General features: G+C 67.0%; 413 protein-coding genes, 14 tRNA genes, 1 pseudogene and 1 riboswitch (2 of these 429 cut by a window edge). Of the genes and pseudogenes, 177 read left to right on the top strand and 251 right to left on the bottom strand.

All coding sequences use genetic code 11. The annotated features are described in order from the left end of the window. The 13 genes from BMZ17_RS06450 to BMZ17_RS06390 form a co-directional block, all read left to right on the top strand. Positions 1-92, top strand: the final stretch of a protein-coding gene (locus BMZ17_RS06450) for a hypothetical protein (protein ID WP_093137322.1). Its footprint begins 217 nt before the window's first position; only the last 92 of its 309 coding nucleotides appear in the window; its start codon lies beyond the left edge, outside the window; its stop codon occupies positions 90-92. A gap of 7 nt (positions 93-99) precedes the next feature. Beyond that, complete coding sequence (locus BMZ17_RS06445; RefSeq protein ID WP_093137320.1) at positions 100-726, top strand: FMN-binding negative transcriptional regulator; 627 nt, start codon at positions 100-102, stop codon at positions 724-726. A gap of 73 nt (positions 727-799) precedes the next feature. Further along, on the top strand, positions 800-1,588 hold the full coding sequence (locus BMZ17_RS06440) for an SDR family oxidoreductase (protein WP_093137318.1): 789 nt from the start codon (positions 800-802) through the stop codon (positions 1,586-1,588). A gap of 45 nt (positions 1,589-1,633) precedes the next feature. Then, positions 1,634-2,446 carry an endonuclease VIII gene (gene nei / locus BMZ17_RS06435; RefSeq protein WP_093137316.1) on the top strand — a complete coding sequence of 271 codons (813 nt, stop codon included), beginning with the start codon at positions 1,634-1,636 and terminating at the stop codon, positions 2,444-2,446. Positions 2,447-2,606: 160 nt separating this feature from the next. Beyond that, positions 2,607-3,272, top strand: a complete 666-nt coding sequence (gene can / locus BMZ17_RS06430) for a carbonate dehydratase (RefSeq protein WP_093137313.1) — start codon at positions 2,607-2,609, stop codon at positions 3,270-3,272. 43 nt (positions 3,273-3,315) lie between these two features. Continuing rightward, positions 3,316-3,846 (top strand): 3-hydroxyanthranilate 3,4-dioxygenase, encoded by a 531-nt coding sequence (locus BMZ17_RS06425; RefSeq protein ID WP_093137311.1) that lies wholly within the window; start codon positions 3,316-3,318, stop codon positions 3,844-3,846. Positions 3,847-3,859: 13 nt separating this feature from the next. Further along, a complete protein-coding gene (locus BMZ17_RS06420) occupies positions 3,860-5,977 on the top strand; it encodes an FUSC family protein (protein WP_254775192.1) in 2,118 nt (705 codons plus the stop codon). 126 nt (positions 5,978-6,103) lie between these two features. Continuing rightward, positions 6,104-7,378 carry a kynureninase gene (gene kynU / locus BMZ17_RS06415; RefSeq protein ID WP_093137307.1) on the top strand — a complete coding sequence of 425 codons (1,275 nt, stop codon included), beginning with the start codon at positions 6,104-6,106 and terminating at the stop codon, positions 7,376-7,378. A gap of 36 nt (positions 7,379-7,414) precedes the next feature. Then, on the top strand, positions 7,415-7,741 hold the full coding sequence (locus tag BMZ17_RS06410) for a hypothetical protein (RefSeq protein ID WP_093137305.1): 327 nt from the start codon (positions 7,415-7,417) through the stop codon (positions 7,739-7,741). A gap of 28 nt (positions 7,742-7,769) precedes the next feature. Beyond that, positions 7,770-9,134 carry an FAD-dependent oxidoreductase gene (locus tag BMZ17_RS06405; protein WP_093137302.1) on the top strand — a complete coding sequence of 455 codons (1,365 nt, stop codon included), beginning with the start codon at positions 7,770-7,772 and terminating at the stop codon, positions 9,132-9,134. Positions 9,135-9,227: 93 nt separating this feature from the next. After that, complete coding sequence (sbcB, locus tag BMZ17_RS06400) at positions 9,228-10,670, top strand: exodeoxyribonuclease I (protein WP_093138079.1); 1,443 nt, start codon at positions 9,228-9,230, stop codon at positions 10,668-10,670. A gap of 67 nt (positions 10,671-10,737) precedes the next feature. Beyond that, positions 10,738-11,424, top strand: coding sequence for a DUF2461 domain-containing protein (locus tag BMZ17_RS06395; protein WP_093137299.1), 687 nt, complete (start codon positions 10,738-10,740; stop codon positions 11,422-11,424). Between the two features lie 13 nt (positions 11,425-11,437). Beyond that, positions 11,438-11,977, top strand: coding sequence for a DUF2939 domain-containing protein (locus BMZ17_RS06390; RefSeq protein WP_093137297.1), 540 nt, complete (start codon positions 11,438-11,440; stop codon positions 11,975-11,977). A 36-nt stretch (positions 11,978-12,013) separates the two neighbouring features. On the opposite strand, the gene BMZ17_RS06385 is transcribed toward BMZ17_RS06390, so the two are convergent. The 4 genes from BMZ17_RS06385 to BMZ17_RS06370 all read right to left on the bottom strand — a co-directional run bounded on the left by BMZ17_RS06385 (position 12,014) and on the right by BMZ17_RS06370 (position 19,521). Further along, entirely contained in the window at positions 12,014-12,520 is a 507-nt protein-coding gene (locus BMZ17_RS06385; protein ID WP_093137294.1) for an O-acetyl-ADP-ribose deacetylase, read from the bottom strand. Positions 12,521-12,600: 80 nt separating this feature from the next. Further along, complete coding sequence (locus BMZ17_RS06380; protein WP_093137292.1) at positions 12,601-13,551, bottom strand: 5'-nucleotidase; 951 nt, start codon at positions 13,549-13,551, stop codon at positions 12,601-12,603. A 4-nt stretch (positions 13,552-13,555) separates the two neighbouring features. Further along, positions 13,556-14,323, bottom strand: a complete 768-nt coding sequence (locus BMZ17_RS06375; protein WP_093137289.1) for an NAD kinase — start codon at positions 14,321-14,323, stop codon at positions 13,556-13,558. Positions 14,324-14,436: 113 nt separating this feature from the next. Then, positions 14,437-19,521: an NAD-glutamate dehydrogenase gene (locus BMZ17_RS06370; RefSeq protein ID WP_093137286.1), complete on the bottom strand. Its 5,085-nt coding sequence runs from the start codon at positions 19,519-19,521 to the stop codon at positions 14,437-14,439. A 294-nt stretch (positions 19,522-19,815) separates the two neighbouring features. On the opposite strand from BMZ17_RS06370, the gene BMZ17_RS06365 reads away from it, so the two are divergent. From BMZ17_RS06365 to BMZ17_RS06355, 3 genes are all read left to right on the top strand, one after another. Beyond that, a complete protein-coding gene (locus tag BMZ17_RS06365) occupies positions 19,816-20,439 on the top strand; it encodes a TetR/AcrR family transcriptional regulator (protein WP_093137284.1) in 624 nt (207 codons plus the stop codon). 71 nt (positions 20,440-20,510) lie between these two features. After that, on the top strand, positions 20,511-21,776 hold the full coding sequence (locus BMZ17_RS06360) for an efflux RND transporter periplasmic adaptor subunit (RefSeq protein WP_093137281.1): 1,266 nt from the start codon (positions 20,511-20,513) through the stop codon (positions 21,774-21,776). Between the two features lie 12 nt (positions 21,777-21,788). Beyond that, positions 21,789-24,983, top strand: a complete 3,195-nt coding sequence (locus BMZ17_RS06355) for a multidrug efflux RND transporter permease subunit (protein WP_093137278.1) — start codon at positions 21,789-21,791, stop codon at positions 24,981-24,983. Positions 24,984-25,058: 75 nt separating this feature from the next. Here the strand turns inward: BMZ17_RS06355 and BMZ17_RS06350 are convergent, their stop codons facing one another. After that, positions 25,059-26,825 (bottom strand): endonuclease, encoded by a 1,767-nt coding sequence (locus BMZ17_RS06350; protein ID WP_093137275.1) that lies wholly within the window; start codon positions 26,823-26,825, stop codon positions 25,059-25,061. 144 nt (positions 26,826-26,969) lie between these two features. Next, positions 26,970-28,151 (bottom strand): acyl-CoA dehydrogenase family protein, encoded by a 1,182-nt coding sequence (locus BMZ17_RS06345; protein WP_175485485.1) that lies wholly within the window; start codon positions 28,149-28,151, stop codon positions 26,970-26,972. 90 nt (positions 28,152-28,241) lie between these two features. Here BMZ17_RS06345 and BMZ17_RS06340 point away from each other — a divergent pair, with 90 nt between their 5' ends. Genes BMZ17_RS06340 through metH form a run of 3 tightly spaced genes read left to right on the top strand, consistent with a single transcriptional unit; the run spans position 28,242 to position 33,024 of the window. Beyond that, positions 28,242-29,171 carry an ArsR/SmtB family transcription factor gene (locus tag BMZ17_RS06340; RefSeq protein ID WP_093137273.1) on the top strand — a complete coding sequence of 310 codons (930 nt, stop codon included), beginning with the start codon at positions 28,242-28,244 and terminating at the stop codon, positions 29,169-29,171. 10 nt (positions 29,172-29,181) lie between these two features. Beyond that, entirely contained in the window at positions 29,182-30,294 is a 1,113-nt protein-coding gene (locus BMZ17_RS06335; RefSeq protein WP_093137271.1) for a homocysteine S-methyltransferase family protein, read from the top strand. A 42-nt stretch (positions 30,295-30,336) separates the two neighbouring features. Continuing rightward, positions 30,337-33,024, top strand: coding sequence for a methionine synthase (metH, locus tag BMZ17_RS06330; RefSeq protein WP_093137268.1), 2,688 nt, complete (start codon positions 30,337-30,339; stop codon positions 33,022-33,024). A 183-nt stretch (positions 33,025-33,207) separates the two neighbouring features. Here metH and dksA read toward each other — a convergent pair whose 3' ends face one another. After that, positions 33,208-34,221: an RNA polymerase-binding protein DksA gene (gene dksA / locus BMZ17_RS06325; protein ID WP_254775241.1), complete on the bottom strand. Its 1,014-nt coding sequence runs from the start codon at positions 34,219-34,221 to the stop codon at positions 33,208-33,210. 80 nt (positions 34,222-34,301) lie between these two features. Between dksA and yidD the strand changes: the two genes are divergently transcribed. The 6 genes from yidD to eutC all read left to right on the top strand — a co-directional run bounded on the left by yidD (position 34,302) and on the right by eutC (position 40,714). Further along, the gene (gene yidD, locus BMZ17_RS06320; protein ID WP_093138077.1) at positions 34,302-34,583 is read left to right on the top strand and encodes a membrane protein insertion efficiency factor YidD; all 282 of its coding nucleotides are present in this window, start codon (positions 34,302-34,304) and stop codon (positions 34,581-34,583) included. After that, positions 34,568-35,917: a dihydroorotase gene (locus tag BMZ17_RS06315; RefSeq protein ID WP_093137263.1), complete on the top strand. Its 1,350-nt coding sequence runs from the start codon at positions 34,568-34,570 to the stop codon at positions 35,915-35,917. The genes yidD and BMZ17_RS06315 overlap by 16 nt, the downstream gene beginning before the upstream one ends. Before the next feature lie 65 nt (positions 35,918-35,982). Beyond that, positions 35,983-36,762 carry a M23 family metallopeptidase gene (locus tag BMZ17_RS06310; RefSeq protein ID WP_254775240.1) on the top strand — a complete coding sequence of 260 codons (780 nt, stop codon included), beginning with the start codon at positions 35,983-35,985 and terminating at the stop codon, positions 36,760-36,762. A gap of 352 nt (positions 36,763-37,114) precedes the next feature. Next, a complete protein-coding gene (eat, locus tag BMZ17_RS06305; RefSeq protein WP_093137258.1) occupies positions 37,115-38,488 on the top strand; it encodes an ethanolamine permease in 1,374 nt (457 codons plus the stop codon). A 13-nt stretch (positions 38,489-38,501) separates the two neighbouring features. After that, a complete protein-coding gene (locus BMZ17_RS06300; RefSeq protein ID WP_093137255.1) occupies positions 38,502-39,896 on the top strand; it encodes an ethanolamine ammonia-lyase subunit EutB in 1,395 nt (464 codons plus the stop codon). Then, positions 39,893-40,714 (top strand): ethanolamine ammonia-lyase subunit EutC, encoded by an 822-nt coding sequence (gene eutC, locus BMZ17_RS06295; protein ID WP_093137252.1) that lies wholly within the window; start codon positions 39,893-39,895, stop codon positions 40,712-40,714. The genes BMZ17_RS06300 and eutC overlap by 4 nt, the downstream gene beginning before the upstream one ends. Before the next feature lie 149 nt (positions 40,715-40,863). Here the strand turns inward: eutC and BMZ17_RS06290 are convergent, their stop codons facing one another. The 5 genes from BMZ17_RS06290 to efp all read right to left on the bottom strand — a co-directional run bounded on the left by BMZ17_RS06290 (position 40,864) and on the right by efp (position 45,222). Continuing rightward, positions 40,864-41,547: a phytoene/squalene synthase family protein gene (locus BMZ17_RS06290; RefSeq protein WP_093138076.1), complete on the bottom strand. Its 684-nt coding sequence runs from the start codon at positions 41,545-41,547 to the stop codon at positions 40,864-40,866. Then, positions 41,547-42,230: a phosphoglycolate phosphatase gene (locus BMZ17_RS06285; protein WP_093137249.1), complete on the bottom strand. Its 684-nt coding sequence runs from the start codon at positions 42,228-42,230 to the stop codon at positions 41,547-41,549. The genes BMZ17_RS06290 and BMZ17_RS06285 overlap by 1 nt, the downstream gene beginning before the upstream one ends. 41 nt (positions 42,231-42,271) lie before the next feature. Further along, positions 42,272-42,994 carry a bifunctional 2-polyprenyl-6-hydroxyphenol methylase/3-demethylubiquinol 3-O-methyltransferase UbiG gene (gene ubiG / locus BMZ17_RS06280; protein WP_093137246.1) on the bottom strand — a complete coding sequence of 241 codons (723 nt, stop codon included), beginning with the start codon at positions 42,992-42,994 and terminating at the stop codon, positions 42,272-42,274. Positions 42,995-43,070: 76 nt separating this feature from the next. Continuing rightward, positions 43,071-44,417: a TRZ/ATZ family hydrolase gene (locus BMZ17_RS06275; protein WP_093137244.1), complete on the bottom strand. Its 1,347-nt coding sequence runs from the start codon at positions 44,415-44,417 to the stop codon at positions 43,071-43,073. Positions 44,418-44,655: 238 nt separating this feature from the next. Continuing rightward, positions 44,656-45,222 (bottom strand): elongation factor P, encoded by a 567-nt coding sequence (gene efp / locus BMZ17_RS06270; RefSeq protein ID WP_093137242.1) that lies wholly within the window; start codon positions 45,220-45,222, stop codon positions 44,656-44,658. Between the two features lie 104 nt (positions 45,223-45,326). Between efp and epmB the strand changes: the two genes are divergently transcribed. Both epmB and BMZ17_RS06260 read left to right on the top strand, forming a co-directional pair. Further along, positions 45,327-46,385 carry an EF-P beta-lysylation protein EpmB gene (gene epmB / locus BMZ17_RS06265; protein WP_093137240.1) on the top strand — a complete coding sequence of 353 codons (1,059 nt, stop codon included), beginning with the start codon at positions 45,327-45,329 and terminating at the stop codon, positions 46,383-46,385. A gap of 106 nt (positions 46,386-46,491) precedes the next feature. After that, a complete protein-coding gene (locus BMZ17_RS06260) occupies positions 46,492-48,573 on the top strand; it encodes an EAL domain-containing response regulator (protein ID WP_093137238.1) in 2,082 nt (693 codons plus the stop codon). Positions 48,574-48,651: 78 nt separating this feature from the next. On the opposite strand, the gene htpX is transcribed toward BMZ17_RS06260, so the two are convergent. After that, positions 48,652-49,542, bottom strand: coding sequence for a protease HtpX (gene htpX / locus BMZ17_RS06255; RefSeq protein WP_093137236.1), 891 nt, complete (start codon positions 49,540-49,542; stop codon positions 48,652-48,654). A 127-nt stretch (positions 49,543-49,669) separates the two neighbouring features. Between htpX and gluQRS the strand changes: the two genes are divergently transcribed. The 4 genes from gluQRS to phbB (BMZ17_RS06235) all read left to right on the top strand — a co-directional run bounded on the left by gluQRS (position 49,670) and on the right by phbB (BMZ17_RS06235) (position 52,920). After that, entirely contained in the window at positions 49,670-50,575 is a 906-nt protein-coding gene (gene gluQRS, locus BMZ17_RS06250; protein WP_093137234.1) for a tRNA glutamyl-Q(34) synthetase GluQRS, read from the top strand. A 40-nt stretch (positions 50,576-50,615) separates the two neighbouring features. Further along, entirely contained in the window at positions 50,616-51,356 is a 741-nt protein-coding gene (phbB, locus tag BMZ17_RS06245; protein ID WP_093137232.1) for an acetoacetyl-CoA reductase, read from the top strand. 143 nt (positions 51,357-51,499) lie between these two features. Beyond that, on the top strand, positions 51,500-52,027 hold the full coding sequence (phaR, locus tag BMZ17_RS06240) for a polyhydroxyalkanoate synthesis repressor PhaR (protein WP_093137230.1): 528 nt from the start codon (positions 51,500-51,502) through the stop codon (positions 52,025-52,027). 155 nt (positions 52,028-52,182) lie between these two features. Continuing rightward, complete coding sequence (gene phbB, locus BMZ17_RS06235) at positions 52,183-52,920, top strand: acetoacetyl-CoA reductase (RefSeq protein ID WP_093137228.1); 738 nt, start codon at positions 52,183-52,185, stop codon at positions 52,918-52,920. Between the two features lie 19 nt (positions 52,921-52,939). Here the strand turns inward: phbB (BMZ17_RS06235) and BMZ17_RS06230 are convergent, their stop codons facing one another. After that, complete coding sequence (locus BMZ17_RS06230) at positions 52,940-53,842, bottom strand: M48 family metallopeptidase (protein ID WP_093137226.1); 903 nt, start codon at positions 53,840-53,842, stop codon at positions 52,940-52,942. 10 nt (positions 53,843-53,852) lie between these two features. Continuing rightward, positions 53,853-55,685 (bottom strand): formylglycine-generating enzyme family protein, encoded by a 1,833-nt coding sequence (locus BMZ17_RS06225; RefSeq protein WP_093137224.1) that lies wholly within the window; start codon positions 55,683-55,685, stop codon positions 53,853-53,855. Positions 55,686-55,825: 140 nt separating this feature from the next. Between BMZ17_RS06225 and rnd the strand changes: the two genes are divergently transcribed. The 4 genes from rnd to BMZ17_RS06205 all read left to right on the top strand — a co-directional run bounded on the left by rnd (position 55,826) and on the right by BMZ17_RS06205 (position 60,945). Next, positions 55,826-56,908: a ribonuclease D gene (gene rnd, locus BMZ17_RS06220; protein ID WP_093137222.1), complete on the top strand. Its 1,083-nt coding sequence runs from the start codon at positions 55,826-55,828 to the stop codon at positions 56,906-56,908. Positions 56,909-57,082: 174 nt separating this feature from the next. After that, positions 57,083-59,041, top strand: a complete 1,959-nt coding sequence (locus BMZ17_RS06215) for a CocE/NonD family hydrolase (RefSeq protein WP_093137220.1) — start codon at positions 57,083-57,085, stop codon at positions 59,039-59,041. A 116-nt stretch (positions 59,042-59,157) separates the two neighbouring features. Beyond that, positions 59,158-59,697, top strand: a complete 540-nt coding sequence (locus BMZ17_RS06210) for an Lrp/AsnC family transcriptional regulator (RefSeq protein ID WP_093137218.1) — start codon at positions 59,158-59,160, stop codon at positions 59,695-59,697. A gap of 318 nt (positions 59,698-60,015) precedes the next feature. Next, positions 60,016-60,945, top strand: a complete 930-nt coding sequence (locus tag BMZ17_RS06205) for a helix-turn-helix transcriptional regulator (protein ID WP_093137216.1) — start codon at positions 60,016-60,018, stop codon at positions 60,943-60,945. Between the two features lie 100 nt (positions 60,946-61,045). On the opposite strand, the gene BMZ17_RS06200 is transcribed toward BMZ17_RS06205, so the two are convergent. The 12 genes from BMZ17_RS06200 to BMZ17_RS06145 all read right to left on the bottom strand — a co-directional run bounded on the left by BMZ17_RS06200 (position 61,046) and on the right by BMZ17_RS06145 (position 69,347). After that, positions 61,046-61,912, bottom strand: coding sequence for a GAF domain-containing protein (locus BMZ17_RS06200; protein ID WP_254775191.1), 867 nt, complete (start codon positions 61,910-61,912; stop codon positions 61,046-61,048). Positions 61,913-62,086: 174 nt separating this feature from the next. After that, positions 62,087-62,614, bottom strand: a complete 528-nt coding sequence (locus tag BMZ17_RS06195; RefSeq protein ID WP_093137214.1) for a GAF domain-containing protein — start codon at positions 62,612-62,614, stop codon at positions 62,087-62,089. A gap of 189 nt (positions 62,615-62,803) precedes the next feature. After that, positions 62,804-62,879 (bottom strand) — tRNA-Ala (locus tag BMZ17_RS06190). Positions 62,880-62,932: 53 nt separating this feature from the next. After that, the gene (gene lolD / locus BMZ17_RS06185; RefSeq protein WP_175485483.1) at positions 62,933-63,640 is read right to left on the bottom strand and encodes a lipoprotein-releasing ABC transporter ATP-binding protein LolD; all 708 of its coding nucleotides are present in this window, start codon (positions 63,638-63,640) and stop codon (positions 62,933-62,935) included. Continuing rightward, complete coding sequence (locus BMZ17_RS06180) at positions 63,633-64,895, bottom strand: lipoprotein-releasing ABC transporter permease subunit (protein WP_093137210.1); 1,263 nt, start codon at positions 64,893-64,895, stop codon at positions 63,633-63,635. The genes lolD and BMZ17_RS06180 overlap by 8 nt, the downstream gene beginning before the upstream one ends. A gap of 48 nt (positions 64,896-64,943) precedes the next feature. Beyond that, a complete protein-coding gene (locus BMZ17_RS06175; protein ID WP_254775190.1) occupies positions 64,944-65,318 on the bottom strand; it encodes a hypothetical protein in 375 nt (124 codons plus the stop codon). A gap of 28 nt (positions 65,319-65,346) precedes the next feature. Continuing rightward, positions 65,347-65,613: an FAD assembly factor SdhE gene (locus BMZ17_RS06170; RefSeq protein WP_093137205.1), complete on the bottom strand. Its 267-nt coding sequence runs from the start codon at positions 65,611-65,613 to the stop codon at positions 65,347-65,349. A 73-nt stretch (positions 65,614-65,686) separates the two neighbouring features. Next, positions 65,687-66,466 (bottom strand): succinate dehydrogenase iron-sulfur subunit, encoded by a 780-nt coding sequence (locus BMZ17_RS06165; RefSeq protein ID WP_093137201.1) that lies wholly within the window; start codon positions 66,464-66,466, stop codon positions 65,687-65,689. A 71-nt stretch (positions 66,467-66,537) separates the two neighbouring features. Continuing rightward, positions 66,538-68,331: a succinate dehydrogenase flavoprotein subunit gene (gene sdhA, locus BMZ17_RS06160; RefSeq protein ID WP_093137198.1), complete on the bottom strand. Its 1,794-nt coding sequence runs from the start codon at positions 68,329-68,331 to the stop codon at positions 66,538-66,540. A 6-nt stretch (positions 68,332-68,337) separates the two neighbouring features. Continuing rightward, positions 68,338-68,721, bottom strand: coding sequence for a succinate dehydrogenase, hydrophobic membrane anchor protein (gene sdhD, locus BMZ17_RS06155; RefSeq protein WP_093138074.1), 384 nt, complete (start codon positions 68,719-68,721; stop codon positions 68,338-68,340). A 5-nt stretch (positions 68,722-68,726) separates the two neighbouring features. Then, entirely contained in the window at positions 68,727-69,122 is a 396-nt protein-coding gene (sdhC, locus tag BMZ17_RS06150) for a succinate dehydrogenase, cytochrome b556 subunit (RefSeq protein WP_093137194.1), read from the bottom strand. Positions 69,123-69,194: 72 nt separating this feature from the next. Then, positions 69,195-69,347, bottom strand: a complete 153-nt coding sequence (locus BMZ17_RS06145; RefSeq protein ID WP_093137191.1) for a DUF1674 domain-containing protein — start codon at positions 69,345-69,347, stop codon at positions 69,195-69,197. Between the two features lie 39 nt (positions 69,348-69,386). Between BMZ17_RS06145 and BMZ17_RS06140 the strand changes: the two genes are divergently transcribed. Further along, complete coding sequence (locus BMZ17_RS06140) at positions 69,387-70,250, top strand: CAF17-like 4Fe-4S cluster assembly/insertion protein YgfZ (protein WP_093137189.1); 864 nt, start codon at positions 69,387-69,389, stop codon at positions 70,248-70,250. Between the two features lie 33 nt (positions 70,251-70,283). Here the strand turns inward: BMZ17_RS06140 and BMZ17_RS06135 are convergent, their stop codons facing one another. From BMZ17_RS06135 to BMZ17_RS06120, 4 genes are all read right to left on the bottom strand, one after another. Beyond that, entirely contained in the window at positions 70,284-70,910 is a 627-nt protein-coding gene (locus BMZ17_RS06135; RefSeq protein ID WP_217645731.1) for a glutathione S-transferase family protein, read from the bottom strand. After that, entirely contained in the window at positions 70,907-71,455 is a 549-nt protein-coding gene (locus BMZ17_RS06130; protein ID WP_093137184.1) for a GNAT family N-acetyltransferase, read from the bottom strand. Before BMZ17_RS06130 ends, BMZ17_RS06135 begins: the two co-directional genes overlap by 4 nt. Then, positions 71,452-74,103 carry a DUF3857 domain-containing protein gene (locus BMZ17_RS06125; RefSeq protein ID WP_175485482.1) on the bottom strand — a complete coding sequence of 884 codons (2,652 nt, stop codon included), beginning with the start codon at positions 74,101-74,103 and terminating at the stop codon, positions 71,452-71,454. The genes BMZ17_RS06130 and BMZ17_RS06125 overlap by 4 nt, the downstream gene beginning before the upstream one ends. 206 nt (positions 74,104-74,309) lie before the next feature. Continuing rightward, a complete protein-coding gene (locus tag BMZ17_RS06120) occupies positions 74,310-75,131 on the bottom strand; it encodes a glycine zipper 2TM domain-containing protein (RefSeq protein ID WP_093137178.1) in 822 nt (273 codons plus the stop codon). A 166-nt stretch (positions 75,132-75,297) separates the two neighbouring features. Between BMZ17_RS06120 and BMZ17_RS06115 the strand changes: the two genes are divergently transcribed. Continuing rightward, positions 75,298-75,522, top strand: coding sequence for a DUF6116 family protein (locus tag BMZ17_RS06115; protein ID WP_093137176.1), 225 nt, complete (start codon positions 75,298-75,300; stop codon positions 75,520-75,522). Positions 75,523-75,524: 2 nt separating this feature from the next. Then, entirely contained in the window at positions 75,525-76,292 is a 768-nt protein-coding gene (locus BMZ17_RS06110; protein WP_093137173.1) for a TatD family hydrolase, read from the top strand. Here BMZ17_RS06110 and BMZ17_RS06105 read toward each other — a convergent pair. Further along, positions 76,281-77,132 (bottom strand): tRNA threonylcarbamoyladenosine dehydratase, encoded by an 852-nt coding sequence (locus BMZ17_RS06105; RefSeq protein WP_093137170.1) that lies wholly within the window; start codon positions 77,130-77,132, stop codon positions 76,281-76,283. The genes BMZ17_RS06110 and BMZ17_RS06105 overlap by 12 nt on opposite strands. A gap of 73 nt (positions 77,133-77,205) precedes the next feature. Between BMZ17_RS06105 and BMZ17_RS06100 the strand changes: the two genes are divergently transcribed. Together BMZ17_RS06100 and BMZ17_RS06095 are read left to right on the top strand one after the other, a co-directional pair. Further along, positions 77,206-77,622 (top strand): hypothetical protein, encoded by a 417-nt coding sequence (locus BMZ17_RS06100; RefSeq protein ID WP_093137167.1) that lies wholly within the window; start codon positions 77,206-77,208, stop codon positions 77,620-77,622. A 153-nt stretch (positions 77,623-77,775) separates the two neighbouring features. Continuing rightward, positions 77,776-78,255, top strand: coding sequence for a glycine zipper 2TM domain-containing protein (locus BMZ17_RS06095; RefSeq protein WP_093137164.1), 480 nt, complete (start codon positions 77,776-77,778; stop codon positions 78,253-78,255). 113 nt (positions 78,256-78,368) lie between these two features. On the opposite strand, the gene BMZ17_RS06090 is transcribed toward BMZ17_RS06095, so the two are convergent. Further along, positions 78,369-78,578 carry a cold-shock protein gene (locus BMZ17_RS06090; protein ID WP_093137161.1) on the bottom strand — a complete coding sequence of 70 codons (210 nt, stop codon included), beginning with the start codon at positions 78,576-78,578 and terminating at the stop codon, positions 78,369-78,371. A 271-nt stretch (positions 78,579-78,849) separates the two neighbouring features. Between BMZ17_RS06090 and BMZ17_RS06085 the strand changes: the two genes are divergently transcribed. From BMZ17_RS06085 to arsC, 3 genes are all read left to right on the top strand, one after another. After that, the gene (locus BMZ17_RS06085) at positions 78,850-79,296 is read left to right on the top strand and encodes a DUF456 domain-containing protein (RefSeq protein ID WP_093137158.1); all 447 of its coding nucleotides are present in this window, start codon (positions 78,850-78,852) and stop codon (positions 79,294-79,296) included. Between the two features lie 223 nt (positions 79,297-79,519). After that, the gene (locus BMZ17_RS06080; RefSeq protein WP_254775238.1) at positions 79,520-80,647 is read left to right on the top strand and encodes a phospholipase A; all 1,128 of its coding nucleotides are present in this window, start codon (positions 79,520-79,522) and stop codon (positions 80,645-80,647) included. After that, positions 80,647-81,003 (top strand): arsenate reductase (glutaredoxin), encoded by a 357-nt coding sequence (gene arsC / locus BMZ17_RS06075; RefSeq protein ID WP_093137153.1) that lies wholly within the window; start codon positions 80,647-80,649, stop codon positions 81,001-81,003. Before BMZ17_RS06080 ends, arsC begins: the two co-directional genes overlap by 1 nt. Positions 81,004-81,007: 4 nt before the next feature. Here arsC and BMZ17_RS06070 read toward each other — a convergent pair whose 3' ends face one another. From BMZ17_RS06070 to BMZ17_RS06050, 5 genes are all read right to left on the bottom strand, one after another. Further along, on the bottom strand, positions 81,008-81,346 hold the full coding sequence (locus BMZ17_RS06070) for a hypothetical protein (protein ID WP_093137151.1): 339 nt from the start codon (positions 81,344-81,346) through the stop codon (positions 81,008-81,010). Between the two features lie 63 nt (positions 81,347-81,409). Further along, the gene (locus tag BMZ17_RS06065) at positions 81,410-82,045 is read right to left on the bottom strand and encodes a glutathione S-transferase family protein (RefSeq protein WP_093137148.1); all 636 of its coding nucleotides are present in this window, start codon (positions 82,043-82,045) and stop codon (positions 81,410-81,412) included. A 39-nt stretch (positions 82,046-82,084) separates the two neighbouring features. Then, positions 82,085-82,366: a hypothetical protein gene (locus BMZ17_RS06060; RefSeq protein ID WP_093137146.1), complete on the bottom strand. Its 282-nt coding sequence runs from the start codon at positions 82,364-82,366 to the stop codon at positions 82,085-82,087. Between the two features lie 79 nt (positions 82,367-82,445). Next, positions 82,446-84,011, bottom strand: coding sequence for a fumarate hydratase (locus BMZ17_RS06055; protein ID WP_175485481.1), 1,566 nt, complete (start codon positions 84,009-84,011; stop codon positions 82,446-82,448). Positions 84,012-84,097: 86 nt separating this feature from the next. Next, positions 84,098-84,373 carry a hypothetical protein gene (locus BMZ17_RS06050; protein WP_139202801.1) on the bottom strand — a complete coding sequence of 92 codons (276 nt, stop codon included), beginning with the start codon at positions 84,371-84,373 and terminating at the stop codon, positions 84,098-84,100. 180 nt (positions 84,374-84,553) lie between these two features. Here BMZ17_RS06050 and BMZ17_RS06045 point away from each other — a divergent pair, with 180 nt between their 5' ends. Beyond that, positions 84,554-85,078 carry a DUF1993 domain-containing protein gene (locus BMZ17_RS06045; protein ID WP_093137137.1) on the top strand — a complete coding sequence of 175 codons (525 nt, stop codon included), beginning with the start codon at positions 84,554-84,556 and terminating at the stop codon, positions 85,076-85,078. 214 nt (positions 85,079-85,292) lie between these two features. Then, positions 85,293-85,865 (top strand): mechanosensitive ion channel domain-containing protein, encoded by a 573-nt coding sequence (locus BMZ17_RS06040; protein ID WP_093137134.1) that lies wholly within the window; start codon positions 85,293-85,295, stop codon positions 85,863-85,865. Between the two features lie 10 nt (positions 85,866-85,875). Here the strand turns inward: BMZ17_RS06040 and BMZ17_RS06035 are convergent, their stop codons facing one another. After that, positions 85,876-86,145, bottom strand: coding sequence for a DksA/TraR family C4-type zinc finger protein (locus BMZ17_RS06035; RefSeq protein WP_093137131.1), 270 nt, complete (start codon positions 86,143-86,145; stop codon positions 85,876-85,878). A 145-nt stretch (positions 86,146-86,290) separates the two neighbouring features. On the opposite strand from BMZ17_RS06035, the gene BMZ17_RS06030 reads away from it, so the two are divergent. The 5 genes from BMZ17_RS06030 (at position 86,291) to BMZ17_RS06010 (ending at position 89,313) form a co-directional block, all read left to right on the top strand. Next, positions 86,291-87,298 carry a cupin-like domain-containing protein gene (locus BMZ17_RS06030; RefSeq protein WP_093137129.1) on the top strand — a complete coding sequence of 336 codons (1,008 nt, stop codon included), beginning with the start codon at positions 86,291-86,293 and terminating at the stop codon, positions 87,296-87,298. Positions 87,299-87,358: 60 nt separating this feature from the next. Then, positions 87,359-87,598 (top strand): DUF2789 domain-containing protein, encoded by a 240-nt coding sequence (locus tag BMZ17_RS06025; RefSeq protein ID WP_093137126.1) that lies wholly within the window; start codon positions 87,359-87,361, stop codon positions 87,596-87,598. Between the two features lie 130 nt (positions 87,599-87,728). Continuing rightward, positions 87,729-88,079, top strand: a complete 351-nt coding sequence (locus BMZ17_RS06020; protein WP_093137123.1) for a DUF6152 family protein — start codon at positions 87,729-87,731, stop codon at positions 88,077-88,079. Between the two features lie 21 nt (positions 88,080-88,100). Then, complete coding sequence (locus BMZ17_RS06015; protein WP_217645730.1) at positions 88,101-88,577, top strand: DUF6644 family protein; 477 nt, start codon at positions 88,101-88,103, stop codon at positions 88,575-88,577. A gap of 76 nt (positions 88,578-88,653) precedes the next feature. Next, positions 88,654-89,313, top strand: a complete 660-nt coding sequence (locus BMZ17_RS06010) for a glutathione S-transferase family protein (RefSeq protein WP_093137119.1) — start codon at positions 88,654-88,656, stop codon at positions 89,311-89,313. Between the two features lie 18 nt (positions 89,314-89,331). On the opposite strand, the gene BMZ17_RS06005 is transcribed toward BMZ17_RS06010, so the two are convergent. After that, the gene (locus BMZ17_RS06005) at positions 89,332-90,021 is read right to left on the bottom strand and encodes an SGNH/GDSL hydrolase family protein (RefSeq protein WP_093138072.1); all 690 of its coding nucleotides are present in this window, start codon (positions 90,019-90,021) and stop codon (positions 89,332-89,334) included. Between the two features lie 128 nt (positions 90,022-90,149). Further along, entirely contained in the window at positions 90,150-91,889 is a 1,740-nt protein-coding gene (locus BMZ17_RS06000; RefSeq protein WP_093137116.1) for a M1 family metallopeptidase, read from the bottom strand. A gap of 131 nt (positions 91,890-92,020) precedes the next feature. Here BMZ17_RS06000 and BMZ17_RS05995 point away from each other — a divergent pair, with 131 nt between their 5' ends. Beyond that, positions 92,021-93,385: a M28 family metallopeptidase gene (locus BMZ17_RS05995; protein WP_093137113.1), complete on the top strand. Its 1,365-nt coding sequence runs from the start codon at positions 92,021-92,023 to the stop codon at positions 93,383-93,385. Positions 93,386-93,403: 18 nt separating this feature from the next. On the opposite strand, the gene BMZ17_RS05990 is transcribed toward BMZ17_RS05995, so the two are convergent. Beyond that, entirely contained in the window at positions 93,404-94,261 is an 858-nt protein-coding gene (locus BMZ17_RS05990) for a PA4780 family RIO1-like protein kinase (protein WP_093138071.1), read from the bottom strand. A gap of 369 nt (positions 94,262-94,630) precedes the next feature. Here BMZ17_RS05990 and BMZ17_RS05985 point away from each other — a divergent pair, with 369 nt between their 5' ends. After that, positions 94,631-95,848 (top strand): cation:proton antiporter, encoded by a 1,218-nt coding sequence (locus BMZ17_RS05985; RefSeq protein WP_093137111.1) that lies wholly within the window; start codon positions 94,631-94,633, stop codon positions 95,846-95,848. Between the two features lie 39 nt (positions 95,849-95,887). Here the strand turns inward: BMZ17_RS05985 and BMZ17_RS05980 are convergent, their stop codons facing one another. Then, positions 95,888-96,835 (bottom strand): LysR family transcriptional regulator, encoded by a 948-nt coding sequence (locus BMZ17_RS05980; RefSeq protein WP_093137108.1) that lies wholly within the window; start codon positions 96,833-96,835, stop codon positions 95,888-95,890. 98 nt (positions 96,836-96,933) lie between these two features. Between BMZ17_RS05980 and BMZ17_RS05975 the strand changes: the two genes are divergently transcribed. The 8 genes from BMZ17_RS05975 (at position 96,934) to BMZ17_RS05940 (ending at position 103,561) form a co-directional block, all read left to right on the top strand. Next, positions 96,934-98,151, top strand: coding sequence for an MFS transporter (locus BMZ17_RS05975; protein ID WP_093137105.1), 1,218 nt, complete (start codon positions 96,934-96,936; stop codon positions 98,149-98,151). Positions 98,152-98,353: 202 nt separating this feature from the next. Then, on the top strand, positions 98,354-98,578 hold the full coding sequence (locus BMZ17_RS05970; protein WP_093137103.1) for a hypothetical protein: 225 nt from the start codon (positions 98,354-98,356) through the stop codon (positions 98,576-98,578). A gap of 271 nt (positions 98,579-98,849) precedes the next feature. Continuing rightward, a complete protein-coding gene (locus BMZ17_RS05965; RefSeq protein ID WP_093137100.1) occupies positions 98,850-99,950 on the top strand; it encodes a Glu/Leu/Phe/Val dehydrogenase dimerization domain-containing protein in 1,101 nt (366 codons plus the stop codon). 236 nt (positions 99,951-100,186) lie between these two features. Beyond that, entirely contained in the window at positions 100,187-101,362 is a 1,176-nt protein-coding gene (locus tag BMZ17_RS05960) for a thiolase family protein (RefSeq protein ID WP_093137097.1), read from the top strand. 138 nt (positions 101,363-101,500) lie between these two features. Beyond that, entirely contained in the window at positions 101,501-101,851 is a 351-nt protein-coding gene (locus BMZ17_RS05955; protein WP_093137094.1) for a hypothetical protein, read from the top strand. A gap of 208 nt (positions 101,852-102,059) precedes the next feature. Then, positions 102,060-102,401: a hypothetical protein gene (locus BMZ17_RS05950; protein ID WP_093137092.1), complete on the top strand. Its 342-nt coding sequence runs from the start codon at positions 102,060-102,062 to the stop codon at positions 102,399-102,401. 261 nt (positions 102,402-102,662) lie between these two features. Further along, positions 102,663-103,184, top strand: a complete 522-nt coding sequence (locus tag BMZ17_RS05945; RefSeq protein WP_093137090.1) for a bactofilin family protein — start codon at positions 102,663-102,665, stop codon at positions 103,182-103,184. Beyond that, positions 103,181-103,561, top strand: coding sequence for a hypothetical protein (locus BMZ17_RS05940; protein WP_093137088.1), 381 nt, complete (start codon positions 103,181-103,183; stop codon positions 103,559-103,561). Before BMZ17_RS05945 ends, BMZ17_RS05940 begins: the two co-directional genes overlap by 4 nt. Positions 103,562-103,638: 77 nt before the next feature. Here the strand turns inward: BMZ17_RS05940 and BMZ17_RS05935 are convergent, their stop codons facing one another. Genes BMZ17_RS05935 through BMZ17_RS05925 form a run of 3 tightly spaced genes read right to left on the bottom strand, consistent with a single transcriptional unit; the run spans position 103,639 to position 106,003 of the window. Beyond that, positions 103,639-103,902, bottom strand: a complete 264-nt coding sequence (locus BMZ17_RS05935; protein ID WP_093137085.1) for a DUF6587 family protein — start codon at positions 103,900-103,902, stop codon at positions 103,639-103,641. Next, on the bottom strand, positions 103,902-105,761 hold the full coding sequence (locus tag BMZ17_RS05930) for a ferrous iron transporter B (protein ID WP_093137083.1): 1,860 nt from the start codon (positions 105,759-105,761) through the stop codon (positions 103,902-103,904). Before BMZ17_RS05930 ends, BMZ17_RS05935 begins: the two co-directional genes overlap by 1 nt. Further along, the gene (locus BMZ17_RS05925) at positions 105,758-106,003 is read right to left on the bottom strand and encodes a FeoA family protein (protein ID WP_093137081.1); all 246 of its coding nucleotides are present in this window, start codon (positions 106,001-106,003) and stop codon (positions 105,758-105,760) included. The genes BMZ17_RS05930 and BMZ17_RS05925 overlap by 4 nt, the downstream gene beginning before the upstream one ends. A gap of 140 nt (positions 106,004-106,143) precedes the next feature. On the opposite strand from BMZ17_RS05925, the gene BMZ17_RS05920 reads away from it, so the two are divergent. The 4 genes from BMZ17_RS05920 (at position 106,144) to BMZ17_RS05905 (ending at position 108,461) form a co-directional block, all read left to right on the top strand. After that, a complete protein-coding gene (locus tag BMZ17_RS05920) occupies positions 106,144-106,632 on the top strand; it encodes a GNAT family N-acetyltransferase (RefSeq protein WP_093137079.1) in 489 nt (162 codons plus the stop codon). A 93-nt stretch (positions 106,633-106,725) separates the two neighbouring features. Beyond that, positions 106,726-107,496 (top strand): SDR family NAD(P)-dependent oxidoreductase, encoded by a 771-nt coding sequence (locus BMZ17_RS05915; RefSeq protein WP_093137076.1) that lies wholly within the window; start codon positions 106,726-106,728, stop codon positions 107,494-107,496. 50 nt (positions 107,497-107,546) lie between these two features. Further along, the gene (gene yeiP / locus BMZ17_RS05910; RefSeq protein WP_093137073.1) at positions 107,547-108,113 is read left to right on the top strand and encodes an elongation factor P-like protein YeiP; all 567 of its coding nucleotides are present in this window, start codon (positions 107,547-107,549) and stop codon (positions 108,111-108,113) included. Positions 108,114-108,128: 15 nt separating this feature from the next. Beyond that, a complete protein-coding gene (locus BMZ17_RS05905) occupies positions 108,129-108,461 on the top strand; it encodes a hypothetical protein (protein ID WP_139202800.1) in 333 nt (110 codons plus the stop codon). Here BMZ17_RS05905 and BMZ17_RS05900 read toward each other — a convergent pair. The 3 genes from BMZ17_RS05900 to BMZ17_RS05890 form a co-directional block, all read right to left on the bottom strand. Next, entirely contained in the window at positions 108,425-110,314 is a 1,890-nt protein-coding gene (locus BMZ17_RS05900) for a DUF7844 domain-containing protein (protein ID WP_093137066.1), read from the bottom strand. The genes BMZ17_RS05905 and BMZ17_RS05900 overlap by 37 nt on opposite strands. Then, complete coding sequence (locus BMZ17_RS05895) at positions 110,314-110,625, bottom strand: DUF2388 domain-containing protein (RefSeq protein ID WP_093137063.1); 312 nt, start codon at positions 110,623-110,625, stop codon at positions 110,314-110,316. Before BMZ17_RS05895 ends, BMZ17_RS05900 begins: the two co-directional genes overlap by 1 nt. Before the next feature lie 84 nt (positions 110,626-110,709). Next, entirely contained in the window at positions 110,710-112,098 is a 1,389-nt protein-coding gene (locus tag BMZ17_RS05890) for an FAD-binding oxidoreductase (protein ID WP_093137060.1), read from the bottom strand. Between the two features lie 139 nt (positions 112,099-112,237). Here BMZ17_RS05890 and serA point away from each other — a divergent pair, with 139 nt between their 5' ends. After that, positions 112,238-113,479 carry a phosphoglycerate dehydrogenase gene (serA, locus tag BMZ17_RS05885; protein WP_093137057.1) on the top strand — a complete coding sequence of 414 codons (1,242 nt, stop codon included), beginning with the start codon at positions 112,238-112,240 and terminating at the stop codon, positions 113,477-113,479. 153 nt (positions 113,480-113,632) lie between these two features. Here the strand turns inward: serA and BMZ17_RS05880 are convergent, their stop codons facing one another. Further along, complete coding sequence (locus tag BMZ17_RS05880) at positions 113,633-114,121, bottom strand: NUDIX hydrolase (RefSeq protein ID WP_254775237.1); 489 nt, start codon at positions 114,119-114,121, stop codon at positions 113,633-113,635. A gap of 233 nt (positions 114,122-114,354) precedes the next feature. Here BMZ17_RS05880 and BMZ17_RS05875 point away from each other — a divergent pair, with 233 nt between their 5' ends. The 4 genes from BMZ17_RS05875 to mtnC all read left to right on the top strand — a co-directional run bounded on the left by BMZ17_RS05875 (position 114,355) and on the right by mtnC (position 117,998). Further along, positions 114,355-115,902 carry an amino acid permease gene (locus BMZ17_RS05875; RefSeq protein WP_093137051.1) on the top strand — a complete coding sequence of 516 codons (1,548 nt, stop codon included), beginning with the start codon at positions 114,355-114,357 and terminating at the stop codon, positions 115,900-115,902. 75 nt (positions 115,903-115,977) lie between these two features. Beyond that, positions 115,978-116,619, top strand: a complete 642-nt coding sequence (locus tag BMZ17_RS05870; protein WP_093137048.1) for a methylthioribulose 1-phosphate dehydratase — start codon at positions 115,978-115,980, stop codon at positions 116,617-116,619. Positions 116,620-116,736: 117 nt separating this feature from the next. Beyond that, positions 116,737-117,294 (top strand): 1,2-dihydroxy-3-keto-5-methylthiopentene dioxygenase, encoded by a 558-nt coding sequence (locus tag BMZ17_RS05865; RefSeq protein ID WP_093137045.1) that lies wholly within the window; start codon positions 116,737-116,739, stop codon positions 117,292-117,294. Beyond that, complete coding sequence (gene mtnC, locus BMZ17_RS05860) at positions 117,294-117,998, top strand: acireductone synthase (RefSeq protein WP_093137042.1); 705 nt, start codon at positions 117,294-117,296, stop codon at positions 117,996-117,998. The genes BMZ17_RS05865 and mtnC overlap by 1 nt, the downstream gene beginning before the upstream one ends. A 209-nt stretch (positions 117,999-118,207) precedes the next feature. On the opposite strand, the gene BMZ17_RS05855 is transcribed toward mtnC, so the two are convergent. From BMZ17_RS05855 to BMZ17_RS05810, 10 genes are all read right to left on the bottom strand, one after another. Continuing rightward, positions 118,208-118,666 (bottom strand): hypothetical protein, encoded by a 459-nt coding sequence (locus BMZ17_RS05855; protein WP_139202799.1) that lies wholly within the window; start codon positions 118,664-118,666, stop codon positions 118,208-118,210. Positions 118,667-118,789: 123 nt separating this feature from the next. Beyond that, the gene (uraH, locus tag BMZ17_RS05850) at positions 118,790-119,125 is read right to left on the bottom strand and encodes a hydroxyisourate hydrolase (RefSeq protein WP_093137036.1); all 336 of its coding nucleotides are present in this window, start codon (positions 119,123-119,125) and stop codon (positions 118,790-118,792) included. Then, positions 119,122-120,543, bottom strand: coding sequence for an FAD/NAD(P)-binding protein (locus tag BMZ17_RS05845; protein WP_093137033.1), 1,422 nt, complete (start codon positions 120,541-120,543; stop codon positions 119,122-119,124). Before BMZ17_RS05845 ends, uraH begins: the two co-directional genes overlap by 4 nt. Continuing rightward, positions 120,540-120,938 (bottom strand): oxalurate catabolism protein HpxZ, encoded by a 399-nt coding sequence (gene hpxZ / locus BMZ17_RS05840; protein ID WP_093137030.1) that lies wholly within the window; start codon positions 120,936-120,938, stop codon positions 120,540-120,542. Before hpxZ ends, BMZ17_RS05845 begins: the two co-directional genes overlap by 4 nt. After that, the gene (locus BMZ17_RS05835) at positions 120,935-122,128 is read right to left on the bottom strand and encodes a pyridoxal-phosphate-dependent aminotransferase family protein (RefSeq protein WP_254775236.1); all 1,194 of its coding nucleotides are present in this window, start codon (positions 122,126-122,128) and stop codon (positions 120,935-120,937) included. Before BMZ17_RS05835 ends, hpxZ begins: the two co-directional genes overlap by 4 nt. A 37-nt stretch (positions 122,129-122,165) precedes the next feature. After that, positions 122,166-123,389, bottom strand: a complete 1,224-nt coding sequence (locus BMZ17_RS05830) for an allantoate amidohydrolase (RefSeq protein WP_254775235.1) — start codon at positions 123,387-123,389, stop codon at positions 122,166-122,168. A gap of 32 nt (positions 123,390-123,421) precedes the next feature. Next, complete coding sequence (locus BMZ17_RS05825; RefSeq protein WP_093137023.1) at positions 123,422-125,002, bottom strand: gamma-glutamyltransferase family protein; 1,581 nt, start codon at positions 125,000-125,002, stop codon at positions 123,422-123,424. Further along, positions 125,002-126,390 carry an AtzE family amidohydrolase gene (locus BMZ17_RS05820; protein WP_093137020.1) on the bottom strand — a complete coding sequence of 463 codons (1,389 nt, stop codon included), beginning with the start codon at positions 126,388-126,390 and terminating at the stop codon, positions 125,002-125,004. Before BMZ17_RS05820 ends, BMZ17_RS05825 begins: the two co-directional genes overlap by 1 nt. A gap of 2 nt (positions 126,391-126,392) precedes the next feature. Beyond that, positions 126,393-127,358 (bottom strand): PDR/VanB family oxidoreductase, encoded by a 966-nt coding sequence (locus tag BMZ17_RS05815; protein WP_093137018.1) that lies wholly within the window; start codon positions 127,356-127,358, stop codon positions 126,393-126,395. A gap of 4 nt (positions 127,359-127,362) precedes the next feature. Further along, entirely contained in the window at positions 127,363-128,424 is a 1,062-nt protein-coding gene (locus BMZ17_RS05810) for an aromatic ring-hydroxylating oxygenase subunit alpha (RefSeq protein ID WP_093137015.1), read from the bottom strand. A gap of 123 nt (positions 128,425-128,547) precedes the next feature. Between BMZ17_RS05810 and BMZ17_RS05805 the strand changes: the two genes are divergently transcribed. The 5 genes from BMZ17_RS05805 (at position 128,548) to uraD (ending at position 137,346) form a co-directional block, all read left to right on the top strand. Continuing rightward, positions 128,548-129,507, top strand: a complete 960-nt coding sequence (locus BMZ17_RS05805; RefSeq protein ID WP_093137012.1) for a LysR family transcriptional regulator — start codon at positions 128,548-128,550, stop codon at positions 129,505-129,507. A 1,352-nt stretch (positions 129,508-130,859) separates the two neighbouring features. After that, positions 130,860-132,221 (top strand): nucleobase:cation symporter-2 family protein, encoded by a 1,362-nt coding sequence (locus BMZ17_RS05795; protein ID WP_093137008.1) that lies wholly within the window; start codon positions 130,860-130,862, stop codon positions 132,219-132,221. Positions 132,222-132,739: 518 nt separating this feature from the next. Next, a complete protein-coding gene (locus BMZ17_RS05790; RefSeq protein WP_093137006.1) occupies positions 132,740-135,739 on the top strand; it encodes a TonB-dependent receptor in 3,000 nt (999 codons plus the stop codon). Between the two features lie 159 nt (positions 135,740-135,898). Next, a complete protein-coding gene (puuE, locus tag BMZ17_RS05785; RefSeq protein ID WP_093137004.1) occupies positions 135,899-136,840 on the top strand; it encodes an allantoinase PuuE in 942 nt (313 codons plus the stop codon). After that, positions 136,837-137,346, top strand: a complete 510-nt coding sequence (uraD, locus tag BMZ17_RS05780) for a 2-oxo-4-hydroxy-4-carboxy-5-ureidoimidazoline decarboxylase (RefSeq protein WP_093137001.1) — start codon at positions 136,837-136,839, stop codon at positions 137,344-137,346. The genes puuE and uraD overlap by 4 nt, the downstream gene beginning before the upstream one ends. A gap of 106 nt (positions 137,347-137,452) precedes the next feature. Here the strand turns inward: uraD and BMZ17_RS05775 are convergent, their stop codons facing one another. The 11 genes from BMZ17_RS05775 to hisS all read right to left on the bottom strand — a co-directional run bounded on the left by BMZ17_RS05775 (position 137,453) and on the right by hisS (position 148,529). After that, on the bottom strand, positions 137,453-138,787 hold the full coding sequence (locus BMZ17_RS05775) for a carbohydrate-binding protein (protein ID WP_093136998.1): 1,335 nt from the start codon (positions 138,785-138,787) through the stop codon (positions 137,453-137,455). 616 nt (positions 138,788-139,403) lie between these two features. Beyond that, positions 139,404-140,048, bottom strand: a complete 645-nt coding sequence (gene hisIE, locus BMZ17_RS05770; RefSeq protein WP_093136995.1) for a bifunctional phosphoribosyl-AMP cyclohydrolase/phosphoribosyl-ATP diphosphatase HisIE — start codon at positions 140,046-140,048, stop codon at positions 139,404-139,406. 21 nt (positions 140,049-140,069) lie between these two features. Beyond that, complete coding sequence (gene hisF / locus BMZ17_RS05765; protein WP_093136992.1) at positions 140,070-140,846, bottom strand: imidazole glycerol phosphate synthase subunit HisF; 777 nt, start codon at positions 140,844-140,846, stop codon at positions 140,070-140,072. Then, on the bottom strand, positions 140,840-141,601 hold the full coding sequence (hisA, locus tag BMZ17_RS05760) for a 1-(5-phosphoribosyl)-5-[(5-phosphoribosylamino)methylideneamino]imidazole-4-carboxamide isomerase (RefSeq protein ID WP_093136989.1): 762 nt from the start codon (positions 141,599-141,601) through the stop codon (positions 140,840-140,842). Before hisA ends, hisF begins: the two co-directional genes overlap by 7 nt. Positions 141,602-141,623: 22 nt before the next feature. Beyond that, on the bottom strand, positions 141,624-142,226 hold the full coding sequence (gene hisH / locus BMZ17_RS05755) for an imidazole glycerol phosphate synthase subunit HisH (protein ID WP_093136986.1): 603 nt from the start codon (positions 142,224-142,226) through the stop codon (positions 141,624-141,626). Continuing rightward, a complete protein-coding gene (hisB, locus tag BMZ17_RS05750; protein ID WP_093136983.1) occupies positions 142,223-143,299 on the bottom strand; it encodes a bifunctional histidinol-phosphatase/imidazoleglycerol-phosphate dehydratase HisB in 1,077 nt (358 codons plus the stop codon). The genes hisH and hisB overlap by 4 nt, the downstream gene beginning before the upstream one ends. Further along, the gene (hisC, locus tag BMZ17_RS05745) at positions 143,296-144,399 is read right to left on the bottom strand and encodes a histidinol-phosphate transaminase (protein ID WP_093136980.1); all 1,104 of its coding nucleotides are present in this window, start codon (positions 144,397-144,399) and stop codon (positions 143,296-143,298) included. The genes hisB and hisC overlap by 4 nt, the downstream gene beginning before the upstream one ends. Further along, complete coding sequence (hisD, locus tag BMZ17_RS05740) at positions 144,396-145,727, bottom strand: histidinol dehydrogenase (RefSeq protein ID WP_093136977.1); 1,332 nt, start codon at positions 145,725-145,727, stop codon at positions 144,396-144,398. Before hisD ends, hisC begins: the two co-directional genes overlap by 4 nt. Next, positions 145,724-146,638 (bottom strand): ATP phosphoribosyltransferase, encoded by a 915-nt coding sequence (gene hisG / locus BMZ17_RS05735; protein WP_093136974.1) that lies wholly within the window; start codon positions 146,636-146,638, stop codon positions 145,724-145,726. The genes hisD and hisG overlap by 4 nt, the downstream gene beginning before the upstream one ends. Positions 146,639-146,648: 10 nt before the next feature. Further along, a complete protein-coding gene (locus BMZ17_RS05730; RefSeq protein WP_093136971.1) occupies positions 146,649-146,972 on the bottom strand; it encodes a YerC/YecD family TrpR-related protein in 324 nt (107 codons plus the stop codon). Positions 146,973-147,146: 174 nt separating this feature from the next. Beyond that, entirely contained in the window at positions 147,147-148,529 is a 1,383-nt protein-coding gene (hisS, locus tag BMZ17_RS05725) for a histidine--tRNA ligase (RefSeq protein WP_093136968.1), read from the bottom strand. 149 nt (positions 148,530-148,678) lie between these two features. Here hisS and BMZ17_RS05720 point away from each other — a divergent pair. Continuing rightward, a tRNA-Pro gene (locus BMZ17_RS05720) sits at positions 148,679-148,755 on the top strand. A gap of 100 nt (positions 148,756-148,855) precedes the next feature. Here the strand turns inward: BMZ17_RS05720 and BMZ17_RS05715 are convergent. The 4 genes from BMZ17_RS05715 to serC all read right to left on the bottom strand — a co-directional run bounded on the left by BMZ17_RS05715 (position 148,856) and on the right by serC (position 153,461). After that, complete coding sequence (locus tag BMZ17_RS05715) at positions 148,856-149,482, bottom strand: hypothetical protein (protein WP_217645729.1); 627 nt, start codon at positions 149,480-149,482, stop codon at positions 148,856-148,858. 170 nt (positions 149,483-149,652) lie between these two features. Further along, positions 149,653-150,966: a 3-phosphoshikimate 1-carboxyvinyltransferase gene (gene aroA, locus BMZ17_RS05710; RefSeq protein WP_093138070.1), complete on the bottom strand. Its 1,314-nt coding sequence runs from the start codon at positions 150,964-150,966 to the stop codon at positions 149,653-149,655. 106 nt (positions 150,967-151,072) lie between these two features. Beyond that, the gene (gene pheA / locus BMZ17_RS05705) at positions 151,073-152,248 is read right to left on the bottom strand and encodes a prephenate dehydratase (RefSeq protein WP_093136962.1); all 1,176 of its coding nucleotides are present in this window, start codon (positions 152,246-152,248) and stop codon (positions 151,073-151,075) included. Positions 152,249-152,375: 127 nt separating this feature from the next. Beyond that, positions 152,376-153,461, bottom strand: coding sequence for a 3-phosphoserine/phosphohydroxythreonine transaminase (gene serC, locus BMZ17_RS05700; RefSeq protein WP_093138069.1), 1,086 nt, complete (start codon positions 153,459-153,461; stop codon positions 152,376-152,378). 200 nt (positions 153,462-153,661) lie between these two features. On the opposite strand from serC, the gene msrP reads away from it, so the two are divergent. Next, positions 153,662-154,630 (top strand): protein-methionine-sulfoxide reductase catalytic subunit MsrP, encoded by a 969-nt coding sequence (gene msrP / locus BMZ17_RS05695; RefSeq protein WP_093138067.1) that lies wholly within the window; start codon positions 153,662-153,664, stop codon positions 154,628-154,630. Positions 154,631-154,692: 62 nt separating this feature from the next. After that, positions 154,693-155,331 (top strand): protein-methionine-sulfoxide reductase heme-binding subunit MsrQ, encoded by a 639-nt coding sequence (gene msrQ / locus BMZ17_RS05690; RefSeq protein ID WP_093138065.1) that lies wholly within the window; start codon positions 154,693-154,695, stop codon positions 155,329-155,331. Here the strand turns inward: msrQ and BMZ17_RS05685 are convergent. Beyond that, complete coding sequence (locus BMZ17_RS05685) at positions 155,270-156,067, bottom strand: FHA domain-containing protein (RefSeq protein WP_093138068.1); 798 nt, start codon at positions 156,065-156,067, stop codon at positions 155,270-155,272. The two genes, msrQ and BMZ17_RS05685, sit on opposite strands and share 62 nt — an antisense overlap. 92 nt (positions 156,068-156,159) lie before the next feature. Between BMZ17_RS05685 and BMZ17_RS05680 the strand changes: the two genes are divergently transcribed. Further along, positions 156,160-156,435 carry a polyhydroxyalkanoic acid system family protein gene (locus BMZ17_RS05680; RefSeq protein ID WP_093138066.1) on the top strand — a complete coding sequence of 92 codons (276 nt, stop codon included), beginning with the start codon at positions 156,160-156,162 and terminating at the stop codon, positions 156,433-156,435. Here BMZ17_RS05680 and BMZ17_RS05675 read toward each other — a convergent pair. Further along, a complete protein-coding gene (locus BMZ17_RS05675) occupies positions 156,416-157,210 on the bottom strand; it encodes a DUF8198 family protein (protein ID WP_093136959.1) in 795 nt (264 codons plus the stop codon). The two genes, BMZ17_RS05680 and BMZ17_RS05675, sit on opposite strands and share 20 nt — an antisense overlap. Positions 157,211-157,352: 142 nt before the next feature. On the opposite strand from BMZ17_RS05675, the gene BMZ17_RS05670 reads away from it, so the two are divergent. Together BMZ17_RS05670 and BMZ17_RS05665 are read left to right on the top strand one after the other, a co-directional pair. Continuing rightward, a complete protein-coding gene (locus BMZ17_RS05670; protein WP_093136957.1) occupies positions 157,353-157,961 on the top strand; it encodes a phasin family protein in 609 nt (202 codons plus the stop codon). A 241-nt stretch (positions 157,962-158,202) separates the two neighbouring features. Further along, a complete protein-coding gene (locus BMZ17_RS05665) occupies positions 158,203-159,186 on the top strand; it encodes a restriction endonuclease (protein WP_093136954.1) in 984 nt (327 codons plus the stop codon). 33 nt (positions 159,187-159,219) lie between these two features. On the opposite strand, the gene hutC is transcribed toward BMZ17_RS05665, so the two are convergent. Continuing rightward, the gene (gene hutC, locus BMZ17_RS05660) at positions 159,220-159,948 is read right to left on the bottom strand and encodes a histidine utilization repressor (protein ID WP_093136951.1); all 729 of its coding nucleotides are present in this window, start codon (positions 159,946-159,948) and stop codon (positions 159,220-159,222) included. An 82-nt stretch (positions 159,949-160,030) separates the two neighbouring features. Then, on the bottom strand, positions 160,031-161,392 hold the full coding sequence (locus tag BMZ17_RS05655) for a formimidoylglutamate deiminase (RefSeq protein ID WP_093136949.1): 1,362 nt from the start codon (positions 161,390-161,392) through the stop codon (positions 160,031-160,033). 82 nt (positions 161,393-161,474) lie between these two features. Between BMZ17_RS05655 and hutI the strand changes: the two genes are divergently transcribed. From hutI to BMZ17_RS05625, 6 genes are all read left to right on the top strand, one after another. Then, complete coding sequence (hutI, locus tag BMZ17_RS05650; protein ID WP_093136946.1) at positions 161,475-162,677, top strand: imidazolonepropionase; 1,203 nt, start codon at positions 161,475-161,477, stop codon at positions 162,675-162,677. 21 nt (positions 162,678-162,698) lie between these two features. After that, positions 162,699-164,234: a histidine ammonia-lyase gene (gene hutH / locus BMZ17_RS05645; protein WP_093136943.1), complete on the top strand. Its 1,536-nt coding sequence runs from the start codon at positions 162,699-162,701 to the stop codon at positions 164,232-164,234. A 2-nt stretch (positions 164,235-164,236) separates the two neighbouring features. Then, complete coding sequence (gene hutG, locus BMZ17_RS05640) at positions 164,237-165,067, top strand: N-formylglutamate deformylase (RefSeq protein WP_093136940.1); 831 nt, start codon at positions 164,237-164,239, stop codon at positions 165,065-165,067. 42 nt (positions 165,068-165,109) lie between these two features. Further along, on the top strand, positions 165,110-166,777 hold the full coding sequence (gene hutU, locus BMZ17_RS05635; protein WP_093136937.1) for a urocanate hydratase: 1,668 nt from the start codon (positions 165,110-165,112) through the stop codon (positions 166,775-166,777). Between the two features lie 218 nt (positions 166,778-166,995). Continuing rightward, the gene (locus BMZ17_RS05630) at positions 166,996-168,477 is read left to right on the top strand and encodes a family 20 glycosylhydrolase (protein WP_175485479.1); all 1,482 of its coding nucleotides are present in this window, start codon (positions 166,996-166,998) and stop codon (positions 168,475-168,477) included. Positions 168,478-168,715: 238 nt separating this feature from the next. After that, positions 168,716-169,825, top strand: a complete 1,110-nt coding sequence (locus tag BMZ17_RS05625) for an acyltransferase family protein (RefSeq protein ID WP_093136932.1) — start codon at positions 168,716-168,718, stop codon at positions 169,823-169,825. A gap of 93 nt (positions 169,826-169,918) precedes the next feature. Here the strand turns inward: BMZ17_RS05625 and BMZ17_RS05620 are convergent, their stop codons facing one another. Next, the gene (locus BMZ17_RS05620; RefSeq protein WP_093136930.1) at positions 169,919-170,788 is read right to left on the bottom strand and encodes a GGDEF domain-containing protein; all 870 of its coding nucleotides are present in this window, start codon (positions 170,786-170,788) and stop codon (positions 169,919-169,921) included. Positions 170,789-171,092: 304 nt separating this feature from the next. On the opposite strand from BMZ17_RS05620, the gene BMZ17_RS05615 reads away from it, so the two are divergent. After that, entirely contained in the window at positions 171,093-173,219 is a 2,127-nt protein-coding gene (locus tag BMZ17_RS05615; protein ID WP_093136927.1) for a TonB-dependent receptor family protein, read from the top strand. 50 nt (positions 173,220-173,269) lie between these two features. Here BMZ17_RS05615 and BMZ17_RS05610 read toward each other — a convergent pair whose 3' ends face one another. From BMZ17_RS05610 to BMZ17_RS20845, 8 genes are all read right to left on the bottom strand, one after another. Continuing rightward, a complete protein-coding gene (locus BMZ17_RS05610; protein WP_093136924.1) occupies positions 173,270-173,914 on the bottom strand; it encodes a DUF4198 domain-containing protein in 645 nt (214 codons plus the stop codon). 135 nt (positions 173,915-174,049) lie between these two features. Beyond that, on the bottom strand, positions 174,050-175,216 hold the full coding sequence (locus tag BMZ17_RS05605; RefSeq protein WP_093136921.1) for an SGNH/GDSL hydrolase family protein: 1,167 nt from the start codon (positions 175,214-175,216) through the stop codon (positions 174,050-174,052). A 175-nt stretch (positions 175,217-175,391) separates the two neighbouring features. Further along, entirely contained in the window at positions 175,392-176,813 is a 1,422-nt protein-coding gene (locus tag BMZ17_RS05600) for an MFS transporter (protein WP_093138064.1), read from the bottom strand. 306 nt (positions 176,814-177,119) lie between these two features. Then, a complete protein-coding gene (locus tag BMZ17_RS05595) occupies positions 177,120-177,674 on the bottom strand; it encodes a hypothetical protein (protein WP_093136919.1) in 555 nt (184 codons plus the stop codon). Positions 177,675-177,768: 94 nt separating this feature from the next. Continuing rightward, entirely contained in the window at positions 177,769-180,252 is a 2,484-nt protein-coding gene (locus BMZ17_RS05590; protein ID WP_093136916.1) for a S9 family peptidase, read from the bottom strand. Positions 180,253-180,447: 195 nt separating this feature from the next. Next, positions 180,448-183,078 (bottom strand): M14 family metallopeptidase, encoded by a 2,631-nt coding sequence (locus BMZ17_RS05585; protein ID WP_217645728.1) that lies wholly within the window; start codon positions 183,076-183,078, stop codon positions 180,448-180,450. 57 nt (positions 183,079-183,135) lie between these two features. Beyond that, a complete protein-coding gene (locus BMZ17_RS05580) occupies positions 183,136-185,460 on the bottom strand; it encodes a TonB-dependent receptor (protein WP_217645727.1) in 2,325 nt (774 codons plus the stop codon). A 221-nt stretch (positions 185,461-185,681) separates the two neighbouring features. Then, entirely contained in the window at positions 185,682-185,885 is a 204-nt protein-coding gene (locus tag BMZ17_RS20845) for a hypothetical protein (protein WP_139202797.1), read from the bottom strand. Between the two features lie 17 nt (positions 185,886-185,902). On the opposite strand from BMZ17_RS20845, the gene BMZ17_RS05575 reads away from it, so the two are divergent. Further along, positions 185,903-186,160, top strand: coding sequence for an acyl-CoA-binding protein (locus BMZ17_RS05575; protein ID WP_093136911.1), 258 nt, complete (start codon positions 185,903-185,905; stop codon positions 186,158-186,160). A gap of 61 nt (positions 186,161-186,221) precedes the next feature. Here the strand turns inward: BMZ17_RS05575 and BMZ17_RS05570 are convergent, their stop codons facing one another. From BMZ17_RS05570 to BMZ17_RS20840, 8 genes are all read right to left on the bottom strand, one after another. Next, the gene (locus tag BMZ17_RS05570) at positions 186,222-186,926 is read right to left on the bottom strand and encodes a pirin family protein (protein WP_093136909.1); all 705 of its coding nucleotides are present in this window, start codon (positions 186,924-186,926) and stop codon (positions 186,222-186,224) included. Between the two features lie 86 nt (positions 186,927-187,012). Next, entirely contained in the window at positions 187,013-187,189 is a 177-nt protein-coding gene (locus tag BMZ17_RS21120; protein WP_175485478.1) for a hypothetical protein, read from the bottom strand. 31 nt (positions 187,190-187,220) lie between these two features. Beyond that, complete coding sequence (locus tag BMZ17_RS05565) at positions 187,221-188,714, bottom strand: efflux transporter outer membrane subunit (protein ID WP_093136906.1); 1,494 nt, start codon at positions 188,712-188,714, stop codon at positions 187,221-187,223. Beyond that, positions 188,708-189,457 (bottom strand): SDR family oxidoreductase, encoded by a 750-nt coding sequence (locus BMZ17_RS05560; RefSeq protein ID WP_093136905.1) that lies wholly within the window; start codon positions 189,455-189,457, stop codon positions 188,708-188,710. The genes BMZ17_RS05565 and BMZ17_RS05560 overlap by 7 nt, the downstream gene beginning before the upstream one ends. A 57-nt stretch (positions 189,458-189,514) precedes the next feature. Continuing rightward, positions 189,515-192,694: an efflux RND transporter permease subunit gene (locus tag BMZ17_RS05555; RefSeq protein ID WP_093136902.1), complete on the bottom strand. Its 3,180-nt coding sequence runs from the start codon at positions 192,692-192,694 to the stop codon at positions 189,515-189,517. A gap of 178 nt (positions 192,695-192,872) precedes the next feature. Further along, positions 192,873-194,075, bottom strand: coding sequence for an efflux RND transporter periplasmic adaptor subunit (locus BMZ17_RS05550; protein ID WP_093136899.1), 1,203 nt, complete (start codon positions 194,073-194,075; stop codon positions 192,873-192,875). Between the two features lie 66 nt (positions 194,076-194,141). Then, positions 194,142-194,927 carry an SDR family oxidoreductase gene (locus BMZ17_RS05545; RefSeq protein ID WP_139202796.1) on the bottom strand — a complete coding sequence of 262 codons (786 nt, stop codon included), beginning with the start codon at positions 194,925-194,927 and terminating at the stop codon, positions 194,142-194,144. Further along, positions 194,924-195,151 (bottom strand): hypothetical protein, encoded by a 228-nt coding sequence (locus BMZ17_RS20840; RefSeq protein ID WP_139202795.1) that lies wholly within the window; start codon positions 195,149-195,151, stop codon positions 194,924-194,926. Before BMZ17_RS20840 ends, BMZ17_RS05545 begins: the two co-directional genes overlap by 4 nt. A 124-nt stretch (positions 195,152-195,275) precedes the next feature. Between BMZ17_RS20840 and BMZ17_RS05540 the strand changes: the two genes are divergently transcribed. Beyond that, on the top strand, positions 195,276-196,280 hold the full coding sequence (locus BMZ17_RS05540) for a LysR family transcriptional regulator (protein WP_093136892.1): 1,005 nt from the start codon (positions 195,276-195,278) through the stop codon (positions 196,278-196,280). A gap of 229 nt (positions 196,281-196,509) precedes the next feature. On the opposite strand, the gene BMZ17_RS05535 is transcribed toward BMZ17_RS05540, so the two are convergent. The 15 genes from BMZ17_RS05535 to BMZ17_RS05465 form a co-directional block, all read right to left on the bottom strand. Then, positions 196,510-196,584 (bottom strand) — tRNA-Val (locus BMZ17_RS05535). Between the two features lie 142 nt (positions 196,585-196,726). Continuing rightward, positions 196,727-197,065 (bottom strand): hypothetical protein, encoded by a 339-nt coding sequence (locus BMZ17_RS05530; protein ID WP_139202794.1) that lies wholly within the window; start codon positions 197,063-197,065, stop codon positions 196,727-196,729. Positions 197,066-197,385: 320 nt separating this feature from the next. Then, positions 197,386-197,469, bottom strand: a tRNA-Leu gene (locus BMZ17_RS05525). Positions 197,470-197,642: 173 nt separating this feature from the next. Then, a tRNA-Gly gene (locus BMZ17_RS05520) sits at positions 197,643-197,718 on the bottom strand. Positions 197,719-197,762: 44 nt separating this feature from the next. After that, positions 197,763-197,836: transfer RNA gene (locus tag BMZ17_RS05515), tRNA-Cys, on the bottom strand. A gap of 105 nt (positions 197,837-197,941) precedes the next feature. Continuing rightward, positions 197,942-198,017, bottom strand: a tRNA-Gly gene (locus BMZ17_RS05510). Next, positions 198,008-198,652 carry a CDP-diacylglycerol--glycerol-3-phosphate 3-phosphatidyltransferase gene (gene pgsA / locus BMZ17_RS05505; protein WP_093136886.1) on the bottom strand — a complete coding sequence of 215 codons (645 nt, stop codon included), beginning with the start codon at positions 198,650-198,652 and terminating at the stop codon, positions 198,008-198,010. Before pgsA ends, BMZ17_RS05510 begins: the two co-directional genes overlap by 10 nt. Then, complete coding sequence (gene uvrC, locus BMZ17_RS05500; RefSeq protein WP_093136884.1) at positions 198,649-200,526, bottom strand: excinuclease ABC subunit UvrC; 1,878 nt, start codon at positions 200,524-200,526, stop codon at positions 198,649-198,651. Before uvrC ends, pgsA begins: the two co-directional genes overlap by 4 nt. After that, positions 200,523-201,941, bottom strand: a complete 1,419-nt coding sequence (locus BMZ17_RS05495; RefSeq protein ID WP_093136881.1) for a hypothetical protein — start codon at positions 201,939-201,941, stop codon at positions 200,523-200,525. Before BMZ17_RS05495 ends, uvrC begins: the two co-directional genes overlap by 4 nt. A gap of 108 nt (positions 201,942-202,049) precedes the next feature. Beyond that, positions 202,050-202,829 carry a 3-deoxy-manno-octulosonate cytidylyltransferase gene (kdsB, locus tag BMZ17_RS05490; protein WP_093136878.1) on the bottom strand — a complete coding sequence of 260 codons (780 nt, stop codon included), beginning with the start codon at positions 202,827-202,829 and terminating at the stop codon, positions 202,050-202,052. A gap of 171 nt (positions 202,830-203,000) precedes the next feature. Continuing rightward, a complete protein-coding gene (gene lpxK, locus BMZ17_RS05485; RefSeq protein ID WP_093136875.1) occupies positions 203,001-204,023 on the bottom strand; it encodes a tetraacyldisaccharide 4'-kinase in 1,023 nt (340 codons plus the stop codon). Continuing rightward, the gene (gene msbA / locus BMZ17_RS05480) at positions 204,020-205,777 is read right to left on the bottom strand and encodes a lipid A export permease/ATP-binding protein MsbA (protein ID WP_093136872.1); all 1,758 of its coding nucleotides are present in this window, start codon (positions 205,775-205,777) and stop codon (positions 204,020-204,022) included. Before msbA ends, lpxK begins: the two co-directional genes overlap by 4 nt. Continuing rightward, a complete protein-coding gene (locus tag BMZ17_RS05475; RefSeq protein WP_093136869.1) occupies positions 205,774-206,196 on the bottom strand; it encodes an ExbD/TolR family protein in 423 nt (140 codons plus the stop codon). Before BMZ17_RS05475 ends, msbA begins: the two co-directional genes overlap by 4 nt. Positions 206,197-206,206: 10 nt before the next feature. Next, positions 206,207-206,836, bottom strand: a complete 630-nt coding sequence (locus BMZ17_RS05470) for a MotA/TolQ/ExbB proton channel family protein (protein WP_093136867.1) — start codon at positions 206,834-206,836, stop codon at positions 206,207-206,209. A gap of 2 nt (positions 206,837-206,838) precedes the next feature. After that, positions 206,839-209,172, bottom strand: a complete 2,334-nt coding sequence (locus BMZ17_RS05465; RefSeq protein WP_093138062.1) for a DNA internalization-related competence protein ComEC/Rec2 — start codon at positions 209,170-209,172, stop codon at positions 206,839-206,841. Positions 209,173-209,475: 303 nt separating this feature from the next. Here BMZ17_RS05465 and BMZ17_RS05460 point away from each other — a divergent pair, with 303 nt between their 5' ends. Further along, on the top strand, positions 209,476-210,732 hold the full coding sequence (locus BMZ17_RS05460; protein ID WP_093136865.1) for a TCR/Tet family MFS transporter: 1,257 nt from the start codon (positions 209,476-209,478) through the stop codon (positions 210,730-210,732). Here the strand turns inward: BMZ17_RS05460 and BMZ17_RS05455 are convergent. Genes BMZ17_RS05455 through BMZ17_RS05445 form a run of 3 tightly spaced genes read right to left on the bottom strand, consistent with a single transcriptional unit; the run spans position 210,699 to position 211,789 of the window. Then, positions 210,699-211,256: a 2'-5' RNA ligase family protein gene (locus tag BMZ17_RS05455; RefSeq protein WP_093136863.1), complete on the bottom strand. Its 558-nt coding sequence runs from the start codon at positions 211,254-211,256 to the stop codon at positions 210,699-210,701. The genes BMZ17_RS05460 and BMZ17_RS05455 overlap by 34 nt on opposite strands. A 5-nt stretch (positions 211,257-211,261) precedes the next feature. Then, positions 211,262-211,432 (bottom strand): DUF2256 domain-containing protein, encoded by a 171-nt coding sequence (locus tag BMZ17_RS05450; RefSeq protein ID WP_093136861.1) that lies wholly within the window; start codon positions 211,430-211,432, stop codon positions 211,262-211,264. Positions 211,433-211,447: 15 nt separating this feature from the next. Continuing rightward, entirely contained in the window at positions 211,448-211,789 is a 342-nt protein-coding gene (locus tag BMZ17_RS05445; RefSeq protein WP_093136858.1) for a RidA family protein, read from the bottom strand. A 184-nt stretch (positions 211,790-211,973) separates the two neighbouring features. Between BMZ17_RS05445 and BMZ17_RS05440 the strand changes: the two genes are divergently transcribed. The 4 genes from BMZ17_RS05440 (at position 211,974) to BMZ17_RS05425 (ending at position 214,488) form a co-directional block, all read left to right on the top strand. Beyond that, positions 211,974-213,086 carry an alkene reductase gene (locus BMZ17_RS05440; protein WP_254775189.1) on the top strand — a complete coding sequence of 371 codons (1,113 nt, stop codon included), beginning with the start codon at positions 211,974-211,976 and terminating at the stop codon, positions 213,084-213,086. 210 nt (positions 213,087-213,296) lie between these two features. Then, on the top strand, positions 213,297-213,959 hold the full coding sequence (locus BMZ17_RS05435) for a class I SAM-dependent methyltransferase (RefSeq protein ID WP_093136855.1): 663 nt from the start codon (positions 213,297-213,299) through the stop codon (positions 213,957-213,959). Beyond that, the gene (locus BMZ17_RS05430; protein ID WP_093136852.1) at positions 213,959-214,288 is read left to right on the top strand and encodes a YkgJ family cysteine cluster protein; all 330 of its coding nucleotides are present in this window, start codon (positions 213,959-213,961) and stop codon (positions 214,286-214,288) included. The genes BMZ17_RS05435 and BMZ17_RS05430 overlap by 1 nt, the downstream gene beginning before the upstream one ends. Before the next feature lie 14 nt (positions 214,289-214,302). Continuing rightward, the gene (locus BMZ17_RS05425; protein ID WP_093136850.1) at positions 214,303-214,488 is read left to right on the top strand and encodes a hypothetical protein; all 186 of its coding nucleotides are present in this window, start codon (positions 214,303-214,305) and stop codon (positions 214,486-214,488) included. A 76-nt stretch (positions 214,489-214,564) separates the two neighbouring features. Here the strand turns inward: BMZ17_RS05425 and BMZ17_RS05420 are convergent, their stop codons facing one another. Both BMZ17_RS05420 and BMZ17_RS05415 read right to left on the bottom strand, forming a co-directional pair. After that, positions 214,565-215,590, bottom strand: a complete 1,026-nt coding sequence (locus BMZ17_RS05420) for a LacI family DNA-binding transcriptional regulator (RefSeq protein ID WP_093136848.1) — start codon at positions 215,588-215,590, stop codon at positions 214,565-214,567. Positions 215,591-215,710: 120 nt separating this feature from the next. Beyond that, a complete protein-coding gene (locus BMZ17_RS05415; protein ID WP_093136846.1) occupies positions 215,711-216,472 on the bottom strand; it encodes an SDR family NAD(P)-dependent oxidoreductase in 762 nt (253 codons plus the stop codon). Positions 216,473-216,588: 116 nt separating this feature from the next. On the opposite strand from BMZ17_RS05415, the gene BMZ17_RS05410 reads away from it, so the two are divergent. Then, positions 216,589-217,503 carry a LysR family transcriptional regulator gene (locus BMZ17_RS05410; protein WP_093136843.1) on the top strand — a complete coding sequence of 305 codons (915 nt, stop codon included), beginning with the start codon at positions 216,589-216,591 and terminating at the stop codon, positions 217,501-217,503. Positions 217,504-217,509: 6 nt separating this feature from the next. Here the strand turns inward: BMZ17_RS05410 and BMZ17_RS05405 are convergent, their stop codons facing one another. Further along, the gene (locus tag BMZ17_RS05405; RefSeq protein WP_093136840.1) at positions 217,510-217,845 is read right to left on the bottom strand and encodes a zinc ribbon domain-containing protein YjdM; all 336 of its coding nucleotides are present in this window, start codon (positions 217,843-217,845) and stop codon (positions 217,510-217,512) included. Between the two features lie 145 nt (positions 217,846-217,990). Between BMZ17_RS05405 and BMZ17_RS05400 the strand changes: the two genes are divergently transcribed. From BMZ17_RS05400 to BMZ17_RS21265, 5 genes are all read left to right on the top strand, one after another. Beyond that, on the top strand, positions 217,991-218,947 hold the full coding sequence (locus BMZ17_RS05400; protein ID WP_093136837.1) for a cation diffusion facilitator family transporter: 957 nt from the start codon (positions 217,991-217,993) through the stop codon (positions 218,945-218,947). Positions 218,948-219,007: 60 nt separating this feature from the next. Then, positions 219,008-219,757, top strand: a complete 750-nt coding sequence (locus BMZ17_RS05395) for a DUF6491 family protein (protein WP_093136835.1) — start codon at positions 219,008-219,010, stop codon at positions 219,755-219,757. A 128-nt stretch (positions 219,758-219,885) separates the two neighbouring features. Beyond that, a complete protein-coding gene (locus tag BMZ17_RS05390; protein ID WP_093136832.1) occupies positions 219,886-220,368 on the top strand; it encodes an FKBP-type peptidyl-prolyl cis-trans isomerase in 483 nt (160 codons plus the stop codon). A 159-nt stretch (positions 220,369-220,527) separates the two neighbouring features. After that, entirely contained in the window at positions 220,528-222,396 is a 1,869-nt protein-coding gene (locus tag BMZ17_RS05385; RefSeq protein WP_093138060.1) for an ABC transporter ATP-binding protein, read from the top strand. A gap of 26 nt (positions 222,397-222,422) precedes the next feature. After that, positions 222,423-222,839, top strand: a complete 417-nt coding sequence (locus BMZ17_RS21265; protein WP_254775188.1) for a hypothetical protein — start codon at positions 222,423-222,425, stop codon at positions 222,837-222,839. 178 nt (positions 222,840-223,017) lie between these two features. On the opposite strand, the gene BMZ17_RS05375 is transcribed toward BMZ17_RS21265, so the two are convergent. After that, positions 223,018-223,815, bottom strand: a complete 798-nt coding sequence (locus tag BMZ17_RS05375; RefSeq protein WP_093136829.1) for an amidohydrolase — start codon at positions 223,813-223,815, stop codon at positions 223,018-223,020. Between the two features lie 11 nt (positions 223,816-223,826). Next, complete coding sequence (locus BMZ17_RS05370) at positions 223,827-224,975, bottom strand: pyridoxal phosphate-dependent aminotransferase (RefSeq protein WP_093136826.1); 1,149 nt, start codon at positions 224,973-224,975, stop codon at positions 223,827-223,829. A gap of 204 nt (positions 224,976-225,179) precedes the next feature. On the opposite strand from BMZ17_RS05370, the gene BMZ17_RS05365 reads away from it, so the two are divergent. The 12 genes from BMZ17_RS05365 to BMZ17_RS05305 all read left to right on the top strand — a co-directional run bounded on the left by BMZ17_RS05365 (position 225,180) and on the right by BMZ17_RS05305 (position 235,236). Beyond that, the gene (locus BMZ17_RS05365) at positions 225,180-225,659 is read left to right on the top strand and encodes a DUF3293 domain-containing protein (protein WP_093138058.1); all 480 of its coding nucleotides are present in this window, start codon (positions 225,180-225,182) and stop codon (positions 225,657-225,659) included. Positions 225,660-225,707: 48 nt separating this feature from the next. Next, positions 225,708-226,379: a heme ABC exporter ATP-binding protein CcmA gene (ccmA, locus tag BMZ17_RS05360; protein WP_093136823.1), complete on the top strand. Its 672-nt coding sequence runs from the start codon at positions 225,708-225,710 to the stop codon at positions 226,377-226,379. Further along, positions 226,376-227,059: a heme exporter protein CcmB gene (gene ccmB, locus BMZ17_RS05355; RefSeq protein ID WP_093136820.1), complete on the top strand. Its 684-nt coding sequence runs from the start codon at positions 226,376-226,378 to the stop codon at positions 227,057-227,059. The genes ccmA and ccmB overlap by 4 nt, the downstream gene beginning before the upstream one ends. 220 nt (positions 227,060-227,279) lie before the next feature. Beyond that, positions 227,280-227,726, top strand: coding sequence for an azurin (azu, locus tag BMZ17_RS05350; RefSeq protein WP_093136818.1), 447 nt, complete (start codon positions 227,280-227,282; stop codon positions 227,724-227,726). A 180-nt stretch (positions 227,727-227,906) separates the two neighbouring features. Further along, the gene (ccmC, locus tag BMZ17_RS05345) at positions 227,907-228,665 is read left to right on the top strand and encodes a heme ABC transporter permease CcmC (protein ID WP_093136815.1); all 759 of its coding nucleotides are present in this window, start codon (positions 227,907-227,909) and stop codon (positions 228,663-228,665) included. Between the two features lie 172 nt (positions 228,666-228,837). Continuing rightward, entirely contained in the window at positions 228,838-229,305 is a 468-nt protein-coding gene (gene ccmE, locus BMZ17_RS05335; protein ID WP_093136810.1) for a cytochrome c maturation protein CcmE, read from the top strand. A gap of 60 nt (positions 229,306-229,365) precedes the next feature. Beyond that, positions 229,366-231,285 carry a heme lyase CcmF/NrfE family subunit gene (locus tag BMZ17_RS05330; RefSeq protein ID WP_093138057.1) on the top strand — a complete coding sequence of 640 codons (1,920 nt, stop codon included), beginning with the start codon at positions 229,366-229,368 and terminating at the stop codon, positions 231,283-231,285. Beyond that, positions 231,282-231,857 carry a DsbE family thiol:disulfide interchange protein gene (locus BMZ17_RS05325; protein ID WP_175485477.1) on the top strand — a complete coding sequence of 192 codons (576 nt, stop codon included), beginning with the start codon at positions 231,282-231,284 and terminating at the stop codon, positions 231,855-231,857. Before BMZ17_RS05330 ends, BMZ17_RS05325 begins: the two co-directional genes overlap by 4 nt. A 5-nt stretch (positions 231,858-231,862) precedes the next feature. Next, positions 231,863-232,297, top strand: coding sequence for a cytochrome c-type biogenesis protein (locus BMZ17_RS05320; protein ID WP_175485526.1), 435 nt, complete (start codon positions 231,863-231,865; stop codon positions 232,295-232,297). Further along, positions 232,297-233,310 (top strand): tetratricopeptide repeat protein, encoded by a 1,014-nt coding sequence (locus tag BMZ17_RS05315; RefSeq protein WP_093138055.1) that lies wholly within the window; start codon positions 232,297-232,299, stop codon positions 233,308-233,310. Before BMZ17_RS05320 ends, BMZ17_RS05315 begins: the two co-directional genes overlap by 1 nt. 87 nt (positions 233,311-233,397) lie before the next feature. Next, positions 233,398-234,510, top strand: coding sequence for a homoserine O-acetyltransferase MetX (locus BMZ17_RS05310; RefSeq protein WP_093136806.1), 1,113 nt, complete (start codon positions 233,398-233,400; stop codon positions 234,508-234,510). A 126-nt stretch (positions 234,511-234,636) separates the two neighbouring features. Further along, positions 234,637-235,236, top strand: coding sequence for a cysteine dioxygenase family protein (locus BMZ17_RS05305; protein ID WP_093136804.1), 600 nt, complete (start codon positions 234,637-234,639; stop codon positions 235,234-235,236). A 116-nt stretch (positions 235,237-235,352) separates the two neighbouring features. On the opposite strand, the gene BMZ17_RS05300 is transcribed toward BMZ17_RS05305, so the two are convergent. Then, positions 235,353-237,920, bottom strand: a complete 2,568-nt coding sequence (locus tag BMZ17_RS05300; protein ID WP_093136802.1) for a glycoside hydrolase family 3 protein — start codon at positions 237,918-237,920, stop codon at positions 235,353-235,355. 110 nt (positions 237,921-238,030) lie between these two features. On the opposite strand from BMZ17_RS05300, the gene BMZ17_RS05295 reads away from it, so the two are divergent. The 4 genes from BMZ17_RS05295 to BMZ17_RS05280 all read left to right on the top strand — a co-directional run bounded on the left by BMZ17_RS05295 (position 238,031) and on the right by BMZ17_RS05280 (position 241,585). Continuing rightward, positions 238,031-239,044 carry a LacI family DNA-binding transcriptional regulator gene (locus BMZ17_RS05295; protein WP_093138054.1) on the top strand — a complete coding sequence of 338 codons (1,014 nt, stop codon included), beginning with the start codon at positions 238,031-238,033 and terminating at the stop codon, positions 239,042-239,044. A gap of 337 nt (positions 239,045-239,381) precedes the next feature. Continuing rightward, positions 239,382-239,467: transfer RNA gene (locus tag BMZ17_RS05290), tRNA-Leu, on the top strand. A gap of 160 nt (positions 239,468-239,627) precedes the next feature. Next, positions 239,628-240,296 (top strand): TetR/AcrR family transcriptional regulator, encoded by a 669-nt coding sequence (locus BMZ17_RS05285; protein WP_093136801.1) that lies wholly within the window; start codon positions 239,628-239,630, stop codon positions 240,294-240,296. A gap of 71 nt (positions 240,297-240,367) precedes the next feature. After that, a complete protein-coding gene (locus BMZ17_RS05280; protein ID WP_093138053.1) occupies positions 240,368-241,585 on the top strand; it encodes an NAD(P)/FAD-dependent oxidoreductase in 1,218 nt (405 codons plus the stop codon). Positions 241,586-241,595: 10 nt separating this feature from the next. On the opposite strand, the gene BMZ17_RS05275 is transcribed toward BMZ17_RS05280, so the two are convergent. The 6 genes from BMZ17_RS05275 to BMZ17_RS05250 form a co-directional block, all read right to left on the bottom strand. Then, positions 241,596-242,045 carry a hypothetical protein gene (locus tag BMZ17_RS05275; RefSeq protein ID WP_175485476.1) on the bottom strand — a complete coding sequence of 150 codons (450 nt, stop codon included), beginning with the start codon at positions 242,043-242,045 and terminating at the stop codon, positions 241,596-241,598. An 8-nt stretch (positions 242,046-242,053) separates the two neighbouring features. Beyond that, on the bottom strand, positions 242,054-242,260 hold the full coding sequence (locus BMZ17_RS05270) for a PspC domain-containing protein (RefSeq protein ID WP_093136798.1): 207 nt from the start codon (positions 242,258-242,260) through the stop codon (positions 242,054-242,056). Positions 242,261-242,362: 102 nt separating this feature from the next. Beyond that, the gene (locus BMZ17_RS05265; protein WP_093136796.1) at positions 242,363-243,427 is read right to left on the bottom strand and encodes a class III poly(R)-hydroxyalkanoic acid synthase subunit PhaC; all 1,065 of its coding nucleotides are present in this window, start codon (positions 243,425-243,427) and stop codon (positions 242,363-242,365) included. Beyond that, positions 243,424-244,638, bottom strand: a complete 1,215-nt coding sequence (locus tag BMZ17_RS05260) for a poly(R)-hydroxyalkanoic acid synthase subunit PhaE (RefSeq protein ID WP_093136793.1) — start codon at positions 244,636-244,638, stop codon at positions 243,424-243,426. Before BMZ17_RS05260 ends, BMZ17_RS05265 begins: the two co-directional genes overlap by 4 nt. A 223-nt stretch (positions 244,639-244,861) precedes the next feature. Further along, positions 244,862-245,482, bottom strand: a complete 621-nt coding sequence (gene pssA, locus BMZ17_RS05255) for a CDP-diacylglycerol--serine O-phosphatidyltransferase (protein WP_093136790.1) — start codon at positions 245,480-245,482, stop codon at positions 244,862-244,864. Positions 245,483-245,931: 449 nt separating this feature from the next. Beyond that, the gene (locus BMZ17_RS05250; RefSeq protein WP_093136788.1) at positions 245,932-246,420 is read right to left on the bottom strand and encodes an NUDIX hydrolase; all 489 of its coding nucleotides are present in this window, start codon (positions 246,418-246,420) and stop codon (positions 245,932-245,934) included. Positions 246,421-246,590: 170 nt separating this feature from the next. Between BMZ17_RS05250 and BMZ17_RS05245 the strand changes: the two genes are divergently transcribed. Together BMZ17_RS05245 and BMZ17_RS05240 are read left to right on the top strand one after the other, a co-directional pair. Then, the gene (locus BMZ17_RS05245; protein ID WP_217645726.1) at positions 246,591-248,510 is read left to right on the top strand and encodes a DUF1800 domain-containing protein; all 1,920 of its coding nucleotides are present in this window, start codon (positions 246,591-246,593) and stop codon (positions 248,508-248,510) included. 10 nt (positions 248,511-248,520) lie between these two features. Next, positions 248,521-250,011, top strand: a complete 1,491-nt coding sequence (locus tag BMZ17_RS05240) for a DUF1501 domain-containing protein (protein WP_093136784.1) — start codon at positions 248,521-248,523, stop codon at positions 250,009-250,011. 106 nt (positions 250,012-250,117) lie between these two features. On the opposite strand, the gene pnp is transcribed toward BMZ17_RS05240, so the two are convergent. From pnp to BMZ17_RS05200, 8 genes are all read right to left on the bottom strand, one after another. Continuing rightward, positions 250,118-252,226, bottom strand: a complete 2,109-nt coding sequence (gene pnp / locus BMZ17_RS05235) for a polyribonucleotide nucleotidyltransferase (protein WP_093136782.1) — start codon at positions 252,224-252,226, stop codon at positions 250,118-250,120. A gap of 156 nt (positions 252,227-252,382) precedes the next feature. Then, complete coding sequence (rpsO, locus tag BMZ17_RS05230) at positions 252,383-252,643, bottom strand: 30S ribosomal protein S15 (RefSeq protein ID WP_093136780.1); 261 nt, start codon at positions 252,641-252,643, stop codon at positions 252,383-252,385. Between the two features lie 157 nt (positions 252,644-252,800). Further along, positions 252,801-253,841, bottom strand: coding sequence for a tRNA pseudouridine(55) synthase TruB (truB, locus tag BMZ17_RS05225; protein WP_093136778.1), 1,041 nt, complete (start codon positions 253,839-253,841; stop codon positions 252,801-252,803). Continuing rightward, complete coding sequence (gene rbfA / locus BMZ17_RS05220; protein WP_093138051.1) at positions 253,841-254,215, bottom strand: 30S ribosome-binding factor RbfA; 375 nt, start codon at positions 254,213-254,215, stop codon at positions 253,841-253,843. Before rbfA ends, truB begins: the two co-directional genes overlap by 1 nt. Before the next feature lie 78 nt (positions 254,216-254,293). Then, entirely contained in the window at positions 254,294-256,999 is a 2,706-nt protein-coding gene (gene infB / locus BMZ17_RS05215) for a translation initiation factor IF-2 (protein ID WP_175485474.1), read from the bottom strand. 95 nt (positions 257,000-257,094) lie between these two features. Next, positions 257,095-258,606: a transcription termination factor NusA gene (gene nusA / locus BMZ17_RS05210; protein ID WP_093136772.1), complete on the bottom strand. Its 1,512-nt coding sequence runs from the start codon at positions 258,604-258,606 to the stop codon at positions 257,095-257,097. 49 nt (positions 258,607-258,655) lie between these two features. After that, positions 258,656-259,216, bottom strand: a complete 561-nt coding sequence (gene rimP / locus BMZ17_RS05205; protein ID WP_093136770.1) for a ribosome maturation factor RimP — start codon at positions 259,214-259,216, stop codon at positions 258,656-258,658. A 442-nt stretch (positions 259,217-259,658) separates the two neighbouring features. After that, positions 259,659-260,381, bottom strand: coding sequence for a pirin family protein (locus BMZ17_RS05200; RefSeq protein WP_093136768.1), 723 nt, complete (start codon positions 260,379-260,381; stop codon positions 259,659-259,661). 136 nt (positions 260,382-260,517) lie between these two features. On the opposite strand from BMZ17_RS05200, the gene BMZ17_RS05195 reads away from it, so the two are divergent. Further along, positions 260,518-261,426 (top strand): LysR family transcriptional regulator, encoded by a 909-nt coding sequence (locus BMZ17_RS05195; protein ID WP_093136766.1) that lies wholly within the window; start codon positions 260,518-260,520, stop codon positions 261,424-261,426. 98 nt (positions 261,427-261,524) lie between these two features. Here the strand turns inward: BMZ17_RS05195 and BMZ17_RS05190 are convergent. The 23 genes from BMZ17_RS05190 to BMZ17_RS05080 all read right to left on the bottom strand — a co-directional run bounded on the left by BMZ17_RS05190 (position 261,525) and on the right by BMZ17_RS05080 (position 282,756). Then, positions 261,525-261,601 (bottom strand) — tRNA-Met (locus tag BMZ17_RS05190). Between the two features lie 44 nt (positions 261,602-261,645). After that, a tRNA-Met gene (locus BMZ17_RS05185) sits at positions 261,646-261,722 on the bottom strand. Between the two features lie 69 nt (positions 261,723-261,791). After that, a complete protein-coding gene (gene nuoN, locus BMZ17_RS05180; protein WP_093136763.1) occupies positions 261,792-263,246 on the bottom strand; it encodes an NADH-quinone oxidoreductase subunit NuoN in 1,455 nt (484 codons plus the stop codon). A 14-nt stretch (positions 263,247-263,260) separates the two neighbouring features. Then, positions 263,261-264,781 (bottom strand): NADH-quinone oxidoreductase subunit M, encoded by a 1,521-nt coding sequence (locus BMZ17_RS05175; RefSeq protein WP_093136760.1) that lies wholly within the window; start codon positions 264,779-264,781, stop codon positions 263,261-263,263. 19 nt (positions 264,782-264,800) lie between these two features. Continuing rightward, on the bottom strand, positions 264,801-266,969 hold the full coding sequence (gene nuoL, locus BMZ17_RS05170) for an NADH-quinone oxidoreductase subunit L (protein ID WP_093136757.1): 2,169 nt from the start codon (positions 266,967-266,969) through the stop codon (positions 264,801-264,803). 7 nt (positions 266,970-266,976) lie between these two features. Continuing rightward, positions 266,977-267,282 (bottom strand): NADH-quinone oxidoreductase subunit NuoK, encoded by a 306-nt coding sequence (nuoK, locus tag BMZ17_RS05165; protein WP_093136755.1) that lies wholly within the window; start codon positions 267,280-267,282, stop codon positions 266,977-266,979. Then, on the bottom strand, positions 267,279-267,935 hold the full coding sequence (locus BMZ17_RS05160; RefSeq protein WP_093136752.1) for an NADH-quinone oxidoreductase subunit J: 657 nt from the start codon (positions 267,933-267,935) through the stop codon (positions 267,279-267,281). The genes nuoK and BMZ17_RS05160 overlap by 4 nt, the downstream gene beginning before the upstream one ends. A gap of 7 nt (positions 267,936-267,942) precedes the next feature. After that, the gene (nuoI, locus tag BMZ17_RS05155) at positions 267,943-268,431 is read right to left on the bottom strand and encodes an NADH-quinone oxidoreductase subunit NuoI (protein ID WP_093136750.1); all 489 of its coding nucleotides are present in this window, start codon (positions 268,429-268,431) and stop codon (positions 267,943-267,945) included. 5 nt (positions 268,432-268,436) lie between these two features. Next, positions 268,437-269,531, bottom strand: coding sequence for an NADH-quinone oxidoreductase subunit NuoH (gene nuoH / locus BMZ17_RS05150; RefSeq protein ID WP_093136747.1), 1,095 nt, complete (start codon positions 269,529-269,531; stop codon positions 268,437-268,439). After that, positions 269,528-271,774, bottom strand: a complete 2,247-nt coding sequence (gene nuoG / locus BMZ17_RS05145; protein ID WP_093136745.1) for an NADH-quinone oxidoreductase subunit NuoG — start codon at positions 271,772-271,774, stop codon at positions 269,528-269,530. The genes nuoH and nuoG overlap by 4 nt, the downstream gene beginning before the upstream one ends. Beyond that, positions 271,771-273,105, bottom strand: coding sequence for an NADH-quinone oxidoreductase subunit NuoF (gene nuoF / locus BMZ17_RS05140; protein ID WP_093136743.1), 1,335 nt, complete (start codon positions 273,103-273,105; stop codon positions 271,771-271,773). Before nuoF ends, nuoG begins: the two co-directional genes overlap by 4 nt. Before the next feature lie 4 nt (positions 273,106-273,109). Further along, a complete protein-coding gene (nuoE, locus tag BMZ17_RS05135) occupies positions 273,110-273,637 on the bottom strand; it encodes an NADH-quinone oxidoreductase subunit NuoE (protein ID WP_093136741.1) in 528 nt (175 codons plus the stop codon). After that, positions 273,634-274,944, bottom strand: coding sequence for an NADH-quinone oxidoreductase subunit D (locus tag BMZ17_RS05130; protein ID WP_093136739.1), 1,311 nt, complete (start codon positions 274,942-274,944; stop codon positions 273,634-273,636). Before BMZ17_RS05130 ends, nuoE begins: the two co-directional genes overlap by 4 nt. Then, entirely contained in the window at positions 274,944-275,687 is a 744-nt protein-coding gene (locus tag BMZ17_RS05125; protein WP_093136737.1) for an NADH-quinone oxidoreductase subunit C, read from the bottom strand. Before BMZ17_RS05125 ends, BMZ17_RS05130 begins: the two co-directional genes overlap by 1 nt. A gap of 30 nt (positions 275,688-275,717) precedes the next feature. Beyond that, positions 275,718-276,272 (bottom strand): NuoB/complex I 20 kDa subunit family protein, encoded by a 555-nt coding sequence (locus tag BMZ17_RS05120; protein WP_093136735.1) that lies wholly within the window; start codon positions 276,270-276,272, stop codon positions 275,718-275,720. Then, positions 276,263-276,619, bottom strand: a complete 357-nt coding sequence (locus BMZ17_RS05115) for an NADH-quinone oxidoreductase subunit A (RefSeq protein WP_093136733.1) — start codon at positions 276,617-276,619, stop codon at positions 276,263-276,265. Before BMZ17_RS05115 ends, BMZ17_RS05120 begins: the two co-directional genes overlap by 10 nt. A gap of 404 nt (positions 276,620-277,023) precedes the next feature. Next, positions 277,024-277,108, bottom strand: a tRNA-Leu gene (locus BMZ17_RS05110). 46 nt (positions 277,109-277,154) lie between these two features. Beyond that, the gene (gene secG, locus BMZ17_RS05105) at positions 277,155-277,592 is read right to left on the bottom strand and encodes a preprotein translocase subunit SecG (RefSeq protein WP_093138050.1); all 438 of its coding nucleotides are present in this window, start codon (positions 277,590-277,592) and stop codon (positions 277,155-277,157) included. A 68-nt stretch (positions 277,593-277,660) separates the two neighbouring features. Beyond that, positions 277,661-278,413 (bottom strand): triose-phosphate isomerase, encoded by a 753-nt coding sequence (gene tpiA, locus BMZ17_RS05100; RefSeq protein ID WP_093136731.1) that lies wholly within the window; start codon positions 278,411-278,413, stop codon positions 277,661-277,663. 48 nt (positions 278,414-278,461) lie between these two features. Next, positions 278,462-278,896, bottom strand: coding sequence for a group I truncated hemoglobin (locus BMZ17_RS05095; protein ID WP_093136729.1), 435 nt, complete (start codon positions 278,894-278,896; stop codon positions 278,462-278,464). Positions 278,897-278,900: 4 nt separating this feature from the next. After that, entirely contained in the window at positions 278,901-279,764 is an 864-nt protein-coding gene (locus tag BMZ17_RS05090) for a DUF3034 family protein (RefSeq protein ID WP_093136727.1), read from the bottom strand. Beyond that, entirely contained in the window at positions 279,761-282,136 is a 2,376-nt protein-coding gene (locus tag BMZ17_RS05085; protein WP_093136725.1) for a putative bifunctional diguanylate cyclase/phosphodiesterase, read from the bottom strand. Before BMZ17_RS05085 ends, BMZ17_RS05090 begins: the two co-directional genes overlap by 4 nt. Continuing rightward, complete coding sequence (locus BMZ17_RS05080) at positions 282,133-282,756, bottom strand: methylamine utilization protein (protein WP_254775233.1); 624 nt, start codon at positions 282,754-282,756, stop codon at positions 282,133-282,135. The genes BMZ17_RS05085 and BMZ17_RS05080 overlap by 4 nt, the downstream gene beginning before the upstream one ends. 154 nt (positions 282,757-282,910) lie before the next feature. Between BMZ17_RS05080 and BMZ17_RS05075 the strand changes: the two genes are divergently transcribed. Continuing rightward, positions 282,911-283,717 carry an SDR family NAD(P)-dependent oxidoreductase gene (locus BMZ17_RS05075; protein WP_093136722.1) on the top strand — a complete coding sequence of 269 codons (807 nt, stop codon included), beginning with the start codon at positions 282,911-282,913 and terminating at the stop codon, positions 283,715-283,717. Between the two features lie 22 nt (positions 283,718-283,739). Here the strand turns inward: BMZ17_RS05075 and BMZ17_RS05070 are convergent, their stop codons facing one another. From BMZ17_RS05070 to trpB, 6 genes are all read right to left on the bottom strand, one after another. After that, on the bottom strand, positions 283,740-284,690 hold the full coding sequence (locus BMZ17_RS05070; protein WP_093136719.1) for an isopenicillin N synthase family dioxygenase: 951 nt from the start codon (positions 284,688-284,690) through the stop codon (positions 283,740-283,742). Between the two features lie 131 nt (positions 284,691-284,821). Further along, the gene (glmM, locus tag BMZ17_RS05065; protein WP_093136716.1) at positions 284,822-286,189 is read right to left on the bottom strand and encodes a phosphoglucosamine mutase; all 1,368 of its coding nucleotides are present in this window, start codon (positions 286,187-286,189) and stop codon (positions 284,822-284,824) included. Beyond that, positions 286,189-287,079, bottom strand: coding sequence for an acetyl-CoA carboxylase, carboxyltransferase subunit beta (accD, locus tag BMZ17_RS05060; protein ID WP_093136713.1), 891 nt, complete (start codon positions 287,077-287,079; stop codon positions 286,189-286,191). The genes glmM and accD overlap by 1 nt, the downstream gene beginning before the upstream one ends. A gap of 57 nt (positions 287,080-287,136) precedes the next feature. Further along, positions 287,137-287,949 (bottom strand): tryptophan synthase subunit alpha, encoded by an 813-nt coding sequence (gene trpA, locus BMZ17_RS05055; protein WP_093136711.1) that lies wholly within the window; start codon positions 287,947-287,949, stop codon positions 287,137-287,139. After that, on the bottom strand, positions 287,946-288,341 hold the full coding sequence (locus tag BMZ17_RS05050; protein ID WP_093136709.1) for a DUF3144 domain-containing protein: 396 nt from the start codon (positions 288,339-288,341) through the stop codon (positions 287,946-287,948). Before BMZ17_RS05050 ends, trpA begins: the two co-directional genes overlap by 4 nt. A gap of 77 nt (positions 288,342-288,418) precedes the next feature. Continuing rightward, positions 288,419-289,636 (bottom strand): tryptophan synthase subunit beta, encoded by a 1,218-nt coding sequence (gene trpB, locus BMZ17_RS05045; RefSeq protein ID WP_093136707.1) that lies wholly within the window; start codon positions 289,634-289,636, stop codon positions 288,419-288,421. A 96-nt stretch (positions 289,637-289,732) separates the two neighbouring features. Between trpB and BMZ17_RS05040 the strand changes: the two genes are divergently transcribed. Next, positions 289,733-290,626, top strand: coding sequence for a LysR family transcriptional regulator (locus tag BMZ17_RS05040; RefSeq protein ID WP_093136705.1), 894 nt, complete (start codon positions 289,733-289,735; stop codon positions 290,624-290,626). Between the two features lie 13 nt (positions 290,627-290,639). Here BMZ17_RS05040 and BMZ17_RS05035 read toward each other — a convergent pair whose 3' ends face one another. The 14 genes from BMZ17_RS05035 to prmB form a co-directional block, all read right to left on the bottom strand. Further along, positions 290,640-291,740 carry a toxic anion resistance protein gene (locus BMZ17_RS05035; RefSeq protein ID WP_093136703.1) on the bottom strand — a complete coding sequence of 367 codons (1,101 nt, stop codon included), beginning with the start codon at positions 291,738-291,740 and terminating at the stop codon, positions 290,640-290,642. Positions 291,741-291,792: 52 nt separating this feature from the next. Then, complete coding sequence (locus BMZ17_RS05030) at positions 291,793-292,500, bottom strand: hypothetical protein (RefSeq protein ID WP_139202793.1); 708 nt, start codon at positions 292,498-292,500, stop codon at positions 291,793-291,795. 8 nt (positions 292,501-292,508) lie between these two features. Continuing rightward, positions 292,509-297,845: a DNA repair ATPase gene (locus BMZ17_RS05025; protein ID WP_093136699.1), complete on the bottom strand. Its 5,337-nt coding sequence runs from the start codon at positions 297,843-297,845 to the stop codon at positions 292,509-292,511. Between the two features lie 102 nt (positions 297,846-297,947). Continuing rightward, positions 297,948-299,957: a flotillin family protein gene (locus BMZ17_RS05020; RefSeq protein ID WP_093136697.1), complete on the bottom strand. Its 2,010-nt coding sequence runs from the start codon at positions 299,955-299,957 to the stop codon at positions 297,948-297,950. Between the two features lie 13 nt (positions 299,958-299,970). Next, a complete protein-coding gene (locus BMZ17_RS05015) occupies positions 299,971-300,645 on the bottom strand; it encodes a hypothetical protein (protein ID WP_093136695.1) in 675 nt (224 codons plus the stop codon). A 227-nt stretch (positions 300,646-300,872) separates the two neighbouring features. Continuing rightward, complete coding sequence (locus BMZ17_RS05010) at positions 300,873-302,624, bottom strand: glucan ABC transporter ATP-binding protein/ permease (protein ID WP_093136693.1); 1,752 nt, start codon at positions 302,622-302,624, stop codon at positions 300,873-300,875. A gap of 52 nt (positions 302,625-302,676) precedes the next feature. Further along, on the bottom strand, positions 302,677-303,714 hold the full coding sequence (locus BMZ17_RS05005; protein WP_093136691.1) for an isopenicillin N synthase family dioxygenase: 1,038 nt from the start codon (positions 303,712-303,714) through the stop codon (positions 302,677-302,679). Beyond that, entirely contained in the window at positions 303,707-304,345 is a 639-nt protein-coding gene (locus tag BMZ17_RS05000) for a phosphoribosylanthranilate isomerase (protein ID WP_093136689.1), read from the bottom strand. Before BMZ17_RS05000 ends, BMZ17_RS05005 begins: the two co-directional genes overlap by 8 nt. 70 nt (positions 304,346-304,415) lie before the next feature. Next, on the bottom strand, positions 304,416-305,207 hold the full coding sequence (gene truA / locus BMZ17_RS04995; RefSeq protein WP_093136687.1) for a tRNA pseudouridine(38-40) synthase TruA: 792 nt from the start codon (positions 305,205-305,207) through the stop codon (positions 304,416-304,418). 24 nt (positions 305,208-305,231) lie between these two features. After that, positions 305,232-307,148, bottom strand: a complete 1,917-nt coding sequence (locus tag BMZ17_RS04990) for a motility hub landmark protein FimV (RefSeq protein WP_093136685.1) — start codon at positions 307,146-307,148, stop codon at positions 305,232-305,234. A 31-nt stretch (positions 307,149-307,179) separates the two neighbouring features. Beyond that, a complete protein-coding gene (locus tag BMZ17_RS04985; protein ID WP_093136683.1) occupies positions 307,180-308,208 on the bottom strand; it encodes an aspartate-semialdehyde dehydrogenase in 1,029 nt (342 codons plus the stop codon). Positions 308,209-308,308: 100 nt separating this feature from the next. Next, on the bottom strand, positions 308,309-309,376 hold the full coding sequence (locus BMZ17_RS04980; protein WP_093136682.1) for a 2-hydroxyacid dehydrogenase: 1,068 nt from the start codon (positions 309,374-309,376) through the stop codon (positions 308,309-308,311). Next, positions 309,369-310,472 carry a chorismate synthase gene (gene aroC, locus BMZ17_RS04975; protein ID WP_093136680.1) on the bottom strand — a complete coding sequence of 368 codons (1,104 nt, stop codon included), beginning with the start codon at positions 310,470-310,472 and terminating at the stop codon, positions 309,369-309,371. Before aroC ends, BMZ17_RS04980 begins: the two co-directional genes overlap by 8 nt. Then, on the bottom strand, positions 310,469-311,398 hold the full coding sequence (gene prmB, locus BMZ17_RS04970; protein WP_093136678.1) for a 50S ribosomal protein L3 N(5)-glutamine methyltransferase: 930 nt from the start codon (positions 311,396-311,398) through the stop codon (positions 310,469-310,471). The genes aroC and prmB overlap by 4 nt, the downstream gene beginning before the upstream one ends. Before the next feature lie 82 nt (positions 311,399-311,480). On the opposite strand from prmB, the gene BMZ17_RS04965 reads away from it, so the two are divergent. The 3 genes from BMZ17_RS04965 (at position 311,481) to BMZ17_RS04955 (ending at position 314,457) form a co-directional block, all read left to right on the top strand. Further along, positions 311,481-312,134 carry an SCO family protein gene (locus BMZ17_RS04965; RefSeq protein WP_093136676.1) on the top strand — a complete coding sequence of 218 codons (654 nt, stop codon included), beginning with the start codon at positions 311,481-311,483 and terminating at the stop codon, positions 312,132-312,134. Then, on the top strand, positions 312,131-312,973 hold the full coding sequence (gene asd / locus BMZ17_RS04960) for an archaetidylserine decarboxylase (RefSeq protein WP_093136674.1): 843 nt from the start codon (positions 312,131-312,133) through the stop codon (positions 312,971-312,973). Before BMZ17_RS04965 ends, asd begins: the two co-directional genes overlap by 4 nt. 116 nt (positions 312,974-313,089) lie before the next feature. Further along, complete coding sequence (locus BMZ17_RS04955) at positions 313,090-314,457, top strand: amidohydrolase family protein (RefSeq protein ID WP_093136672.1); 1,368 nt, start codon at positions 313,090-313,092, stop codon at positions 314,455-314,457. An 82-nt stretch (positions 314,458-314,539) separates the two neighbouring features. Here BMZ17_RS04955 and BMZ17_RS04950 read toward each other — a convergent pair whose 3' ends face one another. From BMZ17_RS04950 to BMZ17_RS04930, 5 genes are all read right to left on the bottom strand, one after another. Continuing rightward, the gene (locus tag BMZ17_RS04950; RefSeq protein ID WP_093136670.1) at positions 314,540-314,884 is read right to left on the bottom strand and encodes a hypothetical protein; all 345 of its coding nucleotides are present in this window, start codon (positions 314,882-314,884) and stop codon (positions 314,540-314,542) included. A 187-nt stretch (positions 314,885-315,071) separates the two neighbouring features. Then, positions 315,072-318,215, bottom strand: coding sequence for an efflux RND transporter permease subunit (locus tag BMZ17_RS04945; protein ID WP_093138048.1), 3,144 nt, complete (start codon positions 318,213-318,215; stop codon positions 315,072-315,074). Between the two features lie 37 nt (positions 318,216-318,252). Then, on the bottom strand, positions 318,253-321,489 hold the full coding sequence (locus tag BMZ17_RS04940) for an efflux RND transporter permease subunit (RefSeq protein ID WP_093136668.1): 3,237 nt from the start codon (positions 321,487-321,489) through the stop codon (positions 318,253-318,255). Positions 321,490-321,572: 83 nt separating this feature from the next. Next, positions 321,573-322,781, bottom strand: a complete 1,209-nt coding sequence (locus BMZ17_RS04935) for an efflux RND transporter periplasmic adaptor subunit (RefSeq protein ID WP_093136666.1) — start codon at positions 322,779-322,781, stop codon at positions 321,573-321,575. Between the two features lie 248 nt (positions 322,782-323,029). Further along, complete coding sequence (locus BMZ17_RS04930; protein WP_093136664.1) at positions 323,030-324,613, bottom strand: transglycosylase SLT domain-containing protein; 1,584 nt, start codon at positions 324,611-324,613, stop codon at positions 323,030-323,032. Positions 324,614-324,778: 165 nt separating this feature from the next. On the opposite strand from BMZ17_RS04930, the gene BMZ17_RS04925 reads away from it, so the two are divergent. Further along, on the top strand, positions 324,779-326,299 hold the full coding sequence (locus BMZ17_RS04925) for a helicase HerA-like domain-containing protein (protein ID WP_093136662.1): 1,521 nt from the start codon (positions 324,779-324,781) through the stop codon (positions 326,297-326,299). Positions 326,300-326,345: 46 nt separating this feature from the next. Continuing rightward, positions 326,346-326,792 (top strand): hypothetical protein, encoded by a 447-nt coding sequence (locus tag BMZ17_RS04920; protein WP_093136660.1) that lies wholly within the window; start codon positions 326,346-326,348, stop codon positions 326,790-326,792. Positions 326,793-326,840: 48 nt separating this feature from the next. On the opposite strand, the gene BMZ17_RS04915 is transcribed toward BMZ17_RS04920, so the two are convergent. Beyond that, positions 326,841-328,760 (bottom strand): GxGYxYP domain-containing protein, encoded by a 1,920-nt coding sequence (locus BMZ17_RS04915; protein WP_217645725.1) that lies wholly within the window; start codon positions 328,758-328,760, stop codon positions 326,841-326,843. 597 nt (positions 328,761-329,357) lie between these two features. Between BMZ17_RS04915 and greB the strand changes: the two genes are divergently transcribed. The 3 genes from greB (at position 329,358) to BMZ17_RS04900 (ending at position 331,069) form a co-directional block, all read left to right on the top strand. Then, positions 329,358-329,867: a transcription elongation factor GreB gene (gene greB / locus BMZ17_RS04910; protein WP_093136658.1), complete on the top strand. Its 510-nt coding sequence runs from the start codon at positions 329,358-329,360 to the stop codon at positions 329,865-329,867. A 109-nt stretch (positions 329,868-329,976) separates the two neighbouring features. After that, entirely contained in the window at positions 329,977-330,648 is a 672-nt protein-coding gene (locus BMZ17_RS04905) for a dienelactone hydrolase family protein (protein ID WP_093136655.1), read from the top strand. Between the two features lie 10 nt (positions 330,649-330,658). Continuing rightward, positions 330,659-331,069 (top strand): HIT family protein, encoded by a 411-nt coding sequence (locus BMZ17_RS04900; RefSeq protein ID WP_093136653.1) that lies wholly within the window; start codon positions 330,659-330,661, stop codon positions 331,067-331,069. 216 nt (positions 331,070-331,285) lie between these two features. Here BMZ17_RS04900 and BMZ17_RS20835 read toward each other — a convergent pair whose 3' ends face one another. After that, the gene (locus tag BMZ17_RS20835; protein ID WP_139202792.1) at positions 331,286-331,621 is read right to left on the bottom strand and encodes a hypothetical protein; all 336 of its coding nucleotides are present in this window, start codon (positions 331,619-331,621) and stop codon (positions 331,286-331,288) included. Here BMZ17_RS20835 and BMZ17_RS04895 point away from each other — a divergent pair. Together BMZ17_RS04895 and BMZ17_RS04890 are read left to right on the top strand one after the other, a co-directional pair. Further along, complete coding sequence (locus tag BMZ17_RS04895; RefSeq protein ID WP_254775187.1) at positions 331,620-334,424, top strand: TonB-dependent receptor; 2,805 nt, start codon at positions 331,620-331,622, stop codon at positions 334,422-334,424. The genes BMZ17_RS20835 and BMZ17_RS04895 overlap by 2 nt on opposite strands. A gap of 195 nt (positions 334,425-334,619) precedes the next feature. Beyond that, on the top strand, positions 334,620-334,811 hold the full coding sequence (locus tag BMZ17_RS04890) for a LiaI-LiaF-like domain-containing protein (protein WP_093136649.1): 192 nt from the start codon (positions 334,620-334,622) through the stop codon (positions 334,809-334,811). 88 nt (positions 334,812-334,899) lie between these two features. On the opposite strand, the gene dcd is transcribed toward BMZ17_RS04890, so the two are convergent. Together dcd and apbC are read right to left on the bottom strand one after the other, a co-directional pair. Next, positions 334,900-335,469, bottom strand: a complete 570-nt coding sequence (dcd, locus tag BMZ17_RS04885; RefSeq protein WP_093136647.1) for a dCTP deaminase — start codon at positions 335,467-335,469, stop codon at positions 334,900-334,902. An 80-nt stretch (positions 335,470-335,549) separates the two neighbouring features. Further along, on the bottom strand, positions 335,550-336,389 hold the full coding sequence (gene apbC / locus BMZ17_RS04880; protein WP_093136645.1) for an iron-sulfur cluster carrier protein ApbC: 840 nt from the start codon (positions 336,387-336,389) through the stop codon (positions 335,550-335,552). Between the two features lie 304 nt (positions 336,390-336,693). Between apbC and BMZ17_RS04875 the strand changes: the two genes are divergently transcribed. The 5 genes from BMZ17_RS04875 (at position 336,694) to rnfB (ending at position 343,408) form a co-directional block, all read left to right on the top strand. Further along, complete coding sequence (locus tag BMZ17_RS04875) at positions 336,694-339,444, top strand: TonB-dependent receptor plug domain-containing protein (protein WP_093138046.1); 2,751 nt, start codon at positions 336,694-336,696, stop codon at positions 339,442-339,444. Positions 339,445-339,650: 206 nt separating this feature from the next. Continuing rightward, on the top strand, positions 339,651-340,091 hold the full coding sequence (locus BMZ17_RS04870; RefSeq protein ID WP_093136642.1) for a DUF2147 domain-containing protein: 441 nt from the start codon (positions 339,651-339,653) through the stop codon (positions 340,089-340,091). A gap of 114 nt (positions 340,092-340,205) precedes the next feature. Beyond that, positions 340,206-342,269 (top strand): methionine--tRNA ligase, encoded by a 2,064-nt coding sequence (gene metG / locus BMZ17_RS04865; RefSeq protein ID WP_093136640.1) that lies wholly within the window; start codon positions 340,206-340,208, stop codon positions 342,267-342,269. 82 nt (positions 342,270-342,351) lie between these two features. Continuing rightward, complete coding sequence (locus BMZ17_RS04860) at positions 342,352-342,942, top strand: HAD-IB family hydrolase (RefSeq protein WP_093136638.1); 591 nt, start codon at positions 342,352-342,354, stop codon at positions 342,940-342,942. Between the two features lie 40 nt (positions 342,943-342,982). After that, a complete protein-coding gene (gene rnfB / locus BMZ17_RS04855; protein ID WP_093136636.1) occupies positions 342,983-343,408 on the top strand; it encodes an Rnf electron transport complex subunit RnfB in 426 nt (141 codons plus the stop codon). A gap of 10 nt (positions 343,409-343,418) precedes the next feature. Here rnfB and BMZ17_RS04850 read toward each other — a convergent pair whose 3' ends face one another. The 7 genes from BMZ17_RS04850 to BMZ17_RS04820 all read right to left on the bottom strand — a co-directional run bounded on the left by BMZ17_RS04850 (position 343,419) and on the right by BMZ17_RS04820 (position 352,374). Further along, a complete protein-coding gene (locus BMZ17_RS04850) occupies positions 343,419-345,014 on the bottom strand; it encodes a tetratricopeptide repeat-containing sulfotransferase family protein (protein ID WP_093136634.1) in 1,596 nt (531 codons plus the stop codon). Beyond that, positions 345,014-345,937 (bottom strand): TraB/GumN family protein, encoded by a 924-nt coding sequence (locus BMZ17_RS04845; RefSeq protein ID WP_093136632.1) that lies wholly within the window; start codon positions 345,935-345,937, stop codon positions 345,014-345,016. The genes BMZ17_RS04850 and BMZ17_RS04845 overlap by 1 nt, the downstream gene beginning before the upstream one ends. Positions 345,938-345,959: 22 nt before the next feature. Continuing rightward, complete coding sequence (locus BMZ17_RS04840; RefSeq protein ID WP_093136630.1) at positions 345,960-346,901, bottom strand: DUF1684 domain-containing protein; 942 nt, start codon at positions 346,899-346,901, stop codon at positions 345,960-345,962. Further along, positions 346,901-348,730, bottom strand: a complete 1,830-nt coding sequence (mutL, locus tag BMZ17_RS04835) for a DNA mismatch repair endonuclease MutL (RefSeq protein WP_093136628.1) — start codon at positions 348,728-348,730, stop codon at positions 346,901-346,903. The genes BMZ17_RS04840 and mutL overlap by 1 nt, the downstream gene beginning before the upstream one ends. 69 nt (positions 348,731-348,799) lie before the next feature. Next, positions 348,800-350,329, bottom strand: a complete 1,530-nt coding sequence (locus BMZ17_RS04830) for an N-acetylmuramoyl-L-alanine amidase (protein WP_093136626.1) — start codon at positions 350,327-350,329, stop codon at positions 348,800-348,802. Between the two features lie 108 nt (positions 350,330-350,437). Further along, positions 350,438-350,896: a tRNA (adenosine(37)-N6)-threonylcarbamoyltransferase complex ATPase subunit type 1 TsaE gene (gene tsaE / locus BMZ17_RS04825; protein ID WP_093138045.1), complete on the bottom strand. Its 459-nt coding sequence runs from the start codon at positions 350,894-350,896 to the stop codon at positions 350,438-350,440. After that, positions 350,893-352,374, bottom strand: coding sequence for an NAD(P)H-hydrate dehydratase (locus BMZ17_RS04820; RefSeq protein WP_093136624.1), 1,482 nt, complete (start codon positions 352,372-352,374; stop codon positions 350,893-350,895). The genes tsaE and BMZ17_RS04820 overlap by 4 nt, the downstream gene beginning before the upstream one ends. Before the next feature lie 25 nt (positions 352,375-352,399). Between BMZ17_RS04820 and queG the strand changes: the two genes are divergently transcribed. Continuing rightward, positions 352,400-353,473, top strand: a complete 1,074-nt coding sequence (gene queG, locus BMZ17_RS04815) for a tRNA epoxyqueuosine(34) reductase QueG (RefSeq protein WP_093136622.1) — start codon at positions 352,400-352,402, stop codon at positions 353,471-353,473. Positions 353,474-353,523: 50 nt separating this feature from the next. Here queG and pgi read toward each other — a convergent pair whose 3' ends face one another. The 6 genes and pseudogenes from pgi to pcnB all read right to left on the bottom strand — a co-directional run. Further along, positions 353,524-355,026: a glucose-6-phosphate isomerase gene (gene pgi, locus BMZ17_RS04810; RefSeq protein WP_093136620.1), complete on the bottom strand. Its 1,503-nt coding sequence runs from the start codon at positions 355,024-355,026 to the stop codon at positions 353,524-353,526. Then, positions 355,026-355,406, bottom strand: a complete 381-nt coding sequence (gene panD, locus BMZ17_RS04805; protein WP_093136618.1) for an aspartate 1-decarboxylase — start codon at positions 355,404-355,406, stop codon at positions 355,026-355,028. The genes pgi and panD overlap by 1 nt, the downstream gene beginning before the upstream one ends. A 75-nt stretch (positions 355,407-355,481) precedes the next feature. Then, positions 355,482-356,324, bottom strand: a complete 843-nt coding sequence (gene panC / locus BMZ17_RS04800) for a pantoate--beta-alanine ligase (RefSeq protein ID WP_093136616.1) — start codon at positions 356,322-356,324, stop codon at positions 355,482-355,484. A gap of 42 nt (positions 356,325-356,366) precedes the next feature. Continuing rightward, positions 356,367-357,179 carry a 3-methyl-2-oxobutanoate hydroxymethyltransferase gene (panB, locus tag BMZ17_RS04795; protein WP_093136614.1) on the bottom strand — a complete coding sequence of 271 codons (813 nt, stop codon included), beginning with the start codon at positions 357,177-357,179 and terminating at the stop codon, positions 356,367-356,369. Positions 357,180-357,196: 17 nt separating this feature from the next. Continuing rightward, entirely contained in the window at positions 357,197-357,679 is a 483-nt protein-coding gene (folK, locus tag BMZ17_RS04790; protein WP_093138044.1) for a 2-amino-4-hydroxy-6-hydroxymethyldihydropteridine diphosphokinase, read from the bottom strand. Positions 357,680-357,684: 5 nt separating this feature from the next. Further along, positions 357,685-358,998: pseudogene (gene pcnB, locus BMZ17_RS04785) on the bottom strand (polynucleotide adenylyltransferase PcnB); the annotation flags it as partial. Positions 358,999-359,116: 118 nt separating this feature from the next. Between pcnB and BMZ17_RS04780 the strand changes: the two are divergent. Both BMZ17_RS04780 and fdxA read left to right on the top strand, forming a co-directional pair. After that, positions 359,117-359,191 (top strand) — tRNA-Glu (locus tag BMZ17_RS04780). A 150-nt stretch (positions 359,192-359,341) separates the two neighbouring features. Next, positions 359,342-359,665, top strand: a complete 324-nt coding sequence (gene fdxA, locus BMZ17_RS04775; RefSeq protein WP_093136612.1) for a ferredoxin FdxA — start codon at positions 359,342-359,344, stop codon at positions 359,663-359,665. A gap of 103 nt (positions 359,666-359,768) precedes the next feature. Here the strand turns inward: fdxA and BMZ17_RS04770 are convergent, their stop codons facing one another. Together BMZ17_RS04770 and dapA are read right to left on the bottom strand one after the other, a co-directional pair. Next, a complete protein-coding gene (locus BMZ17_RS04770; protein ID WP_175485525.1) occupies positions 359,769-360,233 on the bottom strand; it encodes a hypothetical protein in 465 nt (154 codons plus the stop codon). A gap of 83 nt (positions 360,234-360,316) precedes the next feature. After that, positions 360,317-361,225 (bottom strand): 4-hydroxy-tetrahydrodipicolinate synthase, encoded by a 909-nt coding sequence (dapA, locus tag BMZ17_RS04765; RefSeq protein ID WP_093136608.1) that lies wholly within the window; start codon positions 361,223-361,225, stop codon positions 360,317-360,319. Between the two features lie 134 nt (positions 361,226-361,359). Here dapA and BMZ17_RS04760 point away from each other — a divergent pair, with 134 nt between their 5' ends. From BMZ17_RS04760 to BMZ17_RS04730, 7 genes are all read left to right on the top strand, one after another. Then, positions 361,360-361,935 carry a glycine cleavage system transcriptional repressor gene (locus tag BMZ17_RS04760; RefSeq protein WP_093136606.1) on the top strand — a complete coding sequence of 192 codons (576 nt, stop codon included), beginning with the start codon at positions 361,360-361,362 and terminating at the stop codon, positions 361,933-361,935. A gap of 2 nt (positions 361,936-361,937) precedes the next feature. Beyond that, complete coding sequence (locus BMZ17_RS04755; RefSeq protein ID WP_093136604.1) at positions 361,938-362,420, top strand: peroxiredoxin; 483 nt, start codon at positions 361,938-361,940, stop codon at positions 362,418-362,420. A gap of 97 nt (positions 362,421-362,517) precedes the next feature. After that, entirely contained in the window at positions 362,518-363,921 is a 1,404-nt protein-coding gene (locus BMZ17_RS04750; RefSeq protein WP_093136602.1) for a PhoH family protein, read from the top strand. A 449-nt stretch (positions 363,922-364,370) separates the two neighbouring features. Beyond that, positions 364,371-365,219, top strand: coding sequence for an alpha/beta hydrolase family protein (locus BMZ17_RS04745; RefSeq protein WP_093136600.1), 849 nt, complete (start codon positions 364,371-364,373; stop codon positions 365,217-365,219). 105 nt (positions 365,220-365,324) lie between these two features. Beyond that, positions 365,325-366,608: a nucleotide sugar dehydrogenase gene (locus BMZ17_RS04740; protein WP_093136598.1), complete on the top strand. Its 1,284-nt coding sequence runs from the start codon at positions 365,325-365,327 to the stop codon at positions 366,606-366,608. Between the two features lie 37 nt (positions 366,609-366,645). Then, entirely contained in the window at positions 366,646-367,653 is a 1,008-nt protein-coding gene (locus BMZ17_RS04735; protein ID WP_093136596.1) for an NAD-dependent epimerase, read from the top strand. Between the two features lie 163 nt (positions 367,654-367,816). Further along, a tRNA-Arg gene (locus tag BMZ17_RS04730) sits at positions 367,817-367,893 on the top strand. Positions 367,894-368,161: 268 nt separating this feature from the next. Here the strand turns inward: BMZ17_RS04730 and BMZ17_RS04725 are convergent. The 7 genes from BMZ17_RS04725 to BMZ17_RS04695 form a co-directional block, all read right to left on the bottom strand. Then, positions 368,162-368,254: transfer RNA gene (locus BMZ17_RS04725), tRNA-Ser, on the bottom strand. A gap of 76 nt (positions 368,255-368,330) precedes the next feature. Continuing rightward, the gene (gene csrA, locus BMZ17_RS04720) at positions 368,331-368,543 is read right to left on the bottom strand and encodes a carbon storage regulator CsrA (RefSeq protein ID WP_093136594.1); all 213 of its coding nucleotides are present in this window, start codon (positions 368,541-368,543) and stop codon (positions 368,331-368,333) included. A 143-nt stretch (positions 368,544-368,686) separates the two neighbouring features. Next, a complete protein-coding gene (alaS, locus tag BMZ17_RS04715) occupies positions 368,687-371,338 on the bottom strand; it encodes an alanine--tRNA ligase (RefSeq protein WP_093136592.1) in 2,652 nt (883 codons plus the stop codon). 115 nt (positions 371,339-371,453) lie between these two features. Continuing rightward, a complete protein-coding gene (gene recX, locus BMZ17_RS04710) occupies positions 371,454-371,972 on the bottom strand; it encodes a recombination regulator RecX (protein WP_093136589.1) in 519 nt (172 codons plus the stop codon). A gap of 150 nt (positions 371,973-372,122) precedes the next feature. Continuing rightward, positions 372,123-373,157, bottom strand: a complete 1,035-nt coding sequence (gene recA, locus BMZ17_RS04705; RefSeq protein WP_093136587.1) for a recombinase RecA — start codon at positions 373,155-373,157, stop codon at positions 372,123-372,125. Between the two features lie 182 nt (positions 373,158-373,339). Further along, the gene (gene lexA, locus BMZ17_RS04700; RefSeq protein ID WP_093136585.1) at positions 373,340-373,984 is read right to left on the bottom strand and encodes a transcriptional repressor LexA; all 645 of its coding nucleotides are present in this window, start codon (positions 373,982-373,984) and stop codon (positions 373,340-373,342) included. 60 nt (positions 373,985-374,044) lie between these two features. After that, positions 374,045-374,533 carry a CinA family protein gene (locus tag BMZ17_RS04695; RefSeq protein WP_093136583.1) on the bottom strand — a complete coding sequence of 163 codons (489 nt, stop codon included), beginning with the start codon at positions 374,531-374,533 and terminating at the stop codon, positions 374,045-374,047. A gap of 171 nt (positions 374,534-374,704) precedes the next feature. Here BMZ17_RS04695 and bglX point away from each other — a divergent pair, with 171 nt between their 5' ends. The 3 genes from bglX to BMZ17_RS04680 all read left to right on the top strand — a co-directional run bounded on the left by bglX (position 374,705) and on the right by BMZ17_RS04680 (position 380,192). Then, entirely contained in the window at positions 374,705-376,996 is a 2,292-nt protein-coding gene (gene bglX / locus BMZ17_RS04690) for a beta-glucosidase BglX (RefSeq protein ID WP_093136581.1), read from the top strand. 118 nt (positions 376,997-377,114) lie between these two features. Beyond that, a complete protein-coding gene (mutS, locus tag BMZ17_RS04685) occupies positions 377,115-379,721 on the top strand; it encodes a DNA mismatch repair protein MutS (protein ID WP_093136579.1) in 2,607 nt (868 codons plus the stop codon). Between the two features lie 18 nt (positions 379,722-379,739). Beyond that, positions 379,740-380,192 (top strand): hypothetical protein, encoded by a 453-nt coding sequence (locus BMZ17_RS04680; RefSeq protein ID WP_139202791.1) that lies wholly within the window; start codon positions 379,740-379,742, stop codon positions 380,190-380,192. A gap of 49 nt (positions 380,193-380,241) precedes the next feature. Here BMZ17_RS04680 and BMZ17_RS04675 read toward each other — a convergent pair whose 3' ends face one another. Further along, positions 380,242-380,889 carry a glutathione S-transferase family protein gene (locus tag BMZ17_RS04675; RefSeq protein ID WP_093136575.1) on the bottom strand — a complete coding sequence of 216 codons (648 nt, stop codon included), beginning with the start codon at positions 380,887-380,889 and terminating at the stop codon, positions 380,242-380,244. Between the two features lie 58 nt (positions 380,890-380,947). Beyond that, positions 380,948-381,643: a helix-turn-helix transcriptional regulator gene (locus BMZ17_RS04670; RefSeq protein WP_093136572.1), complete on the bottom strand. Its 696-nt coding sequence runs from the start codon at positions 381,641-381,643 to the stop codon at positions 380,948-380,950. A gap of 140 nt (positions 381,644-381,783) precedes the next feature. Here BMZ17_RS04670 and BMZ17_RS04665 point away from each other — a divergent pair, with 140 nt between their 5' ends. The 6 genes from BMZ17_RS04665 (at position 381,784) to BMZ17_RS04640 (ending at position 390,749) form a co-directional block, all read left to right on the top strand. Further along, a complete protein-coding gene (locus tag BMZ17_RS04665; protein WP_093136570.1) occupies positions 381,784-382,428 on the top strand; it encodes a DUF937 domain-containing protein in 645 nt (214 codons plus the stop codon). A gap of 306 nt (positions 382,429-382,734) precedes the next feature. Further along, entirely contained in the window at positions 382,735-384,966 is a 2,232-nt protein-coding gene (gene katG, locus BMZ17_RS04660; RefSeq protein ID WP_093136568.1) for a catalase/peroxidase HPI, read from the top strand. A gap of 112 nt (positions 384,967-385,078) precedes the next feature. After that, positions 385,079-386,218 (top strand): phosphotransferase enzyme family protein, encoded by a 1,140-nt coding sequence (locus tag BMZ17_RS04655; RefSeq protein WP_093136566.1) that lies wholly within the window; start codon positions 385,079-385,081, stop codon positions 386,216-386,218. A gap of 44 nt (positions 386,219-386,262) precedes the next feature. Next, positions 386,263-386,358, top strand: a riboswitch (TPP riboswitch). A 75-nt stretch (positions 386,359-386,433) separates the two neighbouring features. After that, entirely contained in the window at positions 386,434-388,620 is a 2,187-nt protein-coding gene (locus BMZ17_RS04650; RefSeq protein ID WP_093136564.1) for a TonB-dependent siderophore receptor, read from the top strand. Then, positions 388,617-389,198 (top strand): nicotinamide riboside transporter PnuC, encoded by a 582-nt coding sequence (gene pnuC / locus BMZ17_RS04645; RefSeq protein ID WP_093136561.1) that lies wholly within the window; start codon positions 388,617-388,619, stop codon positions 389,196-389,198. The genes BMZ17_RS04650 and pnuC overlap by 4 nt, the downstream gene beginning before the upstream one ends. 69 nt (positions 389,199-389,267) lie before the next feature. After that, positions 389,268-390,749 (top strand): MATE family efflux transporter, encoded by a 1,482-nt coding sequence (locus BMZ17_RS04640; RefSeq protein ID WP_093136559.1) that lies wholly within the window; start codon positions 389,268-389,270, stop codon positions 390,747-390,749. Between the two features lie 14 nt (positions 390,750-390,763). On the opposite strand, the gene BMZ17_RS04635 is transcribed toward BMZ17_RS04640, so the two are convergent. From BMZ17_RS04635 to ffh, 10 genes are all read right to left on the bottom strand, one after another. Next, on the bottom strand, positions 390,764-391,171 hold the full coding sequence (locus BMZ17_RS04635) for an RNA-binding S4 domain-containing protein (protein ID WP_093136557.1): 408 nt from the start codon (positions 391,169-391,171) through the stop codon (positions 390,764-390,766). Then, positions 391,164-391,418, bottom strand: a complete 255-nt coding sequence (locus BMZ17_RS20830) for a hypothetical protein (protein ID WP_139202790.1) — start codon at positions 391,416-391,418, stop codon at positions 391,164-391,166. The genes BMZ17_RS04635 and BMZ17_RS20830 overlap by 8 nt, the downstream gene beginning before the upstream one ends. Positions 391,419-391,470: 52 nt before the next feature. Further along, positions 391,471-391,737: a hypothetical protein gene (locus BMZ17_RS04630; RefSeq protein ID WP_093136555.1), complete on the bottom strand. Its 267-nt coding sequence runs from the start codon at positions 391,735-391,737 to the stop codon at positions 391,471-391,473. A gap of 148 nt (positions 391,738-391,885) precedes the next feature. Then, entirely contained in the window at positions 391,886-392,302 is a 417-nt protein-coding gene (rplS, locus tag BMZ17_RS04625; RefSeq protein WP_093136553.1) for a 50S ribosomal protein L19, read from the bottom strand. Between the two features lie 160 nt (positions 392,303-392,462). Further along, positions 392,463-393,230, bottom strand: coding sequence for a tRNA (guanosine(37)-N1)-methyltransferase TrmD (gene trmD / locus BMZ17_RS04620; RefSeq protein WP_093136551.1), 768 nt, complete (start codon positions 393,228-393,230; stop codon positions 392,463-392,465). Positions 393,231-393,291: 61 nt separating this feature from the next. Beyond that, complete coding sequence (gene rimM / locus BMZ17_RS04615) at positions 393,292-393,807, bottom strand: ribosome maturation factor RimM (protein WP_093136549.1); 516 nt, start codon at positions 393,805-393,807, stop codon at positions 393,292-393,294. A 38-nt stretch (positions 393,808-393,845) separates the two neighbouring features. Continuing rightward, positions 393,846-394,112 carry a 30S ribosomal protein S16 gene (gene rpsP, locus BMZ17_RS04610; protein ID WP_093136547.1) on the bottom strand — a complete coding sequence of 89 codons (267 nt, stop codon included), beginning with the start codon at positions 394,110-394,112 and terminating at the stop codon, positions 393,846-393,848. Positions 394,113-394,232: 120 nt separating this feature from the next. Then, positions 394,233-395,039, bottom strand: a complete 807-nt coding sequence (locus BMZ17_RS04605) for an aminotransferase class IV (RefSeq protein WP_254775186.1) — start codon at positions 395,037-395,039, stop codon at positions 394,233-394,235. Then, positions 395,036-396,106 (bottom strand): NAD(P)H-dependent flavin oxidoreductase, encoded by a 1,071-nt coding sequence (locus BMZ17_RS04600; protein ID WP_093136544.1) that lies wholly within the window; start codon positions 396,104-396,106, stop codon positions 395,036-395,038. The genes BMZ17_RS04605 and BMZ17_RS04600 overlap by 4 nt, the downstream gene beginning before the upstream one ends. Before the next feature lie 7 nt (positions 396,107-396,113). Then, a complete protein-coding gene (ffh, locus tag BMZ17_RS04595) occupies positions 396,114-397,496 on the bottom strand; it encodes a signal recognition particle protein (RefSeq protein ID WP_093136542.1) in 1,383 nt (460 codons plus the stop codon). Positions 397,497-397,609: 113 nt separating this feature from the next. Between ffh and ccsA the strand changes: the two genes are divergently transcribed. The 5 genes from ccsA (at position 397,610) to BMZ17_RS04570 (ending at position 403,236) form a co-directional block, all read left to right on the top strand. Further along, a complete protein-coding gene (ccsA, locus tag BMZ17_RS04590) occupies positions 397,610-398,404 on the top strand; it encodes a cytochrome C assembly family protein (RefSeq protein ID WP_093136539.1) in 795 nt (264 codons plus the stop codon). Positions 398,405-398,503: 99 nt separating this feature from the next. Next, positions 398,504-398,965: a MarR family winged helix-turn-helix transcriptional regulator gene (locus BMZ17_RS04585; RefSeq protein WP_093136537.1), complete on the top strand. Its 462-nt coding sequence runs from the start codon at positions 398,504-398,506 to the stop codon at positions 398,963-398,965. Positions 398,966-398,967: 2 nt separating this feature from the next. After that, positions 398,968-400,443, top strand: coding sequence for an efflux transporter outer membrane subunit (locus tag BMZ17_RS04580; protein ID WP_093136535.1), 1,476 nt, complete (start codon positions 398,968-398,970; stop codon positions 400,441-400,443). After that, positions 400,440-401,642 (top strand): HlyD/EmrA/EmrK family protein, encoded by a 1,203-nt coding sequence (locus BMZ17_RS04575; RefSeq protein ID WP_093136533.1) that lies wholly within the window; start codon positions 400,440-400,442, stop codon positions 401,640-401,642. The genes BMZ17_RS04580 and BMZ17_RS04575 overlap by 4 nt, the downstream gene beginning before the upstream one ends. A 10-nt stretch (positions 401,643-401,652) precedes the next feature. Continuing rightward, entirely contained in the window at positions 401,653-403,236 is a 1,584-nt protein-coding gene (locus BMZ17_RS04570) for a DHA2 family efflux MFS transporter permease subunit (RefSeq protein ID WP_093136531.1), read from the top strand. 77 nt (positions 403,237-403,313) lie between these two features. On the opposite strand, the gene gorA is transcribed toward BMZ17_RS04570, so the two are convergent. The 3 genes from gorA to BMZ17_RS04555 all read right to left on the bottom strand — a co-directional run bounded on the left by gorA (position 403,314) and on the right by BMZ17_RS04555 (position 406,652). Then, entirely contained in the window at positions 403,314-404,678 is a 1,365-nt protein-coding gene (gene gorA / locus BMZ17_RS04565) for a glutathione-disulfide reductase (protein WP_093138041.1), read from the bottom strand. Positions 404,679-404,857: 179 nt separating this feature from the next. Next, positions 404,858-406,096: a DUF418 domain-containing protein gene (locus BMZ17_RS04560; RefSeq protein WP_093138040.1), complete on the bottom strand. Its 1,239-nt coding sequence runs from the start codon at positions 406,094-406,096 to the stop codon at positions 404,858-404,860. A 76-nt stretch (positions 406,097-406,172) separates the two neighbouring features. Then, complete coding sequence (locus BMZ17_RS04555; protein WP_093136529.1) at positions 406,173-406,652, bottom strand: FKBP-type peptidyl-prolyl cis-trans isomerase; 480 nt, start codon at positions 406,650-406,652, stop codon at positions 406,173-406,175. Between the two features lie 82 nt (positions 406,653-406,734). Here BMZ17_RS04555 and BMZ17_RS04550 point away from each other — a divergent pair, with 82 nt between their 5' ends. Continuing rightward, complete coding sequence (locus BMZ17_RS04550; RefSeq protein WP_093136527.1) at positions 406,735-407,292, top strand: C40 family peptidase; 558 nt, start codon at positions 406,735-406,737, stop codon at positions 407,290-407,292. A gap of 215 nt (positions 407,293-407,507) precedes the next feature. Continuing rightward, positions 407,508-408,350 (top strand): C40 family peptidase, encoded by an 843-nt coding sequence (locus tag BMZ17_RS04545; protein ID WP_093138039.1) that lies wholly within the window; start codon positions 407,508-407,510, stop codon positions 408,348-408,350. A gap of 72 nt (positions 408,351-408,422) precedes the next feature. Here BMZ17_RS04545 and BMZ17_RS04540 read toward each other — a convergent pair whose 3' ends face one another. After that, complete coding sequence (locus tag BMZ17_RS04540; RefSeq protein ID WP_093136525.1) at positions 408,423-408,923, bottom strand: acyl-CoA thioesterase; 501 nt, start codon at positions 408,921-408,923, stop codon at positions 408,423-408,425. 245 nt (positions 408,924-409,168) lie between these two features. Between BMZ17_RS04540 and BMZ17_RS04530 the strand changes: the two genes are divergently transcribed. Then, positions 409,169-410,494, top strand: coding sequence for a sigma-54 interaction domain-containing protein (locus tag BMZ17_RS04530; protein WP_093136520.1), 1,326 nt, complete (start codon positions 409,169-409,171; stop codon positions 410,492-410,494). 94 nt (positions 410,495-410,588) lie between these two features. On the opposite strand, the gene BMZ17_RS04525 is transcribed toward BMZ17_RS04530, so the two are convergent. The 6 genes from BMZ17_RS04525 to BMZ17_RS04500 form a co-directional block, all read right to left on the bottom strand. Further along, positions 410,589-411,977, bottom strand: a complete 1,389-nt coding sequence (locus tag BMZ17_RS04525; protein WP_254775185.1) for a transporter — start codon at positions 411,975-411,977, stop codon at positions 410,589-410,591. Between the two features lie 41 nt (positions 411,978-412,018). Further along, positions 412,019-412,843, bottom strand: coding sequence for a hypothetical protein (locus BMZ17_RS04520; protein WP_254775184.1), 825 nt, complete (start codon positions 412,841-412,843; stop codon positions 412,019-412,021). Between the two features lie 12 nt (positions 412,844-412,855). After that, positions 412,856-413,557, bottom strand: coding sequence for a C39 family peptidase (locus tag BMZ17_RS04515; RefSeq protein ID WP_093136517.1), 702 nt, complete (start codon positions 413,555-413,557; stop codon positions 412,856-412,858). Between the two features lie 120 nt (positions 413,558-413,677). Next, a complete protein-coding gene (locus BMZ17_RS04510) occupies positions 413,678-414,910 on the bottom strand; it encodes an adhesin (protein WP_093136515.1) in 1,233 nt (410 codons plus the stop codon). A gap of 41 nt (positions 414,911-414,951) precedes the next feature. Next, complete coding sequence (locus tag BMZ17_RS04505; protein ID WP_093138036.1) at positions 414,952-415,542, bottom strand: hypothetical protein; 591 nt, start codon at positions 415,540-415,542, stop codon at positions 414,952-414,954. Between the two features lie 55 nt (positions 415,543-415,597). After that, positions 415,598-416,140, bottom strand: coding sequence for a hypothetical protein (locus BMZ17_RS04500; RefSeq protein ID WP_093136512.1), 543 nt, complete (start codon positions 416,138-416,140; stop codon positions 415,598-415,600). A 604-nt stretch (positions 416,141-416,744) separates the two neighbouring features. On the opposite strand from BMZ17_RS04500, the gene BMZ17_RS04495 reads away from it, so the two are divergent. Both BMZ17_RS04495 and bla read left to right on the top strand, forming a co-directional pair. Next, the gene (locus BMZ17_RS04495) at positions 416,745-417,149 is read left to right on the top strand and encodes a hypothetical protein (protein ID WP_093136510.1); all 405 of its coding nucleotides are present in this window, start codon (positions 416,745-416,747) and stop codon (positions 417,147-417,149) included. Then, positions 417,149-418,015: a subclass B3 metallo-beta-lactamase gene (bla, locus tag BMZ17_RS04490; RefSeq protein WP_093136508.1), complete on the top strand. Its 867-nt coding sequence runs from the start codon at positions 417,149-417,151 to the stop codon at positions 418,013-418,015. The genes BMZ17_RS04495 and bla overlap by 1 nt, the downstream gene beginning before the upstream one ends. Before the next feature lie 78 nt (positions 418,016-418,093). On the opposite strand, the gene BMZ17_RS04485 is transcribed toward bla, so the two are convergent. Next, a complete protein-coding gene (locus BMZ17_RS04485; RefSeq protein ID WP_093136505.1) occupies positions 418,094-419,416 on the bottom strand; it encodes a dicarboxylate/amino acid:cation symporter in 1,323 nt (440 codons plus the stop codon). A gap of 205 nt (positions 419,417-419,621) precedes the next feature. On the opposite strand from BMZ17_RS04485, the gene BMZ17_RS04480 reads away from it, so the two are divergent. After that, entirely contained in the window at positions 419,622-421,304 is a 1,683-nt protein-coding gene (locus BMZ17_RS04480; RefSeq protein WP_093136502.1) for an alkaline phosphatase, read from the top strand. A gap of 317 nt (positions 421,305-421,621) precedes the next feature. Beyond that, entirely contained in the window at positions 421,622-421,831 is a 210-nt protein-coding gene (locus tag BMZ17_RS20825; RefSeq protein WP_139202789.1) for a hypothetical protein, read from the top strand. 36 nt (positions 421,832-421,867) lie between these two features. Here the strand turns inward: BMZ17_RS20825 and BMZ17_RS04475 are convergent, their stop codons facing one another. Then, entirely contained in the window at positions 421,868-422,320 is a 453-nt protein-coding gene (locus tag BMZ17_RS04475) for a CopD family protein (RefSeq protein WP_093136499.1), read from the bottom strand. Between the two features lie 71 nt (positions 422,321-422,391). On the opposite strand from BMZ17_RS04475, the gene BMZ17_RS04470 reads away from it, so the two are divergent. Beyond that, on the top strand, positions 422,392-422,985 hold the full coding sequence (locus tag BMZ17_RS04470) for a class I SAM-dependent DNA methyltransferase (protein WP_093136497.1): 594 nt from the start codon (positions 422,392-422,394) through the stop codon (positions 422,983-422,985). A 104-nt stretch (positions 422,986-423,089) separates the two neighbouring features. Continuing rightward, positions 423,090-424,334 carry a polyhydroxyalkanoate depolymerase gene (gene phaZ, locus BMZ17_RS04465; RefSeq protein WP_093138035.1) on the top strand — a complete coding sequence of 415 codons (1,245 nt, stop codon included), beginning with the start codon at positions 423,090-423,092 and terminating at the stop codon, positions 424,332-424,334. A gap of 137 nt (positions 424,335-424,471) precedes the next feature. Here phaZ and BMZ17_RS04460 read toward each other — a convergent pair whose 3' ends face one another. Both BMZ17_RS04460 and BMZ17_RS04455 read right to left on the bottom strand, forming a co-directional pair. After that, positions 424,472-425,374, bottom strand: a complete 903-nt coding sequence (locus tag BMZ17_RS04460) for a sensor domain-containing protein (RefSeq protein ID WP_093136494.1) — start codon at positions 425,372-425,374, stop codon at positions 424,472-424,474. Next, positions 425,371-425,736, bottom strand: a complete 366-nt coding sequence (locus BMZ17_RS04455) for a PadR family transcriptional regulator (RefSeq protein WP_093136491.1) — start codon at positions 425,734-425,736, stop codon at positions 425,371-425,373. Before BMZ17_RS04455 ends, BMZ17_RS04460 begins: the two co-directional genes overlap by 4 nt. Positions 425,737-425,873: 137 nt before the next feature. On the opposite strand from BMZ17_RS04455, the gene BMZ17_RS04450 reads away from it, so the two are divergent. The 5 genes from BMZ17_RS04450 to BMZ17_RS04430 all read left to right on the top strand — a co-directional run bounded on the left by BMZ17_RS04450 (position 425,874) and on the right by BMZ17_RS04430 (position 431,455). Continuing rightward, positions 425,874-426,914 carry a magnesium and cobalt transport protein CorA gene (locus BMZ17_RS04450; protein ID WP_093136488.1) on the top strand — a complete coding sequence of 347 codons (1,041 nt, stop codon included), beginning with the start codon at positions 425,874-425,876 and terminating at the stop codon, positions 426,912-426,914. A 458-nt stretch (positions 426,915-427,372) separates the two neighbouring features. Beyond that, entirely contained in the window at positions 427,373-427,555 is a 183-nt protein-coding gene (locus BMZ17_RS04445; protein WP_093136486.1) for a DUF3311 domain-containing protein, read from the top strand. Continuing rightward, positions 427,555-429,066, top strand: coding sequence for a monocarboxylate uptake permease MctP (locus tag BMZ17_RS04440; protein WP_093136484.1), 1,512 nt, complete (start codon positions 427,555-427,557; stop codon positions 429,064-429,066). The genes BMZ17_RS04445 and BMZ17_RS04440 overlap by 1 nt, the downstream gene beginning before the upstream one ends. A gap of 409 nt (positions 429,067-429,475) precedes the next feature. Next, positions 429,476-430,222, top strand: coding sequence for an ankyrin repeat domain-containing protein (locus tag BMZ17_RS04435; protein WP_093136482.1), 747 nt, complete (start codon positions 429,476-429,478; stop codon positions 430,220-430,222). Positions 430,223-430,252: 30 nt separating this feature from the next. Further along, on the top strand, positions 430,253-431,455 hold the full coding sequence (locus BMZ17_RS04430; protein ID WP_175485524.1) for a Tle-like phospholipase domain-containing protein: 1,203 nt from the start codon (positions 430,253-430,255) through the stop codon (positions 431,453-431,455). A 41-nt stretch (positions 431,456-431,496) separates the two neighbouring features. Here the strand turns inward: BMZ17_RS04430 and BMZ17_RS04425 are convergent, their stop codons facing one another. The 6 genes from BMZ17_RS04425 to BMZ17_RS04400 form a co-directional block, all read right to left on the bottom strand. Then, positions 431,497-432,009, bottom strand: a complete 513-nt coding sequence (locus tag BMZ17_RS04425; protein ID WP_093138034.1) for an ATP/GTP-binding protein — start codon at positions 432,007-432,009, stop codon at positions 431,497-431,499. A gap of 31 nt (positions 432,010-432,040) precedes the next feature. Further along, positions 432,041-433,021 carry a hypothetical protein gene (locus BMZ17_RS04420; RefSeq protein ID WP_093136478.1) on the bottom strand — a complete coding sequence of 327 codons (981 nt, stop codon included), beginning with the start codon at positions 433,019-433,021 and terminating at the stop codon, positions 432,041-432,043. 95 nt (positions 433,022-433,116) lie between these two features. Continuing rightward, positions 433,117-433,479 carry a roadblock/LC7 domain-containing protein gene (locus tag BMZ17_RS04415; RefSeq protein WP_093136476.1) on the bottom strand — a complete coding sequence of 121 codons (363 nt, stop codon included), beginning with the start codon at positions 433,477-433,479 and terminating at the stop codon, positions 433,117-433,119. Positions 433,480-433,567: 88 nt separating this feature from the next. Next, on the bottom strand, positions 433,568-434,005 hold the full coding sequence (locus BMZ17_RS04410) for a roadblock/LC7 domain-containing protein (RefSeq protein ID WP_254775182.1): 438 nt from the start codon (positions 434,003-434,005) through the stop codon (positions 433,568-433,570). Positions 434,006-434,300: 295 nt separating this feature from the next. Continuing rightward, positions 434,301-436,367, bottom strand: a complete 2,067-nt coding sequence (locus BMZ17_RS04405; RefSeq protein ID WP_093136474.1) for an alpha/beta hydrolase family protein — start codon at positions 436,365-436,367, stop codon at positions 434,301-434,303. 184 nt (positions 436,368-436,551) lie between these two features. Next, positions 436,552-438,522 carry an OPT family oligopeptide transporter gene (locus tag BMZ17_RS04400; RefSeq protein ID WP_093136472.1) on the bottom strand — a complete coding sequence of 657 codons (1,971 nt, stop codon included), beginning with the start codon at positions 438,520-438,522 and terminating at the stop codon, positions 436,552-436,554. 298 nt (positions 438,523-438,820) lie between these two features. Between BMZ17_RS04400 and BMZ17_RS04390 the strand changes: the two genes are divergently transcribed. Beyond that, positions 438,821-440,587: a peptide MFS transporter gene (locus BMZ17_RS04390; protein ID WP_093136468.1), complete on the top strand. Its 1,767-nt coding sequence runs from the start codon at positions 438,821-438,823 to the stop codon at positions 440,585-440,587. 80 nt (positions 440,588-440,667) lie between these two features. Here BMZ17_RS04390 and BMZ17_RS04385 read toward each other — a convergent pair whose 3' ends face one another. Beyond that, entirely contained in the window at positions 440,668-441,225 is a 558-nt protein-coding gene (locus tag BMZ17_RS04385) for a single-stranded DNA-binding protein (protein WP_093136466.1), read from the bottom strand. Positions 441,226-441,414: 189 nt separating this feature from the next. Between BMZ17_RS04385 and BMZ17_RS04380 the strand changes: the two genes are divergently transcribed. Further along, positions 441,415-442,416, top strand: coding sequence for a polyprenyl synthetase family protein (locus BMZ17_RS04380; protein WP_093136464.1), 1,002 nt, complete (start codon positions 441,415-441,417; stop codon positions 442,414-442,416). A gap of 192 nt (positions 442,417-442,608) precedes the next feature. Here BMZ17_RS04380 and BMZ17_RS04375 read toward each other — a convergent pair whose 3' ends face one another. From BMZ17_RS04375 to BMZ17_RS04345, 7 genes are all read right to left on the bottom strand, one after another. After that, positions 442,609-443,409, bottom strand: a complete 801-nt coding sequence (locus BMZ17_RS04375) for a dienelactone hydrolase family protein (RefSeq protein ID WP_093136462.1) — start codon at positions 443,407-443,409, stop codon at positions 442,609-442,611. A 134-nt stretch (positions 443,410-443,543) separates the two neighbouring features. After that, positions 443,544-444,512, bottom strand: a complete 969-nt coding sequence (gene secF / locus BMZ17_RS04370; RefSeq protein WP_093136460.1) for a protein translocase subunit SecF — start codon at positions 444,510-444,512, stop codon at positions 443,544-443,546. A 21-nt stretch (positions 444,513-444,533) separates the two neighbouring features. Then, positions 444,534-446,420, bottom strand: coding sequence for a protein translocase subunit SecD (gene secD / locus BMZ17_RS04365; RefSeq protein ID WP_093136458.1), 1,887 nt, complete (start codon positions 446,418-446,420; stop codon positions 444,534-444,536). Between the two features lie 140 nt (positions 446,421-446,560). Then, positions 446,561-446,908, bottom strand: a complete 348-nt coding sequence (gene yajC / locus BMZ17_RS04360; protein ID WP_093136456.1) for a preprotein translocase subunit YajC — start codon at positions 446,906-446,908, stop codon at positions 446,561-446,563. A 169-nt stretch (positions 446,909-447,077) separates the two neighbouring features. Then, positions 447,078-448,220 (bottom strand): tRNA guanosine(34) transglycosylase Tgt, encoded by a 1,143-nt coding sequence (gene tgt / locus BMZ17_RS04355; protein WP_093136454.1) that lies wholly within the window; start codon positions 448,218-448,220, stop codon positions 447,078-447,080. Further along, on the bottom strand, positions 448,217-449,263 hold the full coding sequence (gene queA / locus BMZ17_RS04350) for a tRNA preQ1(34) S-adenosylmethionine ribosyltransferase-isomerase QueA (protein WP_175485473.1): 1,047 nt from the start codon (positions 449,261-449,263) through the stop codon (positions 448,217-448,219). Before queA ends, tgt begins: the two co-directional genes overlap by 4 nt. 168 nt (positions 449,264-449,431) lie before the next feature. Then, positions 449,432-449,863, bottom strand: coding sequence for an Lrp/AsnC family transcriptional regulator (locus tag BMZ17_RS04345; RefSeq protein WP_093136448.1), 432 nt, complete (start codon positions 449,861-449,863; stop codon positions 449,432-449,434). A 170-nt stretch (positions 449,864-450,033) separates the two neighbouring features. Between BMZ17_RS04345 and BMZ17_RS04340 the strand changes: the two genes are divergently transcribed. Beyond that, a complete protein-coding gene (locus BMZ17_RS04340; RefSeq protein WP_093136443.1) occupies positions 450,034-451,530 on the top strand; it encodes an aminotransferase class III-fold pyridoxal phosphate-dependent enzyme in 1,497 nt (498 codons plus the stop codon). A gap of 70 nt (positions 451,531-451,600) precedes the next feature. Here the strand turns inward: BMZ17_RS04340 and BMZ17_RS04335 are convergent, their stop codons facing one another. The 3 genes from BMZ17_RS04335 to BMZ17_RS04325 all read right to left on the bottom strand — a co-directional run. Continuing rightward, positions 451,601-452,308, bottom strand: a complete 708-nt coding sequence (locus BMZ17_RS04335) for a glycosyltransferase family 32 protein (RefSeq protein ID WP_093138032.1) — start codon at positions 452,306-452,308, stop codon at positions 451,601-451,603. Positions 452,309-452,392: 84 nt separating this feature from the next. Further along, positions 452,393-453,007: an inorganic diphosphatase gene (locus BMZ17_RS04330; RefSeq protein WP_093136441.1), complete on the bottom strand. Its 615-nt coding sequence runs from the start codon at positions 453,005-453,007 to the stop codon at positions 452,393-452,395. A gap of 197 nt (positions 453,008-453,204) precedes the next feature. Beyond that, positions 453,205-453,828, bottom strand: partial view of a purple acid phosphatase family protein gene (locus BMZ17_RS04325; RefSeq protein WP_093136438.1) — the final stretch only. Its footprint extends 732 nt past the window's final position; 624 of the gene's 1,356 nt are visible here — the last part of the coding sequence; its start codon lies off the right edge, out of view; it ends in the stop codon at positions 453,205-453,207.

The following is a 453,828-nucleotide window of genomic DNA, read 5'->3' as shown; positions in this document are numbered from 1 at the left end:
GCTTCTCGCTGCATGAAGTGGTGCCGCCTTACGCCGAAGACGATGCCGCGCTGCGCCCGCTGATGGTGCAGTCGCTGGGCCAGCGCGCCTGAGCCCACGGTGTACCTGCCGCGCGCCTTCGCTGAAGACGACCTGGCCCGGCTCGATGCGCTGATCGCGCGCGATCCGTTCATCACCCTGGTCACGGTTGCGGCTGATGGCAGCCCGCAGGTCAACCACCTGCCGGTGCTCTACACGCGCGACGGCGAGGGCATCCTGCTCGAAGGCCACTGGGCCAAGCCCAATCCGCAGGCGCGCCATGTTGGCGAGGCGTTGGCCGTGGTCCACGGGCCGCACGCCTACGTGTCGCCATCGGCCTATCCGGACAAGGAAGCCGCCGCGCGCGTGCCGACCTGGAACTACGCCGTCGCGCATTTGCACGGCACGCTGGAGGCCTTCGACGACACCGCCGCGCTGGCCGACCTGGTCCAGCGCCTGAGCGTGCACTTCGAAACCTCGGTCGGCCGCGACTGGCGTTTCGAACCCGAGCGCGACGATCACCTGCGCCAGCTGCGTGGCATCGTGGGCTTTCGCCTTCGGGTCACGCGCACGATCCTCAAGTTCAAGCTCAGCCAGAACCATCCGGCTGCCAACATCACGGCGGTGGCTGAGGATCTTGAAACCCGCAACGAGCCAGAGGCCAGCGCGGTTGCCGCGCTGATGCGCGCCCCCTCGCAACCATCCTGACCGCCGCGCGCATTGCGCACCCGCGCCTGCTGCGTTATCCAGACGGTCCTGTTTCGCAACACGGACTGTCTTCATGGATCTCGATCTCTCCGGCAAGCACGCCTTGGTGTGCGGCGCCTCCGACGGCATCGGCAAGGCCGCGGCCATCGAACTGGCACTGCTCGGCGCCGATGTCACCGTGCTCGCAAGGCGCGAAGCCGCGCTGCAACAGGTGGTGGCCGAGTTACCGGTGGTGCGCGAAGGCCAGGTGCACGGCTGGCGCGTCGGCGACGACGGCCAGACGCAGGCGCTGTCCGACACCGTTACCGCGCTGGCGGCCGAGCGCCCGATCCACATCCTGGTCAACAACGGCGGCGGCCCGCCCGGCGGCACCGCGGCCGAGGCCGAACTGGACGCCTATCTCACCGCTTTTCGCCATCACCTCCTGGCCAACCAGACGCGCGTGCAGGCGGTGCTGCCCGGGATGCGCGCCGCCGGTTGGGGCCGCATCGTCAATGTCGTCTCGACCTCGGTGTACGAGCCGATCCCCAACCTGGGCGTGTCCAACACCACGCGCGGCGCCGTGGCCGGCTGGGCCAAGACGCTCTCGCGCGAACTCGGCCCCAGCAACATCACCATCAACAACGTGCTGCCCGGCTTCACCCGCACCGCACGCATGGACCACATCATCGCCGACCGCATCCAGGCCAACGGCGGCACCGCCGAGACCGCAGTCGAAGCCATCGCCGCCAACATCCCGCTGCGCCGCGTCGCCGAAGCGGCCGAAGTCGCCGCCGCCATCGCCTTCCTCGCCAGCCCCGCCGCCGGCTACATCACCGGCATCAGCCTGGCCGTGGACGGCGGGCGGATGCAGTCAATCTGATCGCCCTCGACGCGGCAGCCACATCACGCGTGATCGAATACGCCCATGCCTGAAGGTCCCGAAATCCGCCGTGCCGCCGATCGCCTGTTTGAGGCGGTCGGCAATCAGCCGCTGGAGCAGGTCTGGTTCTATCCGCCGGCCCTGAAAGGTAAGGCCAAGGGATTGCTCGGCCGGCGGATCATCGCTATCGACACACATGGCAAGGCGATGCTGACGCGGTTCGACAATGGCACCACGCTGTACACGCACAACCAGCTCTACGGCGTGTGGATGATTGCCAAGTCCGGCGAACGGCCGGAGACTACGCGCAGCCTGCGGGTGGCGCTGGAGACCGAAACCGCCGCGATCCTGCTGTATTCGGCCTCGGATATCGCGCTGTGGAAGAACGAGGACCTGGCCACGCATCCGTTCCTGTCCAAACTCGGGCCGGATGTACTGGACAAGCAGTTGACTGCTGCGGCGGTCGCCAAGCGCCTGCAGGAGCCGCGTTTTGCCCGGATGTCGCTGGCCGCGCTGCTGCTGGACCAGAGCTTCCTGGCCGGGATGGGCAATTACCTGCGCTCGGAAGTGCTGTTCGAGGCCGGCATCGCGCCGACCCGCGATGCGGCCGGGCTCAACCCGGACGAACGCAAGCTGCTCGCCAAGGCCCTGCTGGACGTGCCGCGTCGCAGCTATCGCAGTCGCGGCATCCGCAAGGCCGGCGGCATGCGCGCCGAATACATCACCGACACGGCCGAGGGCTTTGCGTTCAAGGTGTTCGACTTGGCCGGCGAGCCCTGCCCCGACTGCGGCACCACGATCCGCCGCCGCGAACTGGCCGGCCGGCGGCTCTACGATTGCCCGCATTGCCAGCGCTGAGAGCGCTGTAAGCCACTGTGGGAGCCGTTTCAGCGGCGATGACCCACGACCGGGACAGCCTCATCGCCGCTGAAGCGGCTCCCACAAACAGCGGCGTCTGCGCCGGGTTCAGCACACGCAATCCCGCCCCGGCCTTGACGCTTCTGCGATAATCGACGGCATGAGCGAACTCGACGATCTGCTGCGCAATAACCGGGACTGGGCGGACAAGGTCTGCCAGGACGACCCGAGCTTCTTCGAACGGCTGTCCAAGCAGCAATCCCCACGCTATCTGTGGATTGGCTGTTCGGACTCGCGCGTGCCGGCCAACCAGATCCTGGGCCTGGACCCGGGTGAGGTGTTCGTGCACCGCAACGTGGCCAACGTGGTGGTGCACAGCGACCTCAACTGCCTCTCTGCCGTGCAGTTCTCGGTGGACGTGCTGAAGGTCGAGCACATCCTGATCGTCGGTCACTACGGCTGCGGCGGCGTGCACGCCAGCATGACCGGCATGCGTCTGGGGCTGGTCGACAACTGGCTGCGCCATGTCGGCGATGTCTGCGGCAAGCACGCCGATCGCCTGGCCAAGGTCGAGAACGACGCCCTGCGCCATGCGCGCCTGTGCGAACTCAACGTGATCGAGCAGGTCGCCAACCTGTGCCACACCACGGTGATGCAGGATGCCTGGGCACGCGGCCAGAAGGTCGCCGTGCACGGCTGGTGCTACAGCCTGTCCGATGGCCGCGTGCGCGAGTTGGGCATGGATGTCGCCGGCCCGGAACAGCTGCAGCCGGCCTACGAGCGCGCCCTGGCCTCGATGCCGGTGGCCGGCAAGCGCGACGAATAACACGCGCATTCCAGGCGTCGCCCACGTTCCCGGGAGGAACCCCATGCTGCCCGCTCCGCTCAACCTGCAGGCCTGGATCGAGGAACACCGGCACCTGCTCAAGCCGCCGGTGGGCAACAAGGTGATCTACGCCGGCGACTTCATCGTGATGGTCGTCGGCGGTCCGAACATCCGCACCGACTACCACTGGGATGAGGGCCCGGAGTGGTTCTACCAGCTGGAAGGCCAGATGGTGCTGAAGATCCAGGAGGACGGCGCCGCGCGCGACATCCCGATCAGCGCCGGCGAGATCTTCCTGCTGCCGCCGCGCGTGCCGCATTCGCCGCAGCGCATGGAAGGCTCGGTCGGACTGGTGGTCGAACGCCGCCGCCTGCCGCACGAGGACGACGGCCTGATGTGGTTCTGCGAAGCCTGCAACCACAAGCTCTACGAAGAGTTCTTCCACCTGCGCAACATCGAGACCGATTTCCCGCCGGTGTTCGACCGCTTCTACGCCTCGCTGGAGCATCGCACCTGCACGGCCTGCGGCCACGTCAATCCGGCGCCCGACCGCTACGTGATGCCGGATACCTGAGCACGGACCAGACGTGCTGCGCGCCCTGCTCCGCCTGAAACCCCGCGACATCCCGGTGCGGGTGGCGCTGCGCAATTCCTTCGCGGTATTCGCACCACTCGCCGTCGGCGTGTGGATGGATGCGCCGACGATTGGCTTGGGCATGGCCATCGGCGCGCTGCAGACCATGTTCGCCGACCAGCCCGGCGCCTACGCGCTGCGGATGCGGCGGATGCTGCTGACTGCGTTGATCGCGGGCCTGTCGGCCGGCATCGGCATCCTGGTCGGCCAGCACACGGCGGTGCTGGTGGTGGCGGTGTTCGTGTTCGGCTTCGCCGGCGGATTGGTGGTGTCGCTGGGGCCGCTGGCCGCGCGCAATGGCCTGGCCAGCATGATCCTGCTGATGGTCTGCGCCAACATGGGCGTCGCCCCCGCGCAGGCGCCGGGCGTGGCCGCGCTGATCTTCGCCGGCGGCCTGCTGCAGATGCTGATGGCGGTGGCCGCCTGGCCGCTGCAGCGCTACCGGCCCGAGCGCTTCGCCCTGGCCACGATCCTGCAGCAGCTGGCGATCACCGCGCGCACGCGCCCCGATGCCAGCCAGCCGTCGCCGACGATGCAGGCCGCGCAGGACACGCTGCTGCTGTTGCACGGCCAGCACCACACCCGCGGCGTGGCGCTGCAGTCGTTCCGGATCATGGCCGAGGTCTGCGAGCGTGTGCGCATCGACCTGCTGGCTCTGGCCGACGTGCATGCCCGCCTCGAAGACGCCAAGGCGCGCGAGCTGATCGAGACCCTGCTCAAGCAGGCCGCGTTGGTGCTGGATCACCTCTCGGGCGCGATGCGCGAAGCCACCGCACCGACCCGCGCCGAAGACGACGTGGCCAAACTGCAGGCGCTGGGACCCGCGTTCGAAGCCGCGCGTGTTAATGCGGAAAGAACCCGCGACCAGCGTTTATTGCGCCTGGCCACCGGCCGCGCGGCCGGGCTCGCCGGCCAGCTGCGTGCGCTGGTGCGCAACGGTTACTGGGCCAGCAGCGCCGGCCAGATCAAGGCGCAGCAGGCCGAGTCGCGCCTGCCGCCGGCGCTGCGCCCCAATTCGCCGTGGATCACGCTCAAGTCCAACCTCAAGCTGTCTTCAGTGGCGTTTCGTCATGCCCTGCGCTGTGGCACCAGCCTGGTAATCGCGCTGCTGCTGGAGCGCACCCTGCAGCTACCGCACGGCACCTGGATCCCGATGACCACCGCGATCGTGCTCAAGCCCGATTTCGGCGGCACCTTGAGCTTCGGCGCCGGGCGCGTGGCCGGCACGCTGGCGGGGCTGCTGGTCGGCACCGCGCTGATCCATTACGCGATGGACGGCACCGTGGTGCGGCTGTTGCTGCTGTGGCTGTTCTGCTTCGGCTTCCGCCTGACCGCGCAGATGAACTACGGTCTGGGCGTGGCCCTGCTGACCGGCATGCTGGTGATGCTGCTGTCCTTCGAGGGCTACGCGCCGGGCGAGGCGCTCAGCGCCCGCGTGGTCGCCACGTTGATCGGCAGCGCGCTGGCGATGCTGGCCTACGCCGCCTGGCCGACGTGGGAAGGCAAGCGCACCCGCAGCGCCTTCGCCACACTGCTGGAAGCCGATCAGCGCCACCTCACCGCGCTGTTGGCCGGCCGCGTGGATGTGCTGGACGAAACCCGCAGCGCCGCCCGCGCCGCGCGCACCAACGTGCAGGCCTCGATCGACCGGCTCAAGGCCGAGCCGCGCCGCAAGGGCAACCGCGCCGAGGCCGAACTGACCGAATCGCTGCTGGCCAACGCCACCCGCCTGATGCGCGCGCCGCTCACGCTTGAAGCGCAGCTGCGCGAAGGCGCGAGCCTGCCCGACCTGCCGGCCCTGGCCGACTTCAGCGCGGCGGTCGATGCGGCCTTGGGCGCGCAGGTGCGCCTGCTGCGCGGCACCGGCAAGTTCTCCGAAATCCCGGCGCTGCGCCCGCACGAGCGCAAGCTCGCTGAAAGCGTCCCGCACGAGCACGACGTGGCCTTCGCCCTGCTCGATGCCAGCGACCGCATCGCCGACAGCCTCGACACGCTGACCCATCTCCTGCGCCGCGGCGGCGCGCAGGGAAACAAGACCGCCACCACGGTGGCCACTCCCGTGCCCGGGTAGACTGCGGCGCGGCGCCAATGACATCTGGCACGCTCCGTGCGTGCCGTTCATCGCACACCCTTGGCGCTGCGCCCCACCGGGCCTGCGTTTCCCCGCCTTCGACACCGCACCAAGACGCCCGCACCAATGAACGACGCGCTTTCCCGCACCTACGCCATCGCCCTGGATGCCGCCGACCCGCTGCGCAGCTTCCGTAACGAATTCCTGCTACCCAAGCACAAGAACGTCGACCAGGCGTACTTCTGCGGCAATTCGCTGGGCCTGCAGCCGCGCGGCGCGCGCAAGGCCGTCGAGCAGGTGCTGGACAAGTGGGCGCACGAGGCAGTGGAAGGCCACTTCCGCGGCCAGGCGCAGTGGATGACCTACCACGAACAGGTGCGCGAGCCGCTGGCGCGGATCGTCGGCGCGCTGCCGGGCGAAGTGGTGGCGATGAACACGCTGACCGCCAACCTGCATTTCATGATGGTCAGCTTCTACCGCCCCACGTCACAGCGACCCGCGATCCTGATGGAAGCAGGCGCGTTCCCGTCCGACCGCCACGCGGTGGAATCGCAGATCCGCTTCCACGGCTTCAACCCCGACACCGACCTGATCGAAGTCGAGCCCGACGAGGCCGAAGGCACGATCTCGATGGCCGCCATCGAACGCGCCATCGCCCAGCACGGTCACCGCGTCGCACTGGTGCTGTGGCCCGGCCTCCAGTACCGCACCGGCCAGGCCTTCGACCTGGCTGAAATCGCACGCCTGGCGCATGCGGCCGGGGCGATGGTGGGCTTCGACCTGGCCCACGCCGTGGGCAACCTGCCGCTGGCCCTGCACGACGCCGATGCGGATTTTGCCGTGTGGTGCCATTACAAGTACCTCAACGCCGGCCCCGGCGCGGTTGCCGGTGCCTTTGTGCATCAGCGCCACGCGCAGGCCGACCTGCCGCGCTTTGCCGGCTGGTGGGGCCACGAGAAGGAAACCCGCTTCCTGATGGCGCCCGAGTTCAAGCCCACGCCCGGCGCCGAAGGCTGGCAGCTGAGCAACCCGCCGGTGCTCGCGCTCGCGCCGCTGCTGGCGTCGCTGGAACTGGTCGACAAGGCCGGCGGCATGGCCGCGCTGCGCACCAAGTCGGAAAAGCTCACCAGCTTCCTGGAAGAGCTGATCGAAGCGCGCCTGCTGGACACGCTGGAGATCATCACCCCGGCCGAGCCCGAGCGCCGCGGCTGCCAGCTCTCGCTGCGCGTGGCCGGCGGCCGCGAGCAGGGCCGCGAGCTGTTCGATTACCTGGTGTCGGTGGGTGTGCTCGGCGACTGGCGCGAGCCCGACGTGATCCGCATCTCGCCGGTGCCGCTCTACAACAGCTTCAAGGACATCTACCGCTTCGTGGAAGAAGTGGAGATGTGGCGCGGCGTCTGAGCCCTTCTCGCGATCGCGCTAAACCGGGCGACATGGATGTCCGACGCACTGATCTGCCTCTTCGCACTGTTCTGCGGCTATCTATTCTTCTGGATCGTCGCGCTTCACTGGCGGACCCTGAGCCGTCGGCTGAATCCGCTCAGCACCAAATACATCGGAATGAAAAGCTACGAAGAGCTCCGGAACTGGGTGATGGCGGCCAACATGATCTGGGGCCCGATTATCCTGGTCGCAACAGGAAGCCTCCTCATCACGCATGGCTGGGGCGCACTGTGGATGGTGTTTTTTCTTGCCGGGTATGCAACCGCCTTCCTTAGATTCGTCAGGAATTCAAAAAAGGACTGGGACGATCGTTGGCGATAATCCTTAGTTTCCGAGGGAAAGCTGCACATTGAACGCATCCTCGCGCTCCATCACGATCATCGGCGCCGGCCTGGCCGGCGGCCTGCTGGCCATCCTGCTCTCGCGCAAGGGCTGGAACGTCACCGTCTACGAGCGTCGCGGCGATCCGCGCGTCAAAGGCTACGAATCGGGCCGTTCGATCAACCTGGCCCTGGCCGAGCGCGGCCGCCATGCGCTGCGCCAGGCCGATGCCGAAGACGCGGTGATGGCGCGCGCGGTGATGATGCGCGGGCGCATGGTGCATTTCCTCGAAGGCGGCGAGCAGTTGCAGCGCTACGGCCGCGACGACAGCGAGGTGATCTGGTCGATCCACCGCGCCGACCTCAACGTCACACTGCTCAACCTGGCGGAAGGCGCCGGGGCGAAGATCCATTTCTACCGGCGCCTGCATACGGTGGATTTCCCTGCCGGCTATGCGCGCTTCATCGACGACCGCGATGATTCGCCGCATGACATCCGCTTCGACACGCTGATCGGCGCCGATGGCGCGGGCAGCGCGCTGCGGGCGGCGATGAGCCGCGCGACCTGGCTGGGCGAACGCGGCGAATTCCTGGGTCATTCGTACAAGGAGCTGGAGATCCCGCCGGCGCCGGACGGCAGCTTCCGCATCGAGCCCAATGCGCTGCACATCTGGCCGCGCGGCGACTATATGTGCATCGCCTTGCCCAACGACGCAGGCACCTTCACCGTCACCCTGTTCCTGCCCAACACCGGGCCGACCAGCTTCGCCACGGTGCGCAGCGGCGACGAGGCGCGGGCGCTGTTCGAGCGCGATTTCGCCGACGCACTCCCACTGATCCCCAACCTGGAGCGCGACTGGGAACACCATCCGCCCGGCCTGCTCGGCACGCTGTACCTGGATCGCTGGCACCTGGGCGGCCGCGCGGTGCTGCTGGGCGATGCGGCGCACGCGATGGTGCCCTTCCACGGCCAGGGCATGAACTGCGCGTTCGAGGATTGCGTGGCGCTGGCCGCACAGCTGGAAGCACAGGACGACCTGACCAGCGCTTATGCCGCGTTCGAGGCCGAGCGCAAACCCAACGCCGCCGCGATCCAGGCGATGGCGCTGGAGAACTACACCGAGATGCGCGACCGCGTGGATGATGCGGATTTCCTGCTGCAGCGCCAGCTGGAACAGCAGCTGCAGCAGCGCCATCCGGGCCGCTTCGTGCCGCACTACACGATGGTCACCTTCATGCGCATTCCCTACGCGGTGGCGCTGGAACGCAGCGAGGTACAGCGCAAGCTGCTGCGCGAGGCCACCCAGGGCCACACCACGCTGGCGTCGATCGACTGGATCACGCTGGACCAGCGCGTGCACGACGCACTGCCGCTGCTCGAAGACGCGGCCTGACGCCACGCCACCGTCCCGTCACGCAGACGGGACCGCAAAGCCCCAGTGCAGCGCGCGCCCTACAATGGGCGCACCTTCGTCGACGGCGCCGACATGCCCGCGAGCTATCTGTTCTACGACCTTGAGACCTTCGGCCAGGACCCGCGCCGGACGCGCATCGCGCAGTTCGCCGCCCAGCGCACCGATGCCGCGCTGAACCCGGTCGAGGATCCGGTCACCTTCTACGTCAAGCCGGCCGACGACCTGCTGCCTTCGCCGGTGGCGACGCTGATCACCGGCATCACGCCGCAGCATGCCTTGGCCGAAGGCGTGCCCGAATGCGATGCCATTGCCCGCATCTATGAGGAGATGGCGCGCCCGGACACCTGCACGCTGGGCTGGAACACGCTGCGCTTCGACGATGAGTTCGTGCGTCACGGGCTGTTCCGCAACTTCTTCGATCCCTATGAGCGCGAGTGGCGCGGCGGCAACAGCCGCTGGGATCTGCTCGATGTCGCGCGGCTGTTCCACGCGCTGCGCCCGGAGGGCGTGCACTGGCCCACGCGCGAGGACGGCGCGACCAGCTTCAAGCTCGAGCACCTGGCCATCGCCAACGACGTGCGTACCGGTGATGCGCATGAAGCCATGTCCGACGTGCGCGCCACCGTCGGCATCGCGCGCGCCATGCGCAGCGCACAGCCGCGGCTGTGGGATTACGCGCTGCAGCTGCGCAACAAGCGCTATGCCGCCAGCCTACTGGACACCACCGCGATGACGCCGGTGCTGCATGTCTCGATGCGCTATCCGGCCAGCCGGTTGTGCGCCGCGCCGGTGCTGCCGGTGGCGCGCCATCCGCGTATCGACAGCCGCATCATCGTGCTGGACCTGGACGACGATGCCGCCGAGGCCCTGCTCGACCTCGATCCGCAGGACATCGCCGACCGCCTCTACACGCCGCGCGCCGATCTGCCCGAAGACGTGCGACGCGTGCCGCTCAAGGAAGTCCATCTCAACCGCTGCCCGGCATTGGTGCCGTGGAATTACCTGCGCGAGGCCGACTTCGAACGCCTGCGTATCGATCCTGCCACGATCGAAACCCGCGCCGCGCTGCTGCGCCAGTACGCCCCACAGGTCGCCGAGAAAGTACGGCAGGTCTTCGCCAGCGAGCGTGCGCACGAACCGTCAGACCCCGATGCCTCGATTTACGACGGCTTCCTGGCCGAGGGCGACAAGCGCAAGCTCACCGAGGTACGCACCACGCCGCCCGAGGCGCTGCGCGAGCGCGCGTTCGGCTTCAAGGATCCGCGCCTGGACGAACTGCTGTTCCGCTATCGCGCGCGCAACTGGGCGGGCACGCTGGAGGCCGACGAACAGGCGCGCTGGGACGACTACCGCCGCCAGCGCCTGGCGCCGGGCACGCAGGTCTCCGAATACGGCTTCGACAGTTTCTTCGGCGAGATCGCCGCGCTGCGCGCGCAACACGCCGACGACGGCAGCAAGCTGGTGCTGCTGGACCAGCTCGAAGCCCACGGCCGCACCCTGCAGTCCACGCTCTGAGCGCATCCACGCGCGCTTGCCGCGCCTGCGTGCATCCTGCCCCCAACCGACCAAGACCGACCGCTGCATGGCCACCTACTTTTCCGACGCCAGCTTCAAGTTCCTCAAGGCGCTGGCGCGTCACAACGACAAGACCTGGTTCAACGCCAACAAGGCCAAGTATGAAGACCACGTGCGCCAGCCGTTCCTACAGCTGTTGACCGATCTGCAGCCGGACCTGCTGGCGGTGAGCGATAAGTTCCGTTCGGACCCCAAGACAGTGGGCGGCTCGCTGTTCCGCATCTATCGCGATGCGCGTTTCTCCAACGACAAGTCGCCGTACAAGCTGTGGCAGGGCGCGCGCCTGTACCACGAGCGGCGCAAGCAGGTGCCTGCGCCGTCTTTCTACATTCACCTGCAGCCGGGCGAGAGCTTCGTCGGCGCAGGTTTATGGCATCCGGAAGCCGACACGCTGCGCAAGCTGCGCCAGTTCATCTTCGACAATCCGATGACGTGGAAAGCGGCCGCGCACGCACCGGCATTCCGCAAGAAATTCGATTTCGAAGAGGCCGAGATGCTAAGCCGGCCGCCACGCGGCTTCCCCGCCGATTTCGAATTCATCGACGACCTCAAGCACAAGAACTTCGTCTGCTGGCGGGCGCTGGACGATGCCACGATGGCCGGCCCGAAGCTGCGCCAGACCCTGGCGGCCGATTTCGCCGCACTTGGGCCCTTTGTCGATTACCTGTGCGCGGCGCTGGACCTGGAATTCTGAGTGGGAGACCGCGATGAAGAAGTGGCTCGCCCTGGTGATCGTCCTGCTGCTGGCCCTCGGCGGTTTCGTCGCGGCCGGGCCGTACATCGCCATCCACGGCATCCAGCGCGCCCTGGCCGAACAGGACACCGGCAAGCTGGAACGCTACGTCGACTTTGCCACGCTGCGCGTCAACCTACGCGCGCAGCTGCAGGATCGGATCGTGCGCGCGGCCGGCATGGAGGCGCAGTCGAGCTTCCTGGGCTCGATTGCGTTGTCGCTGGCCGGAGGCGCCGCCGGCATCGGCGTGGACGCGATGGTCACGCCCACCGGCATCGCCGCGATCCTGCAGGGCCGCTCGGTGTGGAAGCGCGCGACCGGCGACACCGCCAACGGCGATACCTACGGCGCCCCGCGCCCGGCCGAACCGCTCAAGCAGGCCGAAGGCCGCTACACCTCGCTATCGCGCTTCACCGCGACCAGCACCGTCAGCGACGGCGGCGAACCGATGACGTTCGTGCTCGAGCGTCAGGGTATCGTGTGGAAGCTGACGGATATTCAGTTGCCGCGCTGAAGCGCGACAAAGCCTGCCCGCGAAGCCGCATCTGATTCAACGACCGCACTCCGCCAGCATCGCCTGATAAAGCGCGAGATCCTCCGCGCTGAAACAACAGAAGACGACGCGCTCGACGGTCACCGCTGGATGCGCCACGACCGTCTCGATGGCGATGCGGGCTGCCTGCGGTTTGGGAAACCCATAGATGCCGGTGCTGATGCCCGGGAAAGCCACGCTGCGCGCACCGAGCGTCTCTGCAATCAGGAGCGCATTGGCATAACACGCCGCCAGCAGCGCGGGCTCGTCCGCGTCACCGCCGCGCCAGACCGGCCCAACGGTATGAATAATGTGCCTGGCGAGCAGCCGATATCCCTTGGTGGCCTTGGCCTGACCGGTGTTGCAGCCACCAAGCAATCTGCATTCGTGGACAAGCTCAGGACCGGCCGCGCGATGGATGGCGCCATCCACGCCGCCACCGCCCAGCAACGAGCTATTCGCTGCATTGACGATGGCATCGACGGCCAGCGTGGTGATATCGGCTTTGGCCGCTGAAAGATCCATGCCCGGTTCCCCTGGGGTTCAAACCATCGCCGGCCTGGCACACCTTGCGATGCAGTCCGCACGATGCGGAGATTGCCCAGCTACTCGTTCGCCACCCCATGCGGCACATGCCCGGCGGCGGTATGCGTGCGCGCGCTGTCGATGTTGTGCTGGGAGTCGTCGAAGAAGATGTCCGCGCCGAACGCGGCCAGGAACGGCCCCTTGTGGCGGCCACCGAGGAACAGCGCTTCGTCCAGTCGCACGCCCCACTCACGCAGCGTGCGGATCACGCGCTCATGCGCCGGTGCCGAACGCGCGGTGACCAGCGCGGTGCGGATCGGCGCGCTTTCGCCCGGCGGAAACACAGCCTGCAGCTGATGCAGCGCGGACAGGAAATTGCGGAACGGTCCGCCCGAGAGCAGCTCTCGTGCTTTCTCGCGCTCGTGCAGGCCAAAGGCTTCCACGCCCTGCTCGCGCGAGATGCGCTCGCTCTCGTCGCCGAAGATCACCGCGTCACCGTCGAAGGCGATCCGCAGCTGCGTGGACAGGCGACCGGCCGGCAGTTCGCCGGCGGCGGCGGCCGCTTCCTCGGCGCGCTCGCCCGGCGTCTTGGGCAGGATCGTAGCCGCGGCGATGCCGTGGCCCAGCGCGCTGCGCACCGAGTCCGGATTGGCCGACAGGAACAAATCCGTGCCGAACGGCTTGACGTACGGCCAGGTCGCCTCGCCCGAGGTGAAGGTGGCGCGGACGATGTCCAGCCCGTAGTGCTGGATCGAATTGAAGATGCGCAGGCCGGTGTCGGCCGAGTTACGCGACAGCAGGATCACTTCCACGCGCGGCTGGTCTTCCGGCGCGCCGACGTTGAGGGCCAGCAGCTTGCGCACGACGGTGAAGGCCACGCCCGGCGCAAGCACGTCGTCCTCGTGGGCGCGCTGGTAGGCGGCATAGGCTTCCAGCCCCTGCGCTTCCCACAGCGCGTGGCTTTCTTCCAGGTCGAACAGGGCGCGCGAGGTGACCGCGACGGTGAGTAGGCGGGGCGTGTTGTCGGCCATGGCGTCAGACCACGAACTGTTCGCTGAAGATGCGTTCTTCCAGGTTGTGCTCCGGGTCGAACAGCAAGGTCACGGTGCGGTCGCGCGATTCGCGGATGGTCACCTCGGTCACGTCGCGGAACTCGTGCGAATCAGCCGTGGCGCTGACCGGCCGCTTGTGCGGGTCCAGCACGCGGAAGGTGACCTCGGTGCTCGCCTTGAGGATCGCGCCGCGCCAGCGACGCGGGCGGTACGGGGCAATCGGCGTCAAGGCAATCGTGTTGCTGCCCAGCGGCAGGATCGGCCCGTGCGCGGAGTAGTTGTAGGCAGTGCTGCCGGCCGGCGTGGCCACCAGCACGCCATCGCCGATCATTTCCTCGACGCGGGTCTGGCCGTTGAGGTCGATGCTCATCTGCGCGGCCTGGCGGGTCTGGCGCAGCAGCGAGACCTCGTTGTAGGCCAGCGATTGCACCTCGATGCCCGACTCGGTCTGCGCGGTCATTTCCAGTGGACGCAACGTCGCCGGCTCGGCCGCGGCGATGCGCTCCAGCAGTCCGTCCTCGCGATGGTGGTTCATCAGGAAGCCCACCGTGCCCAGCTTCATCCCGAACACCGGCTTACCCAGCTGCCCGTGGCGATGCAGGGTCTGCAGCATGAAGCCGTCGCCGCCAAGCGCCACCACGATGTCGGCATCGGCCGGCGCGTGATGGCCGTAACGGGCGGCGAGTTTGGCGAGGGCCTGCTGCGCCGATTCGGCGGAACTGGCCAGGAAGGCAAGGCGGGGAGACGTCATGCGGCGAAGGATAGCGCGGCGTGTGCGGCAAACGTGACCGTGGCCCATGAAAAAACGGGGCAAGGCGCTGTCGCCCTGCCCGGTCCTTCAAACCGCTGCGCGAACTGACGTGCTTACGTCAGCTGCGACAGGCGCTGCACCGCGACCGAGGCCGTCGGGTAATCCAGGGTCTTCTGCGCGGCGACCTCGTCCAGCATCGACAGGGTGAAACGCAACGCCGCATCGTCGCGCTGCAGCCAGCGGGCGACCTTGGCTTCGGCGTTATCGCCCGGCAGGGCCAGCGCCTGCAGGGTCAGCGCCCGCAGGTGGGCCTGCAGCTCGTCGCGCAGCACGCCACGGGCCACGGCGTGCCAGCGGCCATCGACCTGCAACGCATCGATCTGGGTCAGCAGCCACGGCAGGTGCAGCGCATCGCCCAGGCGGTAATAGACCTTGGACACCGCCACCGGCGAGAGCTTGCGTTCGCGCGCCAACTCGATGATGTCCGCCGACGGCTCCAGGTACGGCAGCGCGGCCAGCTGGCCGGCCAACGCGTCGGGCACGCCCTTGGCGATCCAGTCGGCCAGCTTGGCCTCGTAGGCCGGGCGCAGCGAATCGGGCAGCACGCCATCGGCCGCGCGGATGTCGTTGAAGCCGTCGTGATAGCGCTCCACCGCGGTGGCGATCGCCGGGATCGCACCCGGACGGGTCAGCAGCCAACGGGTGAAGCCGCGCTGCAGGTTCCAGATCACCTGCAGGGCGTCGATCTGCACCGACTCGGCGACCTGGCCATCCAGCGCGTCGATCTGGGTCCACAGCGCACGTGCGTCCAGCGTTTCGCGGGTGATGGTGTAAGCCTTGGCGACCTCACCGATGCCGCGGCCGGTGTCTTCCTGCATGCGCATCAGGAAGGTCGCGCCCATGCGGTTGATGGTGGAATTGGTCACCGCCGTGGCGATGATTTCGCGCTTCAGGCGATGCTTCTCCATCTGCCCGGCGTACTTGGCCTGCAGCGGCTGCGGGAAGTAGCGCTGCAGCTCCTTGGACAGGTACGGATCTTCAGGGATATCGGTTTCCAGCAGCTCGGCGAACGCCACCAGCTTGGAATACGACAGCAGCACCGACAGCTCCGGACGGGTCAGGCCCAGGCCACGCGCCTTGCGCTCGGCGAACTCGGCATCGGAAGGCAGGTATTCGATCTGCCGGTCCAGCAGGCCGCGCGATTCCAGCACCTGCACGAAGTGCTGCTTGGAGCCCAGGCGCGGCACGCTCATGCGTTCCATCAGGCTCAGCGCCTGGTTCTGGCGGTAGTTGTCGTTGAGCACCAGCTGGCCGACTTCATCGGTCATGCTGGCCAGCAGGGTGTTGCGGGCCTTTTCGGCCAGCTTCTTCTGCTGCACCACGCCGTCGAGCAGGATCTTGATGTTGACCTCGTGGTCCGAGGTGTCCACGCCGGCCGAGTTGTCGATGAAGTCGGTGTTGAGCAGCACGCCGCTGCTCAGCGCCGCCTCGATGCGGCCCAGCTGGGTCAGGCCCAGGTTGCCGCCCTCGCCCACCACCTTGCAGCGCAGGTCGCGGCCGTTGACGCGCAGCGCGTTGTTGGCGCGATCGCCGACATCGGCATGCGATTCGGCCGAGGATTTGACGTAGGTGCCGATGCCGCCGTTCCACAACAGGTCCACCGGCGCCTTGAGGATGGCGGTCAGCAGTTCGGTCGGCGACAGCGTGGCCACCTTCTCATCCAGGCCCAGCACCGCGCGCACCTGCGGGGTGATCGTAATCGTCTTGAGGGTGCGCGGGTAGATGCCGCCGCCGGCCGAGATCAGCTTGGCGTCGTAATCAGCCCAGCTCGATCGCGGCAACTTGAACATCCGCGCGCGCTCGGCGAACGACCTGGCTGCATCCGGCGACGGATCAAGGAAGATGTGGCGATGGTCGAACGCGGCCACCAGCTGGATGTGCTCGGACAGCAGCATGCCGTTGCCGAACACGTCGCCGGACATGTCGCCCACGCCGACCACGGTGAAATTCTCGGTCTGCGTATCGCGGCCCAGCGCACGGAAGTGGCGCTTGACCGACTCCCACGCGCCCTTGGCGGTGATGCCCATGCCCTTGTGGTCGTAACCGACCGAACCACCGGAGGCGAACGCATCGCCCAGCCAGAAGCCATGATCGATGGCCAGGCCGTTGGCGATATCGGAGAACGTCGCGGTGCCCTTGTCGGCGGCCACTACCAGATACGGATCGTCCAGGTCATGGCGCACCACATCCGCCGGCGCGACGATCTTGCCGCCAATGATGTTGTCGGTGATGTCCAGCAGGCCCTGGATGAACATCTTGTAGCAGGCGATGCCTTCGGCCAGGACTGCATCACGCTCGCCGCTGGCCGGCGACTGCTTCACGAAGAAGCCGCCCTTGGCACCGACCGGCACGATCACCGTGTTTTTCACCATCTGCGCCTTGACCAGGCCCAGCACCTCGGTGCGGAAGTCCTCGCGGCGATCGGACCAGCGCAGGCCACCACGGGCGACCGCGCCGAAGCGCAGGTGCACGCCTTCCACGCGCGGGCCGCAGACGAAGATCTCGCGGTACGGACGCGGCTTGGGCAGGTCCGGCACCTTGGCCGAATCGAACTTGAAGCTGATCGTGTGCGCCAGCGCGCCGTTGGCGCCCAGCTGGTAGTAGCTGGTGCGCAGCGTGGCTTCGATGCAACCCATGATGCTGCGCAGGATGCGATCGTCGTCCAGGCTGGAAACGCCATCGAGCAGCTTCACCAGCGTGGCGTGCACCGCATCGCACTGCGCCTGGCGCGGCTGCGCGGCGGCATCGACCAGGCGCTGGAGCGCCTTGACGGTGTCCTCATCGGCTTCACCGGCCAGGGCCTGCAGCTGGGAGACCAGTGCTTCGGCGCGCTTGCTGTTGCGGGCCTTGGCCGGCAGATCCAGTGACGGATCGAAGCGTGCCTCGAACATGCGCACCAGCAGCGCGGCCAGCAGCGGATAACGGGCGAGCGTGTCTTCCACCGAACCCTGCGAGAACGGCACGCCGGTCTGCAGCAGGTACTTGGTGTAGCCGCGCAGCACCGCGACCTGGCGCCAGTCCAGGCCACCGCGCAGCACCAGGCGGTTGAAGCGGTCGTTCTCCGCATCGCCGCGCCAGACGCGGGCGAAGGCCTCGTCGAAGTCTTCCGCACGTGCGGCGACATCGATCGCGCCGATCGCCGGCTCAACTTCGAACTCCTGGATGTAGGAGACCGTGCCATCCACGTCCATGCGGAACGGATGCTCGGAGATCACGCGCAGGCCCATGTTCTCCATCAGCGGCAGCGCGTCGGAGAGCGGGATGTCCTGGCCCTGGCGATACAGGTTGAGGCGCAGCGCGCCTTCGCCGGCGCGGTGCTGGGTGGAGCGATACAGGCTCAGGCGCAGGTCGGCCGGGCCGTCCAGTGCCGCCAGGCGCTCGACGTCATCGGCAGCGAGCTGCACCGAGACGTTCTCGATGTAGTTCTGCGGCAGGGCGCGGCCATAGCTCGCAGCCAGGCTCAGGCCACGCGCTTCGCCATGGCGCTGGATCAGCACTTCGCGCAGGTCATCCTGCCAGTTGCGCAGCAGGTGGGTCAGGCGTGTTTCCAGCTCGGCGGCATCGACGCTGATTTCCTCACCCGGACGCGGGCGCACGGTCATGTGCAGCTGGGCCAGCGGCGATTCGCCCAGCTGGACGGTGGTGTCCACCGCTTCGCCGTGCAGGGCTTCCTTCATCAACGCTTCGATGCGCAGGCGCAGCTCGGTGTTGAAGCGATCGCGCGGGATGTAGACCAGCGCCGACCAGAAACGGCCGTAGCGGTCGCGACGCAGGAACAGCTTGCTGCGCACGCGCTCCTGCAGGCCCAGGATGCCCATCGCGGTGCGGGCCAGTTCGTCCTGGCTGGACTGGAACAGCTCTTCGCGTGGCAGGGTTTCCAGGATGTGGCGCAGTGCCTTGCCGCTGTGGCTGTTGGGCGACAGGCCGGACTGGCGCATCACGTGTTCGTGGCGCTCGCGCACCAGCGGGATTTCCCACGGCCGACGGTTGTAGGCACTGGAAGTAAACAAGCCCAGGAAGCGCTGCTCGCCGGTGATGCGGCCATTGGCATCGAAGGACAGCACGCCGATGTAATCCATGTAGCCCTTGCGGTGCACCGTGGCGCGCGCATTGGTCTTGGTCAGGATCATGGCCTCGGCTTCGCCGGCCTCGTTGAGCAGGTTGGCGGCCAGCAGGCGCACCGGGCGCGGCTTGCCCGAGGCGTGGTTGCGCAGCATGCCCAGGCTGGTGTCTTCCAGCGGCACCAGCACGTCTTCGCCGCCCTGCTTCTGCACGCGATATTCGCGATAGCCGAAGAAGGTGAAGTGGTCGGCGGCGGACCAGCGCAAAAATTCCTGCGTCTCGCTGCGCGAGGCATCGCTGACCGGCATGCGGCGCGTGGCGAGGTCTTCGGAGACCTCCAGCATCTTCTCGCGCATGGAACCCCAGTCGCGCACGATCTGGCGGACTTCATCCAGCACCTGCTCCACCGCCTTGGCGATGCGCGGCATGGCCTCGGCCGGCTGGCGGTCGATCTCCAGCATCATCAGCGACTCGGCCTTGCCTTCGCCCACGGCCGTGAGCTTGCCGGCCTTGTCGCGCTCGAAGCGCACCACCGGATGGCCCAGCACATGCACACCGACGCCCATCGTGGCCAGGGCCATGCTCACCGAATCGACCAGGAACGGCATGTCGTCGTTGACGATCTGCAGCACCGAATGCGGCGACTCCCAGCCATTGGCCTTCAGCGTGGCATTGAACACGCGCACGTTGGCCTTGCCCGGCTTGCGGGTGCGGGCGAACTCCAGCATGTCGGTGGCCATCGCCGCCCAGCCTTCGGGGCTGTGGTGCGGATATTCGTCCTGCTCCATGCGGCGGTAGAAGGCCTCGGCGAAAATGCGGGCCTGCTCGCGCTTGGCGGCGGGAAGACGCGCCTTGAGCGCGTCATGGATCGGCTGCAGCGAGAACGCTGCCAATGCGGCACTGGTCTTCGGTGTCGCCTTCGAAGCGAGTTTGGTGAGTGGCTTGGTCGCGCGTGGCGCGGCCGCGGGCGTGCCGCCCTTGCCGTTCTTTTTCTCTGACCCCGTCGTGGCGGCCTTCTTGGCCTTGGATGTGGAAACGGATTTGCCGCCAAGCCTGCTGTTGCCAGTGGTGCTCATACAGTCGCAATCACACGTTGAAGGTAATTCGTCATTGTATGCCCGCACCTCGTGACACCCGTGCTGCGCGGCATCACGAATCGGCCGCGCGTTTCATGCGCAGTTCAATCCCACGCCCGTCACCGTGCCGATGAGCGGCATCCACCGCTCGCCGAAAAAACAGCTTGAAACCCCGATCCGCTGACCAAGTCGTCAGGCCTTCATCACACAGGCTTTACACATCGGCGGAAAGCCTGTGCACACGGCATTTCCGGGGTATTCAAATTCTAAACTGGACGGTATAGTCCAGCCCCGATGGCCTACCCAGACTCCCCCACCACCACCGCTGAACGTCGTCAGCGGGTTCTGGACGCAGTGCGCGCGCTGATGGCCGAGCAAGGCTTTCGCGTGAGCATGGAAGCGGTGGCGCAGCGGGCCGGCTGTTCCAAGCAGACGCTCTATGCACAGTTCGGCAGCAAGAATGCGCTGCTGCAAGACCTGATGCACGAACACCTGGAAATCACCACCGCGCGCCTGGATGCCTTCGATGGCCAGGTGCGCGCGCCGTTGCTGGCCTTCGCCATTGAACACCTTGAGCGCATCTCTGCGCCGGACGTGGTGGCCAGTTGCAGGCTCTTCAGTGCCGAATCACCGCAGTTCCCGGAAGAGGCGCGCTCGATCTGGCGCGATGGCGGCGAAACCCTGCTGTCGCGCCTGGCCTCGTGGTTGTCGCTGGCCATGGAGGCCGGCTGCCTCAGGCATGACCAACCGCACGTGGCAGCGGAGATGCTGCTGAGCATGATGGTCGGCCTGGATCTGGAGCGGCAGCGTTTCGCCGTTCCGCAACGCACGTCAGATCAGCGGCGCGCCTGGGCCGAACTGGCCGTCGATACGTTCCTGCGTGCCTATGCGCCGACCGCGCGCGCTGCCCACTGCTGAAGCTGCGCTTTCCCCATTCGTTTTCCCGATCTTTCCCTTCACTACCCACGTTTTTTCGGAGCACCCTCCTCATGACCGCCCCAACCCGCTCGCTCCTGCTCGGCTCCGCCATCGTGCTGGCCCTGGCCGCCTGCAAGAAGGAAGAACAGCAGGCTCCGCCGCCGCCGGAAGTCGGCGTGGTCAAGGTGGCGCCGCAGAGCGTGCCGCTGGTGCGCGACCTGTCCGGTCGCCTGGCGCCGGTGCGCAGCGCTGACGTGCGCGCCCGCGTGCCCGGCGTGCTGCTCAAGCGCGTCTACGACGAAGGCACCGACGTCAAGGAAGGCCAGGTGCTGTTCAAGATCGACCCGGCGCCGCTGCAGGCCGACCTTTCCTCGGCACAGGGCCAGCTGGCTTCGGCCCAGGCCACCTACACCAATGCCCATGTCGCCGCCGAGCGCGCGCGCCAGCTGGCCCCGCAGAAGTACGTCTCGCAGTCTGACCTCGACGATGCCCAGGCCACCGAGCGCAGCGCGCAGGCCTCGCTGCAGCAGGCCAAGGCCGCCGTCACCAACGCCCAGATCAGCCTGGGCTATGCCAACGTCACCGCGCCGATCTCCGGCCGCGCCGGCAAGCAGCAGGTGACCGAAGGCGCGCTGGTCGGCTCGGGCGACGTGACCCTGCTGACCACGGTCGACCAGATCGATCCGCTGTACATCAACTTCACCATGAGCTCGACCGAGCTGTCGGCCCTGCGCCAGGCCCAGGGCCAGGGCGATGTCAGCCTCAACGACACCAAGGACACCAGCGTCAAGGTGATGTTGAACAACGGCCAGGCCTACGACCAGACCGGCACGCTGGACTTCTCCGACGTCGTCGTGGACCAGGCCACCGGCGCGGTCTCGCTGCGTGCCACCGTGCCCAACCCGCAGAAGGCGCTGCTGCCCGGCAGCTTCGTCACCGTCGAGGTCAACCTGGGCCAGCGCAGCAACGTGTTCCTGGTGCCGCAGGCCGGCATCCAGCGCGACACCAACGGCGCCTACGCGATGGTGGTGGACCAGCAGGGCAAGGTCTCGCGCAAGGATGTGAAGATCGAGAACCGCGCCATCGACAACAAGTGGATCGTCACCGGTGGCCTGACCACCGGCGACCAGGTGATCGCCGTCGGCCTGCAGAAGGCCAAGGAAGGCGGCCAGGTAAAGGTGGTCCCCTACGAGCAGGCCGTGGCCCAGGCCCAGCAGGCCGGTGGCCCGCAGCAGGCCGGTGCCGCGCCGCAGGGCGCCGCGCCCAAGGCCGACGCCGCTGCCCCCGACGCGAAGGGCGATGACGCCCAGCAGCCGGCCGAAGGCCAGGCCAAGTAAGGAATCGCCCCCATGCCCAAGTTTTTCATCAACCACCCGGTCTTCGCCTGGGTTGTAGCGGTCCTGATCTCGCTTGCGGGCGTGATCGCGATCCTCAACCTCGGCGTCGAGTCCTATCCCAACGTCGCCCCACCACAGATCACCGTGACGGCGACCTACCCCGGCGCCAGCGCCGACACGGCCGAGCGTTCGGTGACCCAGGTCATCGAGCAACAGCTGACCGGTATCGACAACCTGCTGTACTTCAGCTCCACGTCCAGTTCGTCCGGGCGCGCGACCATCACCCTGACCTTCCAGACCGGCACCAACCCGGACATCGCCCAGGTCCAGGTGCAGAACAAGATCTCGCTGGCGCAGCCGCGCCTGCCGAGTGAAGTGGTCGACCAGGGCGTGGTGGTGGCCAAGGCCAACGCCGGCTTCCTGATGGTGGTCGGCCTGACCTCGGACAATCCGAGCATCGACCGCAACCACCTCAACGACATCGTCGCCTCGCGCGTGCTGGACCAGATCTCGCGCGTGCCCGGCGTCGGCAGCACCCAGCACTTCGGTTCCGAGTACGCCATGAACATCTGGCTGGATCCGGGCAAGCTGCAGGGCTACAACATGTCCGCCAGCCAGGTGCTGTCGGCGATCCAGGCGCAGAACGTGCAGTTCGCTGCCGGTGCGATGGGCTCGGACCCGGCGCCCGCCGGCCAGGCCTTCCAGGTCACCGTGTCGGCCGAGGGCCGCTTCACCCAGCCCGAGCAGTTCGAACAGATCATCCTGCGCTCTGACACCGACGGCGGCACCGTGCGCCTGAAGGACGTCGCCCGCGTCGACTTCGGCCCGCAGAACTGGGGCTTCGATACCAAGTTCAGCGGCAAGCCGGTCGGCGTGTTCGCGATCCAGCTGCTGCCGGGCGCCAATGCCCTGGCCGTGGACGAAGCCGTGCGCGCCAAGATGGACGACCTGGCGGCGAGCTTCCCGCAGGGCGTGAGCTGGTTCACCCCGTACGAGACCAGCACCTTCGTGCGCATCTCGATCGAGGAAGTGGTGCACACGCTGGTGGAGGCCATCATCCTGGTCTTCCTGGTGATGCTGATCTTCCTGCAGAACTTCCGCGCCACCATCATCCCGACACTGGTCATCCCGGTGGCGCTGCTGGGTACGTTCCTGGGCCTGTTCATCATCGGCTTCACCGTCAACCAGCTGACCATGTTCGCGCTGGTGCTGGCGATCGGCATCGTGGTCGATGACGCGATCGTGGTGATCGAGAACGTCGAACGCATCATGGCCGAGGAGAAACTCCCGCCACGCGAAGCCACCATCAAAGCGATGGAACAGATCACCGGCGCGGTGATCGCGATTACCGTGGTGCTGGCCGCGGTGTTCATCCCGTCGGCACTGCAGGGCGGCGCCTCGGGCGAGATCTACAAGCAGTTCGCACTGACCATCGCCATCTCGATGGGCTTCTCGGCCTTCCTGGCACTGGGCTTCACCCCGTCGCTGTGCGCCAGCTTCCTCAAGCAGCACGCCCACGACAGCCACGAGCAGAAGAAGAACATCATCTTCCGCACGTTCGAGAAGTACTACGGCAAGCTGGAGCGCACCTACGTGGGCACCATCGGCCGCCAGGTCCGTCATGCGCCGCGCTGGATGGTGGTGTTCGCGGTGCTGGTGGTGTTGACCGGCTTCCTGTTCACCCGCATGCCGACCAGCTTCATCCCGGAAGAAGACCAGGGCTACGCGCTGGCCATCGTCCAGGCGCCCCCGGGCACGCCGCTGGCCAAGACCAACGAGACCTTCGACCAGATCCGTGGCGCCATCAGCAAGATCGACGGCTACGACGGCGTGCTGCAGATTGCCGGCTTCAGCTTCCTGGGCCAGGGCGAAAACGTCGGCATGGCCTTCATCAAGCTCAAGCCGTGGAGCGATCGCAAGGGTGACATCACCCAGTTCATCGGCCAGGCCAACGGCGCGTTGCAGGGCATCAAGGGCGCGCAGATCTTCGTGGTCAACCTGCCCACGATCCAGGGCCTGGGCCAGTTCGGCGGCTTCGACATGTGGCTTCAGGACCGCACCGGCGCCGGCGCCGATGCGCTGATGGCCGCGCGCAACCAGCTGCTGGGCATCGCCTCGCAGGACAAGACCCTGATGCAGGTCCGTCCCAACACGCTGGAAAACGCCCCGCAGCTGCAGCTCAAGGTCGACCGCGTGCAGGCCGAGTCCATGGGCCTGTCGGTCACCGACGTCTACACCTCGATCCAGCTGATGCTGGCCCCGGTGTACGTCAACGACTTCTTCTACGGTGGCCGCATCAAGCGCGTGAACATGCGTGCCGATGCCCCGTTCCGCACCGGCCCGGAATCGCTGAGCCAGTTCTACACGCCCAGCAGCACCGAGACCGATGCCAACGGCAACGCCGCGATGATCCCGCTGAGCTCGGTGGTGTCCTCCAGCTGGAACTCGCTGCCGCCGTCGCTGGCCCGCTACAACGGCTACTCGGCGGTGAACATCAACGGTGCGCCGGTTCCGGGCAGTTCGTCGGGCCAGGCCATGGCCACGATGGAAGCGATCGTCAACGACAAGCTGCCGCAGGGCTTCGGCTACGACTGGTCGGGCATGAGCTACCAGGAAATCCTGGCCGGCAACAGCGCCACGCTGCTGCTGGTGCTGTCGCTGGTGGTGGTGTTCCTCTGCCTGGCCGCGCTGTATGAAAGCTGGTCGATCCCGGTGTCGGTGCTGCTGGTGGTGCCGCTGGGCATCCTGGGCGCACTGGTGTTCTCGATGCTGCGTGGCCTGTCCAACGACATCTTCTTCAAGATCGGCCTGATCACGGTGATCGGCCTGGCGGCGAAGAACGCGATTCTGATCGTGGAATTCGCGGTGATGGAACGCGCGCAGGGCAAGACGCTGCACGATGCCATCGTCAACGCTGCGCACCTGCGCATGCGTCCGATCCTGATGACCTCCTTCGCCTTCATCATGGGCGTGGTGCCGATGGCCATCTCCAGCGGTGCCGGTGCCAATGCCCGCCACGCCATCTCCACCGGCGTGATCGGCGGCATGGTGTTCGCCACGATCTTCGGCCTGCTGCTGATCCCGATCTTCTTCATCGTGGTCCGCCGCCTGCTGGGCGACAAGATGGACGAGCCGTCGAAGGAATACCTCGCGTCCCACAAGGACCAGGACGGCGAAGGCACGCCGCAAGGACACGGCGGCCACTAAGCCACCCGTTTCCCGCACAGGAAAAAGCCCCGGCAATGCCGGGGCTTTTTTGTGGCCGTGCTGAGACCCCTTCGATCAGTTGGCCAGCTGGCAGGTCGCCGGCTTGGCCGAATTGAACAGCGCAGCTGTGGCCCACTCAGGATGATCGACGAAGGGATTGCGGTTGCCCTGGAAGCTGTAGATCACCTCGTTGCGCGCGCGTTCCACATCGTCCGGCGGATCGGCCGCGCTCCAGGCCAGCAGCGTGGACAGCAGGCCCATGTAGGCCGGCGAGGACGAGGTGATGACGATCTTGCTGCGGTCGTCGGTCAGCTCCAGGTCCGGCTCGGACTGCCCGGTGCTGGGATCGTCGCCGCCTTCGTAGCGAATGGCCATGTACATCACCGCACGCGCCACGTCGCCCTTGTGTGCGCCCCAGACCTCGAACGACCCCTGATTGCCATCCGGCGACTTCACCCAGTTGGAATTGCCCGGATACGCGCCGCTGCCGCCGCCCTCGCCATTGTTGGCTTCGGTCGCGCGCTCGCCGCAGCCCGACGTGCAATCGGCATACGGCTTGTTGCCGCGATCGGCGTTGTAGGCGGTGTCGGTGAGGAACAGCATGTGCGTGTCGGTGTAGGGCGCATACGGCAGGCCCATGTCGCCCGTCGCGCTGCCGAAGCCCAGCGAGTTAGGCCAGGTGTGCTCGCGGTTGTAGGTGGTGCCAGAGCCAGTGCCGGCACGATCGCTGACCTTGGTGTAGCTGTGGTTCTTGTAGACGTCCAGGACCTTGCTGCTGTCGGCGGGATTTTCGTCGGCGATCTCCAGGATCGACCAGGTGCTGGTTCCGCTGCCGCTGTAGGGATATGCGGTGTGGCCCTTGATCGTTTCGTGCAGCGAGCAGCGCAGCTGGCTCGGGCTGCTGGTGTTGACCTTGCTGTAGTAATCGCCCGGATCGCCGCCACCGCCGCCGGCATCGGCCACGTTGAACGCCACCACGGTGTTGGCCGCCGGATGCGCGCCCTGCGCATCGCTGACTGCCGAGGCGGTGACGGTGAAGCTGCAGCTTTCGCCCGCCACCAGGGCCGTGTCGGTCGACGCACTGAAGCCGGTGCCGCTGCTGGCATACGTCAACGGCACTTCACCGCTGCTGGCGCAGGTCAGCGACAGCGCGCCACTGGCCAACGTCACCGGCTCGCTGAAGGTCACTTCCAGATCGCCCGCGGCGGGAAAGCCCGTGGACCCGCTGGTCGGCGTGGTCGAGACCACGCTCGGCGGCGTGTTGGTCTCGCCCCCGCCTCCGCTGCCGGTGAACGTCTGGCCCGCGTTGCAGGCCCCAAAGGTCTGCGTGGCCGAGCCATTCCAGCTGAAGTCGCCCGCCGTCGCCCCGCTCCCGCCCAGCTGCAGCGAGGTGCCGACCGGCGTGCTGCTGGTTTCGCTCACCGGCAGGTTGGTGCTGGTGGCGCCGGCAGCCGGACCGTTGCTCGCCGTGATCTGGCCTTCGTAGCTGAGGAACTGCACCAGCTGGCCGCTGGCGCTGACCAGGGCGATGCCGTCGGCCGGGCCGTTCTGTAGGCCATCGCGCGGATAGCTGACCGTGGCGATGGCGGCGCTGCCGCCGCACGTCACCGGCGTGCCCGCGCCCAGCGTGCTGGTGCCGTAGGTGCTGCTGCCGTTGTAGAGCACCAGCTGGTAGCCGGCCAGGCTCTCGCCTGAGGTGGCGACCACTTCGATCGCCTCGCCGCTGTCGGCGCCGGTGTTGTCGTAATGCAGCTCGTTGATGAAGACCGCGCCGTGGGCCTGGGTACTCAGCGCCAGGCAGATCGCGATGGAACAGGAAGACAGCCTTGTACGTGACGCCATGACAACTCCTTTTGCTCTCGGGGGACCGGCGATTCTGCTGTGTCATCGCCGACACAAACCCTCGAATGCACCACGGAATCGACGCCCCGAAAACACCGATGGCGCCTTACGGAGCCATCGGCAGACGGACATGACACGCACGTTTCAGCGCAAACCCGTTTCCCCGCGTGCGATCACCAGGCGCTGGATCTCCGAGGTGCCTTCGTAGATCTCGGTGATCTTGGCGTCCCTGAAGTACCGCTCCAGCGGCATCTCCTTCGAGTAGCCCATGCCACCGTGGATCTGTACGGCCTGGTGCGTGATCCACATCGCCGCTTCGGAAGCGGTGAGCTTGGCGACCGCCGCTTCGCTGCTGAACTTCTTGCCCTGCCCCTTCAGCCAGGCCGCGCGCAGCGTCAGCAACAGCGATGCATCGAGCTTGCACTTCATGTCGGCGATCTTGGCCTGGGTCATCTGGAAGGTGCCGATCGGCGCGCCGAAAGCCTTGCGTTCCTTCACGTAGTCCAGCGTCGCCTCGTACGCGGCGCGCGCAATGCCAATGGCCTGCGAGGCGATGCCGATGCGGCCGGCGTCCAGCACGCCCATCGCGATCTTGAAGCCTTCGCCTTCCACGCCCAGCACCTCGGCCGGCTGGGCGACGTAGTCGTTGAACTCGATTTCGCAGGTGGCCGAGGCGCGGATGCCCAACTTCGGCTCGGTCTTGCCGCGGCCGAAGCCCGGCTTGTCGGTGTCGATGAGGAAGGCGGTGATGCCCTTGGCGCCCTTGTCCGGCGCGGTCATCGCGAACAACACGATGTACTTGGCCACCGGACCCGAGGTGATCCAGCTCTTCTTGCCGTTGATCACGAACGTGCCGTCGTCCTGCTTGACCGCGCGGCAGCGCATGGCCGTGGCATCGGACCCGGACTGCGGCTCGGTCAGGGCGAAGGCGCCGATCTGGCTGCCCTCGGCGACCGCGCGCACGTAGTGCTGCTTCTGCTCCTCGTTGCCGAACTTGAGGATCCCCGAGCAGTACAGCGAGTTGTTGACCGACATGATGGTCGAGTGCGCGGCATCGCCGGCGGCCACCTCGATCATCGCCAGCACGTAGCTGATCGGGTCCATGCCGGCGCCGCCGTATTCCTCGGGCACCTCGATGCCCATCAGGCCGTTCTCGCCCAGCAGCTGGATGTTCTCCAGCGGGAATTCGCCAACCTTGTCGAAGTGCTCGGCGCTGGGGGCGATCTTTTCCTGCGCGATCCGGCGGGCCACGTCCTGGATCATCAGCTGCTCGTCGGTGTATCCGAAATCCACGGTCTTCCCCTCCAAAAGATGCGATGGCCGCATTGTAGCCACACACCATGCGGCTGCGTATGGAATTGACCGCAACCCGCATCGCCGTCAAAATATCTCCGTATCGCGATATAGAGATGGATCATGGATCTGGAAGCCTGGTCGGCGCGCCTGAAGGTCTTTGCCGACGCCACCCGCGTCCGCCTGCTCGCCCTGTTGGCCGGCGAGGAACTGACCGTGGCCGAGCTGTCGGCGATCACCCGCCTGGCCCAGCCGCGCGTGTCCACGCACCTGGCCAAGCTCAAGGACGCCGGCCTGGTCCGTGACCGCCGCGCAGGCGTGTCGGCTTACTACCGCTTCGACGAAGACAACCTGGACGCCGCCCAGCGCGACCTGTGGCGCAGCTTGCGGGCAGGCAGCGACGACCCGCTGCTGCGCCAGGACGCCGAGCGCGTGGCCGAGGTCCTGGCCGCCCGCGCCGCCACCCAGAACTGGGCCGACACCGTCGCCGGCGACATGGAGCGCCACTACTCCCCAGGACGCACCTGGGAAGCGCTGGCGCGCACCGCCCTGCCCTTGCTGGAAACCCGCGACGTGCTGGACATCGCCTCCGGCGATGGCGTGCTGGCCGAGCTGCTCTCGCCGCATTCCAGCCGCTACGTGTGCGTGGACACCAGCGCCCGCGTGGTTGCCGCCGCGGGCGAACGCCTGCGCCGTTTTCCGAATGTCGAAGTGCGCGAGGGCGACATGCACGCGCTGCCCTTCGACGATGCCAGCTTCGATCTGGTCGTGCTGATGCATGCGCTGACCTACTCCAGCGATCCGGCCCGCGCCGTGGCCGAAGCCGCGCGCGTGCTGCGCCCCGGCGGCAAGGTGCTGATCAGCTCGCTGGCCCGGCACGAACACCAACCGGTCGTGCAGGCCTACGGCCACGTCAACCTGGGTTTCACCGACGTCGAGCTGACCGCGTTTACCGAAGCCGCCGGCCTGACTGCGACCAACCTGCACACCGTCACCCGCGAACGCCGTCCGCCGCACTTCGAAGTGCTGTCGCTGACCGGCATCAAGCCGTGAGGACTTCCGCATGAGCATGACCACCCAAGCCCTGCCCTGGCTCAATCCCGCCCGCACCCAGCGGCTGCTGGAAGCGCTGGCCAGCCGCATCCTGATCATCGATGGCGCGATGGGCACCATGATCCAGCGCCACAAGCTGGAAGAAGCCGACTACCGCGGCGAACGCTTCGCCGGCGGCTTCGACAGCACACACGTCGAAGAAGGCCACGTGCACGGCCCGGGCTGCGACCACGGCCACGACCTCAAGGGCAACAACGACCTGCTGCTGCTCAGCAATCCGCAGGTGATCGCCGGCGTGCACACCGCCTATCTGGAAGCGGGTGCTGATTTGCTGGAGACCAACACCTTCAACGCGACCTCGGTCAGCCAGGCCGACTATTACCTGGAACACCTGGTCTACGAATTGAACAAGGAAGGCGCGCGCATCGCCCGTGCCTGTTGCGACGCCATCGAAGCCAAGACGCCAGACAAGCCGCGCTTCGTCATCGGCGTGCTCGGGCCGACCAGCCGCACCGCGTCCATCAGCCCGGACGTCAACGACCCGGGCTTTCGCAATACCAGCTTCGATGCGCTGCGCGAGACCTATCGCGAAGCCATCGAAGGCCTGATCGACGGCGGCGCCGACACGATCATGGTCGAGACCATCTTCGACACGCTCAACGCCAAGGCCGCGCTGTTCGCCATCGAGGAAGTCTTCGACACGCGCGGCGCGCGCCTGCCGGTGATGATCTCCGGCACGATCACCGATGCCTCCGGCCGCACCCTGTCCGGGCAGACGGCCGAAGCGTTCTACACCTCGCTGATGCACGCGCGGCCACTGTCGATCGGGCTCAACTGCGCGCTGGGCGCGCGCGACCTGCGGCCGCACATCGAGACGCTCTCGAATGTGGCCGACTGCTACATCAGCGCGCACCCCAACGCCGGCCTGCCCAACGCCTTCGGCGAGTATGACGAGACGCCGGAAGAGATGGCCGAGACGCTGCACGAGTTCGCCAGCGCCGGCCTGCTCAACATGGTGGGCGGCTGCTGCGGCAGTTCGCCCGACCACATCCGCGCGATCGCCAATGCCGTTGCCGGCCTGCCGCCGCGTGCGCTGCCGCAGCGTCTTGCCGACGCCGCCTGATTCTCCACTGCACTTGCACCGCCACCCGATTCTGGTCGCCGTATGACGTCTACGCCCCGCTACACCCGCCTGTCCGGCCTTGAGCCGCTGGTCATCACCCCGCAGCTGCTGTTCGTCAACGTGGGCGAACGCACCAACGTGACCGGCAGCGCGCAGTTCCGCAAGATGATCAAGGAGGAACGCTATGAGGAAGCCGTCGACGTCGCCCGCCAGCAGGTGGAAAACGGCGCGCAGATCCTCGACGTCAACATGGACGAGGGCCTGATCGATTCCGAAAAGGCGATGGTGCGCTACCTCAACCTGATCGCCTCCGAGCCGGATATCGCCCGCATCCCGGTGATGGTGGACAGCTCCAAGTGGAGCGTGATCGAAGCCGGCCTGCAGTGCCTGCAGGGCAAGGGCGTGGTCAACTCGATCTCGCTGAAAGAGGGCGAAGCGGCCTTCATCGAACATGCCTTGAAAGTACGCCGCTACGGCGCCGCCGCCGTGGTCATGGCCTTCGACGAAACCGGCCAGGCCGATACCTGCGCGCGCAAGGTCGAGATCTGCACGCGCGCCTACCGGCTGCTGGTGGACCAGCTCGACTTCCCGCCGGAAGACATCATCTTCGACCCCAACATCTTCGCCGTGGCCACCGGCATCGAGGAGCACGACAATTACGCCGTGGACTTCATCGAGGCCACGCGGATCATCAAGCAGACCCTGCCGCACTGCCATGTGTCCGGCGGCGTGTCGAACGTGTCGTTCTCCTTCCGCGGCAACGAGACCGTGCGCGCGGCGATCCACTCGGTGTTCCTGTACCACGCCATCGCGGCCGGCATGGACATGGGCATCGTCAACGCCGGCGCGCTGCCGATCTACGACCAGCTCGATGCCGAACTGCGCGAGCGCGTGGAGGACGTGATCCTCAACCGTCGCAAGGACGGCACCGAGCGCCTCCTGGAGATCGCCGAGCGCTACAAGGGCAAGAAGGGCGAGAAGAAAGTCGAGGACCTGGAATGGCGCGGCCGCAGCGTGCGCGAGCGCCTGACCCACGCCTTGGTGCACGGCATCGATGCCTTCGTCGAAACCGACACCGAGGAGGCCCGGGCCGAGGCCAAGCGCCCGCTGGATGTGATCGAAGGCCCGCTGATGGACGGCATGAACGTGGTCGGCGATCTGTTCGGCGCCGGCAAGATGTTCCTGCCGCAGGTGGTCAAGTCCGCGCGCGTGATGAAGAAAGCCGTGGCCTACCTGCTGCCCTTCATCGAAGAAGAGAAACTGCGCACCGGCGATGTCGCCAAATCCAACGGCAAGATCATCATGGCCACGGTCAAGGGCGACGTGCACGACATCGGCAAGAACATCGTCGGCGTGGTCCTGGCCTGCAACAACTTCGACGTGGTCGACCTGGGCGTGATGGTGCCCACGCAAACCATCCTGGACCGCGCCAAGGCCGAGAACGCCGACATCATCGGCCTGTCCGGCCTGATCACGCCCTCGCTGGAAGAGATGACCCACGTGGCGCGCGAGATGCAGCGCCAGGGCTTCGAGATGCCGCTGATGATCGGCGGCGCGACCACCTCGCGCGCGCACACCGCGCTGAAGATCGACCCGCATTACACCGCGCCGACGGTGTGGGTGAAGGACGCCTCGCGCGCGGTCGGCGTGGCCCAGTCGCTGATCTCGCGCGACATGCGCAGCGCCTTCGTCGCCGCCAACGACGCCGATTACGCCGAGATCCGCCAGCGCCACAAGAACCGCGGCGACGCCAAGCGCCTGGTCACCCTGAGCAAAGCGCGCGCGCAGAAGTTCAACGGCGGCTGGGACAACTACACGCCACCGGCGCCGAACACGCCTGGCATCACCGTGCTCGACGACTATCCGCTGGCCGAGCTGGTGGAGCTGATCGACTGGACGCCGTTCTTCAATGCGTGGGAGCTGTTCGGCAAGTACCCGGCGATCCTCACCGATGCCGTCGTCGGCCCGCAGGCCAGCGAGCTGTTCAACGACGCGCAAGCGATGCTCAAGCAGATCGTCGAAGAGAAGTGGCTGATTGCGCGCGGCGTGTTCGGCTTGTGGCCGGCCAACAGCGTCGGCGACGACGTGGTGCTGCAGCACGACGGCGGCGAAGCGACGCTGCGCTTTCTGCGCCAGCAGGTCGACAAGCCGGTCGAGCGCCCGGACTTCTGCCTGGCCGATTTCATCGCGCCCAAGGACAGCGGCAAGCAGGACTGGATCGGCGCGTTCGCGGTGACCGCCGGCATCGGCATCGATCCGCATGTGGCCCGCTTCGAGGCGGCCCACGACGACTACAACGCGATCCTGCTCAAGGCCCTGGCCGACCGCCTGGCCGAAGCCATGGCAGAGCGTCTGCACCAGCGCGTGCGCACCGAGTTCTGGGGCTACGACGCGGCCGAGACGCTGGACAACGAGTCGCTGATCGCCGAGAAGTACCGCGGCATCCGCCCGGCGCCGGGCTATCCGGCCTGCCCGGAACACAGCGAGAAAGGCTTGCTGTTCGACCTGCTCGACGCGCCCGGCAATGCCGGCATGACCCTGACAGAGAGCTTTGCGATGCTGCCCACCGCGGCGGTGTCAGGCTATTACTTCAGCCATCCGCAGTCGCAGTACTTCGTGGTCGGCCGCGTGTCCAAGGAGCAGGCGCTGGACTATGCCAAGCGCAAGGGCGTGGAGCTGGCGCAGGTCGAGCGCTGGCTGGCGTCGAACCTGGATTACGACCCGGAGTGATGTGGTCGCAGGAGCCGCTACTGTGGGAGCTGGTCAACGTGGCCTCGGGCCATCAGCAGCGACGTGGCCTTGCCTGTAAAGCCACATCGCCGATGAATCGGCTCCCACAAGTCCCAAAACATCGCCCACAAAAAAACCCCGCAATCGCGGGGCTTTTTGTTTGATGACAATCGCGCCAGGCGATCAGTCGCCCTGCTGCTTCTGCAGGTGTTCCCAGCGTTCCTGCGCGTCCAGGGTGCGCTCGGCGGTCAGGCGCGCCTCCAGGCGCTCCAGGCCGATTTCTTCGCCGGTGTCGACGCAATAGCCGTAGTCGCCGGCTTCCAGGCGCTTGAGCGTGGAATCGATCTTGCCGATCAGCTTGCGGTAGCGGTCGCGGGTGCGCAGTTCCAGCGAGTTCTCGGTTTCGCGGGTGGCACGTTCGGCTTCATCGCCGACGTCGCGCACTTCGTCCTTGAGGTTTTCGATGGTCTGCTTGGATTCTTCCACCAGGTCGGCGCGCCAGCTCATCAGGCGCTGGCGGAAGTACTCCAGCTGCAGCGGGCTCATGTATTCCTCGTCACCCTTGGGCTTGTAGCCGGCGGGCAGCTGCGGACGGCCGGTGGCCTCGTCGACGCTGTAGTCGACCTTGCGCACCTTGCTCTTCAGCACGGGCTCGGGCGCGCGCGCGGCGACCGCCACGGCGATCTTGCCGGTCACGCGGGCAGCGGCGGGCTTGGCGGGGACGACGGGCTTGGCCGGCGTTGCGGTCTTGGTGGTTTTCGAGGGGGTCTTGGAAGCGGGCACAGGAGTCTTTGCAGGAGCAGCCTTGGGCGAAGCGGCAGGCGCAGGCGTGGCGGCGGTCTTCACCGGCGCGGCCTCGCTGCGGCCGACGGCCTTGGCGGGAGCGGATTTGGCCGGAGCGGTCTTGGCGACCGGCTTCGGTGCGGGCTTGGGCGCGGGCTTCCCTGCCGCGGCCTTCTTGGCCGGCGCGGGCGCCGGCTTCTTCACGGCCGCGGGTTTGGCGGTCGTTGCAGTGTTCGTGGGCTTTTTCGCAGGTGCGGTCTTGGTCACCGCCGGTTTCTTGGCGACCGCGGGCGCGGCCTTCTTCGCCGGTGCCTGTTTGGCCGGAGCCTTGGCAACGGGCGTTTTCTTCGCAACGGCGGGCGACTTGACGGCCTTTGCGGCCGGTTTTGCAAGTTTCTTGGCTGCCACGAACAGCGTCCTTGATGATTCCCGGGCCGGGAAAAGCGGGCCTTTATAGCTCACCCACGCAGGGGGGGCAACCACGTGGCGGGACCATCGCTTATCATCGGGCCATGCTCCAGCGCGCACTCATTGCTCTATTGCGCGGCTACAAGCGCTTCATCAGCCCCCTGCTGGGACCGCGCTGCCGCTTCGAGCCCAGTTGCTCGGTCTATGCGATGGACGCCATCGCCCGCTTCGGCGTGCTGCGCGGCAGCTGGATGGCCGCCGCCCGCGTGGGCCGCTGCCACCCGTTTCATCCCGGTGGGTATGACCCGGTGCCCGACGCGCCCCATTCATCTTCGCACTCAGGATCCTGCAAATGCCCGCGACCGTGATCGTCAACGCCCGCCTGGTGAACGAGGGCCAGGTGACCGAAGGCGATTTGCGGTTCGAACAAGGGCGCATCACCAGGATCGCCAGCAAGATCACGCCCGGCGCCGGAGACAACGTGATCGAGGCCGGTGGGCGCTGGCTGATGCCCGGCATGATCGACAGCCAGGTGCATTTCCGCGAGCCCGGCCTGACCCACAAGGGCGACATCGCCACCGAATCGGCTGCGGCCGTCGCCGGCGGGCTGACCAGCTTCATGGACATGCCCAACACCAACCCGCCAACGCTGAATGCGCAGGCGCTGGAAGCCAAGTACGCCAGCGCGCAGGGGCGCGCCTGGGCCAACCACGGCTTCTACATGGGCGCCAGCAACGACAACCTGGCCGACATCCAGGCCACCGACCCCAGGGCCACGCCCGGGGTGAAGGTGTTCATGGGCGCCTCGACCGGCAACATGCTGGTGGACAACCTCGACACGCTGGATGCGATCTTCCGCGACACGCCGGTGCCGATCATCACGCACTGCGAAGACACGCCGATGATCGCCGCCAACCTGGAGAAATACCGGGCGCAGTACGGCAACGACATTCCGGTCGAGTTCCATCCGGACATCCGCTCGCGCGAGGCCTGCATCGCCTCCACCCGCCTGGCGCTGTCGCTGGCGAACCGGCACAACACCCGCCTGCATGTGCTGCACATCTCCACCTCGCAGGAACTGGCGCTGTTCAAGCCCGGCCCGCTGGTGGACAAGGACGGCACGCGCAAACGGATCACCGCCGAAACCTGCGTCCACTTCCTGCACTTCGATCGCCGCGATTACGCGCGCCTGGGCAACCTCATCAAGTGCAATCCGGCGATCAAGGACCCGGCCGACCGTATTGCGTTGATCAAGGCCGTGGCCGAGAACGTCATCGACGTGCTGGCCACCGACCATGCGCCGCACACGCTGATGGAGAAGTCGCAGGACGACTACACCAAGGCGCCCGGCGGCCTGCCGCTGGTGCAGTACGCGCTGCTGGCCGCGCTGGAGCGGGTGCATGAGAAGAAACTCTCGGTCACCCAGATCGTGCAGAAGTTCGCCCACGCCCCGGCGCAATTGTTCGACGTCAAGGAACGCGGCTTCCTGCGCGAAGGCTATTGGGCCGACCTGGTACTGGTCGACGAGGAAGACCTGACCGTCAACCGCGAGGACGTGCTGTCCAAGTGCGAGTGGTCGCCGTTCGAAGGCACCACCTTCCATCACCGGGTCGCCGGCACCTGGGTCAACGGTCGCATGGTGTGGAATGGCGAGCAGCTGGTCGGCACGCCCAAGGGTCTGCGCCTGGAATTCGACCGATGAGGGCGGTGTGGCTGGGCCTGCTGCTGGCCATGGCCGGCGGCGCCGGCGTGATCGCGGCCACGCCAATGGCGTTGGCGCAGGACACGACGCAGGCGGTGTTTCCCACCTCGGTCTCGCAGGGCGCGCTGGTGTTCGGCAAGGTCGCGCCCGGCAGCCAGGTGCGCTATGCCGGCAAGACGTTGCGTGTCAGCAACTACGGCACGGTGGTGTTCGGCGTCGGCCGTAACGAAGCCGGCCCGCTGCAGGTGCAGGTCACTGCACCGGGCGCTGCCGCGCAGGCCGTGTCGATTGCGGTCACCGCGCGCGACTGGCCGACCGAGCGCGTCAATGGCGTGCCGCCGAAAAGCGTGAACCCGCCGCCGGAGATCGCCGCACGCATCCAGCGCGAACAGGCCCAGGTCACGGCCGCGCGCGATCGCGACGACGACCGCACCGACTTCGTCGCGCCCTTCGTGTGGCCGGTGCAGGGCCGGATCAGCGGCCGCTTCGGCAATGCGCGCGTCTACAACGGCCAGCCCTCGCCCGCCGGGCATTCGGGCATGGATATCGCGGTGCCGACCGGCACCCCGGTCAAGGCACCGGCGGCAGGCATCGTCACCTTCGCCGCGCCGGATCTTTACCTCACCGGCGGCACGATCCTGCTGGACCACGGCTACGGCGTCAGCTCCAACTTCCTGCACCTGTCGCGCATCGACGTGAAGGTCGGCGACCGCATCAGCCAGGGCCAGGTGATCGGCGCGGTGGGCGCCACCGGACGCGCGACCGGGCCGCATCTGCATTGGGGCATGAGCTGGTTCGATGTGCGCATCGATCCGCTCTTGGTGCTGGAGCGCGGCAAGCCTTAACGCCCGCGGTTTCGTCATCGATTCGCGCTGCGGCGCGTCCAACGCACCCGAAAGATGCCCGGAAACGCCATGTGCATCGCGACAGCGGGCGCATGCGATTCACCGGCGAAACCTACCCGTTTCCCGCGCGTCGCCTACCCAACGCCCGCCTGTGCCGCGGGCGTTTTGTTGTGTATAACCGAGACGGGCGTCCGATCGCTGACCGCCTTGTCATCCCTGCAGTCCGGCAGGACGCCGACCACCCGCACGATCCGCCAGGCCGCCGCGCGCGCCGGGCATGCAGTCGAAATCCAGTAGCGTCCAGGAGCCGGCCTCCGCGCCGCGCTCCATCTCCTCCCCCCTTGCTTCGGAGATGCGCCTGATGTCGAACGAACAACTCAAACCCACCCTGGGCACCCTGCATCTGTGGGGCATCGCCGTGGGCCTGGTGATCTCCGGCGAATACTTCGGCTGGAGTTACGGCTGGGGCGTGGCCGGCACGTTGGGCTTCCTGGTCACCACGCTGGTGGTGGCCGCGATGTACACCTGCTTCATCTTCAGCTTCACCGAACTGACCACCGCCATCCCGCACGCGGGCGGCCCGTTCGCCTATAGCTGGCGTGCGTTCGGTGCGACCGGCGGGATGGTGGCCGGCATCGCGACGCTGATCGAGTTCGTGTTCGCCCCGCCGTCGATCTCGATGGCCATCGGCGCCTACCTCAACGTGCAGTTCCCGGGGCTAGACCCCAAGACCGCGGCCGTCGGCGCGTACATCGTGTTCATGACCTTGAACATCCTCGGCGTAAGCATCGCCGCCACTTTCGAACTGGTGGTCACGGTGCTGGCGGTGATCGAGCTGCTGGTGTTCATGGGCGTGGTCGCGCCGGGCTTCAGCTTCGCCAACTTCGCTGCCGGCGGCTGGGCGGGCTCGGATGCCTTCAGCGGAGCGGCCATCGCCGGCATCTTCGCGGCCATCCCGTTCGCGATCTGGTTCTTCCTGGCGATCGAGGGCGCGGCCATGGCCGCCGAGGAAGCCAAGGACCCCAAGCGCACGATCCCCAAGGCCTACATCGCCGGCATCCTGACCCTGGTGGCGCTGGCCTTCGGCACGATGATCATGGCTGGCGGCGTCGGCGACTGGAAGGCGCTCAGCAACATCAACGATCCGCTGCCGCAGGCGATGAAGACCGTGGTCGGCAACAGCTCCACCTGGCTGCACATGCTGGTGTGGATCGGTTTGTTTGGCCTGGTGGCCAGCTTCCACGGCATCATCCTGGGCTACTCGCGGCAGTTCTTCGCACTGGCGCGCGCGGGCTTCCTGCCGCACGGGCTGGCCAAGCTGTCGCGCTTCCAGACCCCGCACCGCGCGATCATCGCCGGCGGCATCATCGGCATCGCCGCGATCTACAGCGACGGCCTTGTCAGCCTGCAGGGCATGAGCCTGACCGCGGCGATGATCACCATGTCGGTCCTCGGCGCGGTGGTGATGTACATCATGAGCATGCTGAGCCTGTTCAAGCTGCGTCGTAGCGAGCCGAACCTGGAACGTAGCTTCAGGGCGCCGGGTTATCCGGTGGTGCCGGCGATCGCGCTGGTGCTGGCGGTGGTGTGCCTGGTGGCGATGGTGTGGTTCAACCCGCAGGTGGCCGGCGTGTTCGTTGTGCTGATGGCGCTTGGCATGGGCGTGTGCTGGCTGAGCCTGCGCGGCGGCGGGCCAGAACCCGATGCGGCGGTCGACCACGCATGAGCCGACTCGCGCGATGAGCGGCTTCAGCCAGAGCGCGGGCGGCCAGCGCTGGCAGTTCGCTGATCTGAAGACCCTGCTGGCCAAGGCGACGCCGGCGCGTTCCGGGGATCGCCTGGCCGGCATCGCCGCCGAGAACGATCGCGAACGCGTGGCCGCGCAAATGGCGCTGGCCGAATTGCCGCTGCGCCATTTCCTCGATGAAGCGGTCATCCCGTACGAGGACGACGAAGTCACGCGTTTGATCATGGACAGCCACGACGCGCAGGCCTTCGCGCCGGTCGCGCATCTGACCGTAGGCGATTTCCGCAACTGGCTGCTGGGCGAGGCGGCAACGGAAACCTCCCTCGCCACGCTGGCGCCCGGCCTCACGCCAGAGATGGTCGCGGCGGTGTCCAAGCTGATGCGCGTGCAGGACCTGGTGCTGGTGGCGCAGAAGACCCGCGTGACCACCGCTTTTCGCAACACGCTCGGCCTGCGCGGACGGCTGTCCACGCGCCTGCAACCCAACCATCCCACCGACGATGCAGCCGGGATCGCTGCGGTGGTCGTCGATGGCCTGCTCTACGGCAACGGCGATGCGGTGATCGGCATCAACCCGGCCAGCGACAGCACGCGCGACATCATCGAACTGCTGAAGATGCTCGACGGCGTGATCCGCGGCTACGAGATCCCGACCCAATCCTGCGTGCTGGCCCACGTGACCACCACGATCGAGGCGATCAACCGCGGCGCGCCGGTGGACCTGGTATTCCAGTCGATTGCCGGGACGGAAGCGGCCAACAGCAGCTTCGGCGTCAACCTCGCATTGCTGCAGGAGGGCCATGACGCCGGGCTCTCACTGAGCCGCGGCAGCGTCGGCGACAACGTGATGTATTTCGAGACCGGGCAAGGCAGCGCGCTGTCGGCCGACGCGCACTTCGGCGTGGACCAGCAGACCTGCGAAGTGCGCGCTTACGCGGTCGCGCGCAAGTTCAAGCCGCTGCTGGTCAACACCGTGGTGGGTTTCATCGGCCCGGAATATCTATACGACGGCAAGCAGATCATCCGCGCTGGGCTGGAGGATCATTTCTGCGGCAAGCTGCTCGGCGTGCCGATGGGCTGCGACATCTGCTACACCAACCATGCCGAAGCCGACCAGGACGACATGGACGTGCTGCTGACCCTGTTGGGCACGGCGGGCATCAATTTCATCATGGGCATCCCGGGCAGCGACGACGTGATGCTCAACTACCAGACGACCTCCTTCCACGATGCGCTATACGCGCGCCAGGTGCTGGGCCTCCGGCCGGCGCCGGAGTTCGAAGCGTGGCTGGAACGCATGGACATCCTCAAGCAGCGCGACGGCCGTTTCCTGCTGGGCGAGGACGTGCCGGCGCCGTTCAAGAAAGCGCTGGCACAGCTGGCATGAACGAACCAAGCGATCCGCGCCCTGCCCGGCTCGATCCGTGGACACAACTGCGGCGGCTGACGCCGGCACGCATCGCCCTGGGGCGCGCCGGCACCAGTTTGCCGACGGCGGCGCAGCTGGATTTCCAGTTCGCCCATGCGCAGGCCCGCGATGCGGTGCATCTGGCCTTCGACGTGGACGGCTTGAAGGAACAGGCGCAGACCCTGGGCCTGGACACCTTGATCCTGCACAGCGCCGCCGAAGATCGACACGTCTACCTGCAACGCCCGGATCTCGGCCGGCGCCTGGATGAGGCTTCTGCTACCGAATTGCGCGGCCGCACCGCCGTGCATGGCGGCCAGCATGATCTGTGCATCGTGGTGGCCGATGGGTTGTCCGCACTGGCCGTGCACGAGCACGCCGGCGCGATGCTGCAACACCTGCAGGCCTACGCCAGCGCGCAATCCTGGTCGCTGGCGCCGGTGTGTTTCGTCGCCCAGGGTCGCGTGGCGGTGGGCGATGAAATCGCCGAGCTGCTAGGCGCACGCCTGTGCGTGGTCCTGATCGGCGAACGCCCCGGCCTGAGTTCACCCGACAGCCTCGGCGCTTACCTCACCTGGGCCCCGCGCGTGGGCCTGACCGACGCCGCCCGCAACTGCATCTCCAACATCCGCGCCGCCGGCCTGTCCTACGACACGGCCATGCACAAACTCGCCTACCTGATGGGCGAAGCGCAGCGACGCCAGCTTTCAGGCGTGAAATTGAAGGATGAGGCGCAGGTCGCGTTGACTTCGGATGCGCCGAGGCCGGGCAACTTTCTGGTCATCGATCCGGATTGAACCGGAGGCACAACATCAATCGCGCATCATCCTCGCGGAAGCGGAAGATCCAGTGCCGTTGCCTTTCCTCACTTAAGGCGCTGGGTTCCCGCCTTCGCGGGAATGACGCTTCACAGTCGTGACCGACGCAGAACGCGCGTCGCAGCGCCTTAGTTCCCGCCTGCCGCTGCACGCCACCCCGTCCACACCAGCGCCAGCGGCTTGGTCGGCGTACTGCCCTGGCCATCGGCGTGCAGGCGCTCCACGCGCTTGCGCAGGACGGCATTGAGGATACGGCGTGGGCGTGGGCCGCCGCTGCGCGCGGGCCAGCGCGCCAGCAGCGCATCGCGCCAACGCGCGGTGTCGGCATGCGGCGGGACTTCCATCCAGCGCGAGAACAGCAGTTGTGCGGCCAGCGCCTCGACGGCCTCGGGCTGGCGCGCGCCGGGAAAGAGGCTGGCTTCGACCTGGGCGATGGCCCGTGCCAACGGCAGGATCAGCGGCAGCGCGGCTTCGGCCGAATCCGGCAGGGCCCGCATCAGCGGCAGCGCAGGCAACGCATCGGCCAGCGTGGCCCAAGGCGCCTGCACCGGCTCCAGCACCCGGCCCAGCGGATGGCGCGAACGGCGCCGCGACCAGTCGCGCAGTTCCTCGCCCCACCAGGCCAGCTTGGCGTCGGCCGGCAGCGGATCGCCGGCGATGTTCATCGCGTCGGCCAGCTCCTGCAGCAGCGCGAACCACGCCACCGCGATCTCGCGCTGCGGCGCTGGCACGAAGTTCTGCACCAGCTGCCATTCCGGCAGGCGGGTGCGCCACTTCTCCAGGAAGCTGTCGAGCGCGGCGGAATTGGACATCAGCGTGCCGCCTGCTGCGGCCAATGGGCCGGATCAAGCAGGTCCGTGGACCGCTCCAGGATCACATCGGCCTGCCAGGCCAGCGGATCGTCGTGGTCCAGGCGATAGCCCCACAGCGCGGCGATGGAAGCCATGCCGGCGCTGCGCGCGGACTGGATATCGCGTTCGTCATCGCCTACGTATACGCAGTCGTCGATCGCCACGTCGAGGCGGCGCGCGGCTTCCTGCAGCGGCAGCGGATGCGGCTTGCGCTCACTCAGGGTGTCGCCGCCGATCAGCACCGCGCAGCGCGTGTCCCAGCCCAGCAGCGGCATCAACGCGCGTGCCAAATATTCGGGCTTGTTGGTGACGATGCCCCAGCGGCTACCAGCGGCTTCCAGCGCGTCCAGCATCGCGGCGATACCGTCGAACAGCACCCCGTGCTTGCCCAGTTCTTCCGCGTAAACACGCAGGAACTCGGGCACCAGCGCGTCGCGCGCTTCCATCGACAGCTCGGGGAATGCCGCGCCGGACATCGCGCGCGCGCCCTTGGACACGTGTGGACGCACGGCATCCAGCGCCAACGGCGCGCGGCCGCGCTCGGCCAGCATGCGGTTGACGGTGGCGACCATGTCCGGCGCGCTGTCCAGCAGCGTGCCGTCCAGATCGAACAGCGCGACGGCGGGAAAGATCGGATCGGACATGCGGGCGGGCTTGCGGCTGGCGTGGAGTGGAACGCGAAGGCTTACGGCTTGATCGCGCAGGCCAGGTAGTTGACCTCGGTACGACGGCTCAGGCGCGCGGCACCGCGCCACGGCTCATAGACCAGGCCGCTGACGTCGGTCATCTGCAGGCCGCACTGGCGCGTCCATGCGGCCAGCTCGGACGGCTTGATGAAATCGGCGTACTTGTGCGTGCCCTTGGGCAGCAGCTTGGCGATGTACTCGGCGCCGATCACGGCCAGCGCGAACGCGGCCGGGGTGCGGTTGAGCGTGGACAGGAACAGCTGGCCGCCTGGCTTGAGCAGGCGCGCGCAGGCTTCGATGATCGCGCCCGGGTCCGGCACGTGCTCCAGCATTTCCATGCAGGTGATGGCGTCGAAACTCTCCGGCGCCTCGTCGGCCAGCACTTCCACCGCCACTTCGCGGTAGTCCACCTCCACGCCGGATTCGAGCTTGTGCAGGCGGGCCACTTTGAGCAGCTCGGGCGACAGGTCGATGGCGGTGACCTGGGCGCCAGCCGCGGCCAGCGCCTCGCTCAGCAGGCCGCCGCCGCAGCCGACATCCAGCACGCGCTTGCCGGCCAGCGGCAGGCGCGTGGACACATATTGCAGGCGCACCGGGTTGAGCGCGTGCAGCGCCTTCTGCGGGCCGTCCGGGTCCCACCAGCGGGTGGCGAGCGCGCCGAACTTGTCCAGCTCGGCCTGATCGAAGTTGCGCGCCGCGGGGCGCTGCGTTGCGGTGGACATGGAAGACTCCGTCACTGATATCGCATGGGGCGCAGGCAGCATGATGCGCCGCGCGCGTGTCTGGCGTGAGGCGGGCTCAGCGCGGGTGCAGGCCGACGATGCGCTGGCGCCACTGGCGCGCGTTGGCGACCACACCGGCCATGTCGATCCCGACCGGCTGGCGATCCACCAGGCGTTCGCGGCCGGCGATCCACACATCGGTCACCTGGTGGCGGCCGGTGGCGTAGACCAACTGCGACACGACATGGTGCAGCGGCTGGGTTTCCAGCGCCGACAGGTCCACGCAGGCGATGTCGGCCTGCTTGCCCACTTCCAGCGAGCCGACCTGGGCGTCGAAACCGATCGCCTTGGCGCCGCCCAGCGTGGCCGCACGCAGCGCCGCGAAGGCGTCCAGCGCGACTGCATCGTTCGCCACGGCCTTGGACAGGATCGCCGCGGTGCGGGTTTCGCTGAACATGTCCAGGTCGTTGTTGGAGGCACAGCCGTCGGTGCCGATGGCCAGGTTTACGCCTGCCCTGGCCAGCGCGCAGGCCGGGCAGAAGCCCGAAGCCAGCTTGAGGTTGGATTCCGGGCAATGGACCACGCTGACGCCGCGCTCGGCGCACAGGTGGATCTCGGCCTCGGTCAGCTGGGTCATGTGCACGGCGATCAGGCGATCGTTGATCAGGCCCATGCGGTCCAGGCGCGCGATCGGGCGCTGGCCGTACTGGTCCAGCGACTGCTGCACTTCCTGCGCGGTCTCGTGCAGGTGCAGGTGCACCGGCACATCCAGCTGATCGGACAGCATCCGCACGCGCTCGAAGTTGGCGTCGTTGACCGTGTACGGCGCATGCGGCGCGAAGGCGGTGGCGATCAGCGGATCGTCGCGCCACTGGTCGTGAACTTCACCGGCACGGTCGAAATATTCGTCGTCGCTGCTGGCCCAGGCGGTCGGGAAATCGATCACCGGCAGGCCGATGCGTGCGCGGAAGCCGTGGTGCTTGTAGGTGGCGGCCTGCACGTCGGGGAAGAAGTAGTTTTCGTTGACGCAGGTGGTGCCGCCGCGCAGCATCTCGGCGATCGCCAGGGTGATGCCGTCGGCGATGAACTCCGGCCCCATCACCGCGCCTTCCACCGGCCAGATGTGCTCCTGCAGCCAGACCTTGAGCGGCAGGTCATCGGCGATGCCGCGCAGCAGCGTCATCGGGTTGTGGGTGTGGGCGTTGACCAAGCCGGGAATCAGCGCGGCCTCGGGCCGCTGCACGGTCTGCTTGGGCGCGAACCGGGTGCGTGCGTCGGCGATCGGCAAGATCGCGACGATCACGCCGTCGCGCACCGCCACGGCGTGCTGCTCCAGCACCACCGCATGCGGCTCCACGGGGACCACGAAACCGGCCTCGATCAACAGGTCACAGGATTCGGGGGCGCCGTTGGATTCGCTCATGCTGTCTCGCTTGGTTGCGCTTGCCGCAGCAGATGCAGCTGGCAAGCAGAAGACCTTCAGGCCGTCATCTTGTTTGGATCGTCATCCCCGCGGAGGCGGGGATCCAGGGACGTTGGCTTTTGGTTGTTTGCCGTGTGCTTTGGTAAACAAGCAACAGCAACAGCAACGTCCCTGGATCCCCGCTTTCGCGGGGATGACGCAGCGGCAAAGGCGTGCGCTATGCGCACGCGCCGCTGCGTCACTTGACGCGGGCGGAGTATTCGCCGGAACGGGTGTCGACGCGGATGATTTCATCCTGGTTGACGAACAGCGGCACGCGCACGACTGCGCCGGTTTCCAGCGTGGCCGGCTTGCCGCCGCCACCGGAGGTGTCACCACGCACGCCCGGGTCGGTCTCGGTGATCTTCAGCTCGACGAAGTTCGGCGGCTGGACCCAGATCGCCGCGCCGTTCCACAGGGTCACGATGCAGGCTTCCTCGCCCTTGAGCCACTTCTCGGCGCCGCCCAGGCCAGCCTTGTCGGCCTGGATCTGCTCGAAGGTTTCCGGATCCATGAAGTGCCAGTACTCGCCATCGCTGTACATGTAGTTCATGTCGGTATCGACCACGTCGGCGGCCTCGACCGAGTCGGTCGCCTTCATGGTCAGTTCGACCACGCGGCCCGAGCGGATGAAGCGGTACTTCATGCGGGTGAAGGCCTGGCCCTTGCCCGGCTTCACGTACTCGGTGTCGGTGATGACAGCCGGTTCGTTGTTGATCAGGATCTTCATCCCGTTCTTGACGTCGTTCATGCCGTAACTGGCCATGGGCAAAACTCCTCGGGTAAGGCAAACCCGCCGCGTGTGGCGACCGGCCGGATACAATAGGGAAGCCCGCCGTAACCGCCGGGCGCTTGTCTTCTGAAGCCACCATGATACCTGCAGCACACGCCTCCAGACAGCCGGCCCCGGCATCGTCCGCCCCGTCCCCTGCCCTTGCCGCCACCGCGCTCCAGCCCAGCGGCTGGCAGCAGGCGCTGCGCGAGGCCGTGCGCGACCCGGCCGAACTGCTGCAGCTGGTGGGCCTGGAGCAGGCCGCGCTGGCGGTCTCGCCGCAGGCGGCGGCGCAATTCCCGCTGCTGGTGCCGCGCGGCTTCGTCGCCCGAATGCGCCACGGCGACCCGCGCGACCCGCTGCTGCGCCAGGTGCTGCCGCTGGACGATGAGATGCGGGTGCTGCCGGGCTTTGGCGTCGATGCGGTTGGCGATGCGGCGGCACGTTCAGCCACCGGCGTCATCCAGAAATACGACGGCCGCGCCCTGCTGGTGTCCACCGGAAGCTGCGCGATCCACTGCCGCTACTGCTTCCGCCGGCATTTCCCCTATGGCGAGGAAACCGCCGCGCGTGGCCACTGGGCCGAGGCGGTGGCCCGCATCCGCGCCGATGCCTCGATCGATGAAGTGATCCTGTCCGGCGGTGACCCGCTGTCGCTGTCCACCGCCAAGCTGGCCGAACTCACCGACGCCCTGGCCGAGATTCCGCACCTCAAGCGCCTGCGCATCCACAGCCGCCTTCCGGTGGTCCTGCCCGAGCGCGTGGACGCGCCACTGCTGCAATGGCTGGCCAGCCTGCCCTGGCCGGTGGCCTTCGTGCTGCACGCCAACCATGCCAACGAGTTCGATGTCCAGGTCGACGCGGCCCTGGCCGCGCTGCGCGGCACGGGCGCGACCCTGCTCAACCAGGCGGTGCTGCTGGCCGGGGTCAACGACAGCGTCGAGGCGCTGGCGGCGCTGTCCGAGCGCGGCTTCGCCGCCGGCGTGCTGCCGTATTACCTGCACCAGCTGGACCGGGTCGAAGGCGTCGCCCACTTCGAGATCAGCGACACCCTGGCCCTGTCGCTGCACGCGCAGCTGGCCGCGCGCCTGTCCGGCTACCTGATCCCACGCCTGGTCCGCGAGATCCCCGGCGATACCGGCAAGCGCGCGCTCTGAGCGCGCCGGCGTGAAACTGCCAAGGCCGTCGATGGCGGCGGCCCGCAGGATGGACGCTCGGTCGGGGTTCCTGTATTAAACGGCCTCCCCCGCCAGAACCCGCGCAATGCAGATCGGCAAAGACACCACCGTCCGACTGATGATCGTCGATGACAGCGGCGAGGCGGCGGAAGCCGTGGTCAGTACGTTCCGCAATGGCGGCATCGCGGTGCGCGCCCTGCGCCCGCTGGACCCGGAAGAATTGACCCAGCAACTGGCCAGCCAGCAGATCGACCTGATCCTGGCCGCCAAGAGCGCACGCGCCATCCCGATGGACACGGTGCTGTCCACGGTGGCGGCCAGCGGCAAGGACATCCCGATCATCGTGATGATCGACGCGCCCGGCGATGCCTCGGTGGTGGACGACCTGGTCCACGGCGCCCGCGCCGTCGCCCTGCGCCCGCGCCAGGACCATCTGCTCAGCGTGCTGCGCACCGAATGGGAAGACCTGGAGGCACGCCGCAGCCTGCGCCGGCTCGAAGCGCAATTGCGCGAAACAGAACGCCGCTGCGATGCGCTGATCGCCTCCTCGCGCGACCCGATCGCCTACGTGCATGAAGGCATGCACATCCGCGCCAACGACGCGTATCTGGAGATGTTCGGCTTCGAGTCCTTCGATGATGTCGAGGGCCTGTCGCTGCTGGATCTGATCGCACCCAAGGACGTCGAAGACTTCAAACAGCTGCTCAAGCGCCTGGGCAAGGGCGAGGCGCCGCCGCCGCGCTACGAGTGCGAGGCCCGCACCCAGGAAGGCGAAGGCTTCCCGGCGGTGATGGAATTCGCCACGGCCACCTATGAAGGCGAGGCCTGCGTGCAGGTGGTGTTCCGGCGACGCGAGCTGGATACCGAACTGGCCCGCGAAGTCGAGGACCTGCGCCAGCGCGACGTGGTCACCGGCCTGCTCAACCGCCCGACGTTCCTGCATGCGCTGGAAGACGCCGTGGCCGAAGTTGGCCAGGGCGAAGACGTGCAGTACGGCCTGCTGCTGGTCGAACCGGATCATTACGCGCGCCTGCTGCCGGACATCGGCCTGGACGCAGCCGATGCGCTGATCGCGGCGATGGCCGCCAGATTCGTCGAGGCGCTCGACCCGGACATGGTCTCGGCGCGCTTCACTGAACACGGCTTCGCCGTGCTGTGCCGCTGCAGTCACCTGCGCACGGCCGAGCTGGCCGAGGCGCTGCGTGCGGCCTTCGCCTCGCACGTCTTCGAGATCGGCAGCCGCTCGGTCACCGCCACGCTCAGCGTCGGCGGCGTCCAGATCGGCGAGAAGATCGCCAGCGTCAACCAGGTCCTGGCGCGCGCCAGCGAAAACCTGCAGTCGGCCGCCAACCTGGGCGGCAACAGCGTGCAGATCTTCGATCCGGGCGCGGTCGACCGCGCCGAGGAAGAACGCGTCGCGCGGATCCTGGGCTTCGTCCGCCACGCGCTGTCCGATGAAGGCTTCCTGCTGCACTACCAGCCGATCATTCCGCTGATGGGCGAGCCGGGCGATTTCTACGAGGCCTTCCTGCGCCTGGAAACCGTGGGCGGCGAGAAGATCAAGCCGGTCACCTTCCTGGCCATTGCCGAGGAAGCCGGCCTGCTGGACGACATCGACCGTTGGGTGGTCAGCCGCGCCATCGCCGCGCTCGGCGAGCGCGAACGCGCCGGCCGCCCGACCCGGCTGATGGTCAAGGTCAGCCAGGCCTCATTCGGCGATGCGCGCTTGATCGAGGTGATCGCCCGCGAGCTGGCCTTCCACGGCGTGCCCGGCGAGCGCCTGTGGCTGGAAACCACCGAGGCCAAGGTCTTCACCCATCTGCGTAGCGCCCAGGAGTTCCTCGAAGCGGCCAGCAAGCTCGGCTGCAAGGTCGGGCTGGAGCAGTTCGGCACGGGGCTGGATTCGTTCCAGCTGTTGGCGCACTTCACCCCGGCCTTCCTCAAGCTTGACCGCAGTTACAGCCAGGACCAGGCCCGCGCCACCGAAAGCCAGGACAAGATCCGCGAGATCACCGCCCGCGCCCAGCGCGACGGCATGACCACGATTGCCGAGCACATCCAGGACCCGGCCACGATGTCGCTGCTGTTCGGCGCCGGCCTGGATTACGTTGAAGGCCACTTCATCGGCCAAGCCACGCCGGAGATGACGTTCGACTTCAACGCCTGAGCGCAGCCGGCGCCCGTGCAAGAAAAAGCCCGCCTGGTAGGCGGGCTTTTCGTTTGCGTCGATGCGTTGGCGCGCCGATTACATCACCGTGCCGGTGGTCTGCTGCGCGGCACGCAGCGCGGCGATACGCTCGGGCAGCGGCGGATGGCTCAGGAACAGCTTCTTCAGGCCCTGGCCCATGCCACCGGCGATACCGAACGCCTCGACCTGCGCCGGCAGCGTGCTGGTGCTGTGATTGGCCTGCAGGCGCTCCAGCGCGGCGATCATCTTCTGGCGACCGGCCAGGGTGGCGCCACCGTGGTCGGCGCGGAACTCGCGGCGACGCGAGTACCACATGGCGATCATGGTCGCGAACAGGCCCAGCACCATCTCCAGCAAGAACACGATGATGTAGTAGGCAAAACCGCGGCTGTTGTTCTCGCGATTGCCCGACAGGTAGCTGTCGATCACCCCGCCCAGCACACGCGCCAGCACGATCACGAAGGTGTTCAGCACGCCCTGCAGCAGCGCCATGGTCACCATGTCGCCGTTGGCCACGTGGCTGACTTCATGGGCCAGCACGGCCTCGGCTTCGTCGCGGCTCATCTGCTGCAGCAGGCCGGTGGACACGGCCACCAGGGAATTGTTGCGGCTGGCGCCGGTGGCGAAGGCGTTGATCTCCGGCGCTTCATACACGGCGACCTCGGGCATGCCGATGCCGGCCGCTTCGGCCTGGCGGCGCACGGTCTGCACCAGCCACTGCTCGGCCTCGTTGCGCGGGGTCTCGATCACCATCGCGCCGGTGGCGCGCTTGGCCATCCACTTGGACATCAGCAGCGAGATGAGCGAGCCACCGAAACCGAAGATCGCGCCCATCACCAGCAGGCCGGCCATGCTGGCCGAATTGACGCCAAGCAGCGACATCACGACGCTGGCCAGCGCAAGCACGGCCAGGTTGGTCAGCATGAAAAGAGCGATGCGGGTAAACACGGTGGACTCCGGAAAAGAATTGGGGGGTGAACCTGTGGCAAATCTTGTGGACGCGACCGATCGACTTCAAGCTGCAAGCTGACCGCGCGTTCAGCCGTCCATGCCGATTTTCCACCACGTCCCTGCCATGCCTGCCTCGCCTTACCGCGGTCGTTTTGCCCCTTCGCCCACCGGCTTGTTGCATGCCGGATCGCTGCTGGCTGCGTTCGGCAGCTGGCTGCTGGCACGCCATGCGCAGGGCCAATGGCTGGTGCGCGTGGAAGACCTCGACCCCCCGCGCGAAGTTGCAGGCGCAGCGCGCGCGCAGCTGGAAATGCTGGGAAATCTTGGCCTGCACGGCGATGCGCCCGTGCTGTGGCAGCACAACCGGCACGACGCGTACGAAGCGGCATTGAAACAGCTGCTGGACGCCGGACTGGCGTTCGAATGCCACTGCAGTCGCAGCGATCTGGCTGCCACCGGCGGCATCCACCAGCGCTGCGTGGCGCGCGTCAGACGCGCCGATCCTGCCGTCCGTCTGCGCGTTGGCGGTGACAGCATTGTCACCTTCCAGGACGGGCTCCAAGGCGCGCAACGACAGGATGTGCAGGCCGAGGTTGGCGATTTCGTCCTGCGCCGCGCTGACGGCTGCTGGGCCTACCAGTTGGCAGTTGTGGTGGACGACGCTTACCAGGGCATCACCGATGTCGTGCGCGGCGCGGACCTGCTCGATTCCACCCCGCGCCAGATCCTGTTGCAGCGCGCGCTCGGCCTGCCGACGCCGCGCTACCTGCACCTGCCGCTGCTGCTGGATGCGCAGGGGCACAAGCTGTCCAAGTCCGACGCGGCCACGCCGCTGGATGCCGACCACGCGCTGCCGCAGTTGCGCGCCACGTGGGCGCTGCTGGGACAAGCGCCGGCCGCGCTGGACGCTGCCGATTCGCTCAGCCGGACGCTTCAGCTTGCGCTGCAGCACTTCGATCCGGCCGCGCTGCCGGCGCAACGGCAGATTTACGCTGCGCCGCACAACAGGGTTGCGACCGGCGCTGACTAGAATTCACCCGACATTGACGCCTTCCACTGCGACTCCCCACATGACATCCCGCGTTGCACTCGTCACCGGTGGCACCGGTGGCATCGGCACGGCCATCTGCCGCAAGCTGGCCACTCTCGGACACCGCGTCGCCACCAACTACCGCGACCACGACCGCGCCCTCGACTGGCAGCAGAAGATGCGCGCCGAAGGCCTGGAAATCCTGCTGGTGCCTGGCGACGTGTGCTTCGCCGACCAGGCCCAGGCGATGGTCGATGAAGTCACCGCGCAACTTGGCCCGGTCGAGATACTGGTCAACAACGCCGGCATCACCCGCGACACCACCTTCCACAAGATGGAAGCGCAGCAGTGGAACGAGGTGATCGACACCAACCTCAACTCGGTGTTCAACATGACCCGCCCGGTGATCGGCGGCATGCGCGACCGTCGCTGGGGCCGGATCATCCAGATCAGCTCGATCAACGGGCAGAAGGGCCAGTACGGCCAGGCCAACTACGCCGCGGCCAAGGCCGGCATGCACGGCTTCACGATCTCGCTCGCGCAGGAAAACGCCAAGTTCGGCATCACCGTCAACACCGTCTCGCCCGGCTACATCGGCACCGACATGGTGATGGCCGTGCCCGAGGATGTGCGCAACAAGATCGTCGCCCAGATCCCCACCGGCCGCCTGGGCACGCCGGAGGACATCGCCTACTCGGTGGCGTTCTTCACCGCCGAAGAAGCGGCCTGGATCACCGGCGCCAACCTATCGGCCAACGGCGGGCAATACATGGGCTGGTGACCACCCGTGATGCCCAGGTGAAAGAACGTGTCGGGGCGCACATCAGGCACGGACCGTCCGAACCTGGAACGCTCCAAAAGTATGGTTGCGCTGCAAAAAACGCAGGCGCATGCTCCGCGCACATGGATTGAGGTGACCGCAACATGGCTGCGACCCGAATCATCAAGAAGTATCCCAACCGTCGTCTCTACGACACCGAAATCTCCAGCTACATCACCATCGAGGACGTGCGCCAGCTGATCGTCGATGGCGAGGAATTCGAGGTCCGCGATGCCAAGAGTGGCGAGGACCTGACACGCCTGGTGCTGCTGCAGATCATCAGCGAGCAGGAGCAGGACGGCGAGCCGGTGCTCTCCACCCAGCTGCTCAGCCAGATCATCCGGTTCTATGGCGATTCGCTGCAGGGCTTCATGGGCAACTACCTGGAGCGCAGCATGCAGATCTTCATGGATCAGCAGTCGCAGTTCCGCCAGCAGATGGGCAACCTGCTGGGCCAGACGCCGTGGACCATGATGAACCAGCTGACCGAGCGCAACCTGGAAATCTGGCAGGAATTCCAGCGCAACATGACCGCCGGCATGGGCCGTCCGACCGCGCGGCCGACGCCGTCTTCGTCGTCGACCTCCAAGGAACCGCCGCAGCGCGAGCCGAACAAGTCGCGACGCTCCTGAAGCGCGTTGCGACTTGAGCAACTCCGGCCCGCCTCACAGCGGGTTTTTTGTGGCCGGCGCGTTGGCGCCACCACGTGTCGTGTGAGGGCAACACGGCGATCAGCACTCCGCGGAACGCCAAGCGCCGTCCGTTCTTCTTCAAGGTTCAAGACTGCATGACCCCACGCATCGCACTGGTCACCGGCGGCATCGGTGGCCTGGGCACGGCCATCTGCCGCGCCCTAACTGACGCCGGCCACACCGTCGTGGCCACCGACCTGCCCGCCAGCGCCGAGCGCCTGCAGGCGTTCACCGAGGCCACGGCAGGCAAGGTGCACTTCGAACCGGCCGACGTGGGCGACGACGCGCAATGCGCCGACCTGGTCGCACGCGTGCAAGCGCGGTTCGGCGCGTTGGACGTGCTGGTCAACAACGCCGGCATCACCCGTGATGCGACGCTGCGCAAGATGGACATGGCGCAGTGGAACGCGGTGCTGCAGGTCAACCTCACCAGCGCGTTCCAGCTGTGCCATCACGCTATCGACGGCATGATCGCGCGCGGCTTCGGGCGCATCGTCAACATTAGTTCGGTCAGCGGCCAGACCGGCAATTTCGGCCAGGCCAACTACGCCGCGGCCAAGGCCGGCTTGCACGGCCTGACCATGTCGCTGGCACGCGAAGTCGCGTCGAAGGGTGTCACCGTCAACAGCGTCTCGCCTGGCTACGTGCGCACGCCGATGACCGCCGCCATGCCCGACGCGGTGCTGCAGAAAACCCAGTCCGCGGTGCCGGTCGGCCGCCTGGGTGAACCGGCAGACATCGCCCGCGCGGTGCGATTCTTCTGCGAGGAAGACGCCGGCTACATCACCGGTGCCAACCTGCCGGTCAACGGCGGCTTGTACATGGGCTTCTAAGCCCGATCCCGCTTCGAGACTAGAGCGGCTGGTCCTGTGCCGCGCCGCTGCTGCAGTAGCGATCGTGGAATTCCTGCGCCTGCGGCATCAGCGATTGCAGGCGCGCGATGCGATTGGCTGGATCGGGGTGGGTCGAGGCGAACTCCGGCGGACGCTGGCCGCCGCCCAGCTGCGACATCCGCTCCCACAGCGGGATCGCCTGTTGTGGGTCGTAACAGGCGGCTGCGGCCAGCATCAGGCCGACTTCATCGGCCTGCGATTCATGCCCGCGCCCGTACGGCAACACCACGCCGTACTGCACGCCAGCACCCAGCGCAGCCATCGTCTGCTGGTCAATGCCCGACACGCCGGCGGCCATCTGACCCAACTGCACCAGCTTCTGCTGCGCCATGCGCTGCGAACCGTGGCGCAGCAGCGCGTGGGCGATTTCGTGGCCCATTACCACCGCCAGCGCATCGCGCGTCTGCGCGATCGGGATCAACCCGGTGTAGACGGCGATCTTGCCGCCGGGCAGGCAGAACGCATTGGCCTCGTCGGACTTCAGCACGCTCACCTGCCAGTCGTAGGCCGACAGGTCCGGCGCAGGCTGGTCGTGCAGCTTGGCCAAGTCGGCCGCCACCTGCGGCACGACCTTCACCAGGCGTTGTGCGATCGCGGTGACTTCCTGGCTGGTGGGATCGCTCTGCGGCAGCAGCGCGCCCTGTTGCTGCGCTTCGCCCAGCACCTGCTGGTAGGCCTGCACGCCCAGCTCGGATTCTTCCGACGGCGTGGCGCCGTAATGCGCCGCTTCGCCAGTGTAGGGATCGGTCTTGCGCCCGCCGAACCAAGTGAACGCCGCATAGCCGGCGAAGGCCAGCAGGATCCACCAGCGGATGCCACCGCCGCGACGCCGCTGCATGCTGCTGCCGTAAGCCTGGTTCATGCCCTGTCCTTTAGATGCCGCGCACCACGCGGAAGCCCACGCGCGCGCTGGTCACGTCCGAATCCTGCGAGGAGCGCCACGCCGCCCGGGCCTGCTGCGGCGAACTGGCCCAACCGCCTCCCCGGACCACGCGGGCCCGGCACCCGGGATTGAACCACGCCGCGCCATCGCCCGGGGCGCGCCGGAAGCTGGCATGCCAGCAATCGGCCACCCATTCGCTGACGTTGCCGCCCAGGTCGTACAGCCCCCAGGGGTTGGGCTTGAAGGTGCCCACCGGCGCCGGCCCCCACCAGCCATCGCCATAGCCGACGAAGGCATTGGCCCAATGCCGCCCACTGGGCGAGACATCATTGCCACCAGTCAGGTTGGCCACGCCCTTGGGCGGTGGGCTCTCGTTGCCCCAGGGATAGCGGCCCTGGGTGCCGCCGCGTAGGATGTATTCGAACTCGGCCTCGCTGGCCAGCCGGTAGCCGTGGCCTGTCTGCACGGCCAGCCAGTCGGCATAGGCCTCGGCGTCGCGCACGCTGACGTGCAGCACCGGCATGTCGTCGATGGCCTTGGCGCCCGTGTAGCCCGATTGCCAGTCCACGCCGCTGCGGCGCACGAAGTTGCCGCTGCGCTCGTCGTACACGATCGAATGCCCGCGCCGCGTGGCGCGGGCGCGGTAGTTGGTCGCCTGCACGAAGCGCCGGAATTCGCCGACCGTCACCGGATTGCGCGACACCGCAAAGCCGCGATCGAAGCGCACGTAATGCGCAGGCTGCTCGGCTTCGGCCGCGCCCGGCTCGTCCTCGGCCGCGCCCATGCGGAACGCGCCATGCGGCACCACCACCATCGTCGGCGCGCGACCACCATCCTTGAGCCCGTCGGTAAAGGCCTGGCCGGGGCGGAACAAGCCGTAATGCGTGGCCAGGTCGATGCGCTGGCGCAGGTCGGCGGCCACCGCGTCGCCAGGCAGCGCGATGCGTAGCGCCGCGGCCAGCTTCTCGCGCGCGTCCTTGAGGCCGAGCGGTGTGACCAGCTCGGCCACGGCGGCGTCGCGTAGCGCGGCGATCTGGCGCGCGCGTTCGTGCTCGATGCGCGTATAGGCATCGTCCACCGTCGGCGCGTCCTCGCGCACCCCATTGGCAAAGCCCATCCAGCGCGCGGCACCGTCGAAGTCGCCGGCCTGCGCGGCGTCTTCGGCGTGGCGGATGAAGGCGCTCTCGGTCGCGGCCAGGCCCTGCGTGGCGCGCGACTGGCCCGGCGCCAGTTCCAGCACGGCGTGGAAGGTCTCCAGCGCGCCGGAGGCCTCGCCTTCGCCCAGCAGGCCCTGGCGCAGCTGGCTTTCGCCGGTGGCGTTGAGGCGGGCCAGCTGTTCGGCCAGATCGACCTTGCTCAGGTAAGGATCGGTACGCGCGTCGGCGGGGATCACGGTGCGCAGCACCGCGGCGATCCGCACCGCGCGGGCCAGCGCCTGCGGATCGTCCTCGGCCAGGCCCACTGCCCGGTTGCCCTGGGCCAGCAGCGCGGTGGCGGCGCGTGCCAGGCCACGCGTGGCGATCGTGTCTTTCGGGTCCAGGCGCAACAGGGCCAGGTACAGCGGAATAGCATCACGCGGCTGTTCGAACAGATCGCCCTCGCGCAGGGCGGCGGCCGCATCGCGGCGCGCGGCGCGCACGCCATCGGCGCTGAGCTGCACCTGCGGCGCGTCCCAGTTGAGGCCGGCATCGGCCGAGGTATCGCCGCTGACCGTGACGCTGGGCGTGCGCGCGGCGGGCGCGGGCACGGCCGGCGCCGCGTCGGGCTTCACCGACGGCGCGGGCGCGGGCGGTGGTTCACCGCAGCCCGCCAGGAGCAGCATCAGCAGGGCTGGAACGATGCGCCGCAAACTTCCTCCAATCTCAGGTCGCCGGGCAGCCGGCGGGCAAAGGACGTTAGGCTATTGTCGCCCGCGCCGGCAAACCGCGCTGGCGATTCCCCGCTTTCATCGAAGAGACCTGCGTGCCCATCTGGATCGACTCCCCCGACGCGCTGCGTGCGCACCTGCAGCAGCTGCCCGCCTGGGTGGGCATGGACACCGAATTCATCCGCGAGAAGACCTTCTGGCCGCAGCTGGCGCTGGTCCAGATCGCCATTGGCGACACCACCTTGCTGGTCGATCCGCTGGTGCCGGGTATGAACGAAGCCCTGGCGCCGCTGCTATCCAACCCCGACGTGGTCAAGGTGATGCACAGCGCCAGCGAAGACCTGGTCGCGCTGGGCTGGGCCTGCGGCGTGCAGCCTTCGCCGTTGTTCGATACCCAGATCGCCGCGGCGCTGGCCGGCGTCGGTGGTGGCATGGGCTACCAGAAGCTGGTCGCCGAGATCACCGGCATCACCCTGGCCAAGGGCGAGACCCGCTCGGACTGGCTGCGCCGGCCGCTGTCGGCCTCGCAGCTCGAATACGCCGCCGATGACGTCACCCATCTCGGCGCGATCTACGACGCCCTCACCGCCAAACTGGACGCGCTGGGCCGCAGTGCCTGGCTGGCCAACGACTGCGCACGCATGGTGGCCCAGGCCGGCGATGCCGGTGGCGAACGCTGGCCGCACCTGTCGATGCGCAGCGCGCAGTTCCTTGATGCGCACGCCCAGCACCTGCTGCTACGCCTGCTGCGCTGGCGCGAGGTGCAGGCACGCAACAGCGACCGGCCCAAAAGCTGGATCCTGGACAACGAGCTGGCCGCCACCCTCGCCCGCAACCCGCCGGCCACGCGCGAAGCGCTGGGCCGCTGGCTCGAGCAGCAGCCCAAGGCGCCCAAGAAGCTGGCCGACGCGATCTGGGACGCCCTGTCCACGCCGCTGGAAGACGAAGCCAACGCGCCGCTGGCCAAGGCCACCGACCAGGACAAGCAGCGCCTGAAGAAGCTGCAGGACGCGGTCTCGGCCAAGTCCGCCGAGCTGGGCCTGCCCGACGGCATCCTGGCTTCGCGCCGTTGGCTGGAAGCGCTGATGGATCGCGGCGAATGGCCGGCCGCGCTGTCCGGCTGGCGCCGCGAGCAGCTCGAACCGGTGCTCTCGCCGCTGCTGGCACCAGCCCGCTGAGCCCTGCGGGAAGCGGTCACGCCGCTTCCCGTCAAAATTGTCATGTAACCGCTTTCACCGAACCCGGCGACAGGCTACGCTGCGACGTCGCACGACTTTCGGCCCGGCGCGCAGCGGCTCATCCGCTGCCGGCCATTGGGAGGCGCGACAGCCCTGTCGCCCTCGGAGAGTCGGATGCAGCACCTGTCGCGCACTGCCCTTGCCACCTGCCTGGCCGCCCTGATCGGGCTGACGACGGCGCCCATCGGATCCGCCCAGACCACGGGCACCGCGGCCAGCGATCGCGCCGCGGACTACGTGGTCAACGATCCGCAGGCCGATTTTGAACGGCGCATCGTCGATATCCCGATGCGCGACGGGGTCAAGCTGCACACCATCATCCTGATCCCCAAAGGCGCGCACCACGCGCCGATGCTGCTCACCCGCACGCCCTACGACGCCGAGGGCATGACCAACCAGGCCAAGAGCAACCAGCTCAGCGCGGTGCTGCAGGGCTACGACAACTTCCCCGAGCTGTTCAACAAGGATGGCTACATCCGCGTGGTCCAGGACATCCGCGGCAAGTACGGCTCGGAAGGCGACTACGTGATGAACCGGCCGCAGGTCGGCCCGCTCAACGACAGCACCGTCGACCATTCCACCGATACCTGGGACACCATCGACTGGCTGGTCAAGCACGTGCCGGAGAGCAACGCCAAGGTCGGCATCCTGGGCATTTCCTACGATGGCTTCACCAGCCTGATGGCGCTGTTCCATCCGCACCCGGCGCTGAAGGTGGCCATCCCGATGAACCCGATGGTCGATGGCTGGATGGGCGACGACTGGTTCCATCACGGCGCCTTCCGCCAGATCGGCCTGCCCTACATCTACGACCAGGTGAACTCGCGCGGCAACACCCTCAACTGGGTGAACACCATGACCGACGAGTACGACTTCTACCTCAAGGCTGGCGCCGCCGGCGTGCTGGGCAAGTCACGCGGGATGGACCAGAACGGCTTCTTCCGTAAGCTGCTGGCGTACCCGGCCTACGACGCGTTCTGGCAGGAACAGGCGGTCGACAAACTGCTCGCAAAAGAGCCGCTCAAGGTGCCGGTGATGCTGGTCCACGGCCTGTGGGACCAGGAGGACATCTACGGCGCGATGGCCGTCTACAACGCGATCGAACCCAAGGACACCGGCAACGACAAGGTGTTCCTGGTGATGGGCCCGTGGAACCACGGTGGCCAGCGCGAGGACGGCAGCAAGCTGGGCGATATCCAGTTCGGCAGCGATACCGCGGCCAGCTTCCGCAAGGATGTGCTGCGGCCGTTCCTGGACCATTACCTGATGGATGACGCGCCGCCGATGCAGGTCGCGCCGGTCACCGTGTTCCGCACCGGCGAGAACCACTGGGAACATCTCAAGGCCTGGCCGCTGGGCTGCGCCAAGGGCTGTAGCATCAAGCCTGCGTCGCTTTACCTGGAAGACGGCGGCAGCGCGAGTTTCACCGCGCAGGCCACGCCGGGCAGCGCCGAATACCTGTCCGATCCGGCCAAGCCGGTGCCGTTCCTGCCACGCCCGATCGCCGACCAGGGGTACGACAACAATCCCTGGCCGCACTGGCTGGTCACCGACCAGCGCGAAGCGTCCTCGCGCCCGGACGTGCTGACCTTCGTCACCGACGTCCTGACCCAGCCGCTGCGCATCAGCGGCGTGCCCAAGGTCAACCTGACCCTGTCCACGACCGGCACCGATGGCGACTTCGTGGTGAAGCTGATCGACGTCTATCCCGACGTCACCCCGGCCGATCCGAAGATGGGCGGCTACCAGCTGATGGTCTCGGCCGACATTCTGCGCGGCCGCTATCGCGACAGCTTCGCGCATCCCAGCGCGATCCCGGCCAACACGCCGGTCGGCATCGGCTTCAACCTGCCCAATGCCAACCACACCTTCCTGCCCGGGCATCGGGTGATGGTGCAGGTGCAGTCGACCTGGTTCCCGCTGTACGACCGCAATCCGCAGACCTATGTGGACAACATCTTCCTGGCCCAGCCGCAGGACTACCGCAAGGCCACCATCACGGTGAAGCTGGGCGGCAGCGATGGCAGCGCCGTGGTGTTGCCCGTCGTCAGCGGTGCTGGCGCGAGCGAATGAGCGCAGCGAGACTCGCATTCCAGCCGATCTCTAGCCCGGTGCATCGGCGCGTGCCGGATCACCTTTCCCTATCCTGACGCGCCTGTCGTCCGCCCCATCCCTGCAGCGCCCTGCTTATGCATTCCGACGTTTCCTCCAGCGATGACCTACGCCTGCTGCGCGGCAATGACGGGCTCCGCCTGGACCGCTATGACCTGAAGATCCTGCGCATCCTCTCCACCGATGCGCGGATCACCAAGTCCAGCCTGGCCGAGCAGATCAACCTGTCGATCACCCCGGCCTGGGAGCGCGTGCGCAAGCTGGAAGCGGCCGGCCTGATCCGCGGCTATCGCGCGATCATCGACTGGCAGCGCATGTTCCGCAGCAGCCAGGTGCTGGTGCAGATCGTACTGGGCCACCACACCGCGCACTCCATGCGCAGCTTCGCCCAGCGCATGTGCGATGCGCCAGAAGTGGCCTTCTGCTACGCCACCGGCGGCGGCATCGACTTCATCGCGATGATCCAGTGCCGCGACATCGAGCACTACCAGACCTTCATGGAAGGCCTGCTGCAGGAAGACCTGGGCATCGAGCGCTACTACACCTACGTCGTGACCAAGGCCGTCAAGGCGCCGACCGATGGCGCGGCGTTCGATCCGGCAGCGCTGCCTTCCTGAGTCTTCGCACTGAGCGTCTACACGCCGGTGCTTTGTGACGCTTCTGTGAGCGATCTCCCACAGTGACCTGAGCCGTCCAAACCAGTCCCACCGCGGAAGGCCAACATGCAACCGAGCAATCGATCGCAGTTATTTTCATGAAAGACATGTTGCCCAAACATTAAGAGAACCAGCGCACACCCATGCGGTAAAGCGCTTCCAAATAAGCAAAGCAAGGCCTCGTAACGACCGCGTTGAAAGGGTTTCAGGATTTGGCACGAATCCTGTTTAAAGCCCAGTGACCCCAATCCCGGCGGAGGTAGATCCGCCAAGGCGCCCATGCGCGAGTCGACTGAAGTCTTCGCACGCCACAACCTGTTCGACCTGTGCCAGCAACTCCAGGTCTGCGACCTGCAACTGATCGTGCTGGACGGTCCCGGCCCGCACCTGGACCTGCACCAGTGCCGCGTGGGCGAGCTGTCGGCCGTCACCTGCACCATGGGCTTTCGCTCGCGCGCCAGCTTTGCCCTGCCCGATGGCTGGTGCATGTTGATGTACGTGCATGCGGTTGGCAGCGACACCAGCTGGTACCAGGGCACCACCTTGAGCGAAGGGCAGCTGCTCACCCTGCTGCCGGGCATGCCCAACGAAATGGTGCTGGAACCAGGCACGATCGTGACCCATCTGTTGATCCGCACCGAGCTGCTCGCGCCTTATTGCGGCGGCCTCTCGCGCCAGCACCTGCCGGCGATCATCGCCACCACGCCCGAGCATCCGATCCACGCGCGCTATCGCAGCCTGGACCGCAGCCTGCGCCAGGCCGCTGACGCCGTCACCACGCAGGAACTGAAAGCCATCGCGCGCGCCCATGCCGAAGCCGTAGCGGCCGCCAGCCCGCTGGACAAGATCATCGCCAGCCACGCGCGCCGGGTGCGCTACATCTCCTTCCGCCAGGCCGAGGACTTTGCGCGCGGCCACATGCGCGAGGAGATCTACATCAAGGACCTGTGCAGCGCCGCCGGCATCAGTCCGCGCACGCTGCAGAACGTGTTCTTCGAGTTCGCCGGCATCTCGCCCAATCGCTACCTATCGGCACTGCGCCTGTCGGCGGCCTGCTGCAGCCTGTCCGCGCCCGACGGTGGACGGCGCTCGATCAGTTCGGTGGCGATGAACTGCGGCATCTGGGACATGTCGCGCTTCTCGGCCGGCTATCGCCGCGCCTTCGGCGAGCTGCCGCGCGATACGCAGAACCATCGTCGCGCCGCCTGAGGGCGGCGTTTCGTGCGGTGGCATTGCGCCATCGCGCAACGCAAAGGCCCGCCATCCGGCGGGCTTTTGTTTTGATCTGGGGCAACCACGCGCGCACCGATCAGGACTGCGCGGTGGCCTGCTCTGCCTGTAGCACCGCACTGAGCGAGCGCGCCAACTCCCTGGCCAGCGCCGTCACGTCGGCGATGGCCGCCGCATCGAGCGCGGCCGGCGCGATGTCCAGCGCGAACAGCGTGCCGAAGAATTCGCCGTCCTCCAGGATCAACGGCACCGAGATATAGCTTTCGAAGCCATACAGCGCCGGCGTTGGATGCGTGGCGAAGCGCTTGTCGGTACTGGCCTGATTGAAGGTCACGACCTGGCCGTGGCCGCGGATCTCGTTGCAGATGGTCGACTCCAACAGCAGGTCCTGCCCTGGATGCAGGCCGAAGTTGAGCAGGTCGTGGACGGCCAGCGCAGTCCAGCGCTTGTCGGCAATGCGGGCGATGGCGACGAACCGCATCCCGGTGATTGCTGCGACTCGCTCCAGGGTGTGCTGCATGCCCGGCGTCTGCGCCACGTGCCGGACTTCCTCCTGCCTGAAATCCGTTGCATCCGCGTCGCCGGTCGGCACGGGCGCGCCGGCCGGCAACGCACTGCCGGCCGCCAGCAGGCGCTGGCAACGGACATTCACCAGGAAGACCACGTCCTGCAACAGCGCAGGCAGCAAGCGAAGTTCCACGCTGCCGGCCACCGACGCGATCGTGGCACCGACCAGGCGCAGGTCCGCCACCTGGCGCTGGGAAACGCGTCGCGCGGCCTCCTGCAGGAAGCACTGGCGCCATTCCACCGCAGGAATCCCGTCGAGCATGGCCACCAGCACATCGCCCTGCTGCCCTCGCCCCTGCGCCATCGGCGACGGCAGGTCGAAGCCCACGATCTGCGGGTGCGTCAGTCCTAAGGTGAGGCGGGCTTGATCGAAGGACACGTCAGGTTCCCAGGTACGGCGGCCGATCGGTTCCGCATCATGCGCCGCGCCATGACGGCGTGCCAGCACGCCGGTCCCGCGCTGCGTCGAGGGTAATGGCGCTTTCCAGCAGGCGAACTTGGGCAATGCCGGCGCGCACATCTGGCAAAGGATCCGGGTGTCCGCGCCATCGGCTTATGCGGCGCTACGACCATCGACGTCCACAGCCGCCAGATCCTGGCTGAGCGTGCCGCCGATCAGGCCGGCCAGTTCGACGATCTCGCCGACCAGCGCGTCGGTCACCATTCGCGGCTCCGGGTCCAGAGCGCACAGTGTGCCGAACATCTCGCCGCTCTCCAGATAGATCGGCACCGAGACGTGGCTTTCGAATCCGTAGAGCGCCGGCAATGGATGCGAGGCAAAACGCGGATCGGCGCTGGCATGGCTGAAGGCCACGACCTGGCGGTGCTTGCGCACTTCGTTGCAGATCGTCTTCTCAATCACCAGGTCATCGCCCGGCTTCAGGCCGAACTGCCAGCGATCCAGCACCGCCAGCGCGGTCCAGCGGCTTTCGGTCACCCGCGCCACCGCGGCGAAGCGCATGCCGGTCATGTGCAGCACCTGCTCCAGCACGTCGTTGAGGCCCGGCACCAACAACGCAACCTGTTCAACCTCGCGCGCCCGGTCCTGCGCCCCGGACTGCCCCTGTTCCTGCTCGCTCATTTCGATGCCTTGTTCGCGGCTTGCGCGCCATGGTCGCGCAACTGGCGGCGGCGCGTCACGGCGAAAAACCTGCGTCACAGATCGGGCCTGCGCCGGGTTTCGGGCATGCAATGGGAGCCGCATCCCGGCGCGACATGACCTGCGGAAAGCGGCAACAAAAAAAGCCGCCCGAAGGCGGCTTCTTGAAAGTGGTGGAGCCAAGGAGGATCGAACTCCTGACCTCGTCGATGCGAACGACGCGCTCTCCCAGCTGAGCTATGGCCCCGTGCCTGCGATTCTACCGGCCGTTGCCGGCGCTTGCCAACTTTCCTGGCCTGCTTAGAGCACGATCGGGCGCAGCTTGCCCTGGTGCAGCTCCAGCGTGCGGTCCAGGCGCGCGGCCAGACGGCGGTCGTGGGTGACCAGCACCAGGCTGGTCTTCTGCGCGCGGTTGAGCTCCAGCATCAGGTCGAACACCGTCGCGGCAGTCTTCTCGTCCAGGTTGCCGGTGGGCTCGTCGCCGAGCACGCAGGCAGGCCGATTGACCAGGGCACGGGCCACGGCCGCGCGCTGGCGCTCACCGCCGGAGAGCTCGCCCGGCTTGTGCTCCAGGCGATGCCCCAGGCCGACCTGCTCCAGCAGCGCCGCGGCGCGCTGTTTGGCAGTGGCCATGTCCTGGCCGCCCAGGGCGACGGGCATCATCACGTTTTCCAGCGCGGTGAACTCGGGCAGCAGGTGGTGGAACTGGTAGACGAAGCCCAGCGCCCGGTTGCGCAGCTGGCCACGCGCCGAGTTGGACAGCTTGGACATCTGCTGCCCGGCCACGAACACCTCGCCCGAGGTCGGCGTATCCAGTCCACCCAGCAGGTGCAACAGCGTGCTCTTGCCGGCGCCGGAAGCACCGACGATGGCGACGGTCTCGCCGGCCTCGACCGCCAGCTCCAGCCCGTCGAACACCGGCGTCTTCATCTTGCCTTCGGCGTAGGTCTTGGCCAGCGCTTCAGCGCGGATCACGGTGCCGTCGGCGTGTGGGGTCATGTCATTCATAGCGCAGGGCCTCGGCCGGATCGGTACGCGCCGCGCGCCACGCCGGGTACAGCGTGGCCAGGAAACTCATGCCCAGCGCGATGAAAGCAATCAGCACGATCTCGTGCGGGTTGAGGTCGTACGGCAGGCCGGTGATGTAGTACACGTCCGACGGCAGCAGCGTCACCTTGAACACATGCTCGATCAGCTCGAGGATGCGCTCCAGGTTCATGGTCAGGGTGAGACCGCCGATCACGCCGGCCACCGTGCCGATCACACCAATCAGCGTGCCCTGCACCATGAACACCTGCATCACCCCGCGCGGGGTCAGGCCCAGCGTGCGCAGGATGGCGATGTCGGCCTGCTTGTCGGTCACCAGCATCACCTGCGAGGAGACCAGGTTGAAGGCACCCATCGCGATGATCAGCGACAGCAGGATGCCCATCACCGTCTTCTCCATCTTCAGCGACTGGTAGAGGTTGGCATTCTCACTGGTCCAGTCGCTGATGCGATACGGATAAGGCCCGAGCTGCTGCAGGCGTCCGGCCAGGTCGCGCGCGACCTGCCAGGACTGGTTCATGTCGTGCAGCATCAGGCGCACGCCGCTGACCCCGCTGCCCATGCGCTTGAGCGCCTGCATGTCCTGCATATGGACGAAGGCCATGCCCTTGTCCACGTCGTTGTAGCCCACGGTAAAGATGCCGGTAACGGTAAAGCGCTTGGCGCGTGGGATCGCGCCCATCGGCGTGCTAGTCATCTCGGTGGTCGCCACGTTGACCGTGTCGCCCACGCGCACCCCCAGCCACACCGCCAGCTCGCTGCCCAGCAGGATGTTGAACTTGCCAGGCTGCAGCGTGTCGATCGAGCCGGCGTCCATCTTCTGGGCCAGTACCGAGACGTGCTCTTCCTGGTCCGGCACGATGCCGCGCACCAACGCGCCCTGTCCCTGCTCGGCCGCGCCGGTCATCAGCGCCTCGCTGTCCACGTACGGCGCGGCGCCCGCCACGCGCGGATCTTCCAGCGCCATCTTCACCGCGAGCGGCCAGTCCTGCATCGGCTGGCCGGCCGCGCTGACGGTGGCGTGCGCGGTCATCTGCAGCAGGCGATCACGGATCTCGCGCTGGAAACCGCTCATCACCGACAGCGTGGTGATCAGCACGGTCACGCCCAGGGCGATGCCGAGGATCGAGGCCAGCGAGATGAAGGAGATGAAGCCGTTGCGCCGCTTGGCGCGCAGGTAACGCAGGCCGATGGCGACAGGAATGGGTTTGAACATTGCGCCCTGCAATGAAAGAGTCAGGCCCGGAAGCGACCTGTTGGCCCGCTATGGTGCCATCGCCGCCATCGTGGCGCACAGCGCGGCATCGCCTGCGGCCAGACGCAGTTCACGTCGCTGGCGTGCATCAAGCGTATCGGGCCACCAGGCCAAGTGGCCGCGCCGGCCCTGCACGTCTTGCCAGGCCAGGAAGGCCAGCGGCCCGCGCCATTGCAGCGCGCAACGCACCAGCGCGATGCCATCCAGCATCGGCGACGCATCTCCGCCCGGGATCACCAGGATGCGCGCGGGTTGCCGGCCATACCGACGCAGTGCATGGCCAGCGAACCCCAACACCGGCACCGCCAGCACACCTGCCATCCAGGCCGGAAGCGCGCTGCCGAACAGCGACACTACCGACAGCACACCCAGCAAGATCAGCATGCCGCGCACCCAGCGCGACGGACGCCACTCAAGCCGGCAGCTGGCGGATCCTTTCCATGAGCTGTGCGAGCGCGGCATCGGGGCATTCCTCGTAGCCCATGAACCAGCGCCAGAGCTTATCGTCCTCGCATTCGAGCAGCTGTAGGAAAACCGCCCGCTGCGCTTCGGAATCGGTCGCCCAGGCGCGGTCCAGATAGCGCTCGAACAGCTGGTCCAGCTCGCGCATGCCGCGGCGGCAGCGCCAGCGCAGGCGCTTGATGACCGGATCGAAGATGGGTTCGGCAGCGTCGCTCATGCGGAAAGTCCCAGAAGGTGGAAAGCAAAACGCCCTCCAGCGGAGGGCGCGTTGCGTGCAGCATCAGGCGTGATCAGGCCGCGCGGGCCAGCATCAGCTTCTTGATCTCGGCGATCGCCTTGGCCGGGTTCAGGCCCTTCGGACAGGTGCGCGCGCAGTTCATGATGGTGTGGCAGCGGTAGAGCTTGAACGGATCTTCCAGATCGTCCAGGCGCGCACCGGTGTCCTCGTCGCGCGAGTCGATGATCCAGCGATAGGCCTGCAGCAGGATCGCCGGGCCCAGGTAACGCTCGCCGTTCCACCAGTAACTCGGGCAGCTGGTGGAGCAGCACGCGCACAGGATGCACTCGTACAGGCCGTCGATCTTCTTGCGGTCTTCCGGCGACTGCAGGCGCTCACGATCCGGCGCCGGGGTCTGCGTGCGCAGCCAGGGCTTGATCGAGGCGTACTGCGCGTAGAAGTGGGTCAGGTCCGGCACCAGGTCCTTGATGACGTCCATGTGCGGCAGCGGATAGATCGGGACCTCGCCCTTGCCGCACTCCTCGATGGCCTTGGTGCAGGCCAGCGTGTTGGTGCCGCTGATGTTCATCGCGCACGAACCGCAGATGCCCTCGCGGCACGAACGGCGGAAGGTCAGGGTTGGATCGATCTCGTTCTTGATCTTGATCAGCGCGTCCAAGACCATCGGACCGCACTTATCCAGGTCGATCTCGTAGGAATCGGTGCGCGGATTCTTGTCCTCGTCCGGGTTCCAGCGGTAGATCTTGAAGGTGCGCGTGTTCTTCGCGCCCTGGGCAGGGTAATGCTTGCCCTTGCCGATCTTGGAATTCTTGGGGAGTGCAAACTCAGCCATGGCCTAGGTCCGGGTAGAGGATTGGGGAGTCGGCGCGCCAGGCGTTACGGCGCGCCGATTCACGGCATTGATCAGTAAACGCGCGGCTTCGGCGGGACCACGTCCACGTCCTTGCTGAGCGTGTACATGTGCACCGGACGGTAGTCGAAGCTGCACTGGCCCTTGTCGTCGACGTTGACCAGCGTGTGCTTGTGCCAGTTGACGTCGTCGCGGTCCGGGAAGTCCTCGTGCGCATGCGCGCCGCGGCTCTCGTGGCGCTGTTCGGCCGAGTTGATCGTGGCCACGGCGTTGAGCAGCAGGTTGCTCAGCTCGTAGGTTTCGATCAGGTCCGAGTTCCAGACCAGCGAACGGTCGGAGACCTTCACGTCCTGGAAGCTGTCGAACACCTTGGCCATCTTCTCGCAGCCTTCCTTCAACGTCTTACTGGTGCGGAAGACGGCTGCGTCAGCCTGCATGGTGCGCTGCATGTTGTCGCGGATGACCGAGGTCGGCGTGTCGCCATTGGCATGGCGCAGCTTGTCCAGCAGGCCCAGCGCCTTGTCGCAGCTGTCCGACGCAAGCGTCTTGTGCGGCGCGCCCGACTTGATGGTTTCGGCGCAGCGGTTGGCCACCGCACGACCGAACACCACCAGGTCCAGCAGCGAGTTGGAGCCCAGGCGGTTCGCGCCATGCACCGACACGCAGGCCGCTTCGCCGATGGCGTACAGGCCCGGCACGACCGCATCGGGGTTGTCGCCGACCTTGCGCACGACTTCGCCGTGGTAGTTGGTCGGGATGCCGCCCATGTTGTAGTGCACGGTCGGCAGCACGGGGATCGGCTGGGTGGCCACGTCGACGCCGGCGAAGATGCGGGCGCTTTCAGCGATGCCGGGCAGCTTTTCGTTGATCACTTCCGGGCCCAGGTGGGTCAGGTCGAGCAGGATGTGGTCCTTGTGCTCGCCGACGCCGCGGCCTTCGCGGATTTCGATGGTCATGGAACGGGCGACCACGTCGCGCGATGCCAGGTCCTTGTAGTGCGGTGCGTAGCGCTCCATGAAGCGCTCGCCGTTGGAGTTGCGCAGGATGCCGCCTTCGCCGCGCACACCTTCGGTGATCAGGCAGCCCGCGCCGTAGATGCCGGTCGGGTGGAACTGCACGAACTCCATGTCCTGCATCGGCAGGCCGGCGCGCATCGCCAGGCCGCCGCCGTCACCGGTACAGGTGTGGGCCGAGGTGGCGCTGAAGTAGGCGCGGCCGTAGCCGCCGGTCGCCAGCACCACGCCGTGCGAACGGAACAGGTGCAGCGTGCCTTCGGCCATGTCCAGTGCGAGCACGCCGCGGCAGACGCCTTCTTCGTCGAAGATCAGGTCGAGCGCGAAGTACTCGATCATGAAGCGCGCGTTGTGCGCCAGCGACTGCTGGTACAGCGTGTGCAGCATGGCGTGGCCGGTGCGGTCGGCGGCAGCGCAGGTGCGCTGGGCAGCCGGGCCTTCGCCGTACTTGGTGGTCATGCCACCGAACGGGCGCTGGTAGATCTTGCCTTCTTCGGTGCGCGAGAACGGGACGCCCTGGTGCTCAAGCTCCAGGATGGCCGGGATGGCCTCGCGGCACATGTATTCGATCGCGTCCTGGTCGCCCAGCCAGTCCGACCCCTTGATGGTGTCGAAGAAGTGGTAGCGCCAGTCGTCCTCGCCCATGTTGCCCAGCGCGGCGGAGATACCGCCCTGCGCGGCCACGGTGTGCGAACGGGTCGGGAAGACCTTGGTGATGCAGACGGTCTGCAGGCCCTTTGCGGCCAGGCCGAAGGTGGCACGCAGGCCCGCGCCGCCGGCGCCGACCACGACCATGTCGTACTTGTGTTCGGTGATCTTGTATGCGGAAGACATGCTGGCTCAGTTCCCGAAAGCGATGCGGACCACGGCATACACGCTGGCGAGCGCACCGAGGATGCAGATGAAACGGACCACGGTCTGCGCGGCGATCGCCAGCAGCGGCGTGTGAACATAGTCCTCAAGGACCACCTGCACGCCCAGCTGCGCGTGCCAGAACATGGCCAGCAGGAAGGCCACCAGCGCGATGGCGTTCCACGGCTTGGCGATGGCGTCGGTCGCGGCCAGGTAGTCGGCGTGGACCAGGCTGATGACGAAATACAGGAACCAGCAAGCCAGGAAGATCAGGGCCACGGCGGTGTAGCGCTGGATCAGCCAGTGGTGCAGGCCTTCCTTCGCCGAACCCAGGCCGCGGGCGGTCTTCAACGGGGTGCGGTAACGCTTGATGCCGCTCATGCCAGGCCTCCCTTGGCGAAGACGCCGACCCAGATCAGCACCGCCAGCACCAGGCTGCCGCCGCTGACCAGCCAGCCGTTACGGGTAAAGGCCGAGATCGCGTACCCCAGGCCACCGTCCTGCGCCAGGTGGCGGATGCCATTGAGCAGGTGATAGGTGAACGCCCAGGTCCACAGGAACAGGAAGACCAGGCCATACCACGCGCCGGCATGGGTGCCGATGCAGGTCCAGGCGCCGGGGCCGGTGGACAGGGCGACCAGTGCGGCGGTGATCAACAGCGCGCCGAGGGCGAGGATGATGCCGGTGGCACGATGCAGGATGGACGTGGCCATCTGGATCTGCCAGCGATACACCTGGAGGTGCGGGGAAAGCGGACGTTGACGTGTCGCCATTGCGTGGCTCTTTGTCTCGGCTGGGCGGTCAGCTAAGGCCGCGTTGGCTGGAAGGCGCTGTGAGGGTCGACATCAGAAGTCGACACAGCGCCCGTTCTTTTCCCAATCCCCGTAACGCGTCGGCTCGGGGCCGTCGCGCCCACCGATCTCCTTCTGCGCTGGCGCCGGTTCGGGCTGCAGCGTTTCAGGATCGGGTTCGGGGGTGGGAGGTGTTTGGCCTATCATGTGATTCTCGCAACGCACAAAATTTTAAGCCTCACGATCTTGACTGACAACCGTCAAATTCCCAGTGACCGGGCCTTTGCCCTGGCCGACCACGGCGTGGTAGCGCTGCAGGGTCCGGACGCGGTGGCCTTCGCCCAGGCGCAGTTCGCCAACGACCTCAACGCGCTGGAAGACGGCCGCTGGCAGTGGAACGCCTGGCTGACGCCCAAGGGCCGGGTCATCGCCATCTTCGCGGTGCTGCGCGTGGCCAACGACCGCCTGCTGCTGGTGCTGCCCGATACGCCGGCCATTGAGCTGGCCCCGGCGCTCAAACGTTTCGTCTTCCGAAAAAAGGTGGCGGTCGAGGTGCCCGCGGGCCTGCAGGTCCAGGGCGTGCTGGCTGCGCCGGCGCTGGCACAGGGCGCACTGCTGCAGATCGACGGCGATGTGATCGAGCTGGATGTCGGCAGCGCGCATCAGCCGCGCACGCTGCGGCTGTCGTCCCACCCAGTGGAAACCGATGCCGCCGCCCTCGCCCACTGGCGCGATATCGACCTGCGCCACGGCCTGCCGCGTCTGGATGCCTCGCAGCGCGAGCAATGGACGCCGCAGCAGCTCTCGCTGGAACGCCTGCGCGCCTTCAGTGTTAAGAAGGGCTGCTACCCCGGTCAGGAAATCGTGGCCCGCACCCATTTCCTCGGCAAGGCCAAGCGCGGCCTGGCGTTGCTGGACAGCGATGCCCTGCTCGTTCCCGGCGCATCGGTGGAAGAAGGCGACAAGGCACTCGGCCAGATCGTCAGCGCCAGCACGCGTGTGCCCGGCCCCGCCCTTGCCGTCTTGCCGCTGGACCACCCGCCGGGCGAGCTGCGCAGCGCGGGCCTGGCCCTGCGGCTGCTACCGCTACTGGACGGCCTGGCGCGCTGATCGCGCCCGGCCGCTTCCGGCCTCGCGGAAAGGTCAGGCTGCCGGCAACAGGCCCGGTGGCGATGGCATCGCCATCACCTGCGGCAAGGCCAGCATCCGTGCCACCCAGGCCTGCACGGCCGGGAATGGCGCCAGCGACACCCCGCCATCGTCGGCGCAGTGCGTGTAGGCGAACAGCGCGATATCGGCAATCGAGACCGCCTGCCCGCCGAACCAGTCCTGCGCCTGCAGGTGTCGCTCCATCACGGCCAGCGCCTCGGTTGCGCGTTCGCGCAGGCGCGGCAGGTCTGCACGACGCGGCGAATCGGCCGGCGTCCAGCCGCAGATGAAGCGCGCCACGGCCACGAACGGCTCGTGGCTGTACTGCTCGAAGAACAGCCACGCCATCACCTGCGCGCGCGCCCAGGCATTGGCCGGCACCAGCGACGTGCCTTCGGCCAGCCAGCACAGGATCGCGTTGGATTCGGCCAGGACGCTGCCATCCTCGCGCTCGATGATCGGCACCCGGCCGTTGGGATTCTTGGCCAGGAACGCCGGCGTGCGGGTCTGGCCAGCGGCGCTGTCGGTCTCGATCCACTCGTACGGCTGCTCCAGCAACTCCAGCGCCAGCTTCACCTTGTGGCAGTTGCCCGAGGAGGACATGCCATACACCTTGATCATGCGCGGGCTCCTTTTGCCTGCCACTCGGCGCGCGACTGACCCCAGATTTCGACGGACTGGCCATCGTACGGCGCGGGCATCACGCCCATGCGCAGCAGACGGCTGCCCAGCTTGGCCGCAACCTGCTTGGAAGCCTGGTTGTCCGGCGCGATGGTGTGGATCACCTCATCCCAGGCGTGCTGGCCGAGCACCCAGTCGATGGCGGCGGACGCCGCTTCGGGCGCATAGCCCAGGCCCCAGCGATCGCGCTTGATGCCCCAGCCGACCTCGGTTCCGGGCCAGCCTTCTGGCTGCCACGGACCGACCCGGCCGACCCAGTCGCCGGTGGCTTTCTCGAACACGAAGAAGAACCCGAACTGCTGCATCTGCCAGGCACCGACCACCGTGGCCAGGCTGCGCCAGGCGACCGAACGCGGCATCGTGCCGCCGAGATGGCGCATTGCCTCCTCGTCGGTCGCAAATGCCGCCCAGGCATCGAGATCCTCGGCGCGCGGCGGGCGCAGGACCAGGCGCTCGGTTTCCAGTTGCAGGTCGAAGACACTCATGAGGCGGCTCCACGTGCGGCGATGGCCGCGTAGCCCAGCAGTTTAGAGGCGCCGAACAGCGCTCCCACCAACACCAGCATGAAACCCATGCAGATCGCGACCGCGGCCAGCGCGCGACGGCGCGAGCTTCCAGCAACGGCCGCGACGGCGCAGACCGAAGACACGCAAGCCCAGATCCCGCCGATCGCCAGCAGCACACCAGCGGTGAGTACCCCAGGCGCCTCGATGCCCTTGGCCTCGAACGCATCGTGCAGCCAGCCCAGGTGGCCCTGCACCGCCAGCAGCACGCCCAGGGTAAAGACCAGCAGCGGGAAGCCCGCCGCCGCCACCGCGGTGAACAGCACGCCAAAGTCGACCGGTCGCTTCAACCAGCGCAGGGCCAGCTTGAGGATCGACACGCCAATGGCCAGACGCACCCAGGCAAAAAAGGTGGCCACCATCGCGATGCCCCACTGCGCCCACAGCGCGCGACCCTGCAGGCCAGGCTCGAGGCCATCGGCCAGTGCGAAGACGAAAGTCACCAGCAAGAACGTTGCCCAGCCCGAGACCCGCAGCCAGCGCCGCTGTGGCAGCGCGGCGGTGGTCGCGCGCGGGCGGAACAGCATCCCGATCAAACTCCGGCGACGGCGCAGCAGGAAACTCGCCAGCACCAGCAGCGCTGTGACGCACACCGCGACGACCGGCCAGCGCCAATCCTTCCACGTGCTCGCAGCCAGTCCGGTCTGTGGATCCAGATCCAGCGTAAACACCAGCAGGTCGCGGGCCTTGTCCATGTCGCGCGCGGCCCGGGCGATGCCGCTGGCCGGCACCTGGGTGGCCAGGCGCGCCCATTCGCCGGTGATGATCATGGTCTGGCCTTCGACATGCTCGGTCCGCACGAAACGGAACCATGGATTGCTGACCTCCTGGCGCAGGTCCGGCACGTTGATCCGCGTATCGATGTGCAGCGTGATCCGCTGCCGCGCCAGTCGCGGACCCTGCAGCGCGAGCGGCGTGGTGCGCGGCTCGTCAGGGATCTCCTTCATCCAGTCGTTGAGCTGGAACAGCCACAAGTCCAGCGCACTGCCGTCGGCCTTGTCCCAGTTCAGTGCGTAAGTCTCGTGGATGCTGGGCGTCGGGCCGTCGGCCTCGTCCAGGCGCGGATCGCCCTTGGCCTGGAGGCCGTCGTAGAAATCGCGCATATAGCGCAGGTAGCGGCGGCCCTGTTCCTGCGCGCCGTCATTGGCGAAGGCCTCGACGATGTTGTCGCCCTGCCCTTGCCGATAGGTCGTGGCCACCTTGAAGGTCGTGGCATAGCCATCGCCGCGCTCGGTCAGGTCCACGCGCTCGTCCACGTCCACCTGCGGCCGCGACGGCACAGGATACGGCACCTCCACCAAGGCGGTCGCGCCCGACACCAGCGGCAGGCCGCTGCGGAACGGCAGCGCGCGGCGCTCGGCCAGCGGGCCATCCTCGCGATCCCGGGTGCCATCGACCCACACCTCGCCCGACGGCAAGTGCGCGCGGACGACGACGTGGTCGAACACATTGGCGCCCGGCAGCGCCACGCCCAGGTCGTAGCCCGGCCGCGTGTTGACCAGCACCGGCTCGGCGCGGACGTCAGCCAGCGCAAGCAGGGCAATCAGCAGCGTCGCCTTGTCCTTGCAGTCGCCGTAGCGGTTGCGCAGCGTTTCTTCCGGCGCGTGCGGCTTGTGCGAGTTGTCGCCCATGTCCAGACCGGTGTAGCGGATCTGGCCCTGGACGAAGGCCGCCGCACGCAGCAACGAGCTTTCAGGCTGGGCCGGATCGAGCTTGAGCTGGCGCGCGATGTTGTCCGCCACGTCGCGATCTGAAAACGCCCGCGGATACAGCGGCACGGCCCAGTCCACGACCGACTCCCAGTCCTGCACGGTGGACACGCTGATCCGGCCGAAGCTGTCGTGGCCTTCCGGCGTCTCGTCCGGCTCACGCACCGCTGGCAGGTCGTGCGCGGTGATGTCCAGGGTCGCAACGTTGCCGGCCAAGCTGCGCGCCATGTCGAACCCGGGCGCGGTGACCTGCGAACGCAGTGGATGCGTGGCCGGGTAGCGCACCAGCACCCGGCGGAACGCCAGCGGCACGCCGTAACGCGCGGCGTAGGTTTCGTAGTACGCGTTGCCGAAAATCGGGTTATCGCCGACCACGCTGAAGCTGTAATCCAACCGGTCGCCGACGCGCAGGTCCGGCACGGTGATACTCAGGGTCAGCTCGCCGTCCAGCAGGCCGTTGTCCAGATCCTGTTCGCGGCGCAGGCGCGCGTAATGGGCGCGCTCGCGCAGGTCGATGCGCTGGCCATCGCGCACGACCTCCAGCTGGTTCAACACCAGCGACTGGTAATCGGGCTGATAACCGATGCTGATGCTGCCGGCGTCGGACAGGCCGCGCTCGCGCGCCACCAGATAGCGGATATGGCGATGCCAGACCGGCTTGGCGCCGGTCAGGTCGATCTGGTCGGAGACCACTTCGTAGCGCAGGTCATCGCGCTCGGCCGGCTTGCCTTCGGACGGCGCGTCCGCTTCGTTGACGACCCAGGCCGGCGATGCCGCCATCGCCGGACGATCCAGCGCCTTACCCGGCGCCGCGGCACACAGCCACAGCAACACGCCAGCCACACCAGACTTCCACAACATCCTTTCCCCAAGGCCGGCGTCGATGCCGGCGGTGCTGTCACGACGTGTTCGACCGCCACCGAGGTCGCGCCCGGCGCGCATGCGCTGGGCGACGCCCGGTCTCCCTGGCGGTCTTGCCACGATTGTATCCGCGCCCTGCCCCGTCACGTGCGGGCAAGAAAAAAGCCGACTTGCGCCGGCTTCTTTCATTCAATCAGGCGGATCGATCAGCCCTTGCCGTCGGTGTCCAGCGAAGCGGTCTGGGTGACCACGCGGCCGTCGATGACCGGCAGGCGGTCCGAGTCCGGCTTGCTGTCCAGGCGCACGGTCTTTTCCTGACCTTCGTAGCGATAGGTCACGTTGTAGCCGGTGATGTTGCTGGCGCTGCCCATGGCGATACGGCTGCCCGGCTTGTCGTCCATGCGCATCGTGCCCGTGGTGCCATCCGGGTTGCGATAGGTCACGTTGTAGCCGGTGACGGTGGAAGACTCGGAAGTGGCGTTCTCGGTGTGGCACTGGCGCTCGGTGCGCTGAACCACGCGGCCACCGACGTGGTTACGGTCGACGCGGTTGCCGACGAAGCCACCGGCCACGGCACCCGCGGCCGTCGCGGCATCGCGGCCATGACCGCCGCCGATCTGGTTGCCGAGCAGACCGCCGATCACCGCGCCCGCCACCGTGCCGCCGACGTTGCCGTCGCGCTCGGGCAGGCGCTCGTTGACGACCACGTCCTTGCAGACTTCCTGCGGCGTGGTGGTCGTGGTGGTTTCGCGGACCGGATCGGTGCCGATCACGGTGGCGTACAGCGTGCCCTTCTTGGTGACCGGGCTGACGCTGACCACATCGGCGTACTGCAGGGTCGCGCCGGTCGGCACGTCGCTGGCCGGCAGCGCTTCAGTGGTATCCAGCGCGGAGGTGGCCGGCGCTTCGCCTTCCACGGTGGAGAAGGTCTGCGCGGATTCGCGGTGGTTCATGTAGGCCGCCGTGGCGACGCCGCCGAACAACAGGGCGCCGGCGCCGACAAGAATCATGGTGGTGGTGTTCTTCATGGAAGCCTCCGGGCGGGTGGACCCGAGTGATGACTGGGCTGGATTGTTGCCCTCCCAAGCTGAACAAGGCATCGAATGACACACGCCAAACCGCCTGTTGCCTTAATACGGTCTTTTCAGGGACGCGTGCTAGCGTTTGTGCACCGAGACATCCCGAGTTGCCGCCATGCCAAGCCCGATGACCATTCCCCTGATGCGCTGGGCGCGCAAGCTGCGCTACCCGACGCTGTTCAAGATCACCGCGGTGCTGTTCGTGCTGGATCTGCTGATCCCCGACGTGGTGCCGTTCGCCGACGAAATCCTGCTGGGCCTGGGCACCCTGCTGCTGGCCAGCTGGAAGGACCGCAAGGCGGTGCCGCTGGACGTGCCGCCGCAGCGCCCCAGCCGCTGAGCGTGGTGCTCACCGACAGCCACTGCCACCTCGACGTCAGCGAATTCGACACCGACCGCGACGCGGTCATCGCGCGCGCGCGCCAGGCCGGCGTCACCCGCCAGGTCGTACCCGCCATCGCGGCGGCGGGATGGGCGCAGCTCAAGCAGGTGTGTGTGCCGGGCTCAGGCTTGTTCGCCGCCTACGGCCTGCATCCGATGTTCCTGTCCGAACATCGGCCGGAACATCTCGACCAGCTACGCACCTGGATCGAACGCGAGCGACCGGTCGCCATCGGCGAATGCGGCCTGGATTTCTTCGTCGAGGGGCTGGACCACGTCCTGCAGCAGCAGTACTTCGAAGATCAGCTGGCGCTGGCGCGCGAGTTCGACCTGCCGGTGATCGTCCATGCGCGACGTGCGACCGAGGCGGTGATCGTGGCGATCCGCAGGTTCGGCCCGCTGCGCGGCGTGGTCCACAGCTACGCCGGCAGCGAGGAACAGGCGCGGCAGCTCTGGGAGCACGGCTTCCTGCTCGGCCTGGGCGGCCCGGTCACCTACGAGCGTGCGCAGCGCCTGCGACGCCTGGTTGCTTCGATGCCGCTGGAACAGCTGCTACTGGAAACCGATGCCCCGGACCAGCCCGATGCCGGTCATCGCGGCCAGCGCAACGAGCCCGCACGCCTGCCGGTGGTCTGCGAGACCATCGCCCAACTGCGCGGCGTGGCGCCCGAAGTAATCGCCCAGGCGACCTCGAACAACGCGACGCGGTTGTTCCGCTTACCCGGCTGAGGCGGCGTCCGCGGCTTCAGCGCGCTTGGGTTTGAGCAGCAACTCCAGCGCGCGCCCGACCGCGGCGAAGGCAAATGTCCCGGTGATATGCGTGGCGGCGCCTAGGCCGGCGCCGCAATCCAGCTTGAGCGCCGCATCGGCGCCGAGCACCGGGCGCAGGCCGCACACGGTGCCGTCCGGCTGCGGGTACTGCACGTTCTCCAGCGAGTAGATCGCCGAGATGCCGAAGTAGCGCTTGGCTCCCTTGGGGAAATTGAACTCGCCGCGCAGCTTCTTGCGCACCAGCGCCAGCATGGCGTCGTGCTCGGTGCGCGACAGGTCGCGCACGCGCACCTGGGTCGCGTCGGTGCGCCCGCCGGCCGAGCCCACGGTAATCATCGGCAGCTTGCGCCGGCGGCACCAGACGATGCTCTCGACCTTGGTGCGGAAGCTGTCGCAGGCGTCGATGACCAGATCCGGCTGTCCGCCGAGCAGGGCCTCCATGTTGGACGCCACCAGGAAGGACTCCACGACCTCGACCTGGATCTCCGGATTGATCGCGCGGCAGCGCTCGGCCATCACCACGACCTTGTTGCGGCCGTACTGGCCGTCCAGCGCAGGCAACTGGCGATTGGTGTTGGACAGGCAGATATCGTCGGCATCGATCAGGGTCAACTTGCCCACGCCCGAGCGTGCCAGCGCTTCGGCTACCCATGACCCCACGCCACCCAGGCCGATGATGACGACCGAGGACTGCGAAAAGCGCTCGACCGCACCGACGCCATACAGGCGATCGACGCCGGCGAAGCGTTCCTTCCAGACCGTGGAGACGAGAGGGGCAGCGGGAGCAGTGGGATTCATGCGCACAGTTTAAAGGTCGCGGCCTTGACGTCGCGCGTCGTACCATCGGGCCGACCCCAGCACGGAGCCCTCCATGGCCAGCCAGGCATCACGTTTCCTGTTTCTGTTTCTCCTCGGCCTGTTGGTCGGCGCCATCGCCACGGTGATGGCCATGCGCGCACTGCAGGCCCGCAAGGACCCGTTCCCGCACAGCGTGATGCACGTGATGGCCAAGCAGACCGACGTGCTCAAGCAGAACATCGCGCAGAACCGCTGCACCACCAGCGATGCACTGCCGCGCCTGCAGACCCTGCGTGCGGTCGGCAACGATCTGGAAGCCGCCTTCCCCGACCTTGCCGAAGACCAGCGCTTCGTCACCCATGCCAGCCAGTTGCGCGCCACCCTCGACGGCGCCCTCTCGGCCCCGCCGGTCGGCTGCCCGGACACCCAGGCCACGCTGGCCAAGGTCAACGACAGCTGCAAGGCCTGCCACGATGACTTCGCGCACTGAGCAGCGTTGCCTGTTGCATGAACTGCGGCTGAGATCGCCGTTCATGCGAGGCGAAATTGATGTTGCATTCATGACACGCGCAACACGATGCGCCACACACGGTGCAGCCGCACCGCCTGGTCATCGATTCGCCCCAGCGCGAAGGAGTCTGTCATGCACGTTCGAGCCCTTGCCCTCCTGACCGCCGGCGCCCTGACGCTCGGCGGCTGCGCCACCAGCTCGCCGAATTACGGCTACGGCGGCAGCCGTGGCGGCGGCTATTCTTCCGCGCCGCAGTCGCGCTACTGTGCCGACTGCGGGATCGTGACCCGCATCGATGCCGTTGCCTCCAACCGCGCTGCCCCGACCGGCACCGGCGCGGTACTCGGTGGCATCGTGGGCGCAGTGGCCGGCCGCCAGATTTCCAAGGACACCGGCGGCAGCAAGGGCAACAAGAACGTGGCCGCCGTCGGCGGTGCCGTGGCGGGCGCGGTGGCCGGCAACGCGATCCAGAACCGCGTCACCGGCGACACCTACGACGTCACCGTGCGCATGGACGATGGCCGCAGCGTGATCATCAACCAGCGCGACCTGGCGGGCGTGCGCGAGAACACCTACGTGCGCGTGGTCAACGGCAGGGTCGTCATCCGCTAACGCCGGTGCGGGAATGACACCGCAGCTTCGGAAATGAAAAAACCCGGCTGATGCCGGGTTTTTTCGTGGCGCGGCAGCGGGGGAACGACCGCGCCCGTGTTGCATACAGTGGATCAGTCAGGGGTGACCGCATCGGCCTGCAGACCCTTCTGGCCCTGCACGACGGTGAAGCTCACCTTCTGGCCTTCCTTAAGGCTCTTGAAGCCCTGGGTCTGGATGGCACGGAAGTGCACGAACACGTCCTCGCCATTCTCACGGCTGATGAAGCCGAAACCCTTCGCATCGTTGAACCACTTCACGGTGCCAGTTTCACGATCTGCCATTGTCGATTCTCCTTGGAACAGGGGGGTGTGTACGCCTGGGTTGGCGGCTGGTTGCAAGGAGGAAGCGAGGTACGACGATGTAGCGGATCACTGGATCTACCGCATCAGGCCACGATTCACGGTGACCCTGGCAAGCGCAGCGATTCGACAGTAGCGCGCCAAATTTCAAAATGCAACGCTCTTCAACACGCATTCATGTTCGGCTAACCCACTGTTCTGACAGGATAAATAAGTGACATTACAGGCCGTTCTTTACGTTCTGGCAGCCCTGATGATGGTGATCGGGGTGCTTGGGGTGGTGCTTCCAGTACTTCCGGGCCTTCCGCTGACCTTCGCCGGCATGCTGCTGGCGGCCTGGGTGGGCGATTTCCAGCAGGTGGGGTGGGTGACGCTGACGGTACTTGCGCTGCTGACCGCGCTCTCGGTGATCGTGGATGTGCTCTCCACCGCGATGGGCGCACAGCGGGTCGGTGCGAGTCGCAAGGCGATCATCGGCTCGATCATCGGCACCTTCGCCGGGCTGTTGTTCCTGCCGATCGGGATCTTCGTCGGGCCGTTCGCCGGGGCGCTGGTCGGCGAACTGTTGCACGGGCGCGAGCTGCGCCAGGCGACCAAGGTCGGGCTGGCGACCTGGATCGGGCTGGTGATCGGCATGGTGCTCAAGGTGGGACTGGCCTTTGCGATGCTGGCGCTGTTCTTCGTGATGTGGTTCTACTGAAGGCCTGCCAGCAGGCGTCTTCACGCGTCCCGCTTCACCGGACCGCCAAAATTCCTGCGCTTGCCGGCCCGATGCATCCGGGGAACGCCGACGAGCAACGCACCACGCAGGCTTCGCGCGCTGACAGAGCCTGTCGACGCACGGCACACTGCGGGACATCCATCGCCTTACCTAGGTCAACGCCATGCGCCGATCACGCCCCCTGCCCTGCCTGCTGTCGCTGATGTGCGCGGCGGCCCTGCCCGGCGTCGCTGCCGCCCAGGACGGCAAGCCCAACATCAATCCGGCCACGGTCGAAGCCTGTGCGCTGATCGAAATCGATGCGCAGCGCCTGGCCTGCTACGACACCGCGATCCAGCGCAGCACGCCCAGCACCCGTCAGGCCGATGCCGCCGCCGCCCAGGCTAAAGCGCTGGCCAAGCAACAGCGCGAGCTGGATGCCCCGCCCGCCGATGCCCCGATGGGCGAGCGCTTCAAGCACAGCGCCGGCGCGATGTTCGCCGACGACGATTACGACGCAGTCCGCGCCAACGCCGGCAAGGGCTCACTGCTGGATTCGCGCTGGGAGCTGGCGGCCGACTCCAAGCTCGGTGTGTTCCAGATGCGCGCCTACAAGCCGGTCTACCTGCTGCCGGCGTTCTGGACCTCCAAGAAGAACGAGACGCCCTCCTCGCCCAACCCGGACAACACCGTGACCGTGGCGCAGGACCTGCAGAGCCTGGAAGCCAAGTTCCAGCTGAGCTTCAAGACCAAGTTCGTGGAGAACGTGTTCGGCGACAACGGCGACATCTGGGGCGCCTACACCCAGAGCTCGCGCTGGCAGGTCTACAACGGCGACGCCTCGCGCCCGTTCCGCGAGACCAACTACGAGCCCGAGATCATGATGGTGTTCCGCACCAACTACGAGATCGGCGGCTGGCATGGACGCCTGGCCGGGCTGAGCCTCAACCACCAGTCCAATGGCCGTGGCGATCCGCTCTCGCGCAGCTGGAATCGCGTGATCGGCCAGGTGGGTTTCGACCGGGAAAACTGGGCGTTCGTCGTGCGTCCGTGGTATCGCATCCCCGACGGCAACGACGATGACAATCCGGACATCGAGAACTACATGGGCCGCGGCGACGCGACCCTGACCTACAGCCACGATGGCCATGAGTTCTCGCTGATGGGCCGGCACTCGCTGCGCGGCGGCGATGAATCACATGGCGCGCTGCAGGCCTCGTGGGGCTTCCCGATCGACCGCAACCTGCGCGGCCACATCGAGATTTTCCACGGCTACGGCGAAAGCCTGATCGACTACAACCACAAGGCGACCTACGTCGGCCTGGGTATCTCGCTGTTGGAGTGGTACTGATGCAGGTGGTGACGATCTGGCACAACGCGCGCTGCAGCAACTCCCGCGGCGCGCTGGAACTGATCCGCGAAGCCGGCTTCGAACCCACCGTGATCGACTACCTCAACGATCCACCGGATCGCGCCACGCTGGTGGCAACGCTAGCTGCGACCGGCCTGCCGGTGCGCGACCTGATGCGCCACAAGGAACCGGCTTACGCCGAACTGGGCCTGGACGATCCGGGCATCGACGATGCCGCGCTGATCGAGGCGATGCTGCGCAAGCCGGTGCTGATCAACCGGCCGATCGTCATCACCGAGCGCGGCACGCGCCTGTGCAGACCGCCGGAGAAGGTGCTGGAGATCCTGCCAGCCTGAGCGGCTACTCGAACCAGCCGCCGCAGGACACGATGCAGCTGCGCCAGGTCGTGGTGCAGCTGCCGTAATCCGGACTGGGATCGACGCAGCTTGGGCCGCCCGGATTGTTGACCAACTGGCAGCGCTGCTTGTCCGAGTCCTTGACCCAGGGCGAACAGCGCTCTTCCACATGCTCCCGCTGCGATTGGCAGCTGCCTCGCGAACCACTAACCAAATTTTCTGCGGAGCTGTTGCAGCTGTAGCGCTGCTGGTCGCATTGCTCGGCGCAGATGGCGCCGGCCGCACTGGTCGGCCGATGCACCTTGTCTGCCCAGCAGCCGCATAACGCCAGGGTCGACAGCAACGCTGCAGCTCGAATCAACATCCTGTTTCGCATGACCACACTCCCTGTGTGTTTCGACGGGCCTTATTGCCAGTCGATGATGCCTTCGCGACGGTAGGTTTCCTGGAAGGCCGGGCGCGCCTTCATGCCGTCTGCGTAGGCCTTGAGCACCGGCCAGGTGTCGGTGGGCTTGGGCATGTTGCGCGACCAGCGCATCAGCATGGTCAGCACGAAGTCCACCGCGGTCAGCTGCGCGCCGACCAGGTAAGGTCCTTCGGCCTGCAGGTGGTTGGCGACCTGCTGCCAGGCGTGTTCAAGCGTCAGCCGCGAGGATGCCATGACCGCTTCAACTTGCGCCTCGCCAGCCGGCTCATCGGGATAGAACCAGCCGCGATAGGCCGGCATCAGCGTATAGGCGCAGAACAGCATCCAGCGGTAGTAGGCCGCGCGCTCAGGCGTGCCGAGGGTCGGCGCCAGGTTCGCCTGGGGATATAGATCGGCCAGGTGCATGGCGATGGCGGCAGACTCGGTCAGCACCTGCCCGTCCAGCACCAGCGTGGGCACGCGGCCCTGCGGATTGATCGCCAGGTATTCAGCGGTTCTCTGTTCGCCCTTGTCGAAGTCCAGCGCGTGCAGCACGTGCGGCACGCCGAGTTCGATCAGCAGCCAGTGGACGACCAGGGACGCAGTGCTCGGCGAGTAGTACAGGGTATTGGCCATGGGATCTTTGTCGTTGAAGCAGGGGAAGGAAGATTCGGATCAGTCGCCGACCATGCGTCCACCGCAGTCGAGCACGCAGTCCTGATAGGACGTGTTGCACGACGCGCCGCTCGGCTTGGGATCGGGCCCGCCGCCCAGCGTCGCCGGCGCCGGCCTGACCGCGCCGCCACCGCAGGCGGCCTGCAAGGTGTCGCACTGGCGTGCGCAGGCCTGGCCTTCGGGCGTGGCCGGGCGCAGCAAGGTGCCGGGCATCGGCTTGTCATCGGCGCTGGCGCAGGCTGACAGCAGCAACAGGCACGCCGGCAGGATCCATCCTTTCATCGCCACGACTCCGTTCAAAAACAAACAGGGCCGGAGTATGCACGCCGGCCCTGTCGTCTTGCACGAATGACGCGGCGCGTTACGCCGGTTCGACCACCACCGGAATCTTGCCGATCTTGGCCTGCCACAGCTTCGGGCCGGTCTTGTGCACGGACTCGCCGGCCGAATCCACCGCAACGGTCACCGGCATGTCCTTGACCTCGAATTCGTAGATCGCTTCCATGCCCAGATCTTCGAACGCCAGCACCTTGGCGGCCTTGATCGCCTTGGAGACGAGGTAAGCCGAACCACCGACGGCCATCAGGTACACCGACTTGTGCGCCTTGATTGCCTCGATCGCGGCCGGGCCGCGCTCGGCCTTGCCGACCATGCCCAGCAGGCCGGTCTGTTCGAGGATCTGGTTGGTGAACTTGTCCATGCGCGTGGCCGTGGTCGGGCCGGCCGGGCCGACGACTTCATCGCGCACCGGATCAACCGGGCCGACGTAGTAGATGAAGCGGCCCTTCAGATCCACCGGCAGCGTTTCGCCACGGTTGAGCATCTCGACCATGCGCTTGTGCGCGGCGTCGCGGCCGGTCAGCAGCTTGCCGTTGAGCAGCAGCACTTCGCCGGGCTTGAAGGTGACAACCTCTTCCGGGGTGATCGTGTCCAGGTCCACGCGACGCGCGCCCTGCGGGTTGTAGGTCAGCTTGGGCCAGTCTTCCAGCGACGGCGGATCGAGCATCACCGGGCCGCTGCCGTCCAGTGTGAAGTGTGCGTGGCGCGTGGCCGCGCAGTTGGGGATCAGCGCGACCGGCAGGTTGGCCGCGTGGGTCGGGTAATCCTTGACCTTGATGTCCAGCACCGTGGTCAGGCCGCCCAGGCCCTGCGCGCCGATGCCCAGCGCGTTGACCTTCTCGTACAGCTCCAGGCGCAGTTCTTCGGCCCGGTTGGAAGCGCCGCGAGCCTGCAGGTCGACGATGTCGATCGGCTCCATCAGCGATTCCTTGGCCAGCAGCATCGCCTTCTCGGCGGTGCCGCCGATGCCGATGCCGAGCATGCCCGGCGGGCACCAGCCAGCGCCCATGGTCGGCACAGTTTTCAGCACCCAGTCGACGATGGAATCGGACGGGTTGAGCATGGCGAACTTGGACTTGGCTTCCGATCCACCACCCTTGGCAGCCACGATCACATCGACCGTATTGCCCGGCACGACCTTGACGTTCACCACGCCCGGCGTGTTGTCCTTGGTGTTGGTGCGCTTGCCGGCCGGATCGGCCAGCACCGAAGCGCGCAGCTTGTTGTCCGGATGGTTGTAGGCGCGGCGCACGCCCTCGTGGACCATGTCTTCCACGCCCATCGTGGCGTCGTCCCAGCGCACGCTCATGCCGATTTCCAGGAACACGGTGACGATGCCGGTGTCCTGGCAGATCGGGCGATGGCCCTCGGCGCACATGCGCGAGTTGATCAGGATCTGGGCGATGGCGTCCTTGGCGGCCGGCGACTCCTCGCGCTCGTACGCCGCGGAGAGGTTCTTGATGTAGTCGACCGGGTGGTAGTAGCTGATGTACTGCAAGCCATCGGCGATGGACTGGATCAGGTCTTCCTGCTTGATGGAGACAGGCGCGGTGGACGCGGGAACGGCAGCGTGGTTGTGGAGGTTCATGGCTGGCTCGACGCTAGCGGGGAGAAGGAATCCCGTCATTTTAGTCCAAAGCCGCCGCCGGGCTCTGAATCCGCGCTGCGATCTCGTCAGGTCACGCGGGCGCCCAGCGCACCGGTTTCAACCGCAAGGATCGCCAGCAGCACCGCCAGCAGCGACACCGCCTGCAGCACGAAGGCGATCCGCGCCGGCCAGCCGTTGGCCGCGTACCCGCACACCGTGAGCAGCGCGATCGGCGCGGCGCCGAACACCAGCAGCACCCACCATCCCGGCGTACCGCTGTGCGGCACCAACGGACCGGTCAGCCCGATGCCGAACAGCATCAGCGCCAGCGCATTGAAGAACAGCGGGATCAGCAGTTTCATCGCGGTCCATTGTGCATGGCGCCGCGCGGCATCGCACAGGCCAAACGCCATGCACGCCAACGCCCGCAATGGCCTGCGCGACACAAGGCCGCGCCGGTGCAACGCCGCGTCTTTTCCGCGTACACCGCACAGGCCATTGGGGGCGCTAGGCTGCGGCCTTTCCCTTCCAGGCCGACCCGCATGTCGCTGACCTTGTCCCAACTCGCCGTCCCCACCCTGCTCAATGGCCTGCGCCGCCTCTCGCACGTGCTGGAAGTCGGCGCGCGCCACGCCAGCGAACACGGCATCGACCCGGCCACGCTGATCCAGGCGCGCCTGGCGCCGGACATGCTGCCGCTGTCGGCCCAGATCCAGCGCGTCAGCGACACCGCCAAGGGCACCGGCGAGCGCCTGTCCGGCGTGCCCTCGCCCAAGCTGGCCGACACCGAAACCACCTTCGACGAACTGCAGGCGCGCCTGGCCGCGACGATCGCCTACCTGGAATCGCTCACGCCCGAACAGGTCGACAGCGGCGCCGAGCGCGAGATCACGTTGAAGTTCGGCAAGCTGGGCACGCGCTTCAACGGCGTCGACTACCTGCTGCAGTTCGGTCTGCCCAACTTCCATTTCCACGTGGTCACCGCCTACGACATCCTGCGCAACCAAGGCGTGCCGGTGGGCAAGCTGGATTATCTGGGGCCGATCGGCACGCCGATTACCGAGTAAGCCGTCTGCCGGCATTGACGCTTGCGGATGCGGCATCACGGTGGTGGTGCCGTATTTTTTTGTGATCTCTGTCGTGTCCTGCGAGGCGCACGTTTCATCGCAATCGGCTGAACCACGACGCCTGCACCTGACGCAATCACACCGCCGGACTTTTGCCCGGCCTGGCGTCGCGCGTCATCATGTGCGGCTTCGTTGTTGATTCGAATGCCGCCTCATGAAAGAACGCCTCCCCGTCTGGATCCACGACTGGCTGGATGTCCTGGTCCCCGCCGCGCAGGTCCTGCTGATCCTGCTGGCCACCCGCCTGGTGCAACTGCTGGCGCGCCGGCTGATCCGCCGCGCGGTGGAGCGTTACGACCTGCCGCCCGAGCTGGCGATGGGCATGCGCCGCGCCCTGAATTTCCTCCTACTGGTGGCCGCCACCCTGCTGGTGCTGGAACGCCTGGGCGTGTCGGCGACCGTGCTGTGGACGGCCTTCACCGGTTTCGCGACGGTGGCGGCGGTGGCGTTCTTCGCCGCGTGGAGCGTGCTGTCCAACATCTTCTGCACGTTCCTGATCTTCATCACCCGTCCGTTCCGCCTGTACGAAATGATCGAGCTGCTGGAAAACGGCGAAAAACCCGGCCTCAAGGGCAAGGTGGTGGACATCAACCTGCTCTACACCACGCTGCAGGACGCCGACCACATTGACGGCGGTGGCGCGACTTCGATTCAGGTGCCCAACAGCTGGTTCTTCCAGCGTGGCATCCGCCGCTGGCGCGGCACGCACCACGCCATCGGCCCATAAGCACGCTGCTTCAGCGCAACTGGCTGTCCTTGCTGCCGCGGCGATTGATGCCGCCAGCGCCCGCGGCCTGTTCCTCATCATGCGCAGCCTGGCAGGTGACGCAAAGACGCACGCCGGGCACGGCCTTGCGCCGCGCTTCGGGAATTTCGGCATCGCATTCTTCGCAATGCAGCAGGCTCGGCCCGGTCGGCAACTGGCGCCGGGCACGCTGGATCGCGTCCTTCACCGTCGCGTCGATCTGGTCCTGTACCGCGCCATCGTTGGCCCATCCGGTCGCCATGGCAGCCTCCACTGCGTCTGGGAACGTCCGCGCACCTTAGTCCCGCCGACGTGAATCGTCCGCAAGCGGCGCCGCACGATCGTCAAAGACGCCGGGCGTGTGCTTTCGCTAGCATGCGCGCTTCCCGCCTGATCGCCGTCCGCGCATGCCCGCCGCCATCGACGAATGCCAAGCCACCGGTCCGCTGGACCTTGCTGACCTCGTTACGCGTGGCACGCCGCTGGTCCTGCGCGGATTGTGCGCGCATTGGCCGCTGGTACAGGCTGCGGGCACCTCGGACACCGCCTTCGCCCAGGCCCTGGCCGCGCAGGACAACGGCACCCCGGTCGATACGCTGCTCATGCCGCCCGAGGCGCAAGGCGTGGTCGGCTACAACGCCGCGCTGGACGGTTTCAACTACCAGCACTTCAAGGTCTCGGTGACCGACGTGCTCAAACGCCTGGCGCAATACAGCCGGGTCGAACACGCGCCGGTGCATGGCGTGGCGCTGCAGAGCGCGCCGATCGCCGCCTGCCTGCCAGGCCTGCTCGAAACGCACGGCATCGCTGGCCTGCCCGCGCAGATCCAGCCGCGGCTATGGCTGGGCAACCAGGTGACCACGCCCGCCCACTTCGATGCCTTCCACAACATCGCGGTGGTGGCGTGCGGACGCCGCCGGTTCACCGTGTTCCCGCCGGAACAGGTGTCCAACCTCTACATCGGCCCGCTGGATTTCGCGCCGACCGGCGCGGCGATCAGCCTGGCGCGGCTGGATGACGTGGACGATCCACGCTTTCCTCGCCTGAAGGACGCGATGGCGCACGCTTTCATCGCCGACCTCGCACCCGGCGATGCACTGTATCTGCCGCCGCTGTGGTGGCACCACGTCACCTCGCTGGCCAAGCTCAATGCGCTGGTGAACTACTGGTGGCAGCCGCCGATGGCCGATGGCCAGGCGCCCTCGCCCGGCATCGTCGCGCTGCTGCATGCGCGCCTGGCCTTCGCCGGACTGGCACCTGCCGAGCGCGCGGCGTGGCGGGCGCTGCTGGAGCATTACGTGTTCGCCGAAGAAGACCCCGGCGCGCATATCCCCGACGCACGACGCGGCGTACTCGGCGCGCTGGACGCCGAAGCGCTGGCCGCGCTCAAGCAGCGCATCGCGCGCTCGCTCTGATGCGATCTTGACGTCCGCGCCTGCACCCTGACCGACATCCTCTCCACCGGAGCCTTCGCCATGGACCAGACCGTCCACCCGTTTTCCGAACTCTTCGCCCAGCTCGGCCTGGCCTCCGACGAAGCCAGCATCCGCGCGTTCATCGGCCAGCACGCGCCGCTGCCCGACGCCATGCGCCTGGAAGAAGCCCCGTTCTGGTCCGAAGCGCAATCCCAACTGCTGCGCGAAGAGCGCATCGACGACGCCGACTGGGCCACCGTGGTGGATCAGCTCAACCTGGCGCTGCACGCCACGCCCTGAAGACGTCCAAGCCGTCGCAGCGCGCGGCGATGACGGCTTTGTCACCCTGCAGGCGCGGCATTTAGCAGGCCCGCAACCGCCTGCGTGCTATAGCCGTGAAGCTCCAGAGCCCGTCGATTGGAGCGCCGCCATGCACCGTGCCGTCCTGCCGATTCTTGCCGCCGCGCTGGCGGTGTCCTTGCCCGCGCTGGCCCATCATGGGTGGAGCAGCTATGACGCCAGCAAGGCGTTGAAGATCTCCGCGCCGCTGACCGCGGTGCAGTACCGGAACCCGCATGCCGAGGTCAGCGTCGACTACCAGGGAAAGGCCTGGAACGCGGTGCTGGCACCGATCGCACGCATGAACTCCCGTGGCCTGCCGGACGGCGCGCTCACCGTCGGCAAGACCATCACCATCGAAGGCTATCCGCGCCTGGATGGCACGGCCGAGCTGCGCGCCGAGCGCATCACCGTGGATGGCAAGACCATCGAACTGCGCTGACCGTTCGATCGACGTCGCGCCATGGACCTGATGCCGTGGATGCAGGCGCTCGAAGACTCGGCGCTGGGCCAATGGATGCGCGCGGGATGGGGTTATCCGGCCGCCAACGTGCTGCATCTGGTCGGGCTGGTGCTGTTGGTCGGCCCGATCTGCCTGCTCGACCTGCGCCTGTTGGGCCTGGGGCGCAGCCTGAATGCGCTGCAGGTTTCGCGACTGCTCACGCCGTGGGCAATCAGCGGCCTGCTGCTGACGTTGGCCACCGGTGTCATGCTGTTTGCGGCCGATGCCAGCGCGTTGCTCGGCAATCGCATGATGCAGTTCAAGCTGCTGGCCGTGACGCTGGCAGTGCTCAACGCGCTGCTGTTCCGCGCGCGCCATGCGCATCATCTGCCGCACTGGGACCGTCATCCGCCCCCCATCGGGAAGCTCTCGGCTGCGCTCTCGCTGTGCCTGTGGCCGGCGGTGCTGGTGGCGGGGCGAATGATCGCGTACACGTGACGCTTGCTGATGCGCGCGCTGTCGATTTCGCATACGCCCATGCGTCGTCTGGATGCACCCATCGCAGGAAACGCCCATGTCGCTGCAGCTGTTCGCCCACCCGTTTTCGTCGTACTGCCAGAAAGTCCTGATCGCGCTGTACGAGAACGACACGCCATTCGCGTTGCGGCTGCTGGATGCCGAGGCGCCGGACAACTTCAAGGAACTGGTCAGCCGCTGGCCGATCGCACGCTTCCCGTTGCTGGTGGACGGTGCGCGCCAGTGGATGGAGGCCAGCATCATCATCGAATACCTGCAGCTGGCCCATCCCGGCCCGCTCTCGTTGATCCCGTCAGATCCGATGGCGGCGCTGGAGGTGCGATTGCTGGATCGCTTCTTCGACAACTACATCTCCACCCCGCAGCAGACCATCGTGTTCGACAGCCTGCGCGAGCCGGGCACACGGGACGCGCACGGCGTGGCCAAGGCCAGGACCCAGCTGGAAACGGCGTACGCGTGGCTGGAGGACTATCTGGCAGGACGCACCTGGGCGGTCGCCGACCGGTTCAGCCTGGCTGACTGCGGCGCGGCGCCGTTCCTGTTCTATGCCGACTGGACCCACGCCATCGATCCGCGCTTCACCCGCGTCCACGCCTATCGTGCGCGCCTGCTCGCGCGCCCTTCGGTGAAGCGCGCCGTGGACGAGGCGCGGCCATACCGGCATTACTTCCCGCTGGGCGCGCCGGATCGCGATTGAGCGCGCAGCGCGAACCGGTCAGCGCGCCAGCGCGGCCTTGACGGCCTTTTCGGCCAGCGGCTGCATCACCGCGTAGCCGGCCGCATTGGGATGCACGCCGTCTTCGGAGACCTGTTTCGACAGTCCGCCCTGGCCGTTGTCCAACGCCGTGTAGTAATCCAGATACGTCGCCCCGGTGCGCTGCGCGTACTGCTGGATCCAGGCGTTGAGCGTACGGATCTTCGGCGCCGGTTCCAGGCCCGGCTTCCACGGGTAGTCGCTCGCCGGCAGGATCGAGGCCAGCACCACCTTGATGCCATTGGCCTTGGCCAGCTGCGCCAGCGAGGTCAGGTTGTCCTGGATCATCTCCGGCGTGGTCGGCCCGGTATTGCCGGCGATGTCATTGGTGCCGGCCAGAATCACAACTACCGCGGGTTTGAGCGCGATGACATCCTGGCGGAAGCGCACCACCATCTGCGCCGTGGTCTGGCCGGAGATGCCGCGATTCACATAGGGCTTGCCGGGAAAGAACGTCGCGCTGCCGGTCTTGCCCCAGCCTTCGGTGATCGAGTCGCCGAAGAACACCACGCGCCGCTCACCCTTGGCCGTAGGCGGCAACGCCGCGTTCTCGTCGCGATAGCGCGCCAGCTGCGGCCAGTCCGCAAGCTGCTTCTGCATGCCCTGCACCTGTTCGGCGCTGGGCGTCTGTGCGTGCGCTGGAGCGTTCATCGCGCCGATCAGCAACAGTGCCAGCAACGGCACGGCGTGACGGCGAAACCTTGTGAGCTGCATGTCGTCCCTCCCAGTCGGATCATGCGCCGCAGTCTAGCCAACTCGTGGAAACCTGCTGTGCAGGGTTACTTCTTGGCGTCTTTTTCCGCCTTCTCGGCCGCCGCCTTGCGTTCGGCGGCGTCCTTGACGGCTGCGGCGAAACGCGGCTCCTCGCGCAGCAGTTTGGACTGCGGATCGAGCGTGTAGAGCGCGTTCTCCTGCAGGTCGACATGACCTTGGCCATTCGCCATCGGCACCGTGACGGTTTCACCGCTGTTCGAACCGATGCGCACGTCCACCGGTACCGGGAACGGCAGGTTGTCCGGGGTCTTCCACTGCAGCGACAGGCCGGTGGCATCGCGCTGGGCCACCAGCTCCGGCAGCGCGGCGCGATACAGGTACACGTCGAAGAACCAGCCGTAATCCTTGCCGGTCACCTTGTTGACGATGTCGATGTAGTCCTTGGTTGACACATAACGCGGCTTGAAGTGGCCCGGCCACGGATGCGCGCTGCCGTACACCGCCAGGCGGATCGAAGTGAAGAACGCCTCGTCGCCGATCAGGCTGCGCAGCGTGTGCAGCATCAGCGAGCCCTTGTAGTAGATGTCCAGGCCCGGGCCATGCTCGCGGTTGTAGACCGACTCCTCGGTCTGCGGCTTGCCGCTGACGATCGGATACTTGTTCGACAGCGCGGCGCGCTGGTCCAACAGCGCCGCGTGGTACTCCATGTCGCCGCGCAGGTACTGCAGGTACAGCGGCTGCATATAGCTGCCGAAGCCCTCGTGCAGCCACATGTCGTCCCAGTCCGCATTGGTGAGCTGGTTGCCGAACCACTCGTGCGAGAACTCGTGCTGCATCAGCCAGTCGTAACCGTACTTGTCCTTCTTATAGTCGTTGCCATACGCATTGATGGTCTGGTGCTCCATGCCCAGGTGCGGGGTCTGGACCACGCCCACCTTTTCATCGCCGAACGGATACGGGCCGATCTGGCTCTCGAAGAAGTCCAGCATCCTGGGCAGCTCGGCGAACAGGTCCTTGGCCTGTGCGTCCTTGTCGCCCTTCAGATACCAGTACGCCAGCGGGATGGTGTTGCCGAAGCGGCTCTTGTAGCTGCCGCTGAGCTGCTCGTATGGGCCGACATCGATGGCGATGGCATAGGTGTCCGGGTTCTTGGCGCGCCAGTGATAGGTGCGCCAGCCGTTCCTTTCCTTCATGCCGACGAACACGCCGTTGCCCGGCGCGACCAGCGGCGCCGGCACGGTGACGTGCTCGTCGACCAGCAGCGGCTCGCCCTGCGGATGATCGATGCATGGCCACAGCAGGTCACAGCCTTCGCCCTGGATCGCCGAGGCCACCCACGGCTCGCCGGTCGGCGCGGTCGCCCAGACGAAACCACCGTCCCACGGCGCGCGCTTGGCCACGTGTGGCTGGCCGGCGTAGATCACGCGCAGCACCACGCTGCCGCCGGCCTGGAGCGGCTTGGGCAGGGTCACGCGCATACGGCCTTCCGGGTTCTGCCAGGCATCGGCGCCAATGGCCTTGCCATCCACCTCGACGCGGCTGACGGCGTATTCCGGATCCAGGTCCACCACCAGCGCCGACAGCGGCGCGGTCGCCTTGAAGGTCAACTTGGCATCGCCCTCGATGCGGCGCTGCTCGGGGATGACCTTGAAACCCAGGTCCGCGTGCTCGAACACCACCGCCAGCTGCTCCGGCGTGCGCGGCAGGCCGGTCTCCTTGGTCAGCGGGCTCAGGTCGGCAGCCTGCGCCGAAGCAGCGGCCAGCGCGAGCGCCAGGGTGGAAACGAGGACACGGGAACGGGACATGGCGGACCTGGCGGCGAAAGACGAAAACCGGCGCACAGGGTGCCAGCGTTCGGGCGCGCCTGCATCGGTCCGAAGTCATGGAACGACGCACCATGCGAACATCGACCGCTCCCTCGCCCCGGACCTGCCTGATGCGCCGACGCCTGATCGCCTGCCTGCTGTGCCTGCCGCTCACTGCCCTCGCGGAAGCCACGCCGCCCGGCACCGACCCGCGCCTGGACGCGATCGGCAGCGCGCCGTCGGCCGCCCGTATCGAGGCCGACGTACGCACGCTGGTCGGGTTCGGCACACGCCACACTTTGTCCGATACCAAGTCAGACACGCGCGGCATCGGTGCGGCCCGGCGCTGGGTCTACGCACAGTTCCAGCAGATCTCGCGCGACTGCGGCGGCTGCCTCGAGGTGCGCTACGTCAGCGACACCATCGCCGGCGAAAAGCGCATCCCCAACCCGACCGAGGTGGTCAGCGTGGTCGCGATCCAGCGCGGCAGCAGCGATCCCAACCGCATCGTGATGATGAGTGGCGACATCGACTCACGCGTCTCCGATGTGATGAACGCCACCGCCGATGCGCCCGGCGCCAACGATGACGCCTCGGGCTTGGCCGGCACGCTGGAAGCGGCGCGCGTCCTGACGCAATACAAGTTCCCCGGCTCGATCGCCTATGTCGGCCTGTCCGGCGAGGAGCAGGGCCTGTTCGGGGGCAAGATCGTCGCCGCCAAGGCCAGGCAGGAACGCTGGCGCATCGAGGCGATGCTCAACAACGACATGATCGGCAATATCGCCGGCCTCAACGGCGTCACCGACAACCACACCGCGCGCGTGTTCTCCGAAGGCACCCGCGCGGTGGAAACCGAAGCCGAAGCGCGCGCACGGCGCTTCACCGGCGGCGAGCTGGATTCGCCCTCGCGCAACCTGGGCCGCTACGTCGCCCGCATGGCGCAGCACGTGCCGAACCTGGACGTGATGATGGTCTATCGCCTGGATCGCTTCGGCCGCGGCGGCCACCACAGCCCGTTCAACGATGCCGGCTTCCCCGCCGTGCGCATCATGGAAACCAACGAGAACTACGACCGCCAGCACCAGGACCTGCGCACCGAGAACGGCCGCGTCTATGGCGACACGCTCGACGGCGTGGACTTCGGCTACGCGGCCAAATTGACCGCGCTCAATGCGGTCACCCTGGCCGGGCTGGCCTGGGCGCCGCCGGCCCCGGCGCAGGTCAAGATCGACGGTGCGGTGACCGCCGACACCACGCTCTCGTGGTCGCGTCCCACCGCAAAACAGGCGCCGCAGTTGGCCGGCTATAAGCTCTATTGGCGCCTGACCACCGATCCGCAGTGGACGCACAGCCTGTACGTGGGCGATGTCACCACGCATACGCTGAAGAACGTAGTGATCGACAATTACTACTTCGGCATGGCGGCCGTGGCGAAAGACGGCAGCGAGAGCCCGGTGGTGTTCCCGGGCGCAGCGGGCAGCTTCGGCAGCTATTGAGCCGGCGAAGCCGAAGGCTCAGTCTTCCTCGGCCGCGGCCTCGCGGCCCTGCTGGCGGATCAGCGCCTCGAAGCGCGCCTCGTTGATCGCATCGCGCACGCTGTCCAGGTCGGCGCTGGATTCGTCGGGCGTGAACTGGCCGGTGAGTTCGCTGTCGGGCAGCAGCTCGCCGGCCTCGAACAGCGCCCACATCTCCTCGCCATACCAGGTGTCCAGCAATTCCGGCGCCCAGCGGCCCAGGCTGGCGGTGAGGTTGTTGACGTCGCGTAGCAGCATCCGCCGCGCGGCGTTGTTGCCGCCGGCGCTGACCACCTGCGGGAAGTCGATCACCACCGGGCCATCGGGACCGACCAGCACGTTGTATTCGGACAGGTCGCCATGGATCAGGCCGCAACACAGCATCCGCACGACCTGGCGCACCAGCACCGTGTGGAATTCACGCGCCTGCGCGGCTTCCAGCTCGACCTCGCCCAGGCGCGGCGCGCTGAAGCCTTCGGCATCGGTGACCAGTTCCATCACCAGCACGCCGTGGTAATAGCCGAACGGCTCGGGCACGCGCACGCCGGCATCGCGCAGCTGGTAGAGCGCGTCCACCTCGGTGTTCTTCCAGGCCACTTCGGCCTGCTTGCGGCCGTACTTGGTGGCCTTGCCCATCGCGCGCGCCTCGCGACTGCCGCGCACCTTGCGCCCTTCCTGGTACTGCACGCGCTGCTGGAAGCTGCGCTGGGCCATGTCCTTGTAGACCTTGGCGCAACGCACTTCATCGCCGCTGCGCACCACGTACACGGCCGCTTCCTTGCCGCTCTTGAGCGGTCGCAGCACTTCATCGATGACGCCGTCGTCGATCAGCGCCTGCAGTCCGTTGGGGGTCTTCATCAGTTCGGTTTCGAGCGCCGCATGCGTGCGGCCGCGCCGTGCACGGCGGGCCAGTGTCGCATCGCAGGCGTTGCGGATGTTGAAAAACGACAACCGCCGCTGGCGGGTGCGCGGCCAGCAACACACGCATGACGCTGCGATGGCGCGCGGAATCGGTCGTCACGGAATTCGGCACCCATCGACCCACCACAGGCCCATGCCCGGCTGCGCGCCCGCCGATCGAATCGTCCCAAGCTCTTGGCCAGCGCGGCAGGTCGTCCGCCTCCAGCGAAACCCGCATTTCGCAGCGCAGCGCTGCCCAATGCCGGGCGCTTGCGGCAAGATGTCGCCCGCCGCGCTGGGCGGCACGACGAACAAGGCCGGGCCTGGATGCACGCTGTCAGCACCATGGAAGTGTTCTTGATCGCCATGGCGATCATCTTCTGCGTGCCGTTCCTGATCTGGCGCCTGGGCCGGACCGAATACTTCGCCCCGCTGGTGGTCGTGCAAATCATCACTGGCATCCTGCTGGGCCCGGGCATCCTTGGCGCGGCGTATCCGGGCTATTACAGCTTCGTGTTCACCCCGCAGGTCGTGCAGATCCTCAACGGCCTGGGCGGCTGGGCGGTGATGCTGTTCGTGCTGATCGCCGGGATCGAGCTGGACCTCAGCAAGGCCTGGGCGAACAAGCGCGAGAGCGGCATCACCGCCGGCCTGGCATTGGGCGTGCCGCTGGTGTTCGGCGGATTGGCGGCGATCGGCATGCTGCGCTTCCCCGGCTGGATCGGCCTGAGCGGGCAGCCGTGGCAGTTCGTGGTCGGCGTGGGCATGGCCTGCGCGGTCACCGCGCTGCCAATCCTGATCCTGCTGATGGAAAAGCTCGACATCCTGCGCCAGCCGATCGGCCAGCGGATCCTGCGCTACGCCAGCCTGGACGACATCGCGATCTGGGGCGTGCTGGCCCTGGTGCTGGTGGACTGGGAGCGGATCGGCCGCCAGGCGGGTTTCCTGCTGGCCTTCGCCGTGGCCTGCGTGCTGTTCCGCAAGCTGATGCGCGCCATTCCCGAGCGCGATCGCTGGTACGTGATGCTGATCTGGCTGGCGGTGTGCGCGTTTGGCGCGGACTGGTCGGGCCTGCACTACATGGTCGGCGCGTTCCTGGCCGGCGTGGTGATCGACGCGGACTGGTTCGACCAGGCCGACATGGATCGCCTGCGCCACAACGTGCTGCTGGTGATCATGCCGGTGTTCTTCCTGAGCACCGGCCTGCGCACGGCCTGGAGCGTGGGCGGGGCGACGGTGTTCATCGCCGCGCTGGTGCTGCTGGTGGCCGCGGTGGCCGGCAAGCTGGCTGGCGTGCATCTGGCCGGCCGCCTGTTGAAGTGGAAGCCGGGCGAAGCCTCGCTGATCGGCTGGCTGCTGCAGACCAAGGCGCTGATCATGATCATTTTCGCCAACATCCTGCTGGACAAGGCGATCATTACCAACGCGACCTTCACCGCGCTGCTGCTGATGGCAGTGATGAGCACGATGCTGTCGATCCCGATGGCCACCCCGCGCCTGCGCCGGCTGGCGGCGGCCAACGCGGACATGACACCCCGCGATTGATCGACGCCCTGCCCGGCCGCGTGCCGGGCAAGACCGCATCTACACCTGCAGCGAACGCAGCGGCTCCACGCCGGCCATCGTCGAACCCGCATCGCGCATCGCCTCGATGAAGCGCTGTAGTTTGGCCGGCGGATGCCGCGCCGGCGGATAGACCAGATAGACCGGCAGCGGCGTGGCGCGCCAGTCCGGCGCCAGGTGCAGCAGCCGGCCTTCGGCCACGTCCTGCGCCACCACCCACGATGAAGTGATACACGCGCCCAGCCCCAGCAGCGCCGCGTTGCGCAGCGCGTAAAGGCTGTCGGTGCTCAGGCGTGGCTGGATCGGGAACTGCAGCATGCGGCCGTCGTCGCGATGGCGCAGGCTGACTTCGTCGCGATAGAAGGTCTGGATGGCCAGCCACGGCAGCGCCGCCAGCGCGTCCGCGTCCTGCGGCACGCCGGACGACCCCATCAGCGCGGGCGCGGCCACCACGATCCGCGGGACTTCGGCGATCTGCACCGCCACCACCGATGGCAGGTCGACCGCGCCCACCTGGATCGCGCAATCGATGCCTTCGGCGACGAAGTCAGGCCGGCGGTCGTGCAGCAGCCATTCCACCGAGACCTGCGGATAGCGCTGCAGGTAGGCGACGACCGGCGCCACCAGCTGGGTCTGGCCGAACGCATGCGGCACCACCACGCGCAACAGGCCTTGCGGCGCCTCGCGGGTGCCGCGCAGTTCGGCCTCCATCGCGTGCCAGTCCTCCAGCAACTCACGGGCGCGGGCGTAGCAACGCTCGCCGTCCTCGGTGAGCTTCATCGCGTGGGTGGAACGGCGCAGCAGCTTTACCCCCAGGAATCGCTCCAGCGCCTGCAGCCGTCGGCTCACCGTGGGCTGGCTGGCGCCCAGTTGGGTCGCGGCCGCGGACAGGCTGCCGGCCTCGACGATCCGGACAAAGGTCTGCATCAGCTCGATGCGGTCGACGGCGGAAGCGGCGGCTTCTTGCATGCACTTTACGCATAACCGTTCTGAGGCCCAGCAGGCTACCACGGGAATTGAGGCGGCCGGACAATACGCGCCACACATATCTCCGCCCGGAATCCCCCATGTCCTCCGTCCCGCATTCCCATCAGGTCGCCGCCACGGTCGGCGCCGAAACCGCCCTGCCGCGCAGCCTGGTGCTGCTGCTGGCGATTGGCGCCGGCATGAGCGTGGCCTCGCTGTACTACAGCCAGCCGATGCTCGGTGTCCTGGCCGGCGACCTGCACACCAGCAGCCAGCTGGCCGGCTGGGTGCCGACCCTCAACCAGCTGGGCTACGCGCTCGGCATCCTGCTGTGTGCCCCACTCGGCGATCGCTACGATCGCCGCACCGTCATCCTGGTCAAGTGCGCGCTGCTGACGCTTGCGCTACTCGCCGGCGCGCTTTCGCCTGGCCTGCCTGCCCTGCTGGGCGCCAGCCTGGCGATCGGCGTGATCGCCACCGTCGCGCAGGACTTCGTCCCCGCCGCCGCAACCCTGGCCCCGGTCGAACAGCGCGGCCGCATCGTCGGCACGGTGATGACCGGCTTGCTTCTGGGCATCCTGCTCTCGCGCGTGGGGGCGGGCCTGATCTCCGGCCTGTGGGGCTGGCGCGCGGTGTATTTCGTCGCGGCGCTGGGCATGGCCGCGGTCGGCATCGCCTCGTGGCGCCGGCTGCCGCGCTTCCAGCCCACCACGACGCTGCACTACGGCGCACTGCTCGGTTCGCTGGCACAGCTGTGGAAGCAGCATCCCGCGCTGCGTCGCGCCACCCTGGCGCAAGGCGTGCTGGCGATCGGCTTCAGCGCGTTCTGGTCGACCCTGGCGATCCGGCTGCACGACGCGCCGTTCCACCTGGGCAGCACTGCGGCCGGCGCGTTCGGACTCGCAGGCGCTGCCGGTGCCATCGCCGCACCGCTGGCCGGCCGGATCGCCGACCGTCGCGGCCCGGAGCTGGTGACACGCCTGGGCGCGGCGCTGGCCGCCGTCTCTTTCATCGCGATGGCGCTCGGTGCAAGCCTGCCCGTGAACGCGCAGCTGGTCGTGCTGGTGCTGGGCACGATCGGCTTCGACCTCGGCGTGCAGGCCACACTGGTGTCGCACCAGACCATCGTCTACGGCATCGACCCCGGCGCCCGCAGCCGGCTCAACGCGTTGCTGTTCACCGGCATGTTCCTCGGGATGTCCGCCGGCGCTGCCCTCGGCAGTCTCGCCCTGAGCCACCTCGGCTGGGTGGGCGTGCTGGGACTGGCGACGGTGACCTCGCTGGCGGCGCTGGCCGTGCGTTTGCTGCCCCGCCGCTGAGCCAGCGTCACACTCGGGAGTTGCGTGAGGCAGCCGTCGTTTCGGGCGCGGCTCCAACTACAACGCAGTCAACACGCCGCAGTGGTGATGCTGCGTCGCGTCGTGACCGGCCTGTCAGCGGGGCGGATAGTCGGCCGCAGCGGTCAGTTTTGCCTGCGACCGCCCCGCCTGCCGAACCTGCCAGCCACCCCGGAGAGTCCGCATGAAGGCTGTGATTGCCCTGGTCATTGCGCTTGCCCTGCTCGTGATCGGAATTCCGCTGTCGCGCGCCATCAGCGATGGCGACAAGCACACCATCACCCGAACGGTCGAACCGGTCACGCCGGCCCAGGAGCGCGACGCCGCATCCGCCAAGCGCGATTCGGCCAGCAACAAGCCTGCGTCGGCAAAACCTGACGCCACGGTCGCCTCGACACCTTCCCGCTGACGCCCGCAGATCGCCCGACGCACCATGCGCCGGGTGATCTGTATCGATATCCCGGAAGTCGCCGACCAGCGGTGCATGCCTGGGCGTGGTGACTGGTCGCCGCACTGACTGCATCGACGCCATGCCCGGCGCGTATCGTTAGACTGTCGCCAAGCAACGTCGCCGCCCATCCAGAGGCGGCGTCGTTTTTTGTTTTTCGTTTCAGTCACTTAGGAAATGTTCCAAACGAATGGCCGCAACTGCGGCGTCGCGCGGATGGAGCTCACCCCACATGATTTTCGAAACACTCGACACCTCCGGCCATGAACAAGTGGTGTTCTGCCACAACCCCGATGCGGGGCTGAAGGCGATTATCGCCATCCACAGCACCGTGCTGGGGCCGTCGCTCGGCGGCGTGCGCATGCGCCCCTACGCCAGCACCGAAGCCGCGCTCAACGACGCCCTGCGCCTGAGCCGCACGATGACCTACAAGAACGCGCTGGCCGGCCTGAACGTCGGTGGCGGCAAGGCCGTGATCATCGGTGACCCGAGCCAAGACAAGACCGAAGCGCTCTTCCGAATGTTCGGCCGCTACGTCGATTCCCTGGGCGGCCGTTACATCACTGCCGAAGACGTGGGTACCGACGTCAACGACATGGAACATGTCTATCGCGAGACCGAATACGTGGTCGGCGTGCATCAGGTCCATCGCGGCTCGGGCGATCCGGCGCCGTTCACCGCATACGGCGCACTGCACGGCTTGATGGCCACCTTGAACCGCAAGTTCGGCAACGAGGAAATCGGCAAGTACACCTACGCCGTGCAGGGCCTGGGCCACATCGGCATGGAGTTCGTAAAGCTACTCAAGGAACGCGGCGCCAAGCTGTTCGTCACCGACCTCAACCCCGCGCTGGTCGATCGCGCGGTCGAGGAATACGGCGCTGAAGCCGTGGCCCCGGACGAGATCTACGGCATCCCGGCCGACGTGTTCTGCCCGTGCGCCCTGGAAGGCTCGATCAACCAGGAAACGCTGCCCCTGATCCGCGCCAAGATCATCTGCGGCACCGCCAACAACCAGATGTCGCATGTGGTTGGCGAAGAAGCGATGCGTCGCGGCATCCTCTACGCCCCGGACTACGCGGTAAATGCCGGCGGCGTCATGAACGTCTCGCTGGAAATCGACGGCTATAACCGCGAGCGCGCCATGCGCCTGATGCGCAACATCTACCACAACGTCGGCCGCATCTTCGACCTGGCGGAGAAGGAAAAGATCGCGCCCCAGTACGCCGCCGACCGCATCGCCGAAGCCCGCATTGCTTCGATCGGCAAGCTCAAGCTGCCGCTCGGCCGCACCGCGCCACGCTACATGGGACACCTGCGCGGCGATCATTGATCCGCTTCGAAGGCCTCACCCAGAAAAATGCCGGCCCACGCCGGCATTTTTCTTTTAAGACGATGTCATGCCTTTAACTCAAAAGCCGGCCCGATAGCTGGCCAAGACAGTGCACCCCGCCAGCTCTGCCCCGCCAATGCAAGCTGCACGCCCACGGAAAGGCGCCAAAGGTCGTGTTGCCGCCCCTGAAAGCGCGGCCAGATAATGGCGGACCATTCGAATCGACGGGATTTCCCATGAGCGACATCGTCATCGCGGCGGCCAAGCGCACAGCCATTGGCGCCTTCCTGGGCCAGTTCACCGGCGTGCCCGCCACCGAGTTGGGTGCGGCGGCCATTGGCGCGGCACTAGCCGAATCGGGCATTCCTGCCGCCGATGTCAGCGAGGTGATCATGGGCTGCGTGCTGTCGGCCAACCTGGGCCAGGCGCCTGCGCGGCAGGCGGCGCTGGCCGCTGGCCTGCCGACCTCCACCGGCTGCACCACGATCAACAAGGTCTGTGGTTCGGGGATGAAGGCCATCATGCTGGGGCACGACCTGATCAAGGCCGGCTCGGCGCAGATCGTGGTCGCCGGCGGCATGGAATCCATGACCAACGCGCCGCACCTGATCCCCAACTCGCGCACCGGCAACCGCTTTGGCGATTTCAAGGCGGTCGACCACATGGCGTGGGATGGCCTGGTCAATCCGTACGACGGCCAGGCGATGGGCGTGTTTGGCGAGGCCACCGTCGAGAAGTACGGCTTCACCCGCCAGGATCAGGACGCCTACGCGATCAGTTCGGTCGAGCGCGCGCAGGCCGCGCAGGCCAGCGGCGTGTTCGACGGCGAGATCACACCGTTCACCGTGACCACGCGCAAGGGCGAGGTGACGATCAGCACCGACGAGCAGCCCGGCAAGTCGGACATCAGCAAGATCCCTTCGCTCAAGCCGGCCTTCAAGAAGGACGGCACCGTGACTGCCGCCAGCTCGTCGAGCATTTCCGATGGCGCCGCGGCCACGCTGCTGCTGAGTGCCGACGAAGCCGCCAAGCGCGGGCTGACGCCGCTGGCCCGCATCGTGGCCCATGCGACCTTCTCGCAGGAACCGCAGTGGTTCACCACCGCGCCGGTCGGTGCGATCCAGCAGGTGCTTGACAGGGCCGGCTGGTCCATTGATGAAGTCGACCTGTTCGAGATCAACGAAGCCTTCGCCGTGGTCGCCATGGTGCCGATCAAGGAGCTGGGCATCCCGCGTGAGAAGGTCAACGTCCACGGCGGCGCCTGCGCGTTGGGTCATCCCATTGGCGCATCAGGCGCGCGGCTGGTCGTCACGCTCCTTCACGCCCTGCGCGTGCAGGGTAAGAAGCGCGGCATCGCATCCCTTTGTATTGGCGGCGGTGAAGCCACGGCCATCGCGGTCGAGCTGCTTTGAAGACGTTTCCACCTTTAACGCAAAGTTGACGAATCTGAGCCGTACGCCAGCGAATGCTTGACAGTGGAAACCGGATAGTCATGATGTCGCCCGGCGCGCAACTGCGCGTTGCCAAATTAATCGACGAGGATTTACCAAATGAGCATCAACAAGACGCTGATCGCGCTGGCAATGGGCCTGGCCCTGGCCGCTTGCTCGAAGCCGGAACAGGCTGCCGACGCATCGACCGACGCCCAGCAGGCTGCCACCGAGGCGCAGGCTGCAGCTGACACCGCTGCCACCACCCCGACCGCTGACTCGGCCCAGGCTGCTGCTGACACCGCCGCGACCGCTGCTGACACCGCCGCCGCTGCTGCCAGCGACGCTTCGGCTGCCACCACCGACAAGGCTGCCGACGCTGCTGCGACGACCGCTGAAACCGCCAAGGACACCGCCCAGGACGCCGCTGATACGGCTGACAAGGCTGCCTCGGACGCCGACAAGAAGTAATCCGCTTCGGCACGCGCGTTTCGCGCCTGCCACCTGGATACAAGGACCGCCGGGCAACCGGCGGTCTTTTTTTGTCTGGCGCTTATCCAGCTACTTTTCATTGACCGACGCGCCTGTAGAATCCGCGCGCTGCAGCAATCGATACCCCATTCGGGCGAACGGCTTGCATGCACGACACCGCCATTCCATACCGTTGAAGGGGAACGCCATGAACAACAAGCTCAATATCGCGCTGATCGCCGCCGTGCTGGCCCTGGGCGCCTGCTCGCAGAAGACCCAGGACGCCGCCTCGGCCACCGCCGACAGCGCCGCAGCTGATGCCGCCGCCGCTGCCGACAAGGCCGCTGCCGCCACCGACGAAGCCGCTGCCAAGGCCTCCGTTGCCGCGGACAACGCCGCTGCCGCCGCCAGCAACGCTGCCGACAAGACCGAGAACGCTGCACAGGCCGCCACCGCCGACGCCGCGGCCGCCGTGTCCGAAGGCGCCGACGCGACCGCCGACAAGGCCGCCGAGGTTTCCAAGGAAGCCGACGACGCTGCCAAGAAGTAATCGCCTGCCAGGGCTTCCTGGTTGCGCTGAAAGAGCCCGCTTGATGCGGGCTCTTTCTTTTTCAGGCCTCTGCCAAAAGCCGTTCGCAGCGCGAATCAATGCGCAGCCCGGCAAGCACCCGCCATGCGGCCGACGCTTAACGGCGCTAGGATCGGGCAACCGCCGAGGTCTCGCGCACCGGCCATTTGGTGAGACCAGTCACAGCACATCTGTGGCGCAGCCGCGATAGTCCTGTTTCCCCCGACTTGGAGAACCTGCGACATGTCCATGTGGAAAGACCAGTTGTCCAGCAAGAAGGACGCACCGCCGCCCGCCGCCGACCCCACCCCGCTCCGTGACGCTGCCCCGGTACCCGCCATGCCCGAACCCATCGCCGTTGCTCCCGCCCCGACGCCCGTTGCCGCGCCCCGCCCTGCTACCCGCGAGGTCAAGGAATCGCTGATCGCCTCGGACCTGACCATCGAGGGCAAGATCGAAGGCAGCGGCCACGTCCGCATCGCCGGCAAGTTCAAGGGCGACGTCAACGTCCAGGGTGACCTGACCATCGAACAGGGCGCCAAGCTCAGCGGCGGCGTCAAGGCCAACAAGGTCGTGATCGCGGGCGAACTGGAAGGCAATATCGAGGCCGCCAAGCAGGTCGAACTGCTCGCCTCCGGCGTGCTCACCGGCGACGTCAAGTGCGGGACGATGACCGTGGCCACCGGCGCGCGCATGCGCGGCCAGGCCGACTTCGGCTGGGATGGCAGCGAGAAGAAGAAAGACAAGGACAGCGACGCGGCGTGAGCAATGTCCGTCCCGGCACGGCAGGCGCCACCCGCGCCTGTCCACACTGCAAGGCCGTGATCCTGGAAACCGCGGCCGTCTGCCCGTCGTGCAAGCACCACCTGCGCTTTGATGACTCGGTCACCGTCAGCAAGCGCGAGGCACAGCGGCAGGTGCCGCTGAAGGTGGAAGGCACGGTCCTGCATCCACACGATGCCGAGGCCTACGAATACACCGCTGTGGTCGTCATCCGCGACGAGCGCGGCCAGGAAGTGGATCGCCACGTGGTCGGCGTCGGTGCCCTGCGTGCAGGCGAGCAGCGCACGTTCTCGCTGGCGGTGGAAATGTTCCCGCACACCGGTGGAATGGCGCCGCGCGGCAAACGGCGGTTGTCGTGACGATCGCCTGATCGCAAACGCACGAACGAAACACGAGAAACGAAAAGGGCCGCATTGCGGCCCTTCGTTTGATCAGCTCAAGGCTTGCGGCTGGCCGGTGTTGACGGCCCACAGCTGCTGCAGCCGCCGCACGCCCCTGCGCCTGACTGCGCGGCCGGCGGGGCGATCTTCCTGCCCAGGCTGCGCAGCCATGCCGGCCGTCCTTCGCGCAGCATGGGCAGCGCCAGCGCGACGCGCGCTTTGCGAGTCGCATTGGGGAACTGCTTCTTGGCCACGACCCAGGCACTGACCAGCGCCGCCAGGGCGATCACCACGTACTGCAGCACCAGGGAGACGTCCATCAGCCGGCTCCAAGGGCCACGGCGACCTGGTAGGTCACCAGCGACGCCAGGTAGGCCAGCGCGAACAGGTAGCCGGCCGAGAACGCCATGCGCTTCCACGAGTTGGTCTCGCGCTTGATCGTGGCCAGCGTGGACAGGCACATCGGCGCGTAGATGTACCAGACCAGCAGCGACAGCGCGGTGGCCAGCGACCAGCCGTCGTGGATCAACGGCGACAGCGCCTGCGCGGCGGCATCGTCCTCGGCGCCGGACAGCGCGTACACCGTGGCCAGCGAGGACACCGCCACCTCACGCGCGGCCAGGCCCGGGATCAGCGCGATGCAGATCTGCCAGTTGAAACCCAGCGGCGCGAACACGGTGGTCATCGCATGGCCGATGCGGCCGGCAAAGCTGTAGTCGATCGCCGGCAGCGTGGCGTCGGCCGGCGCGCCGGGGAAGGACAGCAGCACCCACAACAGCACGGTCAGGGCCAGGATGATGCCGCCGACGCGCTTGAGGAAGATCATCGCGCGCTCGGACAGGCCGATGGCCAGGTCGCGCAGGTGCGGAATGCGGTAGGACGGCAGCTCCAGCAGCAGCGCGTGCTCGCTCTTGTCGCGGCGCCAGCGCTTCATCACCCACGACACGATCAGCGCACTGACGATGGCGGCGAAGTACAGGCCGAACAGCACCAGCCCCTGCAGGTTGAAGATGCCCCACACCTGCTGCTGCGGGATGAAGGCGCCGATCAGCAGTGCATACACCGGCAGGCGCGCCGAACACGTCATCAGCGGTGCCACCAGGATCGTGGCCAGGCGGTCGCGCGGATCCTGGATCGAGCGTGTGGCCATGATCCCGGGGATCGCGCAGGCGAAGCTCGACAGCAACGGGATGAAGGAGCGTCCGGACAGGCCCGCCGAAGACATCATCCGGTCCAGCAAAAAGGCCGCACGTGGCAAGTAGCCCGATTCTTCGAGCGCCAGGATGAAGGCGAACAGGATCAGGATCTGCGGCAGGAACACGATCACCCCGCCAAGCCCGGCGATGATGCCGTCGGTGAGCAGGCTGTTGAGCGGTCCTTCCGGCAGCGCGCCGCCAACCCAGGCGCCAAGCCACGCGGTGCCGGCGTCGATGCCGTCCATCAGCGGCGTGGCCCAGGCGTACACCGCCTGGAAGATCAGGAACATCACCACGGCCAACGCGACCAGGCCGAACACCGGATGCAGCAGCCAGCGGTCCAGCGTGTCGTCCACGCGCGCGGTGCGGGTCGGCATGGTCACCGCCAGCGACAGCAGGCGGCGGGTTTCGGCGTGCAGGTCGGCATCGTCGGCCAGCACCTGGCGCGGCGGCTGCGGATTGGCGACCACGCGGTCGATCTGCTCCAGCAGCGCCTTGGCGCCGTTGGACTTCACCGCGACGGTCTCCACCACCGGGATGCCCAGCTCGCGCTGCAGCACGTCGGTGTCGATCTGGATGCCGCGGCGCCGCGCCGCGTCGGCCATGTTGATCGCCAGGATCACCGGCAGGCCCAACCGCAGCACTTCCAGCACGAATCGCAGGTTCAGGCGCAGGTTGGTGGCATCGACCACGCACACCAGCGCGTCGGGCGTCGGTTCGCCCGGCAGGAAGCCGCGGCACAGATCCCGCGTGATCGCCTCATCCAGGCTGGCGGCGTTGAGGCTGTAGGCGCCCGGCAGGTCCAGAAGCGCATAGGTCTGGCCGCTGGCGCCTTCGAACCGGCCTTCCTTGCGCTCGACGGTGACGCCGGCGTAGTTGGCCACTTTCTGGCGGCTGCCGGTCAGCAGGTTGAACAACGCGGTCTTGCCGCAGTTGGGATTGCCGATCAGCGCCAGGCGCTGCGGGGCGGCAACCGCGTTCACGCCGCGTCTCCCTGGCGCAGGCGCACGCGCGCGGCCTCGGTGCGACGCAGGGCGAAGCGGGTAAAGCCGACCTGCACCAGGATCGGATCGGCGCCGATCGGGCCGCGGGCAACCACTTCGACCTGTTCACCCGCAACGAAGCCCAGTTCGCGCAGGCGACGGGCGATGGAATCGTTGGGGCCGTGGTCTTCGACCGTATCGACGATGGCCTGGATACGCCTGGGCAGTTCGGACAGCATCACGCGAGCGGGCTCAAATGAAAACAGTTCTCAATAATAGCACTGCGTCACGGGTTCGGGTCTGTCGGTCAGGTCATCGCACGGGACGCTGCGGCCCATCGCTGGCGTACGATGCGCGCCCGCCTACGCTTGCTGTCGCACCGATGCCAGACCCGTTCCAGATCCGTCCGATCCGCCCTGAAGACGATGCCGCGATGGCGGCGATCATCCGCACCGTGATGCCCGAGTTCGGCGCCGGCGGCGCGGGCTTTGCGATCAACGACCCGGAAGTGGACTGGCTCAGCCGCGCCTACGCGCAACCGCGCAGCGCTTACTTCGTGGTCGAAGTCGAAGGCCGCGTGCTGGGCGGTGGTGGCGTGGCGCCGCTGGAAGGTGGCGATGCGACGATCTGCGAGCTGCGCAAGATGTATTTCCTGCCGGCCGCCCGCGGCCTGGGTGCCGGTGCGGCGATGATGCGCGCCTGCCTGGACGCCGCGCGCGGATTCGGCTTCGGCCAGTGCTACATCGAGACGCTCAACGGCATGGACGCGGCCATGCGCCTGTACGAGAAGACTGGCTTCGACCGGCTCGACGCGCCACTGGGGGCGACCGGCCACGGCGGCTGCGACCGCTGGTACCTGCTGGCGCTCTGATCCGCCCCGCATCGCCGGCCATGCCGCAGCGCGCCAGGCGCCGCGCCAGCTTCCCGTAAAATGCCCGCTTTCCTTCCGCCCGCAGGAGTTGCCATGCAGTTGTCCGACACCCGTGCCGTGATCACCGGCGGCGTCTCCGGGCTGGGCCTGGCGACCGCGCAACGGATCGTGGCTGGCGGCGGCAAGGTCGTCCTGCTGGACGTCAACGACGACAAGGGCGCGGCCGCCGTGACCGAGCTGGGCAGCGGCCATGCGCGCTACATCCGCACCGATGTCACCGACGAAACCCTGGTCGCCGCGGCACTGGCGGCCGCGCGCGAATTCCTTGGATCGGTCAATGCCGCGATCAACTGCGCTGGCATCCTCGGCGCCGGCCGCGTGCTGGGCAAAGAGGCGCCGATGCCGCTGGACACCTTCCGCACCACGGTGATGGTCAATCTTGTCGGCAGCTTCAACGTGGCCAAGGCCGCGGCCAACCTGATGCAGCACAACGACGCCGGCGACGATGGCGAGCGTGGCGTGATCATCAACACCGCCAGCGTGGCCGCCTATGAAGGCCAGATCGGCCAGGCCGCGTATGCCGCTTCCAAGGGCGGCGTGGTCGGCATGACCTTGCCGATGGCGCGCGAGCTGGCGCGCTTCGGCATCCGGGTGATGACCATCGCGCCGGGCATCTTCTGGACGCCGATGGTCGATGGCATGCCCGAAGCCGTGCAGCAGTCGCTCTCCGCTTCGATCCCCTTCCCGTCGCGCCTGGGCCAGCCGGACGAATACGCCAACACGGTGGCTTTCATCCTGCAGTCGCGCTATCTCAACGGCGAGACCATCCGCCTGGATGGCGCGGTGCGCCTGGCGCCGAAGTAATCCCGCGCAATACCTCTTTCCTTCCAATCCACACGTAACGGTCCACCACCATGAAGGCTGGCGAAATCAAGAAAGGCAACGTCGTCGAGTACAACAACGGCGTCTACCAGATCCGCGACATCGAACGCTCGTCCCCGCAGGGCCGCGGCGGCAACGTGCGCTTCCGTTTCATCATGTACAGCGTGCCGGGCGGCAACAAGCTCGATGCCAGCTTCGACGCCGACGACAACCTGCCGGAAGTCGAACTGCTGCGCCGCCAGGCGACGTTCTCGTACATGGATGGCGAGGCGTTCGTGTTCCTCGACGACGAGGACTACACGCCTTACACCCTGGACGCGGACGTGATCGGCGATGACGCCGGCTACATCACCGAAGGCCTGACCGGCAGCTACGTACAGGTGATCGACGACCAGCCGGTCGCCCTGCAGCTGCCGCAGCACGTCACCCTGGAAGTAGTCGAGACGCCGCCGGAACTCAAGGGTGGCACCGCCACCAAGCGTCCCAAGCCGGCCAAGCTCAACACCGGCATCGAGATCATGGTGCCCGAGTACATCGTCAACGGTGAGCGCATCCTCATCAACACCACCACCGGCGAGTTCGGCGGTCGCGCGGACTGATCGATGCTGGCGTTGATGCTGACCTGGGCGTTGGCCAGCGGCGCAGCGGCGGACACCCCGCCCTGCGCCGTGTCGGTAGATGTCCTGCCCGAACACCTGCCCGGCCTCTGCGCGCAGCCGCCGGACGTGCGCGCCTTCGTTGAACGCCACGACCGTTGCGTGCACTTCGCCGGTGAAGATCCGTACGACGAGGCGCGGCGTGCCGAACTTGCGCGCGAGATGCAGGCCGCCTGCAGCGGCGCCGGGTCACAATTCAAAAGTTTGCTCGAACGCTATCGCGATCAGCCCGACCAGCTTGACTGGCTGCAGCGCTACGGCCGCGACGTGGGGCTCTCGCCCGAAGGCTGACCGTCCCCGAGTTTCAGCTGCAGTCCGCCCGCCTCGCGATTGAGCCTGCGCAGGCGTTCGCCGAGCGCCGTCAGATTGCCCTCGGTGCCTTCGATGTCCGCCCGCAATCCATCGGGCAACCACTGCTTCGCATCGTCCTGCAAGGCGCGACGCGACGCGCGCTGCTCGATCGCGCGCGGACCCGCCTCCGATGCCAAGAAGGCGCGTTCAGCCTGCTGCGGCAGGCCGTAACCGGGCTGGCCGGCCAGCAGCCGCGCGGGCTGGGCGAAGAAGCCTTCCTCATCCAGCAAGGCCTGCAGGCGCACGCCGCCTTCGCGGACGGCCACATCGTGGGTATCGGAAAGAAAGCGCTGCTTGAGCGCGTCGCGCGCGGCCTGTTCCTGCTGGCGACGCGCGGCTTGTTCCAGGACCAGCAGCGCCGCGCTGCTGCGCAGGTCCGCCCGCTCGATCCACGCTGCGCGCTGGGCCGGCGGCAGTTTCAACCAGGCCTGCACCGAGGCTTCCGGGAGTGGAAGCGCCTGGCGCAGCACGTCGAACATGGCCTGGTAATGCACGCTGGCCGCCGGAAAGAAATAGCCCACGCGCTCGGCCTGCGACAGATCATCCAGCACGGCCGCATCGGCGATACCGGCGCGCTCCAGGCGCCGCAACAAGCCCTTCGGTGTGATCCCCGACAGCTGCGCATCGGCCAGCCGCGGCACGCCATCGTGCAGCAGCTTGTAGGTCTCCACCGCGCAGTTGTTGGCGATGAAGCGATAGCCGCCGTCGTAGCTCCAGTGCACCTGCGCGGCCCGCTGCAGCAGCGAGGCGATCTCGTCCTGCTTGAGCGCCAGCGGGATCGAGCGCAGCCCGCGTAGCTGCACCTGGGTGTATTCGTCGAGCACCTGCGCCAGCGGCAACAGATACAGGCGCGCCGGATAGCGGCCGGTCAGCCCGCCCCAGCTGGACAGCTGCACATCATCGATGAAGGCGCGGAACGAGAGCACGCGGTGTTGCTGCAGATCCAGCCGGCAATCCGGGCCGCGCGGCCGGCCCGGCGCGCAGATCACCAGCCGCAGCATGCTGTGGCCCCAGCGGCTCATCGCCTCGCGGTTGCCATCGGCCAGCAGGTAATCGACGGCATAGACGCGCGCCGGATCGATCGCCAGCAGCGGCGGCTGCGCACCGTCCTCGAAGAACGACAGCGCCGGCGCGCAGGCCGCGACGTCCAGCTTGGTGTTCAAACGGGCGGCGAAATACGCGGCCAGCGCGGGCCGGCGGCAGGCGTAGTCCGCATCCAGGAGGAAGTGCTCCAGGTTCACCGCCACGTATTCGCGCGGCGACTGCAGTTCGTAAGGGTCAGGCGAGCGATCGGTGAACGGATTGCGCTGCTGGCGCAGCCACAGCCGCGGCCAGGTGCCGACCTGCCAGCCGGCCAGGTCCAGCAGGCGCGGATCGCGCGAAAACCCACCGGCCGTGCTGCGATCCAGCAGGTGCGCAAGTTCGTGGATCAGGGCCGCGCTTGCGGCCGCCGCTCCAGGCGCGTCGGGCGCCATGCCGCCAGGCACATCGCCCATGCCACCGACCAACAACTGCCGCGGCAACAGAATCCGGCCGCTGCCGGTGGCGCGTCCGTGCACCCGCTCGGGCAGGTCGTCGCGCCAGGCCACCGGCACCTCGCCCAGTGCATCGCGCCAAGCTGGCGGCAGGCGCGCGGCCACATCGTCCAGCAACGCCTGACTTGCAGCGCGCTGCGATTCGTTCAATCCGGTGGAATCAGGCTGCCAACGCAGCGAGGCCTGCGCCGAGGGCAACAGGCCGAAACACACCAAGGCCACCAGCCACCGCCAGCGCGGCGGCCGGCGCACGCGCATCACAGTGCCAGGATGGCCTGTGCCAGTTGCAAGTCCGAGGCATCGCGGGCGGCGACATCACGCTCGCGCAGGTTGCGCAGCGCCGCTTCAAGCCGCGCGCCGCGGATCTGGCCGTTGCTGGCCACGAAACTCGCCGCGTCCACGCGCGCTTCCAGCACCAGCTTGTCATCACCAGAGGAACTGTCAGAGGAAGCCGAAGATCCGGCTGATCCTGCCGAAGATCCGGCGGCGGAGGTCCCACCCGCACTCGAAGAAGCCCAGGCCGGTGCGCTGCACGCGAGCAGCAGGACGGTGGCGATGCGTAGACGCATGTACGTGACTCCATTCAACTCGGGGGATCGATGCCGCAAAGGCTACTGCATCCGATCACCCGCCTGCACCCACGCCTGGCGGGTTCAGGCGTCGAACAGCTTGCCAGGGTTCAGCAGGCCGGCTGGATCCATCGCCTGGCGGATGCCACGCATCAGCGCGATCTCGGCCGGGCCACGGGTGCTGTCCAGGTAGTTTTTCTTGACCAAACCAATACCGTGTTCGGCCGAGATGCTGCCTTCGTGCGCCTTGAGCGCCTGCGCCAGCAGCTTGGTGACCTGCTCGCAATCGCGGACGAAATCTGCCTGCGCCATGTCGGCAGGCTTGAGCACGTTGATGTGCAGGTTGCCGTCGCCGATGTGGCCGAACCACACCACCTCGAACTGCGGATAGGCCTCGCCCAGCAGCTTCTGCGTTTCTTCCAGGAAGGCCGGCATGCGCGAGATCCGCACCGACACATCGTTCTTGTAAGGCACGTGCGGCGCCAGCGATTCGGTGATGCCCTCGCGCAGGCGCCACAGCTGCTGGGCCTGGGCATCGGACTGGCTGATCACGCCGTCGGCGACCCAGCCGGCCTCCATGCAGGCCTCGAACGCGGCCATCGCCGCGGCCTCTTTCGCTTCGTCGCCGGTGGCGAATTCGGTGACCACGTAATACGGATGCACTTCATCGAACGGCTTGACCGCGCCATGTGCCAGCACGTGCTTGAGCGCGATGTCGGTGAAGAATTCGAACGCCTCCAGCTGCAGGCGCTCGCGGAACGCGGCGAACACCTCCATCAGCGCTTCGAAGCTGGTCAGCGCCAGCAGCATCACGTTGGTCGGCGGCGGCGGATCGGTCAGGCGCAGCGTGGCTTCGACCACGATGCCCAGCGTGCCTTCCGAGCCGATCATCAGCTGGCGGATGTCGTAGCCGCTCGAGTTCTTGACCAGGGCGCGATTGAGATCGAGCAGTTCGCCATCGGCGGTGACCACCTTCAATCCGGCGATCCATTCGCGCGTATTGCCATAGCGGATCACGCGGATGCCGCCAGCATTGGTGGCGATGTTGCCGCCGATCGAGCACGAGCCGCGCGCGGCGAAATCCACCGGATATTCCAGGCCTTCCTCGCGCGCCGCGTTGTGCACGGCTTCCAGCGGCATGCCGGCCTGCACGGTCAGCGTGCGATCCACGCGATCGAAGGACAGCGGTTTGTTCAGGCGCTCCAGGCTCAGCACCAGCTCGCCATTGGCCGCCACCGCACCGCCGGACAGTCCGGTACGGCCGCCCGAAGGCACGACCTTGACCGCATGTTCGCTGGCCCAGCGCATCACCGCCTGCACTTCCTCGACGCTGCCCGGAAGCGCGATGGCCAGCGGGTTGGGCGTCCAGCGACGGGTCCAGTCGCGACCGTAGTGTTCCAGGTCGCCGGCGTCGGTTTTCAGGCGCAGTTCCGGCACGGCCGAATGAAGGGAATCCAGCAAAGAATCGGTCATGACAGTTGCGCGTGAAACCGCTAGAAATCCAAGGTGCGCCAGCGTGCCAGCAGCGCAACGCCACGTCCAGCCGGCGCACCGCGCAGCTTAAGAAAGCCCGTGGCATAGTGGCGCCCCGCTTGGCCCGCCCCCACCTGAAATCATGTCGAAGAAGACCTCGTTCCCGAAGGAAGACATCCGCGTCCTGCTGCTGGAAGGCGTCAGCCAGTCCGCCGTCGATGTGTTCCAGGCCGCCGGCTACAGCCAGATCGAGTTCCACACCAAGTCGCTGCCGGAAGACGAGCTCAAGGCGCGCATCGCCGAAGCCCACATCATCGGCATCCGCTCGCGCACCCAGCTGACCGAAGAGGTGCTGTCGCACGCGCGCCGCCTGATCGCGGTCGGCTGCTTCTGCATCGGTACCAACCAGGTCGACACCGAAGCGGCCGAACTGGCCGGCATCCCGGTGTTCAACGCGCCCTATTCCAACACCCGCAGCGTCGCCGAACTGGTGATCGCCCAGTCGATCATGCTGATGCGCGGCATCCCGCAGAAGAGCGCCGAATGCCATCGCGGCGGCTGGTCCAAGTCAGCGCTGGGCAGCCACGAAGTGCGTGGCAAGACCCTGGGCATCATCGGCTATGGCCACATCGGCACCCAGGTCGGCGTGCTGGCCGAGGCGATGGGCATGAAGGTGATCTTCCACGACATCGAAACCAAGCTCTCGCTGGGCAACGCCAGCCCGGCACTGAGCCTTGAGGACCTGCTGGAGCGCTCGGACGTGGTCACCCTGCATGTGCCGGAAACGCCGTCCACCAAGGACATGTTCGGCGCGGCGCAGATCGCCGGCATGAAGAAGGGCGCGCACCTGATCAACGCCTCGCGCGGCACCGTGGTCGATATCGACGCACTGGCCGAGGCGCTCAAGTCCGGCCAGGTTGGTGGCGCGGCGGTGGACGTGTTCCCGGTCGAACCCAAGGGCAATGGCGATGCGTTCGTCTCGCCGCTGGCCGGCCTGGACCAGGTGATCCTGACCCCGCACGTCGGCGGCAGCACCCTGGAAGCGCAGGACAACATCGGCATCGAGGTCGCGGCCAAGCTGGTGCGCTACAGCGACAACGGCAGCACCCTGTCGGCGGTGAACTTCCCCGAAGTCACTTTGCCCGGCCACGAAGGCAGCCGCCGCATCCTGCACATCCACCGCAACGTGCCAGGCGTGCTGTCGCAGATCAACGATGTGTTCCGCGGCCAGGGCATCAACATCGACGGCCAGTTCCTGCGCACCGATCCGCAGGTCGGCTACGTGGTGATCGACGTGACCGCCTCCGAAGAACAGACCACGGAGCTGAAAGACGCGCTGGCCGCCATCGACGGCACGCTGCGGGTGCGCGTCCTCTACTGAGGCCCGCGGCGGCTTCGGTCGGCGCGACTGCGCTTGTTGAATTGTTGTGTGGGAGCCGCTTCAGCGGCGATGAGGCTTTAGTGAGAACGCCTCATCGCCGCTGAAACGGCTCCCACATTCATTTCTGCGTCGCCCAGCATCGGGCAACGACGATCAGTCAGACGCCGCCTGCCGCGCCAGCCACTTGCCGGCCATGCGGCTCAATGATTCGTCCGGATCAGCTGCCACCTCGGCCACCGGGCGCCACGCCAGTCCCAGCGACTCATGGTTGCCGACGAAGGTCTCGCCGCCGCCGGCACGCACCACGTAGCGCACATCGAAGTGCCAGTGCCCTGGCACGTCCTTGCGCTCCGGGATCCAGTGGCAATCCAGATCGAAGACCGCCGGATCGTCCAGCACCAGGCCGGTGAGGCCGGTTTCTTCCTCGGCTTCCTTCAAGGCCACGCGCGACAGGTCAACGTCGCCATCGGCGTGACCGCCGGGCTGCAGCCAGCGCAATAGCTTGGCGTGATGCATCAGCAGCACGCGCGTGCCGTCGGCACTGACCAGCCAGGCCGAAGCGGTGAAGTGGCCTTCCAGGCGCGCGCGGACAAAAGGATCCGGCTCGGCCAGCAGCGCCGAAAACCCACGATCGGCGGCCATCTCCTTGGGCCAGCGCTGAAAATAGTCATCAAACTGGGAGGTCAGGCGGGCGCGCAGCAGGTCGGGCATGGGGGAACTCGGACAAGGATCGACCCCGTTATTGTCACCGGAGCGACAAGGGCACAAGGTAACTTGTGCAACCGACAGCATGCCGGGTAAGGTTCGGCGGTCGTATCCGCGCGCCAAGGGGGCAAGCGGGTCCTTTCCGCTTTACCGACCCTGGGGATCACCGAATGCTGTTCTGGCGCGTCAAGCCGCTTGAAAAAATTCTTGAGACCGCCGAGAAAAAGGCGCTCACCCGCCAGCTCGGTGCCTTCCAGCTCACCATGCTTGGTATCGGCGCAGTCATCGGCACCGGTATCTTCGTCCTGACCGCCGAAGCGGGCCAGAAAGCCGGCCCCGGCCTGATGGTGGCCTTCGTCATCGCCGCCATCGTCTGCGCGCTGGCCGCCCTGGCCTACGCCGAACTGGCCGCGATGGTCCCCGTCGCCGGCTCTGCCTACACCTATACCTACGGCGTGCTGGGCGAATTGCTGGCCTGGATCGTCGGCTGGGCCTTGGTCCTGGAATACGCGGTGGCCGCAGGCGCGGTCGCGGTCGGCTGGTCCGGCTACATGAACGGCTTGCTCGACAGTGCCGGCTATGGCCTGCCCATGGCGTTGAAGGCCGGCCCGCAGGCCGGTGGCGTGTTCAACCTGCTGGCCTGCGTGATCTCGCTGGTGATTACCGGCTTGCTGGTGCTGGGCACCAGCAAGAGCGCCTGGGTCAACGCGGTCCTGGTGACGATGAAGATCGTCGCGCTGATCGTGTTCATCTCCATCGCCGTGCCGGCTTCGCAGGACACCAACTTCCAGCCTTTCTTCCCGACCGGCTGGGGCAGCCCGATGGGCGGCGTGGGCGTACTGGGTGCGGCGGCGTCGATCTTCTTCGCCTACGTCGGCTTCGATGCGGTCTCCACCGCGGCCGAGGAAACCAAGAACCCCAACCGCAACATCCCGATCGGCCTGATCGGCTCGCTGGTGATCTGCACCATCTTCTACATGCTGGTCGGCTACGGCGCGGTCGGCTCGATGGGCGCCCAGCCGCTGTTCGACGCCGCCGGTGCCGCCATCGCCCCGGGCAGCAAGGAGTTCGCCGCCGCCTGCGCACTGCCGGCCAACGCCGAAGCCCTGGTCTGCAGCCACGAGCCGCTGGCCCACGTGCTGCGCGTGCTGGGCTGGGACTGGGTGGGTAACGCGATCGGCATCGTCGCTGCGCTGGCCCTGCCGACCGTCATCCTGATGATGATCTACGGCCAGACCCGCATCTTCTTCACCATGTCGCGCGATGGCCTGCTGCCGGCCCGCCTGTCCAAGGTCCACCCGAAGTTCCATACCCCGCACATCATCACGATGATCACCGGCGTGTTCGTAGCCCTGTTCGGAGCGCTGTTCCCGGTCGGCATGCTGGCCGACATCTCCAACTCGGGCACGCTGTTCGCCTTCATCATGGTGGCGGTGGGCGTGTTGATCCTGCGCAAGAAGCAACCCAACCGCCCGCGCCCGTTCAAGACGCCGTTCGTGTGGGTCACCTGCATCCTGGCCATTGCCGGCTGCATCCTTTTGTTCGTCAACCTCTCCGGCTACACCATCGGCCTGTTCTTCGGTTGGGCGGCGATCGGCCTGGTGGTGTACTTCCTGTACGGCTACAAGCGCAGCCACATGATCCCGGGCAACGAGCCCCAGGACGATGGCGACAGCATGCCGCCGGAACCCAAGTTCCACGAGGGTCCGCAGGCGTAACGCCTGCCACCTCGCAGCACAACGGAAACGGCGCGGTCACCCGCGCCGTTTTTGTATCCGGGTAAAATTCCCCGCATGAACACCCTGCCCTACGACGCCGCACGCCTGGCCGCCCTGGCCGACGAGATCACCGCCAACGTGGCCGAACTGGCCGCGCTCGGCTGGACGCCCGCCACCAGCAGCAACTTCTCCGAACGGCTGGACGATCGCCATGCCGCGATCACCGTCTCCGGCGCGGACAAGGGCCGCATGGGCCGCGAGCACATCATGGTCGTGGACTTCGAAGGCGCGCCGGTGGCGACCGACAAGCGCCCTTCGGCCGAAACCCTGCTGCACACCCAGCTGTACAAACGCTTCCCGGACGTGGGCTGCGTGCTGCACACCCATTCGCCGGTGCAGACCATCGCCTCGCGCCTGTACGCCAGCGCCGGCCACATCCGCCTGGAAGGCTACGAGCTGCTCAAGGCCTTCCACGGCAACAGCACCCACGAGATGGCCGTCGACGTGCCCGTCTTCGCCAACACCCAGGACATGAACATCCTGGCCGCCCAGGTCGATGCCCTGCTCGACGAGCGCCCGCTGTGGGGCTACCTGATCGACGGCCACGGCCTGTATGCGTGGGGCCGGACGATGGCCGAGGCGCGCCGCCACCTGGAAGCTTTTGAGTTCCTGTTTCACTGCGAGCTGGAACTGCGCAAGCTCGGCGCCCGCGGCTGACCCGCCGGCGCCACCCGTTTTGAAGCCGCCCGCAGCGTTGCGCCTTGGCAACGCTGCCCGCCGTCCGCACTTGTTACCCTTTCCCGCCCGGCCTTCGCCCCCGCCAGGAGCCCTGCCATGAGCCGCCTTCGCATCTTCGACCACGCCGACCCGGCCACGCCGCTGTTTGCCAGCTACGACCCGGATTTCATCGCCACCGAGCTGCACAAGATCGGCGTGCTGTTCGAACGCTGGAAAGCCTCCAAGGCGATCGCCCCGGGCGCCGCACCGGAAGACGTCATGGACGCCTATCGCGCCGACATCGATCGCCTGGTGAGTGAGCGAGGCTTCAAATCCGTGGACGTGGTGAGCATCGCGCCGGACCATCCTGCGCGCGCCGAAATGCGCACCAAGTTCCTGGACGAGCATTTCCACAAGGAAGACGAAGTGCGCTTCTTCGTCGCCGGCTCCGGCCTGTTCACCCTGCACGTGGAGGACAAGGTCTATGAGATCGAGTGCGTGCAGGACGACCTGATCGCCGTGCCCGATGGCACCAAACACTGGTTCGACATGGGCGAGGAACCGAGCTTCGTCGCGATCCGCTTCTTCACCGAGCCGGATGGCTGGGTCGGCCATTTCACCGGCGAGACCATCGCCGCGACCTTCCCGCGTTACACGCCCGAGAAAGCTCACTGATGGCGACCGTCCAGGCAATCCTCACCGACATCGAGGGCACCACCAGCAGTATTTCCTTCGTCAAAGACGTGCTGTTTCCGTATGCGCGCCGTGCGCTGCCGGAATTCATCGCCGCCAACGCCGACAACCCGGACGTGCGCCCGTGGCTGGATGCGGTGACCGTCGATGCGCCGCAGGCGCAGGACGATGCCGCGCGCGTGGCGGTGCTGCAGGACTGGATCGACGCCGACCGCAAGCACACCGCGCTCAAGGCGCTGCAGGGCATGGTCTGGGATGCGGGTTTCCGCGAGGCCGACTTCACCGCGCACATGTATCCGGACGCGGCCGAAGCGTTGCAGCGCTGGTATGCCGAAGGCCTGGTGCTGTACGTGTACTCGTCCGGTTCGGTGCCGGCGCAGAAGCTGTTCTTCGGCCATAGCGATGCGGGCGACCTGACGCCGCTGATGTCCGGTTGGTTCGACACCGAGATCGGCGGCAAGCGCGAGGCCGACAGCTACGCGCGCATCGTCGAACGCATCGGCATGGCGCCGGGCGAGATCCTGTTCCTCTCCGACGTGGTCGCCGAACTGGACGCCGCGCGCGAGGCCGGCCTGCAGACCGTGCTGCTGGATCGCCTGGACGACTACCCGACCCCGCGCAACACGTCCGACTGCAACGGCCATCCGCGCGTGACCGGCTTCGACGCGATCACGCCGGCAGGCTGAGTCCGCGGCGGACGCGCATAAGCAGGAACGATTCGCATTTCGTCATCGAATTTCCGGGCTGGCTAGACTGCGCGCACGCCGTCAGCCCGCTTTCGCCAGCGACGACGTGCACCGGTCACCGCCAGCCAGCCTTCGCAAGCCAGCAGACCGCCAAGAACGCCCCGCAAGGGGCGTTTCGTGTTTTCGGGGTTTGGAATTTCGTGGCGCGTTCAGTGGGCGCGCGTGGCGTACCAGCGCGCAATCGTGGCGCGCTCCTCGGCGCTCATCTTGGTGGTGTTGCCCATCGGCATGGCCTGCAGCTCGACCACCTGCCGGTAGATCACCCCGGCGTTGCCCTCGACATCGTCCATGCTGTCCAGACTCAGCCCGAACGCGGCCCACGGCATCACCGTCGCATGGTCCGAATGACAGGCCTGGCAGCGCTGCACGACGATTGACCACACTGCCTGCGATTGCGGCGGGAGCGGCCTGGCCATCGCCTGCTGCTTGCGTTGCGCCTCAGTCGCCACGCGCGTGGCCAGCGCCAGGCCCACGAGCGAAAACAACACCAGCATTCCGGCGATCACCGGCAGCCCCCAAGTGCGTCGGCCGCGCCGCCAGCGCAGGCCGAACCACAGCACCAGCGCCGCCGCCAGTATCCACACCGCCAGCACGCTCCATCTGGCCAAGGGGGACACGTCATGCAGGCTGATCATCCGAGATTCTCTGAAGCAGACAGGCCGCGCTGCGTATCGATGCCGGCCGCAATCGCACAGTTTATCCGCGCACCTGTCCGAGCGCCTGGCGCGCCTTCAGCTTCCGCGATAGGTCGAATAGCCGAACGGCGACACCAGCAGCGGCACGTGGTAATGCCCGGTACCGGTGATGCCGAAGTCCAGCGGGATCGCATCGAGGAACGGCGGCTCGGGCAACGTGGCGCCCGCCGCGCGAAAATACGCGGCCACCGCGAACACCAGCCGATAGCGCCCTGCTTCCAGCACCTGTTCCCGCAACGCCGGACAGCGCCCGTCCGCGTCGGTGGCGCCCTCCCACAGCAACGCACCGCTCGCATCGAAGAGCTGCACCGCCACGCCAGCGGCCGGGCCACCGCGGCTGGTATCGAGCACGTGGGTCGAAAGCGAGGTCATGCGGCGGATTCCTGCGGCAGTGGCCACTGGCCGGTGAATTCTTCTTCGTCGAAGGCAAGGAAATCGCGTACGACCGCGGCGCGGTCGTCGACGAACAACTGGTTGGCCACCGCCTGCGCCAGGCGCGGCAGCGCGTACTTCAGGCCCGACAACGCCGCGGCGGATAGGCCCAGGTTGATCAGCGCCGAGTAGTTGAACGCGAACAGGCCGTGCAGCGCAGCGGCATCGTCCGCGCTACGCGGCTGCAGTTCGAAGCCCGCGCCCAGATACGGATGCGCGTCGAGCAGCGGATGGGCGATTTCCACCGGCGCCGTGTAGCGATCGCGCCAGCGGGCAATGCCGGGCGCCAGCGACGCCAGTTCGGGGCGCAGATCGGGATCGGTCACCAAGCCGGTCGCAATCGCGAGGAAATCGAACACGTGCTCGCCCTGCGGCGTGGTGACGATGGCTTTGCCGTCGCGCTCGGCCACCGCCAGCCACGGCGCACCCAGATGCAGATGGAAACCGGGCATCGCCACGGCACGGGCGAAGGTGTCGTTGGTCGGCGGCTGGTTGCGGGCGAAGAAGCTCGCCATCAGCGCGTACTTGTCTGCATCGGGCAGCGCCGGGAAGCGCGCAATGATGCCGGCCTGTTCCATGTGCCGGATCGGATTGACCCGCGGCAACTCCGCGCGCCGCACGAACACATGTGCCTCGCTGACGCCGCGCTGCAACGCGTACTGCGCATTGTCGAACGAGGACGCGCCACCGCCAAGAATGCCGATGCGCTTGCCGGCGAACGCGTCGTAATCCAGTGGTCCTGACGTGTGCGCGTACAGCGTCGACGGCAGGTTGTCCGACACGATTTTCGGCACGACCCACTGGCCGCCGCCCTGGATGCCGGTAGCCAGGATGACCTTGCGCGCCAGCAGCACGCTGCCATCGTGCAGGTGCAGGCGATGCAGGCCGGCCTCGGGCAGCGGTTCAACCTGGAGCAGGCGCGTGTTGTTGCGCACCGGGATGTCCAGCACGCGCCGATACCAGCGCAGGTACGCCATCCAGTCCTCGCGCGGAATCTTGTCCAGCGCCTCCCAGCCGGCCGCGCCGTGCTGCGCTTCCCACCAGCTGCGGAACGTCAGCGACGGCAAGCCAAGATCGATCGAGGTGATGTGCTTGGGCGTGCGCAGCGTGACCATGCGCGCGTAGCTGAGCCACGGGCCTTCGCGGCCTTGCGCGCATTCGTCGACCACCAGCAGGTTGGACACGCGCTCTCGCATCAGCGCGAACGCTGCGCCCAGCCCGCTCTGCCCGCCACCGACGATGACCACGTCGAACACGTGACCCTCGTCGTGCGTGCGCGGCCGCGCCCAGTCCGGCTTGCCGTGGTCCAGGCAGGCCAGGTCGTGCGCGAGGCGCGCTTGGAGATCGGCCAGGCTCACGCGTGCGTGCCCTCCAGCGAGACATGCGCGGAAACGACTTTCCAGCCATCGGCGAAGCGCACCCAGCTCTGGCTCTGGCGGCCGCGTCGCGTGGCGCCGTCGCGGAAGAACTCCGCGTTGGCGGTGGCGAAATCAGCGCCGAAGGTCGCGATCTCCACGCGGCCCAGCCGACGTTGCGGCGAGCCGCCACGTCCGACGCGGAACGCGCGGATCTCGTCGATGCCATACAGCACCTCGCCCACGCCATAGCGCACCGTGGTCGGCGCGGCATGGAACAGGCGATCCATCGTGGCGATGTCGTCGGCCATCAACGCCTGCTCGTAGGCGTCGAAGGCCGCGCGCACCTCGGCCACGGTCGCCGGATCGTTGATCGTCGGGCCCTGCCCTGCGCTCATGCGGACAGTTCCGCGTTCCAGGCCGCCAATGCCGCCTCGATGCCTGCGCCGGCCGGGCAGCTGAAGCCCTCGCTGCGCAGCACCGTTTCCAGTGCGCCCAGCGTGATCAACACCTTGTGCTTGGCCGCGTTGTAGCCCATCGCGCCGATGCGCCAGACCTTGCCCTGCAGCGGACCGAACGCGGTGCCGATCTCGATCTCGAAATCCTCGCGCATGCGCCTGCGCACCGCTTCGCCATCGACGCTGGCGGGAATCACCAGGCCGGTGACATTGCTCATGCGATATCGATCATCGCCGAACACCTCCAGCCCCAGCGCACGCGCACCGGCCGTCACGGCGCGACCCGCGGCGCGATGGCGCGCATAGCGGCGCTCGAGCCCTTCCTGCAGCACGATGCGCGCGCATTCGCGTGCGCCGTACAGCATCGTGGTGGCCTCGGTGTGGTGATTGAGGCGCTTGTCCGACCAGTAGTCCATGACCATGGCCAGATCGAAATAGTTAGAGAGGATGCGCGGGCCGTCGCCGTCGTCGATGTCCTCACGCAGGATGCCGCGCTCGACATGGCGACGCGCGACGATGCGCTCGGCCGCGGCCTCGGACAGCGTAATCGGCGCCGAACCGGACGGCCCGCCCAGGCACTTCTGCAGCCCGCCGGTGACCACGTCCACGTCCCAGCGATCGGCGGCGATCTCCATGCCGCCGATGGTCGCCGTGGCATCGACATACGACAGCGCGCCGTATTGTCGGCACAGCGCACCGAAGCCGTCCAGCGGCTGCGCCATCGTGGTGGAGGTGTCGCCGTGGATGGTCGCTACCACGGCAGGACGCACGCGCTTGAGCGCGTCTTCCACGGCATCCAGCGAAACCACCTCGCCCCACGGTGCATCGACGGTTTCGATCTTCGCCCCGATGCGGCCGAGGATCTCGGTCAGCAACAGGCCGAAGCGGCCGAAGTTCACCACCAGCACCGTGTCGCCCGGTGCGACCAGCGACACCAGCGCCGCCTCGATGCCGGCACGCGCGGTGCCGTCGATCAGGAAGGTGTGCTGGTTCTGCGTGCCGAAGATCGGGCGGTACAGCGCCATGACCTCGTTCATGTAGGCGGTCATTTCCGGATCGAACTGGCCCAGCAGATCGGCCGACATCGCGCGCAGCACGCGCGGGTGGGCGTTGACCGGGCCCGGCCCCATCAACAGGCGCTGCGGGGGATCGATCTCGCCAAAGACTTCAGTTGCCACGTGCTACTCCCAATCGTTCGATGAAATCCAGCATGGCCGCCACGGCCACGCCGGCGTCGGCCGCGCTTGCGCGCTCGGCCGGGTTGTGTGAGATGCCGCCGTCGCAGCGGATGAACAGCATCGCGGTCGGGCACAGGGCGCGCATCACCATCGCGTCGTGCCCGGCCCCGGAAACCAGGCGACGCGGCGCGATGTCCTGCGCTTCCACCGCCTGCGCCAGCAGTTCGATCAGGTGCGTATCGCACGGGCTGGCGGCCAGGTCTTGCACCTTGGTGGCTTCGACACGCACACCGCGTGCGGCAGCGACGGCATCGAAGCGGCGCAGGATCTCGGCCGCGCCCACATCGCGTGTGGCGTTCTCGCCGGCACGCACGTCCAGCGAAAACGTGACGCGCCCCGGCACCACATTCGTCGCGCCCGGCTCGACCTGCATGCGGCCGACGGTGGCGACCAGGTCACTGCCGGCTTCGCGCGCGACCGCCTCGACCGCCAGCACGCATTCGGCTGCGGCGGTGAGCGCGTCGAAGCGCAGCGGCATCGGCGACGTCCCCGCATGACCGGCCCGCCCGCGCACGCTGACCTCGAAACGCAGCTGCGCGGCGATGCCGGTGACCACGCCAAGAGCCAAGCCTTCGGCTTCCAGCACGGGGCCTTGTTCGATATGCGCTTCCAGATAGGCGATGACCTCTTCAGGTGCGCGTGCAGCCTGGTGGATCGTCGAAGCCGCCAGGCCCCAGTCCTGCAGCGCTTCGGCCACACTGATGCCGTTGGCATCGGCGACACCCTCAAGCGCATCCTCGATCAACGTGCCGGCGACGGCGCGACTGGTGAACATCGAGGCCGGGAAGCGCGAACCTTCCTCGTCGCCGAACGCGATCACTTCGATCGCGAACGGCAGACGCCGGCCCGCGGCATGCAACGCCGCGACGCACTCAATGCCGAGCATGATCCCGAGCGGGCCGTCATAGCGGCCGGCGTCGCGCACGCTGTCGAGGTGGCTGCCGATCAGCAGGGCCGGAAGGCCGGTGGAGGTGCCCTCATAGCGACCGATCAGGTTGCTGGCCGCGTCCACGCGCGTGTCCATGCCGGCGTGGCGCATCCAGTCGGCGAGCTGCTCCTGCGCGGCGGCATGCGCAGGGCTCAGCCACGCCCGATACAGCCCGGTTTCGGAATCGGAATACGGCGCGACGCCCAAGGCATCGCATCGGGCGATGGCGCGCGCACCAGCGGCATCGGTTTGCGCGCTCACCATCCGGCCACCGCGCCGTCGCTGCGTGGATCGCTGGCACCGCTCAGCGTGCCATCGGCTTCGCGCACCAGTGCGCCGGCATGGCCCATCACCGAGGTGTAAGCCGGCATCAATTCGACCGCATGGCCTGCGGCGCGCAGCGCTTCGATGACCGCCGGATCGAAGCGATCCTCCAGCTTCAGCGAGGTGCTGTTCTCGCCCCAGGTGCGGCCCAGCAGCCAGCGCGGCGCGCTCACGGCCTGCTGCAGCGGCATGCCGAAGCGCGCGTAGCGGCTGAAGATCGCCGCCTGCGTTTGCGGCTGGCCTTCGCCGCCCATCGTGCCGTAGCTCATTACGCGGCCATCGTCGAACACGGCCAGCGCGGGATTGAGCGTGTGGAACGGCTTGCGTCCGGGCTTCAAGGCATTCCAGCCGTCTTGCGCAAGGCGGAAGCTGCAGCCGCGGTTCTGCCAGGTGACGCCACTGTTTGGCAGCACCAGTCCGGAGCCGAATTCGAAATAGGTCGACTGGATGCAGCTCACCGCCTGTCCACGCGCGTCGATCGCACCGAACCAGCAGGTATCGCCAAGCTGCGAAGGCTGCGGCCACGGCAGCGCCCGCGCCGGATCAATGCGCGCAGCCAGCGCATCGAGCGCGGCCGGATCGTCGAGCAACGCCTGCGCATCCAGCGTCATCCACGCCGGATCGCCGACGTGTTGATCGCGAATGAGGAAGGCCTGCTTGGTCGCTTCGATCAAGCCGTGCAGATGCGCGAAGCCTTCGCCTCGCGCCACGTCCAGGCGCTCGAACAGCGCCAGGATCAGCAGCGAGGCAAGCCCCTGCGTCGGCGGCGCGTGGTTGTAGAGCGTGGCCTCGTGCAGGCGTACGCGCAGCGGCACGCTGGCTTGCGCGCGATGCGCGTTGAGGTCATCCAGCGCGATCGGACTGCCCAGCGCCTGCAGGTCGGCGGCGAGGTTCTCAGCCAGTGCGCCGCGGTAGAAATCATCGAGTCCGGTGCTTGCCAGTTGCTGCAGCGTCGCAGCCAGCGCGGGCTGGCGTAGCACATCGCCTTCCTGCAGCGGCGCGCCGTTCGGCTCGAACGTCGATGCCCAGGCGCCGGGCTGCACGCGAAGTTCCGCGCCCTTCGTTGCGGCGATCTGCGCACCGCCCGCGGTGACCGGCACGCCGGCCTTCGCGTGGTGGATCGCGTCTTCCAGCAGGCGCGCCAGCGGCAGGGCATTGCCCTCGCCTGCCAAGGCCTGCGCCCAGCCTGAGACCGTGCCAGCAACAGTGTTGGCCGCGCCCGGCCCGCGCCACGGAATCGTGTCTTGCCCGGCATAGAAATCCAGATTCGCCGCCTGCGCGCTGCGGCCGCAGGAATCGATGGCATGCACGCGGCCGTCGGCCTCGCGGATCAGCCAGAAGCCGTCGCCGCCTAGCCCAGTCATGTGCGGATACACCACCGCCAGCGTCGCGGCGATGGCGACGCACGCCTCGACCGCGCTGCCGCCATCACGGAGCACATCGCGGCCGGCTTGCGCGGCCAGATGATGCGGCGCGACGGCCATGCCGCGGCGGGCACGCAAGGTGTGCAGCATCAGGCGGTCACTCCGGGCGGTGCGTGCGCGCCGGTCAGGCCACGCTCTTCCAGCGCACGCGCAACGGCAAACAAACGGTCCTCGCGACCCGGCGCAGCGATGAGCTGCACGCCCAGCGGCAACTGGCCCGGCCGCCACAGCGGCGCGGCCAGCACCGGGCAACCGGCCAGGCCGAGCGGCTGGGTGAAGATGCCCAGGTTCGCGCGCGCTGACACCGGCTGACCGTCGATCTCGATGGTCGCCTGATCGATCCGCGGCGCTACGCATGGCACTGCCGGTGCGATCAGCACGTCGACCTGCTCCCACAATTTCGCCATGGCCTCGCGGAACCACGCGGCGAAGCGCTGCACCTCCAGCAGCACCTGTGCGGGCTGCAGCATCCCGGCCAGCAGGCGGTCGCGCACGGCTGGATCGAAGGCATCGGGTTGCGTGCGCAGCGCGTCGCGATGCAGGTAGGCGCCTTCGATGGCAGTCATCACGAAGGCGGCCATGCGCGAGTGCTTCGCTTGCGGCAACTCAAGCGTCGGGCCAGCGTCCAAGGCGGCTCCGATGGCGTCGAGTCCGGCGCGCAGGTCGGGATCGAGATTCGCATCGAACCAGCCGCCCAGTCGCGCGATGCGCAGGCCGCCGACATCAACCTGTCCCAGCGTGGCGTCGGCCATCACTTCATGCACGGCCTGCAGCACGTCCAGCGAACGCGCGAACGGCCCGGCCACGTCCAGCGCGTCCACGAACGGGAACACGCCGTCCAGCGGCACCTGCCCGTGCGTGCTGCGCAGCCCGTAGATGCCGCACAGCGCCGCCGGCACGCGGATCGAGCCATTGGTGTCCGAGCCCAGCGCGAACGGCACCAGCCCCGCCGCCACCGCGGCCGCCGAACCACCGGATGAACCACCCGCCAGCCGCTGCACATCGTGCGGATTGCGCGTGGTGCCGAAGTGCGCGTTGACTGTGGCGAAGCCGTAGGCGAATTCGTCCATGTTGGTCGTGCCGACCAGCACCGCGCCGGCCTGCTTGAGCCGCTGCACGACCACGGCATCGCGCGTGGCGACGGGCGCGTCCACACGCATCGCGGCGCCAGCGGTCGTGGTCAGCCCACGCACGTCGAACAGGTCCTTGACCGCGAACGGCACGCCGGCCAGCGGCGCGGCTGCGTCCGTATTCGTGGTGATGCCTGCCTCGAAGATGCGGGTAAAGGCAATCAGTTCGGGATTTCGCGCCTGCAGCTGTGCGATCAGCTCAGGCAAAGCGACGGTTTGCTCGGAAGATCCGGATGCTTCCACTGCACCGGCAGCCGCCGAAGGATCAAACGCCGACAAGGCATCAACATAGCCGGCCAGCAGTTCGAGGTTCTGGGACACGCCCGGGCGCGTCGTGGGATCGATCATGTTCACAACGCCAATGTAAGCCGCGGGCTGCAGCTGCGCGAGCAGCACACTGTCACTTGTTTGTTGCTGGCCTTTTCCACATCGCTCTGCACGGTGTCGCGATGGTCGGGGATGCCATCGACCACGTCGGTCAGGCAGGCGCCGCAGATGCCCATCTCGCACGAAAGGCTCAGCGCGATGCCCGCCTCGCCCAGCACCGCGGCGATGGTGCGGTCCGGCGCGATCGTGAAGACCTGGCCGGTCGAGGCGACTTCCACTTCGAACGTCGCCTCGTCGCCCGCGTCGGCCGAAGCCAGCGGCTTGACCGGCGCGAACGCTTCGTCGTGGATGCGTGCCGCGTCCCAGCCACGTGCCATTGCAGCCTCGGTGATGTGCGCCATGAACGCCGCCGGCCCGCACAGGTAGAGCTGATGCTCGTCCGCGCCGCCTTCCAGCGCCTCGGGCAAGACCTGCCGCGCATCGCGGCCTTCTTCGGCGCTGTGCAGGTGCACGCGGTCGCCGAACTCGCCGTGCAGCTGGCGCAGGAAGGCGATCTCGCTGCGGCTGCGCACGTAGTAATGCAGCTCAAACGACGCGCCCTGCGCCTGCAGCTGGTGCGCCATCGCCAGCAGCGGCGTGATGCCGATGCCGCCGGCGACCAGCACATGGTGACTGCCCGGCTGCAGCGCAAACAGGTTGCGCGGCGCGGAAATCGTCAACGCCTGGCCCACGCGTAGGCGCTCGTGCACGCTGGACGAACCGCCGCGCGAGGCCGCCTCGCGCCGCACGCACAGCACATAGCGCGCCGTGTCGGCGGGCGTGCTGGCAATCGAATACTGGCGGATCAAGCCGCCCGGCAGGTGCACGTCCACGTGCGCGCCGGCCTCGAACGCCGGCAGCGCCGCGCCATCGGCGCGCACCAGTTCCATCGCCAGATTGCCGGCGCCCTGCCGGCTCATGGCGTCGATCACCACCTCGATCGTCTGCATGGGATCAGGCCAGAAAGAACTCGCCGAAGCCCATCTTCTTCAGGCCGCGGCGGTAGGCGATCGAGCTGCGATCGGCCGGGATGTGCGCTTCCAGCGCCATGTCCAGCGGCAGGCGCTCGGGCTTCTGCAGCTCGACCATCGCGCGGTCTTCCTCGAACACGCGCAGGTTGAAGGCATGCACTTCCTCCACCGGCTGCTCCAGGTTGAAGTTGCGCGCGATCGGCACGAACAGCCGCGTCCTGCGCGCCGACACCGGCGAGGCCACGTTGAGGATCACCAGCCGCTGTTCACCCGGGAAATGGATGGTCAGCGAGGCCGTGAAGGGCAGGTGCGTCTCGAAGCGCCGCAGCCAGGCGAAATCGGCCGGCGCCAGGTGGCGGAAGCCCTCGCCGTAGTTGCTCACGCTGCTGATGTAGTCGGCGCGGAAGCCGTGCTCGGTCTCCACCGTGGTGTAGTCCGGCACCAGCTGGTTGTCCGGATCGGCGAAGGTGTCGGTGTGGATCCAGGCGAAATGCGCCACGTCCAAAAAGCCTTCCAGCTGCCGCCCGGCAAAGCCGTTCATGTCGAACGCCGGGCAGTTGATCTGCTGGAAACCGGCCTCGTCCCAGTGCGGCATGGTCGGCAGCGGCGCCGGGTTGTCCGCATCCGGCGCCAGGCACACCCAGACCAGGCCGAAACGCTCCACCACCGGATACGTGGCCAGGTTCAACTTGGCCGGGATCGCCTGGTTGGGGCTGGACGGAATGCGGTTGCAGCGCCCGCCCGCGCCGAAGCGCAGGCCGTGGTACGGGCACACCACGCCTTCGCCATCGTGCGTGCCCATGCTCAGCGGCACGCCGCGATGCGGACACACGTCGCGCGCCACCACCACCTCGCCCTTGACCCGATACACCACCAGCGCCTCGTCCAGCAGCGTGGCCTTGTGCGGCGCGCCGGTGATCTCGCTAGCGTTGGCCACCGGATGCCACTGGCGGGCCAGCAGGTGCCAGTCGCTTTCGGTGAAGGTGCAGCCCGGTGGCAACGCGCTGTGCGGATTGGCGGGATGGGCGACGGCAGTGGCGGACATGGCGGGCAACCTGGCGAAAGCAGCTGGTGCGGGAGGACGCCCTCACCTTGCGGCCGCCCACCTGTTGCAGTCCATCCAAGATTTTTCAATCATGCGTTGCAAAAAACAGAACAGGCCAACCCCGTGCTGCCCTTCTCCCGCTTCGCCAGCTACTTCATCGAGGTCGCCCGCCAGGGCAACCTGCGCAAGGCCGCCGAGGTGCTGCATGTCTCGGCATCGGCCATCCATCGCCAGATCCAAGGCGCCGAACAGCAGCTGGAAGTCGAACTGTTCGAGCGCCTGCCCACCGGCATGAAGCTCACCGCCGCCGGCGAGCTGCTGCTGGGCGACCTCAACCGCTGGCGCAAGGAGCACACCCGCACCCTGGAGCGCGTCGGCGACCTGCGCGGCCTGCGCCGCGGCCACGTCAGCATCGCCCTGATCGATGCCCTGAGCGAAGGCTTCGTGCCGCAGCTGCTGGCCGAACTGACCCGCGAATACCCCGGCTTCTCCTTTGACCTGCGCGTGGTCAAGAACCGCCTGGCCAGCGAGCTGGTAGCCGCGGCCGAGGTCGACTTCGGCCTGCTGCTGGACCCGGTCGAACACGGCAATCTGGAAGTGCGCGCCGCCATCGACGTGCCGGTCGGCGCCGTGCTGCCGCCAGATCACGCACTCGCGCGCGAAAAGACCCTCGCCATGAGCCGCCTGCTGGACGAACGCCTGCTGGTGCCCGCCGCGCCGCTGGTGATCGAGGAGCGCACCCGCAGCCTGTACGTGCGCCACGGCGTGGACCCGCGCCGTGTCACCACCTGCAACGACACCCGCCTGATCCGCTCCCTGATCCGCGATGGCGGTGGCGTCGGCGTACTGAGCCTGGTCGATGTCGCCCACGACGTGGAGCAAGGCCACCTCGCCTTCGTCCCCCTGCACGGCTGGCAGGCGCGACCGTTGCAGCTCTCCGTGTGCACCGCCCCGCGCCGTCAGCCGAGCCGCGCGGCGCAGCTGGTGTTGGCGAGGATGGTGGCGGCGTTGCAGGGGTTGCCGGAGCGGTTGGTGGGGAAGCCGGCGAAGAAGGTCGGTACCAGAAAGCCTCGAAGTAGCTGAAGGCGCTAGTTCCCTCTACGTTCGTCATTCCCGCGAACGCGGGAATCCATAGACTTCAACTAGCCTCAGAGATAGCTGAGGAAAAGTGCACTCCCCCTGTTTCCCGCTTAAGTCTTAATGCGTTAGATGGCTCAATTTTCTCAACTTGGCCTCAGAGGCCTCTGATATTCAACGCAAGGTCCACGAATTTTCCCACACGATTGGAGTGGCAGACAGGCGATCTAGGCTTCTGATCAGATGCTGAATTTCCTGCGCTTTCCAGACCATGCCCAAGTCGGACCCCTCATGAATTCGGCCGCTGTATATACCAAGGAGCTGAGTCAGTTCTTGAGTCATCAACGCCGCCGAACCGTCGTCACGGGCGCAGAATTCTCCGCCCTGACGATGCGTGACAACTGCAGATCCTGATTGCCCCGGACGCGTTCTACAGTCCACTAGGAAGACTGGCTTCCCGTCATAGTCCAGTTCTGGCTCTGAGGCGACGAAGCCAGAGGCCCAAGCCGCGAAATAGCCTCCCGCAGTCAACCCAAGGGGAAACCCGATCACTGATACGGTTCCTGCGCATCGCACGGCGAGCCTTTGTGCGGGATCTTCTGGCCGCCACATATATGGGTAGAGCGTCACGCCGTCGGTAACGGTCAAAGGCAAAGCTACGAAATCAGCCTCGCTTCCGAATCGAGGGTGTTCATGCCACAAGGGACTCAAGTCGGCCGCGAGCAGGGGCTCTATAACGCGGCGCCAAGTACCAACAGGCCCCTCGAACCCGGATTGTCCATGAGGTGCGTGCGGATTAGCCGGCATCGCTGAGTTATGCATGATCGCGACCTGATTCGGTATAGCGCCCATTCTGGAGAGCGGCTCACCATTGTCTTGCCGCCTTCCCGTGACATTGTGCCGGTTCGTAATGAGGCACGGGCCAATCGCTGAGGTAACTACAAAACCGGTCCCGGTCGATAGGCTCTGTCCGTCGAAAAGCATTTCCAAATGCAGTGACTGGACAGATGGTTTGCTGATAAGCGTCATTTGAGCGTCGGCGATAGATGGGTTTTGCCTTATGAACCCCAGGCACCTTGTGATTGTAGCGGCGGGTCATGTTTTGGCCCCTGCAACCAAGCCCCCGCGGAGTCAATGGACTCATGGCAGAGTCGCCCACAGAGAAGGGGCTTATTGCGAGAAAATGGAACTTGACGGCGCAGGCAACTAGTTCATCAAACCGATGGTCAGAATGCACTTCCCCGCAGCGGGCGTGCAGCTTCGTGCATAACAGCGGTTCGCGATCGACGCCTTTATTGCTGATTGTGCGCCGCACCAACCCCGGCTAAGTTCAAGGCTCGTCCCCGCCGAGCCTGCCGATGTCCCGCGCCCTGCCCTCGCCTTCGCCCATCGATTCGGTGCCGCCGGTTGGACCGTGGTTCCTGCTGGCGATCCAGCATGTGCTGGTGATGTATGCGGGCGCAGTGGCGGTGCCGCTGATCGTCGCGGGCGCATTGCATCTTTCGCGGGCCGATACGGCGTTTCTGGTCAGTGCGGATCTGTTCTGCTGCGGGCTGGCGACGCTGGTGCAGTCGTTGGGATTGGGCGGCTTCGGCATTCGCTTGCCGGTGGTGATGGCGGCGACCTTCGCCTGCGTGGGGCCGATGATCGCCATCGGTGGCAATCCTGCGTTGGGCCTTCCGTATGTCTTCGGCGCGAACATCGTTGCCGGCGTGCTGGGCATCCTGGCCGCGCCGCTGATCGGGCGGCTGTTGAAGCTGTTCCCCGCCGTGGTCACCGGCACGGTCATCACCGCGATCGGGTTGACCCTGCTCGGCGTGGCGGTGAACTGGGCGGCCGGCGGCGTCGGCACGGCCGACTACGGATCGCCCGCGAATCTTGCGATCGCCGCGGCCGTGTTGCTGGGCGTGCTGGCGGTGCTGCGCCACGGCCGCGGCTTCATCGCCAACATCGGCGTGCTGCTGGGCCTGGCCGCCGGCACGGTGCTGGCGGCATTGCTGGGCCGCATGGATTTCAGCGGGCTGGGCGATGCGGCCTGGCTGGCGCCGGTGATGCCGTTCCACTTCGGCCTGCCGAAGTTCGAGCCGTGGTCCATCGTCACGATGTGCGTGGTGGTGTTCATCGTGTTCGTCGAATCGACCGGGATGTTCCTGGCGCTGGGCGACATCGTCGAACGCCCGGTCGACCGCCCGACCCTGGTGCGCGGCTTGCGCGTGGACGGGCTGGCGACGCTGTTCGGCGGGGTGTTCAACGCCTTCCCCGACACTTCGTATTCGCAAAACATCGGCCTGGTCAGCATCACCGGCGTGCGCAGCCGCTGGGTGTGCGTGCTGGCCGGCGTGCTGCTGATCGCGCTGGGCCTGGTGCCCAAGCTGGCGGTGCTGGTGGCGGCGATCCCGCCAGCGGTGCTGGGCGGTGCGGGGCTGGTGATGTTCGGCATGGTCACGGCCAACGGCATCCGCGTGCTGGGCCACGTCGACTTCCACACCCGTCGCCACAACCTGCTGATCGTGGCGGTCGGCATCGGCCTGGCGATGACGCCGGTGGTGGCGCCGACCATCTTCGACCAGTTGCCCAAGGCGCTGGCACCGCTGCTGCACAATGGGATCCTGCTGGCGACGCTGGGCTGCGTGGGCTTGAACCTGTGGTTCAACGGGTTGGGAAGCCGTGCGCTTCCATCGACGCCCGAACCGCTGGTGCCGGAGCGCGACGCGCCCTGAGTCGCGGCCCAAGCGTTCGGACACACTTGCTGCGCGCCAACAGCGACATAGCCCATCGCAGCATGCCGCCCAGGCTGATCACTGCCATGTTGTGATGACAGGCGTTCGCGATCCATCGCAGAAAATCTCGTTTGTTAAGACAAACCGGATCGAAATCGCGACCTTCATGAAGCATGCCTGTCTGGCAGATCGCCCGAGATGTCGCTTTCTGAACGCCGTGTGCCGCCATGTGTCAGCGCCCGCGACGTACGACGCGGCGTGCGAAGTCCCGTCGCTGCGATCTTTGCGCTCCGATGGGGTGCTGGGCGCCCCGAACTCACCTTTCAGTTTTGTCAGAAAACGGAAATTTTTGAGCGCACCCGGAAAATTTCCGCTGTAACCGTATCGTTAAATCCGCGGCAAGCCTTCGTTGCCCGCCGCCTTGCGCACGGGTGCCCCGGTGACTTCAGACCCTTTAAACGCAGCGCGTTTTCGCGCTGTGCGGGCCGGTTTTTTTCAGTGATTTGTAAAGGCAGTCAATGAGCCCCCTTCTCTCCCGGAAACCCACCGTCAAGCGCACCGCCCTGGCCGTCATGCTGGGCCTGTGCCTGTCGCAGGCACCGAATGCGTTCGCCCAGGCCACCGCTGGCGACATCGCCGGCACCGCCACCTACGCCAGCGGCGCCCAGATCCAGATCACCAACAGCGCCTCGGGCATCAACCGCGTCGTGACGCTGGGCACCGATGGTCGCTTCCGCATCCCGGCCCTGCCCACCGGTGAGTACGACGTGCGCCTGGTCGAAGGCGGCAGCACCGTCGCCTCCAGCACCACCACCGTGCTGGCCGGCCAGACCGTGCAGGTCAACCTGTCGCAGGACGACAGCGCCAAGAGCCTGGCCACGGTCAAGGTGAAGCGCCCGATGGTCATCAACGACATCGACACCAGCAGCGTCGAATCGCGCACCACCTTCACCGCCAGCCAGCTCAACGACCTGCCGGTGCCGCGCGACGTGAGCAGCGTGGCCCAGCTGACCCCGGGCACCTCGACCGGCAGCGGCTACTTCGGCAACCTCAACTCGTTCGGCGGTGCGTCGGTGGCGGAGAACAGCTACTACGTCAACGGCATGAACATCACCGACTCCTACGACAACCTCTCCTTCAGCGAGGTGCCGTGGCAGGCGATCGACCAGCTGGACGTGCAGACCGGCGGCTACGGCGCGCAGTACGGTTTCTCCACCGGCGGCGTCACCAGCGTCAACGTCAAGCGCGGCACCAACGAATGGCACGGCGGCATCAGCTGGGATTCGGCGCCGGATTCCCTGGCTGCGCACACGAACGACCAATACTTCAACGACGGCAGCCTGTATCGCTCGCTCAGCAAGAACCGCTCCAACAGCAACACCTGGTCGGTGTGGGAAGGCGGCCCGCTGATCAAGGACCGCCTGTTCGTGTTCGCGATCGCCCAGTACAACAAGACCACCGGCAGCACCTGGGGCGGCCGCTCCTCGCCCTCGGGCACCACTGCCAGCGAGAACGACTACAACGAGAGCAAGCCGTACGAGCTGGTCAAGTTCGACTGGTTCCTCAACGACAGTAACCATCTTGAGTTCACCGGCTTCGACAACAGCAGCCGTACCACGTACGACTACAACAACATCGGCTTCGAAGGAAACAAGGCCTACAAGAACGGCTACAACGGCCTGATCATCTCCAAGAGCGGTGGTCCGACCGGCATCCTGAAGTGGACCAGCAACCTCACCGACGACCTCACCATGTCGCTGCAGTACGGCAAGATGAAGACGGTGAACGAGCAGGTCGCAGTCTCGCCCGACGGCACCCGTTCCACCTACGGCGGCAACATCAATTCACCGGCGACCGGCTGCCCGTACGTGTCCTATGAGTCGGACTACGTCGGCGCGCAGAACAGCTGCTACATGAGCTCGACCCTGGGCGTGAGCAACGGCTACAGCCAGCGCCAGGACTATCGACTGGACTTCGACTGGACCCTGGGCGACCACGACCTGTCGTTCGGCTATGACTACAACGATTTCAACGCCAAGCAGGGTGAGTCGTACTCGGGCGGCCACGCCTACGACTACACCACCGACAGCGATGGCAACCAGATCGTCTATGACGACATCTATGCCACCGGCGGCAGCGTCGAGGTCAAGCAGAACTCCTGGTACGTACAGGATCATTGGCACGTGACCGACAACTTCCTGCTGTCGCTGGGCGTCCGCAACGACTCGTTCAAGAACTACAACACCGGCGGCGGCGTCTTCGTCAAACAGGACAACATCTGGCAGCCGCGCATCGGCTTCTCGTGGGATATGTTCGGCGACGGCACCAGCCGCCTGTACGGCAACCTGGGTCGCTACGCGCTGCCGATCGCGGCCAACGTCGCCCTGCGCGCGGCCAGCGCTTCGATCTACTCCGAGACCGCCTACAGCTACAGCGGCGTGGCCGCCGATGGCTCGCCGATCAATCCGGTTGCGCTGGGCGACACGGTGTATTTCAACGGTGAGAACGGCACCACGCCGTCGGCCTCGTCTGCAGCCAGCAAGGGCCTGAAGCCGTACACGCAGGATGAAGCGATCCTGGGCTTCGAGCATCGCCTGGACAGCAGCTTCGCGTTCCTGGATGGCTGGGTGCTGGGCGCCAAGGCGACCTACCGCAAAATCCACAACGCCATCGACGACAGCTGCTCGTCGCAGGCGCTGTACGACGCGGCCACGGCCGATGGCTACGACACCTCGGGCTTCGACGAGTGGACCGCGCCGGAAGGCAGCTCGGGCTGCTGGCTGTACAACCCGGGCAGCTCCTCGACAATCAACGTGGACGTCGATGGCGATGGTTCGCCGGACACGATCACCATGTCCGCCTCCAGCCTGGGTCCGGAAGCCAAGCGCACCTACAAGGCGGTGACGCTGAGCGCGCAGAAGGCCAGCGACCGCTGGTACGGCAACATCAGCTACACCTGGTCGCAGAGCAAGGGCAACTACGAGGGCCTGGTGAAGTCCAACAACGGCCAGTCCGATACCGGCACCACGGCTGACTTCGACTTCGCCCAGATCATGGAAGGCGCCTACGGCTTCCTGCCCAACGACCATATGCACAGCTTCAAGGCCTATGGCGCGTTCAAGATCAGCGACGAGTGGCAGGTGGGCGCGGCGCTGGAAGTGCAGTCGGGCGCGCCGATCAGCTGCTTCGGCGGTGGCTACGGCACGCTGGGCACCGAATATGGCTATACCAGCCAGTTCCACTACTGCAATGGCCAGATCAGCACCGAAGGCACCCAGGGTCGCAACCCGTGGACCTTCGAGATCAGCCCGAACCTGGTCTACAAGCCGGCGGCGATCAAGGGCCTGACCGCGCAGCTGTCGCTGCTCAACCTGCTCAACAACGACAAGCCGCTGCAGGTCTACCAGAGCTACGAGGCGGTGCAGCAGAACGGCACGACGAACTACGCCACCTACGGCCTGGGCCAGTACTACCAGGAGCCGCGCTACGCACGTCTGCAGCTGATGTACGAGTGGTAAGCCATACCTGCCAAGGCCCTGCGGCCTGAAGCAACCACGACGCCTGGCGGTAACCCCGCCAGGCGTTTTTATTGGCGCATGCCAAGGAAAGTCTTCCAATACTTCTCATCGCGGCCGCTTGTTTCTAGAGTGGGGCCATCCCCACGCTGGCTGCACCCGATGTCCGACGCCTCGACGCCCTACCCCCGCGACCTGATCGGCCACGGCCGTCACCCGCCCCATGCCGATTGGCCTGGCGGCGCGCGGATCGCGGTGCAGTTCGTGCTCAATTACGAGGAAGGCGGCGAGAACAACGTGCTGCATGGCGATGCGGGCTCGGAGCAGTTCCTGTCCGAGATCGTCGGCGCCGCGTCGTATCCGGCGCGGCACATGAGCATGGAGTCGATCTACGAATACGGTTCGCGCGCGGGCGTGTGGCGGATCCTGCGCGAGTTCGAGCAACGCAAGCTGCCATTGACCGTCTTCGGCGTGGCGATGGCGCTGGAGCGGCATCGCGAGGCCACTGCGGCTTTCGTGGAACTGGGCCACGAGATCGCCAGCCACGGCTGGCGCTGGATCCATTACCAGGACATGGCGCCCGAGCTGGAACGCGCGCACCTGGAACGCGCGGTCGCACTGCATACGCGCCTGACCGGCAGCGCGCCGCTGGGCTGGTACACCGGCCGCGACAGTCCGAACACGCGGCGGCTGGTGGTCGAGCACGGTGGCTTCGCCTACGACGCCGATTACTACGGTGACGACCTGCCGTTCTGGACCCAGGTTGAAGCTTCGACTGGCGAACGAAAGCCGCATCTGGTCGTGCCGTACACGCTGGATGCCAACGACATGCGCTTTGCCACGCCGCAGGGGTTCAACACGGCCACGCAGTTCTATGAGTACCTGCGCGACAGCTTCGATGCCCTGTACGCCGAGGGCGAGGACGCGCCGAAGATGCTCTCGATCGGCATGCACTGCCGCCTGCTCGGCCGCCCGGGGCGGATCGTGGCGCTGCAGAAGTTCCTCGACCATATCGCCAGGCACGATCGCGTGTGGGTGTGTCGCCGCATCGACATCGCCAACCACTGGCGGCAGCGCCATCCGTTCGTGGAGGCTGGCGCATGATCACCTTGGCCGACCTCAACGCACTGCCGCGCGATGCCTTCATCAGCGCACTGGAAGGCATCTTCGAACACTCACCTTGGGTGCCCGCGGGCGTGGCGGCCACGCGGCCCTATCCCTCACGCGCGGCTTTGCACGAGGCGATGTGCGCGGTGGTGCGCGATGCCGGCCTGGACGCGCAGCTGGGCCTGATCCGCGTGCACCCTGAGCTGGCCGGCAAGGCCGCCATCGCCGGTGAACTCACTGACTCTTCGGCCAGCGAACAACGCGGCGCCGGCCTGGACCAGTGCAGCCCGGACGAATACGCCGAGCTGGTGGAACTCAATCGCGCGTATCACGCGCAGCACGGCTTTCCCTTCATCCTCGCCGTGCGTGGCCACACCCGCGCCAGCATCATCGCCGCGCTGCGCGAACGCGTGGCCAATGACACTGATGCGGAAATCATGACGTGCCTGGCGCAGATCGAGAAGATCGCTGCGCTGCGGCTGGCGGACCTGGTGTCTGAGTGACCACGAACTCTTGTGGGAGCCGCTCGAGCGGCTCCCACACATAAAAAAAGCCGGTGCGCCCCACGCGCACCGGCTCCGGGAAAATCCCTGATCTCAGTTCAACCGATCAATAGCCCAAGTCGTTGAGGAAGCGCTCGGTGTAATCCAGTGCACCCGGACCGCTGTATGAATTGCAGATCGGCGAGGCCGAATCGGTCGGCGAAGCGCACGGCGTATCGCGATCCAGCGACCAGTGGTGCACGCCGGCCAGGCCGTTCTGTGCCGCATACAGGGCGACCGTATCGACGTTGTCCAGGGTGAAGATCTCGTCGGCCGTATCGTTGCGGCCCAGCATCGGCGTCACTTCGATGTGCTCCGGCGCGATGCCGTAGGTGTGACGCAGGTTCTCCACCGCCTGGATCGTCGAGGCCCCCATGTCGCACAGACCGTCGCTCTTGAGCACGCAGTTGGACGCCTGCGCGCGGCCGAAATCCATCACCATCAGGTTGATGGTGTAGTGCTGGATGCCGGCGGCCATCACCGCTTCGATCACCTGGTTGCCCAGCGCGTTGACGCCGCCGTAGCTGCCGTCGGACGCGGCCAGCGTGGCCACGGTGAAGGAGAAGCGCAGTGTCGGGAACTGGCTCTGCACCGCGGCCACCGCCGCCACCAGCGAATCGGTCTGCGCCTGGGTCTGGCCGCCTTCGATGTCGAAGTCCACGCCCACCATGTGCGAGGAGTAGTAGCGGTTGATGAAGTTGGTCAGGCCCTGCGCGCTGGAACAGGTGAACGTGCCCGACGCGCCGCCGGTGGAGATGATGTAGCCCACGCCCGCGCTATCCAGCGTGGCGATGTTGGCACTCTTGAAGGCATCGGCCGAAACGCCGCCCCAGGTTTCGCTGCCACATTCACCGGTGGCGAAGGCCAGCGTCAGCGTGTCCAGGTTGGTGAGGCTGGTCGACAACAGGCTGCCCGCGCCGGCCACCGGGATCGCCGATCCGGTCACCTTGGTCTGCATGACGTTGTTGTTCCAGTTGAGGTTGATCGTGATGTCCTTGTACGGACTGAACACGAAGCTGCTGAAGGTCGGCGGCGTCGGCGTGCCGCCGTTGCCACCATCACCACCGCCGTCATCGCCACCGCCGTCGTCCCCGCCTCCGCCGGTGCCGCTGCACGCGCCCTGCGAGGTCCACGGCTGGCCCGATCCTGTTGCCCCACTGTGCGTGGCAGGATCGTCGCCCTGGGTCCACCAGTTGGCGACGTAGTTGGTGCCGTTCTCGCTGGCGGTGTTGCCGCCGTTGTAGACCGTGCCGGCGCTCCAGGCCGCCGCGCATGCAGCCTGCGCCTGGGCTGGTGCGACCGGGGCGACCGTGATGGCCGCGGCGGCGGCCAATGTGCCGAGGATGCTGGTGGTCGTGCCTGCGGTGATCATCGACCACAGCGTCGAGTTCCTGATGGACATCGCGTCTCTCCAGTTCTGATGGCCTGGCATCGGTGCCGGCCTTGGCTTGAATCGCCTGGCCCGCCCCCTGTCGGCCAGACCCGTTCACTGCTGGACTGCTTGACCGCCGATGTCACGTTTGTCACATGGCGAAGCGACGGTGCGATTCGGAAGACAACGTTGTCAATTGCAGAATTGCTGAACTGACGACTCAATCCCAATGACGTTTCGCGCGACTTGAAGATGGGGTATTTCGGACATGCGCTGTCTTGCAGCGCGCAAGCCGCAGACAGAAGGTTTCTTCGGACGGAATTGATACGACGCGATCACGTGCGCCTGGCGACCTTGATGACAACGACAAGGCGAAGCGCGACGACACGCGGCTGGACAACCGGCGTCAAAGTCCACGTTTCATCGGAATTTTCGTGAAATCAATGCACCCATGCAGTGCGGTCGACCCACGCACGCCTACGCAGACATGCAACACGCCGTGTTCGCCCGCACGAGACAAGGCTTCCAAGCCGCATGGCGTTAGCGGATCGAGAAAGGCAGTCAACGACAGGACATCGCCGCGCACGACGGCGCGACGATCTAACAATCAACGCGCGCACTGAAAGCGGTTACGCCCTGCACCGCATCAACGCGGGCGATGGCGTTCCTGCAACACGTTCACCGCGTCGGCCAGCGAAAGCCCACGCGCTCGCAGCAACACGGTGAGGTGATACAGCAGGTCGGCGCTTTCGCCGAGCAGGTCCGCATCTTCCTGCGCCACGGCGGCCAGCGCGGTTTCCACGCCCTCCTCGCCCACCTTCTGCGCGATGCGGCGGATGCCGCCGTCGAACAGCTTGGTCGTGTAGCTGCCCTCAGGACGATCGGCATGACGCGTGGCGATCAACGTATCGAGTTCGCCCAAAAACGCGATGGCGGCCACGCCCGGTGCCTGCGCCGCATCAGCCTGCACGCCAGGGGCTGTGGGAAAACAGCTCACCCGGTCCAGGTGGCAGGTGTTGCCGTGCGGACGGGCCAGCACCAGCACCGTGTCGGCATCGCAGTCGATCTGCACGTCGACCAGGTCCAGGAAATGCCCGGAGGTCTCGCCCTTGGTCCACAGGCGCTCTTTGCTGCGGCTGAAAAAGGTCACGTGGCCACTCTCGCGCGTGACCTGCAACGCCTCGGCATTCATGTACCCCAGCATCAGCACACGCAGCGTGTCGGCGTCCTGCACCACGGCCGGCAGCAGCCCGTCGCCCTTGGCCCAGTCCAGTGTTTCGTTCTGACTCATGTCGATTCCTGTTGCGGCCGCTCAAGCGGCCAAGCGCACGGCGATGCCATCGGCGGCCAGCGTGCGCTTGAGATCGGGGATGGCGATGGCGCCACTGTGGAAGACGCTGGCGGCCAGCGCCGCGTCCACGTCGGCGTCCTTGAACGCCGCGGTGAAATGTTCGGGCAAGCCCGCGCCGCCGGAAGCGACCAGCGGCACATGGCACAACGCACGCGCCGCCTTGAGCTGTTCGATATCGTAGCCGCGGCGCACGCCGTCGCTGTCCATGCAGTTCAGCACGATCTCGCCAGCGCCCAGGTCCTGCGCCTGCACGATCCAGTCCAGGGTGCGCAGCGCTTCGGCGCGGGTCTTGGACGGATCGCCGGTATAGCTGCGCACGCGCCATTCGCCATCGGCTTCACGCACCGAATCGATGCCGACCACCACGCACTGCACGCCGAAAGCCGTGGCCAGTTCGCCGATCAGCGCAGGTCGCTCCAGCGCCGGGGTATTGATCGACACCTTGTCCGCGCCGGCGTTGAGCACGGCACGCGCGGTCTCCACGCTGCGGATGCCGCCGGCGACGCAGAACGGGATATCGAGCAGGCGCGAGACTTTCTCCACCCAGCCGTAATCGACCGAGCGGCCTTCCGGACTCGCGCCGATGTCGTAGAACACCAGTTCGTCGGCGCCGGCATCGCGGTAGCGCAAGGCGAGTTCGGCAATGTCGCCCATGTCGATGTGGTCGCGGAACTTGACGCCCTTGACCACGCGGCCGCCGCGCACATCCAGGCACGGCACGATGCGCCGACTCAGCATGACGCAGCTTCCGCGAAGGCCTGTTCCAGCGTGAAGCGACCTTCCAGCAAGGCACGGCCCAGCACGATGCCCCCGCAGCCAGCCGCTTTGGCCTGGCTGACATCGCTCACCGCGTGCACGCCGCCGGAGGCCTGCACCTGCACCTGCGGCAACAGCGCGACCAGGTGGCGATAGAGCGCGAAGTTCGGCCCGGTCAGCATGCCGTCGCGGGCGATATCGGTGCACAGCAACTGCTGGAGGCCGGCATCGGCGTAGCGCGTGGCCAGTTCGTCCAGCGCCACGCCGGAGCCTTCGGTCCAGCCGTGGATCGGCAACTGCCATACGCCAGCGTCGTCCTGGCGCGCGTCCAGTGCGACGGTGATGCGCTCGGGGCCGAATTCCTGCAGCCACGCCAGCACTTCCAGCGGCGCACGCACCGACAGCGAACCGATCACCACGCGCGACGCGCCTGCTTCCAGCAACGCCAGCACATCGCGATGGCCGCGCACGCCGCCGCCGGTCTGCACCTGCAAGCCGGTAGTCGCGCGGATCTGCTGCAGCAGCGGCGCCAACGTGTAGCCGCCGGCGCGTGCGGCATCCAGGTCGACCAGATGCAGCCAGCGCGCCCCTTGCGCGGCGTAGGCCTGGGCGGCGGCGAGCGGATCGTCGCCGTAGTTGGTTTCGCGGTCGTAATCGCCCTGCGCCAGGCGCACGACGCGGCCGCCGCGCACGTCGATGGCCGGATACAGCTCGAAGGAAGGTGTGGCAAGCGTCATGACAGATCCTGCAGGCGTGGCGTCAGGCCAGGCCGTGTTCGATGAAGTTCTGCAGCAGGCGCGCGCCCACCGCGGCCGAGCGCTCGGGATGGAACTGCGCACCGGCGACGCGGCCGCGCTGCACCACGGCGGCAAATTCCTGCCCATGCGTGGCACTGCTCAGACAGTCGTCGCTGACCGGCGCTGCGTAGCTGTGGACGAAATAGGCCTGGTCCTGCGCGCCGATATCGCGTGTGAGCGAGGCTTCGCGCCGGGCGGCCAGCGTGTTCCAGCCCATGTGCGGCACGCGGATGCCGGCGCTGACCGGCAGCTTGGCAACCTTGCCGGACAGCAGGCCCAGGCAGGCGGTGTCGTCTTCTTCGGAATGTTCGAACAGCACCTGCATGCCGACGCACACGCCCAGCAGCGGCGCATCCAAGGTCTTGATGACCTCGACCAGCTGCAGCTCGCGCAAGCGGCCCATCACCTGCGCCGCAGCGCCAACGCCCGGCAGGATTACGCGATCGGCACTGAGGATCACCTCGGCATCGGTGGTCAATTCGGCCTCGACGCCCAGCCGGCTCAGCGCATAGCGCACCGAGCCGATGTTGGCGCCACCGGCGTCGATCAAGGCCAGCCGCGTCACAGCGCGCCCTTGGTCGAGGGCAGTTCGGAGCCTTCGCGCTTGATCGCCTGGCGCAACGCACGCGCCAGCGCCTTGAAGCTGCCTTCGATCTTGTGGTGATCGTTGTCACCGCGTACCTGCACGTTGATGTTGACGCCGGCCGAATCGCACAGCGAACGGAAGAAATGCTCGACCAGCTCGGTCGGCATATCGCCAACGCGCTCACGCTGGAACGTTCCATCAAACACCAGGTACGGACGCCCCGAGAAATCCAGCGCGACCTGCGCCAGCGTCTCGTCCATCGGCAGCGTGAAGCCGTAGCGGCCGATGCCGTGCTTGTTGCCCAGCGCCTGCTTCAAGGCTTCGCCCAAGGCCAGCGCGGTGTCCTCGATGGTGTGGTGCTCGTCGATGTGCAGGTCGCCGGTGGTCTCGATCTCCAGCGCGAAGCCGCCGTGCTTGCCGATCTGCTCCAGCATGTGGTCGTAGAACGGCAGGCCGGTGTGGATCTTCGGCTCGGCGACCTTGTCCAGGTCGACCTCGACGCGGATGTCGGTTTCCTTCGTTCTGCGCCGCACGCTGGCCGTGCGCGGCGCATCGGCCAGCGCATGCGCGATGCCGGCCCAGTCCCACTCGCCGCCGAATTGCGCGGTCTTGAGCTGGAAGCCGCGGATGCCCAGGTTCTCGGCAAAGCGGATGTCGGTTTCGCGGTCGCCGACCATCGCCGAACCATCCAGGTCGATGCCGCGATCGCGCAGGTAATGCATCACCAGGCCAAGCTCTGGCTTGCGCGTGGGCGCCTTGTCGGCCGGCCAGCTGCAGTCCACCAGCACCTCGCGAAAGGTGATGCCCTGGCTTTCGAAAATCTGCAGCATCAGGTCGTTGGGGCCATCGAAACTCTCGCGCGGATAGCCCTCGGAGCCCAGCCCGTCCTGGTTGGTGACGATGACGAACTGGAAGCCGGCATCGCGCAGCTTCAGCATCGCCGGGATCACGCCTTTGACGAAGCGCAGCTTCTCGTAGGCGTCGATCTGGAAATCGGCCGGCTCTTCGATGAGCGTGCCGTCGCGATCGACGAAAAGAATCTTCTGGCTCATGCGGCCACCGTCTGTGCGTTCAATGCGGCAAGGACGCGGGCATTCTGCTCCGGCGTGCCGATGGTGATTCGCAGCGCATCATCGAGTTGTGGCGCAGAGCGCTGGTCGCGCACCACCACACCAGCGGCGAGCAGCGCACGGAACGCTGCTTCCGCATCGGCGAAACGCAGCAGCAGGAAATTCGCATCGGACGCGTAGACGCGCCGCACGCCGGGCAGCACCGACAGCGCGGATGCCAGGCGCGCGCGCTCCTCGATCACGGTGGCGATGCGCGCCCTGGTCGCCGCCAGCGCGCTCGGCGAAAGCCCAGCGACCGCCAGCTCGGCGCACGGCGTCGGCACCGGATACGGCGCCTGGCAGGCGCGCAGGACCGCAATCAAGCGCGGATCGGCGATCACCACACCCACGCGCGCCGCAGCCAGCGCGTGTGCCTTGGACAGCGTGCGCAGCACGGCCACTTCCGGATAGCGCACGCGCAGCGTGGTGGCCGACGGCACATCCGAAAATTCGCCATAGGCTTCATCCACCACCACCAGCGCCCTGCCCTGCAACGTCTGCAGCAGCGCTTCAATCTGCGCCAGCGGAATCGCCGCGCCGGTCGGATTGGCTGGCGAGCACAGGAACACGAGCTTCGCGCCCTGCTCCAGCACCGCGTTGGCAATCGCGTCGAGATCCGGCGCGAAGCCTTCCGGCCCATCAATCAGCGGCACGGCGATCAGCTTCGCGTCCTGCAGGCGCGCACTGACGGCGTACATGCCGAACACCGGCGGCGTCGCGACCACCGCGTCCTGCCCGGCCACGCACAGCGTGCGCACCAGCAGATCGATGGCTTCGTCGCTGCCGCGGCCGATCAGCAGCTCGTCCGGCGCGCAGCCATACAGGCTGGACAGCGCAGCCTTCAACGCGACCGGCTGCGGATCGGGATAGCGACGCGAGGTCGCATTGGCATCGGCCGGATTGCTCCACGCGCTTTCGTTGGCGTTGAGCCAGACGTCACCGCGCAGGTCTTCGGTGCGCGCCGACTTGTAGCCGCCGAAACCGCGCAGGTCGGGACGCACCAGCTCAAGCAAATCGCGTTGTTTCACATCAGGCTGGCTCATCGGGCGGCCTCCTGGATGCGCAGGCGCACCGCGTTGGCGTGCGCCTCCAGGCTTTCGGCTTCGGCCAGCGTCACCGCCGACGGCCCGATGGCCAGGATGCCGGCCGCATTGGCCGACTGCACGCTGACGAAATTCTGGAAGCTGGACACCGACACGCCGCTGTAGGCACGCGCCGCGCCACTGGTGGGCAGTACGTGGTTGGTGCCGCTGCAGTAATCGCCCAGTGCCTCGGGCGTGTAGTCACCCAGAAAGACCGAGCCTGCGGCCTCGACCTTGTCCAGCCACGCGCGCGGCTCGCGCAACGCCAGGATCAGGTGTTCCGGCGCATAGGTGTTGCTGATGGCGAAGGCTTCATCCAGCGACGCGACCTGCACCAGGCGCGAGGCGGACAACGCCTTGCGCGCGATGTCGGCGCGCGGCAGCACGGCGAGCTGCGCCGCAAGCGCGATTTCGACGCGATCCAGCAAGCCCGCATCGTCGGACAGCAGCAGCACCTGCGAATCCGGGCCGTGTTCGGCCTGCGATAGCAGGTCGGCGGCCACAAAGTCCGGGTTGGCGCCGGCATCGGCGATCACCAGCACTTCCGACGGCCCGGCCGGCATGTCAATGGCAGCCGCGCCGCTCTGCGCGACCTGCTGCTTGGCTTCGGTCACATACGCATTGCCCGGGCCGAACAGTTTGTCGCAGGCAGGCACCGGGCCGGCGCCGTAGGCCATCGCGGCAATCGCCTGCGCGCCGCCGAGCACGAACACGCGGTTCACGCCAGTCAGGCGCGCGGCGACCAGCACCGCAGGATCAGCCGTGCCGTCCTTGCGCGGCGGCGTGCACAGCACGACCTCGCGGCAACCGGCCAGGCCAGCCGGCACACCCAGCATCAGCGCGGTCGAGGGCAGCGGCGCGCTGCCGGCCGGCACGTACAGGCCGACACGACCGATGGGGCGGATGATGCGTTCGCAGACCACGCCCGGCGCGGTTTCCACTGCATACGGCTGGGCCATGCCGGCTTTGTGAAAGGCGGTGATGCGTGCAGCGGCGTCGATCATGGCCTGCTTCAGCGCCGGATCGATCGAGCCTTCCGCGGCGGCGAATTCTGCCTCGCCCACTTCGAAGGATTCCGGCGCGGCGCCATCGAAGCGCGCGGTGATCGCACGCAACGCGTCCAGCCCACCGCTGCGGACTTCATCAATCAGCGCAGCAACAGTGCGACGCGTCTCGGCAGCGACAGTCTGCGCGGGCCGTTCCAACGTCTGCGCCTGCGCGTTGGCATCCAGCGCGCTCCACACGATGCGCTGCGCGGCCACGGAGGTGTTCTTGAGCGAGGCGTTCATGCCAGCGAGCGCTCCACCGACAGCACCATCAGCCCCCGCGCGCCTGCGCGCTCCAGTTCCTCCAACTGCTGCCAGCTGATCGCGGTGTGGCACATGGTCTGCAGCGAGATGCCTTCGGCGTGTTCGCCGGGCAGCTGCACCAGCGGCTCGGCATCGGCCAGCAGGCGGGTCAGCGCGGGCACCGTGTCCGGCGCGGCGCGGAACATCAGCAGCTTGCTGTCCTTGAGCTTGAGCACGCCGTCCATGCGTCGCAGCAGCATGGCCGACAGGTCGGCGCGCGCGTCGTTGAAGCCGCGCACCGGCCCGGCCAACACGGCTTCGCTTTCGAGCAGCGTTTCGACAGGCTTGAGCTGATTGGCCCTTAGCGTGGCACCGCTGGAGACCAGGTCGCAGATCAGGTCGGCGGTATCGAGCTTGGGCGCGATCTCGACCGAACCGGACAGCTCGACCACGGACGCATCCACGCCACGCGCGGACAGCCACTGGCGCAGGATCGCCGGATAGCTGGTGGCGATGCGCAGGCCCTGCAGCTGCTGTGCACCTTCCCATTCCCAGGTTTCTGGAATGGCCAGCATCAGCCGGCAGCCACCGAAGCCCAGCGGGCGCACTTCGCGATAGGCCGGCGCCAGGCCGATTTCCAGGCGCGCATTGGCCTGCTCGTCTAGCTCGTTACGGCCGACGATGCCGTAATCGCAAACACCATCGGCGATCAGGCCGGGAATGTCGTCGTCACGGACCAGCAACAGGTCGACGGGCAACGACTCGCCGTAGCAGAACAGCTTGTCGCGGCTCTCGCGCCAGCTGAGCCCGCACGCGGCCAGCAGGCTGCGTGCGGGCTCGGCCAGGCGGCCGGATTTCTGGATGGCGATGCGCAGACGGTCGCGCGTCGCATTGGCGACGATGGGAGGCATGAGGACTTCTTCAGTTGGAGGCGCTGGCGCGCGACTGCTGGCGGCGCAATGCGGCGGCATAGCCGCCGGTGCCGGTTTCCAGCGTGCGCGCCACGCGCCCGATGGTGGTGACACTGACCTCGGTCAGTTCGTGGATTTCGCGATAGGGCACGCCCTTGAGGATCAGCGGCACCACGCGCCAGCGGTCGGCCATGGCCTCCAGCTCGGCGGGCGTGCACAGATCCTGCAGAAACGCGCGGACTTCCTCCGGCTTGGACAGCCCACCCAAGGCCCGGGCCAGCGATTGCAGGGCAAGGCTGGCGGTCTTCTCGTCGATGTCGGTGCGGCGCTTCATGGACGTCTCAATGTATTAACGCGCTATCACATTAGCACAACCAGACAAGCTCGAACAACCCGCGCCCCTGCCGCCGGCTGAATCTGGTGATCGCGCCGAATCAAGGTCCCAGCGCGCCAGGCACAAAAAAGGGCGCCATTGGCGCCCTTCTTGTTCCACAACTTAAGGTCCGGCTCAACGCCCTGCCAGCGCGCTCGCCTGGGCCAGCTCCACGCGTAGCGCGGTGGCCAGTTCGTCGCGCGGGACTTCGAACTGTAGTTCGCGGACCAGATCCTTGACCGTGACCACGCCGCGGGCGAGCTCGTCTTCGCCCGCCAGGGCGACGAAGCGGATGCCGGCACGCGAGGCGTACTGGAACTGCTTGCCAAGCTTCTTGGGCTCCATCTGCACTTCGGTGTTGATGCCACCGGCGCGCAGGCGGCTGGCGATATCCAGCGACTGGTCCAGCTGCGACTCCTCCATCAGCGCGACCATGGCCTGCACGCAGCTGACGTCGGCCTCGACGATCAGGCCGGCTTCGCGCAGCTGCCAGAACAGGCGCGTCAGGCCGATCGAAATGCCTACGCCCGGCAGCTTGGACTTGCTGTAGTGGCTGGCGAGATTTTCGTAACGACCGCCCGAACAGATCGAGCCGATCTGCGGATACGCATCCAGCTGGGTCTCGTAGACCGTGCCGGTGTAGTAATCCAGGCCACGGGCGATGGAGAAGTTGAGGCAATACGCACTGTCCGGTACGCCCAGTGCGTGGACCAGGGTCAGCACCTCGCGCAGCTCGGCGATGCCTTCGTTGAAGACCTCGCTGCCCTGCCCCAACGCGTCCAGCTTGGCGAGCGCATCGGCGTGCCCGGTCGAACGCATCGCGACGAAGGCCAGGATCCTGTCCACGACCTCGGCGGACAGGCCGAAGCCTTCGCCGGTGAGCGTCTCGCGCACGTAGTCCGGGCCGCGCTTGTCGAGCTTGTCGACCTCGCGCAGCACCAGCATCTGCTGCTCGCCATCTGCCACGCCCAGATTCTCGAAGAACCCGCGCATCAGCTTGCGGTTGTTGAGCTGCACGGTGAACGCGCCGATCTGCAGTTCGGAGAACACCGCGTGGATCACCGCCAGGATCTCGGCATCGAAGCGGATGCTCAGCGCATCCTTGCCGATCACGTCGATATCGCACTGGTAGAACTCGCGGAAGCGGCCGCGCTGGGCGCGCTCGCCGCGATACACGCGCTGCATCTGGTAGCGACGGAACGGGAACGCCAGCTCGTGCTCGTGCTCGGCCACGTAGCGCGCCAGCGGCACGGTCAGGTCGAAACGCAGCGCCAACTCGGGCAGGCCTTCGTTTTCCTGCTGCAGCGCGCCGGTGGACTGGGCGAAATACACCTGGCGCTCGGTTTCGCCGCCGGATTTGGTCAGCAGCACGTCCGACAGCTCGAACACCGGCGTCTCCACCGGCAGGAAGCCGAACCGCTCGTAGTTGCGGCGGATCGTGTCCAGCATGCGCTGGAAGGCGATCTGGTCACGGGGCAGCAGCTCCATGACGCCTGGCGGCGTGCGCGGCTTGATCAAGCGGGTAACTCCGGGTGCGTGGGCCGCCTATTCTAACTGTGAGCGGGCCCGCGACACCGCCTGGAACGCTTGCAGGACAAGGCATCGTCATCGAAGTGAAAAAAGTTGTTGCCGGACCCGCATTCCTTCCTTAGAATGCGCGGCTCCTTCGGGGTGTAGCTCAGTCTGGTAGAGCGCTACGTTCGGGACGTAGAGGTCGCAGGTTCGAATCCTGTCTCCCCGACCAGCTTTTGTAAGTGGTCAACAAAAAAACCGCCTCACGGCGGTTTTTTTGTGCCTGATGATGGATGGCCCGGCGCGTCGGATCGACGCGCCGGATGCCGCGCTCAGTTCAGCGACGAAGCACTACTGGGACGCGGGCTGCTGTGTTCGTTGGCGATGATGGCCTGGCGCAGGTCGAGCGCGCCCAGCGGGCAGACGTCGAACAGGTTGTCCAGGCGCAGCTCGGCCTCTTCGGCCAGGCGCATGGCCAGCGCGAACTGCTCACCCACGAACGGGAATGCATCGTCCAGGTCGTGCACGCGCCCGGCGACCTGGCGATCGAAGCTGCGCTGCATCGCCTCGATGCCCTGCAGCACCAGAATCAGGTCTTGCAGCAGCGAGCCGCTTTCGCCCAGCAGCGGCAGCTGTGGGATCAACACGCGCAACGACTCAGGCACGTGCGCGGCACGCCGTGCGGCATCGCCGAAGAAGATCGTGCTGGTGCCCGCCACCTGCAGCTCCAGCACCTCGCTGATGTCGGCCATGATCTGGTTGCACGACGCGCTGGCCATCAGCGCCACGCTGCGGGCTTTCAACAATTCGGCGGCCTGATCGGCCTTGCGCTGCCGATGGCGGCCAATCCACGACACCGTCAGCGCAACGGCAATCGCCAGCACCGACAGGATCGCCTGCGCCCAGGCGGCCCAGACCTGCGCCCCCCAGCTCTCACATCCAAACCCCAAACACCCCATTGCGTACATCCCCCTGTTTCAGGGGGACAAGCATGCGGTGCATGGGGGTCCTCGGCAATCCTGCGACGCAGCACTTCCGCCAGCGTGACTGACGTGCTAGCGCGAACCGCGCATCCAGCCCAACCAGACGCTAGCGATGCGTCTTGGGCCGAACGTGACCGCCGTCTGGATCAGGCGTTTTCCAGCCCGAAACCCGCGCCACGCGCCAGCATGTCGAAGCCCGGGAACGAGGTTGCGACGTTGGCGATATCGCCGACACGGATCTGGCCGTTGCAGCGCTGCGCGGCGATGGCAAAGGCCATCGCGATGCGATGGTCGCCGTGGCTGTCGATGCTGCCGGACTGCACCGGGCCTGGATGGATCGTCGCGCCGTCTTCGGTCTCGTCGATCTGCAGGCCCAGCGCACGCAGGCCATTCGACATTGCAGCCAGGCGATCGGACTCCTTGACCCGCAGCTCGGCCGCGCCGCGCACGACGGTCGGGCCTTGCGCACAGGCCGCGGCGATGAACAGCGCGGGGAACTCGTCGATCATGTCCGGCACCACGTCCAGCGGTACTTCGATGCCCTTGAGCGGCGCGTAGCGCACGACCAGGTCGGCCACTGATTCACCGCCGTGCTCGCCTGCGTTTTCCTCGGTGATGTCGGCGCCCATCAGGCGTAGTGCGGTGAGCAGGCCGGTGCGGCGCGGATTCAGGCCGACCTGGCGCAGGCGCAGCTCGCTGCCCGGGATGATGCTGGCGGCGACCAAGAAGAACGCGGCCGAGGAGAAATCCGCCGGTACGGTGATGTCACCGGCCTTCAGGCGCTGGCCGCCGCGCAGGCGCGCGAAGCCCGGTGAGAATTCGATGTCCACGCCCAGCGCGGCGAGCATGCGCTCGGTGTAGTCGCGGGTCGGGTGCGGCTCGCGCACGATGGTCTCGCCCTGTGCGAACAGCCCGGCCAGCAGCACGCAGGACTTGATCTGCGCGCTGGCCACCGGCGGGGTGAAGTCGATGCCGCTCAGCGCGGTGGTGCCGCGGATGTGCAGCGGCGGCACGCCACCTTCCTGCGTGTCGATCCGGGCGCCCATCAGCGCCAGCGGATCGGTGATGCGGCGCATCGGGCGCTTGGACAGCGAGGCATCGCCGACCAGCGTGCTGTCGAACGGCTGCGCGGCGAGCACGCCGGCGATCAAGCGCATGCCGGTGCCGGCGTTGCCGCAGTCCAGCGGGCCATCGGCGGCCTTGAGGCCATCGATGCCGACGCCATGCACGATGCGGCGTGAGGCCGAGGGCGTTTCGATCCGCACGCCCAGCCTGGCGAAGATCGCAGCGGTGGCGCGGGTGTCTTCGCCTTCCAGGAACCCGTCGATCTGGCTGGTGCCATCGGCGAGCGCCGACAGCATGATGGCGCGGTGCGAGACCGACTTGTCGCCGGGAATCTCCAGCGTGCCGCGCAGCGGCGTGCCGGGCGAAGCGATCCAGTCTTGGGGCGTGTTGTTCATGGCGATGCGGTCTTGGTCATGCGCCGGCACGTGGTCGGCGGCTTGAAACGGAATGGAGGGAGAGCAGCGACATCAGGGCGCGTGGTGCGTCCCTCGGCGCACAGGCTTACGGCACGGCGACCGGATAGCTGCCCAGCACCTTGATCTGTGCCGAATGCGCCTTCAGCTCGGCCAGGGCCAGCTTCATCGCTTCGTCCTCGATGTGGCCGGCCAGGTCGATGAAAAAGCCGTATTCCCACTTGGCGTGGTGCGACGGGCGCGACTCGATGCGGTTCATGCTGATGCCATGGCGGGCAAACGGGCTGAGCACGTCGAACAGCGCGCCCGGCTTGTCGTGGATGAACACCAGCACCGAGGTGCGGTCGTGGCCCGACGGCGGGAAGATCTGGCGACCGACCACCAGAAAGCGCGTGGTGTTGTCCTTGTCGTCCTGGATCGGGCTCATCACGACCTTCTTCAGGCCGTAGGCGTGCACCGCACTCTCGCCGCCGATGGCCGCGGCGTCATCGCTGCCACGGGCGCGGCGTGCGCCCTCGGCATTGCTGGACACCGGCACCTTCTCGGCCTTGGCCAGGTTGGCACGCAGCCAGCCGGAGGTCTGCATGAAGGACTGCGGATGCGCGTAGACGCGTTCGATGTCCTCGATGCGGCCGCTGCGCGACATCAGGTACTGCTGCACGCGCAGTTCGACTTCGCCGCAGATCTTGAGGTTGGAGGTAAGGAACATGTCCAGCGTGATCTGGATCGTGCCCTGCCCGGAATTCTCCACCGGCACCACGCCGAAATCGGCGTTGCCGCTTTCCACTTCCTGGAAGACTTCCTCGATGGTCGCCATCGGCACGCCCAGCGCCGAGCGGCCGAAGTGCTTGAGCACGGCCTGCTGGCTGAAGGTGCCTTCCGGGCCGAGGTAGCCGATCTTCAGCGGCTCCTGCTGGGCCAGGCAGGCGGACATGATTTCGCGGAACACATGCACCAGCAGCTCATCCGACAACGGCCCCTGGTTGCGGTCCACCACCATGCGCAGCACCTGCGCCTCGCGCTCGGGGCGGTAATAGTCCACCGCCGCCGCCAGCTTGCCCTTGGCCTTGCCGACCTGATGGGCGAACTCGGCGCGCTCGGCGATCAGCGCCTGGATCTGGCGGTCGATGCCATCGATCTTGGCGCGCACGTCCGACAGCACCGGTGCAGCCACCGCAGGCACCTTGGCGACGTTCTCGGGTTTGGCGGCCTTGGCCACGGACGTGGACTTGGCGGCGGCAGGCTTGGAGGTTTTCTTGGTCATTCGCGGTGATCCGTGAAGCAAAGTTTTTTGAAGGCAGGCGATGCGATGTCTTGTGGGAGCCGCTTCAGCGGCGATGAGGCTTCATGCGAACGCCTCGCTGCTGAAGCAGCTCCCACATCAACGCGCGTCAGCCGTTGCGCTGCTGGAAGTCGTGCATGAAATCCACCAGCGCCTGCGCACCGGACACTGGCAGCGCGTTGTACAGCGACGCGCGCAGGCCACCGACGGCCTTGTGGCCCTTCAGCGCCAGCAGCCCGGCGGCCTTGGATTCGGTGAGGAAACGCGCGGTCAGCGTGTCGTCCGGCAGGAAGAACGGGATGTTCATCCGCGAGCGAGCGCCCGGCACGACTTCGTTGCGATAGAACCCGCCCGAGCCGTCGATCGCGCCATAGACCAGCCCAGACTTCTGCGCGCTGCGCTTGGCGAATTCGGTGACGCCGCCTTCGTCTAGCATCCAGCGGAACATCAGCCCGGCCAGATACCAGTTCCAGGTCGGCGGGGTGTTGAGCATCGAGTCGCGCGCACTGTGCGAGCGGTAGTCGAAGATGTCCGCGCGCGGCTGGCCGCTGCGCTCCAGCAGGTCGCGGCGGATGATGACTACCGCCACGCCGACGGGGCCGAGGTTCTTCTGTGCGCCGGCGTAGATCACGCCATATTTCGAAACATCCACCGGCTCGGAGGCGATCGACGAAGAGAAATCGGCGAACAGCGGCACGCTGCCCACGTCCGGCGTGTCGCGGAACTCGACGCCGTGGATGGTCTCGTTGGCGGTGATGTGCACGTAGGCCGCATCGGCCGACAGCTGCCAGGTGTCGCGCGCCGGGATGTCGGTGAAATGGCTGGCTTCGCTGGTCGCGGCTACGTTCACGTTGACGTAGTCCTTGACCTGCTTGATCGCGGTCTTGCCCCAGTGGCCGCTGACCACGTAGTCCACGGTCTGGCCGGGATTGGCGAAGTTCAGTGCCAGCAGCGCCTGCGCGGTGGTGGCGCCGCCGGCCTGGAACAGCACCGCATAGTCGTCGGGAATGGACAGCAGCGTGCGCAGGTCGGCTTCGGCCCGGGCCGCCACTTCGATGAATTCCGCGCTGCGGTGGCTGATCTCGACGATGGAGGCGCCGATGCCATTCCACTCCAGCATCTCGGACTGCGCCTGGCGCAGGACGGCTTCGGGCAGTGCCGCAGGGCCGGCGCTGAAGTTGTGGACGCGTGCCATGGCAGCCTCTTTCAGGGGGCGCATAGTATGCCGCAGCCTGAATCGGCAAGTGCCCATCGCTGCATCCCGGATGACGCAATCTGCGTAACGGGCATGAAACGTGGCGCATCGGGCATGGACAGGATCGACCGATTCGGGAATTTTCGTCCCTGCCAAGCGTCCAATTAGTTGCCCATGTGACTTTCAAGCAGGAGATGCCCGTGTCTTTGCGTGATGCCCTCAATCTCAAGGACCACCAGGTCACCGACGAAGTGATCTATCGCGGTCGTCGCGATCTGTTCAAGCTGGCCGCCGCGATGCCGGCGCTGGCCCTGGCCGGTTGCGCCGATGCCGATCCGCCCGAGGCGCCCAAGGCGGTGATCACGCCGGAACAGGCCAAGTCGGGCTTCCGCACCAGCGAAGAACTGACCAAGGTCGAGGACGTCACCAGCTACAACAACTTCTACGAGTTCGGGACCGACAAGGCAGACCCCGGTCGCGCGCCCAAGACCCTCAAGACCTCGCCCTGGACGGTCAATGTCAGCGGCGAGTGCGACAAGCCCGGCCGGGTCAACCTGGAGGACATCCTCAAGGCCGCGCCGGCCGAGGAGCGCATCTATCGCCTGCGCTGCGTGGAAGGCTGGTCGATGGTGATCCCGTGGACCGGGATCCCGCTGGCGGCGGTGCTCAAGCAGTTCGCGCCGACCTCCAAGGCCAAGTACGTGGCCTTCACCACGCTGGCCGATCCGAAGCAGATGCCGGAGATCCGCTACCGCTCGATCAACTGGCCCTACCGCGAAGGCCTGCGCATGGACGAGGCGATGCATCCCCTCGCCTTCCTGGCCACCGGCCTGTACGGCAAGGCCCTGCCGCAGCAGAACGGCGCGCCGTTGCGCCTGGTGGTGCCGTGGAAGTACGGCTTCAAGAGCATCAAGTCGATCGTGGAGATCAAGTTCGTCGAAAAGATGCCCGAAACCGCCTGGCACGACCTGCAGCCCAGCGAATATGGCTTTTTCTCCAACGTCAATCCGCAGGTCGACCATCCGCGCTGGAGCCAGAAGACCGAGCGACGCATCGCCGGCAACGCCAGCAAGCTGTTCGCCGAGCGCATCGAGACGCGGATGTTCAACGGCTACGCCGACCAGGTGGCGTCGATGTACACCGGCATGGATCTGCGCCGGTGGTTCTGAGCGCCGACCGTCCCGTCGCCCGCCCGCGCCCGGCCCGGCCCAAGCCCAAGACACCGGGCTGGCTGGTGGCCACCAAGGTCGTGGCGCACCTGCTGTGCCTGACGCCGCTGGCGCTGCTGGGCTGGCGCTTCTGGGATGTCTTCAAGACCGGCAGCGATGCGCTGGGCGCCGATCCGATCGCCACGGTCGAGCATTTCACCGGGCTGTGGGCACTGCGCTTCCTACTGCTGTGCCTGGCGCTGACGCCGCTGCGCCAGCTCACCGGCCGGGCCGAATTCATCCGCTTCCGGCGGATGCTGGGCCTGTATGCCTTCGCCTACGCCAGCCTGCACCTGGCCGCTTACCTGGGCCTGGACCTGCGCGGCTACTGGACCCAGATCTTCGCCGAGATCGTCAAACGGCCATACATCACTGTGGGATTCACCGCCTGGCTGCTGCTGGTGCCACTGGCCATCACCTCCACCACCGGCTGGATCCGCCGGCTGGGACGCAACTGGGGCCGGCTGCACAAGGCCATCTACGCCATCGGCGTCCTGGCGGTGCTGCACTTCTGGTGGCTGGTGAAATCCGACATCCGCGAACCGCTGCTGTACGCCTCGATCCTGGCCGTGCTGCTGGCGTGGCGCGGGTGGAAGGCGCTCAGCCGGCGCCGAACAGCAGCAGCAGCGACAGCAGCCCGGCCAGCCCCGCGGCCGCAATAAGCAGCCAGGGCCAGCGCTTCATCGAGGCGCCGCTGGGCTTATTGACCTGCGGCGCGGGCTCGAGGTCGGCGTCGTCGGCCGCCAGCGATTTGTCCGCATCCATCTGCGCCCAGGGGATTTCGATCACGAAGCGCGACTGCGGATCGAAGGCGATCTGGTCGCCCGCGCCCAGCATCGCCTCATGCACCGGGATGCCATTGACCACGCTGATTACCGCGCCGTCGTGATGCCGCAGCACCACGCCACCGCCATGCAGGTTCAGGCGCGCGTGCTGTTGGCCGATGTGCGGCGCTTCGACGCGGATATCCGCCTCGCGCGCCGCACCGACCACGCAGCCGGATTCGATCGGGAAGGCCTTGCCGTGATGGCGACCGCCGATGCCGCGCAACACGATGCGCGGATCGGATTCGCCACTGCGCGGCGCGGCATACGGCGTGGTGGTCGAGGCCTGGCCGCGAACCAGCACTTCGACGCCATCGGCGTAAATCGCATCACCGGGCCGCAGCATCGCCATGCGTCGCACCGGCCGGCCGTTGACGTGGATGCCGCGCATGCCCGAGGGCACCTGCAGCCACAGGCCACGACGATCCAGGCAGACCTGGACCAACAGCGCACCGGGGACGGCATCGCCCACGCCGATGTTGCCGCTGGCCTCGCGCACGATGCGGTGGACACCCGTGCCCAGGGCACGGTCGGCGGTACGTCCTTGCGGGAAATGGAGACTGAGGTTTTGCACGCGGCGCGAGCCTAGCATGCAGCACGCACGCTTGGCGCCCTGCGCCTGCGTTGCGCACAATGCACGACCTTCTTGATCGCATCGCCAACGCCATGTCCCGTATCGAAATCCAGCACCCCAACAGCAAGACCCCCGAGCAGACCCGCGAGGCGCTGGAGGAAGTGGCCGGCAAACTGTCCAGCCGTTTCGGCGTCAGCCATCACTGGGACGGCGACACACTGGCTTTCAACGGCGCCGGTGTCGAGGGCCGCATCGCCATGCAGCCCGACGCGCTGCACGTCACCGCCGAGCTGGGCTTTTTGATGTCGGCGATGAAGGGTCCGATCGAATCGGAAATCCGCCGCGTGCTCAGCGAGCGGTTTTCCTGACCGAAGCCCGCTTGGCGGGCGCGCGCTTGGCCGCGGCCTGGGCCGGCGCGCGCTCAGCTTCCAGCCCGAACGGATCGGGCTTGCCGGCGAACAGGCGCTTGGCGCTGTCCTGCTCGCTGGTGGCGATCTCCTGCAGGAACGCACGTGCATCACCCAGCAGGGCGAACGCGGCAAAGCCCCGTTCCAGGAAGCCCTGAAGATCAGCCAGCCCGGTCGCCCTGGCCGGGCCGCGCGAAAGTTTCAGCAGCATCGACACCCCCGGCAGGCGCACGGCCTGCGCCAGGCCGGCGCCGACGCGCACGATCAGGTCGATCTGGTGCAGGCGCAGGCGTCGATGCCCGACCTGTCGATACGCCTGCGTGTACAACGCCTGGTCGAGGGTCTTGCGGCGCGGCGCCAACACTTCCAGCGCTTGCGCCATGCGCAGGTCCAGGGCGTGGGTCAGCGCATCCAGCTCGATCGCATCGGCGAGCGTGGCCAGCACCGAAGCCGGCAACAGTTTCTGCATCATCGGCACGATCCGGGCCACGCTGGCATCGCGCCGGCTGAAATCGTGGTCGCCATAGACCTCGGACAGGAAGAACATCGCCGCGTCGTGGCGCTGCGGATCTTCGAGGAAATGACCGAAGCTGCGCTCCACCCGCGTGGCCTGCCATTGGCGCAGCGGCGGCAACCAGCGCGAGGCATTGCGCGGCTCACGCGTCACATCGTGCAGGGCCTGGTGCCAGGACAGCCGACGGCCCAGACGTGCCGGAATGGAAGTGCCTCGCGCCATGCCCGCATGATCGACCCGCCGCGCTGGCGGCCGCAAGCGCATCGCGATGACGGTGTTGCCACGGTGACGTCGCGCTCACCCTGCGCCATGGACACTGCCTGCAACGCCCGTCCGCGGGCAGTCCATCGATCGGAGGCACCCCATGGCCACGAAGAAGACCACGCGCACCACCACACGCAAGCGCAGTTCCGCAGCCGAACCCTCGCTGCAGCAGCAGGCCGAAGTGCTGCAGCAGAAGCTGGGCGAATCGGCCCAGCAGATCTGGCTGGCCGGCGTGGGCGCCTTCGGCCGCGCGCAGACCGAAGGCACACGCATGTTCGACACGCTGGTCAAGGAAGGCGCCCGGGTCGAACGCAGCGCCGGCACCCGCGCAGGCAAGGCGCGCGCCTCGCTGGATGAAAAGATCCATAGCGCGCGCGCCAAGGCGGGCGAGACCTTCGGCAAGGTCGACCAGGCCTTCCGCAGCAAGGTCCAGGGTGCGCTGAAATCACTGGAAGTGCCGACCCGCCGCGAGCTGGGGGCGCTGATCGAACGCATCGAGGCGCTCAACGGCCAACTGCGCAAGCACAACGATGCGCCGGTCGCCAAATCGGCAGCGAAGAAGACCGCCGCGCGCAAGACGCCGGCCGCGACCGCTCGCACCGCGGCCAAGAAAACTGCCGCGAAGAAAGCCGCGCCACGCAAGGCCGTGAAGAAAACCGCCGCCAAAACCACGCGCCGCCCGGCCGCGCGCAAGCCGGCCACATCCTGATCCGGCCGCCCCCAGGTCGACCCGTCGCACGGCCGGCCACGCGCCTGGCCGTGTTGCAAAGCAGCACTTGGCGCGGGCAGAATCGTGACGGACCCGCCAGTCCGGCCGTCCGTATGCTCCCCTCCCCTTACGACTTTCGGACTGGCGGGTCCCTCGTGCCCGGCCACGTTCCCCCGTGTGCGCTGACGTCCGAAGGCGTTCTCTTTAAACTCCTTCCCTTGCATTACTGGACGACTTCACCATGCCTTCTTGGCTGATCGGGGCCCTCATCGCCCTGGCGCTTGGTCTCTCTGCGACCTTCTACCTCTGGGTGCTGCGGCGCCGTGTCGATGAAACCTCCGCTGGCCTGCTGGCCCTGGCGGCGCTGCGCTGGCGCGATTTCTCGCGCCTGGTGCTGTCCTCGCTGCAGCTGCGCGGACTGGACCGGCTGTCCTTCGAGCCTGAAGACATCCGCAACCAGCACCCGAGCTTTCTGCTGGGCGACAAGGAAGGCAAGCACTGGCTGCTGAGCTGCAAGCACGGCACCGCCTACCGGATCGGCTCGGTGGCCATCGATGAGCTGGCCTCCGAGGCCCGCCTGCGCGGCGCCCAGCGCGCCATCCTGGCGACCGAAGGCATGGTCGATGCCGGTGGCCGCGAAAAGGCCGAGCGCTCCAGCGTCGAAGTGCTCGACGGCAGCAAGCTGTGGCATGAGGTCAAGCCGATGCTGGACAGCGCCATCGTCCAGCGCATCGTCAGCCACGCCAACGGCCGCGCGCGTCGCCACATCGGCCTGAGCTGGATCGCCGCACTGCTGATCGGCGTGCTGGCGGCCAGCTTTTTCTCGGTCGAAGACATCGCACCGTCCACGGCCGCGACCGATGCGCCCGCACCGGCCGCTGCGCCTGTCGCACCGCCAGCCAGCACCGCGCCGGCGACGCCTGCGGCGCCGACCGCGCCAGCCACCGACCAGGAACTGGCCCAGCAGCGCAGCGCCGTGACCAAGGCACTGGCCAAGGCGGGCGGGCTACGTCAGCCGGCGTGGATCTCGAGCTCGACGCTGTCGGTGGACATGCTGGCCAACGAGGCCATGGTCATGACCACCGTCTGCGCCGAACTGGCCAAGCATCCCGAGCTGACGCTCTCGCGCATCCAGCTCAACCCGGCGCCGGGCAGTAACGAGCGCGTGCGCTGGCGCCAGTGCGAAGCCGCGCCTGCGCCTGCACCAGTCAAGAAAACCCATTGATGACATCGGACGCGGCCGATCGGCCGCGTCGACTCAGCGCGATCCCGGCGAAAAGCGCGCCACCAGATCGTAGGACTCGCCCAGGAACACCTGGGTGACATAGGTCACCGGCTGTTCGCCGCGCCAGGTCTGGCGCTGGATGACCAGGCACGGCGTGTTGACCTCGACCTGCAGCAACTGCGCCTGCGCCGCGTCGGCGCCGATCGCACTGATGCGATGTTCGGCGCGCGTCCAGCTGACGTGCTGCAGCAGCCAGCTGCCCGGCGCGGTGCTGGAGAAATCCATCTCCAGCGCCTGCGGCGCGACCACCGGGTTGATCAGGCGTTCTTCCAGCGCGAACGGCCGGCCATCGGCCATGTGCAGGCTTTGCAGCGCCAGCACCGTGCCGCCTTCGGCCACTTCGATTTCCTGCGCACTGCCGCGCTTGGGTTTGCGCTGGCGCTTGCGCAGCAGCTGGAACTGGTAACGGTGCCCGCGCGCGGCGACCTCGATCGGGATGTCCGGGATATCCAGCGCCACCTGTTCGATATGCGGATGCGGCCGGGTCACGAACGAACCCGCGCGGCGGCGGCGCTCGATCATGCCGGCGTCGGCCAGCATGGTCAGCACCTTGTTGACGGTCATGCGCGAACAGCCGTACTCCACCATCAGCTCGTGCTCGAAGGGAATGCGATACCCCGGCGGCCACGCGCCGCTGCGGATATTGCCTTCGATATCGCGCCGGATGCGCTGGTTGAGCGACATGGCTCCGTTGCTGCTCATGCGTGTTTCATTCCTGGAAAAAGCGAGCCGGCGCCAGCATGGCCCATGCAGGCCACGACTGTCGCATGACGATGGCGACTGCTCACGCGCCCAGCACCTTGGCCAGCGTAGCGGCGTAGCGCGCGGCGATCGCATCGCGCTGGTGATGGCGGCCTTCGCTCACCACCTGGCGGCCTGCGCGCCACACGGCCTTGACCGCACCGCGGCGCGCGGCGAACAGCCAGCTATCCAGCCAGGCATCGTCGCCTCGCGCGGCCATCGCCTCATGCGCGTGGTCGAGTTCGACCACGTCGGCCGATGCGCCGACCGCCAATCCGGCCTGCACGCGCAACGCCTGCGCGGCGCCGTGCAACGCGCCGTCGAACAACCAGCGGCCGCTGGACACGCCTTCGCCACGGGCCAGCACGTTGCGGCCACGCGCCACCAGGCGCTGGCCGTATTCGAGCAGGCGCAGCTCTTCGGCTGCATCGATCAGCACGTTGGAATCCGAGCCCACGCCGAAGCGACCGCCGGCCTGCGCAAACGCCTGCATCGGGAAGAGGCCGTCGCCCAGGTTGGCCTCGGTGATCGGGCACAGGCCGACCACGGCCTGGCTGGCGACCATCGCCGCGACTTCGCCAGCATCGACGTGCGTGGCGTGGACCAGGCACCAGCGCGCATCGACCTCGGCGTGGGCGTACAGCCACTGCACCGGGCGCTGGCCGGACCAGGCCAGACAGGCATCGACTTCGCGCGTCTGCTCGGCAATATGGATGTGGATCGGGCCGCGGGTCAGCGGCACCAGCGCGGTGAGTTCGTCCGGCGTCACCGCGCGCAGGCTATGCGGCGCGATGCCCAGCACCGCATCGCCCAGCGGCGCCAGCGCGCGACCCGCGTCGTCCAGCAGGCGCGCGAAGCCGTCCACGTCGTGGATCAAGCGGCGCTGCGCGGGATTGGGCGGCGCACCGCCGAAATCGGCATGCGCATAGAACACCGGCAGCAAGGTCAGGCCCAGGCCAGTCGCCTGCGCGGCGGCGGCCACGCGCGCAGACATTTCCGCCGGCTGGTCGTAGGCGACGCCGTTGGGCTGGTGATGCAGGTAATGGAACTCGCCGACGCGGGTGAAGCCGGCTTCCAGCATTTCCATGTAGGCCTGTTCGGCAATGGCCTGGAAGCTGTCCGGATCCAGCCGGTGCAGGAAGGTGTACATCAGCTCGCGCCAGCTCCAGAAACTGTCGCCGCTGGCCCCGCCGATTTCCGCGAGCCCGGCCATGCCGCGCTGGAACGCATGGCTGTGCAGGTTGCCCAGGCCCGGCACACCGATCTTCAGATGGACGTCACCCTCCGAGCGGGCCGCATCTGCTGTGATCGCGGCGATGCGCCCGGCGCAGACCTGCAGCCGCACGTTGCGCGCCCACCCTTGGGGGAGCAAGGCATGTTCGATCCAGAACTGCACGTCGGTCATTTTTTCTTCCACGCTACTGGACACCCTCCAGTCCGCACTCGTATTGTATAGACAAATATCCATTTGCCTATACCTGACGCCCATGCGCTGCGACACGCTCTGGCACAACGCACAGCTGATCACACTCGACACCGCCGATGGCGGCCTAGGCGAAGTGCGCGATGGCGCGATCGCGGCATGCGACGGCAGGATCGTCCATGCCGGACCGCTTTCATCGCTGCCCGCCGGGCTTGAGGTCGCGAACCGCATCGACTGCGGCGGCCGCTGGATTTCGCCCGGCCTGATCGATTGCCACACCCACCTGGTCTACGCCGGCAACCGCGCCAACGAATTCGAACAGCGCCTGCAGGGCGTCAGCTACGCCGACATCGCCAAGGCCGGCGGCGGCATCGTGTCCACGGTGCGTGCTACGCGCGCGGCCGACGATGACGCGCTGATCGCCGCCACCCTGCCGCGCCTGGACGCGATGCTGGCCGAAGGCGTGACCACGATCGAGATCAAGTCCGGCTACGGCCTGACCCTGGACGACGAACTCAAGCAGCTGCGCGTCGCACGACACCTGGGCGAATTGCGCGCTGTCGAAGTGGCGCCGACCTTCCTGGGCGCGCACGCAGTGCCGCCGGGCGCCGAAGCGCAGGCCTACATCGACCAGGTCTGCACACAGATGATCCCGGCCGTGGCCGCGCAGGGCCTGGCCGAAGCAGTCGACGTGTTCTGCGAGCACATCGCGTTCTCGCTGGCCCAGGCCGAGCAGGTCTTCACCGCCGCCAAGGCGTACGGCCTGCAGGTCAAGATCCACGCCGAGCAGCTCTCCAACCAGCATGGCGCGGCGCTGGCTGCGCGCTTCGGCGCGCTCTCGGCCGATCACATCGAACACCTGGACGATGACGGCATCGCGGCGATGGCCGCCGCCGGTACGGTCGCCGTGTTGCTGCCGGGCGCGTTCTACTTCACCCGCGACACGCTGGTGCCGCCGATCGCCGCGCTGCGGGCCGCCGGCGTGCCGTTGGCTCTGGCTACCGACAGCAACCCCGGCACCTCGCCGCTGACCAGCCCGCTGCTGGCCATGAACATGGCCGCCACGCTGTTCCGCATGACCGTCACCGAATGCATCGCCGGCTTCACCCGCGAAGCGGCGCGAGCACTGGGACGTTTCGACCGCGTCGGCCGCCTGCGCGCCGGCCTGGACTGCAACCTGGCGATCTGGGACATCGACGCCCCGGCCGACCTGGTCTACCGCATTGGCTTCAACCCGCTGCACGCGCGCGTCTGGCGTGGGCAATGAACCTCTATTTGGAGAACCTGCATGACTGATTCGATCCTGCTGCGCCCCGGCGCGGTCAGCCTGGCGCAATGGCGCGCCGTCTATCGCGGCGCGCGCGTGCAGCTGGACCCGGCCTGCGCCGAGGCGGTGCTGCGCAGTTCGCAGACCGTCGATGCGATCGTGGCCAAGGGTGAGCCGGTCTACGGCATCAACACCGGCTTCGGCAAGCTGGCCAGCGTGCGCATCGAGCGCGAGGACCTGGAAACCCTGCAGCGGAACATCGTGCTCTCGCACGCCGCCGGCGTCGGTGAGCCGATGCCGGTGCCGGTCGTGCGCCTGATGCTGGCCCTCAAGCTGGTCAGCCTGGCCCAGGGGGCCTCGGGCGTGAAGCCGGACACCCTCGCCCTGCTGGCCGCGCTGCTGCAGCACGACGTGATGCCGGTGGTGCCCTGCCAGGGCTCGGTCGGCGCCTCGGGCGACCTGGCGCCGCTGTCGCACATGGCCACGGTGATGATCGGCGTGGGCGAAGCCTTCATCGGTGACGAGCGCCTGCCCGCCGTCGAAGCCTTGGCCCGCGTCGGCCTGTCACCGCTCACCCTGGGCGCGAAGGAAGGCCTGGCCCTGCTCAACGGCACCCAGTATTCGACCGCCTACGCACTGGCAGGATTGTTCGAGATCGAAGCGGTGTTCCAGGCCGCGCTGGTCGCCGGCGCGCTGTCGGTGGAAGCGGCCAAGGGTTCGGACACGCCGTTCGATCCGCGCATCCACGCGCTGCGCGGCCAGCCCGGCCAGATCGTCACCGCCGACGCGCTGCGTGCGTTGATGGCCGACTCAGCCATCCGCGATTCGCACCGCGAAGGCGACGTGCGCGTGCAGGATCCGTACTGCCTGCGCTGCCAGCCGCAGGTTATGGGCGCGGCGCTGGACGTGATGCGCCAGGCCGCCGGCACGCTGGAAACCGAAGCCAACGGCGTCTCCGACAATCCGCTGGTGTTCACCGACACCGGTGAAGCGCTGAGCGGCGGCAACTTCCACGCCGAGCCGGTCGCCTTCGCCGCCGACATGCTGGCGATGGCGGTGTGCGAGATCGGCTCGATCAGCGAGCGACGCACCGCGATGCTGGTCGATCCGGCGCTGTCGGGCCTGCCGGCGTTCCTGACGCCCAAGCCTGGCCTGAACTCGGGCTTCATGATTCCGCAGGTCACCGCCGCGGCGCTGGTCTCGGAGAACAAGCAGCGCGCGTATCCGGCCAGCGTCGATTCCATCCCGACCTCGGCCAACCAGGAAGACCACGTCTCGATGGCCGCCCACGGCGCGCGCCGCCTGATGGCGATGGCCGAGAACGCGGCCAACGTGGTCGGCATCGAGCTGCTGGCCGCCGGCCAGGGCTGCGATTTCCACGCGCCGCTGCGCTCCAGCGCCTCGCTGGAAGCCGCCCGCGCCCTGCTGCGCGCGCAGGTACCGACGCTGCAGGACGACCGCTATTTCCACCCGGACATGGTCGCCGCCACCACTCTGGTGCGCTCGGGCGCCCTGGCCGCCAGCGTCAGCGTCGCCCTGCCCGGCGCGGAGCGCTGAAGATGGCCGCCGACTGGCTGCAGGTCCATCGCGGCGAGGCGCCGCTGATCGTCAGCTTTCCGCATACCGGCACCGAGCTGCCGGCGGAACTGGAGGATCAGTTCGTTTCGCCGTGGCTGGCGCGGCGCGATGCGGACTGGTACGTGCACCAGCTCTACGACTTCGTGCGTGCATTGGGTGCCACCACGGTGCGCACGGCGATCTCGCGCTCGGTGATCGACGTCAACCGCGATCCGTCCGGCGTCTCGCTGTATCCGGGGCAGAACACCACCGGCCTGTGCCCGGTCACCACCTTCGACGACCAGCCGCTGTATCGCGATGGCCTGGAACCGGATGAAGCCGAGATCGCGCGCCGTCGCGAGACCTGGTTCCTGCCGTATCACGCCGCGCTGGATGCGGAGATCGCGCGACTGCGCGCCGCGCATCCGGTCGTGGTGGTATACGACGCGCATTCGATCCGCTCACACATTCCGCATCTGTTCGATGGCGAGCTTCCGCAGTTCAACATCGGCACGAACACCGGCGCGAGCTGCAGTCCCACGCTGGAAACTGCAGTCGAAGCACGCTGCGCCGCCAGCGGTTTCAGCCACGTGCTTAACGGCCGCTTCAAGGGCGGCTGGATCACCCGCAAGCACGCGGACCCGAGCGGCGGCGTGCACAGCCTCCAGATGGAACTGGCCTGCCGCGGCTACATCGACGAGCCAGCCATCACCGCGCCCGAGACCTGGCCCACGCCGTACACCGATGCGCGCGCGAGTGCGCTGCAGGCAGTGCTGCGCCAAGTGATGGACGACTGCCTGCACTTCGCCACCACGACACCCTCGCGCGCATAACCGCACGCCGAATTTTCGAACCGATTCTCCAAGGACTTCCCAATGACCCGTCGCGACGACACCCGCGTGATCAAGGCGCCCACCGGCACCACCCTCACCGCCAAGAGCTGGCTGACCGAAGCGCCGCTGCGCATGCTGATGAACAACCTGCACCCGGACGTGGCCGAGCGCCCGCAGGAGCTGGTGGTGTACGGCGGCATCGGCCGCGCCGCGCGCGACTGGGAAAGCTTCGATGCCATCGTCGACACGCTCACCCGCCTGGAGGACGACCAGACCCTGCTGGTGCAGTCGGGCAAGCCGGTCGGCGTGTTCCGCACCCACGCCGATGCGCCGCGCGTGCTGATCGCCAACTCCAACCTGGTGCCGCGCTGGGCCAACTGGGATCACTTCAACGAACTCGATAAGAAGGGCCTGGCGATGTACGGCCAGATGACCGCCGGCAGCTGGATCTACATCGGCGCGCAGGGCATCGTCCAGGGCACCTACGAAACCTTCGTGGAGATGGGCCGGCAGCACTTCGATGGTGACCTCTCCGGCAAGTGGCTGTTCACTGGCGGTCTGGGCGGCATGGGCGGCGCGCAGCCGCTGGCCGCGGTGATGGCCGGCGCTTCGTGCCTGGCGGTGGAATGCCGCAAGTCCAGCATCGACATGCGCCTGCGCACCGGTTACCTAGACACCTGGACCGACAACCTCGACGAAGCGCTGCGCCTGATCGATGAATCCTGCAAGGCGAAGAAACCGCTTTCCGTCGGCCTGCTCGGCAACGTCGCCGACGTGCTGACCGAACTGCTGGCCCGCGGCATCAAGCCCGACCTGCTGACCGACCAGACCTCCGCGCACGACCCGGTCAACGGCTACCTGCCGCAGGGCTGGACCGTCGCGCAGTGGGACGAGAAGCGTGTTTCCGCACCGAAGGAAGTCGAAGCGGCCGCGCGCAAGTCGATGGCCGTGCACATCCAGGCCATGCTCGGCTTCCACGCGCTCGGCGTGCCAACCGTGGACTACGGCAACAACCTGCGCCAGATGGCGCTGGAAGAAGGCGTGGCCAATGCGTTCGATTTCCCAGGCTTCGTCCCGGCCTACATCCGCCCGCTGTTCTGCCGCGGCATCGGCCCGTTCCGCTGGGCCGCGCTGTCGGGCGATCCGGAAGACATCGCCAAGACCGATGCCAAGGTGAAGGAACTCATCCCGGACAACCCCGCCCTGCACCGCTGGCTGGACATGGCCGCCGAGAAGATCAAGTTCCAGGGCCTGCCGGCGCGCATCTGCTGGGTCGGCCTGGGCGACCGTGATCGATTGGGCCTGGCGTTCAACGAGATGGTCGCCAATGGCGAGCTGAAGGCGCCGGTGGTGATCGGCCGCGACCACCTGGACAGCGGCAGTGTCGCCTCGCCCAACCGCGAAACCGAAGCCATGCAGGACGGCTCCGATGCGGTGTCGGACTGGCCGCTGCTCAATGCGCTGCTCAACACGGCCAGCGGTGCGACCTGGGTGTCGCTGCACCACGGCGGCGGCGTCGGCATGGGCTTCTCGCAGCACGCGGGCATGGTCATTGTCTGCGACGGCACCGAAGCTGCGGCCAAGCGCATTGGCCGGGTGCTGTGGAACGACCCGGCCACCGGTGTCATGCGCCATGCCGATGCCGGCTACGAGATCGCCATCGACTGCGCCAAGGACAAGGGCCTGGACCTGCCCGGCATCCTGGGCTGATCCATCCGCAGCATCGCGCGCATGGGGACGGCTTCGGCCGTCCCTTTTTTTGGGCGCATCCGCTGCTGATTTCGGCCCGTAAAAGCCGCGCGCAGACGCGGATCGATATGCAATAGTCCAAGGCACCCCCACCCGGACGCTTCCCCATGTTCAACGCATTCGCAGCGGGGTCCCAACGCGGGGCCGTTGGCGCTGCACTGGCCTGCCTGTTGTGCGCGTTGTCGTCGCTCGCTGTCGCGAATCCGCGCGTGGTGCCGGGCCTGCAGCAATGGCAGGACACGCCAGGTCAATGGCAACTGGAAGCCGGCCAGCGGATCGTGATCGCCACCGATGCGGATGCAACGCAGCGCCAGCTCGCCAAGCGCTTCGCCGATGAACTGGCCGGCGTCAGCGGCCTGCCCGCGCCCGCCGTCGTCGCCACCGCGCAGCGCAAGCCCGGCGACATCGCTTTGCGCAGCCGCGATTGCGTGCTGCCCGTGCCAGCGCCGTGGCAACGCGCGGAGTCCTACACCCTGCAGATCGACACCGGCGTGCAGGTCTGCGCCGCAACCACGCAGGGCCTGTTCTACGGCAGCCGCACGGTGCTGCAGCTGTTGCTGGTCGAGGGCGGCAGCACGCACCGCCGCCTGCCGCGCGGCCATGCGCTGGATTACCCGCGCTATCGCGAGCGCGCGGTGATGTTCGATGTGGGGCGCAAGTTCGCCGACGTCGATTTCCTCAAGCGCTACCTCCGCTTCATGGGCTGGTACAAGCTCAACACCCTGCACGTGCATCTCAACGACCACGTGCTGGACGATGCCGAAACCAAATGGATGGACCGCTCGTTCCGGCTCAAGAGCGATAACCCTGCCTTTGCCGGCTTGATCCCGCAGGACGGCCAGTTCTACACCCGCGCCGACTGGGACGCGCTGGAAGAGGTCGCCGCAGAAAACGGCGTGCGCCTGGTGCCGGAAATCGACGTCCCCGGCCATGCCGGCGCGCTGGTGATCGCACGTCCCGACCTGGTCTATACCGGCGACCGTCCGGTCGGCGGCACGCTCGATCCGCGCAAGCCCGGCACCCTGCCCTACGTGGAATCGGTGTTCGCCGAATTCCTGCCGTGGTTCCGCAACGACACCGTCCACGTCGGCGGCGACGAGGTGAACCTCAACCACGGCGACCTGAGTACGCAGGTGCAGGTGGATTTCCTCAACCAGTTGGGCCGTTTCCTGATCGCCAAGGGCAAGCAGGTGGAGATGTGGGCCAGCGCCGACTTCGCCGGACAGCTGGACACGCGTTTCATCCAGCAGCGCTGGATCGAGAAAGGCGAGGAAGCCAGCTTTGACTGGTCCGCGCATGGCTATCGCTGGATCGAGTCGTCGGGCAACTGGTACGTGACGCCGTTCCATCCGCGCGCCTTCAATCCGCAGGGCTATAGCGGCCAGGCGCTCTACGACGGCTGGCAGACGCGCAGCGTCGGCGAGCCGCTCGGCGGCCAGATCGCGCAGTGGAATGATTACGCGTGGAAGGACTACGCCTACGAGCCCTACGTGCACGATCGCCTCAAGGCCGCGATTCCCGCCGCCGGCCAGATCTTCTGGCGCGGCAAGGAACACCAGGACGACGGCTTGCCGCTGCCCTATGCCAGCCTGCTGCCCAGCATCGCGCGCCTGCAGTACGGGCCGGGCGGCAAGGTGCTGTTCGGCGACGCGGGGTTGTAACCGCACGGCATTCCACTTGCGCCGTGCGTTCAGTCACGGCGCGCAGAACTGTGAAACCGTCCGCATCCGCCGCAACCGGATTGACTACACTCCGGCCACAGCGGACGCGGTCCGGCGCCAGCCGGGCTGACTTTCCCCCGAGCATCGTCCGCTGCAACCCATCCAGACAGAACACGCAACACCTCGCCGGTTCCGGCGGGGCTGGTGGAGGGTGGCTCGCCTCATGGGATCCGGTCTTATGGGCACCGAACAACGCATCGATTCACTGACCGGCATCCGCGGCCTGGCTGCGCTGCTGGTGGTCTATTCCCACCTGGCCGAATACAAGTTCTTCCCGCTCAGCCCGCTGCTGCCGGGCGAGGTGGGAGTCATGGTGTTCTTCACCCTCAGCGGCTTCCTGATGTCCTTCCTCTATGGCGAGAAGGACTTCAATTACGGCTCGGTGGTCCACTACGGCATCTCACGCTTCTCGCGCATCGCCCCGGCGTATCTGTTCATCGTGGTCGCCTCGTACCTGATCTACAACCTGGTCGATGGGCAGTTCGTCTACGCCATCACCCACCAGAACCTGCTGCGCCACCTGATGTTCTCCGGCAACGTGTCGGCGCTGTGGAGCATCCCGCCGGAGGTGCAGTTCTACGGCGTGTTCGTCGGGGTCTGGTTTGCCTTGTGGGCGTTCCGCACGCAGGGCAACGCGGCGTTCCTGGTGATGATTCTGGTGGGCGTGTTCGCGTTGATGTCCTATCGCAGCACCCTGCCCGGCACCTTCGTCGGCTCCAAGATCCATTACTTCTTCACCGGCGTGATCTTCGGCCTGGTCCGCGGCCGCACCACGCCCGGCGTGGGCATGGCGCCGCTGGCAGTGCTGCAGGTCGCGGTGCTGGTTGCCATCGGCCTGGTGCTGGCAGGCGTGCTGCACATCGACTTCGGCAGCAAGAAGCACTTCTACAGCAGCCTGGAAACCGCGCTGTTCGCCGGCATCGTGATCTTCGTGTTCTCGTTCGACACCGGCCTGAGCAAGCGCCTGCTGGGCAATCGCCTGATCGCGATGTGCGGCGAATGCAGCTTCTCGATGTACCTGCTCAACATCCCGGTGATCTACGTCGCGCTGAAGCTCCTGGGCCAGCAGCCGCATACGCCGGGCGTTGCCGCCGCGACCACGCTGGCGATCCTGGCGCTGGCCTGGCTGATGTATCGGACGATCGAGCTGCCCGGCAGCCGTTTGCTGCGCAACCTGGGCACGCGCCTGCTGCTCAAGCCACAGCCCGTGGTCATCGCGCCGGTGGTGGAAGCGCCGACCAGCGTGATCGCGCTCGAGGCCTCACCGATGGGAGAACCGAGCAAGTAAGCCAGATCACAGCGACGCCAGGCGCAACACGCGCGCGCCGGGCGCGCCTCGAGAGGTTGATGGCCCGTTGTCCTGCGCGATGCAGGACGCAGCTCAGCCGGCCGTCATCGCGTCGGTCGAGGCTTCCTGCGCACGGCGCGCGGTCTTCTGCGCATACATCTCCGCATCCGCATGGCGCAGCAGCGCATCGGCGGTTTCGCCGTCGCCGGGATAGCCGGCCATGCCGATGCTCACATCCAGCGGCAGCGGCGATGGCACCGCAATGACCGCCGCACGCAGCGCCTGCGCCGCAGTCCGCCACGCCTCGTGTTGCAGGCCGTGCGGCAGCAGCACCACGAATTCGTCGCCGCCCACGCGGGCCACCACATCATGGGGCGCGATCGCCTCGCGCAGGCGTTGGGCGACGTCCTGCAGCACCAGATCGCCTGCGGCATGACCGTGGCGGTCATTGATGCGCTTGAAGCCATCCAGGTCCAGGTACAGCACCGCCAGTCCTTCGCCTTCGGTCACACGAGCCATCGCGGTTTCCAAGGCGCTCCACAGCTGGGCGCGATTGGCCAGGCCGGTCAGGGGATCGTGGCTGGCCAGGTGCTCCAAGGCGCGCTCGGCGCCGCGCAGGGCCGTGACCTCATGGCCCACGGCCAGGCGCAGGCCGAACTCCGGCAGCCACCGCGCCGACCACTGGATGTCCAGCAGGTGCCCGTCGCGGTGAATGTAGCGATTGCGGAAATGCGGCTGCGGCTCGCCCTGCATGATCCGCTCGGCCACTTGCAGGGTGAGCGCGCGGTCATCGGGATGCACCAGGTCCAGCATCTGCCGGCCCAGCGCCTCCTGCGGCCGGTAGCCGAAGATCCGCTCGAACGCGGCGTTGACGTACAGGAAGTGCCCCTGCGGATCGACCATGCACACCGCGTCGGGGAGCAGGTCGAGGACGATGTTTGCCGGTGGAAGCTTGACCGCCATGACCCGTCCATTGCCGCGTCGAAAGCGGCGATGGACGGAAGTATGCGCGCCGCGACCGGCTGGCGACCAGACGCACCTGCCGCATGGAAAGCATGTTGAAGCCGCCTGGCCAGGTGACGCCCGCCATCGGCTCTGTTAACCTTGTACGAACCACACAGGTTTACAGAACATCGTATCGCCGCCCTGCCTGGGCTTAACGCCAGCTCCTGACGCGCGCCTCGATCCCGCCACTTTGCCGACGCCGATTTCGGTCCGCGCCAACGTGGCCGCGTGCCCGCCCGTCGCCACCAACACACCAAGACCGATGACCCGCACCACACAAATCCTGCGCGCCGCGCCGCTTTCCCTCGCCATCCTGGGCTGCCTGGCCAGCCCGTCGCTGGCCGCCGCCACGCCCGATCAGGCCGTCACGCTGGACGCCATCAAGGTCGCCGCCACGCGCGCCGATGACGTCGAGGCCGCCCGCAAGACACTCAAGCAGACGCCCGGCGCCGGCAACGTGATCGACCTCACACGGGCCGGCCAGGGCCGCGTTGGCGGCACCGCCGATGCGCTGGCCTATCAGCCGGGCATCAATGCGCAGTCGCCGGGCAATGAAGGGGTCAAGGTCTCGATCCGCGGCTCAGGCATCAACCGCGCGCCGGGCGCCCACGCCTCGGGCGTTTCGGTCTCGCTCGATGGCCTGCCGCTGACCTTCTCCGGCGGCACCCCCTACGAACTGCTGGAACCGCTATGGGCCAGCCGCGTCGAAGTGTTGCGTGGCGCCAACGGCTTCGACCGCGGCGCGCTGACCCTGGGCGGGGCCATCAATTATGTGAGCCGAAGCGGCCTGGATTCGCCCGGCCTGGACCTGCGCCTGGAGGCCGGCAGCCGCGGCTACCAGAAGCGCAGCCTGGGCTACGGCGGCGTGCACGGCGATGTCGATTACTACTTCGCCTATACCGATACCGAGTACGACGGTTACCAGCAGCACGCGTCCGGCAGCGGCAAGGGCGTGATGGCCAACGTCGGCTGGCAACTCAATCCGGACCTGAAAACGCAGTTTTATTTCCGCTATCGCGAGACCGAACACGACACCCCCGGGCGCCTGACCCGCGCGCAACTCCGCGACAACCCGCGCCAGGGCAATCCGTCCTACCTGGCGATCGACGCGCGCCGGCCGCAGCCGGGCAGCACTTGGATCGGCAACACCACCACGCTGCAGCTGGATGCGGATTCCACGCTGGAAGCGGGCCTGGTCTACCACCACTTCCCGATGGATTTGAACGAGAGCCTGTACCGGCAGCAGCTGGATTACGCCGACCTCAACGGCACGCTGGACTACACGCACCGGCACACGCTGTTCGGCCGGCAGAGCGTCACCACGGTCGGGCTGCGCGTGACCCACGACCTCAAGGCCGACGTGCGCGAAAGCCTGCGCTTTGCCAGCAATGGCTACGTGGCCGGCACGCTGACGCGAAAATTCGAGCACCACGGCACCGACAGCACGCTGCACGTCGGCAACAACCTGGCGCTGACTGAAGAGCTGCACCTGGTCACCGGCCTGGCCTTGATCAACACCCAGCGCGAGGTCGCCGTGACCTGGCCCAGCAGCGGCGGGCGTCTGTCCGAGCACGGTTGGGACTACGCCCCGCGCGTGGGCTTCACCTGGCAGGCGACACCGCAGACGCAGCTGTTCGGCAATCTCAGCCGCTCGGTCGAGCCGGCGCATCCGTGGTCGATGATCTGGGGCTCCAGCACGTATTTCGCTGCCGGCAATGGCGCCTCCACCGGGCGCCAGAGCACGCCAGTGCACCGGGACAACCAGACCGCCGACACGCTGGAATTCGGCGCACGTGGCGACGCCGCACTCGGCCACTGGGAACTGACCGCCTACTACGCGCACGTGCGCCACGAGCTGTTCAACGTCGAAGTGCAGTCGGTGCCGAACCTGATCGTGGCCGAATCCAACGCCAGCCCCACCGTACATCGCGGGATCGAGGCCGGGCTGGACAGCACCTTGTGGCAGTCAACGGCAGGTCGCCTGTCACTGCGCCAGGCCTACACCTTCAGCGACTTCCGCTATCGCGATGACGCGCGCTTCGGCGACAACGTGCTGCCGGGCCTGCCCCGCCACTATTACCAAGGCGAGCTGCGCTACGACCATCCGTCAGGTGCGTACGCCGCGCTCAATACCGAATACGCCTCGAAGATGGCCGTGGACTACGCCAACAGCTTCTGGGCCGACAGCCACCTGATCTTCGGCACGCGCGTGGGCTTCGATGCGCCCAGCGGCCGCTGGCAGGCGTGGGTGGAGGCGCGCAACCTCACCGACAAGCGTTACGCGGCGACGGTGACGCCCGGCTACAACGACAACGGCGCCGATGCCGCCCGCTCGACGCCGGGCGAAGGCTTCGGCGTCTACGCGGGCGTGCAGCTGCGCTTCGAATAAGCCGTGCCATCCGCCCGGCGTGTCCGGGCACGGACGGCACGTCCCGGGGTCTAGTCGGCCTTGAAGGTCAGCGTGGTGATGTGGTGCATCACCGCAACCTGCTGCGCGCCGATCCTGGTATCGACCGCTTCCTTGTGGCTGGCCACCACGATGTAGCGGCCGGCCGCCAGCGTCGGCAGCGTGACCAGGCCATCGGCGCCGGACTTCAGCGTCCTGGTCCACTTGTCGGCGTTGATCAGCGTGACTTCCGCATCGGCCAACGGCTTGTCGCGGAACTGCAGGGTGAAGGCATTGCCCTGCGACGCGCGCGGGATCAGTTCGAACGCCAGGCGGCTTTCGGCCTGGCTGCGGCCGGCACGTGCGTAATAGCTCACCGCCTCGAAGCGGCCGTCCTCGCCCTTCCACGGTTCGAACACGCTGGCATCGGACAGCCAGGCATCGCCTGCGCCTTGCAGTGGCGCGGTCAGGTGATCGCCCTCGCGGGCCAGCGCGCCCGCTTTGCCCTTGGCACCAAACAGCGTGGGTTTGACGATGCGCTTGATCTCATCCTGACCGTGGTCGAGTTCGGCCTGCGCCGGTTCGCCGAAATACACGCGCACCGGGCCGGCGCCATCGCGCTCGATCCAGATTTCGTGGGCCTGGGCCGACCCCAGCATGCCGGCCAGCAGCGCGGCGACCAACAACGGACGTTTCATCTGACACCTCATGGGATATCCCGACCTGGCATGAGGCTTGGCCGAAGTGGCGCGATGTTACGCAGCCGCCCCCGCCGGCCATACCGACAAAACGGTCAGGTTGATGTCAGTCACGACCCGCGGCGCGGCGCTGGCTCAGCGACCGAACACACCTTCGGCAAACGCATGCGCGGCGAAGCGCTCGCCGATCAACCGGTGCGTGGCCGTGTCCGGGTGCAGGCCATCGGGCAGCGGCAGCGCCTGCGCATCGGCCTCGCCGTAGAGCGCCAGTCCATCGAGATAGTGCAGGTTCGGATCGTGCGCACGACGCTGCGCGACGATCTCAGCCAGCGTGCTGCGGATCACCTGCAGGGTCAGCTTGCCGCGCGGCACGTCGGTCGGATCACCGGCCGCCTGCAGGCGCCATTCGCCCCTGGCCAGCGCGGCGGTGTCAGGCAGTGTCGGGCCGGGTGTGGCCTCGTGCATCGGGCACAGGATCGGCGAAACCAGCAGCAGCGGCGTGGTCGGGTGCCCGTCGCGGATGGTGTCGAGGAAACCGTGCACCGCCGGGCCCAGCGCACGCAGCCGCATCAGGTCCAGATTCACCAGATTGATGCCGAGCTTGAGGCTGATCAGGTCCGCCGGCAGGTCGCGGATCGTGCGGGCGACAAACGGGTCCAGCAGCGCGCTGCCGCCGAAGCCGAGGTTGGTCAGCGCGACATCGCCTTGCGCCGCGGCCACGACCGGCCAGATCGCATGCGGCGCAGTGGCATTGCTGCCGTGACTGATCGAGCTGCCGTGATGCACCCAGCGCCGTTGCGCGCCCGCCTCGACCGGCACCAGCGGCGCATCGCTGTGCAGCGCGATCAGCTCGACAGCCTCGTCATGCGGCAGCCATAGCGTCAGCGTCTTGTCGCCTTCAGGCAGATTGGCGAAGCGCGCGTGGCCCGGCGCGCCCTCCACGCGCGTCGCGCTGCCCGCGGCCATGTCGACCGTCAGCACATGGCCGCCGGGCATCGTCGTTTGCCCGAGCACGTGGTTGCCCTGCGCCAGTACATAGACGCCGTCGGGGCGCGCCGGGAGGCCGGCATAGACGCGGCGCGTGCGCAGCGCCTGCAGCTCAACCACGGTGGCACGGGTCTGGAAGACCAGTCGCACGCCCGACGGCTGCGCCTCGACCATCGCCAGCTGCGGATCGCCGCTCTGCGCGCGCGCCCACGCCGGCAGCCGATGCGGTATGACGCCGTGCGCGGTGTGTTCGAGTTCCACCGCGCCGTGCAGCAAGGCGGCGGTGATCGGTTTGGTGATCAGATCGCGGGACATCGGGACGGCATTCCTTCGTGCGCGGACAAACAGCGCGCTTCGCGGCCATGATCGCAAACCTGCGTGGAACGCCTGATCACTCGCGACGTAGTGAGCGCATTGCGATACGCGCTGGATGCCTGCAGCCGGCCGCGATGCCTGGCAACACCGCGGCCTTGATCGCGTGTTCCCGTAATCAGGACGACGTGACCAGCGCGCCCTGTGCGCGGCGACGCGCAGGCAGGATCAGCAGCACCGCCACGAGCAAGGCCAGCAGCATGAGGCCGGTCGCGCCCTGCAGCGCGGCCGATGCTCCATGCGCGATCGCGACTGCATCGACGCGACCTGCTTCGGCTGCGGTCGCCACCGCGCTCATCACGCCCAGGCCGGTCGACGCGCCGAGCTGGTGCGCCACATTCACCACGCCCGAGGCGGCGCCGGCATCTTCCACGCGCGTGCCCGCGACGCCCGACGCCGTCAGCGGACCGAAGCACAGCCCCTGCCCTGCGCCGATCAGCACCATCGGCAGCGCGATGGCCAGAGCATACGACGCACCGGGGCCGGCCCGGCTCAGCAGCCCCAAGCCAACCAGCGCTAGCCCGAGGCCCAGCACAAGCTGCGCGCCCGGATGCAGGCCCTTGAGCAGGCGCGGCCCCTGCAGCGCCACCACGAAGTTCACCAGCGTCATCGGCAGGAAGCCCAGCCCGGCCCGCAGTGCCGAATACCCCAGCACCTGCTGCATGAACTGCGTGGAGAAAAAGAAGAACGTCACCATCGCCCCCAGGAACAGAAAGCGCGCCACGTACGCGCCCAGCCGCTCACGATGGGCGAACAGGCGCAGCGGCATGATCGGCTGCGCGGCGCGCGCCTCGTGCAGGACGAACAGCACGATCGCCACCAGGCCGCCGCCGATCGCCGCCAGTGCGGGCGTGTCATGCCAACCCAGCTCGCTGGCTTCGACGATCCCCCAGATCAGCGCGCCGAAACCAGCCGTGGACAGCAGCGCACCCGGCAGGTCGAACTGGCCCGCGCGACGCGGCGATTCTTGGATGTAGCGCTGTGCGGCGAACGCGAGCAGCACGCCCACCGGCAGGTTGACGAAGAAGCCCACCCGCCACGACCACTGATCCGCCAGCAGCCCGCCCAGCACCAGGCCGACGCTGGCGCCGATCCCGGCGACCGCGCCGTACAGCGAGGTCGCGCGACGGCGCTCGGGGCCTTCCGGAAAGTGGAGGGTCAGCAGCGCCAGCGAGGTCGGCGCCAGGATCGCCGCGCCCAGGCCCTGCACACCACGCGCCAGCACCATCCAGGCCGCGCCCTGCGCCATGGCCACCGCCAGCGAGGCCACGGTAAAGATCGCCAGACCAACCTGGTACATGCGGCGCCGGCCGAGGATGTCGCCGGCGCGCGCACCCAGCAGCAGGAAACCGCCGAAAGTCAGCGTGTAGATGCTCTGCACCCAGGCCAGTCGGGCCGCGGAGAACGCCAGGTCCTCCTGGATGTGCGGCAGCCCCGTAATGACGATCGAGACGTCCAGGATGATCATCAGGTAGCTGACCAGGATGATGGCCAGCACGGCGCCCTGATGCGCGGTGCGCGAAGCGGTGTCGTGGGTCATGGCGAAAGCGTCCGAAGGCGGCACGGCGTCGCCCGGCGCCGCTGCAATGACAGGGGCCGGATGCGGAACGCCGCATGGGGAGTGGCCGCCACTATCGGCGCGTCGGCGCCTCGCCACTAGCCAGGCAAAACCGCACTTGGCTATGAACCACGCTCATGGATGCCGCAGCGCGCGACACTATTGGCGGCGCGCAACTCGCCGCCCGCGTTGCGCCTGCACGTAGACGAGGCGAACTGCGCCGCGTGCTGGGCCTTAGACCACCGGGGAGAACGGTCGCGCGCCTCGGTCTCCCTCGCCACCTCAGGCTTAGTCAGCAAACGGGCGCATGCGATTGCGCAAGCCGCCACGCAGTCGCCGCCGTTCCCGCAGCAGCCAGACGAGGCAACCCGGAAACACCATCGCTATGACGGCGAGGATCCCGAGATGCAATGCAAACTCCACGGGTGACTCCGACCAGGTATAGCGCTGCGTCGGATGCGATCGACTGTGCCATTCCAGCTCTCCCGTCGCCAGCGCCAGCCAGATCTGGACGCCGAGAAAAGCCTCCAGCACACCGAAGAACACCACACCCAACAGCGCGCCAAGCACGGTCACGATCTTTTGTTCGCGCTTACCCGGTGTGCGCTGCGCCTGCCAGCCAGCGAGCGCATGGCTCAGCGCACCAAGCCCGGACACGCCGATGCCGAAGACCAGTACCAGCACCAAAGGGATCACAAGCGACGCCGGCGGCGAAGCGAGCAGACCGACAGGCAGTAGCACGATGGCAGCCACCATGAAGCCCACCCACCACTGGAGGCAGTAGCGCGCGTAGGAAAATCGATAATCGGCTTCGCTTGCGAAGCGGTATCTGACAGGCCCCATGGCATCCCTTCCCTAGGTTGCGCACCGCGTATTCCCTGCGATGCGTGTTGACCGATGATGCCGCCGCTGCATGACACGGCGGCATCGCACGACATTAGTGCTTCGCCGCCTTGGCCTGCGCCTTGGGCGGCTTCACGTAGGTGTCGAACCAGTTGAGCATTTCGTAGACCTCCTGCGCGTTGGATTCCAGGGCGGTGTACCAGTGCGGTTCGTGCGGCAGCATCACCAGGCGCGTCGTGCCACCGTTGCCGCGGATGGCCTGGAACAGCTTGCGCGACTGGATCGGCTCGGTGCCCGGATTGGCGTCGTCCTCGCCATGCATCAGCAGCAGCGGCAGCTTGATCTTGTCGGCGAAGAAGAACGGCGACGCCTTCAGGTACACGTCCTGTGCTTCCCACACCGAGCGGCGCTCGTTCTGGAAGCCGAACGGCGTCAGCGTCTTGTTGTACGAACCGCTGGTGGCCACGCCGGCTCGGAACAGATCGGTGTGCGCGATCAGGTTGGCGGTCATCAGCGCGCCATGGCTGTGGCCGGTGACGCCGATGCGGTCGCGGTCGACCACGCCCAGCTCGACGGCCTTGTCCACGGCGGCCTTGGCGTCGGCTTCCAGCTGCTCAAGGTAGGTGTCGTAGGCGGTCTTGGGATCGCCGACGATCGGGAACGAGGCGTTGTCGATGATCGCGTAGCCGGCCAGCAGCATCAGCCGGTAGTACGGCAAGCGGGTGAAGGTCTGCTGTGAACCGGACACCTGCCCCGCCTGCGCGCTGCTGGCGAAGTCGGCCGGGTATGCGTACAGGATCGCCGGCAGGCGCGTGCCTTCCTTGTAGCCAGGCGGCGTGTACAGGGTGAACGACAGATCCACGCCGTCCGCCCGCTTGTAGGTCACCAGGCGCTTCTTGATCTGGCGCACTTCCGGTGTCGGATCGGGCACATGGGTCAGGGTGGTGGTGGTCGAGGCGAACTGCGCCTCGCCCTTGGCCGCCGCGGCGTCGCGCGCGCCCAGGGTGCGCAGGTAGGCATTGGGCGGATCCATGACCGACTGGTGCCAAGTGAGGAACTTGCCGTCGGTCGCGGTGAAGCCCAGGAACTGCTCGTACGCATCGGCACTGCTACGGAACAGGCGCTCGGACGTGCCGGTCTTGACATCCAGCTTGTCCAGGAACGGACGATCACCCTGCGGCGACGAACCCAGCCCGCGCAGGAACACCGCATCGCCATCCTGGCGCACGACATAAGCGCCGTTGGGCAGTACGCGATAGACGAAGTTGCCCGGGTCTTCATACAGCTCGTCGCTGGACAGGTCCCACAGCACCTTCGGCGCCTGCTTGGGATTGTCGACGTTGACGATGCTGGTGGTGCGCCAGTGGCGATTTTCGTCTTCCTCGTTGAGGAAGGCCTGGTCCGGCTGCGCGGTCCAGGCGATGCCATCAAATCGCGACTTGATCTTCGCGATTTCCACCGGCTTGCCGGTGAACGGCGCCTTGAGCATCAGCACCTTGTCGCGCAGCGGTGCATCCACCTTCCAGTCGCCCTTGTCCAGCGCCTCGGCCCACACCACGGTGGCCGGATCGGTCGCGCGCCAGTCGTGGTCGCGCGGGCCTTCGGGCACGCCGTGGACCGGCACGCGATCGGCCAGCGGCAGCTTGGCCAGCAGCTTGGAGGTGTTGCGCGACAGGTCCAGCACGGCCACGTCGTTGGCGAAGCGCTGGTAGGTCACCGCGTGCGAGAACGGCTTCTGGATGGCTTCGGTGAGCACATGCACGCCATCGGGCGCGGCGTTGACGCCGTTGTAGATCGCAGGCGCCCCAACCGGCTTGATGCCGCCGCTGGCCACGTCCACCACCGCCAGCTGCGAGGCGCCGTAATAGGCGAACAGCGCTTCGTCATGCACGTCGGTCAGCGTGTCGCGCGATTCGTAGGTGCTGCTCTCGCCCTGCCCGCCCAGCGACTGCTGGATGTCCGGGCCAGCCGCGCCGTCATCGGCCGGCGGCGGGCCCTGCTCGGGCACCAGCTTGACCAGCAGCGAGGCGCTGCCATCGAGCCACTGCACGGTGCTGCCGAAGATCGGGTTCAACTTGGCGCCAGCGATCTGGTGGATTTCGCCAGTGGCCGCATCGCCGACCCATAGTTGCACCGCATCGGCGGCCACGTTCTGGAAGGCGAAGCGCTTGCCGTCCGGTGACCACTGCGCCATGCCCGGGCAGGCCCCGGCCGGCAGCGCGACCTTGGTGTCCTTGCCACTGGCGATGTCCACCAGGGTGAAATCGCCCACGCAGGCCGGGATGCCGTAACCGCCAGCGGTGTCGTGGCGGCTGCGGTTCTTCGGCTCCAGGCGCACGCCGGCCAGCTTGAGGTACGGCTGGGCGACGCGGGTGATCGAGGGATAGGTCTGGCTGGTGGTCAGCAGCAGGTGCTTGCCGGTGGGATCGACGTTGGGCGTCGGCGGCGGCGGTGCCTTGAGCACCTTGAGCAGGTGTTCCGGCGGCTGGTCGTAACCGGCAAAAGCCGGTGCAGCGCCCAGCAGCGAGGTGGCGGCCACGGCCAGCGCCGCGGACCAGACATTCCGTCGTAATTGCATCGTCGATCCCTTTGGACAGGAAGAAGCGCGCCCGTTGCCCCCGGCAGCGACGCATCGCCCGGACTCTAGCACCGCGTTTGCCGCACGCCGTAGGCCATTGGTCAGGGCCGGAGCATCGTCATCGCCTGCGACGACGCGCAGCAAAAAGGGCGGCATCTCGCGATGCCGCCCTCGTGTCACGCAACGCGTGCCCGCTTACTGCTGCGGCACGTACAGCGTGTTGAACAGGAACCTGTAGGTGCCCTGCGATTGGCCACGCCACTGCGGGCGGAAGCCGTACAGATAGACCTTGCCCTTGCCCACTTCGACCTCGACCGCTGCCGCCTTGCCCTGAATGGCCTCCGGGTGCAGCAGCATGCCCGACAGCAGCGGGTTCTCGGACTTGGGATAGCTGGCGATCACCTGGCCCTTGAAGCCGGCCTTGGGCGAGAACGCCGGGCCGCTTTCGAACATGCCCGTCGGCGTCGCCGGCAAGCCGGCGGTGGCCGCGCCTTCACCCAGCTCCAGCTTCAGCAGCGCGCCGGAACAGAAGAACTGCTCGGGCTTGAGCCCGGCCAGCACGTTGGTCACCGGCAAGTCCAACAGCTTGATCGCCGCGTCCGAGGTCTTGCTGAAGACCACCAGCGTGCCGCCATCGTTGACGAACTGCTTGATCGCCTTGGCCCCTTTGTCGCCGATGCCACCGGCGTAGGCGGCCGGCTGCTCGTCGGCGGAGAAGCCATTCATCAGCGAGTCTTCGGCGCTACGACCACGGCCCCCCATGTCCGGCAGGATCAGCACGTCGTACTTGGACCTCAGGCCGCCGGCCTGCATGTCCTTGTTGTAGACGCTCTTGGGCGCGTAGTGGTACTGCTCCAGCAGCCAGCGGGTCCAGCCTTCGTCGATGTTGGAGCCCCACTGGCGATACAGGCCGACCTTGGCCAGGCGCGTCGCCCCGGCTGCCGGTGCGGCCTGGGCCACCACGTCCACGCCCAGGTCGGTGGCGATCTTGGCCATCGCCTCGCGGGTGATGCCGGTCAGCACGAACGCACCATCCTCATCGCCGTTGACGGTCTTCACCGGCGCGGTGGCGATCGACAGCTTCGCCCCCTGCGCCACCGCCAGGTTCACCGCCGCGAAGCTCGCATTGACCTGCCGGCTCAGCGCGAAGGCCGCACCTTCGCCGCTCACGCCGCCAACGTTGGCCGCCTTGGCCACCGGATGCAGCGAGGCCGACAGATCCGCAGGCAGCGCCGCGGTGATGGGATCGGCCGCCACGCCGAACTGCAACGGCAGGGTCCAGCCGGTGGTGTCGTACGGCAGCTCGGCGGCGTTGCCGCCCTTGCCGGTCAGCACCGCGTCCGGATACTTCTGGCGCTCGAACAGCTCCTGCACCAGGCCGGCAAAGGGCTGGTTCATCGGAATCACCCACGAGCCGGCCGGATAGGTCTTGCCGCCCAGCGCCACCGGCGCGGTGGCCTGCGAGACCTCGATGCCCTGCAGCACCATCTTCTGCGCCAGCAGCGCCGCGGCCGGCGCATCGCTTTGCCCACCCGGGATCACCCAGGCATAGGGCCCGGTGCCGTTGCTGAATTCCTCAACGGTCTCGCGCCCGGCCATGTAGCGGTTGAACAGAATCTGGTCGCGGTACTTCACCGCCGTTTCCAGCGTGGACAGCGAGGCGGTCAGCATGTAGCCGACCGAATCCTTCAGCGTCCACAGCCCGCCCTTCCACGGATCGGGATACATCACCAGCGCCTTCATGTCCTTGAAGCCTTCCGGGAACTCGTCGGTCGAGTAGATCCGCGGCGTGGCCGAGTCGTGCGAGGTCTCGGTGAAGTAGGAAATGGTGTGGCGGAACACCTGGGTGTAATCCATGAAGCCCGGATACCAGTTGTCGAAGCGTGCTTCGGCAATGGCGCCCGGCTTACCTTCCAAAGCGAAGCGCGAGATCATGTTGATGCCGATCTGCGTGGTGCCCTGGCGGATGCGCGGGTTGATATTGGAGCTGATCGGATCGGCGAACGGCGGCATCCAGATGCGCGCCGGGAACGGCGCCGACTGGTGCTGCGAATACCAGATCGCCGGGCTGATCTCCTGCTCGGCCGCGCTGACCGACTGGCTCTCGATCATGTTGAGCAGGTAGCCGTCGCGGTTGTTGTCGTGGCCCACGTATTCCTGGTACAGCCACGGCATGGCCGGATCGCGCCCGCCGGGCGTCTTCCACTTGCCGTTGACCTGCACCGCCTTGACCGGGCCGGCCTTGGGATCGGCATGGTCGCGGTACCACTTGACGATCATGTCCTGGCCATCGGGATTGAGCGTGGGCCACAGCACCAGCACCACATTCTTCATGATCGCCTGCACTTCCGGATCGTCCGGGTGCGACAGCAGGTGATAGGCCAGCGCCAGCGGCAGCTGGTGGTCGGACACTTCGCTGGCGTGCATGCCGCCATCGATGTGGACGATGATCTTGGAGTCCGCGGCCAGGGCCTTGGCCTGTTCCAGCGTCAAGCCGCGCGAATCGGCCAGCTGCTTGGAGGTGGCCTTGATCTTGTCGAAGTTGGCGATGTTCTCCGGCGAGGAGATCACCGCGTATTCCATCGTGCGGCCCTGCGTGGTCTTGCCGGCCTTGAACATCTTCAGGTGGTCGGTGGAGGCTTCCAGCGCGTGGAAGTACTTCAGCGAATCCTCGTAGTTGGCCAGGTAGTAGTCATCGCCCGGATCGTGGCCGAGCACGGCCTTGGGCGACGGAACGGCGGCGAAGGCGCTGCCGGCGGACAGCGCCAGGGCCAGCGACATCGCCAGGCGGAGGCGCGAGGCCGGACGTGCGGTTTGCATGTGCATGGATTGCCTTTGTGATGGGGCCCGCTGGTGCGCGTGGCACCGGCGGGCGATGGGGCATCAGAAACTGTAGTTGACCGTCACGCCGACCGTGCGCGGACGCAGGCTGGTGGCCGAGGTGTACGGCGGCGTGGACGAACGCGTGTACTGGTTCAGCGCCACTTCGTTGGTCAGGTTCTGTACGTACAGGTAGGCGCCCCACTTGCCGTCGGTGCTCTCCACGCCGGTCTTGAAGTTGACCGTGTTGTAGGAGTCCTTGTAGGTGTTGTAGGTGCCGCGGAACAGCGAGTAGCTGCCGCCCACGTAGGTGTCGTCCAGGCGCACCATGCCGTCCAGCGCGCTGCTCAGGCCGAAGCGATACGCAGCGGCGACCATGCCGCTGGTGCGCGGGATGTTGGGCACCACGTCGCCCTCGCGGCCGGCGCCATTGATCACGTCGCTGACCTGGTCCTCGGTGAGCTTGGCATCGACATAGTTGAAGTTGCTGGTGATCTCCAGGCCCGACAGCGGACGCCAGGTGACTTCCAGCTCGCTGCCGCGCAGGCGCGCCGCACCGGCGTTGGACAGGAACGAGAACGCACCGTTGAGCGTGCGGCCGCTCACCTGCATGTCATCCCAGTCGATCTGATACAGCGCCAGGTTGACGAACAGCGCGCGGTCGAACCAGCTGGTCTTGGCGCCGATCTCGTAGTTCCACAGGCTGTCGGCCTTGTAGGCGGTGAGGTTGTCGGCCAGGCCGATCACCTGGTTGGCGCCGCCCGGACGGAACCCGTCGGCCACGGTGGCGTAGACCATCGCGTCTTCGGTCAGGTTGTAGTCGGCGGTGAACTTCTTCAGCCACCCCTTCTGGCTCGCGTTGACGCTCGACAGCGGCTTGTAGGTCGCACCGATCATGTCCCACGGGATGTCGGTGGTGCCGGTTACGGTCTTGTCGTAGTCGTACCAGCGCAGGCCGGCGGTCAGGTTCAAGCGGTCGGTGGCGTGCCAGGTGGCCTCGCCGAACACGGCCTTCTGCTTGAGCTTGTCCCAGATCTGGCGACGGTAGAACAGGTCCCACGGCGTGATGATGATGCCGGTGGTGGGATCGGCCAGGGTGTCTTCGCTGGCGATGTAGTTGTCGCGATTCTCGTTGAAGATGCCCACGGTCCAGTCGATCAGCTGGGTGCCGTTGGAGGTCAGGCGGACTTCGTTGGTGCGGTCGCGGGTAACGCCGTCATGGATCAGCGCGGCCGGGGTCTGGCTGTCGACGTAGTCGTACCAGCTGGCCAGCTGGGTGCTGTCGCAGCTGGCCACGCCGGTCTGCGAGGCGCACTGGCCGGCGGTGCGATAGGTCTGCACGTAATAGCTGTCGTCGCTGACGTAGGTGGACGAACGCTTTTGGTAGGAGCTGTTGGCGGTCAGCGTGGCAAAGCCCAGGTCCCAGTTGAGCGTGGCCGAATCGATCTGGGTGTCGTCCTGGTACGGCAGCTTGACCTGCGAGCGCTGCACGTAATCGCCGAACGACGGGTTCCAGGTGGACGAGTACGCATCGGTGGTGCCGCGCGAATGGCTCAGGTCCAGGGTGACGTCTTCGGTCGGGGTGAAGCGCAGCTGCAGCTTGCCGCCGCGCGACTTGCCCGAGTTGATGTTCTTGATGCCCAGGAAGGTGTTGTCGACATAGCCGCCGATGTCGCGGTTGTAGCCGGTGATGCGCGCGGACAGCAGGTCCTTGACGATCGGCACGTTGAGCATCAGCTGCTGGCTGTTGGACGGATCGCCGCCATCGGTGCCTTCGTAGCCCAGCTGCACCTGGCCTTCCAGTTCGTTGGTGGGCTTGTTGTAGAGGATGCGGATCGCACCGCCCATCGAGCTGGCGCCGTACAGCGTGCCCTGCGGGCCACGCAGCACTTCGATGCGGTCCACGTCGAACAGTTCCATGTCCGGCGAACGGCCACCGGCATCGCTGCTGACGCCGACCGAACCGGCCACCGGGGTTTCGTCGTAATACACGCCGACGGTGGCCTCGCCTGACGAGTTCACGCCACGCAGGCTGATGCGACTGGCACCCGGACCGCTGTACTGGATGCGCAGACCCGGCACCTGTGCCGCATAATCCTTGATGTCGACAGCGCCAAGATCCTTGAGCTGCTCGGCGGTGACGGCACTGATCGCCATCGGAGTTTTTTCGATCAGGGTGGCGCGCTTGGATGCGGTCACGGTCACGCTGTCCAGCGTCTGCGGCGACTTGACGCTGGTGGTCCCGGAAGACGCGGCATCGGAAGCTTCCTGCGCATACAGGGCGGGCGTCGCTGCGCTGGCAAAGCCGGCAAGCAGCATGGACGCATACAGCGTGTTGCGTGGGTGGCGAGAGGTCGTGCGGCGTACAGGCATGGCGGTGGCGGTCATGGGGTCCCCGGGTGGTGTGGTGTGCGTTGAGGTGACGATGGCCTCCCCACCAATCGTCATCGCGTCCTGCGCTGCGTCGGACCCGCACGTGGCCCTGCATCACTATGCATATACAAGACGGAATATGTATTTACAAGTCACGCGATCGCAACAAAATTGCGCGCGATCGTGGTGCATCCAAAGCGTGCGCGACGGCTTCGCCGACACGCGATGCCGACGCCTCATTTCAACGGGTTTTCGCGGCATGAAATACCTGATTTGGCCGCGCCAACAGCACGATCCACCACAAAGGGGAAATGCACGCACCATTGCGGCGCATCGAAGAATTTCCCAAGTGCGCAGCTTTCCTGCACCGCTTCAGTGACCCGACCGTCACGCCCGCGGCGTTGACCATCACCGACCTGCGTGCTGTCATTCGGGCGCATCCTGGGAGGGATCCACAATGACGCAGACCACCCCGGCCTTCGACCAGGCCACGCAGGACATCCAGACGCTTGCGGAGCGCCCGGACAACGACACGCTGCTGCAGCTCTACGCGCTCTACAAGCAAGGTTCGGAAGGCGACGTGCAGGGCAACAAGCCCGGTTTCTTCGATTTCGTCGGCACCGCCAAGTACGAATCCTGGGAGCGCCTGCGCGGCATGGCGCCGGAAGCGGCGCAGAAGAAGTACGTCAGCCTGGTCAAGCAGTTGCTGCAGTAACCAACACGCATGAAAAAGCCGGGCATCGCCCGGCTTTTCTTTTTCCTGTCGAAACGTCGCGTCAGTGCGGCGGCAGGTCAAACACCAGCACTTCGGCCTGGCGCCCGTGGTCGAGCACCACTTCGGTTTCGTCTTCCAGCAGCAGCGCATCGCCGGCGCGCAGGTCGTGGCCATTGGCCGTCACCGCGCCACGCGCCACGTGCACGTAACCCAGTCGCCCCGACGCCAGCGGCAACGCGGCCTGCTCGTCGCCTTCCAACAAGCCGGCGTACAGGCGCGCGTCCTGGCGGATGCGCACCGAACCGCTCGCACCATCGCCGCTGACCACCAGCCGCAGCGTGCCGCGCTTTTCCACATCGGGGAAATGCTTTTGCGAATACGACGGCGCCCCGCCCGCCTCATTGGGCGCGATCCAGATCTGCAGCACGTGCGCCGGATCGTGCAGATCGGGATTGGCTTCGGCGTGGCGCAGGCCGGTGCCGGCGCTCATGCGCTGCACGTCGCCGGGCTCGACGCTGGACGCCGTGCCAAGCGCATCGCGATGGCCAAGCGCGCCTTCCAGCACGTAGCTGATGATTTCCATGTCCTGCTGCTCGTGCTCGCCCAGCGCACGGCCCGGCGCGATGCGGTCCTCGTTGATCACGCGCAGCGGTCCCCAGTGCGTATGTACCGGATCCTGGTAACTGCCGAAGGAAAAACTGTGCCGTGACTCAAGCCCACGGGCCTCGTCATAGCCGCGTTCGCGGGCCGGGCGCATCGTGATCATCGCAAGGACTCCATCGAGAGATTGCAGGGCGCTGCCGACGACACCGCCGACCGCACGAAAATTCCAACGCCACGCAGGCGTCGGCGTTACAGGCGCACGCCCAGCAGCAGCATGCTTTCGCCCAGGTTCGAACCGCCACCGATGCGTCCGTTGGAGAGATGCCGCAGCTGCAGGCGCAACCGCTGCCCCTGCCAGCCCAGGCTGCTGACGAACTGCAGGTGGCTACCCAGCCCCCCGCACGGGCCGGCGGCAGGGTCCGTCAAGACGCCCTGCCCGCCGAGCCCATGACGCGGATCAGTCCGCTGCTTCCATGGCCACCGCCCGGCCGGCCGGTGCCTGCAGCGGCGGAGGCGGCAGGCTTTCGGCGGCGATGTAGTTGGGCCAGCCGCCAGCCAGTGCGGCGTACAGCTGCACCGTGGCCACGGCGCTGCGCACACGCGCCTGGATCGCCGCATCCTGGCTGTCCAGGCGGGCGCGCTCGGCGTCCAGCAGATCCAGCGTGTCGATGGCGCCATTGTCCAGGCGCAGGCGTGCGACCTGCGCGGCGCGATCGCCGGCCTGTGCGGCCTGCTCCAGGTGCTGGGCTTCCTTGCGGCTGCGGTCCACGCGCACCAGCGCGTTCTCGGTGTCTTCCAGCGCCTCGAGCACGGTCTGCTGGTAGCTGGCCAGGTCCTCGGCGGTCTGCGCGTTGGCCTGGGCGATGCGCGCACGCACCCGGCCGACGTTGAGGAACGAGCCATCCATGCCCAGCGACAGCACGCGGGTTTCCGCATCGCGCGCGAACAGCGCGCTGCTGGCGATGGCCTGGGTGCCGAACAGCGCGCCCAGGGTGAAGCGCGGGAACAGGTCCGCCGTCGCCACGCCGACACGCGCGGTGGCCGCAGCGACGCGACGCTCGGCCGCGGCGACATCGGGACGACGACGAAGCAGGTCCGAGGGCGTGCCCGGCGCCGGCGCGGCCGGCAGGGTCGGCATCGGCCCTGCGCTCATCAGCTCGGCCGCCATCGACTCGGGCGTGGCGCCGACCAGCACCGCGATGCGGTTGGCGGCCACGGCTTCGGCCGCTTCCAGCGAGGGAATGCGCGACTGCGTGGTTTCCAATTGGGTGCGGCCGCGATCCACATCGAAGGAATCGCCGAAGCCGGCCTGCGCGCGCGTATCCAGCAGCTTGAGCGTGCGCTCCTGGGTGCTGGCGTTCTCGCGGGCGATCTCCAGCTGCGACTGGATGCCGCGCAGCTGGAACCAGCCCTCGGCCACACTCGAAGCAATCGCCACCTGCATCGCCGCCAGGTCCGCCGCGGCGGCCTGTGCATCGGCATGGCCGGCTTCGCTGGCCCGGCGCAGGCGCCCGACGAAGTCCAGTTCCCACACCGCGCCGATGCCGCCGTCGTAGCCGTGGTTATCGCGCTCGCTGCGGCTGTAACCCGGCAGCTGGTCAGCACTGCTGCGCACATGCTGGGCATCGGCCGTGGCGCTGAAGGTCGGCAGGCGCGCGTACTGGGCGTCACGCAGCAGCGCGTTGGACTGGTCGTAGCGGGCCAGCGCGATGCGCACGTCGTGGTTTTCCAGCAACGCGCGCTCGACCAGCGCGGTCAGCTTGGGATCGTCGAAGCTGCGCCAGAACTCGGCATCCCCCTTGTAGGCCGGCGCCGCATCGACCTGCGCCACCTGCGGGGCCTGCACGAAGGCCTCGGCCTGCGGGGCGTTGGGCCGCACGTAATCGGGGCCGACCGTGCACGCGGCCAAAAGCGCCGAGGCCACGCCGATGCCCAGGATATTCCTCACCATGGCAGCACCTGTCCCAGGTAGGAGAAGCTTCCGTTCGGACCATCGGCGTCGATCAGCGCCATCTGCACGCTGCTCTTGGCGCCTTCGTCCACTTCGATCTCGCCGCGCTGTTCGCCGTCGCTGTTGTTCATGTCGGTTTTGACGTAGCCGGGATGGATCGTATTGACCTTGATCGCGGTGTCGCGCAGCTCGTAGGCCAGCTGCACGGTCCAGGCGTTCACCGCGCTCTTGGACACGTTGTAGGCCGGGATCTTGAAGTCGTAGATGAAGGACGACGGATCGGCATGCAGGCTGATCGAGCCCAGCGCGCTGGACACATTCACGATGCGCCCGGCCGGCGAGGCCTTGAGCAGCGGCAGGAACGCCTGGGTCGTGGCGACCACCGCGAACACATTGGTGTCGAAGGTCGTGCGCCAAGTGGCCAGCGACTGCTCGGACGGCTTCTTGGTGAGGTCGTCGATGGCGATGCCGGCGTTGTTGACCAGGATGTCCAGGCGGCCGTGGCGCTCGCGCACGGTGCCCACGGCGGCGGCGATGCTGACGTCATCGGTGACGTCCAGCTGGATCGCTTCCACTGGCAGTCCATCGGCCTGCAGCTTCAGCGCGGCGGCCACCGCGGTCTCGCGGTTGCGGCCGGCCAACAGCGTGTGCACGCCGGACTGGGCCAGCTGGCGCACGGTTTCCAGGCCGATGCCGCGGGTGGCGCCGGTGACCAGCGCGATTTTCTGGGTGTTGGTGTTCATTGCATATCTCCGTTGGGAAGATCGCCGGGCGCGATGCCCGGCGCATGAAGCGATGACTCAGTGCGCGGTGCCGTGGGTCTGGCCCAGGGCCGGCGCGGCGTCGTGGTGGACCAGCTGGCGGCCGGACAGCTTGCGCAGCGCCACGTAGAACACCGGGGTCAGAAACAGGCCGAACAAGGTGACGCCCAACATGCCGGCGAACACGGTGATGCCGGTGACGGCGCGCACTTCGGCGCCGGCGCCATGGCCCAGCACCAGCGGCACGGTGCCGGCGATGAAGGCGATGGAGGTCATCACGATCGGACGCAGGCGCAGGCGGCAGGCTTCCAGCGCGGCGTCCACGATCCCCTTGCCGCCCAGCTCCAGCTCACGGGCGAACTCGACGATCAGGATCGCGTTCTTGCACGCCAGGCCCATCAGCACCACCAGGCCCACCTGCACGAACACGTTGTTGTCGCCGCCGGTCAGCCACACGCCCACCAGGGCGGACAGGATGGTCATCGGCACGATCAGGATCACGGCCATCGGCAGGGTCCAGCTTTCGTACAGCGCGGCCAGCACCAGGAAGGCCAGCAGCACCGACATCGGGAACACGATCATCGCCGCATTGCCCTGCGTGGACTGCTGATAGCTCAGGTCGGTCCACTCGATGCTCATACCGTTGGGCAGCACCTTGCTGGCGATCCCGGCCACGGCCTGCATCGACTGGGTCGAGGACATCACGCGCGGGTCGGCTTCACCGATCAGGTCGGCGGCCGGATAGCCGTTGTAGCGGATCACCGGGTCCGGGCCATAGGTGGTGGCCATGTGCACCATCGAACCGATCGGCACCATCTGGCCGGCGGCGTTGCGGGTCTTGAGGTTGGCGATGTCCTCGACGCTGTCGCGGAACGGCGCGTCAGCCTGGGCGATCACCTGCCAGGTACGGCCGAAGCGATTGAAGTCGTTGACGTAGGACGAGCCCAGGTAGGTCTGCATCGTGTCGAACAGGTTGGTCAGCGGCACGCCCTGGGCCTTGGCCTTGTCGCGGTCTACCTGCGCATCCAGCTGCGGCACGTTGGCCTGATAAGTGCCGATCGGGAACTGCATGCCCGGCGTCTGCGAGACCGTGCCGGCCACCGCATTCACCGCCTGCTGCAGCGCGCCGTAGCCCAGCCCCGCACGGTCCTGGATGTAGAGCGAATAGCCCGAACCCTGGCCCAGACCGAGGATCGGCGGCGGCATGATCGCGAAGCCGAAACCTTCCTGCAGCTGGGAGATCTTGCCGTTGAGTTCGGCGTTGATTTCCGCGGCGCTGCGATGGCGTTGGCTGGCCGGCTTGAGGGTGATGAACACGGTGCCGGTGTTGGGCGTGTTGGTGAACTGCAGCGCGTTGAGGCCCGGGAAGGCGATGGCGTGGTCCACGCCCTCGGTCTTCAGCGCGATGTCACTGACCTTACGCAGCATGGCGTCGGTGCGCTCCAGCGAGGCGCCTTCGGGCATCTTCACGCCACCGATCAGGTACAGCTTGTCCTGGGTCGGGATGAAGCCACCCGGCACCACCTTGAACATCACGCCCGCACCGACCAGCAGCAGCACGTACACCGCGAACACCGCACCGCGCTTGCCCAGCGCACGGGACACGGCGCCCTGGTACTTGTTGGAGCTGGTGTTGAAGAAACGGTTGAACGGACGGAACAGCCAGCCGAACAGGCGGTCGATCAGGCGCGACGGGCCATCCTTCGGCGCGTCATGCGGCTTGAGCAGCATCGCGGCCAGGGCCGGCGACAGAGTCAGCGAGTTGACCGCCGAGATCACGGTGGAGATGGCGATAGTGACGGCGAACTGCTTGTAGAACTGACCGGTCACGCCGGACAGGAACGCCATCGGCACGAACACCGCGCACAGCACCAGCGCGATCGCGATGATCGGGCCGGACACCTCGCGCATCGCCTGATGCGCGGCCGCCAGTGGCGACAGGCCTTCCTCGATGTTGCGCTCGACGTTTTCCACCACCACGATCGCGTCGTCGACCACGATGCCGATCGCCAGCACCAGGCCGAACAGGCTCAGCGTGTTGATCGAGAAGCCCAGCAGATACAGCGCGGCAAACGTGCCGACCACCGACACCGGCACGGCCAGCAGCGGAATGATCGAGGCGCGCCAGGTCTGCAGGAACAGGATCACCACCAGCACCACCAGGATCACCGCTTCGATCAGGGTGTGGACCACGGCGCTGATGGAATCACGCACGAACACGGTCGGGTCGTACGGCGCGGCCCAGGTCATGCCTTCGGGGAAGCGCGTGGCCAGTTCGGCCATCTTGGCGCGCACCGCATCGGACAGCTGCAGCGAGTTGGCACCGGGCGACTGGAACACGCCCATGCCGACCGCGTCCTTGTTGTCCAGCTGCGAGCGCAGCGCGTAGCTGCCGGCGCCCATCTCGATGCGGGCCACGTCACGCAGGCGCACGATCTCGCCGTTGTCGCCGCTCTTGACGATGATGTTGCCGAACTCGGCTTCGCTCTGCAGGCGGCCCTGGGTGTTGATCGACAGCAGGAAATCGCTCTTGGTCGGCATCGGCTCGGCGCCGAGCTGGCCGGCGGAGACCTGCACGTTCTGCTCGCGGATCGCGGCGGTCACATCCGAGGCGGTCAGGCCGCGCGAAGCGATCTTGTCCGGGTCCAGCCACACGCGCATGGCGTAGTCGCCGGCACCGAAGATGTTGATCTGGCCTACGCCCGGCAGGCGCGCCAGTTCATCCTTGATGTTCAGCACCGCGTAGTTGCGCAGGTACATCGAGTCGTACTTGCCGCTGGGCGACTGCAGGTGCACGACCATGGTCAGCGTCGGCGACTGCTTCTGCGTGGTCACGCCCTGGCGGCGCACGTCCTCGGGCAAGCGCGCTTCGGCCTGGGCCACGCGGTTCTGCACCTGCACCTGCGCCTGGTCCGGATCGGTGCCAGGGCGGAAGGTCACGGTGGTGACCAGCACGCCGTCGGAGCCTGCGACGGACTTCATGTACATCATGTTTTCGACGCCGTTGATCGCTTCTTCCAGCGGCGTGGCGACGGTCTCGGCGATCACCTTCGGGTTGGCGCCCGGATAGGTGGCGCGCACCTGCACGCTGGGCGGCACGACCTCGGGGTATTCGCTGATCGGCAGCAGCGGCAGCGCAATCAGGCCGGCGGCGAAGATCACGATGGACAACACCGCGGCGAAGATCGGCCGGTCGATGAAGAACTTGGAAATGTTCATGGGTGGCTCGCTCTCATGAGAGATGCTCTGGTGGCCGCACGAATGCGGGCCAAAGGGCGCCCATTGAACCGCCTCACAGCGGTCCGGGGCATTGCATGGGACGCGTCGCGTTCGCTCGTCGAACGCAGCGCTATTGCATCAGGCCGGGCGCGTGGTCAACGCGCCGGCCGCGTTGCGGTCAGTCGACCATGGCCGTGGCCTTGGCAACCGGCGGCGGCGCCATCGCCACGGCCTTGGCCTGCACCGGCATGCCGGGCATGAAGACCTTCTGCACGCCGTCGACGATCACCTTGTCGCCGGCCTTCAGGCCGCCGTTGACGATGCGCAGGCCATCGGCCAGGCGGCCGAGCTGCACGTCGCGACGCTGCGCCTTGCCCTGGCCATCAACCACGTAGACGTACTTGCGGTCCTGGTCGGTCAGCACGGCCTTGTCGTCGACCAGCATCGCCTCGAACTCGCCGCTGCCCGGCAGCAGCACGCGGGCGAACAGGCCCGGCACCAGGCTGTGATCGTCGTTGTCCATCAGCGCACGCACGCGGATGGTGCCGGTGCTGGCGCTGAGCTGGTTGTCGACGAAATCGACCTGGCCTTCGTGGCGATACCCGTCTTCGCCGACCAGCGCGACCTTGACCGGCAGGCCACCGTCACGACCGCTCGGGCGCGCGCCTTCGCGGGCCAGCTGCGAGTAGCGCAGGAAGGTCGCCTCATCCGCGTCGAAGTGCACCTGCACCTGGTCCGAGACCACCGTGGTCAGCACGCTGGCGGCATCGCCGGCGCCGACCAGGTTGCCGGCGGTGACCAGCGCACGGCCGGCGCGGCCGGCGATCGGCGCACGCACCTTGGTCCATTCCAGGTCGAGCTGGGCGGCATCGACCGCGGCCTGCGCGGCCTGGACTTCGGCTCCGGCCTCGGCGGCGGCCGAGCGACGCTGTTCGTACAGCTCGGTCGACATGGCGCTGAGGTCGGTGAGCTTCTTGGCGCGTTCGGCCTCGCCCTTGGTCTGGCCGGCGGCGCTGCGGGCGCGCGCCAGCTGGGCCTGGGCCTGGGCCAGCGCGGCGCGGTAGCTGCGTGCGTCGATGGTGAACAGCACGTCGCCGGCCTTCACCTCATCGCCTTCGCGATAGTTGACCTGGTCGATGTAGCCGGACACGCGCGGACGCAGCTGCACGGTCTGCACGGCCTCGACGCGGCCGCTGAATTCGTCCCACTGCTTGATCGGCTTGATCAGCACGGGTGCGGCGCTGACGGCCGGCGGCGGCGGTGCGGCGGTTTCGGCGGCCTTGCTGTTGCAGCCGGCGATGACGGCCACCGACAGCGCCAGCAGCGCGAACGGGGCCAGGCGCTGGCTGCGCGAGAAATAACGGGACGTGATCTGGTTCATGACGGATTCTCTGGTGGGGGAGAAAGTGGAAAGGCGGGAAGGCTGGGACCTCAACCTCGCTTGAGGTCAAGCATCGGGAAGGACGGGAACCTGCGGCAGCGGGTCAAACAGCGTGCGCAACGGCGGCGGCGTCCAGGCCGCATCGAAGCGGACGATCGCGCGCACCGGGCCGGGCTTGGACGGGCGTAGCAGTTCGACCGCCTTGCGGCCCACGCTCATCGCGTCGGGCCAGCCGGCGCAGGCATGCATGCGGTTCTTCGGGGTGGACAGCGGATGCTCGACCGCCAGCAGCTGCACGCGCACGCCCAGCTGGGCTGCTTCTTCGTGCAGCACCTTGGCCAGCATGTGCAGCGCGGCCGAGCCGATCGAGGCGTGGCCGTGCCCGGCCCAGCCGCACTCGGTGGCCGGGCCGCCGATCATCACGTAATGGGTGGTGGCGTGTTCGTCCTGCAGCAGCGGCAGCAGGTGGCGCGCGGCGGCCAGGTGCGAGAGCACGTCGCTGCCGAAGCGCTCGCCCAGCTTCTCGCTGGACTTCTCCAGCAGCCGGCCACTGAAGGACGGCGCGAACAGATGCGCGAACACCGCATGCAGGGTCAGCCCACGGGCGCGAACCTCACTGGCGATCTCGCGGGCACCGGCCTCATCGATCAGCGACTCGCGGGTCAGCAGCGTCAGATGGTCGTCCTCGCCGTAGCAGGAGACCAGCGCGTCCATGTACTCGCCTGGCTCGCCGATCGCCAGCACTGGGCTGCCGGCCTCGATCAAGGCGCCGACCACGCCGGCACCGGCCGCGCTGTGCGCACCCAGCACCAGGGCGGTGGGGATGCGGCCCGGTTCAATCATCCCACTCATGGGAGTTTTACTCCCATCATCGGGATAATCCCAAAATCCCGACCCAGCCGGCGCGGGCCGGACATGCTCACCCGCGCCGCACCCAACTGGTTGCGACGCGGGGCGGAGAAGTCACGCAAACCCTTGGACTGATTGGCAATCACCCGCTCAAACGCTTGTGAAATGGCGCTTTCATTCTGAACTTTCGGGTTCATTATTTTGCGGAAGACGGCGAGCGGCGACATGGCGGCAGACGGAGTGATCAGGACAGGGCGCTAACTTAGTCGCGCATCCAGGACTTGATTAGTCCAGATTTCGGGGAATAATCATCCCGCACCCGGTCCAATCCCTCCCCAACGAGGAAGTCCCATGTCCCATGACCTCAACGACACCCTGATCTTCGTCAAGGTGGTCGAGCAAGGCAGCTTCGTCGGCGCCGCCGCCGCCCTGCGCCTGCCCAAGACCACCGTGAGCCGCAAGGTGCAGGAGCTGGAAACGCGCCTGGGCGCGCAGCTGCTGCACCGGACCACGCGCAAGCTGGGCCTCACCGAAGCCGGCAACGTCTATTACGAGCACTGCCAGCGCATCGCCCGCGAACTGGCCGAGGCCGAGAGCGCCGTCGGCCAGCTGCATGCCGGCCCGCGCGGCTGGCTGCGCGTGACTGCGCCCTACTCCATCGGCATCGACAAGATCGCCCCGCTGCTTGGCGAGTTCCACGCGCGCCATCCCGAGGTGCGCATCGAGATGTTGCTCAGTAATGAGCCGATTGACCTGATCGCGGGCGAAGTCGACCTGGCCCTGCGCATCGGCAACCTGCCCGACTCCAATCTGGTCGCCCGCAAGCTGGGCGTGCTCAACACGCAGGTGTTCGCGGCCAAGAGCTACATCGCCCGCCACGGCGAACCGCTGCATCCGGACGACCTGCAGTACCACCGCACCTTCGCCATGCCCAAGCATCGCCACGGCAACAGCTATACGTGGTCGCTGGACGACGGTAACGGCGCGCGTGACTTCACCGTCAATCCGATCCTGGTCGCCAACGATCCAGCCGCACTGAAGGGCGCGCTGCTGTGCGGCGAAGGCCTGGTGATCGCGGCCGACGTGATGGTCAAGCCGTTCGTCGAAGCCGGCCTGTTGCAGCGCGTGCTGGCCGGCTGGACCGGCGGCGAATACGTGCTCAACGCGGTGTTCCCGCGTGGCCATGTGCAGTCGCCCAAGGTCCGCGCGTTCGTCGACTTCCTGCTGGAGCGCCTGAACCTGGAGATCGACTACATGAGCGCGCACTGCCCGCTCATGCAGGCCCGCCAGGATTCTGAAGCCTCGGCCGAAACCAGCGATGACATCAAGCGCATCATGGAAGAAGCCATCGCCTGATCCACGCAAGATGCTGGAACAGAAAAAGCCGGCGACTGCGCCGGCTTTTTCTTTGCCTGCCCTGTTGATGCAATGCGTTCAACCAAGCGAAACGCATCTCTTTCGCACGAGGCGACGAGCGCCGTGCATCAGTGCACGAAGCGCGTAAATCGCTTGAACTGAAAAACAAAAAACCCGGCGCTGGGCCGGGCTCTTCGTGACTCGCACAACACCTGCGAATCAAGGTGTCTGGTGGGCGGTGCAGGGATCGAACCTGCGACCCTTGCCGTGTGAAGGCAATGCTCTACCGCTGAGCTAACCGCCCGCGATGCAGACCCTCAGGCCCGATCGGGGCGCAAATCATAATGGCCCCTGCGCATCCGGTCAAACCGTTTCTGCAATCTTTTCCATTTCCGCAGCATCGACCGTGTCCCGCGCGCTTTTCGCACACAGCCGACGCGCACAAATCAGGCATCACCGCCCGCGCCTGGCAGCCAGTCGGGCAGCGCACGCCCACCGGCACGCTTGAGGATGCGGCTCCAGACCCGCGCGAACAGCGTGGCCATCTGCTCATGGTCCATGCCCCGCTCCAGGCCCTTCGTCGCTGCCTCGTACAGATGCAGCGCTTCCTGCAGCGTCGCGCGCGGATGGCGCACGTACAGCAGGTAGACGCATTCGATCAGCGGCCAGCAATCTTCCAGCGTGTCGCCCTGTCGCGCGCAAGGCAGCGCCTGCAGGTGCGCGCGCCAATAGTCGGCCTCGTCTTGCAGCTGTAGCCAATCAGGCATCGGCGGAGCGGATTGCATGGGCATCGTGGCGTGCGTCCTTTCCCGCGGGTGGGGAACAGGCGCTATCAGCGCCCTTCCGCTTCCCACAGGAACGTGCGCAGCGGCGGCCGGCGGCCTTGCAACGCGCGGCCGATGCCAGCGCCGCGATCCGCGTGTCGCATCGCTCACTCACTTTCGAGATCGCGCAGGCATATGCGTTGCGCGCCCAACGCGCTCAAATCAGTAGCGCGAAGCCACGCCTCGGCAACGCAACTTGATGTGCATGGGCGAGAGAAAGAAAGTCGTGTCGCGTGATGACGCAGGCGACAGATCGCGTCGAACCCTGTTTGAAGATGGTGTGCCCGGAGCCGGAATCGAACCGGCAAGGGGTTGCCCCCGGCGGATTTTAAGTCCGATGCGTCTACCAATTTCGCCATCCGGGCAGGAAGGCCGTGCGCAGGCTAACAGGAAGCAGCCGATGCGCCCATCGCTGCGATGACCTCGTGCACGCATGGGTGCGGCGTTGCAGGCATCGTGGCGATGGTGGATCTACAGAAACGAAAAAGGCCCTGTCACCAGGGCCTTGATCGTGAAGCCGGCAATGCCGGTTTCGGATTGGAGCGGGATAAGAGACTCGAACTCTCGACTTCGACCTTGGCAAGGTCGCGCTCTACCAACTGAGCTAATCCCGCGTGTTGCTGGAAAATTCGGCGAACCGGACTTTCGTTCTAAGTTTTGGAGGCCTGGGTCGGAATCGAACCGGCGTACGCGGATTTGCAGTCCGCTACATGACCACTCTGCCACCAGGCCGGTGACGCGCGGTTGGCCTTGCGACCTTCCGACAAAACAAAACCCCTTTTGAGGAGTTTCATCCACGTGCTTGAAGCAGCCTGCCTTCGAACACGTTTTGAAACTTGGAGCGGGATAAGAGACTCGAACTCTCGACCTCAACCTTGGCAAGGTTGCGCTCTACCAACTGAGCTAATCCCGCGAGAGAGGCGAAATTGTAGTGTCTTTCTTGCCGGTGTCAACGGCTGCTTGCTCATCTTCTCGAAGACTCGGCCAGGCAGCCCGCAGATACAGGTATCCGGAGTACAAAGTGAGCAGCGCGGCCACCGCCAGCAGCCAGTCGCCGATGTGGAAAACCGGCACGCTCATCCAGATATTGCTCAGGCCGTGGCTGGCCGGACGCACCGAATACAGCAGGCAACCCAGCGCCACCATCTGCACGGTGGTCTTGAACTTGCCGACCCAGGCGACCTTGACCTTGCCGCGCTGGCCTATTTCGGCCATCCACTCGCGTAGCGCCGAGACCGCGATTTCGCGACCGACGATCACCGCCGCCCAGAACGCCATCCACGGGGTCGGATGCCCCTGCACGATCAGGAACAGCGACACGGCCACCATCAGCTTGTCGGCAACCGGGTCCAGGAAGGCGCCGAAGGCCGAGTACTGGTGCCAGCGGCGGGCGATCCAGCCATCGAGCCAGTCGGTGACCGCGGCGATGGTGAAGACGGTCACCGAGGCGATGCTGGTCCACCAGAACGGCAGGTAGAAGACCACCACGAGCACCGGGATCAGCACGATCCGGAGCAGGGTGAGCCAGGTGGGGATGGTCAACTTCATGTTCGATCAGGGCCGGGCGCGGTGGGATTCGCCGGTGCAGGCAGCCCGTGCAGGTTAGCGTAGATGCGCTGCGCAAGGGCGTCATTGATGCCTTCCACGCGCGCGATTTCTTCCACGCCCGCGGCCTTGAGGCCCGACAGTCCGCCGAAATGCTTGAGCAGGCTGGCGCGGCGCCGCGGGCCGATGCCGTCGATGTCTTCCAGCTTGGAGGTGGTGCGCGCCTTCTGCCGCTTGCCGCGATGGCCGGTGATGGCGAAGCGATGTGCCTCGTCGCGCACCTGCTGGACCAGCTGCAGTGCCGGCGAGGCCGCACCGGGGTTCACTTCGCGGCCATCGTCCAGGATCAGGGTTTCGTGGCCGGCGCGGCGCTCCACGCCCTTGGCCACGCCAACCAGGGTCACGCCGTCCACGCCCAAATCGGCCAGGGCTGCGCGCGCCTGGTTGAGCTGACCGGTGCCGCCATCGATCAGCAGCACGTCGGGCAGCACCGTGCCCTCCTCCATCGCGCGGCGGAAGCGGCGCTCGATCGCTTGGCGCATTGCGGCGTAATCGTCGCCCGGCTCGATCCCGGTGATGTTGAAGCGGCGGTACTGGGAACGCACCGCACCCTTGTCGTCGAACACCACGCACGAGGCCACCGTCGCCTCGCCCATCGTGTGGCTGATGTCGAAGCACTCGATTCGTTGGGCCGGTTCGGACAGCCCCAGCAGCTCCTGCAGCGCAACGCTGCGCGCGGCCTGCGCATTGCGGCTGGTCATCTCGGTGGCCAGGGTGATCTCAGCATTGCGCCGCGCCAGATCGAGGTAACCGGCGCGCTCGCCGCGCACGTTCCACTTCAGCTGCACCTTGCGATTGGCGGCGGAGGTGAGCGCCGCCTCGATCAGCTCGGCCTCGGGGATCTCGCGGTCCAGCAGAATCTCGCGCGGGGCAACCTGCTCGGCGTAGTACTGCGACACGAACGCCGCCAGCACTTCGTCAGCACTTTCCTCGCCGTTGGTGCGCGGGTAGAAGGCGCGCGTGCCCAGGTTGCGACCGTCGCGGAAGGCCAGCAGCAGCACGCAGGCCGTGCTGCCCTGCATCGCGCAGGCCAGCGCGTCCAGGTCGGCCGCATGGCCATCCACGTACTGGCGCGACTGCATGCCGCGCAGACGCTTGAGCAGGTCGCGCAGGCGCGCGGCTTCTTCGAATTCCAGCTTCTCGGCGGCGCGCTCCATCTCGCCGGTGAGTTCATCGCTGAGCTCGTCGCTGCGCCCGCCCAGGAACAGCGAGGCGCGATGCACCGACTGGTCGTAATCCTGCTGGCTCACCAGGTCCACGCACGGCGCGGTGCAGCGGCCGATCTGGAACTGCAGGCACGGCCGCGTGCGATTACGAAAGACGCTGTCCTCGCAGTTGCGCAGCTTGAACAGCTTCTGCATCAGGTTGAGCGTGTCGCGCACCGCGCCGGCGCTGGCGTAGGGGCCGAAGTAACGCCCCTGAATCGCGCGCGGCCCGCGATGCAACGCGATCCGCGGGAAATCCTCTCGTGTCAGCAGCACGTACGGATAGCTTTTGTCGTCGCGCAGCGAGACGTTGTAGCGCGGCGTCAGCGACTTGATCAGCTGGTTTTCCAGCAGCAGCGCTTCGGCCTCGGTGCGGGTGACGGTGACGTCCATCCGCGCGATCTGCGCGATCATCGCCGTCGTGCGCGGATTGCGCGGCGCGTTGTTGAAATAGCTGCCGACGCGGTTGCGCAGCGCACGCGCCTTGCCCACGTACAGCAGCGTGTCGTCGGCCGCGTACATGCGGTACACGCCGGGCGCGGTGCTCAGCGCGGCGGCAAAGGCCTTGCCGTCGAAGGCGTCTTCGGGTTTTGGGACTGCGCGACGGCTCATGCGTCGATCGGCACCTGCGTCAGCGTGTTGCTGGCCAGGTCCAGGCACAGCACCGCATGCGCGTCGGTTTCGGAGATCCACAGCTTGCCACCGAAGGCGGCGACACCCGCCGGCCCCGCCAGCTTGCGGAGGTCAAGCTTGCTCACCACGCCGCCGCCCAGGCGCAGGCTGCGAATGCAGCCATTGCCGGTATCGGCGATCCAGAGCAGCGGCGAATCCGGGTCCAGCGCCAGCGCCTCGGGCGCCTGCAGCTGCGCCTGCTGGCGCTGGCCGTCGGCATCGCCGAACTCCCACAGGCCCTGCCCGACCAGGGTCTGGGTCAGGTCGCCACGCAGCTGCACACCGCGGATCGACGAGGCCAGCGTGTCGGCCACGTACAGCGCTTGCTGGACCTGCGCCAGACCGGAAGGCTGGGCGAAGCTGGCCAGGATGCCGGCGCCATCGCGCTGGCCCATCTGGCCGGAACCGGCACGGCATTCGAGCATGCCCAGGCCCTCGGCCTGGTTCCAGGTCCAGATGCGGTTGTCGCCGGCCAGCGTCACGTGCACATGGCTGTTGCCCGCCACCAGGGCGACCGGCGATGGCAGCGAGACGTCACGCAGCGCGCGGATCGGGCCTTCGGAGGGCATCGCCGCGCGGCGATTGCCCAGCATCGTCTGCACCTCGCCGCTGCGCAGGTTGATCCGGCGCAGCAGGTGGTTGCCGGTATCGGCCACGAACAGCGACTCGCGCAGCAATGACAGCCCGTTGGGCCGGCAGAAGCTGGCCAGTTCGGCCTCGCCATCCAGCGCATCGGCGGTGCCGTTGCCGAAGCGGCGCAGCACGCGACCGGCGTGGGTGCATTCCAGGATCTGGTGATGGCCACTGTCGGCCACGTACAGGCGGTCGGCGGTGGCGACCAGCCCGGTGGGAAAACGCAGCGGCAGGCGCGGCTCGGGATGGGTTTCGGCGCGGCGCGTGTCTTCCAGCGGCTCAGGCAGCGGATCGCACAGCGTGGCGATCGCCGCTTCCAGTGCGCCGATGCCCGGCGTGCCGACGATGCGGTCCACCATCCGGCCCTTGGCATCGATCAGCACGATGGTCGGCCAGGATTCGATCTCGAAACGCTGCCAGACGTGCCAGTCCACGTCATGCACGACCGGGAAGCTCACCCCGTGCCGGCGCAGGCGCTTGAGAACGGCGACCGGATCGCGGTGTACGTCGAAGCGCGGTACCGCCAGCACCAGCACCTGCAGGCGGCCGGGATAACGCCGCTGCAGCACCGCCAGGTCGGCCAGGCGCTGCATGCACCAGGCCGACGCCGGATCCACGAAGGCCAGCGCCACCGCGCTGCCTTCCAGCGAACGCAGTGCGATCGGCGCGGCGTTGAGCCAGTGCAGGCCGTGAGGAAAATCGGGAGCGTGGGTTGCGGTCATCTGCCCTGGATTATGCCGGAGGCGTGTTCACGCAACGGGACGACAGCCAACCGCCTGCGCCTGCGAATCGACCCCTCGCCGGATGCCGCCACGAACCGCTGTATGCGATCACGCCAATCCGTCCAAATGGCGCTGGGCGCGTTCCAGGTCTTCCGGCGTGTCCACGCCCGGCGGGAATTCGGCCGGGGTCAGCGCCACGGCGATCTTGAATCCCGCCTCCAGCGCACGCAGCTGCTCCAGCGATTCGGTGCGCTCCAGGTTGCCCGGCGGCAGCGCGGTGAACTGGCGCAGGAAGCCGGCGCGATACGCGTAGATGCCGATGTGGCGCAGGAACGGCGCGGCCGATTCCGGCAAGGTCTCGCGGCTGCGGGCGAAGCCATCGCGGTGCCACGGCAGCGGCGCGCGGCTGAAATACAGCGCATCGCCGTTGGCCGCCATCACCAGCTTGACCGCATTGGGGTCGAAGACCTGCTCGACCTCAAGGATCGGCGTGGCCAGGGTCGCCATCGGATGGCCGCTGGCCGACAGCGCCGCAGCGACGGCGCGGATGCCTTCGGGCGGTGCGAAGGGCTCGTCGCCCTGCAGGTTCACCACCAGCGTGTCGTCGTCCCAGCCGGCGATGCCGGCGCATTCGGCCAGGCGATCGCTGCCCGAGGCGTGGCTGGCGGCAGTCATCGCGACCTGCACGCCGCTGCCTTCCAGCACGCGGGCCACGCGCTCGTCATCGGTGGCGACCCAGACCTCGCGCGCGCCTGCATCCAGCGCGCGCTCGGCCACGTGCAGCACCAGCGGCCGGCCGCCCAGCAGTCGCAAGGGCTTGCCCGGCAGGCGCGAGGCGTCGTGGCGCGCAGGAATCGCGACGACGAAGGATTCGTTCAGTTCAGCCATCAGCACGGTCTCGCATGTCCGATCAGGTGGTGGCGATGCAGCAGGCCATCAAGGCGGCGCGCCATCGGCGCATTCGCGGTGCGTGGATGGTACGGCGACCACGTTCGCGCGCCGTCGTCGGCATGTCGCGGGCGAGGACAACGCAGTTGCTGCACAGGGAAGCGCCTGCGCTCAGGCCTTTCCACGCTTGGATGTACGGCGCGCAGCCTGCGCGCGCAGCGGCAGCAGGCGCGCCTCCAGGGCCACCCAGAAGGCTTCCGGCAGGGCGGCCTCGATCGGTACGCTGTAGGCCCAGTCGCCGACAAGACCCGCGCACTTCACCGCGTCCTTCTCTGTCATCAGCAGCGGCAGGTCGCTGCCGAACTGCAGGTCCTGCGCGGTGTAGGCCTGGTGGTCGTCGAAGGCATGCGGCACCACGCCGATGCCGTAGTCGCGCAGCATGTCGAAGAACCGCGCCGGATTGCCGATGCCGGCCACCGCATGCACGCGATGGCCGCTGAACGCCGCCAGCGGCAGCGGTTTGCCCGCCGTCATGGGCACCGCGCATTCGGACTGCAGCGTCATCGGCCATTCGCCGAAACCCGCCGCGCCGCCGTTGACGACACGGAAGTCGCAGCGCAGGCCGCGTGCCGCGGGCTCGCGCAGCGGCCCTGCGGGCAGCAGGCGGCCGTTGCCGTACCGGCGGCGGCCGTCGATGACTTCGATCTCCAGGTCGCGGCGCAGGCGATAGTGCTGCAGGCCGTCGTCACAGACCACGATGTCGCAGCCTTCTGCCGCCAGCGCACGTGCCGCGGCGACACGATCGCGGTCCACGCGCACGCGCACGCCGGTGCGACGGGCGATCAGCACCGGCTCATCGCCGCCGTCGGCCGGCGTGGTCTGCAGGTCCACCCAACGCGGCGAGGCTTCGTCGTTACGGCCGTAGCCGCGACTGGCCACGCCGGGCGTCCATCCGGCGTCACGCAGGCGCTGGACCAGCGCGATGGTCAGCGGCGTCTTGCCGGTGCCGCCGACGGTGACATTGCCGACCACGATGACCGGCACCGGCGCGCGCTTGCGGGCCAGCAGGTGCAGGCGGAACAGCGCGCCGCGCAGCTTCAGCGCGCTGGCGTAGATCGGCTCCAGCAGGCCCGCCAGCGGCGGCACCGGCGCACCGTCGAACCAGTGGCGCGGCGTCTTAGGCGCCTTGCTCATTCGGCTTCGCGGAACTGCGCACCGTGCAGCTGCGCGTACAGGCCGCCGCGGGCCAGCAGTTCGTGGTGCGTGCCCTGCTCGACCAGGCGGCCGTGGTCGAGCACCAGCACCTGGTCAGCGTGCTCGATGGTGGACAGGCGATGGGCGATGACCAGCGTGGTGCGATCGGGCATCAGCTGGGTCAGCGCGTCCTGGACCAGGCGCTCGGATTCGTTGTCCAGTGCGGCGGTCGCTTCGTCCAGGATCAGGATCGGCGCGTCCTTAAGCATCGCACGGGCGATCGCCAGGCGCTGGCGCTGGCCACCAGAGAGCTTGCCGCCCTTGACCCCGATCGCGGTGTCCTTGCCTTCGGGTAGCTGCTCGACGAATTCCATCGCATGCGCGCCACGCAGTGCCTTATCCAGCGCCTGCGGATCGGCCGACTGCATCTCGCCGTAGGCGACATTGGCCGCGATGCTGCCGTCGAACAGCATCACCTGCTGGCCGACCAGCGCGATCTGCCGGCGCAGGTCGGCCAGTGCGTAGTCCTGCAGCGGCTCGCCATCGACCAGGATCTGCCCGTCTTCCGCATCGTAAAAGCGCGGGATCAGCTTGATCAGGCTGGACTTGCCACTGCCCGAGCGGCCGACGATCGCGGTGACCGTGCCGGGCCGCGCGGTGAAGCTAATGTGCTCCAGCGCCGGCTTGCTCTGGCCCGGATAGCGCGCGGTGACGTCGCGAAACTCGATCGTGCCTTTGGCCCGGGTCAGCGGGCGCGTGCCGGCATCGGCTTCGTCCGGCGCATCCAGCACCGAGAACAGGCGCTCGGCCGAGGCCACGCCACGCTGCAGGACGTTCTGGACACTGGTGAGGTTTTTCAGCGCGGGGATGATGCCGGCCATCGACAGCAGCAGGGTGAAGAACCCGCCCGCGCTGAGGCGACCGGCCGCGGCTTCGTGCCCGGCAATCAACAACAGCGCGGCCAGGCCGATCGCCCCCATCATCTGCACCGTCGCGGTGGACAGGCCGCGGGTGGATTCGACCTTCATCGCCAGGCTGAGGTTGCGATCGGCCAGTGCGTGGTAACGCTGCAGCTCGGAGGCCTGCGCACCGTAGACCTTCACTTCCTGCTGGTTCGAGAGCGTCTGGTCGGCGGCCTGGAGCAGCTGCGCGCCGCTTTCCTGGATGCGATGGCTGACACGGCGGTAACGCTTGGCGACCTTGCTCATCACGAACGCCAGCGGCGGAACGAGCAGCACGATCGCGATCGTGACCTGCCAGCTGGTAATCAACATCGTGATCAGCAGTGCGATCGCCTGCAGCGCCTGCTGGATCATGGTTTTCAACGCGTCCACGGCGGCCTGGGCCACCTGGTCCGAGTCCGATCCCAGCCGCACCAGCATCGAGGGCACCGGCTCGGCATCGAAACGCGAACCCGGCAGGCGCAGGTACTTGCTCAACACCTTGACCCGCAGGTCACGGGCGATGCTGCGCGCCGCGCGTCCCATCGACATGTCGGTGATGTAGCCGGCGACGCCACGCACCAGGAACAGGCCCACGATCATCGCTGGCATCAGCCACTGCGACTCTTGCGGATCCTGGTTGAGGAAGGTGCGGTTGGTGATCGGCTCCATCAAATGCGCGAAGGCACCGGTCCCGGCCGCCTCCACCAAGGCCGCGATAAAGGCCAGCAGCAGCAGCCATCGGTAGGGTCCAGCGAAGGCCAGCAGCCGGCGATAGGTCTTCCACCCGGAATCGGGCGCGGCTGCACTCACTTGGCCGGCTCCGGCGCCGTGGCGATCGAGACGCGCTTGAAGTTCAACTGGGCCAGCGCGTCCAGCGCGGTGACCACGGCCTGGTGCGGGGTGCGACCGTCGGCGCGTAGCAGGACGGACTGGCCGCGGTCCTTGCCTGCGGCCTGGACCAGCGCGCGCTTGAGCGCATCGACATCGGTATGCAGCACTTCACTGTCGCCGACGAAATAACGCCCCTCGGCATTGATCAGCACGCTCAACGCCTTGGGCGGCGTGCCCGTCTGCTGCTGTGAGGCCGAAGGCAGCTGCAGCTGCAGGGTCGAGCGCGCATCGAAAGTGGTGGTGATCACGAAGAAGATGATCAGCACCAGGATCACGTCGATCAGCGGGACCAGGTTGATCTCCGGCTCGTCGTGGGCACGGTCGTCGCGGATACGCATGCGGCGCGGCTCAGTCGTACTGCCGCGGCGCGGCGGCGTTGCGCACTTCCAGCGCGTCGGACAGGGCCATCGCCTGCTGCTCCATCTCGACCACGTAGCCAGTGATCTTGCCGCGGAAATAGCGATGGAAGATCAGCGCCGGGATCGCTACCAGCATGCCGGTGGCCGTGCACACCAGCGCCTTGCCGATGCCGCCGGCAAGCTGGTTCACATCGCCCAGGCCGTGATCGAGGATGCCCAGGAACATCTGGATCATGCCGACCACCGTGCCCAGCAGGCCCAGCAGCGGGCCGGCCGCGGCAATCGTGCCCAGGGTGTTGAGGAAGCGCTCCATGCGATGGACCAGGTGGCGGCCGGTGTCCTCGATGCGCTCACGGACCACGTCGCGCGAGCGATGGCGCACGTCCAGCGCGGCGGCCAGCAGCGCGCCCAGCGGCGAGGTCTGGCGCAGGGATTCGATGTGCGTGTCTTCCAGATTGGCCGAGGCGGCCCAACGGCGGACTTCCTCACCCAGGCCGGGCGGCAGGATCTCCTTGCGACGCAGGCTCCAGAAGCGCTCCACCACGATGGCCAGGGCCAAGACGGCAAGCAGCAAGAGCGGGATCATGGGCCAACCGCCCGCCTTGACCAGTTCCAGCACGTTCAATCCTCCGGCGCTTGGGGCCGTGTAGTCACAGACCGATAGGATAGCGCAGCGCTTGATCGCACCCCGACCGCGTCCCACAGGCGCCGCTGCCAGGCGCGGCGTTCACGCACGGCCAGCCCGTCCGCGCCTAGCCAGACCGTGAGTGCGCCGCTGTCGGCGGTGTTCAGCACCTCGCTACCGGCCTGCTGCCAGCGCCGCACGATCTGCGCGCGCGGATGGCCGAAGCGGTTGCCATACCCGGCCGACACCAGCGCCAACCGCGCGCCCGTGGCCTGGACGAAGCCGGGATCGGACGATTCATCGCTGCCATGATGCGGCGCCAGCACGACCTCGGCGCGCAGCCTAGTGGGCTGCTCACGCAGCAGCTTGCGCTCGATGACCTGGCCGATATCGCCGGTCAGCAGCGCGGCGCCCTGCCGCGCCTGCACGCGCAGCACGCAGCTGGCCTCGTTGCCCAAATAGGGAAAGCCGCGCGCCGGATGCAGCACTTCGAAGCTCACGCCATCCCATTCCCAAGCCTGGCCGCGGCGGCAGGCGGTCTGCAGCGGCACCGGCGAACCCGAAGGCGCCAGCACCTCGCGCACCGGCATGCCCAGCAGCACCGCGCCCAGGCCGCCGGCATGATCCGCATCGCCGTGGCTGACCATCACCCGGTCCAGCGCATCGATGCCCAATGCATGCAGCGCCGGCACGACGACGCGCTCGCCGGCATCGAAGCCATCGGCCACCGCAGGCCCGGTATCGAACAGCAGCGCGTGGTCGTGGGTGCGGACCAGCACCGACAGCCCCTGCCCCACATCCAGCACCGTCAGTGCGACTTCGCCCGGGGCCGGACGGCCGGTGTCCGGCCACATCAGCGGCAGCCACAGCAGCAGCGCCAATGGCTTGCCCGGCACGCCGCGCGGCAGCAGCAACCAGAACGCGCCCAGCAGCGCCAACGGCAGCGTGTACCACGCGCCTTCAGCCAGCCACCACAAGGAAAAGCGGCTGCGCGCCATCCACGCGAACAACGCCCAGCTCGGCTCGAACGCATGCCCGGCCAGCCACCACGCCGGCGTACCCCAGCCGGCGTGCAGCGCTTCCAGCCCGGTGCCCAGCAGCGACAACGGCACAATCACCAGGCTCCACCAAGGGATCGCCACCAAATTGGCCAGCGGCCCGGCCAGCGAAGCCTGGCCGAACAGCACCACCGTCAGCGGCAGCAGCCCGAGGCTGGCCACGCCCTGCGCGGACAGGAACTGCCGCAGCAGCGGCGCATCGCTGCGCGGCAGGCACCACAGCAGCCAGCCCACGCCGGCGAAGCTCAGCCAGAAACCGGCGACCAGCGGCGACAGCGGATCGACCAGCAGCACCGCCAGCGTGGCCAGCGCCAGTGACTGCACGCCCGACGCAGGCCGTCGTCCGCAGCGGGCCAGCGCCACCACCGCAATCATCAGCACCGTGCGCGTGGTCGGCAGCGAGAACCCGGACAGCACCGCATAGCCCGTGGCGAACCCCATCGCCGCCACGCCGGCCGCCATCGACCGCGGCCACCAGCGCCCCAGCTGCGGGAACAGCCGCCACAGCCCGGCCACCAGCAGCGCGCCCAGGCCGGCGACCAGTCCGACGTGGAAGCCGGAGATCGCGATCAGATGGGTCAGGCCAGCCGCACGCAGTGTGTTCCAGTCGGCATCGTCCAGGCTGCCGGTATCGCCCAGCGCCAGCGCGCGCACGAAACGCTGCGACGCGGGGGGCGCCTGGCTCGCGATCCGCGCCGACATGCGCTCGCGCCAGGCATCCACGCCGGTCGGCGGCGACAACGCACGCGCCCGCTCGACCTGGCGCACGTAGCCGGTCGCGGCCACGCGCCGGGCCAGCGCATAACGCTCGCTGTCGAAGCCACCAGGATTGGCCAGTCCGCGCGGCGCGCGCAGGCGCACCACCAGTTTCCAGCGCGCGCCGGCGTGCAGCTGGGTGCGCGGGCCCGGCGCGGTGGCACCGAAGTCGTCGTACCAGGACAGCTGCAGCCTGCGTCCGCAACCACGCGCCTGTTCGCCCGGACAGGCATCGGCCAGAAAATCGAACCGCGTGCGCCGCGCCTCGGCCTGCGGCAGGCCGACGATCCGACCTTCGAGCACCAGGTCCTGCTTTTCGAAGCGCGGCGGCAGTTGCGCCGACAACACGTGCCCGGCCTGCAATCCTGTCCACGCAAGCCCGACCAGCAGCGCCGCCAGCAGCCGCAACCCGCCCGGCCGCCACCACAGGCCGATGCCCAGGCACAGCAGCACCACCAGCACCCAGCGCGCGGGCAAGGCCGGCAACAGCAGGCCACCACGGCTGCCCGCCAGCATCACCAGCGCGACCGCCACGCCAAAGGGCGCCATCTTGAAAGCGAAAACCGCGGGCAGCGTCCTGTTGCCCTGCCCGGTCCATGGGCGCGTCCACTGCATCGGCGGCCTCCTGCCTGCGCTGCACACCCAGCTTCGCAAGCGACGATCGCGCTGCCCATCGGCGCACGACGCGCCGGCCTGTCAGGCAAATCCGAACCACCATCGCCCTGCGCTACCATCGCCCTCGCGTCAGGCCAGCCCGGTCCTCCCTGCGTCAGCCGCTGCCGCCCTTCCCGCCGCCCAGCGGCCCTGCGCGAATCCTGTATGTCACTTCCCGCGTTCCGTGCCGGCAAAGCCGCCGTCGCCTTCATCCTGGTCACCGCGATGCTGGACATCGTCGCGATGGGCATCATCATCCCGGTGCTGCCGCACCTGATCGAACAGTTCTCCGGTTCGACCTCGCGCGCCGGCCTGATCAATGGCGTGTTCGTCGCGCTGTGGGCGCTGATGCAGTTCCTGGTCTCGCCGATCGTCGGCTCGCTCTCGGACCGCTACGGACGCCGGCCGGTGATCCTGCTGTCCACGGCCGGGCTGGCGGTGGATTACCTGCTGATGGCCGTCGCACCGAATCTTTGGTGGCTGGCCGCCGGGCGCATCGTCTCGGGCATCACCACCGCCAGCTTCACCACGGTCTATGCCTACATGGCCGACATCACCACGCCGGAAAACCGCGCCCGCGGCTACGGCCTGATCGGTGCGGCCTTCAGCGCCGGCTTCGTCGCCGGACCGCTGCTTGGCGGTGTGCTGGGCGAATGGTCGCCGCGTGCGCCGTTCTGGGCGGCGGCGGCGATGAGCGCGCTGGCGTTCTGCTATGGCCTGTTCGTGCTGCCCGAGTCACTGAGCCAGGAGCGGCGCATGGCCTTCTCCTGGCATCGCGCCAATCCGTTGGGCGCGCTGCGCCTGCTGCGCTCGCACCAGGAGCTGACCGGCCTGGCGGTGGTGAACTTCCTGCTGTACTTCGCCCACCACGTGTTCTCGGCGGTGTTCGTGCTGTATGCCGGCGCGCGCTACGGCTGGGGCGCGTGGCAGGTGGGCATGCTGCTCGCCCTGGTCGGCGCGCTGGACATGGTGGTCCAAGGCACGCTGACCGCGCCGATGGTCAAGCGCTTCGGCGACCGTCGCACGATGATCATCGGGCTGTGCTTCGGCACGATCGGCATCGCCTGCATGGGCCTGGCGCCGACCGGCTGGCTGTTCGTCGCGGCGATGCTGCCCAACGCGCTGTGGGGCGTGGCGATGCCGACCATCCAGTCGCTGATGACCCAGCGCGTGTCCGAGTCCGAACAAGGCCAGCTGCAGGGCGCCAACAACAGCGTCGGCGCGATTGCCGGCGTGCTCTCGCCGGTGTTTTTCGGCTGGGTGTACTCAGCTTCGGTCGGGCCGAATGCGGGCATTCCCTATATCGGCACGGCGTTCCTGATCGCCGCGTGCGTGCTCGCCGCGGCGGCGTTCATGGGCGTGCTGGGCGGACGCGCGGTCACGCCCACTCAGTCCAGCGACCAGCGCCCCAGCACCTCGTAAGGCGCGCCGGTCACGCCGCGCAGCAGGACGACTTCGCCGAACGCCAAACGCACCGGCGGACTGTCTTCCGGCGGCGCGCGGCGATCGTCGTTGTGGCCCAGCGTGAGATGCGGATGGAACGCCGGCGACTTGGCCAGCAGCAGGCGGTTGAGCATGGCCGCCTGGCGCACGCGTACTTCCAGCTCGGCCAGCGCGCGCGGCGTTTGCGATGCGGCCAATACCACCGAATTGCGTCCGAACACGGCGACCTGATCCAGCGTCAGCACGAACGGGTCGCCCTGCACGCTGGCCATCGCCCGCTGCGCACCTGCCACCACCGATGGGATCTGCTCGTCCATCGGCTGGCCCAGGTACAGCAGGGTCACGTGGCGCTTGGCTGCCAGCACCGGCTTTATTTGGCCGAAGCGCGTGCCATGCAGGCGCGCGGCTTCGTCCAGCACCGCCTGGTCGCCGTCGGCCGGCATCAGGGCGAAGAACAGGCTTGGCGGCGGCGCGCTGGGTCGGGCGAAGAAATCGTCCTGCATGGTCTCTATCTCTTGGCCGGCTCGGCAGGCCCGCGTGGCGTGCCTTTACGGCAGGCGTCGGAGCAGTAAACGACCTGATCCCAGTCGCGCGCCCATTTCTTGCGCCAGGTGAAGTCCCGCCCGCACACCGGGCAGCGCTTGCGTGGCAAATCAGCTTTGGCCACGCCGCGCGGCATGCAGGCGGTGCGCGATCAGACCGCGGCGGTGATGACGATCTCGACCTTCCATTCCGGCTTGGCCAGCTGGGCCTGCACGGTGGCGCGGGCCGGGGTGTGGCCGGGGACGACCCAGGTTTCCCACTCGGCATTCATGCCGGCGAACTCGGACAGGTCGGCCATGAAGATCTCCGCGCGCAGGATCTTGGACTTGTCCGAACCGGCCTGGGCCAGCAGCGCGTCGATGTGGCCGAGCACTTCGCGGGTCTGGGCGCCGATGTCGCCGCCGGCTTCCGCAATCTGCCCGGCCAGGTAGGCCACGCCGTTGTGCACGGTCATCTCGGACATGCGCGGGCCGGTATCGAAACGCTGGATCATGGAAACACTCGGTAGTGGATGGGAGGCGCGCCACGCTACCGGCCCGGCGAGCGGATTCCAAGCGGTCCGAGGCTCTTCCGACATGATGGATGCTGCATTCCAGCCATGGCCGCGGGTTTGCACCCGCCGGCAACACGCCCGCGCGCAGGATCGGCAGCCTCCTTCCCAACCTGCGAGCCTGTCCGTGGCCGATTCCGCTTCTGATGTCAGTGTCCTGTTCTCTCCCACCCGCCTGGGCGACATCGCCCTGGCCAACCGCGTGGTCATGGCCCCGCTGACCCGTGACCGCGCCATCGAAGGCCGCGTGCCCACGCCGCTGGCCATCGACTACTACGCCCAGCGCGCAAGCGCCGGCCTGATCATCGCCGAGGCGACCCAGATCACCCCGCTCGGCCAGGGCTACCTAGACACGCCCGGCATCTATAGCGAGGCGCAGGTCGCCGGCTGGAAGGCCGTGACCGACGCGGTCCACGCGGCCGGCGGCAAGATCGTCCTGCAGCTGTGGCACGTGGGCCGTATCTCCCACGTCAGCCTGCTGCCGGAGGGCGAAGTCCCAGTCGCGCCCAGCGCACGCCGCGCCAAGGCGCAGACCTTCACCGCCGAGGGCATGGTCGATGTGTCCGAGCCACGCGCGCTCGAACTGGACGAAATCCCCGCGCTCATCGCCGACTACCGCACCGCCGCGCGCAATGCCATCGCGGCTGGTTTCGATGGCGTGGAAGTGCATGCGGCCAACGGCTACCTGATCGACCAGTTCCTGCGCGACGGCAGCAACCACCGCACCGACGCTTATGGCGGCAGCATCGAACATCGCACCCGCCTGCTGGACGAAGTGGTCAACGCCGTGGCTGAGGAAATCGGCGCCGGCCGCACCGGCGTGCGCCTGTCACCGGTGACCCCGGCCAACGATGCCCACGACAGCGCCCCGCAGCCGCTGTTCGAGCGCGCGGTCGCGCGGCTGGAAGCCATCGGCGGCCTGGCCTTCATCCACGTGATCGAGGGCGCCACCGGCGGCCCGCGCGACAACATCGCCTTCGACTACGCCGCGCTGAAAGCCAAGTTCAGCGGTCCGTGGATCGTCAACAACGGCTACGACAAAGCCATGGCGGTGGCCGCGCTGACCGCGGGCAAGGCCGATGCGGTCGCCTTCGGCAGGCCTTTCATCGCCAACCCGGACCTGGTGGCGCGCCTGCGCCAGGACGCGCCGCTGGCCAGTTTCAACCAGGCCACGCTGTATGGCGGCGGTGCCGAGGGCTACACCGACTATCCGGCGCTGACCGCTGAAGCCGTGAACTGAGCGCGGCGTTGCCACAGCGCTGGACCGGCATGCGCGGGCGCTATCACGCCATTCCCAAGCGGTAAAGCCAGTGTGGAACATTTGTGTTATCATGCAGATGTTCCACGCTGCTACGCGCGCGTTTCGTCCGGCCACTCCGGCGCCCGTCTCTCGCTCTCTTTCCTTCGGTGTGTCGCCCAGCAGGGCCGGCATCTCCACCCGGGAGCGCCCGTGTCGGGCTATTCGACCCAGATCCGCGACTACGCCTTTGGCGACCAGCATTTCCGCATCCGCGCCCTGAGCGATCTGCAGCAGTTCGCCGATCCCGACGCCCTGGCGGAAATCGCGGGCATTTCCTCGGCGCAGTGGAGCCTGTTCGGTCAGGTCTGGCCGTCCGGCGAACTGCTGGCGCTGGCCATGGCCACCCATGTCGTGCAGGGCAAGCGCGTGCTGGAACTGGGCTGCGGCCTGGGCCTGGCCAGCCTGGTGCTGCGGCGCCGCGGGGTTGAGATCGTGGCCACCGACCACCATCCCTTGGCGGAGGTGTTCCTGGCTTACAACGCCGGCCTCAACGATCTGGATGCCGTGCCCTATCGCCACATGGACTGGGCGACCGGCAGCAAGAACATGGGCCGCTTCGATCTGATCATCGGCAGCGACGTGCTGTACGAACGTGGCCCGGCGCTGGCGCTGGTCGCGCTGCTGCCTTCCCTGATGCGGCCGGCCTGCGAGGTGGTGATCTGCGATCCGGCGCGCGGCCACGCCGGCGTCTTCACCCGGGGCCTTGCCGAACATGGGCTCCGCCTGACCACGCCGCGGCTTGCCGCGGCCCCCGGACAAAAGCGCGAGGCGCACCTGCTGTATTACCACCGTGGAACCGAGGCCTTGCAGTAATGGCCCTCGACGCAATCGAAGACGGCATCGACCCGACCGTGCAATGCAGTGGCTGCGATGCGATCTGCTGCCGGCTGACGGTGGTGCTCGATGCCGACGACACGCGGGTGCCCGGCTATCTCACCACCCGCACGCACGAAGGACTGCGCGTGATGGCCCGGGACGAAGAAGGCTGGTGCGTGGCGGTCGGGCCCGACATGGGCTGCACCATCTACGAGGCCCGCCCGACCGTATGCCGCCGCTTCGTAATGGGCGCCCCTTATTGCCGCGACATCCGCCAGGTCCACCACGACCAGCTGCGCCGCGGCATTCCCTTGACGATGTACTGACCCTGGAGATCCCAATGCCCCGTACCAGTTCCAAGATGACCATGGCCAAGGCCAAGAGCGGCAACGAGAAAGGCGGCGCGCTGACCCACGAACGCCTGCAGGCCGACCTGGAAGCCTTCCGCAAGGCCGGCGGCCGGGTCGAAGTGCTCGGCAATACCCGCGTCCTGAAGAAGGTCGACGGGCAGGAAAACGCCGCCTGAGCCTGCGCACCACGCAAAAAGAAGAGGCCGTGCAAGCGGCCTTCTTTTTTTTGCGGAAGATGCAAGGCGCGTCGGATCAGAGCGGCGGCGGCGCGTTTTCGGCGGTGATGATGTGGAAGCGGGTCTGGGCCACGGCCGGCGCCGGGCCGTCGTGGTTGGCATACAGCAGGTACTGCATGCCGTGGAACGCCTGGGCTTCCGGATCCTGGTCGATCAGGGCCGAGATGCGGCCGGCACGCAGCAGCGCATCGTGCTGCGGGGTGGATTCGTGGGTAATCCAGACCGGGCGTTCTTCCGGCGAAAGCCGGCCCAGCGCGCGATCGACGCCGGTCGTGCCCTGGCCGTTGCCGTAGATGCCCACCAGCGGCGTGGCACCGCGCAGGTGGCTGCGCACGGCTGCCTCGGCCAGTTCTTCCTCGTCGCGCATGTCGACCGGGCCGACCAGCTCCAGGTGCGGGAAGTCGCGCTTCATGACCTGGGTGAAGCCTTCCGAGCGCTCCCGGTACGGCTGGAAGTTGGACAGGCCGGTCAGCATCAGCACCCGGCCCTCGCGGCGCAGGAAGCGCCCCATCAGCAGCGCGGCGGTCGCACCCGCGGCGCGGTTGTCCACGCCCACGTAAGGCACGTTCTGGCCCAGGCCCGGCAGGTTGTTGACCATCAGCACCGCGGGCATGCCGTTGCCGACGGCCAGCTCCAGCGCGCCGCGCACTTCGGGCGTATCGCCGGCGACCATGATCAGGCCATGCCGGCGATGGCGCGGCTTGGTCATGAACTTCACCAGCGGCGCCTGGTCTTCCGATGCCCACACGCTGCGGTGCAGGACGATGCTCTTGCCGAGCATGCTGGCCACGCGCTGCAGCGCCTGCTCCATGCGGCGGGAGAATTCGTTCTCGGCCTTGGTGCGGATGATGTCGAAGTGCATCGAACCGCGCACCGAGCTGGGCAGCACGCGGCCGGTGCCCAACCGGCGCGCGGCCTCCAGCACCTTCTTGCGGCGCGCCTCGGAGACGCCGCCGCGGTCGTTGAGCACGCGGTCGACGGTGCTGGGACTGACCCCGGCGAGTTCGGCGATCTGATGGAAGTTGGGCTTGTTGCGCGGCATCGCCACAGCACCTGACTGTCAAAAGGATCGCCTAGTGTGCCGTGCAACGCACGCAACATGCATCCCCGCACCGTGCAACAGTGTGGGAATGCAATACGCATTTCGTCTTAGATGCAGCTCTCAGACGAACATGCCGCCCGAGGCTTCCACCCGCTGGCCATTGATCCACGCGGTGCCCGGCGCCAGCAGCGCGGCGACCACCGGGCCAATGTCATCGGGCTGGCCCACCCGGCCCAGCGCGGTGAACGAGGCCACCGTGGCATTGACCTGCGGGTTGTCACGGACCAGGCCGCCGGAGAAATCGGTGGCGATCGCGCCCGGCGCCAACGTGTTGGCACTGATCCCCCGCTCGCCCAGCTCACGCGCCAGGTAGCGGGTGAAGACCTCGATGCCGCCCTTGACCATCGCGTAGGCCGAGCTGCCCGGCAGCGCGAAGCGCGCCAGCCCGCTGGACACGTTGAGGATGCGGCCGCCATCGGCGATCAGCGGCAGCAGCGCCTGGGTCAGGAAGAACGGCGCCTTCAGGTGCACCTTCACCACCTCGTCGAACTGCGCCTGGGTGGTCTCGGCGATGGAGGCATGCAGGCTGGTGCCGGCGTTGTTGACCAGTGCGTCGAAATCGCTGCGCTCCCAGCCGGCCAGGACCTGCTTCACCTGCCCGGCGAAGGCGACAAAGCCGTCGGCATCGGCCACGTCCAGTGGCAGCGCCACGGCACGGCGACCCTTGGCTTCGATCTGGGCGACGACGTCCTGCGCGGCCTGTGCATTCGTGTTGTAGGTCAGGATGACATCGCTGCCGGCGTCGGCCTGGGCCAGCGCGGCATTGCGGCCCAGGCCGCGGCTACCGCCGGTGATCAAGGTGATGTGGGTGCTGCGGCTCATGGAAAACTCCTGCGGAATGCGGGCGGGGTTGCCCGATGCCCTGCAGGCTATTGCGCTTGCGATGGAGCATAAACCACGCGATCCTGATTTAATCGTTCATCAATGGCGAACAATCCATGGATTCCCTGGACACCTTGCGCATTTTCCAGCGCGTGGCCGAACTGGGCGCCTTCACCCGCGCCGCCGATTCACTGGGGCTGCCCAAGGCCAGCGTCTCGACCGCCGTGCAGCGGCTGGAGGCCAACGTCGGCACCCAGCTGCTCCACCGGACCACGCGCCGGGTGCAGCTGACCGCCGATGGCGAAGTCTTCTACCAGCGCAGCCGCGACCTGGCCGATGACATGGACGAACTCCACGGCATGTTCCGCGAGGCGAGACAGCTCAAGGGCCGGCTGCGCGTGGACATGTCCGGCGGCCTGGCGCGCGGCTACGTGCTGCCGCGGCTGCCGGAGTTCCTGGCCGAGCATCCGCTGCTGGAGGTGGAAATCAGCAGCACCGACCGCCTGGTCGATGTGATCCGCGAGGGCTTCGACTGCGTGCTGTGCGGCGGCACCGTGGCCGACAGCTCACTGGTGGCGCGCCCACTCGGAATGATGCCGATCGCCAGCTGCGCCAGCCCGGCCTACCTCGCCAAACACGGCACGCCGCGCAGCATCGATGAGCTGGAAGGCCACCAGCTGGTGCACTACGTCGGCACGCTGGGCCAGCGCTCGCCGGGGTTCGAATATTTCGACGGCACCGGCTACGCCATGCGCGCCCTGCCCGGCCCGATCACCGTCAACAGCGGCGACGCCTACGTGGCCGCGGCGCTGGCCGGCTTCGGCATCATCCAGCCGCCGGCGATCGGCGTGCGCAAGCTACTGGCGGCCGGCGAACTGGTCGAGATCCTGCCCGGCGCCCCGGCCGAACCGATGCCGCTGACCCTGCTCTATCCGCGGCGCCGGCACCTGCCGCGCCGGGTCGGCGCCTTCATGGACTGGCTCGCCGGCGTGGCCACGCCGCACCTGGATCCGATGCCGGCGCCGCGTTGATTCGCCCTACGCCTTGCGCAGGAAGCAGGTCTTCAGCACCAGGCCCTTGATCTTGTCGGAGTTGCCTTCGATGTGTTCGGCATCGTCCTCGACCAGGCGGATGCCGCGGATCACCGTGCCCTGCTTGAGCGGGATTGAGGAACCCTTGACCTTCAAGTCCTTGATGACCGTGACCGTATCGCCCTGCACCAGCACGTTGCCGTTGCTGTCGCGCACCACCAGCGCCGCCTGCGCCGGCGCCTCGCCGCTCCATTCGAAGCCGCAGTCCGCACAGACCATCAAGGCGCCATCGGCGTAGGTGTTCTCCAGCGAACACTGGGGACAGACGGGAACATCGGACATGGCGTGGAGCTCAAACAGGGCGCGCGATTGTAGCGGCCACTGACACGATCGCAGCGACGTGCCTGCCCGTACCGCGCCACGGCTCACGTGATGCGGACGCGCACCTGTCCACGATGACAGCTCCCCTCGCCGCATCCCCACGCCCATGGCCCAACCTTCCGGCTCACGCCTCGTCGTCTACGCCGCCCTGGCCGGCAACCTGGCGATCGCCATTGCCAAGTTCATCGCCGCCGGCATTTCCGGCAGCTCGGCCATGCTCAGCGAAGGCGTGCACTCGCTGGTGGACACCGTCAACGAGCTGTTGCTGCTCTACGGCCTGCATCGCGCGGAGAAAAGGCCCGACGCGACCCATCCGTTCGGCTACGGGCGCGAGCTGTATTTCTGGAGCTTCATCGTGGCGCTGCTGGTGTTCGCCGCTGGCGCCGGCGTCTCGGCTTACGAAGGCATCCAGCACATCCGCAAGCCGGAACCGGCCACCAATCACCTGATCAGCTACATCGTCCTGGGCGTGTCGATTTTGTTCGAAGGCGCGTCGTGGTTCGTCGCCCTGCGCGAGTTCCGCGCGACCAAGGGCAAGCTGGGCTACTTCGAAGCCTTCCGCCGCAGCAAGGATCCTTCCACCTTCACCGTGCTGCTGGAAGACAGCGCCGCGCTGCTGGGCCTGGGCATCGCGCTGGCCGGCCTGCTTGCTGCGCAGCTGCTGGACATGCCGGTACTCGACGGCGTGGCCTCGCTGGGCATCGCCGCGGTGCTGGCGGTGGCGGCCTTCCTGCTGGCGCGCGAAACCAAGGGCCTGCTGGTCGGCGAACCGGCGCATCCCAAGATCGCGCAGACGATCCTGGACGTCGCCAGGGCCGACGGCGACCTGCGCAATCCCAACGGCGTGACCACGATGCAGATGGGGCCGAACCAGGTCGTGGCGATGCTCAGCGCCGAGTTCGAGGACGACCGCACCACCCCGCAGATCGAGGCCTGCATCACCCGCATCGAACACGCGGTCAAACAACAGTATCCCGAACTCACCGCGTTGTTCGTCAAGCCGCAGGCGCCGGAAGTGTTCCAGGCCCGCCGCGCGGCGATGGATGCGCCCACACCGCAGTGAAACCTGCGCAAGGCGCGCATGACCTAGACTGGCCGTCCCACTTCATCAAGGAACGATGAGATGCGCGCAACCTTATTTGCGGCCCTGTTCGCCTGCTGCAGCCTGCCGATGTCCACGGCCTTCGCCGATCCGGCGCGTGTGCCGCCCGCGCCGCAATGCCTGGACGCTCGCCAGATCACCGATACGCGCCAGGTCGATGCAAGCACCCTGGTGATCGCCAGCGGTGCAAGCCAGTTCCACACCGTCACGCTGGCCGGCGAATGCCCGGCGCTGGAAGCGGCCAGCCGCCAGCAACTGCTGGCCCGCGATGGCTGGGTCTGCGGCGGCCCCAACGAATACGTCCAGGCCGACCAGCAGCGCTGCCCGGTGGCCGCGGTCGCCACGATCGATGGCAAGACCTTCGCAGCAATGGCCCGCGCTGCCGACCAAGCCGCCGGCGCCGCCACCTTGGACACCGTGCAGGTGGTCGGCCCGCAGCGCGGACAGGGGTTTCGCGGCTCGCCCAGCTACTGCTTCGCGCCGCGCTATGTGCGCTCCTGGGCCTCCGATCCGCAGGGCCTGCTGGTGGAAGTCTCGCGCCGCCATCCCGGCGGCCACGGCTGGTATCGGGTGGAGCTGGCAGGCAGCTGCCCGGAGCTGGCCCGCAGCCCGGAAGTGAACTTCCGCTCGCAGATGGACATCGGGATGATCTGCGGCAATCCCGGCGACGTGGTGCTGCCCACGGCCCGGCCCGAAGGCTTCCACAACAGCGGCCTGGGCGGCATCAGCTGCCAGGTCGGCGCGGTGTATCCGGTCGGCAAGATCAACTGAACCTGCGCGCAGGCCAACACGCCGCGCGGTTGTATCGGGCGGGGCCTTTGCCTAAGGTAGCGGGGTCATTCCGACCCTGCGTCGTGTCGTTGCCGACGTATCCCCCCTCATTACTACGGAGGTTTCCCATGGAAATCATGGACGGCCGCGTCGCCACCATTCATTACACGCTGACCGACGACGATGGCATCGTCATCGACAAGTCCTCGCCCGAGTCGCCGTTGAGCTATCTGCACGGCGCCGGCAACATCGTGCCCGGCCTGGAGCAGGCGCTGGAAGGCAAGAAGGCCGGTGACACCCTCACCGCCGACGTGCCGCCGGAGCTGGCCTATGGCCCGCGCCACGAGCAGTTGGTGCAGCAGGTCGCGCGCGCCGCGTTCCCCGAAGGCGCCGACATCACCCCGGGCATGCAGTTCGAAGCCCACGGCGACCAGGGCCCGATCGTGGTCATGGTCACCGAGGTCGGCGACGAGCAGGTCACCATCGACGGCAACCACCCGCTGGCCGGCCGCACCCTGCACTTCGCCGTGGAAGTGGCCGGCGTGCGCGAACCGAGCGCCGACGAACTGAGCCACGGTCACGTGCATGGCGAAGGTGGCGTGCACCACTGAGGCCCGTGCGGGCGCCTGCCCGCCTTCGCGCATCAGAAAAGCCGGCGCCCAGCGCCGGCTTTTTTTATTGGCTATTGCTTGTTCTGCCGACGTGCCGATGACACAGCGAGCCAACATGCTTCACCGCCGTGCGCTGGTTACAACGGCACAATGACGCCCATGTCACATCCTGCCCCCGCCGCGCGTTCCGGCAAGAGTCCCAGCCTGCGCGAGCGCTTCGATGCGATGCGCAACCTGCCGCCGTTCCTGCGCATGGTCTGGTCGACCAGCCCGTGGCTGACCGTGGGCAGTCTGGGCCTGCGCCTGGTCAAGGCACTGCTGCCGATCGCCACGCTGTATGTCGGCAAGCTGATCATCGACGAGGCCGTGCGCTTGGTCGGTGCCGGCGTCCATTTCGATTCGCTCAGCGGTGCGCTCGCCAGCGGCCAGCTGGCGCGATTGTTCGAGCTGCTGCTGCTGGAATTCGCCCTGGCGATCGGCTCGGACCTGCTGGGCCGGCTGATCAGCTACGCCGACACCCTGCTGTCGGAGCTGTTCACCAACGCCACCAGCATCCGGCTGATGGAACACGCCGCCACGCTGGACCTGGAAGACTTCGAAGACCCGGAGCTGCAGGACAAGCTGGACCGCGCGCGGCGCCAGACCATGGGCCGGATGAACCTGCTCAGCCAGCTGTTCGGCCAGGTGCAGGACACCATCACCGTGATCAGTTTCGCCATCGGCCTGCTGGCCTACGCGCCGTGGCTGATCGTGCTGCTGATCGTGGCGCTGGTGCCGGCGTTCGTGGGCGAATCGCACTTCAACGCGCTGGGCTACTCGCTCAATTTCCAGTGGACGCCCGAACGCCGCCAGCTGGAATACGTGCGCCAGACCGGCGCCAGCGTGGAAACGGCCAAGGAGGTGAAGATCTTCAACCTCCACCGCTTCCTGATCGACCGTTACCGCACGCTGTCGCTGAAGCTGTTCACCGCCAATCGCACGCTGGCCAAGCGCCGCGCGATCTGGGGCACGGCGCTGGCGGCGCTGGGTTCGCTGGGCTACTACGTCGCCTACGCCTACATCGCCTGGCGCACGGTCAAGGGCGATTTCTCGATCGGTGATTTGACCTTCCTGGCCGGCAGCTTCCTGCGCCTGCGCCAGCTGCTGGAAGGCCTGCTGGTCGGTTTCTCACAGGTGGCCGGCCAGGCGCTGTACCTGGACGATCTGTTTTCGTTCTTCGCGATCCAGCCGGAGATCGTCTCGCCCGCCGAACCGATCCCGTTCCCCAAGCCGATCCGGCAGGGCTTCGTCTTCGAGAACGTCGGCTTCCATTACCCCGATGCCGAGCACTGGGCCGTGCGGCATCTGGATTTCGAACTCAAGGCCGGCGAAGTGCTGGCCCTGGTCGGAGAGAACGGCGCCGGCAAGACCACCCTGGTCAAGCTGCTGGCGCGCCTGTACGACCCGGACGAGGGCCGCATCCTGCTCGACGGCCGCGACCTTCGCGAATACGACCTGGACGAACTGCGCGCCAACGTCGGCGTGATCTTCCAGGACTTCGTCCGCTACTACCTCACTGCCGGCGAGAACATCGGCGTGGGCCGGATCGAGGCGATGGACGACGACGCGCGCATCCGCAGTGCAGCGCACAGCGCGCTGGCCGACCAGGTGATCGAGGGCCTGCCGGCCGGCTACGACCAGCTGATCGGGCGCCGTTTCAAGACCGGCGTGGACCTGTCCGGCGGCCAGTGGCAGAAGGTCGCGATCGCGCGCGCCTACATGCGCCAGGCGCAGGTGATGATCCTGGACGAGCCCACCGCGGCGCTGGATGCACGCAGCGAGTTCGAGGTGTTCCAACGCTTCCGCGAGCTGTCCGAAGAACGCACCGCGGTGCTGATTTCGCATCGGTTCTCGTCGGTGCGCATGGCCGACCGCATCCTGGTCCTGCACCTGGGCCAGGTCGAAGCGGTGGGCACGCATGAAAGCCTGCTGGCCGAGGGCGGCCGCTACGCCGAACTGTTCGAACTGCAGGCCGCCGGCTATCGTTGAGCGCTGGATTTCCCGGGAGGCATCACATGCGTCGTTCCATCGTCCTTGCATCCGCGTTGCTGGCCAGCGCGCTCACCTTGCCCGCGCTTGCGCAGACGCCCGCGCCCGGCAGCGAAGGCTGGAATCCCGACAACTTCGCCCAGGCCAAGGCACAGGCCGACCGGGACGAGGCCTCGCTGCCTGCGGATGTCTCGAAAGCCATGCGCATGACCCAGCAGGACACGCTGGAGCAAGGCATCAAGGTCTGCGCCACGCCCAATCCGGATACGAGCCCGTTCGTGCTGGTCGCGCGCCTGGACGCGCGCGGCACGATCAACCGCATCTGGCGCTCGGGCAGCACGCCGCTGTCGATCTGCATGGAGAAATACCTGCGCGGCCGCGTGCTGATGGTGCCGGTGCGTGCGCCGTTCTATGTGTCTTACGAGCTGAGTTTCGCGCCATAGTCGCGAAGCGGGCGATTTCCAAGGCCCTCTCCCCTCGGGACATCAGCCCCCTTTTGGGGGGAGGGGTTGGGGTGAGGGCTCGGGGCGAAGCCTCTCTAAAAGCAATTTCATGCAGCTCCGCCCGAACCTCATCCGCCCCTGCGGGGCACCTTCTCCTGGAGGGAGAAGGGAGTACTGCTCATCGCAGCTCGAACGCATCCGCATCCAGCATCGCCGGGAAGTGTTCGCGATGCGCGCGCAGGGCTTCGGCCGACACGGCCGCGTACGTGATGCCTTCGGAGGCATCGGCTTCGGCCAGCGGCTGGCCCAGCGCATCCAGCACCACGCTGTCGCCGGCATACGGATGGCCGTTGCCATCGGTGCCCACGCGATTGACCGCCGCGACCACGCACAGGTTCTCGATCGCCCGCGCGCGCAGCAGCGTCTGCCAGGCATAGCGGCGCGGCGAGGGCCAGTTGGCCACGAATAGCTGCAGATCGAAATCGAGCTGGCCAGGACGCTCCACGTCATAGCGGTTACGGCAGAACACCGGGAAGCGCAGGTCGTAGCAGACCTGCGGATTGATGCGCCAACCCTTCCACTCCACGCTCAGCCGCTCGCGGCCCGGCGCGTAGCGCTTGTGCTCGTTGGCATAACGGAACAGATGCCGTTTGTCGTAGTACGACAGCGCGCCATCGGGCGTGGCCCACAGCAGGCGGTTGAACACGCCGTCAGCGGTGCGCAGCTGCACGCTCCCGGTCACCGCGGCATCGAGCTGCACGGCCTGCTCGCGGATCCAGGCCACGGTCGGGCCGTCCATGTCCTCGGCCTTGTCGATGGCATCGTTGGAGAAGCCGCTGGTGAAGGTCTCAGGCAGGATCACCAGATCGGCATTGCCCGCGGTCGGCGCGACCAAGTCACCGTAGTAACTGCGGTTGCCGGCCGGGTCGTGCCAACGGGTCGCGCCCTGGACCAGGGCGATCCTAAGGTCCTGCATCGGTGCGACGCTCACAGCTTCACCAGCCGTTCGATCGCCGCATCCAGCGTTGCCGCGTTCTTGGCGAAGCACAGCCGCGCCAGGCGCTGGCCGGCCGGCGGGGTTTCATAGAACGGCGACAACGGGATCGCGGTGACGCCGTGTTCGATCGTCAGCCACTTCACGAACTCGATGTCCGGCAGATCGCTGATGGCCGAGTAATCGACCAGTTGGAAATACCCGCCCGGCACCGGCAGCGGCTTGAGCTTGGTGCCGAGCAGCTGCTCGCGGAAACGATCGCGCTTGGCCTGGTAGAACGCGCCGAGTTCCTCGTCGTGTTCCGGCTCGGCCTCCAGCATCGCGGCGAACGCGTACTGCGCCGGCCCGAAGCTGGTGAAGGTGTTGTACTGGTGGACCTTGCGGAACTCGGCGGTCAGCGCCGGCGGCGCGATCGCATAGCCGATCTTCCAGCCGGTGCAGTGGTAGGTCTTGCCGAAGCTGGACACCACGAAGGCACGCTTGGCCAGTTCGGGCCAGCGCAGGATCGATTCGTGCACGCGGCCGTCGAACACGATGTGCTCGTAGACCTCGTCGGAGATCAGGAAGATGTCGGTGCCTTCCAGCAGCTTGGTCAGCGCTTCGAGGTCCGCCTTGCCCAGCATCGCGCCGGACGGGTTGTGCGGGCTGTTGACCATGATCAGGCGCGTCTTGGGCGTGATCGCGGCACGGACCTTGTCCCAGTCCACGGCAAAGGTCTGCGGGTCCAGCGCGACGTGAACGGCCTTGGCGCCGGCCAGGTCGATGGCCGGCTCGTAGCTGTCGTAGGCTGGGTCCAGCACGATCACTTCCTCGCCCGGGCGCACCACCGCGTGGATGGCGTTGAACAGGGCTTCGGTGGCGCCACTGGTCACGGTGATCTCGGTGTCCGGGTTCACATGCGCGCCGTAGCAGCGCAGCACCTTGCCGGCGATGGCCTGGCGCAGCGGCGCCACGCCGTGCATCGGCGGGTACTGGTTGTGGCCGGCGCGCATGGCCTTGTCCAGTTCATCCACCAGGCGCTGGGGCACCGGGAAATCCGGGAAGCCCTGCCCCAGATTGACCGCGCCGTGCTCGGCGGCCAGCTGCGACATCACGGTGAAGATGGTGGTGCCCACGCGGGGCAGTTTGGTCTGCAGGGACATGGTTCAAGCGGTGTGCGTCGGGGTCGCCGAGTGTACGCAAGCCACGTGGCGGCCGCGGTCTCCAGGCGAAATACAGCGTTCAGCGGCGCCGCTGCCGGCCCGAATCCACCGCATGGCCCCGTTTTTCCGCCACATGTCGGCCCGGACCGATCCGCGACCTTCGGGCGATGGCAGCGCCGCCCCGAAGCCGCCATGATCCGCGCCATGACAGGGGAAACGGCACCAGACGCACTGCCCATCGGCCAGTTGGCCCGGCTCTACGCGGCCGCGCATTACTTCGTGGTGGTCGGACGCCAGGAATGGCTGTTCCAGGTCGGCCAGTGCGCCGAGGACGTGGAGCGCCAGCTGGGCGCGGCCCACTACCAGTTCGTCACGGCCTGGAACCCGCACTCCAATCCCGCCGGTGAGCACGGCAACCTGGAAGCCGGCGACGCACTCGAAGCGCGGCTGCAGGCCTCGGGCCGGATCATCCATCGGGCGCTGGGCTGCAACGCGCAGGGCGGCGCGGTCGAACACGGCTGGCTGGTGCTGGACATGCCGCCCGAGCAGGCCGACGCGCTGGCCCGCGAATTCGGCCAGGCCGGCACGCTGTTCTGGCACGCCGGCGAGCCGGTGCGGCTGCGCATGCAGCACGCCCAACCGCACGATTGCGCCGACGACGCGTTCACCGACTGGATCGCCTGATAGTCCTGCAGGGGCCGCGCCAACGGATCGCGCCCTACAATGCACGCGATGACGTCCGATACCCCGCGCCCGCCCCTGCTGTCCGTTGAAGGACTGGCATTCAGCCGCAACGAGGAGCCGGTGTTCGGGCCGCTCGATTTCCACGTCGATGCCGGCGAAGCGCTCTTGGTCCAGGGCGGCAACGGCGCCGGCAAGACCACCTTGCTGCGCGTCCTGGCCGGCCTGCTGCGTGCCGATGAAGGCCGCATCCTGCTCGATGGCACGCCGGCTGCCAGCGCCGCGCGGGCCCGCGCGATGGCGTACCTCGGCCACCTGCCGGCGCTGAAGGGCGATCTGGGAGCACTGGAGAACCTGGAATTCCTGTGCGGCCTGCACGGACGCCGCGCGAACCAACAGCCCATCGATGCGATGGCCCTGACCGGCCTGGCCGGTTACGAGGACACGCCCGCACGCCAGCTTTCGGCCGGCCAGAAAAAACGCCTGTCGCTGGCCCGCCTGTGGCTGGCGCCCGCGCCGCTGTGGCTGCTCGATGAGCCCTACGCCAACCTGGACCTGGATGGCATCACCCTGGTCAATCGTATGGTCGCCGCACACCTGCGCAGCGGCGGCGCGGCACTGGTGACCACACATGGCGCCTACGCCGCGCCGCCGGTGCGCACGCGGATGCTCGACATGGGTGGCAGCGACATCGCCGCAGCATCGCAGGACGCCGCCGCATGAGCCTGCCGACCTTGCCCGGCGTGGCTACTGCGCTGCTCAAGCGCGACCTGCGCCTGATGTGGCGCCGGCGCGGCGATGCATTCCAGCCGGCGCTGTTTGCGCTGCTGGTGGTGGTGCTGTTCGCGCTGTCGTTGGGCGGTGTGCCGCAGCTGCTGGCCAAGGTCGCCGCCGGCGTGCTGTGGCTGGCGGTGCTGCTGGCCGGCCTGCTGGCACTGGACACGCTGTTCCGCGGCGATGCCGAGGATGGCTCGCTCGAACAATGGATCCTGGCGCCGGTGCCGCTGGCCTGGCTGGTCGCCGTGCGCGTGTTCAGCCACTGGCTCACCACCGCGTTGCCCTTGGTGATCGTCACCCCGCTGCTGGGCGAACTGCTGCAGCTGCCGCACGCGCAGCTGCCGGTGCTGATGGCCTCGCTGCTGCTGGGCACGCCGTTGCTGAGCCTGCTGGGCGCGGTGGTCGCGGCGCTGACCGTGGGCATGCGCCGCTCAGGCATTTTGCTGGCGCTGCTGGCGTTACCGCTTTACGTGCCGGTGCTGGTGTTCGGCGCAGGCAGCGTCGCTGCCAGCGCGCAGGGGCTCGATGCGATCGGCGCACTGCTGCTGCTCGCCGCCGGGCTGGTCATTGCACTGGTGCTGGCGCCGATCGTGACCGCCGCGGCGATCCGCATCGCGCTCAACTGACGTCTTGCGTCTTAGACCATGGTCTGAGCGAAATCGCTAAGACCTTGATCCACCACGCGCACCTCGCGCCAGATCGGTCCGACCACAGCTCACTACTACCTGCGCACGCACGCGCACTGCCTAGAATCAGCCACGTCCCCCGGCATGCGAACGCGCACAACGGCCTTCAGGTCTGCGACGATCGCGATGCCAACCCCACCCAAGCTCTTTGGAGAACCGCATGCTGCGCAAGACCCTGATCGTGATGACCCTGCTGCTGTCGGCACCGCTGGCGGCCCAGGCCGCGACCTGTTCGGCCGACCTGGCCGGCGACGACGCGATGAAGTTCGACAAAACCAACATCGATGTGCCCAAGAGCTGCAAGGACTTCACCATCAACCTGTCCCACCCGGGCAAGCTGCCCAAGAACGTGATGGGCCACAACGTGGTGGTGGCCAAGACCGCCGACATCTCCGGCGTGGCCAGCGACGGCATGGGCGCCGGCCCGGCTGGCGATTACGTCAAGGCCGGCGACGCGCGCGTGATCGCGCACAGCAAGCTGATCGGCAGCGGCGAGACCACATCGGTCACGATCCCGGTGGCCAAGCTGGCCGGCGGCCCGTTCTCGTATTTCTGCACGTTCCCGGGCCACTCGACCCTGATGAAGGGCACCCTGACCGTCAAGTAAGGCCGCGAGTTCACCTTCGCTGGACTGAATCGCGTCACAGCCGCCGCGACCGTCATTGGCGCGGCGGCGCCCTTTCTGAAAAAATGTCGGCAGCGCCAGCACACGCACCCGCGTGGCAGGTCGTGCCGCTCGTCCGTCCCCGCCCGGACCCGGCTCCTCCTTGAAGCGAGCTCAGTTGCGATGTCCAACAAGAATGCCGTGGTGCTGTGGTTCCACAGGCTGGGGTCTCCGCCGATCTTCGACCGGTTCGCCGTGCGCTGGGCCAAGTGGTGCTACCTGGCCGGGCTGCTGTTGCTGGGCCTCGGGCTGTGGCAGGCGTTGTTCGTCGTGCCCTCGGACTACCAGCAGGGCGACAGCTTCCGCATCCTCTACATCCACGTGCCCAGTGCCTGGATGAGCATGTTCGTGTTCGGGCTGATGGCGCTGTACGCGGGCATCGCCCTGGTCTGGCGGATCAAGCTGTGCGAGATCCTGGCCATGGCCTGCGCGCCGATCGGCGCGGCCTTCACCGTGATCACCCTGGCCACCGGTTCGATCTGGGGCAAGCCGATGTGGGGCACGTGGTGGGACTGGGACCCGCGCCTGACCACCGAGCTGATCCTGCTGTTCCTCTACCTGGGCGTGATGGGCCTGTACGCCGCCATCGAAGACCGCCGCGCCGCCGCGCGCGCCGCCGGGCTGCTGGCCATCGTCGGCGTCGCCCTGCTGCCGGTGATCCGCTACTCGGTGGTGTGGTGGAACTCGCTGCACCAGGGCCAGACGATCAACCTGTTCGGCAAGTCGCACATGGACGCCAGCATGATCACCCCGCTGTGGATCATGGTGTTGGCGACCAAGTGCTGGTTCGCCGGTTCGCTGCTGATGCGCGCGCGCGCCGACAACCTGCGCCGCGAATCCGGCAAGGACTGGGTCGCCAAGCTGGCCGAGGAACGCGCATGAGCTACCTGCATTACGTGATCGCGGCTTACGCGGTGTTCGTGCTGGTGCTGGCCTGGGATTTCATCGTCCCGCGCCTGCAGGTGCGCAAGCTGCTGCGCGAGGCGCGCCTGCGCGGCAGCCGCCAGCGTCGTCGCGGCAAGGCCACCCCGGCCGCCGATACCGAGCTGGTGCGATGAACCCGGTCCGCCGTCGCCGGCTGTTGCTGGTCATGGTGCTGGTGTTGGCCGCAGGTGCGGCCACCGCGCTGGTGGCCATGGCCCTGCAGCGCAACGTGGCCTATCTGTACACGCCGTCCGAAGTGCTCAAGGGCGAAGCCGGCAGCCAGTCGCGCTTCCGCCTGGGCGGCATGGTCGAGCGTGGTTCGTTCAAGCGGCCCGATGGCTCGCTGGACGCCCATTTCCGCGTGACCGATGGCGATGCGCAGCTGCCGGTGATCTACACCGGGATCCTGCCGGACCTGTTCCGCGAGGACCAGGCGGTGATCGCCACCGGCACGATGCAGGGTGGCCAGTTCGTCGCCACCGAAGTGCTGGCCAAGCACGACGAAACCTACATGCCCAAGGAAGTGGCCGAGAAGATGGGCAAGGCGCACCAGAAGCACGACGTGGCGGTGCAACCGCCCGCGGAGTCCCTGCGCTGATGTCCGTCGTCCCCGTCCCCGCCCGCGCGGGGATCGCCGCTTCCCTGCCGAGGTGTGTCCGTGCTGCCTGAACTCGGGCAATTCGCCCTGATCCTTGCCCTGCTGGTGTCGGTGCTGCAGGCGCTGCTGCCACTGGTCGGCGCGCAGCGCGGCAACGCGACCTGGATGGCAGTCGCGCGTCCGGCGGCGCTGTCGCAGCTGGTGGCGGTCGGGTTGGCCTTCGTGATCCTGACGATCTCGTTCGTGACCCAGGATTTCTCGGTCAAGTACGTCGCTGAGAACTCCAACTCGCTGTTGCCCATGATCTACCGCTACACCGCGGTGTGGGGCTCGCACGAGGGCTCGCTGCTGCTGTGGGCGCTGGTGCTGGCGCTGTGGACGGCGGCCGTCGCGCTGTTTTCCGATGCGCTGCCCGAGCGCGTGGTGGCGCGCGTGCTGGGCGTGATGGGCATCGTCAGCATTGGCTTCCTGTCGTTCCTGATCTTCACGTCAGATCCATTCGCGCGGCTGCTGCCGGCGGCCGCCGAAGGCCGCGATCTCAACCCGCTGCTGCAGGACCCGGGGATGATCATCCATCCGCCGATGCTGTACCTGGGCTACGTCGGCTTTGCGGTGCCGTTCGCGTTTGCCATCGCCGCGCTGCTGGATGGCGAAGTCGATGCGCGCTGGCTGCGCTGGACCCGGCCGTGGACCAACGTGGCCTGGGCCTTCCTCACCGGCGGCATCGCACTGGGCAGCTGGTGGGCCTATTCGGAACTGGGCTGGGGCGGCTGGTGGTTCTGGGACCCGGTGGAGAACGCCAGCTTCATGCCGTGGCTGGCCGGCGCGGCGCTGCTGCACTCGCAGGCGGTGACCGAAAAGCGCGGCAGCTTCCGCAGCTGGACCCTGCTGCTGGCCATCGCCGCGTTCTCGCTGTCGCTGCTGGGCACCTTCCTGGTGCGCTCGGGCGTGCTGACCAGCGTGCATGCGTTCGCCGCCGATCCCACGCGCGGGCTGTTCGTGCTGATCTTCCTTGGCATCGTGGTGGGCGGTTCGCTGCTGCTGTACGCGTTGCGCGCGCCGCAGATGGCCGATGGCGCGCCGTTCGCTGCCAGCTCGCGTGAAACCCTGTTACTGGCCAACAACGTGCTGCTGGGCTCGGCCTGCGCGATGGTCGCGCTGGGCACGCTGTATCCGCTGCTGGCCGATGCGCTGGACCTGGGCAAGATCTCGGTCGGCCCGCCCTACTTCAGCCTGCTGTTCATCCTGCTGATGGCGCCGCTGGTGCTGCTGGTGCCGTTCGGGCCGCTGTTCAAGTGGCAGCGCGAGCAGCCCTCGCGCGTGATCGCACTGCTGATGCCGTGGGCGGTGCTGGCGCTGGTGGGCGGCGTGGCCGCGTTCTTCCTCGCACCGCAAGGCAAGTGGAAGGCGGCCGCGGCGATCGTGGGTGCGCTGTGGGTGGGCGGCGGCACGCTGCGCTTCGTGTGGAGCCGCGTGCGCGCACAGGGCCGCATGACCGCCGAGATGCTGGGCATGAGCCTGGCGCACTTCGGCCTGGCGGTGTTCCTGATCGGCGCGATGGTGGTCGAGGCGCTCAACGTGCAGCGCGAAGTGGCGCTCAAGCCCGGCCAGACCGTCGAGGTCGGCCGCTATGGCTTCACCTTCGACGGCGTGGCCGAAAGCCAGGGGCCCAACTACACCGCCGACTACGCGACCCTACAGCTCACTTACCGCGGCGAACCGCTGCAGACCCTGCATCCGGAAAAGCGCGCCTACGCCAGCGGCGGCCAGGTCATGACCGAATCGGCCGTGCGTCCCGGCGTGCTCGGCGATGTCTATGTGGCGCTGGGCGAATCGCTGGGCAACGGCGCCTGGGCTGTGCGCATCCAGGTCAAGCCGATGGTGCGCTGGATCTGGGCCGGCGCAGTGCTGATGGCGCTCGGCGGCCTGGTCACTGCGACCGATCGTCGCTTCCGCCGCCGCAAGGAGGCCACCGCATGAGCACCACGCCCGAACGCCGCGGCCTGTCGCGCCCTGCGCTGGTGATCGGCGTGCTGTGCCTGCTGGCCGTGTTCGCGCTGCTGCTGGTGTCGGTCAAGCGCTCGGATCGGCCGGACCGCCAAGCCCTGCCCTCGGCGCTGATCGGCAAGCCCGCGCCGGCCACGGTGCTGCCGCTGCTGCACGCGCCGGAGCAGACGCTGGATTTCGCCACGCTGCGCGGCAAGCCGTACCTGCTCAATGTCTGGGGCAGCTGGTGCCCGGAATGCCGGGTCGAGCATCCGGTCATCAGCGCCTTCGCCAGGACCGGCAAGGTGCGCGTGATCGGCTACGACCTCAAGGACGAACCGGCCGACGCCCTGCGCTGGCTGGGCCAGTTCGGCGATCCCTACGAAACGATCGTCAGCGACGTGGAAGGCAAGGCCTCGCTCAACTGGGGCATCTACGGCGCGCCGGAAACCTTCCTGGTCGACGGCCAGGGCATCGTGCGCTGGAAGCACGTCGGCCCGCTGGATGAGGCCATCATCCAGCAGCAGCTCCTGCCCGCCCTGGCCGCTGCCGAGGCCGCACGATGAACCCGCTGCTGCGCACGCTGCTGTTGCTCCTGGCGCTGTGCCTGCCGGCGAGCGCGCTGGCCCAGGTCAGCGATCCCACGCCGCTCACCTTCCGCGATGCGGCCGAGGAAACGCGCTTCAACGCGCTCACCCACGAGCTGCGCTGCGTGATGTGCCAGAACCAGTCGCTGGCCGATTCCAACGCACAGATCGCCCACGACCTGCGCCGCGAGATCCTCAAGCTGATGCAGTCGGGCAAGACCGATGACCAGATCAAGGCCTATCTGGTGGAGCGCTACGGCGAGTTCGTGCTGTATCGCCCGCAGGTCGAGCGCGGCACCTGGCTGCTGTGGTTCGGCCCCGCCCTGCTGCTGATCGGCGGGGCGTGGATCGTGGTGCGCGTGGTGCGCCGGCGCAGCGCGCAGGCCGTGCCCGGCGCCGATGACGGACAGGAATGGTGATGACGCAATTCGTGATCGCGGCGGTGGTGATTGGCCTGCTGGTACTGGGCGGCGCGCTGTGGCCGCTGTGGCGGCGCACGCCGGGCGTGGCCTTCGGCCTGCTGGCCGCGCTGGGCGTGTGCACGTTCGCGCTGTATCGCATCGTCGGCGAGCCGCAGGGACTCGAACCGCAGGCCGCGCAGGCGCCGGCCACGCTGGATATCGCCGTGACCCGCCTGAAGGACGAACTGCAGCGCAACCCGCAGGCGGCCGAAGGCTGGCAGCTGCTGGGCCGTGCGCTGACCGCGCAAGGCAAGGCGCCCGAGGCGCGCGACGCTTTCGACCGCGCCGCCAAGCTGCTGCCCGACGACGCCGATGCCCTGGTCGAAGCGGCGCAGGCGCGCAGCCTGGCCGATCCGCAGCGACGCATCGACGATGCCTCGCTGGCCATGCTGGAACACGCGCTGCAGGTGCAGCCCACCCAGCAACGTGCGCGCTGGTTCCTCGGCGTGGCCCGGCGCCAGCGTGGCCAGGCCGCACAGGCTGCCGCCACCTGGGAGCCGCTGCTGGCGCAGGTCGATGCCAGCACCGCCAACAGCCTGCGCGAGCAGATCAATGCCGCGCGCAGCGAAGCCGGCCAGCCGCCGCTGAAGGCCGAACCGCCGGCTGCGATCACGCCCGGCGCCGGCGTGGCCGTCGAGGTCGCGCTCGATCCCGATTTCGCCGCGCGCGTGCGCTTGCGCGGGGATGCCACGATCTTTGTGATCGCGCGCATGCCAGGCGGTCCGCCGATGCCCGTCGCGGTACAGAAGCACACCCTGCAGGACCTGCCGCTCCACATCACCCTGAGCGATGCCGACAGCCCGATGCCGACCATGAAGCTTTCGGCATTGAAGGACGTCGAACTGATCGCGCGCCTGTCCAACAGCGGCGATGCCCAGCGCAGCGAGGGCGATCTGGAATCGACGCCGGTGCGCGTGGCGCTGCCCAGCAAAGCGCCGGTCAAGCTGGTGCTCGGGGCAAAGCAGCCCTGAGGCGCTTTCCCACGGCGGCACGCTGCGTTGCCGCCATGCACAGCCCGGTGTGACCGCCGCGATTTGGACGCGGGCTAAACTTGGGCGATGACTGAATTCATCCCGCCCGGTTCCCGCTGGCACGCGCTGACCTCGCCTTTCCCGATGAAGCGCGGCGGCGAACTGCGCGATGCGCGCATCGCCTACGAGACCTGGGGCACGCTGTCGGCGCAGCGCGACAACGCCATCCTCATCGTCACCGGTCTGTCGCCCGATGCGCACGCCGCGGCCAATGCCGACAACCCGGCCGCGGGCTGGTGGGAGGCCATGCTCGGCCCGGGCAAGGCGATCGATACCGAGCGCTGGTTCGTGGTGTGCATCAACTCGCTGGGCAGCTGCAAGGGCTCGACCGGCCCGGCTTCGGTCAATGCCGCAACGGGCGAACCCTATCGCCTGTCCTTCCCCGAGCTGTCGGTGGAAGATGGCGCCGCGGCCGCGGTCGAAGTCGTGCGCACGCTCGGCATCGCACAGCTGGCCTGCGTGATCGGCAACTCGATGGGCGGCATGACTGCACTGGCGCTGCTGCACGCCAACCCCGGTATCGCACGCAGCCACATCAACATCTCCGGCAGCGCGCAGGCCTTGCCGTTTTCCATTGCGATCCGCTCGCTGCAGCGCGAGGCGATCCGCCTGGACCCGATGTGGAACGGCGGCGACTACAGCGACGCGGCCTACCCGGAGAGCGGCATGCGCATGGCGCGCAAGCTCGGCGTGATCACCTATCGCTCGGCGCTGGAATGGGACGGCCGCTTCGGCCGCGTGCGCCTGGAATCGGACCGCCCGGACGAAGATCCGTTCGGCCTGGAATTCCAGGTCGAGAGCTACCTCGAAGGCCACGCGCGTCGCTTCGTGCGCCACTTCGATCCCAACTGCTATCTGTACCTGAGCCGCTCGATGGACTGGTTCGACCTGGGCGAACATGCCGGCGGTGATGTCATGGCCGCACTGACCAGCATCAAATTGGAAAAAGCGATGGCGATCGGCGCGACCACCGACATCCTATTCCCGCTACAGCAACAGGAACAGATCGCGCTGGGCCTGCGCGCCGGCGGCGCCGACAGCCAGTTCGTCCCGCTGGAATCCCCACAAGGCCACGACGCCTTCCTGGTGGATTTCGAACGCTTCGACCCTGCGGTGCGTGGGTTTCTCGCCACGCTCTGATGGCGCGAGACCGCGCGCGGCGATGTCGCGCGCAGTCACACTTGGCATCGCCCGCGCCCTATCGGCGGGCGACTTCTGCGACCATCGGGCGTCATGTCCCAAGGACGCCAAGACGAGGTCTTCCCGATGCCACTTCTTTTCCCCGGCAAGGACAAGCTGGTCCACGCGCTGGACGCCGCAGTTGCACTGCGCGAAGACCACGCGGTGGCCGAGGCGCTGCGCGAGACACTGGCGGCGCTGATCGTTGATCGCGACGTGCAGTTGCCGGCGCTGGTGCAGCAGCCGGTGGACGGCCATTACGCGCGGCGCGAGCTGTATGTCAGTCCCGCGCATGGCTACAGCGTGGTGGCGATGACCTGGGGGCCGCGCCAGGGCACGCAGATCCATGACCACGCCGGTGTGTGGTGCGTGGAAGGCGTATGGCAGGGCCAACTGGAGATCACGCAATACGAGCTGGCCGAGCATGTCGGCAGCGCGTATCGCTTCCATGCCGCAGGTACGCAGCTGGCCGATGCCGGCAGTGCCGGCGCGCTGATTCCGCCGCACGAGTACCACACCATCCGCAACGCCAGCGATGCGGACATCGCCGTGTCGCTGCACGTCTACAAGCACAGTCTGGAACGCTGCGGGATCTACCTGGCCGATGTGCAGCGTCCGGGCTGGATGCAGTGCGAGGACCGCACCATCCATTCCGATCCGCTGCCTGGCGAGCTGACCACGCACTAAGCGCGATCAGCTCAGGGCGCGCCCTCCTCCTCCATCCCCGGATAGGTCGCGTTGGGACTGCAAGGCCGCCCCGGCGCGGCCTGTCCGGGGATGGGGGACACGCCCTTGAACGAAGCTCACTTCGCCTGGCAATCCAGCACGTGCTGGGCCTCGGTGCCGAAGCCCACTTCGTGCACCGACAGTACGGTGCCGGCCGGCATGCGCCAACCCAGCGGCGCGCTGACGTTGCCCATCTGGCCGTTACGCGAAGCAAAGCACTTCAGCGGAATGCCGACCTTGCCCCAGGCATCGCTCGGCGCGCTGGCCATCGACGCATCGATCGGCAGCGTCGCGCTGCAGCCCGGCCCGCATTCCATGAAGAGTTCGGCGCCCTTTTGCTTGGGCGGCACGTCCACGCGCATCGTGATGAGCAGCATCACGTTGCCATTGGTTTCGCGGACCAGGTCCAGCGGGCGCGGCGCGATGAAGGCCAGTTCGCCGTCCTGCTTCCACTCGATCCGCCAGGAATCTTCCTGCGCCTTGTAGTCGATCGGCGCGATCGCCACGTCCGGCGCGTCCTTCTGCCCCGAAGCCTGCGACAGCGAGCGCGGCTTGCCGACCTTGGACTGCACGCGCACGGTCCAGCCCGTGGCCGGCGTACCGCGCGAGAAGAACGTCTCCGAGCCCAGCGAGGCCAGGTCCATGCCTGCGTCTTCGGACAACGCGCCGACCTTCGCCGGCTTGGCGTAGCTCACCCCGTAGCCATAGGCGAACTGCGGGTCGTAGCCAGGCTGGCCGACGTTGAGCGGGCTCTGCACCACGGTGCGCGGCCACGAATACGACAGCGTGCCGCGGAAGTCGTGCTGCACCTTGCCGGTCGCATCGCGCAACAGCACGTCGGCCACGCCGCCGCCTTCCGAGCCCGGCAGCCAGGCCGCGACAAACGCATCGGACGCATTGATCTCGCGATTCATCCACAGCGGACGCCCGGACAGGAACACCGCCACCACCGGAATGCCCTCGGCCTTGAGCTTCTTCAGCAGCTTGAGGTCGCGGTCGTCGCCCGGACGATAGGCCAGCACCTTCAGGTCGCCCTGGAACTCGGCGTAAGGCGTTTCGCCGAACACCACCACCGCCGCATCGGGCTTGGCCGTGTATTTGCCATCAGCGGACAGCTCCGCCTTGCCACCGGCCTTGCCGACCTGCTCGCGCAGGGCCGCGCCGATGGTCTGCGCGCCGGGGAAATCTTCCGGAGTCAGGCCCGTGCCCTGCCAGCTCAGCGTCCAGCCGCCGGACTGCATCATCATGTCGTCGGCACCGTCGCCAGCGATCAGCAGCGTCTTGCGCGGATCCAGCGGCAGCACGTTGCGGTCGTTCTTCAGCAGTACCAGCGATTCGCGCACGGCGCGACGCGCGATGGCGCGATGTTCCGGACTGCCCAGCAATTCGAACTGCCCGGCGACACCACGCGTCGAAGGTTTGCCAGCCTCGAACATGCCGGCGCGGAACTTCACCCGCAGGATGCGGCGCACCGCTTCGTCCAGGCGTCCGGCCGGGAGCGTGTGGCTGTTTTCGGCCGCGAGGATGTGCTCGTAGCAGCCCTTCCACGTGTCCGGCGCCATGATCATGTCGACGCCGGCGACGAACGACGGCACGCAGTTCTCGCGGCTGCCGCCGGGCACGCTGGCGTGGCCGTTCCAGTCGCTGACCACGAAGCCGTCGAAGCCCATGCGCTTCTTCAGCACCGCGTCCAGCAGCGAGGCGTTGCCGCTCATCTTGACGCCGTTCCAGCTGGAGAACGACACCATCACCGCCTGCACGCCGGCCTTAAGCGCCGGCGGATATCCCGCGCCATGCACATCGCGCAGTGTCGCTTCGTCGATCTGCGCATCGCCCTGGTCGCGGCCTTCATGCGTGCCGCCATCGGCCAGGAAGTGCTTGGCCGTGGCGACCACATGCGCGCCCTTGAGGAAGTCCTTACTTCCCGGCTTGCCCTGCAGGCCCTGGATCAGCGGGCCGGCGTAGGAGCGCACCACCGCCGGGTTCTCCGAATAGCCCTCATACGTGCGGCCCCAGCGATCATCCTGCGGCACCGCCAGCGTGGGCGCGAAGGTCCAGTCGATGCCTGTGGCGCGCATCTCGGCTGCGGTCGCCGCGGCGATCTCGCCCATCAGCGCCGGATCATGCGTTGCCCCCAGGCCGATGTTGTGCGGGAACAGCGTCGCACCGACCACGTTGTTGTGCCCGTGCACCGCATCCACCCCGAAGATCACCGGGATCGCGTTGTATTTGCCGCCGCTGGTTTCCATCGACGCGGCGTAGAAGTCATCGGCCAGCTGCAGCCAGGCCTTGCCCGGCGCGTTGTACTGGCCGCCCGGATCGGAACTGCCGCCGGCCAGGATCGAGCCGAGGCGATAGGTCTTCAGGTCGTCCGGCGTGATGCTGGCGATATCGCCCTGCACCACCTGGCCGACCTTTTCCTCCACGCGCATCTTGGCCATCAGCGCATCGATGCGCTTTTCCAGCTTCGGGTCTGGGGCGATCGGCGAGCGCCGCTGCGGCCACTGTTCCGGATGCGCCGTCCCGGCGGCTGTCGGCGCATCGGCGGCGATGGCCACGCCGGCCAACAGCACGCTGCCGGTCAGCGCCAGCACCAGCGCGCGGCGCGCGGGCAGCCGCGCAGTGGAAAGCGGATTGAAGCTCATGCAGTTCTCCCTGGATGGACCTGGCGCGCGAAACCATGCTGCAACTGCAGCGTGGCTTTTTCGCGCACTTTGGCAAGATGGACACAGATGACGGAAAGGACAGTCGCGCGATGCGGGTAAGACTTGAAGACGTGGCCGCAGCGGCGGGTGTCTCGATGAAGACGGTCTCGCGCGTGCTCAACCAGGAGCCGCGCGTCAGCGAGGACACGCGCCAGCGCGTGCAGGAAGTGGTCGACCGGCTGCAGTACAAGCCCAACCTGTCCGCGCGCAGCCTGGCCAGCCGGCGCACCTTCGTGGTGGCGCTGGCCTACGACAACCCCTCGCGCAACTACCTGATGGAAATCCAGGGCGGCGTGCTCGACGCCTGCCGCGCGCGCCACTACACCCTGGTGCTGGCGCCGGTGATGTACGGCGAAGGCCGCGCCATCGCCGAGTTGCGCGAGCTGGCCAGCCAGCACGGCGTGGACGGCTTCGTCCTGACCCCGCCACTGACCGACGACATGGACCTGCTGGCGTTCCTGGACGAGGCCGCCCTGCCCTTCGCCAGCATCGCCCCGCGCACGCATCGCGGCCGGATCGGCGTGACCGTCGACGAGCACGCCGCGGTGCGCGAGCTGATGTCGCACCTGATCGGCCTGGGCCATCGCCGGATCGGCCACATCAAGGGCCCGCCGAACCACGGCGCAGCCGAGTGGCGCTATGCCGGTTATCGCGAGGCGCTGCGCGATGCCGGCATCGCCTACGAGCCAAACCTGGTGGTCAAGGGCGAATTCACCTTCGAGTCCGGCGTGCGCGGCGCCAACCAGCTGCTGGACCTGGACGAGCGCCCGACCGCGATCTTCGCCGCCAACGACGACATGGCCGCCGGCGTCATCCGCGTGGCCGGCGAGCGCGGGCTGCGCATTCCGCAGGACCTGTCGGTGTGCGGCTTCGACGACACCCCGATCTCGCGCCACATCTTTCCCTCGCTGACCACCGTGCGCCAGCCAACCCGCGACATGGGCCGCGTTGCGACGCTGGAGCTGCTCAAGGCCATCCAGGCCCCGGACCACGGCGACATGGTGCGCATGGACTACGCCCTGCAGTTGCGCGAGTCCACCGCCACGCCGGTCGATCCGGATTGACCCACCAACACGCGCAGACACGGCGTCGCCTGCGATGCGCGGGCAGGCAGCATTGGCGGCGTGGCGCTCGCGCATTGAATGGGGTGGACCTTGAGTGGTGGATCGGCTGCGGCCGCCGCGCGGGATGTGTCAGCGCGTGGCACAGGCCGTGACAGCGCTGTCACGATACGGATCGCCTTCAGCAATGCATTCTGCAACGCATCAAAAACGGGCCTGACTGACTGCATCGTCAGCCCAAGCCCCGCCCGGCGCGGGATCAAGCAGCCTCCTGACTTCTCGGCCGCATCGAACGCCCCCATACCCCTGCGGCGATCGTGCCGCTATACTGCGCGGCCGCGCCGAAGTGGCGGAATGGTAGACGCAGCGGACTCAAAATCCGCCGCCCTTAAAAGCGTGTGGGTTCGAGTCCCACCTTCGGCACCAGGATAGGAAAAGGTCGGCACATGCCGGCCTTTTTTCTTGGACCATCGCGTTGAAAAGGTCATTACGTCGCGTTTTGTGTCGCTATTGCGACGCAACATTACGCAATCGACAATCTTGGTAGATTGGTTACGGCTGTTACTCCTGACGGACTCCCCCTGCCATGCCCAGCACCGCGCCCAAGTCACCGACGCCCGCAGTCCGCGCGTCGCGCAATGTGGAACTCTGCCGTCGCGGCGAGCTGCGGGTGGAGAAATTCCTCGACGCCGCCACCGATGTCTTCGCCGAGAAGGGCTACCAGCACGCGCGCCTGAGCGAGATCGTCGCGCGCGCCGGCGGCTCGCTGGCCACGCTGTATCGCGCCTTTGGCGACAAGGAAGGCCTGGCCTTCGCCATCGTCGAGCGTCGTCTGCAGGATCTGGCCAACCAGCTCGAAGCGCTGGAGCTGGATGGGCTGCCGCCGCAGGACGCGCTGCGCAAGGCGGCACGCTCAATTGCGCAGAGCATCACCACGCGCGATGCCTATCTGGTCAACCGGATCGTGATCGGCGAAGGCCGCGCGTTTCCCGACCTGCGCGATTTCTATTTCGACCACGCCATCGCCACGATCCGCAGCCGCCTGGGCCGTTACTTTGATGCGCAGGTGGCCGCCGGCACGATGGTGCTGCACACCTCTTCGGACCTGGCCGCGACCCAGTTCTTCATGATGCTGTTCGGCGACCTGACCGTGCGCACAGCCTGCGGCTACATGGCCAACCCGGAGACCGACGAGATCCTGGCCTACACCGACGGCTCGGTGGAGCAGTTCCTGCACGGTGCCCTGCCGCGCTGAGCGCCGTGCACGCGCCCTGCATGGGGTGCAGTCCACGGTAGGCGTCCAACCGACGATCGGCGGACGTGATGCTGGACCTCAAGAGTGGATACCCGTGGTGGGCGGTGCGCAACGGACTGACGCACGACTTCCCGCCGCTGCGTGCCGATGCGGTCGCCGACGTGGCCATCATCGGTGGCGGCATCACCGCCGCGCTGATCGCCGATGAGCTGGTCGAACACGGGCATTCAGTGGTGGTGATCGAGCAGCGCGACATCGGCTGGGGCAGCACCGCCGCCAGTACCGCGCTGCTGCAGTACGAAATCGACACCCACATGACCGAGCTGGCGCAGCGTTATGGCGAGGATGATGCGTGGCTGGCCTACGGCGCCTGCGCTCGCTCGCTGGAGCTGCTGAAAGGCGTGGCAGACGGCCTGGGCGAGACCGATTTCGCCTGGCAGGACAGTCTCTACTACGCCAGCAGACCGCGCGATCGGGCGAGTCTGCAGGCCGAATTTGAACTCCGCCTACGCCACGACCTCGAGGTCGAATGGTTGGAGCCCGACGCGCTGCTGATCCGTTACGGCATCCGCGCACCGGCCGCGATCCTCAGCCATCAGGCGGCGCGCGTGGATCCGTATCGCATGGCCAACCTGCTGTTCGCGCGGCTGCAGGCCCGCGGCATGGCCATTCACGACCGCACTCGTATCGAGAAGATCGAGACCGGCACGCACGGCGTGTTGCTGCACACCGACACCGGTCACGCCATCTCCGCCTCGCGCCTGGTGATGGCGGCCGGTTACGCCAACGAGACCTGGCTGGACAAGCGGGTGGCGCGCAACCGCAGCAGCTATGCCTTCATCAGCGACACGCTGACCGATGACCAGCTCGGCCCGCTGCGCAATACCTTGATCTGGGAATCGGCGCGGCCCTATTTGTACGCCCGTTCGACCGGCGATGGCCGGATCCTGGTCGGCGGCGAGGACGACAGCATCGACATTCCGGCGCGCCGCGATGCGCGCGTGCTGCGCAAGGCGGAGATCCTGCGCAAGAAGTTCGGCAAGGTGCTGGGCGAGATCCCGCTGGAGCCCGCGTTTTCCTGGGCCGGCACCTTTGCCGAAACCGCCGACGGCCTGCCGTTCTTCGGCGTGCATCCGCAGCATGGCGATCGCGTGCTGTTCGCCATGGCCTACGGCGGCAACGGCATCACCTACAGCATGCTGGGCGCGGGCCTGATCCGGTCGCTGATCGAAGCGCAGCCGCATCCGCTGCAGGCGCTGTTTTCGTTCGACCGGCTCGACCGGATGTAGCCAGGCGCCTTCAGCGCGACATGCGCGTCGGCCACCAAGCGCGCCCGGTCAGCGCATAGCGATCGGCCGCGCGTTCGAATCGATTCCGCACGCTGATGCCGCCGCACAACAGGTACGCCGGCAGGAACAGCGGCCCCAGCACCATGTATTGGAAGACATGCGCACGCTCGTGATCGCCCAGGCGCACTGGCGGCTCGATACAGCGCCCGGCCGTGTGCGCATAGGTGTGGCACGACACGTCCAGCGACGCGCCGGTCTGCACGATGGTGTTGCCGAAGGTGATCGCCCCACCCGGCCCCCACGGCCAGCAGCTGAAGACCAGCGCGTATTCGCGCCGGCTCAGGTGGACCTGCGCGCCACGCAGCATTCCCGCCAGACCCAGCAGCACGCCGATCGCGCTGTTGGGCAAGGTCCACACGATGCCCGCGACGACCAGGGCCTTGAGCAGCCACGGCGGCAAGACGCGCCTCACACCTCGTTGGGGATGAGCAGCCACAGCAGCAGATAGACGAGGATGCCGGGGAAAGCCACCGAGGCGATCGACACCACCACGAAGATCACGCGCACCAACGTGGCATTCCAGCTGAAGCGCCGCGCGATGCCGCCCATCACCCCGGCGATCATGCGGTCGTCGAGCGAACGGGCGAGCGTTCTCGAAGGAAGCGGTGTGTTCATGGCGAGGCCTGTGGACGGCGGGACTGACGGCAGTCTAGCGCTGCAAAGCGCGCGGCTCTCGACACGCGGATCACATCGCGACCACAGGTATTGGTGATGCGCTCAGCGCTGCGCCAGCCAGCTGGCGATTGCGCTTGGCACTTCGCGCTGGGCGCGGCTGGAGACATAGATGCCGATATGGCCGCCGCGGAATCCCACTTCCGAATAATCGTCCGTGCCGACCAGTTCGCGCAGGGCCTTGGACGCATCCGGCGGGACCAGATGATCCTGCTCGGCGTAGATGTTCAGCACCGGCATCTGCAGCTGCTTGAGGTCGATGGTCTCGCCATCGATCACGATGCCGCCTTCGATGAAGCCGTTGCCCTGGTAGAACTGCTGGATGAACTGGCGGAACGCCTCGCCAACCTGATCGGGCGAATCGAAGATCCACTTCTCCATGCGCAGGAAATCCTGCACCGCGCGGCTGTCATCCAGGATGTCGAGCAGGCCGACGTACTTCTGCACGTTCAACCGGAACGGCTTGAGCATCAGGTAACTCAGGTTCATCAGGTCGGCCGGCACGTTGCCCAACGTGTCAACCAGCAGGTCGATATCGACCCCGCGCACCCAGTTGGAAAGCATGTTGTCCGGTGTGTGGAAATCCACCGGGGTGACCATGGTGATCAGGTTGCGCAGCTTGTGCGGATGCAGCGCCGCATGACACAACGACAGCGCGCCGCCCTGGCAGATGCCAAGGACATTGATCGCCTCAACGCCGCTGGCCTGGCGCAGGTGGTCGATCGCGCCATCGATGAAGCGGTTGATGTAGTCATCCAGCAGCAGGAAGCGGTCCGAGCGATCCGGGTAGCCCCAGTCGATCAGATACACATCCTGGCCCTGGGCCAGCAGGCCCTTCACCAGCGAGCGGTCTTCCTGCAGGTCCACCATGTACGGCCGGTTGACCAGCGCGTAGGTGATCAGCAGCGGCACCGTCGCCGTGGGCGCGGTCTCGCCGATGAAGCGATACAGCACCACCTTGCCGTCGCGCCAGACTTCCTCGCGCGGCGTCACGCCGTAATGCACATCGCCCACGCCGGGCAGCGTGCGCAGGCCGGCACCGAGTTTCTGCTGCAGCGAGGCGGCCTCGGCAGCCAGGGCATCGGCAGTGGCGCGGAAGGGACTGGTCATGCGGAGCGCTTGGCCTGGGTGCGACGTGTCGCGGGCTTGGCGACGGTCGATTTAGAAGACTTGGACGCCTTTTGAAGTGGCTTGCCCGCAACTGCGGATTTAGTCGACACCTTAGGCTTGCGCGCCTTTGAGGCAGCAGGTGCAGCTTTGGCGGTTGCGGCTTTCTTCTTAGGCTCGGACTTGGCTGGCTTCGTGGCTGCGCTGGCTTTTTTCGATGCGGTCTTCTTCGCGGCGGTTTTCGAGGCACTCGCCTGTGCCGGCTTGGTTGCGGGCTTGTGCGCGGAAGCAGACGACGACGCTTGCGCAGACGATACGGAGGCGGCCGCGCCTGCGGCCCGCATCAGCTTGCGCAGCGTGCGTTCGAGTTCGGCAATCTTGCGATGGGCGGCATCGACTTCGGTGCGACTAGGCAGGCCGATCATGCCGCCGAGCTGTTCGATCTCGCGCTGCACACCCGCGCGCATGCGCATCTGCGCATTGGCCAGCGCGCCGTAGACCTCGCGGAATTCCTCGGACAAGGCCATCTTGGCGTAGGCATCTTCGGCCGCGTCGATCCACTCGTCGAACAACGCACGGGCGCTGTCCAGCGGCGCGCCTTCGCCAACGCGGATCCCGAGCTTGTCCTCAAACAGGGCGTAGGCCTGACGCGAGGCTTCTTCCAGCAGGCGCTGGTAGCTTTCATTGGCATCGCGCAGTGCCTGCTGGGCCTGCAGAAGCGCCTTCCAGCGCTGCTGGTGTTCGCGCGCCGGACCGAACGCCGGGGTCTGCGCCCAATCCTGCAGCGGGCCACGCAGCGACTCCAGCCACGGCATCCATTGCTCGCTGAAGCCATCCAGCCCGGTCGCGCCCTGGCCGAACAGGCTGCCGAACAGATCCGGATACGGCTTGGCCTCGGTGGCGCCCATGGCCTGGCGCCAGGCGGTGGCGATATCGGCAGGCGTGTTGTCGCGGTCGGCGAATTGCGAAGCGACGTTTTGCATGCGGCCAAACCAGTGCCGCGCCAGCCCGTCGAAGCGCTCCATCACCTCGCCCGGGCCACCGCCCTGCGGCGGCGTCCAACCCGGCCAGCCACCCGGCACCTGCTGCCACGCCGGCGCGGCGGTTTCCAATGGCGCCGTGGCCGCCTTGCGCAGCGCTTCGCCCCAGGCCTCCCAGACCTGGCGGCCCATCGCCTCGGCACCCTCGCCCCACCCTGATTCCGCACCCGCCATCACAGCCTCCCGACGCTCGCCACGATCATAGCAATCCCGGCTGAGGTGACAGGGCGTGGCGGCGATGCCCGGGCGGGTCGCGATGTGGCTGCGCGTGCTCGGAGCAAGGAAGCGCGAGGAAGTGGACGTCCGTCCTCGCCCGAGCAATGACGCGGCGCCGGGCGCGCGCAGCTACATCCCATCGGGTTGGAAACGCGGCCCGCCGGGGCATCGCCGCCCCGCCCTAGGGCTTGGGGATATGCAGTGTCTTGCTGATCATCAAAGAGCCGGACAGCGCGTACAGCAGCACTAGCGGATGGAACTGCCACGGCCCCAGCTGCCACTGCCCCCACCAGATCGCCGGCCCGATGTGCCCACCGGCCGCAGCGATGGCCAGGACCACCACCAGCACCAGGCTGGTCGGGATCGGCGTGCCTTCGAAGTACTTCACCTTGCCCTCGTCGCCCGACAGCGCCTCGGCGGTGACGTTGTAGCGCGCCAGGCGGCTGACCCCGCAGCAGACGAAGTAGCTCAACACCAGCCAGTCCCAGCCGCCCTGCAGGCCGCAGGCATAGGCCAGTGCAGCCGGCGCCACGCCGAAGGAGATCACATCGGCCAGCGAGTCCAGTTCGCGCCCCAGCGTGGAGGCCGAGTTGCGCCAGCGTGCCACCCGGCCATCGAGCGCATCGAAGATAAAGGCCAGCGGGATCAGCGCCATGCCGGCCAGCAGCACGCCGCGACGGCCTTCCTGCATGTAATGCAGCGCGGCGAATACCGCGCCGCTGCCGCAGAAGGCGTTGCCCAGCGTGAACCAGTCGGCCAGCTGGAAATCGCGCAGCATTGAAAAGTGGCGTTGTCGGTTCATGGGCCTGGCCGGTGACGTGGAATGGACGACAGCGTGCCAACCCGCGTGTCGCGTGGCGATCAAGACGATCGCATCGTTGGGATCTGGCATTGCAACATCGCCGCTTGCCCCGATGACAACCGGGCGAACAATGGATGACGGTCATGCGCCGGACATTGCGCGGCTGCTGGCCTCGCATGTTCCACGACGGTTGCGAAATTCCTTCAACTTCGCCTGGTCATTTTTCCGCCAATCCGCTTGACACGCCTGCCCTGCAACGCGCTCCTGCGGTTATCCACATCTTTGTCCGGAAGTCATCCACACCCCCTGTGGATACACTGACCCGAACTGGTCATTTTTTCGCCATCCTGGCGGCAAGGCGCATGAACAAAGGGCGCGCGCGAGTTATCCACACGATTGCCCCAGCAGTCATCCACACGTTCTGTGGATGAACTGCATCCCAGTCCTGCTCAGGCCCGGGAGACGTTCCACGACACCATGCGGCCATCCTTGTACGGCATCACCCCGTGGAAGCCGCGCGGATCTTCATCGAACACCAGCGGCAGGAAGTGCTTGTCGCCCTCCCACAATGGCAGCTCCAGCAGCTTGTCCACGTCGACCCATTCCAGGGTGCCTTCCGGGTTCTCGGTCAGCGGCGTGCCGCTCCAGGCGGTGATGACGAACACGAACGCCAGCCAATCCTCGCCCTGCTTGCCGAAGCCCGGCCAGCTGATCGTGCCGCGCATGTGCAACGCATCGCACTCGATCCCGGCCTCCTCGCGGATCTCGCGCGTCATGCACGCCAGCACGTCCTCGTCCGGCTCCATCTTGCCGCCCAGCCCGTTGTACTTGCCCAGGTGGATGTCGTTGGGCCGCGCATTGCGATGGATCATCAGCACCTGCTTCCCGTCCGGGGACAGCACGTAACCGAGCGTGGCGACGATGGGGGTGTAGGGCATGGCAGACGGTTCGTGGGACAGGGCCGGCGATTGTAGAAGGCTGCGGCCAATCGGGGACTCACCGCAGGCAGGCGAGCGCTGACGGTTCCAGCCGAGCCACCTCATCGACGCTCCTTAGTTATTGATCTGGCAACGAAAACCGACCCACATGATTCATGTCGCGACGTGACATGCATCGCAAACAAACGGCAATAACTGCCTATACTCGCCGCCAACAGGGGATCACTTCGTTTGGAGAACCACCCATGGCGCGACGCGTAGACCGCGTGCCAGGGGAGCGGGTTCGCGCCGCCGTGCGCTCCGCTCCCGCCCAGGCCGTGTCCGAACCTCTGGCCCAGCGCGTCGGTCGCCCTGGCACGAACCTGTCGCTGCAAGCGCAGGTCCGGGCCCGCCAGCGCAAGCTGTATCACGCGCAGTTCGCCACTTCTACGTTGCCGCCTGCGAAGGAAGAGACGGCGAACACCGGACACGTCACCGCAAATCAGTCCACACCGGCGCTGTTGACCATGGCGCGCGCGCCGTTTGCCGTTCGCATGCTGGACAACCTGAGCTACGGCGCCACCACGACCACGATCGCCGAGTTCAATGCACTCGGGACCAGCGACAGCGCCCGCCTGGCGAACTGGGTGGATTGGCAGCTCGATTACACGGCCATTGACGACAGCGCGGTCACCAACCGGCTCAACGCAGCCGGCTACAGCACTTTGAGCAAGTCGCTACCGCAACTGTGGGCTGACCACGCCCTGGGCGATCCGGAATACAGCACGCGCATGCGGCCAGGCTGGGAAGTGCAGCGGGCGTCGTTCGTGCGCGCCACCTACTCGCGCCGCCAGCTGTTCGAGGTGATGGTCAATTTCTGGCATGCCCACTTCAACACGCAGGGCACCGAGTACAGCATCGCCCCGATCTTCGCGCATTACGATCGCGAGGTGATTCGCGCCAACGCATTCGGCAGTTTCCGCACGATGCTGGAGTCGGTCGCCAGGAGCCCGGCGATGATGTATTTCCTGGACAACATCGATAACTCCCGCTCCGGACCCAACGAGAACTTTGCCCGCGAACTGCTGGAACTGCATACCTTCGGCGCCGAAAACTACCTGGGCTTCATGGATCCCTTCCAGGTCCCGCCCTGCCCTGAGGACCCCAGCTATCCGATCGGCTACACCGACATCGACGTGTACGAAACCGCCGCGGCTTTCACCGGCTGGACCATCAAGAATGGCCACTGGCAGTATCCCAACGACAATGACGGCACGTTCGTCTATCGCCAGGCCTGGCATGATGCCGGGCCCAAATTCCTGCTGGGCGTGATGCTCTATCCAGAGCAGCCGGACCTCAAGGACGGACGCGATGTGATGGACCGCTTGGCCAGCCATCCGCGCGTTGCCAAGTTCATCTGCAAGAAGATCATTCGCCGCCTCATCAACGACACGCCGCCCCAGTCACTGATCGATAGCGCGGCCAGGGTCTTCCGCGACAACTGGCGCGCCGCCAACCAGATCGAGCTGGTGCTCCGTCACATCCTCAACTCGACGCCGATGTTCAACGCGTGGGGGCAAAAGGTGCGGCGCCCGTTTGAAGCCACCGTCGCGGCCATGCGTGTCCTGGGCAGCGACTGGACCCTGCGGCTGGACAACGCAAAGAGCGACGAGTTCATGTGGCGCTTCGGCTATACCGGCCACACGCCCTATAACTGGCCATCGCCCAACGGGTATCCGGATGTCTCGGTCAGCTGGACCGGCTCCAACTCGTTCGCCATGACCTGGAAGCTGGTCAACTGGCTGACCGAAACCAGCGACGGCACCACGCCACTCGCGGCGATCCTGGCCGAGAGTCGCAGCAAAGTGGCCAACTGGACCGCCAACAATCTGGTCGATTACTGGTCTACGCGGGTACTCGGCTACGCCCCCGCGGCCGAACGCAAACAGGCGCTGGTGAACTTCATGGCACAGAACGGCAATGCTGCCAGCGATGTGATAGCCGACAACGACACCTGGTCGGCCAACGACCTGAAGAAGCACTACAACCAGCAGCGGCTGCGCAGCATGGTGTCGCTGCTCGTTCTTTCCCCCGAATTCTTTACTCGCTGAGTTCACGCCCATGACCCACTTCAAACTCAACCGGCGTGAGTTCATCAAGAGCGCCGCGGCCGGTGCCACGGTTGTCAGCAGTTGCGGCGCGGGCCTGCTTTTCTCCAGCAACGCGCTAGCCGCGGCCAACAGTTATGACACGGTGGTCCAGGTCTTCCTGCGCGGCGCCATGGATGGCCTGAACCTGGTCGTGCCGGTGAGTGGCGTTGACCGCACTCATTACGAAGATGCCCGGCCTAACCTTCAGATCAAGGCCAGCGGCGACTACGCGGCGCTGCCGCTCACGCTCTCCAATGGTTCGGCCACGGGATTTGGCTTGCACCCTTCGGCCACCGGGCTGCGCGATCTGTGGACCAACGGCAACCTGGCGATCGTGCATGCCTGCGGCATGCCGACTACGGTGACGCGCAGTCATTTCGATGCGCAGCGCTATATCGACTCGGGATCGCCAGGAAAGTACGCAGGCACCGGCTGGATGACCCGCGCCTGGAACAGCCAGGCGGTCAGCGCAAGCGTCCCGCTGCTCGGCGTGGCCAGCACGCAGCCCTCTGGCTTGCTCGGCAGCCCGGAGGCGATGGTCATGGCCAGTCCAGGCGATTTCTCGATCAACGCCGGCGCCTATCAATGGCAGACCGTCCGCAGTGGCGCGCCCAGCGGCTTCCAAGGACATAACCAAGTCCTGGAAAAACTCTGGGCCGGCCGCACTGGCCTGGAACGCGATGGCGCCAGTGCCAATGCCTCGCTGGCCCTGATCAATGCCCAGCCGTTCGTCGCATTGCCCGGCACCTGGCCGACCGGCACCTTCGCCAACCAGCTATGGACGGTCGCGCAGTCGATCCGCTTCAACCTGGGCCTGCGCTACGCCACACTGGACCTGGGCGGCTGGGATACCCACGACGGTCAGGGCACAGCCGGCAGCGGCTACCACTACTACCAGAACAAGATCGCAGAGCTCTCAACCGCGCTGTCTGCGTTCTTCGCCGATCTCAATGCCACCGGCAACATGGGCCGGGTGACGGTCGTGGTGCAGTCCGAATTCGGCCGGCGCGTGCGTGCCAACGCCAGCGGCGGAACCGACCATGGCTACGGGAATCCGTTGCTTGTACTGGGTGGCGCGGTCAATGGACGCAGGTTTTATGGCACCTGGCCGGGGCTGGACCCGGTCGCGTTGTCGCCGACCTACGGCGATGTTCCTGCCACCACTGACTACCGGCGTGTGATGTCGGACATCCTGATCCGGCGCATGGGCAATCCCAACCTCAGCGCGGTATTCCCTGGCTACACCGGATACGCGGCGCTGGGCATTGTCCAAGGCACCGACATCACACCCAAGCTCACCGCCTCGGTCGTGCCTGATCAGGCCAGCCAGATGTCGCCTGTAGTTTCAGCACCCGCTTCCAGGACGCCGACCGCAAGAACAGCAATGCAAGATGGCGAAGCGCCTCCAACCAGCAGGCTCCGCGGGCGCATCGACCGAACTCTGATCAGGCGTGGCCTGTAAACCACAAGCCTCTTGCGACGCGAAGCTGCTGTTGCGGAGATCCAGAAAGCAGAAAAGGCGGGCCAATGGCCCGCCTTTTCTGTTGAAGCGATGGTGCGCGGTCCGATTACTCGGCCGACACGCCCTCGCCTTCTTCCACGGCCTTCATGGACAGGCGGATGCGGCCCTGCTTGTCCACTTCCAGCACCTTGACCTTGACCACGTCGCCTTCCTTGAGCTTGTCGGAGACCTTCTCGACGCGCTCGGCGGAAATCTGCGACACGTGGACCAGACCGTCCTTGCCCGGGGCGATGGTGACGAATGCACCAAAGTCCATCAGCTTGGCGACCTTGCCCTCGTAGATGCGGCCCGGCTCGATGTCCGAGGTGATCTGCTCGATGCGGGCCTTGGCGGCCTGGCCGGCAGCGCCGTTCACCGATGCGATGGTGATGGTGCCGTCGTCCTGGATGTCGATCTGGGTGCCGGTTTCCTTGGTGATCGCCTGGATCACCGAACCACCCTTGCCGATCACTTCGCGGATCTTGTCGGGGTGGATCTTGATGGTGATCAGGCGCGGCGCGAAGTCGCTCAGCTCCTGGCGCGGCGCGGTCAGCGCGTGGGCCATTTCGCCGAGGATGTGCAGTCGGCCTGCCTTGGCCTGCGCCAGGGCCTGCTTCATGATTTCTTCGGTGATGCCTTCGATCTTGATGTCCATCTGCAGCGCGGACACGCCGTTGGAAGTACCAGCCACCTTGAAGTCCATGTCGCCCAGGTGATCTTCGTCACCCAGGATGTCCGACAGCACGACAAAGTCCTCGGCTTCCTTGACCAGACCCATGGCGATACCGGCCACCGGCGCCTTGATCGGCACGCCGGCGTCCATCAGCGACAGCGAGCTGCCGCAGACCGAGGCCATCGAGGAGGAGCCGTTCGATTCGGTGATTTCCGACACGACGCGGATGGTGTACGGGAATTCTTCCATCGTCGGCATGACAGCCAGCACGCCGCGCTTGGCCAGACGGCCGTGGCCGATCTCGCGACGCTTCGGGCCCATCATGCGGCCCGCTTCGCCCACCGAGTACGGGGGGAAGTTGTAGTGGAACAGGAAGTGGTCCTTGTGCTCGCCGGAGACGGCGTCGATCACCTGGCCATCGCGGGCGGTGCCCAGCGTGGTCACGACGATCGCTTGGGTCTCACCGCGGGTGAACAGGGCCGAGCCGTGGGTACGCGGCAGGACGCTGACCTTGGAGGAGATCGGACGCACGGTGTCCAGGGCACGGCCGTCGATGCGGACCTTGGTGCTCAGGACCGAACCACGCATGGTCTGGTATTCCAGCTCGCCGAATTCCTTGGACAGCTCGCCCGCGCTCCAGCCTTCGCTCTCGACGCGACCGGCCAGGCCGGCCAGCACGTCGGACTTGATGGCGGCGATGGCGTCGCGGCGCTGCAGCTTGTCGCGCACCTGGAAGGCACCGGCCAGCTGCTCGCCGACGGCTTCCTTCAGGGCCGAGATCAGGGCTTCGTTCTTGGCCGGGGCGGTCCAGTTCCACGACTGGGTGCCGGCTTCGACGACCAGCTCGTTGATGATGTGGATGACCTTCTGCATCTCGCGATGGCCAAACATCACCGCGCCCAGCATCACGTCTTCGGACAGCTCGGCGGCTTCGGATTCGACCATCAGCACGGCGTTGGAAGTACCGGCGACGACCAGCTCCAGCTTGGAATCCTTCAGCTCGGTCACGGTCGGGTTCAGCACGTACTCGCCGTTGATGTAACCGACCTTGGCCGCACCGATCGGGCCGTTGAACGGCGCACCGGTCAGGGCCACGGCAGCGGAGGCACCGATCAGGGCCGGGATGTCACCGTCGATGTCCGGGTTCAGCGACATCACCGTGGCGATGACCTGCACTTCGTTGCGGAACTCTTCCGGGAACAGCGGACGCAGCGGACGGTCGATCAGACGCGAGATCAGCGTCTCCTTCTCCGTGGCGCGGCCTTCGCGCTTGAAGAAGCCACCGGGGATACGGCCACCGGCGTAGAACTTTTCCTGGTAGTCGACCGTCAGCGGGAAGAAGTCCTGACCTTCGCGCGCCTTCTTGGCGGCGACGGCCGTGACCAGCAGGACGGTGTCGTCGAACTTGACGATGACCGCGCCGCCGGCCTGGCGGGCGATTTCGCCGGTTTCCAGGGTGACCTGGTGCTTGCCGTACTGGAAGGTCTTAGTGATTTTTGCCACGTGGGTTTCCTAAGTGTCTCGAACTGGGTGACCCGGTTGCGACCCCTGTCGCGCGCGGGTGGCCGGCGTATGCGGCCGTGTTGCAGTGCGATTTTTCCGATGCCTGGAAAAAAATGAACCGCGGCGCATTTCTGCGCCGCGGTTTGTTGTCTGGTTTTAGCGACGCAGACCCAGCTTTTCGATCAGGGCCTTGTAACGCGGGGCGTCTTTGCCATGCAGGTAGTCGAGCAGGCTACGGCGCTGGTTGACCAGCTGCAGCAGGCCGCGACGGCTGTGGTGATCCTTCTTGTGGGTCTTGAAGTGGCCGGAGAGCTGCTCGATGCGGGCGGTCAGCAGGGCGACCTGGACTTCCGGGGAGCCGGTGTCGTTGGCGCCGCGCTTGTTCTCTTCGATGATCTTCTGGGTGTCGATGGACATGTGTCTTCTCTTGTTGTGATGCGGGACCTGCAGGAACGCGGACTGTCCACCGCGCGCACCGCCTGGTCCGCCGCTTGCGATTGAGGAAAGGGCCTCGTGGGCCAGGTGCCTGAAAAGGCCGGCGCATTGTAGGCGCCGGCACCTTGCGGCACAAGTTTCAGTCGGCCGCCGGCTCGCCGTTGGTCGGCCAGTTGAACAGCCGCTGGGGAGAAAGCACGCCTTCTTTGGACAGTTGGGCCAGGCCGATCACGGTCCCGGCCTCGGTGAACACCGCCACCAGCCCGGCCGGCCCGGGCACGCCCGGCAGGCGCTGGCCCTGGCTGAAACGCGCCGCGCCCTCGGCCGTCAGGTCGATCCGCGGCAAGCCGACCATGCCGGCCTCGATCGGCAGCAGGCAGGCCTGCAGCGCCTGTGGGTCGCGCTGCGCCAGGGCTTCGAGCTGCTCGATGGTCCACATCCGCGGCTCGCGGAACGGATCCACCCACAGCCGGCGCAGCTGGGCCACATGCGCGCCGCAGCCCAGTGCTTCGCCCAGGTCGCGGACCAGGCTGCGCACGTAGGTGCCCGAGCCACATTCCACGTGCAGGCGCAGCAACGGCAGGCCGGCGTCGAGCAGGTCGTCGGCGGCCTGGAGTTCAAAAGTGCGCACGAAGACCTCGCGTTCCTCGATCTCCACCACTTCGCCGCGGCGGGCCTTGGCGTACAGCGGCTCGCCGCCCCGCTTGAGCGCCGAATAGATCGGCGGGCGCTGCTGGATGCGACCGATCAGCGGACGCAGCGCGGCGTCGATCCGATCAATCGGATACGCCTCGACCGGCCGCTCCCGCAGCACCTGGCCTTCGGCATCGTCGGTATCGGTGACCTGGCCCAAGTGGGCCACGGTGTCGTAGGCCTTGCTGGCGCCGAGCAGGTTGCCGGCGATCTTGGTCGCCTCGCCGAAGCAGATCGGCAGCAGGCCGGTGGCCAGCGGATCGAGCGCGCCGGTGTGGCCGCCCTTCTCCGCCCGGAACAGGTGCCGCACACGCTGCAGCGCCTGGTTGGAGCTCATGCCGGTGGGCTTGTCCAGCAGCAGGATGCCGTCGACACGACAGAACTTGGTGCGCGGGCGTTGCGGCCGGCCGTTGCGGCCGGCAGGCGCCGAACCGCCACGTCCGGCACCGTCGGCGTCCGGGGTCGCGGCGGAATCGGTGGGCACCATCAGTCTTGTTCGGACTCGGGAAGCGGCGGCAGCGGGTTTTCGCGCAGCAGGGTTTCGATGCGCTCGCCCTTGTCGACCGAGTCGTCGTAATGGAAATGCAGTTCGGGCACGTGGCGCATCTTCACCGCACGGCCGAGGGCGTAGCGGATCTGCGGGGCCAGTTCCTTGAGCGCCTTGACTGCCTCGCGCGAGCGCTCGGGCATCAGGGCGGTGACGAAGACCTTGGCGTGGGCCAGGTCGCGGGTGACTTCGACGTCGGACACGCTGACCGACGGCAGGCCGTGCTCGCGCACGGTCTCGTGCACGATCGTGCCCAGTTCGCGGCGGAGCTGGGCCGAGACGCGGTCGCTGCGATGGAAGGATTTGGTTGCCATGACTTCAAGCATGCGGCAACGACGCGGGCGGGACGGCGACGCTCCTCACGGAAACGTCGCCGCTACGCCCTGGCGCCGTTACAGCGTGCGCTGCACCTCGATACGCTCGAAGCACTCGATCTGGTCGCCGGCCTTCACATCGTTGTAGGCCTTCACGCCGATACCGCACTCGGTGCCGTTGCGCACTTCGTCCACGTTTTCCTTGAAGCGGCGCAGCGATTCCAGCTCGCCCTCGAACACCACGACGCTGTCGCGGAGCACGCGGATCGGCTTGGAACGCTTGACGCTGCCCTCGATGACCATACAGCCGGCCACCGCACCGAACTTGGAGCTGCGGAACACGTCGCGAACCTGGGCGATACCGATGATCTCTTCGCGGATTTCCACGCCGAGCAGACCGGAGGCCACCTGCTTCACTTGGTCGATCACGTCATAGATGATCGAGAAGTAACGCATGTCCACGCCGTTGGCTTCGACCAGGCGACGGGCCGAGGCGTCGGCACGCACGTTGAAGCCGATGATCGTGGCCTTGGAGGCCATGGCCGAGTTGGCATCGGATTCGGTGATGCCACCGACGCCGGCGCTGAGGATGTTGATGCGGATGTCGGCGTTGGACAGCGCGACCAGCGAGTGGCGCAGTGCTTCCACCGAACCCTGCACGTCGGCCTTGATGATCAGGTTCAGGCTGAGCTGGCCGTCGCCCTTGCCCAGCTGGGCCATGATGTCTTCCATGCGGCTGCCGGCCGAGGCCACCATGCGCGATTCACGGCGCTTGGCGTCACGCTGCTGGGCCACGTCCTTGGCCAGGCGCTCGTCCTCGACCACGACGAAGTCATCGCCCGCATCCGGCACGCCGGACAGGCCCAGGACCTGCACCGGGATGGACGGACCGGCGGCGTTGGGCTGGCTGCCGGTTTCGTCGAACAACGCACGCACGCGGCCGTACTGCACGCCGCAGACCAGGTAGTCGCCCTTCTTCAGCAGGCCCTGCTGGACCAGCACGGTGGCGACCGGGCCACGACCCTTGTCCAGCGAGGACTCGATGACGGTACCGCTGGCGCGGCCATCGGGCACGGCGCGCAGTTCCAGCACTTCGGCCTGCAGCGAGATGGCGTCCAGCAGGTTGTCGATGCCCTGGCCGGTCTTGGCCGACAGCTCGATGAACTGCGTGTCGCCACCGAACTCTTCGGCGACCACGTCGTGGGCCAGCAGTTCGTTCTTGACCCGCAGCGGGTCGGCCGCGGACTTGTCGATCTTGTTGACCGCCACGATCAGCGGCACGCCGGCCGCCTTGGCCTGCTGCACCGATTCGATCGTCTGCGGCATGACGCCGTCGTCGGCCGCCACCACCAGCACCACGATGTCGGTCAGCTTGGCGCCGCGCGCACGCATGGCGGTGAACGCCGCATGGCCCGGGGTATCCAGGAAGCTGATGACGCCACGGTCGGTTTCGACGTGGTAGGCACCGATGTGCTGGGTGATGCCACCGGCTTCGCCGGTGGCGACCTTGGTGCGGCGGATGTAATCCAGCAGCGAGGTCTTGCCGTGGTCGACGTGACCCATGATGGTGACCACCGGCGGACGCGAGGCGGTTTCGCCCTGCACGTCTTCCACGTGGGCCAACAGTGCGTCTTCGGCGTCGTCGCTGCCGGCGCGTACGACCGTGTGGCCGAGCTCTTCGGTAATCAGCGCGGCGGTGTCGTGGTCGATGGTCTGGGTGATGGTGGCCATCACGCCCATCTTGAACAGCGCCTTGACCACGTCGCCGCCCTTCAGTGCCAGCTTCTGGGCCAGGTCACCGACGGTGATGGCCTCGCCGATCGCCACTTCGCGCACCACCGGTGCGGTCGGGCGTTCGAACTGGTGGCTGCCCGAGCCGCCACGGCTCTGCTCCATCTGGCGACGGGGCTTGGGCTTGCCACGGGCGGCACCGCGACGGGCGCGGTCGGCGGCCGACAGGTGCAGCTGGCCAGCGAAACGCTGGGTGCTGTCGTCGTCCTCGACGCCGGCGACCATCGCATGCGAACCGCGGGTCTTGTGCTTGGCGGCGGTGCTGGTGCCGCGATCCGGTTCCTTGCGGGCCGGGGCCGGCGCGCTGCGCGGGGCATGCGATGCACCGGGCTTGGCGGCCACGCGGATGGAACCGCCGGTGCCCGGCGCCGGCGCGATGCTTTCGTCGATCGGCTTGCGCACGGCCGGAGCGGCGGGCGCTTCGGGCTCGGCTTCGGCTTCAGGCTCGGCTTCAGCACGGGCGTCAGCTTCAGCCTGGGCGATGGCCGCCGCGGCTTCCTGCTTCTTGCGCTCGTTTTCTTCGGCGCGGGCACGGTCCATCTCGGCCAGGCGCGCCTGTTCGGCCAGGTTGCGCTGGCGCGATTCTTCCAGCTTGCGCAGGATCTCGGCGCGCTCGTCGCCGGGGGCGGCGGCGCTGCCGGCACGGCGGGCCTCGTTGGCCTGGGCTTCGGTCGGCTTGACGTAGGTGCGCTTCTGGCGCACTTCGACCGCCACGGTCGCATTGCTGCGGCCAGGACCGGACTTGACCGTCACTTCCTGCACCTTGCGGCGGGCCAGGGTGATCTTCTTGGAAGCTTCGCTTTCCTCGCCCTCACCCTCGGCCTTGCCGTGGGTGCGACGCAGGAAGCCGAGCAGCTTCATCTTCTCGGTGCTGGACACTTCCTGGTCGGGGCCACTGAACTTCATGCCGGCCTCGGCCAGCTGTTCGATCAGTTTATCGACTGGAGTGTTGACCAGTTCGGCGAGCTTGCGGATGGTGGTTTGCTGCGACATTCGGATCCTATGATCTGGTTGGCGCTCCTTCGCCCAGAGCAAAGGAAACGCGAATTCTAAGCCCTGACGCCATCAGGGCGATGGTCATGGCTGGCTCATTCGCCGCGCTCCAGTCGGGCGATCTCCTCGGCACGTGCGGCCAGGATCAAAGCGGCGGCACGTTCTTCGTCCAGTCCTTCGATACCGAACTCGGCCACTTCGTCAGCGGCCAGGTCGGACAGGTCCTCGCTGGTCTTGACGCCGTGCGAGGCCAGCAGGTGCGCGGTGGCCTCGTCCATGCCGGCCAGGGCCAGCAGGTCGTCGGACGGGCCGTCGCCGGCCGCGCTCTCTTCCTCGGCCAGGGCCGCGTTGAGCAGCGCGTCGCGGGCACGGGCACGCAGTTCTTCGACGATGTCTTCGTCGAAGCCTTCCACCGCCAGCAGCTCGCCCACGGGGACGTAGGCGATTTCCTCGACGGTGTTGAAGCCTTCGGACACCAGGATGGCGGCGATTTCCTCGTCCACTTCCAGCTTGTCGATGAACAACTGGCGGGCAACGGACTGCTCGGCTTCGGACTTGGCCGAGACCTGGTCCTGGGTCATCACGTTCAGCTGCCAACCGGTCAGGCGGCTGGCCAGGCGCACGTTCTGGCCGCCCTTGCCGATCGCCTGGGCCAGGCGGTCTTCGGCCACGGCCAGGTCCATCGAGTGGCGATCTTCGTCGACGATGATCGACTGGACTTCAGCCGGCGCCATCGCGTTGATCACGAAGTTGGCGGGGTTGTCGTTCCACAGGACGATGTCCACGCGCTCGCCGTTGAGCTCGTTGCTCACCGCCTGCACGCGCGAACCGCGCATGCCGATGCACGCGCCGATCGGATCGGTGCGGGTGTCATGGGCCAGCACGGCGATCTTGGCGCGGTCGCCCGGGTCGCGCGCGCAGGCCTTGATCTCGACCAGGCCCTGGCCCACTTCCGGCACTTCCAGCTTGAACAGCTCCATCATGAATTCCGGCGCGGCGCGGCTGATGAACAGCTGCGGGCCACGCGGCTCGGAACGCACGTCAAACAGGTAACCACGGACGCGGTCGCCGGCGCGCAGCACGTCGCGCGGGATGCCCTTGTCCTTGGAGATGAACGCCTCGGCGTTACCGCCCAGGTCCACGTAGATGTTGCCGCGCTCGGCGCGCTTGACGATGCCGGTGACCAGCTCGCCCACGCGATCCTTCCACGCATCCACGACCTGGGCACGCTCGGCTTCGCGCACGCGCTGGACGATGACCTGCTTGGCGGCCTGGGCGGCGATGCGGCCGAAATCGGGGTTTTCGATCTGCTCTTCGATGTACTCGCCGACTTCGGCGCCTTCGACTTCGTCGACCGCGTCCATCAGGCGGATCTGGCGATCCGGCGATTCCATGACCACGTCGTCGGCCACCACTTCCCAGCGGCGGTAGGTCAGGTAGGTGCCATCCTTGTGGTCGATGGTCACGCGCGCCAGCACATCCTGCTCGGGATAACGCTTCTTGGCGGCAGAGGCCAACGCGGCCTCGATGGCGTCGAAGATCACTTCGCGCGGGACGCCTTTTTCATTGGCGACCGCGTCCACCACCAGCAACAGTTCCTTACTCATCTTTCACTCCGCGCGCGGCCGTGTGGGCCGTCGTTGGGTTGGGTTGATATCAGTGAAGTTTCTTGGGCGGGGCAGGCTTTTTCTTGGGCTTGCCGGCGCCAATGTTCTTTTTCGGCTGGGGCGCCATGCCCAGCGCGACCCAGTCGGGCATCAGCCTGGCCTTGTCCAGGTTGTCGGCCGAAAAGGTCATCTCCTGCTTGTCGAACGCAATGGTGATGCGATCGGCTTCGACCGAAACGATCCGGCCCTGCACGCGACGACGTCCGTCCTGCGGCAGCTTCAGCACGACCTTGGCTTCCTCGCCGATGAAGCGGGCGAACTGGTCGGCACTGAACAGCGGGCGATCCACGCCGGGCGAGGAGACTTCTAGCGTGTAGTTGTCGCTAATCGGGTCTTCGACATCCAGCTGGGCCGAGACCTCGCGGCTCACGGCTTCGCAGTCCTCGATGTTGACCACGCGGGTTTCGCGCTCGGCCTCGATGACGTCGATGTACAGGCGCAGGGTCGCGTTGCCCGACGCCGGCAAATATTCGATGCCCAACAGTTCCAGGCCCAGGGCCTGGATGGTGGGCTGCAGCAGCGCTGCGATCTCGGTTGCCTTGTCGCTCACGTGGCGGGTGCTCGTCCTGTATTTGCTTCAGAAACGGAAAAGGGCCCAGAGGGCCCTTGTCCGATGACGCTGGATGCAGAGGCTGCCAAGGTGGCGCTTCTGCGAGCCCAGGCTTCTGGTCAGCGGAATCTTCGGGGTTCGAAGCGTCCAGCAACAACCTGAAACGTTGGTTGCGAAGGCAGGAGCCGGGGCTTGTCCCGTCGGGACCGCACGCGTTGCCTGCACCGCAGCGGGGCATCATAGAGATGCAGGCCCGCCCACGCAACCAAGCAACGTTCAGAAATCCTGCCGAAGCGCCGACGCGAGTGCGCGAACTTTCCCAAACAGCCGCCCTCGCCTGCCTTGATCAATGGGGACGGCAACGCCCGATTTCAAACCGCCACGCGGGGCCGCCGGCTGACCGGCGACCCCGCGTGCAGCGCGATTCGAATGCCCGCGCGCGTCACTGCATGCCCGGCAGCTCGAACGGGCGCAGGTCGAACAGGAGCACCTCGCTGTCCTGGCCGTTGGCGAAGGTCAGCGCCTGCGCCTCGCGCACCCGCACGCCGTCACCTTCACGCAGCCGCTTGCCGTTGAGCTCCACTTCGCCACGGGCGATGTGCACATACGCGTAGCGATCGGCCGGCAGGTCGAACGTCGCGGCCTCATCGCCGTCGAACAGGCCTGCGTAGACCCGCACGTCCTGGCGCACCTGCAGCGATTCGGCCGCGCCATCGGGCGAAATGATCAGGCGCAGCTGGCCGCGCTTGTCCGCTTCGGTGAAATGATGCTGCTGGTAGCGCGGCGGCGCGTTGCGCTCGCTGGGCACGATCCAGATCTGCAGGAAGTGCACCGACTCGTCCTGCGAGCCGTTGAACTCGCTGTGCGACACGCCGCTGCCGGCGCTCATCATCTGCACGTCGCCCGGGCGGATCACCGAACCGGTGCCCATCGAATCCTTATGCGCCAGCTGGCCTTCCAGCACGTAGGAGAAGATCTCCATGTCACGGTGCGGATGGGTGCCGAAGCCTTCGCCGGCATCAACGCGGTCGTCGTTGATCACGCGCAGGTCGGAGAAGCCGATCTGGTTCGGGTTGAAATAGCTGCCGAACGAGAACGTGTGGCGGGACTTGAGCCAGCCGTGGTTGGCGACGCCGCGCGTGTTGGCCTGGGTGATATCGAACATGTGCGTTCTCCTTGCGATGCCGGGAGGCCCCGGTGAGTGGCGGTGACCGGTCGATCACCCTGGCGCACACATTACTGTCGGCATGGAAGTCGATAAATCCTCTACGATGCGAAACATAGTCGCCATTGGAATGACAATGCATCAGCTTGAGGACATGCGCCTGTTCGTCCAGACCGTGGACTCCGGCAGCTTCACCCAGGCCGCGGACAAGCTGGGCCTGTCCAAGCAGTTCGTCAGCAAGCGACTGATGGCCCTGGAGGCGCGGCTGGGCGTGCAACTACTGATCCGCACCACGCGCACCCTGCGCACCACCGCACTGGGCCAGACCTATTACGAGCAGGCCGCGCGCGTGGTCCAGGAAGTGGACGGCATCGAGCAGGCCATCGCCCGCCAGAACGCGATGCCGCGCGGCCGCCTGCGGATCAGTGCGCCGATGACCTTCGGCACCATGCACCTGAGTCCGGTGATCCCACGCTTCCTGGCGGCCTATCCGGAGGTCGCGCTGGAGCTTGAACTCAACGACCGCACGGTCGACCTGGTCGCCGAGGGCTTCGATGCCGGCGTGCGCATCGGCGTACTGCCCGACTCCAGCCTGGTCGGCGTGCGCGTCTCGCACATGGAGCTGGTGACCTGCTGCAGCCCGGACTATCTGGCGCGACGTGGCGCGCCGACCAAACCCGACGAGCTGCCGCAGCACGACTGCCTGCCCTACGGCCATCGGCGCCATGTCGAATGGAGCTTCACCGCGCAGGGCAAGCCGAAGCTGGTCGCGATCAACGGACGCTTGTGCGCCAACAACGGCGAGGTCGTGCGCGATGCGGCCTGCGCTGGATTGGGCATCACCCAGTTGCCGACCTTCATCGTCGGCGATGCGCTGGCTGACGGGCGACTGGTGACCGTGCTCGATGACTTCCGACCGCCACCGGCCGGCATCCACACCGTGTATCCCAGCCATCGGCAACCATCGCTGGCCGTGCGCGCGTTTACCGAGTTCATGCGCAGCACGTTTTCCGCACCCACGCGCGCAACGCCAGCACGCAGCTGATCGTCGCTCAGCGACACGCACAAACGAAAACGGCGAGCCCGTTGCCGGGACCGCCGTTTCGTTGACTACCACTGCCTCGTTGCCGATGCAGCTTTACATGGTAGCGGGGGCAGGATTTGAACCTGCGACCTTCGGGTTATGAGCCCGACGAGCTGCCAGACTGCTCCACCCCGCAGCAGAAGATCTGATGCGACTACGTCATCTCAAACGTAGATTTCTTGGTAGCGGGGGCAGGATTTGAACCTGCGACCTTCGGGTTATGAGCCCGACGAGCTGCCAGACTGCTCCACCCCGCATCAGGAGCGGAATTATGAAGAATTACGGGAAATGAAGCAAGCCCTGTAACACTCCAGGTACTGAATTAATCAAAGACCGAACGCTGCCTTGCACCAGGTCATCAGCGGATTCCACGCCAAACCCAGCACCAGCAAGCCCAGCGCATTGACGCCGAACACGAACGGCACGACCTTGCCCGCACGCGGCGCCGGCAACGCACCGACGGGTTCGTCGAAATACATCACCTTGATCACGCGCAGGTAGTAGAACGCACCGATCACCGCGCAGATCACGCCGACCAGCGCCAGCCACATCAGGTCGCCATTCAAGGCCGCACGCAGCACGACCAGCTTGGCCCAGAAGCCCAGGAACGGCGGCACGCCGGCCAGCGAGGCCATCACGCACAACACCATGCCGGCCATCCACGGGCTGCGTGCACTCAGGCCCTTGAAGTCGTCGATCGTGTCGGACTCGAAGCCATTGCGCGACAGCACCAGGATCGCGCCGAACGACGCGGCCGACATCAGCGCATAGGCGATGCCGTAGAACAGCGCAGCCGCATAACCTTCCGGACCGCCGCCAGCCAGGCCAAGCAGCAGGAAGCCCACGTGCGAGACCGTTGAATACGCCAGCATGCGCTTGAGGTTGCTCTGCGCGATGGCCACGACATTACCGATGACCAGCGACAGCGCGGCCAAGCCGGCCAGCAGCAGGTGCCACTGTGGCGAAGTCGGGCCGATGCCCTGCTCCAGCACGCGATAGGCCATGGCGAACGCAGCCAGCTTTGGACCGGAGCTGATGAACAGCGTGATCGGCGTTGGCGCGCCCTGGTACACGTCGGGAAGCCACATGTGGAACGGCGCGGCACCGAGCTTGAACGCGATGCCGCAGACCATGAACACCATGCCGGTCAGCAGCATCGGGCGATCGGTGATGCCGGCGATCGCCGCGTTGATCTGCGACAGCTCCAGCGAGCCGGTGGCACCGTAGACCAGCGACATGCCGTACAGCAGCAGGCCCGAGGCGATCGAACCGAGCACGATGTACTTCATCGCCGCTTCGGACGACAGGCCGTTGTCGCGGTTCATGCCGACCATCGCGTACGAACACAGCGACAGCAGCTCCAGGCCCAGGTAGACCATGACCAGGCTGCCGGCCGAGGACAGCATCATCATGCCGGCGGTGGCGAACAGCACCAGCACCGGCAGCTCGCCCGGATACAGGTTGCGCTCGCGCAGGTATGGCCAGCCATAGATCAGCGACAGGCCAGACACCAGCACGATCGCGGCCTTGACCACGTCGGCCAGGTTGTCGCGCACGAACATGCCATTGAACACCGTGCCCTGCCCGCCCACGTGGGTGACCAGCAACACGAAGGCCAAGGCCAGCACGGCCAGGGTCAGGACATGGGTAACGGCGCGGCGGCTGGCATCCAGGAACACATCCAGGATCAACAGGGCGAAGGCACCGACCACCAGCACCAGCTCCGGGATGATCGGCAGCAGGTCGGTGACGGGGGCGGAAGGAAGCATCGAGGCGGCCATGACGTTCTAGGTCCTTACAGCTTGCTGGTGGCGAGCTGCATCGCCAGGTTCGCGATCGACGGCTCAAGCAGGTCCGTCAGGAACTTGGGATACACACCCAGCGCCAACGTGCCTGCAGCGAACACGCCAAGCACCAGGGCTTCGCGCCAATTGATATCTTTCAGTTCGGCGACGTGGCTGTTGGCCACTTCCCCGTACAACACGCGCTTGACCAGCCACAACGTGTAGCCGGCGCCGATGACCAGGGTCAGGGCGGCCACGAACGCGATGTACGGATGCTTCTGGAAGCTGGCCAGGATCACCATGAATTCGCCGACGAAGCCGCTGGTGCCCGGCAGGCCCGAGTTGGCCATGCCGAAGAACACGAAGAACACCGCGAACCACGGCATCACGTTCGCCACGCCGCCGTAATCCTTGATCATGCGCGTGTGCATTCGGTCGTAGACCACGCCGACCAGCGAGAACATCGCACCTGAAATGAAGCCGTGCGAGATCATCTGCACGACCGCACCCTGCAGGCCCAGGCGGGCCGCATCGGCGTTGTCGTAGTCGCGCATCAGGCCGGCGGCGATGAAGGTGCCCAGGGTGACGAAGCCCATGTGCGAGACCGACGAATAGGCGATCAGCTTCTTCATGTCCTCCTGCACCAGCGCCACCAGGCCGACATACACGATGCCGATCAGCGACAGGACGATCACCAGCTGGCCCCACTCGTGGGCGGCGTCCGGCGTGATCGGCAGCGAGAAGCGCAGGAAGCCGTAGCCACCGATCTTCAGCATGATCGCGGCCAGGATCACCGAGCCGGCGGTCGGCGCTTCCACGTGCGCGTCGGGCAGCCAGGTGTGGACCGGGAACATCGGCACCTTGACCGCGAAGGCGATCAGGAACGCGAAGAACAGCCAGGTTTGTTCCTTCGCCGTCAGCGGCAGGATGTACAGGTCGGCGAACTGGAAGCTCGCGTGGCCCAGCTGGCCGCCCTTGATGTACAGGTAGATCAACCCGACCAGCATCAGCACCGAGCCGAGGAAGGTGTACAGGAAGAACTTTACCGACGCGTAGATGCGGCGCGGACCGCCCCAGATGCCGATGATCAGGAACATCGGGATCAACATCGCTTCGAAGAACACGTAGAACAGGATCGCGTCGGTCGCGCTGAACACGCCGATCATCATGCCTTCCAGCATCAGGAAGGCCGCCACGTACTGGTTGACGCGCTTGTCGATCGCCGCCCAAGCGCCAATCAGCGCCAGCACCGTGGTCAGCGTGGTCAGCACGATCAGGGCGACGGAGATGCCGTCTGCACCCAGCGCGTACCAGATGTCGAACGCCGGGACCCAGGCGTGCTTCTCGACGAACTGGAGTTCGCCACTGGCCCAGTTCAAATGGGTCAGCAGCGGCAGGCTGGCCAGGAAGGTCAGCAGCGCCACGCCCAGGGCCAACCAGCGCGCAGCTTGCGCGCGGCCGGTTCCCAGTGCCAGGGCCAGGGCGCCGCCGAGAATCGGCAGCCAGATCAGAATGCTCAGCAGGTTCGACACGTGTTCGTATCCGTACAGATCAGCGCCAGTACGTCATGACTGCGGCCAGCAGTGCGATCAGGCCGAGGATCATGGCGAAGGCGTAGTGGTAAAGGAGACCGGATTGGGTGCGGCGCAGCAGTTGCGAGGCCAGATCGACCACGCGGGCACTGCCGTTGACGAACAACCCATCGATGATGCGGGTATCGATCCAGCGGGAAATTTTGCCGAGCTCGACGCCGCCACCGGCGAAGCCGTCGATCCACAGGATGTCCATGCCGTACTTGGCGTCCAGGACCTTGACCAGCACCGAGAAGCGCTGGCGCAGCTTGGCCGGCCACTCCGGCGACAGCACCAGGTACAGCACCACAGCCAGGGCGAAGCCAGCCAGGGTCAGGAAGAACGGCGGCGCCATCATGCCGTGCAGCGCGAACGCCACCGGGCCATGGAACTCTTCGGCCAGCGCACCGATGGTGTCGCGCGCCGGATCGGCGAAGTCGATCACGCCGGTGAAGAAGCTCACCGCCTGGCCCGGGATGCTGGCTTCGGCATGGTGGCCGGACCAGCTGGTGCCAAACATCATCGGCCCGATGGTGAAGAAACCGATCAGGATCGACGGGATCGACAGCAGGATCAGCGGCAGCGTCACCACCCATGGCGATTCGTGCGGCACGTGCGGGCCATGGCCGTGACCATGATCGTCGTGGTGGCCGTGATCGTCATGCGCGTGGCCATCGTGGCCGTGCGCTTCTGAGTGTGCGTTATGACCATGCGCGTCATGGCCGTGGCCATGATCGTCATGCGCCACGTCGCGGAAGCGCTCGGCGCCGTGGAATGTCAGGAACAGCAGGCGGAAGCTGTAGAAGCTGGTGATCAGCACGCCGCCCAGCACCGACCAGTAGCCGTAGGTGGCGACCCAGCTGTGCGAGACGTGGGCATGGTGCTGCGCCGCCTCGATGATGGTGTCCTTCGAATAAAAGCCCGAGAAGAACGGCGTGCCGACCAGCGCCAGCGTGCCGATGACCATCGTGATGTAGGTGATCGGCATGTACTTGCGCAGGCCGCCCATCTTGCGCATGTCCTGCTCGTGGTGCATGCCGATGATCACCGAACCGGCGCCCAGGAACAGGAGCGCCTTGAAGAAGGCGTGCGTCATCAGGTGGAACACGCCGGCGCTATACGCCGACACGCCCAGCGCCACGGTCATGTAGCCCAGCTGCGACAGCGTGGAGTACGCAACCACGCGCTTGATGTCGTTCTGGATGATGCCGATCAGGCCGGTGAAGAACGCCGTGGTCGCGCCGATGAACAACACGAAGTCCAGCGCGGTCTGCGACAGCTCGAACAGTGGCGACATGCGCGCCACCATGAAGATGCCGGCGGTGACCATCGTCGCGGCGTGGATCAGCGCCGAGATCGGGGTCGGGCCTTCCATCGAGTCGGGCAGCCACACGTGCAGCGGCACCTGGGCCGACTTGCCCATCGCACCGATGAACAGACAGATGCAGATCACCGTCGCCACCTGCCACGGATGCCCGTCGATCAGGGTCAGCGACATGTTCTTGAGCATCGGCGCGCTGGCGAACACGGTGCTGTAGTCCAGCGTGCGGAACCACAGCAGCACCGCGGCGATGCCCAGCAGGAAGCCGAAGTCGCCGACGCGGTTGACCAGAAACGCCTTCATGTTGGCGAACACCGCGGTCGGGCGCTTGAACCAGAACCCGATCAGCAGGTAGGACACCAGGCCCACCGCTTCCCAGCCGAAGAACAGCTGCAGGAAGTTGTTGCTCATCACCAGCATCAGCATGCTGAAGGTGAACAGCGAGATGTAGCTGAAGAAGCGCTGGTAGCCGTCGTCATCAGCCATGTAGCCGATCGTGTAGACGTGGACCAGCAGCGACACGAAGGTCACCACGACCATCATCATCGCGGTCAGACGGTCGACCATGAAGCCGACGTGCCCGCTGAAATTGCCGATGTCGAACAGCGTGTACAGGTTCTGGTTGAACGGCGCAGCGCCGCCCCACACCAGCTGGTACAGCGTCCAGCACGACAGCGCGCAGCTGACCGCCACGCCCAGGATGGTGATGGTGTGCGCACCGGCACGGCCGATCTGTCGCCCGAAGAAGCCGGCGATGATGCTGCCCAGCAATGGCGCCAGGACCACGGCGACCAGCACGGACTTGGAGAGGAGGATTTCGCCCATCATCAGTACATCAGCCCTTGAGGGAGTCGACTTCGGCGACGTTGATCGTGCGCCGGCTGCGGAACAGCGCGACCAGGATCGCCAGGCCGATCGCGGCCTCGGCCGCGGCCACGGTGAGGATGAAGAACACGAAGATCTGCCCGGCGGTATCGCCCAACTGGCGCGAGAACGCCACGAAGTTGATGTTGACCGAGAGCAGCATCAGCTCGATCGACATCAGCAGGATGATCACGTTCTTGCGGTTGAGGAAGATGCCGGCCAGCGAGATGCAGAACAGCACCGCGCCCAGCGCCAGCAGGTGTCCGAGGGTGATCATGGCTTGGCCTCCTGCGAATCTTCAGCCGGCGCTTCGGGCGCGGGCACCACCGGGCGCACCGCGTCCATGCGCACCATGCGGAAGCGGTCGGCGGCCTTGACCCGGGTCTGCTCGGATGGGTTCTGCGACTTGACGCCTTCGCGCTTGCGCAGGGTCAGCATCACTGCGGCGATGACCGCCACGGTCAGGATCACGGCGGCGAACTCGAACGGCAGCAGGAACTCGGTGAACAGCGAGCGCGCCAACCAGGTGATGTTGGAGGTCTCGGCCGCGGCCGAGGCCGCGTTGTCCGGCAGCACCGCGCCGATCTTGGCCTTGATCCCGATCAGCACCAGCATCTGGACCAGCATGACCACCGCCACCAGGATGCCCACGGGCAGGAACTTCACCCAGCCCTGGCGCAGGTTGGCCACGTCGATGTCCAGCATCATGACCACGAACAGGAACAGCACCATCACCGCGCCGACGTACACCAGGATCAGGGCCACGCCCAGGAACTCGGCGCCCACCAGCAGCCAGGTGCAGGCCACGCTGAAGAAAGTCAGGATGAGGAAGAGGACCGCGTGCACGGGGTTGCGCACGCTGATCACCGCGGCGCCGGACAATGCGGCGACGGCGGCGAAGATGTAGAAGCTGATCAGTACCCAGTCCATCTCGTCCTCAGCGGAATGCGGCGTCGGCGGCACGGCGCTCGGCGATTTCCGACTCGAGTCGGTCGCCAATGGCCAGCAGCTGCGGCTTGGTGACGATGTTCTCGCCACGGTTTTCGAAGTGGTACTCCAGCACGTGGGTTTCCACGATGGAGTCCACCGGACAGCTTTCTTCGCAGAAGCCGCAGTAGATGCACTTGAACAGGTCGATGTCGTAACGCGTGGTGCGGCGGGTGCCGTCCTCGCGCTTGGTCGAATCGATGGTGATCGCCAACGCCGGGCAGACCGCTTCGCACAGCTTGCAGGCGATGCAGCGCTCTTCCCCGTTGGGATAGCGGCGAAGCGCATGCAGGCCGCGGAAACGCGGCGACTGCGGGAACTTCTCCATCGGGTACATCATCGTGTACTTGGGCTTGAACGTGTACTTGAACGTCAGCCACAAGCCCTGCAGCAGCTCAAGCAGCAGCAGGCTCTTGAAGTAATGCGTGATCTTGTTCATGAGTGTCAGGCGCCTCGCTGGATGACGCCGTAGAAGACCATCAGCGCGGTGACTGCGATCCAGACGATGGTCAGGGGAATGAAGACCTTCCAGCCCAGCCGCATGATCTGGTCATAGCGGTAGCGCGGGAAGCTGGCACGGAACCAGATGAAGGCACTGGCGAAGAAGAACGCCTTGGCAAACAGCCACGGCCAGCCGCCGGCCCAGATCCAGTTGACCCACGGCGAGATGTCCGGGTTGCCCCAGGCCTGCGGCCACGGGCTCAGCCAGCCGCCGAGGAAGAAGATCGAGACCAGGAAGCTGACCAGGATCATGTTGGCGTATTCGGCCAGGAAGAACAGCGCGAACGCACCGCCGGAATATTCGACCATGTGGCCGGCGACGATTTCCGATTCGCCTTCCACCACGTCGAACGGCGCGCGGTTGGTCTCGGCGACGCCGGACACCCAGTACACGATGAACAACGGGAACAGCGGCAGCCAGTACCACTCGAACAGGCCGGCATCGCCGGTCTGGGCCTGCACGATCGCCGACAGGTTGAGGCTGCCCGCGGCGATCATTACGCCGACCAGGGCAAAGCCCATCGCGATTTCGTAGCTGACCACCTGCGCGGCCGAACGCAGCGCGCCCAGGAACGCGTACTTGGAGTTGGACGCCCAGCCGGCCAGGATGATGCCGTACACGCCCAGTGAGGTCATCGCCAGCAGGTACAGCAGGCCGGCATTGGCATTGGACAGCACGATCTGCGCGTCGAACGGCACCACCGCCCAGGCCGCGAACGCCGGCGCCAGGCCGATCAGCGGGGCGATCACGAAGATCGACTTCTGCGCGTTGGCCGGCTGCAGGATTTCCTTGAACAGCAGTTTGAAGACGTCGGCGAAGGCCTGGAAGATGCCCATGCCGACGTACATCGGCCCGTGGCGCACGTGCATCCAGCCGATCAGCTTGCGCTCCCACACCACGTAGAACGACACCGAAATGATCACCGGCATGGTGATCACCAGGATCTTCAGCACGATCCAGATGATCATGCCGATGGCGCCCAGACCCAGCAGCCAGTCGCGCAGCGGACTGACGCCATCGATCAACAACTCGTTCATGCAGCCACCACCTTCACACGGCCGGCGCCGATGGGCGCGGTGGCGCCATGGCCCGACTCGATCCACACCGAACCCGGTGCGACACGGTCATTGATCACCACCGGCAAGGTGGCGGTTCCGTCGCCGGCCTGCACCTTGGCCACCTGCCCGTCCGCTAGGCCCGCGGCCTGCGCATCGGTCGGATGCAGACTGACCGACGGCGCGGTGTTGAGCGGATGCGACTGCAGCGCCGCGGCGCGACGGACGAATCCATCGGTGCGGTAGATGGCCGCGGTGGCGACGACTTCGAAGCCCTCGCCTGCCAGCGACGGGGCCGCCGAGGCCTTCGGCGTCACAGCAGCGGCGCCGGCCAGGCTGGCGCGCGCGCCGGCCAGGTCGGTGAACTCGAAGCCCGGCAGGTTCAGCGCGCCACCGAGGGCACGCAGCACCTTCCAGCCTTCGCGCGCTTCGCCCGGCAGCTTGCTGCCGGCCTGGGCACGCTGGTTGCGGCTGTCGAGGTTGGTCAGGGTCGCGTCGATTTCCGGCAGTGCGCCGATCGGCAGGATCACATCGGCCATGCGCCGCGTGGACGCACAGGCGAAGTGGCTGAACGCCACGACCTTGGCGGCGGTCAGCGCCTTCTGCGTGGCAAAGCCATGCGCGAAATCCAGGCCCGGCTCGATGCCGTAGATCACGTAGGCACCGCGCGGCTTGCTCACCATGTCGACCGCGTCGCTGCCCGTCGGCAGCACGCCGGCGCGGGCCAGGCCCACGGCGTTGGCGCCCTGCGGGATGCGGCAAAGCGCGGCGCCGGTGGCTTCTGCGAAATCTGCAGCAGCCTTGCGCAGCGCGGCGGCTTGCGGGTGGTTCTCGGCGATGGCACCGACGATGATCACCGCCGAGCTGGCGCCCTTCACCGCGTCGCGAAGCTCGGTCTTGCCCAGTGCGTCAGCCAGCTGCGACGGCGGCACGATGTGCTTGCCGGTCGTGGCGAATGTGAAATCGAAATCCACCGGATTGACCACATGCACCTTGGCGCCGTTGCGGTTGGCCTTGCGGATGCGCTGGTGCAGCAGCGGCAGCTCGTGGCGCACGTTGCTGCCGAACACCACGATCGCGCCGGCCTTTTCGATGTCGGCCAGCGGCAGCGCGAACGGCTGCGCCACGGCGGCATCAGACAGGTCGTTGGACAGGATGCGATGGTCGAGGTTGCCGGTGCCCAGGCCCGAAGCGAGCTTGGCCAGCAGGCCGCCCTCCTCGTTCGAGGTCGCCGGATGGACCAGCACGCCCAGGTCATCGCCCTGGTGGCTCTTGAGGATTTCAGCGGCGGCGGCCAGACCTTCGGCCCAGCTCACTTCCTTCCACTCACCGTTGACCTTCTGCAGCGGCTTGACCGCACGGTCTTCGGCGTACAGGCCCTGGTGCGAATAACGATCGCGATCGGACAGCCAGCATTCGTTGACCGCCTCGTTGTCGCGCGGCACGGTGCGCAGCACTTCGCCGCGACGCACATGCACGAACAGGTTCGACCCCATCGCATCGTGGTAGCCCAGCGATTCGCGTGCCTGCAGCTCCCACGGGCGCGCCTTGAACTGGAACACCTTGTTGGTCAGCGCGCCGACCGGGCACACGTCGACCACATTGCCCGAGAGCTCAGTGGTCAGCGGCTTGCCGTCATAGGTGCCGATCTGCAAATTCTCGCCGCGGTACATGCCGCCGAGTTCGTAGGTGCCCGCCACTTCCGCGGTGAAGCGCACGCAGCGCGTGCACTGGATGCAGCGGGTCATCTCGGTGGCAACCAGCGGCCCGATGTCCTCGTCCGGCACGGTGCGCTTGCGCTCGTTGAAGCGGCTGACCGAGCGGCCATAGCCCAGCGACACATCCTGCAGTTCGCACTCGCCGCCCTGATCGCAGATCGGGCAGTCCAGCGGATGGTTGATCAGCAGGAATTCCATGACGCTGCGCTGGAACTTCAGCGCCTTTTCGTTGCGCGTGAACACCTTCAGGCCTTCGCCCACGGGCGTGGCGCAGGCCGGCGACGGCTTGGGCGCACCGCGGCCGCCGATTTCCGTATCGACCAGGCACATGCGGCAGTTGGCCGCGATGGACAGCTTGTCGTGGTAGCAGAAACGAGGGATCGGGATGCCGGCCTTGTCGGCGGCCTGGATGATCATCGAACCCTTCGGCGCGTACAGGACGCGGCCGTCGATCTCGATGGTGACGTGATCCGGTGGGACGTTGGGATCGACCGGTTGGGCACTCATGCCGCAGCCTCCAGCGGGCCGTCGACGATCGAACGACCGTTGACGATGTAGTACTCGAACTCGTCCCAGAACTGGCGCAGGAAGCCCTGGATGGGCCATGCCGCCGCTTCACCGAACGCGCAGATGGTGTGGCCTTCGATCTGGCCGGCCACGGCCTTCAACTGGTGCAGGTCTTCCATCGTGCCCTTGCCGGCGACGATGCGCTCCAGCACGCGGTGCATCCAGCCGGTGCCTTCGCGACACGGCGTGCACTGACCGCAGGATTCCTTGTGGAAGAACTGCGAGATGCGGCACGCAAAGCGCACGCAGCAGACGCTGTCGTCCAGCACGACGATGGCGCCCGAACCCAAGCCGGTGCCCAGGGCACGCAGGGTGTCGTAGTCCATCTGCAGGCCGGCCAGCTGGTCGGCCTTCAGCACGGGCATCGACACGCCGCCCGGCACCGCGGCCTTGAGCGTGCGGCCCGGCTTGAGGCCGCCGGCCATTTCCAGCAGTTCGTCGAAGGTGGTGCCCAGCGGCACTTCGAAGTTGCCGCCCTTGGCCACGCAACCGGAGACCGAGAAGATCTTCGGTCCGCCGTTCTTGGTCTTGCTCAGGCCCAAGAACCATTCCGGACCGTTGCGGATGATCGCCGGCACCGAGGCATAGGTCTCGGTGTTGTTGATCGTGGTCGGCTTGCCGTACAGGCCGAAGTTCGCGGGGAACGGCGGCTTGTAGCGCGGCTGGCCCTTCTTGCCTTCCAGCGATTCCATCAGTGCGGTTTCTTCGCCGCAGATGTAGGCGCCGGCGCCCAGCGCGCCATAGATGTCGATGTCGATCCCGCTGCCGAGGATGTCCTTGCCCAGCCAGCCATTGGCGTAGGCGTCGGCCAGGGCTTGTTCGAAGTTTTCGAACGGCTCGTGGTGGAACTCGCCGCGCAGGTAGTTGTAGCCCACGGTCGAGCCGGTGGCGTAGCAGGCGATCGCCATGCCTTCCACGACCGAATGCGGGTTGTAGCGCAGGATGTCGCGGTCCTTACAGGTGCCCGGCTCGGACTCGTCCGAGTTGCAGAGGATGTACTTCTGCATGTCGCCCTTGGGCATGAAGGACCACTTCAGGCCGGTCGGGAAGCCCGCGCCGCCGCGGCCGCGCAGGTTGGAGGCCTTGACCATCTCGATGACGTCGGCCGGCGAGATCTTCTCTTCGAGGATCTTGCGCAGGGCCGCGTAGCCACCGGTCTTGAGGTAGCTTTCGTAGGACCACGGCGTGTCGTAGTGCAGCGTGGTGTAGACCACCTGATGCGGCAGCGGTGCCGGTCCGACCGGGCCCTTCGGTGCGTGCGAATGTGCCATGCGCTTACTCCAGCCCGTCCAGCAGTGCGTCGACTTTCTCGGGCGTGAGGTTTTCGTGGTAATGCCCGTTGATCACCATCATTGGCGCGGCCGAGCACGCGGCCAGGCACTCTTCCTCGCGCTTGAGGAAGATGCGGCCGTCGGCGCTGGACTGGCCGCGCTTGCAACCGAGCTTGCGCTCGGCGTGCTGCGCCAGTTCTTCGCCGCCGTTGAGCCAGCAGCTGATGTTGGTGCAGAAGGCGACGTTGTGGCGACCGACTTTTTCCAGCTCGAACATCGAGTAGAAGCTGGCGACCTCGTAGGCCCACACCGGCGGGATGTCCAGGTACTTGGCCACGCCGGCAATCAGCTCGTCGTTGAGCCAGCCACCGTTCTGTTCCTGTGCGGCGTGCAGGCCCTGCAGCACGGCCGAACGCTTGCGATCCGGCGGGAACTTGGCCAGCCAATGATCGATGTGGGCGCGCGTCTTCTCGCTGAGGATGACCTGCGGGTCGACCTGGCGCGCGTTCTCGAAATTACCCGTGGCCTTCATCGGTCCACCTCACCAAAAACCAAATCGTAAGTACCGATCATTGCCACCACATCCGGCAGCATGTGCCCGACCACGATCGCGTCCATCGAAGAAAGATGGACGAAACCCGGCGCGCGCAAATGCACGCGGAACGGCTTGTTGGCGCCGTCGGACACCAGGTAGCAGCCGAACTCGCCCTTGGGCGCTTCGACGGCGGTGTAGGTCTCGCCGGCCGGCACGCAATAGCCTTCCGAGAACAGCTTGAAGTGATGGATCAGCGCTTCCATGTCGTCCTTCATCGCCTCGCGCTTGGGCGGCGCGACCTTGAAGTTCTCGACCATCACCGGGCCCGGGTTGGCCTTCAGCCACTTCACGCACTGGGCGATGATGCGGTTGGACTCGCGCATCTCGGCCACGCGCACCAGGTATCGGTCGTAGCAGTCGCCGTTGACGCCGACGGGGATGTCGAAATCCACCGCGTCGTACTTGGCGTAGGGCTGCTTCTTGCGCAGGTCCCACTCGATGTTGGAGCCACGCAGCATCACGCCGGTCATGCCCCAGGCGCGCGCCTGTTCGGGCGTGATCACGCCGATGCCGACGGTGCGCTGCTTCCAGATGCGGTTGTCGGTGAGCAGGGTTTCGTACTCGTCGACGCGGCTCGGGAAGGTCTTGGTGAAGTCCTCAAGGAAGTCCAGTAGCGAGCCTTCGCGCGCCGCGTTGAACTGCTTGAGCTTGGCGCCCTTGTGCCAGGGCGATTCCTTGTACTTGGGCATCGTCGACGGCAGGTCGCGATAGACGCCACCCGGACGGTAGTACGTGGCATGCATGCGTGCGCCGCTGACCGCTTCGTAGCAGTCCATCAGCTCTTCGCGCTCGCGGAAGGCGTACAGCATCACCGCCATCGCGCCAAGATCGAGCGCATTGGAGCCCAGCCACATCAGGTGATTCAGGATGCGGGTGATCTCGTCGAACATCGTGCGGATGTACTGCGCGCGCTCCGGTGCCTCGATCCCCATCAGGGTTTCGATCGCCTTCACGTAGGCGTGCTCGTTGCACATCATCGACACGTAATCCAGGCGATCCATGTAGCCGATCGACTGGTTGAACGGCTTGGACTCAGCCAGCTTCTCGGTCCCCCGGTGCAGCAGGCCGATGTGCGGATCGGCGCGGACGATGGTTTCGCCATCCATCTCCAGGATCAGGCGCAACACGCCGTGCGCGGCCGGATGCTGCGGGCCGAAGTTCATCGTGTAGTTGCGGATTTCCTGCTTGCGCTCACCCTCGTTGCTGGCGAATGCCTCATGCGACTGCTTGATCTGTGCGCTCATTACTTGGACTCCCGCGCTGCGGTTTCACCGGCGGCGGTCTGGTAGCGGGCGTCCTCGCGGATCACGCGCGGCACGCCCACGCGCGGCTCGACCGAGGTCACCGGCTCGTAGACCACGCGCTTGCGCTCTTCGTCGTAACGCACTTCGACATTGCCGATCAGCGGGAAATCCTTGCGGAACGGATGACCGACGAAGCCGTAGTCGGTCAGGATGCGGCGCAGGTCCGGATGCCCGGCGAACACGATGCCGAACAGGTCGAACGCCTCGCGCTCGAACCAGTTGGCGCCCGGCCAGATATCGGTGACCGAGGCCACCACCGGCACGTCGTCGTTTGGGGCGTAGCAACGCACGCGCACGCGACGGTTGTGCTGGTAGGAAATCAGGTGCGCGACGGCCGCGTAGCGATTGGTCGGCATCGGCAGCGCTTCGGCGTGATCGGCGCCCTCGCCCGTCGGGGCTTCACCCCAGGCGAAACGGCCGACGGCCTTGCCTTCGACGCCACGCGAGAACCCCTGCGAGGACACGTCCGAGGTATCCCACTCGTCGCTGCCATAGCCCAGGTAATCGACGCCGCACAGGTCCGACAGCTGTTCGAAGCCGAAGCTGTCGCGCAGCGCCAGGCACAGCTCGTGCCACTGGGCGTGCGGCACCTCGATGGAAGTCTCGCCCGAGGGCGACACGGAAACGAGTGCGTCGGGAAAACGCGATCGCAACTCTTCGGTGTAGACGGCTTGCTCTGCCATGGGGGCTTTGCGTGCTCTAGGTAAAGGGGTTCAGCGGGCGATGGTCTGGGTGCGCCAGATCTTCTTCTGCAGCTGCAGGATGCCGTAGACCAGCGCTTCGGCCGTCGGCGGGCAGCCCGGCACGTAGATGTCCACCGGCACGATGCGATCGCAGCCGCGCACCACCGAGTAGGAATAGTGGTAATAGCCGCCGCCGTTGGCGCAGCTACCCATCGAGATGACCCACTTGGGCTCGGGCATCTGGTCGTAGACCTTGCGCAGCGCCGGGGCCATCTTGTTGACCAGGGTGCCGGCCACGATCATCACGTCGGACTGGCGCGGCGACGGGCGGAACACCACGCCGTAACGATCCAGGTCCAGGCGCGCGGCGCCAGCGTGCATCATCTCAACCGCGCAACAGGCCAGGCCGAAGGTCATCGGCCACATCGAACCGGTGCGGGCCCAGTTCATCAGCGCATCGACGCTTGTGGTGACGTAGCCCTTTTCCAGCAGCGGGTTTTCACCTTCGGGACGCAGGATGTCATCCACCCGTCCTTCCGGCAGGGGGTTGGTCATCAGCTTATCGATGGTTTGGATCACTCCCATTCGAGCGCTCCCTTCTTCCAGACGTAAATGAAGCCCAGGAACAACATGCCCACGAACAGGCCCATCGTGACCAGGGAGCGCGCACCGATGTCCATGAACACCTGGGTCCACGGCACGATGAAGATGATTTCCAGGTCGAAGACGATGAACTGGATGGCGATCAGGTAGTAGCGCACGTCGAACTTCATGCGCGCGTCCTCGAATGCCTCGAAGCCGCATTCGTAGGGGGAGAGCTTCTCGGCGTCGGGGCGCCGGGGGCCGATCAGTCGACCGATGACCATCAGCGAGATGCCGATACCGGTGGCGACGATCAGGAAGAGCAGGTTCGGCAGGTAATTGGCCAGCACGCGCGATTCTCTTTTTGGGTTCCGGCAACCTGCTGCACAGTCTACTGCTGCATTGCGGCAGCCTGTGCGAAGGTCGCATTCGGGTCCGGGCTTGCGGGTCCACCTGCGAGGCGGGCCTGGCGCTTGGAAGACGCAACCCGCGACTTCCGTATTCCGGTCCGGCTAAGCCGGGCGCTTCGCAGCAGCCTCCTTCCGTTGATTCGTACCGGACACTGCTGCGAACCCGTCAATTGTAGCGTTCACTGAACTCATGAGTAAACGATTTGAGGGACTCTCGTCACCAGCAAAGCGTTTCGACCGAGGCCCGCCGACAAAAAAGCCCGCTGAGCGGGCTGGGTGCGCAAAACAGCGGGCGCCAGTAACGCAAAAGGGCCATCAAGGCCCTTTGTCGTGTACTGCTAAGTTGGTGCCCAAGAGGGGACTCGAACCCCTACGACTTTCGCCGCTACCACCTCAAGGTAGTGCGTCTACCAATTCCGCCACCTGGGCAAATCTTTCGCCAACCCCAGCCGAAGCCGGGCCGGCATTGTACGCGTCACTGGCCCTGTGCGGGAGCCTGTTTCGGTGCTTCTTCAACCGGCGTGCTCGTGGCCGGGGCCGAAGCGGCCGGTGCGGTGGTCGCCGGTGCCTGCGGCGCGGCAGCCGACGGGGCCAGCTCGCCCGGTGCCGGCGCGGGTGCCGCGGCAGCGGGCTGCTCGGACATCAGGCCCAGATCCTGCTGCACGGCGCCGGTGTGGGCGGTGCGCGATGCGTTCCAGGCCATGAACAGGCTGATGGCGAAAAACGCCACCGCCAGCCACTTGGTGCTCTTGGACAGGAAGTTGGACGCGCCACGCGAGCCGAACACGGTGCCCGACGCACCGGCACCAAAGCCGGAGCCAGCCTGCGCACCCGAGCCGCGCTGCATCAGCACCAGCCCGATGATGGCCACTGCCACCAGCACGTAGACCACATTGAGGATCAGCATCAACATCGACATGGATCGGTTTCTCGGTCAAAAACCCCGCAGGCCAGGCCGGCGGGGTCGATCAATTCATTGGGTCAGCCGGCCGCCGCACGGGCGATGGCCAGGAAGTCGGCGGCCACCAGCGAGGCGCCTCCGACCAGCCCTCCATCGACATCAGACTGCGCGAACAGTTCCGCGGCGTTGTCGGGCTTGACGCTACCGCCGTACAGCAGCGGCAGCGAATCGGCGATTCTAGCATCGTGGCGCGCCACGACGCCACGGATGAAGGCGTGGACCTCCTGGGCCTGCTGCGGCGAGGCCGTGCGGCCGGTGCCGATCGCCCAGACCGGCTCGTAGGCGACGATCGCGCCATCGAACGCCGCCACGCCGGCCAGCGCCAGCACTGGTTCCAGCTGCGCGGCGATCACCGCTTCGGTCTGCCCCGCTTCGCGCTGGTCCAGGGTTTCACCCACGCACAGCACCGGGACCAGGCCGGCGTTGCGGGCGGCGACGAACTTGCGCGCGACCAGCTCGCTGTTCTCGTGGTGGTACTGGCGGCGCTCGGAATGGCCAACCAGGCCGTAGGTGGCGCCAACATCGACCAACATCGCGGCCGAAACCTCACCTGTGTAGGCGCCCTTTTCGTTGGCACTGACGTCCTGCGCGCCAAAACCAATGGCCTGCCCCTCGAAATCCTCGATCAGATCACCCAGGTAAGGCAGCGGTGGCAGCACCACCAGCTCGACATCCTGCAGCGGCAGGCCTTCGGCCAGCTCGGCTACAAGCTGGGTGGCGAAATCACGGCTGCCATGCAGCTTCCAGTTACCGGCGACGATCCTACGGCGCATGAGGACTCCTGTTTGGATAAGACCAACAGCATACCGCGGGGTCTGTCGTCACTGGTTGACGATTTCGCCCTGCATCGGCGCCAGCCGCTTGATCAGGCGGTTCTGGGTGGTGCGGGGGATCTTCTGCTGGTCCATCGCCCACATCAGGTCTTCCACCAGCGCATTGAACTCCCCCTGCCCGATCGGCAGGTGCGCATGCGCCGGCCCCATCGCCTTGCCCTGGTAGTCGCAGGGCCCGTCGCTGACCTGGCACAGCTTTTCGTTCAAATGCTGGTTGAGCATGACGATGTTCACCCGCGCGAACATCTGGTTGATCCGCGGATCGTCGGCCACATGCGAGAGCAGTGTTTCGACCAGCGCTTCCAGCCCGGCCTGGCCGCCCAGCTCCTCGTACAGGGTCGGCGCTGGACGCGCCGTGCTGGCGCAGCCGGCCAGCAGCAGTGCGCAACAAAGCAGTACGTGTCGAGGCAGTGACATGGGCATGGTCCTAGAAGGCCACCTGCAGCGAGGCATATGGCCCGCGCTGGTCTTTCAGCGTTGCGATGCTGCCCAGGTCGGCCCAGGCCACCGTCAGTGAGACGTGCTTGCTGGGAAACCAGGCCACGAACACATCACGCCAGTCATCCTCGTGGGCGAAGCCCAGATTGTCCGGCTTCTGCCGGTATTCCACGCCGATGGCCAGCGCCGGATCCAGCAAGACCGCCGCGGAGCCTTCGAACACCACGCTGCGCCCTGCCTTGCGATCGCCCCCGAAACCCAGCAATCCGCCCTGGTTGGCCTTGGTCGAGCGCAGCGTGCCGTTGAGCAGCAGCTGGTAGCCACCGGCCGCATCCAGCAGCAGCGTCGTCGCGCTCAGGTAGACATCGGTGCCGGTATCGGCATGCGCGCCCAGCGCGGTTGGCAGCGTGCCGTCGCGCAGGCGCTTGCGCTGCACCCCGACGCTGATCTGCGGCATGCGCGTGTAGACCAGATCGCCGGCGACCCGCACCTTGATTCCGAAGATGTCCTGGCCCAGCGCATTCCACGGCAGACCCAGCCGATCCTGCAGCGTGCCCAGATCGAAGCGTTGCCGCGCGACCGAGAACTCGACCCGGTCGCGCACCGTGAAGGCCGCGCCCTGCACATCCAACCGGTAGTCACCCGAATCCACGTGCGTGGCGAAGGCCACGATGCCGTTTTCGTCGCGGGTGCCGTAGCCACTCAACGTGGCCCACGGCACGATGCCGCCGCCGCCGCTGCCTTCGATCGTCGAAACGCCGCCGGTGGCGAGCAGACGCCCTTCGCCGGCCTGCGCCACCAGCGGTGCGCACGCCAGCAACGACGCAAAGCCCAACATCCGGACCCGCTTCATGGGCGTGCCTCGTGCAACACGTGGCCCGGCATCATCCGGCACTGGCGGCCGTCGCACCACGCCAGCAATTCGGCTTCCAGCAATGGCTTGGCGTAGTGATAGCCCTGCGCCATGTCGCAATGGTACTGGCGCAGTAGCGCGACAATGGACTCGCTTTCCACGCCCTCGGCGATCACCGACAGACCCATGTTGTGCCCCAGCTCGATGGTGCTGCGGACGATGACCTCGTCGTCGCTGCCTTCGGCCAGCTGCATGACGAAGCTCTTGTCGATTTTCAGCTCGTCCACCGGCATGCGCTTGAGCTGGGCCAGCGACGAATAGCCAGTACCGAAATCATCGATCGACAGGCGCACGCCGCAGTCGCGCAGTTGCTGCAGCATGCGGATCGCATATTCGACATCGCCCATCACCGCGCTTTCGGTCACTTCCAGGATCACCCGGTGCGGCGGCACGCCGTGACGCTGAAGGCTGCGCTCGACCGAATCGGGTAGCTGCGCATCCATCAGGTTGAGCACCGACAAGTTGATCGCGATACCCAGGTCAAGCCCCAGGCTGCGCCAGCGGGCGTTGCAGGCCAGCGCTTCGTCGAGCACGTAACGGGTGACTTCGTGGATCGCGCCGGAGTGCTCGGCCAGGGCAATGAATTCGTCGGGAAAAATCTGCCCGAGCTTGGAATGCTGCCAGCGCAGCAGCGCTTCCACGTGCTCGACCGTGTTGGTGGACAGCGACACCTTTGGCTGGAAGCGCAGGTAGAACTCGCCGCGCGAGGCGGCGGTGCGCAGGTCGCCCATCAACCGCAGCTTGCGCTGGTGCTGTTCATCGCGACCGGCCTGATACGCCGAGACACCCGCGTGTCCGCCCTTTGCTTCCTGCAACGCAATGTCGGCGCGCCGGATCAGGGTGATGGGATCGGTCCCATCGTCCGGGAACACCGCCAACCCGATCCCGGCATCGATGTTGATCGCAGCGGCCGGCAGCTCGACCGGCTGGCGCAGCTGGTTCAAGAGCTGCTGGGCCAACGCCAGCCCGGTTTCGCGCTCGACCTCGCTGAAGACCACCATGAACTCGTCACCGCCCATGCGCGCGACATAGTTGCCCTCGCCTGCACTGGCACTCAGGCGGCGCCCGATTTCCACCAGCACGGTGTCAGCGAATTCATAGCCAGCCGCCGAATTGATTTCCTTGAACCGATCCAGGTTGAGCAGCATCAACACGCCATAGCACCCTGCGGGCATCGGCTTGGCCAACGCCTCGACCACCCAGCGCCGCGCACTGGCACGATTGGGCAGGCCGGTCAGCGCATCATGAAAGGCCTGGTGCAACAACCGTCCTTCGCGCGCGCCAATCTCCTGCTGCATGCGACCGAAGCTTTCGGCCAACTCGCCGATCTCGCCGCCGGCGCTGATCTGCGGCCCTTGGGTGTAATCGCCCGCCTGCATGCGCCGCGCCGCCACGACCAATTGCTCGACAGGCCGGCTGACCGTACGCGCCAGCAGCGCCGCCACCGCGACCGCCGCCAATCCGGCTAGCGCAGACAGCACCAGGATCTGCTGTTTGAGCAGCACGAAAGGTTCCAGTGCCTGGTCCAGCGAACCGAATACCACCGCTCGCAGCTCAGGGTGCGCGCTGCCATCGAGCAGCACCTCGCCATTGGACAGATATTCCGTATCGCTCAGTTTCATCGGCTCGGTGCCGCGTTGCTCGGACAGCACGCGCGGCAAGGCTGCGCTAAGCACCTGGGTTGGCACGTCCAGGCTGCTGCCATAGATCACAGGTCTGTCGCTCTCCCTGACGAAGGCGATGCCCAGCCCGGTCAGGCTCCGGAAATCGTTGGCCAGCGGATTGCCCATGCGTTCGCCGATCACGACCCAGCCGACGATCTCAGGCGCCTGCACCGGCGCCATCGCGATGCGGTACAGACGTCCCTGCAGGACGACCACGTCCAGCGCCGACCCATCGCGTCGAGCCCGGGCCAGCAGCGGACCGATCACGCTGTCCTGCTGCTGTTGCGGCAGCGGGAGCGTCCCGGCGAGCCAATGGCCGTCCGGTGCCAACAGGATCGCCACGCTCGCCGAGACGCGCTGGCCGTGATTGAGCAGCGCTGACTCCATGGTGGCTGAATCACCACTGGTGGCCGCGGCCTTGAAACCGAAGTCGCTGGCCAACACACGTGTGTTCTCCAGCAACTGTAGGCCGTAACGCCGATTCATCCGGCTCCAGACGCGCTGCCCGAGCTCGATATCACCCTGCAGATCGCTGGTCACTGCGCGCGCCGTGGCGAACTGGACGACCGCAAACGTAGTGAGCTGCGCCACCAGCACCACGGCGATCATCAGCAAGACAATACGGAAGCGGAAGCCGCGCAGGTTCATGGTGACTCCGCGGGAATCCTGCGGAATTTCTCCTGCAACGCGCGGACCCTGTCGCTGACCGGCGCATCGGGCTTGGCCGGTGCCACGCCGAGGGTGATGGCCTGGTTCAGGCCCTGTGCGGTGACCGTGACCTGCTGCGCGAAGGCAGTGTTCTGCAGGCGCGCGTGCCAGGCATGCAGCGTGTACTGACCGGGCGGCACCTCCAGCGTCACCGTGCCCTGTGCGCCAGTCGTGGCGAAGAACGGGGTGTCGAGCACCACGATGTGACCGAGCATCCAGTCATGGATGTTGCAGCCAAGCACCACCACGCCAGGCTGGTCGAAACGCACCGGTTTGGCCGTGGTGCCCGCATACAGCGGCAGCTCGAAGCGCTTGGCCGGCGAGAACGAATACACCTGGTGGCGGATGTGATCGCTGTTGGGAAAGGTCACCACCGTACCGGTCTGCACCACCAGCACCGCCGGGACGAACTGCGAATCGCGCTGGTCCATCGCCGCGGTCGTGCCAGCGGGTGCGGCGCGCCCCTGCGCGGGCTGCAGGCTGACCACCGCATCAGAAAGTCCCGCACCGGAGGCATTGACGGTGATACGTACCGTTGCGGCCTGTGCATGGCTGCACAGGAGCCAGGCTCCCAACAGCAGCGTGGTCGCAGGTGCCGCAACCCTGAGTCTCCGCATATCGACGCCCCCTCCGCAGGGATTGAAGCAGGTTGCCGGGATGCCCGGCGCGCGCTCGTGCACACTTTGCTCTGTTACCGAATCCCTGGATCCCACCATGCACGCTTTATCGTCACGAGGCTACGCCCTGATCACAGGGGCTTCCAGCGGCATCGGTGCAGAATTCGCGCGCCAGTACGCCGCCCTCGGCGTGCCGCTGATCCTCACGGCACGGCGTGCGCAGCGCCTTGAAACCCTGGCTGCCGAACTGGCCTCGCAAGTCGATGTGCAGGTGATTGCCGACGACCTGGAAGATCCGACCGCCGCCGCACGTATCACCGCTGAAATCCAGCGCCGCGGGCTCAAAGTTCGGGTGTTGGTCAACAACGCCGGCTACGGCGTGCCTGGTCGATACCGCACTCGCGAATGGAGCGTGCATGCGCGCTTCATCCAGCTGATGGTGACCTCATTGAGTGAACTCACCTGGCGCCTGTTGCCGGACCTGCTTGATAGCGATTCTGGACACATCATCAACGTCGCCTCTTTTGCGGCGCTGGTCCCAGGGGCGGACGGTCAGACGCTCTACGCGCCGGCCAAGGCCTGGCTGTTGGCGATGAGCGAGTCGCTGTCGCTGGAATACGCCGACCGCGGCCTGCACGTCTGCGCGCTCTGCCCGGGCTTCACCTGGTCCGAGTTCCACGACGTGACCGGCACACGCGAGCAGATGTCCAAGCTGCCCAAGTGGGCCTGGCTGACGGCCGAAGACGTCGTGCGCGAGGGCATCGAAGGCGTCGCGCGTGGCCAGGTGCTGGTGATTCCCGGCTGGCGCTATCGGCTGCTGTACCGCGTGGTGCGGCACCTACCGGCGTCATGGCTGCTGCGCCTAATGGGCCGCAGTTCGCGCAAGGTGCGCGCGCAGGCTTGAACAGCCTGTCGCGCAATCCGGTTTACTTCAGCTTGATCTCGCGCAGGCGCTGTTCCAGGTAGCCCTGCGCGGTGATGGCTTCTGGATAGCGACTGGGGTTGTCGGCGGTGACCGTGGACGGCAGCACGTCGATCAGGAAATCCGGGTTCGGATGCAGGAAGAACGGCACCGAATAGCGCGGCTTGCGCGCCTCCTCGCCCGGCGGATTGGTCACCCGATGCGTGGTGGAGGGATACACGTGGTTGGTCAGGCGCTGCAGCATGTCGCCGATGTTGACCACGATGGTGTCGGCGTCGCTGGTGAACGGCACCCACTTGCCCTCGCGCGACTTCACTTCAAGCCCGGCGGCGCTGGCACCGACCAGCAGCGTGATCAGGTTGATGTCTTCATGCGCACCCGCGCGCACGTTGGGGATGTCGTCGCTGGTGATCGGCGGATAGTGGATCGGACGCAGGATCGAGTTGCCCGAGTCGGTCTTGTCGACGAAATAGTCTTCCGGCAGGTCGATGTGCAGCGCCAGCGCGGCCAACACGTGGCCACCCAGCGCATCGAGCTGCTGGTACAGGCCGTAGCCGTGCTCGTGGAAGTTGGGCACCTCGTCCGGCCACAGGTTGGGCGCCATGACGTCGGTGTACTTGGAATCGGCCGGGATCTCGCGGCCGATGTGCCAGAACTCCTTCAGGTCGAAATGCTTGGAGTCCTTGGCCGTTTCCACACCGAAGGCGGTGTAGCCGCGCGCGCCGCCGCTGCCGGGCAAGCGGTACTTCATCTTGGCCTCGTCGGGCAGCGCGAAGAAATTCTTGAACACCTCGTAGGCCGCATCGATCTGCGCCTGCGGAATGCCGTGGTTGCGAATACCGGCAAAGCCCCACTTGCGGTAGGCCGCACCCAGTTCGGCCACGAACGCGGCGCGATCGGCGTCGCTGGTCGGCGTGATGAAACGGGCGATGTCGAGGGTGGGAATGGCGCTCATGGGGACAACCGGTAGAGGCGAACGTGGCCTCCTAGTTTATCGCCCTTGCCTGCAGCTAGCGCAGCAGCAGGTACAAGCCCCAGCACGTGAGCGCCTTGGCGACGATCACGCCCAGGGCGATCAGGACTTTCTCACGCCGCGGCACGGACCGCGCCGGCCAGCGCATCGAGCGTGGCGTGCATCAGCGCATCGTCGTCGGCTTCCACCGTGACGCGGACCACCGGCTCGGTGCCCGACGGCCGAAGGAACGCGCGACCGCGCCCGGCGATGGACTGCTGCGCCTGCGCCAGCGCGGACTTGACCGCGGGCGCATCGACCACGTCCTTGGCGGACACACCTTCAAGGCGCACGTTGACGGTCTGCTGCGGCAGCATCACCAGGCCCTTCAGGGCCTGGTCCAGGCGCTGGCCGGTGCGACGCAACACTTCCAGCACCTGCAAGGCACTCACGATGCCGTCGCCGGTGTTGGCCCGGTCCAGGCAGAGGATGTGGCCGGAAGCTTCGCCGCCGAGCACGCCATGGCCATCGACCAATGCCTGATGGACGTAGCGATCACCCACCTTGGCGCGGATGAAGTCGATGCCCTGCTCGCCCAGCGCCTTTTCAAGGCCGTAGTTGGTCATCAGCGTGCCGACCATCGCGCCATGCAGTCGGCCGGTCTTTTTCCAGTCGCTGGCCAGCACGTACAGCAGGCCGTCGCCATCGATGACGTCACCGTGGCCATCGACGAACAGCACGCGATCACCGTCGCCATCGAAGGCGATGCCCAGATCGGCGCCGGACAGCACCACGCGCTTGGACAGCGCCTGCGGATGGGTCGAACCCACCCCGTCGTTGATGTTCAGGCCATTGGGCGTGTCGCCGATGACCTCCACGCGCGCGCCGAGTTCGCGCAGCACGATCGGCGCCACCTGGTAGGTCGCGCCATTGGCGCAATCCACCACGATCTTCATGCCGGTCAGGTCGAACTCGCGCGGCACCGAGTTCTTGCAGCTTTCCACGTAGCGGCCGACCGCATCGCGCGTGCGCACGGCCTTGCCCAGGTCTTCGGAAGCCACGGTGCGGAACGGCTGCTCCAACGCGGCCTCGATCGCCAGTTCGGTGTCGTCGTCGAGCTTCTCGCCTTCGGCGGAGAAGAACTTGATGCCGTTGTCATGGTGCGGGTTGTGCGAGGCCGAGATCACGATGCCGCCCGAAGCGCGCAGCGCGCGGGTCAGGTGCGAAACCGCCGGCGTGGGCATCGGCCCCATCAGCTGCACGTCCACGCCGGCAGCGACCAGGCCAGCTTCGAGCGCGGCCTCGAACATGTAGTTCGAGATGCGCGTGTCCTTGCCGATGATTACCACCGGCTTGCCGGCGCCGGCGCGGCGTACGCGCGCGGCCAGCGCATGGCCGTAGGCATTGCCCAGGCGCAGCATGAAATCAGCGGAAATCGGGCCCTGCCCGACCCGCCCGCGGATGCCGTCGGTGCCGAAATACTTCCGGCTGGCCGACGCCATCAGGCGGCCTCGGCGTCGCTGGCCGGCTTGGGCTGCTTGAGCATCAGCGCGCACAGGTCGGCCAGGCGATCGCGCAGCTCGCGACGGTCGCAGATCTGGTCGATGGCGCCGTGGTCGAGCAGGAATTCCGAACGCTGGAAGCCTTCGGGCAGCGTTTCGCGCACGGTCTGCTCGATCACACGCGGGCCGGCGAAGCCGATCAGCGCCTTGGGCTCGCCGATGTTGATGTCGCCCAGCATCGCGAACGAGGCCGACACGCCACCGGTGGTCGGGTGCGTGAGCACCGAGATGTACGGCAGGCCGGCCGCACGCAGGCGACCCAGCGCCGCGGAGGTCTTGGCCATCTGCAGCAGCGAGAACAGGCTTTCCTGCATGCGCGCGCCGCCCGAGGCGGAGAAGCACACGAACGGGCAGCCCAGCTCCAGCGCCTTCTCGGCGCCCAGGGCAAAACGCTCGCCCACCACAGAGCCCATCGAGCCGCCCATGTAGGCGAAGTCGAAGGCGCTGGCGACCAGGTTGCGGTCCTTGACCTTGCCCTGCAGCGTGATCAGCGCATCGCGCTCGCCGGTGGACTTCTGCGCGGCCTTGATGCGGTCGGCGTAGCGCTTCTGGTCACGGAACTTGAGCACGTCGGTCGGGCCGAGCGCCGCGCCGAGCTCCTTGGTGGAACCCGGATCGAACAGTGCGGCCAGGCGCGCGCGGGCGCGGATGGCCATGTGGTGGTCGCACTTGGGGCAGACCTCCAGGTTTTCTTCCAGCTCGGGCCGGTACAGCACCGCGCCGCAGTTGTCGCACTTTTCCCACAGGCCTTCGGGGACGCTGCGCTTGGGTTTGCGGGTTGCCGCGTCGGTGCGGATGCCCGCGGGCATCAGTTTGCTCAGCCAGCTCATGCGTGTTTGTAAACCTGGTTCAGCGCGCCACGCGGCGCGGGATGCAAGCGCGGCAGTTTAGCGCAGCCCCTGATCCAGCGCCTCCCGCAGCGGCCGCAGGAAGTTCCCGGCCAGTTCAGCCGCCTGCTGCGGGCTGGCGGCCTCGCTGATCGCCTTGACCAGCGCGCTGCCCACCACCACGCCATCGGCGTCCGGCGCCATGGCCGCGGCGCTGGCGGCGTCCTTGATGCCGAAACCGGCCACCACCGGCACTTTCGACTGGGCCCGCAGGGCGCGCAGGCGCTCACCGGCGGCCTGAGTATCGAGCCGGTCCGAAGCGCCGGTAACGCCCGCGAAGCTGACGTAATACAGATAGCCCTGTGCCTGCTCGCAGAGCAGCGCGGCGCGTTCGGGCGTGGTGGTCGGCGCGGCCAGCGCGATCAGTTGCAGGCCGTGGCGGTTGAAGATTTCGCGGGTCTCGTCGGCCTCTTCCGGCGGCAGGTCGACCAGCAGCGCGCCATCGACGCCGGCATCGGCCGCTTCGCGGGCGAAGCGCTGGGCGCCGTGGATCTCGACCGGATTCAGGTAGCCCATCAGCACCACCGGCGTGGTCGCGTCGGTCTGGCGGAACGCGGCAACCACCTCCAGCACGAAGCGCAACCCGGCGCCGCGGCCCAGCGCCAGCTCGGAGCTGCGCTGGATGGTCGGGCCATCGGCCATCGGATCGGAGAACGGCACGCCCAGCTCGATCACATCGGCGCCGGCCGCGACCAGCGCATGCATGACCGGCACGGTGGCCGCCAGCGAGGGATCGCCCGCGGTGACAAACGGAACCAGCGCCTTGCGCCCCTGTGCCTTGAGCGCGGCAAACGTCGTGTCGAAACGGTTCATTCGGGCTTGTCTTCCAGTGCGGCCGCGGCGGCTTCGGCGCGACGCTTGTCGATGGCGGCGTAGTCGGCAGCCAGTTCGGATTCACCCACGTTCATGCCGCGCTCGGCGCCGAGCGCGTCCAGGTGCTCGTTGAGCATCCGGCGATAGAGCGCGGTCATGTAGTCGAGGAAGCCTGCGCGCGAGCCCGGGATGTCCGGCTCGACGCTGATGTACGTGTGCGCGTTGTAGCGGGCCACGCCGTACAACGCGGCAAAGCTGGTGCGCTTCAGGCCGTGGATGCCGCCCTGGCGGTTGGCCATCTGCACGAACTTGTTGACCACCTCGAAGAACGCCGGGTCCATCGGCGCATCGATGTTGGGCGGGGTCTGCGTGGTCTGGGTGTCTTCAGCCATCTGAGGGCTCCTGCAAGGTCAATGTGGCAAATCCAGCGCCGGGCAGCGCGGCGTGCACCAGCCCGGCGCGGAAGGATTCAAAGCTGGATGTTGTCGCGCGCGGCGATGGTGTGCACGTCCTTGTCGCCACGGCCGGACAGGTTGCACAGCACCAGCTGGTCCTTGGGCAGGTCGCGCGCCAGCTTGATCGCCTGGGCCACGGCATGACTGGATTCCAGCGCGGCCAGGATGCCTTCGGTGCGAGCCAGCGTATGGAAGGCCGACAGCGCCTCCTCGTCGGTAATGCCCAGGTACTGCGCACGGCCGGCATCGGCCAGGAAGGCATGCTCCGGGCCCACGCCCGGGTAATCCAGGCCGGCGGAAATCGAGTGGGTCTCGATGATCTGGCCGTCGTCGTCGCAGATCACATAGGTGCGGTTGCCGTGCAGCACGCCGACGCGGCCGGCGGCGATCGAAGCGGCATGGCGGCCGGTCTCGATGCCGTCGCCAGCGGCTTCGGCGCCGTAGATCTTCACTTCACGGTCGTTGAGGAAGGCATGGAACAGGCCGATGGCATTGCTGCCGCCACCGACGCAGGCGGTGATCGCATCGGGCAGGCGTCCGTACTGGTCCAGCATCTGCGCGCGCGCCTCGCGCCCGACGATCGCGTTGAAGTCGCGGACCATGCGCGGATACGGGTCCGGGCCGGCCACGGTGCCGATGATGTAGAAGGTGTCCTGCACGTTGGTCACCCAGTCGCGCATGGCTTCGTTCAAGGCGTCCTTGAGCGTGGCCGAGCCGCTGGTCACCGGCACCACCGTCGCGCCCAGCAGGCGCATGCGGTAGACGTTGATCTTCTGGCGCTCGATGTCGGTGGCGCCCATGTAGACCACGCATTCCAGGCCCAGGCGCGCGGCGACCGTGGCACTGGCCACGCCGTGCTGGCCGGCGCCGGTCTCGGCGATGATCCGGGTCTTGCCCATGCGACTGGCCAGCAGCGCCTGGCCGATGGTGTTGTTGATCTTGTGCGCGCCGGTGTGGTTCAGGTCCTCGCGCTTGAGCAGGATCTGCGCGCCGCCGACCTGCTTGCTCAACCGCTCGGCGTGGTAGATCGGACTGGGCCGGCCGACGTAATGGGCCAGGTCCTTGTCGTATTCGGCGATGAAGGCCGGATCGGCGCGGGCCGTGTCGTAGGCCGCGGCCAGTTCCTGCAGCGGACCGATCAGGGTCTCGGCGACGAAGCGCCCGCCGTGGCGGCCGTAGTGGCCGGCAGCGTCGGGATAGGCGTGGAAGTCACGGATGGAAGCGTTCGGCATGACGGTACGCAGTCGTTGGACAGGCGCCCATGCTAGCCCAGCCAGCGGGCGTCCAATAGCGATAAGATCGCCACAACCCGTCAGGAAATCTCACAGATGGCCCGTGCCAACCTGCCCCCACTCGGCGCCCTGCGGGCGTTCGAGGCCGCTGCCCGGCTGGAAAGCGTGACCCAGGCGGGCCAGGAACTGCACGTCACCCACGGCGCGGTCAGCCGCCAGATCCGGGCGCTGGAAGAGGCGCTGGGCCAGCCGCTGTTCGAACGCGCCGGCCGTGGCCTGGTCCTGACCGCCGCCGGCGTGCGCCTGCGCGATGCGACCGGCGCGGCCTTCACCCAGCTCCAGCAGGCCTGGGAGGGCCTGCGCCGAAGCGGCCCCAGCGACGCGCTGGTGCTGGGCTGCTCGGCCAGCGTGCTGGCCCGCTGGGTGATCCCGCGCCTGGAGCGCATGGGCCAGGCCCTGCCCGGCGTGCGCCTGCATTTTTCCGCGCAGGAATCGCCGGAGCTGCAGCCCGGCGTGGACGCGATGCTGCTGCTGGGCCAGGCGCCGTGGCCCGCGGACTGGCAGGTCATTGCGCTGGGCGATGAGGAAATCGGCCCGGTGGTCAGCCCGCGCTATCCCGGCCTGCCCGCCCTGCAGGGACAACCGGCGCAGGCGCTCTCGCACGAACGCCTGCTGCACACCGCCTCGCGCCCGCAGGCCTGGCCGCAATGGGCCCATCAACATGCGCTTGCGGCCGACGACCTGCATTACGGCGAACTGTTTCCGCACCTGTACTACCTGCTGGAAGCCGCCGCCTCCGGCCTGGGCGTGGCCATCGCCCCACGCCAGCTGGTCAGCGAAGACCTGGCCAGCGGCCGCCTGCTGGCGCCGTGGGGCTTCACCCGTACCAGCGGCCGCTGGACACTGTGCAGTCCACGTCGCGCACCGGATCCGCGCCTGAAAGCGCTCGCCAGCTGGATCCAGGCCGAACTCGCCGCGCACACACCCTAACTCACGCGACCGGTCAGAGGGTCGGCGCAGCCAAGTGCTGCTGCACGTCTTCGCGCAATTTGGCCAGCTCCACCTCGGCCTGCTGGCGCTGCTGCATGCCTTCGCGATGGATCGTGCGGACTTCTTCCACCGTGGCGATCAGCTGCTCGTGTACATGGCGCAGCGTGGCCACGTCGATCACCGCGCGCTGGTTGGCCTTGGCGGTCTCAACCGAGGTCTGGCGCATCAGGTCGGCGTTGCGCCGCATGATCTCGTTGGTGGCATCGTCGATCGCGTTGGACAGCTCGACCGCGTGCTTCTGCTCGCTCAGCGAAAGCTGGATCGCGAACTGGCGCTTCCACGACGGAATGGTGATGTCGCGCACCGCGTTGAACTTCTCGATCAGCTGGATCGCATTGGCCTGGATCATGCGGATCATCGGCAGCGACTGATCGGCCGCGTGCTGCATGACCGTCAGGTCGCCCACGCGCTTGTCGAGCAGGCGGATGGCGTTGTCCAGCTCGTTGCGCCGCGTGCGCGAAGCCGGATCCTCCAGACCAAGTAGCGCCTGCTGCTCCTGCGCCAGCGTGGCCAGGCGCTGCTTGCCGGCAGCCACATGCAGGCCGAGGCTGTGGCGTTCGTCGAGCACGATCTGGTGCATGCGATCGAACTCACCCACACGCTGGGACATGGTCGCCTGCTGCACGCCGACATCGCGCATGAGCTGTTCGATCTGTTGGTTGGTGTCGCTGAACTTCTGTACCAGCTCGCCCTTGGACGCGCGCATCCGGTCGATCAGACCGCCGATCACCGGCACCTTGGAACGCTCGTTCAGGCCTTCCAGCTTGAGCGAGCGCGCGATGCGCACGACTTCGCCGAGCTTGTCGCCGGACGCGTCCAGGTCGCGGTTGCGCACCTGATCGAGCAACTGGCTGGAGAACGCCGCGGTCTTGCCTGCCGCTTCGCGCCCGAACACATGCAGGTTGCCCGGCGTGATGTCGTCCAGACCGCGGGTAATCTCGTCGATGCGGCCCTGGTCGGCGGCGGTCAGGCCCAGCGCCGTGAGCAGCGCCGGATCCAGGCTCGGCGCAACGGGCACCGGCAGCGGCGAGGGAATGGGCGAATCCTGCGTCATGTTCCAGCTCCTTGATCCATTGCGGTCTCCACGGCCGGCAGGCCGCGCGCATTCATCGAAGTCTAGCCTGCATGGCCGTCACTTCAGCGGTGATGTCGTCCTGGGCGCGCTGCATCTCGCGCAACTGCGTCGGCACCTGCGCGGCGGCCTGGACGGTCGCCTGCTGTTGCCACGCCGGCAGCAGCACATCGCGGATGCGCTGGTAGCGCTCCAGCAGTTCGTGCACCTGCCCCTGCAGCAACACCACCTGCGCGTGCTGCGTGTGCTGCAGCACGGCCAGTCGGCGCAGGTGATCCAGCCGGCGCGACAAGGCCTGATCCCAGGCACTGTCGTCCAAGCCCAGCTGCTGCTGGCCGAGTTCGATCCAGCGATCGATCGCCTCGCCTGCCGTCTGTCGCGATGAGCGCTGTGCGGCGATAGTCACCAGCGCAGCACGCAGCGTCGCAGCCAGCATATCGGCGCGCGACAGCAGCACGCCCAGTTGCGCGGACAGCTGCTCGGCCTGCAGCTGCGCTTCGACATCACGCCCCAACAAACGTCCCCACCAGCCGCTGTCGCGCCGGATCGCGGCCGGGTCGCGCGCCTGCAGCGCAAGCCGGATCTGCTGCATCTGCGCGACCAGCGCGGCCATCGCCGGATCACTCGCCAGTCCGGCCTGCGACTGGGCCTCGATGGCGCTCAGCAGCATCTCGCCGTAGCGCGTCGCGGCCAGCAGGTCGCTGCGATCCAACGACGGATCCGGCAACGGGAAGACAGGCACGGGCGCGATCACGGCGGCGCTGCGCCCTCGCCCGCCGCGTCCTCGCGCAACGCCGACTCGCCGTAGAAATGGCGCAACAGGGCTTCGTCCAGGCGCTTCTCCTGCGGGGTCCGCGCGCGACGCGTGCGCTGTGCCGGCACCGGAGCGGCGGCGGTGCGTTCACGGGCAAGCTCAGCCAGCCCCGCCAACGCGGCATTGGCTTGCGCCTGACCTTGTTGCGACTGGCGCACCGCTTCCAACAGCGGCTCAATCGCCGCGCGCAGCGCTTCGGGAACACCCTGCAGCGGATCGACCTTGGGCGCGGCCTCGCGTGTGCTCGCCAGCTGCTGAAGCAGCGTGACGATGTGTTGCCACGGCACCTCGGGCGCGGCTGGCGCAGCTTCGCTGGGCGCGACCTGCAACGCCTGCAGTCCGCCGGCAATGTCCGCGAGTTGCGCCACCACGCGCCCGCCGACATCGGCGTCGTCGGCGCCCATCGCTTTGTTGCGCAGGAAATCGCGCTTGATCTGCGCCCAGCGCGCGGCCTGGGTTTCGTCCAGCACGCCACGCAGTTCGGCCAGCTTGAGCAGGTTTTCTTCCGCGCCGGTGGTGAGCAGCTGTGCTTCGCCGAGATAGTGATCGGAGATCAGCTGCTGCAGCTCGGCGGCGTTCATCACCGGCGAGACCTTCTCGGCCAGCTTGTTCATGTTGCGATAGCTGCCCTGCAGGCGGAACGGCGGCTCGGTGCGGTAGCGATCGTCCTGCGCAGCGCTGGCGATGTACTGCTGGTTGACGCGGTAGACCACGTCACGCACCTGCAGCAGGCGCTGCAGCGTCGCGACGATCTCGTTGGTTTCCGCGCCGCTGTAGGCATGGCTGAGCGCGTTGGTGGAAACCTCCTTGCCGCGCGCACGATCCACCAGCAGGTACAGGTCAGCCATGTCACGCGTGGCCAGTGGCGCCAGCACCGGGTTGGAGGTCAGGCTGTTCTCGATGTAGCTCAGGGTGAAGGCGTCTTCCATGCCGCCCAGCACGTCGCCCAGGTTGTAGATGTCGGCGCGGTTGGCCAGCATGTCCGGGATCTTGAACAGCTCGCCGGATTCTGTATACGGGTTGCCGGCCATGACCACGCAGAACTTCTTGCCACGCATGTCGTAGGTGCGGGTGCGGCCCTTCCAGACGCCTTCGATGCGGCGCGTGCCGTCGCACAGCGAGATGAACTTCTGCAGGAACTCCGGATGGGTGTGCTGGATGTCGTCGACATACAGCATCGTGTTGTTGCCCATTTCCAGCGCCAGGTTGAGCTTCTCCAGCTCCTGGCGCGAGGTGGCGTCCGGCGCCTGCGTCGGGTCGAGCGAGCGCACCTCGTGGCCCAGCGCCGGACCATTGATCTTCATGAAGACCAGGCCCAGGCGACTGGCCACGTATTCCATCAGCGTGGTTTTCCCGTAGCCGGGCGGCGAGATCATCATCAGCAGGCCCATCAGGTCGCTGCGCTTGTTCTCGCCGACCGTGCCCATCTGCTTAGCGAGGTTGTCGCCGATGATGGACAGGTACACCTCGTTGATCAGCTTGTTGCGCACGAACGAGGACAGCGGCCGCGCCTTGAACTCGGACAGCCGCAGGCCCTCGCGTTCGCGCGCGATGATCTTCTGGCGCACCGCCTGGTAACGCTGGAAGCCCACCACGAACTGCCCGGTGTGCTCGGCCATGCGCGCCAGGAAATCATCCACCGCCAGCACCAGCCGGCCCTGCACGATGCGCGGGTGTTCGCCCAGCAAGCCTTCCACCGTGCCCATCAGCGCGACATCGCTGTTGCGTCCGCGCAGGGCGCGTGCGGTGAGCAGCATTGCCGCGGCTTCGGCCACGTAGCCGGCTTGTGGAGCGAACTGCGGATCGCGGCACAGCCCGTGCAGCCATTGGATCGCCAATTCCCAGCGTGCGGTGATGCTGCTGGCCGGGTGGTCCAGCGCCTTCTCGAATCCCTCGCGCAGGCCGGCGGCGTCCAGGCGCTGGTGCAGGCCATCGACCAGCGCGCGACCATAGCGGCTGAACACGAATACCGGTTCGGGCTGACCCAGTTCCTCGGCCAGGTACGCGGCCGCTGCAACGGCCTGTGACGTGGGAATCGGCAGGCACTCGCCTTCGACGAACATCACCAGCGCTGCGGCCATCTCGGCCTGCAAGGCTTCCACGCCTTCGCGAGAGCCGAACAGGCGCAGGATCGCATCGGCACCGGCCTGGCGCGCGGGCCATTGCATCGCGTCCTGGCGCTGCTGGTGCTGCGCCCAGAACAGCAGCGCCAGCGCGCGCGCCTGCGGTGGGTGGGTCAGCGCACCGGCGGCGCGATGCAGCGGCAGGAATGCCCGCAGGATTGCGGCGGCATCGTGGTCATGGATGCCGCGCTCGTAGCCTTCGCGATAACGCGGCGCGGCGAAGTCGCGCACCACCTTGGCCAGCGCCTCGGGCTCGGCGGCCTGGTGCTGCAGCGAGGCCAGGTCCAGCCCATCTCCGCCGCGGATGGCCGACTGCAGGATGCACCCGGCCAGGTATTCGCCGCGATACAGCACCGGCGATTCCGAATCCAGCGCAACCTGCCAGTACGGCTGCAGTTCGGCCAGCTCGGCATCGTGGATGGGTTCGAGGAAATCGGTGCCGGTCAGGTGCAGGGCGAGCGTATCGCCACGCGGCAGGATGGTCAGGTCCAGCGGCTGGGTGTTGACGCTGAAGCGATGCCGCGGCCCCAGCTTGACCACGTTGCCGTCGGCTTCGAACAGATCACTGCGATCGCGCAGCGCACGCACGGCCTGGTCGCGCGTGCCCTTGAGCCGCGCCTCGATGTCGTCGGCCTTGACGCTGTCACGGTAGCCGCGCAGGCGCTCGGCCAGTTCGCGCAGCTTGAGGATCAGTGGGTCGCCGGCGAAGAACGCGTTGAGTTCGTCAGGCGAGGTGAAGCGCTCGGTACGCCGGCCCAGGCCGTCGAGGATACGGTTGGCCGCATCCAGCACCGACTGCGCCTTGCGCTGGCGGTCGTCGAGCAGCGCCTGCTTGTGGGTTTCGAAGGCTTCGACCAGTTCCTCGCGCTTGGCCAGGATGTCGCCCAGGAACTGCTCGTGTTCGCCGAACTGGCTCTCCAGTTCTTCCAGCTGCACCATCAGGCGCGAGAGCTGCTCGTCGGCGCGCTCCGGATCGGTCGCCAGCGATAGCGCACTGGTAATGGCCTGGCTGAACAACGCGAACTGCGCGCCGAACTGCGCGACCGCTTCGGCCGAGCCCAGCGACTTGCGCTGCTGTTCGGCGCGCGCCCGTGCCTGGTTCAGGCGTGCGTAGATGCCGGAAATTGCCTCGACCACGCGCGTGCGCTGGGTGGCGTCGTCGACCTTCAGGCCGGCCATCAGCTCGGACAGCATGTCCAGGTCGGCCGACATCGCCTGCATGGCCTGTAGCTGTTCGGCCAGCTGGCGTGCACTGGTCGCCGCTTTGACGCCCGCGTCGAGTTCGTCCAGGCGCGCGTTGAACGGCGCCAGCGCGGTGTCGCCAGCCAGAAACACGCCGGTGGCCGCGCCGACGCGCTCATGCGCCAGCTGCAATGCCTGCGCCATCGCATCGATGGCCGCGGTGTCGATGTAGCGATAGTCGCGGATCGTCAGCAGCTGCCCGCGCTGCGCGCTGATTGCGTTGAGCGCTTCGACGAAGGCCTGCACCTGCGTCCAGTTCTCCGGCTGCAGCCGGTTCAGCAGCGCCTTGTGCGCGGCGGTCGCCTCGACCATCGCCTGGTCGGACTGCTGGCGGATGGCCTGGACCTTCTCGTATTCGTCCAACACCGACTCACCGGTGGCGGTGATCTCGCGCAGCAGCGTAGCCGCGCCATCGCAGTGCGCATCGTCCAGCCAGTGGTGCGCATCGAACAGCCGTCGCGCATCGCCGACCAAACGCTGATAACGCTGCACCGAGACATCATCGCCCTCGATCTCGCGGCTCAGGCCCAGCAGGTTGGAGATGCCGCGCACCAGTTCGGCGTTGCCGATCCGGCCCATGAAGCTGTCGCTGGCCGGCCGGTTGGCGGCGAACTCATCGCTGGTGAACGGGGTCTGCCAGACCTGCATCGGATGGATGCGGGTCGGCTCGTTGCCTTCAGCATGGAACAGCACCATGCGCCCGTCCTGCAGCAACGCGTAGCCGTGGCCGAACACCGGGTTCTGCAGCGCCCGCTGGATGGTGTTGTAGACGAACAGCGCCGACTTGCCGCCTTCGCGCTCGTAGAAGATGTAGAGCACGTCCTCGCCGTTAGGCGATCGGATCGCGCGCTTGAACTGCATCCCCGCCATGCCGGCATCGAAGGCCTTATGCTCGCCGCCCTGCAGGTAATAGCCGCCGGGGAAAATGATGCCGTGGTCTTCGGGCAGCTGGACGCAGGCCTGCACGATTGCATCGTTACGCACGATGTGGCCGGTGAGCGTGTTGTAGATCAGCCCGCGCCAGGTGCTCTCGCGATACGGCAGCACCTTGAGCAGGATCAGCGTGCCGACCTTGGCGAAATCGAACTGCGCGTCGTCCAGCGACTGGGTGCTGTCCTCCACCGGCTCGCTGTAGATGCCCTTGCCGGTCTCGGTATTGTTCTCGACCTTGATCGTCAGGTCGCCGCCGATGGTCTCGACGAACAGCGTATCGAGGATGTTGAGATGCGAATGACGGCCGCTGACGGCCATCTCGCGCGTGGCGCGGGTCCATTCGAAATCGAACGGCGGCGGCAGCGCGATATCGCGCTCGCCGCGTGCATCCAGGTAGGTCAGTGCGCCCGCCGCATCGATCGACCAGCGGAACACGCGCACGTCGGTGCTGCGCTCGCCGATCTGGAAGGCTGCCAGCAGCTTGCCGCCAACCACGATCAGCTGCAGCAGGCGCGCGTGCTTGTAATAGGCGTAGAGCTCGGTGAAGTCGTGGACGAAGCCCGATTGCCCCAGGAAGCTGTCCTTCAGCTCCAGCGGCACCACGTCGTAGCCCTCGCCGCCCTGCACCAGCCGGTACAGGCCGAACACGTCCTCGATCCGGGTCTGGGTCTTGAGCCCGATGAAGACGTTGTAGCCGAACAGCAGCATGTCCGCGCCGACCTGGACCACGTCGCGGCCGACGCAGTTGTTCTCGGTGCGGATCCGGAATCGGCCGGTGACTTCAAGCCGGCTGTCGCCGAATTCGGCCAGGCGCTGGCGGTTGAGGCCATCGACCACGCTGCGCAGGCGTTCGCCCTGTTCGGTCAGGCGCCGGCGCAGCACCTCATAGGCGCCACCGCGGGCCACGGCCTGGTCGACCTGGCCCTGGGCGCCGGCTTCGGGCGCGGGATCGGAATGGGTTACGGAATCGGACATCGTGCGGCACTTCCTTCCGGCGGGCGGAACCGCCGCCCCAGCCAAGCGCGGGACGGCGGGCAATCAGGCCGCGGGCAACTCAGCGCGCAGCCTTGGACAGGCTCAGACCTCGCCGGTCGCCGGCAGGCCCGCGCCGTTGGTGCTGCCATCGGTGAGCTGACGCGCCCTGGGCTCGCTGCGGTTCACGCCCAGGTAGCGCTGCATCAGGTCCTGCACGATCGGGCTCTTGTCGGCCAGGCCTTCGATCGACTTGCCCAGCGACACGGCCTTGATCAGGTTGTCGAACATGCCGCCGTCGCCGCCGACCAGGTCGATGTCGGCGTTGCGCAGCGCGGTGGCGATGACCTCGGCGTTTTCCTTGGACACTTCCTTGCCCGCTTCGATCGAGGCCAGCGCCTGGGTCAGGTTGGTGTCCAGCATCATGCGGAACTCCTCGTGGCCGCGCGCGGTGTCGCTGAGCGAGCCGATCGCCTCGAACTTCTGGGTCAGGCCCTGCGCCTCGGCGAACAGCTTCTTCTCCACCACCGTCGCCTCGGCCAGGCCGATCGACTCGGCGGCGCTGGCCTTGGCCTTGCCCATCTGTTCCTCGCCCTGGGCCTTGGCCTGCAGGGTCTCGGCCAGCACACGGGCGTCGTTGCTGCCCTGCTTGAGGCTGGCGTCGGCCTTGGCCTCGATCACGCGGGCTTCGGCCACGCCGACCTTTTCGATCGCCAGCGCGGACGCTTCCTTGACCTGCGCGTCGGCCAGGCCGGGCGCGGCCTTTTCCGCGCGGATGCCTTCGGCCAACACTTTCTTGGCCTCGGCCTGGCGGCCGGCAGCCTCGAACTCGGCCTGGGCCAGCGTGGTCAGTTCGACCGCGCGGTGCTTGGCCGAGGTCTCGCGCGCCTGCGCATCCTTGACCTGGCGGACCATCGCTTCCTGCGCCTTGGCCTCGGCATCGAGGATGGTGATCTGCTTCTGGCGGTCGGCCTCGGAGACCTCGCGCACTTCCTTGATGCGCTCCTCTTCCTGGGCCACGGTCTTGTCGATGGCGATGCGTTCGCGGGTGATGTTGGCCACGTCCATCTTGCCGTTCTCCACCACCTTGTCGCGCTCCACACCCTGCAACTGGACCTCGCGATCGGTGGTGACCTGCTCCAGCGCCTTGGCGCGCGCCACGCGCTCGGCTTCGATGGCCACGGCGCGCTGGCGGTTCTGCTCGGCGACCTCGACCTCGCGCAGGCGGTTCTGCTCGCGGATGTCGATCAGCTCCTGTGCCTCGATGCGCGCGTTCTCGGCCAGCTGGCGCTGCTCTTCCTGCACCTTGAGGGTTTCGGCCTCCTCGCGGGCACGGATGGTTTCCACCTCGCGCTTCTGGCGGGCCTCGGCCTCGGCCTGCTGGCGTTCCAGCGCCAGCAGCGCCTCGCGCGCCTCGACGTTCTTCTTGGTGATGGCCAGCTTGGCGTTCTGCTCCAGCTCGTTGGTCACCACGTTCTGGGCGGCGGTGAGCTGGGTGATCTTGCGGATGCCCTCGGCGTCCAGGATGTTGTACGGATCAAGCACCGACTTGGGCGTCTGCTCCAGGTAATCGATCGCCACGTCTTCCAGCGCATAGCCGTTGAGGTCATTGCCGATCACCGACACGATCTCGTCGCGGAATTCCTGGCGCTTCTCGAACAGCTCGGTGAAGTCGAACTTCTTGCCGACGGTCTTGAGCGCTTCGGAGAATTTGGCGTTGAACAGCTCGTCCACCGCATCCTTGTCTGAGGCGCGGTCGGCACCGATGGCCTTGGCCACACGCAGCACGTCGGCCTGGGTTTCGTTGACGCGCAGGTAGAACGCCACGGCGATGTCAGCGCGCATGTTGTCCTTGCAGATCAGGCCCTCCTTGCCGCGGCGGTCCACCTGCAGGGTGATCAGGCTGATCTGCATCTGCTCGGCGCGGTACAGCACCGGGATGATCAACGCACCGGTGAAGTGCACCTTCGGCGTGGCGCTCATGTCGTTGACGATCAGGGCCACGCCCTGGTCGACCTTGCGATAGAAAGCCTTGAACAGGCCGGCCACGCCCAGCATCAGCACCAGCAGGATGCCGACTCCAATCACGAACGGCGCAAGGGTGGCGAAACTCATCGGGCACTTCTCCTTAGGGCAAAAGACGCGGACCTGGCGCGGCGGGCAGCAGCGCTTCCTGTTCGCGGATGACGTGGTAAAGGTTGAGCGCGGCGTCGTAATCGACCAGCAGGACACGGTCGCCGCGAATGAGCGTGGTGCCGGGCGCGGTGCGCACCTGCAGGATCAGGCCGGCGCCGCCATCGTCGACGGTGGCGCGCCCGGTAGTGGTATCGGCATGCGGCGAGGCGATCACGCCGGCGCGGCCCAGAATCGAGGCCTGTTCGACCGGGCGCAGTTTCAGCAGCAGGCGGCGGATCGGCCGCAGCACCACCGCGCTGACGATCACGCCCGGCACCAGCGCCACGGCGGCCAGCACGCTGCCCAAGCCCCAGCGCACCGGCGCGGCGACGTTCTGCAAAAAGAGGAGATGCCCGAAATACGTGACGGTCCAGCCGAAGAAGGCCACCAGCGCCACCACCAGCATCACCGGCGCGCCGCCCAGGCCCAGCCGGGCGAACATGCCCGAGATGCCATGCGCATCGCCGCCGTGATGCAGCTCGCCGTGGTGGAAGCCGTCGCCGCCGTGCAGGCCATCGGCATCGACGATGCCCGTGGCGGCCAGCAGCCAGTACGCCACGGAAAAGCCCAGCACGATGCTGTACGGCAGCGTGGGCCAGTGCAACGCGACGGACAGAAACTCCAGCATTCCTTACGGCTCTCCTTGCCTGCGCTGGCCGTGGCCCTTGCACAGTTCCTCGTGCCTTCCCCTACGGCTTGCGCCGGTGCGCCTCCATGGCGCGACACGTTTGCCCGATTATTCCAGCTTGTGGCGCCGCGTGGGAAGCCGCGAGGCGCACGCTTTCGCGCCTGACATTCCGGTCTTGCCCCAGTGTTTGGCCGGAAACCGCCCTGCGGCGATCCCCGGCGCGGCCCTCAGCCCTCTTCCGCGTCGGCCACGAACTCGCCGCCCGCCGCCAGCCGCGCGAACAGGCCGCCCTGGGCCACCAGATCGTCGAAGCGGCCCTGCTCGACCACCTGCCCGTCCTGCATGACCAGGATCAGGTCGGCGTTGCGCACCGTGCTCAGGCGATGGGCGATGACGAAGGTGGTGCGGCCCTGGGTGAGCCGGTTGAGGGCGCGCTGGATGCGCGCCTCGGTGGCGTTGTCCAGTGCGCTGGTGGCTTCGTCCAGGATCAGGATCGGGGCGTCCTTCAGCATCGCCCGGGCGATCGACAGGCGCTGGCGCTCGCCGCCGGAGAGCGAGGTGCCGCGTTCGGCCACCAGCGTCGAATAGCCTTCCGGCTTGACCACCACGAAGTGATGCGCCTCGGCCGCGCGCGCGGCCTCCTCCATCTCGATTTCGCTGGCGTCGGGCTTGCCCACGCGCAGGTTGTCGGCCACCGAGCGGTACAGCAGGCCCGGGTCCTGGAACACCACCGCGATGTGCTGGCGCAGCGAAGTGAGGTTGACGCTGCGGATATCGATGCCGTCGATGGTGACGCGGCCGCGATCCGGGTCGTAGGCGCGATATAGCAGGCTCAGCGCGGTCGATTTTCCCGCGCCGGTCGGCCCGACCAGCGCCACCGTGCTGCCGGCCGCGGCGACGAAATCCAGCTGCCGCAGCGCCGGGTGCGAGGCGTCGTAGCCGAAGGACACGCCGTCGAAGCGCACTTCGCCGCGGATCGCGGCGGGCAATGACGGCGCCTTGGGGTCTTCCTTGACGGTGGCTTCGGTATCGAGCACGGCGAAGAAATCCGCCAGCGACGGGGTCTGGAAAAACAGCCCGGAGATGAATCCGGCAAAGGCCTCCAGCCGGCCGATCTGCAACAGCGCGAAATTGACGAAAGTGACGATCCCGCCGACCGTCACCTCGCCATTGGCGTTGAGCTGCGCGCCCAGCGCGAAGATCGCCACGATGGTCAGCGTCGAGGCCGCGCGGTTGGCCACCGACAGCCAGGCCCAGCCGCGCAGGACCGGGTACTGCGCATCCAGCACGCGCCGGGCCATGTCGCGGATCGCCTCAACTTCCGCCTGCAGGCGCGTGTAGACCTGCACCACCGGCACGTTGCCGAACACATCGCCCGCCCGCTCGGAAATCGCGCTGTGCAGCTGCTCCACCTGTCGCTGCGCGGCGTGGGTGCGGCGCATCGCGATGGCATTGAAGATGGCGAAGGTCGCCATCAGCCCGACCATCAGCAGGCCGAGCTTCCAGTTGATGGACATCGCCCACGGGATCACCAGCAGGATCGACAGCAGCGTGGTCAGGTGGTCGCGGAAGAATCCAAGCCACAGGCCAAACAGGTTGTTGCTGCCGGTGTGCATGATCCGCAGCAGCCGGCCGGTGTGGTGCTGGCCGTGATAGGACAGCGGCAGGCCGACCGCGTGTTCGAAGAACTGCGCCACCACCGCCAGCCGGCGTCGGTGCGCCAACCGATCGGCGAACAAGGAAACGAACACGCTGGCCACGATCCCGCCGAAGCCCACGCAGGTCCACAGGCCGATGTAATGCCAGGCGCTGCCGCCCTTGCCCTGCGCGGCCAGCGCATCGATCACCTTGCCGAACAGCACCGGCTCCAGGAAGGCCACGCCGGACAGCACCAGGTTGGCCAGCACCAGGGTCAGCGCAAGCCGCTTCTCGGGCGCCAGCAACTGCAGCACGCGTAGGTAGACACGCATCAGCGACATGCGTCGGAACTCCGTGTAGGGGCGACACCTGCGCAGTGTCGCGCGAAAGCGATCAACGCGGCGTGGCAGTCCGTGACGGCATCGACGATGCGCCATCGAGCAGATCGGCGTGATGCACGCGGGCCACGTCCGGATGCGAGCGCAGCCGGCCCTTCAAGGTATTGGCGCCGACATCGTGTAGCAGCGGATTGCCCGGATCGCGGGTATAGCCGCGGGCCTGCGCCGCCAATGCCGGCGGCAAGGTGAGCGCGGGAATGCGGCTGTCCAGCCGCGCGCCGAGGAAGAACGCTGCCGACAGCCGCGCCTGGCCGCTGGCCGGGCTGCGCACGCGATGCACGGCCGCCTTGAAGTAGCCGTCGGAGGCCAGCTCCAGCTGCTCGCCGATGTTGACCACGTAGCAGCCTGGCGTGGGTTGGGCATCGATCCAGGTGCCGTCGGCGGCTTCGACCTGCAGGCCGCCGACCGCATCCTGCGCGATCAGCGAGAGTAGTTCGCCATCCTTGTGTGCGCCGACGCCTTGGCCTTCGCTGGCCTGGGCGGGATAGCGAATCAGCTTCATCGTCCACCACGGACGTTCGCCGTACAGCGGCTGCAAGGCCTCGCGCGGCTGGCCGAGCGAGGCGACGCAGGCCCGCAGCACGCGTAGAAGCAGATATTCCATCGCCTGCTGCCACGCTTCCACCGCGGGACGAAAGCCCGGCAGCGCGGCCGGCCATTGGTTGGGGCCGTGCAGGCGCAGCGCGGGCGCGTCCTTTCTTGAAAGTGGACGCGCAGGTTCCTCGCGGCCGAAGTCGATCTGTTCACGCCAGTCGGCGCGGCCGCGGGTCAGTTCGGCGCCCATCTGCGTATAGCCGCGGAACTGCGGCGAGTGCAGCATCGCGATGGCGCGCTTTTCGTCCTCCGGCAGTGCGAACAAAGCTTCGGCTTGTGCACGAAGCGCGATATCGCAGGCTGCTGGCACGCCGTGGCCAGTGAGCTGGAAGAAGCCATAACGATGCGCCGCCTCGCGCAAGGCGATCAGGGCCATTTCGCGCCCCGGCGCACCCGGCGCCAGCGCGGCCAGGTCGATGACCGGCAGCTGCTCAGCCATCGGCGGCGCGCACAGCCGCGACGAACTGGCGCATCGCGTGGTGGTCCTTTTCCCCCGGCGCCGACTCGACGCCGCTGGAGACATCCACGCCCCACGGGCGCGCGGCCGTCACCGCCGCGCCCACGGTCGCCGCAGTCAGGCCGCCGGCCAGCATGCAGGGCTTTGCCACGTCTCGCGGATAGCGCGCCCAGTCGAAGCTCTTGCCGCTGCCGCCTGCCCCGCCCGGCACATGACTGTCCAGCACGAAGCCCCAGGCCGACGGGAATGCCGCCATCGCCGCCTCGGCACTGAGCGCGCCGCCCATCGGCAGTGCCTTGAGGAACGGCAAACCAAAGCCCGCGCAGAACGCGTCGTCCTCGCCGCCGTGGAACTGCAGCAGGTCCGGCTGCACCTGCGCGGCGATCGCAGCGATTTCGTCGGTCGGTTGATCCATCACCAGCGCGACCGCGCCGATGGTGTCGGGAATGAGCGCGCGCAGGTCGCGCGCCGCTTCGATGGTGAGCTGGCGCGGGCTGCGCGCGAAGATCAGGCCGATGTAGTCCACGCCCAGCTCCACCGCCAGGCGTACGTCCTGGGGGCGGGTCATGCCGCAGAATTTGATCCGGGTATGCATGGCGGCCTTGCTCGACATCGAAGCGCCCAGTCTAAGCGCCTGCCGCGGCGCGCCCCTGCAACACCGCTTTCCGCACGCAGGCCCGCGCTCAGCCGGGCAAGGTCACTTCGGCCGGCAGGCCCCATTCCGGCGGATACAGCGGCCCGACGAACACCAGCCCCTGCGGCGACGCGGTTGGCCCGGCCACGGTGCGATCGCGGCCTGCGAGCAGCTGCGCGATCCAGGCTTCCGGCTTTTCGCCGCGTCCCACCATCAGCAGCGAGCCGACGATGTTGCGCACCATGTGGTGCAGGAACGCATTGGCCTGCACTTCCACGGTGACCTGCTCGCCCTGGCGGGTGATGCGGATCGACTGCAGCTCGCGCATCGGATGCCGCGCCTGGCAGTGCACGGTGCGGAACGCGGAAAAATCGTTCTCGCCCAGCAGCGCCTGCGCGGCGCGATGCATGGCCTCGGTATCCAGCGGCAGGCGTTCCCACGACAGGAGCTGCCGGCCCAGCGCCGGGCGCACCGCGCGGTTGACCAGCACGTAGCGATAGCGGCGCGCACGCGCGGAAAAGCGCGCGTTGAAGTCATCGGCGACCGGCTGGCACCAGCGCACGCAGATCGCGGGCGGCAGGTTGGCGCTGGCGCCCAGCGCCCAGCCGCGCGGCGCGCGCACGGCCTCGGTATCGAAATGCACGACCTGGCATTGCCCGTGCACGCCGGCGTCGGTGCGACCGGCGCAAACGGTATCGACAGGCAGGTTGGCGACGGTCGAGAGCGCGGCTTCCAGGGCCGACTGCACGGTCGGCGTAAGCACCGGCGCACCGGCCTTCTCAAGCCGCTGCCACCCCTGGAATTCGCTGCCGTCGTATTCGACGCCCAGCGCGTAACGCATGCGCAAACTCCTCTGCGACGCGGCTCAGCCGAGCTCGCGCAGCAGTTTCGAGGCCTCGTCGCGCGCCTGCGCGTCGTCGCCGGCCGCCACCTGCTGCAGCAGCGAACGGGCCGCGTCCGTGTCGCCCAGGTCGAGGTAGGCCAGCGCCAGCTCCAGGCGCTCGCGACCACCGGCCGAAGGCGCGATGGCCGGGACCGGATCGATCATGGCCGCGGTGGGCGCGGCGCGGGGGATCGGGGCCGGCGTCGGCGCCAAGGTCGCGGTTGGGCTGACCGACGGCACGGCGCGGGTGGAGATCGGATGCGGGCCATCGACGGTATGCCAGGTCGGCTTGGCGGTCGGGCTCATCCAGGCCGGCGAGCTCGGCGACACCGCCGGCTCGACCTTGCCCGGGCGCGATTCGCCCGACACATAGACCGGCGTGTAGCGCGGCAGCTCGGGCTCGGCAAGCGGGCCCGGCACGACCGGCGCGTCGAACACCGGCTCCGGCTCGGCCGCGGTGAACGGGGCCGGCACTTCGCCTTCTTCCACCACCGGCGGCGCGGCCAGCGTGCCCTTGAAGACCGGCGGCTTGGGCGTGCCGCGGTTGCGCCGCGCCAGCACCCAGGCCAGCAGGCCCACGACCACCAGCACCACGCCCATCCACAGCCAGGCCGGGACGCCGGGTTGACCGCTCTGCACGTCGCCCAGGCGCTTCTGCGCCGCGGCCAGGTCGCTGTCCTTCATCGCGATCAGCTTGGCCTGCTGGGCCTTGAGCTTTTCCAGTTCGGCGACCTGCGTCTTCAGTTCCTGGACCTCGGCGCTGCGCGCGGCCAGGTCTTCCTTGGTCTGACGCAGTTGTTCGTTTGCCAGCATGTCGCCCTCGCCTCCGGCCTCGGTGCCGGATGTCGTTCCAGACCGCTGGGCGACGTTGGCCGCCGGCGGTGCGATTTCCAGACGTGCGTCGGCCACGCTCGGCGCCGGCTTGGCCAGCGGCACGGGCGCAGCAGCCGGCGTCGCGGCGGCCGGCTGTGGCACCGGCGCGCGCGCCTGGCGCCAGTCGGCCACCTGCTTGCGCACCATGGCCGCGGCTTCGGTCGCGGCCAGGCCGTTGACCTCGCGCGCCTGCGGCACGCGCAGCACCGCGCCGGTGCGCAGACGGTTGATGTTGTTGCCGACGAAGGCCTCGGGATTGGCCTGCAACAGCGCGATCATCGCCTGGTCCAGCGTGCCGCCCTGCTGGACGCTACGGGCGAGCTGCGACAGCGACTGCCCGCGTTGCACGGTGAGCGTGTCTGCCGGTGCAGGCACGGCGACCGGCGTGGGCGCCGGTTCCGGTGCGCGCGGCACAGGCGGCGGCGTGACGGCCACCGCGCTCGGCGCCGGACGCTCCGCAGGCGGTGCGGGCGCGGGTGTCGGAGCAGGCGCAGGTGGCGGCGCAGGCGTTTCGTCCACCGGGGCCGGCAGCGGTTCGCTGCGGGCGATCTGGTTGGACGGCGCCGGTGCCGGCGCTTCGATCTGTGGCTGTCCGGCCGCGGCCACCGCACCGGGTGCGCCGACCAGGGCCGAGTATTCGCGGACCAGGCGCCCCTGGCCCCAGTCCACTTCAATCAGGAAGTTCACCGCCGGTGTTTCCACCGGGCCCGGGCTGGTGACCCGGATCACCGGCTTGCCGTCGTCGGACATCGCCACGGCGAAGTCCAGCTGGCTCACCAGCCCGCTCGGCCGCTGCAGGCCGACGCGTTCGAAGATCACCGGCGAAGCCAGCCGCGCGCGCAGCTGTTCCAGTTCGCCCGGCTCGCTGGAGATGACCGGGATCTCGGCCACCAATGGCTGCCCGGGCTGCGATTTGACCCGGATCTCGCCCAACCCCAAGGCCAGCGCAGCCTGGCTGGCCGCCAGCAAGGCGACCGCCAGTGAACCCTGCGCGGCGGTTTTCAAGAACGGCTGTCTCAAGGACATCCCCTGCGATTTCCCGCCGCGACTATAGCCGTTACCCGCCAGCGGCGACCAATTCGGCAAGCTGCACGGCGTTCAGCGCCGCGCCCTTGCGGATGTTGTCGGCGACCACCCACAGGTTGAGACCACGCGGATGCGAGAAGTCCTCGCGGATGCGACCGACGAACACCGGATCCTTGCCTGACGCATGCGTCACCGGCGTCGGATAGCCACCGGCCTCGTGCGTGTCGACCACTTCCACGCCTGGCGCGGTGGCCAGCAGTTCGCGCGCCTGTTCCGGGGTGATCTTCTTCTTGGTCTCGATGTTGACCGCTTCGGAATGGCCGAAGAACACCGGCACGCGCACCGCGGTCGGATTCACCAGGATGTTCTTGTCGCCCAGGATCTTCTGGGTCTCCCAGACCAGCTTCATCTCTTCCTTGGTGTAGCCGTTGGGCTGGAAGTCGTCGATGTGCGGGATCAGGTTGAAGGCGATCTGCACCGGGAAGCGCTGCGGATCGATGTCCTGGAACGCCAGCAGCTGCGCGGTCTGCTTGCCCAGCTCTTCCAGCGCCGAACGGCCGCCGCCGGACACCGACTGGTAGGTGGCGATGTTGACGCGCTCGATGCCGTATTCCTTGTGGATCGGCGCCAGCACCGGCATCAGCTGCATGGTCGAGCAGTTGGGGTTGGCGATGATGCCGCGCGGGCGGTGCTTGGCCGCTTCCGGGTTCACTTCGGACACCACCAGCGGCACGTCGTCGTCGTAGCGGAAGGCCGAGGAGTTATCGATCACCACCGCGCCGGCCGCGGCGAACTTGGGGCCGAATTCCTTGGAGATGCTGCCGCCGGCCGAGAACAGCGCGATGTGCACGCCGGTCGGGTCGAAGGTCGCCAGGTCCTGGATGATGACCTTGCGGCCGCGATAGTCGATCTCGCCGCCAGCCGAGCGCTCGGAGGCCAGCACCGACAGGGTGCCGACCGGGAAGTCGCGTTCGGCCAGGATCGACAGCATGGTCTCGCCGACGGCGCCGGTGGCGCCCACGACGGCGACGTGGAACGTGCGGGATGCGTTGTTGCTCATGAGGGAGTCTTCTTCGAAAGGGAGTTGGAAAGGGAACGCGCGGCACACGGGGCTTGGGTTCGGGGAACCTCTCGCTTGTGGTGTGCGCGCGGAAGGTTCCCTATCGTTTGGTCGTGGTGGTTTTGGTCGCGCCGTTTTTTTTCGCGCCCACGATCGCGCCGCCGGTATTGGCGGCAATGAGCGCGTCGGCGTTGAGCAGGCTCGGCGGATGGCCGGCATTGGGGCCGACGCCCATCGCGGCGATCAGGTTGTCCACGGCCAGCTGCACCATCGCCCGGCGCGTGGCCAGGCTGGCGCTGCCGATATGCGGAGTCAGCACGACGTTCTTCAGGGCCAGCAGCTCGGGACGGACCTTGGGCTCGCCTTCGAACACATCCAGCCCGGCACCGGCCAGGCGGCCGTTGGCCAGCGCATCGGCCAGCGCGACCTCGTCGATGATGCCGCCGCGGGCGATGTTCACCAGCGTGGCGGTGGGCTTCATCTTCGCCAGGGCGTCGGTATCGATCACATGGTGCGAGGCTGGCGTGTACGGCAGCACCAGCACCAGGTGGTCAGACGCAGCCAGAAGTTCATCGAAGCCGACGTAGGACGCACCGACGTCGGCTTCGACCTCGGGCGTGAGCTGCGAACGGTTGTGATAGACCACGCGCATGCCGAAGCCGCGCGCGCGTCGCGCAATGGCCTGGCCGATACGGCCCATGCCCAGAATGCCCAGCGTGCTGCCGTGCAGGTCCGCGCCCAGCAGCGTGGTGAACGACCAGGCGCCCCACTGCCCGTCGCGCAGGAAGGCTTCGGCTTCGGTGATCCGGCGCGCGGTGGCCATCAACAGGGCGAAGCCCAGGTCGGCCGTGGTTTCGGTCAGCACGTCGGGCGTGTTGGTCGCCGCGATCCCGGCCGCACTCAGCGCGTCCAGGTCCAGGTTGTTGTAACCGACGCCGACATTGGCGACCGCGCGCAGGTTGCGGGCGCTGGCGATCTCGGCCGCGCCGATGCGCTCGTTGAGCGTGACCAGCGCGCCATCCAGCGGCGCCAGGCACTCGGCCAGCTCATCGGAGGAATAGCTGCGGACCTGCGTCTCGCAGGTCAATTCGAAATGTTCGGCCAGCTGCGCGACGACATCGTCGAACAGGGGCTGACTGACCCAGACGCGTGGCTTGGACTCAGCCATCCACCTGCCCGGGAATGCGAGGAGTGACCACGCCGACATCGCCGCACTGCGCGCGATGGCGCAGCGCCTGGTCCATCAGCACCAGCGCGACCATCGCCTCGGCGATCGGGGTGGCGCGGATGCCCACGCACGGATCGTGGCGACCGGTGGTGATCACGTCGACGACGTTGCCGTCCACATCGACCGTGGCACCGGGCAGGCGCAGGCTGGAGGTGGGCTTGAGCACGATGGACGCGGTGACCGCCTGGCCGGTGGAGATGCCACCGAGGATGCCACCGGCGTGGTTGCTCAGGAACCCGTCGGGCGTGATCAGGTCGCGGTGCTCGGTGCCCTTCTGCATCGCGCTGGCGAAGCCGTCGCCGATCTCCACGCCCTTGACCGCATTGATGCTCATCAGCGCGGCGGCCAGGTCGCCATCGAGCTTGCCGTAGATCGGCTCGCCCCAGCCCGGTGGCACACCCTCGGCGACCACGTCCACGCGCGCGCCGACCGAATCGCCGGACTTGCGCAGCGCGTCCATGTAGGTCTCAAGGTCTTCGACCTGCGGCGCATGCGGCCAGAAGAACGGATTGTCTTCCACCGCGCTCCAGTCGAAGCCGGCCGGCTTGATCTCGCCCAGCTGCGACAGGAAACCGCGCACGGTCACGCCATAACGCTGCTGGAGCCACTTCTTGGCGATCACGCCGGCGGCCACGCGCATCGTCGTCTCGCGTGCGGACGAACGCCCGCCGCCGCGCGGATCGCGGATGCCGTACTTCTGCCAGTAGCTGTAGTCGGCGTGTCCCGGACGGAACTGCGCGGCGATGTTGGTGTAGTCCTTGCTGCGCTGGTCGGTGTTGCGGATCAGCAGGCCGATCGGCGTGCCGGTCGTGCGGCCTTCGTAGACGCCGGACAGGATCTCGATCTCGTCGGCCTCGCGCCGCGCCGAGGTGTGCCGGCTCTTGCCGGTCGCACGGCGCTGCAGGTCGTGGGCGAATTCGGCCGCATCCAGTTCCAGTCCCGGCGGGCAACCGTCGACCACGCACCCAATCGCCGGCCCGTGGGACTCGCCGAAGGTGGTGACGGTCAGCAGCTTGCCGAAACTGTTGGAACTCACGGCCGCTGTGCCGCCAGTTCGGTGATGCGCGCGCTATGCGCGATCAGCTCGCGGCATTCGACCGCGAAGATGCCCATCTGGCCGACCTTGAACTCGACCCAGGCGAAGTCCACTTCCGGGAGCAGCTTGATCAGGTGCTGCTCGGACTCGCCCACCTCGCAGATCAGCAGGCCGTCTTCGCTCAGGTGGATCGGCGCATCGCGCAGGATCTTCAGCACCAGGTCCAGGCCATCGTCGCCTGCGCGCAGGCCCAGCTCCGGCTCGTAGGAATACTCCTGCGGCAGCGCGTCGGTCTCGTCGTTGGTGACGTACGGCGGGTTGGTGACGATCAGGTCGTAATGGCGGCCGGAGAGGCCGTTGAACAGGTCGGACTTGACCAGCTCGACGTTGTCGGCGTGCAGGCGTGCCTTGTTCTCGGCGGCCAGGCTCAGCGCGTCATCGCTGATGTCCACGCCGTCAACCTGCCAGTCCGGGTTGTAGTGGCCCATCGCGATGGCGATGCAGCCCGAACCAGTGCACAGGTCCAGCGCATGCGAGACTTCGCGGCCGGCCAGCCACGGCTCGAAGCCGGACTCGATCAGCTCGGCGATCGGCGAGCGCGGCACCAGAGCGCGCTTGTCGGTCTTGAAGCTCAGGCCGGCGAACCAGGCCTCGCCAGTCAGGTAAGCCACCGGCACGCGCTCGGCCACGCGGCGCTCGATCAGCGCCAGGATGGCTTCTTTTTCTCCGCGCACCAGACGCGCCTGACCGTAGGCAGGGCCGATGTCCGGCGGCAGGTGCAACGTGTGCAGGACCAGCGCGGTGGCTTCGTCCAGCGCGTTGTCGTGGCTGTGGCCAAACGTCAACCCGGCCGCATTGAAGCGGCTGGCGCCGTAGCGGATCAGGTCGATGATGGTGTGCAGGGCGTCGGCTGCGTCGGCAGTCATGGACAACAACGGGTGAAGGCGGCCGCCGATTATAAAGGGACGGCCCGGTATCATGGTCCTTCGTTGCAGCGGAAACGGAAAAATGCCCAAACGCACCCTCGGCGTCGCGCTTTTGATTGCAATCGCCGCCCTCCTGGGCGTCCTGGCGGCCAACAAGCTGCTCGGCCCGTCCAAGGCCGGCAACGCCCGCTGGCCCGCCACCCAAGCCGTCACCCTGCTGCCCAACCCGCGGACGCTGCCGGAGTTCTCGCTGCGCCAGTCCGACGGCACCCAGCTCACGCCGGGCGAACTGCGCGGCCACTGGACGCTGGTGTTCCTGGGTTTCACCTACTGCCCGGACGTCTGCCCGACCACGCTGGCCCAGCTGGCCCAGGCGCAGCAGCAGTGGGCAGGCCTGCCGGACACGCTGCGCCCGCGCGTGCTGTTCGTTTCGGTCGATCCCGAGCGCGACACGCCGATGAAGGTCGGCGAATATGCGCACGCTTTCCACAAGGATTCGCTGGCCGCCACGGCCGACATCCCCACGCTCGAAGCCTTCGCCACCTCGCTGATGCTGGTGTTCGGCAAGGTGCCGGGCGAACACTTCAAAGAAAATCCGCAGGACTATTCGATGGACCATTCCGCACAGATCGTCGTGCTCGATCCGCAGGCCCGCCTGGCCGGCCTCATCCAGCCGCCCTTCAACCCGCAGCTGATCGGGCAGGACATGCTGAAGCTGACCGAGGCCAGCAAGTGAGCCTGGTCACCACCCTCACCTACGCGCTGCCACACCGGCTGCTGTCCTCGCTGGCGCGCAGACTGGCGTACTCGGACAACCCGGCGATCAAGCAGAAGATCATCGACACGGTCGTGGCCAAGTTCAACGTGAACCTGGCCGAAGCCGCGCAGCCCGATGCCACCGCTTATCCCACCTTCAATGCGTTCTTCACCCGCGCCCTGAAGCCCGGCGCGCGCACGCCCGACCCGGACCGGCGCAGCCTGGTCATGCCGGCCGATGGCCACATCAGCCAGTGCGGGCCGATCGAGTCGGGCCGCATCTTCCAGGCCAAGGGCAAGCACTTCACCGCCGCCGCCCTGCTGGGCAGCGAGGCCGACGCCGCGCCGTTCGAACACGGCAGCTACGCCACGGTCTACCTGTCGCCGCGCGACTACCACCGCGTGCATATGCCGTGGACCGGCACGTTGCGCGAAACCGTGCACGTGCCGGGTCGCCTCTTCAGCGTGGGCACCGACGCGGTGGCCAACGTGCAGGGCTTGTTCGCGCGCAACGAGCGACTGGTGTGCCACTTCGACACCGACTTCGGGCCGATGGCCTGCGTGATGGTCGGCGCGATGCTGGTCTCCGGCGTGGAAACGGTGTGGAGCGGCGTGGAAATCCCCGAGTACGCCACCAAGGTCACGCGCAAGGACTGGCGCGGCAAGGGCATCGTGCTGGAGCGCTTCGGCGAGATGGCGCGCTTCAACTACGGCTCGACCGTGATCGTGCTGCTGCCGCCGGGCGTGGCGGCACTGGCCTCCAATCTTGGCCCTGAAAAGCCGGTGCGCTTGGGTCAGCGACTGGCACTGCGCACCTGATCTTCAGCCAGATCGACGCGCGGGCATGACATTGCGGTCAGGCCCGCGCGTTCTTGCTGCCGCCTGGACGAAGCGCTGATTAGGCTCGGACGCTCCCCCGTCAATGGAGTGCCGTCATGCGCCTGTCCCCTCGCCTGTTGTCCCTCGGCATCGCCTGCCTGCTCGCAACGCAGGCCCAGGCTGAAACCGTGGTCCTGGAAGGCGCCCGCGTCTTCGATGGCAACCGCGATGCAGGCGTGCAGACGCTGGTCATCACCGATGGCGTGATCACCACGCTGGGCAAGGCGCCGGCGACGCTGCCGGGCGATGCAAAACGCATCGACTACCGCGGCCGCTGGATCATCCCGGGCCTGGTCAGCAACCACTCGCACCTGGGCAACACCAACGGCACCGAACACGGCGATCGCCACTACACGCGCGCCGTGGTGCTGCGCGACCTCAAGCAGTTCCAGCGCTTCGGCGTGACCACGCTGACGGCGCTGGGCATGAATGGCCCGGCGTTCTTCGCCCTGCGCAAGGAGGTCCACGACCAGCCGCGGCTCGGCGCGCAGCTGTACGGCGCCGGCGCGGGCATCGGCGTACCCGAAGGCGCGCCGCCCGCTGGCCCGATGGGCCTGGCCAGCGATCCGGTCGCGCGCCCGGCCACGCCGGAACAGGCGCGCGCCGCGGTGCGCCAGCAGAAGGCCGATGGCGTGGACCTGATCAAGCTGTGGGTGGACAACCTGGGCGACAAGGCGCCGATCATGCCCGAGGCGATCTACCAGGCAGCCATCGCAGAAGCCCACGCGCAGGACCTGAAAGTGGCCGCGCACATCCACGACCAGGCGCCGGCCGCCGAGCTGGTGGCCAGCGGCGTGGACATCATCGGCCACGGCATCCGCGACACCCCGGTCGCGCCAACGCTGGTGCAGGCCATGCACGACGCCGGCACCTGGTACATCCCGACCCTGACCATCGACGAGAACACCTACGCCTTCGCCGAGCATCCGCAGTGGCTGCAAGACCGCTTCATCCAGGCCGCGCTACCGGCCAGCGTCAAGGCACAGTGGTCCGCGCCGGGCTGGGCCGACACGCAGCGCGCCAGCGCCGGCGCAGAAAAGGCGCGCAGGGACGTGGCGATGAACCTGCGCAACCTGCGCACGCTGCATGACGGCGGCGTGCGGATCGGCTTCGGCACCGACGCGGGTGCGATGCCGTCGCGCGTGATCGGTTATTCCGAACACCGCGAACTGGAGCTGATGACCCAGGCCGGCTTCACCGCGCAACAGGCGCTGACCACGGCCACGCGCGATGCCGCGCAGCTGCTCGGCCTGGACGATCGCGGCACGCTGGCCGCGGGCAAGCGCGCCGACCTGGTCGTGCTCGAAGCCGATCCGCTGGCCGATATCCGCAACACGCGCGGCATCCAGGCAGTGTGGCAGGCCGGCCAGCAGGTCGCCGGGCCGGTGCTGGCGATGGATCACGCGCCGGTCGCCGCGGACTGAAACGAGAACGCCCGGCTGGCGCCGGGCGTTTTCAAGAACGATGTGCGGACGCGGCGTTTGCCGCGAACGCCTTCAGTGCCAGTCAGGCCGCATGCCGCCGCGCACTGGATTCCAGCGCCGCGCGACCCAGGCGCTCGCCGCTGATGCGGCCCCAGACCTGCGAGAACACTTCGCTGGCCTCGCGATCGCTCAGGCCCTGCAGCTGCACCGCCGCGCACAGCGCATAGCGCGCCTGCGCACGGTCCGAATCCCAGCCCGGATGGTTGATGTAGATGTCGTAGACCGCGCCGATCACCGGCCAGTAGGCGTGGAAGCTCCGCGCGGCCGCGGCCTGCGGCAGGTTGTGGAACCATTCCTGCCAGTAGTCCTGCTCAGCCTCGATGTCGATGAACATCCGCGGCAGGCGGGCGTTGAAAAACGTATTCATTGCGGACTCCGTGCATGGCCAGGCCGCCCCTGTGCCACCGAGTGTGCCGGCGCCGCATTGCAGATTCTTGAACGTCGCCGTGGACGATTCAGGCGCGCGCAAGCGGCGTGCGCCAGATCACGGAGTAAGCGGTTTCACCGCGTCCGCGCGCTGCCACGGCGTTGCGCCGCAGCAGCGATATCCACGATCAGCCGGCCGACAGTGCCCGCTGGCGGCGACGGGCGAGCTTCTTCTCGCGGCGACGCGCGCGCCAGTTGCGCCAGTGCTGCTGCAGGCAGGAGAAAATCACGTACAGCGCCGGCGTGCTGAGCAGGGTCAGGCTCTGCGAGAACAGCAGGCCGCCGATCATCGCGATGCCCAGCGGACGGCGCAGCTCGGAGCCTTCGCCCAGGCCAACGGCGATCGGCACCGCCGCCAGCAGCGCGACCATCGTGGTCATCATGATCGGACGGAAGCGCACGATCGAGGCTTCGCGCGCGGCTTCAAGCGGGCTCAGGCCGCGCTCGCGGCGCGCGACCAGGGCGAAGTCGATCATCATGATCGCGTTCTTCTTGACGATGCCGATCAGCAGCACCAGCGCGATCATCGAGATCACCGACAGCTCGGTATTGGTGACCACCAGCGCCAGCAGTGCGCCCACGCCCGCCGCCGGCAGCGTGGACAGGATGGTCACCGGATGCACGAGGTTCTCGTACAGCATGCCCAGCACGATGTAGACGGTGAGGATCGCCGCCAGCACCAGCATCAGCATCGAGGACGGGTCCATCGCCGCGCCCCAGCCGTGGTCATCGGCGATCTTGATGTCGCCGGGCATGCGCATGCCCTCCACCACCGACTTGAAGATGGCATCGGCCTCGCCCGTGCTGACGCCCGGCGCCAGGTTGTAGCTCAGGTCCATCACCGTGTACTGGTTCAGGTGCGAGATCTGCGATGGCGAGAGCCCGTCGGTCTGCTTGGCCACCGCGCTCAACGGCACCATGTCGCCGCTGGTGGTCTTGAGCTTGACCGTCTCCAGCTGCGCCGGCGTGGCGGTCTGGTTGGGCAGCGCGTTGACCACCACCGAGTACTGGTTGAGCTCGGAATAGATCGTCGACACCGAGCGCTGGCCGAACGCACCGTACAGCGCGCCGTCGATGGCGCCGATCGAGATGCCCAGGCGCGCGGCCTTCTCGCGGTCGATCTGGATGTTCTGGCGCAGGCCGCCCTCTTCCACGTCGCTGGACACGTCGCGGAACTTGGGGTTCTTCTTCAGCTCGGCCACGACCTTGGGCAGCCAGTACTCCAGCTCGGTCAGGTCGTTGCCCTGCAGGGTCTTTTCGTACTGCGCGCCCTGGTTGCTGTTGCCGCCGCCGTCGCTGGGCAGGTCCTGCACCGCGCGCAGGCGCAGCTGCAGGTCGGGGTACTTGTCGGCCTTGGCGCTCAGGCGCGAGAGCACCTGCGCGGTCGTGACCTTGCGGCCATCGGCGTGGGTCTTCAGCTCGATGTTGAACTGCGCGCTGGAACCCTGCCGGCCACTGCCCAGGCGCACGCCGACGACCTTCACCGCCGGATCGGCCAGCAGCATGTCGGTGATGCGCTCCTGGCGCTTCTTCATGTCGGCGAAGGACACCGTCGCGCTGGACTGCGCGCGGCCCCAGATCAGGCCGGTGTCCTGCGCCGGGAAGCTGCCGCCCTTGACCTTGCCGGCCAGGAATACCGTTGCCGCGACCAGCAGCAGCGGCGTCAGCGCCAGCAGCAGCGCGTGGCGCAGGCTGAAGTCCAGGCAGGCGGTGTAGACGCGCAACATGCCGGCGTGGCCGGCATCGATCCAGCGACCGATGCGCGAGGTGGACGCGGCTTCTTCATGCGCCGACAGGAAGCGGCTGCACAGCGTCGGCGTGAGCGTCAGCGAGACGATCGCCGAGACCGCGATCGCCGCCACCAGGGTCACGGTGAACTCGCGGAAGAACGCGCCCATCATGCCCTGCGCGAACAGGATCGGGATGAACACCGCGATCAGCGAGGCGGTGATCGAGACGATGGTGAAGCCGATCTCGCGCGAGCCGGCGATCGCCGCCTCCATGCGCGACATACCCTCATCGAGGTGGCGCATGATGTTTTCGATCACCACGATCGCATCGTCGACCACGAAGCCGATCGCGATCACCAGCGCCAGCAGGCTCAGGTTGTTGAGCGTATAGCCCAGCGCGTACATCACCACCGCCGCACCGGCCAGCGACAGCGGCACGGTAACCGTGGCGATCAGGGTCGGCGCCAGCCGGCGCAGGAACAGCGCCATCACCAGCACCACCATCGCCAGGCTGATCAGCAGCGTGATTTCCACCTCGTGCAGCGAGGCGCGGATGGTCGGCGTGCGGTCGTAATACGGGGTCAGCTTGGTGCCTGGCGGCAGGTATTCCTCCAGCAGCGGCAGCTGGGCGCGGATGCGGTCGACGGTCTCGACCACGTTCGCGCCGGTGCGGATGAAGGTGTACATCACCACCGCGGGCTTCTTGTTGAACCATGCGGCCTGGTAGGCGTCCTGCTGGCCGTCGTAGACGGTGGCCACGTCCTTCAGGCGCACGGTGACGCCGTTCTGGGTGGCGATGGCCAGGTTGGCGAAGTCCGCGGCCTTGCGCACCGAGTCGTTGACGATCACCGCCATCGTCGTCTTGCCGTCGGCCAGGAAGCCGGTCGGCGAGACCACGTTGGCCGCGCGCATCGCGTTGCGCAGGTTGTCCGGGGTCAGTCCCATCGCGTTGAGCGCACGCAGGTTGACGTCCACGCGCACGGCCGGCGTCGAAGCGCCGGCGATGTCCACCGAGGCCACGCCGGTGACCTGGCGCAGGCGCTGGGCCAGCAGCGAATCGGCCAGGTTGTACAGGTCGGCCGCCGACTGCGTATCGGAGGTCAGCGCCATCGCGATCAGCGGATCGTCGTTGGGGTTGGCCTTCTGGAAGTTGGGCGTGGACATGCCCGAGGGCAGGTCGGACGTTGCCGCACTCAACGCCGAGGCCACGTCCTGCGCGGCCGAGTCCACGTTGCGGCTGGAGTCGAAGCTCAGGAAGACCATCGAGCGGCCTTCGGAGCTGTTGGAGCGCATCGTCTCGATGCCCGGCACCTGGCCCAGGCGGCGCTCCAGCGGCGCGGTCACGGTCGATGCCATGGTGCTGGCATCGGCGCCGGACTGGCTGGCCTGGACGAAGATCACCGGGATGCTCAACGACGGCAGCGCCGCAACGCCCAGGCGCAGGTAGCACATCAGGCCGATGACGAACAAACCCACGGCCAGCAGCGAAGTGCCGATCGGCCGGCGGATGAAGACGTTGGAAAGACTGACTCGACGCGTCATGGCGTGGACTTCCGGCGACGGTGCCTGGCGGCGACCGTCAGCCGGCCTCCGGCGATGGCGCCGCGCCGTGGCGCGCGGCCCGGCGGTCACGCCAACCCTGCACGCGTTGCGAGAAGCGCTCCATGTACAGGTAGATCACCGGCGTGGTGTACAGCGTCACCAGCTGCGACAGCAGCAGGCCGCCGACAATCGACACGCCCAGCGGCTTGCGCAGCTCCGAGCCGATGCCATCGCCCAGCGCCAGCGGCAGCGCGCCCAGCAGCGCCGCGGCGGTGGTCATCATGATCGGACGGAAGCGCAGCAGGCAGGCGCGGCGGATCGCATCGTGTGCGCTCATGCCTTCGCGACGCGCATCGATGGCGAAGTCGATCATCATGATCGCGTTCTTCTTGACGATGCCGATCAGCAGCACGATGCCGACGATGCCATCCACCGACAGGCTCATCCCGCACAGCATCAGCGCCAGCAGCGCACCGACGCCGGCCGGCGGCAGGGTCGAGATGATCGTGAAGGGATGGATGTAGCTCTCGTACAGCACGCCCAGCACGATGTAGATCACCACCACCGCGGCCAGCAGCAGCCACACGACATCGGACTGGCTGGAGGAATATTCGGCCGCCTTGCCGATGAACTCGGTGCGCACGGTGTCGGGCAGGTTGAGCTCCTCGCGGACCTCGTTGATCGCTTCCACCGCTTCGGACAGCGAGTAACCCTGAGTGACGTTGAACGAGATCGTCACCGCCGGCAGCTGCTGCTGATGGCTGATCACCAGCGGCGTGGTGCCGATACGCGAGGTCGCCAGCGCCGACAGCGGGATGCCGCCACCGGTACCGACCGCGATACCGATATTGGAGTTGCCGATACCGGTGGCGGTGGATGAGTTGGACGAGGTCACCTGGCCCAGCGTCGTGGCATTACTGCCGGTCAGCGCTCCGCTGCCGTTGCTGGCCACCGCCAGCTTGTTCATCAGGGCATCGCGGGTGCGGAACTCCGGCGCCACTTCCAGCACCACGCGGTACTGGTTGAGCGCGGTGAAGATGGTGGAGATCTGGCGCTGGCCGTAGGCGTCGTAGAGCGTGTCGTCGATGGTCTGCATCGGCACGCCCAGCGCGCTGGCGGTGTCGCGATTGACGTCGATCATCAGCGCGCGGCCGGCGTTGGCCGCGTTGTTGCCCACGTCAGACAGCTCCGGGCGCTGGCGCAGCGCCTGGGTCACGCGATCGGCCTGCGACTGCAGCTCGGCGCTGTCCACGTCGGACAGCGAGAACTGGTATTCGGTCGCGGCCACGCGCGTATCCAGGGTCACGTCCTGCACCGGCTTGAGATACAACGCCACACCGGGGATGCCGGCCACGGATTTCTGCAGGCGCGGGACGATCTCATCCAGGCTTTCGCGATCGCCGCGCTCCTTGAGCACGATGCTGATCTGGCCCTGGTTGAGCGTGGGATTCATGCTGCCGGTGCCGATGAACGCGGCCACGCCGGTCACCGCCGGGTCCTTCTTCAGCGCCGCCGCCACGGCCTGGGTGCGCGACTGCATCTGTTCGAAGGCCACCGTCTGGTCGGCCTGGACCACGCCGGTGATCAGGCCGGTGTCCTGCTCGGGCAACAGGCCCTTGGGGATCGCGATGTACAGCAGCACCGTCACCACCACCGTGGCCAGCGCCACGGCCAGGGTCAGGCCCTGACGCGCGAGCACCCAATCCAGCGTGCTTTCGTACAGGCCCACGGTGCGCGACCACAGATTCTGCTTGCCGGCAGCGTGCGTGCGCTCGTGCGCATCGTCGCCTTCAGGCAGCGCGTCGGGCTTGAGCAGGTAGGCACACATCATCGGCGTCAGGGTCAGCGACACCAGCATCGAGATCACGACCGCGATCGAAAGCACCCAGGCGAACTCATGGAACAAACGCCCGGTCACGCCCGGCATCAGCAGCAGCGGCAGGAACACCGCCACCAGCGAGATCGTCAGCGACAGCACGGTGAAGCCGATCTGCTTGGCGCCCTCTTCCGCCGCTTCCGGGCCGCTCTTGCCCTGCTCGATGTAGCGCACGATGTTCTCGATCATCACGATCGCGTCGTCCACCACGAAGCCGGTGGCCACCACCAGCGCCATCAGCGACAGGTTGTCCAGCGACATGCCGGCGAAGGCCATCACGCCGAAGGTGCCCACCAGCGACAGCGGCACGGCGATGGATGGAATGATCGTGGCCCACAGCCGGCGCAGGAACACGAAGATCACCGCCACCACCAGGCCGATGGTCAGGATCAGGGTGAACTGCACTTCATGCACCGAGGCGCGGATGGTCTCGGTGCGGTCGGAGAACACATCGAGCTTCACTTCGGCCGGCAGCACACTCTTGAGCTGGGGCAGCAGCGCGCGGATCGCCGCGACGGTCTGCACGATATTCGCGCCCGGCTGGCGGCGGATTTCCAGCAGCACCGCCTGCTTGCCGTCGGCCCAGGCCGAGAGCTGGTCGTTCTCGACGCCATCGACCACCTTGGCCACGTCGCCCAGGCGCACCGGCGCGCCGTTCTGGTAGCTGATGATGGTGCTGTTGTAGCCGGCGGCGTCTTCGATCTGGTCGTTGGTGCCGATGCTGTAGGACTGCGTGGCGCCGTTGAGCGAGCCCTTGGGCGCATTGACATTGGCCTGGGTCAGCGCGCTGCGCAGGTCTTCCAGCGTCATGCCCATGTTGGACAACATGGCCGGGTTGACCTGGATACGCACGGCCGGCCGTACGTTGCCGGCGATGGAGACCAGGCCTACGCCCGGTACCTGCGACAGGCGCTGGGCCAGGATCGAGTCGGCGTAGCGGTTGACCTCGCGCAGCGGCAGCGTGTCGGAGGTCAGTTTCAGCGTGACGATGGCCGCGTCGGCCGGGTTCACGCGATTGTAGGTGGGCTGGTACGGCAGGCCGCTGGGCAGCGTGGCCTGGCGGATGGCCGACTGCACATCCTGCGAGGCGACGTCGATGTCGCGCTCCATCGAAAACTGCAGCACGATCGTGGACAGGCCCGCCGACGAATCGGAGGTCATCATCTCCATGCCGGAGATCTGGCCCAGCTGGCGTTCCAGCGGCGTGGTCACCAGGGCGGCCATGGTCGCCGCGCTGGCGCCCGGATACTGGGTGGTGACCACCAGGCTGGGCGAATCGATTTCCGGCAGCGCCGAGACCGGCAGACTGCGGTAACCCATGATGCCCAGCAGCGTCACGCCAATCATCAGCAGCGTGGTGGCGATGGGGCGGCGGATGAAAATGCTGGAGAAGCCCAAGGGAAGTCCGTCCTGTCAGATCGTCATGGCGGTCGCATCACGCGACCTGCCCACGCCACGACCGTGGCGCAGGCTGGCGTGCATCAGCGCGGCGGACCGCGGCGACCCTTCTGGCCCTGCATGGCCTGCTGCAATTCCTGCTCGGTCGGCTCCGGCGGCGCCTGGCCCGGCTTGAGCGCATCGACCTTGGCATTGGGCTTGAGGCGGAACTGGCCCTCGGTCACCACGCGCTCACCGGCCTTCAGGCCCTTGGTCACCACGATGTGGGTGTCGCCCACTTCCACGCCAGTGGTCACGTTGGTCATCTTGACCGTGTTGTCGGCCTGGACCACGTAGACGTAGTCGCTCTCCGGGCCGCGCTGCACGGCCTGGGTCGGCACGACCAAGCCGCCGCCGATGTTGCTGACCTGCAGGCGCACGTTGACGAACTGGCCCGGCCACAGCACGTGGTCGGCATTGGGGAAGCGCGCGCGCAGCTTGAAGGTGTTGGTATCGGTGCTGACCACGTTGTCCACCACGTCCAGCACACCGTCGCCGGCGATGACGTGCTGGTCGGTGCTGTCCAGCGCGGCGACCACGGCCTTGCCCTGCGCCTGTGCGGCACGCACCGCGTCCAGGTCCTGCGCCGGCAAACTGAAGGAGGCGTAGATCGGCTCGATCTGGGTGATGGTCACGATCGAAGAGCTGGTGCTGACGATGTTGCCCACGTCCACGCCGCGGATGCCGGCGATGCCGTCCAGCGGCGAGACGATGGTGGTGTACTGCAGCTGCACGCTGGCGGCCTGCATCGCGGCATCGGCCGCGGCCACGCCGGCCTGGTACTGGGCGACCAGGTTCTTCTGGGTGTCGATGTCGGTGCGCGCCACGTATGGGGCGTAGGCCGGATCGGTCAGGCGCGCATTGGTATCGCGCGCGGTCTGCAGCTGGGCCTGGTTCTGCTTCTTCGAGGCCGCAGCCTGGTCATAGGCCGCCTTGAGCTCGCGAGGATCGATCCGGGCCAGGACCTGGCCCTTCTTGACCGGCTGGCCTTCGGTGAACTCCAGGCTCATCAGGCGCCCGCCGGTCTGCGGATTGATGGTCACCGTGTTGAGCGCGGTCACCGTGCCGGTCGCGTTGCGGTACACGGGCACGTCCTGCGTGGTCACGGACTCGACCGTCACCGGCACCGGCTTGCTGCTGTCCTGGCCGCCTTGCTTCATGTCTTCGGCGGCAGGCTTGTTGCATGCACGCAGGCCCACCACCACGACCACCACGACGACGACCGCCAGGGCGATCTTCCATTTACGCGACATGCACTGATTCTCCGGAAGGGGAACGCCACGCTCCCCGGCAACAGCCAATAAGATTAACGACAGACAACGCACCTGCCTGCATGACTGATGACAGGGGCGCCGCAGGGTACAGGGCTTTCGTTCAGGGAACAGCCACGATCGCTGTCACAGCACTGACATGCGCCGCACGGTTTTCGCACGCATCCGGTGCAAACGCGACACAAAGCCAAAGTCGCGCACCGACGACGTGCGGCATCGTTACATCCTGATCAGCCGTCGCATCCAACCAATTTGATCGACTGGCCCGGTTTCAGCGCATAAGACGGGCCGCGCAGCTTGTTGGCCTTGGCCAGGTCGCCAAGGTCGCACTGGAACTTGCCGGCGATGCGGCCCAGGGTGTCGCCGCGCGCGATCTTGTAGCTGCGCACCTGCTTGGCCTTGGGTTTGGCCGGCTTGGGCGAGCCGCTGGCCACGGTGGTCGGCACGCCTTCGGGCACGCCGCTGACATCGCCCACTGCCACGCGGGTACTGCGCGGGGTGTCGTACTTGATGGCCGATTCGACCGTGGCGGTGACCAGGGTGTGGGCCAGCTCGGCGGTCGGGCCTTTCACGCACTGGCGGTTGTACAGGCTGACCATGTGCTGGTTGGCGTTGAGCGTGGTGCCGGCCGGGATCCAGGTCTCGGCCTGGTAGCGCGGATTGAGGTTGCGCAGCGCGCGCATGAAGCCTTCGCGGGTGCGGCCGGTGCCCAGGCAGATGGTGAGTTCATAGATCGAGGCGGTGCGGGCCAGCTTCAGCGGCGCCGGGGTGGCATCGACCCTGGGGAATTCCAGCCCGTACTGCTTGGGATGCAGGTACAGCCAGGCCGCGGCGATCACCATTGGCACATAGTCCTGGGTTTCGGCCGGGAACTGGCGATACACGTCCGCTTCCCAGAAGCTGCTGCCCGGATGCTCGCGATAGATCCGCGCGGCGCGGCCTTCACCGCCGTTGTAGGCGGCCAGGGCGAACTCGATGTTGCGGCCCAGCTCGCCCATGCGCTCGTTCATGTAAGACGCGGCCGCCTCGGTGGCCGAGTACGGATCGAAGCGCGTATCGAAGCCGGTGCCGTCCTGGCCCAGGCCGAAGCGGCTGCCGGTGGCCGGCATGAACTGCAGCAGGCCAGCCGCACCGGCACGCGAGCTGACATGCACGCGGCCATTGGATTCCTTGGCCATGATCCCGAACAGCAGCGCCTCGGGCAGGCCGGTGGCCTGCCAGGCCGGCAGCATCTGCGGGCGCATGTTCTGGTAGTTCTCGTAACTGTCGATCAGGGTGCCGCGCATGTCGGTCAGCCAGCGACGGATGCCGGCCTGCACGGCCGGGTTGTATTCGACCATCGAGTCGAAGGGATGGCGCTGGTCATCCAGCAGGCGCGCGGTACGGGACGAATCGGGGATGTTGGAGCTGGCCGGCACGCTGTGGTCGCTGCCGTCGTCGAGCGGATCGTTGCTGCCGGTCTCGCCGACCAGGTCATCGCCCTCGGCATCGGACTCGGCGTCCACCTTTTCCTTGAGCAGGCGCTTGTAGGTGGCCAGCAGTGTGTGCAGCTGGCAGCCCTTCTGCTTGGAACAGGCGTCCAGCACGTCCTCCATGTCTTCCAGCGCGGCATCGCCCTGGGCCTGGCCCTTGGGATCGCTGTTGGAGGTCAGGACGAGTGCGTCGGTGTAGCGCTTCTCGGCTGCCTGCATGCGCTGGGCCAATGCATCGGCGGCGGCCTGATCCTTCGCGGAGACCCGCGCCAGCACCGGGGCGGCGAGCGGCAGCAGGACAAGGGCAGCAAGCAACGGCACGGCGCGGAACGGGACGGGCATCAGTCACACACAGACAAAAACGGTCCGGCAGGGTAGCCGCCGTCACCGCGCAGCGGCAAGGTCGCAGGTCACGCCACCGGCAGCTGTCGGTCAGGATCGGACCGCGCGCGTCGCCCGGCCCGCAACTGCGCCTAGAATCGAAACCGACTTCACGCGAGAACCGTCATGGACCCGATCCTGCTGGGCAAAGGCATCACCGACGACATCCCCGTCCACCTGCTGCCCAAGTTCGGCAACCGCCACGGCCTGGTGGCCGGCGCGACCGGTACCGGCAAGACCGTGACCCTGATGACCCTGGCCGAAGGCTTCTCGCGGCTGGGCGTGCCGGTCTTCATGGCGGACGTGAAGGGCGATGTCGCCGGCCTGGCGATGCCCGGCGACGGCAGCGAGCGCGTCACCAGCCGCGCGGCGCAGATCGGCGTGGAAGGCTATGCGCCGGCGGCTTCCCCGGTGATCTTCTGGGATCTGTACGGCAAGCTCGGCCACCCGGTGCGCACTACCGTGACCGAGATGGGCCCGACTCTGCTCGGCCGCATCCTGGAACTCAACGACACCCAGTCTGGCGTGCTGGACATCGTGTTCAAGCTCGCCGACGACCGCGGCCTGCTGCTGCTGGACCTGGACGATCTGCGCGCCCTGCTCGGCCTGGTGATCGAGGAACGCAAGGAAGTCTCCACGCAATACGGCCTGGTCAGCGCGCAATCGGTGGCGGCGATCCAGCGCGCCCTGCTGCGCCTGGACCAGGACGGCGGCGACCGCTTCTTCGGCGAGCCGGCGCTGGAACTGGCCGACCTGATGCGGGTGGGCACCGATGGCCGCGGCGTGATCGGCATCCTCGCCGCCGACCAGCTGGTGCTCAAGCCGCGCCTGTATTCGTCCTTCCTGCTGTGGCTGCTGAGCGAGCTGTTCGAGAACCTGCCCGAGGTCGGCGACCTGGAAAAACCCAAGCTGGTCTTCATCTTCGATGAGGCGCACCTGCTGTTCGACGACGCGCCGCCGGCGCTGCAGCAGCGCATCGAGCAGGTGGTGCGCCTGATCCGTTCCAAGGGCGTGGGCGTGTATTTCTGCTCGCAGTTCCCCGACGACGTGCCCGACAACATCCTGGGCCAGCTCGGCAACCGCCTGCAGCACGCGCTGCGCGCCTTCACCCCGCGCGACCAGAAGGCGGTCAAGACCGCAGCCGAGACTTTCGTGCCCAATCCGAAGCTGGACGTCGCGCGCACGCTGTCGGCGCTGGGTACCGGCGAAGCGCTGGTCTCCACGCTGCAGGACAAGGGCATCCCGATGCCGGTGCAGCAGACGCTGGTCGCACCACCGCGCTGCCGGATGGGCGCCATCAACGAAGCCGAGCGCAGCCAGGTCCGCGCCGGAAGCCCGGTCGGGATGAAGTACGACACCGCCATCAACCGCGAATCGGCCGCCGAGTTGCTGCTCAAGCGCGCCGACACCGCTACCGAACAAGCCAAGGCCCCGCCGGCCAAACCCGACGTCCCGGCCGCCAAATCGGCTCAGGAAGAGGAAAGCGGTATGGGCAAGATGGCCAAAGACATCCTGCTGGGCACCGGCCGCCGCCAGGGCCTGGTCGAAGCGATGGCCAAACAGACCGCCCGCACCGTCGGCAACCAAGTCGGCCGCCAGATCCTGCGCGGTCTGCTAGGCGGGCTGTTCGGCGGCAAGGGCCGTTGAGCTTCTCCGTCGTCTTCCGTCTCACGCTGCACACGAGGAAACCCGCATGCCCCCACGCCACCTGATCGCCGTTGCCGCCCTTACCGTGCTGGCGCTGGCCGCCTGCAAGCCTGCCGAACCGCCGGCCGCCTCGCCGCCTGCGGACACTTCCACGGCCGCGATCCCGGGCACCGACGCGGCCGTCGCCGTCGACAAGGCACTTGCCGCCGAAGTCACCGACAAGGCCGGCGTGATCATCGATCGCAAGGCACTGGCCGGCGAGTTCGAAGGCAACAACTCCAAGCTGGTGATCGAGGCCGACGGGGCCTACACCCAGACCCTCAGCGCGGGCGGCGCACAGCTCAGCAGCACGGGCACCTGGTCGGCCGCCGGCCCGGGCGCGCTGCTGCTGGACCCGACCGATCCGGCCGCGCAGGACGTGCGCTTCGACGTGGTCTCGGCCGACGAACTGCACAGCCAGGACGGCACTTACACCTTCAAGCGCACACGCTGATCGGTGCGCGACGTGCTCGTGGCGCGAGCACGTCCAGCCCTCTGAACTTCAAGCACTGTGCGGCTGCGCGTTCGGTGCATCGCGCAGCAGGTTGAAGAAGGTATCGGCCAGCACGATCCGGTAGCGATCATCTTCGGCCAGTCGTGCGGCCAGTTCGACGATGTCCTGCGGCGTCCAGTTCCAGGCATTGATACCGGCGGCGATGAAGAACGGCGACAGCCCGTCCCAATCGCCGACATGCGCATCCAACGCCTGCTTGTACTCGGCCGCACTGCCCGGCTGGCTGAAATTGCCGATCACCGGCAACTGGCCGGTCGCCAGGATGCCGCCGGTTTCCCATGACTGGATGATGCCGCGCAGGCCCGTGCGCCTGCGGTAGGTCTGCAGCAGCGTGCCGTCGATCGGCAGCCAGCCGCTGTCGTCGGCGTTGCGGTTGTTGTACGCGTAAACCAGGTCCAGCCCGGTCTGCCGCAGGTAACGATCGGTGATGTCGGCGTACTTGGCGAACGTATCGCCAGGCCACGAGCCGCCGTAGGTATAGCCGGCGCCGGACGGCCCACAGATCAGCAGGTCGTTACCGGTCGCGGTCTTCTGGAAGTAGCGATAAATCCCGGGCCCCGCATCGATCAGCACCGGGCTGATGGTCCAGTTGGTTGGCACCTGGCCGCGCGCCGGGTTGTCCCACAGCTCGCGCAGATGGCGCTGGCAGAACTGCAGGTTGTCGCCCTCGCCAAAGGTCAGCGTCAGGTAGATCTTGTTCGCGCGTTGCTCGGGTTTCGGCCGGCGCGGACGCCCCGAAATCTGCGCACGCACGCCACCATGCACGGTGGCATTCATGAAGTAATCCGCGGCGAACACTTCGACCCCATGCGCGGCCGCCAGATCGACGCCGCCCCATTCGCCAGCCACATCGTTGGAGAACCAGCCCAGGTACGGCGTCGCCGTCGCGGTGCTGTCGAAGATGTCGGCCAGCAGCTCGCCCGGCGCGCCGTTGGGATCCAGCCACACCACCATCGCCTGGGTGGCCACCACGTAGTCGCGGAAATAGGCGATGGGCTCGTGCCGCTGCGGTGCGGTGTCGGTCGCGGTGATCAAGTACTGGTTCCAGATATCGACCGTCACGGTGAACGTGGTCGTCCCCGCCGGCGGCGCGAACCGATAGACGAAGTAGTTACCGCCATCGGCAAAGCGGTTTTGCTCCCCGCCGATCGGCGCATTGCCCGAGAACAGGAATGCGGCCTCGCCCTCCGTGCCGGGGATGAACTCGGCGATCGTCACGCCATCGGCCACTGCCGTCACCGCGCCCACCGACGCGCCCCAACCATCGCTGGTGAAGCTATCGGTGAAACGCACATAAATCGCCTCGCCGCCCAGTTCCGCGCTGAGGTCCAGGGTCAACACCGCGCGGTTGGACGAATCGCGGATCTCCTGCGTTTCGCGCGCCACTTCGCGCCATGCCACGTCCGGCACATCGACCAGACGCGTCGGTGCCAACCCGGCCAGCAGGCGATGCTCGCAGCGCGGCCACAGGTGATCGCGCTGCCACTGATAGATCTGCACCTTGTCCTGGCCGGTAAAGCGGCCACGCAGGTCCTCGATCACGCGGAAGCCATGCAGCGCCGCCTGTTCGGCGGTGGCGACCACGGCACTTTCCAGGCCAGCCAGCGTGGTGGCGACGTTGACCGAATCGGGCACATCCGGGTCGTAGACGATCGCCCCGCGCGCCCGGTCGCGATAGCGCGCCACCAGCGACAGCGCATCGGCGTGCAAGGTCACCTGGCTTGAAGGAAAGCCTGCCAACCAGCGCTCGTCCGGCGTGTCCTCGCCCTGGTCGTAGAGGAAATACAGCGAGGGCTTGCGCCGGTTGACCACGCCCTGCAGCGTAGTGAGCAGCAGTTGGTCTTCGCCCGGCAACGCAGCCACGCTGGCCGCATCCAGGTGCGTCGGCGAGGCGAAGCTGGGCAGCATTCGTCCGGGACTCCATCGCACGCCGGCAGGCGCGCCGTGACCGCCAAACTCGGCGACGCCGTCTGGCGCCAGCGCGCCGCTGCGATCAGAAGGAAGCAAAGCATCCAGCAGCCCACTCGCAGTGGCGCCACTTGCGGCACCGGCCACGATGAGACCCTGCGAAATCAGAAAACGCCTGCGTGTGACCATGGCCATCTCCCTGCATTGGCGGCGAGCGACTATAGGCCGCGCGCAAACGCCGATTCCGTGACAGGACCTTCAATCAAGCGGCCTTCACAGCCGGACGTAACCATGCTTGCGCTGCTGCAGTCGCAGCATTTAGATCGTGCAAAATCGGGGATTTTTTCACTTTCTTGCTTTTGAGGATTTAAGCCAGCAGCAGACCTTGCCGTTCTCTGCGCTATCGCATCGCAATTGCGCCGCCCACCGCATCGCCCACGTAATCAGCCATTCTGCAACGGAAGAAACGATGCAAGATCGCTGGCCCAGCGACGTCTCGTTTGTCTGGCGCACAGGGCGCCAAGTTACGGGGCGCCAAGCGGGCGCAAGAAGGACGCGACGTACAATCGTGCGTCGTTCGTTTCGTCCCCAGACCGCATGAGCCGTTGGCGCCCGCCTGCCGAAAAAAGCACCGCCCTGATCACGCCCGAAGGCCATGCGCGCCTGAAGGCCGAGCTGGACGATCTCTGGCGCGTGCGCCGCCCTGAAGTGGTCAAGGCGCTGGCCGCCGCGGCGGCCGAAGGCGACCGCTCGGAGAACGCCGAGTACACCTACCGCAAGAAGCAGCTCGGCGAGATCGACCGCCGCGTGCGCTACCTGAGCAAGCGCCTGGAGGCGCTGCGCGTGGTGGCCGAGGCACCCTCGGACCCGCAGGCGGTGTTCTTCGGCGCCCAGGTCGAGCTGGAAGACAACGACACCGGCGAGGCCGCGCGCTACCGCATCGTTGGCCCGGACGAGACCGATGCCACTCTGGGCCACATCAGCATCGATTCGCCGCTGGCCCGGGCGATGCTGAAAAAGCGCGTGGACGACGAGTTCGAGGCCGCCCTGCCCGGGCGCACCGGCAGTTTCGTGATCGTGGCGGTGTCCTACGCCAGCAGCCCCTAGCGCGGCGACGCCACCGGCAGGACGTTTTGACGGCAACGATGCAACGGAACCCTTCCCCGCGCGCGTTTAGACTCCCCCGTTCACTTAAACGCTTTGAAGAGGCTCCCCCATGGGTCAATGGATCACGCTCACCACCTCCAAGGGTCCGGTTGCCGCCTGGCAGGCCGAACCGACCGGCACCGTCCGCGGCAGCCTGATCGTCATTCAGGAAATCTTCGGCGTGACCGAGCACGTGCGCGGCGTGGCCGAGCAGTACGCGGCCGAGGGCTACCTGGCGATCGCGCCGGCCTTCTTCGACCTGGTCGAGCCCGGCCTGGAGCTGCCCTACGACGACGCCGGCATGAAACGCGGCCTGGAGATCGTCGGCGAGATCGGCCTGGACGCCGCCGTGGATCTGGTCGAGATCGCCGCGCAGGCCGCGCGCACGGCCGCCGGCAACGAGAAGGTCGCCACCGTCGGCTACTGCTGGGGTGGCACCGTCGCCCTGCTCTCGGCCCAGCGCCTGGCGCTGCCGAGCATCAGCTACTACGGCGGGCGCAACGGCATGTTCGTCGACCAGCCACTGAAGGCGCCGGTGCAGTTCCACTTCGGCGAACAGGACGCGCACATCACCCCGGACATCGTCGAAGCGCAGCGCCAGGCATGGCCGGACATGGACGTGTTCACCTATCCGGCCAACCACGCGTTCAACCGTGATGCGAGCCCGGCCGTTTACGACGAAGCCAGCGCCAAGACCGCATTCGCTCGCGCTGTCGCATTCCTGCAGGAAAACATCGGGTAAGCCCCGCACCATGGCCGACTTCGTCCTCGATCCCCGGCTCGCCGCTGACAGCGTGTTCATCGCCGATGGCCCGCTGTCGCAGGTGCGGCTGATGGACGACACCCGCTTCCCGTGGCTGGTGCTGGTACCACGCGTCGCCGATGCAGTGGAGTGGATCGAACTCGACGGCAGCCAGCAGCGCCTGCTGCTGGCCGAAGTCAATCAGGTCGGCGCCCTGATCCGCGCCCACACCGGTGTCGAAAAACTCAACATCGGCGCCCTGGGCAACATCGTGCGTCAGCTGCACGTGCATCTGGTCGGTCGTCATGAAGGCGATGCGGCTTGGCCAGGACCGGTGTGGGGCAGCGGCCACGCCGTGCGCCACACGCCCGAGGCGCTGGAGCAACAGCTCGCGCATTGGCGCGCGCTCTTGTCGCGTTGATCGAACGCGCCGCCTGCTCTTTCAGGCGATGCGACTGACATCGCCCTGACGCAGCCAGCGAATCCGCTGAAGCGTCATCTTGTTACGCATCGAATGCCGCAGGCGGCATGCATCGTGATGCGCGCAAAGCGCGACACGCGATTACGCGAAACTTGATGCACCTGCTACGCGCTTTAGTCGCATCCACACTTGCGTGTCAAGGCAGCCTAGCTGCATTTAAATTTGCACGAAACACCTTGAATCAAGGTACTTCTCAAGGCCTCGCGTCTGATGCGACCAAAAAATCACCACGTTGAATTTCCACTTCGGTGACAGCCATCCAGAAACGCGTGTCACGCAGATGACAATCGCGTCGAAAATTTCTTTCTGGCGAATTTTTTGTTGTGTGAGTGTTAGTTTCGTCTGTGACTGCACGGCAGTCATCCATCGCGCGTGCTGATGACACTTCATCAGCGTGTTGTGTCTAACGCGAACAAGAAGGCCTAACACCCACATGCAGAACTCTTTCCGCCGCTCCGTCGGCATGCGCAGCACGCTTGCGAGCGCGATCATGTCCTCACTCCTGCTCACCGCCGCTGCCACGGCTTCGGCGCAGACGCAGGCAGAAGGCGAAAACACCACCAAGACTCTCGACCAGGTCACCGTCACCGGCTCGCGCATCCGCGGTGCGCAGATCGAAAACCAACAGCCGGTGCAGGTCATCACCCGCAAGCAGATCGAGCAATCAGGTTTCACCTCGATCGCCGACCTGCTGCAGAACAACCCATCGTCTGGCGCGCCTGCGATTTCGCGCGCTGACGCGCTGGCCTCGGGCGAGGATGTCGGTGGCTATTACGTCGATATCCGCAACCTCGGCTCCAATCGCACCTTGGTACTGGTGAACGGTCAGCGCCTGGGCGTCTCGACGTCCGGCTCGCAGGATCTCAGCCAGATTCCGCTGGCCGCCGTCGAACGCATCGACATCCTCAAGGATGGCGCCTCGTCCATCTACGGCTCCGACGCGATCGCCGCAGTGGTCAACGTGGTGACCCGCAAGCGCTTCGACGGGGCGGAAGTCTCGGCCCAGTACGGCCAGTTCGGCCAGGGCGACGGCGGCGAGTCGACCATTTCGGCCGTGTTCGGCAAGACCTTTGATCGCGGTGGCTTCAACATCACCGCCGAGCGCAGCAAGTCCGATCCAATCCTGGCCTCCGAGCGCTGGTTCAGTGCCGACGGCAATGCGGGTCCGCTGTATCCGGGCTCTGGCTGGAGCCCGATCTCGCAGAATGGCTCGGCCCAGGGTCTGTGCGGTGGCGCGGAGACCTGGTGCACGCTGGCGCCGGGCGGCGATCCGTCCAACGCCGCCGACTACATCCCGCTGACCAGCGACCGCTACGCCAACTCCAACGAGCAGATGTATCTGCAGACCGGCGTCGAGCGCAAATCGGTGCTGGCCAACGTCAACTACGACCTCACCGACCGGCTGAATTTCAACGCCGACATCCTGTACAACGAGCGCACCACCGATCAGCAGATCGCCGGTTATCCGTATCAGTCCGGCGCGTTCGACACGCCGCTGTCGGCCGACAGCGCGTTCAACCCGATCGGTGAAGACCTCGAGTTCCGGCGCCGCCTGTGGGAAGTGCCGCGCAGCACCGAGAGCGAACTGAAGACCTTCCGCTTCGCGACCCAGCTGTCCGGCGGCTTCGATGTGGCGGACAAGCCGTGGAACTGGGAAGTCGGCTTCCTCTACAACCGCAACAAGCTGACCAAGCGCGGCTATGGCGATGCCAGCCTGATCGCCACCCGCCAGGCGCTCGGCCCCTCGTTCATCAATGCCGATGGCGTGGCCCAGTGCGGCAGCGCCGCCTCGCCGATCGGCCTGGATGCCTGCCGTCCCTGGAATCCGCTGCTGCCGTACGGCGTCGCGGGCCAGGGTTCGCTGGCGGACAGCGCGCTGCAGGACTTCCTGTTCCCGATCACCACCGACACCGGCAAGACCACGACCAAGGTGTTCTCTGCCAGCCTGACCGGCGCGCTGCTCGAACTGCCGGCCGGCGACCTGGGCTTCGCCGTGGGCGCGGAACGTCGCGAGGAACAGGGCAGCTACACCCCGGACGCGTTCGCCCAGACCGGCGAATACACCGGCCTTGCGGCCGACACGACGCTCGGCGAGTACTCGGTCAACGAGGCCTACGCCGAGTTGAACATCCCGGTGCTGGCCGACAAGCCCTTTGCCAAGGAGCTGACCTTCAACCTGGCCTCGCGCTATTCGCACTACAGCAACTTCGGCACGACCGTGAACCACAAGGTCAGCGGGTTGTGGCGTCCGACCGACACCCTGAACATCCGCGGCACCTGGGCCGAGGGCTTCCGCGCGCCGTCGATCAACGATCTCTACGGCGGCACCGGTTCGAGCTTTGAGGAATACACCGATCCCTGCTCGGTCGGGGTCTCGGGCAGCGTGGCGGGTAACGCGGCCTGCAGCGGCGCGGGCGTGCCGGCCAGCTACGTCCAGCTGGGCCAGGGCCTGCAGCCTTGCACGAGCTGGCCGTGCGCCACGCCGGACCAGTTCATCACCGGCTCCAATCCGGACCTGGAGCCGGAAACCTCTAAGAGCTGGACCGCCGGCATCGTCTGGAGTCCCGACTTCGCCCGCGGCCTGGACCTGAGCCTGGACTGGTGGCGCTACAAGCTGAGCAACGCGATCATCAGCGACAGCGTCGATCGCATCCTGCGTGATTGCTATGTCCTGGGGAATTCGGCCCGCTGCGAGGGCATCGTGCGCGAGTCGGATGGCCATATCAGCCAGCTGTTCTATGGCCTGACCAACCTCGGCCATATCGACACCGAGGGCTGGGACATCGGCGTGCGCTACCGCCTGGCCGACACGGCGATCGGCAGCTTCAACGTCGACTGGCAGACCACCTACACCAGCAAGTACAACGAATCTGGGCAGAACAGCGCCGGCGACGACATCGAGATCGGCCTGGTCGGCCAGCCCGGCTATTTCCGCATCAAGTCCAACCTCAACCTCAACTGGCAGATCGACGACCAGTGGGGCGTGAACTGGAAGACGCGCTACTACTCGGGCATCTCGGAGTCGTGCGTCACCAACCGCGCCTGCTCGGAACCGGACCACTACGCCAATGGCGAATCCGATCCGCGCCGCAAGGTGGGCTCCAACACCTTCCACGACCTGCAGCTGAGCTACCAGGCGCCGTGGAACGCCACCATCGCGGTGGGCGTGAACAACGTGTTCGACCATTACGGCCCGATCCTGTACTCCGGCGGCGACGTCAGTACTGCCTTCCCGTACTACCCGGAGTTCGACATCGGCCGCTTCGGCTACATGCGCTACACCCAGCGTTTCTAAGCTTCATCGCTGGATTGGCAACACCGCACGGGAGCTCCTTTCGAGGGGCTCCCGTCTTGTTTTTTTGGCTGTGCGCCTGCAGGCCTGCCCTATCGGTGCACATGCCTTCCGTCCATGAAAAAGTTGACTTCCGGCACCTGATTCCAAGTGCGTCCAAGCCCAGCATGGCCTCACCCACTCACCGAGGTCTCCACCATGCGCCGCCACCTGATCCCCGCCTGCGTCCTGATCGTCCTGGGCAGCCTGTTCCTGCTGGACAACCTGGGCTTTTCCACCTTCGACGTGGGCCATCTGATCGCCACGTGGTGGCCGGTGTTCCTGATCCTGGCCGGCGTCAACCTGCTGCTGAAGCGCGCCAGCGGCGACGCCGCCAACTGCCGCAACTGACGCGCAAAAGAAAAGGCGCCGCACCCACCCGGGAGCGACGCCTCGATCGATCGCACGGCGCGTATGCGCCGCTGCGTATTACGTGGAATCAGGTCCGCGGCAAGGTCACGCCGGTCTGGCCCTGGTACTTGCCACCGCGATCCTTGTAGCTGGTCTCGCAGACTTCATCCGATTCGAAGAACAGCATCTGCGCTACGCCCTCATTGGCGTAGATGCGCGCCGGCAGCGGCGTGGTGTTGGAGAACTCCAGCGTCACGTGGCCTTCCCACTCCGGCTCCAGCGGCGTGACGTTGACGATGATGCCGCAGCGCGCGTAGGTGCTCTTGCCCAGGCACACCACCAGCGTGCTGCGCGGGATGCGGAAGTACTCGACCGTGCGCGCCAGCGCGAAGCTGTTGGGCGGGATGATGCACACGTCCGATTCAACGTCCACGAAGCTGCCGCTGTCGAAGTGCTTCGGGTCCACGATCGTGGAGTTGATGTTGGTGAACACCTTGAACTCGCGCGAGCAGCGCACGTCGTAGCCATAGCTGGACGTGCCATAGCTGACGATGCGATGGCCATCGGGATCGTGCTTGACCTGGCCCGGTTCGAACGGCTCGATCATGCCGTGCTGTTCGGCCATGCGCTTGATCCAGCGGTCGCTCTTGATGCTCATGCGGCGGTCGTTCCCTATGCGGTGGTGCGGTGTGGAAGCTGCATTGTAGGGGCGGCGGGGACAGCTGTCCCGGCTGCGCCTCAGACCAGCGAGGACGCGATCGGCATGGCCGCGCGCGGGCGCTTGTCCAGTTCGGCCATCAGCGCCGCCGCCACATTCCGGTAGGCAAGGGCCACGGCGGAATCCGGCGCCGCCACGACCACCGGCTCACCCGCGTCGGCCTGCTCACGGATGCGCACGTCCAGCGGCAGTGAGCCCAGCAGTGGGACGCCGTAGTTGGCCGCCATCGCCTGTCCACCGCCCTGGCCGAACAGGTGCTCGATGTGCCCGCAGTTGCTGCACACGTGCTGGGCCATGTTCTCCACAATGCCCAGTACCGCGACTTCAACCTTCTCGAACATCTTCAGTGCCTTGCGCGCGTCCAGCGTGGCGATGTCCTGCGGCGTGGTCACCACCACCGCCCCGGCGACCGGGATCTTCTGCGACAGGGTTAGCTGGATGTCGCCCGTTCCCGGCGGCAGGTCGATCAGCAGGTAGTCCAGGTTGCCCCACAGCGTGTCGTTGAACAGCTGTGTCAGCGCGCCGGTGGCCATCGGCCCGCGCCAGATCATCGGCGTGTCGGCATCGATCAGGAAGCCGATCGACATGGTTTCGATGCCGAACGCCCGCATCGGCTCGATCGACTTGTTGTCCGGGCTGTCCGGCTTGCCCGACAGCCCCAGCATGGCCGGCACGCTGGGCCCGTAGATGTCAGCGTCCAGCACGCCCACCCTGGCGCCCGTGGCCGCCAGGGCCAGCGCCAGGTTCACCGCAGTCGTGGATTTGCCCACCCCGCCCTTGCCGGAACCCACGGCAATGACGTTGCGAACACGAGGATGGGGCTGCAGGCCGCCCTGGGGCCGATGTGCGGGGGTACTCATGGCGACATTGTCGTGGAACCGATTACCAAATCGATACCTGGCAGACAATTTCGGCCTTCTGACTTAGCCATGACAATTGAATAATTTGTGATACAAGTCACATTTTCACTCGAAACTTATTTGTCGAAGCCGATGAATGCCGTGTTAATTTCGCGTTGGGATGGAATGCGTCACACGGTGTGACACATCGCCAAGGATTGGCGTCCTTGCAACGATAAAAGCCATTTTTAGGGGATTTAACTCAATGTCTCGCAAGCACCAACTCCCGAAGCGGAGTCGCCTGACGGCGGCCGTCTTCACCGCCATGCTGTTGCCGACTGCTGCCTTCGCGCAGGACGCAACTTCTTCAAACACCGAGGCGAAGAATCTCGAGAAGGTCACCGTCACGGGATCGCTGATTCCGCAGACCGAACTGGAGACCTTCGTTCCGGTCACGGTGATCACGGCAGAGGACATCAAGTCGCGCGGCTTCAGCAGCGTGGCCGAAGTCCTGCAGAAGAGCTCGTTCGCCACCGGCGCGGTGCAGGGTGCACAGAGCTCGGCGTCGTTCACCCAGGGAGCCAACGCTGTCAGCCTGTTCGGCCTGCCGCCGGGTTACGTCAAGTACCTGATCGATGGCCGCCCGATGGCCAACTATCCAGCGCTGTACAACGGCAGCGATACCTTCAACAACATCAGCGGCATTCCGATCGACCTGGTCGATCGCATCGAAATCCTGCCGGGCGGCCAGTCGTCCCTGTATGGCTCGGACGCAATCGCCGGTGTCATCAACGTCATCCTGAAAAAGAAGATGGATGGCGCCGTGATGTCGGTGCGTGGCGGCACCTATACCGAAGGCGGCGGCAACACCATCCGCTTCACTTTCGCAGACGGCTGGACGTCGGCAGACGGCCGCACCAATGTCATCGGCGGCGTGCAGTACGAAGAACGCGATCCGATCTGGGGCTACCAGCGCGACATCACCAAGCAGTACAACCAGAACGGCTATACCCCGCAGCTGGTAGGACGCGACTTCCTAGTGTACAGCCCGTTCACCAGCTACAAGTTCATGGACCCCAACAACTGCGAGAACGTCAGCGGCTTGTTTGGCGGCACGATGGCGCTGCAGCAGCGTCCAGGCTTCGGTGACGAATACTACTGCGGCTCGCCTAACACTCCGGGCTACCGCACCCTGATGAACGGCCAGAAGTCTGGCCAGGCCTACGTGCACGCGACCTTCGACGTCAACGACAATGTGCAGTTGTACGGCGATGTGCTGTACAGCCATGACGAGGCCAAGTATCACATCGGCTCCAGCTACACATGGTGGGGCACGAGCGTCGATTTCGGCTATTTCTACGACCCGAACCTGGACGACCTCGTCAACCTGCAGCGCTCGTTCGCCCCCGAGGAAATGGGCGGCAAGGGCTTCGGCAGCACCATGTCCAAGGACGTCAGCGATTCGCTGCGCGTCACCTTCGGCGCATTGGGCAAGTTCGGCGACTCGAACTGGGACTACGACGTTGGCGGCACCTATACCGAGTACAAGCTGACGGAGAACAACTTCTCCCGCTTCGCCGACAAGATTGACCAGTTCTTCATCGACAAGGTGCTGGGTCCGGACCTGGGTCCGGATCCGTATGGCTACGGCTACAGCACGTTCTCCCCGGACTACGCCGCGTTCTACTCGCCGATCACCCCGGAAGAGTTCAACAGCTTCACCGGCTACGTGAAGTCCAAGAGCAAGACCTCCGACAGCATGCTGCGCATGCAGCTGACCAACGGCACGTTGTTCAGCCTGCCGGGCGGTGATGCGGGCCTCGCGGTAGTAGGCGAAGTCGGCCAGCAGAAGTGGGACTACACGCCGGATCCGCGCCTGCTGGACGGTTCTGTTTGGGGCACCACGGCAGTGAGCGGTGGCGGTGATCGTGACCGCTACGCGCTGACGACCGAACTGCGCCTGCCGGTGTTTGAACCGCTGACCATTACTGCGTCTGGCCGCTATGACGCGTTCAAGCCGGATGGCGGTGGCACGGTCGACAAGAGCACCTACAGCCTTGGCGTGGAGTTCCGTCCGTTTGATTCGCTGCTGATCCGTGGCAAGTACGGCACCGCTTTCCGTGCACCGACGCTGTCTGACCAGTTCCAGGGCATCAGCGGCTACTACACCTCGGTTGCTGACTACTACCAGTGCTCGCTGGCCGGCTTCTCGCCGGAGCAGGTAGACAATTGCCCGCAGCAGTACTCCAGCCGCCAGGTGTTTGGTACGCAGTCGGGCAACCTCGACCTGCAGCCAATCAACGCCGACGTGTGGAGTGCGGGCGTCGTGTGGGCGCCGATCGACCGCATGTCGCTGACCGTCGACTATCACAACTGGGACATCACTGATGAAGTCACCCAGCAGAGCCCGGGCGCGCTGACCCTGCAGGAATACCGCTGCCGTACCGGCGTGGACGACATCAACTCGCCGCTGTGTGTCAACACGCTGGCGCAGATCACGCGTAACAGCCAAGGCAACATCGTCGAAATCTACACGCCGAAGATCAACGTCTCGCGCCGCAAGCTGGAAGCCGTCACCGCGGCCTTCAACTACGGCTACGACTTCGGCACCTGGGGTGATATCAACCTGCGCACCAGCTTCACGCAGAACCTCAAGCACGAGTACACCCAGTACGACGGCGACACGCCGGCCGACCTGGTGTGGGACCCCTACTGGACCAGCGACCCGCGCCGCAAGGCCAACGGCTCGCTGACCTGGTCGAAGGGCAACCTGTCGGCGACCTGGTACACCAACTGGATCGACAAGACGCCGAACTACCGCGCCTGGATCTCGACCACTGGCTACGATGCGCCACTGGCACATCGCGTGGGTTCGTACACCACCCACAACCTGAGCATTTCGTATCAAGCGTTTGATGGACTGGAACTGTCGATCATGTCGACGAACCTGTTCAATAAGATGCCGCCCTACGACTACACCTATCCGGGTAGCTCGGGTGCTCCGTACCAGTCGAACAACTTCGACCCGTACGGCCGTGCCGTGTATGCCGAAATGCGCTATTCGTTCGGCAAGTAACCACTGTCAGTTGCAGTAGGGAAAAGCCCCGGCCGAAACGCCGGGGCTTTTTCATGCCCAGATTCAAACGCGGCGATGCACCTAGCCCATCGCGCCAGATGTATTGAAATAACTATATGTGCCAATCCGAGGAGGCACGCACCACTCCCACCACACGCCCCAGTACGGTATAAGGGCGACAGATACCGATCCCTGGGAGGGGACTCATGCGCAAGACGATCCTGACGTTGTCCCTGCTGACCCTCGCCGGCGCTGGCTCCAGCGCGATGGCGGCCGATGGGGCCGTGGGCCGCTGGAAGACCATCGATGACAAGACGGGCGAGGTGAAATCGATCGTCGAGATCAGCGAGGCCGCCGGCGGCAGCCTGACCGGCAAGGTCGTGGAAATCCTGAAGTCGGACAAGGGCCCGAATCCGGTCTGCGACGGCTGCTCGGGCGATCGCAAGAACAAGCCGATCAAGGGCATGACCATCCTGTGGAACCTCAAGCCGGATGGCGCCAACGAATGGGCCGGCGGCACCATCCTCGACCCAGCCAATGGCAAGACCTACAAGTCGAAGATGGAGCTGCAGCCGGGCGGCAAGAAGCTGGACGTCTCCGGCTGCATCACCTTCATCTGCCGTGCGCAGACCTGGGTGCGCGAGTAAGCGTCTTCACTACTGCCATCCGCGAAAGCCCGGCCTTGGCCGGGCTTTTTCGTTGCGCAAGGGCACGCTGGGCCGCCATGCGATAATTGCCACCCCCTTGTTCGCCACGCCACCATGACCCGCACCGCGCTCGTTTCCAATGCCCTGCCCTACGCCAACGGCCCGCTGCACTTGGGCCACCTGGTGGGCTACATCCAGGCCGATATCTGGGTGCGGGCGCGGCGCATGCGCGGCGACAACGTCTTCTACGTGTGTGCCGATGACACCCACGGCACGCCGATCATGCTGGCGGCCGAGAAGGCCGGCGTCACGCCCGAGGCCTTCATCGCCAACATCCAGGCCAGCCACGAGCGCGATTTCGCCGCCTTCGGCGTGGCCTTCGACAACTACGATTCGACCAACGGCGAGACCAATCGCGAGCTGACCGAGAGCTTCTACGCCAAGCTCGAAGAGGCCGGCCACATCGGCCGCCGCAGCGTGGCCCAGTTCTACGACCCGGCCAAGGGAATGTTCCTGCCCGACCGCTATATCAAGGGCATCTGCCCCAATTGCGGCAGCGCCGACCAGTACGGCGACAACTGCGAGGTCTGCGGCGCCACCTATTCGCCGACCGACCTGAAGGAACCCAAGTCGGTGATCTCCGGCGCCACGCCGGAAATGCGGGACTCGGAGCATTTCTTCTTCGAGGTCGGTCACTTCGATGGCTTCCTGCGCGAATGGCTGGCTGGCGATGTCGCCCTGCCCGGCGTGAAGGCCAAGCTGCGCGAGTGGCTGGATGCCGAAGGCGGCCTGCGCGCGTGGGACATCTCGCGCGATGCGCCGTACTTCGGTTTCCAGATTCCGGGCCAGCCGGGCAAGTATTTCTATGTGTGGCTGGACGCGCCGATCGGCTATCTGTCCAGCTTCAAGAACCTGTGCGCGCGCATCGGCGAGGATTTCGCGCCGCACCTGGCCGCCGGTTCACAGACCGAGCTGCACCACTTCATCGGCAAGGACATCGTCAACTTCCACGGCCTGTTCTGGCCGGCGGTGCTGCATGGCACGGGCCACCGCGCGCCGACGCGCCTGCACGTCAACGGCTACCTGACCGTGGACGGCGCCAAGATGTCCAAGTCGCGCGGCACCTTCATCATGGCGCGCACCTATCTGGATGTCGGCCTGGAGCCGGAAGCGCTGCGTTACTACTTCGCGGCCAAGTCTTCCGGCGGCACCGACGATCTTGATTTGAACCTCGGCGACTTCATCGCCCGCGTCAACGCGGACCTGGTCGGCAAGTTCGTCAACCTGGCCAGCCGCTGCGCCGGCTTCATCGGCAAGCGCTTCGACGGCAAGCTCGCCGATGCGTTGCCGGATGCCGCGCAGTACAAGCGCTTCGTCGAAGCGCTGGCGCCGGTGCGCGAGGCTTACGAGCGCAACGACCCGGCCTCGGCGATCCGCCAGGTGATGGCGCTGGCTGACGAGGCCAACAAGTACATCGACGACACCAAGCCGTGGGTGATCGCCAAGCAGGACGGTGCCGACGCGCAACTGCAGTCGGTGTGCACGCAGGGCCTGAACCTGTTCCGCGTGCTGGTCGCCGGCCTCAAGCCGGTGCTGCCGCGTACCAGCGCCGAGGCCGAGGCTTTCCTGTCCGCACCCGTGCTGGCGTGGGAAGAACTCGCCCAGCCGCTGACCGCGCATGTCATCCAGCCCTACACCGCCCTGTTCACCCGCATTGACCCGAAACTGATCGACGCCATGACCGACGCCTCCAAGGACACCCTCGCCGCCCCGCCTGCAGCTGCTGTCAAGCCACAGGAAAAGAAGAAGGACGCCACGCCTGCACCGGCCGCCACGGAAGGCGCCACATTCATCGGCATGGACGACTTCGCCAAGCTCGACCTGCGCATCGGCAAGGTGCTGGTGTGCGAGCTCGTCGAAGGTTCGGACAAGCTGCTGCGCTTCGAGCTGGACGCCGGCGAGCTGGGCAAGCGTCAGATTTTTTCCGGCATCCGCGGCAGCTACGGCGAGCCGGACAAGCTGGTCGGCCGTAGCGTGGTGTTCATCGCCAACCTCGCCCCGCGCAAGATGCGCTTCGGCGTCAGTGAAGGGATGATCCTGTCGGCTGGTTTCGATGGCGGCTCGCTGGCGCTGCTGGATGCGGACGACAACGCGCAGGCGGGTATGCCGGTGCGTTGATTGCAGCGATCGCGGTTGCGCAAGACGGCGCGCCTTTGAATTGGCGCGCCGTTTTCGTTTTCGCGATCCAGACTGGATGCCCATGGACCTGGCGCTCTTCGACTTCGACCACACCCTCACCACGCGCGACAGCTATGCGGACTTCCTGCGCAGCATCGCCACGCCTGAGCAGCTGGCGCGGGCGAAATGGAATGTCGCGCCATGGCTGCTGGCCTATCGCACGAGATTGATCTCGGCCGAAGCGATTCGTGCACGCGTGACGCGGAACGGCTTCAGCGGACGCGCCCACGCGGAGATCCGCGCCGCAGGCCAGCGCTATGCGCATGAGGTGCTACCAACGCTGTTGCGGCCGCGCATGCGCGAGCAGTTGGACTGGCACCAACAGCGCGGCGATACCGTGGTAGTGGTGTCGGCCTCGCTGGATGCATACCTGCAACCCTGGTGCGCCTCACTTGGCGTGGCGATGATCTGCAACCAGCCCGAACACCGCGATGGCGTCTGCACCGGCCGCTACGCTGGCGGCGATCTCGGCCGGCACAAGGTGCAGCGCATCCGCGCGCAGTACGATATCGCCCGCTACCGCCGCATCCACGCTTACGGCGACAGTGGCGAGGACAAGGCCATGCTCGCCCTGGCGCATGAGCGCTGGTATCGCGGCCGCCTGTTGACCTGACTCCTTTCGTATTGAACCTTCCGCGCAGCCCTCGCCACGCATGACCGATTCATCCGCCCTCGCCGAACGCCTCGACCGCCTGCTGCCGCAAACCCAATGCGGACAATGCGGCTTTGACGGCTGCCGCCCGTATGCCGAAGCGATGGCGCGCGGAGACGCCGGCGTCGAGCGCTGCCCGCCCGGCGGCGACAGCGGCGCACGCGCGCTTGCAAACGTACTGAACATCGCGCCGCAGCCTTACGACCGCAGCCGCGGCACGCACCTATCGCCGGAAGTCGCTTTGATCGTCGAAGCCGACTGCATCGGCTGCACCAAATGCATCCAGGCCTGCCCCGTCGACGCCATCATCGGCGGTGCCAAGTTCATGCACACCGTGCTGGAAGACCTCTGCACCGGCTGCGGCCTGTGCATCCCCCCCTGCCCGGTGGACTGCATCGTGATGCTGCCGGCTGGTAAGGACATCTGAAGTCGAAACTTCAATCTCCGATTCTGGCGCCACCTTCGGCGAGCAGCGCACGCAAATCGTCGACCATCGGCCCATAGCGCTTCCAGCGCTGCAGAGAGCTGCGATAAATCTTCGAGCGCACCTGCACCGCACTGGCAGTGGATACCGGCGCCGCGTTTTTCTCGAACTGCAGGCAAGCGTCTTCCCACGGTAAGCCGCAGTGTTCGAGCAAGCGTCGGGTCTGACCCTCCTGATCGTTGACCACGTCCTCATAGCGCACTTCGAGGATCCGACCTGGCATCACGCTCTGAAAGTGCTGCATCAGCCTGTCGAACAGGAGCCAATAGCGGCCGGTGTCGAGCAGATCGAAGCAATAGTTATAATTGGGCGAGTTGAGTGCGAACAACTGCCTGAAATTCGCGATGCACGTATCGGTCGCATCGCGCCTGAGGCAGATCATCTTGGCATTCGGAAGGGCGCGTGCAATCAGCCCCGCGAACATGAAGTTGTGGGGAAGCTTATCGATGAAATGCGGGGTATGACCTGTCAGTGGTCGCGTGTTCTCGAGATAGGCCTCGCCCAGTGCCGTCCAATCCACCCGCCCCATTGCTCCAAGCATCGGCGTGTCAATCGCGAGACGCGAAGGAACTCCAACGGCGCGCTTGTACATCACCGGGAACGCTTGCAGTTCACCAGCCGAATGCACTGCCGAATGCGATGAAACAATCCGCTCAACCAGCGTGGTGCCGCTGCGCGGCATGCCAAAGATAAAGATCGGCTCCGCAGTGGATGCTCCCACGATCTTTTCAGGCAACGGCCCGCAGGCGCGAATGATCGAATCGAAGATCTGCGCGTCCGGCTCCTGCGAGAAATCCATCCGTTTGCGCCATGCGCGCTTGCCCGCAATCAAATGTGTCAGGGCAGGCTGGTATTGCCGCAGATCATCGAGTTCTTTCTCGAGCGCCAGGTTCAGATACAGCGCAGCCTCCGGATCTGCGGAATGAACTTCCAGAAGCGTCCTGAGCCGTTCGACGTGATTCTCTTCTGCTTCCTGCTTGGAGAGTTGCGCGAGCACCAGATGCGCACGCCACAGCTTTGGATTGATCGACAGTGCATGCTCGCACTCCGAGATCGCCGCCTTGATCTCTCCGATTGCCAGCAGTGAGGTGGCGAGATTCAGACGCAGCCCTGCCTCGGCGGGCAGTTGTTTGACGGCAAGCTCAAAGGCCGTTGCAGCCTGGGCGTGTGCGTTGGCGCGCGTGAACAGCACCGCCAACACGTTGAGTGTCATCGGATCATGGTTGCCGAGCGAGAGCGAACGTTCCGCCTCCGCAATCGCTTGCGGTTGCATCCTGCATTCAAACAGGATGCGTGCGAATTGCGCAGCGTAATCGGACCTGGATGGACTGAGCTTCGTCGCCTGCATCAGGTGCCCGAACGCCGTCTTTATTTCGCGCAGCTCCATGGTCGCCATGCCCAGAATGAAGTGAACGCCTCCGTGACTGGGCGCCTGGGAAAGCAGGGATTCGGCGAGTCGCTTAGCCGCGCCCCAATTGCGACGATTAAGTGCGTCAACAGCTTCTGCATACCGACTGCGCAGCGCCGCTTCGGATCTCACATCAGACATCAAAGCGACTCCTGCTTGCACGCAGCGCAGATGCGCTGCACGTCGTAGCCTTTGGCGCGCAGTTTCTCGACTACGCCATCGCTGCCCAGCAGGTGCAGGGCGCCGACGACGACCAGGGTGTCGTCATCGCCTGGGCCGCGCAGGCGGGCTTCGAGTTTGGGCAGCCAGGCGTCGTTGCGCTGGACGTTGATGCGCTGGTAGAGCGCGGGGTACTCGCGCTTCATGTCGGCGGCCAGACCGTCGCGCAGCGTGGGCACGTCGCCTGCGCGCCAGGCGCTGTGCAGGCGCTCGGTCTCGCTGGCGCCGGTGTTGCCGGCGTCATCGAGGGTTTCGGCCAGGTACTGCTCCTGCTCAGTCGGCGACATGCCGTCGAGCATGTCGATCTGCTGCTGGCCACGCTCCAGCCCGCTCACCGGCTTGCCGGCCTGCTTGGCCAGGTTGATGAAATGCAGGTCCAGGCCGAGCTGCGGATCCAGGCCCTGACGGGTCATCTCCTGCACGCTGATCGAGGTGGCCACCAGCCAAGGCTCCAGGTGCTGCAGCGATTCCAGCGGCAGGTTGTTGGCCTGCGCGTACGCCTTCAGCGCGTTCCACGTCGCCGGCTTGAGCTGCTGCTGCAGCGAGTCGCCCGCGGGCAGCTGCGCGGCGGCGAGCATCGCCTGGCCTAACGCCGGCGAACTCAGCTCGTCACCGGAAAGTTCCAGCACCAGCTGCTCTGCATCGGCGAAGGCGGCGTCCACCTCCGGCGACAGCGGATAGTCCTGCGGCTTGAGCAGGTGGAACGAGCCCAGCAGGTACAGCGTGTGCTGGCCCTGGGTGACCTTCCACAGCAGCGGCACGGGCGGCGTCGCGGCCGGCGCCGCAACAGACGCGGCCACCACGCCGCACCACAGTCCGATCAACACCACGCAACGCAGGAACATGCCGCAACCGCCTCGTTGAAAACTAATGCGAGCCTACCGGCCCGGTGTACATCTTCTCGCCTGCATCGACCAGCAGGTCCAGACGGTTTTCCGCAGGCGGCAAAGGACACGTCGCAAAGCGGGTGAACACGCACGGCGGGTTGTAGGCGTGGTTGAAATCCAGCACCACCTTGCCCGACGCATCCGGCTTGGCCACGTCCAGGAAGCGCCCGGCCGGATACGAGCCATGCCCGCTGGTCCGGTCGGCCATGACGAAGAACAGACCGCCGTCATCGCCTTCCATCGCGGTCAACCGATAAGGCTTGCCATCGTGCTGGAACTCGACCACGCCCGGACTGGGCGCGGCGATGGTGTTGCCGACCATATCCACGAACGACAGCGTGGTCCCGGCGGGGCTGGGCGTGAACTTGCCTTCGATGCGCCAGCCCGGTTCGGGCTGCCAGTAATCGAGCTGGGTGAACTGCACCCGCGCCGGCGCGTTGGCGCTCTTGATGCGCAGGCCGAAGCGCGGGCCGCGGCGGATCAGCGTCACCTGGTCGGCGCCATCGTCGAAGCCGATCACCGTGGCCGGGCCGTTCGGCGCGTAGACCAGCTCGATGCGCCTGGTCAACGGCTTGCCGTCGGCGGTCATCGCCACGCCGCGCTCGGGGGTGAAGAACACCTTGTCGCCGTCCTGCTGCACCAGGCCCAGCTTGGGCGGCCCGACCTCCAGCTTGATGCCACTGCCGTCGCCGCTGCCGATGTAGTGCGCCTTGAGCGTGAGCCAATGCAGGCCCACCAGGCTGGTCCAGCCATCGGGCGCAAGCAGCGCGCTGCGGCGCTCGGTCTGCCAGATGGCGTTGTCGGCCAGGAAGTTCACATCCGAGGTGATGCCCTTTTCCACTGGCGCAGCGGGCTTCTCGCCACAGCCGGCCAGTGCCACCAGCAGCATCCCCATCCAGCACAGCCGCGTCGTGCGTGTCATCAGCGTCCCCGTAGAAACCACTTGTCGATCTCGGCCAGGCCGAAGTGCGCCCAGGTCGGGCGGCCATGATTGCACTGCCCCGAGCGCTCGGTGATTTCCATGTCACGCAGCAGGGCATTCATTTCGGGCAGCGTGAGGCGGCGATTGGCGCGCACTGCGCCGTGGCAGGCCATCGTGGACAAAAGCTCGTCGCGCGCCGCCGAGACGCGGCGGGTCTGGCCGTGTTCGCGCAGGTCAGCCAGTACGTCGCGCAGCAATGCGCCGGGTTCGGCATGGGCCAGCAACGCGGGCACGCTGCGCACGCTCAGACTCTGCGGGCCGCTGCGGGTGACGTCGAAGCCCAGGTCGGTCAGCGTGGTCGCTTCGCGCTCGGCCACGTCGGCTTCGCGCTCGGCCACGGCCAGCGTCATCGGCACCAGCAGCGGCTGCGCGGTCAGGCCGATGCCGTCATGCGCGGTCTTCAGGCGTTCGTAACCAATGCGCTCGTGCGCGGCATGCATGTCGACCACGATCAGGCCCTGCGCGTTCTCGGCCAGGATGTAGATGCCGTGCAGCTGCGCCACCGCGTAACCCAGCGGCGGGATGCCGCCTTCGGCATCGTTGGCCGGCATCGGCATCGCCGGTGCGGGCTCGGCCGAACGCGTCGGCGCGCCGGCATACAGCGCGGCGTAGGCACTGGGCGCATCGGCCACGCGCAGTCCCAGCGGCGACTGCTGCGACCCGGTCCACTGCAGGTGCTGCGGCATCGTCGAAGGCGCAGGCATACCGTAAGCGGCCTGTGCGAACGGCATCGACTGCACGGGCGCTTCGCCTTCCACGCCACCGGCGACGCCAGCGCGCGTGCCGGCCAAGGCTTCCTGCAGCGTGCGGTAAACGAAGTCGTGGATCATGCGCGACTCGCGGAAGCGCACCTCGTGCTTGGCCGGATGCACGTTGACGTCCACGCGCGCCGGGTCCAGTTCCAGGAACAGCACGTAGGCCGGCTGGCGGCCGTGGTACATCACATCCTGGTAAGCCATCTTCACCGCGTGGGCGATGTTGCGATCACGCACCGAACGCCCGTTGACGTACACGTACTGCTGGTCGGCGCTGGCGCGCGAATACGCCGGCTGCGCGATCCAGCCATGCAGGCGCAGGCCGGCGCCGCTGTGCTCCACGCGCAGCGCATGCGAAGCGAATTCCTCGCCCAGCGTTTCATGCAGGCGCAGGGTCGGCTCGATCTCACCACCGCCCTTGTAACGGCGCGACGCGCGACCGTTGTGCGATACGCGCAGCTCCACGTCCGGGCGCGCCAGCGCCAGCGAACGCAGCCACTCTTCGATATGGCTCAGCTCGGTGCGCTCGGCGCGCAGGAACTTGCGCCGCGCCGGCACGTTGTAGAACAGCTCACGCACTTCCACCGTGGTGCCCTGCGCATGCTGGCGCGGGGTAACCTCGCCAACGCGGCCGCCGTCCACCTGCAGGGTCGAACCGTGTTCGTCATGCGCGCGGCGCGAGCTCAGCGAAAACCGGCTGACCGAGGCGATCGACGGCAGCGCTTCGCCACGAAACCCCAGCGTCGCCACGGTCTCCAGATCGTCCAGCGAAGCGATCTTGCTGGTGGCATGCCGCGAAACCGCCAGCGGCAGCTCTTCCGGCGCGATACCGCCACCGTCGTCGCGGATGCGGATCAGGCGGATGCCGCCTTCTTCCAGATCGATATCCACGCGCAGCGCACCGGCGTCCAGCGCGTTTTCGACCAGCTCCTTGACCACGGACGCAGGGCGTTCGACCACTTCGCCGGCGGCAATCTGGTTGATGAGGGTATCGGGGAGTTGGCGGATCGGCACGGGCAGTTCGCGCGGCAGGCGCGCAGGGTCAAAACCAGCCCTGATGATAGCCGACGCGTCGGCCGGGACTTACGGCGAACCGCCGCCCGTGCCGCTGCCACCCGCCGATGCGGCCTGCGCGCGCGCGGCGAACAGCGTGCCCGGCGGCGGCTGGCGCGTGAAGTAGGTTTCCACGCCATCGAGCACCGCGCCGGCGATCTTGCGCTGGAACGACGGATCGGTGAGCTGCTTCTCTTCGGTGTAGTTGGAGATGAAGGCGGTTTCCACCAGCATCGCCGGCATGTCCGACGTGCGCAGCACCGCGAAGTTGGCCTTTTCCAGGCTGGCCTTGTGCGCGTCGCCAACCTGCTTGAGGCCCGACAGCACGTGGCCTGCGGCATCTTCGGAGGCGCGCATGTGGCCGCTCTGGGCCAGGTCGATCAAGACCGAGGACAGCGTGCTGTCGCCGGTCTGCAGCTTGTAACCGCCGACCAGGTCGGAGGAGTTTTCCTTGTCGGCCAGCCAGCGCGCACGCTGCGAAGTGGCGCCCTTGAGCGACAGCACATACACCGACGAACCGCTGGCGCTGCGGTTTTCCGCGGCATCGGCGTGGATGGAGATGAACATGTCCGCATGCGCGGCGCGCGCCTTCACCGCACGCTGGTTGAGCGGGATGAAGTAGTCGCCATCGCGGGTCAGGTAGGACTTGAGGCCGGGCGTGGCGTCGATCTGCCTGGCCAGCTCGCGGGCGATGGCCAGGGTGACGTTCTTCTCGTACTTGCCGGTCGGGCCGATCGCGCCAGAATCCTGGCCGCCGTGGCCGGCGTCGATGGCAATCACCAGCGGCCGCATGCCGGCACGCATCGCCAGCCGCGGCTGCGGCAGCACATTAGCCGGGCCATCCGCCACGACGGATTTGGGTTCGACCGGTGCCGGCTTGCCGGTGGCGATGGTCACGCCTGGCGAGACGGTCTGCGGCTCCTGTGGCGCGGGCACGGTGGCGCCGGGCACGGGCTGGCCGGCGAGGATCGCGGCCGGTGACAGGTCGCCCGGCATCGCGGTGGCGGCGACTACGGCGGCCGCCGGCACCTGCTGCGCCGGCGCCGGCGCAGCGGGCGTGGCCGAGGCCTGGCGCACGGCATTGGCGGTCAGCGCGGACGTGGCCTGCGCGGCGGAGACGGTCGGCGACACGGGATTGGGTGCGCTCTTGGCGGCGACCGGCTGGCCGTCGCCCGGCCATTCGATCACCAGCCGCGACTGCGCGCCGCTGCCCTCCATGCGCGGGGTCATCGCCTTGACCGACGAGGCCAGGTCGAACACCACGCGGAAGGTCCCCGGCACCGGCTGGCCGGTGCGCACGGCGGTCACCACGCCGACCGCAGCAGGCAGCTTGAGCTGCTTCAGCGCGGTGGAATCGGGCAGGTCGACCACCAGACGATCCGGGCCGGCCAGCGAAATGGTCTTGAATTGGCCGGCGCCCTGCAGCGCGATCTCCGCGCGGGTGCCGGTGGCGCCGTTGACCAGGTTGATGCCACTCACCTGCCCGGCGAATGCGGGCGACAAGAGGCCCTGGAGCAGCACAGCGCTCCCCAAAGCAACAGCAATTGCGGCTTTCCCCATTGGCATGGATCGAATTCAAGCATTAACGACCTGCCAATGCAACCCGTTTTTCCCTTAATAATCCGTGACCTGCCGGAACTTCCTCGGGCCAGCAGGCAGGAGGGGCGCCTAACTGGTCTTTTTTGCCGCCTGCGCCAACCAGCCGCGGCCGGCGTCCGACCCGGCGACCAGGCGCGCACTGCGTCCATCACCGTCGATGGCCAGGTGAATCTCGAGATCGGGCGGTGGCAGGCCGCCGCGGCCCTTTTCCGGCCATTCGATCAGCCATAGCGTGGCTACGGCCTCGTCCAGCCCCAGGAAATCCAACTCGCCCGCGTCGCCCAGGCGATACAGGTCCAGATGCCAGGCTTCGCCGCCTTCGACCGCATAGCGCTCGACCAGGGTGTAGGTCGGGCTGCGCACCGCGCCGGTCACGCCCAGGCCGCGCAACAGGGCGCGCGCCAGCGTGGATTTGCCCGCGCCCAGGTCGCCATGCAGGTGCACGGCGGCCAACGGCGGCCGGGTCTGGGCCAGTGCGACGCCCAGCTGTGCGGTGTCTTCGGCGGTGGCCAGGTGCAGGTCCATCAGTTCGGTTCCGGGTTGGCCAGCGGTTGCAGGTGGTCGAACAGGTCGCTGGCCAGCAGCCCGCGCTGGCCGCGTTGCGCGGCGGCATCGCCGGCCATGCTGTGCAACAGCGCGCCGGCGCTGGCGGCTTCCCACGCGGGCAGGCCCTGCGCGCGCAGCGCGGCGATCACGCCGGTGAGCACGTCGCCCATGCCGCCGGTGGCCATGCCGGGATTGCCGGCCGCAATCACGCGCGGCAGCTGGCCTTCGCTGGCGACCAGCGTGCCGGCGCCTTTCAGCACGACGGTGGCCTGCAGCCGGGTGCAGAGTTCAGCCGCTGCGCCGAAGCGATCGGCCTGCACGTCCCTGGTCGAACGCCCGAGCAGGCGCGCGGCCTCACCCGGATGCGGCGTCACGATTGCATCGCGCAAAACGCGCGGCGTGGCGGCGAGGAGATTGAGCGCATCAGCATCGAGCACCAGCGGCTTGCCGGCCTCCAGTGCCAGGCGCAGCAGCGCCCTGCCCCAGTCGCCCTGACCCAGGCCGGGACCGATCGCGATGACATCGGCCGCCTCGATCATCGGCTGCAGGTCGCTGCCCGATTCCACCGCGTGGGTCATGGCTTCCGGGCGGCGTGTCAGCAACGGCGTGACATGCGCCTTGCGCGTGGCGACGCTGACCAGGCCGGCGCCGCTGCGCAGCGCGGCTTCGGCCGCCAGCGCGATGGCGCCGCCGTGCCCAAGATCGCCGCCGATCAGCAGCACGCGGCCGCTTTCGCCCTTGTGCGTGTCAGTGCGACGTGGACGCAGCCAGGTCGCAAGCGATGCCGGCTGCAGCAACTGCGCTTTGGGTGCGCTCATCTGCAGCAGATCCGATGGCACGTCGAGCGCATCCAGCAACAGCACGCCGGCGTGCTCAAGGCCGGCACCGGTGTGCAGGCCGTGGTGGCGCACGATGAACTGCAACGTCACCTGCGCGCGCACCGCCGCGCCCGGCGCGGTGGCGAGCGACGCGTCGATCCCACTGGGCACGTCGAGCGCGAACACCGGCGCCGGCTGCGCATTGATCGCCTCGATCAGCGCCTGCGCCTGGCCTTCCGGCGCACGCGCAAGGCCGATGCCGAATACCGCATCCACGACAACATCCGCCGGTGGAAACTGCTCGGGAAACAGCGCGACACGGCCGCCAGCCGCGATGTAGTCGGTGCAGGCGCGCTGGGCCAGGTCGGTGCGCGGCGTGTGGTCTTCCAGATGCAACACCACCACGTCGCACCTAGCCTGCAGCGCCGCCAGCGCCAGCACGTAGCCGTCGCCGCCGTTGTTGCCCGGCCCGCAGGCGACGGTGATGCGCCGCGCCTGCGGCCAGCGCGCCTGCAGCACCCGCCAGGCGGCGTGGCCGGCGCGCTGCATCAGTTCGAAGGCGCCACCGGCCAGCCGTGCGCTGGCCTGCTGGTCCAGGGCGCGCGCCGCAGCGCTGCCGTGCAGGGGAATCAAAGCCGTCATGGCGCGCGATTCTATACTTGCGCGCATGAGTGCTTCGTCTGCCATCGCGCCCGATCCCCACGCCCTGGCCGCGCGCATCCGCGTGCTGTCGCGCGAGCTGGGCTTCCAGCGGTGCGGCATCGCCGGGATCGAACTGGGCCAGGACGAAGAGCATCTGCGCAGCTGGCTGGCCGAAGGCCTGTACGGCACGATGGGCTGGATGGCCAACCACGGCCAACTGCGTTCGCGTCCGGCCGAGCTGATCCCCGGCACGCTGCGGGTGATTTCGGTCGGCCTGGATTACGGCCGCAACGACAGCGACGACGCCTGGACCACCCTGGCCAACGGTGAACGCGCCTATGTCGCGCGCTACGCACTGGGCCGCGACTACCACAAGCTCATGCGCAACCGCCTGCAGAAACTGGCCACGCGCCTGCAGGAAGAAGTCGGCCCGATCGGCCATCGCGTGTTCGTCGATTCGGCGCCGGTGCTGGAACGCGCATTGGCCCGCAACGCCGGCCTGGGCTGGATCGGCAAGCACACCTGTCTGATCGACAAGGACGGCGGCTCGTGGTTTTTCCTGGGCGAGATCTACGTCGACATCCCGCTGCCCATCGACGCGCCGGCCAGCGCGCATTGCGGCACCTGCGTGCGTTGCATCGACGTGTGCCCCACCCAGGCCATCATCGCGCCGCACCGGCTGGATGCACGCCGCTGCATTGCCTATCTGACGATCGAACACGACGGCGCGATTCCCGAGGAACTGCGCAAGCCGATCGGCAACCGCATTTTCGGCTGCGACGACTGCCAGCTGGTGTGCCCCTGGAACAAGTTCGCCAAGCGCCATGACGAACCCGACTTCCGCGCACGCAACAACCTCGATATCGCCACGCTGCCGCAGCTGTTCGCCTGGGAGGAAACGGAGTTCCTTTCGCGCACCGAGGGCTCGGCGATCCGCCGTAGCGGCCACGAGCGCTGGCTGCGCAATATCGCAGTGGCACTGGGCAATGCACCGACCTCGCCCGCGGTACTGGAAGCACTGGCCACGCGGCGCGAACACGCTTCGGCGCTGGTACGCGAACACGTCGGCTGGGCGCTGGCGCAACACGGCGCCCCGTAACGCAAAACGCCGGGACATGCCCGGCGTTCCGCTTGATCGGCTGCGAGACTTCAGCGCGTTCGGATCTGCTCCAGCAGCACCTTGGTCACCGGATCGTCGGCCTCCGCCTCGCCCTTCAGCGCCGGCAGCAGGCCGTTGGCCAGCTGCTTGCCCAGCTCCACGCCGAACTGGTCGAACGCATTGATGCCCCACGCCAGCGACTGCGCGTAGACGCTGTGTTCGTACATGGCGATCAGCGCGCCCAGCGATTCCGGCGTGAGGCGATCGAGCAGGATCATCGTGCTCGGGCGGCCGCCAGCGTAACTGCGGTGCGGATCAGCGCTGGACTGACCATTGGCCAGCGCTTCGGACTGCGCCAGCAGGTTGGACATCAGTGCGATGTGGTTCTCGGCGTACGGATCGTCGTTGTGAATGGTGCCGACGAAATCCAGCGGCACGATCTGCGTGCCCTGGTGCAGCGCCTGGAAGAAGCTGTGCTGCACGTCGGTGCCCGCCCCGCCCCACCACACCGGCACCGTCTCGGACACGACCGGCGAGCCGTCGATGCGCACCGACTTGCCCAGGCTTTCCATCACCAGCTGCTGCAGGTAGTTGGGCAGCAGCGCCAGGCGCTGGTCGTAGGTCATCACGCCATGCGCGGCGTGGCCAAGCACGTTGCGATTCCAGATCGCGGTCAGCGCGTGGCGGATCGCGAGATTGGATTCAGCCGGGGTTTCCAGCACGTGCCGGTCCATCAGCGCAGCGCCGTCCAGCAGCGCCTCGAAATGCTTGAAGCCGATCGCCAGCGCGATCGGGAACCCGACCGCCGACCACAGCGAATAGCGCCCGCCCACCCAGTCCCACATCGGCAGCACGCGCTCGGAGGGAATGTCGAACGCCTTGGCCGCGCGCTCCGGGTTGGCACTGACTGCATACAGGCGTTCGCTGCCGCCCAGCCAGTCGGCCAGGATCTTGCCGTTGAGCAGCGTTTCCTGGGTGCCGAAGGTCTTGGAAATCAGGATCGCTGCAGTGGTCTTCGGATCCAGTCCTGCCAACGTGCGCTGCGCGGCGGCGCCATCGACATTGGAGATGAAATGCACGCGCAGCTTGGCATCGAGCGGACGCAGCGCATCGGCCACGTGGCGTGGGCCGAGATCCGAGCCACCGATGCCGACGCTGACGATGTCGGTGACCTCGCTGGCCTCAAGCGCGGCGACCAGCGTGCCCATGTGCGCGCGCACCTTGGCCGCTTCGGCGTAGGCGTCCTGCGCTGGCTTGGCGTCGGTGAGGTTGCCGCGCAGCGCGGTGTGCAGCGCGGCGCGGCCTTCGGTCGGATTGACCACCTCGCCGGTGAACAGGCGCTGGTAGGCGGCCTTCAGGTCGAGATCGGCGGCCAGCGCATGCAACGCGGCCAGCGCGTCACGGTCATAGCCCTGGCGCGCGAAGCTGGCATACAGCGGCCCGACGCGCAGCGCGAAGTCCGACGCGCGTGCAGGATCCTGTTCCAACAAGGCCGGGGCGCGGATGCCGCGCAGGCGGGTGGCGTGGGACTGCAACGCGTCGAAATTCGTCATCAGGCGGCCTGCTTGGGGATCGATTGGTTGGTGTGGGTGATGCGGTTCTGCCCGTCCACGTAAACCAGGGTGGGCTTGAACGCCTCGGCTTCGGCTTCGCTCATGCTCGCAAAGGCGGCGATGATGATGATGTCACCGACCTGCACATGGCGCGCGGCGCCGCCATTGAGCGAGATGATGCCGCTGCCTTCGTCGGCGCGCAGGGCGTAGGTGCTGAAGCGGGCGCCGTTGGTGACGTCCCAGATGTGCACCTGCTCGAACTCGCGGATGCCGGTGGCATCGAGCAGGTTGCCGTCGATGGCGATCGAGCCTTCGTAGTTCAGCTCGGAATGGGTGACAGTGGCGCGGTGGATCTTGGTCTTGAGCAGGCTCAGGTGCATCGTCGTATCGGACTGCGGAAACAGGCCGGCGAGTCTAGCAGCGCACGCCGCATCCCAGAATGCAGCGCGTGCTTTTCAGAATTCCAGGTTGTCGATCAGGCGCGTGCGGCCCAGGCGGGCCGCGATCAGCGCGACCTTGGCGCCGGTGTCACCGTCGGCCGGTTCGGACAGGTCCGGGCGGCGCACGACGGTGTAATCCACCTCGTAACCGGCAGCGGTCAGGCGCGCGCGCGCGTCGGCTTCCACGGCCTCGCGCGGGTTGCCGGACACCAGCGCATCGCGCATCTGCTGCAGCACGCGGCGGATCTCGGCGGCCTTGGGCCGCTCATCGCTTGAGAGGTACTGGTTGCGCGAGCTCATCGCCAGGCCGTCGGCCTCGCGCACGATGCTGCCGCCCAGGATCTCGATCGGGAACGCCAGGTCGGTGACCATCTGCCGGATCACCGCCAGCTGCTGGAAATCCTTCTTGCCGAAGGCCGCCACGTCCGGCACCACCTGGTTGAACAGGCGGCTGACCACCGTGCACACGCCATCGAAATGGCCGGGCCGGCACTCGCCTTCCAGCACCGAGCTCACGCCCGGCACGTGGACCTTGGCCGCCAGCTCGATCCCGAACGGATACATCGACTCGACCGTCGGCAGCCACAGCACGTCGCAGCCGGCGCCTTCCAGGCCCGTCGTGTCCGCATCGGGCGTGCGCGGATAGCGGGTGTAGTCCTCGTTCGGCCCGAACTGGGTCGGGTTGACGAACACGCTGGACACCACGCGGTCGGCGTATTGCCGCGCCAGCATGATCAGCGAGTAATGGCCGGCATGCAGGTTGCCCATCGTGGGCACGAAGCCCACGCGCAGGCCCTGCCGCTTCCAGCCCATGACGCGGGCGCGCAGGGCGTCCAGTTCGGTAATGGTTTCGATCATCGTGCGCCCTTCCCGCGCGTGTCAGTCATCAGCACGGCGCGATCAGTACGAATGCGCGGCATCGGGGAAACTTCCGTCGCGCACGGCCTGCGCATAGGCGCGCACCGCGCCACCGACCGAGCCACCCTCGGCCAGGAAATCCTTGACGAACTTCGGCCGGCGATGGCCCATCTCCAGTCCCAGCAGGTCGTGCAGCACCAGCACCTGGCCATCGCAGTCCGGGCCCGCTCCGATACCGATGGTCGGGATCTCGACCGCAGCGGTGATGCGCGCGGCCAGCGCCGAAGGCACGCATTCCAGCACCAGCAGCGAAGCGCCGGCGTTAGCCACGGCGGTCGCATCGGCCAGCAGCTTTTCAGCCGCGGCGTCTTCGCGCCCCTGCACTTTGTAACCGCCGAAGGACAACACCGACTGCGGGGTCAGGCCCAGGTGCGAGCACACCGGGATATCGCGTTCGCTGAGGAACTTGATGACGTCCAGCTTGTGGCCCGCGCCTTCGAGCTTGACCATCTCCGCGCCGGCCTGCAGCAGCTGCGTCGCCGCATCCAGCGCACGCTCGGGCGTGGCATCGGACTGGAACGACAGGTCCGACACCAGCAGCGCACGCTCCAGCCCGCGGGCGACGATGCGCGTGTGATAGACCATGTCCTCCAAGCTCACCGGCAGCGTGGAGTCATGTCCCTGCACCACCATGCCCAGCGAGTCGCCGATCAGCACGATGTCCACGCCGGCGGCGTCAACCGTGCGGGCAAACCCGTAGTCGTAGCAGGTCAGCATCACCAGCTTGCGGCCGGCCTGTTTGGCCTGGCGCAGGGCGGGAACGGTCCAGGGCTTGCTGTCGGCGTGCGTGCTCATAGCCGATCATTATCCACTCATAACGCGCGGATGGCGTCATGTCCGATGCGGAATGCAGCTTCTCGCACGCTGCCGTGGCCGGCGATGTGCAGCTCCGGCGCCACGTCGGCCAGCGGCACCAGGGCGAAGGCCCGCTCATGCAGGCGCGGATGCGGCACCTGCAGGCCGGGCAGTTCGATCACCGCCTCGCCATAGAGCAGCAGGTCCAGGTCCAGCGTGCGCGGGCCCCAGCGCTGCTCGCGGCTGCGGTCGCGGCCGAACTGGTGCTCGATCTCCAGCAATGCCGCCAACAGGGCCGGCGCGTCCAACGTGGTGTCCACGCGCGCGGCGGCGTTGATGAAATCCGGCTGCGCCTCCACGCCCCAGGCGGGCGTGACGTACAGCGGCGAAGCGGCAACCAACGCGGTGCCAGGCAGCGCGCCGATGGCCGCGAAGGCGGCCCGCAGCGTCCCCTCCGCATCGCCCAGGTTCGCGCCCAGGCCGATGCAGGCGGTCGTCAGCTCGGTCACTCGCCGCTGGCGCCGGAGGCACCGCTGCGACGACGGCGGCGACGGCGACGCTTGGACGGCACTGCGTCCTCGTCTGTGTAGCTGTCGCCTGGCACTTCGACGCCCAGCGCCGCCGAAAGCTCGTCGTGGGTCTGGGTCTGGGCCTGTGTCCAGAATTCCACATCGGCCGCGTGGTCGGGCGAGGCCGACTGGCGCAGCACCAGGAAATCGAACGCCGCACGGAAGCGCGGATGGGTCAGCAGGCGCGTCACGCGCTTGCGCTGGCGCTGCGAGAAACGCGACTGCAGTAGCCAGATTTCCTGCATCGGCAGCGAGAACCGGCGCGGCAAGGCAATCGTGGTTAGCTGGTGCACGGTGACCCGGTCGGCGGCGCGGCGCGCGGCCTCTTCCGGATGCGTGCCCTGCGCCTGCAGGCCGATCAGCGCCTTGCAGTACGCCGGCCACAGCAGCAGCGCGAACAGGAACGCCGGCGAGACCGGCTCGTCGTTGGCCACGCGGCGGTCGGTGCCCGCCAGGCCTTCGAGCACCATCCGGCGCAGCGCGCCACTGCGGTTGGACTTGAGCGCGGCGGCGCTTTCGGGCAGCAGCACGGCCAGCAGGCCCGTGCGCTCCAGGCCCTCGAAGCTGGCCACGGCATTGCCGGACAGGAACAGCTTCAGCACTTCTTCGAACAGGCGCGCCGGCGCGGCCTCGGCCAGCAGCGGCGCCAGCACCGGAATCGGATCGGCGGTCGGCCCGTCGATGGTGAAATCCAGCTTGGCTGCCAGGCGCACCGCGCGCAGCATGCGTACCGGATCCTCGCGGTAGCGCTGCTCGGGATCGCCGATGAGCTTCATCCGGCGCGCCATCACGTCCTCGAACCCACCGCAGTAATCGCGCACCGAGAAATCCTCGATCGCGTAGTAGAGGGCGTTGGCGGTGAAATCGCGGCGGATCGCGTCGTCCTCGATCGTGCCGTAGACGTTGTCGCGCAGCAGGCGGCCGTCCTCGTGCAGCTCGCGGTCGCCGCTGCCATCGTCGCTGTTGGCGCGGAAGGTGGCGACCTCGATGATCTCGCGGCCGAACACCACATGCGCCAGGCGGAAGCGGCGACCGATCAGCCGGCAGTTGCGGAACTGCTGCTTGACCTGTTCGGGCGTGGCGTCGGTGGCCACGTCGAAGTCCTTCGGATGATGGCCCACCAGCAGGTCGCGCACGGCGCCGCCCACCAGGTAGGCCGAGAAGCCGGCGTCTCGCAGGCGGTAGAGCACGCGCAGGGCGTTGGGACTGATATCCCGGCGCGAGATGGTGTGCGCCTCGCGGGGAATGACGGTGGGCTGGAGTTCGGCGGTGATGATTGCGGCTTCCGTTGGTTTTTGAGCGGCCAACCCGATTGCCGGGGGCCCAAGCTGCGGATATACTAACCAGCTAAGCAGTCGTGGCCCAAACGCTCCCTTCGTCTAACGGTTAGGACGTGGCCCTCTCAAGGCTAAAATAGGGATTCGAATTCCCTAGGGAGCACCACCACTTCCTGCTTGGAACTGATCAGACCCGGCCAACGCCGGGTCTTTTCGTTTCTGCGACCCAGGCGGCACGCCGCCGCGCGGCCTGAACCACGCCGGGCGCTTCCTATAGAATGCGCAGTCCCCTCGCCCGCAACACCGGAAGTCCGCCATGCCCTTCGTCGTCACCGAGAACTGCATCAAGTGCAAGTACACCGACTGCGTCGAGGTGTGCCCGGTGGATTGCTTCCATGAAGGCCCGAATTTCCTGGTGATCGACCCGGACGAGTGCATCGACTGCACCCTGTGCGAGCCGGAATGCCCGATCGGCGCGATCTTCCCCGAGGACGACGTGCCCGCAGGCCAGGAAACCTTCGTCGCGCTCAACGCCGAGCTGGCTCAGGCCTGGCCGGTGATCACCGTGCGCAAGGACCCGATGCCCGATGCGGCCGACTGGGAAGGCAAGACCGACAAGCTGCCGCTGCTGCAGCGCTGAACCCAGCGCATTCCGCCCGGCCTCGGCGCAGCCCGCTGGCCAGGCACGCAAAGAAAAAGGCGCCCGGTGGGCGCCTTTTTCATGCAACCGATCGCCTGGGCGATCAGGTCCCGCCGAGCTTGTTCTTCAGCTCGGCCATCAGCCGGGTGGACTCCGGGCCATTGGCCGGCACGCCGCGCGGATCGACCGCCGACACGTACACGCCCGAGGCGATCTCCGACACGCGCACCAGGAAGCTCACGCCCTGATAGGAGATGTCGTAGCTGCCCAGCAGCTGGGCGCTGCTGGCGATGGTCAGGCCATCGACCGTGCCCAGCGCCACGCCGAGCTTGGCGAACACGTCATCGCGCTTGCCGGCGACATTGAAGCCCGAGGTGTTGGCGGCGGCCGGCGCGGCGCCGGAAGCGGCGGCACCTGCGGCCACGGTCGGCACCTGCATGGCGCCGGCGGTGCTCGGCACGTTCAGGTCCGGCGGGACTTCCAGCGGACGGGCCTGCGCTTCCAGCGCGTAATCGCCCTTGGGCCCCTTGTGGAACCACTTGCAGCCGGACAGGCCGACGATGGACATCGCCAGGACCACCGGCAGGACGACACGCGAAACACGGGAAAAACGCATTGGATGAATCTCCGTTTGAATTCAGACTGTTGAAGTCAGGCCGCGAGCGGTTCGCGACTGGATTGTTCTTCGAGCACGACCAGCTGCGCGACCAGGCGATCCGCCAGTTCCGCATGCCCCTGCGACAGGGGCAACAGCGGCAGGCGCAAGCCCTGGCCGAAGCCCAGGCGCTGCAGCAGCGCCTTGACCGGGATCGGGTTGGGCTCGATACCGAGGAAAGTATAGAACTCGGCCAGCCCGGCATCCCACTGGGTCGCCTGCGCAGCCTCGCCAGCACGCGACAGGTCGCACAGGCGGCGGAACGCCACCGGCATCGCATTGGCGCCGACTGAGATCAGCCCGTCCGCGCCGGCCAGCATCGCGCGGCTGGCGGTGCCGTCATCGCCGCTCAGCACGGCGAAACCTTCGCGACGCAGCGCCAGCAGCGCCTTCATGCGCTCGGGCTCACTGCGCGCCTCCTTGATCCCGATGATGCCGGGATGGTCGATCAGTTCGGCCACGGTCTCGGGCAGCAGGTCGCAGCCGGTGCGGCCGGGCACGTTGTAAAGCACCACCGGCAGGCCACCTTCGTCGGCAACCGCGCGGTAATGCGCGACCAGGCCGGCCTGGGTTGCACGCACGTACGGCGGCGTGACCACCAACGCGATCTGCGCGCCGGCTTCGGCAGCCAGGCGGGTCTGGGCAATGGTCCGGGCCGTGTTCATCTGGCCGGTGCCGGCCAGGATCGGCACAGCGCCAGCGACCACCTGCACGGCTTCGCGGATCAGGGTGAGGTATTCCTCATCCGACAACGCGGCCGCTTCACCGGTTGAACCTGCCACCACCACGCCCTGCACACCACTGCGGAGCTGCTGTTTGAGCAGGTCGCGCCAGGCATCCAGATCGAGGCTGCCACTGCCGGAGAACGGCGTGGCCAGGGCGGTAATGCAACCGGAAAGAAACAATCGAGGCCTGTAAGGAGTGATACGCACGGAACGCCGCGCACGGGCAGCGATGTTACTTGCGGCGTGAAAGCGCGGGCAAGTATGCTGGCCGCGCACTACAGGCCCCGTCCCGGGCGCCATTCAGACTCGTTGCAATGCCGGAAGCCCCTTTGACCGACTCCACGCCCCGGCCCTCGCCGAACGAAAACCACCTCCTGATCAACGCCTATACGACGCATCCGGAGTCGCCGCTACTGGGAGTGACGCGTCGCATTGCAGATTCGGGCTGCAACCTGGTCGATGCGCGCCTGTCCACGGTGGGGCGTGATGTATCTGTGACCGCGCTGGCGACCGGTTCGTGGGATGCGGTGGCCAAGCTGGAAGCGATGCTGACCCGGCTGGAGCGCGAGGAAGGACTGAAACTGGTCTGGTATCGCACCGGCGCCAAGGTCGTTCAGTCCAACCTGCTGCCCTACATCGTCGAAGTGGTGGCGGCCGACAAGCCGGGCATCCTGTTCCAGCTGGCCGATTTCTTCGACCGCCAGGGCATCACCATCGAGAACCTGCAGTCCACGCGCTATCGTGCGATGCAGACCGGTGCGGAGATGTTCTCGGCGCAGGTCACGATCGGCGTGCCGGCCAACATGCACATCGCCGCGCTGCGCGACGATTTCCTCGAATTCTGCGACCATCTGAACCTGGACGCGATCATGGACCCGATGAAGTTCTGAAGATGACGGCAACAGCCAAAGCGCTTCCGAAGTCCACCCTGAAACTGCCGCTCGCCCTGTCCGGCGGCACCTCCACGACGCTCTCCGAACACGCTGGCCACTGGCTGGTGCTGTACTTCTATCCGAAGGACAGCACGCCGGGCTGCACCACCGAAGGCATCGACTTCAACGGCCTGCTGCCGGCATTCGAAGCGCTCGATGCCAAGGTGTTCGGCATCTCGCGCGACTCGGTCAAGTCGCACGACAATTTCTGCGCCAAGCAGGGCTTCAACTTCCCGCTGATCAGCGACGCCGACGAAGCCCTGTGCAAGGCCTTCGACGTGATCAAGGAAAAGAACATGTACGGGCGCCAGGTGCTGGGCATCGAGCGCAGTACGTTTTTGATCTCGCCTGACTCGCGCATCTCCGCGGAGTGGCGCAAGGTCAAGGTCGCCGGCCACGCCCAGGCCGTGCTCGATGCACTGAAGGCTGCCACTTCGCAGTGAAATTCCCCGTGTTCCTCACCGGTCGCCATCCCGCCCCGCGGGTCGTGGTGGCCGGCTGCTGTTCGTCTGTCTGTTCGTCCACACACAGGAAACCACGATGACACGAAGCAAGCGCATCTACGTGCTGGACACCAACGTGCTGATGCACGACCCCACCGCGCTGTTCAAGTTCGAAGAGCACGATGTGTTCCTGCCGATGCAGGTGATCGAGGAACTGGACAATGCCAAGAAGGGCATGTCCGAAGTCAGCCGCAACGCCCGCCAGGTCAGCCGTTTCCTCAATGAACTGATCGTCGGCGCCGATGCCGCGCGCATCGAACTGGGCATCACCCTGCTCCACCCCAAGGGTCTGAACCTCAAGCAGCCCGGCCAGATCGGCCAGCTGCATTTCCAGCTCAAGCCGGTCGAGCCGGGCCGCACCTTCGGCGCGATCGCACCGGACAACAAGATCCTGGCCTCGGTGCTGCAGCTGCACGAGGAACATCCCGGCACGCCGGTGATCCTGGTGTCCAAGGACATCAACCTGCGGATCAAGGCCTCGATCAGCGGCATCGTCGCCGAGGACTATGAGAACGACCGGGCGCTGGACGATTTTAGCCTGCTTTACACCGGCGCCAATGCGCTGCCGGAGGATTTCTGGCATCGCCACCAGGGCGACCTGAAATCCTGGAGCGACAAGAGTGGCCGCACCAGCTACGAAGTCACCATGGCCGATGAGGAAGACTGGTATCCCAACCAGTACCTCTACCTGCCGGGCGAGGACGAAGTGGAAATGCGCGTGGCCAAGGTCAACGCCGACGGCAAGGCCACGCTGACCCTGGTCGATGATTTTCGCAGCGGCCAGCACGCGGTGTGGGGCATCAGCGCCCGCAACCGCGAGCAGAACTTCGCGCTCAACGCGCTGATGGATCCGGAGATCGATTTCGTCAGCCTGCTCGGCACCGCCGGCACCGGCAAGACGCTGCTGGCGCTGGCCGCGGGCCTGGCCCAGACCATGGACCAGCAACGCTACCGCGAGATCATCATGACCCGCGCCACGGTCAGCGTCGGCGAGGACATCGGCTTCCTGCCCGGCACCGAAGAAGAAAAGATGACGCCGTGGATGGGCGCGCTGACCGATAACCTGGAGGTGCTGACGCACAACCAGGAAGGCGGCGCCTGGGGCCGCCAGGCGACCAACGACCTGCTCGCCTCGCGCATCAAGATCCGCTCGATGAACTTCATGCGTGGCCGTACGTTCCTGTCGCGTTACCTGATCCTGGACGAGGCGCAAAACCTCACGCCGAAGCAGATGAAGACCTTGATCACCCGTGCCGGCCCCGGCACCAAGATCGTCTGCCTGGGCAACGTGGAGCAGATCGACACGCCGTACCTGACCGAGACCACCTCGGGCCTGACCTACGCGGTGGACCGCTTCAAGGGCTGGGCGCACAGCGCGCACATCACCCTGCGTCGCGGCGAGCGTTCGCGCCTGGCCGACTACGCCTCCGAAGTGCTCTAAACGCTCGGCAATCCTGCGTAAGATCACGGCTGGGACGCGGGTCTACCCGCGTCCCAGCCAGGAGCCACACGCTCGGAGCTGGTCCATCCCATTGGTCAGACGCGGTGATGGCCGCACTGCACGGCATCGCCGGCATCTAGATCGTCAGAGCATTGGCGATTGCCGCTGGCGAGACTGGCCGATTTGCTATCGCAATAACTGCTAAGTGGTGATTGCTCTCGGCCATCCCGTTGGCGGCTGCGCTAGTGCTAGCGCTCACGATCGCCTGCACCATCTGGTGGGTATTGAGCAGCGATCCCGCTTCGGTGGATGCAGCCGTCATCGCAGGCAGCGGGCCGCGTCGGCGACGTCCTCGAAGACGATGCACCACCGCCGGACGGCGGTTCCACACACGCTGCGAATGGCGGCAATGCCACTGTCGGCTTGGTCTTACCACCCTGGATGGTGCCTTGAAGACGCAGACACTCGACATTGAAGTCGCTTCGCCGGATGGCCACGCCTGGACCTTGCTGGTCCGCGCGCCCGAGCAGCCGCGTGCCGCATTGCTGTGGGTGCCTGCACTCGGCGTGGCCGCGCGCCATTACCTGCCTTTCGCTGAAGCGCTGGCAGGGCACGGCATCGCCGTGGGCCTGCACGAATGGCGCGGGCACGGCAGCAGCACCCTGCGCGCGGGCAGGCATAGCGACTGGGGCTACAAGGCATTGCTCGAACACGATCTGCCTGCAAGTCAGGCGGCATTGGCCGCGGCGTTGCCGCAGCAGCCACTGCTGATCGGCGGACACAGCCTGGGCGGCCAACTGGCGGCGTGCCACGCCGCGCTTTCCGCCGAAACGCCGTGGCAACGGCTGTGGCTGGTGGCCAGCGGCACGCCATACTGGCGCTGTTTCCCGGGCCCGCGAGGCTGGCTGCTGCCGCTGGCGTATCGCTTCATGCGCTGGCTGGCCCAGCGCAATGGCGCCCTGCCTGGACGCAGGATCGGCTTCGGCGGCAACGAGGCGCGCGGCGTGATCTATGACTGGTCGCGGGTCGGTTTGAGTGGGCGCTATGCAGGTCGCGGCATGGCAGTCGATCTTGAGCAGGCGTTATCGCAGCTAGCCGTTCCGGTGGATAGTGTGCTGCTGGCGCAGGACTGGTTTGCCCCTGCGGCATCTCTCAAGGGACTGACCGACAAGTTCCGCACGGCATCCGCGCCGCCCGTGATCCTTGATGCCAAAGCGCTCGGCACCAGGTCCGATCACTTTGCGTGGATGCAGGACCCGCAGGCCATCGCCGCGGCCTTGATCAACAACTTGGCTTAACAGCCAGCAGCCGGTGAAAACTGCCGTAGATCGCGCCTGATCGGCGGCAATGCGATCCTATGTCGGGGCCGCCCTGCTCCGGCCTGCTCAAGGAACGCCTCCTTCATGTCGAAGTTCAGCACCGACACCCCGAAGATCGCCATCATCGGCCTTGGCTATGTTGGCCTGCCGCTGGCCGTCGCGTTTGGGCGGCTGCACGACACGATTGGGTTCGATATCAGTCGCGCACGCGTGGCAGCTCTAAAGGCCCATCAGGACACCACGCTTGAGATGTCGCCCGAGCAATTACTGGAAGCGACGCATCTGACCGTCACGGATGATCCGGCGCAGTTGGAGGGATGCGACAGCTTCATCGTGACGGTGCCCACACCGGTGGATGATTACCGGCGACCTGATCTGCGTGCACTGGAGGCTGCGAGTCGTACGGTGGGGCGTGCGATCAAACGCGGCGGATTGGCGATCTTCGAATCAACGGTGTACCCGGGCGCGACGGAAGAGTTCTGCATCCCTATCATCGAAGCCGAATCGGGCCTGGTCTTCAACCAGGATTTCCACGCCGGCTACAGCCCCGAGCGCATCAATCCGGGCGATCGCGAGCATCGGCTGGAAACCATCGTCAAAGTGACGTCCGGCTCCACGCCCGAAGCCGCCGCACGCGTCGATGCGCTCTATCGCAGCATCGTGCAGGCCGGCACGCACTGCGCACCGAGCATCCGCGTAGCCGAGGCCGCCAAGGTCATCGAAAACACCCAGCGCGACGTCAACATCGCCCTGGTCAACGAACTGGCGCTACTGTTCCATCGCTTGGGCATAGACACCGGCGATGTGCTGGAAGCGGCCGGCACCAAGTGGAACTTCCTGCGTTTCAAGCCCGGGCTGGTGGGCGGCCACTGCATCGGCGTGGATCCGTATTACCTCACCCACAAGGCGCAGCAGGTGGGCCACCATCCCGAGGTCATCCTTGCAGGACGTCGCATCAACGATGGCATGGGCGCGCACGTCGCCCAGCGCACCGTCAAGCTGATGGCTCGGCGCGGCCAGCCGATTTCCGGCGCACGCGTGCTGGTGCTCGGCCTGGCGTTCAAGCAGGACTGCCCAGACCTGCGCAACACCAAGGTGATCGACATCATCGGCGAGCTGCGCCAGTACAGCGTGCAGGTCGATGTCCACGATCCTTGGGTCAATGCTGCCGAAGCACAGCGCGAATACGACCTGGAACTGGTTGAAGCACCGCCGCACGACCACTACGACGCGGTGATCCTGGCGGTGGCGCACCGTGAATTCATCGCACTGGGCGGCGCCGGCGTGCGCGCCTTCGCGAAGCCCAAGGGCGCGCTGTTCGACGTGCAGCGCGCCCTGCCCCGCACCGATGTCGACGACCGGCTCTAAGCCAGGTCACTCCCTTATCGATCGCAAGAGAACACCCATGAAGATTCTCGTCACCGGCGCCGCCGGTTTCATCGGCTCACGACTGAGCGAGCGCCTGCTGGAACGCGGCGACACAGTCCTGGGCTACGACAACCTCAACGACTACTACGATCCTTCGCTGAAAGAAGCGCGCCTGCGCCGCCTGGAAGGCCAGCCGGGCTTCTCGATGATCCGCGGCAGTCTGGAAGACCGGCCGGCGCTGGAAGCGGCCTTCGATGGCTTCGCACCGCAGCGCGTGGTCAACCTGGCCGCGCAGGCCGGTGTGCGCTACTCGCTGCAGAACCCGCACGCGTATGTAGAGAGCAATCTGGTCGGCTTCATGAACATCCTGGAAGCCTGCCGCCATCGCGGCGTAGAGCATCTGGTCTACGCCTCGTCCAGCTCGGTGTACGGCGGCAACCGCAAGCTGCCCTTCGCGGTGGAAGACAGCGTCGATCATCCCTTGAGCCTGTATGCGGCCAGCAAGAAGGCCAACGAGCTGATGGCGCACACCTACAGCCATCTGTATCGCCTGCCGACCACGGGCCTGCGCTTCTTCACCGTGTATGGCCCGTGGGGACGTCCGGACATGGCGCTGTTCCAGTTCACCCAGCGCATCCTTGCGGGCGAGCCGATCGACCTGTTCAACAACGGCCAGCACACGCGCGACTTCACCTACATCGACGACATCGTCGAAGGCGTGATCCGCACGCTCGACCATGTGCCTGGCCCGGATCCGCACTACGACCCGCTGGCGCCGAATCCCGCGACGTCCGATGCCCCGTATCGCGTCTACAACATCGGCAACAACGCACCGGTGCAGCTGCTCGACTACATCCAGGTGCTCGAAGACGCGCTGGGCAAGAAGGCGCAGCGGCGCCTGCTGCCGCTGCAGCCTGGCGATGTGCCGGACACCTTCGCCGATGTCAGCGCGCTGCAGCGCGACGTGGGCTACGCGCCCTCGACGCCGATCCAGACCGGCATCGCCAACTTCGTGGCGTGGTACCGCGACTACTACAAGCTTTGAGCGCATCGCCTGCGCGTGCATCGACGCACGACGGTGTTGCTACCAATTCTCACTTCCGCAAAATCGATGGCACTGCGAAGCACGCGAAAAAGCATCGAGAAAAAATTTCACGAAAGGTGTTGACGAAGTAGCGCTTCATCACCATAATTTCGCTCCTCGCAAGGCGCCCGTAGCTCAGCTGGATAGAGTACCTGGCTACGAACCAGGCGGTCGGGAGTTCGAATCTCTCCGGGCGCACCATGCGATAAACACGAAGAAGCCAGCATTCATTGCTGGCTTTTTTGTTGGTCGCGTTTTGGCAAATACCAAACGCCTATGCGCGCTCGACACGCACACCCCAGTGCATCACCGACCGATGCGCTGCGCACCCCTACCGCAGCGCGCGGCAAGCCCGCGAGCGGCTATGTAGGCACCACGCACGGCACGACGTCGCAAGCAACGTCTGCAACGCACTTAAAAACACATACGCCAGACGCAAAAAACCCGCCGTAAAGGCGGGTTATTGCTTTGGCGGAGCGGGAGGGATTCGAACCCTCGATAGAGCTTTTGACCCTATACTCCCTTAGCAGGGGAGCCCCTTCAGCCGCTCGGGCACCGCTCCAATCAACACTACTGCGTCTTGCTACGCAGCAGCCGTCAAGGATAACGGCTGAACGCGCAGACGGCAAACAAAATCGTTAGTTCGAAGAACCGCTCTCGGCGTGCTCGGCTGGGGAGCCGGCTTCCTCACCGCGCTGGATGCGCTGGTAGATCTCTTCGCGGTGGACAGCAACATCCTTGGGCGCGGTAATACCGATGCGCACCTGGTTGCCTTTCACGCCGAGGACGGTGACTGAGACCGAATCTCCGATCATCAGGGTTTCGCCGACACGGCGGGTCAAAATCAACATTTCAATTCTCCGTAATCCGGCTAGCGTAAAGCCGGCAGAAGCGTTTGGCACCCGTAGTTGCCAGAACACTTCCAGATAGGTTCATAGACGTGAAACATGGTAGCGGCCGGCCATGCCGGCCCGCAAGAGATCAGGCGCCTATTTCAGGCAACCAGCCGTTGCGCCACCCATGTTTTGATCCCCTCCAGCGCCGAGGCAAGGGCGGGCCCGTCCTCACCACCACCCTGGGCGAGGTCCGGGCGACCGCCGCCCTTGCCCCCGATCTGACTGGCGACGTGGCTTAGCAGTTCCCCGGCCTTGACCCGGCCCATTGCGCTGCCGTTCACGCCTGAAACCAGGGCCGCCTTGCCGGCATCTGTGCCGGCCAGCACGATCACCGAGTCACCCAACTGCTGCTTGAGGCGGTCGACCGCATCGCGCAGCGCCTTGGCGTCGAAACCCTCCAGACGCACGGCCAGGACCTTGACGCCTTCGACGTCCACGGCCTGGCTGGCCAGGTCGGCGGTGGCACCCGAGGCGGCCTTGGCCTTGAGGCTTTCCAGCTCGCGCTCCAGCTTCTTCTGGCGGTCGGTCAGCTGGCGAATCTTTTCCACCACTTCGGCCGCGCTGCCGCCGAGCAGGCTGGCGGCTTCAGCCAGGCGCTGCTCCTCGGTGTCGACATAATCCAGCGCGCCCTGCCCGGTCACCGCCTCGATTCGACGCACGCCGGAAGACACGCCGCTTTCGCTGACGATCTTGAACAGACCGATGTCGCCGGTGCGCTGTACGTGGGTACCGCCGCACAGCTCGGTCGAGGTGTCGCCCATGCGCAGCACGCGGACGTTCTCGCCGTACTTCTCGCCGAACAGCGCCATCGCGCCAAAATCCAGCGCTTCCTGCATGGCCATGTGGTGGATTTCCACCCCATGGTTGCCGCGGACTTCCGCGTTGACCCGACGCTCGATCTCGGCCAATTCCTCAGCCGACACCGGCTGGAAGTGCGAGAAATCGAAGCGCAAGCGATCGGGCGCCACCAGCGACCCCTTCTGCTGGACATGCGTGCCCAGCAGCGAACGCAGCGCCGCGTGCAGCAGGTGTGTGGCCGAGTGGTTGAGGATGGTCGCGCCACGGCGCGGCGCATCGGCATCGCCGGCCAGCACGTCGCCCACCGACAGCGCGCCTTCGACCAGCTGGCCGACGTGACCATGGAACTGGCCGGCCAGCTTCTGGGTATCGCTGACCTGGAACAGGCTGCCGACGCCGCGCAGCGTGCCGGTATCGCCGACCTGGCCGCCGGACTCGGCGTAGAACGGCGTGCGATCCAGCAGGACCACACCGGACTCGCCCGCTTCCAAACGCTGGACCGGGCGACCGTCGCGCAGCAGCGCAACCACGGTCAGGCCTTGCGCCTGCAGGCTGTCGTAGCCGAGGAATTCGGTCGGCTTGAGCTGCGCGACCAGGTCAGCCGGAAGGCCCGCTCCTGAAGCGAACTTGCCTGCAGCACGGGCCGTTTGACGCTGCTGCTCCATGGCCGCATCGAAGCCGGCCATGTCCACGTCCATGCCGCGCTCGCGGGCGATGTCCGCAGTCAGATCGACCGGGAAGCCGTAGGTGTCGTACAGGCGGAAGGCATCCACGCCCGGGATGGTCGTGCCCTGCGCGCGCGCGGCCACGTCCTCGAAGATGCGCATGCCGGCGTCCAGCGTCTCGGCGAAGCGCTCTTCCTCGGCCTTCAGGGCGCGCTCGACCAGATCCAGCTTGGCCGGCAGCTCCGGATAGGCCTCGCCCATCAGCGCCGAAAGGGTCGGCACCAGCTGGGAGAAAAACGGCTGGCGCACGCCTAGCATCCAGCCATGGCGCAAGGCGCGGCGGATGATCCGGCGCAGCACATAGCCGCGGCCCTCGTTGGACGGCAGCACGCCATCGACGATCAGGAACGCGCAGGCGCGGATGTGGTCGGCGATCACGCGCAGCGACTTGTTCTCCAAGTCACTGGTGCCGGTCAGGCGTGCGACCTCGGCGATCAACGTCTGGAACAGGTCGATCTCGTAGTTGCTGTGCACGTGCTGCAGGACCGCGACCAGGCGCTCCATGCCCATGCCGGTGTCGACGCACGGCGCCGGCAGCGGGACCAGCGAGCCATCGGGCTGGCGGTCGAACTGCATGAACACCAGGTTCCAGATCTCGATGAAGCGGTCGCCGTCCTCGTCGGGCGAACCCGGGGGGCCGCCGGCGATCTCCGGGCCGTGGTCGTAGAAGATCTCGGTGCAAGGGCCGCAGGGACCGGTGTCGGCCATCTGCCAGAAGTTATCCGAAGCGTACGGCGCGCCCTTGTTGTCGCCGATCCGCACGATCCGCTCGGATGGAATGCCGATCATGTCGTGCCACAGCGCATAGGCCTCGTCATCGGTGTGGTAGACGGTGACCAGCAGGCGCTCGGCCGGCAGCTTCCAGACCTCGGTCAGCAGTTCCCACGCCCAGGCGATGGCTTCCTTCTTGAAGTAGTCGCCGAAAGACCAGTTGCCCAGCATCTCGAAGAAGGTGTGGTGGCGGGCGGTATAGCCCACTGCATCCAGGTCGTTGTGCTTGCCGCCGGCCCGCAGGCAGCGCTGCACGTCGGCCGCGCGCACGTAGCTGCGCTTTTCCGCGCCCAGGAAGGTGTCCTTGAACTGGACCATGCCCGAGTTGGTGAACAGCAGGGTCGGGTCGTTGCCCGGCACCAGCGGTGCCGAAGGCACGATGGTGTGGCCCTTGCCGCGGAAGAAGTCGAGGAAGTCCTGGCGGACCTGGTTGCTGCTGAAAGTCGAGGCGGTCATGTGGGAGCTTGCGTTGGGCGAGCGGCTGTCAAAACGGGCCGCGATCCCCCATACATGCGGACCCAGCCCGTCCCGGACAACCTTGAGCCGCAAAGGGTAACAAACCCGGGCCGGCTCAGTCCTCCGGCAGGCCGTGTAACACCGCCCGGATGGCGTCCCCGTCGAAGCCCCGGCGCATCAGCAGGTCTGCCGCCTTGCGCTGGACGGACAGGTCCACCAGCCGGTCCGGGCCGAAACGGCGGGCGATCAGGTCGCGGGCCAGTTCCCGCCAGTCGCCCTCGAAGGTCGCCAGCGCGGCCGATATTTCGACTGCGGACAGGCCGTGGCTTTCCAGTTCGACCTGGATGTAGCGCGGGCCGTAGCCCGACCCGACGCGGCTGCGGACCAGCAGTTCGGCAAAGCGTGCATCGTCCTGCCAGCCTTCGCCGGCCAGGCGCTCGACGGCCTGCTTGGCGGCCTCAGCTTCGATTCCGCGCGCGGCGAGCTTGCGCAGCAGCTCCTTGCGCGAATGCTCACGCCTGACCAGCAAGGCCAAGGCGCGCTGGACCGGCGTGGGTTCCGGGCGACGTCGACGGCGAACGGTGCCGACATCCGTTTCGGCGGGCAGCGCCAGATCCTCCGGTGCGTCGGTCATGACGCGCCCTCCTGACTTGTTTCAGCAGTGACCGCTGGAACGAAAAACGGGAAGCGACGCCCGCCCAGGCGCCACTTCCCGGCACTCATCGCCCCACGCAGGCCGGCCCCGCCACTGACAGCAGCGCCGGCCTGCATGGAACGCATGAACTCAGTCATCGTCGCCTTCGTCGTTCTCACGGCCGGCCACTTCAGCCGGCTGGAACTTCTCGCGCAATTCGGCTTCGAGCTTGGCGGCCACGGCCGGGTTCTCGCGCAGGTAGGTGCGGGAGTTGTCCTTGCCCTGGCCGATGCGCTCGGTGCCGTAGCTGTACCAGGCGCCAGCCTTGTCGACGAGCTTGGCTTCCACGCCCATGTCGATCAGCTCGCCTTCGCGGCTGATGCCTTCGCCGTAGAGGATCTCGGTGACGACCTGCTTGAATGGAGGCGCCATCTTGTTCTTGACGACCTTGATGCGGGTCTGGTTGCCGATGATCTCGTCGCCCTTCTTGATCGCACCGATGCGACGGATATCCAGGCGCACCGAAGCGTAGAACTTCAGCGCATTACCGCCGGTGGTCACTTCCGGGCTCTGGCCCGGCATCATCACGCCGATCTTCATGCGCAGCTGGTTGATGAAGATCACCAGCGTGTTGGAGCGCTTGATGTTGCCGGTCAGCTTGCGCAGCGCCTGGCTCATGAGACGGGCCTGCAAGCCCGGCAACTGGTCGCCCATCTCGCCTTCGATTTCGGCCTTCGGGGTCAGCGCGGCAACCGAGTCGATGACCACGATGTCCACCGAGTTGGAGCGCACCAGCATGTCGGCGATTTCCAGCGCCTGCTCACCGGTATCGGGCTGGGACAGCAGCAGGTCGTCGACGTTGACGCCCAGCTTGGCGGCGTAGATCGGGTCCAGCGCGTGCTCGGCGTCGATGAAGGCCGCGGTGCCGCCCAGCTTCTGGCACTGCGCGATGGCCTGCAGGGTCAGGGTCGTCTTGCCCGAGGATTCCGGCCCGTAGATCTCGACCACGCGGCCCTTGGGCAGGCCGCCAATGCCCAGCGCGATGTCCAGCATCAGCGAGCCGGTGGGCACTACTTCGGTTGCCTCGATCACGCGGTCACCCATGCGCATCACCGAGCCCTTGCCGAACTGGCGTTCGATCTGGGTCAGGGCGGCGGCCAGGGCGCGCTTTTTGTTCTCGTCCATTTTCGGTGTCCTCAAAGGGGTGATGATCTGGGTGGTGAGCGGTTGGAAAGCACTCTAGGGATCGGTGATCGCATAGGCTGAGACCCGGCCAATCCCACGCAAAAATTAATCAGCAAGCCTGGTGGCCACCAGCAGGCAACGCCGCTGCCCGCTGTCGGAAAACTCCGCAAAACACGGCCGATTCATCGATTGGGCCGGACCAGGCCGCAGTACAGGCCTTCGATGGCGAAGTCCTGGCCCGGGCGCACATCAATCGGCGAATAGTCCGGGTTGCGCGGCAGCAGCCGGATCGAATCGCGGCCGATCTTGAGCAGCTTGACCGTGATCTCCTCATCGATGCGCGCCACCACGATCTGGCCGCTGCGCGCGTCCCGGGTGCGGTGCACGCCAATCAGGTCGCCGTCGAAGATGCCCTCGTCGCGCATCGAATCACCCTTCACCTTCAGTAGGTAATCCGGCGAAGGCGAGAAGAACACCCGGTCCAGCACCACGTAATCGTGGTGGTCGGCATCGGCGCCGATCGGCGCGCCGGCGGCCACGCGCCCCAGCACCGGCAGACGCAGGGCCGATTCGTCATTGGCGGCGGCGAAGCTCATGGTGGCCTGGGCCGGCTGCGGGGCATGCAGTACGCGGATGCCGCGGGCACGGCCAGGAATGCGCTCGATGGCGCCGGCCGCCTCCAGCGCTTCCAGGTGGTATTGCGCCGCGCGCACGCCCTTGAACCCCAGCGCGCGAGCAATCTCCGTCTGCGACGGCGGCATGCCTTCGGCTTCGAGCCGTTCGGCGATCATGGCCAGGATGGCCTGCTGGGTGTCGGTGAGCTGCATGGTTAGTAGTATTACTACTAACAAACCCGTCCCGCAAGCATCGCGCGCAAATTTGTGTGATCAGGCCTCGACCAGGCCACCCAGTGCCGCGGCCACGGTCTGCCGACGCACGGCATCGCGGTCGCCGTCGAACTGGAACACCTGCGCCCGGGCGTAGCCGCCGCGGCGTTTCCAGCCGATCCAGACCGTGCCGACCGGCTTGTCCTCGCTGCCGCCGCCCGGGCCGGCGATGCCGGTCACGGCCACCGCGACGCTAGCGCCGGAATTGACCAACGCGCCGGAGACCATCTCGATCACGGTCTCGCGGCTGACCGCGCCAAAGGTTTCCAGGGTCTGCGGGCGCACGCCCAGCAGGGCCTGCTTGGCCTCATAGCTGTAGGCGGCCATGCCGCAGTCGAACCAGGCCGAGGAGCCGGCGATGTCGGTCATGGCCTTGGCGATCCAGCCGCCGGTACAGCTTTCGGCGGTGACCAGCATGTCGCGCTGGGCGCGCAGGTGCTGGCCAACGGACACGGCCAGTTGTTCGAGATCGGCATCGGTGGGGGACATCGGTCAGCGCTTGCACGAAGGAGTCGCCCCCAGTATCCCAGATCGGCGCCGGCGCCCCGCCCGCCGGGTCTTCGTGCAGTGCGGCGTGCTTCCTGCGTGTAAACGATTACATTCTGTTGAGATGCCGCCGCCGGGCGGCCCCGCCATTACGCGATCGGAAGGGGATCGGGCATGACCACACGAGGAATCACACGACGGCAATTGCTGCTGGCCACGGGCGGTGCCGCCCTGCTCTCGCAGGTCCCGATCGGGCTGGCGCTGGGCCACAGCCGCGATGGCGCCAAGGCGCCGGCCTTCATCGAAGACCTGATCGCCAAGATGACCCTGCAGGAGAAGGCCGGCCAGCTGACGCTGTTCGGCGCCGCCATGCAGAACGGCGCGGCCGCCGCCGCCAATCCGGTCACCTCCACCGGCGCGGTCTCCGCGCAGATCGCCGCGGCCAAGGCCGGCCAGCTGACCGGCGTGTTCAACAGTTCCAACGTGCTCTATCACGAGCGCCTGCAGAAGGCGGCGATGCAGGGCCGGCTGAAGATCCCGATGATCTTCGCTGCCGACGTGATCCACGGCTTCACCACTGTCTTCCCGGTGCCGCTGGGCGAATCGGCCAGCTTCGAACCCGAACTGGCCCGCCGCACCGCGCGCGCGGCCGGCATGGAAGCGTCATCGGTCGGCATCGACTGGACCTTCGCGCCGATGGTGGACATCGCCCGCGATGCGCGCTGGGGCCGTGGCGTGGAGGGCAGCGGCGAGGACGTGCTGCTGGGCAAACGCATGGCCGATGCACGCGTGCGCGGCTTCCAGGGCGAGCGCGGCCTGGCCGATCCCGAAGCGGTGGTCGCCTGCCCCAAGCATTTCTGCGCGTACGGCGCGGCCGAGGGCGGCCTGGACTACAACACCACCGATGTCTCCGAGCGCGTGCTGCGGCAGACGTATTTCCCGCCGTTCCAGTCTGGGTTCGATGCCGGCGCGATGACCACGATGGCCTCGTTCAACGAGATCTCCGGCATCCCCGCCACCGGCAACAAATGGCTGCTGGACGACGTGCTGCGCGGCGAATGGGATTTCCGCGGCGTGGTGGTGTCCGACTACACCGGCGATGAGGAACTGATTGCGCACGGCTACGCGCGTGATGGTCGCGACGCCACGCGCCTGGCGATCCTGGCCGGCGTGGACATGAGCATGCAGAGCGGCCTGTATCTCAAGTACCTACCGGAGCTGGTGGAAAGCGGCGAGGTGCCGATGGAGGTCGTCGACCGCTCGGTGCGGCGCGTGCTGCAGCTCAAGGCGCAGCTGGGTTTGTTCGACGACCCGTTCCGCCGGATCAAGCCGCAGGCTCCCTCGCGCCAGCGCCTGCCCGACACCCTGGCGCTTGCGCGCGAGGCCGCGCGCAAATCGGTCGTGCTGCTGAAGAACGAGGGCGACGTGCTGCCGCTGCGCGCCAGCGGCCAGCGCATCGCGCTGATCGGCCCGCTGGCCCAGGACTGGGACAGCACCAAGGGGCCGTGGACGCTGTTCGGCGGCGACGATTCGGCCAGCGACCTGGCCACCGGCCTGAAGCAGGCGATGGCCGATGCCAGCCAGCTTAGCGTCACCGCCGGCTGCGGTTACGAGAAAGCATTGGATGGCGGCGTGGACGACGCGGTACAGGCGGCCAAGGCCGCCGACGTGGTGGTCATGGCCATCGGCGAATCGCGCGACGACTCGGGTGAAGCGCGCTCGCGCACCTCGATCACGGTGCCGCAGGTGCAGCTGGACCTGCTGGCCGCCGTCGCGGCGACCGGCAAGCCGGTCGTGGTGGTGCTCAGCAACGGGCGTGCGCTGGCGCTGGCCGACCTGCTGCCGAACGCCAAGGCGGTGCTGGTGAGCTGGTATCTGGGCTCAAGCTCGGGCCTGGGCCTGGCCGATGTGCTGTTCGGCGCGCACGGGCCGTCGGGACGCCTGCCGGTGAGCTTCCCGCGCGAAGCCGGCCAGGTGCCCTACTACTACGACCACAAGATCACCGGCCGCCCGGATCCGCATCCGGAAAAACTCACCGCGTTCAAGACCCGCTACATGACCTCACCGAACGCGGCGCTGTTCCCGTTCGGCTTCGGCCTGACCTACGGGCAGATCGAATACGGCGCGCTGGACCTCGGCGACGCCCGCCTGGCCGCCGATGGCACGCTCACGGTGCGGGCCACGGTGCACAACCGCGGCAGCCGCGATGCGGAAGAAGTGGTGCAGCTCTACCTCCACGACCGCGCCGCCAGCATCACCCGGCCCAAGCAGGAACTGAAGGACTTCAAGAAGGTCGCCATTGCCGCCGGCGCCAGCGTGCAGGTCGAATTCAGCCTGCGCCGCAGCGACCTGCTGTTCGTCGGCCAGGACCTCAAGCCGACGGTCGAACCGGGCACCTTCGACCTCTGGGTCGCGCCCTCAGCCGAAGTGGACGGCCTGCACGCCACCTTCGAACTGTTGGCCTGATCCGCGCGCGCGGCCCAGTCCGCGCCGCGACCTGCTATGACCGCCCCACCCGGCTGGCCCTTCCGGCCGGCCGGGCGTGACCGCTTACAATCTGCGGTCACTTTTTGCTGTGCCCACGATGTCCAAGACCGCCCCCGTCGAACACACCCCGCTGATGAAGCAGTTCTTCGCAGCCAAGTCCGAGTATCCGGATTTGCTGCTGTTCTTCCGCATGGGGGATTTCTACGAGCTGTTCTACGACGACGCGCGCAAGGCCGCTCGGCTGCTGGACATCACCCTGACCCAGCGCGGCAGTTCCGGCGGCGCGCCGATCCCGATGGCCGGCGTGCCGGTGCATGCCTACGAAGGCTATCTGGCGCGGCTGGTGGCGCTGGGCGAATCGGTGGCGATCTGCGAACAGATCGGCGACCCCGCGCTGGCCAAGGGCCTGGTCGAACGCAAGGTGGTGCGCATCGTCACCCCAGGCACCGTCACCGACGAGGCGCTGCTCAACGAGCGCCGCGACACGCTGCTGATGGCGGTCTCGCGCGGCAAGAGTGGTTACGGGCTTGCGTGGGCCGACCTGGCCGGCGGCCGCTTCCTGGTCAACGAGGTCGAATCGGAAGACGCGCTGGAAGCCGAACTCGCGCGCCTGGAACCGGCCGAACTGCTGGTGCCGGACGAGGAAGGCTGGCCTGCATTCCTGGCCACGCGCACCGGCGCACGCCGCCGCGCGCCGTGGCTGTTCGACGCCGACAGCGGCCGTCGCCAGCTGCTGCAGTTCTTCAAGCTGCATGACCTGACCGGCTTCGGCATCGAGGACAAGCCACAGGCCATCGCCGCTGCTGGCGCGCTGCTGGGCTATGTGGAAGAAACCCAGAAGTCGCAGCTGCCGCATCTCACCGCGATTGCATTCGAGTCGTCTGGTGAAGCCATCGCCATGAACGCGGCCACGCGCCGCCACCTGGAGCTGGACACGCGCGTGGATGGCGATACGCGCCACACCCTGCTCGGCATCCTGGACAGCACGGTCACGCCGATGGGCGGGCGCCTGCTGCGCCGCTGGCTGCATCGTCCGCTGCGTGATCGCAGCGTGCTGAGCCAGCGTCACCATGCGGTGACCACGTTGATCGAGCGCGGCACCGATGCCGACCTGCGTGATGCCTTCCGTGCCTTTGGCGATGTCGAACGCATCCTCACCCGCGTCGCACTGCGTTCGGCGCGCCCGCGCGACATGTCCACGCTGCGCAACAGCCTGGCGCTGCTGCCGCGCCTGCGTGAGTTGCTGTCGCCGCTGGATTCGCCGCGCCTGCACGCGCTGGCCACGTCGATGGGCGAACACGACGCCACCGCGCACCTGCTCATCACCGCCGTAGCCGAACAGCCGCCGCTCAAGCTCACCGATGGCGGCGTGCTGGCCAACGGCTTCGACGCGGAGCTGGATGAATTGCGCCAGCTCTCGACCAATGCCGACCAGTTCCTGATCGACCTGGAAACGAGGGAGCGCGCGTCCAGCGGCATCAATACGCTCAAGGTCGGCTACAACCGTGTCCACGGTTACTACATCGAGATCAGCAAGGGCCAGTCGGAAAAAGCGCCGGTGCACTACACGCGCCGCCAGACCCTGACCAATGCCGAGCGTTACATCACCGAGGAACTGAAGTCCTTCGAGGACAAGGTACTGTCCGCGCGCGAACGCGCGCTGTCGCGCGAGCGCGTGCTGTACGAAGCGCTGCTGGACGACTTGAACGCGGTGATCGAACCGCTCAAGCGTTGCGCCCTGGCGTTGAGCGAACTGGACGTGCTGTGCGCGTTTGCCGAACGCGCGCAGCAACTGGATTGGACCCAGCCCGAACTCTCCGATGCGCCGTGCCTGGTGATCGAACGCGGTCGCCATCCGGTGGTCGAAGCGGTGCGCAAGGAACCGTTCGAACCCAACGACCTGCGCCTGGACGGCAGCGATACCGCCGAAGCCCGCCGGATGCTGGTCATCACCGGCCCGAACATGGGCGGTAAGTCGACCTACATGCGCCAGAACGCGCTGATCGTGCTGCTGGCGCATATCGGCAGCTTCGTGCCGGCCTCGCGCGCGCAGATCGGCCCGATCGACCGCATTCTCACCCGCATCGGTGCAGGCGATGACCTGGCCAAAGGCCAGTCCACCTTCATGGTGGAAATGGCCGAAACCAGCTACATCCTGCATCACGCCACCGCGCAATCGCTGGTGCTGATGGACGAGATCGGTCGTGGCACCTCGACGTACGACGGCCTGGCGCTAGCCGATGCGGTGGCGCGCCACCTGGCCGCGGTCAACCGCTGCTACACGCTGTTTGCCACGCACTATTTCGAACTGACCACGCTGGCCAGCGAGAGCTTCGAGGGCGGCCCGAGCGGCATTGCCAACGTGCACCTGGATGCGGTCGAGCACGGCGACACGCTGGTGTTCATGCATGCGGTCAAAGATGGCGCAGCGGATCGCAGCTTCGGCCTGCAGGTCGCGGCGCTGGCCGGCCTGCCGCGCACCACGTTGTCGCAGGCGCGCCGTCGCCTGGCCGAATTGGAGCAACGCGGCGGCGAGACCCATGCATCCAAGATGGCACCGGCGGCACTGGATGCGCCGCAGCAGTTCGGTTTGTTTGCCGCGGCGCCTTCCGCCGCACAGCAGGCGCTGGTCGCACTCGACCCGGATGACCTGACCCCCAAGCAGGCGCTTGAGGCGCTGTACCGCCTCAAGGCGCTGCTGTAACGCTAAAACGGAATTTTCATGCCGCCATTTGATCGATTCACCACCGAGCATTGGACAATTTCTTTTCCAAGCGATTGGATCGATCGCTCGGAAAGCGACGAAGCCCCATATTTCGAATCACCGCAAGGCGATAAAGGTCTTTACGTAAAACTGTGGCGCATGTCGGATCAGGAGCATCTGGATTCGCGAACACTGGTGCAGCACTTCCAGGAGGTTGAGTTTCAATCTTTCTTTTCGCCTAAAGATGCCTGGGAGCTAATCCACAGGACAACGGAAGGAGATGAAAGCTCCGCCAGTGGCTTGTGGGAAGGAATCAATGGCGAGAACAAATACTGGATTTGCGGCAAACAGATTGCTGCGGGCAATTACGTTCTACGGGCTACGTTTCATGACTATTACTCCGCAGACGCGAGTGCTTCCAGAGAGTTCTTCTCGATTGTCATGGACTCCTTGGCACTGACGAACATTTGAGCCGCCGCAAGGGTTTTTCTGACTTTGCGGCACACTCCGTGGCCGCTCATTAAGCCTCAACGGCTGGCGGCATGTTCGGATTGGGATGCTTGGCCATCAGCGCGTTGTCGATCTCCATCGCACGCAGCGCCGCCGGACGCGACATGTGCGCCTGAGCAAACGCAACGAACGCCGGACGCGGTTCCAGCGACCCCATGCGCAGGTAATAGCCCAGGCATGCGGCGACATACAGATCGACCGCGGTGAAGTGATCGCCGGCCAGATAGGTGCGGCCTTCCACCGCCTGCTCCAGCGTGCGCAGCAGGTCTTCTTCCTTACCGTAGCCGGCGGTCACCGGCTTTTCCAGCGCGCCGGCATCCTTGGCCGTCAGCAGCGCCTCGAACGGACCGGCCATGAAGAACAGCCAGCGGAAGTACGCCGCACGCGCGGGCGAATCCTCCGGCGGCGCCAGCCGACGCTCGGGCACCAATTCGGCCAGGTAGGCGCAGATCGCGGCATTCTCGGTCACCACCGCATCGCCGTGGCGCAGCGCCGGCACCTTGCCCATCGGATTGATCGCCAGGTACTCGGGCGATTTCATGTCGCTGCCGTAGTCGAGGATCTTCGCCTCGTACGGCAGGCCGGTCTCCTCGATCATCCAGCGCGCGACGCGGCCGCGGGACATCGGATGGGTGTAGAGGGTCAGGGTCTCGCTCATGGCAACGCTCCGTCGTGAATGAGGCGCCAGTGTCGGCCTGCCCTGCTGACAGCTTCTGTCAGGAGTCGCTGCCGTAGCCGGTGGCCGCGCGCCAGCGCTTGATCAACACGTGCCGGCGCGAGGGATAGCGCTCGCCGGTATCGACCAGCGACAGCACACGATCGGCACGAAAATGGCGGAAATCCCGGCGCAGCTCGCACCACGCCGCCAGCATGCCGAGGCCTTCGATGAAGGCCATCGCGAAGGGCCAGATCAAACGCTGCGTCGGCTGGCCCGCGCCGTCTGCGTAATCCATGCGCAGCACGTGCTCCAGGCGGATGCCATGGCGCAGCACCGGCAGCCACGGCGCATCGGGCGGCGTTTCGCGCAACTTGGGGACCAGCAAGCCGCTGGTTTCGATCGACAGGCGCGTCGCTGCCGGCAAGGTCGCGCCGATGCGCGCCATCGCACGTTCTGCCGCCTGGGCCAGAGCCTGGTCGGGCTGGCGCGTGACCCAGCGCGCGCCGAGTGCGAGGGCTTCCAGTTCGTCCTCGCTGAAGTTCAGCGGCGGCAGCAGATAGCCCGGGCGCAGCAGGTAGCCCACGCCCGGATCGCCGAGGATGTCCGCGCCCTGCGTGCGCAGCGTGGCGATATCGCGATACAGCGTGCGCAGGCTCACACCGAGGTCTTCGGCCAAGCGTGCGCCGGCGACGGGACGACGGCGTCCGCCAAGGGCTTCGAGCAATTGCAGCAGGCGGGCGGCACGCGAGGTCATCGACACAGCATAGGGCTTCGCGATTGCGCGCCGCTGGTCTGCGCATGCCGATGCGACGCGTCGAAGCCACGCAGATTGACCGTTGTGCAAGGTGGTTTCCGGTACCTTCGGGACATCCCCCGAAACGCAGGAGCCGTGTCATGAGCGAACCCCTTTCCGGCCTGGCCGGCGCGCTGTTCCAGCAGTTGCAGGGCGCACCGGTGCAGCAGATGTCCGCGCAGCTGGGCACCGATCCGCAGCAGACCCAATCGGCGATCGGCGCGGCGCTGCCGCTGCTGCTCGGCGCGCTCGGTCGCAATACGCAACAACCGCAGGGCGCCGAAGCCTTGTTCGGCGCACTGCAGCGCGATCACGCGCCGGCGGCGGCCAGCAATGGTTTCGATCTCGGCGGCCTGCTTGGCTCCGTCCTGGGTGGTGGCACGCAGAGCGCCAGTCCGCAGACCGACGGCGCCGGCATCCTCGGCCATGTGTTCGGCAATAACGCGCCGACCGCGGCCGCGGGGCTCGGCCAGGCCACCGGCCTGGGCGGCGACAAGGCCGGCCAGCTGCTGCAGATGCTGGCGCCGATCGTGCTGTCGTTCCTCGCCCAGCGCTTCTTCAGCGGTGGCAACGCGGCCAGTCCTGCGCAGCTGGGCCAGGCGCTGGGCCAGGAACATGCGCAGGTGCAGCAGTCCGGCGGCCTCGCCGGTGGCTTGCTCGGCAAGGTGCTGGACCAGGACGGCGATGGCGACCTGGATGTGAGCGACCTGATGAAGCTCGGCGGCAGCCTGTTCGGCAAGCGCTGAACCCGAATCGATAGTCCACCACTATCGAAACTGGAACATCTTTCGATTTTCTTTTGTCATCCGCCTTGCCTAAGGTGAGGGCTCACCCGCAACGGCGCGCCCGCCCATGAGCCAGCAGACCGATCCGCGACACCGCCACGGCCAGCGCGCCGACAGGCGCCATCCACCTGCCTCGCGAGGCGATGCCCGGCATCGCCCGACGATGTCCCATTCGTTCTAGAACCACCGGCTTTCCCACCCCCACACTCCGCCCGCCGTTTCGTCTGGAACGGCAGCCACCCCGTGCGTACGACAAGGTAGCGACCCATGAACACCCAAGCCAAATGCCCGTTCAACCATGCCGCCGGCGGCGGCACCACCAACACCGATTGGTGGCCCAAGCAGCTGCGCGTGGACCTGCTCAACCAGCACTCGGCCAAGTCTGATCCGCTGGGCAAGACCTTCAATTACGCAGAAGAATTCAAGAAGCTCGACTACGCCGCGCTCAAGGCCGATCTGAAGGCGCTGATGACCGATTCGCAGCCCTGGTGGCCGGCGGACTTCGGCCATTACGGACCGCAGTTCATCCGCATGGCCTGGCATAGCGCCGGCACCTATCGCACCGGCGACGGACGTGGCGGTGGCGGTCGCGGCCAGCAGCGCTTCGCGCCGCTCAACAGCTGGCCGGACAACGTCAACATCGACAAGTCGCGCCGCCTGCTGTGGCCGATCAAGCAGAAGTACGGGCAGAAGATTTCGTGGGCCGATCTGCTGATCCTCACCGGCAACGTCGCGCTGGAATCGATGGGTTTCAAGACCTTCGGTTTCGCCGGTGGTCGCGAGGACACCTGGGAGCCGGACCAGGACGTGTACTGGGGCAACGAGAAGACGTGGCTGGGCGGCGACGTGCGTTATGCGCATGGATCCGAAGGCGTGGAAAAGCCCGGCGACGAAGCGGTCCTGGTGGCCGATGACGATGCCGATGGCGACATCCATTCGCGCAAGCTGGAAAACCCGTTGGCCGCCGTGCAGATGGGCCTGATCTACGTCAATCCGGAAGGCCCGGACGGCAACCCCGATCCGCTCGCCGCCGCCTACGACATCCGCGATACGTTCGGCCGCATGGCGATGAACGACGAGGAGACCGTGGCGCTGATCGCCGGTGGCCACAGCTTCGGCAAGACCCACGGCGCTGGCCCGGCCGACCATGTCGGCACTGAGCCCGAAGGCGCGGACCTGGACCAGCAGGGTCTGGGCTGGAAGAGCAGCTACGGCAGCGGCAGCGGCAGCGATGCCATCACCAGCGGCCTGGAAGTGACCTGGACCAAGACGCCGGCACAGTGGAGCCATGACTTCTTCGAGCACCTGTTCGGCTTCGAGTGGGAGCTGGTCAAGAGCCCGGCGGGCGCGCACCAGTGGCAGGCCAAAGGCGCCGATGCGGTGATCCCCGATCCGCAGGGCAGCGGCAAGCGTTTGCCGACCATGCTCACCACCGACCTGGCGCTGCGCTTCGATCCGGCCTACGAAAAGATCTCGCGCCGCTTCCTGGAAAACCCCGACCAGTTCGCCGATGCCTTCGCGCGTGCGTGGTTCAAGCTGACCCATCGCGACATGGGCCCGCGCGTGCGCTACCTCGGACCGGAAGTGCCGGCCGAAGTGCTGATCTGGCAGGACCCGATCCCGGCGTCCGGCAGCCAGCTGGGCGCGGGCGACATCGACGGGCTCAAGCAGAAAATCGCGGCGGCCGGTTTGTCGGTGAGCGAACTGGTCAGCACCGCGTGGGCGTCGGCCTCGACCTTCCGTGGTTCGGACAAGCGCGGCGGCGCGAACGGGGCGCGCATCCGCCTGGCCCCGCAGAAGGACTGGGCCGTGAACCAGCCGGCCAAGCTGGCCAAGGTGCTCACCAAGCTGGAAGCAATCCAGAGCGACTTCAACAGCGGCGGCAAGCAGGTGTCGCTGGCCGACCTGATCGTGCTGGCCGGTGGCGTCGGCGTGGAACAGGCGGCCAAGGCCGCGGGCCAAACGATCACCGTGCCGTTCACGCCCGGCCGCGCCGATGCCTCGCAGGAGCAGACCGATGTCGAATCCTTCGAGGTGATGGAGCCGGTGGCCGATGGCTTCCGCAATTACCTCAAGGCGCGGGTGGGCGTGCCGGCCGAGACGCTGCTGATCGATCGGGCGCAGCTGCTCACCCTGACCGCGCCGGAGCTGACCGTGCTGGTCGGCGGCCTGCGCGTGCTGGGCGCCAACGTGGACGACGCGACGCATGGCGTGTTCACCGACAAGCCCGGCGCACTGACCAACGACTTCTTCGTGCACCTGCTGGACATGGACACCGAGTGGAAGCCGGCCTCGCGCACCACGTTTGCCGGCAGCGACCGCAGCAGCGGCGCGGCCAAGTGGACGGGCACGCGTGTGGACCTGGTGTTCGGCTCCAACGCGATCCTGCGCTCGGTGGCCGAGGTTTACGCCAGCAGCGATGCACAGGAAAAGTTCGTGCAGGACTTCGTCGCGGCCTGGACCAAGGTGATGGAGCTGGATCGCTTCGATCTGAAGTAAGCCGGCGTGGCCCGCGTTTTGCGGGCCGCTTGACACACTCGATGGACATGACAACGGCGCCTTCTGGCGCCGTTGTCGCACAATACGCGCCCATGTCGCCGCGCCTTCTGCCATGACCGACCCGACCCACCGCGTACATGGCGTGGGCCCCGACGAGGTCGCGCCCGACTGGCCCCCGCTGCAGGCAAGCGAACTCGACGCGCTGCTTGCCGGCTACCCCGCGTTCGCAGATGGTGTACATCACATCGCCTGGCACAGCCCGCGTCCGCTCTCGGCCGCGGCGCTGGAAGACACGGCGCAAGGCCGTGTCTTCATCAAGCGCCACCACGTCAGCGTGCGCACGCCGGCGCAGCTGGAAGAAGAACATCGCTTCATCGCCCACCTGCGTGGCATAGGCCTTCCGGTGGTGCAGGTGTTCGCCGATGCGCAGGGCCGCACCGCGGTCGCGCAGGGCGAATGGACCTTCGAGGTGCACAGCGCCGGCATCGGCGAAGACGTGTATCGCGACACCACGTCATGGACACCGTTGACCGACCTGACTCAGGCGCGCGAAGCCGGCGCGATGCTCGCGCGTCTGCATCAGGCCGCAGCGGATTTCCAGGCGCCCCAGCGCAGCACGCATCTGCTGGTCGCGCGCGATGACCTGATCCGCGCCGACGATCCGATCGCCACGCTGGAAGCGCAGCTGGCCGAACGCCTCGGCCTGGCCGAAGACCTGCAGCATCGCGACTGGCGCACCGATTTCCGGCAGGTGCTGCTGCCGCTGCACGCAGGCCTGGCCGCACGCCTGCACGACGAGCCGCGTCTGTGGGGTCACAACGATTGGCATGTTTCCAATCTGCTCTGGCAACACGACGGCGCATCGATGCGGATCAGCACCGTGCTCGACTTTGGCTTGGCCTCGCCGACCAGCGCGCTGTTCGACCTCGCCACGGCCATCGAACGCAATGCGATCGCCTGGCTGAACTTGGAAGACGGCATGGGCGCGGTCCACATCGACACCGCGCTCGCGCTGCTGGAAGGCTATCGTCGCGTGCTGCCAATGTCGGCCGAACGCGTGCGGCTGCTGGCCGATCTGCTGCCGCTGGTGCACGTGGATTTCGCCCTGTCGGAAGTGGAGTATTTCCAGGCCATCACCCAGGCGCCCGACAACGCGCAGGTGGCCTACGAGACCTTCCTGCTGGGCCACGCGCGATGGTTCGCCACCGCGCCCGGCCAGGCCCTGCTGCAGGCGCTGCGCGCAGCGGCCTGAACACGCAGGGTGTGCAATTGCTGACGGTTTGTTGTCAAATGGCGCCCAAGAAGCGGGGGTGCCTGGCGTTGCCAGGCTGAGAGAGTCCCTTGGAACCTGATCCGGTTTGTACCGGCGTAGGGAGCTTTGCGCAGCACCGGTGGTCCGCCTGTTGAAGGCGTGTGGCCGTGCGCCTTCGCTTCGTCCTTGTGCCCGATGCCTGGTGACGAACCGATATGAACCGCCCGCGCTCCACCCTGCTGCTGTCTTCCCTGCTCTGCACCGCGCTGCCGCTCCACGCGCAGCAGGTCGACGATACGCAGACCTCCGCCGATTCCACCGCCACCGAGCTGGCCGCCGTGCGCGTGCAGGGCCAGGCAGATGATCGTCCGCGTGCGCCCGATGCGCAGCTGGGCAGCTTCGGCCCCGGCCGCTGGAAGGACACCCCGGCGTCGATCAACGTGCTGGACCGCACCCTGCTGGACAAGCGCCAGCCGCGCTCCTTGAGCGAAGTGGCCTACAGCGATGCCTCGCTGGGCGACAGCTACGCGGCGGTGGGCTACTACCAGAACGTCGCCATCCGCGGCTTTCCGCTGGACCTGGCCACCGGCTATCGCTTCAACGACCTGACCATCGCCGGCGAGCAGCGCCTGGCGCTGGAAAACATCCAGCAGGTGGAGATCCTCAAGGGCGAAGCCGGCCTGACCGCCGGCATCATGGCGCCGGGCGGCATCATCAACTACGTCGCCAAGCGCCCGGCGCGCGTGCAGGAACTCACTGTCGGCACCGATTCGCACGGCTCGCGCTACACCGCGGTCGATCTGGGTCGCTGGATCACGTCGACCTTCGGCCTGCGCTTCAACGCGGCGTGGGAAGACACCCATTCCTATATCGACCACACCGATGGCAGGCGCAACTTCTACGCGCTGGCGGCCGACTGGCTGATCGGCGACAAGGGCAAACTGGAGCTGGACGGCAACTACCAGACCAGCGCGCAGCGCTCCGCATCTGGTTACCAGTTGCTCGGCGGCGACACGCTGCCCACGCACGCCAGCGCGACCACGCTGCTGGGCTACCAGCCGTGGTCGCAACCGGTGGCGATCCAGTCGACCAACCTTACTGCGCGCTACCGCTACCAGTTCAACGACGCCTGGCAAGGCAGCGTCGCGCTCGGCCACAGTCGCAGCGTGATCGATGACAACGTCGCCTTCGCCTACGGCTGCTTCTACGCGGCGCAATGCGCCGATGGCAGCGTGCCCGGCAACTACTTCGCGCCCAACGGCGACTACGACGTCTACGACTACCGCAGCCCCGACGACACGCGCGTCAACGATGAAGTGCGCGCGCAGCTGCAGGGCCGCTTCACCACCGGCGCGCTGTCGCACCAGCTGACCGTGGGCGTGGATGGCTTCCGCCGCACCGTGGATCGCCGCCAGGATGTCTACGACTATGTCGGCACCGCGAACATCCATGACGCCACCGTTCCCGTGTTCGCGCCCTCGCCGAACGCGCCCGGCGCCTCGGCGCGGCGCCTGGACGACAAGCAGCGTGCGGTGTTCGCCCTTGATCGGATCAATTTCGGCAATGGCTGGCAGTGGCTGGCGGGCGGGCGCTTCGTCAAGCTGGACGAGATCGCCAACGACAGTGATGGCGTGCGCGAACGCCGCACCCAGCTCAGCAAGTTCCTGCCGCAGACCGCGCTGATGTGGCAGGCGACCGACCGCCTCAACACCTATGTGAGCTACAGCAAGGGCCTGTCGCTGGGCCAGGAAGCGCCGTACTGGACCTCGAATGCGGACAGCTTCCTGCCACCGCTGCTGTCGCGGCAGGTGGAGCTGGGCGCGAAGTTTTCGGCCACGTCATCACTGGACCTGGGCGCGGCGCTGTTCCGCATCAGCCAGCCGTTCCAGTACGCGATGCCCGATGACAGCGACGCGGGCTATACCTTCATCCAGCGCGGCAACCAGGTGCACACCGGCCTGGAGCTGAGCGCCAACGGCAAGCTCAGCGAGCATGTGCATGTGACTGCCAGCGCCAGCGTGCTGCGCGCACGCGCCGAGGATGCCGGCACGCCGGCGTACGAAGGCCATCAGCTGATCAACATTCCCAAGGCGCGCGCCAGCGTGCTGGTGGATTACCAGCTGCCGTTCGCGCCGGCCTGGACGGTCAGCGGCGGCTGGCGCTATGCCGCGTCCAACGTCGCCACGCCAGACGGCAGCACGAAGGTGCCGTCGTACAACGTGTTCGATGCCGGCCTGCGCGTGCGCAGCGAGGTGCGCGGCCATGCGCTGACTTGGCGCCTGTCGGTGGACAACGTGTTCGACAAGTTCTACTGGCGCGACACCGGCAGCAGCGGCGGTGACTACTACCTGTTCCCCGGTGCGCCGCGCCTGGCGCGCCTGACCGTGAGCTACGCGCTGTGAGCGCCGAAACGCTGGAGTGGATTGCCGCGATCGTCAGCGTGGCGGCGGTGTGGCTGACCGCGCGCCGGCACCTGCTGGGCTGGCCGATCGGGCTGATCTCCGTCGCGCTGTACGCCGGGGTGTTCATCGAAGCCAAGCTGTATTCGGACGTGCTGCTGCAGGGCGCGTTCGCCGGCTTCATCGTCTACGGCTGGTGGCGCTGGAAATCCCACCTGGGCCAGGACGGCCTGGTCGAAGTCGCCCCGCTGGCGCGCGGCGAGCTGCTGCGCGATCTGTCCGTTGGCGCCGTGCTGGCCGTCGTGCTCGGCGCGGTGATGCACACCTGGACCGACGCCGCCCTGCCCTGGCTGGATGCGGCGCTGACCGCCTTCAGCTTGGTTGCGCAGTGGTGGCAGGGCCGACGCCACGTCGCGGCGTGGTGGATGTGGATCGTGGTCGATGTGATCTACACCGGCCTGTATGCATACAAATCGCTGGATGTCACCGCGGCGCTGTACCTGGGCTTCGTCGGCTTGGCCGCGATGGGATTGCGCCAGTGGAAACGCGCGGCGCATGCCACGCCGCTGCCGACGGCATGACCACCGCACCTGCCTGACGCCACCGTCAGGCAGTGCTACCGTGCCGGACTTTCGTCCGTGGCTGTCCCGATGTCCGCACGTCCCACCCGCTCGCTGACCGAAGGGCCCATTGCCCGCAACCTGCTGTTGTTCTCACTGCCCATCCTGGGCGGCAACATGGCCCAGTCGCTCAACGGCTCGGTCAACGCGGTCTGGGTCGGCAAGTTCCTTGGCGAGTCGGCACTGACCGCCACGGCCAATGCCAACAGCATCCTGTTCTTCCTGATCGGCTCTGTGTTCGGCATCGGCATGGCGGCCACCATCCTGATCGGCCAGGCCATTGGCGCGGGCGACATCGCCCGCGCGCGCAAGGTGATGGGCACCAGCGCGAGCTTCTTCATCGGCATCTCGGTGCTGATCGCCTGCAGCGGCGTGTGGTTTGCTCGGCATCTGCTGGCCGCGATGGGGACGCCGGTCGATTCGCTCGCGCCGGCAGAGGCTTACCTGCAGGTGATCTTCCTGGCGATGCCACTGATCTATGCATTCGCCTTCCTGTCTGCGGCACTGCGCGGCGCAGGCGATGCGAAAACGCCGTTCCGCTATCTGCTGCTGGCCGTGGCGATGGATTGCGCGCTGGATCCGGTGTTGATGCTCGGCTTGGGACCCTTTCCGAAGCTCGGCATCGCCGGCGCGGCATGGTCGACCTTGATCACCCAGGCCGTCGCGCTGGCAGCGATGTTGGTTTCGCTGCGCCGCAGGCGCCACGTGCTGTGGCTCGGGCGCAAGGACATGCGCCTGTTCCGCATCGATCCGGCCATCCTCAAGACCCTGATCACCAAAGGCGTGCCGATGGGCCTGCAGATGGTGCTGGTCTCGCTGGCGATGATCGCCATGATGACGCTGGTCAATCGCTTCGGCACCGAGACCGCTGCCGCCTATGGCGCCGCGCTGCAGCTGTGGACCTACGTGCAGATGCCGGCGATGGCGATCGCCGCCGCTGCTTCGACGATGGCCGCGCAGAACGTCGGCGCAGGTCACTGGGATCGCGTCAGCGCCACCGCGCGCACCGGCGTGCTGTTCAATTTCCTGATGACAGGCGCACTGATTGCGCCGCTGATCTTGCTGGACCGTTGGAGCTTCGGGCTGTTCCTGCAGCCGGGCAGCGAGGCATTCAACGCGGCGCGGCATCTCAATCACATCGCGATCTGGTCGTTCCTGTTCTTCGGCGTGATGTTCGTGCTGTCCGGCGTGGTCCGCGCCACCGGCGCAGTGATTCCGCCGTTGATCATGCTGGTGATTTCGCTGTGGGGCATCCGCGTGCCGTTCGCCAACCTGATGCAGCCCACGCTGGGCGCCGATGCGGTGTGGTGGAGCTTCCCGGTCAGCTCGCTGTGCTCGATGCTGATGGCGATGGCGTATTACCGCTGGGGCGGCTGGCGCAAGGCCCGCATGGGCGCGGCCGATACCCGCACGATCGCGGTGCCGTCGGAAGTCCCGGCGGCATCGCCCTCGCCGGTCGCCGAGCCAGCCGATCCGCGCCACACGCCCGAAGACGTCCTGCAGAAATCCTGAAGCCGGTTAGCGTCCTAGAGCATGTCGATATCGCCCAGCGCCTGGATCAGGCGCCGCGCGCGTTTGTCGGGTTTGGTGTCCGGCGCGCGATAGCCGGTGCGCTCGGCCGCGCGCGTGGCGCGGGCTTCGGCGCGCCGCTGCTGCGAGGCCTCGCTTTCGCGATACAGCGCCTGCGCGACGGGCGCCGGACCCCGCTGGTCGGACACCCCCAGCACCACCACCTCGAAGCGCTCATCGCCGCGCTGCACCTGCAGCGCATCGCCAATGCGCACCGTGCGCGAGGGCTTGTTGGCGCGCTGGCCGGCCACGTCCACCTTGCCCAGCGTCACCGCATCCTTGGCCAGGGCGCGGGTCTTGAAGAACCGTGCGGCCCAGAGCCAGACATCCAGGCGGACGGTCGATTCGACAGCAGTTTCAGTCATGTTTTCCTGAGAAATCGGGTTTGATGGTGTCCTGCCTGCTGGACCGGCCCGCGGGCATTTCCGGATGACAAGGATCCCGCACCATCGATGCTGCTTGGGAGCGGGCCAGGCTGTCCGCCGACGTCGAGGAGGCCACCTGGCACTCCGGGCGATCCGCGGGACGCACCTCCGCGCCGTCGCGATAGGCATCACTGGCGCAGGCCGACAACATCAGGCCGCAAGCCACGGCAATCAAGGTCGTTTTCATCTTCTGGTCTTCTTCGTCGCTTTACGCAACAGGCTGGCTTCCATCCCCTGCATCAGGTCCCGCGGCTGCGGAAGTTGATTTCCGAGTGCGCATCCACTTCCTGCTGGCACGATCGGGACATGCGCGCATCGCGAATGCCTTGTTCAAACTCCGCGCCATGCTTGCCATCGCGCAGCTCTTTGGGAAACGGCGGCTGGTTGGCTGCATCACGCGCCTGCTGCTGGCAGGCCAGCGACACGTTGGAGCCATCCAGGCCAATGGAACTGGCGCAACCGCCCAATGAGAACACCAGCATCGCGCAGGCCAGTTTTGCGCTCATTTGCATCATCGACATCGCATCACCTCATCCGTTGAGGGGACCAGGCCACGCCGCCGTAATCATCCTGATCCACGAAGCAAGAAACCCGGCACAAGGCCGGGTTTCGAGCATAACGCAGCGCTGCCGAGGCGGCGCTTGGCGTTGGGACTTACTCCGCAGCGGCCGACGAAGCAGCAGCCTGACGGGCAGCCTTGGCCTGCGCAGCGGCGGCCAGGTCTTCCTTGATGCGGGCAGCCTTGCCCTGCAGACCACGCAGGTAGTACAGCTTGCCGGCGCGGACCTTACCGCGACGCTTCACTTCGACCGAGTCGATGGTGGCGCTGTGGGTCTGGAAGACGCGCTCGACGCCGAAACCGTGCGAGATCTTGCGGACGGTGAAAGCCGAGTTCAGGCCGGCGTTCTTCTTGGCGATGACCACGCCTTCGTACGCCTGCACGCGCTCGCGGTTGCCTTCCTTCACCTTCACGTTGACGACGACGGTGTCACCCTGGCTGAACTGCGGCAGCTCGCGGGTGATCTGGGCGGATTCAAATTCCGCGATGATGGACTTGTTCAACTTGCTCATGGTGGCACCGATATCTTGTTCGGGTGGATGTGTCGGTTATCGACAGCAACGGCTGATGCAGTCGCAGGATGACGCTGCACGTTTATTGTGATCTGGCAGCCCGCAAAGCCGGAGCCGGCCGCGGGAACTGCGCATTCTAGACGAATTTCCTGCCGCGTGGCTAGGGTTGTTCCGCTTTGCCTCCGGCGGCGTGTTCGGCCCGGAAGGCCTCCAGCAGCTTGCGATCGGCCTTGGACAGCCCGGCCTCGTCCAGCAGGTCCGGCCGCCGCAGCCAGGTCCGGCCTAGCGACTGCTGCCGGCGCCAGCGCGCGATCGCCGCGTGGTTGCCCGAACGCAGCACGTCCGGCACCTCGCCCCAGGCGTGGCTGGCCGGATGGGTGTAATGCGGGCAATCCAGCAGGCCGCCCTCACCTTCGAAACTGTCCTGCGCGGCGGACTCGGCATCGTTGAGCACGCCGTCCTGCAGGCGCGCCACCGCGTCAATCAGCACCGCCGCGGCCAGTTCGCCGCCGGACAGCACGTAATCGCCGATGGAAATCTCCTCGTCGACCTCGTTGACCAGGAAGCGCTCGTCGACCCCTTCATAGCGGCCGCACAACAGGATCATGCGCGGCAGCGTCGCCAGCTCGCGCACCCGCGCCTGGGTCAGCGGCCGGCCCTGCGGAGTCAGGTACACCACCGGCGCGGGCGCCGGATCGGCCACGCGGGCCGCGTCCAGACAGGCGCGCAGCGGCTCGATCAGCATCACCATGCCCGGCCCGCCGCCGAACGGACGGTCGTCCACGCGGCGGTAGTTGCCGGTCGCGTGATCGCGCGGATTCCAGCCCTGCACCTGCAGCAGGTCGCGTTCGCGCGCACGCCCGACCACGCCAAAGCCGGTGCTCTGGTCGATGAATTCGGGAAACAGGCTGATGACGTCGATGCGCATGGGCGAAAGGCGGACGCTCGTTGGAACCCCAGTATGGCCAGCCGCAGCCGGCCGGCACGGATCAGAAATCCGGATCCCAGTCCACGCCGACGATGCCGGTTTCGAAATCCACGCCAGTGACGAACTCGGGCTGCACGAACGGGATCAACCGCTCCTTGTCGCCCTTGGCCACCAGCACATCGTTGGCACCGGTCGAAAACAGATGCGAGACCGTGCCGAAATCGCGACCGTCGGCATTGATCACGCGCAGGCCTTCCAGATCGACCCAGTAGTACTCGTCGGGCTTGGGCGGCGGCAGCGCGCTGCGCGGCACCGAGATTTCCAGGCCCACCATCGCGTCGACCGCATCGCGATCATCCACGCCAGGCAGGTCGGCGATCAGGTGCTTGCCGGAATTCTTGCCACGCGCACCCTTCAGCTCGCGCTCGTTGCCAGCAGCATCGCGCAAGGTCCAGGGCTGGTAGCGGAAGATGGCTTCGCGCGGCTCGGTCCAGGATTCGATCTTGACCTGGCCACGCACGCCAAACGCGCCGACCACCCTGCCCAGCAGAATGCGGCGCGTTGAGTTCTCAGTCATGAGAGCAGCCGGCCGCGCTTGACGCGCGGCCGAGGCAATTAGGCCGAAGCCTGCGCGGCTTCGAGCTTGCCCGCTTCCTTGTACAGGTTGCGGACCTTGTCGGTCAGCTGGGCGCCCTGGCCCACCCAATGGTCGACGCGCGCCTTGTCCAGCACGATGCGCGGCTCGGCGCCCTGGGCGACCGGGTTGTAGTAACCCACGCGTTCGATGTTGCGGCCGTCGCGCGCGCTGCGCACGTCGGTGACGATGATGTGGTAGAAGGGGCGCTTCTTGGCGCCGCCGCGGGTAAGGCGGATCTTGACCATGGTTGTTCTCGTGTTGCCCAGTCGCCAGGATGGCGAGGTAAGCCGGCGATTATAGCGGGCCACGGGCCAGACGCAAACTCCCGGGAGCGTCCGCCCGTCAGGCGCAGCCCGCCTTCCCGCTCAGATCCGCTCCCAAGGCTGGCTTGCCAGCGCCTGGTCCAGCAACCCCTGCAGCCCCGGTGCGGCCGGCAATGAAACCCCATCGATTGCGCCGACCGGCGTGCAGCCATTGGCATTGGCGGTGAACGCCGACCAGCACTTTGCCTGCGCCAGCGTCACTTCGCCCGTGTTCTGCGAGACGCCAAGCGCGGCCAGACCCCGCTGCAGCAGTCCCTCGCAGGTGCCGCGCAAGGCCGGCGCCTCCGGCCAGTGCACGCAGGCGCCATCCCAGAAGCCGATGTTCCAGACCGTGCCTTCGACCACGCGGCCCGACGGCTGCAGCGCATCGACGAACAGCGCGTCATCGCAGCCCGCCTTGCGCGCCTGGCGCCGGTAGTGGAACAGCGGCGCCATCGCCACGTGCTTGATCTGCGGGAGCGGCCGCACGAAGGCGAAGCATTTCAGCGTCAGCGGAGACGCCTGAGCGATCGGCGCGGCGGCGGCGACCGAGATCAGCCATTCCGGCGTCACGATTTTCAGCGGATCGCGGTAATTGAAATCGCGTGCGAAGCCGGTGATCCGCACCGAGGCCTCGCCCTGCCCGGCCAGCACCGTGCGCAGCATGTCGCGCAGCGCATCCGCGTCGAAATCCGCATCGAACAGCGTCGCATGCCCTTCCCGAAGCCGCGCCAGATGCAGGCCCAGCCCCTGGACCGCGCCGTCGCGCACGCGCATCGCAGTGAAGTGGCCGTACGACAGCGCGGCCAGCGCGCGCAGATCGGCCTCGTCGACCGGGCGGGCGCCGCAATACAGGGTCGGCGCGCTCACAGCAGCGCGTCGGCTTGCGCCCACCAGTCCTGCAACAGCGTCGCCGCCGGTTGCGCCCGAGCCTGCCAGGCCGATTGCCCAGCCCAGGCCTGCATCGCCTCGATCCGGTTCTCAGCCGCAGCCTGTTTGCGCATGCCGGCAGTCAGGCCGCGCTGCACCGGATACGGCGCGGACGGCGGGGCATCGGGTGCGGAGGTCGTACGCACGTAATCGGTGGCGATCGCCCGGCCGAGCCGACCGGAAAAGGCGCGCGTCGGCCAGGTATCCTGCGGCTCGGTGGTCGCCAAGGCTTGCGCCCAGGCGGGCGCAATCGCCGCTTCCGGCGTGCGCAGGAAGGCGGTGCCGACCATCGCCGCACTCGCACCCAGCGTCAGAGCTGCAGCGACGCCGCGACCATCTGCAATACCGCCCGCGGCGATCACGGGAATCGACAAGGCATCGGCCAACCGTGGCACCAGCGCGAACAACCCCACCAGCTGGCGCTCGGCCGCCGCAGGATCAAACGCGCCGCGATGGCCACCGGCCTCGAAGCCCTGCGCCACCACCGCATCGGCGCCGGCGTCCTGCGCGATGCGCGCTTCCTCCAGCGTCGTGGCCGTGGCGAACCACGCCATGCCGGCCTGCTTGAGCGCCTGTACCTGATCCGGCGTCAGCACACCCATGATCGTGGACAGCACCTGCGGACGCGCGGCGAGCGTGGCGTCGAACTGTTCCTGGAAATCGGCCGGACCCGCATCGCTGGCACTGGCCGGAACGTCCGGACCCCATTGCCCCAGCAGATCACGCATCGCCGACTCCGCCGCGGCATCACGCGCCGGCGGCGCATCGGGCACCCACAGATTGATCTGGGCCGGGCCGTCGGACTGGCGACGGAACGCGTCCATCCACGTGCCGATGTCCTGCGGCGTGGACAGCACGGCGCCCATCGCCCCCATGCTGCCGGCATTGGCCAGCGCGGTCGACAGCGGCACCGGGCAGGCGCCGGCCATCGGCGCCAGCAACACCGGCAGGCGCACGCCGAAACGTGCGCAGAAGTCTTGTGATCGCTGGCGCGCCGCCGAGACCATCAGGCGATCAACGGAACGGCATGCCGCCGCGGCCGCCGCCCATGGCGCCCATCATCCCCTTCATGCCGCGCATCATGCCCTTCATGCCGCCGCGGCCGAGCTTGCTCATCATCTTTTCCATCTGGGTGAACTGCTTCATCAGCTTGTTCACGTCAGAAGGCTGGGTGCCCGAGCCCTTGGCGATGCGGGCGCGGCGCGAGCCGTTGAGCAGCGCCGGGTTGCGACGCTCCTTCTTGGTCATCGAGCCGATGATGGCGATCATGCGCGGCACTTCCTTGTTGCCGGCAACCTGCGCCTTGAGATGGTCGGGCACCTGGCCCAGGCCCGGCAGCTTGTCCATCAGCGCACCGATGCCGCCCATGTTCTGCATCTGCTCCAGCTGGTCGCGCATGTCGTTGAGGTCGAACTTCTTGCCCTTGGCGACCTTCTCGGCCAGCTTCTGGGCCTTGTCCTTGTCGACCTGGCTTTCGACCTGCTCCACCAGCGACAGCACGTCGCCCATGTCCAGGATGCGGCTGGCCACGCGCTCGGGATGGAACACGTCCAGGCCATCGGGCTTTTCGCCCACGCCGATGAACTTGATCGGCTTGCCGGTGATGTAGCGCACCGACAGCGCGGCGCCTCCACGGGCGTCACCGTCGGTCTTGGTCAGGACCACGCCGGTCAGCGGCAGCGCTTCGGAGAAAGCCTTGGCGGTGGTGGCCGCGTCCTGCCCGGTCATCGAGTCGACGACGAACAGCGTTTCGACCGGCTTGACCGCGGCATGCAGCGCCTTGATCTCGTCCATCATCGCTTCGTCGATCGCCAGGCGGCCGGCGGTATCGACGATCAGCACATCGGCGTAGGACTTGCGCGCGTCTTCGATGGCGGCGCGGACGATATCGACCGGCTTCTGGTCGGCGCTGGAGGCAAAGAACGGCACGTCGACCTGCTGGGCCAGCGCCTTGAGCTGCTCGATGGCGGCCGGACGGTAGACGTCGGCGCTGACGACCATGACCTTCTTCTTGCGCTTCTCTTTCAGGTGCTTGGCCAGCTTGGCCACGGTGGTGGTCTTGCCCGCGCCCTGCAGGCCGGCCATCAGGATCACCGCCGGCGCCGGCACGTTGAGGTTCAGGTCGGTGGCGGCCGAGCCCATGACTGCGGTCAGCTCGTCGCGCACGACCTTGATCAGCGCCTGGCCCGGCGTCAGCGACTTGAGCACTTCCTGGCCGACCGCGCGCACCTTGATGCGTTCGACCAGCGCCTGCACGACCGGCAGGGCGACGTCGGCTTCCAGCAGCGCGATGCGCACCTCGCGGGTGGCCTCGCGGATGTTTTCCTCGGTCAGGCGGCCTCGGCCACGCAGGCGCTCGATGGTGCCGGACAGGCGCTGGGTCAGGGATTCAAACATGGGAGGGACCGAGGGGATGGCAAAGCGGGCGCGCAGTATATCCGGGCGCGTTTTCCTCATTGCGCAATCGGGAATGGTTCTCGCCCAGCGCGGGCGCGTGCGACACTGAACACATGGGTTTCATCCTTCCTGCCATCGCCCTCTATCTGCTGGCGACCATCCTGCTGGTGCGCGCGGTCGGTCGCGATGCCATCGGCCCTTCAAGCACCTGGCGCTGGCCGGCCCTGGCCGCGATCGCGCTGCACGCCGGCTATCACCTGTGGGTCGCCTGGCGCACGCAGGGTGGGCCGGACATGCATTTCTTTTCGGCGCTATCGCTGGTCAGCCTCGGCATGGCGGCGATGACCGCACTGGTCGGGGCGCGGGGGCGCATGGCGACGGTGGGCGTGGTCGCCTTCCCGCTGGCGGCGCTGTTGTTGGGCGTCTATCACGGCTATGGCCACAAGCCTTCGCCCGGCCTGGACTGGCGCCTGCAGCTGCACGCCTGGATGGCGCTGCTGGCCTACGCGACGCTGGCCGTGGCCGCGCTGCTGGCGATCATGCTGTGGGTGCAGGAGCGCGCCCTGCGCCGGCGCGAGTTCCACACCTGGCTGCGCGCCCTGCCGCCGATGACCGAGCTGGAAACCCTGCTGTTCCGCACGATTGCCGTCGGCTTCGCCCTGCTGACCGCGACCCTGCTGACCGGCGCGGTGTTCGTGCAGGACTTCTTCGCCCAGCACCTGATGCACAAGACCGTGCTGAGCGTGCTGTCGTGGCTGGTGTTCGGCGGCTTGCTGCTGGGCCGCTGGCGCCGCGGCTGGCGCGGGGCAAAGGCCGTGCGCTGGACGCTGGTGGCCATGGCCTTGTTGTTGCTGGCGTTTTTCGGGAGCAAGGCGGTGCTGGAATTGATCCTGCACCGCACCCTGTGAGCTGACCGTTCTGTCAGCAGAATGACAGCACAGGTCATTCTATTGCTGAAACAATATTTGCATTGACAATTATTTCCATGGCGAGGATCATGCCGCGCCATGAAACCCCTTGCGTCCATTTGTCCGCCCGCCAGCGGCTCTTCGCTCGGCCTGCTGATCCGCCAGACGCGCGATGCGATCTGGGAAGCTATGGAAAAGGAACTGGTCGCCGCCGGCCATGACCTGACCTTCAGCCAGTTCGTCACCATCAAGAAGCTCGCCGACGGCATCGCCAGCGTGACCGACCTGGCCCGCGCGGCCGAAGTCCATCCCGGTGCGATGACCCGCCTGCTCGACCGCCTGGAAACCCGCGGCCTCGTCACGCGCAAGGCCGATCCCGGCGATCGCCGCGCCCTGCATATCCATCTCACCGAGTCCGGCACCGCGATCTGGCAGGACATCAACCTGTGTGGCCAGCGCGTGCTCCAGCGCGCCACCCGCGGCATGTCCGAAGCCGAATCCAGCGAGCTGATGCGCCTGCTTGAGCTGGCCCGCAACAACCTCACCTCCGAGACCGTTTGACCATGTCCACGCCTGTTTCCACGCGCCTGCCCGGCAGGCTCACCGTGTCGCTGGCCTGCGCCCTCGTCCTGGCCGGCTGCGCGAGCAGCCACGGCCTGAGCACGACCGGCCAGCCGCTCGACGCCGACACCCTCACCGCCCAGCAGAGTCTGGGTAGCGACGCCTACAGCGCGGCCGCCTTCCCCACGCAGGACTGGTGGAACACGCTGGGCGATCCGCAGCTGGACAGCCTGATTAAAGAAGCCCTGGCCGGCAGCCCGTCGCTGGCCGCGGCCGATGCGCGCCTGCGCCAAGCCCAGGCCCAGGCCGGCCTGTCCGATGCGCAGCGCAAGCCGACCTTGGCCGCGACCGGCCAGTACAGCGGCGTGCAGCTGCCCGAAGGCCTGACCGGCCCAGAGATCGGCGGCGACATCATGTGGGCCAACGTGCTGATGCTCGACTTCAAGTGGGCGCCGGATTTGTGGGGCGGCCAGCGTGCCGCGTGGGAAGCCGCCGTGGGCCAGGCCAAGGCCGCCCAGGTCGATGCCCAGGCCGCGCGCCTGACCCTGTCGGCCAACATCGCCCGCACCTATATCTCGCTGTCGCAGGCGTATGAGGCGCTGGACGTGGCCCGCCGCGAACAGCAGCGCTCCGGCCACCTGCGCGACCTCAGCCAGCAGCGCGTCACCGCCGGCCTGGACAACGACCTGCAGCTGCGCCAGGCCGAAAGCACGATCGCCGGTGCGCGCCAGCAGGAACAGGCCGCCGAACACCAGATCGCCACCCTGCACAACGCGCTGGCCGCACTGCTGGGCAAGGGCCCGGACCGCGGCCAGTCGATCACGCAGCCCAAGCTGCTCGACGCGCCGGCACCGGCCGTGCCCGGCGTGCTGCCCAGCGAACTGCTTGGCCATCGTGCCGACGTCGTGGCCGCCCGCTGGAAGGTCGAAGCCGCCAGCCGCGGCATCGACGCGCGCAAGGCGGCCTTCAAGCCCAGCGTGAACCTCAACGTGATCGCCGGCCTGGCCTCGGCGCACCTGTCGGACCTGTTCAACAGCGACGCGGCGCTGGGCCTGGGCGGCCCGGCGATCAGCCTGCCGATCTTCGACGGCGGCCGCCTGCGCGCCAACCTGGACAACGCCGACGCCCAGTACGACCTGGCCGTGGCCAGCTACAACGAATCCCTGGTCGGGGCGATGCGCGATGTCGCCGACGCCGTGCAGGCCGCCCGTTCGCTCGACGCCCAGACCGCCTCGGTCACCCAGGCGCGCGATGCGGCGCAGAAGGCCTTCGACCTGGCCAGCAGCCGCTATCACGCGGGCCTGGGCACCCAGTTGGACGTGCTCAGCGCCCAGCGCCCGCTGCTGCAGCTTGAACAGCAACTGGCCGGCCTGCATGCGCAGCGCTACGCCGCCGTGGTCGACCTCGACCAGGCGCTTGGCGGCGGCCTGCAGCTGACCGCTCCCTCTTCCACTCTTGCCACCGAAACCACCCCATGAACACGCAGACCCAAACTCCCGCAGCGGCCGGCACCCCGCCGCAGAAGAACAACCGCAAGCGCGCGCTGCTGATCCTGCTGCTCGTGGTGATCGTGGCCGGCGCCGCGTGGCTGGCCTACGAGCTGCTGTACGGCCGCTGGCACCAGTCCACCGACGACGCCTATGTGGACGGCAACATCGTCTCGATCGTGCCGCAGACCATGGGCACGGTGGTCAGCATCGATGCCGACGACGGCATGCGCGTGGAAGCCGGCCAGGCGCTGGTCCACCTGGACCCCAACGACGCCCAGGTCAGCTATGACCAGGCCGTGGCCAACCTCGCCGGCACCGTGCGCCAGGTGCGCGGTCTCTTCAGCAACGTCGAGTCCGGTGAATCGGACCTGCGCGCCCGCCAGGTCGCCGTCGACCAGGCCCGCGCCGACGTCAAGCGTCGCGAAGGCCTGGTGGCCACCGGCGCGGTCTCGCGCGAAGAACTGGCCCACGCCCGCGACATCCTGACCTCGGCCGAAGCAGCCCTGGGCGGCTCGCGCGGCAACCTGCAGCGCACCCGCGCGCTGGTCGATGCCACCACCGTCGGCAAGGCGCCGCAGGTCGAGGCCGCCGCCTCGCAGCTGCGCCAGGCCTACTTGAACCTGCAGCGCACGGCCATCGTCGCGCCGGTCTCCGGCTACGTGGCCCAGCGCCGCGTGCAGCTGGGCCAGCAGGTCCAGCCGGGCACCACGCTGATGACGATCGTGCCGATCGACCAGGTCTGGGTGGAAGCCAACTTCAAGGAAACCCAGCTGGGCAAGATGCGCATCGGCCAGCCGGTGGAAGTGCATGCCGACCTGTACGGCAGCGACGTGACCTATGAAGGCAAGGTCGACAGCCTGGGCCTGGGCACGGGCAGCGCGTTCTCGCTGCTGCCGGCGCAGAACGCCAGCGGCAACTGGATCAAGATCGTCCAGCGCCTGCCGGTCAAGATCACCCTGGACCCCAAGCAGCTGCAGGAACACCCGCTGCGCATCGGCCTGAGCATGGATGTGGACGTGGTGCTGAAGGACCAGAACGGCCCCGTGCTGGCCCCGGCCCGCCAGGCCGGCGCCGATGCCAAGCCGCTGATGACCACCACGGCCTACGAGAAGCAGCTGGCCGATGCCAACCAGCTGATCACTTCGATCATCGAGCAGAACCTGCCCGAGTCGGCCAAGAAGAACTGAGCACACACTGATGTCCACCATCGCCGAAGACGCGGGCGGCCCAGCGGCCGCCCCACAGCCGGCGGCGCAGCCGTTCCGGCCACCGAACTTCGCCCTGGCCACGGTCGGCCTGGCGCTCGCCTCGTTCATGCAGGTGCTGGACACCACCATCGCCAACGTCTCGCTGCCCACCATCTCGGGCAACCTGGGCGCCAGCGCCAACCAGGCCACCTGGGTTATCACCTCGTTCGCGGTCAGCAACGCCATCGCGCTGCCGCTGACCGGCTACATGACCCGCCGCTTCGGTGAGGTCAAGCTGTTCACCTGGGCCACGCTGGCCTTCGTGGTGGCCTCATTCCTGTGCGGCATCGCCAACTCGATGGGCCTGCTGGTCGTGGCCCGTGCGATCCAGGGCTTCGTTGCCGGCCCGATGTATCCGGTGACCCAGGCGCTGCTGATCTCGATCTATCCCCCGAACAAACGCGGGCAGGCCATCGCGCTATTGGCGATGGTCACGGTGGTGGCGCCGATCGCCGGCCCGATCCTGGGCGGCTGGATCACCGACAACTACAGCTGGGAATGGATCTTCTTCATCAACATTCCCATCGGCATCTTCGCCAGCCTCGTGGTCGGCCGGCAGATGAAGGGCCGCCCGGAAAAGCTGCAGACGCCGAAGATGGACTACATCGGCCTGGCTACGCTGGTCCTGGGCGTGGGCGCGCTGCAGATCATGCTGGACCTGGGTAATGACGAAGACTGGTTCAACTCGCACAAGATCGTGATCCTGACCATCGTGGCGGCGATCGCGCTGACGGTGTTCGTGATCTGGGAACTGACCGAGAAGGATCCGATCGTCAACCTGCGTCTGTTCCGCCACCGCAACTTCGCGGCCGGCACGCTGGCGCTGGTGATGGCCTACGCGGCGTTCTTCGCCATCAGCCTGCTGGTGCCGCTGTGGCTCCAACGCAACATGGGCTACACGCCGATCTGGGCGGGCCTGGCCACCGCGCCGATCGGCATCCTGCCGGTGCTGCTGACGCCGTTCGTGGGCAAGTACGCGCACCGATTCGACCTGCGCGTGCTGGCCAGCGTGGCCTTCGTGGTGATGGCCGGCACCAGCTTCCTGCGCGCGGGCTTCAACCTGGACGTGAACTTCGGCCGCGTGGCCGAGGTGCAGTTGATCCAGGGCCTGGGCGTGGCGCTGTTCTTCATGCCCGTGCTGACGATCCTGCTCTCCGACCTGGAACCGCATGAGATCGCCGCGGGCTCGGGCCTGGCCACGTTCGTACGCACGCTGGGCGGCAGCTTCGCCGCCTCGCTGACGACCTGGATCTGGAACCGGCGCATCACCGTCCACCATGCCGAGCTGACCGAAAACATCAGCGCCTACGATCCCGCCATGCACCAGACCGTGACCCAGCTGGGCCGAGGCGACGTGCAGACCGGCGCGGTGGCGCTGAACCAGATGATCGGCCAGCAGGCCGCGCAGATCGGCTTCAACGAGGTCTTCCACCTGCTGGGCTGGATCTTCCTGGCGGTGATCGTGTTCGTATGGTTCGCCAAACCGCCGTTCGCGGCCAAGGCCGGCGGCGGCGCCGCAGCCGGCGGTCACTGATCTCACGCACATCGCTGGAGACGAAGCAGGGCCGCAGCGATGCGGCCCTGCTTCTTTATGGGGCACCTGCAGCGAGGTCAGCGCAGCAGCACCACTTCCTCGGCGCTGGTGGGATGGATCGCCACGGTGTCGTGCAGGTCGGCGAGCGTGGCGCCCAGCTTCACCGCCACGGCAAACCCCTGCAGGATTTCGTCCGCGCCCTCGCCCATCAGATGCACGCCGACCACGCGCTGCTCTTCGCCCACGCACACCAGGCGGAACAGGCTGCGCAGCGGCGCATCGCCCAGCGCATACAGCATCGGCCGGAACGCGGTGGACAGCAGCTGCACGGCGTCATCGCCGTACTTGGCGCGCGCCTCTTTCTCCGACAGCCCCACGCTGCCCAACGGCGGATGCGAGAACAACACCCGCGGAATGTTCTCGTAATCCAGCTTGGCCTTGGGCTGGCCGCCGAACAGGCGATCCATCAGGCGCCGCGCGGCGGCGATCGCCACCGGCGTCAGCTCCGGCCCCAGGTCGGTGACATCGCCGATGGCATGGATGCCGGCGACATTGGTGTCCTGCCAGGCATCGACCTGCACATAGCCATCTGCATCGCGACGGACGCCGACGTCTTCCAGCCCAAGGTCATGCGTATTGGGCACACGCCCGGTGGCGAAGATCACGCAGTCGAAAGGTTCCGACGACACATCGGTGTTCGTCACCACGCCAACCCGCGCGCCGGCCCTTTCAAGTGCGGTCACTTCGGTATTGAAGTGCAGGCCGATGCCCAGTTCGTGCAGGTTCTCCGCCAGCTGCAGCGTCAACCCGCGGTCGAAGGACTCCAGCAGGCATGGTCCGCGCACGAAGACTTCCACCTGGCTGCCCAGCGCCTGCAGCAGGCCAGCCAGTTCGACCGCGATATAGCCACCGCCGATCAACGCCACGCGCGCCGGCGCGGCACGCAGGTCGAAGAAGCCATCCGAATCGATCGCCAGCTCCGCGCCGGGAATGTCCGGATGCATCGGATGGCCGCCGGTGGCGATCAACACATGCGGTGCCTTCAGGTCCAGGCCGTTGTCGCAATGCACGCCGCCGGGGACCAGCGTGCCACGCGCGGGGATGCGCATGACGCCGGCGCCTTCCAACCGCTCGCGATAGCGCGCGTGGATGTTTTCGATATAACGCTGGCGATGGGCGATGAAGGTGTTCCAGTCCAGCGGACCGCCCGACACTGCAAACCCCATGTCGGCGGCCATCTCGACATACCGGGAGAGTTCGGCCGCCAGCCACATCGCCTTCTTCGGCACGCAGCCGACGTTGACGCAGGTGCCGCCAAGTTCGTCCGGCGCCAGGATCGCGACGCTGGCGCCATGCTCGGCCGCGCGAAACGCGCCAGCAAGGCCGCCGGAGCCGCCGCCGATGACGATCAGGTCGTACTGCGTGTTGTCGTGTTCCGCCATGCCATCCCACTCCATCCGATCAGGGCCGGCGCGCACATAGCCACCCGGCCGCGCGCCATGGCATCGACGATGCCCTTCCAACGCAGGCGGGCAGCATGACGGGTTCGGCTGCGTGGGACAGGTGACGACGCGCGCGGTGCGTTCATCGATGGCGACGTGGTGCTACGACGCCACGCGATTCAAGGCCGCGTGCGCCCTTGCGGCACGCGCGCATAGGTCAGCATGCGCAGCACCCATTCGGCCGGACCGAGGCGGCCCGACTTCAACCACGCCTGGCTCAGCCGCAACTGCAGCGCGAACAGTCCTAGCGCAAACACCACCTGCCAGCCACGCCCCAGGCCGAATGCGCCCAGCCCATAGCCGTAGAACACCCAGGTGCACACCAGCGACTGCAACAGGTAGTTGCTCAAGGCCAGGCGGCCGGCGGCGGCCAGCCGACCCGCCAGGCGCTGCATGCCCGGACGTTCGAGCCAATGCAGCACCCAGGCCACATAACCCAGGCACAGCGGCAGCGCCGCACTCGAAAACAGCGCGGCCGCCAGACAGGTGCGCAGATCCACACGCCCCGGCGCGATCCACGGCGTACAGGCCAGCGAGGCGCAGACCAGCGCTGTGCCCAGCGGCAAGGCGCCTACGCGAAAGCATTTCAACAACCGCGCATGTGCAGACGGTTGCGCGAACACCTCGGCCAGCCAGGCGCCGATCATGAAAAGCCCAAGCACCTGCGCGCCATTCATCGGCAGCACCGTGAGCGTTCCGCCCAGGTCGTGCAGGCGCTGCCAAGTCGCGGCTGCGTAATTGCCCTGTCCGTAGGCCGACTGCTGCGCCTGCGTGAGCGCGGCCATCGTGTCCGCCTGGGCTTGCAGTGAATGCTGCCAGCTCGGATCGCCGGCCAGCGCCAGTCCGGCAAGCCCGGCCAGCAGCGAGATCAGCGGCGGCACCAGGAACAATCCCAGCCCGACAAACGCCAGCGCGCGACCCAGCACGTCGCGGAACGCCAGCAGCACCAGTCCGCACAGCGCATAGGTCACCAGCACATCGCCGGACCACACCAGCAGCGCATGGGCCAGGCCGATCACCAGCAGGCCCAGGCAGCGTCGCCACCACACCCAGCCCAGCGACCAGCCCTCGCGCTCGGCGCGCCTGGCCATCACCGCAAACCCCGCGCCGAACAACAGCGAGAACAAGGCAATGAACTTGCCCTGCACCAAGACATAGATCGCCGCATCAGCCCAACGGTCCACGCCGTGCAATGCAGGATCGATCCCGGTCCCCATCACCGACGGCGGGCCAGCGAAGCCTTCCAGGTTCATCAGCAGGATGCCCAGCAGGGCAAGTCCCCGCAGCACGTCCATCACTGCCACGCGCGCGACCGGCGCCAGTGGCGCGGGACGCGTTGAAGCATGCGCGCCCGACATCAGCGCCAAGGCCTCAAACGAAGACGGCCCGCATCAAGCGGGCCGCCCATCGCGTCGGGAAGGGTCCCGATCAGTGTCAGTGCTCGACGCCGCCGTCGCCGTGCACGTGGCCGTGCTCCAGCTCTTCGGCCTTGGCTTCACGCACTTCGATCACTTCCACGTCGAAATGCAGGTCCTTGCCGGCCATCGGGTGGTTGAGGTCCACGTCGACCACGCTCATGCCGATTTTCTGGATCGTGACCGCGCGCGGGCCGAAGTTGGTCTGCAGCACAACCTGCTGGCCGACGCTGAGCTTCTGCGCGCCGAAGTGCTTCTTGGGCACGCGCTGGGTCAGGCCATCGCGGCGCTCGCCGTAGGCTTCGGCCGCACCGACGTCCACGCCGAAGCTCTCGCCGGCTTCCTTGTCCATCATCGCGTTTTCCAGGCCCGGGATGATGTTACCGTGGCCGATCAGGATCGCCAGCGGCTCGCGGTCCTTGGAGGTTTCCAGCGGCTCGGAGCCGACTTCGGAAACGGTGTAGTGGAAACGCACGACGCTGTCTTTGGCGATTTTCATTGAAAACTCTTGGGTGGGCCGCGGTGCGCGGCTTGAAGGCGCGGCTTGTCTGCCGCAGGGCGTGCGGTCAACATTGGCCGCGATGAAGACCGCCCATTATCCCGGCTCGCCCCGGTGCTTGCCAGTCGCCCGCGCCGCCGCCGGCCTCGTCCTGGGCGCGACCCTGCTGCTGGCCGGCTGCGGCAGCGAGCGCGAGGCGGTCCGCAAGCCGGCGCCGCCGGCCTCCACCCGGGTCTGGCCGACCACCCAGGTCGGCGATCCGGCCGCGGTCAACAATGTCCTGATGCGCGCCCTGGGCCTGGTCGGCACGCCCTATCGCTATGGCGGCAACACGCCGGATGCGGGCTTCGACTGCAGCGGCCTGGTCAGCTACGTCTATCGCGACATGCTGGACCTGCGCCTGCCGCGCACCTCGCGCGACCTTGCCCAGGTCCAGGGCCCGAAGATCGCCGAAGACCGCCTGGCGCCGGCCGACCTGGTGTTCTTCGGCACCCGCGGCAACGTCAGCCACGTCGGCATCTACGTGGGCGAAGGGCGCTTCGTTCACGCGCCCAGCACCGGCGGCACGGTGCGCCTGGACCACCTCGACGGACCGTACTGGCGGGACCACTACACGGGTGCCCGCCGCGTTGTTAACTAAACGTGATCTTTGAAATGTGATGGATCTCGCATGTGACACAACGAATTAATAACGAACTTTGAACATTTTCACCAAGGTCTAACGGCAAACTCCAATCTCCGCCGCGAAACCTTCACCTGCCCGTGACGATCGACGACCTGCCGACAGGCCAGCCGCTCACCACCCGCCGACTCCGTCGCGGTTCGCTTCATCTCCTGATCCTGGCCCTGCTGGGCATGTCCGCATCGCCGTTGGCGATGGCCCAGGACGTCGCCAGCACGCAGGCCCAGCCGGTCTCGGCCGATGTCGCCACGGTGACCAGCCCGGTCGCGACCACCGTCGCCACCGGCGTGCCCACCACGATCAACCCGAACACCGCCGCCGTGCCGGCTGGCCAGGCCATCGCGCCAGCCGCCACGCCCGCACCGCTGGCCATTGCCATTCCCGCCACCGCACTGGCACCGGCTGCTGCCGTCCCGGCCGTCGCCGCCACCACGACCACCAGCGCCAGCCTGCGCGACAAGGCCACCCAGGCTGCCGCCGCCACCCTGACCGCCCTGCTGCCGCGCCTGGCCGCCAGCGACACGGTCCCGGTGATGGACCGTTCGGCCATGCTGGCCGGCGACCTGAGCCGCCTGCTGAGCAATTACGACCTGACCGGCGCCGCCGCCGCGGCCCACGACCAGAACGACATCGGCAAGATCCAGAACGTGCTGCAGCGCGCCCTGACCCTGCTGGGCACTCCGTATCGCTGGGGCGGCACCGATCCGGACAGCGGCCTGGATTGCAGCGGCCTGGTCGGTTACGTGTTCCGCACCGCGCTGGGCGTGGACCTGCCGCGCGTCTCGCGCGACATGGCCGCCGATGGCGATGGCCAGCTGATCAAGAGCCGCGACGAACTGCGTCAGGGCGACCTGGTGTTCTTCGGCGTTCGTGGCCGCGTCAACCACGTGGGCATCTACGTGGGCGAAGGCCGCTTCCTGCACTCGCCCAGCACTGGCAAGGACGTCCGCGTCGATACGCTGACCTCCGGCTATTGGGGTGGCCGCTTCATGCAGGCCCGCCGCGTGGCGATGTAAGCGCCACCTGCCCCGCAAAAGAAAAAGCCGGCGCAAGCGCCGGCTTTTTTGTGGCCCGTGATCTGCCGCCGCTCAGCTCGCGTCGGCGTGGAACGCCGCCACGGTCTGCTCGATGCCCTTGCTCAGCTCCATCACCTTCATGGCGTACTCGGCCAGGCGGTGGTCTTCGTCGTTGGTCGGCGTCCACGGCGGCACCGCGGTCGGCTTGCCTTCGGCCTGGTCCATCGCCACGAACACGATCACGCAATGCGTGCACAGGCGGCTGGCGGAGTTGCCGTCATCCAGGCCCAGGTCGCGGGCACGCACGTCCACCGCGAAATGCATGCTGCTGGTGCCGGTGTGGACCAGCTTGGCGGTGATGGTCACTAGGTCGCCGATCCGGATCGGGGCGACGAAGCGGATCCCGCCCACGGCCACCGTCACGCTGTAATGGCCGCTCCAGCCGACCGCTGCGGCATAGCCGACCTGGTCGATCCAGCGCATCACCACGCCGCCGTGGACCTTGCCACCGTAGTTGACGTCCTTGGGCTCGGCCAGGAATCGAAAAGTCAGTTCACGCTGTTCGCCGCGCATGCAGGCCTCCTGGTTGGAAGCGCCCAGTATGCCCACCTGCGTGACGGCCTTCGATGATTTGGCCGTGGAAAGCGCGGCCGCTTGGACGGTTTCGCGGCGGACCGCGTTGTTGGAGGAAGCGCTGACGGCAGGACGCCTCTGTGCTTGGACATCCGTGATGGTAATCACACTTATCCGGCGGAACGAATACGATCTGCGCACCAAGCAAGGGCACGACTGAGCCGCGCACTCCTGGGAGGGATGACATGGCGCACGTGGAACACGCGAACGGCTGCATCGTCTGGTTCGGGATTCCCCGCCAGGACGAGCGGGGAATCCTGGCCGCCAATGGCTGGCAACTCCGCGTCACCGAGATCGCCGCCGACAGCAACGTCGGCATCCGAAAGGGCGAACACGTCCTGGGCCTGCTGGACCTGCGCGGCGCCGACCGTTCCACTTTGGAGTCCCTGCAGCGGATCGCCGGCGAGCACGCCTACCTGCCGCTGCTGGCGGCCATCGACGACCACGCGGTGTCGGACCCGTCGCTGCGCGAGCTGCTGCGCAGCTGCCGCGGCAGCTTTTCCACGCCGACCGAACTGGCCGCCCTGCTGGAGCGCATCGCCGCAGGCGATCACGCCGACAAGCCGCGGTTGAACGTCTTGGTCGGCCAGAGCCCGGCGATGCAGCAGGTGCGCACCAACATCTACAAGTACGCGCCGGTCAACCTGCCGGTGCTGATCACCGGCGCGACCGGCACCGGCAAGGAGATCGCCGCACGCGCCCTGCATGCGCTGTCGCCGCGACGCGACCAGCCGTTCGCCCCGCTCAACTGCGGCGCGCTGGCGCCGCATCTGGTGCAGTCGGAACTGTTCGGCCATGAGCGCGGTGCGTTCACCGGCGCGGCCACGCGCCGGCTGGGCCTGTTCGAATCGGCCAACGGCGGCAGCGTGTTCCTGGATGAGATCGGTGACCTGCCCCTGGAAGCCCAGACCAATCTGCTCCGTGTCCTGCAGGAAGGCACGCTGGAGCGCGTGGGCAGCAACCAGCCGGTCAAGGTGGACGTGCGCATCCTTGCCGCCACGCACGTGGATCTGGAACAGGCGGTGGAAGCCGGGCGCTTCCGCAGCGACCTGTTCTACCGCCTCAACGTGCTGCGTCTGCAGATGCCGCGGCTGGCCGATCGCGGCGAGGACATCGAACTGATGGCGCAGCATTTCCTGGATCGGTTCCGCGAACACAACCCGATCCGCGCGCGCACCTTCGACGCCGGCGCGCGGCGGGCGATGCGCACCTTCGCCTGGCCGGGCAATGTGCGCGAGCTGATCAACCGTATCCAGCGCGCCGCCGTCATGGCCGACCGCGAGCTGCTCAGTGCGCGCGACCTGGAACTGGACGGCGCCCTGCCGCTCGCGGGCGACAACGCCCCGCCGCTGCACGACACCCGCGGCTGTGCCGAGCGCAACGCGGTGATGGGGATGCTGCGCGAATGCGGCTTCAACGTCAGCCAGGCCGCGCGCCGCCTGCAGGTCTCGCGCGTGACGCTGTATCGCCTGCTGCACAAGCATGGACTGCACGTCGAACAGATGCGCTGAAACCGTCGAACCTGTCGGCAGTGGATCGTCAACGCCTGAAAACGGAAAACCCCTGCCGACATGCAGGCGTTTTCGTTTCAGCACGTCGCGCGCATCAAAGCGTGTACGGCACCTTGACCGCCAGGCTGAAGTCCGGCGCATCCGGGGTCAGGCCGATGCCGAGCAAGGTCACCATCGTGGTCTTCTGGTTGAGCGCGTAGGTCACGCCCAGGTTGAACGCCGCCGCGTTGGCATCGCTGCCGATCACTTTGATCCACGGCGTGCCGTCGTAACGCGTCTTGGCGCGTGCGCTGAAACGCTCGGTCAGCGACATGCTCAAAGAGGTCCGCTCGTTGAAGGCAAACGCCACGCCGGCGCCGAAGTAATAGGAATTGCCCAGTTGCACGCTGCCCGGATTGACGGTGTCGGGATTGCTGTCGATATCGTCGAAGTCGCGTTCGAACGAATACGTCGCGCCCAGGTTGGCGAACAGGATCGCCGGGTCGGCCGTCTTGACCACCGACAGCCCCAGCGTGGCCTGCCACACGCCGTTGCCGGTCGGCTGTTCCTCGGGCACGGCGAAGCGGATGAACTGATCGTCATCTCGCTCCAGCACCTTCCACGGAATGCCGTAGGGCTCACGCCCGGTCGGCGCAGTGACACCGGCGGTGAGCACGGTCTCCGGCCAGCGCCCGTGTTCGCCGAACAGCTTGTAGTTGGCGCTCAACGAGACATCGCCCAGGCCGGTGCCGGTGGTTTCCTCCTGCGCGATCGCCGCGGCCGAGCCGCCTGCCCCGCCCTTCTGGTAGACGGTCTTGCGGCCCAGGTAGGGCACATCGACGTTCAAGGTCAGGCGCGGGCTCAGGCCCCAGCGCGCGGCCAGGTTGTAGGTGAGCGTGTCGGACTCGACGTTCTCGATCGCGATGTTGCCGAGGAAGATCGCATCCAGCGCCAGGAAGCCATTGAGCGTGAACTGCTTCCGGTCGTAGCGGTTGTAGCTGATGCTGTTCTCGATGGTCAGGCGCTGGTTGAACAAGGCCTGGTTCTGCTGCTTGACGTCGGCCACGCTGCGCATGGCTTCCTTCGCACGTGCGGCTTCTTCCGCAGTGCCGGCGTAGTTGCCGTCGGCTTGGCGCGGTGCGGGCGCTTGCGCGATCCGCGTGGCGGCAGCGGGCAAGGGCATGTCGTCGGCAGCCGTGGCGGAAGGATCGATCGACGAGGCCGGCGGCACCTTGCCGTTGACCTTGGCCTGCAGCGCCTGCATCTGCATGTCCAGTTCGCGCAGGCGCCGGATCTCCTGCGCGTAGCTGGCCTTGATCTGTTCCAGCTGCTGGCGCATCGCTTGCATTTCGCCGGGACTGGGCGCGGACTGGGCGCCCTCCAGCGGCGCGACCGGAGGCGTCGTCGCCTGTTGCGCCTGCGCGCCGAACGACAGCGCTGCCAGCAGGCCGCCTGCGACGGTGCCGCCCAAGCCCTGCATCACGCCAGAAGATTTGCGTTCCATGATCCCTGCCCTGCCCGTTGCGTGGTCCATGCGATTGATCGTCAGAAGTGCGCGGGCGTCACGCCGCGGCTGAAGCCGATGGCTTGCGCCACGTTCTGCAGCAGCGCGCCGCCGGCGGTGCCCGACTGCCGGATCAGGGTCAACTCCATCGAGTTGCTGATGTTCTGGTGGTAGCTGCCGAGCTGGATGGTCTGGCCCATGCTGCCGTTGCCGATCCATTGCTGGACCGCGCCGGCGCCTTCGATCTGAAGCATCACGCGCGCCGCGCCGGCATCGACACTGGCTTGCGCCAACGCGCCCTCGTTGCGTGCGCGCAGCGTGACCGCGGCGCCCTCCCCCAGCACGCTGGCATTGGCACCGGTCGCTGGGATACTGCCGCCTTCCAGCACGCGCAGTCGCGTGACGTTGGACGCGATGTTGCCGTCGCCAGCGACCTGCACGCTTTGCACCATGCCCTTGACGTTGCCCAGCCCCGCGCCATCGACCATGTTGTGCGTGGGCGATGCCGCATCGGCCAGCGCGCTGGGCGCCTCGATGCTCGTGATGCTGACGACCGGCTCGAAGGTCACTACCGGACGCTGCTTGCCATCGCTGAAATCCATGCCGATCTTCAGCGCGCTCTGCAGCACCTGGCCGGTGTCGCTTTGCCAGCTTGAATTCATGGTCACGCCGAACCAGGCCACGCTGCCGGCATCGACCGTGTAGCGGCCGCGCATATCACCTAACTCCTCGTCGGAGATCTCGGTGATGCCCGCCGGTGGAGATGCTGCTTCATCCTGTTGCAGCGCTTGTTCGGCATGCGCGCGCGCGGCCAATTGCGCACTGGCCAGCGCCACGCTGAGCGCTGCGATCCTGCAAATGTTCATGACGGAAACTCCCTAGAAGAGATCGGCGTGGGTAAAGCCGAAATCGAGCAGTTCTGCATCGGTGATCGGCCCCTGCCGCCCATACAGCGCGCGTGCGCTGGCCTTGCCGGTGCGCTCCAGCAGCACCGTGTTGCGATCGAAATCGCTGCCGATGACGATGAACACCGCCTTGGTCGGCCAGGCCTGGTCGAATTCGGCCAGGCTGATCGTGCGATTGCCCAGGATCGGATCGGCCAGCTCCACGTCGTCGCCGACGATCTGCTTGAGCACCACGAAATGGCGGAAACCGCGCACGTCCATCAGCACCAGGCCCGGCACCCGCAGCGAACGCAGGCGCTCCTGGTCGACGCGATAGCCGCGACCGCGCATCCCAAGCGATTCGACGTAGCGCTTGATGTCCAGCAGCGAGAACCCGCGCTGGGCGACGATCTCGCGATCGGACACGCCCATCAGCCCCTGGATCACCGTGTGCTCGTCGGCATCCAGCCGGTAGCCGTACTTGAGGATGGTGGCCAGCGCCGCCGCACCGCAGCTGTAGTCGGTGTGCTGGCGCACGATGTAGCGGAAGCGCGTCTCGCGCATGCTCAGCACATCGCTTTCAAATTGAGCGCCGTTGGGCAGCACACCACTGAAGCTGACGCCGCCCGCATCGGCTCGCACCGCGCCGCCGGCCAGCGTCAACGCCACACACCCCATCGCAAGGACACGCCGCATGCGTGACTCCGATCCGTGAAAGTGAAGGTGAACCCCGCCCGCGCACGGGCGGGGTTCGGTCCGGCGCGGGCAGGACGCCAGCGCCGGTGTGCCACGTCGGCCCTGCGGCCGGGTGGACTTTTACAGCTCGCCGCCACCGCCGGTGCCGCCACCGGTCGACGGTTGCGCCACGGCCATCGCCAGGCTGTTGGCCTGCAGGTTGCCGGTACCGGCCGCCACGTTGACGCCGATGTTGCCGGACGCGCCGGAGAAGGCACTGCCGGACAGCGACGCGGTGTTGGTGGCGTTCTGCACGATCCAGTCGGTGGTGGTCACCGTGCCGGTCAGGTTGGCATCCAGTTCGGCATAGCCCAGTTCGATGAAGCCCAGCTCGCCGGACTCGCTGCCTTCGTAGCTGCCTTCGGCGCTGTTGTCGAACGCGATGCCGCCCACGCCCGGACGGTTCGGGTTGGCGATCGCGCCCTGCGCGTCGGCATCCCAGTCGCTGTGGCCGGTCTGGTTGCCGGCCGGATGGGTGCTGCCCGTCCAGTTGTCCGGATAGAAGTTGTTGGCCTGATAGGACATGCCCTCGCTGGAGGTGCTGCCCGAGGTCGAACCTTCGTATCCGCCGTAGCCATAGCCCAGCGTGTAGCCATCGACCGTGCCGGACAGGGCCACGTCGACGGTGCGGCTGACTTCTTCCACGACGCCGGCGTTGGACACCATGTTGCCCGCCGAGATCTGGTTGGAGCTGACGCTGGACTGGGCCACTGCAGAGGTCGCGACCGAGGCAGCCATCGCGTTCTTCTGCATGTTGTTGTTGCCCGAGGCGACGTTGACGCCGATGTTGCCGGCGGCATTGGCGAACGCGTTGGAACCGATCGCCGCGTTGTTGGCTACACCCTCGTTGTAGGTCAGGTTGGAGGCACCGGCCTGATGTACGAACACCTCGGCATCGGCCATGCCGAAGCTGAAGCTGGCATCGGCCGCCGACAGCGCCGCGGCGTTGTCCTGCGCGTTGTTGTCGCCCGCGGCGGTGTTGAACGCCAGGTTGCCCGAGGCGCCGGAAGCCACGTCATCGCTGATGGTGGCGTCATTGCTGAGCAGATAGTTCTCGGCACCGTTGTTGGTGGTGCTCTGGCGGTTGTCGACGACCGCGATCGCGGCCGAATCGATGTCGATGGTGCCGGTGATTTCGGGATCGCCAGACAGGCTGATGTCCGTGCTCAGTGCCAGGTCCTTCTTCAGCCTGACGTCGACATCGTGCCGGTTCCTGTCGGCGCGCTGCCCGCTTTCCTGTGCAGATACCGAACCGCTGACGGTGACCACGGTAATCGCCGCGGCGAGCATCGTCCATTTCAGATTGGCTTTCATGATGGTTCTCTCTCCAAGACGCATGACTAGGTGGTTGTGTTTCACGGCGTGGCTTGCACCGAAATCCCGACCTGGTTGCTGGTGGTATTGCCTGACCCCGCGATCTGGTTGAGTTGCAACACCCCCTCGAACCCCTGCAGCGCCGTGGATTCCACCGCGACGCTGCGCAGGCCACGTGGCCCGCTGGTGTCCTGGGAAGATCGCTCCCCTGCCGACGCGTCGCGCACGGGCAAGGCCAGAGCCTCGTCTGACGTTTCGCGTATGCCTCGTTCGGCCAGTGCCGCTGTGACGACGTTGAGTTCGGCATTGCCCGAACCACTGGCCTGATTGATCGACACCAGCCCGCTGGCGCCGTTGAGTGCGTTCCCGCCGATGCTGGCCGAGGCGTGCATCGGGTCGTTGTCGATGACGCGGTCGCCGCTGGAAAGCTGGCGCGCGTCGACCAGCGCATCGGCCTGCTGGCCGCGCGCGATGCTGCGCAGGTTGGCCTGCAGGTTGGCGTCGCCGGCGGCGAGGTTCACCGCGATGGCGCCGCTGGCCTCGGTGAGCGCCTGGCCATCGATGCGACTGTTGGTGAGGTAGACCAGCATCTGGCTGTAGTCGTCGCCGGCCTGCGCGCGTGCGCTGGGCATCGCCAGCACCAGTGCCGCGCAGACGACGACCAGACGGGCAAGGGCAGCGACCATGTCAGTTGCCTCCCGGGCCGCTGCTGCCGCCCATCATCGGGAACTGCGCCAGTGCACCGGTGACCTGATCGGCGACGCCACGCGTCGCGCCGCCGATCGAGCCGGTGACGCCGCCCACCATCTGGTTGACCGTATTGCCGCCGCCATCGCCATTGGCGAGCGTGCCCAGTGGGCCGGCCAAATTCTGCCGGGTCATGCGCTCGACTGTGGTCTGGTCGCGCACCTGCAGCGCGCCGGAAGCGCCGGAATCGAACGCGGCGTATTCCTCGTCCGACAGCTCGCCCAGGTCGGAAGGCGCACGTGTCCCCAAGGCGCCTGCCAGTTCGCGCTGTGGCGAGGGATTGACGATCAGGGCGACGCCGGGCGGCGCAGGCCGATAGGCCGGTCGCGCGGAGACATCGCGCAGCAGGACGATCTCGCCGCCGCTCGCATTGACGCCGCGACGGGCTTCGGCCGCCGGTGCCGTCGCGCTGATCCCCAATAGCAGGAGCAGCACCCAAGCCGTGCCGTCATGCCGCGTCCCATCCCGGGTGCCAAGTGCCATCGTCCTTCCCCAACTGCCGTGTGCGGGGTAAGAGCAGGGGTCGTGCCAGATTATTTATTCAATAAAATCATTGGCTTATTGAATGACTCTATGAAAATGGGCCGACCCCGCTGTTACGGATCCGATACACCCCGGGCGGCGGAAACCGGATGTGCTTCAAGCGTGGCAAGCGTTCCGCGCGATCGCCCGCGGTGTATCGAAAGGCTTACACCCAGGCCCCACCGTTACGAAAGTGTTCAAGCGCGAACGGAGCACTTTCACGAAAATTTTGGATGGCCGCTCGCCGATAAAAATGCGTTTGCGCACGACATTGATCACGCGCCGCCATCCCGCAAATCGCGACGCGTGGTACCTGCATCTGGGACGCTCACAGGCGAGCAGCAACAGAAACGTGGCGGCTTCAACCGTCCGGGCTGCGCACGCCACGCAATGCACGACGCTCGACCGCTGCAGGAAAACACAGGCGACACAGACATCACTCCGGACGCGCATCACACGCGGAATCGACGACGCCGCAAAACGCCAGGCCACGTCCCAGGCGAGTTGCGGCCACGCCGGCTTTCGCGCGATCCTCCGCCTTCCCACTCAATGGAATGAATGCCGCATGCGTACCTTCATGGGCCTGCTGCTGGGTAGCGTGATCGCCGCCGCCGTCCTGGCCGGCGCGGGCTATGGCTACCAGCATCTGTATCGCCTGCCCGCCGGCGCCGATTTCTACACCGTCTCCAATCTCGCCGAATACGCACTGGCCGCGCCACGCGAAGCGCTGGCCTGCCTGATCGGTGGCTGCGCGTTGGCAGGACTGCTCGGCGGCTGGGCCGCGGCACGCATGTCGGCTGCCCATCGCGGCGGCGCGGCGATCACCGTCGGCGCGCTGGTGATGGGCGCGGTGATCGCACTGGCGGTATTCGTGCCCTTCCCGGCCTGGGTCACGGTGGCCAGCCTGCTGCTGCCGATTCCGATGGCCTTGTGCGCCACGCGCATGGCCACGCCGCGCCTGGAAGTCTGATGCGCCTTGTGATGTTGAGTGCGGCGCTGATGCTCACCGCCGCGGGATCGGCCCATGCGGAAAAACCCCTGCCCCAACTGGACGCCTATCACGTCGACGCCGCGTGGCTGACGCCGGTCAAGCCGGTGCAGATCAGCGACCATGTCTGGCAGGTCGGCACCGCAAGCATTTCGTCGCTGCTGGTGAAGACCGACGCTGGCGCGATCCTGATCGATGGCGGTATGCCGCAGGCCAGCGACATGATCCTGGTCCACCTGGCGTCGCTGGGTGTCAAACCGTCCGATGTGCGTTTGATCCTGCACAGCCATGCGCATGCCGATCACGTTGGACCGCTTGCCGCCCTGCAGCGCGCGACTGGCGCCACGGTGGTCAGCAATGCCGAGTCGGCCGTGCTGCTCCAGCACGGTGGCAGCAACGACATCCACTTCGGCGACGAAATCACCTTCGCGCCGCTCACGCCGGGCCGCATCGTCCAGGACGGTGAAGTGGTGCAGCTCGGCAGCACCGCGCTGACCGTGCATTTCACCCCGGGCCACACGCCGGGCAGCATGAGCTGGACCTGGACCGACACCCGCGACGGCAAGCCGCTGAAGATCGCCTACGTCGATAGCCTGAGCGCGCCGGGCTATCGCCTGGTCGGCAACCCGCGCATCCCGCATCTGGTCGACCTGTTCCAGCACAGCTTCGCCACCGTGCGCGCCCTGCCCTGCGACCTGCTGGTCACGCCGCACGCCGATGGCAGCGGCTGGGATTACGCCGCGCCTTCCAACCCGCATCCATCGCCGATGACCTGCAAGGCCTACGCCGATGCCGCGGAAAAGAAATTCAACGCACAGCTGCAGGCGGAAACCACGCGCGGCAAATAGTCCGCCCTCAGCATCGCACGGCAAAACGGCGCGCCGATCAGGACGCGCCGTTTCTTGTTTTTGGCACTCGCAGGTGGGTCAGCGTTCCGCCGCTTGCTCCACGCCGACATTGGTCGACGCCGCGTCGTACACCTGCTTGTCCAACAGGCCGGTTTCGCGCGCCACCAGCACCGGCACCAGCATCTGGCCGGTGACATTGGTCAGGGTGCGCATCATGTCCAGGATGCGGTCGATCGCGTAGAGATAGCCGATGGTTTCCAGCGGCAGGCCCGCGGCGGTCAGCACCACGGTGGCCATCACCACAGCCGTGCCCGGCACGCCAGCGGTGCCGAAGCTGCCCAGCACCGAGGCGATCATCACGATGAAGTACTGGTTGCCGGTCAGCGGCACGCCGGTGTACTGGGCGATGAAGACCGCGCACAACGCCGGGTAGATCGCGCCGCAGCCATCCATCTTGATGCTCGCACCCAGCGGCACGGCGAAGGACGCATAGTCCTTGTTGACGCCCAGGTTGTGGGTGATCGAGCGCATCGCCACCGGCATCGCCGCGAAGCTGGACGAGCTGACAAAGGCCACCTGCATGCCCGGCGCAGCACCGCGGAAGAACTTCAGCGGGTTCAATCCATGCGCGATCAGCAGGCCGCCGTAGACGATCACCACATGCAGGATGCAGGCGATGTAGAGGGCCAGCACGAAGTTGCCCAGCGGCAGCAGCTTCTCGAAGCCGTAGGCGCCGACCAGCGCGGCGATCAGGCCGAAGGTGCCGATCGGGGTGACTTCCAGCACGAAGCGGGTCACCTGGATCATGATCTCGCTCATCTGCGCGGTGAGCTTGCGCGCCTCGGCGACGCGGTCACCCAGCTTGACCATCGCAAAGCCCAGCAGCGCGGCGAAGAAGATCACCGGGAGGATCGAACCGCGCCCGGCCGCCAGCACGGTTTCACCGGCGCTGTTGACCCGTGTGCCGATGCCGGTCAGGGCGAAGAACGGGTTGGACGGCACCACGTCCAGCAGTACCTTGATCGGGCTGGGCACATCGCGCGGCTTCCACGCCGAATCGATGCCAATGCTCAGCGCGCCGGTGCCCGGCTGCATGATCGTGCCGACCAGCAGGCCAATGCCCACCGCCAGGCAGGCGGTGATGACGAACCAGCCGAAGGTGCGCGCGCCCAGCGCGGCGATCGACTTCTGCCCGCTCAATGCCGAAATCGCGTTGATCACCGCGAAGAACACCAGCGGGATGGCGATCATCTTGATCAGGGTGACGTAAAGGTCGCCCAGCGGCCCGAACCAGGTCTCCGCATTCGGCCCGAACGCCCAGCCGGCCAGCGCGCCCAGCACGAAGCCGGCCACCACGCGTTGCCAGAACGGGATCTTCAGCCATGCCTGCACCAGCTTCATCGCCACACCTTTGCCGTCATTTTGGTCAGGATCGCACCTTAGCTTAGGTGCCTGGCCGTGGCGACGCCGGCCGTGGAACCCGGCAGACCAGTGGCGGGACATCGCCGCGTCGGCAGCCCCGGATGACATCGTGGACAGCCGTCATGGGACTGCCGCAGGCGCTGCGCATAATCGCTGGTCCCCTCTCGAACACACCCAATCCCGCATGCGTCCAGTCACCCGCATCGCCGCCGCCCTGACCGTCACTCTGCTGGCCGGCTGCGCGACTTCGCCCTCGCCCACCGCCGCCGTGCCCCGCATCGACGTGCCCGCCGTTGCCCATCCGCAGGGCGAAACCCCGCAGTGGTGGTACCGCAGCGGCGCCGCGCGCGCAGCCGGCAACGGCGCGATGGCCGGCAAGGCCCGCAACGTGATCCTGTTCCTGGGCGATGGCATGAGCCTGACCACGGTGGCCGCCGCGCGCATCCTGGAAGGCCAGCGCAAGGGCAACGCCGGTGAAGAGAACGCACTGAGCTGGGAGAGCTTCCCCGCCACCGCGCTCAGCAAGACCTACAACACCGATTCGCAGACACCCGATTCGGCCGGCACCATGACCGCGATCATGACCGGCGTGAAGTCGCACATGGGCGCCATCGGCGTCAGCGCCGGCAGCCGCAGCGACTGCGCCGACAGCTTGAACAAGGGCCTGCTGACCTGGATGCAGCTGGCCGACAGCGCCGGCCTGGCCACCGGCATCGTCACTACCGCGCGCCTGACCCACGCCACGCCCGCGGCGACCTACGCCCACACGCCCGAGCGCAACTGGGAAAGCGATGCCGACCTGCCCGAAGCCGCCAAGGCCGCTGGCTGCACCGACATCGCCCAGCAGCTGCTCACCGATGCGCGCTTCGGCCGTGGTCCGCAGGTGGCGCTGGGCGGCGGACGCAGCGAGTTCCAGCCCGCCACCGAGCGCGACCCGGAGTACGACGACAAGGTCGGCCTGCGCCTGGATGGCCGCGACCTGGTGGCCGAGTGGAAGCAGGCCCATCCCGACGGCGTGTACGTTTGGAACACCGGCGCGTTCGAAGCGGCCAGGACCGCGCCGGCGCTGCTGGGCCTGTTCGAGCCGGACCACATGCAGTTCGACCACGATCGCAACCGCACCGCGCAGGGCGAACCCAGCCTGGCAGAGCTGACCACCGTCGCCATCCAGAATCTCTCGCGCAAGCCGGAAGGCTTCGCCCTGATGGTCGAGAGCGGTCGCATCGACCACGCCAACCATTCCGGCAACGCCTTCCGTGCGCTCGATGAAACCGTGGCCCTGTCCGATGCCGTGCGCGCCGCGGTGCAGACCGCACCGCCGGACACGCTGATCATCGTCACCGCCGACCACTCGCACTCGCTCAACTTCGTCGGCTACCCGGTGCGCGGCAACCCGATCCTGGGCAAGGTGCGCGGCGTATCGGGCGAGGACGGCGACAAGTCACAGTACGCACGCGACCTCAATGGCCAGACCTTCACCACGCTCAACTACGCCAACGGCCCGGGCTATCCCGGCCAGAGCAACCAGCAGGCGGCGGGCGCGAAACACTTCCCGCACGATCCGTCCGAGTTCCAGGCGTCCAATGGCCGTCCCAACCTGGACGCGGTCAATACCGAAGATCCGGACTACATGCAGGAAAGCATGATCCCGCTGAAATCCGAGAGCCACGGCGGCGATGACGTGGGCATCTGGGCCACCGGCCCGGGCAGCACCGCCTTCCACGGCACCGTCGAGCAGAACACGATCTACCACCTGATCGTGCAGGCGACGCCGACCCTGCGTCAGCGGCTGTGTGCGGCGGGCACGTGTGATGCGAATGGGGTCCCGGTGGAGTTGCCGGTGTCGAAGGTGTTTGAGGCGAAGTAGTCGGCTCTGGGCTTCTTCTTTGTTTTAGGGCAGAAGCTTTCGTGCGGCTTCGCCGTCCGCCCTACTTTCTTTGCTTGTGCAAAGAAAGCTAGGCAAAGAAACACACTCCGGGGCGGCACGCCCGCTTCGCGGGTTCGCTACGTGGCGAAGGATTTTTCAAACGGACATCCTGTCCCTTCGAAAAACGCCGCACATCCATGTGCGGCGCCCTGCGGGTCTTAGCCTCGCCCCTTCGCCGTGCCTCACGGAGATCTGAAAGCGAAGCAAGAGCAGCCATCGAGCGTGGTGCCGATTTTGCTTTTGGTGTTGCTCCGCTCTTGATCTTCAGCGCCTTCAAAGCGAGCCGAGCACCGCAGGCGGAAACGGCCGAAGAGGCGCGGGTGTTTGAGCGAAGCGAGTTCCCGCGCCGTGCCGTTTCCGGCGAGGAGCACAGGGCACCGCCGCAACGCGGCGGCGAGTGTCAGGCGCTGGCGGTTTTGGCTACTTTTGCCAAGCACAAAAGTAGCTCGCGCCGCGAAGCGGCGTGAAAGCTCTTGCCCTGCTTCAACAAAGACGAAGCCAAATCAAAACGGCTTCGCCAACACCAAATACACCACTCCCACCAACACAATCACCGGCACCTCGTTGAACCAGCGCAGCGCCTTGCCCGACGGCAGCGAGCGCCCCTTGGCCAAGCCCTTCAACCAGCGCCCGCCCACGATGTAGTGCGCCAGGATCAAGACCACCAATCCCAGCTTGGCGTGCAGCCAGCCGGCGCGGCCGCCGACCATCGTCGGGAAGTCCGGGATGAAGTGGTAGCCCAGCCACAGCACCAGGCCGAAGATCACCGCGAACCCGAACATCACATGGCCGAAGCGGTACAGCCGCCGGCCCATCAGTTCCAGGCGCGCCTGCACGGCGGGCTGGCCTGCGCATTCGGCGATGTTCACCAGGATCCGCGGCAGGTAGAACACCGCCGCCATCCAGGCGATGACGAACAACAGGTGCAGGGTCTTGACCCAGAAATAGGTCTGCATCGATCAACTCCGTGGCGCGGGCGGCTTCGGTAAGGCGATCATTGTCCCCCATCCCTCCACGGCGAAGCATCTTGGACAAGCAATACGACCACGCCTATTTCCAGCGCTGGTATCGCCAGGGCGAGATCGGCGGCCCCGCACGGCTGGCGCGCAAGGTCGCCCTGGCCGTGGCCTGCGCCGAATACTGGCTGGAGCGGCCGGTGCGCACGGTGCTAGACATCGGCTGCGGCGAAGGCGCCTGGCGCGCACCACTGCTGAAGCTTCGCCCGAAACTCCAGTACCTGGGCTTCGACAGCAGCGACTACGCGGTGCGCCGCTACGGCGCGCGCCGCAACCTGCATCACGCGGCATTCGGCGATTTCCAGTGGCTGCGGCCGTGCGCGCCGGTGGACTTGCTGGTGTGTTCGGACGTGCTGCACTACGTGCCCGACGCCGAACTCAAGCGCGGCCTGCAGGGCCTTGGCGAACTATGCGGCGGCGTGGCCTTCCTGGAAGCCTTCGCAAAGGAAGACGAATTCGAAGGCGACCACGAGGGCTTCAGGCCGCGCCCGGCGGCGTGGTATCGCCGACAGCTGGGCAAGGTCGGCTTCAAGCCCGCCGGATCGCACTGCTGGCTAGGGCCGGACCTGGCTGACGAGGCCGCCGCACTGGAAACCTCGGCCTGACGCACCGAAAAAGGGAAAGGAAATGGCGGATTCACGTCAAATCCACCACATTCGGATATGCTGCGCCGCGGCAACCGCCTGATATGTAACGGCTTCTACATATGATGCTTTACCAGTGGCATGAAATGGGCCGCCAATGGATGGCCCCGTGGGTGCATCTGGCCGACGCCAGCTCGCGTGCCTTCTCCGATCCCAACAGCTGGTTGTCCAACCTGCCCGGCGCGCAACGCATCTCGGCCTACAACGAGCTGATGCACCGCCTGGGCAAGGATTACGAAAAGCCCGAGTGGGACATTCCGGAAGTGGAAGCCGCCGGCCATCACGTGCCGGTGATCCAGCAGGACGTCATCGTCAAGCCGTTCTGCCGGCTGCTGCGCTTCAAGCGCTATACCGACGATCCGGCCTACATCGAGAAGCTCAAGGCGCAGCCGACCGTGCTGGTGGTGGCGCCGCTGTCCGGCCACCACGCCACCCTGCTGCGCGACACCGTGCGCACCCTGCTGCGCGACCACAAGGTCTATGTGACGGAGTGGATCGACGCCCGCCTTGTGCCGGCCGATGAAGGCGGCTTCGGGCTGGAGGACTACGTCGCCTACATCCAGGAATTCATCCGCCACATCGGCGCCGACCAGTTGCACGTGATGAGCGTGTGCCAGCCGACCGTGCCGGTGCTGGCCGCGGTGTCGCTGATGGCCGCGGCCGGCGAAACCACGCCGCGCTCGCTGGTGATGATGGGCGGGCCGATCGACGCGCGCGTCAGCCCGACCCAGGTCAACGACCTGGCCACGCAGAACCCGCTGTCGTGGTTCGAGAACAACGTCATCCACACCGTGCCGTCCAATTACGTGGGCCACGGGCGCGCGGTGTATCCGGGCTTTTTGCAGCACGCCGGCTTCATCGCGATGAATCCCAACCGCCACTTCATGTCGCACTGGGATTTCTACGCCGACCTGGTCAAGGGCGACCTAGACGACGCCGACGCGCATCGCCGCTTCTACGACGAATACAACGCGGTGCTGGACATGCCGGCCGAGTTCTACCTGGACACCATCCGGATCGTGTTCCAGGAATTCCTGCTGCCGCGCGGCGAGTGGGATATCGGCGGCGAACGCGTCAATCCCGCTGCGATCAGCCGTACCGCGCTGTTGAGCATCGAAGGCGAACTGGACGATATCGCCGGCCTCGGCCAGACCAAGGCCGCGCACGCGCTGTGCACGGGCATTCCCAAGGCCAAGCGCAAGCACATCACGGTCAAGGGCGCCGGGCATTACGGCATCTTCAGCGGCCGCCGCTGGCGCGATGAGGTGTATCCGGACGTCAAGGCGTTCTTCGCCAAGTACAACGCCTAACTTGATGCTGGTGTGGGAGCCGCTTCAGCGGCGATGAAGCTCTACCGATAGCACCATCGCCGCTGAAGCGGCTCCCACGAGAAGACACAAAAAACCCGCCATCGCTGGCGGGTTTTTCGTTTGCGTCGATGCCGCCTTCAGACCACCGGCGAGCGTACCAGCAGCTGCTTGGCCAGCCAGCCGTGCAGGTGGCCGATGCCGCGGGCCAGGTGCAGGGTGGCGAACAATAGGATCAAGCCAAGCAAGGTCACCAGCGGGATCGCCCAGGCATGGGTGATGGTCACGCTGACCCCGTCGACCCAGATCAGCGAGTCGTCCCAGAAGTACAGCAGCGGCGAGGCCAGCATGGTCAGTGAAGTCGACAGCAGGGCTGTGGCAAGGGTGAAGTACACGACACCCAGCGGCAGCATCAGCAGCAGGTACAGCATCGTGCTCCAGGTGCGGCGGTCGGTGAACATGTCGCCGATGCGCGACAGCCACGGCCGATCGCGATTGGTGTACGGCGGTCGGCGCGGCATGCGCTGGCCCAGCAGTGCTTCGACGATGCGGCCTTCGACCAGCGACAGCACCCGGATCGAGCCGAAGAACAGCACCAGCAGCGGCAGCCCGATAATCAGGATCAGCGTGCCCAGCGAGAGCGACGCGCCGGTCACCACCCAGCTGAAGTAGAACGTGCCGGTGATCAGCGACAGCAGCATGTAGAACAGCGCGCCGTAGGTGCGCGGATCGGCCGCGACACCAAAGAACTTGCCCAGCGAGGAACGTCGCGGCGGCGGCGGCGGCGCGCGCAGTGCACGGGTCACGGTGACCTCGGTCTGGCGATAGATGTCGGCCACCTCTTCCGGCGCGCCGTAGCTGCCGGCGACCGAGGCGATCACTTCGGCCTCCGACTTGCCGACCTGCTCGCCCAGTTCCGAGCGCAGGTATTCCTCGGCGTCGTAGAGGGCGTCCTGGATCATCGCCGGGTCGGCGCCCTTGAGCGCGGCGCGCAGCTGCTCCAGGTATTCGGGGATGGTGGTGGGCAGGCCTTGTGCGTTCATGCGGTGGTCCCCCTCAGGACGAGATCAACAGAGTCTCTGGTGGCACGCCAGGCGGCGGCCCATTGCGCCAGGGTTTCGCGCCCCGGCTCGGTGATGCGGTAGTAGCGCCGGGGCGGCCCGGATGCCGATGGCTCGACATGGCTGTCCAGCAGGCCAGCGCCTTCCAAATTGCGCAGCACCGGGTACAGCGCGCTCTGCTTGCCCGACAGCACGCCTTCGCCCAGCAGCTCCATGCGCTTGGCGATCAGATATCCGTAGAGCGGTTCCTCGGCCTGGGCCAGCACCGCCAGCAGGGCCAGCGACACCGTGCCGGCGCTGAGCTCTTTCTGGAACTTCTTCAGTTGGGTCTCTGTATCGCCCATCGCCGGCCCCTCGCCGCTAGGTTGAAGACGATACTAGTAAGAAGTCAGCTATAGCGGATGTGCCGGTAGTCATGCCTGCTACCTAGCGGGTCGATCCGGGTTGTCGCATTCACCGGCGCGGGCGCACGATGTGCGGCATGAGCCTGCTGCCCGCGGACACCGACGCCGCCCCCGTTCCCCAACCGCCCTCCTCACCCGGCAATCCCGCCTGCGTCATCACCTGCGCCGCCTACGACCAGGCCGGCAAGCGCCATGACCTGACCCTGGACCAGATCAGCGACGTGCTGGCCACCGACGATGGATCCTTCGTCTGGGTGGGCCTGTACGAGCCGCACCGCGACGTGCTGCTGAAGCTGCAGGAAGAGTTCTGCCTGCACGACCTGGCCATCGAGGACGCCAGCAAGGCGCACCAGCGCCCCAAGCTGGAGGCCTACGGCCAGTCGCTGTTCCTGGCCATGCACACGGTGCAGGTCATCGACGAGAAGATCCGCTACGGCGAAACCCAGGCCTTCCTCGGTGCGCGCTACCTGATCACCGTGCGCCACGGCGCCTCGCTGTCGTACACGCCGGCACGGCTGCGGATCGAGCGCGAGCCGGACCTGCTCAAGCTGGGCCCGGCCTACTGCCTGTACACGGTGCTGGACTTCATCGTCGACAACTACATGCCGATCATCGAAGGCGCGCGCGACACGCTGTTCTCGCTGGAGCGCGACATCTTCTCCGAGACCTACAAGGGCGCGATCGTGCGGCGGCTGTACGACCTCAAGCGCGAACTCACCCTGATGCGGGTGGCGGTCGGCCCGTTGCAGGACGTGCTAAACCACCTAGTGCGCACGCAGAGCCCACTGGTGCCAGAGGAAATCCGCCTGTACATGCGCGATGTCCACGACCACGCGCTGCGCGTCAACGATGGCATCGACACCTTGCGCGAAATGCTGGGCACCGCGCTCAGCGTCAACCTCTCGCTGGTCACGCTGGGCCAGGGCGAAACGGTCAAGCGCCTCGGCGCCTGGGCCGCGCTGCTGGCCGCACCAACGTTGATGACCAGCTGGTACGGCATGAACTTCGAAGGCATGCCCGAGCTGCACACGCGCCTGGGCTATCCGGTGCTGATCGGCGCGATGGTGGTGGTGTGCGGCGTGCTGTACGGCCTGTTCAAGCGCGCACGCTGGCTTTAGGACGTGTCGTCAATCCCGCACTGGTCGCGCCGCCTACCAAGAGGCGGCCCTTCCGGGTTGGGCCTACCAGGCTACCATCTCCGCGTCACGCGGCTTGAGCTGGCGGCCAGTCAGCTACAGCGCCACGCAACACGCAGCTGACAGGCTTGCAGGCCCAACGCGACCTATCCGGAATCGATGACACGCCCTAGCGCTTTGGTTGCGTTGGCAGGACCAATCGCGGCTTGATGGCCGGCATCCCCGTGTAATTACGACCAAAGTAGGAGCGTGATCGCGCGCACGCGCATTGACGCTTGTGCGCTGCGGGAGGACCCTTTGCCGCAGGGGAAAACCAGTGCACCACTGCCTGTCCGCAGGCGCACGTGCCAGGCCGTTCCCCGTCTCCCGCACGCGTCGTCGCAGCCTGCACGCGCCGACCGTCGCCGGCCCTCCATCTCGAGTACGAGGATGCCCTCGCGATGAAATACCTCCTGCTGCTTCCCTTCATCGGCCTGCTCTGGGTGCCCTTCTACAACAAGGAGCTCCCGGTGCTGTTCGACCTGCCGTTCTTCTACTGGTACCAGTTCCTCTGGATCCCGTTGACCTCGCTGATCATCTGGCTGGTCTATCGCCACGAATACAAGACCCACGGGGAAGAATGATGGAACAGCCACAGATCCACTGGACGGCGCTGGCCGTCTTCGCGTTCTTCTTCGTGCTGGTCACGGTGATGGGCTTCTGGGCCTCGCGCTGGCAGACCGGCGGCAAGAACAGCGAGCAGCACCTGGACGAATGGGGCCTGGGCGGCCGCAAGTTCGGCACCTGGATTACCTGGTTCCTGGTCGGCGGCGACTTCTACACCGCCTACACCGTGATCGCGGTGCCGGCGCTGGTGTATGCGGTCGGCGCGTACGGCTTCTTCGCTCTGCCCTACACGATCCTGGTCTATCCGATCGTCTTCGTGCTGATGCCCAAGCTGTGGAAGGAAGCGCACAAGCACGGCCATGTCACCGCCGGTGACGTGGTGTGGGGCCGCTACAAGTCGCGTCCGCTGGAGCTGATGGTCGCGTTGACCGGCGTGGTCGCCACCATGCCGTACATCGCGCTGCAGCTGGTGGGCATGGAAGTGGTGATCAAGGCGCTGGGCCTGACCGGCGAAATCCCGCTGGCCGCGGCCTTCATCATCCTGGCGCTGTACACCTACTCGGCCGGCCTGCGCGCGCCGGCGCTGATCGCCTTCGTCAAGGACCTGATGATCTACATCGTGGTGCTGGTGGCGGTGGTGCTGGTGCCGATCAAGCTGGGCGGCTACGACAACGTGTTCACCCTGGCGCGCGAAGCGTATGCAGCCAAGCCCAAGCCACCGGCCAGCGGCGTGATCCTGCAGGGCTCGCAGTTCCTGCCCTACGCCACGCTGGCGCTGGGTTCGGCACTGGCGGCCTTCATGTACCCACACACGCTGACGGGCATCTTCGCGGCCAAGAGCGCCAATACGATCCGCAAGAACGCGATCTTCCTGCCGGCCTACACCGTGCTGCTGGGCCTGATCGCCCTGCTGGGTTACATGGCCTATGCGGCGCAGATCAAGGTGGAAACCAACAACGACGTGGTGCCGGCGCTGTTCAACAGCCTGTTCCCGCAGTGGTTCGTCGGCTTCGCCTTCGCGGCCATCGCCATCGGCGCGCTGGTGCCGGCGGCGGTGATGTCCATCGGCGCCTCCAACCTGTTCACCCGCAACTTCTGGAAGGCCTACGTCAATCCGCAGGTGACGCCGGCCGGTGAAGCCAAGGTGGCCAAGATCGTCTCGCTGCTGGTCAAGGTCGGGGCGCTGGTGGTGATCGTGTTCCTGCCCACCAAGTTCGCGCTGGACCTGCAGCTGCTGGGCGGCGTGTGGATCATCCAGACGCTGCCGTCGATGGCCTTCGGCCTGTGGACCCGCTGGTTCCGGGCACCGGCGCTGCTGACCGGCATGATCACCGGCCTGGCGATCGGCACCTACCTGGCCATCAGCGACGGTGTGAAGCCAGTCCATACGCTGACCTTTGGCGATACCGGCTACACCGTGTACACCGGCCTGCTGGCGCTGGCGATCAACATCGTCGTGGTGCTGGTGGTGCAGGCGATCCACAACCTGGTGAGCAAGCCGCAGCCGCTGCCGGCCTCGGCCGACTGAGTCCAGTCAACACGCGACAACGAAAGGGCGAAGCTTCGGCTTCGCCCTTTTTTATTGGCGCGTGGCGCATGAGGTAGTGGGATGCAGATCCTGAAATCGCGCGTGGACCCGGCGTGGAGCACGCCCGCGCGGCCCCCGAGGGTTGCCGCTGCCATCGACAGGCACTAGGCTCGGGTCACGCGGTTCCCCAAGGAGTGGAGCATGAGCCTGCCGTCCGATCTTCCGATCGTCGACCCCACGACGCCAGCACCGACCAGGATGGCTGAGATGCTCGCGTCACGTTCTTCCACACCTTCCACACGCGCCTGCGATCCACGTGCTGCCATCGCAGCAGCTGCACGGCCACATGCCGCGGGCGCGCGGCTGTCATCGTGCGCCGCGCGCGCGCACTGACCGGACGTTTCTTCCCATGCAACATGCCCCCGTCGCCATCGCCGTTGCCGTCACTCTTTTCCTGACCGGCTGCAGCACCCACGACGCCGGCGCCTATGAGCAACCCGCCATGAAGAGCACCGACATCAAGGCCATCTTTCCCGATCCCTCGCTGGAGAAGATGGCCCGCGCCATCGCCGACGGTGACCGCGCCAGGATCCTCGCCCTCGCCCCGACGACGGATCTCTCCGGCCACGGCGACAAGAACGTGACCTTGCTGGAATGGGCGATCTATAGCCGCAGCACCGAGGCACTGGCCGCGCTTCTGGATGCAGGCGCCGATCCCACAGAACCTGGCATGGACGACGACACCGTCGTGCACATGGCCGCCACGGTCAACGACGCCAAGTACTTGAAGGTTCTAGTCGACCGAAAAGTCCCGATCGATACCCCCAACCCCAGCGGCCGCACACCGTTGTTTGACGCAGTGCTGCACAAGCGGGATGAGCAGGCGTCGATGCTCATCACTGCAGGTGCTGATATCCACCACAGGGATCACATGGGCGACTCGCTGCTTCATGTCGCTGCCATCGGCAACAACAGTGGCGACGTGCTCCGCTTCTTGAAGCTCGGCGTTGACCCGAAATTGCTCAATGCGCAACACGTGACATTCCAGCCTGGATTCTTCATGACGCCAGAAAAAATACTGAACGCAAAAGCGAAGGAAGGCCGAGTCGCTGTTCGCGAATGGCTCAAAGCAAATTCGATCCCAGTCGAAGGCTAAACGCCAACCTCTGCACTCAGGAAGAAAGGAATCTTCATGTCAGAACAAACCAAGACAGGCTTCGCAGACGACATTCGCGGAAATGAGCCCAAGAGTCTGGATCTACAGCTCCCGGCACTGCTACAGGATCTTTACGCGACTGCGAATGAGCGACGCGACGAACCCGCCATCGCCCAAGCGTTACCCGCCGCCTGGTCTCGAATGGATGACGAAGCATTACGCAATGCTGGCATTGAACCGCGCATGCTTCACGACGCGGAAAGCGGCTTTGATGCAGCGCTCTATATAAACGGCGAGGGCCAAGTTGTACTCGCGATGTGTGGCACCGACGAACTCAAGGACTGGGGTTCGAATTTTGGGCAAGGACTGGGAATCCAGACCGCTCAATACGACCGCGCGCTCCAGCTAACTCATAAAGCCCAGGAGGCGTTCGGCGAAAACATGATCTTGACCGGCCATTCTTTGGGTGGCGGTCTCGCCGCAGCGTCTGCGATGGTCTACAACGTGCCGGCAGTGACCTACAACGCCGCGGGCGTCAATGACCGAACGCTGGAACGCGAAGGCCTTGATCCGTCTGCCGCCAAGGACTACGCAAAAGAAGGCCTGATCCGCGCCTACCACGTGGACAACGAGATCCTCACGCATCTGCAGGAAGACAGCTTCCCGCTGAAGTACGCGATGCCCGATGCCGCTGGCCACCAGATCAAGCTGCCCGACCCCGATCCGCTGTCGACGCTCGAACGTCTGGTCCCCGGCAAGATGCTGATGCATCGCCTGGACCTGCACGGCATCGAATCGGTGATGGAATCGCAGAGCCTGCAGCAGCTGCGTACGCAGGCGGATGCGCCTGCGCAACCTGCGCGCGCCGAGGACACGGCCAATACGCTGGTGCGCGACGCGGTCGGCAAGCTAGCGGGGCAACGTGAACAGCTCGGCCTGCAGGACGATGCGAAGTTCCTCAATGCCGCTGCCGGCGTGGCCGCGCATGCCGGCCACGATGGGCTGACCCGGATCGACCATCTGGTGGCCGGCGCTCACGGCAATGTCTTCGCGGTGCAGGGCCGCCTGGATGATCCCTCGCAACAGCGCAGCCAGATCGATGCGACCCTGGCCGCGCAGGTGCCGGCGGAACGCAGCACCGAACAGCTGCGCGAGCAGTCGCGCACGCTGGCCGCGCAGCATCAGGATGTCGAACTCCAGCAGCGACAGGCGCCGCGCCCAGCGATGGCGTAGTCACCAGATGGCGAGCTGCGTGGACCGCAGCTCGCGCGGACTCAGGTTTCCAGCATCAGCGCGCCGGCATGGCGGCACGACAGCAGGGTCTTGACCAGGAAATCGACCTGGATCTGTTCGCGCGCATCAACCTTCATCACCGGCACGCTGAAACCCGATGCGGCCAATGCATCGCGGAACTCCACCAGCTGAAACGCAGGCTCCAGATCCGAGCGCGTCACGCCGACCACGAAGCTGGCATCGGGCGCCAGCGCGGCGAATTCGCGCAGCAGCATGATCGTGGTCTCGTGCCGCTCGGGCTCGCCCGCATTGACCAGCACGATGATGCCGATCGCGCCCTGGCAAACCATCGGCCACATGAAGTCCAGGTAGCGCTGGCCCGGCACGCCGTACAGGTGCAGCAGCTCGCCTTCTTCAAGCTCGACGGTGCCGTAATCCAGCGCAACGGTGGTGGAGCTTTTCTCGCTGGTGGCGTGCTCGCTGAGCGGCATTTCGGTGCTGACCGGATCGCCATCGGCAATGGAGCGGATCGCGGTGGTCTTGCCGGCGCCCATGCTGCCGACGAACACCAGCTTGTTGTAGAAACTATCCACGCTTGAGGCCCATCAGCTTCAGGCCGAAGCGTCGCGCAATGCGCAGGAACGAGCGCGCTTCCGGCTCGGCCATGCGCCGGCCGCGACGGCCGATGGTGTCTTCGCGTTCGGCCTGCACCTGGCATAGGCCACTCAAGCGCACGGCGGTCATGATCCGGCGCACGGTCGGTAGCGGTGCGCCTGTGGCGGTGGCCAGTGCGGTGGGCTGCCAGGCACGGACGCGCAGCTGCGCCAGCACCGGCAGCCAGGTCGCGGGAGTGTTGCCGATATCCAGATCCGGCCACGAAGCCAGGCCGGTGTCCGGCAAGGCAATCACCGGCAGCTCGATCGCCTCGCGCGCGGCCAGCCTCCACCACAGCATCTCGATGGGATAACTCAGGGTCACGTCGGGCTGGTAGACCTGCAGCCACTGCGCGTCGGACAGCGGACTGGACTGCCAGCGCTGGTCCTGTGCCTTGTCCAGCAGCTCGTCCAGCGGCATGCGGCGCAGCATGTGTAGGCGGCCATCGAGCGGATCAACCACCACGCGCAGCAGGCCCAGCTCCATCAGCATGCGTACGGGCGCCTCGCCGTGGGCGTCGGCATCCAGGCGCAGCCGGTCGATCAGGCGCATCGAGCGCGGCACCGCACCCGGCTGGCTGGCACGCCGTGCGGCCAGGCCGGCCTTGAGCGCATCGGCGATTTGTCGCACCGAGGCGGTCGGCAGCAGTTCGCCGCTGTCCGGCTCGCCGCTGGCTTCACGCGAGAACGTCAGCACCGCCATGCGTGCGGCCCAAGCGGTACGGATGGCCGAACCGCCTTCGGAGGAAGACGCATCGGCCACCAGCAGGTCCGCGTTGCCACCGGACCACGGCACCACCGTGATCTCCAGCAGATCGGCCATCAGCAACGAACACGCAACCTTGAGCCGGGTCGCCGGCAGCAGGTCCAGTCCGGCCGTGGCCACGACCAGTCGTTGCGGACGCGATTGCATGACAGTGCCTTTGAATGAGGGGAGTGAAACCGGCGCGCGGATCACCGCGCGCCGGGACAAGCATCAGTACGTGCGGTCCGGGGACCGCGGATGCATCAACCGAACTGCAGGGTCTTCTCGAACGCCTTCACTTCGTGGCGGGCCATCGCCAGGTTGGCGCGCGAACGGTCCAGGGCCACGTACAGGAACAGCGCGCTGTTGGTTTCCAGCGGGCGGATCAGGTGGTACTGCTTGCCCAGGGTGATCAGGATGTCCTCGATGGTGTCTTCGAGGTTGAGCTGGGCGGCGACGCGACGCTTGGCACGCACCACTTCGGTGTTGCCGGCCGCGGCCACTTCCAGGTCGATGTTGCCACCGCCGCCGACCAGGCCCAGGGCCATGCCGCTTTCGCTGTCGACCAGCGCCGCACCGACAAAGCCGGCGATGTTCTTCAGTTCATCAAGATTGAGGCTTGCCATTGTTTAGCTTCCATACGTTGGTTGAGAAACCCGGAGATCCGGGAAAGAGCGAAGGCGCAACCGCGACGCGGCCACGTCCCCATTGGATTCAGGTGAGGCGGGCGCGGATCCGGGTGGCGCATTCGCGCGCGCCGTACAGCAGCACCGCCAGGTTGGTCTCGGGCGTGCCGACTGCGGCCAGCGTCATCGGCCGGCCCAGGTCCAGGCGGATCAGGACCATGTTGCCCTGCTTGGTGCAGATGGTCGCGTAGTCGGCCGAGGACATGCCCAGCTCGCGCGCGACGGTCTCGCCCAGGGTGAGGAAGGAGTTGGTCATCGCGGCCAGGCGGCGCGGATCGGTGCCCTGCATGGACCAGTCGGCGACGGCCCGGCCGTCGGCGGTGGAGAGCAACAGCATGTTGATGCCCGGCGTGCGCTCGCAGGCGTTGCGGAACTCGTCCAGCATCACCTCGCGGCCGGCGGCGATATCCTCGCGCCCCGCGTCGCCCATGGCGTTGATGACCTTCTCGCGCGTTCCTGGTTCCACAACATCGTCCTTATCAGCTCTACCGCGTGGAGGAAGCAGGCATCATGCCAACTGGCCTGCCCGCGAAAAGTGCGCCACAGCGTGCTTTGCGCCTCCCAGCCTAGTGAATGAACAGGCCGGATGTGTCACGGAACGTCACTTTCATTACATGACGTGCCTCACATAAATACTGCTGGCACGCGTCACGCTCCCGCCGATGTCGCAGCCGCAACGCAAGAGGCCACCAAGCGGTGGCCTCCACGAAAGCAGATCCCCGCGACAGCCGTGGGACAGGGCCACGGCCTCGCGGTACCGATCAATCGCCGATGTGCTGCTTGAGCCAGGCGTTGACCGTGTCGTGCCACAGGATCGAGTTCTGCGGCTTGAGCACCCAGTGGTTTTCGTCCGGGAAGTACAGGAACTTGGACTCCACGCCCAGGCTCTGCGCCGCAGTGAACGCCGCCAGGCCCTGCTCGACCGGGATGCGGAAATCCTGCTGGCCGTGGATGACCAGGATCGGCTTCTTCCAGTCCTTGACGTGGTTGACCGGGTTGAACTGCTCGAACTTCTCCGGGTTGGCCCACGGCGTACCGCCGTTCTCCCACTCGGAGAACCACAGCTCTTCGGTGCTGTAGCCCATCATGCGGTTGTCGAACACGCCGTCGTGGTCGACCAGGCACTTCCACGGCTGGTTCCAGTTACCGGCGATCCAGTAGGTCATGTAGCCGCCGTAGCTGGCGCCCAGCGCGCAGGCCTTGTCGCCGTTGAGGAAGGAATACTGCTGCTGCGCCGCGGCCCAGCCCTTCTGCAGGTCTTCCAGCGGGCGGTCGCCCCAGTGCTGACTGATCGCATCGGTGAAGGCCTGGCCGTAACCAGTCGAACCGTGGAAATCGATCATCACCACCGCATAGCCCTGGCCCGCATAGGTCTGCGGATTCCAGCGATAGCTCCAGCCGTTACCGAAGCTGCCCTGCGGGCCGCCGTGGATCAGGAACGCGACCGGATATTTTTTGCCTTCCTGATAGTTGTACGGCTTGACCACGTAGCCGTGCACGGTCTCGTCGTTCCAGCCCTTGAACGAGAACTGCTCGAAGTCGCCGAACTTCACCTCCGTCAACGACTCCTGCGCGCTGGGCGTAATCGCGCGCGGCGACTGGCCATCGACCTGCGCCACGAAGATCTGGTCGCCGCTCTTGATCGAGTTGCGGGTGAAGGCCAGGGTCGGGCCGGCCAGGCTCGGGGAGCCCACGCTGCCCTCGCCCACCAGCTTGGTCACCGCGCCGCTGGCGATGTCCACGCGGAACAGCGGGTGCTCGCCCATGTCATCGGCGCTGGTGTAGATCGCCTTGCCGTCGTCGGACAGCACGATCTCGCCGGCCGAGCGGTCCCAGTCCTTGGCGATCTCGCTGACCTTGCCGCTGGCCACGTTCATCGCCATCAGGCCGAAGCGATCGGCCTCGAAGCCCGGGCGCTTCATCGCGCGGTAGTACAGGGTCTTGCCGTCGGCGCTGAACACCGGGCCGGCGTCCCAGGCCTTGTTGGCCACGGTCAGGTTCTTGGGCGCGGCGCGGCCGGCGGCATCGAGCTTGTACAGGTCGAAGTTGGTCGACCACGGCTCCTTGTTGCCCGCCACGCGGATGCTGGCCACGACCGACTTGCCATCGGGCGACCAGTTGAAGTCGTCATTGCCGCCGAAGGGCTTGGACGGCGCATCGCCGGCGATCGTCGCGCTGATCGCCGAGGCACCAACCACCGGCTTGGCACCGGCCGCCGGCAGCGAAGCGACGAACAAGGTGTTGCGGCGGCCGTCGTTCCAGGTATCCCAGTGGCGCACGAACAGGCCGTCGAACACCTTGCCCGTGGCCTGCGTCTTCTCGGCCGCGTCCAGCTTCTGCTTGGTGCAAGCCAGGTCCGAACCACAGTCCTGGTAGACGCCGGCGCTGAAGACGATGCGCTCGCCCTTGGGCGAGAGCTTGAAGCTGTCCACGTCCACGGCGAAGTCGGTGACCTGCTGCGGCTGCCCCCCGCTGGCCGGCATCGCATAGAGCTGCTGGCTGCCGGACTTGGCGCTGAGGAAGTACAGCGTCTGCCCGTCGGGCGAGAACACCGGCGAGTTGACGTTCCAGCCTTCGGGCGTGATCTGCTTGGGCGGCGCCAGGTCGCGCGTGCGCAGGTCGCGCAGGTACAGCGCGGTACTCGCCTTGGTCACCTCGGCGTTCATCACGCGCTTGGCGAACACCAGCCGCGCGCCATCGGGCGAGAGCGTCGGCGAGGAATAGCGGTCCAGCTTGACCATGTCGTGCACGTCGAAGCCGCGCTCGGCAGCGGCGGCCGGCAGCGCGGCGATCAGGGCAAGAGACAACAGGGCGGGACGAAGCGTCATTGGCGCGGACTCCAAAACCACGAAAAGTGGCCGATGGTAGGCCGCCGCACCCTGCCGGTGCAAAGGCGCAACGTCATGCGCTGACAGCGCTTGTAAAGCGCGGCGGCGTTTTGTGCGCGAGCCTGGCGGGGCAAAAAGAAAGGCGGCCATCGGCCGCCTTTCCCCTGTGCAGCAAGGCCTGCGCTTACGCGGCCTGCTCGCCCTTCCTGCCGGTGCGATACAGCAGCCAGCCGACCACGGCCAGGATCGCAAGACCGATCCACTGGTTGAGCTGGAACAGCGCCGGCAGCGCCAGCACGTCGGCGCGCGCCGAGACCACGATCGGGATGGCAATGGCGATGCCCATCAGCGCCTCGCCGGTGATCAGGCCAGCGGAGAACAGCACGCCGGGGCGATGCGCACGGTCACGCGCGTCCTCGTCGTCGGCGCGCACCTTGTGGAAGCGCTCGACCAGGTGCGCGATCAGGCCACCGAGGAAGATCGGCACCATCAGCTCCAGCGGCAGGTAGATGCCGATGGCCGCGGCCAGCACCGGCACGCGGAAGCGCTTGCCGGTCTTCTTCAGCCACTCGTCGATGGCGATGACGATCGCGCCAACCACCGCGCCCAGCGCGATGAAGGTCCACGGCAGCTCGCCGCCAAACAGCCCGCGTGCAACCGAGGCCATCAGGTTGGCCTGCGGCGCAGCCAGCGCGTTGGGGTGTTCCGGCGTCGGCGCGCCGATGCCGTAGGCCTGCGACAGCAGGCTCAGCACCGGCGCCATGATCAGCGCGCAGGAGAACGCGCCGATGCCGATCATCAGCTGCTGCTTCCACGGCGTGGCGCCGATCAGGTAACCGGCCTTGAGGTCCTGCAGGTTGTCACCACCGACCGCCGCCGCGCAGCACACCACCGCGCCGATCATGATCGCCGCCACCGCACCCAGGGGCGCACCGCCGACGCCGACCGGGGTCAGGCCGCTCTTGCCCAGCAGCACCGCCAGCACCACGGAAGCGAACAGGATGGTGGAGATGGTGATGCCCGAGACCGGGTTGTTGGACGAGCCGATCAGGCCGGCCAGGTAGCCGGACACCGACACGAACAGGAACCCGACCACGATCATGATGATCACCATCGGAATCGACACGTGCCACTGGCCGACGATGGCCTGGTACAGGCCCAGCAGCGGCAGGGTGAACACCACCAGCGCCACCAGCATCCACTTCATCGGCAGGTCGCGCTCGGTCTCGGCCACCACGGTATTGCCGGCGCTGTTGCGCGCGGCGGCAAAGCCGCTCTTGATGCCGCCCAGTAGCGACTTGCGCAGCGAGAACAGCGTCCAGATGCCGCCGATCAGCATCGCGCCCACGCCCAGGTAGCGAATCTTCGCGCTCCAGATGGCGTAGGCCGCGTCGGCCGCGCTGGCGCCGAAGATCTTGGCGGCCAGCGCCGGGTCGGTGTCGGTGAAGAACGCCTGGTACAGCGGGATGGCGATGTGCCAGGACAGGATCGAGCCGGACACCACCACGATGCCCACGTTCAGGCCGACGATGTAGCCCACGCCCAGCAGCGCCGGCGACAGGTTGGTGCCCAGGAAGGCGGTGATCTTGGCGCTGCCCAGGTAGGCCGACTGGGTCCAGGTGTCCGGGATGATGCGCAGGCCGCTGGCCGCGGCCAGCTTCACCACCGCGCCGATGGCGCCGGAGACGGCGAGGATCTTCAGGCCCGGGCCGGGGTTGTCGCCGGCCTTGAGCACTTCGGCCGCGGCCTTGCCCTCGGGGAAGGGCAGCGGGTCTTCGACGATCATCGAGCGCCGCAGCGGCACCGAGAACAGTACGCCCAGCAGGCCGCCCAGGCCGGCGATGCCCAGCACCCACCAGTACTTGAAGTCCGGCCAGTAGCCCATGATCACCAGCGCGGGGATGGTGAAGATCACGCCGGCGGCGATCGATCCGCCGGCCGAGGCGCCGGTCTGGACGATGTTGTTCTCCAGCATGGAGCCGCCGCCGAACAGGCGCAGCACGCCCATCGAGACGACCGCCGCCGGGATCGCCGTGGCGATGGTCAGGCCGGCGAACAGGCCCAGGTAGGCGTTGGCCGCCGACAGCACCACAGCCAGGACGATGGCCAGGACGACGGCGCGGAAGGTGAGCTGGCGCGGTGGGTTGGATGACATGCAAGGTCCCCGAAAGGCAAAAAATCCGCGCCACGCTATCGCCTGCCCCCGGCCGCGTCCAGTGACGCCGCGGCAGGAAAGGCCGCGCGGCGTACCGGTCGAGGCGCGTGGCCATGCCGCCGTCGAGATGCCGCCGATGCTGATCGTCTGCGCGCAGGTGGTGGCGCTGTACGCACCGACCCGCGCGTTCGGCCGGCCAAAGGCCCGCCGCGGCGACCCGGCCTGGCTGCGTGACTTCTGACCGTAGGCGCCCGCGGGGGCGCACCTATACTCGCGGTTTGCTCGCCCGGCCCTGTCGATGCCCGCCACCGCTGTTGCTTCGCGCCCCGCGTCCGATGACTTCCTCGGCCATCCCAAGGGCGTCTACGTCTGCTTCTTCACCGAGATGTGGGAGCGCTTTTCGTTCTACGGGATGAAGGCGCTGCTGCTGCTCTACCTCACCAAGTACCACCTGTTCGGAGACGACGCCGGCTACGACCTGCTGGGGGCGTACGGCGGGCTGGTGTACTGCATCCCGGTGATCGGCGGCCTGCTGGCCGACCGCTGGCTGGGCATGCGCAAGGCGGTCATTTTCGGCGGCATCCTGCTGGTGGCCGGCCACGTGGGCATGGCGTTCGAAGGCCACATTGCCACCAGCACCGGCGGCCAGATCGTGCGCGACGAAGGCTCGCTGCGCATCACCTACCTGTCGCTGGCGCTGATCATCATGGGCGTGGGTTTCCTCAAGCCCAACATTTCCACCATCGTCGGCAAGCTCTACGCCGACGACGATCCGCGCCGCGACTCGGGCTTCTCGCTGTTCTACGCCGGCATCAACCTGGGCTCACTGTTCGCCTCGCTGGTGTGCGGCTACCTGGGCGAAGCCTACGGCTGGCGCTACGGCTTCGGCGCCGCCGGCATCGGCATGCTGGCCGGGCTGGCGATGTTCCTGTGGGGCCAGAAATACCTGCACGGCCACGCCGAGCCGTCCAATCCCGCCTCCCTGAAGGAACGCATCGCCGGCCTGCCACGCGAATGGCTGATCTATGCGCTGGCCATCGTCGGCGTGCTGCCGATTGCCTGGCTGATGTGGGCCACGGCCAATGGCGCATTCGCGCTGGGCGGCGAAGTGACGCTCGCCCAGCTGCTGATGCTGGTGGTGCTGGCCGGCGTGCTGCTGTGGTTCTGCTGGTTCCTGCTGACACAGTGCTCGCCGGAGCAGCGCCGCCAGATGCTGGCGCTGATGGCGCTGATCTTCATGGCGCTGGTGTTCTTCACCCTGTACGAGCAGACCTACGGCTCGTGGGTGACCTTCAACGACCGCCTGCTGACCAAGGACATCGTGCCGGCGCTGGTGATCCGCGACGGCACGCCGCTGCCGTGGTCGATCGTCTCGCTGCTGCTGGCGCCGCTGGCGTTCGTGGTCTCGGCTTCCTTATCCGACCGGCATCCGCAGTCGAAGGCGCCGCGCACGGTGTTCGCCGCAGCTACAGCGGTGATCGTGGTGCTGCTGGTGCGCGACTGCCTGGTGCTGCCGCAGACCGCGGGCTCGCTCACCTACCTCGGCGCGCTGTTCCTGGTACTGCTGGCGCCGATCTTCGCCGCGCTCTGGGGCTGGCTGGACCGGCGCGGGCTGGACCCGTCCAAACCGGTCAAGTCCGCGTGGGGCCTGTTGCTGGCCGGCGCGTCCTTCATCCCGCTGGCGCTGGCCGCGCAGCACGTCGGCAGCACCGGGCAGATGGCCAGCGTGTGGTGGCTGGTGGCGGCGTATTTCGTGCTGGAACTGGGCGAGATGTGCCTCTCGCCCGTCGGCCTGTCGGCGGTCACCCAGCTGGCGGTGGCGCGCGTGGTCAGCCTGATGATGGGCACCTGGTTCCTGGCCACCGCGTTCTCGGAAATGCTGGCCGCGATGTTCGGCAAGCTGGCCTCGATCGAAGTCCCCGAAGGCCAGGCAATGAACGTGGTCGAGGCCTCGGCCAAGTACGCGCATCTGTTCTGGCTGATGACCTGGATCGGCCTGGGCTGCGGCATCATCGCCCTGCTCGCCGCGCCGCTGCTGAAGTGGATGATGCGGCCGCATCGGTAAGCGCGGCAGCGCGATCATCGCAATAAAAAAGCCCCGCATCTGCGGGGCTTTTTTATCTCGCTGACGCAACAGCCGTTCGATCAGAACGGGATGTCGTCGTCGGCGAAATCGTCCATCGGCGCCGGCTGCTGGGCCGGGGCCTGGCGACGCGGGGCCTGCTGCTGGCCGCCGCCATAACCACCACCGCCGCCACCGTAGTTGTCGCCACCGCCGCGCTGGCCACCGCCACCGCCGCCGTATTCCTGGCGCGGCGCGGACTGGCGCTGCGGACGATCGCCGCCGCCCATGCCACCGCCGCCTTCACCGCGGCCGCCGAGCATCTGCATCTCGTTGGCGACGATATCGGTGGTGTACTTCTCCACGCCGTCCTGACCGGTGTACTTGTCGTAGCGCAGTTCGCCTTCGACGTAGACCTGCGAGCCCTTGCGCAGGTATTCGCCGGCGATCTCACCGAGCTTGCCGAAGAACACCACGCGGTGCCATTCGGTGCGCTCCTGCTTGTTGCCTTCCTTGTCGTTGCGCACGCTGGTGGTCGCCAGGCTGATGCGCGTGACGGCCATGCCGCCCTGCGTGTACTTGGTGTCCGGGTCGTTGCCCAGGTTGCCCACCAGGATGACCTTGTTGATGCCGCGTGCCATATGAGGTTCCGTCGTGTTTGCGCCGCCGCCACAAGCCGGGCGGACGCGGGATTTGGTGTAAGCGACATTGGATTATAGCCGCCCCGTCCCGTCCATCGGACGATGCCTTCCCCGCGTGTCAGGCAATGCCGACCGGAACCGGCGCCCATCCACCTATAATTGCGATTCTTCCTGAACAGCCCAGAGCGCATGTCCGCCGTCCAGCTTCCCCGCCCCGCCCTGGCGCTGCCGCAGATCCAGTCCTTCGCCGCCCCGGACATGGCGGCCATCGACGCCCTCATCCGTCGCCGCCTGGCCTCGGACGTGGTCCTGATCAACCAGATCGCCGACCACATCATTTCCGCCGGCGGCAAGCGCCTGCGGCCGATGCTGGTCGCCCTGGCCGGCCGCGCCTGCGGCGTGGACGCCACCGCCGAGCACCACCAGCTGGCGGCGATCATCGAGTTCATCCACACCTCGACCCTGTTGCACGACGACGTGGTGGACGAATCGGACCTGCGCCGTGGCCGCAGCACCGCCAACGCGCTGTGGGGCAACGCGCCCAGCGTGCTGGTCGGCGACTTCCTGTATTCGCGCAGCTTCCAGCTGATGGTGGAACTGGACCGCATGCAGGTCATGCGCATCCTGGCCGACACCACCAACCGCATCGCCGAGGGCGAAGTGCTGCAGCTGCTGCACGTCCACAACCCGGACACCGACGAAGCCGCGTATTTGCGCGTGATCGAGCGCAAGACCGCGGTGCTGTTCGCCGCCGGCACCCAGCTCGGCGCACTGGCCTCGGGCGTGGATGAGGCCACCCAGCAGCGCCTGTACGACTACGGCATGCAGCTGGGCTACGCGTTCCAGATCGCCGACGACGTGCTGGACTACACCGCCGATGCGGCTGACCTGGGCAAGAACCTCGGCGACGACCTGGCCGAAGGCAAGGCGACGCTGCCGCTGATCCATGCCATCGCCCATTCCGACGCGGCCACCCAGGCGCGCCTGCGCCAGATCGTGCGCGACGGCGACACCGATGCCATGCCCGAGGTGCTGGCCGCGATCCACGCCACCGGCGGCATCGCCTACAGCCAACGCCGCGCCACCGAGTACGCGCTGGCGGCCGAAGCCGCGCTGGAAGGCCTGCCGGAGAACGAGGCCGTCGCCGCGCTGCGCGGGCTGGCCCGCTATGCGGTCGAACGACAGCACTGATCTGGCGTTACGGGGAAAGCCTCACCGCTGCTGAAGCAGCGCACGCAGCTTTCAGTCGCATCCATGTAGGAGCCGCTCTACGTGGCCTCGGGCCATCAGCGGCGATGGCTATCTCACAGGTTTCGCCGCCAACGCATTGCCCTTCATCTCATGACCTGAAGCGGGCGCCTGATCCCCGGCGCCGCCAAGCCCTCAAGGCTTGGCAAACACCTCTGCGAAGAAATCCCCCAGCATCCGGTAGGCACGCTTGGCCGCGCGCGGGTCGTACTTGCAGCCGGGCGCATTGGCGCCGGGAATCGCAAAGCAGTGCACCGCGCCGCTGAAGTCGACGAACTGCCAATCCGCACCGGCCGCATCCATCTCCTTGCGGAAATCGGCGATCACCCGCGCCGGCACGTAGCTGTCGGCCGCACCGTTGAGCACCAGCAGCGGCGTCTTCGCCGAACCCGGCTTGGCCGGCGTGCTGCCGGGCTCCAGGCCGCCGTGCAGCGTGACCACGCCCGCCAGCGTGTCGCCGGCGCGCACCAGCTCCAGCACCGTGGTGCCGCCGAAGCAGAAGCCAAACGCGCCGATGCGCGTGGCGTCCAGCGGAGCGCTGCCGGCCTGCGCCTTCAATACCTCGACCGCTTTTTCGACACGGCTGCGCAGCGCCGGGCGATCGTCCTTCAGGCCGCCGGCCAGCTTGCCGGCTTCCTGCGTGTCCTTGGGCCGCACGCCGGTGCCGTACACGTCGGTGACGAGCACCACGTAGTCGTCGCCGGCCACCTGTTTGGCACGGTCGATGGCCGCGTCGGTCACGCCCATCCAGTCCGGCACCATCACCAGGCCCGGGCGCTTGGCCGGGCCGGCGTCGTCGTAGACAAGAAAGCCGGAGAAGCCCTGGCTGCCGACCTTCCACTGCACCGGCTTGACCACCTCTTTCGCCGCTGCGGGCAGCGCGCACACCGCGATCAACAGCGCGAGCGTGGCGCCCATCTTCGTCAACCTGCGCATGCCCTGCTCCTTTATGACCCGTTGGAATGCGGCCGAGTGTAAGCCTGCCTCGCGGCCTGGGATGCGAATGCACACAAACGAAAAGGCCGCGCTTGCGGCGCGGCCTTTTGCTGTGACTGAAGCGGAACGACGTCTTACGGACGACGCGCCAGCGCCTCGATGTCCTTGGCCTTGGGCAGCAGGTCCTGCTTGCTGACCGCGAACGGCCCGATGCTCAGCATCGGCACCGCGACGATCACCGAGGACACCACCACGATCACCGCGCCGACCATGTGCGTTTCGGCCAGGCCTTCCATCGAGCGACCGCCGAACAGGTACAGGGCGAGCGCCGACAGGAAGAACATCACCGCGGTGATGATCGTGCGCGACAGGGTCTGGTTGATCGAGCGGTTGAGCACTTCCAGCGGCTCCACGCGCAGGCTGCGGAAGTTTTCGCGGACACGGTCGAACACCACGATGATGTCGTTGATCGCAAAGCCCATCACCGACAGCAGGCCGGCCAGCACGGTCAGGTCGAACTCGCGACCCAGCAGCGACATGTAGGCCACGGTGAGGATCAGGTCGAAGAACGCCGTGATCGACGCCACCACCGCGAACTTCCACTCGAAGCGGAACGCGATGTAGATCAGGAAGCCGACCAGCATGAAGATCGTCGCGTAGACGCCGTTCATGGCCAGGTCCTTGCCGACCTGCGGGCCGACGAATTCGCCGGGCTGCACGGTGGCCGGGTTGGCGTCGGTGGTCACGACCTTGCGCACGTCCTCGGCCATGGTGCGGCCGGCGTTCTCGTCGTTGTTGTGCTCGCCATGCGGCTGCAGGCGCACCATCACGTCATTGGCGCTGCCCACGTTCTGCACCTGGGCGTTGTCGAAGCCGCCCTGGTCCAGCTTGGCGCGTAGCTGGTCCACGTCGACCGGCTTTTCGAAGTGCGCGCGCACCACGGTGCCGCCGGTGAATTCCAGCGCGTAGTTGAAGCCCTTCAGGCCGATGATCGCGAACGAGGCGAGCAGCAGGATCACCATCAGCGCCAGCACCGGTTTGCGCGGGCGCATGAAGTCGATCTTGGTGTCGTTCGGGATGAGATGCAGCGGGAACAGTTTCATGGATGAATTCTCTCGGCCCGATCAAATAGCAACGGAGTTGAGCTTCTTGCGACGCCCGTAGATAAGCGTGGCCAGTGCGCGCGACACCGTGATCGCGGTGAACATCGAGGCGAAGATGCCGATGATCATGGTCAGCGCGAAGCCCTTGAGCGGGCCGGTGCCGAAGGCGAACAGCGCGATGCCCACGATCAGGCCGGTCAGATTGGCGTCCAGGATGGTGCCGCCGGCCTTCTCGTAACCGGCGGAGATCGCCGACTTGGGCGGCATGCCGTGGCGCAACTCTTCGCGGATACGCTCGTTGATCAGCACGTTGGCGTCCACCGACAGGCCCACCGACAGCGCCAGGCCGGCGAAGCCCGGCAGGGTCATCGTCGCGCCGAACAGCGACATCACCGCCACCACGATCAGCAGGTTGAACAGCAGCGCCACCGAGGTGATCGCGCCGAACACGCGGTAGTAGATGGTGAAGAACACCAGGGTGAACAGGAACGAGTACACCACGGCCTTGATGCCGCGCTCGACGTTCTCCGCACCCAGGCTCGGGCCGATCACGTATTCCTCGACGAAGCCCATCGGCGCGGCCAGCGAGCCGGCGCGCAGCAGCTTGGCCAAGTTGTCGGCCTCGTCCTTGCTCAAACCAGTCGTCTGGAAGTTCTTACCGAAGGGGCTGTTAACGGTTGAAGGTGCAAGCGATTCCTCGCTCACGCGCACGCTGCGCACTTCCTTGCCATCGACCATCTTCACTTCGGGGATGCGCTCGATGTAGACCACCGCCATGCGCTTGCCGACGTTGGCGCTGGTGAACTCAAACATGCGCTGGCCGGCGACGTTGTTCAGGGTGATGTCCACGGCCGGCTGGCCGTTCTGATCGACGCTGGACACCGCATTGACCATCTGCTCGCCCGAGGCCAGCACGCGCTTGTTGAGCAGCACCGGCGCGCCGACATCGCGCAGGGTGTAGAGCTTGGCTTCCGGCGGGACATTACCGGTGCGCTGGGCTTCCAGCGCGTCGCCATCGACCACGGCGCGGAACTCGATCGTCGCGGTGGCGCCGATCAGGCGCTTGGCCGCTGCCGTGTCCTGCACGCCCGGCAGCTCGACCACGATGCGGTCGGCGCCCTGCTGCTGGATGACCGGCTCGGCCACGCCCAGGGCGTTGATGCGGTTGCGCAGCGTCGCGATGTTCTGCTGGATCGCGTCACCCGAGATCCGGGCCAGTTCACTTTCCGGCAGACCAATCGTGATGCGGTTGCCCTGCACGTCGTAGGTCAGCGGCGAAGCGCCGACCAGCGCACCGCTGGCGGTGCCGTTGGCCGGGGCCAGTGCGGCGGCCAGCGCGTTGCGCGCCGCGCCCACGTCCTGGCCCTGGGCGATATTGACCAGGATGGTGTTGTTGGGGCCACGCAGCACCGAGTCGGTGCGCATCTTGGCGTCGCGCAGGGTCACGCGGGCGTCTTCGACGAAGGCTTCCACGCGCTTGTCCAGCGCCGCCTTCTGGTCCACCTGCAGGGTGAAGTGCACGCCGCCCTGCAGGTCCAGGCCGCGGACCATCGGCTTGGCGCCCAGGTTGGACAGCCACTGCGGCACGGTCGAGGCCAGGTTGAGCGCGACGGTGTAGTTCTCGCCCAGCGACTCACGCAGCACGTCATTGGCCTTGGTCTGCGCGTCCGGCGAGGACAAACGCACCAGCAGGTCGCCGTTGCGGTTCTCCAGCTGCTTGGGCACCACCTGCACGGTGTTCAGCGCCGCGGTGACCTTCTGGCGCAGCGCGTCGTCGATGGTCGCGCCGCGGCTGGCGGTGATCTGGACCGAAGGGTCCTGCGGATAGATGTTGGGCAGCGCGTACACCGCACTGAACACCAGCACCAGCAGGATCAGGACATATTTCCAGCGGGGAAACTCAAGCATTGCTTAGCACCCGCGCACCTGCATCCCCAGGCGCGCTCTACGTGATGGGACTTCGGGTTGGCCTTGGCCTTCTTGCCGCGGCGCCCGGAGTGAAACGAACGACGGACCGCGCAGGCGGTCCGTCGGATACAGCGAAACGTTTAGACGGCGGACTTCAGCGTGCCCTTGGGCAGCACGTTGCCGACCGCGCCCTTCTGCACGCGGACCTTGACGCCATCGGCCACTTCCACGGTGATGAAGTTGTCGCCGATGTCGGCCACGGTGCCGGCGATGCCGCCGGAGGTGATGACCTCATCGCCGCGCGAGAGCTTGTCCAGGAGCGACTTGTGCTCCTTCTGGCGCTTCATCTGCGGGCGGATCATCACGAAGTACATCACCGCGATCAGCACGATCGGGAAGATCAGCATGCTCAGGCCGCCACCCTGGGCGGGAGCGGCGCCGGCAGCTTGGGCGTGGGCGGCGGGGATCAGGAAATCGAGCACGTTCATGTATCTGGGTCCATTGGTGGGCCGAAAGCAGCCGCGAATTATGCCACGGGGTCGCGCAGGCGTGGCTTGGGGCCGCGCCGACGATCAAATCCTGGATTTCCCCGCATCCTGCCGTCTTCCGACCGCCTTCAGCGGCAAAGGTTCCGTTGCGCATGCGGTGACAATCCAGTCACGCCGGGACGGCCATCCCGCGTGCGGCGTAGAAGTCGGCGCGGAACGCCTGGAACCGGCCCTGCTCGATCGCCGCGCGCATCTGCGCCATCAGCGACTGGTAGTACCAGAGGTTGTGCAGGGTGCCGAGCATCGGGCCGAGCATTTCGTTGCAGCGGTCCAGGTGGCGCAAATAGCTGCGGGTGAAGCCATTGCGGCAGGCGTAGCAGCCGCAGCCCGGCTCGATCGGGTCCATGTCCTGCTCATACTTGCTGTTGCGGATGCGCACCGTGCCGAAGCCGGTGAAGTAATGCCCGTTGCGCGCATTGCGCGTGGGCATCACGCAATCGAACATGTCCACGCCGCGCGCCACGCCTTCGACCAGGTCTTCGGGGCGGCCCACGCCCATCAGGTAGCGCGGCTTGTCGGTGGGCAGCTGCGGGTGCAGGTGTTCGAGCATGGCGTTGCGCTCGTGCTCGGTCTCGCCCACCGCCAGCCCGCCGATCGCGTAGCCGTCGAAGCCGATGTCCTGCAGCCCGTCGGCCGAGCGGCTGCGCAGGTCGTGGTGGACGCCGCCCTGGACGATGCCGAACAGCGCCGCATCGTTGCCCAGTGCGTCGTGCGCCTCGCGCGAGCGCTTGGCCCAGCGCAGCGACAGTTCCATCGACTTGTCCACGACCTGCTTGGCGACCGGCTGGCCATCCACGTTCACCGGCGGGCACTCGTCGAAGATCATCACGATGTCCGAGTCGAGCACGTGCTGGATCTTCATGCTCTCCTCGGGGCCGAGGAACACCTTGGCGCCGTCGGTCGGCGAGGCGAAGGTCACGCCTTGCTCGGTGATCTTGCGGCGATGAGCCAGCGAGAACACCTGGAAGCCGCCCGAGTCGGTAAGGATCGGCTTGTCCCAGCGCGCGAAGCCGTGCAGGCCGCCGTGCTTGCCGATCACGTCCAGGCCCGGGCGCAGGTACAAGTGGAAGGTATTGCCCAGGATGATCTCGGCGCCGAGGTCCTTGATGTGCTCGGGCAGGATGCCCTTGACCGAGCCATAGGTGCCCACCGGCATGAACGCCGGGGTCTGGATCGTGCCGCGCGGGAAGGTCAGCTGGCCACGACGCGCACTGCCGTCGGTGGTGTTCAGCGCAAAGGACATGCGGCTCATGCGGTGGTTTCCGCGTGGGCCTGCGGGAACAGCAGCATCGCGTCACCGTAGGAGAAGAACCGGTAGCGCCGGTCCACGGCGTGCTGATACGCCTCCAGGATGCGCGCCTTGCCGGCGAAGGCCGAGACCAGCATCAGCAGCGTGCTTTCCGGCAGGTGGAAGTTGGTGACCAGCGCATCGACGCTGCGGATGCGATAGCCGGGGAAAATGAAGATGCGGGTCTCGCCGGCGAACGGCTGCAGCTCGCCGTCGCGCATCGCGCTCTCCAGCGCGCGCACGACCGTGGTGCCCACCGCGACCACGCGGCCACCGGCAGCGCGGGTGCGGCGGATCTGCTGGATCAGCTCAGGCCCGACGTTGAGCCATTCGCTATGCATGCGGTGTTCGCGCACGTCGTCCACGCGCATCGCCTGGAAGGTGCCGGCGCCCACGTGCAGGGTCACATGGCCGAACTGCACGCCCTGCGCCTTGAGCTGTTCCAGCAGCGGCTGGTCGAAATGCAGGCCAGCCGTCGGCGCAGCGACCGCCCCCAGCTCGCGCGCGAACACGGTCTGGTAGCGCTCGTCGTCGTCCTGGCCCGGCTCGCGGGTGATGTACGGCGGCAGCGGCATGCGCCCGGCCTTGAGCAGCCAGCTGTCCAGCGCATCGTCCACGTCGAAGCGCAGCTCATAGAACTCGCCTTCGCGGCCCAGCACCTCGCAGCTGCCGCCGGCATCCAGCGCGATGCGGCCGCCGGGCTTGGGCGACTTGCTGGCGCCGATCTGGGCGTGGGCACGGTTATCCGGCAGCAGGCGCTCGATCAGGATCTCGACCCGGCCGCCGGTGTCCTTCTGGCCGAACAACCGCGCCGGGATCACCCGGGTGTCGTTGAACACCAGCAGGTCGCCCGCGCGCAGCTGGCTCGGCAGATCGCGCACATGCAGGTCGATCATGGCCGCCGCGTCCGGCGGCACCACCAACAGGCGGCTGGCCGAACGCTCGGGCAGCGGCGCCTGGGCGATCAGCTCGGGCGGCAGGTCGTAGTGGAAATCGGACTTCTTCAAGGCGGCGGCGCAAGCAAGGGAGCCGCATATTGTAGGCGGTGCGGGCCGGGGCTGTTCCGGCTGGCGGGTTGCGGGGAACCCCGTCGTCCTTGTGGGAGCCGCTTCAGCGGCGATGGCGCTTTACCGGGGAAGCCCATCGCCGCTGAAGCGGCTCCCACAAAGCCACTGCTAGCGCTCGAACTTGGTCGACAAAATGATCGACGAGGTGGTGCGCTCGACGCCTTCGATCACGCCAATCTGGTCGGTCAGCACGTCCATATCGCCCACGGTGGGCACCGCGCCGATGGCGATCAGGTCGTAGGCGCCGCTGACCGAATGCAGCACCCGCACCTCGGGCATGCCGCGCAGCGCCTTGGTCACGGCCAGCATCTGCTTGGGCCGCACGGTGATCATGATATGGGCGCGGATGTGGCCGTGCTCGACCTCGTCGGCCAGGCGCACGGTGTAGCCACTGATCACGCCCTGCCGTTCCAGGCGCTCGATCCGGCTCTGCACGGTGGTGCGCGACAGGCCCAGCTTGCGGGCGATATCAGCGATGGAGGCCCGCGCGTTCTCGCGCAGGACCGAAAGCAGCAGCTGATCTGCGGCCGAGACCTTCATTTCCACCAACCTCATCGTCGTTTTGCCGAAATCTACCATGCGATTGAGCGGATCGGCCCTGCCAAACGACGAGTCGCTTTCCCGATAATGGGCTGCGCCCGGCGTTCCGTGGCGTCGCCGCCACCGTGCGTGCCAGCCCAATGCCCGTTGTTTTTTCGAAGGAGACCGCCATGTCCGTGACCGCCCCCCTCGCCCCGCTGCGCGCCCGCGCCGGCGCCCGCCAGACCACCGGCCTGGACGATGCCACCGTCACGCGCCTGGCCGTCGGCCATCCGGACCTGGTCCAGGCCATCGCCGCGGCTTCGGCGCAGTTCGCCGAACTGCAGGCCGAATTTGCCGAGCTGCTGGACCTGGACGAAGCCCAGCAGGTGCACGCGCTGCAGGCCGGCTACGTCAACTTCTACGCCGATGACGCCATCAACCCCTACGTCGCCCTGGCCGCCTGCGGCCCGTGGCTGGTGACGCTGAAGGGCGCGGTGCTGTTCGACGCCGGCGGCTACGGGATGATCGGCTTCGGCCACACGCCGCAGTCAGTGCTGGAAGCGATGGCCAAGCCGCAGGCGATGGCCAACATCATGACCCCCAGCCTGTCGCAGCTGCGCTTCGAGCGCGTCCTGCGCGCCGAGATCGGCCACACGCGTGGCGGCTGCCCGTTCACCAAATTCCTGTGCCTGAACTCCGGCTCCGAGTCGGTCGGCCTGGCCACGCGCATCGCCGACGTCAACACCAAGCTGATGACCGACCCGGGCGCGCGCCATGCAGGCCGCACGATCAAGCGCGTGGTGGTCAAGGGCAGCTTCCACGGCCGCACCGACCGTCCGGGCCTGTATTCGGACTCCTCGCGCAAGGCCTACCAGCAGCATCTGGCCAGCTACCGCGGCGAGGATTCGGTGATCGCCGTGGCCCCGTACGACGAGGCCGCGCTGCGCAAGGTCTTCGCCGATGCGCAAGACAAGGGCTGGTTCATCGAGGCGATCTTCCTGGAGCCGGTCATGGGCGAAGGCGACCCGGGCCGCTCGCTGCCTCCGGCCTTCTACGCCGCCGCGCGCGAACTCACCCGCGCCCACGGCAGCCTGCTGCTGGTCGACTCCATCCAGGCCGGCCTGCGCGCGCACGGCGTGCTGTCGGTGGTCGATTACCCGGGCTTCGAAGGCCTGGACGCGCCGGACATGGAGACCTATTCCAAGGCGCTCAACGCCGCCCAGTACCCGCTGTCGGTGCTGGCCGTGACCGATCACGCCGCACAGCTGTACCGCAAGGGCATCTACGGCAACACCATGACCAGCAACCCGCGTGCACTGGACGTGGCCTGCGCCACCCTGGCCCTGCTCACTCCGGCCGTGCGCGCCAACATCCGCACCCGTGGCGCGCAGGCCGTGGCCAAGCTGGAAAAGCTCAAGAGCGAACTCGGCGGCCTGATCACCAACGTGCAGGGCACCGGCCTGCTGTTCTCGTGCGAACTGGCGCCGCAGTTCAAGTGCTATGGCGCCGGCTCGACCGAGGAATGGCTGCGCGAGCGCGGCCTCAACGTGATCCACGGCGGCGCCAACTCGCTGCGCTTCACCCCGCACTTCAACCTGGACGAGGCCGAGCTGGACCTGCTGGTGTCGATGGTCGGCCAGGCCCTGCGCGAAGGTCCGCGCCAGGCCCAGGCCGCCGCGGCCTGATCCGAACGTCGCAACGGAATGCGAAAGGCCCGCGCAAGCGGGCCTTCTTTTTGCCGCGATGCGGTGTGACTCAGATCGGCGCAGCCGTCAGCTTGCGACGCAGGAAGTTGGTGACCGCCCGGCGCGGTGTCTTGCCACGCCACGAGGCCCAGCACAGGTGCGAACCCACCGCCTCCTTGCCGCCCAGATGACCCAGCCCGAACCAGGTCCGGTCCGGGTGGAAATGATCGCGCGGCGGGAAATGCAGGTCGCGATAGCGCCAGGCATTGGCCAGGTAGAAATCGGTCATGCCCGAGGGCCCGGACACATGCGGGATGCGCCGGTGATCGGTCAGCGTTTCCGGTGCGTGCTGGGTGAACACGTGCTCGATGAAGTCGCCCCAGAACGGATGCCCGGCTTCCGAGCCCAGCACCGCATTGCCGATCTTGAAATCGGCGCTGCCCGGGCGCCCCTCCTCCACCGGCAGCACGCAAGGCTGGACCAGCAGCGTGCGGTCCAGGTTGCGCAGCAGCTTGTAGTCGGTGTCGAAATAGAACCCGCCGTATGCGTGCAGATAGGCGCAACGGGCGATATCGGCCTTGAGCACGCCGAACTGGATGGCGTCGTAGCGGTCGGCGAACTGCGGGAAGGTCGAGCGGATCAGCGCGGCGTTGTCCGCATCATCCCAGAGAAAGCCTTCCCAGCCATGCAGCAGCCGGTGCAGGCGCGCGCGCACCCGGCGTTCTTCCCATTGCAGTTGCTTGGTCGGGGCGGTGAGGTGGAACACGGCGGGAATCATCAAAGCGTCCATGGCGGCGGGAGTGTCGTCCTCCCACCGCAATCAACGTGATGCACGTCACATACCGGCCGCCGATTTAGCGCCTCAGGGCGCCTTCTTGGCGCCGAAGCGCGAGACCGCCGTGCCGATCAGGGCCTTGGCCTCGGCCGCATCGCCCCAGCCGTTCAACTCGACGGTGTTGCGCCCGGCTGGCAGGTCCTTGTAGATGCGGAAGAACGCCTCGATGCGCTGCTTCTCGATTTCCGGCAGGTCGGCCAGGGCGCGGATATTGGCGTAGGTCGGGTCGATCTTGTCGGTCGGCACGCCGATGATCTTCTCGTCGTGCTCGCCCTTGTCGATCATGCGCAGCACGCCGATCGGGCGGAAGTTGATCAGCACGCCCGGATGCAGCGGCTCGCGGGTCAGCACCAGCGCGTCCAGCGGATCGCCGTCGCCGGCCAGGGTGCTGGGCATCGAGCCGTAGTTGGCCGGGTACGCGACCGGCATTGACTGGAAGCGGTCGACGAAGATCAGGCCGTCCTCATTGGTCTCGTACTTGGTGAAGCTGCCGGCCGGGATTTCGACCAGCACGGTGGCTTCTTCCGGCGATTTCTTGGGCTGCGGCGCGTGCAGCGGGTTGCGGATGAAGTCGGCGGCGCCGACCAGGGTTGGTGCGGCGGCAAGCGCCAGGGCGGCGCAGAAGGCAAAACGGAGGCGCATGGCGGTTCCTTTGGAGCGAATTTGGAGACAGTGGTGTTGCGAAGCGAAGGGATGGTGTGGGAGCCGCTCGACGTGGCCTCGGGCCATCAGCGGCGATGGGGCTTTACCTCAAACCTGAAAGCCTCATCGCCGCTGAAGCGGCCCCCACAACAACGCGAGAAGTTCGGGCCCGGGGCACTCGCCCCAAGCCCATCACCTCATTCCCAGCAGCGGTCCTCGCGCCCCTTGGGCGAGACCGACCGCGCGCAATCGCGCGGGGCGATACGGCCTTCGGCGTGTTCGACCACGCGCTTGTCGCCATTGGCGTCGCGGACCAGGTCGAACTTGTCGTACAGGCGGCCGGTGGCGGTGCGCGATTCGTAGGTCAGTTTTTGCGCGTCCAGGTGCAGCACCTGGTAGAGCTGGGTGTCCTCGCCGACCGGCTTCATGGTCTTGCGCGCGTAGTCGGACAGGCGGTATTGCTTCGGCCCCGCGACCGAGACGATGAACACCGGGGTGATGGTGTTGTCGGCATCGCCGCGACGGCCGTAGGTGTGGTCGTGGCCCTGCAGCACCAGATCGACCTTGTGCTTGCGGATCACCGGCAGCACCTGCTCGACCAGCTTGACGTTGTCGCGCTCGGCGCGCGGCGAATAGAACGGCTGATGGATCAGCACGATCGACCACGGCCGCGTGTTCTCCGACAGCACCTTGTCCAGCCACTTCGCTTGCGCTTCACCGGTACCCAGGTCCAGTGCCGATGTGCCGTCGATCACCGCCACGCGCACGTTCTGGTAATCGAACCAGTAGGTGGTCTTGGCCGTTTCCGACGGGCCGTTCTT

Origin of the sequence: Pseudoxanthomonas sp. GM95 (genome assembly GCF_900109775.1) — a bacterium.
In the GTDB taxonomy this organism is placed as follows: Bacteria; Pseudomonadota; Gammaproteobacteria; order Xanthomonadales; family Xanthomonadaceae; genus Pseudoxanthomonas_A.
This window is presented reverse-complemented; position numbering and strand designations above follow the sequence as displayed.

Coding starts and splice junctions, on each gene's coding strand:
- BMZ17_RS06440 (WP_093137318.1), top strand. CDS start 800: ATGGATCTCGATCTCTCCGGCAAGCACGCCTTGGTGTGCGGCGCCTCC.
- nei (WP_093137316.1), top strand. CDS start 1,634: ATGCCTGAAGGTCCCGAAATCCGCCGTGCCGCCGATCGCCTGTTTGAG.
- can (WP_093137313.1), top strand. CDS start 2,607: ATGAGCGAACTCGACGATCTGCTGCGCAATAACCGGGACTGGGCGGAC.
- BMZ17_RS06425 (WP_093137311.1), top strand. CDS start 3,316: ATGCTGCCCGCTCCGCTCAACCTGCAGGCCTGGATCGAGGAACACCGG.
- kynU (WP_093137307.1), top strand. CDS start 6,104: ATGAACGACGCGCTTTCCCGCACCTACGCCATCGCCCTGGATGCCGCC.
- BMZ17_RS06410 (WP_093137305.1), top strand. CDS start 7,415: ATGTCCGACGCACTGATCTGCCTCTTCGCACTGTTCTGCGGCTATCTA.
- sbcB (WP_093138079.1), top strand. CDS start 9,228: ATGCCCGCGAGCTATCTGTTCTACGACCTTGAGACCTTCGGCCAGGAC.
- BMZ17_RS06395 (WP_093137299.1), top strand. CDS start 10,738: ATGGCCACCTACTTTTCCGACGCCAGCTTCAAGTTCCTCAAGGCGCTG.
- BMZ17_RS06390 (WP_093137297.1), top strand. CDS start 11,438: ATGAAGAAGTGGCTCGCCCTGGTGATCGTCCTGCTGCTGGCCCTCGGC.
- BMZ17_RS06385 (WP_093137294.1), bottom strand. CDS start 12,520: ATGGATCTTTCAGCGGCCAAAGCCGATATCACCACGCTGGCCGTCGAT.
- BMZ17_RS06380 (WP_093137292.1), bottom strand. CDS start 13,551: ATGGCCGACAACACGCCCCGCCTACTCACCGTCGCGGTCACCTCGCGC.
- BMZ17_RS06375 (WP_093137289.1), bottom strand. CDS start 14,323: ATGACGTCTCCCCGCCTTGCCTTCCTGGCCAGTTCCGCCGAATCGGCG.
- BMZ17_RS06370 (WP_093137286.1), bottom strand. CDS start 19,521: ATGAGCACCACTGGCAACAGCAGGCTTGGCGGCAAATCCGTTTCCACA.
- BMZ17_RS06365 (WP_093137284.1), top strand. CDS start 19,816: ATGGCCTACCCAGACTCCCCCACCACCACCGCTGAACGTCGTCAGCGG.
- BMZ17_RS06360 (WP_093137281.1), top strand. CDS start 20,511: ATGACCGCCCCAACCCGCTCGCTCCTGCTCGGCTCCGCCATCGTGCTG.
- BMZ17_RS06355 (WP_093137278.1), top strand. CDS start 21,789: ATGCCCAAGTTTTTCATCAACCACCCGGTCTTCGCCTGGGTTGTAGCG.
- BMZ17_RS06350 (WP_093137275.1), bottom strand. CDS start 26,825: ATGGCGTCACGTACAAGGCTGTCTTCCTGTTCCATCGCGATCTGCCTG.
- BMZ17_RS06345 (WP_175485485.1), bottom strand. CDS start 28,151: ATGCGGCCATCGCATCTTTTGGAGGGGAAGACCGTGGATTTCGGATAC.
- BMZ17_RS06340 (WP_093137273.1), top strand. CDS start 28,242: ATGGATCTGGAAGCCTGGTCGGCGCGCCTGAAGGTCTTTGCCGACGCC.
- BMZ17_RS06335 (WP_093137271.1), top strand. CDS start 29,182: ATGAGCATGACCACCCAAGCCCTGCCCTGGCTCAATCCCGCCCGCACC.
- metH (WP_093137268.1), top strand. CDS start 30,337: ATGACGTCTACGCCCCGCTACACCCGCCTGTCCGGCCTTGAGCCGCTG.
- BMZ17_RS06315 (WP_093137263.1), top strand. CDS start 34,568: ATGCCCGCGACCGTGATCGTCAACGCCCGCCTGGTGAACGAGGGCCAG.
- BMZ17_RS06310 (WP_254775240.1), top strand. CDS start 35,983: ATGGCGTTGGCGCAGGACACGACGCAGGCGGTGTTTCCCACCTCGGTC.
- eat (WP_093137258.1), top strand. CDS start 37,115: ATGCGCCTGATGTCGAACGAACAACTCAAACCCACCCTGGGCACCCTG.
- BMZ17_RS06300 (WP_093137255.1), top strand. CDS start 38,502: ATGAGCGGCTTCAGCCAGAGCGCGGGCGGCCAGCGCTGGCAGTTCGCT.
- eutC (WP_093137252.1), top strand. CDS start 39,893: ATGAACGAACCAAGCGATCCGCGCCCTGCCCGGCTCGATCCGTGGACA.
- BMZ17_RS06290 (WP_093138076.1), bottom strand. CDS start 41,547: ATGTCCAATTCCGCCGCGCTCGACAGCTTCCTGGAGAAGTGGCGCACC.
- BMZ17_RS06285 (WP_093137249.1), bottom strand. CDS start 42,230: ATGTCCGATCCGATCTTTCCCGCCGTCGCGCTGTTCGATCTGGACGGC.
- ubiG (WP_093137246.1), bottom strand. CDS start 42,994: ATGTCCACCGCAACGCAGCGCCCCGCGGCGCGCAACTTCGATCAGGCC.
- BMZ17_RS06275 (WP_093137244.1), bottom strand. CDS start 44,417: ATGAGCGAATCCAACGGCGCCCCCGAATCCTGTGACCTGTTGATCGAG.
- efp (WP_093137242.1), bottom strand. CDS start 45,222: ATGGCCAGTTACGGCATGAACGACGTCAAGAACGGGATGAAGATCCTG.
- epmB (WP_093137240.1), top strand. CDS start 45,327: ATGATACCTGCAGCACACGCCTCCAGACAGCCGGCCCCGGCATCGTCC.
- BMZ17_RS06260 (WP_093137238.1), top strand. CDS start 46,492: ATGCAGATCGGCAAAGACACCACCGTCCGACTGATGATCGTCGATGAC.
- gluQRS (WP_093137234.1), top strand. CDS start 49,670: ATGCCTGCCTCGCCTTACCGCGGTCGTTTTGCCCCTTCGCCCACCGGC.
- phbB (WP_093137232.1), top strand. CDS start 50,616: ATGACATCCCGCGTTGCACTCGTCACCGGTGGCACCGGTGGCATCGGC.
- phaR (WP_093137230.1), top strand. CDS start 51,500: ATGGCTGCGACCCGAATCATCAAGAAGTATCCCAACCGTCGTCTCTAC.
- phbB (WP_093137228.1), top strand. CDS start 52,183: ATGACCCCACGCATCGCACTGGTCACCGGCGGCATCGGTGGCCTGGGC.
- BMZ17_RS06230 (WP_093137226.1), bottom strand. CDS start 53,842: ATGAACCAGGCTTACGGCAGCAGCATGCAGCGGCGTCGCGGCGGTGGC.
- BMZ17_RS06225 (WP_093137224.1), bottom strand. CDS start 55,685: ATGCTGCTCCTGGCGGGCTGCGGTGAACCACCGCCCGCGCCCGCGCCG.
- BMZ17_RS06215 (WP_093137220.1), top strand. CDS start 57,083: ATGCAGCACCTGTCGCGCACTGCCCTTGCCACCTGCCTGGCCGCCCTG.
- BMZ17_RS06210 (WP_093137218.1), top strand. CDS start 59,158: ATGCATTCCGACGTTTCCTCCAGCGATGACCTACGCCTGCTGCGCGGC.
- BMZ17_RS06205 (WP_093137216.1), top strand. CDS start 60,016: ATGCGCGAGTCGACTGAAGTCTTCGCACGCCACAACCTGTTCGACCTG.
- BMZ17_RS06195 (WP_093137214.1), bottom strand. CDS start 62,614: ATGAGCGAGCAGGAACAGGGGCAGTCCGGGGCGCAGGACCGGGCGCGC.
- lolD (WP_175485483.1), bottom strand. CDS start 63,640: ATGAATGACATGACCCCACACGCCGACGGCACCGTGATCCGCGCTGAA.
- BMZ17_RS06180 (WP_093137210.1), bottom strand. CDS start 64,895: ATGTTCAAACCCATTCCTGTCGCCATCGGCCTGCGTTACCTGCGCGCC.
- BMZ17_RS06175 (WP_254775190.1), bottom strand. CDS start 65,318: ATGCTGATCTTGCTGGGTGTGCTGTCGGTAGTGTCGCTGTTCGGCAGC.
- BMZ17_RS06170 (WP_093137205.1), bottom strand. CDS start 65,613: ATGAGCGACGCTGCCGAACCCATCTTCGATCCGGTCATCAAGCGCCTG.
- BMZ17_RS06165 (WP_093137201.1), bottom strand. CDS start 66,466: ATGGCTGAGTTTGCACTCCCCAAGAATTCCAAGATCGGCAAGGGCAAG.
- sdhA (WP_093137198.1), bottom strand. CDS start 68,331: ATGTCTTCCGCATACAAGATCACCGAACACAAGTACGACATGGTCGTG.
- sdhC (WP_093137194.1), bottom strand. CDS start 69,122: ATGGCGACACGTCAACGTCCGCTTTCCCCGCACCTCCAGGTGTATCGC.
- BMZ17_RS06145 (WP_093137191.1), bottom strand. CDS start 69,347: ATGATAGGCCAAACACCTCCCACCCCCGAACCCGATCCTGAAACGCTG.
- BMZ17_RS06135 (WP_217645731.1), bottom strand. CDS start 70,910: ATGATCAAGGTGTATGGCATGTCCTCCTCGGGCAACTGCCACAAGGTG.
- BMZ17_RS06130 (WP_093137184.1), bottom strand. CDS start 71,455: ATGAGTGTCTTCGACCTGCAACTGGAAACCGAGCGCCTGGTCCTGCGC.
- BMZ17_RS06125 (WP_175485482.1), bottom strand. CDS start 74,103: ATGTTGTGGAAGTCTGGTGTGGCTGGCGTGTTGCTGTGGCTGTGTGCC.
- BMZ17_RS06120 (WP_093137178.1), bottom strand. CDS start 75,131: ATGAAGAACACCACCACCATGATTCTTGTCGGCGCCGGCGCCCTGTTG.
- BMZ17_RS06115 (WP_093137176.1), top strand. CDS start 75,298: ATGCCAAGCCCGATGACCATTCCCCTGATGCGCTGGGCGCGCAAGCTG.
- BMZ17_RS06105 (WP_093137170.1), bottom strand. CDS start 77,132: ATGAATCCCACTGCTCCCGCTGCCCCTCTCGTCTCCACGGTCTGGAAG.
- BMZ17_RS06100 (WP_093137167.1), top strand. CDS start 77,206: ATGGCCAGCCAGGCATCACGTTTCCTGTTTCTGTTTCTCCTCGGCCTG.
- BMZ17_RS06095 (WP_093137164.1), top strand. CDS start 77,776: ATGCACGTTCGAGCCCTTGCCCTCCTGACCGCCGGCGCCCTGACGCTC.
- BMZ17_RS06090 (WP_093137161.1), bottom strand. CDS start 78,578: ATGGCAGATCGTGAAACTGGCACCGTGAAGTGGTTCAACGATGCGAAG.
- BMZ17_RS06085 (WP_093137158.1), top strand. CDS start 78,850: ATGATGGTGATCGGGGTGCTTGGGGTGGTGCTTCCAGTACTTCCGGGC.
- BMZ17_RS06080 (WP_254775238.1), top strand. CDS start 79,520: ATGTGCGCGGCGGCCCTGCCCGGCGTCGCTGCCGCCCAGGACGGCAAG.
- arsC (WP_093137153.1), top strand. CDS start 80,647: ATGCAGGTGGTGACGATCTGGCACAACGCGCGCTGCAGCAACTCCCGC.
- BMZ17_RS06065 (WP_093137148.1), bottom strand. CDS start 82,045: ATGGCCAATACCCTGTACTACTCGCCGAGCACTGCGTCCCTGGTCGTC.
- BMZ17_RS06060 (WP_093137146.1), bottom strand. CDS start 82,366: ATGAAAGGATGGATCCTGCCGGCGTGCCTGTTGCTGCTGTCAGCCTGC.
- BMZ17_RS06055 (WP_175485481.1), bottom strand. CDS start 84,011: ATGAACCTCCACAACCACGCTGCCGTTCCCGCGTCCACCGCGCCTGTC.
- BMZ17_RS06050 (WP_139202801.1), bottom strand. CDS start 84,373: ATGAAACTGCTGATCCCGCTGTTCTTCAATGCGCTGGCGCTGATGCTG.
- BMZ17_RS06045 (WP_093137137.1), top strand. CDS start 84,554: ATGTCGCTGACCTTGTCCCAACTCGCCGTCCCCACCCTGCTCAATGGC.
- BMZ17_RS06040 (WP_093137134.1), top strand. CDS start 85,293: ATGAAAGAACGCCTCCCCGTCTGGATCCACGACTGGCTGGATGTCCTG.
- BMZ17_RS06035 (WP_093137131.1), bottom strand. CDS start 86,145: ATGGCGACCGGATGGGCCAACGATGGCGCGGTACAGGACCAGATCGAC.
- BMZ17_RS06030 (WP_093137129.1), top strand. CDS start 86,291: ATGCCCGCCGCCATCGACGAATGCCAAGCCACCGGTCCGCTGGACCTT.
- BMZ17_RS06025 (WP_093137126.1), top strand. CDS start 87,359: ATGGACCAGACCGTCCACCCGTTTTCCGAACTCTTCGCCCAGCTCGGC.
- BMZ17_RS06020 (WP_093137123.1), top strand. CDS start 87,729: ATGCACCGTGCCGTCCTGCCGATTCTTGCCGCCGCGCTGGCGGTGTCC.
- BMZ17_RS06015 (WP_217645730.1), top strand. CDS start 88,101: ATGGACCTGATGCCGTGGATGCAGGCGCTCGAAGACTCGGCGCTGGGC.
- BMZ17_RS06010 (WP_093137119.1), top strand. CDS start 88,654: ATGTCGCTGCAGCTGTTCGCCCACCCGTTTTCGTCGTACTGCCAGAAA.
- BMZ17_RS06005 (WP_093138072.1), bottom strand. CDS start 90,021: ATGAACGCTCCAGCGCACGCACAGACGCCCAGCGCCGAACAGGTGCAG.
- BMZ17_RS06000 (WP_093137116.1), bottom strand. CDS start 91,889: ATGTCCCGTTCCCGTGTCCTCGTTTCCACCCTGGCGCTCGCGCTGGCC.
- BMZ17_RS05995 (WP_093137113.1), top strand. CDS start 92,021: ATGCGCCGACGCCTGATCGCCTGCCTGCTGTGCCTGCCGCTCACTGCC.
- BMZ17_RS05990 (WP_093138071.1), bottom strand. CDS start 94,261: ATGAAGACCCCCAACGGACTGCAGGCGCTGATCGACGACGGCGTCATC.
- BMZ17_RS05985 (WP_093137111.1), top strand. CDS start 94,631: ATGCACGCTGTCAGCACCATGGAAGTGTTCTTGATCGCCATGGCGATC.
- BMZ17_RS05980 (WP_093137108.1), bottom strand. CDS start 96,835: ATGCAAGAAGCCGCCGCTTCCGCCGTCGACCGCATCGAGCTGATGCAG.
- BMZ17_RS05975 (WP_093137105.1), top strand. CDS start 96,934: ATGTCCTCCGTCCCGCATTCCCATCAGGTCGCCGCCACGGTCGGCGCC.
- BMZ17_RS05970 (WP_093137103.1), top strand. CDS start 98,354: ATGAAGGCTGTGATTGCCCTGGTCATTGCGCTTGCCCTGCTCGTGATC.
- BMZ17_RS05965 (WP_093137100.1), top strand. CDS start 98,850: ATGATTTTCGAAACACTCGACACCTCCGGCCATGAACAAGTGGTGTTC.
- BMZ17_RS05960 (WP_093137097.1), top strand. CDS start 100,187: ATGAGCGACATCGTCATCGCGGCGGCCAAGCGCACAGCCATTGGCGCC.
- BMZ17_RS05955 (WP_093137094.1), top strand. CDS start 101,501: ATGAGCATCAACAAGACGCTGATCGCGCTGGCAATGGGCCTGGCCCTG.
- BMZ17_RS05950 (WP_093137092.1), top strand. CDS start 102,060: ATGAACAACAAGCTCAATATCGCGCTGATCGCCGCCGTGCTGGCCCTG.
- BMZ17_RS05945 (WP_093137090.1), top strand. CDS start 102,663: ATGTCCATGTGGAAAGACCAGTTGTCCAGCAAGAAGGACGCACCGCCG.
- BMZ17_RS05935 (WP_093137085.1), bottom strand. CDS start 103,902: ATGGACGTCTCCCTGGTGCTGCAGTACGTGGTGATCGCCCTGGCGGCG.
- BMZ17_RS05920 (WP_093137079.1), top strand. CDS start 106,144: ATGCCAGACCCGTTCCAGATCCGTCCGATCCGCCCTGAAGACGATGCC.
- BMZ17_RS05915 (WP_093137076.1), top strand. CDS start 106,726: ATGCAGTTGTCCGACACCCGTGCCGTGATCACCGGCGGCGTCTCCGGG.
- yeiP (WP_093137073.1), top strand. CDS start 107,547: ATGAAGGCTGGCGAAATCAAGAAAGGCAACGTCGTCGAGTACAACAAC.
- BMZ17_RS05905 (WP_139202800.1), top strand. CDS start 108,129: ATGCTGACCTGGGCGTTGGCCAGCGGCGCAGCGGCGGACACCCCGCCC.
- BMZ17_RS05900 (WP_093137066.1), bottom strand. CDS start 110,314: ATGCGCGTGCGCCGGCCGCCGCGCTGGCGGTGGCTGGTGGCCTTGGTG.
- BMZ17_RS05895 (WP_093137063.1), bottom strand. CDS start 110,625: ATGCGTCTACGCATCGCCACCGTCCTGCTGCTCGCGTGCAGCGCACCG.
- BMZ17_RS05890 (WP_093137060.1), bottom strand. CDS start 112,098: ATGACCGATTCTTTGCTGGATTCCCTTCATTCGGCCGTGCCGGAACTG.
- BMZ17_RS05880 (WP_254775237.1), bottom strand. CDS start 114,121: ATGGCCGCCGATCGTGGGTTTTCGGCGCTGCTGGCCGAGCCGGATCCT.
- BMZ17_RS05875 (WP_093137051.1), top strand. CDS start 114,355: ATGCTGTTCTGGCGCGTCAAGCCGCTTGAAAAAATTCTTGAGACCGCC.
- BMZ17_RS05870 (WP_093137048.1), top strand. CDS start 115,978: ATGAACACCCTGCCCTACGACGCCGCACGCCTGGCCGCCCTGGCCGAC.
- BMZ17_RS05865 (WP_093137045.1), top strand. CDS start 116,737: ATGAGCCGCCTTCGCATCTTCGACCACGCCGACCCGGCCACGCCGCTG.
- mtnC (WP_093137042.1), top strand. CDS start 117,294: ATGGCGACCGTCCAGGCAATCCTCACCGACATCGAGGGCACCACCAGC.
- uraH (WP_093137036.1), bottom strand. CDS start 119,125: ATGACCTCGCTTTCGACCCACGTGCTCGATACCAGCCGCGGTGGCCCG.
- hpxZ (WP_093137030.1), bottom strand. CDS start 120,938: ATGAGCGCAGGGCAGGGCCCGACGATCAACGATCCGGCGACCGTGGCC.
- BMZ17_RS05835 (WP_254775236.1), bottom strand. CDS start 122,128: ATGGGGCCGGGCCCGGTCAACGCCCACCCGCGCGTGCTGCGCGCGATG.
- BMZ17_RS05825 (WP_093137023.1), bottom strand. CDS start 125,002: ATGCTGCACACCTTGCGTGCCCGCCGCGGCATGGCCGTCGCGCCGCAT.
- BMZ17_RS05820 (WP_093137020.1), bottom strand. CDS start 126,390: ATGATCGATCCCACGACGCGCCCGGGCGTGTCCCAGAACCTCGAACTG.
- BMZ17_RS05815 (WP_093137018.1), bottom strand. CDS start 127,358: ATGCAGACGATCGAGGTGGTGATCGACGCCATGAGCCGGCAGGGCGCC.
- BMZ17_RS05810 (WP_093137015.1), bottom strand. CDS start 128,424: ATGTCCGCCACTGCCGTCGCCCATCCCGCCAATCCGCACAGCGCGTTG.
- BMZ17_RS05795 (WP_093137008.1), top strand. CDS start 130,860: ATGTCCCGCGCCCTGCCCTCGCCTTCGCCCATCGATTCGGTGCCGCCG.
- BMZ17_RS05790 (WP_093137006.1), top strand. CDS start 132,740: ATGAGCCCCCTTCTCTCCCGGAAACCCACCGTCAAGCGCACCGCCCTG.
- puuE (WP_093137004.1), top strand. CDS start 135,899: ATGTCCGACGCCTCGACGCCCTACCCCCGCGACCTGATCGGCCACGGC.
- uraD (WP_093137001.1), top strand. CDS start 136,837: ATGATCACCTTGGCCGACCTCAACGCACTGCCGCGCGATGCCTTCATC.
- BMZ17_RS05775 (WP_093136998.1), bottom strand. CDS start 138,787: ATGTCCATCAGGAACTCGACGCTGTGGTCGATGATCACCGCAGGCACG.
- hisIE (WP_093136995.1), bottom strand. CDS start 140,048: ATGAGTCAGAACGAAACACTGGACTGGGCCAAGGGCGACGGGCTGCTG.
- hisF (WP_093136992.1), bottom strand. CDS start 140,846: ATGCTGAGTCGGCGCATCGTGCCGTGCCTGGATGTGCGCGGCGGCCGC.
- hisA (WP_093136989.1), bottom strand. CDS start 141,601: ATGACGCTTGCCACACCTTCCTTCGAGCTGTATCCGGCCATCGACGTG.
- hisB (WP_093136983.1), bottom strand. CDS start 143,299: ATGAGCCAGAAGATTCTTTTCGTCGATCGCGACGGCACGCTCATCGAA.
- hisC (WP_093136980.1), bottom strand. CDS start 144,399: ATGAGCCAGCCTGATGTGAAACAACGCGATTTGCTTGAGCTGGTGCGT.
- hisD (WP_093136977.1), bottom strand. CDS start 145,727: ATGAACGCCTCGCTCAAGAACACCTCCGTGGCCGCGCAGCGCATCGTG.
- hisG (WP_093136974.1), bottom strand. CDS start 146,638: ATGCCTCCCATCGTCGCCAATGCGACGCGCGACCGTCTGCGCATCGCC.
- BMZ17_RS05730 (WP_093136971.1), bottom strand. CDS start 146,972: ATGAAGCGCCGCACCGACATCGACGAGAAGACCGCCAGCCTTGCCCTG.
- BMZ17_RS05715 (WP_217645729.1), bottom strand. CDS start 149,482: ATGGGGTGTTTGGGGTTTGGATGTGAGAGCTGGGGGGCGCAGGTCTGG.
- aroA (WP_093138070.1), bottom strand. CDS start 150,966: ATGAACAACACGCCCCAAGACTGGATCGCTTCGCCCGGCACGCCGCTG.
- pheA (WP_093136962.1), bottom strand. CDS start 152,248: ATGACCAAGAAAACCTCCAAGCCTGCCGCCGCCAAGTCCACGTCCGTG.
- serC (WP_093138069.1), bottom strand. CDS start 153,461: ATGGCACGCGTCCACAACTTCAGCGCCGGCCCTGCGGCACTGCCCGAA.
- BMZ17_RS05680 (WP_093138066.1), top strand. CDS start 156,160: ATGTCCCGTATCGAAATCCAGCACCCCAACAGCAAGACCCCCGAGCAG.
- BMZ17_RS05675 (WP_093136959.1), bottom strand. CDS start 157,210: ATGGCGCGAGGCACTTCCATTCCGGCACGTCTGGGCCGTCGGCTGTCC.
- BMZ17_RS05670 (WP_093136957.1), top strand. CDS start 157,353: ATGGCCACGAAGAAGACCACGCGCACCACCACACGCAAGCGCAGTTCC.
- BMZ17_RS05665 (WP_093136954.1), top strand. CDS start 158,203: ATGCCTTCTTGGCTGATCGGGGCCCTCATCGCCCTGGCGCTTGGTCTC.
- hutC (WP_093136951.1), bottom strand. CDS start 159,948: ATGAGCAGCAACGGAGCCATGTCGCTCAACCAGCGCATCCGGCGCGAT.
- BMZ17_RS05655 (WP_093136949.1), bottom strand. CDS start 161,392: ATGACCGACGTGCAGTTCTGGATCGAACATGCCTTGCTCCCCCAAGGG.
- hutI (WP_093136946.1), top strand. CDS start 161,475: ATGCGCTGCGACACGCTCTGGCACAACGCACAGCTGATCACACTCGAC.
- hutH (WP_093136943.1), top strand. CDS start 162,699: ATGACTGATTCGATCCTGCTGCGCCCCGGCGCGGTCAGCCTGGCGCAA.
- hutG (WP_093136940.1), top strand. CDS start 164,237: ATGGCCGCCGACTGGCTGCAGGTCCATCGCGGCGAGGCGCCGCTGATC.
- hutU (WP_093136937.1), top strand. CDS start 165,110: ATGACCCGTCGCGACGACACCCGCGTGATCAAGGCGCCCACCGGCACC.
- BMZ17_RS05625 (WP_093136932.1), top strand. CDS start 168,716: ATGGGCACCGAACAACGCATCGATTCACTGACCGGCATCCGCGGCCTG.
- BMZ17_RS05620 (WP_093136930.1), bottom strand. CDS start 170,788: ATGGCGGTCAAGCTTCCACCGGCAAACATCGTCCTCGACCTGCTCCCC.
- BMZ17_RS05615 (WP_093136927.1), top strand. CDS start 171,093: ATGACCCGCACCACACAAATCCTGCGCGCCGCGCCGCTTTCCCTCGCC.
- BMZ17_RS05610 (WP_093136924.1), bottom strand. CDS start 173,914: ATGAAACGTCCGTTGTTGGTCGCCGCGCTGCTGGCCGGCATGCTGGGG.
- BMZ17_RS05605 (WP_093136921.1), bottom strand. CDS start 175,216: ATGTCCCGCGATCTGATCACCAAACCGATCACCGCCGCCTTGCTGCAC.
- BMZ17_RS05600 (WP_093138064.1), bottom strand. CDS start 176,813: ATGACCCACGACACCGCTTCGCGCACCGCGCATCAGGGCGCCGTGCTG.
- BMZ17_RS05595 (WP_093136919.1), bottom strand. CDS start 177,674: ATGGGGCCTGTCAGATACCGCTTCGCAAGCGAAGCCGATTATCGATTT.
- BMZ17_RS05590 (WP_093136916.1), bottom strand. CDS start 180,252: ATGCAATTACGACGGAATGTCTGGTCCGCGGCGCTGGCCGTGGCCGCC.
- BMZ17_RS05585 (WP_217645728.1), bottom strand. CDS start 183,078: ATGCACATGCAAACCGCACGTCCGGCCTCGCGCCTCCGCCTGGCGATG.
- BMZ17_RS05580 (WP_217645727.1), bottom strand. CDS start 185,460: ATGACCGCCACCGCCATGCCTGTACGCCGCACGACCTCTCGCCACCCA.
- BMZ17_RS20845 (WP_139202797.1), bottom strand. CDS start 185,885: ATGCGCCCGAATGACAGCACGCAGGTCGGTGATGGTCAACGCCGCGGG.
- BMZ17_RS05575 (WP_093136911.1), top strand. CDS start 185,903: ATGACGCAGACCACCCCGGCCTTCGACCAGGCCACGCAGGACATCCAG.
- BMZ17_RS05570 (WP_093136909.1), bottom strand. CDS start 186,926: ATGATCACGATGCGCCCGGCCCGCGAACGCGGCTATGACGAGGCCCGT.
- BMZ17_RS05565 (WP_093136906.1), bottom strand. CDS start 188,714: ATGGTGAGGAATATCCTGGGCATCGGCGTGGCCTCGGCGCTTTTGGCC.
- BMZ17_RS05560 (WP_093136905.1), bottom strand. CDS start 189,457: ATGAACACCAACACCCAGAAAATCGCGCTGGTCACCGGCGCCACCCGC.
- BMZ17_RS05555 (WP_093136902.1), bottom strand. CDS start 192,694: ATGAACATTTCCAAGTTCTTCATCGACCGGCCGATCTTCGCCGCGGTG.
- BMZ17_RS05550 (WP_093136899.1), bottom strand. CDS start 194,075: ATGAACCAGATCACGTCCCGTTATTTCTCGCGCAGCCAGCGCCTGGCC.
- BMZ17_RS05545 (WP_139202796.1), bottom strand. CDS start 194,927: ATGAGTGGGATGATTGAACCGGGCCGCATCCCCACCGCCCTGGTGCTG.
- BMZ17_RS20840 (WP_139202795.1), bottom strand. CDS start 195,151: ATGTCGCCGCTCGCCGTCTTCCGCAAAATAATGAACCCGAAAGTTCAG.
- BMZ17_RS05540 (WP_093136892.1), top strand. CDS start 195,276: ATGTCCCATGACCTCAACGACACCCTGATCTTCGTCAAGGTGGTCGAG.
- BMZ17_RS05530 (WP_139202794.1), bottom strand. CDS start 197,065: ATGCAATCCGCTCCGCCGATGCCTGATTGGCTACAGCTGCAAGACGAG.
- pgsA (WP_093136886.1), bottom strand. CDS start 198,652: ATGAAGTTGACCATCCCCACCTGGCTCACCCTGCTCCGGATCGTGCTG.
- uvrC (WP_093136884.1), bottom strand. CDS start 200,526: ATGAGCCGTCGCGCAGTCCCAAAACCCGAAGACGCCTTCGACGGCAAG.
- BMZ17_RS05495 (WP_093136881.1), bottom strand. CDS start 201,941: ATGACCGCAACCCACGCTCCCGATTTTCCTCACGGCCTGCACTGGCTC.
- kdsB (WP_093136878.1), bottom strand. CDS start 202,829: ATGGCTGAACTGAACGAATCCTTCGTCGTCGCGATTCCTGCGCGCCAC.
- lpxK (WP_093136875.1), bottom strand. CDS start 204,023: ATGAGCAAGGCGCCTAAGACGCCGCGCCACTGGTTCGACGGTGCGCCG.
- BMZ17_RS05475 (WP_093136869.1), bottom strand. CDS start 206,196: ATGCGTATCCGCGACGACCGTGCCCACGACGAGCCGGAGATCAACCTG.
- BMZ17_RS05465 (WP_093138062.1), bottom strand. CDS start 209,172: ATGCTGGCGGGCAGCCGTGGTGGCCTGCTGTTGCCGGCCTTGCCCGCG.
- BMZ17_RS05460 (WP_093136865.1), top strand. CDS start 209,476: ATGTCACTTCCCGCGTTCCGTGCCGGCAAAGCCGCCGTCGCCTTCATC.
- BMZ17_RS05455 (WP_093136863.1), bottom strand. CDS start 211,256: ATGCAGGACGATTTCTTCGCCCGACCCAGCGCGCCGCCGCCAAGCCTG.
- BMZ17_RS05450 (WP_093136861.1), bottom strand. CDS start 211,432: ATGCCGCGCGGCGTGGCCAAAGCTGATTTGCCACGCAAGCGCTGCCCG.
- BMZ17_RS05445 (WP_093136858.1), bottom strand. CDS start 211,789: ATGATCCAGCGTTTCGATACCGGCCCGCGCATGTCCGAGATGACCGTG.
- BMZ17_RS05430 (WP_093136852.1), top strand. CDS start 213,959: ATGGCCCTCGACGCAATCGAAGACGGCATCGACCCGACCGTGCAATGC.
- BMZ17_RS05425 (WP_093136850.1), top strand. CDS start 214,303: ATGCCCCGTACCAGTTCCAAGATGACCATGGCCAAGGCCAAGAGCGGC.
- BMZ17_RS05420 (WP_093136848.1), bottom strand. CDS start 215,590: ATGCCGCGCAACAAGCCCAACTTCCATCAGATCGCCGAACTCGCCGGG.
- BMZ17_RS05415 (WP_093136846.1), bottom strand. CDS start 216,472: ATGAGCCGCAGCACCCACATCACCTTGATCACCGGCGGTAGCCGCGGC.
- BMZ17_RS05410 (WP_093136843.1), top strand. CDS start 216,589: ATGGATTCCCTGGACACCTTGCGCATTTTCCAGCGCGTGGCCGAACTG.
- BMZ17_RS05405 (WP_093136840.1), bottom strand. CDS start 217,845: ATGTCCGATGTTCCCGTCTGTCCCCAGTGTTCGCTGGAGAACACCTAC.
- BMZ17_RS05400 (WP_093136837.1), top strand. CDS start 217,991: ATGGCCCAACCTTCCGGCTCACGCCTCGTCGTCTACGCCGCCCTGGCC.
- BMZ17_RS05395 (WP_093136835.1), top strand. CDS start 219,008: ATGCGCGCAACCTTATTTGCGGCCCTGTTCGCCTGCTGCAGCCTGCCG.
- BMZ17_RS05390 (WP_093136832.1), top strand. CDS start 219,886: ATGGAAATCATGGACGGCCGCGTCGCCACCATTCATTACACGCTGACC.
- BMZ17_RS05385 (WP_093138060.1), top strand. CDS start 220,528: ATGTCACATCCTGCCCCCGCCGCGCGTTCCGGCAAGAGTCCCAGCCTG.
- BMZ17_RS21265 (WP_254775188.1), top strand. CDS start 222,423: ATGCGTCGTTCCATCGTCCTTGCATCCGCGTTGCTGGCCAGCGCGCTC.
- BMZ17_RS05375 (WP_093136829.1), bottom strand. CDS start 223,815: ATGCAGGACCTTAGGATCGCCCTGGTCCAGGGCGCGACCCGTTGGCAC.
- BMZ17_RS05370 (WP_093136826.1), bottom strand. CDS start 224,975: ATGTCCCTGCAGACCAAACTGCCCCGCGTGGGCACCACCATCTTCACC.
- BMZ17_RS05365 (WP_093138058.1), top strand. CDS start 225,180: ATGACAGGGGAAACGGCACCAGACGCACTGCCCATCGGCCAGTTGGCC.
- ccmA (WP_093136823.1), top strand. CDS start 225,708: ATGACGTCCGATACCCCGCGCCCGCCCCTGCTGTCCGTTGAAGGACTG.
- ccmB (WP_093136820.1), top strand. CDS start 226,376: ATGAGCCTGCCGACCTTGCCCGGCGTGGCTACTGCGCTGCTCAAGCGC.
- azu (WP_093136818.1), top strand. CDS start 227,280: ATGCTGCGCAAGACCCTGATCGTGATGACCCTGCTGCTGTCGGCACCG.
- ccmC (WP_093136815.1), top strand. CDS start 227,907: ATGTCCAACAAGAATGCCGTGGTGCTGTGGTTCCACAGGCTGGGGTCT.
- ccmE (WP_093136810.1), top strand. CDS start 228,838: ATGAACCCGGTCCGCCGTCGCCGGCTGTTGCTGGTCATGGTGCTGGTG.
- BMZ17_RS05325 (WP_175485477.1), top strand. CDS start 231,282: ATGAGCACCACGCCCGAACGCCGCGGCCTGTCGCGCCCTGCGCTGGTG.
- BMZ17_RS05315 (WP_093138055.1), top strand. CDS start 232,297: ATGACGCAATTCGTGATCGCGGCGGTGGTGATTGGCCTGCTGGTACTG.
- BMZ17_RS05310 (WP_093136806.1), top strand. CDS start 233,398: ATGACTGAATTCATCCCGCCCGGTTCCCGCTGGCACGCGCTGACCTCG.
- BMZ17_RS05305 (WP_093136804.1), top strand. CDS start 234,637: ATGCCACTTCTTTTCCCCGGCAAGGACAAGCTGGTCCACGCGCTGGAC.
- BMZ17_RS05300 (WP_093136802.1), bottom strand. CDS start 237,920: ATGAGCTTCAATCCGCTTTCCACTGCGCGGCTGCCCGCGCGCCGCGCG.
- BMZ17_RS05295 (WP_093138054.1), top strand. CDS start 238,031: ATGCGGGTAAGACTTGAAGACGTGGCCGCAGCGGCGGGTGTCTCGATG.
- BMZ17_RS05285 (WP_093136801.1), top strand. CDS start 239,628: ATGCCCAGCACCGCGCCCAAGTCACCGACGCCCGCAGTCCGCGCGTCG.
- BMZ17_RS05270 (WP_093136798.1), bottom strand. CDS start 242,260: ATGAACACACCGCTTCCTTCGAGAACGCTCGCCCGTTCGCTCGACGAC.
- BMZ17_RS05265 (WP_093136796.1), bottom strand. CDS start 243,427: ATGACCAGTCCCTTCCGCGCCACTGCCGATGCCCTGGCTGCCGAGGCC.
- BMZ17_RS05260 (WP_093136793.1), bottom strand. CDS start 244,638: ATGGCGGGTGCGGAATCAGGGTGGGGCGAGGGTGCCGAGGCGATGGGC.
- pssA (WP_093136790.1), bottom strand. CDS start 245,482: ATGAACCGACAACGCCACTTTTCAATGCTGCGCGATTTCCAGCTGGCC.
- BMZ17_RS05250 (WP_093136788.1), bottom strand. CDS start 246,420: ATGCCCTACACCCCCATCGTCGCCACGCTCGGTTACGTGCTGTCCCCG.
- BMZ17_RS05245 (WP_217645726.1), top strand. CDS start 246,591: ATGCATCGCAAACAAACGGCAATAACTGCCTATACTCGCCGCCAACAG.
- BMZ17_RS05240 (WP_093136784.1), top strand. CDS start 248,521: ATGACCCACTTCAAACTCAACCGGCGTGAGTTCATCAAGAGCGCCGCG.
- rpsO (WP_093136780.1), bottom strand. CDS start 252,643: ATGTCCATCGACACCCAGAAGATCATCGAAGAGAACAAGCGCGGCGCC.
- truB (WP_093136778.1), bottom strand. CDS start 253,841: ATGGTGCCCACCGATTCCGCCGCGACCCCGGACGCCGACGGTGCCGGA.
- rbfA (WP_093138051.1), bottom strand. CDS start 254,215: ATGGCAACCAAATCCTTCCATCGCAGCGACCGCGTCTCGGCCCAGCTC.
- infB (WP_175485474.1), bottom strand. CDS start 256,999: ATGTCGCAGCAAACCACCATCCGCAAGCTCGCCGAACTGGTCAACACT.
- nusA (WP_093136772.1), bottom strand. CDS start 258,606: ATGAGTAAGGAACTGTTGCTGGTGGTGGACGCGGTCGCCAATGAAAAA.
- BMZ17_RS05200 (WP_093136768.1), bottom strand. CDS start 260,381: ATGTTCGATATCACCCAGGCCAACACGCGCGGCGTCGCCAACCACGGC.
- BMZ17_RS05195 (WP_093136766.1), top strand. CDS start 260,518: ATGCATCAGCTTGAGGACATGCGCCTGTTCGTCCAGACCGTGGACTCC.
- nuoN (WP_093136763.1), bottom strand. CDS start 263,246: ATGGCCGCCTCGATGCTTCCTTCCGCCCCCGTCACCGACCTGCTGCCG.
- nuoL (WP_093136757.1), bottom strand. CDS start 266,969: ATGATGGGCGAAATCCTCCTCTCCAAGTCCGTGCTGGTCGCCGTGGTC.
- nuoK (WP_093136755.1), bottom strand. CDS start 267,282: ATGATCACCCTCGGACACCTGCTGGCGCTGGGCGCGGTGCTGTTCTGC.
- BMZ17_RS05160 (WP_093136752.1), bottom strand. CDS start 267,935: ATGGACTGGGTACTGATCAGCTTCTACATCTTCGCCGCCGTCGCCGCA.
- nuoI (WP_093136750.1), bottom strand. CDS start 268,431: ATGAACAAGATCACGCATTACTTCAAGAGCCTGCTGCTGCTTGAGCTG.
- nuoH (WP_093136747.1), bottom strand. CDS start 269,531: ATGAACGAGTTGTTGATCGATGGCGTCAGTCCGCTGCGCGACTGGCTG.
- nuoG (WP_093136745.1), bottom strand. CDS start 271,774: ATGAGTGCCCAACCGGTCGATCCCAACGTCCCACCGGATCACGTCACC.
- nuoF (WP_093136743.1), bottom strand. CDS start 273,105: ATGGCACATTCGCACGCACCGAAGGGCCCGGTCGGACCGGCACCGCTG.
- nuoE (WP_093136741.1), bottom strand. CDS start 273,637: ATGAAGGCCACGGGTAATTTCGAGAACGCGCGCCAGGTCGACCCGCAG.
- BMZ17_RS05130 (WP_093136739.1), bottom strand. CDS start 274,944: ATGAGCGCACAGATCAAGCAGTCGCATGAGGCATTCGCCAGCAACGAG.
- BMZ17_RS05125 (WP_093136737.1), bottom strand. CDS start 275,687: ATGGCAGAGCAAGCCGTCTACACCGAAGAGTTGCGATCGCGTTTTCCC.
- BMZ17_RS05120 (WP_093136735.1), bottom strand. CDS start 276,272: ATGGGAGTGATCCAAACCATCGATAAGCTGATGACCAACCCCCTGCCG.
- secG (WP_093138050.1), bottom strand. CDS start 277,592: ATGTTGATGCTGATCCTCAATGTGGTCTACGTGCTGGTGGCAGTGGCC.
- tpiA (WP_093136731.1), bottom strand. CDS start 278,413: ATGCGCCGTAGGATCGTCGCCGGTAACTGGAAGCTGCATGGCAGCCGT.
- BMZ17_RS05095 (WP_093136729.1), bottom strand. CDS start 278,896: ATGCCCATGTCACTGCCTCGACACGTACTGCTTTGTTGCGCACTGCTG.
- BMZ17_RS05090 (WP_093136727.1), bottom strand. CDS start 279,764: ATGAAGCGGGTCCGGATGTTGGGCTTTGCGTCGTTGCTGGCGTGCGCA.
- BMZ17_RS05085 (WP_093136725.1), bottom strand. CDS start 282,136: ATGAACCTGCGCGGCTTCCGCTTCCGTATTGTCTTGCTGATGATCGCC.
- BMZ17_RS05075 (WP_093136722.1), top strand. CDS start 282,911: ATGCACGCTTTATCGTCACGAGGCTACGCCCTGATCACAGGGGCTTCC.
- BMZ17_RS05070 (WP_093136719.1), bottom strand. CDS start 284,690: ATGAGCGCCATTCCCACCCTCGACATCGCCCGTTTCATCACGCCGACC.
- glmM (WP_093136716.1), bottom strand. CDS start 286,189: ATGGCGTCGGCCAGCCGGAAGTATTTCGGCACCGACGGCATCCGCGGG.
- accD (WP_093136713.1), bottom strand. CDS start 287,079: ATGAGCTGGCTGAGCAAACTGATGCCCGCGGGCATCCGCACCGACGCG.
- trpA (WP_093136711.1), bottom strand. CDS start 287,949: ATGAACCGTTTCGACACGACGTTTGCCGCGCTCAAGGCACAGGGGCGC.
- BMZ17_RS05050 (WP_093136709.1), bottom strand. CDS start 288,341: ATGGCTGAAGACACCCAGACCACGCAGACCCCGCCCAACATCGATGCG.
- trpB (WP_093136707.1), bottom strand. CDS start 289,636: ATGCCGAACGCTTCCATCCGTGACTTCCACGCCTATCCCGACGCTGCC.
- BMZ17_RS05040 (WP_093136705.1), top strand. CDS start 289,733: ATGGCCCGTGCCAACCTGCCCCCACTCGGCGCCCTGCGGGCGTTCGAG.
- BMZ17_RS05035 (WP_093136703.1), bottom strand. CDS start 291,740: ATGACGCAGGATTCGCCCATTCCCTCGCCGCTGCCGGTGCCCGTTGCG.
- BMZ17_RS05025 (WP_093136699.1), bottom strand. CDS start 297,845: ATGTCCGATTCCGTAACCCATTCCGATCCCGCGCCCGAAGCCGGCGCC.
- BMZ17_RS05020 (WP_093136697.1), bottom strand. CDS start 299,957: ATGAGTTTCGCCACCCTTGCGCCGTTCGTGATTGGAGTCGGCATCCTG.
- BMZ17_RS05015 (WP_093136695.1), bottom strand. CDS start 300,645: ATGCTGGAGTTTCTGTCCGTCGCGTTGCACTGGCCCACGCTGCCGTAC.
- BMZ17_RS05010 (WP_093136693.1), bottom strand. CDS start 302,624: ATGTCGCTGATGCGTGTCTACCTACGCGTGCTGCAGTTGCTGGCGCCC.
- BMZ17_RS05005 (WP_093136691.1), bottom strand. CDS start 303,714: ATGGCTGAGCAGCTGCCGGTCATCGACCTGGCCGCGCTGGCGCCGGGT.
- BMZ17_RS05000 (WP_093136689.1), bottom strand. CDS start 304,345: ATGTCGAGCAAGGCCGCCATGCATACCCGGATCAAATTCTGCGGCATG.
- truA (WP_093136687.1), bottom strand. CDS start 305,207: ATGCGTTACGCGCTGGGCGTCGAATACGACGGCAGCGAATTCCAGGGG.
- BMZ17_RS04990 (WP_093136685.1), bottom strand. CDS start 307,148: ATGTCCTTGAGACAGCCGTTCTTGAAAACCGCCGCGCAGGGTTCACTG.
- BMZ17_RS04985 (WP_093136683.1), bottom strand. CDS start 308,208: ATGAGCAACAACGCATCCCGCACGTTCCACGTCGCCGTCGTGGGCGCC.
- BMZ17_RS04980 (WP_093136682.1), bottom strand. CDS start 309,376: ATGGCTGAGTCCAAGCCACGCGTCTGGGTCAGTCAGCCCCTGTTCGAC.
- prmB (WP_093136678.1), bottom strand. CDS start 311,398: ATGACTGCCGACGCAGCCGACGCCCTGCACACCATCATCGACCTGATC.
- BMZ17_RS04965 (WP_093136676.1), top strand. CDS start 311,481: ATGCCCAAACGCACCCTCGGCGTCGCGCTTTTGATTGCAATCGCCGCC.
- BMZ17_RS04955 (WP_093136672.1), top strand. CDS start 313,090: ATGCGCCTGTCCCCTCGCCTGTTGTCCCTCGGCATCGCCTGCCTGCTC.
- BMZ17_RS04950 (WP_093136670.1), bottom strand. CDS start 314,884: ATGAATACGTTTTTCAACGCCCGCCTGCCGCGGATGTTCATCGACATC.
- BMZ17_RS04945 (WP_093138048.1), bottom strand. CDS start 318,215: ATGACGCGTCGAGTCAGTCTTTCCAACGTCTTCATCCGCCGGCCGATC.
- BMZ17_RS04935 (WP_093136666.1), bottom strand. CDS start 322,781: ATGTCGCGTAAATGGAAGATCGCCCTGGCGGTCGTCGTCGTGGTGGTC.
- BMZ17_RS04930 (WP_093136664.1), bottom strand. CDS start 324,613: ATGCCCGTCCCGTTCCGCGCCGTGCCGTTGCTTGCTGCCCTTGTCCTG.
- BMZ17_RS04925 (WP_093136662.1), top strand. CDS start 324,779: ATGGACCCGATCCTGCTGGGCAAAGGCATCACCGACGACATCCCCGTC.
- BMZ17_RS04920 (WP_093136660.1), top strand. CDS start 326,346: ATGCCCCCACGCCACCTGATCGCCGTTGCCGCCCTTACCGTGCTGGCG.
- BMZ17_RS04915 (WP_217645725.1), bottom strand. CDS start 328,760: ATGCTGCCCAGCTTCGCCTCGCCGACGCACCTGGATGCGGCCAGCGTG.
- greB (WP_093136658.1), top strand. CDS start 329,358: ATGAGCCGTTGGCGCCCGCCTGCCGAAAAAAGCACCGCCCTGATCACG.
- BMZ17_RS04905 (WP_093136655.1), top strand. CDS start 329,977: ATGGGTCAATGGATCACGCTCACCACCTCCAAGGGTCCGGTTGCCGCC.
- BMZ17_RS04900 (WP_093136653.1), top strand. CDS start 330,659: ATGGCCGACTTCGTCCTCGATCCCCGGCTCGCCGCTGACAGCGTGTTC.
- BMZ17_RS04895 (WP_254775187.1), top strand. CDS start 331,620: ATGTCCTCACTCCTGCTCACCGCCGCTGCCACGGCTTCGGCGCAGACG.
- BMZ17_RS20835 (WP_139202792.1), bottom strand. CDS start 331,621: ATGATCGCGCTCGCAAGCGTGCTGCGCATGCCGACGGAGCGGCGGAAA.
- BMZ17_RS04890 (WP_093136649.1), top strand. CDS start 334,620: ATGCGCCGCCACCTGATCCCCGCCTGCGTCCTGATCGTCCTGGGCAGC.
- dcd (WP_093136647.1), bottom strand. CDS start 335,469: ATGAGCATCAAGAGCGACCGCTGGATCAAGCGCATGGCCGAACAGCAC.
- apbC (WP_093136645.1), bottom strand. CDS start 336,389: ATGAGTACCCCCGCACATCGGCCCCAGGGCGGCCTGCAGCCCCATCCT.
- BMZ17_RS04875 (WP_093138046.1), top strand. CDS start 336,694: ATGCTGTTGCCGACTGCTGCCTTCGCGCAGGACGCAACTTCTTCAAAC.
- BMZ17_RS04870 (WP_093136642.1), top strand. CDS start 339,651: ATGCGCAAGACGATCCTGACGTTGTCCCTGCTGACCCTCGCCGGCGCT.
- metG (WP_093136640.1), top strand. CDS start 340,206: ATGACCCGCACCGCGCTCGTTTCCAATGCCCTGCCCTACGCCAACGGC.
- BMZ17_RS04860 (WP_093136638.1), top strand. CDS start 342,352: ATGGACCTGGCGCTCTTCGACTTCGACCACACCCTCACCACGCGCGAC.
- rnfB (WP_093136636.1), top strand. CDS start 342,983: ATGACCGATTCATCCGCCCTCGCCGAACGCCTCGACCGCCTGCTGCCG.
- BMZ17_RS04850 (WP_093136634.1), bottom strand. CDS start 345,014: ATGTCTGATGTGAGATCCGAAGCGGCGCTGCGCAGTCGGTATGCAGAA.
- BMZ17_RS04845 (WP_093136632.1), bottom strand. CDS start 345,937: ATGTTCCTGCGTTGCGTGGTGTTGATCGGACTGTGGTGCGGCGTGGTG.
- BMZ17_RS04840 (WP_093136630.1), bottom strand. CDS start 346,901: ATGACACGCACGACGCGGCTGTGCTGGATGGGGATGCTGCTGGTGGCA.
- BMZ17_RS04830 (WP_093136626.1), bottom strand. CDS start 350,329: ATGGGGAAAGCCGCAATTGCTGTTGCTTTGGGGAGCGCTGTGCTGCTC.
- BMZ17_RS04820 (WP_093136624.1), bottom strand. CDS start 352,374: ATGACGGCTTTGATTCCCCTGCACGGCAGCGCTGCGGCGCGCGCCCTG.
- queG (WP_093136622.1), top strand. CDS start 352,400: ATGAGTGCTTCGTCTGCCATCGCGCCCGATCCCCACGCCCTGGCCGCG.
- pgi (WP_093136620.1), bottom strand. CDS start 355,026: ATGACGAATTTCGACGCGTTGCAGTCCCACGCCACCCGCCTGCGCGGC.
- panD (WP_093136618.1), bottom strand. CDS start 355,406: ATGCACCTGAGCCTGCTCAAGACCAAGATCCACCGCGCCACTGTCACC.
- panC (WP_093136616.1), bottom strand. CDS start 356,324: ATGATCGAAACCATTACCGAACTGGACGCCCTGCGCGCCCGCGTCATG.
- panB (WP_093136614.1), bottom strand. CDS start 357,179: ATGAGCACGCACGCCGACAGCAAGCCCTGGACCGTTCCCGCCCTGCGC.
- fdxA (WP_093136612.1), top strand. CDS start 359,342: ATGCCCTTCGTCGTCACCGAGAACTGCATCAAGTGCAAGTACACCGAC.
- BMZ17_RS04770 (WP_175485525.1), bottom strand. CDS start 360,233: ATGTCCATCGTCGGCCTGTCCGGCTGCAAGTGGTTCCACAAGGGGCCC.
- BMZ17_RS04760 (WP_093136606.1), top strand. CDS start 361,360: ATGCCGGAAGCCCCTTTGACCGACTCCACGCCCCGGCCCTCGCCGAAC.
- BMZ17_RS04755 (WP_093136604.1), top strand. CDS start 361,938: ATGACGGCAACAGCCAAAGCGCTTCCGAAGTCCACCCTGAAACTGCCG.
- BMZ17_RS04750 (WP_093136602.1), top strand. CDS start 362,518: ATGACACGAAGCAAGCGCATCTACGTGCTGGACACCAACGTGCTGATG.
- BMZ17_RS04740 (WP_093136598.1), top strand. CDS start 365,325: ATGTCGAAGTTCAGCACCGACACCCCGAAGATCGCCATCATCGGCCTT.
- BMZ17_RS04735 (WP_093136596.1), top strand. CDS start 366,646: ATGAAGATTCTCGTCACCGGCGCCGCCGGTTTCATCGGCTCACGACTG.
- csrA (WP_093136594.1), bottom strand. CDS start 368,543: ATGTTGATTTTGACCCGCCGTGTCGGCGAAACCCTGATGATCGGAGAT.
- alaS (WP_093136592.1), bottom strand. CDS start 371,338: ATGACCGCCTCGACTTTCAGCAGCAACCAGGTCCGCCAGGACTTCCTC.
- recX (WP_093136589.1), bottom strand. CDS start 371,972: ATGACCGACGCACCGGAGGATCTGGCGCTGCCCGCCGAAACGGATGTC.
- recA (WP_093136587.1), bottom strand. CDS start 373,157: ATGGACGAGAACAAAAAGCGCGCCCTGGCCGCCGCCCTGACCCAGATC.
- lexA (WP_093136585.1), bottom strand. CDS start 373,984: ATGCAGCTCACCGACACCCAGCAGGCCATCCTGGCCATGATCGCCGAA.
- BMZ17_RS04695 (WP_093136583.1), bottom strand. CDS start 374,533: ATGTCCCCCACCGATGCCGATCTCGAACAACTGGCCGTGTCCGTTGGC.
- bglX (WP_093136581.1), top strand. CDS start 374,705: ATGACCACACGAGGAATCACACGACGGCAATTGCTGCTGGCCACGGGC.
- mutS (WP_093136579.1), top strand. CDS start 377,115: ATGTCCAAGACCGCCCCCGTCGAACACACCCCGCTGATGAAGCAGTTC.
- BMZ17_RS04680 (WP_139202791.1), top strand. CDS start 379,740: ATGCCGCCATTTGATCGATTCACCACCGAGCATTGGACAATTTCTTTT.
- BMZ17_RS04675 (WP_093136575.1), bottom strand. CDS start 380,889: ATGAGCGAGACCCTGACCCTCTACACCCATCCGATGTCCCGCGGCCGC.
- BMZ17_RS04670 (WP_093136572.1), bottom strand. CDS start 381,643: ATGACCTCGCGTGCCGCCCGCCTGCTGCAATTGCTCGAAGCCCTTGGC.
- BMZ17_RS04665 (WP_093136570.1), top strand. CDS start 381,784: ATGAGCGAACCCCTTTCCGGCCTGGCCGGCGCGCTGTTCCAGCAGTTG.
- katG (WP_093136568.1), top strand. CDS start 382,735: ATGAACACCCAAGCCAAATGCCCGTTCAACCATGCCGCCGGCGGCGGC.
- BMZ17_RS04655 (WP_093136566.1), top strand. CDS start 385,079: ATGACCGACCCGACCCACCGCGTACATGGCGTGGGCCCCGACGAGGTC.
- BMZ17_RS04650 (WP_093136564.1), top strand. CDS start 386,434: ATGAACCGCCCGCGCTCCACCCTGCTGCTGTCTTCCCTGCTCTGCACC.
- BMZ17_RS04640 (WP_093136559.1), top strand. CDS start 389,268: ATGTCCGCACGTCCCACCCGCTCGCTGACCGAAGGGCCCATTGCCCGC.
- BMZ17_RS04635 (WP_093136557.1), bottom strand. CDS start 391,171: ATGACTGAAACTGCTGTCGAATCGACCGTCCGCCTGGATGTCTGGCTC.
- BMZ17_RS20830 (WP_139202790.1), bottom strand. CDS start 391,418: ATGAAAACGACCTTGATTGCCGTGGCTTGCGGCCTGATGTTGTCGGCC.
- BMZ17_RS04630 (WP_093136555.1), bottom strand. CDS start 391,737: ATGAGCGCAAAACTGGCCTGCGCGATGCTGGTGTTCTCATTGGGCGGT.
- rplS (WP_093136553.1), bottom strand. CDS start 392,302: ATGAGCAAGTTGAACAAGTCCATCATCGCGGAATTTGAATCCGCCCAG.
- trmD (WP_093136551.1), bottom strand. CDS start 393,230: ATGCGCATCGACGTCATCAGCCTGTTTCCCGAATTCATCGACCAGAGC.
- rimM (WP_093136549.1), bottom strand. CDS start 393,807: ATGACTGAGAACTCAACGCGCCGCATTCTGCTGGGCAGGGTGGTCGGC.
- rpsP (WP_093136547.1), bottom strand. CDS start 394,112: ATGGTCAAGATCCGCCTTACCCGCGGCGGCGCCAAGAAGCGCCCCTTC.
- BMZ17_RS04600 (WP_093136544.1), bottom strand. CDS start 396,106: ATGGTCTCGGCGGCGCGCCAGCGATCACAAGACTTCTGCGCACGTTTC.
- ffh (WP_093136542.1), bottom strand. CDS start 397,496: ATGTTTGAATCCCTGACCCAGCGCCTGTCCGGCACCATCGAGCGCCTG.
- ccsA (WP_093136539.1), top strand. CDS start 397,610: ATGGGTTTCATCCTTCCTGCCATCGCCCTCTATCTGCTGGCGACCATC.
- BMZ17_RS04585 (WP_093136537.1), top strand. CDS start 398,504: ATGAAACCCCTTGCGTCCATTTGTCCGCCCGCCAGCGGCTCTTCGCTC.
- BMZ17_RS04580 (WP_093136535.1), top strand. CDS start 398,968: ATGTCCACGCCTGTTTCCACGCGCCTGCCCGGCAGGCTCACCGTGTCG.
- BMZ17_RS04575 (WP_093136533.1), top strand. CDS start 400,440: ATGAACACGCAGACCCAAACTCCCGCAGCGGCCGGCACCCCGCCGCAG.
- BMZ17_RS04570 (WP_093136531.1), top strand. CDS start 401,653: ATGTCCACCATCGCCGAAGACGCGGGCGGCCCAGCGGCCGCCCCACAG.
- gorA (WP_093138041.1), bottom strand. CDS start 404,678: ATGGCGGAACACGACAACACGCAGTACGACCTGATCGTCATCGGCGGC.
- BMZ17_RS04560 (WP_093138040.1), bottom strand. CDS start 406,096: ATGTCGGGCGCGCATGCTTCAACGCGTCCCGCGCCACTGGCGCCGGTC.
- BMZ17_RS04555 (WP_093136529.1), bottom strand. CDS start 406,652: ATGAAAATCGCCAAAGACAGCGTCGTGCGTTTCCACTACACCGTTTCC.
- BMZ17_RS04550 (WP_093136527.1), top strand. CDS start 406,735: ATGAAGACCGCCCATTATCCCGGCTCGCCCCGGTGCTTGCCAGTCGCC.
- BMZ17_RS04545 (WP_093138039.1), top strand. CDS start 407,508: ATGTCCGCATCGCCGTTGGCGATGGCCCAGGACGTCGCCAGCACGCAG.
- BMZ17_RS04540 (WP_093136525.1), bottom strand. CDS start 408,923: ATGCGCGGCGAACAGCGTGAACTGACTTTTCGATTCCTGGCCGAGCCC.
- BMZ17_RS04530 (WP_093136520.1), top strand. CDS start 409,169: ATGGCGCACGTGGAACACGCGAACGGCTGCATCGTCTGGTTCGGGATT.
- BMZ17_RS04525 (WP_254775185.1), bottom strand. CDS start 411,977: ATGGAACGCAAATCTTCTGGCGTGATGCAGGGCTTGGGCGGCACCGTC.
- BMZ17_RS04520 (WP_254775184.1), bottom strand. CDS start 412,843: ATGAACATTTGCAGGATCGCAGCGCTCAGCGTGGCGCTGGCCAGTGCG.
- BMZ17_RS04515 (WP_093136517.1), bottom strand. CDS start 413,557: ATGCGGCGTGTCCTTGCGATGGGGTGTGTGGCGTTGACGCTGGCCGGC.
- BMZ17_RS04510 (WP_093136515.1), bottom strand. CDS start 414,910: ATGAAAGCCAATCTGAAATGGACGATGCTCGCCGCGGCGATTACCGTG.
- BMZ17_RS04505 (WP_093138036.1), bottom strand. CDS start 415,542: ATGCCCAGCGCACGCGCGCAGGCCGGCGACGACTACAGCCAGATGCTG.
- BMZ17_RS04500 (WP_093136512.1), bottom strand. CDS start 416,140: ATGGCACTTGGCACCCGGGATGGGACGCGGCATGACGGCACGGCTTGG.
- BMZ17_RS04495 (WP_093136510.1), top strand. CDS start 416,745: ATGCGTACCTTCATGGGCCTGCTGCTGGGTAGCGTGATCGCCGCCGCC.
- bla (WP_093136508.1), top strand. CDS start 417,149: ATGCGCCTTGTGATGTTGAGTGCGGCGCTGATGCTCACCGCCGCGGGA.
- BMZ17_RS04485 (WP_093136505.1), bottom strand. CDS start 419,416: ATGAAGCTGGTGCAGGCATGGCTGAAGATCCCGTTCTGGCAACGCGTG.
- BMZ17_RS04480 (WP_093136502.1), top strand. CDS start 419,622: ATGCGTCCAGTCACCCGCATCGCCGCCGCCCTGACCGTCACTCTGCTG.
- BMZ17_RS04475 (WP_093136499.1), bottom strand. CDS start 422,320: ATGCAGACCTATTTCTGGGTCAAGACCCTGCACCTGTTGTTCGTCATC.
- phaZ (WP_093138035.1), top strand. CDS start 423,090: ATGCTTTACCAGTGGCATGAAATGGGCCGCCAATGGATGGCCCCGTGG.
- BMZ17_RS04460 (WP_093136494.1), bottom strand. CDS start 425,374: ATGAACGCACAAGGCCTGCCCACCACCATCCCCGAATACCTGGAGCAG.
- BMZ17_RS04455 (WP_093136491.1), bottom strand. CDS start 425,736: ATGGGCGATACAGAGACCCAACTGAAGAAGTTCCAGAAAGAGCTCAGC.
- BMZ17_RS04450 (WP_093136488.1), top strand. CDS start 425,874: ATGAGCCTGCTGCCCGCGGACACCGACGCCGCCCCCGTTCCCCAACCG.
- BMZ17_RS04445 (WP_093136486.1), top strand. CDS start 427,373: ATGAAATACCTCCTGCTGCTTCCCTTCATCGGCCTGCTCTGGGTGCCC.
- BMZ17_RS04440 (WP_093136484.1), top strand. CDS start 427,555: ATGGAACAGCCACAGATCCACTGGACGGCGCTGGCCGTCTTCGCGTTC.
- BMZ17_RS04435 (WP_093136482.1), top strand. CDS start 429,476: ATGCAACATGCCCCCGTCGCCATCGCCGTTGCCGTCACTCTTTTCCTG.
- BMZ17_RS04425 (WP_093138034.1), bottom strand. CDS start 432,009: ATGGGCGCCGGCAAGACCACCGCGATCCGCTCCATTGCCGATGGCGAT.
- BMZ17_RS04420 (WP_093136478.1), bottom strand. CDS start 433,021: ATGCAATCGCGTCCGCAACGACTGGTCGTGGCCACGGCCGGACTGGAC.
- BMZ17_RS04415 (WP_093136476.1), bottom strand. CDS start 433,479: ATGGCAAGCCTCAATCTTGATGAACTGAAGAACATCGCCGGCTTTGTC.
- BMZ17_RS04405 (WP_093136474.1), bottom strand. CDS start 436,367: ATGACGCTTCGTCCCGCCCTGTTGTCTCTTGCCCTGATCGCCGCGCTG.
- BMZ17_RS04400 (WP_093136472.1), bottom strand. CDS start 438,522: ATGTCATCCAACCCACCGCGCCAGCTCACCTTCCGCGCCGTCGTCCTG.
- BMZ17_RS04390 (WP_093136468.1), top strand. CDS start 438,821: ATGCCCGCCACCGCTGTTGCTTCGCGCCCCGCGTCCGATGACTTCCTC.
- BMZ17_RS04385 (WP_093136466.1), bottom strand. CDS start 441,225: ATGGCACGCGGCATCAACAAGGTCATCCTGGTGGGCAACCTGGGCAAC.
- BMZ17_RS04380 (WP_093136464.1), top strand. CDS start 441,415: ATGTCCGCCGTCCAGCTTCCCCGCCCCGCCCTGGCGCTGCCGCAGATC.
- BMZ17_RS04375 (WP_093136462.1), bottom strand. CDS start 443,409: ATGCGCAGGTTGACGAAGATGGGCGCCACGCTCGCGCTGTTGATCGCG.
- secF (WP_093136460.1), bottom strand. CDS start 444,512: ATGAAACTGTTCCCGCTGCATCTCATCCCGAACGACACCAAGATCGAC.
- secD (WP_093136458.1), bottom strand. CDS start 446,420: ATGCTTGAGTTTCCCCGCTGGAAATATGTCCTGATCCTGCTGGTGCTG.
- yajC (WP_093136456.1), bottom strand. CDS start 446,908: ATGAACGTGCTCGATTTCCTGATCCCCGCCGCCCACGCCCAAGCTGCC.
- tgt (WP_093136454.1), bottom strand. CDS start 448,220: ATGAGCCGCATGTCCTTTGCGCTGAACACCACCGACGGCAGTGCGCGT.
- BMZ17_RS04345 (WP_093136448.1), bottom strand. CDS start 449,863: ATGAAGGTCTCGGCCGCAGATCAGCTGCTGCTTTCGGTCCTGCGCGAG.
- BMZ17_RS04340 (WP_093136443.1), top strand. CDS start 450,034: ATGTCCGTGACCGCCCCCCTCGCCCCGCTGCGCGCCCGCGCCGGCGCC.
- BMZ17_RS04335 (WP_093138032.1), bottom strand. CDS start 452,308: ATGATTCCCGCCGTGTTCCACCTCACCGCCCCGACCAAGCAACTGCAA.
- BMZ17_RS04330 (WP_093136441.1), bottom strand. CDS start 453,007: ATGCGCCTCCGTTTTGCCTTCTGCGCCGCCCTGGCGCTTGCCGCCGCA.